Genomic DNA, 454,648 nt, shown 5'->3' on the forward strand with positions numbered 1-454,648 from the left:
CGGTGGGCGCCATCGGCATGAGCGTGTTTGCCATTGACCTGTACTTCGCCTCACGCGGCCTGCCGGCGCCAGTGGTTGAATCGGCGGCGCTGAGCCTGGGCGACTTTCTGGCCCAGGCCGCGCATTGGCGCGTGCTGGCCGATTTGTGCCTGCTGGCCCTGTTTGCCGGCCTGTACAGCGTGCCCATGTACGCGCTGATCCAGCTGCGTGCACAACCCACCCACCGCGCCCGCATCATCGCGGCCAACAACATCCTCAACGCGCTGTTCATGATCGCCAGCTCGCTGCTGGCCGGTGCCTTGCTCGGCGCGGGCTTCAGCATCCCCGAGCTCTTCCTGGCCGTGGGTCTGGCCAATGCGGTGGTGGCGTTTTACATCTTCATGCTGGTGCCCGAGTACCTGCTGCGCTTTGTCGCCTTCGTGGCCTCGCGCCTGGTCTATCGCTTCCGCGTGCGCGGCGACGAGCACATTCCGGCGCGCGGCCCGGCCCTGCTGGTCTGCAACCATGTGTCCTTTGTCGACGCCGTGCTGCTGATGGCGGCCAGCCCGCGGCCGATCCGCTTTCTGATGGACCACCGAATCTTCCGCATCCCGGTGCTGGGCTGGTTGTTCCGTCTGGCCAAGGCCATCCCCGTGGCGCCGCAGAAGGAAGACCCCGTCACCTACGAGCGTGCCTTTGAGTTGGCGCGCGAGGTGCTGGACGAGGGCGAGCTGCTCTGCATCTTCCCCGAGGGTGGCATCACCCGCGACGGCACGCTGCAGCCCTTCAAGGGCGGGCTGATGAAGATCCTGGAAGGGCGCGAGCAGGTGCCGGTGGTGCCGCTGGCGCTGCAGAACCTCTGGGGCTCTTTCTTCTCGCGCGTGGAGCAGGGCCAGGCCATGGTGCGGCCCTTCCGCCGGGGCCTGTTCAGCCGCGTCGGCCTGCTGGCCGGGGCGCCGCTGGCGGCACCGGCAGTCAGCCCGGAGCTCTTGCGGGAGCGGGTGGGCGGCTTGCTGCGCAGCCGATGCGGCTCGATCAAAACGCCCAGCTGAGCGCGGCATAGCCCTGGCGGCGCTGGGGCAGTTGGGCCAGCACGGCGCCGGCCGGGCCGCCGTAGTGGCGCAGGCCGGCGTCCGCGCGCAGGCGGTCGCCCTGCCAGGTCAGGGAGGCGGTCCAGATGCGGCCGCCGTCGGCCGGGTGGTAGAGGCAGTCCAGCGCGGGCGACCAGCCGTCCTCGCTCCATGAAAGCCGCAGGAAGACATTTGAGCGCTGCAGGCTGCTGCCGCTGCCAAAGGCTTGGGCCTGCCAGGCCAGGTTGGCGGCCAGGGCTTGAGGCGGCACCGCCGCGCCGGGCGGCAGGGCGCGCAGCTGCTGTGTGCGGCGCTGCCAGTCGCGCCAGTCCTGCGGGCTCAGGGCATTGCCATCCCACCAGGCTTCGGCCAGGAGGCTGAGGCGGTTTTCACCGGTCCAGCTCAAGCCAAGCAAGGCCTGGGCATGGGAGCCGCGCAGGCCTTCGCGCCAGGGTGATTGGCGCTGCAGCAGGCTGCTGGCGTCGGGCTGGTTCAGCAGCAAAGCGTGATCGCGCCGCGCCAGGCGCAAGGAGGCATGCAGCTCCTGGGAGTCCGTGGCCACCCAGGCCAGCGCCGCACCCAGGCTGGGCCCGCTGTGCTGGCCCCAGCGGGCGAAGCCGTGCAGGTCCAGGCTGCCCAGGCGCTGGTAAACGCGGCCGGCCAGGGCTTGCTCATCGCCGCGCCTGCCTTCTTGCTTGAGCGGATTGACCCAGACCAGCGACCAGGCGGTGTCAGCGTCAAAGTGCTCGGCAGCCAGCAGCGGGCGGCCGCGCACCTGGCTGGATAGCAGGGTGCGGCGCTCTTCCTGGGCCACCATGTCATTGGGGCGGAAGGCATAGCCCACGTCCCAGCTGAGCAGCTTGCGCCCGGCGCTGAGCTGCCAGGCGCCGAGGTCGGCGTTGGCATAGAGCTCGTTGAGGGTGGCGCTGCTGCTGCTTCGCTTCTCTTCGGCTTCGCCGCCCTGTTCCTGGCGCAGGGCCAGCGCGGCGTTCAGGCCGCGCCATTGGCCGCGCAGCTCCGCGTCCAGGCCCTGCGTTGAGCCCTGGGGGCCCGCCAGCGGCCCCTGCAGGTTGGCGCCGCGATGCTCGCTGCGCGCGCGCAGTTGGGCGCTCCAGTCCTGGGCCAGGGCCTGGGTGGGCGCGGTCAGCGCCGCTGCGACGATCTGCAGAGAAAGCAACAGAGGGTGACGTGGAAGCAGGCGCCCGTGCATCGGATTCCTCTTCATTCCAGGCTGGGATTGCGCGCCAGGAACATGGGGTTGAGCCAGGTCTCCGGCACGGTGCGCGGTGTGCGCGAGAGATAGCGGATGCGGGTTTCCTTTTTGTGGCTGAGCTGGTCCTGCAGCACCATCTCGTTGACTTGTTTGTGGCCAGCGTCCATGAGGAAGCGGGCCTGCTTGGCCAGCTTGTCCGATTGCACGTACAAGTCGGCCTTGATCGGCTCGTGGCGGGCCTTGTCCAGCCACAGCTCGATGCGCTGGTAGCTGACGCTGCTGCGCAGGGCCTGCAGGCTCAGGTGCAGGCAGGGGCGCTCGCCGCAGCGCGCCTCGCCGATCAGCTGGCCGCTGTAGTCCTCGGCCCAGGACAGGGTGGCGATGTCGCCGGTCGAGGCATCGCCGAGCAGCTTTTGCATCGGGGTGATGCGCATCGGGCGCTGGCTGCCGGGCATCAGCAGCCAGAAATCATCGCCCAGCATCAGCACCTTCTGGCCTTTCTCGGCCGGGCTTTGCATCAGCACCAGAGACTGGCGCTTGCTCTGCACAAAGACGGTGTAGCGGCGCTCTTTCTCGACGCTGCCATCGGCGGCATGCTGGGTGACCAGGGTCTCGACCTGCAGCTTCTCGGCGCTGTTGGCGCCGCCGCTGCGGAACTGATCGGCGGTCTTGAGCAGGCTGGGCACATCCTGGGCGGCCGATGTGCCGGCCAGCAGCAGGGCAGCCAGGCCAAGAATGGGCGCAAGGGTGGCGTTCTTCATCGCGGGTGTGTTCCTCAGGTGTGGGCCAGGGCCTGGACCACGGGTTGATGCACGGTCTTGCGCGCCACCAGAGCCGAGGCCAGCATCACCAGCAGCAGCATGGCCAGGAGGGTGGCGGCGTAGACGCCAGGGTCGATGGCAATGCTCAGCGGATAGCCGTCCGAGCGCCCCGGCGGCGGCGGCATCTGCACCGGAAAGAGGTAGAGCAGCACGCTAACGCCCAGGGCCAGCAGCGCACCCAGGGCCGCGCCGCCGCCGCCGAGCACCATGCCCTCCAGCGCCAGGCTGCGCAGCAGCTGCCGGGGCAAGGTGCCCAGGGCGCGCAGGGTGCCGATCTCGCGGGTGCGTTCGATGATGGCCATGGCCATGGCATTGGTGACCACGAAGATGACGATCAGGAAGATGATCAGGCCCAGGGCGCCGAAGATGCGGTCGTAGAGATCGCGCACGCTGCGGTAGAAAAAGGCCTGGGTCTCCCAGTTCTGCACCTCCAGCTCAGGGAACTGGGCGGCCACCCGCGCCTGCGCGCCCGGCACGGCCTCCATGCTGCGCAGGAACACGCCGAGGCTGCTGATGCGCGCCTTGTTCAACAGCTTCTGTGCCGTCAGGACATCGGTGTAGACCAGGCGCTTGTCCATGTCCGGGATGCCGGTGGAGAACACGCCGCGCACCCGCACATCGAGGGCGTTGAGGGCGCCGTCGGCGGTGCTGGAGAGCAGGGTCAGGCTGCTGCCGGGCTCGGCCTTGAGGCTGCGCGCCAGGCCTTCGCCCAGCATCACCTCGGCGCTGGCCTGGGGGCTGCTGAGCAAGGCCTCGCCGGCCTTGATCTTCAGGAAGGGGCCTTTGATGGCGAACTCGCTGTCGGGGTCGATGCCCACGGCCATCATCACCGTCGACTTGTCGCCGTTGCTGATCAAGCCGCTGAAGTCCACGCGCGGCAGCACCTGGCGCACTTCGGGGTCGGCCAGCAGCCGGGCGCGCAGCTCATCGGCCTGGTCCAGGCCGTGCTGCAGCGGGGTGTCTTCGTCTTTGTGGAACTGATCGGGCTTGGCCAGGATCAGGTGGCCGCTGCTGCGGGCCGCCATCTGGGCCAGACCCTGGTAGGTTGACAGGGCGAAGCCGCTGGCCAGCAGGATGGCGGCGGTGCCCAGGGCGGCGATGGACACCGTCACCCAGGAGCGGCGGCGGTTGCGCCGCGCGTTCTGCCAGGCAAATTTCAGCCAGGGAAAGTGGTTCATGCGGCGGCTCCGAGAGGCAGGCTGGTTTCGTGGGGGCTGATGCGGCCGTCGAGCAGGGCGATCACCCGGTCGCAGCGGCAGGTCAGGCGGCTGTCGTGGGTGGCGATCAAGAAGGCGGCGCCCTGCCGATGCGCCAGCTCGCGCATCAGGCTGAGCACCTGATCGGCGGTGCCGGAGTCCAGGCTGGCGGTCGGCTCGTCGGCAATCACCAGGCGGGGCCGCTTCACCAGGGCGCGGGCGATGGCCACGCGCTGGCGCTGACCGCCGGACAGGGCATCGGGCCGATGTGCGGCGTGCTCCAGCAGGCCGACCGATTGCAGTGCCTCGCGCACCCGCTGCTGCCGTTCGGCCCAGGGCAGGCCGGCCAGGAACAGGGGATAGTCCACGTTCTCGGCCACGCTCATCACTGGCACCAGATTGAAGTTCTGGAAGATGAAGCCGATGGCATCGCGGCGCAGCAGGGTGGCGCCAGTCTCATCGCGGGCGTCGACCGGCCGGCCTTGCAGCAGAATCTCGCCCCGATCGGCGGCATCGATCAGGCCGCACAGATTGAGGATGGTGGACTTGCCGCTGCCCGAAGGGCCGGTCAGGGCCAGCAACTCGCCCTCGCGCAGCTGCAGGTCCACGCCTTGCAGGGCGGGCACGATGTGCTCGCCCAGGCGGTAGGTCTTGTGCACCGCCCGCATCTCCATGACCACGGGCTGGCTCATGACTGCAGGGCCTTCAGCTTGGCCTGGGCCTTGCTGGCCTGTGGGGCGCCATGCTCCTGCACCAGCTGGTAGAACTTGCGGGCCTCGTCGCGGCGCTCGCCCTGCTCGGCCGCGCTGCCTGCCTGCATCCAGACCGTGGCGCGGAAGGCCAAAGGCGTTTGTGCGAACTGCGGGTGGTTCAGGACCTCCTGCAGCAGCTTGTTGCCGCGCGGGCCGCGGTTGAAGAAACCGGGCAGGGCCAGAAAGGTGCTGGCGGCGGTGAAGCGGGTGTCCAGGGCGATGGAGATCTGGCCGGCCGCGGCGGCGTCGTGCGTGCTGTTGAGCAGGGCCAGGGCCTTGTCCAGATAGGCCAGGCCTTCTTCGGCATGGCTCATCTTCTTCCAGGGCAGCATCGTGGTGGTGGCGCGCAGCGAGGTCGCCGCGCCCAGCTTGGCCATGAGCGAGGGGTTGCCGGGCTCGGCGCGGAGCAGGGCGGTGTAGGCCTCGACCGCCTTCTCGATGGCCGCACTGTCGCCCTGGGTGGCCGCCAGGAACAGCTGCTGGGCCTGCGCGAGTGCCTGTGGCGCTTCGCTGGCGGCCTGGCTCAGGCTCAGCGTGGACGCCAGACTCAGGCTCAGCAGGGCCTGCACGACCAGGCGATGGCGGCGGCGGGCGGGGGCGTGGTGGGGCTTCATCCGGGGGCTCCTCGGTGCGTTGGACTTGATGGACTCAAGCCCGCACCTTAGAAGCTCCCTTCATGCCGCGCATCGGCTTTGCGACTCGCGGTCGCCAGGCGGCGCGAACGGTGGGCCTTGCGGCGTGAAATGCGCCTGCCGCGGAGCCTCAGACCGTCATACCGCCGGACACCTCGATCACGGCGCCGTTGATGTAGCTGGCGTCCTCGCTGGCCAGAAAGGCGTAGACGCTGGCGATCTCTTCGGGCTTGCCCAGGCGCTTGAGCGGCACATGGGCCTGCATCTCGGTGATCACTTTCTCGGGGATGGTGGCCAGGATCGGCGTTTCGATGAAGCCCGGCGCCACCGCATTGACGCGCACGCCCTTGGGCCCCAGCTCGCGCGACCAGGTCTTGGTGAAGCCGATCACGCCGAACTTGGCCGCCGCGTAGTTGGTCTGGCCGAAATTGCCGTAGAGGCCGACCACCGAGCTGGCGTTCAGGATCACACCAGCGCCCTGCGCCACCATGGTGTCGGCCACGGCCTGGGCGCAGTGGAAGACGCCGCGCAGATTGACGTCGATGACGGCATCGAACTGCTCCAGGCTCATCTTCTGCAGCCGCGCATCGCGGGTGATGCCGGCGTTGTTGACCAGCACATCGATGCGGCCGTAACGCGCCAGCACCTCGGCCACCACCGCGTCCACCTGGGCACGGTCGGTGACATTGAGCACCAGGCCCTGGCTCTCGGCGCCGAGCGCGCGGCATTGCGCCGCGGCGGCATCCACCGCCTCGGGCTTGATGTCGCCACAGATGACGATGGCGCCCTCCTGGGCAAAGCGCAGGGCGGTGGCCAGGCCGATGCCTTGGGCGGCGCCGGTGATGAGACAAACCTTGTTTTTCAGCTTCATGGTGAACGAGGGGTCGCGGTGGGCGGAGATGAAAAGGAGATGAAGGGGAGATGAAGAATCGGGATGAAACAGGAAGAAAAATCGGTACGCGGCGCACAGTCTAGAGCCCGGCCGCGCCTCGGCCTGCCGCTAACATCGCGCGATCTTTGGTTTCACAGCGGACGGTGTTTCATGCAAGCCTTCGTGTCTCGTTTCCTGAATCGCACAGCGCTCTCGACCGCGCTGGCCTTGTGCGCGGCCGGCGGCCTGGCGCCCGTGCAGGCGGCTGGCCTGTCGGCCTCCTCGGCGTCCGAGAGCATCGGCACCTCGATCGGCAGTCTGTCCACCTCGGTGCAGCAGTCCAGTGCCAGCTCGACCGGTGACAAGCGCGTGGCCGCTGGCGAGTACCGGCTCATCGAGCTGGCCGCGGCCCCCGGCCGACCCGGCCAGCTGCGCCTGACCCTGCAGGCCAAGGCCGAATCCGCCGGGGCCGCGGCCGAGACGCCGGCCGACACCTTCCACCTTTTCCTGCCTCAGGCTGCCTTGAACGCAGCCCGCCTGCAGCCCGGAGATTCGATCCAGGCCCGTGCCAAGCCCTATGGTCTGGAGTTTGTCGAGGTGCGCAGCCAGCAGGCCTTCTTCCTGGTGCTGGAAGACGAGATCTACCGCGAGCTTCCTTCGCGGCCACTGAGCCTCTGATCACCCATGGCCTACCTGCGCCGCGCGTGGGGCGTGGCTGCGATGGCCTTGGGTTTGAGCGCATCGGGTGGCGCCTGCCATGCCGATGTGCTGCGCTACTGCGCCGGCAACCAGGCCATGAGCGTGGCGCAGCAGGACCGCCTGCTGCGCTTCAGTGCGGTGGTCAAGCAGCAGTTGGAGGCCTCGGGGCATGCCCTGGCCCTGGTGGCTCGCGCCGGGCTGGACTTGCAGCGCTTCGGGCTGCGCTATTCGCACGCCGGCATCAGCCTGCGGGACAGTCCCAACACCCCCTGGTCGGTGCGGCAGCTGTATTTTTCCTGCGAGGAAGGGCGGCCCCGCCTGTTCGATCAAGGCCTGGCCGGTTTTCTGCTCGGTTCGCTGACGCCGGATCTCAGCGTCATCTCCTTGCTCTTGCTGCCTCCCGAGGCGGAGCGGGCCGTGCTGGCCTGGGTCGGCGATGAAGGCCGGGCGCTACAGCTGCTGGCGCCGCACTACAGCGCCAATGCTTACGCTTTCGGACTCGATTACCAGAATTGCAATCAATGGCTGGTGGAATTGCTGGCCACCAGCTGGGGCGGGCTGCAGCCCGCGTTTGACGCCGTACCTGGGCGTTATGAGCCGAGCTTGCGCGCGCAGGCCCAGGCTTGGCTGCAGGCGCAGGACTATCAACCGACGCGCATCGATCTGGGCTGGCGGCCCTTGCTCTGGGCCACGGCCTTGACCCCCTGGTTGCATCGCGACGACCACCCGGCTGAAGACCTGGCAGCGCTGCGCATGCGGGTCAGCATGCCCGAATCCATCGAACAGTTCGTGCGCCAGCGCTGGCCCGAAGCGCGCCGCATCGAACTCTGTCTGCGCGGTCAGGACTTGGTGTTGCGCCAGGGCTGGCAAGCCCTGCCGGCGGATTGCGCGCCCTCGGCGGCAGACCAAGAGTTCAGCCTGGGCGGCTGATGCCTCTTCGCGCCCGAGGCGCGGTCCCTGCGGGAGCAGGGCGGTGAAGCAGGCGGTCCCGGCGGCCGCTTGAATGGCGCGTTTGTGAGCAGCTGTGTCGAGATGTCTCTGCCGGCGCCTTGCGGGACCGCGTGGCGGGCGGTGGCGATGTGGCTGAGCGGCCTTGGTGTTCAGCGGCTTTGGCAAGGCTCCGCCCCTCCCCGGTCGCTAGGCGATCTGGACTGCTTTTGGTATTGCTGTTTACACGAAGTTTCGGTCTAACTAGGTGTTTTCATCTATGTTTTGCGACAAACTGGTATCTAAAGTAAATACCACTGATGGGCCGAAGACTTGTTCTGGTCTTGAAGCGGTTGCCTTGGATGCCAGTGGCTCTGGGGCTTGAATCACACCGGCGCTGCAGCCTTCTGGCGCGTGAGAGATGGGAGTTGTTCATGAACCGAAGTCCTGAAATCGCCACCCAACTGGCATGCGGCAGAGAGCGCCTCACCGGAGCGCGCGAGGTTTCCATGAATCGACCGTTCGGCCTACTGTCAGGCCTTACAGGTCGTCATCCCGGCGTCATCGTCTGGACGGCTCGGGCCGTGTCGGCCCTGCTGCTGGCGGCGGCCGCACCGGCCTGGGCGGTCAACTGCAGCACGCTGCCGGTCTGGGCCGCAAGCACGGCCTACACCGCGGGCAAGCAGGTGCAGGAGGCCGGCAAGGCCTACTCGGCCAACTGGTGGACGCAAGGCCAGGCGCCGGCCAGCAACTCGGGCAGCTGGGGTGTGTGGAAGCCACTCGGCGCCTGTGACGGCGGTGGTGGTGGCACGGGCGGCAACAAGGCGCCGGTGGCCAACTTCAACTCGGTGGTGGATCGCCTGACCGTCAGTTTCGACGGCAGCGGCTCCAGCGATGCCGATGGCACGGTGGCCAGCTGGCGCTGGGACTTTGGCGATGGCACCAGCGGCACGGGCGCCAAGATCAGCCATGCCTACGCCAAGACTGGCACCTACCCGGTCACGCTGACGGTCACCGATGACAAGGGCGCCACCGGCAGCAAGGCCTTGAGTGTGGGCCTGGTTTCCGTGGTCAAGGACCCGGTGACCGGGAAATACATCTTGCGTCAGGCCGATGTGCAGGCCAATGAAGCGCGCCTGACCGGCACCCCGCTGTTCGCCTCGGTCAAGGCCTCGGTGGCGACACGGGACAACGCGGTGGTCACGGCGGTCAAACCCGGTGCGGCCAGCAACCCCGAGAACGTCAAGCGCGTTGAGCGCATCTTGCCGGCCAGCCAGTGGGAGTTCCTCTTCCCCCTGCGCCACCCGAGCTACACCTACACCGGCCTGTTGCAGGCCGTGGCCAAGTTCTCGGGCGTGTGCAGCAGCTACAGCGATGGCCGCGATGCCGATGCCATCTGCCGCAAGACCCTGGCCACCATGTTCGCCCACTTCACCCAGGAGACCGGCGCGCATGACCGCAACAACGCCATCCCGGAGTGGCGCCAGGCCCTGTACTTCGTGCGCGAGTCGGGCTGCAGCGAGAGCAGCTACGGCTGCCCCTACAACAACGAATGCCTGCCCAGCACCTGGCAGGGTCAGGTCTGGCCTTGCGGCAAGGATGCGCAAGGCCGCTACAAGCAGTATTTCGGCCGCGGTGCCAAGCAGCTGTCCTACAGCTTCAACTACGGGCCCTTCTCCGACGCCATGTTCGGTGATGTGAAGGTGCTGCTGAACAACCCCGAGCAGGTGGCCGACACCTGGTTGAACCTGGCCTCGGCGGTGTTCTTCTTCGTCTACCCCGCCTCGCCCAAGCCCAGCATGCTGCATGTGGTGGACGGCAGCTGGAAGCCCAATGCGACCGACACGGCCCAAGGCATCAAGCCCGGCTTCGGTGCCACCACCAATGTGATCAACGGCGGCATCGAATGCGGTCAGATCACCGAGAAGCCGCAGTCGGTCAACCGCATCGCCTACTACCGGCAGCATGCCGCCTCGCTCGGCGTGCCCATCGCGGCCAATGAGGAACTGGGCTGCGCGACCCAGAAACCCTTTGTAGTCGGCGGCGCCGGCGCTCTGGACATCTACTGGGACCAGGACTGGGCCTACTACCCCGATATGCCCGAGGGCAAGGCCTTTGCCTGCAAGCTGGTCGGCTACCAGACCGCCCACTTCGCCCTCAAGGCAGGCGACTACCAGCGCTGCGTCGAGAAGTACTTCGATGTGGTGATCAAGCCATGAGCCCTCACTGAGAACCCCGGCGGGCCGGACGCGTCGCTCCGAGCCCGTTTTCCCCCAAAGCCGTTTGTACAGCCCTCGTTTCAGCGAGGGGTGGGGCGGCTGCATTCCGCGACGCAAACCGCCCAGCCCAGCGCCCTGAGCGCTGCCAAGAACCTAGCCTGAGACAAGCAAGGACTTCCCATGAAACATGCACTTCCCAGCCTGAGCGTGCTGGTGGCCGCCATGGCCGCCAGCCCCGCTTTGGCCTACAACTGCACCGGTGTGAATGAGTGGTCGGCCACGGCCGTCTACACATCGGGCGGCAAGGCCAAACAGAACAACAAGGCCTACCAAGCCAAGTGGTGGACCCAGGGCAACAGCCCGGCCACCAACTCGGGCCAGTGGGATGTCTGGAAGCCTCTGGGCGACTGTGACGGCGTCGTCAATCAGCCGCCGGTAGCAGCGTTCACCTCCAGCATCAACGGCCTGGCCGTCAGCGTCAACGGCAGCGGTTCGACCGATGCCGATGGTCGCGTGGTCAGCTACGCATGGACCTTTGGTGATGGCGGCACGGCCACCGGCGCCACCGCCAGCCGCAGCTATGCCGCAGCTGGCACCTACACCATCACCTTGACGGTGACCGACGACAAGGGCGCCACCAGCAGCAAGAGCAGCCAGGTGACCGTGGGCACGGTGGTCAACCAGCCGCCCGTGGCCGCCTTCACCAGCACGGCCAATGGCCTGATGCTGAGCGTCAACGGCAGCGGCTCCAGCGACCCCGACGGCACGATCGCCAGCTACGCCTGGAATTTCGGCGATGGCGGCACTGCCACCGGTGCCACCGCCAGCCGCACGTATGCGGCCGCCGGCAGCTACAACGTCAGCCTGACCGTCACCGACAACAAGGGCGCCACCAACACCAAGACCCAATCCGTCACCGTGACCGGCGGCTCGGTCAACAAGCCGCCCACCGTGGCCCTGACGGCGCCCAGCGCCGGCGCCACGCCCGGCGCCGGTGACAGCGTGACCCTGAGCGCCAATGCCGCCGACAGCGACGGCACGGTCGCCAAGGTGGCTTTCTATGTCAACGGCGCCTTGGTGTCCGAGGACAGCACGGCGCCCTACAGCGTGGCCTGGACGGCGCGTGCCGGAGTGGCCGACATCGTGGCCCGCGCCACCGATGACAAGGGCGCCAGCACCGACAGCCCGGCCGTGCGCATCACCGTCAGCGGCACCTCCACGGGCGATGAGCGTTGCCGCCCCGAAGGCCTGCTGACCACGCCGGGCACGACGCCGGCCTACTGCAAGGTCTACGACGAGCAGGGCCGCGAAAAGATGGGCGCCGACAAGCCGCGCCGCATCATCGGTTACTTCACCAGCTGGCGCACCGGCAAGAACGGCCAGCCCGCCTACCTGGCCAGCAACATCCCCTGGGCGCAGCTGACCCACATCAACTACGCCTTCGCGCATGTGGACGGCGCCAACAAGCTCTCGGTCGGCAATGTCAACGACCCGAACAACCCGGCCACCGGCATCACCTGGCCCGGTGTGGCGGGCGCCGAGATGGACCCGGCCTTCAGCTACAAGGGCCACTTCAACCTGCTGAGCAAGTACAAGAAGCAGTTCCCGCAGGTCAAGACCCTGGTGTCGGTCGGCGGCTGGGCCGAGACCGGCGGCTACTTCGACGACAGTGGCAAGCGCGTGGCCAGCGGTGGCTTCTACACCATGACCACCAATGCCGACGGCAGCGCCAACACGGCCGGCATCAATGCCTTTGCCGACTCGGCCGTGGCCTTCCTGCGCCAGTACGGCTTTGACGGTGTGGACATCGATTACGAGTACGCCACCAGCATGAAGGATGCCGGCAACCCGGATGACTTCGCCATCTCCAACGCACGCCGTGGAAGCCTGGTGAAGAACTATGTGGTGCTGATGCAGACCTTGCGCGCTCGTCTGGACGCAGCCGGTCAGGCCGACAACCGCCACTACATGCTGACGGTGGCAGCCCCGGCCTCGGGCTATCTGCTGCGCGGCATGGAGAACTACCAGGTCACCCAGTACCTGGACTACGTCAACATCATGAGTTATGACCTCCATGGTGCCTGGAACCAGTTTGTCGGCCCCAATGCCGCGCTCTATGACGATGGCAAGGACAAGGAGCTGGAGGCCTGGAATTACTACACGGCAGCGCAGTACGGCCGCATCGGCTATCTGAACACCGACTGGGCCTACCACTACTTCCGCGGTGCCTTGCCGGCCGGCCGCATCAACATCGGCGTGCCGTACTACACCCGCGGTTGGAAGGACGTGACGGGCGGTACCAATGGTCTTTGGGGCACGGCGGCGCAGACCGACCAGACCAAGTGCCCGCCGGGAACCGGCGGTGGCACGGTGCAGAAGTGCGGTGCAGGCGCCATTGGCATCGATAACCTCTGGCATGACCTGGACGTGTCCAACAAGGAAGTGCCGGCCGGTTCCAACCCCATGTGGCACGCCATGAACCTGGCCGCTGGCAAGCCCGGCAGCTATCTGGCCGCCTACGGTCTGAACCCGGCCACCAACCCGGCCGATCAGCTGACCGGCAGCTACACCCGCTTCTACGACGGCACCCTGGTCGCCCCGTGGCTGTGGAATGCCCAGAAACGGGTCTTCCTGTCCACCGAGGACGAGCAGAGCATCGGTGTGAAGGCGCAGTACGTGGCGGACCGCGGCATCGGTGGTGTGATGTTCTGGGAACTGGCCGGCGACTATGCCTACGACAACGCCAAGGCCGAGTACTTCATGGGCAGCACGCTGACCAAGGCGCTGTACAACAAGTTCAAGACGGCCGCGCCCTACGGCAACCGCCTGAGCGCCACGGCCCTGCCGACCGAGAGCCTGGACATCCGCTTCAGCATCGCTGGCTTCGCCCTGGGTGATGCCAACTACCCGATCAATCCCAAGCTGACCCTGACCAACAACAGCACGCAGACCCTGCCGGGCGGCACCGACTTCAGCTTCGATGTGCCCACCGCCATTCCTGCCACGTTGACGGATCAGAGCGGCTTCGGCCTGAAGATCGTGCAGAGCGGTGCCAACCCGTCCGGTAACAACATCGGCGGCCTGAAGAACGACGTGCACCGCGCTGCCTTCAAGCTGCCGACCTGGCAGACCCTGGCCCCGGGTCAGAGCGTGACCATCGCCCTGAACTACTACCTGCCCATGCCCATGCCGAGCAACTGGGTGGTCAGCTTCGGTGGCAAGTCCTACAGCCTCAAGCAAGAGGCACGGCGTGCGGACCTGAGCGCCGCCGCCCTGGCCAAGGCCGCTGCCGCCAAGGCCGCAGGCAAGTGAACGCTAGCAACCCCTCTCAATGGAGCATGAAGATATGAGACTGCAACAAACAATGATCCCGGCCGCCCTGGCCCTGGCCTTCGGGCTGGCCAGCCCCCTGGCCATGGCTTACAACTGCACCGGCGTCGCCGAGTGGAGCGCCCAGTCGGTCTACACGAGCGGCAAGGTCGTGCAGCAGGCGAGCAAGGCCTTCTCGGCCAAGTGGTGGACGCAGGGCAACAGCCCGGCCACGAACTCGGGCCAGTGGGATGTCTGGAAGCCGCTCGGTGATTGCGACGGCGGCAATAACGACGTGACCCCACCGACCGTGCCCTCGGGCCTGACGGCCAGCGGCCAGACCACCAGCAGCATCGTGCTGACCTGGAGCGCCTCAACCGACGCCGGCAGCGGCGTGGCCGGCTACGACGTCTATCGCGGTGGCAATCTGGTGGCTTCGCCCACGGCCACCAGCCACACCGACACCGGTCTGGCGGCCGGCACGGCCTACAGCTACACCGTGCGGGCCCGCGACAAGGCAGGCAATGCCTCGGCCCAGAGTGCCGCCTTGATGACGAGCACGGCCAGCGGTGTTTGCGCTGCGGCACCGGCGGTGCCGACCGGCCTGGCGTCGCCGAGCCAGACCAGCAACAGCGTCAACTTGAGCTGGTCGCCGGTGGCTGCCGGCCCGAATTGCACGGTGCAGTACCGCGTGCTGCAAGGCAGCAGCCAGGCCGCCCAGGTGGCCAACCCCAACGCCAGCGTGACCGGCCTGGCCGCTGATACGGCCTACAGCTTCAGCGTGGTGGCCTTCAACCAGGCGGGCGCTTCGGCCGCGTCGCCGGCTATCTCGGTGCGCACCGCCAAGCCTGACACCAACACCGGTGCCAAGAACGTGGTGGGCTACTTTGCGCAATGGGGCATCTATGGCCGCAACTTCCTGGTCAAGGACATCGACAAGGGCGGCACCGCTTCGCGCCTGACGCACATCAACTATGCCTTCGGCAATGTGCGCAACAACAAGTGCGAAGTCGGCCTGACCGTGCCGGTGAACGAGAGCACCGGCGTGGGCGGCGACGCGTTTGCCGACTACACCAAGTCCTTCCAGGGCTATCAGAGCGTGGACGGCGTGGGCGACACCTGGGACCAGAAGCTGCGCGGCAACTGGAACCAGCTGAAGAAGCTCAAGGCCAAGTACCCCAAGCTCAAGGTGCTGATCTCGCTGGGCGGCTGGACCTACTCGCGTGGCTTCTCCAGCGCATCACGCCCGGAGAACCGTGTCGCCTTCGTCAAGTCCTGCATCGACGCCTACATCAAGGGTGATCTGCCCGTGACCGAGAACGCGGGCGGCCCAGGCGCGGCCGCTGGCGTCTTCGACGGCATTGACCTGGATTGGGAATACCCCGTGGCCTGCGGTCTGGCCTGCGGCAAGCCCGAAGACAAGGAGAACTTCAACGGTCTGGTGGCGGAGTTCCGCAAGCAGCTCGATGCCGTTCGCCCCGGTCTGCTGCTGACCATGGCGGCCCCGGCCGGTATTGACAAGATCCGCGAGTACCAGCCTGAGGTGGCGCAGAACTCGCTGGACTTCATCAATGTGATGACCTACGACTTCCACGGCGGCTGGGAAACCACGACCAACTTCCACACTCCGCTGTATGGCTCGCCCAAGGACCCGTCCACCGGTGATGCCCGGGTCTACAACACGGCCGATGCCATCCAGGCCTATCTGGACCGCGGCGTGCAGCCCAAGAAGTTGAACCTGGGCATCGGCTTCTACGGCCGCGGCTGGACCAATGTGCCCAATGTCAACAACGGGCTCTACCAGAGCGGCGCGATCCCGGCGCCGGCCACCTACGAGAAGGGTAACGAGGACTACAAGGTGCTCAAGACCTTGAACTACCCGAGCTATGTGGACCCGGTGACCCGTGCTCAGTGGATCTTCAATGGCACCACCTTCTGGAGCTTCGACACGCCGGTGCAGATCAACGAAAAGATGATCTACCTGAAGAACAAGAACCTCGGCGGTGCCTTCTTCTGGGAGTTCAGCGGTGACGATGCCAACGCCACCTTGCTCAAGGCCATCAGCGATGGTCTGAAGTAAGCAAACCCCTGCTCAGGGATCTCAAGGCGACCCAACAATCCGGAGGCGGAGGAAGGGCCGGGGGCAGTGATTCACTCCTCGGTCACTGCCCCCACAAAGCCCTCAGCTGTTTCCGGACTTGAGGTCGGTCTCATCAAGAAGGCCAGCGTTCGCGCTGGCCTTTTCTGTTTGTTCGCGGTGGGCGTGTGGCGGCAGTCGGCACGAAGCAGCCTTTGGTGGTTTTGCTCGTGAGGCCCTGCAGCCCGTGCCGCCACCGGGCTCATGGTTCCGGGGTCGGCCCTGCCGGGCCGACTTCCCTGCGCTGCTCGCGCCTCGGGGCTGGCGCATAACTCACTTCGCTCCCTGCGTTCGCTTCGTTCAGACAGAAGCGCCAAGTCAGAACTTGAAGCGCGCGGGTACGCGCGCGCCCCGAGTCGCTGTGCTGCTCGGCCCTTCACAAATCGCCCGGCAGCGGCACGGGCTGCAGGGCGCTTGCATCGCGGTCGATGTGCCTCATCAACGGTAGAGCACGCCACCTCCGGAGGTGGCTCGGCCCGCCGACGGGCGATTTGTGCGCGGCCGAGGGCGCAGCGGAGCGGCTCAGGCGCGCGTACTCGCGCGCTTCAAGTGCTGACTCGGCGCCACTGTTTGACCACAGTGAGCGCAGCGAACGGAGGGAGTTTGGCGCCGCTGAGCCGCGAAGCGAGCAGCGAGGGAAGTCGGCTCGCAGAGCCGACCCGCGAACCATGAGTCCGGCGGCGGGACGAGACACCGCAGCGAGAAAGATCAATCAAGACAGCGGAAGTCCGCAATGTGCCGCAATCCGCCCTTCAGTCGGCGTGCAGGCCGCACGAGCGCATGCGCGTCGCAGGGTCAGAGGAACTCACCGGTAACGGTGTCCCCTTCGAGATCGGGGTAATCGTCCTTGCTGGTGGCGGCGCGCAGGCTCTCGATGTCCTGATGGGCGCGGCTCAGACGGCCGACGATATTGGCTTCCTCGGCGATGGACAGGAAGTAGGGGTAGAGCGAGCGCACTTCGAGCGACAGTTCGGGGCGGCCGCCCAGATTGGCGATTTGCTCCTGCACATAGGCAAAATCCAAGCACATCAGAACTGCCGGTGCGTTGACGCGTGGGTTTTGGCGCTGGCCGGTCAGGACCTTGAAGCCCAGCATGGCTTGATAGAAACGCACGTGGCGGGGATTGACCTCGATCAGCAGGCTGTCGAAGCCCATCAGCCGGTGGGCGTAGATGTAGGCGACATGAAACAGCGAGGCCAGCACACGCTTGGACTTGGAAACGTTGTCCACCGCCAGCTTGGTGAACTCACAGATGTTGCGACGCTCGGCTCGCAGGGCATCAGTTTCGTGGCCGAAGGTTTCATCGACATTGAGGCCGGCCGGCGAATCAAAGCCAATGGTGATGGTGCCGATGATGACTTCAGCGTCACTGGCCACCAAGGTGATGCGTTGCGGTTCGGCTTCCTCGGGCAGGTCGCTGGCGATGTAGCCGCGCGAGGCATAGCGGCGCTGGATCAGCACGCTGGCGGAACTGCGGCGACCTGACGAATCGGCGTTGCGGATCTTGAACAGCCGCTGATTGATCTCCACCCCATTGCCAGCCACCTCGCTCTGCAGCAACTCAGGCAGCAGCGATTGCAGTTTGTGTGGTGACTCGAACGTCACGCCAATGATGGTGTCGCCTTGCAAAGTACTACTTCCTTGTGCTCTCACGTGCAACCTGGCGACTGAGCGTTTGCGCCAGGCTCATTCCGAAGACTTGCGACCTTGGGGCGAGGATTGTCTCCAAATATCGGTCACCTTACACAAATTCCGTGCAATTTGACTCAGTATCGATCTCTAGTTTGATTCAAGTTGTCAGTGTGATTTAGGCGTCAGAGCTGGAGGAAGCGGACCAAGCCTTCCAGATGGTCTTCAAAATCGCTGAGGCCATGGTCGCTGCCTTCCAAGAGCTGGATCGGCCCCGCGGCATAGCGGGCCTGCATTTCACGCCAGTCCAGCAGCTCATCGCCCTTGGCCACCACGGCGAGGCAACGCTCAGGGTTTAGCAAACGCTCCGGCCGCAGTGTGCGCAATTCATCGACGAACTCAGGCTGGAAGAAAAAGCGTTCCGCCGGATCCTGCCAGCAGCTTTGCTCGCCGATATAGGCCGCCAGATCGCGAGCCGGGTCGACGGCGGGGTTGATCACGACGGCGCGCCAGCCCGGGCGATCCTGGATCAAGGCACTGGTGTAGAAGCCCCCCAAGGAGCTGCCCATGACGGCCGATCGTTCTGCCGGCCAGTCTTGCGTCAAGGTTTGCAGCAGTGCGAATGCCGCACGTGGCGAGGGCGGCAGTTGCGGGCAGGCGAAATGAAGGTCGGGTCGATGGGCTGCCACCCAGGTTTGCATGCGCACCGCCTTGGCCGAGCGTGGCGAGGAGCGAAAGCCATGAAGGTAGAGCAGGTGGCTGCGGCGTGGCGTTTCAGTGCCTGAGCCGGCTGGATCGGAAGCGATGAACATGCGTCTGAGTGTAGGTCGCAGCCCGATCCGTGTTTACCCGCATGCGGTGGCATCGCTCAGCCATTGACGACAGGCAGATGACAGGACACAGTTGCGCGCTTCGCGCCGCTGCGGGTCGGGCCTGAGGCCCCTCGGGGCCGGTTTCCATGCTGGCACAGCCTCTTGTGATCTGCGGCAGCGCGACACTCAATCTCTCTCGTTGCGCCTTCGCGCCAAGGATTTGTTGCATGTCCATTCCGAAACAAGACGTCCAGCCCGCTGCGCTGGTGACGACGACGCACCGCGCCCCCGTGCGCTCGGCCTTGAAGCTGTCGACGCTGGCCGCCGCCGTGGCGGTGCTCAGCGCCTGCGCCACCACCACCCCTCCGAGCGGCAGCGCCGGTGCCCCACCGTCTCCCGCTGCAGCTGTGACGCCGGCCGCAACGCCAGCGCCCGCGGCGGGCAGCACCGCTACAGCGGCCGCACCGGCTGCACCCGGCGCCGCGGCACCGGCCGCAGCGGCTGGCGCCCGTCCGCCGGCTGATCCCAGCGCGCCCAAGCCTTTTGCCGACATCATCAAGGACGCCAAGGTCCAGGACGGTCTGTTCCCGATCTGGCGCAAGGACGAGAAGGCCTGGCTGGAGCTGCCCAAGGACAAGATCGGCAAGCCCTTCCTGTTCACGGTCAATGTGGCCAACGCCGTGGGTGAGCGTGGCCTCTACGCCAGCCAGATGGGCATGGACCAGATGGTCGAATGGCGCCGCATCGGCAACCAGATCCAGCTGGTGGCTTTGAACACCGCATTCCGTGGCGAAGGCGGCGGTAAGGCCGCGGTGGCCCAGGCCTTCTCGCCCAGCCTGCTGGCCTCTGGCACGGTGGCCAGTGCGGAGCACCCGGAGCGCAAATCGGTGCTGATCGACGCCAGCATGTTCCTCGGCGACATCCCGGGCCTGTCCACCCGCCTGGAAGGCGCTTACCGCCTGCCTTTCGCCCCCGACCGCGCCAACTCCTTCATCGAAGCCAGCCGTGCCGATGCGAAGCTGAGCACGCTGACCGCGCGCATGCACTTCTCGACACCGCGCATTCCGGCTCCGCCGCTGACACCGACCCCGGTGCCCATGCCCACGCCGCCGCAGGCCACGCCCGATCCGCGCAGCCTGTTCGTCAGCTTCGTCTACAGCTTCGCGGCCCTGCCCCAGACTGCCATGCGCCCGCGTCTGAGCGATCCGCGCCTGGGTCACTTCATGGAGTCCTTCACCGACCTCGGTGACGACAAGAAGGCCAATGCCCGTGTGCACTACATCAAGCGCTGGCGCCTGGAGAAGAAGGACCCGTCCGCCGCGCTGAGCGAACCGGTGCAGCCCATCACGTACTGGATGGACAAGAACATCCCGGTCAAATACCGACCCGCGGTTGAGGCGGGCATCGTGGAATGGAACAAGGCCTTCGAGAAGATCGGTTTCAAGAACGCCGTCGTTGCCAAGCAGCAGCCCGACGACGCCGATTGGGACAATATGGATGCCGGCCATGCCTCCATCCGCTGGTTCGTCGGTGCCGATGTGGGCTTTGCCATCGGCCCCAGCCATGCCGACCCGCGCAGCGGTGAAATCCTCGATGCCGACATCGGCATGAGCGATGTGTTCTCGCGCGGTTCGCGCCGCATGATCGTGGAAGACGTGGGCATGAGCCCGGCCGCTCAGCCGCTGGCTGCTTTGCCCGGCCATCGCCACGGCGCCCATGAGGCGCTGTGCACCTACGCCCATGACGCAGCCTCCGAGATGAACTTCGCTCTCGATGTGCTGGAAGCGCGCGGCGATATCGCGCCCGACAGCCCCGAGGCCGAGGCCTTTGTGGCCGCGGTCATCAAGGACACCATCATGCATGAGGTGGGTCACACCCTGGGCCTGAAGCACAACTTCAAGGCCTCGACCACCGTCACCCAGAAGCAGCTGGCCGACAAGACCTACACCGATGCCCACGGCATCTCCGGCTCGGTGATGGACTACAACGCCTACAACCTGGCACTCAAGGGCGAGGCCCCGACCACCTTCAACAACACCACCTTGGGTGCCTACGACTACTGGGCCATCGAGTACGCCTACAAGCCCATCAGCGTCGAGAACGAAGCCGCCGAGCTGGCCAAGATCGCCAGCCGCAGCACCGAGCCAGCCCTGGCCTATGCCGATGACGCCGATGCCGGCGGCTTCGGCCCCTACGACGGCATGGACCCGCTGGCCAACCGCTTCGACCTGGGCGATGACCCGCTGGCTTACTACAAGAAGCGTCTGAAGCTGTCCAAGGAACTGTGGACCCGCGTGCAGGACCGCAAGCCCGAAGCCGGTGAGGATCCCTTGCGCCAGCGTCGTGCGCTGATGAGCGGTTTCAACCAGCTCTTCCGCGCCGCCGAGTTGGTGGGCAAGTACGTCGGCGGCATGCACGCCCTGCGTGACCTGCCCGGCAGCACCGGCCGTTCCAGCTTCAAGCCGGTCGAGCCGGCCAAGCAGCGCGAGGCCCTGCAGTTCCTGGCCAGCGGCCTGTTCAGCGCGGACAGCTTCAAGTTCAAGCCCGAGTTCCTGTCCACGCTGACCATCGACTACAACGAGTGGGAACGTGGCGGCCCGCTGAACGTGCCGGCCTCGGTGGCTCGTGTGCAGCTGGTGGCGCTGGATCGCCTGCTGAGCCAGAACACGGCGCTGCGCCTGATGGACATGCCGGCCTATGTGCCGGAAGCCCAGCGCAAGGGCCTGATCACGCTCAACGAGGTCTACGCCACCTTGCAAAGCGCGATCTGGAGCGAGCTCAAGAGTGGCAGCGAGATCGACCGCCTGCGCCGCAATCTGCAGCGCGAGCACCTGAAGCGTCTGCAAGCCATCCTGACCAAGGGCGGCGGCGCCTCGGGCCAGATGGCCGATGCCTACGCTCTGGCCCGACTGCAAGCCAACAACCTGGCCGCCGAGCTGCGCGCCGCCGTGGCGAAGGGCGGACAAACCGTCGAGACCCGTGCCCACCTCGCCGAAAGCCTGGACACGCTGAACAGCGCCCTCAAGGCCTCGATGTCGCGCTCCTGATCTGACATCAGTTCTTGATGAACAAGGCCGGCGCCGAAGGGCGCCGGCCTTTTTTTGTGCGACTGCTTTTGACGGCAATCGGCATGAAGCCGCCTTTGGTTTGCTCGTGAGGCCCTGCAGCCCGCGCCGCCACCGGGCTCATGGTTCCGGGGTCGGCCCTGGCGGGCCGACTTCCCTGCGCTGCTCGCGCCTCTGGGCCGGTGCCCATCTCACTTCATTCGCTTCGCTCATTGCGTTCAGACAAGGGGCACCGAGTCAGCGCTTTAGGCGCGCGAGTACGCGCGCGCCCTGAGGCACTGTGCTGCTCGGCCTTGCACAAATCGCCCGGCAGCGGCCCGGGCTGCAGGGCGCTTGCATCGCGGGCGATGTGCCCCATCAACGGTGGAGTGCGGCACATCCGAAGGTGGCTCGGCCCGCCGACGGGCGATTTGTGCGCGGCCGAGGGCGCAGCGGAGCGGCTCAGGCGCGTGGTCCCACGCGCTTCAAGCGCTGACTCGGCGCCACTGTTTGACCACAGTGAGCGCAGCGAACGGAGGGAGTTTGGCGCCGCTGAGCCGCGCAGTGAGCAGCGAGGGCAGTCGGCTCGCAGAGCCGACCCGCGAACCATGAGCCCGGCGGCGGGACGAGACACCGCAGCGAGAAAGATCAAGACAGCGGAGGTCCGCAATGTGCCAACACCCGCCACAGCAGCCCTGACATCTCCATGACGCACAATCGCGCCCGCAGCGGAGACAGGGGAGGGCCGTCGGTATGAGTTTCAGTTTCGGTGCACATCAGGACAGCGCCTTGATTTGTGGATTCGTGCTGGCGCCGGGCCAAGCGGGGCGAGCGATTGGCTTGGCTGAGGCTTTGCGCTGGCTGGGCGACCAGGACGCGCGCGCCAGCAGTGCCGAATTCATTTGGCTGCACTTCAATCTCACCGATGCCTCGGCCCAGGCCTGGATGCAATCGCATCTGAGTTTGCCGCCCGAGTTCTTCGAGACTTTGCGCCAGGGCTCGCGCTCCACCCGCATTGAAGATGCCGACGATCATCTGATCGCCGTGGTCAACGATGTGGCCTACGAGTTTGCGTTCGACCCGTCCGAGATCGCCACGCTCTGGGTCAATGTCAGCCCGCAGGTGGCGGTCAGTGCACGCAGCCATCCGCTGCGTTCCATCGACCGGCTGCGCGAGGCGGTCAAGATGGGCGCACATTTCGACTCCACCGTCTCCCTGCTCAATCATCTGTTCCGTGACCAGGGCGATGTGCTGGTGCGCATCGTGCGTGATGCCACGGTGCGTGTCGATGCCATCGAGGACAGCCTGCTCGCCGGCCGTCTGCAGGCCAAGCGCAGCGAGCTCGGCCAGCTGCGCCGGGTGCTGGTGCGGCTGCAACGGCTGCTGGCGCCGGAGCCGGGTGCGTTGTTCCGGCTGCTGCGCCTGCCGCCGCCCTGGGTGGTGCCTCAGGATCTGGATGAGCTGCGTCAGGCGACCGAGGAGTTCTCCCTGGTCATTCGCGACATGGCCGCGCTGCAGGAGCGCATCAAATTGCTGCAAGAAGAAATGGCCGCCCAGGTGGGGGAACAGACCAACCGCAGCGTCTTCACCCTGACCGTGGTGACCGTGCTGGCCTTGCCGATCAACATCATGGCCGGCATGTTCGGCATGAATGTGGGCGGCGTGCCGCTGTCCGACCACCCGCATGGCTTTGCCATCCTGGCCGTGCTGGTGCTGCTGTTCACGGCGGTGGCGGGTTGGTGGGCCTTCCGCAAGCGCGACTGAGCTCAGTCCGTGTCGAGGCGCAGTTCTTCGTCGCCCTGCGCATCACGCCGGCCGCTGGGCCTCCAGCCCTGGGCGCGGTAGAAGCCATGCGCGCGCAGTGCTGGATTGACGCCGGCCATCAGCCAAGGCGGTGGGCTGCCCACCGATTGCAAATGAGTCACCGCCGCCTCCAGCAAGGCGCGCCCCACGCCTTGGCCTTCCTGGCCCGACAGCACAGCCAGCACCAGCATTTCACCGCTGGCCGGGTCCACATTGCAAAAGCCGACGGCCTGAGCTTCGTCATCGACGGCCAGCCAGCCGCAGACCGCGCCGTCATCGAAGGCCGCGCCCAGCGTGGCCGGAGTGATGCCCAGTTCGGCCAGTCTCTCGGGTGAGATGGCGTTGTCCCGCGTGTTCGCACGGATGTGGAACATGGCGCCCACATCGGCGCGGCAAGCTGCGCGCAGTCGCAAGCCCACCTCAGCTGCGGGCGGCGCGCTCGGCCAGGGCCGCCAGCAGCTTGTCGTGAATGCCGCCGAAGCCGCCATTGCTCATGCACAGCAGGTGGTCGCCCGGGCGGGCGGCCTTGAGCACCGCAGCGATCAATGCGTCGATATTCGCCGTCACGACGGCTTGCGTGCCCATCGGCGCCAGGGCCTCGGCGGCGTCCCAGCCCAGGCCGTCCTGGTGGCAGAAGCTCAGGTCGGCGGCCTCCAGGGCCCAAGGCAGCTGCGCCTTCATGGTGCCCAGCTTCATGGTGTTGGAGCGCGGCTCGAAAATGGCCAGGATGCGCTCCGCCGGTGCGATGCGGCGGCGCAGGCCGTCCACCGTGGTGCGGATCGCGGTGGGGTGGTGGGCGAAGTCGTCGTAGACCTTGATGCTGCCCCCGGCAACGGTGACTTCGCCGCGCAGCTCCATGCGGCGGCGCACGTTCTTGAATTCGGTCAGGGCGGCGGCACTCTGCTCGGGCGTCACGCCCAGGTGCTCGGCGGCGGCGATGGCGGCCAGGGCGTTGAGCTGGTTGTGCTCGCCGATCAACGACCACTCGACCCGCGCCACCTTGAGGCTGCCGCGCAGCACATCGAAGGCCTGCGGTTCGCCGCGCGCGCGCAGGGCGCCGCTTTCTTCCTTGCGAGCCCCGAATCGCTGCACCTCGCTCCAGCAGCCGCGGCTGAGCACGCGCTGCAGCGCCTCTTCGCGGGCATTGAGCACGATACGGCCGCTGGCCGGCACGGTGCGCACCAGGTGGTGGAACTGCGTCTCGATGGCGGCCAGGTCGGGGAAGATGTCGGCGTGGTCGTACTCAAGGTTGTTCAGCACGGCCGTGCGCGGGCGGTAGTGCACGAACTTGCTGCGCTTGTCGAAGAAAGCCGTGTCGTATTCGTCCGCCTCAATCACGAATGCAGGACCCGAACCGAGCTTGGCGCTGACGCCAAAGTTCTGCGGCACACCGCCGACCAGAAAACCCGGCTGCAGGCCGGCGTGTTCAAGGATCCAGGCCAGCATCGAGGTGGTGCTGGTCTTGCCGTGGGTGCCGGCGACAGCCAGCACATGGCGGCCCTGCAGCACATGCTCGGCCAGCCATTGCGGGCCGCTGGTGTAGGCGGCGCCAGCGTCGAGGATGGCTTCCATCAGCGGGAACTTCTCGCCGCGCGTGACCACATTGCCGATCACGAACACATCGGGCTGCAGCGCCATCTGCTCGGCGCCGAAACCTTGGCTCAGCTCGATGCCCAGGGCCAGCAGCTGATCGCTCATCGGCGGGTAGACATTGGCATCGCAGCCGGTGACGCGGTGGCCGGCCTCGCGCGCCAGGGCGGCCAGGCCGCCCATGAAAGTGCCGCAGATGCCGAGGATGTGGATGTGCATGGTCGTGATCGTCAATCGTCAGAAACGGGGTGCGAGCGTAGCTCGCGTGGCGATGGTTCAGGCCATGAACCACGCTTCGCTCAGGGGCAGGGCGTTTTCGAGCGAGCTCAGCACCAGGCAGCGCGGTGTGATCTCGGGGTCCGGGGATTTGAGATCGGGCACCAGCACCACGCCGGCGCCCGCGGTCAGCGCCCCGCGGGCGCCGAAGCTGGAGTCTTCAAACACCAGGGTCTGCTCAGGCGGGCAGCCCAGGCTGCGCGCGGCCAGCTCGAACAGGTCGGGGTGGGGCTTGCCGCGTGCGACCTGGTCGCCGCCGTGGATGGGGCCGAAAAAGCCCAGCAAACCGGCCAGGCCCAGGCGCCGCAGCACCTCGGCATGGCGGGTGGAGGAGGCCACCGCGCAGGGCACGCGGCGCGCTTGCAGCGCCTGCAGCAGCCCCAGCGCACCAGGGCGCAAGGCAAAGCCCTGGCCCTGGAACTGCGCCTCGACCTCGCGGTCCACCGCCTCGTACATGGCCTCGGCGATGGCGTGCGAGCCCAGCAGATCGCTCAGCACCCGCAGGCTGTCGCGGCGGTTGATGCCGACGGTCTTCAGATAGTCGACTTCGCTGAGCGGTGTACCCGCAGCCGCACTCTGGCGCAGCCAGGCGTCACGGATGGGCCGCTCGGAATCGAGCAGCAGGCCATCCATATCAAAGATGGCCGCGGTGAAGCGGCGGCCGGTGTGCGGCATGACAGGGGGCGCTGAGATCAGCGCAGGGCTTGGCGAGCGGCGTCCAGCGTGGCCTGGATGTCGGCCTCGCTGTGGGCGGCGGAGACAAAGCCGGCTTCGTACAGCGCCGGGGCCAGATAGACGCCGGCGTCCAGCATGGCGTGGAAGAAGCGGTTGAAGCGCTCCTTGTCGGTCGTCATCACGGTCTGGTATTCCTGCGGCAGCTGGTCCATCAGGAAGAAGCCGAACATGCCGCCTTGGCAATCGACGCTGAAGGGCACGCCGTTGTCTTTGGCGACCGCTGCCAAGCCATCGACCAGGCGACGCGTCTTGGCCGACAGGTCTTCGAAGAAACCGGGCTTCTGGATCTCGCGCAGCGTGGCCAGGCCGCAAGCGGTGGCCACCGGGTTGCCGCTCAGGGTGCCGGCCTGGTAGACGCCGCCCAGCGGGGCCAGGTGTTTCATGATGTCGCGGCTGGCGCCGAAGGCGGCCAGGGGCATGCCGCCGCCGATGACCTTGCCAAAGACGCTGATGTCGGGCTTGAAGCCGGGGATCAGGCTGGCGTAATGGCCTTGGGCGCTGTGCAGACCGACGCGGAAGCCGGTCATCACCTCGTCCATCACCAGCAGGGCGCCGTGTTCGGTGCAGAGCTCGCGCAGGCGCTTCATGTACGCCGTCTGGGTGCGCACGAAATTCATATTGCCGGCGATCGGCTCGATGATCACGCAGGCCAGCTCCTTGCCGTGCAGGGCGAAGGCTTCTTCCAGCTGGGCCAGGTGGTTGAACTCCAGCACCAGGGTGTGCTGGGCCACCTCGGCCGGCACGCCGGCGCTGGTCGGGTGGCCGAAGGTGGCAAGACCTGACCCTGCCTTGACCAGCAGCGCGTCGGTGTGGCCGTGGTAGCAGCCTTCGAACTTGATGAACTTGCTGCGGCCGGTGGCACCGCGCGCCAGGCGGATGGCGCTCATGGTCGCCTCGGTGCCCGAGGACACCAGGCGCACCTGCTCCATGCTGGGCACCAGCTTCAGGATCTCTTCGGCCAGCTCGATCTCACGCTCGGTCGGCGCGCCAAAGGAGAAGCCCTCTTGTGCGGCCTTGGTGACCGCTTCCAGCACGGCCGGGTGGCCGTGGCCGAGGATCATCGGGCCCCAGGAGCCGATGTAGTCGATGTAGCGCTGGCCTTCGGCATCGAAGATGTAGGCGCCATCGCCACGGGTGATGAAGCGCGGCGTGCCGCCGACCGCGCGGAATGCGCGCACCGGCGAGTTCACGCCACCGGGGATCACGCGCTGGGCGCGTTCGAACAAAGCTTGGTTCTTGGACATCTTGATGAGGCTCGGCGAACGAAAAGACGGCCCCGATCGGGGCCATGGGCTTCGGTGCCAGCAGGCACGGGTTTCAGTGCATGCGGCGCGGCGGACGGCCCGGTGCGGGCTCGTCCAGGGTCAGGGTGGGGGTGCTGGCATGGCCGGCAGCTTCGGCGGCCATGGCGGCTTCTTCCTCTTCGCTGGGCGGCAGGGCCCAGAAGAAGCGGTCGGGAACGACATTGCCCATGCCGGGGCGGAAACCGCCGTCCAGGGCCTGGTCCAGAAAGGACAGGGCCTCGCCGACGGCCGAGTGGATTTCGGCGCCGACCGAGAGCAGGGCGGCCAGGCCGGCCGAGAGCGTGTCGCCGGCGCCGACGAAGTTGACTTCGAAGCGCTCGAACTTCTCGCCCGTCACCGGGCCGGCCGGCGTGGCCAGCACATTGTCGACAAACTGATTGGGCAGCTGGATGCCGGTGACCAGCACATGGGCCGTGCCATGCTGGCCGGCGGCCACGGCCAGCTCGCGCGGTGAGGCCGGGCGATCGGCGTCCCAGTCGGGCAGCAGGAAGTCGCTCAAGGTCTTGTGGTTGCCGACCAGCACATGGGTCTGCGGCAGCACCAGCTCGCGGAAGGCATCCAGATAGCTGGCCTGCTGCTCTTCGTCGAGCCAGGACACATTGGGCAGGTAGGCGACCAGGGGCACGTCGGGGTAGTCCGACAGCACCTCGGCCACGGCGCTCACGCCCTCGGCGCTGCCCAGAAAGCCGACCTTCCAGGCGCTGATCTGCACATCTTCCAGAATCAGGCGGGCCTGCTCGGCGATGGTGTCGGGGTCCAGGGTGTGGTGCTCGAACACCTCGGCCGTGTCGCGCAGCACGATGGCGCTGACCACCGGCAGGCAGTGCGCGCCCATGGCGGCGATGGTTGCGATGTCGCCGGCCAGGCCACCGGCGCCACTGGCGTCGCTGGCATTGAAGCTCAAGACGCAGGCCGGGGCTTGCGGCTCCTGCTCGTCGGCGGGCGCCGTCGGATCGGCGGCGCTGGGGGTGTCGGTCTTGTGATTCATGGTGTGCGGCGCGGGTTCAGAGGACAGAAATTGCAAGCAAATGCAAATGGCGGGCCGCAGGCGGCGAGGGGCTGGACAAGCTCTTTCTTGGGTCTCAGGTCAGTCTTTGAGGACTTGGTCACGAATTCGTTAGCCTGCTTTCGTGACGGGCGGGACAAGGGGAATCCTGATGTTGCGTCCTTGCCGACGGGAGCGCTCCGGCGGCCCCAGTTGGCGTGGCTACAATCTTCGCATTGTAGATAGCAAACCTATACCCATCGTGAGCGAAGCTAGTACCTGGATGTGCCTGATCTGTGGTTGGATCTACGACGAAACCACAGGGGATCCCGAGCACGGTATTGCACCGGGTACGCTGTGGGCCGATGTCGATATGAACTGGACCTGCCCTGAGTGTGGCGCCCGCAAAGAAGACTTCGAAATGGTTCGCATCTGACGCTGCCTCAAGGCAGCGCATTCCCACCTGTTTGCTCGTGCCCGTGGCGCAGCCGCCCTGCGGGCATCGCTGTGAGGAGATAAGGCTTGAACGTACAAGTACCTGAAGGCTTTCAAGCTGCCGCAGCCGGCGCCGCGAAAGTGCTGGTCATCGACGACAGCAACACCATCCGGCGCAGCGCGGAGATCTTCCTCAAGCAAGGTGGGCACGAAGTCGTGCTGGCCGAGGATGGCTTCGATGCCTTGGCCAAGTTGAGCGACTACCAGCCGGATCTGGTGTTCTGCGACATCCTGATGCCACGCCTCGACGGCTACCAGACCTGCGCCATCATCAAGCGCAATCCGCAGTTCGCGGCGGTGCCCGTCATCATGCTGTCGTCCAAGGATGGTCTCTTCGACAAGGCGCGCGGGCGCATGGTCGGCTCTCAAGACTACCTGACCAAGCCTTTCACCAAAGATCAGTTGTTGCAGGCTGTGCTGTCCCATCGACGCGCGGCCTGAGCTTGTGTGGGTCTGACGGGCGCGGCCTGAAGGACCTGGACGTAGATGTAGTTACCGTTGTTGTTGCCGTTGTCCAAGCTTGTGTGTGCCGACAAGTCCGTCGGTTGAGTTGCCGAGGCGCAAAAGCTGCCGCCGCGGCGACGTGAGGATTCCAAATGCCGATACAAAAAATCCTGCTGGTCGATGATTCCAAGACCGAGTTGCATGTGCTCAGCGAGATGCTGGTCAAGCGCGGTTATCTGGTGCGCACCGCCGAGAACGGCGAAGAGGCGATGAAGCGCCTGGCCGAGGAAGTGCCCGACCTGATCCTGATGGACGTGGTCATGCCCGGCCAGAACGGCTTCCAGCTGACCCGCAGCATCACCCGCGACGAGCGCTTTGCTGCCGTGCCGGTGATCATGTGCACCAGCAAGAACCAGGAGACCGACAAGGTCTGGGGCATGCGCCAGGGCGCGCGTGACTATGTGGTCAAGCCGGTCAAGGCCGAGGAGTTGCTGGCCAAGATCAAGGCCCTGGGCTGAGCCCCGAGGGCGCTGACATGAGTAGCAACAACAAGCAAGCCCTGCGCGATCTGCAGACCCGCCTCGCGCAGCGCATGCAGGCGGCGCGCGATCAAGAGACCCAGGCGGCCAGCTGGCTGGCGGTCGAATGTGCAGGCGTCGGCCTGCTGCTCTCGCTGCGCCAGGCGGCCGAAATCTTCACGCCGGTGCCGATGCGGCCCTTGCCCTATGCCCAGCCCTGGCTGGCGGGCGTGGCCAATCTGCGCGGAGGCCTGTTCACCGTCGTCGATCTGGCGGTGTTCCTGGGCCTGCGTGAATCCGGTGCTCAGCGCAGTGAAGCGCGTCAGGATGTGGCTCAGGTTCGCCTGGTCTCGCTCAATGCCGAGCTCAATCTGAACTGCGCGCTCTTGGTGGATCGCCTGCTGGGCCTGCGCGGCGATGAGCAGCTGAGCCCCGATCCGGCGCAGGCCGAGGAGGGCGGGGCACGCCCGCGTTTCGCCGGACCGCGCCTGCTCGACGCTGAGGGACGCAGCTGGCAGGTGCTCGATCTTGAGGCACTGTCCAAGCACGACCAGTTCCTGCGAGTCGTGGTTTGATCTGATAAGCAAACAGCCCGCCTTGAGCTAGGCTCAAGAGTCAGCGGCACGGCCAACGCCGATCCATGTGGGATCGGCTTCCAAACGTATTCACGAGGGTGAGATGAGCTTCCTGGACAAGATCAAAAACCTGGGCAAGAACGAAACCGAAGGCCAGAACGAGCACGCGGCCGCGGACTCCGTGCCCTCCGGTGCGGTGCTGGTGTCCACGCAGTCGCACACCGGCCCAGGCCAGCTGTCGAACTCCTCCATCATCTCCGAGGCCCTGCCGACCGAGCAGCAAGGCGCCACGCAGTTCGATGAAACTGCGGTCGGCACCAGCACCTTTGCCACCACCAGCGCCGCCCTCGACGGCCCGCTGACCGAACAGCCGCAGCCGGCCAAGAGCGCCGAGAACCGCCGCCAGACCCTGCTGACCGCCCTGGTGGCGGCCGGCCTGCTGGGCACCGCGGTCACCGTCAGCCTGAGCCTGATCGGCGGCAGCCGCAGCTCGGCCCAGGTGCGTGCGGCCGGTCAGGCCTTGATGCACTCGCAGCGCATGGCCAAATCGGTGTCCACCGCCCTGGTGGGCAATCAGGGCGCGTTTGCGGAACTGCGTGAGAGCGGCAGCGTGCTGGTCGGCGTGATCGGCAATTTGCGTACCGGTGACGGCCCGCTGGCCGCAGCCCCCGGCAGCGTGCAGCCGGTGCTGGATATCGTTCAGCCTCTGGTGGAGCGGGCTGAAAAGAACGCCCAGGTGGTGCAGGCGCAGGAAAAGGTGCTGACCGAGGTCGGCCAGGCCCTGCGCGCCATCAACCGCCAATCCAGTGATCTGCTGGAAAGCGCCGAGGCCGTGGCCTCGGAATCGCTGCAACGCAACGGTTCGGCCGCTGAAATCTCGGCCGCCGGTCAGCTGGTGATGCTGACCCAGCGGATCGGCAAGAGCGCCAACGAATTCCTGACGCAGGAAGGCGTGAGCCCCGAGGCCGTGTTCCTGCTGGGCAAGGACTTGAACTCCTTCAAGCTGATCGCCGAGGCCCTGCTGAACGGCAACTCGGAGCTGCGCCTGAGCAGCGCCAAGGACCCGCAGCTGCGCGAACGTCTGGTCGCCTTGCTCAAGCAGTACGAACAGACCCGCACCCAGGCTAAGGCCATTCTGGACAATCTGCAAGGCCTGGTGGCTTCGCGTGAAGCCCAGAAGAGCATCCTGGGCGACAGCGAGGCGCTGCGCAAGGGCCTGGAAGACCTGGCCCTCGAGTTGGAATCTGCCGGCGGCGTGAGCTGGTGGCTGGCCCTGTTGATGATTGCCTCGCTGGGCGCGCTGGTGGCAGGTTCGCTCGGCTTCCTGCGCCTCTACGTGGCGGATCAGAAGCAACGGGCCCTGCTGGCCGAAGCCCAAGAGAGCGAGGCGAAGGCGCAGGAGCGTGAAGCCAAGCGCGTCAACGACGCCAACCAGGCCGCAATTTTGCGTTTGATGAACGAGCTGCAATCGGTCGCTGAAGGTGACCTGACCCAGCAAGCGACCGTGACCGAGGACATCACCGGCGCCATCGCCGACTCGGTGAACTACACCGTGGAAGAGCTGCGCAATCTGGTCGGCCAGGTGCAGGCCACGGCCGCCCGGGTGACGGACACCACCGGCCAGGTTGACCAGACCTCGACCGATCTGCTGGCCGCCTCCAAGGAACAGCTGCACGAGATCCGTTCCACCGGTGAGGCCGTGCTGCAGATGGCCGAGCGCATCAACGAGGTGTCCAACGCCGCCCAGTCCACCGCTGAAGTGGCGCGTCAGTCGCGTCAAGCGGCCGAGTCGGGTCTGCAGGCCATGCAGAACAACATCAGCGGTATGAACGCCATCCGCGACCACATCCAGGAAACCTCCAAGCGCATCAAGCGTCTGGGCGAGTCCTCGCAGGAAATCGGCGAGATCACCGAGCTGATCTCCGACATTACCGAACAAACCAACGTGCTGGCGCTGAATGCGGCCATCCAGGCCGCCTCGGCCGGTGAAGCTGGTCGCGGCTTTTCGGTGGTGGCGGAAGAAGTGCAGCGCCTGGCGGAACGCTCGGGCGACGCCACCCGCCGGATTGCTGCCCTGGTCAAGACCATTCAGACCGACACGCACGACGCCGTGGCCGCCATGGAGCGCTCGACCCTCGGGGTGGTGCAGGGTACGCGTCTGTCCGACGCGGCCGGCAAGGCCCTGGAAGAGATCGACGCCGTGTCACGTCGCCTGGACGAATTGATCGCGCAGATTTCCAGCCAGGCGCTCAGCGAAGCGGCCTCGGCCAATGAAGTGGCTTCCAACATCCAGCACATTTTTGCCGTGACCGAACAGACCAGCGAAGGCACGCGCTCGACCGCACAGATGGTGCACGAGCTGTCCCGTTCGGCCGAGGCTTTGAAGCAATCGGTGGCTCGGTTCAAGGTCGCCTAAGAGGCGGAGCCCGGCATGGATCAGTTCCGCGAGTCCGAGTTCCCTCCCGACCTCAGCCCTTTGGCGTGGGTGCAGGAGGAGTTGCGCCGTTCCCTTGAATCGGTTCACAAGGCGCTGCGGCGCATGCTGCGCGATGGCGACAGCAAGTTCAGCGTGCTGGGCGCCGAGGTTCCCTCCAGCTCCAAGTCGCTGCAGGCGGCCGCCGCCGAGCTGCACCAGGTGGCGGGCGTGCTGTCCCTGGTCGGCCTGCCGGCCGGTGCCACCGTGCTGCGCGCCGCCGAGCAGGCGGTGCTGCGCCTGGCCGATCGCACCGATCTGGTCGATCCTTTCCGGGTCGAGACCATCGAGCGCGCCAATTTCGCCCTGCTCAGCTATATCGCCCGCCTGCTGGCCGGCAACAAGGCCTCGACCCTGAGCCTGTTCCCCGCCTACCGCGAGCTGCAGACCTTCAACGACGCCGAGCGCGTGCACCCGGCCGACCTCTGGCAGTACGAGTGGCGCTGGTGCGAGGTGCCGGCCGAGCCCGGCTGCGCGGCCCTGGCTCCCGAGCAGGGCCGCGCGCCCTTCGAAGCGGCCTTGCTCAAGCACATGCGCACGCCCAGCCCGGCCTTTGCCGGCCGCCTGAGCGATCTGTGCGCCGGTCTCGCTGCGGGCCTGATCGACACCCATGGGCGCACCCTCTGGCAGCTGGCCGCCGCTCAGTTCCAGGCGCAAGCCCTGGGCCTGCTCGACGGCGATGCCTTCGTCAAGCGCCTGGGCTCGCGCCTGCTGTCCCAGCTCAAGCTCGGTCGCCAGGTCGACCCGGCGGTGCAGGAGCGACTGGCGCAAGACCTCTTGTTTTTCTGTGCCCAGGCGCGCGATCCCGCCAGCGAACGCGCCGCGCCCCGCCTCAGCGCGGTGCGCCATGCCTTTGGCTTGAACGCCGATTTCCGCGGCGATTACGAAGACCAGACCTTGGGTCATATCGACCCGGCCTGGGTGGCGCAGGCGCGCCGTCGGGTCGGCGTGGCCAAGGACTCCTGGGGCAGCGCGGCCGAGGGCGACAGCCATCGCCTGGCCGGCCTGGACGAGCAGTTCGCGGCCGTGGCCGAGTCCTTGCAGCGCCTCTTCCCCAGTGGCGAGGTGCTGGGCCAGACCCTGCAGCGCGCGGTGGTTGCCACCCTGCGCTCGGGCCAGCCACCCAGCCCCGCGCTGGCCATGGAAGTGGCCACCAGCATGTTGTATGTCGAAGCGGCGCTGGATGACGCCGCCTTCGACCAGCCCGAACAGGCCGAGCGCGTGCGCGCCCTGGCCCAGCGCATCGACGCGGTCGCCCATGGTGACGCGCCGCAGCCGCTGGATGCCTGGATGGAGGACCTGTACCGCCGCGTCTCGGACCGCCAGACCCTGGGCAGCGTGGTGCATGAGCTGCGCGCCAGCCTGTCGGAAGTCGAGCGCCAGGCCGATGAGTATTTCCGCGACCCCAGCCAGCGCGCCAAGCTGATCCCCGTGCCGGCCCAGCTCTCCGCCATGCGCGGCGTGCTGACCGTGCTGGGCCTCGATCAGGCTGCGCAGGCCTGCGTGCGCATGCGCGATGAAGTCGATGAGCTGGCCAACACCGAGGTTGACACCGAGCGTGGGGGTCCGCGCGAGCTCTTCGAGCGCCTGGCCAACAATCTGGGTGCCCTGGGTTTCTTGATCGACATGCTCAGCGTCCAGCCTCAGCTGGCCAAGCGCATGTTTGTCTTTGACGAGGCCGCGGGTCGTCTGAACCCGGTCATGGGGCGGCGTGCCGATGCCAGCCCGCTGCCACCCATGGCAGTCTCGGCACCGGCGCCTTTCGATGGCCTGATCCAGCTGGATCTGGACAGCAGCCCCAAGGCCGCCCCGCCGACCCATCCTGCGCCGCTGGAAGCTGTCGGCGATCTGGGTCTGCCGGCCTTGCATCTCGATGGTGCCGATACGGTGGCCGCCGATGCGGTGGAGACTCCGGCCGCGGCAGCCGCTGTTGCCGCACCTACACCTGCACCTGCCGCCTTTGCGCAAGACCCGGAGATGCAGGAGATCTTCCTGGAAGAGGCCACCGAGGTCCTGGCCCATGCGCGCCAGGCGCTGGCCGCCTTGCACGACGATGGCAGCGACCGCGAGCAGCTGACCACGCTGCGCCGAGCCTTCCATACCCTCAAGGGCAGTTCGCGCATGGTGGGCTTCGATGCCTACGGCGAGGGTGCCTGGGCCTGCGAGCAGCTGTTCAACGCACGCCTGGCCGATGTCACGCCGCAGGCCGATGCGCCATTGCTGGCCTTCAGCGCCGAGGCTCTGGACTATCTGGGTCAGTGGTGCGAGCAGATCGCTGGCCGCCAGAGCGGCGCCTTCCTGCCCGACCCGCTGCGCCGCAGCGCCGACGCGCTGCGTCTGCAGGGCGAAGCTCTGGCCCTGGATTGGCCGGGCCGCCAGTTGCCGGAGGCCGAAATGCCGCCCGAGCCGGCGATCGAAGTTCCGGCCCAGGAGCTGTTCCTGCCGGTCGAAGATCTGCCGCCGCTCAGCGATGCGGCATTGGATGAACTGAACCCGGACGAGCGGTCTGTGCCGGGTGTCGAGAGCCCGCAAGCGCTGGAGGCGGTCGCGCCGGAACTGGACTTGCCAGAGCTGAACCTGCCCGAAGACGCGTCCTTGCCGGCCGTGAGCGTCAGCGAGGAGCTGCAAGCCTTGGCCGAGCTTGCCGGCTCGCTGGAGCCTGCGCCCGTCGAGCCGCCGCTGCCGGCGGTTTCGGTCGAGCCGCCGCTGCTGACCGAGGAGCCCGGGTTGGATCTGGAACTGGAGCTGGATCTGCCGCTGCTGGCAGAGCCTGCCGAGGCCGCCAAGGCCGAGGCGCCCGAGCTTCCGCTTCTGGAAGAAGCGTCTGATGCGGGCGCCGACACCGAGCTGTCGACCCAGTTGTCCACCCAGCTGATGCCGGAACTGCCCGAGTTGACCGATTGGGTGGCGACTGCGCCGCTGGACATGGGCGTCGCAGACGCCGCGTCAGCCGCGGTCGCGAGCGCAGCCCCTGAGCCCGATGCTGCGCAACCGCCCGTGCTGACCGAGTTGCTCGATCTGGCGCAGGCGGATGAAGCCGAGCCCGCTACCGCCACCGAGTTGATGGACATGGCGCCGCGCGAGGCAGACGCGAGTGCGCCCGCGCAGGACGTTCACGCGCTGCCCGAAGGTGGCAGTTTTGAGACCCTGGCGCTGGATCAGCCCTTTGTGCTGGACCTGCCGCAGGATGCGCCAGTGGCCGAAGCCGCACCGCCGGCGGCCGACTTCGAACTGCCCGAGTTCGAGCTCGATCTGGAGCTCGGCGAGCTGGTGGAAACCGCAGCGGAAATGAACGCCGAGGCCGATGCGCCGGCGCCGGAGACCGCTGCTGAAACCGACCTGGAAGCCGGCGTGGATGCCGACGCGGCAGCCGAGCTGACGCTGAATCTCTACGGTGTCAGCGATGGTGCCCTCGACGAGGCATTGAGCCTGGCCGCGGCGCCCGACGAAACACCGCAGGGTGAGGAGTCCACCGTCGAGCAGGTGCTCGAGGTGGCTGCAGACCCGGTAGACGAGGTTCAGGTTCTTGAGTCACCCGCTGACGCTGCCCACGCCCTGGAGGCCGCGGACGCGGCCGGTGCATCTTCGCCCGACGCCATCGAAGCCGCCGAGTTGCCGCTGGCGCCCGTGATTTCCCTGGTGCCTCACCTCAGCCTGGTCAGCTCGCAAGAGCGTCCGCAGGCCGAGTCGGCCGCTGCGGCGCAGGCCTCGGCCGAAGCAGACGAGGGTGGGCAGGGGCAAGACGTGGGCAGCGATGAGAGCGCCGATGAGGGCGCCGATGAGGGCGTCAAGGTCATTGGCCCGCTGCGCATCAGCATCACGCTGTTCAACATCTTCCTGAACGAGGCCGACGAACTTTCGCGCCGCCTGGCCACCACCCTGGCCGAGTGGGCCATGGAGTTGACTCCGCCGGTGCCACCGCAGTGTGAGTCGCTGGCCCATGCCCTGGCCGGCAACTCCGCCACGGTGGGTTATGAGGACCTGTCGACCCTGGCCCGTGCCCTGGAGCATGCGCTGGGCCGGGCCCAGCGTGCACAGCGCTTCAGCGAGGCCGAAGGCCAGCTCTTCGAGCGTGCGGCCGAGGACATTCGCCAGTTGCTGCATCAGTTCGCGGCCGGTTTCTTGCGCAGCGTGGATTCCTCGCTGGTCGAGCGCCTGCATGCGTACGAGCCCGAGGTGGACAGCAGCCATCTGGGCAGCTTCGATGAGCTGGACGATCTGGGCGAGCCCGAAGGCCCGACCCCGACTGTGGCCGACGACACCCTGGACCTGCATCTGCCGGCCTTCCAGGCGGCCGCGCCTGCACCGGTCGAGCCCACGCCCACGGCCGATCAGGACGAGGTGGAGCCGGGCTTGCCCGACGAGATCGACCCCGTCTTGCTGCCCATCTTCGAAGAAGAAGCCCGCGAGCTGCTGCCGCAGCTGCATGCCGCCTTGCGCGACTGGCTGGCCCGTCCGCAAGACCGCAGTGCAGCCGACGCCTGCATGCGCGCCCTGCACACCTTCAAGGGTGGCGCCCGCCTGACCGGCGCGATGCGCCTGGGCGAGCAGGCCCACGAGCTGGAGTCGGCCGTCGAGGCGGCGCTGGCCATGGACCCGCCGGACAGCGCCACCTTGCAGGCCTTGCAGGATGGTGGCGATGCGCTGGAAGCCGGTCTAGACCGTTTGCTGGCCCGCGAGCAAGTGCCCGATCTCGATCCCTTCACCGCCACCGAGGTGGTGGAGGTGCAAGCGACAGCGGCCGCGCCCGCCGCCGAGGTGGACATCGACTTGCCCGATGCGAGCGAGACGCCCACTCCGGACCTGGAAGTCGAACCTCTTGCGGCGGAGAGCGAAGCCTCGCTTGAACCCCTGCCGGAACCGGTCCCCGAGCCGGTGGCGCCGCGCCGCATCGACTGGTCGCGTTTCAGCGAGCGCCAGGCCAGCCCGGACGACATCACCATCGAGCTGCCGGGCGCGGGCCCGCAGGCCATGGTGCGCGTGCGCGGAAGCCTGCTGGAGCGCATGACGGCCCAGGCCGGCGAGGTCAGCATCCGGCGTGCGCGCCTGGAGTCCGAGCTGGCGCAGATGAAGGGCTCGCTGCTCGATCTGGACGACAACTTGTCTCGCCTGCGCACCCAGTTGCGCGAGCTGGAGCTGCAGGCCGAAGCCCAGATGGGCACGCAGCAGGAACTGCATCAAAAGGCCGGCCGCGATTTCGACCCGCTGGAGTTCGACCGCTACACCCGCTTCCAGGAGCTGACCAAGATGCTGACCGAATCGGTCGGCGACGTGGCCACCGTGCAGCGCGCCTTGCAGCGCAATGTGCAGCTGGGTGAAGACGAGCTGGCGGCGCAATCGCGGCTGACGCGTGAGTTGCAGGACGATTTGCTGCGCACGCGACTGGTCGAGTTCGACAGCCTGGGTGAGCGCATGCACCGCGTGGTGCGCCAGGCCTCGCGCGATGCCGGCCGGCAAGCCCAGCTGGAGATCATCGGCGGCCAGACCGAGCTGGACCGCAGCGTGCTGGAGCGCATGGCGGGGCCGTTTGAGCATCTGCTGCGCAACAGCATCAGCCACGGCATCGAGGCGCCCGAGCAGCGCCAGGCCCTGGGCAAGCCCGCGCAAGGCACGGTGCGCCTCGAGCTGCGCCAGGAGGGCAATGAAATCCTGCTCAGCTTCAGCGATGACGGTGCCGGCCTGGACCTGAAACGCATCCGCGAACGTGGCGAGCAAATGGGCCTGATCCAGGCCGGCGAGTCGCTCACTGATGCGGCGCTGATGCAGTTGATCTTCACCTCCGGTTTCTCCACGGCCACCCAGGTGACCGAGCTGAGTGGCCGCGGTGTGGGCATGGATGTGGTGCGAGCCGAAGTCAGCACCCTGGGTGGTTCGATCACGACCGAATCAACCCCGGGCCAGGGCACGCGCTTTGCGCTGCGCCTGCCGCTGACCACGGCGCTGACCCAGGTCGTGCTGCTGCGCAGTGGCGACCAGGTGGTGGCGGTGCCCGCCAGCTTGATGGATTCTCTGCAACGCGTGCCTCAGGATCAGGTCGAGGCTGCCTACGCCAACGGCACACTGAACCATGGCGGTGAGACCCTGCCGTTCTACTGGCTGGGCGGCCTGCTGGGCCAGCCGGGCCGGGGCCATGGTCAGGGCCGTTACCTGCCGGTGGTGCTGATGCGCAGCGCGCAGCAGCGCCTGGCCCTGCACGTGGATGAAGTGCTGGGCAACCAGGAAGTGGTGGTCAAGAACATCGGCGCACAGCTGAGCCGCGTACCGGGCCTGGCAGGTGTGAGCCTGCTGGCTTCGGGTGATGTGGCGCTGATCTACAACCCGGTGGCCCTGGCGGCCTGGTACGGTGAGCAAGCACAGCAGCGCCTGGTTGAGGCCCGCGAGGCCGCCGAGCTAGCCGAAGCGACCGGCATGGTGCCGCTGCAAGCGGTGGCCGAGCCGGCCGAGGATCTGCCGCCGCTGGTGCTGGTGGTTGACGATTCGCTGACCGTGCGTCGCGTCACCCAGCGCCTGCTGGAGCGCGAAGGCTACCGCGTGCAGCTGGCCAAGGATGGCCTCGATGCGATGGAGGCCTTGGGTGGCGACGAGTTGCCGGCCCTGGTGCTGTCCGACATCGAGATGCCGCGCATGGACGGTTTCGACCTGCTGCGCAACATCCGTGGCGATGCCCGCCTGCGTGCGCTGCCGGTGGTGATGATCACCTCGCGGATCGCGCAGAAGCACCGCGACTATGCCGAGCAGCTGGGCGCCGATCATTACCTGGGCAAGCCCTATGACGAAGCGCACTTGCTGGAGCTGATTGCTCGCTACACTGCGGCGCAAGCGCACAGCAAGACAGAGGCAGCGGCCTTGCTGCCTTGAAGGGGCGGCAGGCGAGGGTGGCCTGGCAGGCAGCCCTCGTCTTCTGCTGCTGCTGCGACCGCAGCTTGCAAGCCGAATTTTGGGCCGGCGTTCACCGGCCCTCCGGCCCCGATTCGGGGCCATTCTTTTTTGACCGTAGCCTTCATGTCTGAAGTCGTTGATCATCTCGCCGAGTTGACCGGGTTCCGCGATCGCGATGTCATGGACGTCACCCTGGTGTCGGCCCTGCGCGATTTGCTGGAACCGAGCTCGGTGGCGATCTACCGCTGCATCGGCGAGGCCGGTCATGAACGCTGGCTGACGCGCGCCCGGCTGTGCGCCGACGACGTCGTGGCCACTGCCGACCCGCTCTGGATGGAGCCCGAACGTCTGCCGCTTGCGCAAGACTTCCCCGAGCGCCTGGAATGCATGCGCAGCCGCACTGTGCTGCAGTGGCAGCTGGCGCCTGCGCTGGAGGCTGTTGAAGCGGAAGGGGCCGCCAACCCGGCCCCCGGGCTGTGGATCAACCTCTTCCCCATCGCCGCCGAGCGTGAGGTGGTGGGCGTGGTGGAGGTCCATTCCTTGAGCCGCCTCAAGAGCAAGTCGCAGCGCATGGTCAGCAGCGTGCTGCGGATTTATCACAATTTCCAGGGCCTGCTGGACTACAGCGAACGCGACACCTTGACGGGCTTGCTCAACCGCAAGACCTTCGAGGAGAGCTTTCTCAAGGCCCTGGGCGAGCTGGCGGCCAACGTCTCCTCGGGCGTGATGTCGCATGACGAAGGCGAGGGCGAGCGGCGTCATGAGCACGGCCAGCCGCAGTACTTCCTCGGCGTGATCGACATCGACCATTTCAAATCGGTCAACGACCGCTTCGGTCACTTGATCGGGGACGAGGTCCTGCTGCTGCTGTCGCGTTTGATGCGCAGCAGCTTCCGCTTTCACGACCTGCTCTACCGCTTCGGTGGCGAAGAGTTCGTGGTGCTGATGCGCTGCGATGTGGGGCTGGACGCAGCCCAGGCCTTCGAGCGCCTGCGTCACAACACCGAGCACTACGCCTTCCCACAGGTGGGGCGGATCACGGTCAGCATCGGCTTCACCCAGGTCCGCGTTGGCGACTCGCCCGCGGCGGCCTTCGAGCGCGCCGACAAGGCCGTCTATCACGCCAAGGACAATGGTCGCAACCAGGTGCACAACCATGCCGATCTGGTCTCTGCCGGCCAGATGCAGGAAGTGGCCCAGCTCAGCGATATGGAGCTGTTCTGAGCTGAAGCGCTGAGTTCGGCCCGGCTCGGCAACCGGGTTCTTTTTTCCAGCCGTCACAGACCGTCACAGAGCACACACCGAGCGTGCACTGACCTGGCGGGCCCCCTTCGACACAATGAATTCATCGCAGCAAGACAGCAAGCCCTGAGGCCTCTGCCCCCGACTTGCCGCGAGTGTTGAAACCCTGTGATGCGGCCCGCCTCGGCGGCCGCGAAGGAAAGGAACCCACCATGACCAAGAACAAGAACTCCAAGATCGCCCTGGCTTCCATCTCGGCTTTGGCCCTCGCACTGGGCGCGGCCAGCGGCGCCGCACGTGCCGCATCGTCCGGTGATTCGGGCTTCTACCTCAGTGGTGACCTGGGTCAGTCCCGCAACAACCTGAGCAGCCCCACCAGCCCGGCAGTCGCCACCGACAAGCGCGGCACCATCTACGGCATCAGCGGTGGCTACCAGTTCAACAAGCACTTCGCCACCGAGCTGAGCGTGCAGCGCCTGGGCACCCATGGCATCGGCAGCACCGAGAGCAAGACCACGGCTTACTCCCTGGACGCCATCGGGCGCTTGCCCGTCAGCGACAAGTTCGCCGTCTACGGCCGCCTGGGTGCCAGCCATCTCGACCGCAAGTTCAGCGGCATCGACGGCCAGAACGCTCATGGCGTCGGCTTCAAGCTCGGCCTGGGTGCCGAGTACGCCTTGGACAAGAACTGGTCCCTGCGCACCGAACTGACCCGCTACAACAAGGCGCCGGTTGCCAGCACCTACGGTGAGCACATGAACACCTGGACCGCAGGCGTGAAGTACCGCTTCTGATCAAGCTTGGCAGGGCCTTCGCCGCGAATCGAGGCCCTGCATGAGGACACGCCCCGTGCGCAAGCTTTGCCGCGGGGCGTGCTTGCTTTGTGGCGCCGCTACGCCGATTTGTGCGGATAGCGCGCCCCTGTGATCGGGGGGTGTTCGCATCCCCTGCATTGCCGTTAAGGTATGGCCTAGGGTTTTCACTGGTATTTCACCGTTGAAGGGCAGGCATTCATGGCATTGAGCGAGGCTTGGGGTCCCATGGCGAGCGGGCGGCTGTTGTTGCGAGCCCCCGTGGCGAGTGATCTGGAGGCTCTGCATCGCATCCAGTCCGACCCGCTGACGCAGCGGACACGGCCTCAGCCCACCTCACGTGAGGCCAGCTTGGAGTTGCTGCAGTCCTGGCAGCTGCACTGGCAGCGCTGGGGTTATGGTTGCTGGGCCATGAGTCTCGGCGGTGATGAGGGCAAGGATCTGCTGGGCTTTGGCGGCCTGATGTGGCAGGCGGTCGATGGCCGGCAAAGCTTGTGCCTGAAGCTCTGGCTTCATCCGCAGTCCTGGGGCTTGGGCTATGCCACCGAGGTCGGTGAACTGGCCTTGCAGCAGGCTTTTCAGGAACTGCACGCACCTTCGGTTTTGGCCCTGGTTCGCCCCACCGATCTGCCCACCCGCCGCACCCTGGAGCGGCTGGGCATGCGCTTGAAAGGCGCTTTGGCCGATGTGCCCAAGCAGGCCCCCAGCCTGTTGTTTGAAACCACGCCGGCGCATCGGGCTCATTTGGCGCAGAGCCGGCGTCAAGCGGCGGCTCTGGCCGAGCAAGCGCTAAGCCCAGAATCCTCGTTCGGCGCGTACAGCGCCTGAAGCTCATGCGGCGGCCGTGTTTGGCCGCCCTGGCGCAACCGGCGGGCTCAAGCCAGCACCGGAAATCGCCTCAGCCCCTGCAGATCGAGCACCCGCAGGCCGCCGTATTCGATGCGGATCAGGCCATGGCCCGCCAAGGTGTGCAGGGCCAGGTTGACGCGCTGGCGGGACAGGCCGACCAAGTAGCCCAGCTCTTGCTGGGTGATGCGCAGCAGGCTGCCCACGCCGGGGTAGAGCTGGGGGTGGAAGAGGGCGGCGAGGTTGCGGGCGACGCGCAGCTCGGGGTCGGTGATGCGGTCGATCTCGCGCGCGGCGATGAACTGGCCCAAGCGTTCGTTCAGCTGGTTGAGCATGAAGCGGTTGAAGGGGATGCTGCCCTCCAGCAGCTCATGAAACGCCTCGATCGGCAGGCCGGCCACCACGCTGCGCCGCAGGGCCTGGATGTTGTAGCGGTAGCTTTCGCGCTTGAGCAGGGTGCCCTCGCCAAACCAGCCGCCCGGCGGCACGCCGGTGAAGGTGATGGCTTGTCCGCTGGAGTCGTCATTGCTCATCTTGAGCAGGCCATCGACCACGCCGAACCAGAAGGTCGCCGGCCGGCCGATGCGGCAGACGCGCTCGCCGACATCGGCCTCGGCCACTTGCAGCTGCTGCACGGCGCGCTCGCGCTGCGCCTCGTCCAAGAGATCCAGCCAGGGGATGGCGGCCAGCTCGGCCGCCGTGGCCGGGCGGGCGCGCTGGCGCAAAGGGATGCTGGGGCTGGATGGTGGATGAGGCCCGCCGCTCTCGGAACGGGGCCCTGACGCTGAATTCATACGGCAGTGTCCACCGCCCAAGATGACGCAGCGCTTACAGGCCACCCCCGGGAAAGTACCGGCGGGGGAGTCCCTTGAATTGTCGTTACAACGACAACACAGCGTCAAAGTGACGACCTACCATGCAGGCAACAGATGTCGGCAGCACCGCTTCTTGCGGGTCTTGCATGCACGACACAGGAGACAACACGTGGATGCGACATTTCCTCGCCTCTTGCTGGCTCATGCCGCCGAGCGCCCCGATGCGCCGGCTCTGCGTGAAAAGGAATACGGGATCTGGCAGACCCTGAGCTGGTCGCAGCTGGCCGTGCTGGTGCGCGAGCTGGCCCATGGGCTGGCGCTCGCCGGCCTGCAGCGGGGCCAGCATCTGATCGTGGTGGGGGAGAACCGGCCGCGCCTGTCGGCAGCCATGCTGGCAGCCCAGTCGCTGGGGGCGATCCCCGTGCCGCTGTACCAGGATGCGGTGGCGGCCGAGTTTGTCTTCCCGATCAACAACGCCGAGGTCGCCTTTGCCGTGGTCGAGGACCAGGAGCAGGTGGACAAGATGCTGGAGCTGCGCGAGCACTGCCCGCAGCTGCGCCACATCTGGTTTGACGACCCGCGCGGCCTGCGCAGCTACCAGGAGATGGGCCTGCGCTCGCTCGACGAGCTCTGCGAGCGCGGTCGCCACGATGCCCTGGCTCGCCCCGGCTTTTTTGCCGCCGAGGTCGCGCAAGGGCTGAGCCACGATGTCGCGGCCATGTTCTTCACCTCGGGCACCACGGGCAACCCCAAGGGTGTGGTCCACACCCATGCCAGCCTGATCGACCGCGCCCAGGCGGGCGCGCGTTTCGACCGCCTCAGCCATGAGGAGGAGGTGCTGGCCTACCTGCCGCCGGCCTGGATCGGCCAGAACATCTTCAGCTATGCCCAGTGGCTGGCCTGCGGCTATGTGGTCAATTGCCCCGAGTCGACCAGCACGGTCAGCATCGATCTGAAGGAGATCGGCCCGAGCTATTACTTCGCGCCGCCGCGGGTGTTCGAGGGCTTGCTGACCAGCGTGATGATTCGCATGGAAGACGCATCAAGGCCCAAGCGCTGGCTGTTCGCCCGCTGCATGGCCCTGGCGCGGCGGGTCGGCCCAGCGCTGATGGATGGCCGCCCGGTCGGCCTGCTGGACCAGCTGAAATACCAGTTAGGCGATCTGCTGATCTACGGCCCCTTGCGCAACAGCCTGGGCCTCTCGCGGGTGCGGGTGGCCTACACCGCGGGCGAGGCCATCGGCCCCGATCTGTTCAGCTTCTACCGCAGCATCGGCATCAACCTCAAGCAGCTCTATGGCTCGACCGAGACTGCCGTCTTTGTCTGCCTGCAGCCCGACCATGAGGCCCGCGCCGACACCGTGGGTGTGCCCATCGAAGGGGTCGAGATCAAGCTGGCCGAGAGCGGCGAGATCCTGGTCAAGTCGCCGGGCCTGCTCAAGGGCTACTACAAGAACGAGGCGGCCACGGCCGAGGTGCTGACGCCCGAGGGCTGGTTCCACACCGGCGACGCCGGCTTCATCGATGCCCATGGCCACCTGAAGATCATCGACCGCGCCAAGGACGTGGGACGGCTGCGCGGCGGGGCCTTTGATGGCGCCATGTTTGCGCCCAAGTATGTGGAGAACAAGCTTAAGTTCTTTGCCCACATCAAGGAGGCGGTGGCCTTTGGCGACGGCCGCGACCGCGTCTGCGCCTTCATCAACATCGACTTCGACGCCGTGGGCAACTGGGCCGAGCGCCGCAACCTGCCCTATGCCGGCTACACCGATCTGGCGCAAAAGCCCGAGGTGTACGAGCTGATCCGCGACTGCGTGCAACAGGTCAATGCCGACCTGGCCCAGGATGCGCTGCTGGCCGGCAGCCAGATCAGCCGCTTCCTGATCCTGCACAAGGAGCTCGATGCCGACGACGGCGAGCTGACCCGCACCCGCAAGGTGCGGCGTGGCGCCATTGCCGAGAAGTACGCGGTGCTGATCGAGGCACTGTATGCCGGCCGCAGTTCGCAGTACATCGAAACCGCCGTCAAGTTCGAGGACGGACGCAGCGGCAAGGTGGCCGCCGATCTGCGCATCAATGATGCCCAGACCTTCGCGGCCGTGAAGAGCGCCGCCTGATGATGATGAGCAGCAGCAGCCCGATGGACCCAAACGACATCAGCATTCCCGGCGACAACACCGCGGTCAAGAAGATCGGTGATGTCATCCTTGAGGTGCGCAATATCTCGTTGAGCTTTGGCGGCGTGAAGGCGCTGACCGACATCAGCTTCGATGTGCGCGAGCATGAGATCCGCTCCATCATCGGCCCCAACGGTGCGGGCAAGAGCTCCATGCTCAACTGCATCAATGGGGTCTATCAGCCGCAGCAGGGGCAGATCAGCTTTCGCGGCAAGACTTTCAAGCACATGAGCTCGCGCCAGGTGGCCGAGATGGGCGTAGCCCGCACCTTCCAGAACCTGGCCCTGTTCAAGGGCATGAGCGTGCTGGACAACATCATGACCGGGCGCAGCCTGCACATGCGCTGCAATCTGCTCCAGCAGGCCCTGCGCTGGGGCGCGGCGGAGCGTGAGGAGATCGCGCAGCGCGAGAAGGTCGAGCGCATCATCGATTTCCTTGAGATCCAGGCCTACCGCAAGACCCCGGTCGGCCGCTTGCCTTACGGCCTGCAAAAGCGCGTGGACCTGGGCCGTGCCCTGGCCATGGAGCCGCAGGTGCTGCTGCTGGACGAGCCCATGGCCGGCATGAATGTAGAGGAGAAGCAGGACATGTGCCGCTTCATCCTCGACGTCAACGCCGAGTTCGGCACCACCATCGTGCTGATCGAGCACGACATGGGCGTGGTCATGGACATCAGCGACCGCGTCGTGGTGCTCGACTACGGCAAAAAGATCGGCGATGGCGCGCCTGCCGAGGTGCGACAGAACGAAGACGTGATCCGCGCCTATTTGGGCACCTCGCATTGAGATGGAGTCGTGATGGGATTCGTCATTGAAACAATCTTCGGCGGCCTGATGACAGGCATGCTGTATTCGCTCATTGCACTGGGATTTGTGCTGATCTACAAGGCCTCGGGCGTGTTCAATTTCGCGCAGGGTGCCATGGTGCTGTTCGCGGCCCTGGCGATGGCGCGCTTTGCCGAGTGGATCCCGCTCTGGACCGGCATCAGCAGCCCGCTGCTGGCCAATCTGCTGGCTTTTGTCGCGGCCTTTGCGGTGATGGTGGTGGTGGCCTGGGGCGTGGAGCGCCTGGCCTTGCGGCATCTGGTCAACCAGGAAGGCATCACCTTGCTGATGGCCACGCTAGGCATCACCTATTTCCTTGAAGGCCTGGGTCAGATGGTCTTCGGCTCGGACATCTACAAGATCGATGTCGGCATGCCCAAGGACCCGATCTTCCTGTTCGAGAAGAGCTTTGAAGGCGGCGTGCTGATCAACAAGGAAGACCTCTACGCCGCCCTGATCGCCGCGGCCATGGTGGCCTTGCTGGCCCTGTTCTTCCAGAAGACGGCCACCGGCCGCGCCCTGCGCGCCGTGGCGGACGACCACCAGGCCGCCCAGTCCATCGGCATCCCCCTGTCCACCATCTGGGTCATCGTCTGGAGCGTGGCCGGCTTTGTGGCCTTGGTGGCCGGCATCATCTGGGGCAGCAAGCTGGGTGTGCAGTTCTCGCTCTCGCTGGTGGCGCTGAAAGCGCTGCCAGTGGTGATCCTGGGCGGGCTGACCTCCGTGCCCGGCGCCATCATCGGCGGCCTGCTGATCGGCGTGGGCGAGAAGGTCTCCGAGGTCTACCTCGGCCCGGCCCTGGGCGGCGGCATCGAAATCTGGTTCGCCTATGTGCTGGCACTGCTCTTCCTGCTCGTTCGGCCACAGGGTTTGTTCGGCGAAAAGATCATTGATCGGGTGTGAGTGAGTGGGTGGGTGAGTAAGTGAACGGGTGAACAGGTGAACAGGTGATGGCGGACGGGGTTCCCCCGTTCACTTGTTCACCGGTTCACTGATTTGCCAGCAACAGAGCGTCCAAACGACATGATTTACCGCGAAAACGGCCAATTCAAAACCAGCTACCGCGCCGACAGCGCCATCCTGGCGATCCGCCAGGACCGCTGGGCCATGGCGGCGCTGCTGGCCCTGGCTTTTGTCGGCCTGCCCCTGCTGGGCAATGAGTACCTGTTCCGGGCCATCCTGATCCCGTTTCTGATCCTGTCGCTGGCGGCACTGGGCCTCAATGTGCTGGTCGGTTACTGCGGCCAGATCTCGCTGGGCACGGGCGCCTTCATGGCGGTGGGCGCGTACGCGGCCTACAACTTCCAGGTCCGCATCGAGGGCATGCCGCTGATCCTCTCGCTGCTGCTGGGCGGGGTGTGCTCCACGGTGGTGGGCGTGCTGTTCGGCATTCCCTCGCTGCGCATCAAGGGCCTGTATCTGGCGGTGGCCACGCTGGCGGCGCAGTTCTTTTGCGACTGGGCCTTTCTGCGCATCAAATGGTTCACCAACAATTCCTCGTCGGGCAATGTCTCGGTGTCGGACCTCAGCGTCTTCGGCCTGGCCATTGAGTCGCCGGTGCAGAAATACCTGTTCTGCCTGAGCTTTGTCTGCGTGTTCGCCCTGCTGACCAAGAACCTGGTGCGCGGCGCCGTCGGCCGTGAATGGATGGCCATGCGCGATATGGATGTGGCGGCGGCCGTCATCGGCATACGCCCGGTCTACGCCAAGCTCAGCGCCTTTGCCGTCAGCAGTTTCATCGTCGGCGTGGCGGGCGCGCTCTGGGGCTTTGTGCATCTGGGTTCCTGGGAGCCGGCGGCCTTTTCCATCGACCGCAGCTTCCAGCTGCTCTTCATGGTCATCCTCGGCGGCCTGGGTTCCATCATGGGCAGCTTCTTTGGCGCCGCCTTCATCATCTTTTTGCCGCTGCTGCTGAACCAGATTCCGCACTGGCTGGGCCTGCCCATGAGCACCGAGACGGCTTCGCATCTGGAGCTGATGGTGTTCGGTGCCCTGATCGTGTTCTTCCTAATCAAGGAGCCCCATGGTCTGGCCCGGCTCTGGTCCACGGCCAAGGAGAAGCTGCGGCTCTGGCCTTTCCCGCACTGACCTTGTTCACACTGTTTTTTCGCGCCTGCTGTTTGTTCAACCCATAACGCACCGCTTGAGTGCGCATCGACTGGAGACACGCATGAAACTGAAGCCATCCCTCGTTCTGGCCCTGGCCGCAGCTGCATCGGGCCTGTTCGGCCCGGCCCAGGCCGCGCCCGAAGCCAAGGAGCAGTTCTTCCCCTTGCTGGTCTACCGCACCGGGCCCTATGCCCCCAACGGCACGCCCTGGGCCAATGGCAAGCAGGACTATCTGAAGATGATCAACGCCCGCGACGGCGGTGTGAACGGCGTCAAGCTGACGTATGAAGAATGCGAAACCGGCTATGCCACCGACAAGGGTGTCGAGTGCTACGAGCGCCTGAAAGGCAAGGGCGCCACACTCTTCGACCCGCAGGCCACCGGCATCACCTTTGCGCTGACCGACAAGGTCATCAAGGACAAGATCCCCCTGATCACCCTGGGCTATGGCCTGGCCGCCTCACAGGACGGCAATGTCTTCAAGTGGAACTTCCCGCTGATGGGCAGCTACTGGACGGCGGCCGACATGCTGATCCAGCATCTGGCCAAGAAAGAGGGCGGCTTCGACAAGCTCAAGGGCAAGAAGATCGCCCTGGTCTATCACGACTCGCCCTTCGGCAAGGAGCCCATCCCCCTGCTGGATGAGCGCCAGAAGATGCATGGCTTTGACCTGCTGAAGATCCCCGTCACGGCGCCAGGTGTCGAGCAGAAGTCCGCGTGGCTGCAGGTGCGCCAGCAACGACCCGACTATGTGCTGCTCTGGGGCTGGGGCGTGATGAATTCCACCGCGCTCAAGGAGGCCCAGGCCACCGGCTACCCGCGCGAGAAGATGTACGGCGTCTGGTGGGCCGGCGCCGAGCCTGACGTCAAGGACGTGGGTGAGGGTGCCAAGGGCTACAACGCGCTGGCGCTGAATACCTCGGGCCAGAGCCCCAAGGTCATCCAGGACATCCTCAAGCATGTGCATGACAAGGGCCAGGGCAGTGGGCCCAAGGATGAGGTCGGTTCGGTGCTCTACACCCGCGGCGTGATCATCCAGGCCTTGGGGATTGAGGCGGTGCGGCGCGCCCAGGAGCGCTTTGGCAAAGGCAAGGTCATGACGGGCGAGCAGGTTCGCTGGGGCCTGGAGAACCTGGCCCTGGATCAGAAAAAGCTCGACGCCCTGGGCCTGGGTGGCGTGCTGCGCCCGCTGTCCACCTCCTGCGCCGACCACATGGGTTCCACCTGGGCCCGCGTGCATACCTGGGATGGCGCCAAGTGGAACTTCAGCTCCGACTGGATGCAGGCGGATGAGCAGATCTTGAAGCCCATGGTCAAGCAGGCCGCCGACAAGTACGCGGCCGAGAAGAAGCTGGAGCGCCGCACGCCGGCGGACTGCCAGTCGTGACGGAGTGAGGTGAACGGGTGAGTCGTTGAGTGAACGGGTGAACAAGTGAACAGGTGAGTCAGAACGCCGTCGCTTCACCCGCCCCCCCTTCACCCGTTCACCCGCTCCCCACTTCATCCGTTCACCCGTTCACCCGTTCACCCGCTCACTCCCACCCACCCACCATGTCCACCCCATTCCTCAACGTCAACGGCATCGAGGTCATCTACAACCACGTGATCCTGGTGCTCAAGGGCGTGTCCTTGCAGGTTCAGGAAGGCCGCATCGTGGCCTTGCTCGGTGGCAATGGCGCGGGCAAGACCACCACGCTGCGGGCGGTGTCCAACCTGCTGGCCGGCGAGCGCGGCGAGGTCAGCAAGGGCAGCATCGAGCTGCGCGGCGAGCGCATCGAAAAGCTCTCCACCGCCGAGATGGTCAACCGCGGCGTGGTGCAGGTGATGGAGGGGCGCCACTGTTTCGCCCACCTGAGCATCGAGGACAACCTGATGACCGGCGCTTACACCCGGCGCGACGGCCGCGCCGCCGTGGCCGAGACGCTGGAGAAGGTCTACAACTACTTCCCCCGCCTCAAGACCCGGCGCAGCTCGCAGGCTGCCTACACCTCGGGCGGCGAGCAGCAGATGTGCGCCATCGGCCGCGCCTTGATGGCCAACCCGCGCATGGTGCTGCTGGACGAGCCCTCCATGGGCCTGGCGCCGCAAATCGTCGAAGAGGTCTTCGAGATCGTCAAAGACCTCAACAGCAAGGAAGGCGTGACCTTTTTGCTGGCCGAGCAGAACACCAATATGGCCCTGCGTTATGCCGACTACGGCTACATCCTGGAGAGCGGCCGCGTGGTCATGGATGGTGAGGCCCAGGCGCTGCGCGAGAACGAGGACGTCAAGGAGTTCTACCTCGGCACCGGTGGCGGTGATCGCAAGAGCTTCAAGGATGTCAAGAGCTACAAGCGTCGCAAGCGCTGGCTGGCCTGATCCGTTATGGCCACGCCCATCTCCCTTTCCGACAGAAAGCCGGCCATGAACGAAGACGCCTTCTTCGCCCTACCGCCCTTCAGGCCCGAGGAGGCCTTGCTCACCCTCAAGCGCAATCTGCGCGACCTGCGTGCGCTGGAGGCCCGCGGCGACAGCTTCTGGCTGCAAGGCCAGCCGGTGCTGGAGTTGAGTGCGCAGGACGGCCAGCTGCTGGCCCGTCTGGTCAAACGCCCGGCGCGCAGCCCCGAGTGGGAGGCGCGGCATTGCAAGAATGCGGCCGAGGTGCGCAGCCTGCTGGACGAGGTCAAGCGCCGCCTGAACCGCTGGACGGACGAAACACCATGAGCGCCGCGGCCCCCTCGGACGCTTTCTTCGACGCGCTGGAAACCCGCGACCCCGCCGATCGCGAAGCCCAGCTCTTTGCCGCTCTGCGTCTGCAGCTCAGCCATGCCAAAGCGCACACCGCCGCCTATGCCGATCTGCTGGCCGGCGTGGAGCCGGCCGAGGTGGGCGACCGCGCAGCCCTGGCCCGCCTGCCCGTGATCCGCAAGTCCGAGCTGGCCGCGCGCCAGCTGGCTTTGCGCGAAGGGCAGGGCACGGCAGTCGGCGTAGCCCATGAGCCCCACGAAGCCTTGGGCGGCTTCTCGGCCATTGGCTGGCGAGGCTGCCTGCGCAGCGCCGGTGCCGGCCGCGTGTTTCAGTCCCCGGGTGGCTTGTACGAGCCTGAGGGCCGCGCGCCCGATTATTGGCGCGTCGCCCGTGCCCTGTTCGCCGCCGGCCTGCGCGCGGGCGACCTGGTGCACAACAGCTTCAGCTACCACCTGACCCCCGCTGGCGCCATGATGGAGGGCGGCGCCCATGCCCTGGGCTGCACGGTCTTCCCCGGCGGCGTCGGCAACACCGAGCTGCAGCTGCAGGCCATGCGCGATCTGCGGCCGCAGGCCTATGTCGGCACGCCCAGTTTCTTGAAGATCCTGCTCGACAAGGCGGCCGAGAGCGGCTTGCGCCTCGATTCCCTGCAGCGCGCTTTGCTCAGCGGCGAGGCCTTCCCGAACAGCCTGCGCGACTGGCTGGCCGAGCGCGGCGTGGCCGGCTACCAGTGCTATGCCACGGCCGACCTGGGCCTGGTCGCTTACGAGACCGCAGCGCGCGAAGGCCTGGTGCTGGCCGAAGGCATCATCGTCGAGATCGTCCGCCCGGGTGGCAGCGAGCCGGTGGCCGAGGGCGAGGTTGGCGAGCTGGTCGTCACCACGCTCAATCCCGACTACCCGCTGATCCGCTTTGGCACCGGCGATCTCTCGGCCATCCTGCCCGGGACCTGCCCGACCGGGCGCAGCAACCAGCGCATCCGCGGCTGGCTGGGCCGGGCCGATCAGTCGGCCAAGGTGCGCGGCATGTTCATCCATGCCTCGCAGCTGGCCGAGCTGCAGCGCCGCTTCCCCCAGGCCGGCCGGGCGCGCCTGGTGGTCGAGGGTGAGATGGCGCAGGACCGCCTGACCCTGAAGCTAGAGCTGCCCGAGGCCGTGCCGCGCGAGGGCCTGAGCGAGCAGCTGGCCGCTGCCCTGCGCGACATCACCAAGCTGCGCGCCGAGGTGGAGCTGCTGCCGCCGGGCAGCTTGCCCAATGATGGGCGTGTGATCGAAGACGCCCGAACAATCGACTGAAGCTCGCGCTCCGGCGGATTACGTAGTTCCCGCTGTCTCCGGCTTGGGCCTGCCGCCTAGGATCACAGTCCTCCCACTCGCCATTCGAGGACTGTTGACATGAAGAAGACTGCATTGCCCCTGCTGACCCTGAGTCTGCTGACCCTGGCCTCGGGCGCCGCCCTCGCCAACTACCCTGAGAAGCCCGTCAACATCGTTGTGCCCTTCTCGGCCGGCGGCCCCACCGACAAGGTGGCGCGCGACCTGGCCGAGGCCCTGCGCAAGCCCCTGGGCGCCACCATCGTGATCGAAAACGTCGGCGGTGCCGGCGGCACGCTGGGCGCCACCAAGGTGGCCAAGGCCGCACCCGATGGCTACACCTTGCTGCTGCACCACATCGGCATGGCCACCTCGCCGGCCCTGTACCGCAATATGCAGTACAAGACGCTCGACGATTTCGAGTACCTGGGCTTGATCAACGAAGTGCCCATGACCCTGATCGCCAAGCCCTCGATGCCGGCGAACAGCTATGCCGAGCTGGCCAAATGGCTGGATGCCAACAAGGGCAAGGTCAACCTCGGCAACGCCGGCCTGGGTTCGGCCTCGCACCTGTGCGGCCTGCTGTACCAGAGTACCATCAAGATCGACATGACCACCGTGCCCTACAAGGGCACCGGCCCGGCCATGACCGACCTGCTGGGCGGCCAGATCGACCTGATGTGCGACCAGACCACCAACACCACCAGCCAGATCGAGGGCGGCAAGGTCAAGGCCTATGCCGTCACCAGCAGCAAGCGCCTGACCGCGCCCGCGCTGGCCAAGCTGCCCACGCTCGATGAAATGGGGCTCAAGGGCTTCAGCGTCAACATTTGGCACGGCGTCTACGCCCCCAAGGGCACGCCCAAGCCGGTGCTGGAAAAGCTGGCCGCGGCCCTGAAGGTGGCCCTGGCCGATGCCGATTTCCACAAGCGCCAGGAAGCCCTGGGTGCGGTCATCGTCACTGACAACCGCGTCAACGGCGCCGAGCACAAGAAGTTTGTCGAATCCGAAATCAACAAATGGGGCCCCATCATCAAGGCGGCCGGCCAGTACGCAGATTGATGATTTGATCGCGAGGAAGCCCGCAGACGCGCCCTGCGTCTGAGCCCCTGAGCCCGGCTTGCCGGGCTCTTTTTCTTTGGGTCCGTCAGCCAGGTGCGCGGGCGTTGCCATCTTTGGCTGGCCTAAAGCTTGGCCGCAAAGAATCGCTGCTGTCTTCAACCACAGCGACCGCCCGGCGCCGCCTCCATCGGCCCCGGTCTTCATGCGATGCGATTCACACCCCCTGCCCAAGCCGTCTCCCATCTCGCCGCCCTGGCTCTGCGTCTGGGCCTGGCTGCCGCCTGCCTGCTGCCTCTGGCCGCCTGCCAGACCCTGCGGCTGGGCGACCAGGAGTTCATCAAGCCCGACCGCGTCAGCGGCTTTCAGGCACGCAGCACCTTGCAGTCGACCGCGCTGTCGCGCGAGAACCCGGCCGTGCGCCTGCTGCCGCAAAGCCTGAGCGTGCCGAGCGCCAGCGCCGACGCTGCGCCGGTGCTGCTGCAAGGCCTGAGCCTGCAGCGCCCCGATGCCCTGGCCACCGTGCTGTACTTCGGTGGCAATCTCTTCCACATCGACGATGGCGGCGACGCCGTGTTGGACGCCCTGGCCGGCTGCCCGGTCAATGTCTGGATGTTCGACTACCGCGGCTATGGCCGCAGCGGCGGTGAGCCCAAGGTCGAGACGCTGACGGCCGACGCGCTGCGCCTGTATGACCATGTGCGCGACCATGTTCGGGCCCAGCAGCCGGCCGGTGCCGGCCCCGTGCTGGTTCACGGTTATTCCCTGGGCAGCTTCATGGCCGGCCAGGTGGCCCAGGCGCGCCCGGTGGACGGCCTGATTCTGTCCGGCGCCGCCCCCAGCCCGCGCGCCACGGCCGAGCATGCCGTGCGGCGCCGTGCCGGCCTGCTGGCGCCCCTGCTCAAGCTGGAAATCAGCGAGGGCCTGGAGCGCATCGACAACCGCCAGGCCCTGGCCGCCTACCGCGGCCCAACCCTGGTGCTGGCCGGGGGGCGGGATGAGACCACGCCGGCCGAGCTGGGCCTCGCGGTCTTCGAGGCTCTGCCCGGTGGCGAGCACAAGCGCTGGGTCGAGCTGCCCGGGGCCAGCCATGCCGGGCTGATCCGACAGGGGCCTGCCCAGCCGGCGTACTGCGAACTGGTGCGGCAGGTGGCCGGCAGCACTGGCGCCCCCACAGGAGCCTCCACCGGCGCCGGGCGCTGAGCCGAGCTCAAGCCCGCGAAGCCATCGGCAGGCGCACTCCAAAGGCGCAGCCTCGCGGCGGTTTCAGCTCCGGCCGCGGGCTGAGCAGGCTCAGCGAGGCGCCGAGGCGCAGGCAGGCTTGCTGGACGATGGCCAGGCCGAGGCCGGCGCCCTCCACCGGGGTCGAGCCCTCCGGGCCACGCTGAAAGCGCTGGAACAGCCGGCCCTGGGCCTCGGGCGGGATGCCGGGGCCATCGTCCTTGACCCACAGCTCCAGCACATCCGGTTGAGCCGGATCGTGCAGCAGCTGCAGTTCCAGCTGGGCGCCGCGGCCGGCGTAGCGCAGCGCGTTGCCGATCAGGTTGCCGACGATGGAGGCCAGCGCCTGCGGCTCCACCCGCCAGGGCAAGTGCTCAGGGGCATCCAGGCTCAGCTCGATGCCCGAGCGCTCGGCCTCGGGCAGAAAGGTGAGCAGCTGTTCGCGCAGCCACTCGGCCAGGTCCAGGTCTTGCGGCACCGGCGCCGAGGCCGCCTCCATGCGGGCCAGGGCCAGCAATTGCTCCACCAGGTGCGAGGCGCGCGCCACGGCGGCGTCGAGCTGCCGACCTGCCTGCTCGCGCGCGCCAGCGTCTTCGGCGCGGCGCAGCACATGGGCCTGGGCGCTGATCCAGGCCATGGGCGTGCGCAGCTCATGCGCGGCGTCGTCGAGGAAGGCGCGTTCACGCTCCAGATGGCCGCGCAAGCGGCCCAGCAGGCTTTGCAAGGCCTGCACCAGGGGCTGCAGCTCGCGGTGGCGCAGGGCTTGCTGCAGAGCCGGGGGCAGGGGGCTCAGGTCCTCCGGCCGACGCTGGCGCAGCTCGCGGCTGAGCCGGTTCAGTGGCGCGAGGCCGCGCGTCACCGCCAGCCATAGCGGCAGCAGGATCAATGGAAAGGCCAGCAGCAGCAGGGGCAGCAAGGCCTGGTGGATGCCGGCAAAGATCTGCCGGTCGCTCATCGGCAGGCTGATGCGGTGCAGCGCCCAACGGGCGTTGCTGCGGCTGCGCAGCAGGCAGTCCTGGCCGGGCATGCTGCAGCGGCCAGGGCTCAGCTGCCAGCTCAGGCCCGGCAGCTCGTGCAGGCGCTCGGCCACGTACACCGGTGGCGCATCGTCCGGCAGCCGGCGGTCGCGCAGGATGAAGCCGGCCCGGGTGCTCTGGCCGGCATCCTGAAGCTCCTGTTGCGAGAGCTCGTCGATGCTGCGCAGGCGCAGGGCGACCTCGGCGGCGCTGTGCTCGGGGCGCAACTGGGCCAGCACCTGGTCCACGGTCTGCTGCAGACGGGCCTCGCGGCCCTGGGCCCAGCGCTGCCAGTAGAGCAGCAGCAGGGCGGCCCAGACCAGCACAAAGGCCAGCAGCAGGGAGGCGATCAGCCGCCGCGTCAGGCTGGGCCCGAGCCAGCGGGCTCGCAGGCTGCCCGGCCCGCTCATTCCGGCCGTTCCAGGCGGTAGCCCACGCCGCGCAGGGTGCGGATGCGCTCGGGCCCGATCTTCTTGCGCAGATTGGACATGTGCACCTCCAGCGCGCTGAACTCCAGCGCTTCGCCCAGCGGCTCCAGGCGCTGGGCCAGGGCGCCCTTGGCCACGGCCCGGCCGGGTTCGCGCGCCAGCTCCAGCAGGATGTTGAACTCGCGCGGTGACAGCTCCAGCGCCTGCCCGCCCACGCGGGCCGTGCGCGCGCCGGGCGAGATTTCCAGATCGCCGATGCGCCAGAGTTCGCTGGCCTGCTGGGCATAGCGCCGCTGCACCGCCCGCATGCGCGAGAGCAGCTCGGGCATGGCAAAGGGTTTGACCAGGTAGTCGTCGGCGCCGCCGTCCAGGCCGCGCAGACGCTCATCCAGACCCGAGCGGGCTGTGATCAAGAGCACCGGCGTCAGCGCGCCGCCGCGGCGCCAGCGGGTGAGCAGGTCGAAGCCGCTGCCGTCCGGCAGGCTCAGGTCGAGCAGCACGCAGGCGTAATCAGCGAGCTCCACGGCCTGGGGGGCGTCGGCCGCGCGGCGCAGCCACTGGCTGCTGAAGCCCTCGGTCTGCAGCACCTGCTGCAAGGCCCGGCCCAGCTCCAGATCATCTTCCACGATCAAGACATGCATGGCGCGGCATTGTCCCCATGCCCCTGCGCGGCCCGCCTCGGGACAAACCGCAGGCGGGGCGAGCCGATCAAGGCGCCCGGCGGGCCGCGTCCAGCAGCTGCAGCACCAGCGGGTGGTGCTGGCCACGGCGCGAGCGGATGGCGTGGATCTCTTCCTTCACCTCCTCGACATGGCCCAGCAGGCGCAGGCCATGCATGCGTTCCAGGTCTTCACCGCCGAGGCGGCTGACCGGGAACACACCCAGGCCGCGCGAGGCGAACACGGCCATCAGGGCGCTGTCCTCGAACTCGCCGACGATGTTGGGCAGCAGCCCCTGTTCGGCAAACCAGTGATCGAGCGTGCCGCGCAGGGCCGAGTGCGCCGTGGGCAGCAGCACCGGCAGGCGGTTCAGGCAGAGCGGGAACTCGCGCAGCTCGGCCGCATGCACCAGGGTCTTCGGCCCATACCAATCGACCGGCGCCTGCACCAGCAGCTCGCTGCTCAGGCGCAGCCCCGGCTTGTGCGGCGCCGGCCGCCCGGCCAGCACCAGGTCCAGCTTGTGCATGGCCAGCTCAGCCAGCAGCGGGTCGACCTCGCCCTCGTGGCAGAGCAGGCGCAGGGACTCGGTGCCCAGCACCGGCGCGAGCAGGGCGTGGGCGGCCAGTTTGGAGATGCCGTCGCTCAGGCCCACGGCCAGTCGGGCCGCCGGGCCTTGCGCCGCCTGGCGCACCTCTTCCGGGATCAGGCTGCCGAGGCGGAAGATTTCTTCGGCGCGCGCAAACGCGGTCTGGCCCGCCTCGGTCAAAGCCACGCCGCGGCCGGCGGGCTTGAGCAGCTGGTGCCCGAGCGATCTCTCCAGCTCGCGCACCTGGGTGCTGATGGTCTGGATGGCCATGTTCAGCCGTTCCGCGGCGCGCGCAAAGCCGCCTTCCTGGGCCACGACCCAGAAGTAGTGCAAGTGCCTGAAATTCAGCATGGAGCCTCCGCGCTCAATCTGTTGACTTCCGAAAAACAGAAGTGAATCGTATGCCAGCGCTGCTTGTTTGGAAGTGTGGCGCGGCGGAGAATGCAGCCATCTGTGTTTCGGACAAGAAGGGGGAAGACGATGGCCTATTACCTGTTGACCTGGTTGATGGTGGGGCTGCTGGCTGCGCTCTGGTCGCTGGCCAGCTGGGCCTTTCACAGCCTGGCGGTGTGGACCGTGACCGCCCTGGGCTCGCAAGCGGAAGGGTTGCCCACCCTGGGTGCCCGCCTGTCCGACCTGCATTTGCCGGCCTGGCTGGCGCCCTGGGTGCCCGAGGGCTTGCTGCAAGGCCTGGCCGAGTTTGTGGATCTGTTCGCGCCCCTGCTCAAGGCGGTGCTGGAGGCCATGCCCGTGCTCGGTGAATGGCTCTCGCCCTTGATCTGGGTGGGCTGGGGTCTGGGCATGTTCTTGCTCCTGCTGCTCGGTGGCGGCTTGAGCCTTTTGCTCAAGCTGATGCAGAGCAAGGCGGCCAGCTTGGCCCCGCCGCGTTCGTTGCCTTCGGCTTGAAGTGCACCGGACTGCATCACATCTGAATTTGGAGGACTGAGACCATGAAACGCATTGCCTTGTTTCTATTGACCAACCTCGGCGTCATGCTGGTGTTGGGCCTGGCGGTCCACCTGCTCGGGCTGAACCGCTTCTTGCATGCCAACGGGCTGGACTTGACCACGCTGCTGGGCTTTGCCCTGGTGATGGGCTTTGGCGGCGCCTTCATCTCGCTCTTGATCAGCAAGCCCATGGCCAAATGGACCACGGGCGTGCAGATCATCAACCAGTCGAACGACACCACCCACATCTGGCTGGTGACCACGGTGGAGCGCTTCGCCGAGAAAGCCGGCATCGCCACGCCCGAGGTCGGCATCTACGAGGGTGCGCCCAATGCCTTCGCCACCGGCGCCTTCAAGAACTCGGCCCTGGTGGCGGTGTCCACCGGCCTGCTGCAGTCCATGACGCGCGAAGAAGTGGAGGCGGTGATCGGCCACGAGGTGGCCCATGTGGCCAACGGCGATATGGTGACCATGGCGCTGATCCAGGGCGTCATGAACACCTTTGTGGTCTTCCTCTCGCGCATCGTGGGTTACTTCGTCGACAAGATCGTCTTGCGCAACCAGAACGACGGCCCCGGCATCGGCTATTACGTCACCACCCTGGTGATGGACCTGCTGCTCGGTGTGGTCGCGGCCCTGATCGTGGCCTGGTTCTCGCGCCAGCGCGAGTTCCGTGCCGATGCCGGCGCCGCCCAGCTGATGGGTCGCAAGCAGCCCATGGTCAATGCCCTGGCGCGCCTGGGCGGCCTGGACCCGGGCGAGATGCCCAAGGCCATGCAGGCCATGGGCATCAGCTCGCGCCCCGGCGGCATGCTGGCGCTGTTCTCCAGCCACCCGCCGATGGAGCAGCGCATCGCCCGCCTGCAGCAATCGGTCTGAGTCATCACCCATCCATCTGGTTTCAAGGATCAAGCACCATGAGCGCACAACATATGCTGGAACAGCTGTTCAAGTCGGGCCTGAGCCTGCTGGACGGCAAGAGTGGCGGCCGAGGGCCGGATTGGGGGCAGATCGGCGGCGGCGCCGCGGCGGGCGGTGCGCTGGGTCTGCTGCTGGGCAGCAAGCGCGGCCGCAGCTTTGGTGGCAAGGCGCTCAAATACGGCAGCCTTGCGGCCCTGGGCGCGGTGGCGTACAAGGCCTACCAGTCCTGGCAGGCTCAGCAGGCCCAACAAGGGCAGCAGCAACAGCCGCCTGCAGCGCAACCGGCAGCCTTGGCCGCCCCATCGCAGAACCCGGCGCCCCAGGAGCAGCATGGCCGGGCCTTGCTGCAGGCCATGATCGGGGCGGCCAAGGCCGACGGCCATCTCGATGCCCGGGAGCGCGGTCTGCTGGAGACCGAGTTGCAGCGCCTGCAGGCCGAACCGGCCCTGCGCCAGTGGATGGAGGCCGAACTCGCGCGCCCGCTGGATCCGGCTCAGGTGGCGCAGGCTGCCAGCAGCCCGGAGCTGGCTGCCGAGATGTACCTGGCCAGTCTGCTGGTGGCCGACGAAACCAGCTTCATGGAACGGGCCTACCTCGACGAATTGGCGCGCCAGCTGCGCCTGCCTTCCGGCTTGAAAGCCGAGCTTGAAGCCCAGGCCCTTGTGAGCTGAGCGGCGGCGTGCTCAGGCGAACAGCTCGGGCCGCAGCGGCAGCTCGCGAATCCGCCGGCCGGTCAGTGCAAACAAGGCGTTGACCACGGCCGGCGCGATCGGCGGCGTGCCCGGCTCACCGACTCCACCCGGCGCCGCGCTGCTGGGCACGATGTGCACCTCGATATGCGGCATCTGTGCCAGGCGCACGGCCTCGTAGTCGGGGAAATTGCTTTGTTCGATGCGGCCGTTTTTCAGCGTGATCTGGCCGAACAAGGCGGCGGACAGGCCGTAGACGATGGAGCCCTGCATCTGGGCTTCGACCGTGTCGGGGTTGACGACCACGCCGCAGTCGAGGGCGCAGACCACTCGATGCACCCGCGGCTGCCCATCCTGCAGCGACACCTCGGCCACCTGGGCACACCAGGAGCCAAAGCTCTCATGCACGGCGATGCCGCGGGCCCGTCCCGCCGGCAAGGGCTGACCCCAGCCGGCCTTGGCCGCGGCCAGCTCCAGCACCGCGCGGTGGCGCGGCTTGTCAACCAGCAGGGCGCGGCGGAACTCGAAGGGGTCTTTTTTTGCGGCGTGGGCCAGTTCGTCGATGAAGCCCTCGGTGAAGAAGGCGTTGTAGGAATGGCCGACGCTGCGCCAGGAGCCAATCGGCACCGGTGTTTTCACCCGCAGCTGGCGCACGCTCAGGTTCGGTATGGCGTAGGGCAGGTCGAAAGCGCCTTCGATCTGGTTCTTGTCGGGCGAGTCCGCCGCCATCGAGGGCAGCAGGCGCTCGGTCGTGGCCAGGCCGATGGACGGTGCGGCCACGCGGTTCAGCCAGGCCTGGGGGTGGCCTTGCGCATCGAGCGCGGCGCTGAAGCTGGCCATGGCGACGGGGCGGTACATATCGTGCTGCATGTCCTCCTCGCGCGACCACACGAGCTTGACCGGCCGGCCTTGGGCCTGCATGGCCAGCAGCACCGTCTCTTCGACCATGTCCAGCTCCAGGCGGCGGCCGAAGCCGCCACCGAGCAGGGGCACATGCAGCGTCACATGGTCGCTGTCGACGCCGGCCACCTGGGCGGCCTTCCAGCGTGCCAGTGATGCCACCTGTGTGCCGCACCATACCGTCAAATGGCCGCCCTTGAACTGGGCCGTGCAGTTGATCGGCTCCATGGCGGCGTGGGCCAGGAACGGGGCTCGATAGAGCGCGTCCAACTGGTGCTCGGCCTGCTGCAAAGCGGCCTCGGCGTCGCCAAGCTGGCGGAAGCCGCTGCCCTTGTCCTTGCTGTCCAATGCCTGCTTGAGCTGACGGTCGATCTGAGCGGAATCGAGTTGGGCGTTGGGGCCTTCGTTCCACTCGATGTCGAGCGCATCGAGCGCCTGCTTGGCGCGCCAGTAGCGATCGGCCAGCACCACCACCGCGCGTTCCTGCAGCACGATCACATCGGCCACGCCACGGCGGGCCTTGGCTGCGGCGCTTTCGAGCTTGTGGACCTTGCCGCCCAGCACCGGGCAGTGGCGGATGGCGGCGTAGAGCAGCCCGTCGGGCCGCATGTCGATGCCGAACTGCGCCTGGCCATTGACCTTGGCCGGAATGTCGGTGCGCGGCATGGGCTTGCCGATCAGGCGGAACTGGCTCGGGGTTTTGAGGGTCAGGTCTTGCCGCGGGCTGATCCGGGCGGCGTCCGGCGCCAGCTCGCCAAAGCCGGCCTGGCGCCCGCTGGCCGGGTGGCGAACCACCCCGGCTTGCACCTGGCAGCTTTCCGGTGTCACGTTCCAGCGCTGTGCTGCGGCATCGAGCAGCATGGCCCGCGCGGTGGCACCGGCCAGGCGCAGGGGCTCCCAGGCATCGCGGATGCTGGAGGAGCCGCCGGTGATCTGCAGGCTCAGCAGGTAGCCGACGCGCTGCATGGAGCGCCGGGCCAGGTTCGCCAGCAGGCTGTCATCGTCAGCGCTGAAGGGCAGGACATTCACCATCACCGCCGTGTTGGCGTAAATCTGCGCCAGCGGTGCTTGTTCGGTGCTGACCTGCTTCCAGTCGGCGTCCAGCTCCTCGGCCACCAGCATGGCCAGGGCCGAGTGCACGCCTTGGCCCATCTCGGCGCGCGGTGAGGCGACGATGACCCGGCCGTCCGGCAGGATCTTGACCCAGCCGTTCAGCGCGACCTGGCCCGGCTCGGTCGGCAGCTGGGCTTTGTCACCCAGGCGAGAGGCGGGCGAGGGCGCCGTGGTCAAGCCCATGCCGAGCAGCACGCCACCGCCCAGCAAGCCACCGGCAATCAGAAAGCCGCGGCGCTTCATGCGGAGGCACTCCCGTTCAGTTGCTGGGCGGCCAGATGGATGCCCGCTCGAATGCGCTGGTAGGTGCCGCAGCGGCAGAGGTTGTTGATGCCGGCGTCGATGTCGGCATCACTGGGCTTGGCATTGCTGCGCAGCAGCGCGGCCGCGGCCATGATCATGCCGCTCTGGCAGTAGCCGCATTGCGGCACCTGCAGCTGCACCCAGGCCGCTTGCAGGGCGGCGGTGATGCGGTCGGGCTCGGCCTCTATGGTGCGGATCTTGGTGCCTTCGAGGGCCGAAATGGGCATCACGCAGGAGCGGGTGGCCACGCCGTCCACGCTCACGGTGCAGGCGCCGCAGCTGGCCACGCCGCAGCCAAATTTCGTGCCGGTCAGGCCCAGCTCGTCACGCAGCACCCAGAGCAGGGGCGTTTCGGGCTCGATGTCCAACCGTAGGTCCTGGCCGTTGACGTTCAAGGAGATGCTCATAGGGGAGACTCCAGGGAGGATCAGCGAATCGTGATCGGGATGGTCACTGGCCCGTCATTGAGCAGGCTGACCTTCATGTCGGCGCCGAACTCGCCGGCTTCCACCCGGGGGTGCAGGCGCCGTGCGGCTTGCAGGCAGTGGTCATACAAGCGCCGCCCCTGCTCGGCGCCGGCCGCGCCGGTGAAGCTGGGGCGGTTGCCGCTGCTGCAATCGGCGGCCAGGGTGAACTGCGAGACGATCAGCAGGCCGCCGGCGATGTCTTGCACGCTGCGGTTCATCTTGCCGGCCTCGTCACTGAAGACGCGCAGCTTGAGCACCTTGGCAATCAGCTTGTCGACCTGCGCCTCGCTGTCGCCCGGCTCGGCGCAGACCAGCATCAGCAGACCCGGTCCGATGGCGCCGGTGATGTGGCCTTCCACTTCCACCTGGGCGTGTTGCACGCGTTGCAGCACGGCGATCATGGCTTCAACTCCATCTGGCTTTCATCTTGTGGGTCATCAAAATGTGCTTCCACATCGCTGGGCAGCAGCTGGATGCTGGCGCGCAAGCCGGGCACGGCGTCCATCAGCGCGCGCTCCAGCGCATTGCGCTCGGCCGCGGCCTGGCCCAGGCTCCAGCTGGCGGGCATGTGCATGTGCAGGTCGATGTAGCGGCGCTGGCCGGCGCTGCGGCTGGCGATGTGGTCAAAGCGGATGTGCTGGGCCTGGGCGAAGCGGTCCAGCACCGCTTGCACGGCCTGCCGCTCTTCGGGGTCCAGGGCCGGGTCCATCAGGCCGTGGCTGGACTTCCAGACCAGGTGCACGCCCTCGCGCAAGATGTTGAGGGCCACGGCGGCGGCCAGCAGCGGGTCCAGCCACTGCCAGCCGGTCAGCATGACACCGAGCAGGCCCAGCATCACGCCTGCCGAGGTCCAGACATCGGTGAACAGGTGTCGTGCATCGGCCTCCAGGGCCATGGAGCGGTGCTCGCGCGCCTTCTTCAGCATGGCCCAGGCCAGGCCGCCGTTCAAGGCCGAGCTGATCACCGCCAGGGCCACGCCCAGGCCCAGGCCCTCGACCGGCTGCGGGTCCAGCAGGCGGTGAACCGAGGCCCAGATGATGCCCAGGCCGGCGGCGATGATGAGCACGCCTTCAAAGCCGCTGGAGAAATATTCGGCCTTGTGGTGGCCAAATGGATGCTCGGCATCCGGCGGCTTGGCCGCCACCGTGACCATGGCCAGGGCGAAGATGGCGCCGGCCAGGTTGACCAGGGATTCCAGCGCATCGGCGGCCAGGCTGACGGAATCGGTCCACCACCAGGCGCCGGTTTTCAGGGCGATGGTCACCAGGGCAACGGCGATGGACAGCTTCAGGTAGGAGGCGACTTGCATGGCCCGCATTGTGGCGGGCTTCCGCTGAAGCGCGGCTGAATGGTGCGGCGCTTCAAACCTACAATCGCGCCAGTTTCAACCCCTGCCTGCCGAGCGCCCGCCGCCATGACGAACGACACGACCGCCACCTCCAGCACCGATGTGGCCCATATTGCCCCGCGCGAGAAGGCCGAGATCCTGTCTCAGGCGCTGCCCTACATCCGCAAGTACCACGGCAAGACCATCGTCATCAAATACGGCGGCAACGCCATGACCGACCCGGAGTTGCAGAAAGACTTCGCCGAGGATGTGGTGCTGCTCAAGCTGGTGGGCTTGAACCCGGTGGTGGTGCACGGCGGCGGCCCGCAGATTGAAGGCCTGCTGAGCAAGCTGGGCAAGAAGGGCCATTTCATCCAGGGCATGCGCGTCACCGACCAGGAGACCATGGATGTGGTCGAGTGGGTGCTGGCCGGTGAGGTGCAGCAGGACGTGGTGGGCCTGATCAATGCCGCCGGTGGCAAGGCCGTGGGCCTGACCGGCCGCGACGGTGGCCTGATCCGCGCCAAGAAGCTGATGATTCAGGACAAGGACGATCCGAGCAAGGAGCACGACATCGGCCAGGTCGGCGACATCGTCTCCATCGACCCCAGCGTGGTCAAGGCCTTGCAGGACGACCAGTTCATCCCCGTGGTCAGCCCCATTGGTTTTGGCGAGCACAACGAGAGCTACAACATCAACGCCGATGTGGTGGCGGCCAAGCTGGCCACCGTGCTGCGTGCTGAAAAGCTCTTGATGCTGACCAATATCCGCGGCGTGCTGGACAAGGAAGGCCAGCTGCTGACCGAGCTGACCCCGCGCCGCATCGACGAGCTGGTGGCCGACGGCACCATCAGCGGCGGCATGATCCCCAAGATCGCCGGCGCCATCGACGCGGCCAAGAGCGGCGTCAACGCGGTCCACATCATCGACGGCCGCGTGCCGCATGCGATGTTGCTCGAGATCCTGTCGGATCAGGCTTACGGAACAATGATTCGGTCTCACTGAGACCGAAGGCTTGTTCCGCGTCTGACCGAAGGGAAGACTTGCAATGATTCGGTCTCACTGAGACCGAAGGCTTGTTCCGCATCTGACCGAAGGGAAGACTTGCCATGATCCGGTCGCACTGTGCTTGAACCACTCAGCTGTGTCGTGAACGAGCGCCGCGCGCCCCAGGTCTGGTTCTTCGACCTCGACAACACCTTGCACAACGCCTCGGCCCATGTGTTCGGGGCGCTCAATGTGGCGATGAACGAGTACATCGTCCGCCACCTGGGGGTGCCAGGCGATCAGGCCGCTGAGCTGCGTTCGCGGTACTGGCACCGTTACGGCGCCACGCTGCTGGGCCTGGTTCGCCACCACGGCGTGTCGGCCGCGCATTTCCTGGCCGAAACGCATGCGCTGCCGGGCATGGAGCCGGGCTTGCACAGCCATGCCCATGACCTGGCCGCCTTGCGCCGCCTGCCCGGGCGCAAGTTCCTGCTGACCAATGCGCCGCTGGACTATGCCTTGCGCGTGCTGCACACCTTGGGCATGGCGCGCGACTTTGAGGCCGTGATCGCGGTGGAGCAGATGCGCATGTTCGGCCAGCTGCGGCCCAAGCCGGATGCGCGCATGTTCCGCCACCTGCTGGCGCGTTTGAAACTGCAGCCCGGCCAATGCATTCTGGTGGAAGATACTTTGGTGCACCAAAAAGCGGCGCGCCGCGTGGGCATGTCCACGGTCTGGATGCAGCGCTGGCTGAAGCGCGCCGCCACCGAGCCGGGCGCACAGCAGCCGCTGCGCCGCCGCCCGGGCTATGTCGACCGTCGGGTGCGCAGCCTGCAAACCCTGCTTCGCTGAAGCGTCGCCCCGGCGCTGCTCCTCGTGCATGCCGCTGGAATCCGGCGTCATGTCTGGCTGGCTTGCCTATCCCAAGGATGTGGGATGTGAGGCGGCCCAGCCCTAGGGGCTTGCCGCATTGGCCGCGGCGGGCGAGGGCGTGCAGAATGGTTCGGCGCAACCCGGATCTTCCATGCCCAATTTCTCTGTCCTGATCGTCGAAGACCAGCTCAGTTTCCGCGATGCCTTCACCCGCTCCCTGGCTTCGGTGTCGGACATCAAGCTGGTGGGCATCGCCACCGACCTGGCCCAGGGCCGCAGCCTGTTCGACCGCCTGCTGCCCGATGTGCTGCTGGTGGACCTGGACCTGCCCGGCGGCAGCGGCATCGAGCTGATCCGCCACGCCGCCCAGACCCGGCCACAGTGCGAGGTCATGGTGATCTCGGTGTTCGGTGACGAGCAGCATGTGCTGTCCAGCATCGAGGCCGGCGCCACCGGCTACCTGCTCAAGGATTCCCTGGCCCTGGACTTGCCGGAGCAGCTGCGCTGCCTGCGCGCCGGCGGCAGCCCGATCAGCCCGGTCATCGCCCGCCGCCTGTTGCTGCGCCTGGCGCCGGCCCTGCCGCAAGGTGCCGCGGCCTCGGCGACGGCCGGATCGGCCCACCACCCGCCGGCCTCGGACGAAGACGCGGTGGCCCTGTCCGAGCAGGAATCCAAGGTCCTGCACCTGGCCGCCAAGGGCTTCACCTTCGACGAAATCGCCAAGTTCATGCAGGTCTCGCCGCACACGGTGATGACCTATGTGAAGCGGGTGTACCGCAAGCTCCATGTGCGATCCAAGGTGGAGGCGATCTACGAAGCACGACGCCTGGGCTGGCTGCGCGACTGAGCGCGGCGCTGACATCAGGAGCGGCCCCGGGCTGTGCCAGAATCGGCCGCGCGCTGGGTGCAAGCAGGCCCGGATCGCTGATTTCTCTGCCGTACCGTCTGCTCTTGCGGCCCTCAGCGGCCGGCCACTTCTTTCAAGCAATCGACCGATGTCAGCCTCCGTGCCCGAATCCACTGCCGTGCCCGTCGATGCGCCATCGGCCGAATCCTCCGATCCCGTGACTGCCGCCCCGCCGGCCCGCAAGCGGCCCCGCCCGGGCGAGCGGCGCGTGCAGATCCTGCAGACCCTGGCCGGCATGCTGGAGCAGCCCGGTGCCGACCGCGTCACCACCGCGGCCCTGGCGGCCAAGCTCGAGGTCAGCGAAGCGGCGCTGTACCGCCATTTCGCCAGCAAGGCGCAGATGTTCGAGGGCCTGATCGAGTTCATCGAGGGCAGCGTCTTTTCGCTGGTCAACCAGATCATCGAGCGCGAAGGTTCGGGCACCGCCCAGGCTCAAAAAATCGTCGCCGTGCTCTTGCAGTTCGGCGAGCGCAACCCCGGCATGACCCGGGTGATGGTGGGCGATGCCCTGGTCTACGAGAACGAGCGCCTGGTCGCGCGCATGAACCAGTTCTTTGATCGCATCGAGAGCTCGCTGCGCCAGGTCTTGCGCGCTGCTGCCGAGGCCAATGGCAGTAGCACGCCGACGGTGGAGGCCAATGCCCAAGCCTCGGTGCTGGTCAGCTTCATCATCGGCCGCCTGCAGCGCTATGCCCGCTCGGGCTTCAAGCGCAGCCCGATCGAGCAGATGGAAGCGGCGCTGCGCATGTTGGCGCGCTGAGTTGAGGTTGGGGCGCGAAGGCGCTGGCAGCCGGGGCGGCCGCGGCGCGCCCTTAAACTGCCCGCATGTCTCTGCTCGATTCGCTCTCTCCGGACAGCCCCTTGAACCGCCTGCTCAGCCGCGCCGAAGCGCTGCTGGGTCGGCTGGAGGCCGTCTTGCCTCAGTCCTTGGCCGCGCCCGACTGGCAGGCCGCTGCGGCCTTCCGCTACCGCCGCCGACGCGGCGCGCCGGTGCTGGAGCCGGTGCGCCATGCCGCCAGCATCCAACTCGATGATTTGCTGGAGGTCGAGCCGCAAAAAGCTCGCCTGCGTCAGAACACCGAACAGTTTGTGCAGGGCCGGCCGGCCAACAATGTGCTGCTGACCGGCGCGCGCGGCACAGGTAAGAGTTCGCTGATCAAGGCCGTACTCAACGAATACGCGCCGCAGGGCTTGCGCCTGATCGAGGTGGACAAGAACGACCTCGTCGACCTGCCGGATCTCGTCGACCTGGTCGCCGAGCGGCCCGAGCGTTTTGTGATCTTCTGCGACGACCTCAGCTTCGACGAAGGCGAGCTGGGCTACAAGGCGCTCAAGTCCATGCTGGATGGCTCCATCGCCGCCGCCAGCGACAACGTGCTGATCTACGCCACCAGCAACCGCCGCCACCTGCTGCCCGAGCAGATGCGCGACAACCTGGGTTACCGCCATACCGATGATGGCGAGGTGCACCCGGGCGAGGCGGTGGAGGAAAAGATCTCTCTGTCCGAGCGTTTCGGCCTGTGGCTGAGCTTCTACCCCTTCAGCCAGGACGAGTACCTGGCGATTGCCGCGCAATGGTTGCGTTACTACGGCCTGGACGAGGCGCAGATTGCCGCGGCGCGCCAGCCGGCCCTGGTCTGGGCGCTGGAGCGCGGTTCGCGCTCGGGCCGGGTGGCGGCCCAGTTTGCGCGCGATCTGGCCGGGCGCGGCGCGCCGGCCCAGGAGGCACCGGCCGTGATTGCGGGCCATGCACCGGAGGGCCTGGATCATGTCTGAGTCCCTGACCGGAATGGCGCCCACCGACCGCGTGCCGGTCGAGGTGGCCGTGGGCGTTTTGGTCGAGCGCGATGCGCAAGGCCGGGAAGGGCGCTTCCTGCTGACTTCGCGCCCTGAGGGCAAGGTCTACGCCGGTTACTGGGAATTCCCGGGCGGCAAGCTGGAGGCCGGCGAGACGGTGGAGCAAGCCCTGCGCCGCGAGTTGCAAGAAGAACTGGGCATCACCATCGGTGCGGCCCAACCTTGGCAAGAGCTGGTGATGGACTACCCCCATGCCCGCGTGCGCCTGCATTTCTGCAAGGTCTTCGACTGGCAGGGCGAGTTCCAGATGCGCGAGCAGCAGACCATGGCCTGGCAGGCGCTGCCGGTCGAGGTGCGGCCGGTGCTGCCGGGCACGATTCCGGTGCTGGACTGGTTTGCCGCCGAGCGTTCGCACATCGGCCCCACGCACCAGGTCTGAGCCGGCCCGCCACTACACTGCTGCGCATGACTGACGACTGGCTGGATCAAATCAAATGGGATGCCGACGGGCTGCTGCCCGTGATCGCGCAGGAGCGCGACAGCGGCGATGTGCTGATGTTCGCCTGGATGAACCGCGAGGCCTTGCGCCGCACGGCCGCCCAGGGCGAGGCGGTGTACTGGAGCCGTTCGCGCCAGAAGTTCTGGCACAAGGGCGAGGAATCCGGCCACACCCAGACCGTGCATGAGATGCGCCTGGACTGTGACAACGATGTGCTGCTGCTCAAGATCACGCAGAACGGGCACACCCCCGGCATCGCCTGCCACACCGGGCGCCACAGCTGTTTCTTCCAACGTTTTGACAAGGGGGCCTGGGTGGCGGCGGACGCCGTGCTCAAGGACCCGGAGCGGATTTACAAATGAACCCGTCCTCGCAAGGCAATGACGTCCTGGCCAAGCTGGCCGCCGTGATCGAGTCGCGCAAGCCCGCCAACGGCGGCGACCCGGCCACCAGCTATGTGGCCAAACTTTTCGACAAGGGCCTGGATGCCATCTTGAAAAAGGTTGGCGAAGAGGCCACCGAAACCGTCATGGCCGCCAAGGATGGCGATGCGCAGAAGGTGGTCTATGAGGTCGCTGATCTTTGGTTCCACTCCATCATTGCGCTCTCGGCCTTTGGACTGAAGCCGGCCGATGTGCTGAACGAGTTGGCGCGTCGTGAAGGTCTGTCGGGCCTGCAGGAGTTTGCGGCTCGGGGCCAGAAATCCAAGGCCGAGGAGGAACCCAATGACTGAGGACACACAGAACGATGCCACGGTGCTGCTCGATCCTCAACGGGAGCAGAGCCTGCGCACCGTCGGCTTGATCAGCTACCTCTTGCATACCGTGGTGGCGGTCGGGGCCGTCTTGCCCGGGGTACAGGCCAGTGTGCTGCTCTTGCTGGTGGCCGTGGCCATCGACCTGATCAAGCGCGATGACGCGGCCGGCAGCTGGCAAGCCAGCCATTTCAGCTGGCGCCTGCGTTCGGTGGCCTGGGCCGGCTTTTTCTATCTGCTGACCTCGCCCTTGTGGTTGTTGCTGGTGGTGCCGGGCTGGATCGCCTGGGCGCTGGTGTCGATCTGGTTCCTGTACCGTGTCGTCCGAGGTTGGCTGGCCATGAACGCGGCTCGCAGCATCGTCTGAGGGGCCCAGGCCTCGCGGGGTTCCAGGTTTTTGTCAGCCCGTTTTTCGTTTTTCGAGTTTGCTTACAACCATGTCACACGATCCCAACTGCCTGTTCTGCAAGATCGTCGCCGGCCAGATTCCCAGCCGCAAGGTCTATGAAGATGAGCACATCCTGGCCTTTCATGACATCCATCCCTGGGCCCCGGTACACATCCTTTTGATCCCCAAGCAGCACCTGTCCTCTCTGGCAGAGGCGACCGATTCGCATGCCGAGGTGCTGGGTCGTATGACAGTGCTGGCGCCAAAATTGATGCGCGAGCTGGGTGTCACAAATGGTTTTCGAACTGTCATCAACACGGGCGCCGATGGCGGCCAAGAGGTCTACCACCTGCACATGCATGTCATGGGCGGGCCGCGCCCCTGGTCCAAGGGCTGAGCCCGGCCAAAGCCGCGCTCGCAGAACTGTCATGTGCGCCAACTAGAATGACAGCTTCCATCTCAGGAGAAAAATAATGGGTTCTTTCAGCATCTGGCACTGGCTCATCGTGCTGCTGATCGTGATTGTGGTCTTCGGCACCAAGAAGCTGAAGAACGTGGGTTCCGATCTGGGTTCGGCCGTCAAGGGCTTCAAGGACGGCATGAAGGATGGCGCCGGCAGCGATGCCACCGCCGCCGCGCCTGCGCAGCAAGTCGCCAACGCCGCCAAGGCGAACGACGCCAACACGGTCGACGTCGAAGCCAAGACCAAGTCTTGAGCCTTGACGCGCCACGCTCTGGTTTGTTTTTCGTCTTGCTCTCCATTTCACGCAGGCCTTTTGAGCGCCTGCGACTCGCATGATTGACTTTGGATTTGACAAGCTCGCCCTGATCGGTGGTGTGGCTCTGATCGTCATCGGCCCCGAGCGCCTGCCGCGCGTGGCGCGGACTATCGGCCATTTGATCGGCAAGGCGCAGCGCTATGTGTCCGACGTCAAGGCGGAGGTCAACCGCTCCATGGAGCTGGAAGAACTCAAGAAGATGCGCACCGAAATGGAGACGGCAGCGCGGGAGGTGCAGGACACGGTGCAGCAGGAGATCAACTCCGCCACCCAAGCCTTTGACCAGACCTGGGCCGATGTCAGTGGCCGCAACATCGGATCCACAGACGCTGAGTCCGGCCTGCCTAGCTACCGACATCCGAAGAAGAACTGGCGGGTCAAGCGCGGCGCGACCCCGCAGTGGTACAAGCAACGCCAAGGCGTGCGCCGCCATGCTCAGTCCGGTGCCGCCCGTGTGGCGCGTTTCCGCCCCAGTCCTGCCCGCCGATTTCCATGACCGATTCCCACAAGCCCGAGGATGAACTCGCGGGCACCGAGCAGCCTTTTGTCTCCCACCTGATCGAGCTGCGCGACCGTCTGGTCAAGGCCAGTTTGGCGGTGCTGGTGGTGTTCGGTCTTCTGGCCTTCTATCCCGGCCCGGCTGCCCTGTATGACTTGCTGGCCGCACCCTTGGTGGCGCAGCTGCCCAAAGGCACGACCCTGATCGCCACCAACGTCATCTCGCCCTTCCTGGTGCCCTTGAAGATCACCTTGCTGGCTGCCTTCCTGGTGGCTTTGCCGATCGTGCTGTACCAGGTCTGGGCCTTTGTGGCGCCGGGCCTGTATTCCCATGAGAAACGTTTGGTCCTGCCTCTGGTGTTCTCCAGCACCTTGCTGTTCATGGTGGGCGTGGCGTTCTGCTATTTCTTCGTGTTCGGCCAGGTGTTCAAGTTCATCCAGAGCTTTGCGCCCAAGAGCATCACCGCGTCGCCTGACATCGAGGCGTACCTGAGTTTCGTGATGTCCATGTTCATTGCCTTCGGCGCCGCCTTCGAGGTGCCCGTGGTGGTGGTGGTGCTGGCTCGCATGGGCCTGGTCTCGGTGGAGAAGCTGCGCGATTTCCGCCAGTACTTCATCGTCCTGGCCTTCGTGATCGCCGCCGTGATCACCCCGCCCGATGTGGTCTCGCAGCTGGCCTTGGCCATTCCCATGTGCATCCTGTACGAGTTGGGCCTGTTCGCCGCCAGCTACTTCATCCGCTACTCCAAGGCGCCGGACAGTCCGGAAGGGACATCTTGATCGGATTGGATTTGCCAAGAAAGCGCTCTCCGGAGCGCTTTTTCTTTGCTGCTGCATGTCTGTGCAGTGGCTGAATTCGGCACTTTGCGGTCGTCCCTTGCGCTGATCGCTCACGCTGCGGTGGCTCGGCCCGCCGCCGGGCTCATGGTTCGCGGGTCGGCTCTTTGAGCCGACTCCCCTCGGTGCTCACTGCGCGGCTCAGCGGCGCCAAACTCCCTTCGCTCGCTGCGCTCACTGTGGTCAAACAGTGGCGCCGAGTCAGTTCTTGAAGCGCGCGGGTACGCGCGCCTGAGCCGCTCCGCTGCGCGCTCGGCCGCGCACAAATCGCCCATCGGCGGGCCGAGCCACCTCCGGATTCGGCGTGTTCCACCGTGGATGAGGCACGTCGACCGCGATGCAAGCGCCCTGCAGCCCGTGCCGCTGCCGGGCGATTTGTGCCGGGCCGAGCAGCACAACGCCTCGGGGCGCGCACGTACTCGTGCGCTTCAAGTTCTGACTTGGCGCTTCTGTCTGAACGCAGCGAACGCAGGGAGCGAAGTGAGTTATGCGCCAGCCCCGAGGCGCGAGAAGCGCAGGGAAGTCGGCCCGTCAGGGCCGACCCCGGAACCATGAGCCCGGTGGCGGCACGGGCTGCAGGGCCTCACGAGCAAAACCAAAGGCTGCTTCGTGCCGTTTGCAGCAGCACAACCTTGATTCGAGGACCTGTTTGGGCGTCTGCCGCCTCTCCATTCGTGCACAGGGGCTATTCAGAATTGTTTAATCAATCGATTGATTAAATTGACTATCATGCCTGCCATGTCCAAATCAAACAAAGCGAATCAGAGCGAGGAAGGACCCGGCCGTCGGGAGAGGCTATTGACCGAAGCCAGCCGGATTTTCGCGATCAAAGGCTTCGACAAGGCCAGCACGCGGGAGATTGCCCTGGCGGCCGGGGCGAACATCGGCTTGATCGCCTATTACTTCGGGGACAAGCTGGGTTTGTATCGCGAGGTGATGATGCGGCCCGTGGCCGATGTGATCGCCCGTATCCCGGAGGCCGATGCCAGTGTTCCCTTGCGCGAGTGGCTGGAAAGCTTTTACGGCGCATTTCTGCAACCCTTGCAACTGGATGAGGAGGCCTTGGCCAGCCTGCTCCGTCTGTGCGGGCGCGAAATGATCGAGCCCAGCGCGGTGTATCAGGAGATCTGTGCCGAATACATCGCGCCGCGCCACACCGAGTTGGTGCAGATGCTGGCGCTGCGATGTGGCGCGCAGGAAATCGACACCGAGCTGCACCAACTGGCCTTCGGCTTGGTTGCCCTGGCCCAGGACTACTGGATGTCGGCGGACCATATGGAGGCCATGGTACCGGGCATGGTGCGCAGCCCCGGCGCTTATGAGCGGGTGCTGGGCCGCCTGGTGGGGTACGGCGAAGCGTTGATCGAACACGAACGGGCGCTGCGTCAAGCGGCTGCCAAGGCATCTGCCGCAAACCTGAATCCGCAGACATCTCGAAAAGTACGCAAAACATGACGATCGTGAAGGTGAGGATGAGAGCACAAGAGATCTCCGTCATGCCCGGCTTGCGCCTGGCCCTGTCGATGACCGCGCTGGCGGTCCTGAGTGCCTGCAGCAGCCTGGCTCCGCCGCCCGAGCTGCCCAAGCAGCTGATGCCTGAGGCCAGCCGCTGGCATGCGCCGCAGGGCCCGGCCCTGGCAGCCGAAGCCGGGGCCATGGTTTGGCAGCGGCTGAACGACAGCGTGCTCTTGCAGCTGCAAGCCCAGGCCGAGAGCGCCAACCCCAGCCTGCAGCAGGTGCTGGCCCGCGTGCAGCAGGCCCGGGCGCTGTCGCAGCAGGCCGGCAGCGCCCAGCTGCCGCAGCTCAACGCCAACGGCCTGGCCCAGCGCGGCCGGCCTGCCCAGCCCAGCGGCAGCCCGACCCAGACCCTGTCCTCCGTGAGCCTGGACAGCAGCTGGGAAATCGATCTCTTCGCTCGCGTGCGCCAGCAGGCCTCGGCCGCGCAGGCACGACTCCAGGCCAGCGAGCTCGATGCACAGGCCGCACGCTTGAGCCTGGCCGCAGAAGTGGCTCAGGCCTACCTGAACCTGCGCAGCTGCGAACGTCTGGCGCAGATCGCTCAGGCCGATGCCGCGGCCACTGCACAGCTGGCGCGGTTTGCCGCCGAGCGCCTGCGAGTCGGTTTTGAATCGGCCGCCAATGAGGCGCTCTTGCAAGCCGCGGCGGCCAATGCGGCCAATCTGGCCCTGGCCCAGCAGGCCGAGTGCGAGCTGGCCGTCAAGGGCCTGGTGGCGTTGACGGCGATGGAGGAGGGGGCCTTGCGTCAGGCTCTGCAGCCCGGTGCCGCGCAGCTGCCGGCCATCGCAGGCCTGGGCCTGGCCGTGGCTTCGGTGCCGGCCGAGGCCCTGGCCCGTCGCCCCGATCTGGCGGCCAGCCAACAGCAGGTGCTGGCCGCCTGGGCCGAGCGGGGCGCTGCTGAAGCCGCGCGTTATCCGCAGCTGCAGCTGAGCGGCAGTATTTCGCTCGCGAACTTGCGCATCGCTGGCGGCAGCGATGAAGGCCGTGGCTGGTCCTTCGGGCCCAGCCTGAGCCTGCCCCTGTTCGACGGCGGCGCGCGCAAGGCACAGGCGCAAGGCGCGCTGGCGCGCTATGACGAGGCCCTGGCCGGACACCGTCAAAGCGTGCTGCAAGCCGTGCGCGAAGTCGAAGAAGGCCTGGTGCGCCTGGACGCCGCGCGTGCTCGCGAAGCATTGGCTGAACGTGCAGCCGCCGGCTACCGCCAAAGCCTGCAGGCGACCGAGCGGCGCTGGCGCGCGGGCCTGGCCAGCGCGGCCGAGCTTGAAGACGCCCGGCGCCTGAGCCTGGGCGCCGATTCCGCTCTGGTGCAGCTGCAACGCGAGGGCCTGAGCGCCTGGGTGGCCCTGTGCCGAGCGACCGGCGCCGGTTGGGATGGCCAGGCCGCTTCGCCGGCCCTGAAGAAGAGCTCCGGGGATGCTGCATGAAGCCTGCGCGCCCGAAGCTCAAGAACGACCACACCTCTTTTTTGCCCGCGAGTCCACTGTCCATGAATCGCTCCATCTCGACCTTTTCTGTTGCCCCCGTGCTGGGCTTGCTGCTGAGCCTGAACCTGTTGCAATCCATGCCGGCCCTGGCCGCAGATGCCACGGCCAGCGCGTCGCCCTCGACCAAATCGCGCCCGGCCCTGACCGTGCAGCTGACCCAGGCCAGCAGCGCTGAATGGGAGCAAACGCTGAGCGCCCACGGCAGCGTCACCGCCTGGCAGGAGGCCATCATCGGCGCCGAGATTGCCGGCCTGCGCCTGGCCGATGTGAAGGTGCAGGTGGGTGACCGGATCAAGCGCGGCCAGCTGCTGGCCCAGCTCTCGGATGCCACCGTGCGTGCCGAGCTGGCTCAGAGCCGCGCCGCCGCGGCCGAAGCTCAGGCCCTGCTGCAAAGCGCCCAGGGCGATGCCGAGCGCGCCCGCGCCCTGCAGGCCGGAGGCAGCGGCGCCTTGAGCGCCCAGCAGCTGGCCCAGTACCTGACCGCCGAGCAGACGGCCAAGGCCCGGCTCGACTCCGCCCAGGCTAGGGTGGCCAGCGACGAGCTGCGCCTGGCCCAGACCCGCATCATCGCGCCCGATGAAGGCATCATCTCGGCCCGCCTGGCCACGGTGGGTGGGGTGGTGCAGCCGGGTCAGGAGCTGTTCCATCTGATCCGCCAGGGCCGCCTGGAATGGCGCGCCGAGCTGCCTGCCGCCGATCTGGCCCGGGTGCGCCCCGGCCTGCCGGTGCAGCTGGCGGCCGCCGATGGCAGCAAGGTGCCGGGCAAGGTGCGGGTGGTGGCGCCCACGGTCGATGCGCAAACCCGCATGGGCCTGGTCTATGTGGACCTGAGCGGCCCCGGCGCGGCGCAGCTGCGTGCCGGCAGCTTTGCGCGTGGCGAGATCCAGCTCGGTCGCGGCCAGGCGCTGAGCCTGCCGCAGTCCGCTGTGCAGCTGCGTGATGGCAACAGCTATGTCTTCCGCGTCGGCAAGGATCAGAAGGTGCAGCAGATCAAGGTCAGTACCGGTCGCCGCAACGGCGATCGGGTCGAGCTGCTCGGCGGCCTGGAGCCGGGTGCGGCCGTGGTGCAGAGCGGGGTCAGCTTCCTCAGCGATGGCGACAGCGTGCGTGTGGTGGCCGCCTCGGCTCCCGCGGCCAAGCCCTAAGCCCGCCTCGCCTCCACAGGATCAGGACTCTCACCATCATGTTGAACGTTTCTTCCGCGTCCATACGCAACCCGATTCCAGCCATTCTGCTGTTCATCATGCTGACCCTGGCCGGTCTGCTGGGCTTCCGCTGGATGAAGATCCAGAACTTTCCCGACATCGACCTGCCCACCGTCACCGTGACGGCCAGCCTGCCCGGTGCCTCGCCGGCGCAGCTGGAATCGCAGGTGGCGCGCAAGCTGGAGAACCAGCTGGCCACGCTGCAGGACGTCAAGCACATCTACACCACGATCCAGGACGGCGTGGTCATGGTCAGCACCGAGTTCCGGCTCGAGAAACCGACCCAGCAGGCGGTGGACGATGTGCGCGACGCAGTCTCGCGCGTGCGCTCCGACCTGCCGGCCGATCTGCGCGACCCGGTGATCTCCAAGATGGAGCTCAGCGGCACGCCCATCCTGGTCTACACCGTGGCGGCCGAGCGCATGGACGACGAGGCCTTGTCCTGGTTTGTCGACAACCAGGTGGCCAAGCGCATGCTGGCCGTGCGTGGCGTGGGTGCGGTCTCGCGTGTGGGCGGCGTCAGCCGTGAGGTGCGCATCGAGCTGGACCCCGCCCGCCTGCTGGCCCTGAACGCCACGGCCAGCGAAGTCTCGCGTCAGCTGCGCCAGATCCAGCAAGAGGCCTCGGGTGGCCGCAGCGACATCGGTGGCATCGAGCAGTCGGTGCGCACCCTGGCCACCGTGCAGACGGCCCAGGAGTTGGCGGCCATGGACATCATGCTCAGCGATGGCCGGCGTGTGCGCCTGGATCAGCTGGCCACGGTGCAGGACACGGTGGCCGAGCGCCGCTCGGGGGCCCAGCTTGACGGTCGGCCGGTGGTGGGCTTCGAGATCACCCGCACCCGCGGGGCTGGTGAAGTTGAGGTGGCGGCCGGTGTGGCCAAGGCGGTGGAAGAGCTGCGCGCCGCCCACCCCGAGATCCAGTTTGCCGAGGCTTTCAATTTTGTGGAGCCGGTGCAGGAGAACTACGACGGCTCCATGGTGCTGCTCTACGAGGGCGCGCTGCTGGCCATCGTCGTGGTCTGGTTCTTCCTGCGCGACTGGCGTGCCACCCTGGTGGCGGCCACGGCCTTGCCCCTGTCGGTGATCCCGGCCTTCGCCGTGATGTACTGGCTGGGCTTCACGGTCAACACGGTGACGCTGCTGTCCCTGTCCTTGGTGGTGGGGATCCTGGTGGATGATGCCATCGTTGAGATCGAGAACATCATGCGCCACCTGGCCATGGGCAAAACGCCTTACCAGGCGGCCATGGAAGCAGCCGATGAGATCGGCCTGGCCGTGATCGCCACCACCTTCACCTTGATCGCGGTCTTCCTGCCCACCGCCTTCATGAGCGGCATTGCCGGCAAGTTCTTCGTGCAGTTCGGCTGGACGGCGGCGATCGCGGTGTTTGCCTCCCTGGTGGTGGCGCGCATGCTCACGCCCATGATGGCGGCCTACATCCTCAAGCCGCTGCAGAAGGCCCATGCCGAGCCGCGCTGGCTGGCCACCTACACCCGCTGGGCGGCCTGGTGTCTGCGCCACCGTCTGATCACGCTGGGCGTGACGGCGGTGTTCACCGGAGCCTCGCTGTTCCTGGTGAGCCTCTTGCCCACCGGCTTCCTGCCGCCCGATGACCTGAGCCAGACCCAGGTCACAGTGACCCTGCCGCCCGGCAGCACCCTGGCCCAGACCACGCGCATGGCCGAGCAGGCACGGCAGATCGTGGCCGCCAACAAGCAGGTCAAGCTGATCTACACCGCCATCGGCGGCGGCAGTGCCGGCAGCGACCCCTTCGCCGGCGGAGGCGTGGCCGAGGTGCGCAAGGCCACGCTGACCCTCAATATGACGCCGCGCAAGCAGCGCCCTGGTGTCAGCAAGCAGGACATCGAGGCCCAGCTGCGCCAGGCGTTGGAGGTGCTGCCCGGTGCCCGCATCAAGGTCGGCTTTGGCGGCTCGGCCGAGAAGTATGTGCTGGTGCTGGCCGGGGAAGACGGCCGGGTGCTGGGCGAGCATGCCCAGTTGGTCGAGCGCGAGCTGCGCAGCATCCCGGGCATCGGCGCGGTCAACTCGACCTCCAGCCTGGTGCGACCCGAGCTGATCGTGCGGCCCGACTTCGCTCGCGCGGCTGACCAGGGCGTGAGCGCCGAGGCGATCGCCGACACCTTGCGGGTCGCCACCGCCGGTGACTACGACCAGGCTCTGGCCAAGCTCAACCTGGCCCAGCGCCAGGTGCCCATCGTCGTCAAGCTGCCGGCCGAGGCCCGCACCGACCTGGCCTTGCTCGCGCGCCTGCCGGTGCCCGGCAAACATGGGCCGGTGCCCCTGGGCAATGTGGCCACGCTGGAGATCGCCAGCGGACCCGCCCAGATCGACCGTTATGACCGCATGCGCAACATCAACTTCGAGATCGAGTTGAATGGCGTGCCCCTGGGCGAGGCCGAGCAGAAGGCCCTGGCCCTGCCCAGTCTCAAGAACCTGCCGCCGGGCGTGATGCAGACTTCGGTCGGCGACGCCGAGGCCATGGGTGAGCTGTTCGCCAGCTTCGGCCTTGCCATGCTGACCGGCGTGCTCTGCATCTATGTGGTGCTGGTGCTGCTGTTCAAGGACTTTGTGCAGCCGGTGACGATCCTGGCCGCGCTCGTGCTGTCCATCCCCGGGGCCTTTCTGGCGCTGTACGTCACGCACACGGCGCTGTCCATGCCGTCCATGATCGGCCTGATCATGTTGATGGGCATTGCCACCAAGAACTCCATCCTGCTGGTGGACTATGTGGTGATCGCCAGGCGCGACCATGGCATGCCGCGTTTCGAGGCCATCCTCGACGCCTGCCACAAGCGCGCCCGCCCCATCATCATGACCACCATCGCCATGGGCGCAGGCATGCTGCCCATCGCCCTGGGCCTGGGCGTGGACCCGAGCTTCCGCGCCCCCATGGCCATCGTTGTGATCGGCGGGCTGATCACCTCCACCTTCCTGAGCCTGCTGGTGATTCCGGTGGTGTTCAGCTATGTGGATGACTTGATCCAGCTGTGCGGGCGCCTGCTGCGGCGCAAGCCGCGCGCCAACGCGGCCGCAGCGACGGACCCGGCTTGAGTTTTTGCTCTCCAACCCCAGCTGAAATCCCATGCCCATTGATCCAGCCCCCGAACCCTTGTTGCCTGATGCATCGCGCCGCCGTCTGAGCCTGGGGCTCGGCCTGGGGGCGGTCCTGGCGCTCGGCGCCCTGGCGGGCTGCAAGCCCGAGGTTGCCGAGTCTGCCGCCGGCCTGGGCGAGGCGAGGGCGGCGGCGCCCCCGGCGAGTGCGCCCGAATTTGCCGAGGTCAGCGTGCCCAGCCGCCTGTTCGAGGCCCACGATCTGGACTGGCAAGACCTGGCCCGACAGCGCCCGGTGCCGGTGCGGCTGTACCTGCCGGCGGAAAGCGCGGGTGCTGCGGAGTCCACGGGCTCGGCCGCCGGCCTGCCCTTGCTGCTCTTCTCGCACGGCTTGGGCGGTTCTCGGCGGGGCTACAGCTATCTGGGTGCCTACCTGGCTTCGCAGGGGGTGGCCAGCCTCCATGTCCAGCATGTGGGCAGCGACCGCGGCCTGTGGACCGGCAACCCCTTCAGCCTGGTCGGCCGCCTCCAGGATGCCGCCAAGGAAAGCGAGGCCTTGAACCGGGTGGCCGATGTGCGCTTTGCCCTGGATCAGCTGCTGGCCAGCGAGTTCGGCGAGCGGATCGACCCGCAGCGCATTGCCGCCGCCGGGCATTCCTACGGCGCCAACACCACCATGCTGCTGGCTGGCGCGCGGGTGCAGCGCCAGGGTCAGGTCTTGCCCTTGCTGGAGCCCCGCATCAAGGCGGCCATCCTGATCTCGGCGCCGCCGTTTTACGGCGAGAGCGATCTGGCGCCCATTCTGCAGGACGTGCGCATCCCCAGCCTGCACATCACCGCCACCCAGGATGTGATCCAGGTGCCGGGCTATTACTCCGCCGCCGAGGATCGCATCAAGGTCTTCGAGGCCATGGGCGGTCCGAGCAAGGCCTTGGCCATGTTCGAAGGCGGCTCGCACAGCATCTTCACCGATCGCAGCGGCACGGGTGGCGTCAGCCTCAACCCCAAGGTCAAGGTGGCCACGCGTGAGTTGTCGCTGGCTTTTCTTGACCACGTCTTCGTCGGGCGCAAGGAGGGGCTGTCCCGCTGGAACGCGCGTTATGGAGCTCTGTTGCAACGCTGGCAGCCGGCGGCGGGCATGGCCTGAGGCGAGGCTGCGGCTGGATGCCGCGCCTTGTGCCGTTTGGCTCAGGCGGGCAGGGGATTGACTCGCAGCCCGCACGCCTGTGCGAGGCTTGGTTGGCATCGGTGTGCGGGGGTGCCGAAGCGCACTGCGCTTCACGGATGTGTCATGGCGGCTGCGCACCATCGCGGCTTTCTTTCTCCTCGACCCGAGAACGCCACGACCATGATGATGACGAACAAGAAGTCCGCCCTGACCCCACGCGGGTGCCAGGTCTTGCTGGCCAGCCTGCCCCTGCTGCTGAGCGCCTGCGGCGGCTCCGGTGATGCGCCCAGTCCGGCGCCAGTGCCTGCCCCAGCACCGGCGCCGGCACCTGCGCCAGCCGAAGCCAAGGCCTTGAAGGTCGCCCTGTTGCCTGACACCCAGGGCGGTGGTTCGAATGTGTCGGTTCACCCCATGCGTGCGCTGCTGGAGCTGTACAAGCAGCAGAAGGTCGATGTGGTTCTGGTGGTCGGCGATCTGGCTGAGAACGGGTCGGCCGCCGAGTATCGCCAATGGCGAGAGGTGGCTGAGGCCTACAAGCCTTTCTTGACCTTTCTGCCCATCATGGGCAACCACGACAACAAGGGCATGGATCAGGATTGGCATGATCTTGTCGCCGATTTCATCCCGGCCGATGCCGAGCACATGTCGGGCGCACGGAACAAGAACTACGCCGTGCTGCGCAACGGCGTGCTGCTGATCAATGTCTCTTACGGCTGGATGCCGTTCGCCTACGATTTTGTCGAGCAGACCATCCTCAAGCACAAGGCCAAGGCACGCCATATCGTGCTGCAAACCCACAACTCGTTTGTCGGCAACAAGTATGGCCTGTTGCGTGAGCGCATTGTCGAAGGCTACAAGTCGGAAGAGGGTGATGTGGCCTTCAAGGCGGTGTACGACAAATACCGCAAGCTGCTGGCCGAGCATGAGGTGGTCTATGTCTCCGGGCACGAGCATCTGTACGCGCGCAGCCTGATCCGTGATCCGGCGCAGCGCAATTTCATGCAGATCGTCTCCGGCAGTGCCTCCTACAAGGGCTACGAGAATCGCTTTGGCGAGCATGAGCTGGTGCAGAACACCTTGATGCTCAAGGCCCGCACCGAGGCCACCGGCACCTTGGATGTGAACGCATCCATCCTGGATTTCAAGGACGATGTGCTGGACTTCAAGGCCTGGTATGCCGAGCACAGCGTGATGAAAAACGAAGACGGCCCCAAGGAACTGGCCCAGCCCAAATGGCAGCTCTTCGATCGCTTCCGGCGCAGTGCGGCACGCTGCGAGAAGGTCGTCTTCCCGGCCAGTTTCCCGGTCGAGATTCAGCGCAACAACGCCTACGACACCAACTATCGCAGCAGCCCCTGCCCATCACCGCAAGGTGTATCGGCCCGCGTGCTCGACGGCGAGAACCTCACTTTCAACCGTCACGACACCCGCAGTCGCACCATGAGCGCCGAGGCCGGCAAGACCGAGGCGGCCAACAACCGCGAGATGCTGTCGCTGATGCAGCGCTATATGTTCGTGGCCCATGAAAGCTGGCGCCCGAACTTGAACAACAGCCAACGCGCGCGCCTGATCAAGGTCGGGACGCCCGACGAAGAGGTTGAGGTGCGCGCCACCACCATCGATCTGAAGAAGCAACTGATCCTGTCCTGGGAAGCCAAAGCCGAAGGCACGGTTTCCGAAGTGCTCAATGTCAGTGGCACCGCTGGCCAGGGCGGCACCTACATTGACCCATATGGTCGCAGCAAGGACATCCGCGCCAGCACCGGCCTGCCCGGTTCTTTGGGCGATGGCAGCGAGCAAGGCAAGCGACCGGTGCAACTGCCGTCCTGGGCCAGTGGCAGCTGGAGTCTGGCGGCCGATGGCCAGGGCGATCCCTTTGTGCTCGAGTTCAGCCTGCCCAAGGATGGCAAGCCGGAGCAGCTGATGCTGGCCCGCCTGGACCCGGTCAGCGGTGCTTGGCGGCCGGTCGCCACGACCGCCTGCCTGAGCCAGCGCGCCTATGTGCCAGCATTCCTGCTCGGCACGCCGCCCGATGTGGCGGCCAGCTGCTCGCTGGCCGAGGGTGTGGCCGGCTATGACGCGGCGAAGAAGGCCTTCTGGCTGCGCAGCCCGCGCGAAGGACGTTTTGCGCTGATCGCGCGCCCTTGATCGAGGGAAAGCCGTCTTGTCTGCCTTCAGCCGGTGCGCCGCGGGTGGCGAGCGGCCTGGCCCTCGTTGCCGCGCTTGTAGTTGCCGGTGATCTTGGCCATAGCCTGCTGGCCTTGCTCGAAGCTGCCGGTGTTCAGGATGTGAAGCAGGGCCATGGCGCGGTTGCCGCGCAGCAGGGCCGCCTGGCGGCCCTCGCGCAGCACTTCCAGGCTGCCGTCCTTGCGCTCGCGGTGGCTGAAACCCAGATCGAATGGGCGGGTCGGGGCCGGGTTGAAGTCCTCGCCGTCCTCTGCCGGTGCGGCGGGCTTGTTCATGGCTTCTTGCCTCGCGCCATGATCTTGCCCTCGAACTTGCGCCAGTACTGGAACTCGTCCTCGTGGACTTCGATGTCCAGCTCGGCCACGCGTTGCTGCATGCGCTCCTGCACATCGGCCACCGCCTGGTTGTAGATCAGCGGGCCGATCTCTTCCAGGAAAAAGCCCAGCAGGCCACCGGCGGCGATATTGCCGATGGGGTCGTCCATGTGGTGCTCGAAGTAGCGCTCGATCGAGCGAATCGCTTGTTCGCGGGCGGCTTTGGGGATTTCGATGCTCATGGTGTGTCGTTGGCCTTGCTCACTCAATGGCTCGCGATTTGACCACCGCATAGCGCGCCAGCGTGGCCGCGCGGGCCTCGTCGTGGCGCACGATGGGCGTGGGGTAGTCGCGGCCCAGCACCACGCGGCAGGCTTCCAGCTCCAGCGGCTTGGCCAGCCAGGGCGCGTGGATCAGCTTGGGCGGCAGCTTGGCCAGTTGGGGCAGGTAGCGCTTGATGAACTTGCCTTCGGGGTCGAACTTCTCGCTCTGCGTGACCGGGTTGAAGATGCGGAAGTAGGGCTGGGCGTCGCAGCCGCTGGACGAGGCCCATTGCCAGCCGCCGTTGTTGGCGGCGAGGTCGAAGTCCAGCAGCTTCTCGGCGAAGTACGCCTCGCCGCGCCGCCAATCAATGCCGAGGTCCTTGATCAGGAAGCAGGCCGTCACCATGCGCAGGCGGTTGTGCATATAGCCGCTCTGGTTCAGCTGCAGCATGGCGGCATCGACCAGGGGGTAGCCGGTCTGGCCCTCGCACCAGGCTTCGAACAGATGATCGGCCGCCGGGCCGCTGTCCCAGGTGATGGCGTCGTACTCGGGTCGGAAGGCCCGCACCATGGCATGCGGGTGGTGGTGCATGACCTGGTGGTAGAAATCGCGCCAGATCAGCTCGGAGAGCCAGACCTCGGCGCCACGGTCGCCGCCCTGGGCGCGCTGCCAGGCCTCGCGCGCCAGGCGCCGGATCGAGATGGTGCCAAAGCGCAGGTGCAGGCTCAGGTAGCTGGGGCCCTTGACGGCGGGGAAGTTGCGCGAGGCCTCGTACTGGTCCATGCGGTCGAGAAACTCCTCGAACAAGGCCTCGGCGCCGGAGGCACCCGCGCCCAGATGCGGGCTCAGATCGGTGGGCTCGAAGCCGATCTCGGCCAGGCTGGGTACGCCGCGGGCCAGGGCCGTGGGGGCCAGGGCCGCCGCGTGCCGCGCTACGGGATAGCTGCGCAGATAAAAGTCGTTGATCTGGCGCAGCCAGGCGTTTTTGTAGGGGGTGAACACGCCGTAGGGCTTGCCTGCGCCGGTCAGCACCTCGCTGCGCTCGAACACCACATGGTCCTTGAACGTGCGCAGCTGGCAGGCAAAGCTGGCCAGGGCTTCGGCCACCTGGGCGTCGCGGGACAGGGCCGCGGGCTCGTCGTCGTGGTTGCAGAACACCGCCTGCACTTCCAGCTCGGCCGCCAGGCGCGGGATCTCCTCGGCTGCCCGGCCATGGCGCACGATCAGGCCGCCGCCGGGGCAGAGCGCGCGCAGGCCGGCGTCCAGCTCGACCAGGCTGCGCAGAATGAAGTCGACCCGGCGGTCGCTGCGGGGCAGGGCGTCGAGGATGTCGCGGTCCAGCACGAAGACGCAGAAGACCTGGTCCGCGGCCCGTAGGGCCCGGTGCAGGGCGGCTTGGTCGTCCAGGCGAAGGTCGCGGCGGAACCAGACCAGGGCGCGTGGCACGCTGCCGGTGGGGGCGGGAGTTTGATCGGGGGCATTTATTGGGCGCGTCATCCCGATAGTGTCGCCCGCGAATAAAATGCCTGCATGCCTCAAGATCGGATCGTCCTCGCCAACCAGTTCCTGATCGCCATGCCGGGCATGGCCGACGAGGCCTTCGCCGGCAGCGTCATCTACCTCTGTGAACACAATGAAAAAGGGGCGCTGGGCCTGGTCATCAACAAGCCCATCTCCCTGACCCTGGGCAGCCTGTTCGAAAAGGTCGAGCTGAGCCCGCCCAGCGAGGCGCTGGCAGCCACCGCCGTCTACTACGGCGGCCCGGTGCAGACCGAGCGCGGTTTCGTGCTGCACGAGCCTCTGGACGCCGAGGGCAAGCATTACAACGCCACCCTGGCGGTGCCTGGTGGCCTGGAAATGACCACCAGCCGCGATGTGCTGGAGGCCTTGTCCAACGGCGCCGGCCCGCGCCGCGTGCTGGTCACCCTGGGTTACAGCGGCTGGGCCGCCGGCCAGCTGGAAGAAGAAATCGGTCGCAATGGCTGGCTGACGGTGGACGCCGAGCCCAACATCATCTTCGACACCCCGGTGGAACAGCGCTATGAGCGTGCGCTCGGTCTGTTGGGCGTGGACCCGCGCATGCTGAGCCAAGAGGCCGGTCACGCATGACCGCGCCGGCCCCAGCGACCCCCATTCCCGCACCGGCCGCCGCCGCCGTGCAGACGGCCCTGGCTTTTGACTATGGCAGCCGCCGCGTCGGCGTGGCCTATGGCAGCCGCTTCACCGGCCAGGCCGAGCCGCAGCGCCACATCGCCGTTGAGGGCGAGGCGCGCATGCAGGCGATCGAGAAGTTGGTGCGTGAGTGGCAGCCCCAGGCCCTGGTCATCGGCGTGCCCTTCCACCCCGACGGTGCCGAACACGAGATCACCGCCCGCGCGCGCAAATTTGGCCGCCAGCTGAAGAGCCGCCTGCGCCTGCCCGTCTTCGAGGTGGACGAGCGCTACACCAGCGTCGAGGCCGAGAGCCAGGGCGCGCGCGATGTCGATTCGGCCGCGGCCGCCCTGATTCTTGAACAGTTTTTCAGAGAGAACACATGAGCACTTTGCTACTGGATGCCGAGGCGATCTATGCCGATCTGCTGCGCGGCGTGCAAAAACTCTGGCAGCCTGAGGCGGCGCTGGTGGGCATCTGGTCGGGCGGCGCCTGGCTGGCCGAGCGGCTGCAGCGCGATCTGGGTCTGGCCGGCCAGGCCGGCGTGATCTCCAGCTCCCTGCATCGCGATGACTTCGGCTCCAAAGGCATGTCGGCCAAGGCCGACCACACCAAGCTGCCTTTCGAGGTGGAAGGCCGCCACATCGTCCTGATCGACGATGTGCTCTACACCGGCCGCACCACGCGCGCCGTGATCAACGAGCTCTTCGATTTCGGCCGCCCGGCCAGCGTCACCCTGGCGGTGCTGGTGGACCGTGGCGGGCGCCAGCTGCCGATCGAGCCGGCCTTCTCGGCCGCGCGCGTGCACCTGCCGGCCGAACAGCGTCTGCGCCTGGCCAAGAGCGAGGACGGCCGTTTCAGTTTTGATGTCAAGGAAGGCTGAACGCCATGCTCTCCAAACGCAACCCCCAGCTGAACAAGCACGGTGAGCTGGTTCACCTCTTGTCCATTGAAGGCCTGCCCCAGGCCATCATTCACCAGATTCTGGACACCGCCGGCACCTTCCTCTCGGTCAACGACCGCGAGGTCAAGAAAGTGCCGCTGCTGCGCGGCAAGTCGGTGTTCAACCTGTTCTTCGAGAACAGCACCCGCACCCGCACCACCTTCGAGATCGCGGCCAAGCGCCTGTCGGCCGATGTGCTGAACCTCGACATCGCCCGCTCCAGCACCGCCAAGGGCGAGACCCTGCTGGACACGGTGGCCAATCTCTCGGCCATGCATGCCGATATGTTCGTGGTGCGCCACAGCGAATCGGGCGCGCCCTACCTGATCGCCCAGCATTGCGCGCCCCATGTGCATGTGGTCAACGCCGGTGACGGCCGCCATGCGCACCCGACCCAGGGCCTGCTCGATATGTACACGATCAGGCACTTCAAGAAGGACTTCCGCAATCTGACCGTGGCCATCGTCGGCGACATCGTGCATTCGCGCGTGGCCCGCTCCGACATCCATGCGCTCAACATCCTGGGCGTGCCCGAGATCCGCGCGGTTGGCCCCAAGACCCTGGTGCCGGGCGACCTCAAGGACATGGGCGTGCGCGTCTGCCACGACATGGCCGAGGGCGTGCGCGATGCCGACGTCATCATCATGCTGCGCCTGCAGAACGAACGCATGAGTGGTGCCATGCTTCCCAGCGCCGGCGAGTTCTTCAAGAACTTCGGCCTGACGCCCGAGAAGCTGGCCCTGGCCAAGCCCGACGCCATCGTCATGCACCCAGGCCCGATCAACCGGGGCGTGGAAATCGCCTCCACCGTGGCCGATGGCGCGCAAAGCGTGATCCTGCCGCAGGTGACCTTCGGCATCGCCGTGCGCATGGCGGTCATGTCCATCCTCGCTGGAAACGAAGCATGAAGATGAGCCCACCCCCGATGCGCTTCGCGCCTCCCCCTCAAGGGGGCGAGCCCAGTGGCCCGGCAAAGCCGGTTCCACGGGCTCTGCTGGGTGAAGTCGGCGAGGTTCATGGCCTGGCATGTGTTGCTGCACAGGAGTTCTGCAAGTGAAGATTCTTATCAAAGGCGGGCGTTTGATCGACCCGGCCAGCGGCCTGGACCGCATCGGCGACCTGGCCATCGCCAACGGCCGCATCGTCGGCCTCGGCGATGTCGGTGAGTTTTCGGCCGAGCGCGTCATCGAGGCCGGCGGCCTGGTGGTGGCGCCGGGCCTGGTGGACCTGGCGGCGCGCCTGCGCGAACCCGGCCATGAGCACGAAGGCATGCTCGAGAGCGAGTTGGCCGCGGCCGCCGCCGGCGGCGTGACCAGCCTGGTCTGCCCGCCCGACACCGACCCGGTGCTGGACGAGCCCGGCCTGGTCGAGATGCTCAAGTTCCGCGCCCGCAAGCTGAGCCGCTGCCGGCTCTTCCCGCTGGGCGCGCTGACGACGCATTTGAGCGGTGAGTCGCTGACCGAGATGGCCGAGCTGACCGAGGCCGGCTGCATCGGCTTCTCGCAGGCCGACCAGCCCATCCGTGACACCCTGGTGCTGGCCCGCGCCCTGTTGTACGCGGCCACCTACGACTACACCGTCTGGCTGCGCCCGCTCGATGCCTATCTGTCCGGCGGCGTGGCCGCCAGCGGCGCGGTGGCCACCCGCCTGGGCCTGTCCGGTGTGCCGGTGACGGCCGAAACCGTGGCCTTGCACACCATCTTCGAGCTGATGCGCTCGACCGGTGCGCGCGTCCACCTCTGCCGCATCTCCAGCGCTGCCGGCGTGGCCTTGGTGCGTGCGGCCAAGCAGGAGGGCCTCAAGGTGACGGCCGATGTGTCCATCAACTCCCTGCACCTCAGCGATGTGGACATCGGCTACTTCAACCCGGCCATGCGCCTGAACCCGCCGCTGCGCCAGGGCCGCGACCGCGACGCCCTGCGCGCCGGCCTGGCCGATGGCACGCTGGATGCGCTGGTGTCCGACCACATGCCGGTCGCACCCGACGAGAAAAACGTGCCCTTTGCCGAAGCCACGCCGGGCGCCACCGGCCTGGAGCTGCTCCTGAGCCTGGCCCTGCGCTGGGGCCAGGACAGCGGCCTGACCCTGGTGCAAAGCCTGGGCGTGGTCACGGCCGCGCCGGTGCGCGTGCTGGGCAGCACCCTGGGCTCGCTGGGCGCCAGTGCGGGCCGCTTGGTCGAGGGCGGCGTCGCCGATGTCTGCGTCTTCGACCCGGCCGCCAGCTGGGCGGTCACGCCCGAGCGCCTGAGCAGCCAGGGCAAGCACACGCCCTTTGCCTACGAGATCAGCGGCTTCGAGCTGCCGGCCCAGGTGCGCTACACGGTGGTGGCCGGCCATATGGCTTTCGAAGCCGCGGCTGCGCGCTGAAATGCGCAATCTGCTCGCCGCCTGGCGCTTGCTGCGCTTTGTCCTGCATGTGCTGCACGGGCTCTTGATGATCAAGCTGCTGTTCCCGAGCCTGAGCTTGGGGCAGCGCCACCACCGCATCCGCTGGTGGTCGGGCAAGATGCTGGCGCTGATGGGCGTGGGCCTGCAGCTCCAGGGTCAGGCCCGGCCGGGCCCCAAGCTGATCGTCGCCAACCATGTGTCTTGGCTGGACATTGCGGCCGTGCATGCGGTGCTTCCCGAGGCGCGCTTCGTCTCCAAGGCCGATGTCAAGCATTGGCCGGTGGTGGGCGCGCTGACCGAGGGCGTGGGCACCTTGTTCATCGAGCGCGCCAGCAAGCGCGACGCGCTGCGCGTGGTGCACCAGATGGCCGATGCGCTCAAGGCAGGCGACACCGTGGCCGTCTTTCCCGAGGGCACGACCGGGGCCGGCCCCGAGCTGCTGCCTTTCCACGGCAATCTGCTGCAGGCGGCCATCGCCACCGAGACAGTGATCCAGCCTCTGGCCCTGCGCTGGCATGAGCCGGGCGAGCGCTTCAGCAGCTCAGCCCGCTTCATCGGCGACACCACCATGATCGCCAGCCTCTGGACCGTGCTCAAGGCGCGCGGCGTGGGCATCGACATCCAGATCCTGCCGGCCCTGGAGAGCGCGCATGCCGACCGCCGCGCCCTGGCTGAGCATGTGCGCGAGCAGATCGCCGAAGCGCTGGCTGCGAATTGACACAAAAGCCTGGCAGGCGGGGCCGGGTGAGGCCGCGCGACTCCGTTAAAGTGGGCGGATGAGCGTCACCCCGCTGCCCAAGAGCTCGCTGTCCATCCGCCGCGTCGGCATCGACACCTGGCGCGAAAACGTGGCCTATCTGCACCGCGACTGCCCGGTGGTGCGTGCAGCGGGCTTCCAGGCCCTGTCCAAGGTCGAGATCCACACCCGCAACGGCCAGGGGCCGCGCAGCATCCTGGCGGTGCTCAATGTGGTGGATGACGAGCGCATCGTCAGCGCCTGCGAGCTGGGCCTGAGCGAAGAGGCTTTTGCCCGCCTGGGCGTGGTCGAGGGCCATGCAGCCACGATTGCCCATGCCGAGCCGCCGGGATCGATTGCCGCCTTGCACCGCAAGATCAATGGCGAGCGCCTGGGCCGCGAGGAACTGGCCGCCATCATCCGTGACGTGGCGCAAGCGCGTTACTCCAAGATCGAGCTGGCCGCCTTTGTGGTGGCCACCAACCAGTACGAGCTGGACCGCGAAGAGGTGCTGCACCTGACCGAGGCCATGATTGCCGTCGGCCGCCGCCTGGACTGGAAGGGCCAGGTCGGCGCTGGCCCCGTGGTGGACAAGCACTGCATCGGTGGCATCCCGGGCAACCGCACTTCCATGCTGGTGGTGCCCATCGTCGCCGCCCACGGCATGCTCTGCCCCAAGACCAGCTCGCGCGCCATCACCTCACCCTCGGGCACGGCCGACACCATGGAGGTGCTGGCGAATGTGGAGCTGGGTTTCGAGCGCATGGTCGAGATCGTGCGCGCCACCCGCGCCTGCCTGGCCTGGGGTGGCACGGCCGATCTCTCGCCGGCCGATGACATCCTGATCTCGGTGGAGCGGCCGCTGTCCATCGACTCGCCCGGCCAGATGGTGGCCTCCATCCTCTCCAAGAAGATCGCGGCCGGCTCCACCCATCTGGTGCTGGACATCCCGGTCGGGCCCAGCGCCAAGGTGCGATCGATGGTCGAGGCGCAGCGGCTCAAGAAGTTGTTTGAGTACGTGGCCGGCCATCTGCGCCTGCAGCTCGACGTGGTGCTCAGCGATGGCCGCCAGCCCATCGGCCGCGGCATCGGCCCGGTGCTGGAGGCCCAGGACGTGATGCAGGTGCTGCAGTGCGACCCCGCCGCGCCACAGGACCTGCGCCAGAAGGCCTTGCGACTGGCCGGCCGCATGATCGAGTTCGACCCCGATGTGCGCGGCGGCGAGGGCTATGCCATCGCCCGCGACATCCTGGAAAGCGGCCGCGCCCTGGCGCAGATGAATGCCATCATCGATGCTCAGGGCCGCCGCCAGGACATGCCGACCGTAGGGGCGCTGAGCTTCGAGGTGCGGGCACCGGCGGAGGGCCATGTCATCGCCATCGACAACCTGCGCATCGCCCGCGTGGCGCGCCTGGCCGGGGCGCCGCAGGTGGCGGGCGCCGGCCTGCTGCTGCTCAAGCGGCTTGGTGACCCGGTGCGGACGGGCGAGCCGCTCTACCGCATCCACGCCCAGTTCGAGGCCGATCTGCAGTTTGCCCGCGACCTGGCCGAAAAAGACTCGGGCTGCCAGATCGGCCGGCTCGACCAGCTGCCGCATGAATTTGCCAGCGGCTCCCTGTTCTCTCTCTGAAAGTGATTCGCCATCCATGAGCGATCTTCTGCATGCCCGGGCCCTGTTGCTGGCCTTCGAGGACGAGCGAGCGTTGGCCGAGGAACTGGCCGCCGCGCTGGCCGTGCCTTTGGCCTTCATCCGCCGCCATCGCTTCCCGGATGGCGAGCTGCGCCTGGTTCTGCCCAAGCCGCTGCCGCCCACGGTCTTCCTGCTGCGCGGCTTGCAGCAGCCCAATGAAAAGCTGGTGGAGCTCTTGATTGCCGCGCCGACCGCGCGCGAACTGGGCGCCGATCGCCTGGTGCTGGTCTCGCCCTACCTGGCCTATATGCGCCAGGACATGGAGTTCACGCCCGGCGAGGCGGTCAGCCAGCGCCATATCGCGCGCCTGCTGGCCCAGCAGTTCAACCACGTGATCACCCTGGACCCGCATCTGCACCGCATCGCCAGCCTCGATGAGGTGATGCCGGCAGGGGCCGGCTTTGCGCTCTCGGTGGCACCGGTGCTGGGTGCCTGGATTGCCGCGCATGTGCCGGGCGCGCTGCTGATCGGGCCCGATGAAGAGTCGGCGCAATGGGTCAGCGAGGCCGCCGCCGCAGGTGGCTTGGACCATGCCATCGGCCGCAAGGTGCGGCATGGCGACCACCAGGTCGAGCTGGCCTTGCCGGAGCTCGAGGTGAGCGGCCGGGCCATCGTGCTGCTGGACGATATGGCCTCGACCGGTCGCACCCTGATCGGCGCGGCCCAGGGCTTGCTGGCCCGGGGGGCGGCCTCGGTCGATGTAGCCGTGACCCATGCCTTGTTCAACGGCGATGCCTTGCCGGCCCTGCAGGCCGCGGGCGTGCGCCATGTCTGGAGCAGCAACAGCGTGCCGCATGGCAGCAATGCCGTTAGCATCGTGCCGCTGCTGGCGGGGGTCTTGCGGCGCTGGTTGTGAAGGACTGAAGCGGCCGGGCTGCCGTCTCGGGCCCGGCCTTCCACAGCGTGCTGAGTGAGGAGTGGCTGAGCGCGATGCAATTGCTGAAGCTGGTGGCGGAACAGATCCAGGTGGGCGCGCCCTTGCCCTTCAATGTGCGCGATGCCGCCGGCGGCCTGCTGCTGGCCTGCGGGCAGAAGGTCTACAGCCAGACCCAGCTGCTGGCCCTGCTGGAGCGCGGCGTGTTTGCCGATGTGCAGGAACTGCAGGCCCTGCAAGCAGGGCAGGCCGTGCCGGCCGAGCCGCCCTCGCTGGCCTCGCGCTGGCAGCAGGCGGTCTGGTCGCTGGATCTGATGCTCAAGAGCCTGGGCGACAGCGAGCATTTCCTGGCCAACTGCGATGAGGTCACCACCGAGCTGATCACCCTGGCGCGCCAGGATGGCGATGTGGCGCTGTACCAGTCGGTGCGGCAGGAAAACCAGCAACTGCGCCTTTACGGCCTGACCCATTCCCTGCATGTGGCCACGCTCTGCCTGATGGTGGCGCAGCGCCTCGGATGGGCGGAATCGCGCCAGCGCTCGGCCGTCAAGGCAGCGCTGACCATGAATGCCAGCATCATCGAGCTGCAGGGGCGCTATGCCATGGCCGGCGGCCGCCTGACCGAGAGCCAGCGCGAGCAGATCCGCCGCCACCCCGAGGAGGCCACCAAGCGCCTGCGCGCCGCCGGCACGGCCGATGAGGAATGGCTGGTCGCCGTGGCCCAGCACCATGAGCAAGCGGGTGGCCGCGGTTATCCGCGCGGCCTGACCGAGGTGGAGGAGCTGGCGCGCCTGCTGCGCCTGGTCGATGTCTTCATGGCCAAGATCAGCGCCCGCACCAGCCGGCCGGCCATGGACATCAAGCTGGCCGCGCGCCAGACCTACGAGGCCGCCCCCGGCGACGCCATGGTGGCGGCGCTGATCAAGGAGTTCGGCATGTACCCGCCGGGTGAATTGCTGCGCCTGGCCAGCGGCGAGCTGGCCGTGGTGGTGCGGCGCGGCGCCAGCCTGCAATGCCCCGTGGTGATGACCCTGGTCGATGCCCAGGGCAAGGCCTGCGCCGTGCCCATGCGCCGCGACACCTCGCGGCCCGAGCATGCGGTGGCGGCCGTGGTGCCCGACAAAAGTCTGCTCGCACGCGTGCCCAGCGAGCGGCTCTACGGGCTCTACGGCCTGCATGGTCTGGATGCCTTGAATCCCCTGCACTGACCCCCTGCTTGCAGGGCGATGCCGGCGGCTGCGCCGCTGGTCGGGCCGCCAGCAGCGGCGTAGACTGGAGCGACAAGTGCGGCCTCGTTGGTGAGGCCGGCACGGGGTGCCATGAAGGCCCGGCTGCCCCGGGACATCAAACAGCGACGGAGTCCGCATCATGCAGTTGCTGAAGCTGGTCGCCAAGCAGCTCACCGTCGGTGAGCCATTGCCTTTCAATGTGCGTGATGAGCTGGGCAGCCTGCTGCTGGCATGCGGCCAGGTCTTGCGCAGCGACGCCCAGCTGGAGATGCTGCTGGGCCGCGGCATGTATGCCGATGTCGAGGAAATCAGGGCCCTGGCGGCCGGCCGCAAGGTGGCGGTGGCCACGCCGACGGTGTTCGCGCGCTGGAACCAACTGCCTTGGGCGCTGGACGTGCTGTTGAAGAATGTCAGCGTCGAGGCGGGCTTTGTGGCGGCCTGCGAGGAGCTGGCTCAGGAGCTGATCCGCCTGGTGCAGCGCGACCCCGATGTGGCCTTGTTCCAGGCCACGCGCCAGGAGTCGCATCAGCTGCGCAACTACGGGCTGACCCATGCCATGTTTGTCGCCACGGGCGTGCTCCTGCTGGCCCAGCGCCTGGGCTGGAGCGAAGCCCGCCAGCTCACGGCTGTGCAGGCTGCCTTGACCATGAACCTCAGCATCGTCGATCTGCAAGGGCGCTTTGCCGTGCACGGCCGCATGACCGAAGAACAGCGCGCCCAGCTGCGTGCCCATCCGGACACGGCCGAGGCGCAGCTGCGTGCCGCCGGGGTTGAGGATGAGGAATGGCTGCAAGCGGTGCGCGAGCACCACGAGCATGCCGATGGACAGGGCTATCCGCGCGGTTTGAGTCAGGTGTCGGAGCTGGCCGAGCTGCTTCGCCTGATGGATGTGTTCATGGCCAAGATCAGCCGGCGCGAGTCGCGCCCGGCCCTGGCGGTCAAAGAGGCCGAGCGGCAGGCTTACGCCTTGATGCCCGGCAGCCCCTTCGTTGCTGCGCTGGTCAAGGAGGTGGGCATCTATCCGCCCGGCGAGCTGGTCAATCTGGCCAGCGGCGAGCGTGCGGTGGTGATCCGCCGGGGCGCCAGCATGTCAACGCCCCTGGTGGCGGCTCTGACCGATCGCAAAGGCTTGCCGATCACCCAGACGCCCAAACGCGACTGCGCTCAGCGCGAATTCTCGATCGCCGCGCTGGAGTCTGACAAGACCTTGGTCAGCCGCGTACCGCTGGAGCGGCTGTACGGCCTGCTCACCTGAGGGGCCCTGCGGCCCCGGGGGTCAGGCCTTGCCCTGGCTGGCCACGGCGGCCGCTGCCTTGGCCGCGGCTTCGGCGTCGCCGAGGTAGTAGCTCTTGATCGGCTTGAGATCGGCATCGAGCTCATAGACCAAGGGGATGCCGTTGGGGATGTTGACGCCAACGATGTCGTTGTCGCCAATGCCGTCCAGGTACTTGACCAGGGCACGGATGCTGTTGCCGTGGGCGGCGATCACCACGCGCTTGCCCAGCTTGATGGCCGGAGCCACGCTGCCTTCCCAGAAGGGCAGGACGCGGGCCACCGTGTCTTTCAGGCACTCGGTCAGCGGAATGTCCTCGGGGTCCATCTTGGCGTAGCGCAGATCGCCGCGCTCGCTGCGCGGGTCGCTGGGTTCCATGGCCGGCGGCGGGGTGTCGTAGCTGCGGCGCCAGACCAGCAGCTGTTCGTCACCGTACTGCTTGGCGATATCGGCCTTGTTCAGACCTTGCAGCGAGCCGTAATGGCGCTCGTTCAGGCGCCAGCTGTGGACGACCGGCAACCAGGTGCGGTCCATTTGATCCAAACAATGCCAAAGCGTCCAAACCGCACGCTTGAGCATCGAGGTGTAAGCCACGTCAAAGTCAAGGCCTGCATCCTTGATCAAGCGCCCGGCCTGTTTGGCCTGCTCCACACCGGTGGGGGTCAGGTCAACATCGGTCCAGCCGGTGAAACGGTTTTCGAGGTTCCAGGTGGATTCGCCATGGCGAATGAGCACGAGTTTGTACATGGACATTGCTTGATAGGGCCGCCCGATTTGGGCTGCTTGGATTCTACGGGCCCGCTATCGCAAGTCATGCTTCACGCTTGCTTGCGATTCGTACTCAAGTCTGTGGCGTCGGGGCCGACAACGTCTGTACAGAGTTGGGCGTTGGGCGCACATTTGTGCGGCACGCCTGTTTTTTGCTGTTCATAAAGGAGACATTCATGAGAATTGGAACTGCTGTGTTCCTGACGCCAGTGGCCCTGGCCTTGCTCACACTGGCCGGTGGCGCCCAAGCCCAGGCGGCCGGCGATTCTGCGTTTTCCTTTTCCGGTTTTGGCACCTTGGGTCTGGTCAAGTCCAGCTCGGACACCGGCAAGTACGCCCTCTACAGCCAGCCGCGCGGCGCCGACACCTCGGTCACCGGCGAAGTCGACAGCAAGTTGGGCTTGCAGGTCACAGCCCGCGCCAACGCCATGTTCTCGGGCACCGTGCAGGTGCTGACCAAGCAGGACGGCAAGGGCAAGTTCACGCCGGGCCTGGAGTGGGCCTTCGTCAAGGCCCAGGTCTCGCCGAATCTGGCCCTGCGCCTGGGCCGCATGGGCGGCCCGTTCTTCGCGGTTTCGGATTTCCGTGATGTGGGCTACGCCAACACCTGGCTGCGTCCGCCGCAGGATGTCTACGGTCAGGTGCCGGTCAGCCATTTCGACGGTGCCGATGTCAGCTACCAAACTTCGCTGGGCTCGGCCACCGTGACGGCGCAACTCTACGGAGGCAAATCCTCGTCCTATGTCACCGGCGTCAAGGTGGAGCTGGACAAGGTCTTGGGCGTCAACGCCAGCGCTGAGCTGGAAGGCGGCGTGACCCTGCGCGTCGGCCATGTCAGCAGCAAGCTGACGGCGCACAGCACGACTCTGGCCACCATCGTGGCCGGTCTGCGCAACCCGCAACTGGCCGCGTTGAGCCCGCGCTTTGCTGCTCTGGGCAACGAGCTGGATGGCACGAACAAGACGGCCACGTTCACCGGCATCGGCGCCAGTTATGACCAAGGCGACTGGTTGGCCAATTTCGAGTACACCCAGCGCCGCACCGACTCTTATGTCTCTGACACCAACGGCTGGTACTTCACCTTGGGCCACCGATTTGGCAAGTTCACGCCTTACCTGACCTTGTCCAAGCTCAAGGTGGCGGACGCCAACGCTGTCAACGATATCCCGGCGCCGACGCCTGGGCTGGCCCAGCTGAAGGGGGGCGTCAGCCTGGTGCTGGCCGGACAAGCCACCGACCAGAAAACCACCGGCTTGGGCCTGCGTTGGGACGCCTACCGCAATATCGCGATCAAGGCGCAGTACGAACGCATCCAGCCCAAGACTCAAGGTCTGTTCCTGGTGCCTGTCAACGGCACCGTGGTCGGCAATGTCAATGTCTACAGCATCGCTGTGGACACCGTGTTTTGAGACGGAGGCCTGACATGAATCGCAAGCATCTGATCTCTCTGAACTCGCGCGCTCTGCGTCTGGCTTTCGGCATGGCATTGGGTTTCTCGGCCCTGGCTGCACAAGCTCAGGTGGCAGTGATCGTCAACAGCAAGAGCCCGACGGCCAGCATGACGGCCGATCAAGTGGCCACCATCTTCCTGGGCAAGTCCAATGTGCTGCCCAGCGGTGCGGCGGCTGCAGCCACCGATCTGCCCGACGGTTCGCCCGTGCGCGACCAGTTCTACAGCAAGGTGACCGGCAAGCAAGGCCCGCAGGTCAAGGCCGCGTGGTCACGCCTGGTCTTTTCAGGCAAGGCCACGCCGCCTAAAGAGCTGGCTTCGGCGGCCGAAGTCAAGAAGTTCGTGGCGGCCAATCCCGATGCCATCGGCTACATCGAGAAATCTGCCGTGGACGGCAGCGTCAAGGTGGTCCTGAGCGTAGACTGATCCAACGCTCAACCTGGATGCGCCGTCGGGCGCGGCGCATCAGCACTGGAGGTTCGAATGAATGTAAAGACCAGAATCTGGCTCTTGCCTGTGTTTGCAGCGTTGATCTTTGCCATTGGCATTGCCGTGGTGTGGGGCTTCTCGGCTCGCACCTCCTCGGCCATCAACGCCGTAGGTCAGGTTCACTACCCCTATGTGGACGCCACCACGCAACTGGCCGCCCAGCTGGAAGCATTGGGCGCCACCATTCAAAGTGCCGTGGCCGAGGGCGAGAAGAAGCGTCTGGATGAAGCGAAGGAGCGCGCCAGCAGCATTCGCAAGCTGCTGGAAGCCATCGCCAAGATCGAAGGCAAGGGGGATACCGCCGCCAAGCTGAAGTCGGGCTTTGATGCTTACTTTGCGGCTTCGGTGGACACGGCCGAGCTGTTCCTTGGTATCAAGCAAGGCGATCAAGCCGGTGCGATTCCCAAGATGCAGGCCGCGCTCAAGACCCTGGATGCCGAGGTCAAGGCGGCTCGTGTCGATGCCAGCGAAGGTTTCGAGAGCGGCCTGCACAAGGCCGAAGGTGGCGTGTCCGCCAGTCTCTTCGCCATCCTGATCAGCGGTTTGGTTGTGGTGGTGGCACTGGGAGTTGGATCCTTCCTGGTGATCGGCAGCGTCTGGCGTCAGCTGGGTGGTGAGCCTGAATACGCTCGCGATGTGATGCGTCAGATGGCCGATGGCGATCTGTCCCAGGACATTCACGTGGCACCTGGCGCAGAAGGCAGCTTGCTGGATGCGGTGCGCGCCATGTCGCAAGGCCTGGCCGCCATCGTCAGTGATGTGCGCATGGGCACCGATTCCATGTCGGTGGCCTCACGCGAAATCGCGGTCGGCAACCATGACTTGTCGGTGCGGACCGAGAAGCAGGCCACTTCGTTGGAGCAGACCTCCGGCAATATGCAGACCCTGACCGACACCGTGCGTCAGAGCGCCGAAGCGGCAGCCCAGGCCAATCAACTGGCTGGTTCGGCCGCGACCGTGGCGCGCAAGGGTGGCGAGGTGGTGGCTCAGGTGGTCTCGACCATGGAAGAGATCAACACCAGCTCCAAGAAGATCAACGACATCATCGGCGTGATCGATGGCATCGCCTTCCAGACCAACATCCTGGCGCTGAATGCTGCCGTCGAGGCGGCGCGTGCGGGCGAGCAGGGCCGCGGTTTTGCCGTGGTGGCCAGCGAAGTGCGCTCCCTGGCGCAGCGCTCGGCCGAAGCCGCCAAGGAGATCAAGTCCTTGATCGGCGCCAGCGTCGATCGTGTCGAGTCGGGCAGCCGCCTGGTGCGCGACGCCGGTGCCACCATGACCGAGATTGTGGCCAGTGTGCAGCGGGTGTCGGACATCATCGGTGAGGTGACTGCGGCCTCCGGCGAACAAAGTCAGGGCATCGGTCTGGTCAACCAGTCGGTGGTGCAGCTCGATCAGATGACGCAGCAGAATGCGGCACTGGTCGAGGAGGCCGCCGCTGCCGCCAGCAGCCTGGAGCAGCAGGCCCAGGCCTTGCAGGCGGCTGTGGCCACTTTCAAGCTGCGCTGACCGCGAATCTCGCGCTCCGAGCGCACAGCCCTGGTGTGCCAGGGCCTTCTTCCAGCCCGCCGCTGCTTCGCACCGGCGGGCTTTCTATAATCCCGCCTCCACTCTTTCACGGACGCCTCACGGCCGCTGCCCTTTGAACTTCTTGCTCGACAACTGGATTTTGGTCTTGGCTGCGTTGACCTCGGGCGGCCTTTTGCTCTGGCCCACGCTGGCGAGCGGCGCGCAGGGCGCTGCGGTCAACACGGCCGAAGCGGTGCGTTTGATGAATCGCGAGAAGGCGGTCTTGATCGACGTGTGCGAGCCGGCCGAATTTGCTGCTGGCCATGTCGCCGGCGCTCGCAACGTGCCTTTGGCTTCGCTGGAGGGGCACAAAGGCCTGCCCAGCAACAAGAGCCTGCCGGTGATCGTGGTCTGCCAGAGCGGCGCCCGCGCGGCCCGCGCGGCGGCCCAACTGCGCAAGCTGGGCTATGAGAAAGCCCAGCCCCTGGCCGGTGGGCTGAATGCCTGGCGCGAAGCCAGCCTGCCGATCGAGAAGAGCGCCTGAGTCGGCTCGGCTTCCTGTCTCGCCTGGTTTTTGAGGAGTCGGCCATGAGCCACGTCAAGATGTACACCACCCAGGTCTGCCCGTTCTGCGTGCGGGCCAAGGCCTTGCTGAAGCAGCGCGGCGTCGAGCAGATCGAAGAAATCCGCATCGACCTGAATCCGGCCGAACGCGATGCCATGATGGCGCTGACCGGCCGCCGCACCGTGCCGCAGATCTTCATCGGTGAGACCCATGTCGGTGGTTGCGATGATTTGATCGCGCTGGACCAGCGCGGAGGCCTGCAGCCCTTGTTGCAAGCAGGCGCCTGATTCCGAAGCGGGTGGCTGGGGGCGCGCTGAACGCCCCTGGCGTCCGCCGGCCCGAATTCAAGAGCGGGCAGACCCCCACAGACTGAAATATTCGCTGCGCCATAATCAGCGCCGCTGCCCGCAGCAAAGAAGCTGGCGGGCCTTTACTTTTTTGGGAACCCCATCATGGCCGAAGAGAACAACACCCCCGTCTTCCAGATTCAGCGCATGTACCTGAAGGATCTGTCGCTGGAGCAACCCAACGCCCCGCAAATCCTGCTGGAACAAACCCAGCCCCAGGTGGACATCAACCTGGCCCTGGCCGCTGAGCCGGTGGTGGATGGCATCTTCGAAGTGTCCGTGACGGCCACCGTCACCACCAAGGTCGGCGACAAGACCCTGTTCCTGATCGAAGCCAAGCAAGCCGGTATCTTCGAGATCCGCAATGTGCCGCAAGAGCAGACCGAAGGCATCCTGGGCATCGTCTGCCCGCAGATGATTTACCCCTACTTGCGCGCTGTGGTGTCTGACGTTTGCACCCGCGCTGGCTTCCCGCCCGTGCTGCTGACCGAAGTCAACTTCCAAGCCATGTTCGAAGCTCAGCAAGCCGCACGCGAAGCAGCGGCCAACGGTGGCGACGCTGCCGCCGCGCCGACCCTGAACTGAGATGGACTGTCTGCTGGAGACCGGCGCAAGCCGGCCTCCGCGCGCCACGCCCCCGCTGTTGTTCGGCCGGGGCGTTTTGCATTTCGGGCTTCGTCGGTTTGCGCGGGCGCATGCAGGGCGGGGCCGGAGTACCTGTTTTGAAGGTTAAGCTGCTGCCATGAAGATCAGCATTCTTGGAGCCGGTGCCTGGGGTACGGCCTTGGCCGTGCAGGCCGCGGCCCGTCACGAGGTGGTGTTGTGGGCCCGCGATGCGTCGGTCGTGGCCGCCATGCGGGCCGAGGGCCGCAACCGCGCCTATTTGCCTGACACGCCGCTGCCCGAAGGCCTGCAGATCGAGGGTGATCTCGCCCGTGCCGTGGCCCATGCCTGCGAGGCGGCCGAGCCCGGATTGATCGTGGTGGCCACGCCCATGGCCGGCCTGCGTGCCATGCTCGCGGCCTTGCCGGACGGGGCGCGTGTGCTCTGGTTGTGCAAGGGTTTCGAGGCCGGCACCGGCCTGCTGGGGCACGAGATCGCCCGCGCGGTACAGCCGCGCCTGCGTGTGGGCATTCTCTCGGGGCCCAGCTTTGCGCAAGAGGTGGCGGCAGGTCAGCCGACCGCCCTGGTCGCGGCCAGCGAGGATGAAGCCCTGGCGCAGGCGGCCGTGGCGGCCTTCCACAGCGAACGCCTTCGTGTCTACACCTCGGCCGACCCGGTTGGCGTCGAGGTCGGCGGTGCGGTCAAGAATGTGATGGCCATCGCCGTCGGCGCGGCCGATGGCCTGCGTCTGCGCGCCGAGCGTGAAGGACAGTTGCTCGATGCGCCGGGCCTCAATGCCCGCGCCGCCCTGATCACCCGCGGCCTCGCCGAGATGCTGCGCCTGGGCCTGGCCCTGGGTGCGCGCAGCGAGACCTTCATGGGCTTGTCGGGCATGGGCGATTTGGTGCTGACCGCCACCGGCGATCTGTCGCGCAACCGCCGGGTCGGCCTCTTGCTGGCCGATGGCCTGCCGCTGGCGCAGATCCTGCGCGAGCTGGGCCATGTCGCCGAAGGGGTGTACAGCGCGCCCACGGTGCTGGCGCGCGCCCGCGCCAAGGGCGTGGACATGCCCATCACCGAAGCCGTGGTGGCCGTGCTGGAAGGGCGTTTGAGCCCTGCTGATGCCGTGGATCTGCTGATGGGGCGGCAGGCCCGTTCCGAGCACTGAACATGGCGCCCGCGCCTCGGAACTGTGGTTCTCGTCGTCTGCTGCTGGCGCTGGCCGCCTCGGGGCTGGTGCCACCGCTGCGCGCGGAGCCGGCCTGGCCAGCCGCACGGCCGATCAAGCTGATCGTGCCTTTTCCGGCCGGCAGCTCACCCGATCTGGTGGCGCGCTGGCTGGCCGAGCCGCTGGCCGCCGCCCTGGGGCAAACCGTGCTGGTCGAAAACCGGCCGGGCGCCGGCGGCAATATCGGCACGGCGCTGGCAGCCCAGGCGGCGCCCGATGGTTATGCCTTGCTGCTGACCATCCAGGGGCCGCTGGTGACGGCGCCCTTGCTCAACCCCAAGCTGCCCTACGACCCGCTGCGTGATCTGCGACCCATCGGCCTGGTGGCCAGCTCGCCCAATGTGCTGGTGCTGGGCAGTGGGGTGAATGCGCGCGATTGCGCTGAGTTTGTCCGTCAGGCCCGCGTGCAAGGTGTGGCCTGGAACTACGGTAGCGTCGGCAATGGCAGTGCCTCGCACCTGGCCATGGAGTCCTTCAAGGCTCGCGCCGGCCTGGCTCTGACCCATGTGCCCTACGCCGGCTTCCCGCAGGTCACCAACGCCCTGCTCAGCGGCGAACTGCATGCGGCCTTCATGGTGCCAGGTCTTGCCATGGCGCAGGTGAGGGCGGGCAAGCTCAAGGCCCTGGCCGTCAGCAGCCTGGGCCGGGTGGCGGCGCTGGCCGATCTGCCCACCTTGGTGGAGCTGGGCTATCCGGGCTTTGAGGCCATTTCCTGGCAGGCCTTGCTGGCGCCGGCACGCACGCCCAGCGTCGTCGTCGAGCGCTTGTCGGCCGAGCTGCTGCGCATCTGCCGCAGCGATGCCTTTCGAGCCAAGCTGCTGGGGCTGTATTTCAGCGCGCAGGGGACCGCACCCGAGGGCTTGTTGAACCTGATGCGTGCGGATCGCCTGCACTGGGCTCAAGTGATCAAGATGGCCCAGGTCAAGGCCGAATGACCGAGTTCAAGCGGCTCAGGCCTGACTGCCTTCGTAGCCGTTCTGGCGCCAGGCTTCGAACACCGCCACGGCCACGCTGTTGCTCAGATTCAAGCTGCGTTGGCCCGGGCGCATGGGCAGGCGCACGCGCTGCGCCTCGGGGAACTGCTCGCGCAGTTCGGGCGCCAGGCCGGCGGTTTCCGAGCCAAAGACCAGGAAGTCACCGGCCTGCCAGCGCATCTGCGCCAGCGGCTGGCTGCCGCGTGTGGTGAAGGCAAACAGGCGATCGGCCGGAGGCTGCACGGTGGCCAGGAAGGCGGCCCAGTTGCGGTGGCGGTGCACGGCGGTGTACTCGTGGTAATCCAGGCCGGCGCGTTGCAGCAGCCGGTCTTCCATGGAAAAGCCCAGCGGCTCGATCAGGTGCAGGCTGCAGCCAGTGTTGGCCGCCAGGCGGATCACATTGCCGGTGTTGGGGGGAATCTCGGGTTGCACCAGAACGATGTGGAACATGGGTCGCGTGAAGAAAATTTGAGGGGAGTGTCGGTCCTTGAGCGCAGCCCTGGATCGCCGGCTCAGCGCCGGATGCTGTCGCTGCCGCCTTCCGGCGTGCGCGCCACCACCCAGGCCTCGACATGGGCCGCGCCGGCCTGGCGCAGCACGCGGGCGATCTCGAACACGGTGGCGCCGCTGGTCATCACATCGTCGAGCACCGCCACATGGCTGCCCCGCAGATCGGCCAGGCGGGCGGGCTCGACAGCGAAGGCCTGCTTCACATTGTGGCCGCGTTCTTGCAGAGGCAGGCGCGCCTGCTGGGTCGTGCTGCGCACGCGCAGCAGCAAATGCGCGTCGCAGGCCAGCTTGCGGCGGCGCGCCAGGGCCCGGGCCAGCTCGTAGCTCTGGTTGTAGCCGCGTTCCTTCAGCCGCTCGGGCGCCAGTGGTACGGGCAGCAGCCAGTCGGGCGGCTCGACCTGCGCGATGCTCAAGGCCTGGTGCAGGCGCTCCAGCAAGGTCTCGCGCAGGTCCAGGGCCTGGTGGAATTTGTAGTGCTGCAGCAGGCCATCCCAGGGAAAGCTGTAGTCGAGGGCGGCAACCGTGCGGTCCAGGGGCGGCGGCTCGCGCAGGCAGCGGCCGCATTTGGCCTCGCGTCGGCCGCTCAGCTCGGGTGGTAGGCGTGCCGCGCAGGTCCAGCAGCGCGGGGCGGGGCGCGCGTAGCGCAGCAGACAGTCGGCGCAGACCCGGGCGGTGGACCACGCACGGCAGACTGCGCATTGCCCGGGGCAGCGCATCAGCACCCGCTCGACCCAAGCGGGTTTGCCGGTCGCCGCATGCTGGGTTTCCATGGGCTCAATATACTGCCCGCCCATGGCCGATCCCTTGACTCCCCCTAGGACGGAAACGTCCGCCGCAGCCCCGTCTGCGCCCGCTGCCCGGCCGCAAGATCTGGATGTGAACGCCCTGCGCCGGCAGGCGCGGCGCTTGGCCAGCCTGGCCAAGACGCCTTGGCTGCATGAGGAGGTGGCCACTCGCATGGCCGAGCGCCTGGCCATCATCAAGCTGCAGCCGACACGCGTGCTGCAGTGGTCGGGCCTGCTGGGCGGCGGCGAGGCGGCCTTGTTGGCGGCCTACCCGCAAGCCGAGCACCGTGTGATCGAGCCCGACGCCGCCCTGGCCGAGCGCAGCCAGGCCTTGCACAAACGCTCCTGGTGGCAGAACGCGCTGGGCCGTGGCGCCACGGTGCAAGTGCAGGGCCCCCAGGCGATGGCGGGCTTGAAATCAACGCCAGAACAGGATCAGGTCGGCCTGGTCTGGGCCAATATGGCCTTGCACGCGGCACCCGATCCACCTGAGACCCTGGCGGCCTGGCATGGTGCTCTGCGGGTTGACGGGTTTCTGATGTTCTCTTGCCTGGGCCCCGACAGCTTTGTCGAATTGCGCCAGCTGTTTGAGCGCCAAGCTTGGGGGCGTGCCGGCCCGGACTGGTGGGACATGCATGACATCGGCGATCTGCTGGTGGGAGCCGGCTTTGCCGATCCCGTGATGGACCAGGAGCGCATTCAACTGACCTGGGCGCAAGCCGACGACCTTCTCAAAGACTTGCGCTTGTTGGGTGGCAATGTGGCGCCCGAGCGATTTGTCGGCTGCCGAGGCAAGACCTGGCACCAGAAGCTTTTGCAGGCCTTGGAAACATTGCGTCGGCCCGATGGCCGGCTGCATCTGAGCCTTGAAATCGTGTACGGGCACGCGTTCAAGCCGGTGCCGAAGATACGGGTAAGCCCTGAGACCAGCCTGACTTTGGAGCAGATGCGCGCGATGGTGCGTCGATCTGGGGGCTGATAGAGGCTTAAAGCGACAGTGGGTCGCGACATGCTGGGCTAAAATTCGCGTTTAGCCAAAATGCATGACCCGTGACTTTAGGGTCAGACCATGCCAGCGTCTTTGACGAGCCTCAAAAGAAGCGCTGAAGCGGTTGCATCAATGGGCCGGCCGGGCAGTGAAACGGGTTCACGCCAGGGCTCTCATGAGACGAATTTGAAACAAGAGTGACGACCATGAAGATGATGAACGCACGAGTGCATCAGGCCGCGCGCCGCGTGGGGCAGCTGGCGCAAGTGGCCGCGGCGGCCGGCGCGATGCTGGTGGCCCAGACGGCCCTGGCAGCCCAGGCGGTCCAAGACCTGCCGGGTGGCCCTGCGGTCAATCAACTCAATCTGCACCCCCCGGTCACCCGCATTGCGGCCGACCAGATGTGGCTGCACAACTTCATGCTGATCATCTGCCTGGCCATTTTTGTGGCGGTGTTCGGCGTGATGTTCTATTCCATCTTCAAACATCGCAAGTCCAAGGGCGCGGTGTCGGCCAACTTCCACGAAAGCGTGAAGGTTGAGATCGCCTGGACCGTGGTGCCTTTCATCATCGTCATCCTGATGGCCCTGCCGGCCACCAAGGTGGTGGTCGCGATGAAGGACACCACCAACGCAGATCTGACCATCAAGGCCACCGGTTACCAGTGGAAATGGGGTTATGACTACCTGAAGGGCGAGGGCGAGGGCATTGGCTTCCTGGCCACTTTGGACACGGCCCATCGCGCCATGTCCGACGCCGGCAAGCCGGCTGGCGATGACTACCTGCTGAAGGTGGACAACCCCCTGGTCGTGCCCGTCAACAAGAAGGTTCGGATCATCACCACCGCCAACGACGTCATTCACGCCTGGATGGTGCCGGCCTTTGGTGTCAAACAAGATGCCATCCCCGGCTTCGTCCGCGACACCTGGTTCAAGGCCGAGAAGATCGGTGATTTCTACGGCCAATGTGCCGAGCTGTGCGGCAAGGAGCACGCCTACATGCCCATCCACGTGAAGGTGGTGTCGGCAGAAGACTACTCCAAGTGGGTGGATGGCAAAAAGAAGGAGCTGGCCGCCAAGGCGGACGATCCGAGCAAGGTCTGGGAGCAAGCCGCCTTGGTGGCTCGCGGTGAAAAGGTCTACAACGCCAACTGCGCGGCCTGCCACAAGGCCGATGGTTCGGGCGCTGGTCCGATCAAAGCCCTGGTGGGTTCGCCGGTGGTGCTGGCGGAAGACAAGCTGGCTCAGATCAAGGTGCTGCTGAATGGCCAGAACAATGGCGCCATGCCGGCCTGGAAGCAATTGAGCGACACCGAGATCGCCGCGGTGATCACCTACACCAAGAACAGCTGGTCCAACAAGACCGGCCAGGTGGTGCAGCCGGCTGAAGTGCTGGCCGCCCGCAAGTGATGGGCTGAACGTCGACAAGCGTTGATAAAGGAAACAAGATGAGTGCAGTGCTTGGCCACCCCGGTCATGACGTTCATGACCATGACCACCACGATCACCACGCCCCCACGGGCTGGCGTCGTTGGGTCTTTGCCACCAACCACAAGGACATCGGTACCCTGTACCTGCTGTTCTCGTTCACCATGCTGATGATCGGCGGCATCTTGGCGCTGTGCATCCGCGCCGAGCTGTTCCAGCCCGGTCTTCAGTTCTTCAATCCGGAACTGTTCAACCAGTTCACCACCATGCACGGCCTCATCATGGTGTTCGGCGCCATCATGCCGGCCTTTGTGGGCTTCGCGAACTGGATGGTGCCGCTGCAAATCGGCGCGTCCGACATGGCTTTTGCCCGCATGAACAACTTCAGCTTCTGGCTGATGATTCCTGCGGCCATCATGTTGGTGGCGTCCTTCTTCATGCCGGGTGGCGCGCCTGCCGCCGGCTGGACGCTGTATGCGCCCCTGACCCTGCAGATGGGCCCCTCCATGGATGCCGGCATCTTCGCGATGCACATCCTGGGTGCCTCGTCCATCATGGGTTCGATCAACATCATCGTCACCATCCTGAACATGCGCGCACCCGGCATGACGCTGATGAAGATGCCGATGTTCTGCTGGACCTGGCTGATCACCGCTTACCTGCTGATCGCCGTCATGCCTGTGCTTGCCGGTGCCATCACCATGACGCTGACCGATCGTCACTTCGGTACCAGCTTCTTCAGCCCCGCTGGCGGCGGTGACCCGGTGATGTACCAGCACATCTTCTGGTTCTTCGGTCACCCCGAGGTCTACATCATGATCTTGCCGGCCTTCGGCATCGTCAGCCAGATCGTGCCGGCCTTCGCCCGCAAGAAGCTGTTTGGCTACGCCTCCATGGTGTACGCAACCGCTTCGATCGCCATCCTGTCCTTCATCGTGTGGGCTCACCACATGTTCGCCACCGGCATGCCGGTGACGGGCCAGCTGTTCTTCATGTACGCCACGATGTTGATTGCCGTGCCCACGGGCGTGAAGATCTTCAACTGGCTGGCCACCATGTGGCGCGGTTCCATGACCTTTGAAGTTCCCATGCTGTGGGCCGTGGGTTTCATCTTCGTGTTCACCATGGGTGGCTTCACGGGTCTGATCTGCGCCATGGCGCCGATCGACATCCAGATCCAGGACACCTACTACGTCGTCGCCCACTTCCACTATGTGCTGGTGGCCGGCTCGCTGTATGCGCTGTTCGCTGGCGTCTACTACTGGGGTCCGAAGTGGACCGGCGTGATGTTCTCCGAGACGCGCGGCAAGATCCATTTCTGGGGCTCGCTGATCAGCTTCAACATCACCTTCTTCCCGATGCACTTCCTGGGTCTGGCCGGTATGCCCCGTCGCTATGCCGACTACCCGCTGCAGTTCGCTGATTTCAATGCCATCGCCTCCGTGGGCGCCTTTGCCTTCGGTCTGATGCAGGTGTACTTCTTCCTGTTCGTGGTCATCCCGATGATGCGCGGCAAGGGTGAGAAGGCTCCGCAAAAGCCCTGGGAAGCGGCAGAAGGCCTGGAGTGGGAAGTGCCGTCGCCGGCTCCCTTCCACACCTTTGAAGAGCCGCCCAAGCTGAACGCCAGCGCCACCAAGGTGATCGGCTGACACCATGAGCGCCACGCCTGAACAACGCAAGAGCAACAAGCGCCTGGCGCTGATCCTGTTCACGGTGGCCCTGGTCTTCGGACTGGGCTTCGTGACCAAGATCGCCTTGCTGGGTTTCTGAAATCGGCCTGCGATGAGCGAATCCAAGCGGCCCTGGACCCTGGCGTCCGCCCTGCGCAGGGACAATCTGCACTTGGTGGGCAAGCTCTTGGTCGTGGTGACCATGATGTTCGGCTTCGGCTATGCGCTGGTGCCGCTCTACAACGCCATCTGCTCGGCACTGGGTATCAACGTGCTGTCGCTCAGCGAGCGTCAGCACGCGGTGCGAGCCGAAGATGTGAAGAATGGCCAGATCGACTACAGCCGCAAGATCACGGTCGAGTTTGACGCCAATGCCCGTGGGCCCTGGGAGTTCAAGCCCGCCATGTCGCATGCGGTGGTGCATCCGGGTGAGCTGACCACGGTGATGTACGAGTTCCGCAATGTGCAGAACCGCGTCATGGCGGCCCAGGCCATCCCCAGCTATGCACCCAAGCAAGCGACGGCGCACTTCAACAAGCTGGAGTGCTTCTGCTTCAACGAGTACACCTTGCAGCCGGGCGAAACCAAGCAGTGGCCGGTCGTCTTCGTGATCGACCCCAAGCTGCCCAAGGACGTCAAGACCATCACCCTTTCCTACACCTTCTTTGAAGTGGCGGGCAAGGGCAAGGCGCAGGCCCAACTCAGCGCTCCGGTGCTGAGCAGCAAGGAGCCGCGCACATGAGCCAGGCTGGCGAAGACCTGAAGCAGGCGGCGGCTCGGCCGCTGTCCTTTGTGCAGACCATGAAGGCCGTGGCCTGGTCGTTTTTCGGCGTGCGTCGTGGCGCCGACTATGAAAAAGATGTGGCTCAGCTGAACCCGGTGCATGTGATCATTGCCGGGCTCATCGGAGCCGTTTTATTTGTGCTGGTTCTGGTGCTGTTGGTCCAATGGGTCATCGGCAGCGGGGTCGCCGGCGCTTGAGGCTGGCAGCGTTTGCAGCGTCATCAGCAGGACTGAATTTAGTTCGAGGAGAAAAGAAATGTCGGCAGCGACTACCACGGGCAAGACCCCTTACTACTTCGTACCAGGGCCCTCGCGCCATCCGGTGATGGCCGCCATCGGCCTGTTCTTCGTGATCCTCGGCGCAGGCCAGTGGATCAATGACCATGACTGGGGCAAGTACTCGCTGGTCTTCGGTCTGCTGTGGTGGGCCGTGGTGCTCAAGCAATGGTTCGGCGATGCCATCCGCGAAAGCGAAGGCGGTCTGTACAGCGACCGCATCGATGTGTCCTTCCGCTGGAGCATGGGCTGGTTCATCTTCTCGGAAGTGATGTTCTTTGCCGCCTTCTTCGGTGCGCTGTACTGGGCTCGCGTCCATGCTGTGCCGACCCTGGGCAGCTTGGAGAACGCGTTGCTGTGGCCTGACTTCAAGGCTTTGTGGCCCAGCGTGGCAGCCGGCATGACGGCCTCGCCCGCCGGTGTCGTTGAGCCCTTCACCACCATGGGTCCCTGGCCGCTGCCGACCATCAACACCGCGCTGCTGCTGACCTCGGGCGTGACCCTGACGGTCGCTCACCATGCGCTGATCGCCGGCAATCGCGGCAAGACCATCGCCTTCATGTGGATGACGGTGCTGCTGGGTGTGATCTTCCTGTGCGTGCAGGGCTACGAGTACATGCACGCCTACCGCGATCTGAACCTCAAGCTCAGCTCGGGAGTCTATGGCTCGACCTTCTTCATGCTGACCGGCTTCCACGGCTTCCACGTGTTCGTCGGCATGCTGATGCTGCTGTTCATCACCCTGCGCCTGCAAAAGGGCCACTTCACCAAGGACCGCCACTTCGGTTTCGAAGGCGCCGCCTGGTACTGGCACTTCGTGGACGTGGTCTGGCTGGGCCTGTACTTCATCGTCTACTGGATGTGAGGTCGGCCCACTTTGGATGGCGGCGGATATCCGCCGTTCAAAGGGGTTGGCAGGCCGCAGTCGGCCATGAAAAAGCGCCGCAATTCGCGGCGCTTTTTTTCTGAGGCGGGGCCATGCAAGCCCGTTCGTGCTGCGCTTCAGCGCTGCATGGGCAAGCCGGTCGGCTCGATCCAGCCCATCAGATAGCTCAGCAAGATGAAGAGGAACAAGGCCACCGACAGGCCGACCCGCAAAGCCAGGGCGCGGGCCATATTCGGGCCGCGGCTCTCTTGCTTACCGTTCTTGAACATGAACAGGCCGGCGGCCGCCAAGGCGCCCAGAATGCCGATGAATGCGAGGATGACGATGAGTTTCATGGTCGCGGATTATGCGCCCGGAGGCGAAAGCGGATGGCTGGCTTGACGCCGCGCGCGCGCGCCTGGGTGATTGGTCTGGCCACGTTGTCGGCCATGGCGTTGACGGCCCGGCTGGGCTTCTGGCAGCTGGACCGTGCGGCGCAGAAAGAAGCGCTGCACCGCGCTGTGCTCGAGCGTGCTCAGCAGCCTCCTTTGCGCTCATCGGATCTGGCGGCTGAGCCTGCGCAGGCCGAGGCGCAGCTGCATCGCCTGGTGCGTCTGCGCGGCCGCTGGTTGAGCGAGCAGACGGTTTACCTGGACAACCGCCCCATGAACGGCCGCGTCGGCTTTTTCGTGGTCACGCCGTTGCAGCTCAGCGATCGCCCGGAGTTCATCCTCGTGCAACGGGGCTGGGGCCCGCGCGATGCGCAGGACCGGGGCCGCCTGCCACGCATCGAGACGCCCGCGGGGGAGGTGGAGTTGCTCGGCCGTTTGACCGCGGCGCCTTCGCGTGCTTATGAGTTCAGCGCGGCAGCTGAAGGGGCGATCCGGCAAAATCTCGATCCTGTCAGCGTGGCCAAGGCGCTGCCCGCGCCCTTGTTGCCACTGACAGTGCTGCAGCTGCCAGAGGAAACGCCTCCAGCGGCCGCGAGCGCCGCGGCAGCGGCTCCCGCCGATGGTTTGTGGCGCGATTGGCCGGCGCAGGATGCCGGCCTGCAGAAACACTACGGCTACGCTTTTCAATGGTTTGCGCTTTGTGCGCTGCTTCTGGGTCTTTATGTCTGGTTCCAAACAATCCGTCCCCGCATCCGCTCCCGCCGCAGCGAGCACAGCGCCTGAAGCCGAGGGCCTGACCTTGACGGTGCACAGCCTGCCAAGCTCCCAAGGCCTGGCCGACGCGCAGCGTCAGCGCGGCGGTCGGCTGCGCATGCTGCTGGTGCTGGCGGCCTGTGCTGCGCCGGTCGTGGCGTCCTACTTCACCTTCTATGTGATCCAGCCGCGCGGTTCGGCCTACAGCGAGTTGATCCACCCGACCGTGGATCTGCCGCCGGCTTTGCACCTGCAAGATTTGCAGGGCAAGCCGGTTGCCGCCGAAAGCCTCAAAGGCCAGTGGTTGCTGACCCTGGTGCAAGAGGGCGACTGCGACGAGGCCTGCGAGCGCCGCTTTTTCATGCAGCGCCAGCTGCGCGAGATGCTGGGCAAGGAGCGCGACAAGGTCGACAAGCTCTGGCTGCTGCCCGAGGACTCGCCTCTGCCCAAACCTGAGCTGATCCATGCGCTGACGGCCGGCGTGCCGGTGACCATCTTGCGTGCGCCGCGTGCCGAGCTGGAAGCCTGGCTCAAGCCCGCCGCCGGTCAGACCCTGAAGGATCACGTCTATCTGGTCGACCCCATGGGCCGCTGGATGATGCGCTCGCCGCCGCAGCCGGACCCGTCCAAGCTCAAGGGCGATCTGACCCGCTTGCTCAAGGCCAATGCGGGCTGGGACAAGGAAGGGCGCTGAGCCGCAGCGGCTTTGGTGCATGTGCAGGGCGAAAAGGGCCATATGTTCGATCTCTCTCCTCTGTGGCAGCTGGCGGGCCTGGGCGCGCTGATCGCCTGCGGCCCCTTGCTGTGGCTGCGTTTGCGCTCGCGCGCGGCCACGCCGGGCCAGCGCTTGCGTGCGCTCACGGTGCTGACGCTGTTTTTGACCTTTGATCTGGTGCTGTTCGGCGCCTTCACCCGGCTCACCGATTCCGGCCTAGGCTGCCCCGATTGGCCGGGCTGTTATGGCAGCGCCAGCCCACTGGGGGCGCGTGACGAAATCCATGCCGCCCAGACCGCCTTGCCCAGCGGCCCGGTGACGCACGGCAAGGCCTGGGTGGAAATGATCCACCGCTATCTGGCCAGCAGCGTTGGCGTGCTGATCCTGGTGCTGTGCGTGATGAGCTGGCGCCATTGGCTGCGCCGAGAGCAGGAGCAGGCAACAGGTCAGGGAGGCAGCGCGGTGGGTGTCGTCTCGCCGGCCTGGGCCAGCCTGACCCTGGTCTGGGTGTGCATGCAGGGGGCCTTCGGGGCGCTGACGGTGACCATGAAGCTGTTCCCGGCCATCGTCACCTTGCACCTGCTGGGCGGCATGGGTTTGCTGATGCTGCTGGCCTGGCAGGCCCAGGGTTACAGCCCCAAGCCCTTGCGCCTGAACCCGGGTCTGCGTGCCGGCGCCTGGGTGTTGATGCTGCTGAGCGTGCTGCAGGTGGCCTTGGGTGGCTGGGTCAGCACCAACTATGCGGTGCTGGCCTGTTCGGAGTTTCCGGCCTGCCAGCCGGGCCAGTGGTGGCCGGCCATGGACTTTGAGCATGGCTTCACCCTGTGGCGCGAGCTCGGGGTGGGTAAGGGTGGCGGCTGGTTGCCCTTTGAAGCCTTGACCGCCATCCACATGACCCACCGCTTGGGTGCCTTGCTGGTGTTCAGCGTCTTGTTGCTGTTTGCCTGGCGTCTGGCCGCTTCTGGTGAAGCAGGCCCCTGGCCGCGGCGTTTGCTGCTGGTGGCGGGTTGGCAGTTGCTCAGCGGCATGTCCAATGTGGTGCTGGATTGGCCCATGCTGGCGGCCCTGGCCCACACCGGCGGTGCCGCGATGCTGTTGACCTTGTTGGCGGCACTGCTGGCCCAGATCGAGCAAGGCCAGCGCTCGACGCGTGTGCAGGCCCTGCCAATCCGGCCCGTGGCTGCTTAGCGGCGCTGCTTTTTGTGGCTCTGCGCGCTGGAGCCACGCTGAAATTTGTTTGCGCAGATCGCTGCTCAGCCCCCGAATCCCGATACCCTGATTCCTTATGTCTTCTACGCCCTCCGTCACCGCTGCCGTGCCCACCGCCTCGCGCTGGCAGCAGTTCTACCAACTGACCAAGCCACGGGTGGTGCAGCTGATCGTGTTTTGCGCCGTCATCGGCATGGCCCTGGCCGTGCCCGGCATGCCCAGTGGCGCGCAGTGGATCAGCATTGGGGCTGCCACTGTGGGCATCTGGCTGGTGGCGGGCGCGGCTGCGGCCTTCAACTGCCTGATCGAGCAGCAGATCGATGCCAAGATGAAGCGCACCGCCTGGCGCGCCACGGCCAAGGGCCAGCTGAGCCGCGCGCAGACCTTGACCTTCTCGGCTCTCCTGTGCGGCATCGGCTCGGCGATTCTGTGGGTCTGGGTCAATCCGCTGACCATGTGGCTGACCTTCGCCACCTTTGTCGGCTATGCCGTCATCTACACCGTCATCCTCAAGCCCATGACGCCGCAGAACATCGTCATCGGCGGCGCCTCGGGCGCCATGCCGCCGGTGCTGGGCTGGGCTGCGCTGCGGGGCGAGGTGGGGCCGGAGGCGCTGATCCTCTGCCTGATCATCTTTCTGTGGACGCCGCCGCATTTCTGGGCCCTGGCCTTGTACCGGGTTGAGGACTACCGCAAGTCCGGCCTGCCCATGCTGCCGGTCACCCATGGCGGTGAGTACACGCGCTTGCAGATCTTTCTCTACACCTGGATCTTGCTGGCCGCGACCTTGCTGCCTTTCCTGACCGGCATGAGCGGTTGGATCTATCTGGCCAGTGCTCTGGCCCTGGGTCTGGGCTTTTGTGGTTACGCCTGGAAGCTGTGGCGTGGCTACTCGGACGAGCTGGCCCGTGCCACCTTCCGCTTCTCGATCTGGCATCTGTCGCTGCTGTTTGCGGCCTTGCTGCTCGACCACTATTTGCTGCCCTCGGGCGCTTGAGCCATGAAACGCACGACGAACTCCACCTCTTCTTCGCCCTTGCCCTCGCCCACGGGCTTGAGCCGCCGTAGCCTGGCCGCCACCGGCCTGGCCTTTGCGCTGCTGGGCAGCCTGGCCGCTTGTGACCAGCTGGGCCTAGGCGGCTCCAGCAAGCTGGCCTTCAAGGGCGTGGACCTGACCGGCGCCGAGTACGCGCGCAACCTCAACCTGCCCGATCAGGACGGCCGCAGCCGCAGCCTGGCCGACTTCAAGGGCAAGGTGGTGGTGGTGTTCTTTGGCTACACCCAATGCCCGGATGTCTGCCCCACCACCATGGCCGAGTTGGCCGAAGTCAAGCGCTCGCTGGGCGCCGATGGCGAGCGCGTGCAGGGCGTGTTCGTCTCCGTCGACCCCGAGCGCGACAGCCCCGCCTTGCTCAAGGCCTATATGGCCAGCTTCGATCCCAGTTTTGTGGCCCTGCGGGGCAGCGAAGAGCAGACCAAGGTGGCGGCCAAGGAGTTCAAGGTGTATTACGCCAAGGTGCCTGGCAAGACCCCGGAAAGCTACACACTGGACCACACCGCAGCCAGCTTCATCTTCGACCCCGAAGGCCGGGTGCGCGTGTTCTCGCGCTATGGCTCGGGCGCGCAAGCGCTGGCCGACGACATCAAGCTGCTTCTGGCGGAGAAGCGCTGAAACTCGAAGCCAGCTGGCGATTCGTCACGCCAAAAAGAAAACGGCCCCCGGAGGGGCCGTTTTTCATGGCGGGCGCGTGTCGGATCAGGCCGGAGTGAGTGCCTTGCGCATCTTCTTCATCGCCGCCACTTCGATCTGGCGGATACGCTCGGCCGACACGCCGTACTCGGCCGCCAGCTCATGCAGGGTCATGCCGCCGGACGAATCGTCGTTGACCTTGAGCCAGCGTTCTTCGACGATGCGGCGGCTGCGTTCGTCCAGTGCTTCCAGCGCGCGGCTGATACCGTCGCCGGCCAGCTCGTCGCGCGCTTGGGCTTCCAGCACGCGGGTCGGTTCCTGGCTGTCGTCGGCCAGGTAGGCGATGGGAGCGAAACTCTCGCCGTCCTCGTCGCTTTGCGGCTCGAGCGCCACATCGCCGCCGGACATGCGGGTTTCCATCTCCAGCACTTCTTCCGGCTTGACGTTCAGCTCGCGCGCCACATGGGCCAGCTGCGCTTCGCTGAGGCTGTTGCGATGGGTTTGGTCGTCGGCCTGGTCTTCCTTCATGCTGTGCTTCATCGAGCGCAGATTGAAGAACAGCTTGCGCTGGGCCTTGGTCGTGGCGACCTTGACCATGCGCCAGTTGCGCAGCACATATTCGTGGATCTCGGCCTTGATCCAATGCATGGCATAGCTGACCAGGCGTACGCCCTGGTCTGGGTCGTAGCGCTTGACGGCCTTCATCAGGCCGACATTGCCTTCCTGGATCAGGTCGCCCTGGGGCAGGCCATAGCCCATGTACTGGCGCGAGATCGACACCACCAGGCGCAGGTGAGAGAGCACCAAGCGGCCGGCGGCCTCAAGATCACCGCTGTCACGCAGACGGCGGGCGGCCGAGCTTTCCTCTTCCGGGGTCAGCAGGGGCAGGCGGTTGACGGCGGAGATGTATGCATCCAGGTTGCCGAGCGAGGGCACCAGCGACCAGGGGTCACGGACCGTCAGAGCAGTGGGTGTAGACAAAGTCATCGCTTTCTTTCGCAAGCCGAACCTCAGCGGTTCCATGAGGTCAATATTAGCACTCTCGTTTAGTGAGTGCCAAATCGCTGGGGTTATTCCAGAAAGTGGATGAATATGCGCTTTTTGGTGAGTGCGCTCGCTAACTTATAGCGGCGCATCGCCGGCTTGCGTCAGTCCAGCAGGCCGAAATCTGGGCTAACGACCATGGTGTCGATGTCCAGCAGGATCAGCATGCGCTCGCCGATCTTGCCCAGACCGGTGATGAAGCGGGCGTCCAGCGCCGCCGCCACTTCGGGTCGCGGCTTGATCTCATCGGCGCTGAGTTCCAGTACGTCGGAGACCGAGTCCACCACCACACCGACGATGCGCTGCGCCACATTGAGCACGATCACCACGGTGAAGGCGTTGTACTCGCCGCTTTGGCCCAGGCGCATGCGCAGGTCGACGATGGGCACGATGACGCCGCGCAGATTGACCACACCCTTGATGAAATCGGGCGAATGGGCGACGCGGGTGGGCGGCTCGTAGGAGCGGATTTCCTGCACTCGCAGGATGTCGATGCCGTATTCCTCGCCACCGATGCGGAAGGTCAGGAATTGCTGGGTGTCATGCCGGGCCTGGCCGGTGGCGGGCTGCAGGGCTTGGGCACCAGAGGAGGGAACCAGTTCGTTAGAGCTCATGGATCGGTGGGCTTGTCTGCGGTGAAGTCGGGGGAGGGCCGGTCATTCGTGAGAACGTCGCACACTCATTTTGCAACCATTGTGCGCCGCGCCATCGCTCGATCTGCTGCCCCCGGGCCGGGTAATTTCCCCCATGCAGTTGGCGCCTGCCGGCAGGTCAGGCCAGCGCCCAGAAAAAAGCCCCGCGCGGGCGGGGCTTTCTCGTCGCAGAGGGCTTGCGCTTGGCTCAGACGTTGAAGAGGAAGTTGAGCACGTCGCCATCCTTGACCACGTATTCCTTGCCTTCGGCGCGCATCTTGCCGGCATCCTTGGCACCTTGCTCACCTTTGTAGGTGATGAAGTCTTCATAGGCGATGGTCTGGGCGCGGATATAGCCGCGCTCAAAATCGGTGTGGATCACGCCGGCGGCTTGCGGGCCGGTGTCGCCCTTGTGGATGGTCCAGGCGCGCACTTCCTTCACACCGGCGGTGAAGTAGGTCTGCAGGCCCAGCAGGCTGAAGCCCGCGCGGATCAGGCGGTTCAGGCCCGGCTCTTCCTGGCCCATCTCGGCCAGGAACATGGCGCGGTCTTCATCGCTCATTTCCGACAGTTCGGCTTCGGTCTTGGCGCAGATGGCGACCACCGGGCCGTTCTGGGCGGCGGCGTACTCCTTCAGGCGGTCCAGGAAGGGGTTGTTCTCGAAGCCGTCTTCGGCCACGTTGCCCACAAACATGGCCGGCTTGGCCGTGATCAGGCAAAGGGGCTTGAGGATGGCCTGCTCTTCCTTGCTGAAATCGATGGTGCGCACCGGCTTGGCCTGGTCCAGCGAAGCCTGGCAGCGCTCCAGCACCTTGACCAGGGCGATGGCGTCCTTGTCACCGGCGCGGGCCACCTTGTTGTAGCGGTGCAGGCTCTTCTCGACCGTGCCCAGGTCGGCCAGGCAGAGCTCGGTCTGGATCACCTCGATGTCGGCGATCGGGTCGACTTTGCCGTTCACGTGGATCACGTTCGGGTCTTCGAAGCAGCGCACCACATTGACGATGGCGTCGGTTTCGCGGATGTGTGAGAGGAACTGGTTGCCCAGGCCTTCACCCTTGGAGGCACCGGCCACCAGGCCGGCGATGTCCACGAACTCGACGATGGCCGGCAGGATGCGCTCGGGCTTGACGATCTCGGCCAGGGCCTGCAGGCGCGGGTCCGGCAGTTCCACCACACCGACATTGGGTTCGATGGTGCAGAAGGGATAGTTCTCGGCGGCGATGCCGGCCTTGGTCAAGGCATTGAACAGGGTGGACTTGCCGACATTGGGCAGGCCGACGATGCCGCATTTGAGGCTCATGGAGGGCTTTCTGGGGAGCTGGGTTGGAGGCCGCGGTTGCGGCCGCTGAACAAGGCGGTCTGGGAGCCGGGCTGAGCCGATGGGGCGGCCGCCGGCTCGAAGCTGGGCGCGATTTTAGGCCAATGCGGAGCCGCGCTGCGCCGGCGCCGCTCCGGCCGGCCGAGTCGGGCGTGCAAAAGCAGCTTCCCCACTCGCCGCAGGCCTGGCCGGGCCTGCCTACAATGCCGCGATGCAAACATATGACGTCCTGGTGCGTGGCAGCGGCTGCGTCGGTCGCAGCTTGGCCTTGGCCCTCGGGGCCCAGGGCCTGCGCGTGGCCCTGCTCGGCAGCGCCGAAGCCACGCCCGCCCAGCGGGAGGACGTTCGCAGTTACGCGCTCAACGCTGCGGCCGTGCGACTGCTTCGCGAGCTCAAAGTTTGGGATTCCTTGCCGCCCAGCGCCCTCAGCCCGGTCTACGACATGAAGATCCACGGCGATGCGCCGGGCTCACTGCTCGAGTTCTCGGCCTGGAGTCAGGGTGTGTCGGAACTGGCCTTCATTGTGGACGCCGGTGCGCTGGAACAACAACTGGCCGTGGCTTTGCGCTTTGCGCCCCATGTGCAGCTGGTGGACTCCCCGGTGCCCGCCGCGCTGACGGCACTCTGTGAAGGCCGTGCCTCGGCTGCACGGGCCGAGCTGGGCGTGAAATTCGAACTCAACAGCTATGGGCAGCGCGGCATTGCGGCCCGCCTGCGCTGCGATCGGCCGCACCAGGGCGTGGCCCGGCAATGGTTCCGCTCGCCCGATGTGCTGGCCTTGCTGCCCATCGCGGCGCCGGAGGCGGGCGCTTCCTATGGTTTGGTCTGGTCGGTGCCGGAGGCTCGGGCCGAGGAGCTTCTGGCGCTGGATGAGGCCAGTTTTGAAGCGGCGCTGAATGACATCTGTGGCGCCGAGGTCGGTGCGCTGAGCCTGGCCAGCGCACGCGGTACGTGGCCGCTGGCCTTGGCTCGTGCCGAGCCGGTTCAGGGGCCCGGCTGGGTCTTGTTGGGCGACGCGGCGCATCTGGTGCATCCGCTGGCCGGCCAGGGTTTGAACCTGGGTCTGGCGGACGTGGCGGCCTTGGCCCGCGTGTTGGCCGGGCGCGAAAGCTGGCGCCCTTTGGGCGACGAGCGTCTTTTGCGCCGCTATGCTCGCGAGCGCCAACTGGACACCTGGGCCATGGGCGAGCTGACCGACGGGCTGCTGCGATTGTTTGCCAGTGATCTGGAGCCGGTGCGCCGTTTGCGCAACCAGGGCCTGAGCACCTTGAATACCCTTTCCCCCTTGAAGCGCTGGCTCACAGCGCGGGCGCTTGGCGCCTGAGACCTCCCCAACTTCTTCTCCATGAGTCTGACAACAATGCTGAACTTGAAGACCCTGGCGGTGGCGAGTCTCGCCGCCAGCCTGCCCTTGGTGGCCGCAGCCAACGAAGCGGTGATCCGCAAGAGCCTGGGCGAGAAGTTGCCCGGCATGCCCAAGATCGAGGAGGTGCGGCAAAGCGCGCTGCCGGGTTTGTGGGAAGTGCGCATCGGCAACGAGATCCGCTACACCGACCCGACCGGCAGCTATCTGGTCGAGGGCGAGCTGATCGATCTGCGCACCCGCAAGAACCTCACCGAAGAGCGCCTGAACAAGATCAACCAGGTCGACTTTGCGGCACTGCCCTTGAAGGACGCCGTGGTCTGGAAGAACGGCAACGGCAAGCGCCGCATCGCCGTGTTTGCCGACCCGAATTGTGGCTACTGCAAGCGCTTCGAACGCGCCCTGCAAGACGTCAAGGACATCACCGTCTACACCTTCCTGGTGCCCATCCTCGGTGGTGACTCCGCGGAAAAGGCACGCTCGATCTGGTGCGCCAAGGACGCTACGGTCAGTTGGCAAGGCTGGATGTTGGACGGCAAGGCGCCGGTCAAACCGCTCGCTGCCTGCGACGATGGCGCCATCGAACGCAATACGGCCATGATGCGCCGCTTCCACGTCAATGGCACGCCGGCCATCTTCTTTGAAGACGGCAGCCGCGTGCCGGGCGCCCTGGGGGCCGAGCAGTTGGAGAAGCGACTCCAGGCCGTGTCCGCCACCAAGTCCTGAGCCAGCCAACTGGCAGCGGCTGCAGCGGCTGAGTGATTCAGCAGGGCTTCAGCCGCTTTTTCTTGCCGCTGGCCGGGGCCCTCGCTGAATGGCCCCTGAATTCTTGTTGACCCGGAGCATCCCTGCATGTCTGCCGCCCCTAGTGCCGAGCCCCCCAAGCCGATGAACACGCTCTCTCCTCTGCCATTGCACCCGGTGGCATTGAAGCTGGGACATCTGGGCCTCCTTCCCTTTGTGGCCGGGGCCGTGCTGATCTGGCTGATCGGTGACCGCAACCTCGAGGCCCATGCCTTCGTGACCCTGGCCACTTCGGCCTATGCGGCCTTGGTGATCTCATTTCTCGGCGGCATCTACTGGGGATTTGCTTTTCGCATGCCCGAGGCCACGGCCCAGCCCTTTGTCTGGGGCATCATGCCCTCGCTGGGCGCCTGGGTGGCGGTGGTGATGCCAGCCTATGCCGGCCTGGTCTTGCAAGGCGGCATGTTGATCATTTGCTATCTGGTGGATCGTCGGCTTTACCCCGCGTTTGGCGCTGCAGCATGGCTGACCTTGCGTTTCCGTCTGAGCGCAGGCGCTGCCCTGTGCTGCTTCCTGGCGGCGGCAGGGAGCTGAGACCGTGGCCGATATTCGTTATCGCATCGAGCTCGATCGGGCGCGCGAACACCAGTTCCTGGTCACCCTGACCTTGGCCGCACCGGCGGCCGAGCAGACCGTCAGTCTGCCGGCCTGGATTCCGGGCAGCTATCTGCTGCGTGAGTTCGCTCGCCACCTGAGCGGCCTCACGGCCAGCCAGGGCAGCCGCGAGCTGGAGCTGGAGCAAGTGGACAAGGCCAGCTGGCGCGTCGCGTGCAGCGGCCGCAGCGCCTTGGTGCTGCGCTACCGTGTTTATGCATTTGATCCTTCGGTGCGCGCCGCCTTTCTGGACGCCGAGCGCGGCTTCTTCAACGGCAGCAGCCTGTGCCTGCGTATCCATGGACGCGAAGACCAGCCTCATGTGCTGGAACTGGCCGGCTTGCCCGAGGGCTGGCAGGTGGCCACAGCGATGCCGCAGAACGCCGATGGCAGCTATGTCGCGGCCGACTATGACGAGTTGATCGATCATCCCTTTGAGCTGGGGTGCTTCTGGCAGGCGCGGTTCAGTGCCTGCGGCGTGGAGCATCAGCTGGTGGTCAGCGGCGCCTTGCCGTCCTTTGATGGCGAGCGCCTGCTGGCTGACACCCAGCGCATCTGCGAGGCGCAGATCCAGTTCTGGCATGGCCCGATGGGCAAGCGGCGCAGCCCCTTGCCCTTTGAGCGTTATGTCTTCTTCCTGAATACCGTGGACGAGGGCTATGGCGGTCTGGAGCACCGCGCCAGCACGGCCTTGCTGTCACCGCGCCGGGATCTGCCGCGTCATGGTCAGACCGAAAGCAGCGAGGGCTATGTCCGCCTGCTCGGCTTGATCAGCCACGAGTACTTTCACACCTGGAACGTCAAGCGCCTGCGTCCGTCCAATTACCTGCGCCTGGATTACGCCCAGGAGAACTACACCGAGCTGCTGTGGTTCTTCGAGGGCTTCACTTCCTACTACGACGAGTTGATGCTGGTGCGCACCGGCCTGATCGACGAGTCGCGCTACCTCAAGCTGCTTTCCGCCACCCTCAGCGGTGTGCTCGCGACGCCGGGGCGCAAGGTGCAGAGCGTGGCCATGGCCAGCTTCGATGCCTGGGTCAAGTACTACCGCCAGGATGAGAACTCGCCCAACAGCACCATCAGCTATTACGGCAAGGGCGCTTTGCTGGCCCTGGCCTTGGATTTGACCCTGCGTCTGCGGCATGCCGATGGAGAGCCCGCCACCAGTCTCGATGAGCTGATGCGGGGGCTGTGGCAGCGTCATGCGGCGGGAGAGGGAGCCACGGGCGGAATCCGCGAGGCCGACATCCTGAATCTGTTGGCTGAGCTGGGTGGGCCGGCTGTCGCTCAGCAGTTGGCGCAGTGGGTGCATGGCACCGAGGATCTGCCCTTGCTGCCCTTGTTTGAGCGCCTGGGCGTGCAACTGCGCGCAGACAAGCAAACCCTGGCGCAGCGCCTGGGCCTGCGTCTCAATGACGCCAACGGCCCGATCAGTGTCAAGCAGGTGCTGGCGGGCTCGGCCGCTGCCACCTCGGGCCTATGTGCCGGCGATGAAATCATCGGCTGCCAGGGCTGGCGCCTGCGCCGCCTTGATGACGCCTTGCTGACCCTGGCGCCGGGACAGCAGGAGCTGCAACTGCTGGTGTCGCGCGACCAGCGCCTGCTTGAATTGCGGCTCGATGTGCCGAGCAGCAGCGCGGGGGCCACCGTCAGCTCCAGCACCACGCCTGTGCAGCTGTGCCTGGCCGACAAGGCGCCCGCGCGTGCACTGAGCCTGCGCCGGGCATGGCTGACGGGCTGATTCAGCTGACCCGCGGGGGGCAGCCATTGGCAGCGCGCCGCTCCTGGTGGCTACCGGCCGCCTTGACGCTGCCGGTGCTGGTCCTGCACGGCTGTCTGGGTGAGGCCGTCCTCGATATGCACCAGCGCTGGACCGATCTGGCGGAGATGCCGCCCAGGCTCAGCGTCAGCTATGTGCGCGAGTTGAAGCAGAGTCGACCGCCTGCCGCGCCGGCCGCAGCACCGGCACCCTTGCGGCCGGTGAGCAAGAAGCCGCTCGGGGCGGCGCCCGCCCATGCGCAGGCGGCTTCGGCACCCGTGCCGGAGCTGGCACAACCGGAGCTCGACAAGGCCTTGCTGCCCGAACCTGCTGCCAGCAGGCCCGAGCTTGAACCGGTCCCGCCCTTGCCTGAGCTGGCGGCCAGTGCCGAAGCTGCTGCTGCTGCGAGCCAAGCCGCACTTTCAGCGGTAAGCCAGGCCTCAGCCGAGGGCCCAAGCTTTCAACCCGGCCCCGAATGGCCGCCCTCGACCCGTTTGCGTTACGACTTGACCGGCAATTACCGCGGTGCCGTCACCGGCGAGGCACAGGTGGAATGGATCCGCGAGGGCAGTCGCTACCAGGTGCATCTGGACGTTTCGGTGGGTCCCAGCTTTGCGCCCTTGATCTCGCGCCGTATGAGCAGCGATGGCCGTCTGACGCCCGATGGCATCGCCCCGCAACGGTATGACGAGGACACGCGGGTGCTGTTCAGCAGCCGGCGTCGCGTCAGCGTGCTCTTTCAGGGGGATCAGCTGACGCTGGGCAATGGTCGGGTCGAGCCGTCCGCGCCCGGCATGCAGGATGCCGCCAGCCAGTTCGTGCAGCTGACCTGGCTGTTTCTGACCGGCCGCCAGAGCTTGCGCGAAGGCCTTGTGCTGGAACTGCCGCTGGCCCTGCCGCGCCGCCAGTACCGTTGGCGCTACGAGGTGCTGGGGCGCGAAACCCTGGCCACGCCCATGGGCGAGCTCGACACCTGGCATCTCAAGCCCTCGGTGGTGGCCGGCGGTGGCGACCTGACCGCCGAAGTCTGGCTGGCGCCCACCTTGCAATACCTGCCCGTGCGCCTGCGCATCCGCCAGGACGAACAGACCTACATCGATCTCATGCTCAAGGCGCCGCCGGCCCAGGCGGCCGAGGGCTCGCCTGCCCCAGCGCCTATAGTGAAGCCCAAGATCGAGACCCCGAACCCCAACCTTCCCTGAGCCAAGGAGTGAGACTCATATGAGCAGTTACGAATGCATCATCACCGCCGTGCACGGCGACGGCCCGCGCAAGACCGCCCTGATCACCCTGAACCGCCCCAAGGCCTTGAACGCGCTGAGCGATCCGCTGTTCGACGAGCTGGGCGAGGCCCTGCTGGCTTTTGATGCCGACGACAGCATCGGCTGCATCGTGCTGACCGGCTCCGAGCGTGCCTTCGCCGCCGGTGCCGACATCCCGACCCTGGCCCAGCACGACTTCCAGAGCGCCGTGCGCACCGACATGATCACGCGCAACTGGGAGCACATCCTGCGCGTGAAGAAGCCGGTAATCGCAGCCGTGGCCGGCTTCGCCCTGGGTGGCGGCTGCGAGCTGGCCATGATGTGCGACTTCATCATCGCGGCCGACACCGCCAAGTTCGGCCAGCCGGAAGTGAAGCTCGGCGTGACGCCGGGTGCCGGCGGTACCCAGCGCCTGCCGCGCGCCGTGGGCAAGGCCAAGGCCATGGACCTGCTGCTGACCGCCCGCATGATGGACGCGACCGAGGCCGAGCGCAGCGGCCTGGTCTCACGCGTGGTGCCGGCGGACAAGCTGCTGGAAGAAACCCTGGCGGCCGCCGAGGCCATCAACGGCTTCAGCGCCCCGGCCCTGCAGCTGATCAAGGAGCTGGTCAACCGCAGCTTCGAGAGCGGCTTGAAAGAAGGCGTCACCTCGGAGCGACGTGTTTTCCATGCGGTGTTTGGCACCGACGACCAGCGCGAGGGCATGGATGCGTTCTTGAACAAGCGGCCGCCAGTCTTCAAGCACGGCAAGCGCTGAACACCGGCGCTGAAATAAAAAAGGGGAGGCCATGGCCTCCCCTTCTTTTGATGCCCGTCGCTTGAGCGATCAGGCCTCGCGGCGCAGCGCCGGGAACAAGATGATGTCGCGGATGCTGGGCGAATCGGTGATCAACATCATCAGGCGGTCGATGCCGATGCCGCAGCCGCCGGTCGGGGGCATGCCGTATTCCAGGGCGCGGATGAAGTCGGCGTCAAAGAACATGGCTTCTTCGTCGCCAGCGTCCTTGTTGGCCACCTGGGCGTGGAAGCGTGCGGCCTGGTCTTCGGCGTCATTCAGCTCGGAGAAGCCATTGGCGTACTCGCGGCCGGTGATGAAGAGCTCGAAGCGCTCGGTGATCTTGGGGTTGCTGTCCGAGGCGCGGGCCAGCGGTGACACCTCGACGGGGTAATCGATGATGAAGGTCGGCTGCCAGAGTTTCTCTTCCACCACGGCCTCGAACATGCCGAATTGCAGCTCGGGCAGGGTCCAGTGCTTGGGGGCTTCTTCGCCCAGATCCTTGAGCTTGGCGCGCAGCAGCTCGGCGTCGTCGGCCTCGGCCTCGCTCAGGCCGGCATGCACGACCAGGGATTGGCGCACCGAGAGGCGAGCAAAGGGCTCGTCCAGATGCACGTCCTTGCCGGCGTAGCTGACGCGGGCATTGCCGGTGGCGGCGCGCGCGGCGTGGCGCAACACTTCCTCGGTGAAGTCCATCAGATCATGGTGCGTCCAGTAGGCCGCATAGAACTCCATCATCGTGAACTCGGGGTTGTGACGGACCGAGATGCCTTCGTTGCGGAAGTTGCGGTTGATCTCGAAAACGCGCTCGAAGCCGCCCACGATCAGGCGCTTGAGGTAGAGCTCGGGCGCGATGCGCAGGTACATCTCCTGGTCCAGCGCGTTGTGGTGGGTGATGAAGGGCTTGGCGTTCGCGCCACCCGGGATCGGGTGCAGCATCGGCGTTTCCACTTCCAGGAAGCTGTGCTCGACCATGAAGCTGCGGATCGAGGACACGGCCTTGGAGCGGGCAATGAAGCGCGCGCGTGCATGCTCGTCGGTGATCAGGTCGACGTAGCGCTGGCGGTACTTCTGCTCCTGGTCGGCCATGCCGTGGAATTTGTCCGGCAAGGGGCGCAAGCTCTTGGTCAGCAGGCGCAAGGTGGTGACGCGCACCGACAGCTCGCCGGTCTTGGTCTTGAAGAGCTGGCCTTCGGCGCCGACGATGTCGCCCAGGTCCATGTGCTTGAAGGCGTCGTAGCTTTCCTCGCCGACCCCGTCCTTGGTGACGAAGAGCTGGATGCGGCCGGTCGCGTCCTGCAGGGTGCCGAAGGAGGCCTTGCCCATCACGCGCTTGAGCATCAGGCGGCCCGCCACCGAGACGGCCACGGCCTGCGGCTCCAGCGTTTCATTGTCCAGATCGCCGTAACGCTGGTTCAGCGGCAGGGCGCGGTGCTGGGGTTTGAAATCGTTGGGGAAGGGAACGGCGGTCTTGGCGCGCAGCGCGGCCAGTTTCTCGCGGCGTTCGGTGATCAGCTGGTTCTCGTCCTGGGCTGCAGGGGCGTGGTGCGGAGCGGGAGGGGTGTGCTGGGTCATCATCAACTCGTTGAATTTGCTCCGATTTTAGGCGCAGTGGCGTGATCGTCCGAGCCCGGCTCTTAGAATCCGTCCTCCGCCGCCCTGAGTTCAGGGCGTTTTTGCGCTGTATTTCTGTCCCCGCGATGAGCCTGCCCACTCCCATCCTTGATCGGCCGATCCGCTTCGCCCTGGTGGGTTGTGGGCGCATCTCCAAGAACCACATCGAGGCCATCCAGGCACATCAAGGCCGTGCTGAGCTGGTGGCGGTCTGTGACCACAAGCCTGAGCACCTGGCGGCTGCCCAGGCTTTGACGGGGGCGCCGGGCTTTGTGTCGCTGGATGCCTTGCTGGCCTCGGATTGCGCGCCCGATGTGGTGGTGTTGGCCACGCCCAGTGGCCTGCATCCCCAGCAAGCCATGCAGGTTGCCGCCGCCGGAATCCATGTGCTCAGCGAGAAGCCCATGGCCACCAAATTCGACGAGGGCATGGCCATGGTGCGGGCCTGTCGTGATGCCGGCGTCAAGCTCTTTGTGGTCAAGCAGAACCGCCTCAACGCCACCGTGCAGCGGGTCAAGCAGGCCATCGAGCAAGGTCGCTTTGGCCGCATCTACCTGTCCACAGTCAATGTGTTTTGGACGCGGCCGCAGAGCTATTACGACGCGGCGCCCTGGCGCGGCCGCTGGGACCTGGACGGTGGCGCCTTCATGAACCAGGCCAGCCATTACGTTGATTTGCTCGATTGGCTGGTCGGCCCGGTGGACAGCGTCCATGCCTACACCGCCACCCTGGCCCGCGACATCGAGGCCGAGGACACCGGCGTGATGAGCGTGCGCCTGCGCCATGGCGGCCTGGGTTCCATCAATGTGACCATGCTGACCTTCCCGCAGAACCTGGAGGGTTCGATCACCATCCTCGGTGAAAAGGGCACGGTCAAGATTGGTGGCACGGCGGTCAACAAGATCGAGCATTGGCAGTTTGCCGAGCCGCATCCCGACGACGAAGCGGTGCAAAAAGCCAGCTATGAAACCGGCAGCGTCTACGGCTTTGGCCATCCGCTGTACTACGACAACGTGATCAAGACGCTGCGCGGTGAGGCCAGCGCGCAGGTGGACGGTTATGAGGGCCTGCGTTCGCTGGAGATCCTGATCGCCGCCTATCGCAGCGCGCGGGACGGCCAGCGTGTCGGTCTGCCCCTGGTGTTTTGAGTCAGGTCATCTCATGAGTTTTTGGAAGCATGACAGCGCCATCGTCGACGACGGTGCGCAGCTGGGCGAGGGCAGCAAGGTCTGGCATTTCGCCCATGTGAGCGCGGGTGCCCGCATCGGTGCGCGTTGCTCGCTGGGGCAGGGCGTGTACGTGGGCAATGATGTGCGCATCGGCGACAACGTCCGCATCCAGAACAACGTCTCGGTCTACGACGCGGTGACCCTGGAGGACGATGTCTTCTGTGGCCCCAGCATGGTCTTCACCAATGTCTACAACCCGCGCGCCGCAGTGGCGCGCAAGGCCGAGTACCGCCGCACGCTGATCAAGCGCGGCGCCACCCTGGGCGCCAACTGCACAATCGTCTGTGGCAGCACGGTCGGCGCCCATGCCTTCATCGGCGCGGGGGCGGTGGTGCAGAAGGATGTGGCCGACTTCGCCTTGATGGTGGGTGTGCCGGCCCGGCGTATTGGCTGGATGAGCCGCTTCGGCGAGCGCCTGGAATTCGACGCCCAGGGGCGGGCGCAGTGCCCGCATACGGGCGATACCTACGAACTGCAAGCTGATGGCGCACGCTGTGTGCTCGTGACAGAAGGAAGCCTCGCGTGAGCACGACGAATGCCCTGCCTTTCATCGATCTCAAGGCGCAGTACGCCGCGTTGAAGACCCGCATCGACGCCCGCATCCAGCAGGTGCTGGACCATGGCCAGTACATCATGGGCCCCGAGGTCAAGGAGCTGGAAACGCAGCTGGCTGCCTACGTCGGCGTCAAGCACTGCATCACCGTCTCCAGCGGCACCGAGGCCTTGTTGATCGCGCTGATGGCGCTGGATCTGAAGCCCGGCGACGAGGTCATCACCACCCCGTTCACCTTTGCGGCGACGGCCGAAGTCATCGTCCTGCTGGGTGCGGTGCCGGTGTTTGTGGACATTGAGCCCGACACCTGCAATATCGATGCACGCTTGGTCGAGGCCGCCATCACGCCGCGCACCCGGGCCATCATGCCTGTCAGCCTGTACGGTCAGGTCTGCGATCTGGATGAGATCAATGCGATTGCGGCGCGTCATGGCGGCATCCCCGTGATCGAAGACGCAGCGCAGAGCTTCGGCGCCAGCTACAAGGGCAAGAGGAGCTGTGGCTTGTCGACCTTCGGCGCCACCAGCTTCTTCCCCAGCAAACCCCTGGGTTGCTACGGTGATGGCGGCGCCCTGTTCACCAACGACGATGCACTGGCGCAGGCCGCGCGCGAGATTCGCGTGCACGGCCAGAGTCAGCGCTACACCCACACCCGTGTGGGCGTGGGCGGCCGCATGGACACCTTGCAGTGCGCCATCGTCCTGGCCAAGCTCGAACGTTTCGATTGGGAGATTGCGCAGCGGCTCAAGGTCGGCGCGCGCTACCAGGCTTTGCTGGCCGATTTGCCAGCGTCGCTGGGGCTTCAGCGCCTGGTGGTGCGCGAGGATCGCGACTGTGTCTGGGCCCAGTTCACCCTGCACCTCGATGCCCGTGAAGCGGTGCAGAAAGCACTGCAGGCCGCCGGGGTGCCGACCGCGGTGCATTACCCCAAGCCCATGCACCAGCAGCCTGCCTACGCTGTCTACGGACGCGGCCAGAGCTTCCCGGAGGCCGAAAAGGCTGCGCGCCGGGTGATGAGCCTGCCCATGAGTGCCGACCTGAGCGAAGCCCAGCAGGATCAGGTGCTGGCCGCGCTGCGCCAGGCGCTGATCGAGCTCGCGGCGCTCAGTCCCGCCTGAGCGCAATGCGCTCGGGCCTGCTCCGCTCCACCCTGACCCTGCTGGCCGGGGGCGTGCTCGCCCAGGCTCTGCCTTTGTTGCTGGGGCCTTGGCTGACGCGGATCTACAGCCCGGAGGAGTTTGGCCAGTTCGCCAGCCTGTGGGCGCTGGCAGCCAATTTGTCGGTGGTGGCCTGCGCCCGCTATGAGTTCGCCCTGCCGCTGGAGACCGAGGAGGCGGACGCCGCGGTGCTGATGGCCTTGTGTGCCCGGCTCTTGCTGGCCATGACTGGTGTGGCGGCGCTGGTGGGCTTGATCATGGCTTGGCTCGCAGAGCCGGCGCAGGGCCCGGCCTTGCTTTTGCCGTTGGCGGTGCTGGCGGGCGGGCTGAGCCAGTGGCTCACGCTCTGGGCCAGCCGGGAGGGGCGCTTCAGTGCCACGGCCCTGGCCCGCGTGCTGCAGTATGGCGGCGCGGCGCTGTTGCAGCTGGGTCTGGGGCTGCTGGCCTTCGGGGTTTGGGGCTTGCTGCTCGGGCCCATCGTCGCGGGTATCGCTGCGGCCCTGGTCTTGGCCCGGCCGGCGCCGGCCGGTGGCTGGCAGATGCTGTGGCGCCAGCCCTGGGCGGAGCTGCGGACCATGGCGCGACGCCATCGCGAGTTCCCTCTGCTCAACACGCCCCATGCCTTTGCCGGGGCCCTGCAGGACAGTCTGGCGCTGTTTTTGTTGGTGTGGTGGCTCGGTGATGCCTCTGCCGGCTTTTGGGCCTTGGCCTTGCGCTATCTGAAGGCGCCGGCGGGATTGGTGGGCAGTGCCTTGTCGCAGCCGCTGTACACCCGCTTGGTGGCCTTGCAGACCGTCGAACAGGCGCGCCAGCTGGTGCAGCGCCTGCTGCTGCTGCTGCTGGCCCTCGGCTTGAGTTTGGCGGCCTTGCTGATGGTCTGGGGGCCAGATCTGTTCGTCTGGCTGTTCGGCGAGCGCTGGCGCGAGGCCGGCCAATTGGCCCGCGCGCTGGCGCCCTACATTGCCTTGCATTTCGTCGCCTCGCCGCTGTCGGTGGCCACGCTGGCCTGGGGGCAGCAGGCCTGGGCGCTGCGCCTGGCGCTGTGGGGGCAGATGGCCTTTGCCCTGGGCTTGGGGCTGGGCCTGTTCTGGGGCGGCTTGATCGGCGCGGCCTGGGGGGTGTCTGCGATGATGTCGGCCTATTTCACGTACTTTTTCCTGGCCTTGCCCGCCCGCGCTGCCGTGGTTCCGGCGCGTGCGAGCTTGAGTTGAGCCCTTCGCCCGTTTTGTTCCGCCGTCCTGCTTGTTTGCTTGATCGAGAGATGAACCGACCTTCCCCGTCCCCTGACACCTTGCCTGCCGCGCCCCTGTGGCGGCGCGCCTGGCAGCCGCTCAAGCTGCTGGCTTCGCGCCTGTGGGGCACGCGCATGGTCTGGGGCTTTGTGCGCGGTGACGGGGTCTTTCTGCCCAACACCCGCATCAGCAATACCAGCGAGGTGTTCGACCGGCCAGCGCTGGACGTGGGCGACCATGTGTTCATCGGCCACTTCAGCGTGCTCGATGCCAGTGGCGGGCTGCACATCGGCGAGGGCTGCCAGATCGGCTTTTTCACCGGCTTGTTCAGCCACTCCAGCCATGCGGCCATCCGCCTCTATGGCCGGGCCTATGTCAGCACGCCCGAGAAGCAGGCCTATTTCAGGGCGCCGGTCTCGCTCGGACCTTATTGCTTTGTCGGCGCCCATGCCACGCTGCTGCCCGGCACCCGGTTGGGCAAGGGTTGCATCGTGTCGGCCTACTCGCTGGTCAGCGGCGAGTTCCCGGATTTCGCCATCATCGCGGGCAACCCGGCCCAGCAGGTCGGTGACACGCGGCGCATGGACGCGCGCCTGCTGGCCCAGCACCCGGAACTGCAGCCGCATTACCTGGCCTGGGCCGGCGCCTTGCCGAATGCCGTCGACGAGGTGCAGGCGTGAGTGAGTTGAAGGCCTTGCGCCTGGTCTTGATCGGTGATGGCGAGAGCCCGCACCTGCTGAAATGGGCGCGGGCGCTGGCGCCGCAGGTGGAGCTGTGGGCGGCCTCTTCGCGTGGGTTTGTGCCCGAGTTTGAGGCCTTGCTCCCAGCAGCGCGGCGCTATGCGATGAACACCGACCCGGTGCATGCCGGCGGCAATGTGGCCCTGCTCAAGCAGCTGCCGGCGCTGGCGGAATGGCTGACCCGTGTCGATGCCGATTGGCTGCATGCGCATTACCTGACCTCGCACGGCACCCTGGCCTGGATGGCCCGGCGCGGCTGGCGCCTGCGCGCCCGCATCGCGGGCTCGGCCTGGGGCAGTGACATCCTCGTCACGCCCGAGCAGAGCTGGCCTTACCGTTGGCTCACCCGCAAGGTCTTGAAGGCCTGCAGCGTGTGCACCTCGGACTCGCAGCACATGACGGCCCGCATGCACGAGCTGGGCGCTGGCGAGGTGATGACCTTTCCCTTCGGCCTGGAAGCCATGCCCAAGCCACCGGCCCGCAAGCAGCCCTGGCTGTTTTTTGCCAACCGGGGGCTGGAGCCCATTTACCGGCCCGAACGCGTGATCGACACCTTCGCGGCCATTGCCCGGCAGCAGCCGGAGGCCCAGCTGGTGGTCGCCAACGACGGCTCGCTGCGTGCGGCCTTGGAGGCTCAAGCACGGGCCCTGGGCGCCGATCTGGCCGAGCGCATCCAGTTCGTTGGTCGCCTGGACGCCAAGCGCCAGGCCGAGCAGTACGCCCGCGCCCGCTGGTATCTGAGCCTGCCCCAGAGTGACTCGGTGGCGGTGTCGGTGCTGGAGGCCATGGCCCATGGCTGCGTGCCAGTGCTCTCGGATCTGCCCGCCAACCACGAACTGCTGGCGGAGCCGGGCCGCGGCCTGATCCTGGACCCAGAGAACGAGGCCGCACGCGAAGCCTTGCCGGGCCGTTTGCTGGCGCTGGACACCGCCACGGCGGCAGCCGCCAACCGCGACTGGGTGGCCCGCCATGGCTTGTTTGCACCGGCGGTGCAGCGCTTCCTGACCCGATTGAAAGAACTGTCTGCCCCGTGAAGATCCTGCTCATCAACCATTACGCCGGCTCGCCTCAGCACGGCATGGAGTTCCGCCCCTTCTACCTGGCGCGGGAATGGGTGCGACTGGGTCACCAGGTGTTGATCCTGGGCTCAGTGAAATCGCATGTGCGCGCCACCGAGCCTCAGCCGGGCGTGCAGATCATCGACGGCGTGCATTACTGCTGGTATGACACGCCCGAGTACGAGGGCAATGGGCTGGGGCGCTTGCGCAATATCGGGTCCTTCTGCCGCCAGGTCTGGGGCGATGGCAAGAACCTGGCCGAGGGTTTCCAGCCCGATGCGGTGATCGCGTCCAGCACCTACCCCATGGACATTTGGGTGGCGCGCAAGATTGCGCGTCTGGCCCGTGCGCAGCTGGTCTACGAGGTGCACGACCTATGGCCCCTGTCGCCGATCGAGCTCTCGGGCATGTCCCCGCACCACCCTTTTGCCATGCTTTGCCAGAAGGCCGAGAACGATGCCTACCGCGATGCCGATGTGGTGGTCTCCATGCTGCCCAAGGTGCATGAGCACATGGCCGCCCATGGCCTGGACCTGCGCAAGCTGCACATCGTGCCCAATGGCATTGCGCTGGATGAGTGGTCCGACACCGCGCCGCCCGCGCCGCTGCAGGGCGAGCTGGCCGCGCATCTGGATGCCTTGGCGGCGCAGGGCCAGCTGGTGCTGGGCTATGCGGGCTCGCACGGCCTGCCCAATGCGCTCGATGTGCTGCTCGACGCCGCCCGCCTGCTGCTGCAGGCGCCCGAGGGCAGTCCGGCTCGACGTGTGGCCATCGTCATGGTCGGTGGTGGGCATGAGAAGGCGCGCCTGCAGGCGCGCGTGGCGGCCGAGGGCCTGAGCCAGGTGCGCTGTTTCGATGCCATCCCCAAGGCCCAGATTCCCGCCTTGCTGGCTCGCTTTGACATCGCCTACATCGGCTGGCAGCGCACGCCGATCTACCGCTTCGGCATCGCGCCCAACAAGCTGATGGACTACATGATGGCGCGCCGGCCGGTGCTGCATTCGGTGGAGGCCGGCAACGACCCGGTGCGCGAAGCGGGCGCCGGCCTGACCGTACCGCCGGAGGACGCGCAGGCTGTGGCCGATGGCGTGCTGCGCCTGGCGGCCCTGAGCGCGGCGGAGCGCGCCGCCATGGGCGAGCGTGGCCGCGCCTTCGTGCTGGCCGAGCACAGCTATCCGGTGCTGGCGCGACGCTTTTTGTCTGCTCTGATGCCGAGGGCGGAGAGCGAGGGGCCACGGCCATGATCCAGCAGCGCCAGACCGAGCTCGACGCCATCGCCCAGCGCTACCAGCGCCGCGCAGCGGCCGGCCTGGGCGATCGCTACAGCTTGCTGCGGCCCGAGGTCTGGCAGATGCTGCAGGAGCGCCAGCGCGCTTTGCTGCGCGAGCTGGCGGTGCGGCCCGGTGCCGTGGCGGACTGGCGGCTGACCGAGGTTGGCTGCGGCGCCGGTGGCAATTTGCTGGAGTTTTTGCGCCTGGGCCTGCGGCCCGAGCATCTGCAGGGCGTCGAGTTGCTGCCCGAGCGGCACGCCGCCGCGCGCGAGTTTCTGCCCGCGGCGCTGCAGCTGCACCTGGGCGATGCCTCGGCGGCGGCCATCGAGGCACTGAGCCAGGACTTGATCCTGCAGTCCACAGTGTTCTCCTCGATTCTGAGCGACAGCGTGCAGCAGGCCGTGGCCCAGGCCATGTGGCGCTGGCTCAAGCCGGGCGGTGCCGTGCTCTGGTACGACTTCATCGTCGACAATCCACGCAATGCCGATGTGCGCGGCGTGCCGCTGGCGCGTGTGCGGGCCCTGTTCCCTGAGGCGGAGTCCATCCGCTGGCAACGCCTGACCCTGGCGCCGCCGCTGGCGCGCTGGGTGTGCCGCCTGCATCCGCAGGCCTACAGCTGGTTCAACAGCATCCCCTGGCTGCGCAGCCATGTGCTGGCTGTGATCGAGAAGAAAACGTCGTCTGTCTGAAATGTCCGCCATGAGTGAGTCGCCCTTACCTTTCCTACCCTTTGCCTTGCCCGAAATTGGCGAGGACGAGATCCATGAGGTGGTGGACACCTTGCGCTCCGGCTGGGTGACCACCGGCCCCAAGGCCAAGCGCTTCGAGCAGGACTTCGCTGCCTTCCTTGGCGAGCCCGAGATCGAGTGCATCGCCGTCAACTCCGCCACCGCCGGCCTGCATCTGGCGCTGGAGGCCATGGGTATCGGCCCCGGCGACGAAGTCATCACCACCACCCACACCTTCACCGCCACCGCCGAGGTGGTGCGTTATCTCGGTGCGGACGTGGTGCTGGTGGACATCGACCCCGCAACCCTCAACATCGATCCGCGCCTGGTTGAGGCCGCCATCACGCCCCGCACCCGCTGCATCATCCCGGTTCATTACGCCGGCCTGGCGGTGGACATGATTGCCATCCTGGACATCGCCCGCAAGCACGGTCTGCGCGTGCTGGAAGACGCCGCCCATGCCCTGCCCACCACGCTGGAGAAGGAGCTGATCGGCACCATGGGCAGCGACGCCACGGTGTTCAGCTTCTACGCCAACAAGACCATGACCACGGGCGAGGGAGGCATGCTGGTGACGCGCAATGCCGAGCTGGCCAAGCGGGCCAAGGTCATGCGCCTGCATGGCATGAATCGCGATGCCTTTGACCGCTTCACCGCCAAGGTGCCCAGCTGGTACTACGAGATCGTGGCCCCGGGCTTCAAGTACAACCTGACCGATATCGCGGCGGCGCTGGGCATTCACCAGCTCAAGCGCATCCAGGCCTTCCAGGCGCGGCGCGAGCAGATCGCGGCGGCCTACAACGAGGCCTTTGCGGACCTGCCTTTGATCTTGCCGCCCCAGGCCGTCGAGGGCGATGTGCACAGCTGGCATCTCTATGTGCTGCGCCTCAGCGATGCGGCCAAGATCGAACGTGATGCCTTCATCGAGGCCATGTTCGCCGCCGGCATTGGCTGCAGCGTGCACTACATCCCCTTGCATCTGCAGCCCTACTGGCGCGAGCGCTATGGTCTAACGCCCGAGCAGTTCCCGCATTCGCAAAAGGCCTACGAGCGCAGCTTCAGCATTCCGCTCTACACGGCCATGAGCGATGCCGATGTGCAGCGCGTGATTGCGGCCGTCCGCCGCATCGCCCTCGCTTGAACGCCTCGCTGGACCGGATGCTTCACCACCATGGCCAAGCGCTTGTTTGATGTGTTCTGCGCGGGCCTGGGGCTGCTGCTCCTGTCGCCGCTGTGGATGCTGGTGGCGATCTGGATCAAGCTCGATTCGCCCGGCCCTGTCCTGTTTCGGCAGGAGCGGGTGGGGCGCTTCGGCCAGCCTTTTTTCATTCACAAGTTCCGCAGCATGCGGGTGGATGCGCCGGCCCTGGGCCCGCAGATCACGGTGGGGGATGACCCGCGTATCACCCGCAGCGGCCACTTTCTGCGCGCCAGCAAGATCGACGAGTTGCCGCAACTCTGGGATGTATTGCGCGGCGCCATGAGCCTGGTCGGGCCCCGGCCCGAGGTGCCACGCTATGTGGCGCTGTACACGCCGGACCAGCGCGAGCTGGTGCTGTCGGTGCGGCCGGGTATCACCGATCCGGCCTCATTGCAGTTCCGCCATGAGAGCGAGATCCTGGCGCGCGCGGCCGACCCGGAGCGCGAGTATGTCGAGGTCATCCTGCCCGCCAAGCTGCGCATCGCGGGCGAATATGTGCGCCACGCCAGCGTCTGGGGTGATCTGCGCCTGATCCTGGCCACCCTCGGCGCTTTGCGCCACTGAAGCCGATCTGCGGCCTTTGCCGAATTGCCCTGCCCACCACAACAAAAAGAAACAGAACCCCTGCCATGAACTGGTTGTCACTCGATGCTTTTTTGACCCGCATCCGGCCGCAGCGTGAGGCCCTGGCTTTGCTGCTGGACCTGGCCGTGGTGGCTCTGGCCTGGCAGGCCACCTACCTGTTCCGTTTGGGTTTTGAGCGCTGGTTCAGTGCGCGCCCGGGCTATGACCACTGGGTGCTGCTCGGCTTTGTGCTGCTCTATGCCCTGGTGCTCAAGGGCCTCAAGGTGCCCAAGGGCATGTGGCGTTTTTCGGGCTTTGGTGAGGTTCAGCGCCTGGCCCTGGCCTGCCTGATCGCCGGCCTGATCGGCGCCACCCTGGTCTTGATGGCCCAGCTCAGCAAGGTGCCGCGCGCCGTGCTGGCGCTGCATCCACTCTTTGCGCTGATGGGCCTGGCCATGCTGCGCATGGGCTACCGCATGCTGTATGAGCACATGCGCAGCCGCATCAGCGGCAGCGCGCAGGAGCAGCGTCGTGCCCTGGTGATGGGCGCGGGCGATGCCGGGCGCCTGTTGGTGGCCGGCATCCAGCACAGCCAGGGTTGGGTGGTGGTGGGTTATCTGGACGATGCGCCCGAGAAGCGGGGCGCGCGCGTCGGCGGCGTCCCAGTGCTGGGCGGTCTTGAACAGGTCAAGCAATTCTCTGAACTGCACGGCATCACCCACCTGATCGTGGCCATGCCCGCGGCGAGCACGGCCCAACGCCGCCGCGCCCTGGACCTGGCGGCTCAGGCCGGCCTGCCGGTGCTGACCGTGCCCAGCAGCCAGGAACTGCTGGCCGGTCGCAACGTCGATCAGGTGCGCGACATCGAGCCCGAGGATCTGCTGGGGCGAGAGCCCGTGGAATTGGACGAAGGCGGCATCAGCGAATGCCTGAACGGCAAGGTGGTCCTGATCACAGGCGCGGGCGGCTCCATCGGCTCCGAGCTGTGCCGGCAAGTGGCCCGTTATGGCCCCTCGAGGATCGTCCTGTACGAACTCTCAGAGTTCGCGCTCTACACCATCGAGCAGGAGCTCGGGGAGAAGTTCCCCCACATCCCCCTCGCGCGTCTCGTCGGCGACGTGAAGGATCTGGAACATCTGCGCTACGTCTTCGGCAAATACAAGCCCCAGATCGTGTTCCATGCTGCGGCTTACAAGCATGTGCCGCTGATGGAAGAAGAAAACGCGTGGGCCTGCTTGCGCAACAACACCCTTGGTACCTACAACGCCTGCCAGGCAGCGGCTGAGCATGGCGTCGAGCGCTTTGTGCTCATCAGCACTGACAAGGCCGTGAATCCGACCAACGTCATGGGCGCTACCAAGCGCGCAGCCGAGTTGGTGATCAGCCATATGGCTGGCGAATGCGAAAACAAGGGCCAGCCCACCAAGTTCATGGCCGTGCGCTTTGGCAATGTCCTGGGTTCCAGCGGCAGCGTGATCCCCAAGTTCAAAGAGCAGATCGCCAAGGGCGGGCCGGTCACGGTGACGCACCCGGACATCACGCGTTACTTCATGACGATTCCGGAGGCGGCGAGGTTGGTGGTGCAGGCGGGGGCGATCGGGGAATCGGGGCAGGTGATGGTGCTGGATATGGGGGAGCCGGTGAAGATCGCTGACTTGGCGCGGACGATGATTCGGATGAGCGGCAAGGATCAGCGGGCGATCCGGATCGAGTTTTCGGGTCTGCGCCCTGGGGAAAAACTGTACGAGGAGCTGCTAGCCGGCGCCGACATCACGCTGCCGACTTCGTTCGAGTTCCTGCGCGTGGCTCGGCTGCACGATCAGGACAATGCTGCCGAGGTGCTGACGTGGCTGGCCGAGTTTTCCGGCCGGACCCGTCGCGACGATGCCGGCATCCGTGCCGGCCTGCGGCACCTACTGCCCGCGGAGTACCGGGCCGGACCGCGGGCCTGATGGAGCGAGCCGGGGCGGTCGCCCCGTCAGTGGTCCGCCGGGCTCAGACCAGCGCGCCGCAGAAGTCGAGCGCGCCTGCTTCCGTCAGGGCCCGCTTGGTCGAGCCCTCTAGAAACTGGCGATGCTTAACCAGCACCGCGAGGACGTCTGCAGAGCGTAGTGCGTCGTCGAGCGGGGCCAGTACCAGCGTGTCGTGCAACTCGATATTGGGCTCCACCGCGACCACGTCGTAGCCCGCGGACGCGAGCGTCTGCGCGACATGCATGGCCGGTGACTCGCGCAGGTCGTCGATGTCCGGCTTGAATGCCAGTCCCAGGCAGGCGACGCGAGGCTTGCGGCCGAGACGTGCCGAGGCGTCCGCAGCGGCGATCTTGATGCGTTCGATGACCCAGTCCGTCTTGCCGTTGTTGACTTCGCGTGCCGAGCGGATCAGTCTGGCCCTCTCCGGATTACGCGACACGATGAACCACGGGTCCACCGCGATGCAATGGCCGCCCACGCCGGCGCCCGGTTGGAGGATGTTGACGCGCGGATGCCGGTTGGCCAAGCGGATCAGGCTCCACACGTCTATGCGTTCCTTCTCGCAGATCATCGACAGTTCATTTGCGAAAGCGATGTTGACATCGCGGAAGCTGTTCTCAGTTAGCTTGCACATCTCGGCCGTCCGGGCGTCCGTCTCCAGCACCTCGCCGTGGACGAAAGTTCGGTAGAAGGCGGCTACCGCCTCCGTCGCTGCCGGAGTCAGGCCGCCGACGACCCGGTCGTTCTCCACCAGCTCTGTCATGATCTTGCCAGGCAGCACGCGCTCCGGGCAGTACGCCATGTGGATGCTGGCGACGTCAACGCCCGCCTGCGCCAGCACCTCGGCCATCGCATCAGTCGTGCCGACTGGGGAGGTCGACTCCAGGATGACCAAGTCGTCCGCCTTGACGAAGGGCGCGATGCTGCGGGTGGCCGCCAGCACGTAGTCGATGTTGGGACGCGGGATCGCCTCGTCCTCATGGAACGGGGTCGGCACGCAGATCATGTAGATGTCGCCCGCCTGCGGCGTCGTGAACGCGGTCAGGCGCTGCGCCGCGACCGCTGAACGGACGAAGGCGTCCAGGTCGGGCTCGACGATGTGGATCCGCCCCTGGTTGATCGTGTCCACGGCATGGGCGTTCAGATCCACGCCCACGACGTGGTAGCCGTTGCTGGCCAGCAGCGCGGCGGTGGGCAGGCCGATGTAGCCCAGGCCGACCACGCAGACGGTCTTCGTGTTCATTGCTCAGATCCCTTTCAACAAATCGACGATACGGCCGCAGGCGTGGCCGTCGCCATACGGATTGTGCGCGCGTGCCATCGACTGATAGGCCGCCTCGCTGTCCAGCAGTTCACGCACGTTATCGACGATGCGGCGCCGATGGGCGCCGACCAGGCGTACCGTGCCGGCCGCCACCGCTTCCGGCCGCTCCGTCACGTCGCGCATCACCAGCACGGGCTTGCCCAGGCTGGGCGCCTCTTCCTGGATGCCGCCGCTGTCGGTCAGCACCAAGTACGAGTGCTTGAGCAGATAGACGAAGGGCTCGTAGTCGATTGGGGCGACCAGGTGCACGTTCGCCAGGCCTGAGAGGATGTCGTTGACCGGCTGCTGGACGTTGGGGTTCAGGTGGACCGGATAGACGAAGCGCACGTCCGGATAGGCTTTGGCCAGCTCGCGCAGCGCCTCGCAGATCTGCAAGAAGCCGTCGCCGAAGTTCTCGCGGCGATGGCCGGTGATCAGCACGAAGCGGCTGGTGCGCCAGTCGAAGGGCAGTCGCCCGTCCAGTAGCGCGGCCACCTGCGCCCGGCGGTCGGCGTCGCCGTCGATGCGTGCCAGCACCCACATCAGCGCGTCGATCACGGTGTTGCCGGTGACGGTGATGCGCTCGTGGGGCACGCGCTCATCCAGCAGATTCTGCCGGCTGACCGCCGTCGGCGCGAAATGCCAGCGGGTCACCTTGCCGGCGACCTGGCGGTTGAATTCCTCGGGGAAGGGCGCGGCAAGGTCGTGCGTGCGCAGGCCCGCCTCGACGTGGCCCACCGGCACGCCGGCGTAGAAGCCGGCCATGGCCGTGGCTAGCGTCGTCGTGGTGTCGCCGTGGACCAGCAGCACGTCGGGACGCTCGCGGCGGATCACGTCGCGCATGCCTAGCAGCACGGCGGCGGTGACGTCGAAGAGGTCCTGTCCCGGCTTCATCAGGTTCAGATCTGTGTCGGGCGTGATGTCGAAGGTCTGCAGTACCTGATCCAGCATTTGCCGATGCTGCGCGGTGACACAGGCTATCGTCTCAAAATCTTCGGTCTGGCGACTTAGCGCGTGATAGAGCGGTGCCATCTTGATGGCTTCAGGTCGGGTACCGAAAACCAACAGTACTCTCTTTTTGGGATTCATCGACGTTGCAGTTTCTTGAGGATTTCCAGCATCTTGTGGGCTAGATCTGTACGGTTGTACTTTCGGCCCGCCACCGGGCCGTTGAGTCGGTAACGAGCCATGCGTTCCGGCTCCGTGCGCAGGCGCACAAGGGCCGTCTCAAGTTGCGCTGCATTGCTCGATTCGAATACCTCGCCCACATCCTCTCGGCGTACGATCTCGGCGGATTCACCGGGCACGCCGTGGAGTACGGGAATGGCCATGCCCATGCACTCGAACAACTTGGAGGGGATGACCGAGTCGAACAGGTCGGTCTTACGCAGGTGGATGATCGATACGTCCAGCAGCGACCAGTAGCGCGCGACCTCCGACTTCGGGACGGAGTCGATGAAAAGCACGTTGGACAAGCCCATGCGCTCGCTCAGGGCGACCAGGGCCGCCTTCTCGGCACCGTGGCCGAGGAAGATCAGCCTCACGTCCTGTGTGTCTGGCCGGCGTTGCAGTGAGGCGGCTGCCTCTAGCAGTGTCTCCAGACCGTGTGCCATGCCGTGGGTGCCGATGTAGCCGGCCACGAAGCAGCCTTCCAAGTCCAGCTCGCGGACCAGGGCCGGATCCTTGGGCATCGGGCGGAAGTTGCCGAGATCGACGCCGTTGGTGACCACTTCGATCTTGGCGCTGTCGATGCCACGGCGCGCCAGCGTATCCTTGAAGGCGTGGGTCACCGCGACGATGCGGTCAGCCTTGCGGTAAAGGAAGAGCTCGATGCGCTCGAGCAGCCGAATCGCAGCCGAATCCTGCATGGCGCCCACCGCCTTGATCGACTCGGGCCAGAGGTCTCGCAGCTCGAAGACCCAGGGCCGGCGCTTGAGCATCCCCGTTGCCCAGGCGGCGCAGGCGGTAAAGAACTGCGGCGAGGTGCCGACTACCACGTCCACGCGCCGCACGAAGAGCGCCGCGACAGTCGCGGTGGCCATGAAGCTCAGGTAGTCCAGGATGCGCTTGACGAAGCCTTCGTTGGCTGTGATGTAGGACCAGACACGGATCACCCGGATGCCTTCCACCGTCTCGCTCTGCCAGAGGCGGTTGTGATAGCCCTCGAAGACCGCTCCCTTAGGGAAGTTGGGGGCGCACGTGATGACGGTGACCTGGGCGCCCTCGCGCACCCACTCGCGGCAGTGCTCGAAGGTGCGGCTTGCTGGCGCATTGACCTCCGGCGGGAAGTTGTCGGTCAGGAAAAGGATGTGCACATCAGGTCCAGTCGAAATCCACCCGGGCCTGCGCGTCGCGCAGGTCCACAACGGCGCAGGCAGTGTCTACAACCCGGCCGAACGCGGCGGCGTACGACGAGGTTTCCAGGCGCAGCGCGCCTTGTGTCGCGTGCAGACGCAACTGCCGGCCGCCAGGCAGCGTGAGCCTCAGGGCATCTTCGCCGTCGGCTTCGACGCGCACCTCGGGATGGAAGTGGTAGCGGGCCTGCGCGTGGTCGAAACGGCCCGTCACGCGGTCCGACACGGTCAGGCCGGCGGCGCGCCAACGCCATTCACGGTGGTGTTCCGGCCGGCCGGGCAGGCGGCGGTAGCCGTCATGGGCGCAGGCGACGAAGATCTCGTCGGGGCCGGTGCTCACGCGCAGGCCGACCGGCCGTGCGCGACGCGCGACGCGGAAACCGCCCCAGACCTCGGACGAATCCTGACCGTCGACGATCACCGTGCTGTGCGCAGCGGTGCCACGCTCGCGTAGCCGCTCCGGACCGAGGCCGTAGCGCGAGGTGCCGCCGTTGACGACGACCCGCTCACCGAATACCGACAGCTCGAACGACAAGGTGTCCGCGTGTGCATGCCCGGGCAGGTAGTCGGGGCCGACCGGGGCGACGTCGAGCAGCGCCACGGCGTCCGGCGAATCGGTGCGCAGGTAGCCGCTGTCGGGCAGCACCGTCAGCAGCGGAGCGGCCGGACGCGGCCAGGCCAGGGCTGGCGCGTCGACGCCGACGCGGACGGCATAGTCCAGCAGCATCTGCGGCGGCGGTGCGACGCCGACGGCGGCGTCGTTGAACAGCGAGATCTCGCCGTCGGGATGGCAGGCGGCACGCAGCCAGGCGGTCATGCGGCCGGCCGTGCGCCGCCAGTCGTCCACGACGTCCGCGCGCACGCGCCCGGGGAAGGCGTCCGCGGCGTTGATCAGGTCCAGCACGTCCTCCAGGAAGATCGCGTGGTACATCGGACTGCGTTCGAAGTTGCCGCCGTCGGGCAGGACCTGTTCGTGCAGTTCGTCGGCCACGATGGCCAGGCCCCTGGCCAGCCAGCGGTCGGACTCAGGGCCGTCGAAAAAGAGGCCAGCGATAACCAGCGCCTTGGCATTCACGAACAGGTGATTGCCCAGCAGGTGCCATTCCAGCCGTTGCGCCAGCCAGCGCGCCTGCGCGGCGAGACTGTCGCGCTGCGCACCGCTTAACGGCCGATTGCCTAGGTGTCGCTTTATCCAGTTGACGATACGCAGGGAGCAGGGGTAGGGCTCCCAGCCGGTGCCGCCGACGGGATGGCGACGCATCCAGTCGTCCATTAGCGCGCCGTGCCAGGCGTCGCGCGCAGGTGCATCGGCCGCGTTGAGGTCGTCGAAGTAGTGCAGGTTATAAAGCCAGAGCTTAGATCGCGTCGTCTCTTCCCAGTCCTCGCGGGTGAGCGTGCCGGCCTCATTGAGGAAGCTGAAGGCACGGGGGCCACTCATCGTCGCCGCGCGACGCGCGGGCGGCTGCCAGATCCCCGAGGCCGGTCGCAGCGCCGGCGCGGGCGAGCGGTCCAGGCGCGGACGGCGCAGCCGGAACCACAGCCGGCCGTAGAACTGCACGGGTTTGAGATGCTTCAGCGTGTGCCAGTAACGGCCCACTTGCGCCAATCGGTTCAAGGGCGCACTCCCGCGGCGATCTCGATGCTGACGCGGCTCACCTCGAGGATCTGTTCCAGCGGAATGGGCGACGCGCTGCCCTGGGCGATTGCGTCGACGAAGGCTTGCGCACAGGCCTTCTGGCCCTTGTCCTGGCGCCATAGCGACAGCTTGGTGAAGCCCGGCCAGCCGAAACCGGTCAGCTTGCGGAAGTTGTCGAGCTGCAGCACGCGGCCGGCGGCGAAGACTTCCAGACGCTCCTTCGGGAAGGCCTTGCTGCCGTTGGCGAAGTAATGGACGGTGCCGATCGAGCCATCCGCGAAGCGCAGTTGGATCGTGACCGTGTCGCCCGTACGGCTGGCCATGTCCATGCGCTCCCAGCCGGTGATCGGCGCGTCCGCGAGGAAGCGCAGCAGATCGATGAAGTGGCAGGCCTCACCGATGATGCGGCCACCGCCGACCGCGGGGTCCTGCGTCCAGTGCTCGGCCGGGATCGCCCCGGCGTTCACCGTCATGACTAAGGACTTGGGCGTGGTCACGCCCCGCAGCAGCTGCTTCATACGCACGACGTGGGGCGCGAAGCGGCGGTTGAAGCCCACCATCAGCAGTCGGCCGGCGGCACGCGCCGCGGCGTCGATGCCGGCGAGCTCGTCCAGCGTCAGGCATAGGGGCTTCTCGACGAAGACGTGCTTGCCGGCGGCCATCGCCTGCAGCGTGAGCGCGGCGTGGCTGTCGTGCCGGGTCGTGATGACGACGGCGGCGGCCTGCGAGTCGCCGATCGCCGCGGCGGTGTCGGTGGTCGTCTGCGCGAAGCCGAACTTGCGCGCAGCGTGCAGGCTGCTGACGCCGGCCGCGGAGGCGACCGCATGCAGCCGCGCGCCCGACGCCTTGAATGCCGGGATCAGCACGGCCGTGGCGTAGTTGCCCGAGCCGACGAAGCTGACACCGGGGGCGCCGGTCGCGGGCGTGGCGCCGGCGGTCGTCGCGGCGGCGGGCGGCAGCACCACGGTTCGCGCCAGCGCGCTGTCCGCGTCCTGCACGGGATAGTTCAGCACGATGCCCAGCGCCTGCTCGGCGCCGCCTACCACGTCGTAGGCCGCGGTGGCCATGTCGACGTCGAAACGGTGGGTGACCAGGCGCGAAACGTCGAGCTGGCGCGAGGACAGCATGTCCAGCACGGCCTCGAAGTTGCGCTGCTCGGTCCAGCGCACGAAGCCGAACGGATAGTCCTGGCCCTTCTCCTCGTAGTTGGGGTCGTACCGGCCGGGGCCATAGGAGCACGAGACCTGGAAGCTGAGCTCCTTCTCGAAGAAGTCGGCGCGCGACAGCTCCAGTCCTGTCACGCCGACGAGCACGATGCGACCGCGCTTGCGGCACATCAGCGCGGCCTGGTGCACAGGTTCATTGCTCTTGGTTGAGGCGGTGATCAGTACCGCGTCGACGCCGCGGCCGCGCGAATAGGCCTTCGCCGCCTCAACCGGATCCTGGCCCTGCGCGAGGTTGACCACCTCGGCGCCGAACTCCCGCGCCAGCGCTAGCTTGGCGGGGTCGAAGTCCAGGCCGAGCACGCGGCAGCCGTGCGCGCGCAGCAGCTGCACGGTGATCAGGCCGATCAGACCCAGGCCGGTGACCACGACGGTCTCGCCCAGCGTTGGCTGCACCAGCCGGATGCCCTGCAGCGCTATCGCGCTGATGACTGTGAAGGCGGCTTCCTCGTCGGAGACGCCTTCGGGCACTTTGGCGCAGAGGTTGACCGGGACGGCGACAACTTCCGCGTGCTTGCCGTTTGAGGCGACCCGGTCACCCACTTCGAAGTCGGTGACGCCGGCGCCGACCTCGACGACCTCGCCGATATTGCAGTAGCCCATCGGCAGCGGCTGATCGAGCTTGTTGCGCACGGCTTCGAGCGTCGGGGCTAGGCCGTCGGTTTTGATCTTGTCCAGCACCATGCGGACCTTGTCTGGCTGCTGGCGGGCCTTCTCGATCCAGCCGGCCTTGCCGAAGTCGACCAGCATGCGCTCGGTGCCGACGGAGACGAGGCTGCGCTTCGTGCGGATCAGGAGATGTCCGCGTTTAACCGCGGGGCAAGGAACGTCGGCGACCTCGGTGGTACCGGTTTTCAGATTCTGTAAAAGTTGCTTCACGTAGCTTCTATTTGTTGGTTGATGCGGGTGCGGGCCTCGCTGAATGAGAAGGTCGCCAGGCGTTCTCTGGCGCGGACCATGTCGGTGATGCGCAGCATCAGCAGGGAGGAGAGGACGACCTCTTCCCACGCGCGCGTCGCTTCCTGTTGGAAGGGCTGGAGGATCGCCAGCCGATGGCCGACGTCCTTCGGCCAGAACCGCTTGTGCAGCAGGCGCGAACCGCGCCAGACCGTCAAGTGGCGGAAATCGTCGATCTTGGCGATCGTCTCTCCATGCTGCAGGTTGATCGTTTCATTGATCCCTTCGAACGGCTCGCATCGCGAGGTGAGGATGACCGTGAAAAGGTCGCCCCGGTCCGAAGTGATCGTGACGCTGGCGTTGTCGTCCGGTTCGTCGTTGCGCGACCAGCTCAGCGCGATGTCGAGCCGGTCCGGCAGGCCGCGCCACGACAGCACGTGCACCATCAGATCCAGCCAATGACCGACATTGCCGCAGATGCGGGTGCCTTCCTCCGGACGCCGGTACCAATGGTCTTCGGCCAGCTGGTGGCCGCTGACGAAGCAGCTGAGCGTGATGCCGCCGTCGGGGACGATAGGCATTTCCGCCCGCAGCCGCCGCACGGCCCCAGAAAAAGGGCGATTGTAGCCAGCGAAGATCCGGCTGTCTGGGCCGCGGCAGGCGCGCAGCAGGCGCACCAACTGGTCCCCGGTGACAGCGATCGGCTTTTCGACGTAGACCGTCAGCCCCGCCTCCAGTGCCTGCACGGCGTAGTCAGTGTGGGATGCGTGGTTGGAGGCGATGTAGATCGTGCGCAGCCGAGGGTCGGCGAGCATTTCTGCCACGCTGGCCGGGGTTGAGCGCACGCGTTGTGAGCGCGCCAGCGATTGTTGCGCACGCGGATCAATGTCGTAGCAGGCGCGGATGCGCGGCCCGAAGGCGTTCTGGATGAAGTAGCCGATCGTGGCGAACGCGAACTGCCCGCAGCCGATCAGGCCGATGTCGGGCGCGGGGCGGCGCAGGGCGAGCGTGGGCAGGCCGATGCGCAGGCGTCCGGCCGCCTTAAACAGGCTGCGGCCCAGGCCGTAGATCGTGAGGAAGCGGACGAACTTACGCAGTCCCGAAATCATGCGGTGATCTCCGACCGGATGCGGCGCGCGGCACGCGTGCGGCACAGGGCGGTGGCGATCATTCGCAGCATGTCCAGGCGCACGGCGAAGCGGCGGCGCCAGCCCAGCCCGTGCTTGGGCGTGACGTTGTGGCGATGCTGGCGATAGCGCACCAGCGGCTTGTCGAGCTGATAGAGCCCGTCTCCCGCGGCGGCGGCGATGGTGAACCAGTGATCATGGGCATAGACCGACGGAGGGAAGGGCAGCAGGACGTCGAGCAGCGGGCGGCGCAGCGCGACGGCGCAGCCGAAGACGCGGCAGCGGACGCACTGCGCGGCGAGGAAGGCTGCGCCGCGGAACTCGCCCTCGGGCACCGGGTTCCAGCGCGGATCCAGAGTGCTGCCGGTCTCGTCGATCGTCGCCAGGGCGTGATGGACCATCTGCACGCGCGGATGGGCGGCGAAGGCGGCCATCACCTCGTGGACCTTGCCTGGCGCCCAAACGTCGTCCTGGTCGGAGAGGAAGAGGATGTCGCCGGTGGCGGCTTTCAGCGCGCGTTCGAAGTTGCGGACATGGCCGAGGTTGGGGCCCTCCGGCAGCACCCGCACGCGCGGGTCGCCGAGTTGGCGCACGAGGTCGACGGTGGCGTCCTTGGAGCGGTCGTCGCTGACGATGACCTCATCGTCAGGCCCGAGCTGGACCAGGATGCTCCGGAGTTGCTCCTCGATGTAGGACTGTCCGTTGTAGGTGGCGATGCAGACGCTGGTTCTGGAAGTGCGAACGGTCATTTTGAAAGGCCGTGCCCGGTCTCGATGAAGGTCACAATGTAGAGCATCCCGGCGTAGGCAAAGTAGCCGGCGCTCGCCAGCGCACCGGCGTTCATCCCGCGATTCCGTTGCAGCGCGAAGTACATGAAGATGAAGTAGCCGAACAGCACGATGCGGTCGGTGCCGACGAAGTAGGTCGCCGCCAGGATCGGCAGGAAGGTCAGGAAGGAGCGCCACCGCTGCCCGGAGTAGTACATCGTCCCCAGCATGAAGGCGACCGGCTTGACCATCACGAAGAGCGAGAAGGACTCTTCGATGGAGTACTGGTCGAACTTGTTGGTGAGGTAAGCCAGGAGCAGGGGGTTCGAGTCTTGCAAATTGAGGAAAACCGCCCCGGCGATGCCCGCGCCGGCCAGCGGCAGTACATACCGTCCCCCCGGTTTCGCCGTCGTCCACGTCAGGATGGAAAAGAGCAGCAGCGAGGACTGGAAGTGCGAGCCCACCGCGAGGGCGAACAGCACATAGCGGCCGCGCGATTCGAGCAGCATTCCCCAGATCAGGAACGTCATCGACAGCTTCAGGCGTTCGGCCGAATAGAACAGGACGACCAGATAGAAGTTCACCGCCAGCAGCGTGATGATCAAGGGCGCCACGCGTCGCGAGAAGAGCCACAGCCCCAGACCGTAAGCCAGCGCTGCATTCACCAGCGAGAAGAGCAATTCCTTCGGGAGGTAGGGGGATGCCAGCGTGATCAGGCCGAGATAGACCGGCTCCATCGCGCTGGTGTGCCAGAAGTAGGCCTGGGAGCGGTCTTCCCACGAATGAAGCAGGGGAATTTCCCGGTACAGCGCCGAGTAGAAGAGCTGGTCGCCCGAGTAGTGGAGCGGTTGAAGGATCCAGCTGGCCACGAACAGGGTGAGTGCAAACAGCACCGCGCCCGCGTGACTGGTCAGGTATGCGCCCGTCGTGGAATGAGTCGGTGCAGCGAACATGGCGGTGCGCATGGCTCAGGCCCCCATTGACTCGCGCAGCGCACGGCGGCGCAACGCATACAGCACACGATCGTTGCCGGGCACCGGCAACCGTTCCTCGACGGTCCAGTATGGCGCCAGCGCGGTTTCGAACGCGGCCGCGTCCAGGTGCTCGTATAGCGGCAGGTTCGGCCCGGCAATCTCCTTGAACTTGCGATCCTGCGGCGGCACCCATTCGATCAGCAGCTCTTCAGGCGCGAGCTCGGCGAGGAACGCCATCACGTTCGCCAATGGCGCCCGCACCGTCACCAGCAGGTGATGCAGCAGACCCACGCACAGCACCGTGCCGAAACGTCCCCGCGCCCGCTGCAGCGTCGGCGCGACCTCCGCGTTGCGCCAGCCCAGCGCCGGTCCAGGATTGGCCAGGTCTAGCAGCCACGTGCTCACGGGCAGTCCGGCGCGCCCGGCATGCAGCGCATGCAGCGACTGCTCGTCGATGTCCGCCGCCACGACCGGCCGCCCGGCCCGCGCGGCGTGCAGCGCGTATTCGCCGGTGTTGCACCCCAGATCCAGCAACCGCCCCTGGCCCGCCACCAGGCGGCGGGTCAGGAATTCGTGCTTGAGCGCCAGACCGGGCTCGGTGTAGTGGTCCCGCTGCGCGGTGTAGCCGGACCAGGTGGTCGACCGCTCGCGCCGCGCCGGCTCCAGCGACCGCACGATTCCACGCAACCGCGCCAGCAGCGCGCGCTGCGCCTGCACGGCCCGTTCAACGCCGCTCGCCGCGGCGGGTCCGGACGACGGCGCGGCCGGCTTGGCGCCGCGCAGCATCGCGGGCAGGCCGACGAACTCCATCGCCGCCAGCGACGAGAAACTGCGGCGGCGCCCCAGCAGCCGCCGGGCCATCTCCGGCGTCATGCCATCGCGGTGACGCACGAACACGTCCGCCGGCGTCAGATGCAGGTGCCGTGCGAGCAGCAGTGGGATGATGAAATGCCGCCCGAACTGTCCGTAGGCCAGCCACAGCGATTGGCCGTCGTGCGGCACGAAGGAGGTCAGGTCCACGAAGACCGCGCGCCCCTCCGCATGCAGGACGTTCCACGCCGAAGCATCCTTGAGCAGATAGCCTGCGGCGAGCGCCTCCCCGGCGAGGTCCAGCGTGAGCAGCGCCGCGTCGTGCAGCTGCTGCGAGGTGATCTCATGCGCGTGCAGCGCGAACTCGAGCGTGTCGTGCCGCAGCCAGCGCCAGCCGTCGCCCCAGGATTCCGCGCCCGCCGGACGCTCGCAGCGGTGCGTGGCAGGCATGTCACCGCGCGCCATGCGCGCCTGCAGCCACGGCTGGTCCAGCAGCGCCTCGACCGCGTCGGCATGTCCGAGGTGCACCGCCCGGTGGATAAGGCCGCCGACGGCGACGACCTGGGCCATGGGATCCCGGAACGACAGGGGCGAGACGTCAATCGGCATGAGGGATCCAGGTCGGCACGTAAGGCTGCTTGAGGTACCACTGGCGGATGGCGTCGTGCGAGGGCAGGTCGCCCTGCAGGAAGGCCAGCGCCAGCTGCGCCAAGTGTTGCGAAGAGACCGGATTGTCGACTACCAGCGGCTGGCCGTCGTTCCTCAGCCTCAGCAGCAACAGTGCGGGATGCGGCGTGTGCCGGCCGCGCGCCCGCCACCAGTGGTCCGAGCTCACGATCAGCAGTTGCTCCTGCGCCGGCGCGGCCTGTTGGAAGGCTTGCGCGATGTCGCCGACGACCTTGTCGGTGAGTTCCAGGTTCAGCCGGTAGGCGTCCGAGGCGCCGCGCGCGGTGACGCCGGCGCGCCGCTCGGCGTAGCGAGACGGCAGATGCGGCAGGTTCAGATGGAGCACCGTGAGCGCCTTCGTGGCGTCGGCCGCCATCGCGGGCCAGGCGCTGGCCTGCTGGCCGGTGATGCGCGTCATCGGGTCGAGGATGCCGCTGAAGCGCTTGGGCACCAGGTTGGCCAGGCCGTCGTACCAGCGCGTGCCCATGTTGGTCCCGAAGCTCTCGCAGGCCCCGATCGCCAGCGCGCGGCAGTACGGGTGATAGAAGCCGAGCAGGCTGCCCGTGGCAGCGCCTTGCGGCAGCTTGCCGAACACGCTGTGGGCGGTATCGAACGGAATGGCGCGTTCGTCCCGGGTCCGCAGCGTCGCGAGGGCGGGGCCGTCGTAGACCATGCGCGAGACCGACTCCCCGAGCAGCAACGCCGGCAGGGACATGTCCGTCGAACCCGCTGGCGAAGCCGCCTGCGTCATCCACACGCCGGTGCCGCGCAAGCGCGTCATCACCGGCATCGCGGCATGGACGTCCATGGCGTCGCCGAACGCGACCTGCGGATCGAATTCATCCAGCACCAGCCACAGTACGCGCCGAGGCGCAGTGCTTCCCGCGGAGTTCGCCGCCGACGATGACGACGCCGCCAGGGGCGCTAGACCAGTCGCGCCGAGCGGCATCTGCACGAGGCGCCACGCGCCCAGAGGCACCGCGACCAGGCCGCAGACTGCCAGGAATCGCAGCAGCGCCGCGGAGCGCTCAGGCCGGCGCGACCACAGCAGCAGCACCGCGACGGCCACCACAGGTGCGGCCAGCAGCCATTGCTGTGGCCCCCGCATTGGCAGCCAGTCGAAGGTCAGGGCCTCGTCGGTGACGCCGAAGCCGGCCACCTTCAGATAACAGCGAATGAAGACGGCCAGCATCAGGGCGGCGAAGACCGCCAGCCCGGCGGACTTCCAGGCCGGGGCGGCACCCTCGCGCGGGCGCAGCACCGCCAGCACGCCCAGGCTCACTGCCAGACTGACCAGCCACAGCACCGCCGTGGCGATCAGCAGGTCGGCCCGGGCATAGGTCGCCGACAGGTACACCCCGCTCCCATCGACGGTCTCGATGAAGAAGTTGAAGTAGTACGTGCCGGTGGCGAGGCTGGCCAGCCCCGCCGCCGTTTTCCACCGTGAACTGGGCATGACTCAGTCGCGATCCTTGCGCCGCAGTCGATCCAGCAGCGCTTTCAGCGCCTTGATCGGATGCCGTACGTAGGCCAGTCCGGCCACGATCAGCGCGAACAGCGCCTGCACGACATACGCGCCGGTGCCCGGATCGATGTAGGCGAATGCCATCGAGGGCATCGCGCAGAACAGGACGACTAGCAATCGGTTCATGGGGCGGTCTCTTCGGCTCGTCGCGCGCCGTCTTGCGGGGCTTCGAGGTCGAAGACCTCGAACATCCTGTGATAACCGAACATCGACGCCGCGCGGCGCGCGATGTCCAGGCGCTGCGCGTCGCTCGTCTGGCGCAGCGCCGGCGGCCGCGGCGTTTCGCCGGCAACGATGGTACCAGCGTCGGGGAAGTGGCGACGCACGGTCTCGGCGGCGGCACCTACCCATTCACCCACCAAAACCTGCAGTCCAGCGCCCAAATACTCGACGAACTTCACGCCAAGGCGCGATTCCCAGTCATCGGCCTTTTTCATGATGATCACACCGTGGTCGCAGGCTGCGATCAGTTGGCGCGCGCGCTGCGGATCGTCGATCTGCGCAATGAAGGCTTCCGGCCGGTTCAAGCGAGGATCGGCTCGCAGTTCGTCGGCGCTCGGCGTGATGACGCAGATCCTAAGGCCCTGCTCCAGGCAGTCGGCAAAGAAATCAGCGTACATGCGGATGTTGTTCCACTTGTGGTCCAGCGATCCGTAGTAGCAGACGACTGTGTCCTGTGCCTTGAAACCCATCTGACCGCGGCCGTCCTCGCGCATGTCCGCGGCGAGCAGGCGTTCGTTGGGCTGGCTGAAGCACGGGATGACCTGCACGCGGGCCGTCGGCGCGACCTTGCGGTAGTAGCGCGCCTGCGCGTCGGACACGGCCAGCACTTTCGCCGCCCGGCTGAGTAGCAACGATTCGATGGCTAGCCAGCGCCGATGTGCCGCGCTGCCAGGACGCAGCCTGCCGGCGCTGACGTTCTCCTGGACGAACTGGCTGCGGGTGTCGAAGACGAGTTCCAGAGGCTTTATCCGCTGGAGTAGAGCCACAGCCAGCGCTGAGAAGTAACTGCGTGCGACCACGCGGCTGCCGCGGGGCACGACCCAAGCCAGTGCTGCCGCGTAATACGCAGCAACCAATTTGTCCAGTAGGCCGCCCAGCTTGAACTGGTAGAGCCGCGCAGGTATGCCGCATCGCAGCGTGGTTAGCCGCCGTACGCCAGTGGCGGGCCTGGCTAGTGGATGCAGCAGGTTCACAACCTGGACTTGATCGGCCAGACCGGCGCCCTGCAGGGGCTGCAGAAGTTGGGCTCGCAACAAACCGCTGCCCACGCTCTCGTTTGCGACGAAGTAGACCAGTGGCTTCATACAGCTTTGGGCTTTCCAAAGATCCCCTTGTAGACCTTTGCCAGCGTCTGCCACAGGCCGAGTTCCGTGCCGTATTCAGCGTGGCTCTTCTCAGGCCGAGCGATGTACTCATCGAGCTGCTGGTCCGTCCAGTTCATCTTTTTGAGGAAGTACTGGCGGTCACTGTCCAGTTCAGCCTGCGACGGGTACGGAATTTCTGCAAGCAGGCTCAGCGCGTCGTCGCGCGACATTTGTCCGGTGGCTACCAGCGTGGCGAGGTGCAGCTTTCGCTTATCAATGCCGAATTTGCGCGGAAGGATGAAGCCTTGATAGAAGCGCGTGAAGATCGATTCGTAGTGCTTGTACGGATAGCGGCGGTAGCCGCACTCTCGCTCCAGCACCTGCAAGGCCTCTTCTTTTCGGTAGTCCAGCAGGTCCAGGAACGATACCCACTTGGCCTTGCGAAAGTACTCCTGCCAGACGTAGTCCAGCACGCCGATCGCGGGGAAGGTCTTGAGCCTGCCGACACCGCGGCGAGCACCGATGCTGCGAATGTTCTTTGCGTCGAACTTGAACCAGTTCCAGCCTGTGGGCATACGCATACCTTCGGTGGACTTATTCGTGCCCGCCAGGATCCACTTGATGCCGTACTTGGCGGACAAGCGGTAGTTCACAGCGAACATTGCGTTGTCGTAGAGCAGTTCGACGTCGACGACATCTGCTTCGAAGAAGGCCTGCATCAGCTCGCGGTATTCGTGCCAGTCGATGACATGCGTGAACAGATGGACGTCCAGCGTCCTCACCAGGCCTTCGATGTTGCTCTGAGCCAGCTCGGAGTTCCAGCCGTTGTCCATGTGCACGGCCAACGGGCGCAGGCCCAATTTCTTGGCCTGGTACAGGACCCAGGCACTGTCCACGCCGCCCGACAGGCCGATGATGCAGTCATAGGGCTTTCCCTCGCCGTCACGCTTGACCTGCGCAACGAAGCGCTCCAGGTCCGCTTGGCGGCGCGAGGGGTCCGGGTGAACGGTTCGACCCATCATTTCGAGGAAATCCTCGCAGTAATTGCAGATGCCGTCGGCGTTGAAGCGAAGATCGGGCACTTGCGCGTCCATCACGCAGCGCTTGCAGATTTGGGTCATGGGGTCAGGTTTCAGCGGAAGAGATCGCAGAGTGCGCGATAGGGGGGGTACGAGATCAACACAGCCCGGTGCGGGCCGTAGAAGACGAACATGCTGCCGGCAGACACAGCGGAGGCGTGACCCTCGCGCACCGCGGCACGGAAGTGGTCGAGCGTGCCTGCACCTCCTGATGCGATGACCGGGACGTTGACAGATTTGCTCACCTTGGCTAGCAAATCGATGTCATAGCCGTCCATCGAGCCCTCGTCATCGATGGAGGTCAGCAAAATTTCGCCCACACCGAGGCTTTCAGCATGGCGAGCGGCCTGGACTGGATCCTGGCCAGTGGCCAGCGACCCCGCCAGCGTCATCACCGCGCGGCGGCCAAAGAGCTTGCGCCGAACATCGATCGATGCAGTGATAGCCTGGCTGCCGAAGGTGGCCACGGCTTCGCGCACGAAAGCCGGATCGCGATGCAGGGCGGTGTTGAGGATGACCTTCTCCACGCCCAGGCGCAGCAAGCGGTGAATCTGCTCCATTGAGGTGATGCCGCCGCCGTAGGCCAACGGCATGAAGCACTCGCTGGCAATCTCCTTGATGAGGTTGAAGTCGGGTTCACGCTTGTCCAGGCTAGCTCGGATGTCCAGCAGGACCAGTTCGTCAACTTCCTTCTCGTTGAAGATGCGGATCGCGTTGATCGGATCGCCTACGTATACACCGTTCTTGAACTTCCTCGTCTTGACGAGACCACCGTTGCTCAGCAACAGGCTGGGAATGACGCGATGGTTCAACATGTCAGTAGCGCTCCAGGAAAGCCTTGAGCAAGGCCATGCCGAACCGGTGGCTCTTTTCAGGATGGAACTGGAAACCCAGAATGTTGCCCCTTTCGAAGGCCGCGTCGAAGGCGACGGAACCGTACTGCGCCTGCAGCAGCGCATCGGCGCGGTTGCGGCAGGCGACGTGATACGAGTGAACGAAGTAAAAGCGCGACTCGCCTTCGAGGAAGTCCAGGGCGGGGCTGGGTTTGGCGGGGGAGACGACGCTCCAGCCCATGTGCGGAACTTTCAATGTCTCGCCTGCGGCAGGCACAAAGCGGACGGTTCTGGCGGGCACCCAGCCCAGGCCGGGCAACTGGCCTTCCTCGCTGCCCTCGGTCATAAGCTGCATGCCCAGGCAGATGCCGGCCACCGGTACTTTACGGCCCAGCACTGCGGCGTCCAGCGCGGGGCGCAGGCCCGAGGCGTTGAGCTGGCCCATGCCGGCGTCAAAAGCGCCGACGCCGGGAAGGATCAGCTTGCTGGCACGCTCAATGGTGGCGATGTCGGACGCGATGGCGGATTCCGCGCCCAGCTTTTTGAGCATGTTCTGGACCGAGCCCAGATTGCCGACGCCGTAGTCGATGAGGGTGATCATGGGGAAGTGCTCCGAGATGGCCGCCATGCCAACGCGCTCAGCCACGGCATCGGACGCGATTGGTGAGCGAGCCGCCAGGTGCCGAGGAAGACGAAGGCCTGGGAAAGCATGAAACCCTGTGCCGCGCCGACGACGCCATTGCGCTGGATCAGGAAGTAGGACGCCGCGACGTTGAGCGCGCCGCCGCAGAATGTCACGATCGCCAGCCTGGTTGTCCGACCGGCAAAGAAGACGTAGTTGGTGACCATGTAGTACATGCCGCCGAAGGCATAACCGAAGGCCATGTAGCCCACCACCTCAGCAGCCCGCGCGAACTGGGCACCCACCAGGATCGGGATGACCACCGGCGCTGCCACGCTGGTGATCACTGCGACTATCGTGACGAATGCGAAATAGCCGTAGCTGAAGCGCACGATCTTGATGTCCCGGCGGGGGTCCTGGTGTTGCAGACGCTCGATGAGCCAAGGGGCATAGGCCCGGTTGAACGAGTCGGTGAACAACCCCAGCACCATGCCAATCTGGAGCGCAACCATGTAGACGCCGGTGCTTCCGACGCCCAGGAGATTGCTCAGCAGGAAGCGGTCGAGGATGCTGGTGAGAAGGCCCCCCAGCGCGTGCGGCACAAGCGGCAGGCCGAAACGCATGGCGTTGGAGACATACTCGCGGCTTACCGGCCCGCGGATCCACCCGCCGCGCATCAGCACGCCGCCGGCCAGCACGGCGGCGGCCAGGCTGGCCAACGCAATACCGGTCAGGCGGCCTTGCCAGGCGAGCCCTGCTCCGATCACCAGCGCGATCGAAGCGGCAGCGTCCAGGAGGGCCTGGAACAGCCGCAGGCCCGCGAATCGCCACGGCTGCTTGGCAGACTGCCAGATGGCCAGGGCGATCTGGACGACGAACTGGGCGCCTGCGACAACGACAGCCAGTTCGAGCCAGCCGGGCTCGAGGAGCGTGAACCGGGTTAGCAACGGCGCGGAGACGGCAGTGGCGGTGAGGATGGCGATCGTGCTGACGCCCAGTATCGCCATGCAACTGCCGACATAGCGCGGGAAGTCGATCGATGCACGGTCGAAGTAGCGCATGGCGACGGCGCCGTTTACGCTCAAGCCGGTCAGCGCGCCGAAGAGTGCGACCACGACGGAGAACATCGCCACCGTGCCATAGTCCTCCGGCGTAAGGAGGCGGGTCAGCACCGGAAGCATGAGGAAGGGGATCGAGGCACAGGCTAGGCTCGACAACGTATAGATCGCCGTCCCCCCGAGCAGGCCCCGCGCGCCGCGGTTGGATGCGGTCATGCGGCCGTCTCCTGCCGTTGTGTTCCCAGCCAGGCGTCGACGGCGGAGTCGATGCCGCATTCGTTGGGACGCGACGCCGTACGTTTCTGCTGGGCGGCCAGCCTCAGCGCGGCGTTGGCAATGGCCTCGTCCGTAGTGGCATGAAGCGCCATCCCGCTGTCCAGCAGGTTTGCATGGAGTTCGGTGCCGTAGTCTGCGGTGACGACGGACCGGACACCGAAGACCGCCGCCTCCTGCATCACGGTGGACGAATGTGAGAGCGTTACGTCACTGCCGCGGACCAGCGCGTATAAGGGATGCGTTGTGGCGAACTCGACAGTCCCGCCGTCCAGCCCAGCGGAGGTCAGCCGAGCCGCGAAATCGCGCCAGAGATGCGCTTCCACCGGATGGAGCCGCCACCACCAGGCCATGCGATCGCCGGTCAGCCGGGCCGCTCGGATGATCTTGTCGGTCTCCTCGCTGGCCAGGCCCCAGGCCAGGCTGACCAGGGCCTGGGGTCGCCCATCCACGCGCATCGTACGGGCCCTAGCGACGTCGCGGGCCACCATTGGATCGCTGTCGTCGAACCAGCGGTCGCGCCAGAAGTTGCCGGTGATGCGCGGGGCGTGGTTTGACGTCCCGGCGCGCCAGGCGTCGATTGCCCTGCGTTCTTCCTCGGACCAGACCCAGAATTCCGTCGGCAGCGTCGAATACCCCTCCGTTGGGACATTTATCCAGCTGCCATATGCACCGTGATGGTCTCCCTGCAGGCCGTGCTGCAGATCCGCGCACGGGATGCCGCAGCGGCGCGCCGCCAGCACGAAGGCAAAGCCCTGCAGCGAGTAATAGGTGTTGACGAAGGCATGACCTGCGCCGACCCGGACCATGATCCGCGCGAAGGCGTTCGCCAGATCGTTCAATCGCCGAGCTTGCCCGTTCAGCCAGGCACGCGTGGGCACGTGTGCACCGAAGGCTGCGGCGGCCTCCTGGAAGGACTCGAAGGCTGGCAGATCCAGAGCCGGCGAGGATCGGCCGGGCATGGCCAGGCTGCGGTCAATCTGAGGCTGGACAAGCACCGAAGGGTGTGTCCGCGGTAGATAGATGTTGCTCCCCGGCGTCAGCTTCAACATGCGGATGCCCCGACGCCCGAGCGACTCCACGACCGGATCCATGATCCGGTCATACCAGCGGCCGTCGACCGGCGTGAACGATACGCCGTCGCTGAGGCATACCGCGCCCGCCGGCGCGGACATCGAGGCGTTCATGTCCCGGTCCCGCCAGGCCGCCGCCCGGGGCGCCCACATGCCGCGGGCCAACTGCCGCAACTGACGCGCCCGGCGTGTCAGCGTCCCCGTCGGTGCGGTCTCAGCGGCTAGCATCGACAGCGTGACGTTCATGTACAGACGCAGACGGTAGACCGGCCAGAGATCGATGTCTCCGGCGCGCCAGCGGGCGACGGGAAACCGATGCTCGAGCTGATTGATCAGCGCCAGCACATCCGACGAAGACTTCATCGGGTCTGCCTTTCCAGGCAGCAGGCCGCGAATGTGCGCATCACGCCAGCAGATCCCATGTCAGCGGGGTGCCGGCAGTTGCATCGGTGTTGATGCGTTTGCCGAGTACCATGTCGAAATACTTCGGCGGCAGACCGTAACCAGGCCGGACGATGCGCAGGTTTTCGCGTGAGAGGCGGTCGCCTGCCTTCATGTCGGTGCCGATGTAGAGGGTGCGCCGGAATGCGCGCGATTTCTCCTCCGCCTGGGTGCCGCCGTAAACGACTTGCCCGAGGCTCTGCCAAGCGCGCTCCGACTCGACGCGCAGTTGCTTGAATTCTTCCGGCTCCAGCGAGAACGTCGAATCGACACCACCGTCAGCGCGTCGCAGCGTGAAGTGCTTTTCGATCAGGACGGCCCCCATGGCCACTGCGGCGATCGCGGCACCGCAACCCATGGTGTGGTCGGATAGTCCGACCTCGCAGCCGAAGGCCTGCGACATATGAGGGATGGTGCGCACGTTGGTGTTGGCCGGGGTTGCCGGATAAGTGCTGGTGCATTTGAGCAGCACTAGTTCTCGACAACCGGCTTCACGCGCTGTCCGGATGGCCTCGTCGATTTCCGCCAGCGTGGCCATGCCGGTGGAGATGATCATCGGCTTCCCCGTGCTCGCGACTTTCCGGATCAGCGGAAGATCGGTATTCTCAAAAGAGGCGATCTTGTAGGCCGGCACGTTGAGCGACTCGAGGAAGTCGACGGCGCTGTCGTCGAACGGCGAACTGAAGCAGTGCAGGCCGTGCGAGGCAGCACGGGCCATGATCGGGTCATGCCATTCCCACGGCGTATGAGCCTCTGCATAGAGATCGAACAGCTGGCGACCTGCCCACAGACTCTTGTCGTCCTCGATGACGAAGCCCTTGGCCTTCACATCGAGCGTCATCGTCGCCGCGGTGTACGTCTGCAGCTTGACCGCATCCGCGCCCGCGGCGGCGGCTGCGTCGACGATCGCCAGCGCACGATCGAGCGATTGATTGTGATTGCCCGACATCTCCGCGATGAGGTAGGGACGGGCGCCGGCACCGACCTCGCGGGTTCCGATCTTGATCATTGGGATAATTCCTTGAGTTAAGCCGCCGGCTTGCGCCAGCGGTCGCCGATGTGGCGATATCCGGCGGAGGCGAACAGCCGCCGGGAGCCGAGGTTGCCGTCGAGCACCGTGGCAATGAACTCAGTCGGCGCGCCGCGGCGCGCCGCCATGTGTTGCTCACCGCGAGCCAGGAGCCGGGTGCCGAGGCGAAGTCCGTGCAAGGCGGGGTCCAGATACAGGGAGACTTCCAATTCGCCGCCCGTAAGGCGGTCGAATCGGATACTGCCGACCGGCACCGCACCGATCATTGCGACCAGCAGGCTGCGAGAGGGATCCTGGAGCGCGCGCGTATACCAGGCGAGATGTTCCTCCATGCCGATCTCGCGTGTATCGGCGGACATCTCCCGCGTGCTCGGATGGTTGCGCCACGCGTGCAGCAGCTGGCCGTCGGATGGGGTTGCGGGTCGTACCCGCAGGGTGTCGGCAAGCAGATACAGGGCCACACGACGCGCCCCCAGGCCATCCACGGTGTCCAGCGAACGTCGGCTAAGCGTGGCCCGGAGTTTCGCGTCGGTCATCAATTCCCTGAGCGCATCGCCCACGGCGACGGTGTCGCGATCCTTGGTCGGTGCGACGGTTCGAACGACCCCCCGGCGTACGAGGGCCGGAATCACCGCGTCCTGGTTGGGCGCGCAGCGCAGCAGCAGCGTGGGTGCTCCCACGCAGCAACGCTCCCAGGTCGCGCCCCCGCCCGCGCCGATCTGGAGATCGTGCCGGGCGAAGAATCGGGTGAGATCCGCAGCGTCCACGAGCAGCGACGTGCGCGGATCGGCCTCGCACAGGTCCCGAAGCACGAGTAGGCGCTCATTGCCGCTTGTCGTCGCAATCTCGATCGGACCTTCGAATCCGGCATGCTCGCGGCAGGCGCGAAGCGCCACTTCCGACATCGCGGCGGCGTCGGTGCCCCCCATGAAGATACCGATACTCCGGACGGAGCCGCTGGCTTGCCACCGGGGCGCGTCGGCATAGGCACTCGACAGCATCGCAAAACGCGGGCCGCCAAGAATCGGCGTCGATGCTGCCAATACCGAAACATACTTGGAGGGGTGGTCTGCCTCATTCTGGTCGATGAGCACGGACGCATCCAGGGGGCGGTCGGCCAGATCGTCGATCGCGGCGATGCGGGCCCCGGCTTCAGCGACACGCCGATGCCACTGCTCGTCGATGCCATAGTGGTCGACGATCACCCAGTCTGTGCGATCACGGGCAACATGGTTCGCCGTGGTTTCCGCGTCGACCATCCCGCCCGCCTCGTCCGAATCCGGCAGCGCGGTGCAGGCGATGCCGGCCTGGGCGGCCATCGAGCGGGTATCGACATCGCGCAGCCGGGTCAGCAATGTGACCTCGGCGCCGCAATCGGTCAAGGCCTGCCCCAGCGACAGGCAGCGCTTGACGTGACCGACGCCGATGTCTCTGGAGGCGTCCGCCCGGATCAGAATACGCAAGGGTTGCGCCACGTTTAGATCGCGATGAAGTTCTGTCGCACCGGCAAGCCCGCTTCGTGGAGCGCGTGCTTCGCCCCCGCGGGCGTCTGCTCGGTAAAATGGAAGATGCTTGCCGCCGCCACGGCGGAGGCGCCGGCGCGGATAACGGCATCGACCATATGGCCATAGTTCCCGGCCCCGCCTGAGGCGATCACGGGAATGGCGACCGACGATGCGATGCGTTCGATAAGGGCCAGGTCGTATCCTCGCATGGTGCCGTCTCTGTCGATCGAGGTCAGCAGGATCTCTCCGGCGCCGCGATCGGCCAGCTCCCTGGCCCATTCAACGGGGTCTCGTCCGGTGTCTCGCGTACCCGCGTGACTGAAGCACGACTGCCGTCCATCCGGCATATCCTTGACGTCGATGCTCGCGACAACGCACTGCGCGCCGAATCGATCGGCCGCGAGGTCGACGAGTCCAGGCGTTGCATAGGCGGCAGAATTCAGCGCGATCTTGTCCGCGCCCGCATGCAGCAGTCGGGTAATCTGCTCAAGATCCCCGATGCCTCCGCCCACGGTCAGTGGCACGGTGCAGGCCTGCGAGAAGTCGCCCACCGAGTCGTGGTCCGGCGAAGCGCCCAGTGCCGAGGCGGTGATGTCCACCAGGATCAGTTCGTCGACGTCGCGGGAGTTGTAGACCTTGATGGCAGGCAGTACGGACCCGGTCCGGCGCCAACTGTTGAAGCCGACGCCTTTGACCAGTCCGAAATCCTTCCACAGGAGGGTCGGGATGACTCGTACCTTCAGCATGGGCGGAAATCGAGGAAGTTGCGGAGCAGTTGACGACCGACGCGAGAGCTCTTCTCCGGATGGAACTGCGTACCGAAAACACTGCCGCGGCGCACCGCGGCGACCAGCGGCACGTCGTAATCTGTCCGGGCGATGACGTCGGCTTCGTCCTCAGGATCGAAGGCGAAGCTGTGGACGAAGTAGAAGTCCGAGGCTTGGGGGATGTGTGCGAATAGCGGATCGTCTCTTCGCGAGGCAGTGTCGTTCCAGCCCACGTGAGGGATCCGCAACGCACAGCCGAGGTCGTCCAGCCGGCGTACCCGGCCAGGCACCAGATCTAGGCCGTCATGCATGCCGCCCTCCTCACCGGTGGTCGCGAGCATCTGCATGCCCAGGCAGATCCCGAGCAGCGGCCGACGGTGCTCATGCACCAGATCGTGCAGTGCCTCGACCCAGCCCCCGGTTCTCAAGCGCTGCATGCCTTGCAAGAAGGCACCCACACCCGGCAGCACGACGCGCGAGGCGTCGTACAGGGCGGCCGGATGTTCGGCAATGAAGGCTTCGGCGCCCAGATCCTCGAGCGCACGCCGGACGGAAGCCAGGTTGCCCATCCCGTAGTTGACGATGCCGACTTTCATTCGTTGTCGTAGTTCAACTTCTCCAGATTGCCGTGACGATCGCGGAGCAGGGCGCCGCTACCGTCGCGCTTGAAGATGCGTTTGTTGGTGAACTGGTCGCAGACGCGGTCGAATTCGGCCACGGTCATTTCCAGTGGATCGAGGATGTCCGCTAGCGGCTTGCCCAGATAGCTCCATGGATACTTGCCGTCATGACGGCGCACTATCTCCAGGGCGTCCTGCCGCGAGATGCGGCCGCGGCGCACATGAAGGCAGGCGATATCCGTTGCCCTGGAGAAGCCGAACTTCAGGAACTTGAAGTAATCGTGGATGCCATGCTGGTGGTTGTCCAGGTTCTCGTAGTTGACCATCGAGCCCTCGACGGAGCGGTCGAACGAATGGAAGCCGTTCGCTTGCGCGATCAACGCATTTGACAATCCGTCCCACGGCAGGTAGTGCCCCAGGAACAGTCCCGTCACGCCGACACGTTGGAGTTCTTCGTCGCTCGGGTATTGGTAGGGCAACAACTGGCGCGATTCGATCCCGTAGGTGGCGGACAGGTCCGCGACGCGCAAGCCCAGCAGACCGCCGAACTCCTCGAGCCAGCGTCGAGTCAGGACGTTGTCCTCGGCCGCTGCCGCAGGGCCACCGTATTCGTTCTGGGAGTTCTCGCCCCAGACGATCAGTGGCACGTTGAACTGCACCGCCGCGCGGACGGGAATCGTGAAGATGCCTACGTGTTCCGGCCAGGCAATGTCGCCGACCTCGGTCAGCCCGATCCGGTTCAGCTTGGCCCGGACCAGCGGATTCGGCGAGAACTCGAAGTGGTCGACCCCCAGGCGTTTCAGGTTTTCAATGTTCCTCCGGCCGATTTCCGACAGGTCGCAGGTGCTCGAGGTGACGCAGAGTGGATTCAATCCGAGTTGGAGCATCCGGATCACCTGGTAGGTGCTGTCCTTGCCGCCGCTGACCGGAACGATGCAGTCCCAGTTGGAACCGTTGCGACGATAGCGTTGGAGGAGGTTCATCAGTTCGACGCGGCGAGCATCCCAATCCACCTCGCGCCGCTGCTCGTATGCGCGGCAAGCGTTGCATACGCCGTCTTCATCGATGTGAAGATCCGGCTTAGTATGGGGCATCACGCAACGGCTGCAGTACTTCAACATGGGTTGATCCTTCAGGCTTGTTTCAATCAAAGAGGGCACGCGCGACAGCGGCGTGTGATCAGTTCTACGGCGTCAGCCGGGACGCACGGCTCATGAGTTCCGCCTGCGCCCAGTCTTCCGGGGTATCAATATCCTGGACCCGATGACGCGGGATCAGGAGCGGCTTTGAGCACGGGCCGAAAATTGGACGTCCTTGGCGAAAGGCCTCCGCCGTGCCCCAATAGAACTGGCCGGCGTCATGGAAGGCATCCTCCAGGTCCTGGGAGCGCCGTTGGATGCTGTCCGTGAACAAGGCTTTCACACCTGCGCCATCGCGCACCAGAGCCCGTTGCACGGGGAACGCGAAGGAGGTGGCAGTGAACACATAGTCCAATGCCGGATCTGCTTCCAACAGGCGACCTGCCTGGATCAAATCGCCCGGCTGCATGAGGGGCGCCGTGGCATAGGCACAGCAGACGGCCTGGACCGGAACCTCGGCATGGGAAGTCAGCCATTCCAACGCATGAGCGATCACCGGCAGGGTGGGCGTGTGATCGTCCGCCAACTGGGCTGGACGGCGGAAAGGGGTATCCGCCCCCCACTGTCGCGCGATCTCGGCAACCTCATCATCGTCCGTGGACACAAGAATGCGATCGAAGCAGCCGCTTGTCGACAGCGCATCGAGCGTCCACGCAATCATGGGCTTGCCGCAGAAAAGGCGGACATTCTTGCGAGGGATCCGCTTGCTTCCTCCGCGTGCCGGGACGATGGCGATCTTCATGTCAGCAGGCTTCGAAGCGCGTTCACGACGAGGTCCTGCTCCGGCTCGCCCAATGCGGCGTAGAGTGGCAGGCTGATCGCACGCCGATAGTAGGCTTCGGCAACTGGGAAATCGCCAGGCTTGAAGCCGAACTGTCGGTAGTAGGGCTGAAGATGCACCGGGATGTAGTGGACGTTCACGCCGATACCCGCTTCACGCAGTCCGTCGAATAGGCTCCTGCGGTTGATGGAAGCGCCTGTTCCGACCTGGATAGGGTAGAGATGGAGCGCGGAGCGGCGACCCGCCGGGCGAGCGGGTCGCACGATTGGCAGATCGGCCAGCGCGCCGTCGTAGCGATCGGCTAGCGCATGACGCCGCTCGATCCAGGGTTGCAACTGCGTCATCTGGGAGAGCCCCAGCGCCGCCTGCAACTCAGTCAGGCGATAGTTGTAGCCAAGCTCGATCTGCTCGTAATACCAAGGCCCTTCGGACTCCCGAATCATTAATGCCGGATCTCGGGTCATCCCGTGAGAACGCAGGCTGGCCATCCGCGCTGCAAGGGCCGGATCCCGGCACGTGGCGATGCCACCCTCGGCGGTCGTCACGATCTTGACGGGATGGAAACTGAAGATCGTGATATCGCTGTAGCGGCAGTCGCCGACGAGGCTGTCCCCATAGGTTGCGCCGATGGCATGAGAGGCGTCCTCGATGACGGCGAAGCCATAGCGGTCCGCGAGTGCGGCGATCGCAGCCATGTCGCACGGTTGTCCGGCGAAATGCACCGGAATGACAACCTTGGGCAGCGTGCCTGTCTTTTCGGCGGCCTCAAGCTTGCGCGCCAGTTGGTCTGCGCACAGGTTGTAGGTGACCGGATCGATATCGACGAAGTCGATGTCAGCACCGCAGTAGCGAGCGCAGTTGGCACTGGCCAGGAAGGTGTTGGGACTGGTCCATACCCGATCCTCCGGGCCGACCGATAGCGCCATGCAGGCCACATGGAGCGCTGACGTTGCGCTGTTCATGGCCAGAGCGTGTGCTGCGCCGCACGCGGCGGCCACGGCTTTCTCGAACGCCGGCACCTGTGGCCCCTGCGTCAGGAAGTCCGACCGCAGGACGTCGACGACAGCGTCGATGTCCTGCTGCGAAATCGTCTGTCGGCCGTAGGGAATCATGCTTGCAGCCCCGCGATCAGATCACGCAGTTGATCCACCGTCAGGAATTCGGTGTTGGTGCCGGAGTCGTAGGCGAACCCGACAGGTACGGCGGAAACGTCGGGCCGTGCCAGGTATTCGCGACGGATGTCGTCGTCCGCTGACGGCAGGATCGCGTAGTACGCACCGAGATCCACCGTATTGAGGCTGTCACTCGAGGTGATCATCTCTTCGTGGATCTTCTCGCCGGGGCGGATGCCCACGACAGGGTGCTCGCACTCGGGACCGATGGCCTGTGCGACATCGGTGATCCGGTAGCTCGGGATCTTCGGCACCAGAATTTCACCACCGAGGGCGTTCTTGATGGCCCAAAGGACCATCTTCACGCCGTCATCCAACGAAATGTTGAAACGGGTCATCGCCGGGTCGGTGATCGGCAGTACGCCCGTGCTGCGACGCTGCTGGAAGAAGGGGATCACCGAACCCCGGCTGCCCATGACGTTGCCATAGCGGACGACACTGAAACGGATGTCGCGCTTGCCCTTGATCTTGTTGGCGGCCACGAATAGCTTGTCGGAACATAGCTTGGTCGCGCCGTAGAGGTTGATCGGTGCTGCCGCCTTGTCCGTGGACAGTGCGACAACCTGCTGGACATCCGCATCCAGGCAGGCCTCAATCAGGTTCTGCGCGCCCAGCACATTGGTCTTGATGCACTCGAAGGGGTTGTATTCGGCAGCGGGGACTTGCTTGAGGGCTGCGGCATGGATGACGATGTCGATGCCCTCGAGTGCGCGGCGTAGGCGGTTCTCGTCCCGGATGTCGCCGATGAAGTAGCGGAGTCCGTCGTACTGACGCTCAGAGAAGGTCTGCGACATTTCGAACTGCTTGAGTTCGTCGCGCGAATAGATCACTAGACGCTTGATGTCGGGATGACGTTCCAGGACTGTCTTGACGAACGCGCGACCGAAGGAGCCGGTGCCGCCGGTGATGAGGATCGATTTGTTGCTGAACATGGGGGAGTCGTGGTGGCGTTGAAGGAGCGCGATCAGGCGAAGGATCGAATGCCGTCCGCGACGGCCAGCATCTGCACGGGAGTCATTTCCGGGAAAATGGGGAGGGACAGGATGCGCGACTGGTCGCGATGTGCATTGGGGAAATCCGCTTCGACATGCCCCAAACTACGGTAAGCCGGCAGGAATGGGAGCGCCACCGGATAGTTCACGACCGTCTGGATGCCGAGGCCCTTCAGATGCGCGGCGAGGGCGTCCCGACGCTCATGGCGGATCACGTAGAGATGCCAGACAGGCTCACGTGATTCGGCCACCGTCGGCAAGGTTACGCCGTCGATGCCGCTAAGCAAGGTCTGATAAGACGCTGCAATTTCCTGACGACGACGCGTCCATTGAGGCAGGTGCGGCAGCTTGACCGAAAGGATCGCGGCCTGCAGGCCGTCCAGGCGGCTGTTGATGCCCTCGATCTGATGGTCGCCCTTGGTCAGACCACCATGGCGGGCGAACATCGCCATGCGCTTGGCCAGCTCGGGGTCGTTGGTGGTTACAGCGCCGGCGTCGCCCATCGCACCCAGGTTCTTGCCGGGGTAGAAGGAGAACGAAGCGGCATTGCCGAAGGTGCCTACCAGGCGACCCTTGTAGCGCGCCAGGTGCGACTGCGCGCAGTCCTCCAGGACCCACAGGCCATGCGTCTTGGCCAGTGCCATGATCGGGTCCATGTCCGCAGGCTGGCCGTAGAGGTGGACCGGGATGATGCCCACGGTGCGCGGGGTCACCAGCGCGCCCAGCTTGGCCGTGTCGATGGTGTGAGTGACTGGGTCGGTGTCGCAGAACACGACCTTGCCACCGGCCTGGGTGATCGTCTCGGTGGTCGAGATCCAGCTGTGGGCAGGCGCGATCACCTCGTCGCCAGGCTTGACGCCTAGCGCATGCATGGCGATGTAGAGTGAGTCCGTGCCGTTGGCGCAGGACACGCAGTGCTTGACGTTCATCATGTCGGCGAACGCAGCTTCGAACTTGTCTACATAAGGGCCCCGGATGAAGGCGGACGTACGAATGACTTCGGAGATGGCTGTGTCGATCTCGGTCTTGATGGTCAAGTACTGTGCGTGCAGATCGGCGAAGGGGACTTGGACATGTTCGGCCATGGTGGGCTCAATCCTTGTTGGGCATAGGGCGCAGTAGTCGCGCTGGATTCCCGACATAGAAGCCGGGTTCGGTGATGTCGCGTGTGACCACGGCGCCCGCTCCGACAACAACATCGTCGCAGATGGTCACAGGCATGATCGTGGCGTTAGAGCCGAGAGAAACGCGGTTGCCGATGTGTGTCGACTTCCATAGTTCTTGCCGACCGCGGGCAGGCCCACCTACGGCGAAGACATCATTGATGAACATGACTCCGTGGCCGACAAAGCAGTCGTCGCCGATCGAAACCAACTCGCAGATGAAGCTGTGAGACTGGATACGCGTACGCGCGCCAATCGTTACGCCTTTCTGGATCTCAGAGAATGGTCCAACGAAACAACCCGCTCCAAGCGTGCATTCGTAGACATTGGCCGGCTCGACAATTTTGACGCCTTCGCCGCATTGCACGTCTCGGATCGACGCCTTCAGTAGTGTCGGTGCGTGAGTCACTTCAACCACGCCCCAGACGGCTGTGCTTAGTCTGGAGAGGCAGCTTCACTTCAAGGCCGCTTGCCATCGATTCGTAAAGCGCTGCGACCAGTTCAAGGCTAGCACGCCCTTCATGGCCATCAACCAGAGCTTTTTCTCGGCCATCTAGCACCGCTACCACATGTTCGTAATAGGCTTGGTGACCAAATCCGTACACATTGGGCGGGTTGACGGAGAACTTGTCCATCACTTGTGCATCTTCGTCTCGGGGTTCGACGAAATTCCAATGGCGAATCTTGTTCACTGCGAAACCACCAATCTCCACGGTGCCGCCCGAGCCAAGCACTGACAGGGAACCTTCAAGATCCTTGGGGCGCGTAGCGTTGGTAGCCTCAACAACGCCAACGGCTCCGCTTCGAAACTTGATCGTGGCGACGCACGTGTCTTCGGCTTCAATGTCTACCAATGCGCGCACGCCGCGGGCATGGATGCTCTCGACCGGGCCCATGAACCAGCCCAACATGTCGACATGGTGGCTGGCCTGGTTTGCGATCACACCGCCATCCTGCGCAAAGGTGCCCCGCCAGGCGTCTTGTGCGTAGTAGCTTTGGTCGCGGCACCAGCGCACACGTACGGTGCCCAATACCAACTGACCAAAGCGGCCAGCTTCCAGTGCCTCACGCGCTTTAGCGACCGGCACATTGAAACGATTTTGTTTGACGACGAGCAGGCGAACATTGTTGCGATCTGCCGCGGCGATCATTTCGTCCGCATCTTCTAGGCGGAGGGCCATCGGCTTCTCGACCACGATGTGTTTGCCAGCGTTGGCGACCTTGATCGCGTGCTCGGCATGCATGCCGCTTGGCGTCAGTACAGACACGGCGTCAATACCCGGTGCCGCCAGCATTTCTTCAATACTGGTATAGCCGGGAACGCCGAAGCGTTCGGCAAACGCCTTGGCTCGACTTGGGTCAATATCGCAGACGGCAGCCAGTCGAGCTCCAGAAATCTGTCCGGTGCCGAGCAACTCGGCGTGACGCTTTGCAATGCGGCCGCAGCCGATGATGGCGAAATTGATCATGGTCTTCCAATGCAGAGATAGGTGAGTCCAGCGGCACGGGCTTGTCGCGGATCGAGGATGTTTCGACCGTCAATCACGGTCTTCAGTCGCAGCGCGCTGGCGAGTCGTTCAAGGCGCGGGCTTCTAAACTCTTTCCATTCGGTGACGATCAGCAGAGCATCTGCGTCTTCCACAGCTGCATCGGCTGATTCTGCAAAGCGCAGACGTTCCGAAGGCGGCAGTTCCTTCGCCGCAGTTTCAGCGGCAACCGGGTCGTAGGCCACTACGCTTGCACCGCGAGCCAATAGTTCAGGAATAACGACTAAGCTTGTTGCGGCACGCATATCGTCGGTTTCTGGCTTGAACGCCAGACCCCAGACCGCCACGGTCAATCCTGACAGATCACCACATTGGGCGACCAGCTTTTCGACGAGAACTTGCTTCTGATATTCGTTCGCCTTTTCCACGGCATCCAGAATCCGCATTGGTTGTCCATGCTTTTGCCCTGTATGAAGCAATGCCTGGACATCCTTAGGAAAACAGGAGCCACCGTACCCGCAGCCAGCGTATAGGAAGTGTGTGCCTATGCGGGGATCTGAACCGATGCCACGACGGACATGATCGATGTCTGCATTAACTTGATCGGCCAGCAGAGCCAGTTCGTTCATGAAACTGATGCGTGTAGCGAGCATCGCATTAGCCGCGTACTTCGTTAGCTCTGCAGAGCGTGCATCCATCGCGATCACCTTTGGGTGATTGCGCTCAAAGGGTGCGTAGAGCGCGCGAAGTTGTTCCAAGCCCCAAGTCTCTTCGCCGCCGATCACAATGCGATCAGGGCGCATAAAGTCGTCTATAGCAGCGCCTTCCTTAAGGAACTCGGGGTTTGATAAGACGCAAAAGCGAAGATCGGTTCCGCGTGCAGTGAGCTCTTGTCGTACCGCATCACGAACTAGATCGACAGTGCCAACTGGAACAGTGCTTTTGTTGACCACCACTTGGTCGCCACGCATGTGCCGGCCTATTCCACGCGCTGCAGAGAGCACATGCTGTAGATCCGCCGATCCATCCTCGCCGGGAGGTGTGCCCACTGCGATGAAGAGTAGATCGCCGTGTGTCACGGCAGATTTCACGTCGGTGGTGAAGCTTAACCGACCAGCCCGAGCGTTGCGTTCGATCAGTTCCTTAAGGCCCGGTTCATAAATTGGGACATCGCCAGCCACGAGCATTGCTATTTTGCGTTCGTCGATGTCTAGGCAGACGATGTCATTACCAACGTCCGCTAAACATGCGCCAGTTACGAGTCCGACATATCCAGAGCCGATGATTGTGGCTTTCACTTGTTGTTGCCCTCCATTGATGTGTCGGTCGAACTGCCAAGCTCTTGCTTGAGTTCAATGATCATTTTCTGCAAGCGCTCAAACTCAATTTCTTTGCGTTGGATGTATGACCGAGTCAAACGCAACTTCTCTGCAAAGCCGCTCGGTGTCAGAACATAGGCATACGCGAGCTTGCTATCACTGCGCTTGAAGTTGCCTACCTTGACAAAGCCTTTCTCAAGTAGGGCCTGAATGATGAAGTTCGTGCGCCCTACACTGATGCCTAGCTTTATGGCGACTTGGCGTTGCGAAGTCGTAGGGCTAGCGGCCAAGATTCGCAGCGCCGCTAGATGCGCAGCATCTTTCGATGTGGCGGCCAGGTCCTGGCCGGGACTGTCAACTTGTTCAGGCATTGAACGAAGTATACGACAAAGTCGGGGGGGCTTTCTTGGGCTCTGCTGCTGCCTTTGGGGTCGCCGGTCGGTGGCGAGAGTGGGGTCATGTTGATTGACCGGGCACTTTCACGAAGTGTGTGCGCCACCAACTGAGAGCTACAGTCCAGATAAGCATTGCAACTAAGGCGGCTAAAGATGTGGAAACTGCCATTGCTGCGCGCTTGGGTTTACTTTTGTATTCAGGCACTGTTGCGGCATCAACTACCTGAATCAAAGGTCCATCTCTGGTTTCATCCAGTCTGGCCAATTCAAGTTGCTTAGAGAACATTTCAAACAGTGTTTCTTGGTACTTGTAGTCTCTGTATGCGGCAACGTAGCCTGCATCAGTTTTTGCGCCGTCTGACTTGCTTTCGAGCTTCTCGGCTTGGCTGCGCATTGCGGCAATCAATGCTAAAAGTTGCTGCACCTCTGGTGAGCCGTCGGTTAAATTTCGCCGCATTGCTTGAAGGCGAACTTCTGCTGAGGTAATTTCGGCACGAATGCGAGCGTACGCTTCGGCTGCTGAACGAGGTTCTGTTTTTAGTGCCCCTGAATCAAAGCCGCTGTGCTGAAGTCTCTTCTCTGCTGCTTGCAAGGCGGCCCGAGATTGCTTCAGTTGGGCCTCAAAGAAAGCGCGGCGCTCTTGGGCCTCACTGAGCACTAGTTGAGTGCTTAAACGGCGCAATTCCAGAACGTAATTGTTGGCGATGTCTGCCGCCAACTTGGGGTCAGTTGCGTCGACTTCGACTGTGATCAGTCCATCTTTTTTGCCAAGTGAAATCCGGGAGTTCTTCGCCAATGCTTGGCGAGCGCCGAATCGGAAGCGCGAGTCGTACACCCTCATCAAATCAAACTTGTCCACAAGTTTGTCCGTGATGTTGTTGCTTTGCATCAATGTGACGTACTGGTCTGCTGGCGATTTGCTGCCTACACCTCCGGCGAGTCCTGATAGCGCGCCTAAGGACGCTACCAACGAGCTAGCTGAATTCTGTTGCTGCAACGGTGGGATAAAGGTTGTCGAGGCTGTGAATGTCGGAGGCACCAAGTAGCTGATGCCAAGGCCTATCGCGCCAGCTGCAACTGTTGCTAGGGCTATTTGACCTTTTCGACTTATCCAAATCGACAGTACATCAATGAGATTGAGTGTCCTCGCCTCCTGTATCGAAGTTGCCTTGCATACAGGTGCTGGAAATGTGGATGGGGCGATCATGAGAATCCGATGGTCAATTCTTAATCGTCTTAAGGGCTGCAGCGCCCAGGCCAAACTGATAAAGGATCTGCGTCCAATCCTTGGCTTCTTGGATGAAGGTGGTCTTGTTCATTTCTTCCGGCACGAAGACGGTGTCTCCCGGGAGGGCGGTTACGCCATCAAGCGCGCCGCCGGCGAGCAGCCAGCCGGACTTTTGGGGAGCGCTTACCACGCTGCCATTGGCGCGCAAGACGAAGATGCTGGCGGTGTCTGCTCCTCGGGTGGGGCCTCCAGCGAGCTTCAAGAAGTCATTGACCGAACTGCCGTCGCCGTACAGATAGCTGCCGCCGTTGAACACGCTGCCAAAGACGCCGATGGTTTTGGGTGTAGCGGGGATGAGAAGGCGGTCGCCGTCTTCCACGGCCAGTTCTGGCAGTGTTTTGGCAGAGGGGTTCATCTGCAAAACAATCCGGCCCGTGGGCTTGATGGCGCGCAGCCGTTGAATGAGCTGATTGGTGCCTTGTGCCTTGGCAGTTTGTGCTGAGGCTTCATCGGCATTGGCGGTGCGCTGAGAGGAGTTGCTGCGAGCGAACTCAGTCTCCATATCGCGCAGTGCGCGCTCATAGTTTTCTTGCTGAGATAGGCGGGTGCTTTCGCGGCTGAATTCGGTGCCAAAAACATAGGCGTCCGGCGTCAAGCCGCCGGCCGCACGAATGGCGTCTGCGAGGCTGCTATTGGCGGGGAGGATGAATTCGCCGGGGCGTTGGACTTCGCCTTCGATCTTGACTCGCTTGCTTTGCTTGTGCTGCGGTAGTGAAGCATCAACGGCGCTGAAGGCGCGCAATAGGTCACCGTCGCGAGGCTTTAGCTTGGCTTGTTGCGGCAGGCTCAGCTCGGTAATGCGCGTGTCGTTGCGGGTATCCAAGTGTTCCACAGTGAAGCGGCTGCGGTCGGCCACCGCGGTGAATCCGCCGGCCATGGCCAGCACGTCTTCCAATGTGTCTTGCGGCTTCAGTTCAAAAACTGCGGGTTTGTTGACGCTGCCGATGAGGGCCACTTGCGGCCCGACGGCACCGATGTGGATAACGTCATCGGCTTGCAGGGCTCGGTCCGCAGACTTGTCTCCCTTGATCAGCAAGTCGTAAAAATCAAAGCTGCTGATCGTTTTGCCGCTTCGGCGCAGTTCGATCTGGCGGAAGCTGCCTGCAGCCGTGGGGCCGCCAGCTTGCATCAGTGCGTTGACCAAGGTCGACAGGCTGCTCACTGTGTATGCGCCGGGGCGTTTGGTGAAGCCGGTGACGTAGATGCGAATGCTGCGCAGCTTGCCCAGCGAGATGCTGAGTTTGTAGTTTTTGAAGACTTGGCTAACCCTTTGGTCGATGGCTGCCGCAAGGTCGGCGTAACGCAAGCCTGCAACCATAACCGGTCCGACTCGCGGGAGGGTGATGCGGCCGCTCCGGTCTACGTTGAGTCGCAGGTCGGCCTCAACCGATCCCCACAAAGTCACCAAGACTTCATCTCCCACACTGATTACATAGTCTTGCGGGATTTGGGGGCTGGCTTCTTGGAGTCCATTCGAGGGATGTCCAAGCTCCATCAATTCGCTGCCAAATCTGCGTATCAAAGGCTCGACACCGACATTGCGCTGCACATAACGCTCAAACTCACTGGGAACGTAGCTTTCGGCCGGCTTGGCGAAGAGCCGGAAGTCAGGCGAGCCTGTTGGTTTGTCCTGGTCCGTGTTGATGGGGACATTGCTTGCTTGTCCCTGCAGGCGGATTGGAGCCCCCTCTGCGGTTTGCGATTGAGCTTGCGTTTGAGCGTGAGCTTGAGTCGTCAAAGCTCCAAACAGGGCACTTTGGGCGACCGCTGCGACGATCACACCAAGCTTGAAGCCGCTGCTGCAGCAAGAGTTCAGTGTGGGGGTGGGGAGTCTGTCGCTGCGGTCAGTCTTTGTATTGTGTTTGTCTTGCGACTCAAAAAATGTCATGGCCTGCTCGCATAAGGTGCATTCATTGACCGTCCAGGGGCATCCCAGTGCCGGCGCTGCGAGATTCTAGCTGTCCACTCGGCTGACTATTTACTGAGCAGGAATCGTGGCTCGTTACACTCTTAGCCATGCTCTATTTGCTCTGCTCCTTTTTGGTGGCGACACTGGTCACCCTCTGGATCGTCCATTCCTCCAGCCTGCACGCACACCTTTCTTCAGACGGTGATCTGGACGGCCCTCAGAAGTTCCATGTGAAAGTCGTGCCCCGCATCGGCGGTGTCGGCATGTTCTTGGGGCTGTTGGTGACCGCTGCCCTCGTGTGGTTTCGCGGCTCGGATCATGCGCACTTGGGCTTGATGCTCCTCCTGTGCGGCTTGCCGGCTTTCGCGGCGGGGCTGATCGAGGACTTCACCAAGAAGGTGTCGCCGGGCAAGCGTCTGTTGGCGACGGCCATTTCGGCCACGATCGCGTTTTATTTGATCAACGCCCAGATCACACGGACCGACATTCCGGGGCTGGATTGGTTGGTCGGTTTTTCCGTCGGTGCTTTGGTGGCCACCGTGTTGACGGTGTCGGGCGTGGCCAACGCGGTCAACATCATTGATGGCTTCAACGGCTTGTCGTCCATGTGCGTGAGCCTGATGTTGCTGACCTTCGCCTACGTGGCGCTGCAGGTCGGTGATGTAGAACTGACCCTGTGGTCGTTGGCGGGCGTCGGGGCGGTGCTGGGCTTTTTTGTCTGGAACTTTCCGGCCGGGTTGATCTTTCTTGGTGATGGCGGGGCCTATTTTCTGGGCTTCTTTGTGGCGGAAATTGGGGTGCTGCTGATCGCCCGTCACCCCGAGGTGTCGCCGCTGTTTGCGCTGATGGTCTGCATTTACCCGGTGTTCGAGACTCTGTTCTCGATCTACCGCCGTCGTTTCATCCGGGCCACGCCGCCGGGGCTGCCCGATGGCATTCACTTGCACTCGTTGATTTACCGTCGCCTGATGCGCTGGACGGTGGGCGCGCGTGATGCCCGTGCGATGACGCGCCGCAACTCCATGACGGCGCCCTATCTCTGGATGCTGTGCCTGTCTTCCCTGGTGCCGGCGGTGTTCTTTTGGGATTCGACCGCCATGCTCGCGCTGTGCATGTTGTTGTTCGGCTTGGTCTACGTGGGCTTGTACTGGCGCATCGTTCGTTTTCGCACACCGTCTTGGATGGTGTTTCGGGGCGATGTGATGGGGCGTGCGCCGCGTGACTCCAAATCGGCGTCCGGCCCGAAATCGCAGTAAAAGCCCTGCATCAGGGATAATGGTGGGATGACCGAACCCCAAATCATCGAATCCGCCACCCCTGATCCCACGCCGGCTCGCTTCGACACCCTCCCGCTCGATGCCAAGCTTTTGCGTGCCGTGGCCGACTCTGGCTACGCGTTGATGACGCCGATCCAGGCCAAGGCGATTCCGATCGTTCTGGAGGGTCGCGATGTGATGGGTGCCGCGCAGACTGGCACCGGCAAGACGGCTGCTTTCTCCATCCCTCTGCTGCAGCGCATGCTGAAGCACGAAAACGCCAGCGCTTCGCCGGCCCGCCATCCGGTGCGCGCCCTTGTGCTGGCGCCCACTCGTGAGCTGGCCGATCAGGTGGCCAACAACATTAAGGCCTACGCCAAGCACACCAATCTGCGTGTGACCTGCGTGTTTGGCGGCATCGACATGAAGCCGCAGACCTTGGTGCTCAAGGGCGGCGTGGAAGTCTTGATCGCCACGCCCGGGCGATTGCTGGATCACATCGAAGCCAAGAACTGTGTGCTCAATCAAGTCGAGTATGTGGTGCTGGACGAGGCCGACCGCATGCTGGACATCGGCTTCCTGCCTGATCTGCAGCGCATCCTGAGCTTCCTGCCCAAGACCCGCCAGACCTTGCTGTTCTCGGCCACCTTCTCGCCCGAGATCAAGCGTCTGTCGCAAAGCTATCTGCAAGACCCGGTCTTGGTCGAAGTGGCGCGCCCCAACGCCACGGCCAAGAACGTGGAGCAGCTGTTTTATAGCGTCACCGATGACGACAAGCGCGCCGTGGTGCGCCAGATCCTGCGTCAGCGTGAAATCAAGCAGGCGATCGTGTTCGTCAATTCCAAGCTGGGTGCTGCCCGCCTGGCACGCTCCTTCGAGCGCGATGGCTTGCGCACGGCGGCCTTGCATGGCGACAAGTCGCAGGACGAGCGCCTGAAGTCGCTCGAGGCCTTCAAGCGAGGTGAAGTCGACCTGCTGGTCGCCACCGACGTGGCTGCGCGTGGCCTGGATATTGCCGATCTGCCCGCGGTCTTCAATTTCGACGTGCCCTTCAATGCCGAAGATTACGTTCACCGCATTGGCCGTACCGGCCGCGCGGGTGCGTCCGGCGTGGCGGTGACCCTGGTGACGCGTGCCGATGCGCGACTGGTGGCGGACATTGAAAAACTGGTCAAGCGCACGCTGGATTTGCAGGCTTTTGAGTTGCAGGATGAGCGTGGCTCGCGCCCCGCTCGATACGAGGGTGCCGAGCGCTCGGAGCGTCCGGCCCGCCCGCGTCGTGAGGAGTCTTTCTCTGATGCAGCTCCCGCCGCAGCGGCGCCCCGTCCGGCCTACCGCCCACCGGCAGCGCCGCGCGACGCCTTCTTCGACAAGCCCTACGAAGCCAGTCAGCGCGACGAGCCGCCGGCCTGGGACAAAGGTGCTGCTGCAGCGCCGCGCAGCGTCTCCAGCAATATCAAGCCCAAGAAGAAGGTGGCGGCCTTGTTCGGTGCCAAGGCGCCGGCGGCTTCGCTGGAGTCTTGAGGGCACGCGCGCCTTGCGCGGCGCGGCCGGCTGGCAAAGCGGGCTGGGTTTCAAGTGAAAAGACGGCGCCCATGAGGCGCCGTTTTCTTGGGCGTACTAGCGGTAGCCCTGGCTGCCCGGCTCAGGCCAGGATGGCGAATACCGCAGGCACCTTGTCCGGCAAGCCCTCGCCGGAGCTGCGCCAATCGGCCACGCTGGCGCTGCGGGTCCAGCCTTGGGCCAGGCTCAGGCCGCAGCTGATGGACAGGCGGGTCTGTGGCCGCAGATGGCTCAACAGAGCGTGGAGCAGGGCGGAGTTGCGGTACGGTGTTTCGATCATCAGCTGGGTTTGCTGTTGCCGGCCGGACAGGGCTTCCAGCTCCTTGATGCGCGCGGCGCGCGCTGGTGCTTCCACGGGCAGGTAGCCGACAAACGCAAAACTCTGGCCATTCAGGCCGCTGGCCGACAGGGCCATCAGCAGGGAGCTCGGGCCGCTCAGCGGCAGCACCTCGATGTCGGCATCGTGCGCGGCGGCCACCAGCAGGGCGCCGGGGTCGGCCACGGCCGGAAGGCCGGCTTCTGAAATCAGGCCCATGTCATGCCCGGCCAGCGCGGGCGCCAACAGGGCGTGCCAGGCCTGGTTTTGATTGACCAGATCGCCGCCCCGGCCTTTGGGCGGGCGTGGCAGCTCCTTGATTTCCAGGCTCTGCAGGGGCTGCGCCAGCGGGCAGACCTCGTCCACGCGTTTCAAAAACGCACGGGTGGTCTTGGCGCTTTCGGCGGCCCAGTGGCCGAGGCGTGCGGCGGTGGCAATCACCTGCTGCGGCAAGACTTCGTTGAGCGGCACCGCTGCGCCCTCGACGCCAAAATCCAGGGTGTTGGGGATCAGGTAAAGGCGGCCCTTCTTGTTGCTGTGGGCGCTCATTGGCTGACTCCGCCTGCCAGGCTAATGGCGAGGGCTTGCAGGGGATCCAGGCCCGCGGCGCGGAGCAGGGCGCTGGTACGGATCAGTGGCAGGCCGATCAGCGCGGTGGGGTCGTCCGATTCGATGGCGGACAGCAGGCTGATACCCAGCCCCTCCGACTTGGCGCTGCCGGCGCAGTCGTAGGGCTGCTCGGCGCGCAGATAGGTCTCAATCTCGGTGTCGCTGAGTTCGCGAAAGCGCACGCGCACCGGGGCCAGGTCTTGCTGGGCAAAACTGCTCGCTTCGCAGACCACGGCCACGCCGGTTTGAAAAATGATGCTGTGGCCGCTCATTCGGCGCAGTTGCTCGACCGCGCGCTCGTGGCTGCCCGGCTTGCCGATGGGGCGGCCGTTCAGGTCGGCAACCTGGTCGGAGCCGATCACGATGGCCTCGGGGTGAAGTCGGGCCACGGCGTGTGCCTTGGCGAGAGACAGGCGCGCAGCCAGTGCCGCGGGTGCTTCGCCGGGAAGCGGGGTTTCATCCACTTCGGGTGACTGCACGGCAAAGGGCAGGCGCAGCCGCTCCAGCAGTTCGCGCCGGTAGCGCGAGGTGGAGGCGAGGATCAAGGGGCGGGGTGCCGGGGTGGCGGAAGGTGTGTGCATGGCTGGATTTTCGCATTGGCGCCTGGGCTTCGCGTTTCAGCTGCCTGGCTTGCAAGGCCGGCCTCGTACACTTGCGGCCATGAAAGCGCATGAATTTGACTCACGAAAATTGGACGTTCCGGCCTTTGCCCGGGATGCGGGCAGTCTGCAGGGCGAGTGGCCGGCCGCGCAGCTGAGTCGCCTGGCCGATGTGGCGGCGCCCGAGACGCCGGTGGCGGCCTGGCCCGCGGTGCAGTGGTCCTTGCAAGGTGAGCGCCGGGAGCTCAGTGGCGGTGCTGTTGAAACCTGGTTGCACCTGGAGGCCTCGGCCGAAGTGAGCATGACTTGCCAGCGCTGCCTGCAGCCGGTGCAGGAGTCGATGAGCCTGGAGCGCTCCTATCGCTTTGTGCGCGATGAGCAAGAGGCGGCCGAGCAGGACATCGAGAGCGAGGAGGAGCTGCTGGTGCTGACGCGCAATCTCGACGTGCAGGAGTTGGTGGAGGATGAATTGCTCTTGTCGCTCCCCTTGGTGCCGCGTCACGAACAATGCCCGAAGCCCCTGGAAGTGCCGGCAGGCGTGGCGGAGTTGAGCGAAGAAGAAGCGGCCTCGTCCGAGCGCCCCAATCCCTTTGCGGCCCTGGCTGCATTGAAGAAAAAATGACGAAGCGGGCCGGCGGCCGTGCGCCTTCGCCGGCGGCGATTGTGGGCTCGGATTTGAGTCTTGGCGTCAACGGTGCTACAATCGCGGGCTTTCCCCGGTCCGAGAATCAAAGTAGCGTGCCGTGAGTGCTGGCCAGCTTGGCTGCAGTGCTTGCAAACCGCTGGCGCATGGTGCGCTTGATGCTCGCGACGCTTGTGTACACAGCAATCGCGGCGCCCGGGGTGTGCAGGTCGCTGGTCTGCTTGCAGAGTTGGAGCGAATCGCTTCAGCAAATCCAGACCGCCGCGCCTCAATCACCGGAGCCTTAGGAGAATTTCATGGCCGTTCAGCAAAACAAGAAGTCGCCTTCCAAGCGTGGCATGCACCGTTCGCACAATGCCCTGGTCACCCCGGGTACTGCCATCGAGCCGACCACCGGCGAAGTGCATCTGCGTCACCACATCAGCCCCACCGGCTTCTACCGCGGCCGCAAGGTCCTGAAGACCAAGGCTGACGCCTGATCGATTTCGACTGACGCGCCTGCCCCAGGCGGCGCGTTGATCTCACGATCTGCTGTGATCACGAATTCCCGGCCTGTGCCTTGTTGCAGTGCCGGGTTTTTGTGTTTTCTGCGGGCTCTGTTGCGCGGTGTTTCCACCGTTGGCAAGAGACCGCATGGCCTGACATATTGGCTTGATCCACTCGGGTGTGCGTGCGCGAAGGCGCTGCACGGCCTGAGTTTTCGTGTCCGGCCGTTTTTCTGTGGCCGGCTTTCACCTGGGTTGCTGTGATGTCTTCTGTCGATTCCCGTCTGCCCGCCCAGCCCGCGGTGTCCGTGGCCGAGCCTTTGGCCCGGGTGCGCCTGGCTGTCGATTGCATGGGCGGCGACCATGGGCCGTCCATCACCTTGCCGGCCTGTGAGGCCTTCCTCGCCAAGCACCCGCAAGCCGAACTGCTGCTGGTGGGCCTGCCCGATGCGCTGGCTGCGGCCGCCCAATGGCCACGCTGCCGCATCGTGCCCGCCAGTGAAGTGGTGACCATGGACGACCCGGTCGAGGTGGCACTGCGCCGCAAGAAGGATTCGTCCATGCGGGTGGCCATCAGCCAGCTCAAGTCGGCCGACGGCGGCTTGCCCCTGGCCGATGCCTGTGTGTCGGCCGGCAACACCGGCGCCCTGATGGCGGTCTCGCGCTATCTGCTCAAGACCCTGGATGGCATCGATCGGCCGGCCATTGCCTCGGTCATGCCCAACCAGCTCGGTGGCTACACCACCATGCTGGACCTGGGCGCCAATGTCGATTGCTCGGCCGAGCACCTGCTGCAATTCGCGCTGATGGGCAGTGCCCTGGTCGCGGCTGTGGATGGCAAGCCCGAGCCGCGTGTCGGCCTGCTCAATATTGGTGAAGAGGTCATCAAGGGCAGCGAAACCATCAAGCGTGCGGGTGAATTGCTGCGCGCGGCGGCGGCTGCTGGTCAGCTGAATTTCCACGGCAATGTGGAAGGCAATGACATCTTCAAGGGCACGGTCGACCTGGTCGTGTGCGATGGTTTTGTCGGTAACGTCGCGCTGAAGACGGCCGAAGGTCTGGCCACCATGATCATCACCATCATCCGCGAGGAGTTCGGTCGCAGCTGGATCAGCAAGGCGGCCGCCGCTCTGGCGATGCCGGTGCTCAAGCGCTTCAAAGGCCGTGTGGACCACCGTCGCTTCAACGGTGCAGCCCTGCTGGGCCTGCGTGGCCTGGTGTTCAAGAGCCATGGCTCGGCCGATGCCTTCGCTTTCGAGAACGCTTTGAACCGGGCGTATGATGCCGCCCGCAACCGGTTGCTCGACCGGGTACACGATCGCATCATTGCCACGCTGCAAGCCACGCCCGGCACCACGACCGGCGCCGAGGGGCTCGCGGTGGGCGACTCAGGAGACAAGGCGACCCCGGTCGCCCAAGCTGCATGACCACCATCCCCAGCGCCACGAACACCCCCGCATCTGCTCCAACGCCTTCGACGGCCATGCCTTCTGCGCGCCACGCCCGCATCATCGGCACCGGCAGCTACCTGCCGCCCCTGCGTCTGAGCAACGCCGAGCTGGCCGCCCAGCTGGCCGCCGATGGCATCGAGACCTCGGATGAGTGGATCGTCGAGCGCACCGGCATCCATGCCCGCCATTTCGCCGCCGAAGGCGTGACGGCCAGCGACCTGGCCTTGCCCGCTGCGCAAGCCGCCATCGCCGCGGCCGGCATTGCGGCCGATGAGATCGATCTCATCATCGTCGCCACCTCGACGCCGGACATGGTCTTCCCCTCGACCGCCTGCCTGCTTCAGCACAAGCTGGGCATCGCCGGCGGTGCGGCATTCGATGTGCAGGCGGTCTGCTCCGGCTTTGTCTACGCGCTGACGGTGGCGGATTCGATGATCCGAACCGGCGCGGCCAACAAGGCCCTGGTTGTGGGCGCCGAGGTGTTCTCGCGCATCCTCGATTTCAAGGATCGCACCACCTGTGTGCTGTTTGGCGATGGCGCCGGTGCTGTGGTGCTGGGCGCCAGCGACACGCCGGGCATCCTGGCCACCGAGCTGCATGCCGATGGCAAGCATTCGGGCATTCTTTGCGTGCCCGGCCATGTCTCGGGCGGCAAGGTCAGCGGCGACCCACTGCTGAAGATGGATGGCCAGGCCGTGTTCAAGCTGGCCGTCGGCGTGCTGGAAAAAGTGGCCCGCTCGGTGCTGGAGAAAGCCGGCCGCAGCGAGGACGACATCGATTGGCTGATTCCTCATCAGGCCAATATCCGCATCATGCAGGGCACGGCCAAGAAGCTGAAGCTGCCGCTGGACAAGGTGGTGGTCACCGTGGATCAGCACGGCAACACCTCGGCTGCGTCGATCCCGCTTGCCCTCGATGTGGCGGTGCGTGACGGCCGCGTCAAGGCCGGCGACACCGTGATGCTGGAAGGCGTTGGAGGCGGCTTCACCTGGGGTGCCGTGCTGCTGGATTTCTGATTCCGCAGGCCGCGCTTCACGGCTTTTGCCTCCGCTGCAATTCCGAGTTACTTCATCTCCAATTCTTCGACACACGATCATGAGCGCAAAGTTCGCATTCGTCTTTCCGGGCCAAGGCTCGCAAACCGTGGGCATGCTGGACGCCTGGGGCGATCACCCTGAGGTGGCTCGCACCCTGGCCGAGGCATCCGAGGCCCTGGGCGAAGACATCGGCGCCCTGATCAAGGCCGGCCCGAAAGAGCAGCTGGACCTGACCACCAACACCCAGCCCGTGATGCTGACGGCCGGCATTGCCTGCTACCGCGCCTGGGTGGCTGAAACCGGCTTGCTGCCGGCGGCTGCGGCCGGCCACTCGCTGGGCGAGTACACCGCCCTGGTGGCGGCCGGTGCGCTGACGCTGGCCGAGGCGCTGCCACTGGTGCGATTCCGTGCCCAAGCCATGCAAGAAGCCGTGCCGGTGGGCGTGGGCGCCATGGCGGCCATCCTGGGTCTGGACAGCGCGGCCGTGATCGAGGGTTGTGCCGCCGCGGCCGCTGCCACCGGTGAGGCCGTGGAGGCTGCCAATTTCAATGACCCCAAGCAGACCGTGATTGCCGGCACCAAGGCCGGGGTCGACAAGGCCTGTGAGTTGCTCAAGGCCGCGGGCGCCAAGCGCGCGCTGCTGCTGCCGGTGTCGGCGCCCTTCCACTCGAGCCTGATGAAGCCGGCGGCGCTGGCGCTGCAAGGGCGTCTGGCCGCGACCGAGTTTGCGGCGCTGCAGTTTCCGGTGATCAACAACATCGATGTGGCCGCAGTCGGCGATGCCGCCGGCCTGCGCGATGCGCTGTACCGCCAGGCTTTCGGCCCGGTGCGCTGGGTCGAAGTGGTGCAGGCGCTGAAGGCGCAGGGCATCCAGCATGTGCTGGAGTGCGGCCCGGGCAAGGTCCTGGCCGGCCTGGCCAAGCGTGTCGATGCCGAACTGATCAGCGCCACCGTGCTGGACCCGGCCAGCCTGGCCGAGGCACGCGCACTGCTGGGCTGAGCATCGCCCCGTCTGCACCTTCCAACGAAACCGCAAGAAGATCATGACTGACACGACGACAAGCAGCACCCCCCAAGTGGCCCTGGTCACCGGCGCCAGCCGCGGCATCGGCCGCTCCATCGCCCTGACCCTGGCCGAGCAGGGCTACAAGGTCATCGGCACCGCCACCAGCGAATCCGGTGCGGCCGCCATCGGCGAGGCCCTGGCTGCGCTGGGTGGCTCGGGCGTGGTGCTCAATGTCAATGATGCGGCCGCGGTTGAAGCGGCCGTGGACGGCATCGTCAAAGCCCATGGCGGCCTGCACGTGCTGGTCAACAACGCCGGCATCACCCGCGACACCCTGGCCATGCGCATGAAGGACGACGATTGGGATGTCGTGCTGGACACCAATCTGAAGGCCGTGTTCCGCATGAGCCGCGCCGTCATGCGCACCATGATGAAACAGCGTTATGGCCGCATCATCAGTATCACTTCGGTGGTCGGGGCTTCGGGCAACCCGGGCCAGGCCAACTACGCGGCGGCCAAGGCCGGTGTTGCCGGCATGACGCGCTCGCTGGCGCGCGAGCTGGGCAGCCGCGGCATCACCGTCAACTGCGTGGCGCCTGGTTTCATCGCCACCGACATGACCGAAGTGCTGCCCGAGGCGCAGAAGGCCGCGCTGCTGGCGCAGATCCCGGTGGGCCGCCTGGGCGAGCCGCGGGAAATTGCGGAGGCTGTTGCCTTCCTCGCGTCACCGAAGGCAGCCTACATTACCGGCAGTGAACTGCATGTCAACGGCGGCATGTTCATGAACTGACAGATTTGAGATGGCGGCAGTTCCGCCGCCATCCACCGGATTTGCCCGGCCGGTGAAGGTTCTCTGATGTGCCGCAATGCCTTGTTTTAGGCGCGACTCCCTAGAGGCCTTAGAATCCCGGGCTGTTCCTAGCAAACCCCTCCTGGAGGAGTCATGAGCGATATCGAAGCACGTGTCAAGAAAATCATCGCCGAGCAACTCGGCGTGCCTGAGTCCGATGTGACCAACGAAAAGGCCTTCGTGGCCGACCTGGGCGCCGACTCGCTCGACACCGTGGAATTGGTGATGGCACTCGAAGACGAGTTCGGCATCGAAATCCCCGATGAAGAAGCCGAGAAGATCACCAGCGTTCAGCTGGCGATCGACTACGCCGTCAAGCACCAAAAGGCCTGAGTCTTCAGCGCTTGAGCCTTTGTTCAACTGATTTCCGTACCGCATGAGCCGTCGTCGCGTCGTAGTTACCGGACTTGGTCTGATCAGCCCCGTGGGAAACACGGTCGCTGAAGGCTGGGCCAACATCCTGGCCGGTCAGTCCGGTATTGACCGCATCACCCGCTTTGATCCGTCGGCCTTTGCCTGTCAGTTCGCCGGTGAGGTGAAGGGCTTCGATGTGGCGGACTACATGTCCACCAAAGAAGCGCGGACCATGGACACCTTCATCCATTACGGATTGGCGGCGTCCATTCAAGCGGTGCGCGATGCCGGTCTGCCGACCGGCGATCAGTTGAGTGAAGAGCAGGCTGAGCGCATCGGCGTGCTGGTGGGGTCGGGCATCGGCGGCTTGCCGCTGATCGAAGAAACCCACAGCGAGTACGTTGCGCGCGGCCCGCGTCGCATTTCCCCCTTCTTTGTGCCGGCCTCGATCATCAACATGATCTCGGGCCATGTCTCGATCAAGTTCGGCTTCCAAGGCCCGAACCTGGCCATCGTGACCGCTTGCACCACCGGCTTGCATGCCATCGGTCAAGCTGCGCGGCTCATTGAATACGGCGATGCCGACGTGATGATCGCCGGCGGCGCGGAATCCACCGTGTCGCCCTTGGGCATCGGAGGCTTTGCCTCGGCGCGGGCACTGTCCACGCGCAACGACGATCCCAAGACTGCTTCCCGACCCTGGGACAAGGACCGCGACGGTTTTGTGCTGGGTGAGGGCGGCGGTGTGCTGGTGCTGGAAGAGTACGAGCATGCCAAGAAGCGTGGCGCCAAGATCTATGCCGAGCTGTCCGGCTTTGGCATGGGTGCTGACGCGTACCACATGACCGCGCCCAATGTGGACGGTCCCAAACGGTCGATGCGCGCGGCCTTGCGCAATGCAGGCCTGAACGCCGACCAAGTGCAATACATGAACGCCCACGGCACCTCCACGCCGCTGGGTGATGTGAACGAGACGAACGCCATCAAGCTGGCCTTCGGCGACCATGCCAAGAATCTGGTGGTCAGCTCGACCAAGTCCATGACCGGGCATTTGCTCGGCGGGGCCGGTGGTATCGAGTCGGTGTTCACGGTGCTGGCGGTTCACCACCAGGTGGCGCCGCCAACCATCAACATCTTCAACCAGGATCCCGAGTGCGACCTGGACTACTGCGCCAACGAAGCGCGGCAGATGAAGATCGAATACGCCGCCAAGAACAATTTCGGTTTCGGCGGCACCAACGGCACGCTGATCTTCAAGCGGGTCTGATCGCCGGCGGCGCCAGCTGCCTTGTTGTTTCAAAGCCGAACCTGAGCCTGCTGCGATGAACGCCACCTCGCGTCACGCAGCGCCGCTCCGGGTTGAGGTGCTTCCACAGCCAGCCTTGCAGCTGGCTGTGTCGTTTCTGGCCCTGCTGGCTGCGGCTTCGCTGTCGGCGGCTGGGGTTGCGCATCAGTTGGTGTCCGCGTGGCATTCGGTTTGGGTCTTGCCTCTGTGCGCCGCCCTGGGCTGGCGTGTGGCGCGTGTGCGGCCGCGCTTGTTGCTGTGGGATGGCCAGAGCTGGCGCTTGCACGAGCGCGAGGCATCGGGAGCGCCGCGCGACCCGGGTGTGGAGCTTCGGCTGGCCGCAGTCTTTGATTTCGACGACTGGCTGCTTCTGCGGGCGCAGCGTGTGGACGCTGCAGCGCCTCTGCTGCAGCGACTGCGCTGGCATTGGGTGCCGCTCTATCTCCCACTGAGCCGGCGCCGGCAGCCGGGAGTGTGGGGCACATTGCGGGCGACCCTGTTTGCCGCTCGCGCCAGCCAGGATGGGCAGAGCACACGCGGGGCGCGGGATCAGCCCCCTGGAGGCGCAGGTCCTGCGACCTGAGGCGTGGCGGCCGCTGATTCCGGGGTGACTTTCGCAAGCCGGCTTGGGCCGCTGCCATCATCAAACGCAGCCGGTCGAGGCTGGCGCGCCATGCCGTGCTTGCTGGCAGTGGCGGCTTGTCCGCCCGCTTGTCCGATCGCAGCACACGCTGCATTTGTTTACCTGTTCTTTGCATTCGTCCACCCTTGAAATCAAGTCGCCTGGTCCCAAAATCGCCAGCTGCTGTCTCAGGTTCAACGCCCTGGCCGCGTTGGTGGGTTTTTCTCTGGTGAACACTTCGAGTCCAACCATGTCCTTTCTGTCTCTTGCCCGTCCGTCCTTGTCGCGCTGGTCGCGAGCCTTGCTCTCTGCCGGCGCTCTGTCCCTGAGCCTCAGCCTGCTGCCCGATGTCGGCCATGCCCAGGCGCGCGAGCTGCCGGACTTCACCGAGCTGGTCGAGAAGGTCGGCCCGGCGGTGGTGAACATCCGCACCTCGGAGCGCCTCAAGGCCAATGCCCAGGGCATGCCCGAGATGGACGAGCAGATGCTGGAGTTCCTGCGCCGCTTCGGCATGCCCGCGCCCAACCAGCGCCGTGGTGCCCCACGCGGCGGCGGCGACAACGAAGATGCACCGCAGCGCCGCGGCGTCGGCTCGGGCTTTGTGCTCAGCGCTGATGGCTATGTGATGACCAATGCCCATGTGGTGCAGGATGCCGACGAGGTCTACGTCACCCTGACTGACAAGCGCGAGTTCAAGGCCAAGCTGGTCGGCGCCGACCGCCGCACCGATGTGGCCGTGCTCAAGATCGAGGCGAGCGGCCTGCCGGCAGTGAAGATCGGCGATGTCGGCCGCCTCAAGGTCGGTGAATGGGTCATGGCCATCGGTTCGCCCTTTGGCTTCGACAACAGCGTCACCGCCGGCATCGTCAGCGCCAAGGCGCGCGACACGGGCGACTTCTTGCCCTTTATCCAGACCGATGTGGCCATCAACCCGGGTAATTCGGGTGGCCCGCTGCTGAACATGCGCGGCGAGGTGGTAGGCATCAACTCGCAGATCTACAGCCAGTCCGGCGGCTTCATGGGCATCTCCTTCTCGATCCCCATCGATGAGGCGATCCGCGTGTCCGAGCAGCTGCGCAGCCACGGCAAGGTGGTGCGCGGCTTCATCGGCGTGACGCTGGAAGATGTGAGCAAGGATGTGGCCGAGGCCATCGGCCTGGGCAAGCCGCATGGCGCCGTGATCCGCAGCGTGGTGGCCGGCGGCGCGGCCGACAAGGCCGGCATCGAAGGCGGCGATGTGATCACCAAGTTCGACGGCAAGACGATCGAGAAGGTCAGCGATCTGCGTCGCGTGGTGGCCGGTCTCAAGCCGAACAGCAAGGCCGTGGTCCAGGTGTTCCGCCGCGGTACCTACAAGGACCTCAACATCACCATCGCCGAGATGCCCAATGAAGAAGCACGTACTTCGGCGGGCGTCGACGGTGACGGCAAGCCCTCTGCCGGCCCGGCCAGCGCCTTGGGCTTGCAGCTCGGTGAGTTGAGCGAGGCGCAAAAGCGCGAGCTCAAGCTCAAGTCGGGTGTTCGCGTGGAGGCGGCCATCGGCGTGGCCGCACGTGCAGGCCTGCGCGAGGGCGATGTCATCCTGTCGGTGGACAACACCGATGTCAGCAGCGTCAAGCAGGTGCAGGCCGTGCTGGCCAAGCTGGACAAGGCCAAGGTCATCAATTTGCTGGTGCGCCGCGGTGACCTGACCAGCTTTGTGCTGCTGCGCCCGGCTCGGTAATCTGGCCGTTTAATCCACGCTGGCGACAGTGCCAAGACCCGGTATGCCAGAGCGGGCTGCCGGGTCTTTTCATATGGCGGAAGCTGCTCACCTGCCGGGCCACGCGGCAGGGCAGGGTGGCGGATTTCGATTCCTGTCGCTGTCGGCTAGAATCCGGAGTTCGCTTGGCCTCTTTGCGGCCGGCGAAAGACGTAAACACGAGTCAAGCGTGACGAAAATGCCGGGCCGACGGAGGCGCAGGCGGGCGGGCTGCAAGGTTTTCAAAAACCATGCCAGCGCGCCTTGATAAGCCTGTGAATAAGTTGTGGACAAAATCCATGTTGGCGGGCCGCAACGACGGGCAATCCCGGCGGGGCGCGGTTTCCAGACAGGACCTTTTGGCTACAATGGAAGCCCAACAAGCAGTTGCCATACCTTTTGTTGGAAGGCGCGTCACCGTTTCGACGTGCCTTTTTTTTACCCGCCGTTCGGCCTTTGTGTGGCCATCACATCGCGCCGCGATTGAGAGCTTGCGCTGCCCGGGCTCCCGCCCTTTGTGACTCCAGCCCAGCTCAGTCTGTAAAAGCATGAACCACATCCGCAATTTCTCCATCATCGCCCACATCGACCACGGCAAGAGCACGCTGGCGGACCGCATCATTCAACGCTGTGGCGGTCTCTCGGACCGCGAGATGGAAGCGCAGGTGCTGGACTCGATGGACATCGAGCGCGAGCGCGGCATCACCATCAAGGCCCAGACCGCAGCCCTGCAGTACACGGCCAAGGACGGCAAGACCTACAACCTCAACCTGATCGACACGCCCGGGCATGTGGACTTCTCGTACGAAGTGAGCCGTTCGCTGTCGGCCTGCGAGGGCGCGCTGCTGGTGGTGGACGCCAGCCAGGGCGTGGAAGCACAGACCGTCGCCAACTGCTACACCGCGCTGGACCTCGGCGTGGAAGTGGTGCCGGTGCTGAACAAGATGGACTTGCCCAGCGCCGACCCGGACAACGCCAAGGCCGAGATCGAAGACGTGATCGGCATCGACGCCACCGACGCGATTCCCTGCAGCGCCAAGACCGGCATGGGCATCGATGAAATCATCGAGGCCGTGATCGCCCGCATCCCGCCGCCCAAGGGCGTGGTCGAGGCGCCGCTGCGCGCCATGATCATCGACAGCTGGTTCGACAACTACGTCGGCGTGGTGATGCTGGTCCGCGTGGTGGACGGCACGCTGCGCAAGGGCGAGCGCATCCGCATGATGGCCACCAATGCCATCTACCCGGCCGAGCATCTGGGCGTCTTCTCGCCCAAGTCCGAAAAGCGCGATCAGCTCAATGCCGGTGAGGTGGGCTTTGTGATTGCCGGCATCAAGGAGCTGCAGGCTGCCAAGGTCGGCGACACCATCACGCTGGAAAAGAAGCTGCCCAACAACCTCGGCCCGGCCGAAGAGGCCTTGCCCGGCTTCAAGGAAATCCAGCCCCAGGTGTTTGCCGGTCTGTATCCGACCGAATCGAGCGAGTACGACCAACTGCGCGATGCGCTCGAGAAGCTCAAGCTCAACGACTCTTCGCTGCGCTACGAACCCGAAGTCTCGCAGGCGCTGGGCTTCGGCTTCCGCTGCGGCTTCCTGGGCCTGCTGCATATGGAGATCGTGCAGGAGCGTCTGGAGCGCGAGTTCGACCAGGACCTGATCACCACCGCGCCCAGCGTGGTCTACGAGGTGGTGCTGGGGGATGGCACGGTGATCGAGGTGGAGAACCCCTCGAAGATGCCCGAGGTCGGCAAGATCGCCGAGATCCGCGAGCCCATCGTCACCGTGCACCTTTACATGCCGCAGGACTATGTCGGCCCGGTCATGACCCTGGCCAACCAGAAGCGCGGCACGCAGATCAATATGGCCTACCACGGCCGCCAGGTCATGCTGACCTATGAAATGCCGCTGGCCGAAATCGTGCTGGACTTCTTCGACAAGCTGAAGTCGGTCTCGCGCGGCTACGCCTCCATGGACTACGAGTTCAAGGAGTACCGCGCCTCCGATGTGGTCAAGGTCGACATCCTGATCAACGGCGACCGCGTCGATGCTCTGTCCATCATCGTCCACCGCGCGCAGAGCCAGTTCCGCGGCCGCGCCGTGGCGGCCAAGATGCGCGAGCAGATCCCGCGTCAGATGTACGACGTGGCGATCCAGGCTGCCATTGGCGCCAACATCATCGCCCGCGAGAACATCAAGGCGATGCGCAAGAACGTGCTGGCAAAATGCTACGGCGGCGACATCACCCGCAAGCGCAAGCTGCTCGAAAAGCAAAAGGCCGGCAAGAAACGCATGAAGCAGATCGGCTCCGTCGAGGTGCCTCAAGAAGCATTCCTGGCCATCCTGCAAGTGGACGACTGACCGCCGTCGCCCGGCCTTCTTTCTTCTCCCTTCCTCCCAACCAAGCGATCGATTGATGAGTGCTCTGACCGGAATTCTCTACGCGGCCCTGGTCGCTTACCTGGGCGGCTGGTACACCGGCTACTGGAGCGGCAACTTCTCCCTTCTGCTTTTCATCCTGACCGTGGTCACGCTGGCCTACTGGCTGGCCGAGCGCTTTCATTTCCAGCCGGCCCGAGCTCGTGCCGCCCAGGCCCTGCTCGATGCCGATGCCCAGCGCCGCCAGACCCTGGCCGCCCAGGGCATCAGCCGTGTCGATGGGGATGTCGAGGCGGCACGTCAGCAGATCCTGCAGCAGCCCTGGTGGATGGATTGGACTGCCGGCTTGTTCCCGGTCATCCTGGCCGTGTTCTTTCTGCGCTCTTTCTTGTTCGAGCCGTTCAAGATCCCCTCGGGTTCGATGGTGCCGACCCTGCTGGTCGGTGACTTGATCCTGGTGAACAAGTTCCACTACGGCGTGCGCCTGCCGGTGATCAACAAGAAGATCATCTCCAACAACGAGGTCAAGCGCGGCGACGTGATGGTGTTCCGCTGGCCGGTGGACACCAGCGTGGACTTCATCAAGCGCGTAGCGGCCATCCCCGGCGACGAGGTGGCCTACCTGAACCAGAAGCTCTACATCAACGGCAAGCCGACCGAAGTCCAACCTCAGGGCGATTTCTACGACGAGAGCTCGATGACCTACCGTCCGCGCTTCCTGGAGAAGCTGGGCGAGAAAGAGCATCAGATGCTGGTCAACCCACAGGCGCAGCCCATCTTCCAGCCCAACCGTCCGGATGGCCCGTTCCCCTACCAGGACCAGTGCAAATACACCATCGAAGGCGTGCGCTGCACGGTGCCGGCGGGTTACTACTACATGATCGGCGACAACCGCGACAACTCCGGGGACTCGCGCTTCTGGGGCTTTGTGCCCGATGAAAACATCGTCGGCCGGGCCTTCTTTGTTTGGATGAATTTCGGTAACCTCAAGCGCATTGGCCCCTTCCATTGAGGCGGCCTGAACGGCGGGGCTGCGGTCTCGCCCGGCAAAGATCCGGTTTGAAACTTCAGGGAGAGGACGTTTCGATGCTTCGTCGTCAGTCAAATCCAGGCCAGCGTTGCCATTCGGGTGCCCAAGCGCGATCACAGCGCGGCATCAGCCTTCTGGGTCTGCTGTTCTGGGGTGTTCTGCTCGCCTTCGGTGGCGTGGTGATCGCCCGCGTCATCCCGACCGTGCTGGAGTTCTACACCATTCAACGTGTGGTCGATCGCATTGCTGCGGCCAACCCGGCCACCGTGCCGGCCGTGCGCGCCGAGTTCGAGCGCGCTCAGCAGGTTGAATACTCCATGGTCAGCATTTCCAGCCAGGATCTGGTGATCAGCAAGGACAACGAGAAGCTGCAGATCAGCTTCGCCTACGACAAGCAGGTCGATCTGGCCGGCCCTGTCTATCTCTTGATCAAGTACCAGGGCAAGTCCCGTTGATGGCGTTTTCGCCGCTTCGGTCGCTGGCGCCCGCATTTTCAACGTCTGTGTCCGCATGAGTAGCAGTGCTGCGCCTCTTCTCGCCTTGCAACAACGCCTGGGTCATCGCTTCAGCAAGCCGGAGCTGTTGAGCCGCGCCCTGACGCACCGCAGCTTCAGCAGCGATCACAACGAGCGCCTGGAGTTCCTCGGCGACGCGGTGCTGAGCCTGGCCGTCTCCAGCCTGCTGTACGAGCGCTATGCCGGCTCCGACGAGGGCGACCTGACCCGCATCCGCGCCCACCTGGTGCGCGAAGACAGCCTGCACCGCCTGGCGCTCGATCTGGGTCTGCCCCAGGTGCTGCGCCTCTCGGATGGCGAGGCCAAGGGCGGTGGCGCGCAGCGCCCCTCCATCCTGGCCGACGCCCTCGAAGCCATCATCGGCGCCACCTTCATCGACGCCGGCTACCCGGCCGCGCTCGAGGTGGTGCGCAAGATGCTGGGCGATCTGCTGGCCGGTGCGGCCACCGACCGCTGGGCCAAAGATGCCAAGACCGCGCTCCAGGAGATGCTGCAAGCCCGCCGCCTTGCCGTACCCACCTACCGCATCACCGACACCCGCGGCCAGGCCCATGCCCAGACCTTTGAGGTTGAGTGCGTCGTGCCTGCGCTGAAGCTGGCCACGCGCGGCGAAGGCCGGTCCCGCCGCATTGCCGAACAAGAAGCCGCCCGTCGCCTGCTCGACGAACTGATTGCCCTCGACAAGCCAAGTTCTGGCTTGCGCGACAAGGAGCGGCCCCGCGCCGACACCCCATGACCCACACCCCCACCACGCCGGACGACGCCACTTCGCCTGAAGCTTCGTCGGCCTCTCCTGCACCCGTCGTCACCTATGCCTTGCCGCCCATTCCCGCGGCCGGCTCGGGCGCGACCTCGCTGTCGCCCGAGGCCGCAGCCGCCGCGCAAGCCAGCGGCGGCAAGATGGCCGACGGCACGCCCCAGCGCTGTGGCCTGATCGCCATCGTCGGCCGGCCCAATGTCGGCAAGTCGACCCTGCTCAACGCCCTGGTCGGCCAGAAGGTCAGCATCACCTCGGACAAGGCGCAGACCACACGCCATCGCATCACCGGCATGCGCACCGTGGACGAGGCGCAGTTCGTGTTCGTGGACACGCCCGGCTTCCAGATGAAGTACAACGCGGCGCTCAACCGCAACCTGAATCGCACCGTGCACGGCGTGCTCGGCGATGTGGATCTGGTGCTTTATGTGCTGGAAGCGGGCCGCTTCGGCCTGGACGATGCCAAGGTGCTGTCCCTGCTGCCGCAGGACAAGCCGGTGGTGATGATCGCCAACAAGCTGGACGCCGTGCAGCGCCGCGCCGATCTGGCCCCCTGGCTCAAGAGCATGCAGGAGCGCCGCAACTTCAGCGAATTCGTGCCCCTTTCGGCCAAGAAGGACGCCGATGTCCAGCGCCTCTTCAAGATCCTCAAGCCCTACCTGCCCGAGCAGGGCTGGTTCTACGACGGCGACGCGCTGACCGACCGCAGCGAGAAATTCCTGGCCAGCGAAATCATCCGCGAGAAGCTGTTCCGCCTGACCGGTGACGAGCTGCCCTACACCTCGACCGTGATCATCGACAAATGGGAAGACGAGGGCGAGCTGCGCCGCATCTCGGCCTCCATCGTGGTCGAGCGCGATGCTCACAAGGGCATGATCATCGGCCAGGGCGGCGAGCGCCTCAAGCGCATCGGCTCCGAGGCGCGCCAGGAGCTGGAGCATCTGATGGATGGCCGTGTCTTCCTGGAACTCTGGGTCAAGGTGCGTTCGGGCTGGGCCGACAGCGAAGAACATTTGCGGACCTACGGCTACGAGTGAAGCCGCTGGCGTGCTTCTCGTTTGACCGGCTTGACCGGCCCGTTCGCTGATGGCCCGCGGCGCGCGCGCACCTGCGGTTCAGCAGGCTTTTGTGCTCCACCAGTACGACTGGAGCGAGTCCAGCCTCATCCTCGACCTCTTCACCCGTGAGCAGGGCCGCCTGGCCGTGGTGGCCAAGGGCGCCAAGCGGCCGTATTCGCAGCTGCGCGCGGTGCTGCTGCCCTTTCAGCGCATCCAGGTCACCTTGTCCAAACCGGCCAAATCCACGGATGGCAACCCGGCCGAGGTCGTCACCCTGCGCGCGGCCGAATGGGCCGGCGGCAGCACCTTGCCGGCCGGCGCCGCGCTGTTTTCGGGCTATTACCTGAACGAGCTGCTGCTCAAGCTGCTGGCCCGGCAGGATGCCCATCCGCTGCTCTTCGATGCCTATGCCCAGACCTTGCCGCAGCTGCATGCCAACGAGGATGCGCAGTCGCAGGCGGCGCTGCGCGCGTTTGAGCTGCGCCTGCTGGTGGAGACCGGCCTGCTGCCCGACCTCAGCGTCGTGACCTTGACCCAGGCCCCGCTGCAGCTGGCACGCAGCTATGGCCTGTCCGCCGAGGCGGGCATCCAGCCCTTGTCCATCGAAGCGGGTGGCCTGGATGGCAGCACCTGGATCCATCTGCAAGCCGCGCTGCTGCACGGCAGCATGGCCGCACTGCAGCAGGCCTGCGCCCCGGTTTTGCCGCAGCTCAAGTCGGCGCTGCGCGGCCTGCTTCACTATCATCTGGGCGGCAAGCCGCTGCGCACCCGCCAGGTGATGCTGGATGTGCAGAAGCTGCTCGACTGAAGCTTGGGCGCAGCCCCGGCCGCCCTGACTGATATTTGCTGGAACTGGAAACGATGAACCCTTTGCTCGCTCCCGAGGCCTCGGCCGTCCATTCGCACGGCCAGCGCTGCGCCTTGTCGGTCAATGTCAACAAGGTGGCCTTGCTGCGCAACACACGACACCTGGGCATTCCCAGCGTGCTGCGCGCGGCCGAGGCCTGCTTGCTGGCCGGGGCCCAGGGCATCACCGTGCACCCGCGCCCCGACGAGCGCCACATCCGCCCGGCCGATGTACGCGAGCTGGCGGCGCTGATGAAGCAGTGGCCGCATGCCGAGTACAACATCGAGGGCAACCCGACCCAGAACCTGATGGACTATGTGCGTGAGCTGCGTCCGCACCAGGTGACTTTTGTGCCTGACAGCGAGGACCAGTTCACCTCCGACCACGGCTGGAACCTGCCGGCCGATCGCGAGCGCCTGGCGCCGCTGATCGCGGAATGCCAAAGCCTGGGCGTGCGCGTCAGCCTCTTCATGGACCCGCTGCCCGAGGCCATGGTCCATGTGGCCGCGCTGGGCGCCGAGCGCATCGAGCTCTACACCGAGACCTTCGCCAGCGCCTTCAGCACTGCCCGCGAGGCCGAGGTGCTGGCCGGCTTCACCCGCACGGCCGAGGCCGCCCTGGCCCAGGGCCTGGGCATCAACGCCGGCCACGACCTCAACCGCGACAACCTGAGCCTGTTCCTGCGCGCCGTGCCCGGTGTGCAGGAGGTGTCCATCGGCCACGCCCTGATCGCCGATGCCCTGGAGCTGGGCTACACCGAGACCGTGCGCGAGTACCTGCGCAGCATCCAGCGCGCTTACGCAGCATGAGCATCGACATGAGCAGCAAGAAGCCGGCATTCCTCGACCTGCGCCCGGCCGAGCCCGACGATGCGCTGCGCATCGCCGCCTTGGCGCGCTGGGTCTGGCTGGACCGTTATGCCGCCGAGGGCGGCGTCAACAGCACGGTGGCCGAGTACCTGAAGCGTGATTTCGACGAACAGCTGCTGCGCCAGTCCATCGATCTGAACCGTCACTGGGTGATCGAGCGGGGCGACACCTTGCTGGCCTGGGCACATCTGGACGACAGCGCCGTCTGCCCGGTGGCTGTGTCCGGCCAAGCGGTCGAGCTCAAGCGCCTCTACGTGGCGCCGCACAGCCAGAACCAGGGCCTGGGCTTGAAGCTGTTGCACCAGGCGCGCCAGACCTGGCCCGAGCGTTCGCTTTGGCTCAGAGCCTGGATCGGCAACGAAGGCGCTTTGCGTTTCTACCGCCGCGAAGGTGCCAGCCTCTGGGGCGAGGCCTGGTTCGAACTGGGCGGCCAGCAGCATCGCAATGAGTTGCTGGGCTGGGCACCGCTGGAGCCCGAGGCATGATTTACGGCATCGGCACCGATGTCTGCGACATCCGCCGCATGCGCGAGACCCTGGCGCGGCGCGGCGAGCGCTTCGCGGAAAAAGTGCTGGGTCCGCAAGAGCTGGAGGTCTTTCGCGCCCGCCGTGCGCGCGCCGAGAGCCGGGGCCTGAGTTTTCTCGCCACCCGCTTTTCGGCCAAGGAGGCCTTCTCGAAAGCCATCGGCCTGGGCATGCGCATGCCCATGAACTGGCGCGACTGCGAGATCCTCAACGCGCCCAGTGGCAAGCCCGAGATCCGCCTGCATGGCGAGCTAGCCCGCTGGTTTGAAGCCCAGGGCCTGCGCGCCCTGGTCAGCGTCAGCGACGAAACCGATTACGCGACCAGCTTTGTGGTGGTCGAGACCCTGGCCTGAAGCCAGGCCGCAGAAAGACGGACAAAGACGATGGAAGTAGACCTGCAACACGCCCCCGTGGTGCTCGATGTCGCCGGCCTGAGCCTGAGCGAGGCCGAGCGTGTGCGCCTGCGCCACCCCCTGGTCGGCGGCCTGATCTTGTTCGCCCGCAATTTCGAGAGCCGCGCCCAGCTGCTGGCGCTGACGGCCGACATCAAATCCATCCGACCGGATGTGTTGATCTGTGTGGACCATGAGGGCGGCCGCGTGCAGCGTTTCCAGACCGATGGCTTCACCCACCTGCCGGCCATGCGTCGGCTCGGCGAGTTATGGATGGAGGATGCGCTGCAGGCCACCGCGGCGGCCACGGCTGCCGGGTTCGTGCTGGCCGCCGAGCTGCGCGCCTGTGGCGTGGACTTCAGCTTTGCCCCGGTGCTGGACCTGGATTACGGTGAGAGCTCTGTCATCGGCACCCGCAGCTTCCACCGCGACCCACGCGTGGTGGCCTTGCTGGCCAAGAGCCTGCAGCATGGCTTGTTGCTGGCCGGCATGGCCAGCTGCGCCAAGCATTTCCCGGGTCATGGCTACGTCAAGGCCGACTCTCACACCGAGGTGCCCGTGGACCGGCGCAGCCTCAAGGCCATCCTGGCCGAGGATGCGAAGCCGTTTGAATGGCTGGTCATGAGCACCGGCGCGGTGATGCCGGCCCATGTGATCTACCCCAAGGTCGATGCCCGCCCGGCCGGGTTCAGTGCCCGCTGGTTGCAGGAGGTGCTGCGCGAGCGCCTGGGCTTTGGCGGTGCCATCTTCAGCGATGACCTGGGCATGGCCGGCGCCCGCGTGCTGGAAGGGCGTGCGATTGGCTACGTGGACGCGGCGCTGGCGGCCCTGCAGGCCGGTTGCGATCTGGTGCTCTTGTGCAATCAGTCGAATGTCGACGGTGGCCGGGCCTTGGATGAATTCCTGGACGGCTTGCAAGCCGCGCAGGCCCGCGGCGAATGGCAGCCCAGCGCCGAGAGCGAGGCCCGCCGCGCTGGCCTGCTGCCGCAATCGGCGCCACTGACCTGGGACGAGCTCATGCATGAGCCGGCCTACCACCAGGCCTTGCAGACCCTGCCTTGAAGCCGGAGGCTGTGCGGTCATGAACAAGGATGCCGGCGTCGCTCCTGCGATGGCTGATGCAGCCAACGCTGCCAGTGCGGCTAAGGCGGCCGACCCCCGGCCCGAGCCGCCCGTGGCACCCGACCTGGACGCCTGCTGCGGCAATGGCTGCGACCCCTGCATCTTCGACCTGCACGATCTGGCCATGGACCAGTATCGCCAGGCCCTGAGGGCCTGGGAGGCGCGGCAGCGAGCGCAGTAGCGGGGACGCGCTTCCGGCCCCCGCCACTGAAACACTCAGCGCTTGAGGTTCTTGCCGCTCGCTTCCATCTCCATGTCCACCTTCATGTTCATCACCGGCTTGCCCGGCGCTTGCATGCGCATGTTCATGGCCAGGTTCATGGCCTGATTCAGGACCAGGCGGTCGGCCACGCGCCAGCTCATGCGGCCTTGGCCCTGGCCCGAGGCGGTCATCAGCGGCGCGGCCGGCGCGGAGGCGGTGGCATCCGGGGCGCTGGCGGCCGAGCTTGCAGCGGCGGCAGCTGCCACAGCGGCTTCGGCCTTGTCATCGTTCATGGCCATGGTGATGTTCACGCCGACGTCGAAATCAGCGACGCCGTTTTCCAGCTTGACCAGGGTGTAGCGGCCCAGCATCTTCAGGTCCATGCCCGGGCCTTTGGGAATTGGCAAGGCCATGTCCAGCGGCATTTCGGCCGATTCGCCGACCTTGAGGCGGCGGCCTTCCAGGGCGCTCATGCTGCTTAGCAATTGCTTGAGTAGCCCTTCGGACAGGCCGCTGCTCGCGGCATCCATGCCGGCCATCTTCATGGACTGGAAGCTGCCGGTCTTCTGGTTCAGCTTGGCGTCGATCTTGATGTCGACCGTGGCCTTGGGCGGGCCGACGCGCTCGCCAGCGGAATTGCTCATCTCCAGGGGCAGGCTCTTGCCGCGCAGCTGAAGCTGGAAGTTGCCCTGCTTGTCAGCGGCCGTGGTCGTGACTTGCTGATCGAACTCGCTGCGCATGCTCATGGGCATCTTGGCGGCCTGCATGGCCTGCTCCATCTTGGCGCGCTCTTCCTCGCTCATGCCCTCGAAGGGCTCCATGCGCATGTCCATCTTCATGCGCATGACCGAATGGATCTGATGGCGTTGCTGGGGTAGGGGGAAGAAGCGCAGTTCCACTTCGTTCGTGGCGGCGCTGGCGCTTGCCGCGGCAGCGGCCTTGGGCTTGGCCGAGGCGGCTTGAGCGGTCGGCAGCAGGCCGGCGCTGAGGATCAGCAGGGCGCTGAAGCCGTGGGTCAATAGGCTGCGCTTGGGGTGTTGAGACGTCAACATGATGGACAAGACTCCCTCGGGTGAGTGTGATGGGGTGCTTAGGGGAAAGGCCTGGGTGGCGCGTGCGCTGAAACCCGGTCGAAAAAATGCCGCCTGGCTGGCGGTGCAGCGAGGCGGCATTGTCGGCGGGGCGGTCTAGGCTGCCCAGCCCTCTAAAGGGCGAGAGCTTCGGGCACGCCTCTTACCTCTTTCTATTTACTGCTCAAAAGGCAGCTTGAACTGCGAGAGGTCCTTGCGGGTCTCGACCAGCACCAGCGGGCCTTCGTCCAGGGCGACCATGGGCGGGCGCACGCGCGGCACATGGACCGGCTTGGGCTCGGCCGCAATGGCTTCCTGGGCGGCGCGGATCTTGTCCGCGTCGGAGTTCACCCATTGCAGACCGCTGGAGGCGGCGATGGCGTGCAACTCGTCCATCGGCAGAGCGAAGACCGGGGCCGGCGCTGCCACGGGCGCGGCAGGCGCAGCAGGAGCCGGAGCGGGGGCAGGTGCAGCGGCCGGCGTCGCGGCTGCTGCAGCGTCGCTCGCTTCCGGTGCCAGGCTCAGTTGCACCGGTGCGGCCGCAGGGGCTGCAGTGGCCTGGGCTTCTGCGCTGTCGCCCTGGGCGGCTGCGTGCTCGCTGCTCTGGCCTTCGGCCTGGTCGTCACGGCGCTCGCGGCGGCCACGATCGCGGCCACCACGGCGGCGGCGGCCTTCCTGGCCTTCACCCGCTTCGGGGCGATCGCCAGACTCGTGGCTGCCAGCTTCAGCGGCGGCGCCGTTGGCGCTTTCGCTGCCGGCTCCGCTCTCGGCCTCGCTGGCTGCCGCTGCCTTGGGCTCAGCGCCCTCGGCCGTGTCGGCGCCTTCAACCGCTTCACCGGCTTCGACGTTGCGACCCTCTTCGCGGTCACGGCCACCACGGCGGCGGCGGCGGCCACGGCCTTGACGCTCTTCACCGTTGGCGCCAGCGGCAGCCTCGGCGCCGTTTTCACCAGCGTTCAGCGCGCCTTCGGGCACGGTGTCGACGAAGTCGGCGGGGGTGTCGTTCAGGCTGGCGGGCAGGGCGGCAGCGGCTTGCTGCTGCTCGGCATTGCGCTCGACGCGCTCACCACGTTCGGCACGCTCACCGCGCTCGCTGCGTTCGCCACGTTCCGGGCGATCGCCGCGCGGGCGGCGGCCATCCGGACGCTCTGCACGTTCCGGGCGTTGGCCTTCGGCGCCTTCCGGGCGCTCGGCGCGCTCAGGGCGGCGGGCGCGTTCCGGACGCTCGGTGCGCTCGGGGCGGCCCTCTGCACGCGTTTCACCGCGAGCTTCCGAGCGGGGTTCGTTGCGGCCTGCGCCTTCGCGCTTGCCGTTGCGATCGCCACGCTCGCCGCCACGCTCACTACCGCGCTCGGCGCGGCCACCACGGCCACCGCGGGCGCCGTCACGGCCACCTTCGCGGCCGCCTTCACGCTTGCGCTCACCGCCTGCTGCTGCAGCAGTGCTGCCTGCGGCCGGCTTGGCGGCAGCAGGGGCCGCGGCCGGGGCTTCTGCCGGGCCACCGAACAGGCTCTTGATCCAGCCGAAGAAGCCACCGCCAGCGGCCGGGGCTGCGGCCACCGGTGCTGCGGCCGGCGATGCGGCGCGTGCTGCCGGCTCGGCCTTGGGGGCCGGTGCCGTGGGCATGGGCGCGGGTTGCTCGGGCAGGATGCCCTTGATCACCGGCTCTTGCTTGCTGCGGCCCTTGTCGCTGTCGCCGCGACGGGTGATGCCCACCTCGTCCTGCGGCTCTTCGATCATGGTGTAGCTGGCTTGCAGGTTTTCCAGACGCGGGTCGTCGTGGCGCAGGCGTTCCAGCTTGTAGTTGGGCGTTTCGAGGTGCTTGTTGGGCACCAGCAGCACGGTGACGCGCTGCTTCAGTTCGATCTTGGTGATCTCGGTGCGCTTCTCGTTCAGCAGAAAGGAGGTCACTTCCACCGGCACTTGCACATGCACGGCGGCGGTGTTGTCCTTCATCGCCTCTTCCTGGACCATGCGCAGGATCTGCAGCGCCGAAGACTCGGTGTCGCGGATGTGGCCGGTGCCGTTGCAGCGCGGGCAGGTGATGTGGTTGCCTTCGCTGAGGGCCGGGCGCAGGCGCTGGCGGCTCATTTCCAGCAGGCCGAACTTGCTGATGGAGGCGAACTGCACGCGGGCGCGGTCATTGCGCAGGGCATCGCGCAGGCGCTGCTCGACTTCGCGGCGGTTCTTCGACTCTTCCATGTCGATGAAGTCGACCACGATCAGGCCGCCCAGGTCGCGCAGACGCATCTGGCGCGCGATTTCATCGGCGGCTTCGAGGTTGGTGCGGGTGGCGGTTTCTTCGATGTCGCCGCCGCGGGTCGAGCGGGCCGAGTTGACGTCCACCGACACCAGCGCTTCGGTGTGGTCGATCACGATGGCGCCGCCCGAGGGCAGGTTGACCGTGCGGCTGTGGGCGGTTTCGATCTGGTGTTCGATCTGGAAACGGCTGAACAGCGGCGCGTCGTCGCGGTAGCGCTTCACGCGATGGCCCTGGTCGGGCATCACGTGGTTCATGAACTGGTGGGCCTGTTCGAACAGGTCGTCGGTGTCGATCAGGATTTCACCGACATCGGCGGTGAAGTAGTCGCGGATCGCGCGGATCACCAGGCTGGATTCCTGGTAGATCAGGTAGGCGCCCTTGCCACCCTTGGCCGCATCGTCGATGGCGGTCCAGAGCTTGAGCATGTAGTTCAGGTCCCACTGCAGCTCGGCGGCGGAACGGCCGATGCCGGCGGTGCGGGCGATCAGGCTCATGCCCTTGGGGTATTCGAGCTGGTCGAGGTTTTCCTTCAGCTCTTCGCGGTCTTCGCCCTCGATGCGGCGGCTCACGCCACCGCCGCGCGGGTTGTTGGGCATCAGCACCAGGTAGCGGCCGGCCAGCGAGACGAAGGTGGTCAGGGCTGCGCCCTTGTTGCCGCGCTCTTCCTTTTCGACCTGGACCAGCAGTTCCTGGCCTTCCTTGATGCAGTCCTGGATGCGTGCGGTGCGCACGTCCACGCCTTCGCGGAAGTACTGGCGGGCGATTTCCTTGAAGGGCAGGAAACCGTGGCGGTCTTCGCCGTAATCGACGAAACAGGCTTCGAGCGAGGGCTCGACGCGGGTCACGACCGCTTTGTAGATATTGCCCTTGCGCTGTTCGCGGCCTTCGATTTCGGTCTCGAAGTCGAGCAGCTTCTGGCCATCAACGATTGCGAGGCGCCGTTCTTCCGGCTGCGTCGCATTGATCAGCATGCGTTTCATTGACATCACTCCTCGCGCGCGGCCGTCGGGTTTCTGGCCCGAGCGGTTCGCGCGCTCACACATCGCGTCACCGCGGCGGCGTCAATCCGGAAGGACCGAAGCCGGGCGGCGACTCATCGATGCACGGGCGATGCGGAGGAACCGAGGAAGGAATCGCCCTGGACTGACCCTGATCGCCACCGGTGTGGGTGGACGCTCAGTGGGCCAGCGTTGGCGCGTGCGGCGCAACAGGCGGCGCGGAGGCCCGCTCCCATGAACGCGCAGCGCGGGCGCCAAAGGCCCGGGGATGCTGCGCGGCCCGGCCACGGCGGCGCGCCAGCCTCGCCGGCGCGGGGCCGGGGCTGCATGCAAAGCGGTGGGGGGTGGGGGGAGTGAGGGAAATCATCCGCGAGGACTGTTGGACGCGAGCAGCAGGCGGTCTGACTCTTGATCGACCGGCCTGCCGCCGTGGAATACCTTGTCTGCATGCCCCATGCGCCCCGCGATTCAAAGGTCGGCGGCGCCCATACGGCGTGGTTCGTTCTACATCGCTCTGCCACACACACTCAGCCGCCGCCGTGTCACTTGGGGACAGGGCCCGCCGCTGGGCATTTGTGTTGCATCACCAGTTGTTGATGGGGTTCAAGACCACGTGCTTGACGGGCATCAAGCCCCATCGCCACCTCGCCGCCGTGGCCCTGACCTGAGTCTGGCCTTGATTCCTGCCCGATCCTGCGCGGGCCTGAGCCCGGGTAAAATCAGAAAAATCAAATACTTACGGCAGTAACGTGGTGAGCAACATTATAAGGGCTAAAGCCAGAGCACCGGCCGCCACAGAAACCCGGAAGTCCGGCCCCAAATCGGGCGCTGCCAGCGCTGCCAAAACACCCGGCCGGGCCACCGACAAAACCGCCCGCCCGGGCAACAAGGCGCCGGCCCGAGCCGGCGGCCGCCGAGCCGGCCCCTTGCTGGGCGAGCGGGTGCCGGTGAAGCCCGGAGCGCGCCCATTGGGTACGTCGGAGGCTTCGGCGCGAAAGCCGGTGGCCGAGGCAACAGCCCCGCTGCCGCCCTCGGCCGCCCAGGTCCGCCGCGTGGTGATCGACGACGGTTCGGCCGGCCAGCGACTGGACAACTTCCTGCTGCGCGAGCTCAAGGGCGTGCCCAAAACCCATGTCTACCGCGTCATCCGGGCTGGTGAGGTGCGGGTGAACAAGGGCCGGGCGCAGGCCGACACACGGCTGGAGCTCGGCGATGAGGTGCGCATCCCGCCGGTGCGCCTGCCCGAGCGGGCAGCGGAAGCCGCGGGGGAGTACGTGCCGCCGCGCGAGTTCCCGGTGGTTTTTGAGGACGATCACCTGCTGGCCATCAACAAGCCGGCCGGCGTGGCCGTGCACGGCGGCTCGGGCGTCAGCTTCGGCGTGATCGAACAGCTGCGCCAGGCCCGGCCGCAGGCCAAGTTTCTGGAGCTGGTGCACCGTCTGGACCGGGAAACCTCGGGCCTTTTGCTGATCGCCAAGAAACGCAGCGCCCTGGTCGCGCTGCAGGACCAGTTTCGCGAGCGCGAAACCGGCAAGACCTATGCCGCCCTGGTGGCCGGGGTCTGGCCGGCCAATCTGAAGGTGATCGACGTGCCCTTGCTCAAGTTCGTGGGCAGCGATGGCGAGCGCTGGGTGAGGGCGGTGACAAGTTCCCACGACCCGCAGGCCGAGCAGGCCAAGCGTTCGATCAGCCTGGTCAAGGTGGCCCAGGCCCTGAATGGCTACAGCCTGCTGGACGTCACCATCAAGACCGGGCGCACGCACCAGATCCGCGTGCACCTGGCCCATGGCGGCCACGCCATCGTCGGCGACCCCAAGTACGGCGATTTCGAAGCCAACCGGGCCCTGGCCCGCGGCGAGCACCGCTTCGAGCGCATGTTTCTGCACGCCCAGCGTCTGCGCTTCAACCATCCGGCCCGCGAGGGCGAGGAGATCGAGCTGCTGGCGCCGCTGCCCGAGGAATGCCTGCGCTTGATTGCGGCCCTGAAGCCGAGCAAGGACGCAAAATGAGCCGGCCTCAGCGTTTCGATTTGATCGCGTTTGATTGGGACGGCACCCTGTTCGACTCCACGGCCCTGATCACCCGCAGCATCCAGAACGCGGCGGTGGACCTGGGTCTGCCGCGGCCCAGCGACACACAGGCCAGCTATGTGATCGGCATGGGCTTGCAGGCGGCCATGGCGCATGCGGTGCCCGATCTGCCTGAGGCGCGCTTTGCCGAAATGGGCGAGCGCTTTCGCCACCATTACCTGGCGGCCCAGCATGAGGTGATTCTGTTTCCCGGGGTGCCGGAGATGCTGGCCGACTTGCAGGCCCGCCACCACTGGCTGGCGGTCGCCACCGGCAAGAGCCGCCGCGGCCTGGACGAGGCCATGCGCGCGGTCGGCCTGGACCAGCTCTTCGATGGCAGCCGCACTGCCGATGAAACCCGCAGCAAGCCCCATCCGCAGATGCTGCTGGAGCTGATGCGCGAGTTCGGTGCGGAGCCCGAGCGCACCTTGATGATTGGCGACACCACCCATGACCTGCAGCTGGCGCTGAACGCCGGCTGTGCCAGCGTCGGGGTCAGCTACGGTGCCCACGATCACCGCAGTTTTGCCGAGTTCCAGCCCCTGCATGTGGCCCACAGCGTGGCTGACTTGCAGCAATGGCTGCTGCAGCATGCCTGAGGGCCGGTGGTCCGCCGACCTGTCCTGATTTCAGCCTTGATGGATTTGAACAAGAAGCCCTCGATGAGCCTCCCGCCCAGCCTCACCCCACCGCCGTCTTCGGAATCGCCACAAGCCGAGGGCCTGCCTTTGTGCAACTCCGAGGCGCTGCAGGAGCGTGGCCGTGCCCACACCTTTGATGTGCAGCAGTACCGCGAGCCGGCGCGGGCCTTTGCCCTGCGCTTCGATGGCCAGGTGGTGGCCTATCTGAACCGCTGCGCCCATGTGCCGACCGAGATGGATTGGCAGGAGGGCGAGTTCCTTGATGGCGACAAGCAGTACATCATGTGCTCCATTCACGGCGCGGTGTACGACCCGCTGACCGGCCGCTGCGTCACCGGCATGTGCGGTCGCATGGGCCTGACCAAGATCGAGGTGCAGGAGCGCGAGGGCGTGGTCTATTGGTATCCTTCCCGAGACACCCGCCCCGCAGCGCCGGCACCCAAAGCCGAGTAGGCTGGCGGCCAAACCAGGCGACCCCGGATCGATTTGGCCCTTTTCGCGGCCTTTTTCGGCCTTCTTCGGGGCTCGCCCCGAACGAACACTCTGAACAGAACGAGCCGTACCCCAAGATGAGCAACCATGACGAACTGCCGCGGCCGATTGCGGACCCGGTGATTGAAGGCGCTCCGCTGGCGAGCGAGCCGGCCGCGCGGCCTGGCCCTGCGACAGCAGCGGCCGCCGCTGCGGCCAGCCCGGCGTCCGGCGCCGCAGCGTATGAGCCTTTGCTGGCCGAATTCGCCCGCGAGTACCTGCGCGACCGCCGCAGCGAGCGCCGCTGGCGGCTGGTCTTCCGCATGTTCTGGTTGCTGGTGCTGGCCTTCGGTGCTTGGCTGTTTCTGTACCCGCCGCATCTGCACCGGCCCAGCAACAACACGCCGCACACCGCCTTGGTTGAGGTGCGCGGCGAGATCGCGGCCGACACCGAGGCCAGCGCCGAGCTGATCCTGTCGGCTCTGAAAGATGCCTTTGAGGACCCCGGCTCGCAGGCCGTGGTGCTGCGCATCAACTCGCCCGGCGGCAGCCCGGTGCAAGCCGGCATCGTCTACGACGAGATCCAGCGCCTCAAGGCCCTGCATGGCAAGAAGGTGTTTGCCGTGGTCGAGGAAATGTGCGCCTCGGGCGCCTACTACATCGCCGCGGCTGCAGACGAGATCTATGTGGACAAGGCCTCGGTTGTGGGTTCGATCGGTGTGCTGATGGACGGCTTTGGCTTCACCGGCCTGATGGGCAAGCTGGGCGTCGAGCGCCGTCTGCTCACCGCCGGCGAGAACAAGGGCATGCTGGACCCCTACAGCCCGGTCTCGCCCAAGCAGCAGGCGTTCGCCCAGGCCATGCTGAACCAGATCCACCAGCAGTTCATTGCCGTGGTGCGCGAGGGGCGCGGCAAGCGCCTCAAGGAAACGCCGGAGATGTTCTCCGGCCTGTTCTGGAATGGCGAACAGGCCGTCAAGATGGGCTTGGCCGATGAGTTCGGCAACCTGGACTATGTCGCCCGCGAGGTGGTCAAGGCCGAGGAAGTGATCGACTACACGCCGCGCGAGAACGTGGCCGAACGCCTTGCCAAGCGCTTCGGCGCCGCCCTTGGCGAAGGTGCGGTCAAGGCCGCGCGAGGCGGTTTGAGCATGCGCTGAATCACGGCAAACATTGGATATCCAAGGAGGGGGCGAGTCCGGGGGGATTCGCCCCTTTTTGCTGCGCAGCATCCATCCTTGGGGATGGCGGCTGTAGGTACGAAGCAGCCCTTGGATCGGTTGTTGATCGGGCCGACTGGGCGCTCTGCTCCGCTCATGTCCCCCGACCCCAGCCCGCGGCTGGGGTCTCCTCCTTGACTTCACTTCGCAGAGCACCCAGCCGTCCCGATCCAGCAAGGCCTTGCTCCTTCGGCGAAAACGCCGAGCGGTCGCACTGACAAGGGGTGTCGGGTGAGTGCTGAAGCGAAGTAAAGGAGGAGGGCCGCGCGAAGCGCGGGCCGGGGGACATGAGCGGAAGCACTTGCCCGATGCACCGTGGCACCAGCCTAACCTTCAACGGCAGCTCTGTGCCAGAACCAGCCCCTGCCACATCCGCTGCTGGATGTTTGCAGGTAGTCCGTTTGGCTCATGAACGTTCATCGGCATGGTGAGAACTTTCACGGGGAATGAGGAATATGGCTCACGTCTTGTTGTTGTAGACCGGAGAGTCCCCCCATGCACACGAATCTGAATTTCACCGTCCTGGCCGCTGTGGCCGCTTTGTCTGGCTTGGCCGCCGCGCCGGCACAAGCCTGGAATACTTTGGATGGCAAGGCTCCGCTGGTGATCGCCCATCGCGGCGCCTCGGGCTACCTGCCCGAGCACACCTTGGAAGGCTATGCCAAGGCCATCCAACTGGGCGCGAACTACATCGAGCCCGACTTGGTGATGACGCGCGACGGCGTGCTGGTGGCCCGCCACGAGCCGGTGATCGGCGATTCGACCAATGTGCGCTCGCTGGCCCATTTTGCCGATCGCATGACGACCAAGACCATCGATGGCGTCAAGTACGAGAACCAGTTCTTCGTCGAAGACTTCACTCTGGCCGAACTGAAGACCTTGGGCGCCAAGCAGACCCGCGCCGGCCGCCCGACCGAGTTCGATGGCCAGTTCAAGGTCCCGACCCTGGACGAAGTGATTGCGCTGGCCAAGGCCAAGAGCATCGAGACCGGCCGCACCATCGGCATCTATCCCGAGCTCAAGCACTCGACCTATATGCAGGGCGTCTCGCAAAGCCTGGGTTTCGGCAAGACTTACTTTGAAGACAAGCTGGTCTCGACCCTGCACGCTGCCTACGGCAACACGGGCGCCGCACCGGTCTTCATCCAGAGCTTTGAAGTCAGCAATCTGCAGTACCTGAACACCAAGACGGACATCAAGTTGGTGCAGCTGGTTGATGCCGATGACGTCAATGCCGACGGCTCGATGTCTCTGGTGGCACCTTACGACCGCCCCTTCGATGTGGCCGTGCGCAATGGCAAGCTGACCTTTGCCGATCTGGTCAGCAACGTCGGCCTGTCCTTCGTCGCGACCTATGCCGACGGCGTCGGCCCCTGGAAGCCCTATCTGCTCAAGACCGTGGCTGACGGCGTGGACCGCACCGGTGATGGCATCGTCAACGGCCAGGACCGCCGCATCGACGGCAGCACCGGCGTGATCGAAGCGGCCCATGCTAACGGCCTGTTCGTCCACACCTGGACCTTCCGCAACGACGCCTCCATGCTGGGCTTCAACGACCCGCAAAAGGAAATGGAAGCCTATCTGAAGATGGGCGTGGACGGCATCTTCACCGACTTCACCGACACCGGTGTCGCCGCCGTGGCGGCCGTGCCCGAGCCGCAAACCTATGCCCTGCTGCTCAGCGGCTTGGGCGTGATCGGCTGGCTGGGTCGCCGCCGCAACAGGGCCTGAGCGCTGCGGCCCTGTGGGCCGTTCACGGGCACGAAGTCGACGCAAAGCCGCAGGGCATGCCCCTGCGGCTTTTCTTTTTCCCTGGCGCGATTTGTTGCCCGCGCACCCTGGGTGAAACCCGTGGCTGTTTGGGCAATCTGAACCTAGGGGTTTCGTCCTGTTCGCATGTCGCCCAAGATGGCCGCCGGCTCCGCGCCGGCCGCTTCGGGCTGAGATCGCTGGCCGTTCATCCGAGACCCTCCGCGTTCATCTTTGTCAGGAGATCCGACCATGGCCAGCAAGAAAACTGCCGCCTCCAAGCCGCTGCTCATACCCAAGGCAGCGTCCCTGCACATCGGCCTGAATGCCGTCAGCCCGGCGGCTTACGGGGGCTGGAGCGGGCCGCTGGCGGCCTGCGAGTTCGATGCCCAGGACATGGCGGCCATAGCCAAAGCCCAGGGCATCGCCAAACCCGCGGTGCTGCTCACGCAAAAGGCGACGCGCGCGGCCGTGCTGGCACAGATGCGTGCGGCGGCCAAGAGCTTGAAGGCGGGTGATTTCTTCCTGCTCAGCTACTCCGGCCATGGCGGCCAGGTGGCCGACAGCAATGGCGACGAGCCGGACAAGAAGGACGAGACCTGGTGCCTGTTTGACGGCCAACTGATCGATGACGAGCTCTATTTCGAGCTCAGCCGCTTTGCCGCCGGTGTGCGCATCCTGGTGCTGTCCGACAGCTGCCACAGCGGCAGCGTCACACGCGCCTTCCCACCGCCGCCACCGCCGCCGGATCAGCGCCCCAAGCTCATGCCCGAAGAAGTGGCCAACCGCGTCTACCGCGAGCACCAGGCCTTCTACGACAAGCTGCAGGACGATGTGATGAAGGCGGCGGCCAGGGCGGCTTCGGCCGCACCTGTGGACCCCGATGCGGCCCTGGCTTTGGTGGGGGCCGCGGCGCAGGCCAGCAAGCTGGTGGGGCGCTTCCGGCCGGCCGTGCTCTTGATCTCGGGCTGTCAAGACAACCAGACCTCGATGGACGGTCCGCACAACGGCGCTTTCACCGGCCAATTGCTCAAGGTCTGGAACAACGGCGCCTTCAGCGGCAATTACTCGGCCTTCCATGCCCGCATCCGCGCCGGTCTGCCGCCCAGCCAGTCGCCCAATCTCTTCGTCCTGGGGCCGGCTGCGGCCTTTCTTGCGCAAAAGCCTTTCACTGTCTGAGCCTTGCTGGAGCCCGCCATGCCCGCTGCTGCCGCCCCCATCCCTCTGCGCCTCAGTGCCCGCGCCAGCGGCCAGGCTCAGCTGCCTCAGCTGCTGATGCCAGCCACCCGCGCGGCGGGCACGCCGCAAGAGCAGGGCGATGTGTTTTTTCCGGCCGGCTACCTCCAGCCCCTGGCCAGCTTCGAGACCAGCCCGGCCGCGCGCAGCAGCGTGGCCGGTGCCTCCCAGCATGAGGCTGCGCTGGCACCGGATGCCCTGATGCTGATCGAGCTGGCCGATGGCAGCAGCCTGATCACCAGTGCCGCACGCCTGCAGCAAAGCCTGCGCCTGAGCCACCCCGAGTTGCTCGACCCTGCGACAGGTGCCATCCTGCTGGAGCAGCTGCGCCAGCAAGGCGCCGCCCCCAGCCGCGGCCTGGGCGAGGCCGTCGGCGGCCTGATCAGCAGGGTCTTCACCTTCGCGGCCGGCGACAAGCCTGATGGCATCATCAAGCTGGCTCTGAGCAAGCTGGCAGACAAGGCCGAGCTCGGCGTCACCTGGGCCGGCACCCGGGCGCTGATGTGGGCCATCGAGTGCCAGCTGGACCAGGAGCCCGGGCTGTACCGCTGGGTCTCGGCCACCGGCAAAGCGCAAGACCTGGCCCCGCACGGCCTGGACCTGCTCACGCCGGTGGACCCGGCCACGGCCCAGCCCATGCTGGTGTTTGTGCATGGCACCGGTTCCAGCTCGCTGGGCAGCTTTGGCGAGCTGCGCAACGGCGACCGCGATCTCTGGGGCGCGCTGGAGGCGCGCTTCCGCGGTGGCATCTTTGCCTTCGAGCACCGCACCCTGTCCGAAAGCCCGATCGAGAATGCGATCGCCCTGGCGCGCTCCCTGCCCATCGGCGCCCATGTCAACCTGGTCTCGCACTCCCGCGGCGGCCTGGTGGCCGATCTGCTCTGCCTGGACAAATTTGACGATCTGATCGAGCGTTATGCCTATGCCTTCGAAGGCACGGGCGTGGCCGATGAAGCGGAGAACCAGCGCATCCGCGCTGAGCTGGATGCAGGACATGCCGAGCAGCGCGAGCAGCTGCGCACCCTGGCCCGGGTGCTGCGTGAGCGCCGCCTGGTGGTGCAGCGCTATGTGCGTGCCGCCTCGCCGGCCAGCGGCACCAAGCTGGCCAGCGGCAATTTCGATGTCTTTCTCTCCGGCCTGCTGAGCCTGATCGGCCGCGTGCCGGTGTTCTTCGGCAGCCCGTTGTACTCGGCCTTCAAGCGCGTGGTGATCGAGATCGCCAAGAACCGCACCGATGCCCACCTGGTGCCCGGCATCGAGGCCATGCTGCCCGATTCGCCGCTGGCCCGTCTGCTGCGCGAAGCGCCGGTGCGGCCCGGCACGCAGATGGCGGTGATTGCCGGTGATATCGAGGGCGGCGGCCTCTTGCGCCGGGTGGGCGTGATGTTGACCGACTACCTGCTCTTCGACATGGACGACAACGACCTGGTCGTCAACACCAGCGCCATGCTGGCCGGCATCGCCCCCAAGCTCTCGGCCCGGGTGCTGTTCGATCGCGGCGCCGATGTTTCGCACTTCCGCTATTTCGTCAATGCCGACACACGCAGCGCCTTGCGCGACTGGCTGACCCACAGCGAGCCGGCCCGCCTGCCCAACTTTCACGACCTGCCGGCTCAGGCCGACTTTGCCGCGGCCATGGCCGCCGCCCTGGCGGCCAGCAGCAGCCGCGCGGTGGGCGCGGACACGCGGCCCATCGTCGTGGTGTTGCCCGGCGTGATGGGCTCGCATCTGCGCGCCGGCCCCAAAGACCGGGTCTGGTTCGATCCCCTGGACATTGCTGCGGGTGGTCTGGAAAAGCTGGTCTGGCAGGAGGGTGGGGCCGGGGTGGAAGCCGAAGAGCTGTTCGCCATGTTCTACGGCAAGCTGTGCGAGCACCTGAGCAAGAGCCACCGGGTCGAGCCTTTCCCCTACGACTGGCGCCAGCCGCTTGACGTGCTGGCCGAGCGCCTGGGGCAGTTCCTCGATCGCCTGCTCAAGGAAAGCGACCAACCCATTCGCCTGCTGGCCCACAGCATGGGTGGCCTGGTGGTGCGTGCCTGCATCCACAAGCGCCGCGCGGTGATGGACAGCCTGATGGCGCGCGAGGGCGCCCGTCTGCTGATGCTGGGCACGCCGCACCAGGGCGCGCACTCCATGGTCGAGAACCTGATCGGCAAAGGCGACACCTTGCGCACCCTGGTGCGCCTGGACATGACCCACGATATGCAGGAGGTGCTGGACATCATTGCCGGCTTTCGCGGCGCTCTGCAGCTGCTGCCCAAGCCTGGCTTTGTTGACACCTTCCAGGGCCTGCCCGAGGGGGGCGTCAGCCTGGCCTACCAACAGGCCGAGACTTGGGCCGAGCTCAAAGGCCTGGTGCGCGATTTCTGGTTCGGCAACGGCCGCGCCGGCACCCCGCCCCAGCCCGTGCTGGATGCCGCCAGCTGGTTGTGGCAGCAGGATGGCCCGGGGCTGCCCAGCCTGCCTCTGGCCTACGCGAGCAAGAGCGTCTACATCTTTGGCCAGGCGCCCAACACGCCATGCGGCATTCGCATCGAAGGCAAGGACAACTCTCGCCGGCTCAAGATGGTGGGCACCACCCGTGGCGATGGCACGGTCAGCTGGGACTCCGGCCGCATCGGCGGCATCGGCCGCTTCTTCTACATGCCGGCCGCGCATGGTGACCTGCTGGCCACGCCGGCCCATTTCCCGGCGCTGGTGGAGCTGCTGACCTCGGGGCAGACCGCCCGCCTGGCCGTCAACCCGCCGGCCCAGCGTGCCATCGAGCAGGCCATGCCCACGCATTACGACGCCGGCCCGCCGAGCGCCGAGGACCCCGATGCCTTGCTGCGCGGCCTGCTCGGCGCCTCGGCCCGCGACCGCGTACCGGCCCGCACCAAGCGACGGCTGGAGGTCCAGGTGCGTGCCATGGATCTGCGTTTCGTGACCGATCCCATCATGGTGGGCCACTACCTGCGCGACCCGATTGCCGGTGCCGAGAGCCTGATTGACCGCGAGCTGCTCAGCGGTGAGCTCAGCGAGCGCCACAGCCTGGGCCTGTATGCCGGCAGCCGCGGTTCTGCCGTGGTGGTGCTGCGCGTGCCCGGTGATGCCGAGCGCCGCCGCGGCAACCTCAGTGGTGCCGTGGTGACCGGCCTGGGTTCTTACGATGTGCCACTCAACCCGGCCGACCTGACCGAGGCGGTGCGCACCGGCGCGCTGCGTTACCTGCTGCAGGTCATCGATGTGCTGGGCAAGGGCGAGCGAGAGCTGACCCTGGCCAGCCTGCTGCTGGGCTACAACTCTTCGGCCAATCTGACCGTGGCGGCTTCGGTTGAGGCTCTGGTGCGCGGCGTGATGGAGGCCAATGCGCGCTTCTTCGCTACCACCGGTCTCAACATCCGCATCGGCCGCTTGGATTTGATCGAGCTCTACCTCGACACCGCCATCAGCGCCACCTATGCCTTGCGCCAGCTCAGCGCCACGCTGAGTGACCAGGCCGAGCGCCAGGGCACTTCCTTGCTCTGCCGCGGTGAGCTGCAGCAGGGCGAGGGCCTGCGCTCGCGCCTCTTCGATGCCGGCAGTGCCAGCTACTGGCCGCGCCTGATCGTCGCCGATGCCGACCGCAGCGCCGATGCCCCTGCTCCGGCCGGCAACAGTGCCGCAGCGCTCGCCCAGCGCCTGCGCTACACCTATGTCGGCCAGCGCGCCCGGGCCGAATCGGTGGCGCTGCAGCGGCAGCCGGGTTTGATCGAGCAGCTGGTCAGCCAGCAGATCGGCAATCCGATTTGGAACGAAGACTTCGGCCGCCTGCTCTTCCAGCTGCTGGTGCCGCATGACTTCAAGGACGCCGCTCGGCAATTGGACCGGGTGGTGCTGGTGGTCGATGCCTACACTGCCAACCTGCCCTGGGAGCTGCTGCTCGGTGACGACCCCGAGCGCCCGGCCGAGGAAAAGCTGCCTCTGGCCCTGCGCACGGCTGTGGTGCGCCAGCTGGCCTCGCCACGGTTCCGCAATGTCGTGCGTCAGGGCAGCGGCCGGCGCGCGCTGGTGATCGCCAACCCCAGCAGCGAGGGCTTTGCCAAGGGCTTCCCGCTGATCGGCGGCCAGGCCAGCGCTGCACCGCCGGATCTGCCTGGCGCCGAAGCCGAGGGCCAGCAGATCACGGCTTTGCTGAGCCGCATCGGCTACGAGGTCGAGTCCCAGGTCGGCAACTGGCTTCGGGCCAGCGATGTGTTGGCCAAGCTGTACAGCCAGCCCTGGCGCTTGCTGCACATCTCGGCCCACGGGGTGTTCAACCTCACGCATGCCGATGGTCAGGCGCGCAGCGGCGTGCTGCTCTCGGACGGTCTCTTGATCACTGCCGCCGAGATCGAGGCCATGGAGACCGTGCCCGAGCTGGTGTTCCTGAACTGCTGCCACCTCGGCCAGGTGGACCCGGCCGGCAAAGGCCAGGGCAGCAACAAGCTGGCCGCCAGCGTGGCCCGCGAGCTGATCGAGATCGGCGTGCGCTGTGTCATCGTCGCTGGCTGGGCTGTTAACGATGAATCGGCGCGGCGCTTCGGCCAGGTCTTCTACGAGCAGCTGCTGCTGCGCCGCCAGAGCTTTGGCGATGCCGTCTTCCGGGCCCGCCGTGCGGTCTGGGACAGCCACCCCGAGGACATCACCTGGGGCGCCTTCCAGGCCTATGGCGACCCGGGCTGGATGGCTGAACCACAGGGGCAGGGCGGGGACGAGGCCCGCCGTGCAGATGTGGGCGAGGGTGGAGGCCCGCCCCTGTTCGTCTCGCCCGAGGAATGGCTGGACGAGCTGGCACGGCTGCGGGCGGATCTCTCGCGCCGCCGCGATCACCTGAGTGCGCGTGAGCTTGAGGCCTTGGGCCAGCGTGTGCAGGACACCCTGGACCGGCGCTGCCCGGCCGGTTGGCTGGAGCTGCCGCAGCTGCAGTCGGCGCTGGGCCGCACCTGGATGGAGCTGGGCCAGCTGGAGCAGGCGCGCGAGGCCTTGCTGCGCGCGGTGCAGGCGGTGGATCGCAGCGGCGCCGTGCCGATTTCGGATCTGGAAAAGCTGGTCGATGTGGAGACGCGCCTCGGCGAGGCGCAGGCGGTCGACGCGCTGAGCCGCTCGACCCAGGCGGGCAAGGCGGGCAAGCCTGGCTCTCACGCAGCCGAGCCTCTGGACACCGGCCTGATCGAGCTGGCCCTGCGCCGCCTCGACGGCCTCGATGTCTTGCTGGCCGGGCCGGCCGCTGCAGCGCAGGACGCGCTTCCGGCCTCCAACCACTCCGAGCGCACGGCCTTGCGCGGCAGCGCCTGGCAGCGCCTGGCCAGCTTGCAGGCGCGGCGCTTGCTCAGCGGCCAACTGGACATGGCGGCGGCCGATGAGGCCGCGCGCTTGATGGACCAGGCCTTGCAGAACAGCGTGGCGGCCTACAAGGCCGGCGAGGGGCAGCCGGGTAGCGATAGCTTCAGCGCCTGCCATGCGCTCTACCGCCTGGCTCTGGATGCCCTGACCGATTGGCAGAGCCCGGCCCAGCGCGACGCGGCCATCGCCCTGGCCCAGCAATGCCGGCGCGATGCGGCGCAGAAGTTCGCCATCGAGCCCAGCCCCTGGGACTTGCTGATCCAGCCCGAAGCCTTGTTGGTCGAGCGCCTGCTTGACGGCAGCCTGGGGCGTGCCGGCGAAGAAGGGCGGCGCGCGCAGGAAGATCTCGCCAGTGCCTATCTGCAAGCGCTGGACGGCGTCAGCGCCCGACCGGCGCAGCTGGAAGCCATGGTCAACCGGCTGGAGCGGCTCTCGCGCTTCCACGATGCCCTGGCCCTGGTGCGCTACCGTGACGAGGCGCTGGAGCGCACCGCGGCCGGCCTGGCCGACCTGGCCGCGCGCCTGCTACCCGGGCGGGCGCTGCGCGCGGATCGGCCCCGCACGGGCGCCGAGGCACTGCAGGCCGGGGCTGCAGTCAAGCCGGCCGCCAAGTCAGGCTCCAAGCCAGCGGCGAAGGCCAAAGCCAAGCGCCGTTGAGCATGGCGTTCCGGGCCTGTCAGAGCGTCGACTGAAAGAAAACCCGAACAGGCGGGTGGGGCGGAACTGTATACACTTTGCCCACTCGTCGCAGCGGAGCGCTGCCGGCGTGCCGCGCGGCCCGGCTGCCCCGCGGCGGCGGGCAGAGGAGTCGGGCCAGGCTTTGCGCTGGCCCCACGCGACAGGGATTGCAGCTCACAGCGCCCGCCTGTGGTGAGCCGCCTCTGACTCGGAACCGCTTCAACCATGGATGTTTTCTCGCCCGCCTATCTGCTGGACTGGGCTGCCTTGCTGCTGCGCTGGCTGCATGTCATCGTCGGCATTGCCTGGATCGGCGCCTCCTTCTACTTCGTCTGGCTGGACAACCATTTGCAAAAGCCCAGCGCGCCCGAGCTGCGCGCGCGGGGCGTGGATGGCGAGCTCTGGGCCGTGCACGGCGGCGGCTTCTACAACCCGCAGAAGTACATGGTGGCGCCGCCTGATCTGCCGCAGCAGCTGCACTGGTTCTACTGGGAAAGCTACTGGAGCTGGATCAGCGGCTTTGCGCTCTTTGTGCTGCTGTACCTGGCCAACGCCAACACCTATCTGATCGATCCCCGCGTGCATGCCTGGAGTGCGCCGGCCGCTGTGGCCGCGGCCCTGGGCTTTCTGGCCTCGGGCTGGTTGGTCTACGACCAGATCTGCCGCCGCTTCGGCCGCAAGGCCGATGGCAGCATCGGCAACGACGGCCGGGTGCTGGGCCTGATTGCGGTCTTTGTCGTGGGCGCCAGCTGGGCGGCCAGCCAGCTGTTTGCCGGCCGTGCGGCCTTTCTGATCATCGGCGCCATGCTGGCCACGATGATGAGCGCCAATGTGCTGTTCTGGATCATCCCGGGCCAGAAGCAGGTGATTGCTGACATGCGCGCCGGCCGGCCGGTCAGCCCGGTGTTCGGCCAGCGCGGCAAGCAGCGCAGCGTGCACAACACCTATTTCACCCTGCCGGTGCTGATTGCCATGCTGTCCAACCACTACGGCATGCTCTACAGCCATGCCCAGAACTGGCTGGTGCTGGTGCTGCTGATGGCGGTGGGCGTGCTGGTGCGGGTGTTCTTCGTCCAGCGCCACAAAGGCGTGCAGGACTGGCGCTTTGTGGCGGCCGCGCTGGCCCTGCTGGCGGGCTTGATCGTCTGGATGGCGCCGCGGTCGGCGCCGGCCCCAGATGCATTGGCAGCAGCGGCATCAGCTCCTGCAGCCCCGGGCATGGCCGAGGTGCAAGCCATCGTCACGCAGCGCTGTGTGATGTGCCATAACGCACAATTGGCGCAGAAGGGGGTGCAGCTGCACAGCCCCGAGCTGATCCGTCACAACGCCCAGGCGCTCTACCAGCAGGCCGTGGTGCAAAAACTCATGCCCATGAACAACGCCACCCAGATCACCGACGCGGAGCGCGCCCTGCTGGGCCGCTGGTTCGAGGCCGGAGCCCAGCCTTGACCCTGCCCGACCCCAAGGCCTTGCTGCGCCAGCTCTACCAGGCGGCCGTGGACCGCGCCTTGCCGGCGCGCACCCTGGCGGCCGAGCTGCCGCCCGCGCCACCGCGTGGCCGCACCTTGGTGCTCGGGGCCGGCAAGGCGGCCGGCGCCATGGCGCAGGCGCTGGAGGCCGCCTTGCAAGCGCAATGGCCGGCCGACGCGCCCGTCTCGGGCCTGGTGATCACGGCCTATGGCCACACCCCGCCGGGCTACCGGCCGCGGCGCCTCGAGCTGGTCGAAGCCGCCCACCCGGTGCCCGACGCCGCAGGCCAGGCCGCGGCGCAGCGCATGCTGGCCCTGTGCCAGGGCCTGAGCGTCGACGATCTGGTGATCTGCCTGATCTCGGGCGGGGGCTCCTCCCTGCTGAGCCTGCCGGCCGCGGGCCTGAGTCTGGCCGACAAGCAGGCGCTGAACCGGGCCCTGCTGCACAGCGGCGCTTCGATCGGCGAGATGAACTGCGTGCGCAAGCACCTCTCGGCCATCAAGGGCGGGCGCCTGGCGGCGGCTTGCGCGCCCGCGCAGGTCCTGACCCTCTTGATCAGCGATGTGCCTGGCGATGAACCCGGCGTGATCGCCTCCGGCCCCACGGTGGCCGATGCCAGCAGCTGCCGCGATGCCCTGGCCATTTGCGCCCGCTACCGCCTGAGCCTGCCGGCTGCGGCGCGCGCCGGGCTAGAGTTGGGCGCCTTCGAGACGGTCAAGCCGGGCGAGGCCTTCTGGGCCCAGCAGCGGCTGCGCATGCTGGCCACGCCGCAGATGAGCCTGGAAGCGGCGGCCGAGGCCGCGCGCGCGCTGGGCCTGGCCGCTCACATCCTCAGCGACGAGGTCGAGGGCGAGGCGCGCGAGGTGGGCCGTGTGCATGCGGCGCTGGCCCGCGCGGTGGCGCGGCGCGGCCAGCCTTTTCCCAAGCCCTGTGTGCTGATCTCGGGTGGCGAGACCACGGTCACCGTGAAGCCCCCGCCACCGGGGCAAGCGCTCGGGCAGGGCGGCCGGGCCACCGAGTTCTTGCTGGCCTGCGCCATCGCCCTCGATGGCGAGGGCGGCGTCTACGGCCTCTCGGCCGATACCGATGGCATCGACGGTGTCGGTGACAACGCCGGCGCCTTCCTCACGCCCAGCAGCCTGGCCCGCGCCCGCGCCCTGGGCCTGAACCCCCGCGCCGAGCTGGACGCCCACAACGCCCGCGGCTTCTTCGCGCCCCTGGGCGATCTCTTGGTCACCGGGCCCAGCTTCACCAATGTCAACGACTTTCGCGCCTTGCTGATTCTCTGAGCGGTTCGCTGAGTGATCGTCCGTGACGGCAGCGCCTGGCGCCGGCCTAGCTCCGCATGCTTTGACCTTGCTCAAAGACAAAGCCGCGCTTCTGGCCGACAGTGGCAACCATCGTTCTCATGCCACTCATGTCATTGCCCATCTTGGACAAGGTCCTCACTCCCGCCACGCCGACCCCTGCTGCTGCGCCCTCGCTGGTGCCGGCCTCGGTGTGGACCACGCTGTTCGGCCCGCCACGCCTGGCGGCCGATGAGCTGCGGGGTCTGCAGGAACTGGCCCGGGTGCGCAGCCTGTGCAGCGGCGCCTGTGCCTTCAAGCGTGGCGATCCGGCTGACACCCTGGTGGCCGTGCTCGAAGGCGCGGTCGGCCTGGGCACCCATGCCAGCGGCAGTGCCACGGCGCCGGCCATGCCGGGGCAGGGCGGCCAGTTCCAGCTCGAGCGCGCCATCCATGGCCCGCAGTGGCTGGACAACAGCAGCGCCTGGCTGGAAAAAGGCCGCACCCAGGACGCCCAGGCCTTGATGCCGGCGCGGCTGCTGGAGCTGCCGGTCAGCGGCGTGCGGGTGCTGCTGAACCGCCACCCGGTGATGAGCGAGCGATTGCTGCAATGCCTGGCCCAGTCGGTGCAGAACCTGACCGGTGCGGCCCATGATTTGATGGCCAAGGACGCGCAAAAGCGCCTGGCGACCTGGCTGCTGCAACGCAGCCCGGCCAGCGGTGAAGAGGTGGCCCTGCGCGAGCGCAAGCGCGAGCTGGCTGCCCAACTGGCCATCACGCCCGAGACCCTCTCGCGCCTGCTGCGCCAGCTGATGAGCGCCGGCCTGATCGAGGTGCGCGGCTACTCCATCAAGCTGCTCAATCTGGCGGCGCTGCAGAGCCTGGCCCAGGGCTGAAGCCGGCGCCAGCCGGCGGCAAGCGCCGCGCAAACGTGCATTGTTGGCTCCAGCATGAATACACCGCCTTCGCGGCGCATTTGCAGGCTTTGAAGCGGCCAAGCCCTCACTTAGACTGCAAGCGAACACGGGCCCGTCGACCCGTTCAGCCAGGAGAGCAATGTGACCGCAGCAGCCATGGCAGCCGCCGAAAAATTCTTCGAGAAGAACAATGCCCTGCCCACCATGCCCGAGGTGGCCAGCCGCTTGATTCGCAGCTTTGACGACGAGAACATCAGCCTCGGTGCCGTTGCCGATCTGATCGGCAAGGACGCCGCCCTGGCGGCCAAGGTCCTGCGCCTGGCCAACTCGGCGCGCTACAGCCCCTCGCACCAGATCTCCAGCCTCAACGACGCGGCCGCCGCGCTGGGCATGGAGACCTTGCGCAATCTCTCGCTGGCCGCCTGCCTCTCCAGCGCCTTCCCGGTCATCCCGGGCCTGGACCGCACCCTGTTCTGGCGCCACAGCATTGCCACAGCGGCCTATTCGCGCATCCTCAGCCGCATGCTGCAGCTCGATGCCGACACCGCTTATCTGTCCGGCCTGATGCTGCGCACCGGCCAGCTCTTGATGGCGCTGCGCGACCCCGAGCTGGTGGCCGATGTCGAGGCCCATGCGGCCGAACCGGGCAGCCGCTTCTCGCTGGAGATGCACCGCTTTGGCTGCACCCATGCTGACGTCACCGCCTGCCTGGCCGCGCACTGGCATTTCCCGGCGCCCATGGTCGAGGCCTTCAAGGACGCCGACACGCCGATGGAGATCCGCCCCTTCTCGCTGATGGCGGCCGTGCTGCATCTGGCCGAGGTGCTGGCCGACGCGGCCGAGCACCATGACAACCCCAGCCAGTCCCTGCTGGTGGCGGTGCCCGAACTGGTCGAGCACCTGCACCTGGACCTGGCCTTCCTGGAGGCCAAGATCACGGCCGCGGGCGATGTGACCAGCGATGTCGAGCAACTGCTCAGCTAGCAAGACCTGACCCGCCCCGCGCCCTCCAAGCCGGCCGCCTTCACGTGAAGGCGGTTTTTTTTCGCTTTCGGTCGGGCGGTGCGAGGCGCCGGCTGCCTGTTGTTTTCACCCCTGGATGAGGGTTTGAGTGCGCTCCCGAGGCCGGCGGGTGGCCGGGGATGCGAAAATATGTGGTTTGTCGTCATCACGGTGACACAAATCAGCACTAGCCCTTGTTGACAAGGGCAAAATCCGGCCGCTGACCCCCAAGGCGGGCGAGAGGCGCCCGCTTTTGGCGGGATGCTCTGGCGCCCACGGCCCCCATTCAAGTCCCCCAGGAGTATTCGATGTTCAGTAGCCTGATGCCACAGCGCAGGGAGTTCTATGAGCTTCTTGCGGCGCACTCAGACCGCGTGGTTGCCGGTGCCAACGCCATGTTGCGCCTGGTCAACAGCCTCGGTGAGCGCAACCAAGATGTGGCAGCGCTGGCCCAGGAGGTCGATCAGAACGAGAAGAGCGCCGACAAGATCAAGGCGGCCTTGATCCAGTTGCTGCACAAGTCCTTCACCACGCCGATCAACCGCGACCAGATCCACACCCTGACGATCGAGATCGATCAGGTCATCAACGCCCTGCGCCGTGTGGCCCAGGCGGTGGAGATGTACAACATCACCGACTCCACGGTCGAAGGCCGCGAAATGGCCTCGCTGGGCGCCGACGCTTGCCTGCGTCTGAACCAGGCCGTCAGCCTGTTGGGCGACAAGAAGCGCACCGCCGAGATCATCGACCTGTGCAAGCAGATCGAGGTGATCGAGTCCAAGGGCGACCGCATCGAGCGCAGCGCGGTGACCCGCCTGTTCGAGGCCGGCGGCAGCCCCTGGATCGCCATGAAGATGCGGGAGTTCTACGGCCTGCAAGAAGACGTGCTGGACTGCTGCGAAGACGCCGCCAAGACGATTGAAGAAATCCTGATCGAGAACTCCTGAGGACATGTCATGGAAGGACTAACGATCAGCATCTGGGTGCTGGGCCTGCTTATTTTTGTGGCCCTGGCATTCGACTTCATGAATGGTTTCCATGATGGCGCGAACTCGATTTCGACCATCGTGGCCACCGGCGCCCTGACGCCCAAGCAGGCCGTGGCCTTTGCGGCCTTCTTCAACTTTGCGGCCATCTGGGTGTTCCAGCTCAAGGTGGCGGCCACCATCGGCAAGGGCACGGTGGACCCGAGTTTTGTCGATTACTACGTGATCTTTGGCGCCCTGATGGGGGCGCTGATCTGGAACATCATCACCTGGTACTACGGCATCCCCTCGTCCTCGTCCCACGCCCTGGTCGGCGGCCTGATTGGCGCCACCATGATCAAGGCCGGTTCGGGCGCGCCCATCGTCTGGAGCGGCTTTGGCAAGATCCTGGCCTTCATCATCATTTCACCGTTCGTGGGCTTCATGCTCGGGGGCTTGCTGATGGTGGCGGTGGCCTGGGCGTTTCGAAACCGATCGCCCCACCAGGCCTCCAAGTGGTTCAAGAACGCCCAGTTGGTGGCTGCCGCGGCCTACAGCCTGGGCCACGGTGGCAATGATGCGCAGAAGACCATCGGCATCATCTGGCTGCTCTTGATCTCGGCCGGCGCGGCTACCACCGATGTGCACACTTTGCCCAACTGGGTGATCTATGCCTGCTACATCGCCATTGCCTGGGGCACGTATCTGGGCGGCTGGCGCATCGTCAAGACCATGGGCACCAAGATCACCAAGCTGAACTCGGTCAGCGGCTCCTGCGCCTCCATGGGCGGCGCCATCAGCCTGGGTCTGGCGACCCTGGGCGGCATTCCGGTCTCCACCACCCACACCATCACCGGCGCCATCGTCGGCGTGGGCGCAGCCCAGGATGTGAAGGCCGTGCGCTGGGGGGTGACCTTCAATCTGGTGGTGGCCTGGGTGCTGACGATTCCAGCCTCGGGCTTGATCGCTGCGCTGTTCTGGTACATCGGCCGCGGCATCCTGTGATGCCTGGCCGCATGCCGACTCCGACTGAGAATCTGAAATGAGCAGCCACCTGACTCCCAAACGCAACGCCTTTTTTGAACTGCTGGCTTCGCACACCACCCGCATGGTGGCGGGCGGCAACGCAACCCTGCGCCTGATCACGGGCCTGGGCCAGCCCGGTGCTCAGACGCTGGAATTGATCGAGGAAGTGCATGAGTACGAGACCAGCGCGGACAAGATTCTTGAGGATCTGATCCGTCTGCTCTACGAGAGCTTCACCACCCCGATCAACCGCGATCAGCTGCACACGCTGGCCTTGGATCTCGACCGGGTGCTGGACGAGTTGCAGCATGTCTGCAACGCCGTCGGCGCCTACCGGATCAACGAAACCACCCAGGAAGCCCGCACCATGGCCGCCCTGGTGGCCGATGCCTGCCTGCGCCTGGATCGCGCCGTGCTGGCCTTGCCCGACAAGACCCGCGGCCAGGAAACCCTGGATCTGTGCAAGGAGATCGACCGCATCGAGCATGAGGTCGATACCTTGCGCAAGCGCGCCATCAAGGCCATGTTCGAGCAAGAGGGCGATGACGCCGCCGCCTGGCGGGCCATCAAGCTGCGCGAGCTCTACTCGCTGCTCGAAACCGTGATGGAAGCCTGCAAACGCGCCGCCGGCACGATCGAAGAGATCCTGATCGAAAACGCCTGAAGCCGTGCTTGGGGAGGGCGGCGCCGCGGCGGGTTGCAGCGCCATCCCCCTAAGCTGAAATCCCAGCAGGGTGCGCTGACGCACTCGCCAGTTCTGCCAATTCCGTCACAATGCCGTCGCCCCCAAGAAGGGGCGATTTTCATTTGTGGAGGGAGAGGGGCGTGAATTCGGCCGACCATGTGCACCTGCTGCGCCTGAATGAACAGGCCAGCCGCGATGAACCTGAGCGTTATCGCCGCCGCGTGCTGCGCTTTGCCCTGCTGGGCTACGGCGTCGTGCTGCTCTGCGCCGTGCTCGGTCTGGCCGGTGTCCTGGGCCTGGCCTGGCATCTTCAGAATGGTGGCCGGCCCGGGGGCTGGATGGTGTGGGTGGGCCTGGCCTGCCTGGGGCTGCTGTTTGCGGCCTTGCAAGGCCTGCGTGTGCCCTTCGATGCGCCCGAGGGCCAGGTCTTGACCGCGGCGGATGCGCCCGAGCTCTTCGGTGTGCTGGAGAAGATCCGCGCCAAAGTCGGCGGTCCGGCCTTGCACCGGGTCTGGATCACCGGTGATTTCAATGCCGCCATCGTCCAGCAGCCCTTGTTCCTGGGCCTGCACCATCGCAACCATCTGCTGCTGGGCTGGCCCATGCTGTCGGCCCTGGAGCCGCGCCGCCTGTTCGCCGTCATTGCCCACGAGTATGGTCACCTGCGCGGCGATCACGGCAAGCTGTCGGCCTGGATCTACCGCACGCGCCTGGCCTGGATTCGGCTGAGCCGCCGCTACCGCGAAGGCGGCTCGCCGGTCAGCTGGGTGCTGGGTGGCTTTGCCGGCTGGTACTTTCCGCGTTTCGATGCGCTCAGCTTTGCGCTGGCGCGTGAGGACGAGTACGAGGCCGATCGGGTCTCGGCCCGGCTCTTCGGTTCCGAGGTGGCCAGCCAGGCCCTGCTGGAGATCGCCATCAAGGCCCAGTGGTACGAGCAGGAGTTCTGGCGCCGCCACTGGCGCCTGGCCCGGGTCGAGGCGCAGCCCAGTCCCTTCAGCAACCTGCCCACGAGCTTGCAGCGCGCCAGCGAGCCCGGCTGGCAGCAAGAGGCCCTGCGCCGTGAGCTGCGCCGCCTGGCCAGTTTTGACGACACCCATCCGGTGCTCAAGGACCGCCTGGCGGCCCTGGCGCCCGACCCCGATCGCCCGCCGCTGCCGCGCCCGCCCCAGCCTTCGGCCGGCCATGCCCTGGGGCTGCTGGGCGTGGCGCGCGAGCGCATCGGCCAGGCGCTGGACGGCGCCTGGTGGGAACAGCACCGCGCTGACTGGCGCGCTCATGGCGAACGCCTGCGCCAGCAGCATGCCCAGGCCCTGGAGTTGCAGCAGCGCGCCCGCGCCGGCACCCAACCCCTGGTGGCCGAGGAATGGCTGGCCTGGGCGGACGCGATGGAGGCACTGAGCGACCAAGACCCGACCCCGCTGCTGGAGCGTGCGCTGAGCCTGGCGCCACGCCACCCCCAGGCCCTGCGTCGTCTGGCCCTGCGCCATGCACCGCAGGCCGATTTGCGTGTGGGCGACTGGCTGGAGCAGCTCTTCCAGCATCACGAAGACCAGGCCTGGTTCGCGGCGCGCCTGGCCCAGGATTGGATGGATGCCGCCCAGGCGCGCGACCAGGTGCTGCCGCCCGAACAGCGGCGCCTCTGGCGCCAGCGCCTCAGCGAGAGCGAGGCCATGGAGCACAGCGCCTGGGAGCGTTTCGCCGAGCTGCCGCCCTGGGAGCAGACCCTGGCGCCCCGCCTCAGTGCCGACCAACTGCGTGAGCTGCGCGGCGTGCTGCTGCGCGAGCCCGAGCTGCAGGCCGCCTGGTTGGGTGAGCAAGAGCTGGACGTCAAACCCGCGCGTTGCCACTTCACGTTCTGGGTACAGGCCAAGCCGGGCTGGAGCGAGGACTCGGCCGACGCCCTGGCCGAGCGGCTCTTCCATGCCTTGCGCGACACCGAGCTGCCGGGCCGCCTGCGCGTGATGGTGCTGGGCCGCCATGTCGAGCCGGCACGGCGCAAGGTGCAGGGCGATCTGCTGAGTCTGGTGCAGCGGGGCTGAAGCCTGAGCAGGCACGAGGCCAGGCCGGTGCCGCACTCTCGAAGACCGGCCTGGTGTGCATATTGATGGCCGCTGTGCTCTGGTGCCTGGGCCTTTGAGCACGCGCAGACCTGCGCCCATCAGCTTGTTGGGCCAGGCTCAAGGCGCTCCGCTCGCTGCAGCGCTTGGCTTGGGCACAAGCATCAGGGCCGCGACCGCCAGCGCGCCGAGACCGGCCGACAGCCACAGACTGCCAGCTCCGAAACGGTCCAGGCAAAGGCCGAACAGCCAGGGCGCCAGCGCCTGCGCCACCCGTGCCGGTGCCATCAGCACACCCATGCGCTGCCCGTAGGCTTGCGGCCCGAAGAGCGCCAAGGGCAAGGTGCCTTTGACAATGGTCAGGATGCCGTTGCCGGCGCCGTGCAGCAGGCCAAAGCACAGCGCGGCCGGCGCACCGATCACGGCCAGCGCCATGGCGCCGATTGGATGCATGGCCGCCGCCACGCGTGCCACCCACAATGGGTGGGCGCGGCGCAGCAAGCCGTACTCCAGCAGGCGCGCGCCGACCTGGGCCGGCCCGATCAGCGCGCCCACGGCCACAGCGGCCGCCAAGCTGCTGCCATGGGCTTGCAGCAGCCGGGGCAGGTGGGCGGCCATGGCCGTGCCCGCAAAGCCCATGATGGCAAACACCAAGGCCAGCAAGGCCGTGGTCCGCCTGCCATTGGCTTGGTGCGTGTCACTGGCCCGTGTCGCCGAGCCGGTTGCGCTGTCTTGCTGCCGCGTCGGCGGTGTCGCTTCGGCATCTGCGCTCGCGTGCTGATGCAGGCCCGGCAGGCGCCAGTTCAAGGGCAATGCGATCAGCAGATGCAAGCCAGCCCAGGCCAGACAGGCGCCGCGCCAGCCCCAATGCTGCTCCAGCAGCGTCGTCAAGGGCCAGCCCACCGTGCTGGCAAAGCCGGCGATCAAGGTGATGCCGGTGATGGCTTGGCGTGCGTCCCGACCGTGCAAGCGAACCACGGTGGCAAAGGCCGCCTCATACAGCCCCGAGCCCATGGCCAGGCCCATCAGCAGCCAGGCGGCGAACAGCCCAAGCTGGCCCTGAGCCTGGCTCATGGCGCACAGGCCCAGCGCAAAGACCAGGTTGGAGGCCATCAGCACGGGCCGGCCACCGTGTCGGTCGATGGCTCGGCCGGCGGCGGGGCCCAGCAGAGCGGAGACGAGCAAGGCCAGCGAGAAGGCGGCGAACACGGTCGCGCTGGCCACGCCCAAATCAGCCGCCATGGGCGTGGCCAGCATGGCCGGCAGGTAGTAAGACGATGCCCAGGCCACGGTTTGGGCCAGCCCGAGCGTGCTCACGGTCTGCCAGGGCGCGCCGCGTGCAGGATCAGCCACAGCAGCTGGTCTGTTTGGGGCTGCAGGAGCGCGCGGGCGCTGAAGCCGGGGCTTGGGCCACGGGTCTCGGGCCACAGCAGGACCCTCCAGCCGCTGCTGCTACTGCTTCTGCTGCAGCCGGCGCTGGCGAGCCCGGCGCCTCAAAGGACTCGCTGCCGCAGACCCCGGTTTCGGGCAGATCCAGTTCCACCCGATCGGCGGCCGCCAGGTCGCCCGCCAGCGCAGCCACCACCGAGCGTGCTTGCTCGAAGCCGGTGGCCATCAGAAAGGTGGGCGCCCGGCCACAGCTCTTCACCCCGACGGTGTAGAGGCCTGGCTCGGGATGGGCCAGTTCGCGGTGACCATGTGGGCGCACCGTACCGCAGCTGTGCAGATTCGGGTCGATCAGGGGGCCCAGGGCCTCGGTGGATTCCAGCCAGGGGTCGAGCTTGACGCTCAGCTCGCTGCTGAGGCTCAGATCCGGGCGCTGCCCGGTGGCGCAGATGATCTGGTCGATGCCGTCGAACTGCAGTGGCTCGCCGTTCGCGCCCTGGCCGAGCACGCTGAGCTGATGCCCCACCCGGCGCAGCTCGTTGATGCGCAGGCCAGCGATGAACTCCATGGCGCCGCTGGACTGCAGGGAACGCAAGGCTTGGCCCAGCTGGCCGCGCGCCGGCAAGGCGTCTGCATCGCCGCCGCCAAACACCCGTTTCAGGACCGGCGAGCGCACCGCCCAGGCCAGGCGTGTTCCCGGCTCCTGCTGCGCCAACTCGGCCAGGGCGAGCAGGGCATTGGCCGCCGAATGGCCAGCCCCGACCACCAGGGTTTTGCGGCCGGCATAACGCGCTCGTTCCCGACCCAAGATATCGGGAATGCCGTAGAAGACCTGCGCCGCTGCCTCGGCTTCGCCCAAGGCGGGCAAGCCACTGGCGCCCAGTGGATTCGGCTGGCCCCAGGTGCCCGTGGCATCGATGACCGCCCGCGCGCGCAGCTCAATCACACGACCCTTCTGTTCGGCGCGGATGATGAAGGGCGCCTGGGCGCGGCCGGCACTCTTGACCTTGTCAAAGCCGGCGCGACTGATGGCCCGCACGCGGGTGTTGAGCATCAGGCCTGGTGCCACAGCCGGCAGTTCAGCAAACGGCTGCAGCACCTGCTCTACCACCTCGGCCGCCAGCGGCAGGGCCTCGGCATCCGGAGGCTGCCAGCCTGTGGCTGCCAACTGGCGGGCCATGTCGGCATCGAGGTTGTAGCGCCAGGAAGAGAACAGGCGCACATGTCCGTAGTCCAGCAGATGGGCGCCTACTTGTGGCGCTGCTTCGAGTGCCACAAAAGGCAGGCCACGCGCGATCAGCTTGGCGACCGCGGCCAGGCCGACCGGGCCGGCGCCGAGCACGGCAATCGGCAAGTCCTCGGCCGCTGTCGCTTCGGCGGCCAGCAGGCTGAGGGACATGAAGTGGGCCTCGGCAGGGCAAGCGCCTTGCAGCAGCGCCGAGGCCTTGAGTGCGTCCGGCGCCTCTTGGACGGCTGCAGCCTGGAAGCCCAGGGCACTGAAGTACTCGCGCGCCGTCAGTGTCAGCACAAAGAGGCGGCTGAGATTGCGGCGGCGCGCCTCGTCGATCAGCAGGCTCAGCATGGCGCGGCCCAGCCCCTGCTTTTGCTGGCCGGGCGCTACCGCCACAGAGCGCAGCAGCGCGTGCTCGCCATAGACCTCGGCGCCCGCACAGCCCAGCAGTTCGCCTTGGGACAGGGCCAGCACGAATGTTGACAAATGGTCCTGTGCGCCATCGATGGGCAGTTGATGGCTGCGCAAGAGCGCGGCCACGGCGGGCCAATCGGCCGGCGTGGCCTGGCGAAGGGAAATGGTCTTGGTGTTCAGCGACATGATGGATTCGTTCTCGGTTCCTTGTGGGCCATGGGTGGCGGCAGGCAGCAATTGGCTGCGGTATCCGCTTGCAGGGCCTTCAAGAGCAAGAGCAGTGAGCTCTCGACTGCGGCGCGTTCGCGCTCGTTCAGGGCACTCAGCAGCTCAGCGGCGTGGGTGTCCAGGGTTTGATTCAGTTCAGTGCAGGTGCGTTCGCCTTCGGCGGTGAGCGTGACGAGCCAGCTCCTTGCGTCGTTCGGGTTCGGCTCCTTGCTCACCAAGCCACGCGCGACCATGCCCTCCACCGCACGCGACACCCAGCTCTTCTCCAGACTGAGGCGGGTGCCGAGTTCCGAGAGAGGCTGCGGCCCCGAACGGGCCAGTTCGGTCAGCAGGTAGCACTGCGTGCTGGTGGTGCGGCAGCAATCGGCCACCACACGTTGAGCGCGGGTGTAGAGGCGTGCGACTTCGCGCAGCAGGCTGCCGGGCGTGGCGTTGGTGAGGTTCATGGCGTGGCTGTCCTGGTGGTGTATAGCAACTATGTTTGCGCATGATAGTTCCGAGAATAATGTTTCGTATAGCAACTAAAAACCAGCTGAAGCGAACCCGCCCGATGCAGCTTGTGGCAACGATAGCTTTCGCTCTTTAAGTTGTCAATAGCAACTATATACGCCAGCCCGAGTGGGCGGCTTGCAGCTGCCCTGGCGAACCTGCCATTCGGCGCTTGCAGACATTGCCGCGCTTCGCGGGCTTGCCCAAAGCCGCCTTTGCTTGGTCCAATGATCCGTATCCGTCGTCAATGTTCAGTTGTGGGCGGCATGCGAGCCGGCACGGCGCAAGGTGCAGGGTGATCTGTTGAGACGGGTGAACGGGAGTTGAAACGTGAGCGAGCAGGGCGAGCGTCCGGGACGAGCGTCGGATCAAGGCCCCGATGAGGAGCCTGGCCGGGGTGCAGCGCCGAGCTCGCTCCAGCTGAAAGCGGCGTCTACCTTCTTTGGCGTCAGCGCCATCCTCCACGTCCTGGCTTGGCTGAGTTACAGCTCCGGCTGGAGCATGGCCTACACGATCTTTGTGCTGGGCATGGCGATCACCTGCTTCAACATCGCCGTCGAACCCGATGCGCTGTTTCGCCCCTTCACAGTGGCAGCGCTGAAAGCAAGCACGGCACGCCGTTCGCCCGTGCGCGCGGCGCTCGACAAAATTGCCTCAGCCAGCATGTTGCTGGCGCTGCTGCTGTGGCTGACGGGCAATTGATGGCGCTCGGTGTGCGGCGGCCTGGGCCGTTAGCACAGTCCCAGTGCTGGGACAAGATGGCAGCTTGAACAGGCGACGCCAGCGGCCTCGCTTCCTAGACTGAGTTGGCATGTCCCGCGCTTGCTTGCAAGCGAGGCTGAACCCCTCCGGTTCAGTCCGCTGGCCTTGGCCGTTTGGGGCAGCGCCCGGGCGCCCGGCCCGCCTTTAACTCATTCAGAGAGAAAGCGCATTCCCATGAAACCCAGCTCTCAGTTCTTCAAGCCTTCCCTGCTGCTCGTGCTGCGAGCCATGGCTGCAGCAAGCCTGTTCACCCTCTCGCAGGCACAAGCTGCAAGCGAGTCTGCGGGCCCGGCAAGCTCGCCCAACTCCTTGCTCTACAGCCATGCCGAAATGTTCAGCTTCGACACCGAAAGCTACTTGCTGGCCCGGGCGCCCGCCTTGGCTCAGTATGCGGAAGTGATTTCCCATTGGGCGGGCTACAGCAGCATCAGTCCCCGTGTCTTGCTGGCGCTGATTGAGCAGCAGAGCGGCCTCTTGAGCAAGCCCGGTCAGCGCGCCGCCATTCATCGCCCCATGGGTGCGCTGTCCACGCGCAGCGGTTTCAATGAGCAGGTGCGCGATGTAGCCGATCAGCTGGCACGCAAGCTCTACGAGCCTGCGCCTCATGAGGCGGCTGGTGAGTTCGGCGGTGATGCAGCGCGGGCTGCGCCCCTGCGCGCGCTGCTGGCAAACACCAGCGCCAGTGAGGCCGAGTTCGCCGCTACCTACCAGCGCCTGTTCGGCCTCAGCTTCGACACCGAGGCCGCCCGCGCGCTGCATGATCCCGCTGCTCGCTCCGGCAAAGAAGCCGGTGTCGCCGCGCCTGACACCAGCCTGGCCGGGCCGCCGGCCGGCTTCCTGCAGTTCCCGTTCCCAATTGGTGACTCTTGGCATGTGGGCGGCGCCCACACCAACACCGGCAGTGGCAACTACCCCATGTCCTCGCTGGACATGAGCAAGGGCGGCGGCTGGGGCAGCAACCAGACGGGAGTGCGGGTGTCGGCCTCGGCGGCCGGCACCTTCAAGCGCCACTCCAGCTGCTTCGCCGAGATCGTGCACAGCGGCGGCTGGTCCACCACCTACTATCACATGGACAAGCTGCAGTACAACACCGGCGCAAATGTGGCCAAGAACGCCTTCATCGGCAACCCGGCCAACAACAAGGCGCAAGCACTGTGCAATGGCGGCGCTTCCACTGGACCGCACCAGCACTGGAGCCTCAAGTCCAACGGCGCCTGGCAGCACCTCAACACCGTCAACCTGGCCGGCTGGACCATCACCGCCACGGGCAGCAGTTATGACACCAACTGCAACCGCTTCTACCTGACCAAGAACGGGGTCAAGAAGTGCTCGGGCTATTTCAGCCAGTGAGCCTGGAAAGCCTGGCGCGCGGGCCCGCCTGAAGGCCCGAGCCGCGGCCGGCAGACAGGGCGGCCTCTCTGTGCGCTTTTCAGGGCGAGGCCGCCCATTCGGCTGGGCTCAGAACCCGACGCTGGTAGCGCCAGGAGGAGGCGATGCCGATGTCGTAGCCGTGGGCCAAGGTGATCTGGATCTGGTCCAGCGTCGCCGCATCCGGGTGGGCGTCCAGCGCCAGGCGGGCCAATGCTTGCAGGCGCTGGGCCTGGTCAATGTCGGCGTCGCGCGAGATGGCGTGGATGCTCAGATGCCGGATGGTCCTGCTGCTTCCCCCGTCCTTGCTGGACTGGGTGTAGGTCACGCCTTGATTCACGGCCGAGGACTGCACCCAGGGCTCGGCGTTGACGGCGCGCAGGATCTGCGCCAGGGGCGCGAAGGGCGTCTGGCTGTCCTTCTGCAGCCATTGCTGCGAGATCAGCGGCCCCAGCGTACCCAGCAGCAGAAGCAGGGCGCAGACCGCGCGGTGCAGCGTGGGCAGTGGCGCCGCCAGGTCTGCGGGCAGGGGGCCTTGCCAGGCCGCGTTGACCACGAAGGACCCGCTCAGCACATCGTGCAGGGCTTGGCGGGAGCGCCGGTTGAACAGAAAGAGGTAGAGCAGGCAGGCGCCCAGGCCGAAGATGGCCAGGCCCAGCACGGCCGCCCAGGCGCTGAACAGCAGCGCGTCCGGCAGCTGCGCATTGCTCAGGAACCAGACCGTACCCACGGGCAGGTAGCGCAGCACGGCACGGCCGAGTGGCAACTCAGCGCCCTGCGCATCCACCACCTTGATCTGCAGCAGGCGTTTGCCCAAGCTCTGGCCCCAGCCCAGCCGGCTGTTGAAGAAGCCGAAGTAGGCAAGCGCAATCCCGAACCCGAGCAGCCGGCCCCAAGGCCCGAGCCCGACCAGGGCATCGGACGCCAGCGCACCCAGGGCCATGCCGATGAGGCCCAGCGCCAGGCCGTCTAGCATGAAGGCGGCGACGCGGCGCCAGAAGTTGGCGATGGGGCTTGTACTTGAGGCGGTCGATGGCGAAGGCTGAGCCTGTGTTGGCGTCGCCTGGCTCTGGGCCGTAGGTTCTGCTGTGCTGCTCATGGTGTGGTGCTGGCTGTGGGTTTGGCGCGCAAGCTGAAGCCGGCCGGTGCTTGCGCGGGAGCTGGGTTGTCGCAGTGGTACATGTCCAGGTAGAGCTGGCGTTGGACCTGGCCGCAGTTGGCCTGGTACAGGTCCACGATGTGGAAGTCTGGCTTGCCCGCTTTGAGTGGCAGGCCCCGCAGCATGGCATCCAAGAGCTCGCGCTCTTGTTCCTCGCTCAAAGGTTCCCGGGGCTCGGTTCTCGAGCCAACGCTGCCGACACGGCTGATCTCGGGGCGGGAGCCGTCAGCGCAAAGCAAGCGGGCCAGGTAGGCGCGCTGACCCGCGGCGCGGCACACCTCGATGGCGTTTGCCTTGCTGTCACCCAGGGAACCGGGATCGTTCCCGGGCAGGTTGGCCGTTTGCGCGATTGCGCTTGCAGCCGAGCACAAACACAGCGCCAGCAGCCATGCTGGGCGTCCTGGAACCTTCATCTTCATCAATGTCCTCCCTCGGTGTGCATCGGTGTGCGTCAGTGCAGGTCGAGCCCTTGTTCTTTCCGCATGGCCATGTGGCTGCGGCCAGGGTCTGCTTGCGCCTGGGTGCTTGGCCGCATCTTTTGATCGGAGTGCCCGGCCCATGCTGGATGATCTGTAAGTTTTGGCGCGACGCAGTGTAGCCAGCCGCCCGCCCGGGCGGATCGGGCCCATCCCGGGGCGCCTACGATTGCCCATCGCATCCAAAGCGGCGGGGCTGGGCTTGCGGCCCGCCCGCGCCAGCAGGTCAGCAATCACCAGCCCGCGGATCAAGGCGCTGAAGATGGGGCACAGGCTTTCGAGCTCCGTGCGGGAATGGGTTCAAGGTGCCTGGCGCCTTTGCTTGGCCCGGTCAGCAACGCAGCTCTCTGAACCTTCGGCGCAACTGCAGCAGGTGTTCTTGCGCAGCAGGCAGGCTTGCTTTGTTGGCGCTGGCCTCGGCCGCTTCCGCCGCGGGGATTGCGCGGTCCAGCCTTGCGCAGCTTTGACGCGCCTCGGGCGACAGCTGTTTCAAGCGGCGCCCCTGGATGTCCAGATGCTTGGCGTCCAAGCCCGTGATCGGCTTGATCGCTTCGGCCAAGGCCTCGCGCTGGCGTTCGCGCTGGACATCGGCCCCGAGCGGCGGCGAAGCAGAAAGAGGAGACTTGCCCGAAACGCTGCTGCTCAGGCCCCGCGTGGGCTCCAAATCCACCTTCTTGGCACCCAGACAAGGGCTGTCGGAGTAGCTGACTCGACCGTCCACCTCGCATTTGAAGGCGGTGCGGGAAGGGGCGGGAAGCTGGGTTTGTGCTTGCGCTTGTGCTTGCGCAGCTGCGCCGAAACCGCAACCGAGGAGGAAGGCGAACATCGACACCAACAAGAAGCTGCCAGGCGACCGGGCTGATGGCTGGAATCCTCGCGTCGTGACGCTGGTGGGCCGAGGCGGGGCGGCGTTGGCAAGCATGGCTGGGGCTGTGGAGGGCTGTTGGGTCAGAGATTGAGCCTTGGCAGCGCTTCCTGAACCTCGCGGCCCCCTTGAAGGCAAGCAACACCCTTGTCGATGCTCAAGGTTTGACACGGACATGGTGCACTAGCCGAGCAGTTGATGCAGCGCTGCGGCCAAGAAGCCGAGGCAAAGGACAGCAAAGACGATGAACATGGCATTTGTATTGCCAGTTATTTTTCTCTCGTCGTAGTCCTGCCGTTTTCGTTGCTCTTCAAGCGACAGATTTTCCGTGGTTTGCCCGCGTAACTTCAGCAACTGAGCAGAGGGGAGTTTTGAACCGCCCCGGAGGCGCCACGCGTCAGCGGCGAGCCATGCGAAGACAGCGGACAGGGCCAGCAAGAAAATTGTGAACATCCTGCGCTGCCTACCAAAGCGTCAGCAGCCGATCGGGCGCGGCGTTCAGCACCAAACCGCGAGAAGACGCAGGCGTTTCGGCCGTGTTTACAAACGCATGCTGCCACCGCATTGCTTGTGAGTCTTCGTACATTTCACTCCAACTGAAGAATTCTGCTCACCTGCACTTCACTGGGTACAAACAAACACCACCCTGTCGAATGGGCGAACATTGCGTGGCCGAAAGCAGGCGCTATGTTGCCACCACTACAAGGCCTTAGGTCAGTGTGTCCGGGGCTGATGGCTTCTTGCCGTGCACGCTGGATGTCGCCGAACCGGGTGTCGCAGGCTGCCAGGGGAATCGCTGTCGTCATGCGTTGAGTCTTGTCGTTACCAAGTTTGCATGTTCGTACGCATCAGCAGACTCTGGATCTTCAAATTCAAGGCCTGACCCTCGCGCCTCTTCTGACCCTCGCGCCTCTTCTTCGGTTGTTGCGTTACTGCCCTTTGGCCCATGCGGCCCCGCCTCGCTATTCGACAGCGAGGCGTTTGCCATCCAAAACGGGCAGCTTTGATCCTGATGGGTGACTGGTGCGCTGCGGCGCAACCATGCATTGAGAACCAAGTGCGCGGTGGGTTCGACGAGCGGGGAACTCAGTCTTGAGTGAGTAGGAGAACGGTGCGCTCTTGCGGTGCAGGGGCGTTGTTTGCTACTTGACGAGGGCGGCTAATGGGTGACCCTTGCGGCCCTCCCGCGCCCGTGGACCTTCGTGCCCGTTCATGCGTTGAGTCTGGTTGTTATCTATGAAGCACGCATGTTTGCATTCCTCTTCAAATTCAAGGCCTGACCCTCGCGCCCCTCTTGACCCTCGCGCCCCTCTCTCTCACTCTCGCTTGTGACCCTCGCGCTCTATGCTCGCGCTCTCACTTAAGCGAGCTGAATTGGGGGGGCAGATCATCGCGGGTCTCCACCATTCGACCTTAGGGGCCTCTAGTCGCGTGCGCTCAAAAGTCAAGTTATGTTTGCCCTTCGCGTGCTAGACTGTTGCCGCGGCTTGCAGTTCTGTCATCAAGTAGTTTGCATGTCGCAACAAGTCACTGGAAGCTTGTTCGCCTCCGGGTGTATTCCGTGCCATTAAATTAGGGAGAACGTCTTGAAGATTAAGCTGCTTGTTCTAGCCTTAACCCTTGGTTGGGGTTTTGACGTCAATGCCGCGTTTGTTCCGGTCATTAAGAGCGGGCGAAGCATCGTCACTGTTTCATATGGCGCCGGATCACACACATACTCCGAATCAATCTATGGAAATGGATCTTTGGCGTCTTTGGCTGATCAAATGAAAGGAATTCCCTACAGACTCAGGACAACGTTCGATGAGCTCCTCCGTCCGACGATTGAGGATAAGGGCGCCTCATTCCTCGGAAGTAGTCTTACAGGTTGGCCTGTGCTGAAGATTACTCCAATGCCAGAAGGAGTCTTATTGGCGAACCTCAGCGGCATTAGCTATCACCTTAGGGCGAACTATTCGGGCACGAGGTATGGAATCGTTACATTCAGCTGCACCAACTCAACGAGCATAGACAATATCTCCGTCACTGGACAGTATGGTTCAGCCGCCAACGGTGAACCACTGAAAAATGTCGGATTAACTTCTAATCCGAGTACGTCGACTGATTGTGATTCGAATCTAAGCTGGATTATGCCTGTACTGTGGCCGTTGCTGGCGAATGTAGTGAACAACGCAATTGATCAGCGGCTTTTGGCAGGCATCAATTCAGGAGTTGAAGCTCTAAAGAAGGACTTGGTTTTTGGTGCAAGCGAAAACTATTTGCTTGGTATAGGACGATTGATTTCACCATCAACTGTTGTTCAGCTACCGAATGGGCAGTCTTTTCCGATCGGTCAGTATGTACAAAACAACATTTCATATCTGCTCTCAAACAGCAGTATCGTTATCGAAACGGGGCCGGGTCCAGATATGACGCCCGTTCAAAGCGGAAATGAACCGGAGCCAATACTACATGGGATGGTCGCCAAGATAAGGTTCTCTTCACCGGCAGTTAGCTTCACAGTCGACTTCAGCCAACAGTACGACGTGCGGTGGAAGTGGGACGGGAAGTGCCTGCACAGCAACCAGCGATGCCAAGATCCACGCTGAGCGCTGGTTGACGCCCTGGGTGCGAGAGCTAGGCCTTGAACACAATACTGTTCAGATACGCATCTTCGGCACCGGCGTATGAGAACGATGCAGGGCCGCCCCGCGATGGCGAATTGGATACGGGCTGATCTTGCGCTTGAAGCCTCGTGGATTGAGCCTGCCTCGGCTGCTAGCGCAGCGGCCGCGAGCGATTTCGTGGAGCACCGCCAGCCGCCAAGCCGGCAAACGCTCAGCAACCACGTGAGGGTCACAACCACGTGAGGGTCAGGCCTTGAATTTGAAGTCTTAGGCCCTCTTGTGGTGGGCGGTTGAGCAGCCTCAAGAACGATTGGACTCACCGCGTGTGGGCATAGACATTGGCCAGTGCACAGCTCCGTTGAAGCCGCAGCCCTGGCTTGCTGATGTTCAGCCTTTACGGCTCATCACCCCACCCACCGCCCTCAACACCCCCTCCGCCGTTGCCGGCGCCCTCAACTCCGGATCACACCCCGCCGGCCCGGCCGCAGCGATTGTATCCTTGATCGCCAACAACACCGAGAACGGCAGCAGAAGGGGCGGCTCGCCCACGGCCTTGGAGCGGTGGATGCTGTCGGCCGCGTTGGCTTGGCTGTAAAGCGCCACGCGGAAGTCGGGCGGGCTGTCGTTGGCGGTGGGGATTTTGTAGGTGCTGGGGGCGTGGGTGCTGAGGGCGCCGGTCTTGGGGTGCCAGACCAGCTCTTCCATGGTCAGCCAGCCCAGGCCTTGAACGAAAGCGCCTTCGACCTGGCCGATGTCCAGGGCGGGGTTGAGCGAGCGGCCGGCGTCGTGCAGCACATCGGCGCGGGTGACGCGGCTCTCTCCCGTGAGGGTGTCCACCAGCACCTCGGCCACGGCCGCGCCGTAGGCGAAGTAGTAAAACGGTTTGCCCTGCAGGCGAGCGCGGTCCCAGTGCAGGCCGGGGGTGGCATAGAAACCATCGCTCCAGAGCTGGATGCGCTGCAGATAGGCCTTGGCTACCAGTTCAGTGAAGGGCATCCGGCTGTCGCCTGCTCCCTGCACATGGTCGTCGGCAAAGCGCAGCTCTGCCTCCGTGCAGCCCAGCAGCTGGGCGGCCAGGGGCTGCAGGCGCAGGCGGATCTGGCGGGCGGCGTCTTGCGCGGCCTTGCCGTTGAGGTCGCTGCCGGTGGAGGCGGCGGTGGCCGAGGTGTTGGCCACTTTCTGGGTGTCGGTGGCGCTGCAGCGCACGCGTGCCAGGCTCAGGCCCAGCTCTTCGGACACCACTTGCGCCACCTTGGTGTTCAGGCCCTGGCCCATCTCGGTGCCGCCGTGGTTCACCAGCACCGAGCCGTCGGTGTAGACATGCACCAGGGCCCCCGCCTGGTTCAGGTGCACGACATTGAAGCTGATGCCGAATTTCAGCGGTGTCAGGGCCAGGCCTTTTTTCAGCACCGGGCTGGCGGCGTTGAAGGCTTGGATCTCGGCGCGGCGGGCGTGGTAGCCGCTGCTCTCGACCAGCTGATCTGTCAGGGGCTGCAACTGGTTGTCTTCCACAGTCTGGCCGTAGGGCGTGATGTTGCGCTCGCCGGCGTCGCGGTAGAAATTGCGCTGCCGCACGAGCAGCGGGTCCAGGCCCAGGCGGCGGGCGATGGAATCCAGAATCATCTCCACGGCCAGCGCGCCCTGGGGCCCGCCAAAGCCGCGGAAGGCGGTGTTGCTCTGCGTGTTCGTGCGGGCGCAGAAGCCATGCAGGGCCACATGGGGCAGCCAGTAGGCGTTGTCGAAATGGCAGAGCGCCCGGGTCATCACCGGGGCCGAGAGGTCGGCCGAGTGGCCGCAGTTGGAGATCAGCTCCACCTCGGCGCCGAGGATGTGTCCCTCTTCATCAAAGCCCACATCCCAGCGGTAGTCGAAACCGTGGCGGCGGCCGGTGATCATGAAATCGTCGTCGCGGTCCAGGCGCAGCTTGACCGGCCGGCGCAAGCGGCTTGCGGCCAAGCCGGCCACGCAGGCGAACAGGGCCGATTGCGACTCCTTGCCGCCGAAGCCGCCGCCCATGCGCCGGCATTGCACCTGCACCTGGTGGCTGGCCCAACCCAGGGCGTGGCTGAGCAGCTGCTGCATCTCGCTGGGGTGCTGGGTCGAGCAGTGGACGAGCAGGCCGCGGTTTTCTTGGGGCAGGGCGTAGCTGATCTGGCCTTCCAGATAGAACTGCTCCTGCCCGCCCACCGACCATGTGCCTTGCAGGCGCTGCGGCGCTTGCGCCAGGGCGGTGGCCGCGTCGCCGCGGTTCAGGTGCATGGGCGGCACCACATACTGGCCGGCGGCATGGGCTTCCAGCGCGGTCAGCACGGCGGGCAGGGGCTCGATCTTGAGTGCTTGGCCCGCCAGGGCGGCGGCGCGGCGGGCCAGCTCGCGGCTGCTGGCGATGATGGCAAACACCGGCTGGCCGACATAACGCACCTCGCCCGCGGCGAGAATGGGATCGTCATGCAGCAGGGGGCCGCAGTTGTTCTCGCCGGGGATGTCCTCGGCCGTCAGCACCAGCTGCACGCCGGGTTGGGCGCGCAGCAGGGCCAGGTCGATGGAAACGATGCGGCCATGGGCGATGGGCGAGAGGCCCAGGGCGGCGTGCAGCGTGCCCTCGGCCTCGGGGATGTCGTCGGTGTAGACCGCTTCGCCGCTGACATGCAGGGCGGCCGACTCGTGTGTATGGCTGCGGCCCACGGTGTGCGGGTGGAGCGGGGTGGGTGCAGAAGAGGTGTTCATGGCTGTTGTGCTCATCGCGCCTGCTCCACATCGCTGAAGCGCACGGCCTGCCAGACGCTGAGGCTGGCGGCGGGCAGGGGGGCATCGGGCCGGGTCTCCAGCCAGAAGCGGCGTAAGAGGTTTTGCGCCACCTGCAGGCGGTAGTCGGCGCTGGCGCGCATATCGCTCAAGGGCTGGAAGTCCAGCGCCAGGGCGGCCTGGGCTGCTTGCAGGGCGGCTTCGTCGCTCCAGCTCTGGCCCAGCAAGGCCTGCTCGGCTGGGGCGCTGCGCCGCACGATGGCGGCCATGCCGCCGAAGGCCAGGCGCGCCTCTTGCACGCGGCCTGCCTCGTCCAGGCGCAGGCTCAGGGCGGCGCAGACGGCCGAGATGTCGCTGTCGTAGCGCTTGGCGATCTTGTAGGCGCGGATGCGCTGGGCTGGGCCGGGCAATGGCAGGGGGAGGTGCATGCCCTCGACGAACTCACCGGGCTGCATCGCGTTTTGCATATAGCCCAAGTAGAAGTCTTCCAGGGCCAGGCGGCGCTGCTGGCTGCCGCGGCGCAGCACGATATGCGCGCCCAGGGCGATCAGGGCCGGGGCGCCGTCGCCGATGGGCGAGCCGTTGGCGATATTGCCGCCCAGGGTGCCGGCCTGGCGCACCGGCGGCGAGGCAAAGCGCAGCCAGAGCTCGCGCAGCGGCGGCACGGCGGCGCTCAGGGCGCTCCAGGCGGCCTCGAGGCTGGCGCCGGCGCCGATCCACAGGCCGGGCTGTCCGTCGAAGGGCTCGGGCCGGATGGCTTTGAGCTCGGCCACGGCGCCGAGATAAATCACATCGCCGAGGTCACGGAAGCGTTTGTTGACCCAGAGGCCGATGTCGGTGGAGCCGGCCAGCAGGCGCGCCTGCGGTTTGGCCTCGCGCAGCGCGGCCAGCTCGGCCAGGCTGCGCGGGGCGTGGAACTGGTCGACGCGGCCCGGGATGGCCGGCTGGGCGGCGGCGTAGTGCAGGGGCGGGTCTTGCTGCAGGCTGTGCAGGGCGGCGCGGGCAGGTGCCAGGTCCAGGGTTTGCTGGGGCAGCTCGAACATGCGCTGGCCGGCGTCCAGCAGGGGGCGGTAGCCGGTGCAGCGGCAGAGGTTGCCGGCCAGGGCGTCGGCCAGCTCCTGGCGGTCGGGCCGGCTGCCGCTCTGGCAGTGGCGCTCGTAGGAAGCCTGCAAGCTCATGGCAAAACCTGGCGTGCAGAAACCGCACTGCGAGGCGTGGCAGTCCACCAGGGCTTGCTGCACCGGGTTCAGTGCCTCGGCGCTGCCCAGGTCTTCCACCGTCCACAAGGCCTGGCCGTCCAGCGTGGGCAGGAACTGGGTGCAGGCGTTGACATTGCGCAGCTGCAGCTGGCCCGACGCATCGAGCTCACCGAGCAGCACGGTGCAGGCGCCGCAGTCGCCCTCGGCGCAGCCTTCCTTGCTGCCGCTGCAATGGGGCTGGGCATGTTCGCGCAGATAGCCCAGCACGGTGGTGGTCGGCGCCAGGCCGTCCACGGCCTGGATCTGGCCGCGGTGGAAAAAGCGGATGGGGCGGGTGTGGTGGGGCATGGCGGGGGAGGTGGCTGGGGGTGAACAGGTGAACAGGTGAATGGGTGAATGGGTGAATGGGTGAATCGTGAGTCGGAGGTGGACTGTCGTCGAAGCTGGTGTCTTGCTCACCCGTTCACTTGTTCACTCGTTCACTCCTTCCATCGCCACATCAACCGAACGTGTGAACAGGTGAATGGGGTGAACTGGTGAACACGTGAATGGGTGAGTCGGAGGAGATCTGTCGTCGAAGCTGGTGTCTTGTTCACCCGTTCACCTGTTCACTCGTTCACTCCTCCCATCGCCACATCAACCAAGAACGGTATCTCCTCACCCCCTCTTCCCTATACGATCTCTCACATGACCACTATATGCAGCCAGGCATGAACTTGCGCGCCGATTTCGACAAGATCGAGCTTCAACTCGTGCGAGTCTTGCATACCGTGATCAGCGAGCAAAGCGTCTCGAAGGCAGCCCTGCGCCTGCACAGCACGCAGCCGGCCGTCAGCGCCCAGCTGCGGCGCCTGCGTGCGCTCACCGGCGATGCGCTGCTGGTGCGCAGCGGCGCCGGCATGCGGCCCACGGCCACGGCGCTGGAGCTGTTGGAGCCGGCCCAGCGCCTGCTGCAGGACGCGGCCCGGCTGTTCGGCGCGCCCCAGCGCAGCAGCCGCGGCGCCGGCTTTGACCCGGCCAGCGCCGAGCTGAACCTGCGCATCGCTGCCAGCGATTACCTCGACCCGCTCTTCTTGCCCGAGCTGGTGTCGCGCCTGCAGCGCCTCTCGCCGGGCCTGCGCCTGGACTTGCAGCCGCTCTCGGCCGAGTTCGATTACCGCCGCGGCCTGGCCAGCGGCCAGATCGATCTGGTCATCGGCAACTGGCTGCGCCCGCCGGAAGAGCTGCACCTGGGCCGCTTGTTCAGCGACGAGGTGGTCTGCCTGGTGGCGCGCGATCACCCTTTGCTCAAGCTGCGGCCCAAGGACTGGACCGTGCAGCGCTATCTGGACAGCCAGCATCTGGCGCCCATGCCGCTGTCGGCCGGCCAGCCAGGCGTGATCGACCAGCATCTGGCCGAGCAGGGCCTGAGCCGCCAGATCGCCGTGCGCAGCGCTCACTTTGGCCAGCTGCCGCTGATGGTGGCGCGCAGCTCACTGGTGCTGACCACCGGCCGCCAGTTCTGCAGCCGCTACCTGGCCAGCCTGCCGGTGGCGGTGCTGCGCTGCCCGGTGGCGTTTCCGAGGCTGAGCTATTACCAGCTCTGGCATGCGCTCTCAAACCAGGCCGCGGCCCAGCGCTGGCTGCGCGAGCAGGTGCGGGAGGTGGCGCGTGAACTCGCTCGCAGCGCGGTCGCCAAGAAGGCCGCCGAAGCCACTTGATTCGGCGATGCGCCCGAACCCCAATTTTTGAACCCTCCCATGCCCGATTTGAACCCTTCGACCCCCTCCGCCGGCCCCGGCCGCAAGCTCGCCCTACGCGGCGATCTGCTGGACTTCACTGCCCAGCCCGACTGGGGCCAGCTGGACAGCCCGGCCGTGCGCTTCCAGCCCGACCACTGGCTGCTGATCGACGAGGCCGGCCGCATCGCCGGCACCCAGGCGAGCGAGCCCGACGCCAGCTGGCAGCAGGTGGACCACCGCGGCCGCCTGATCCTGCCGGGCTTCATCGACACCCATGTGCACTGCCCGCAGCTGGATGTGATCGCCTCCTACGGCGCCGAGCTGCTGGACTGGCTCAGCCGCTACACCTTCCCGGCCGAGCGCCGCTATGCCGACCCGGCCGTGGCGGCGGCCGGCGCAGCGCGTTTTCTGGATGCGCTGCTGGCCCACGGCAGCACCTCGGCCGTGGTCTTCCCCACCGTGCACAAGGGCTCGGCCGAGGCCTTGTTCGCCGCGGCCGAGGCGCGCGGCATGCGCCTGATCACCGGCAAGGTGCTGATGGACCGCCATGCGCCGCCCGAGCTGCTGGACGATGTGGCCGGCGCCGAGCGCGATTGCATCGACCTGATCCAGCGCTGGCATGGCAAGGGGCGCTTGGCTTACGCGGTGACCCCGCGTTTCGCCCCCACCAGCAGCCCGGCCCAGCTGGCCATGGCCGGCGCCCTGTGCCGCGCCGATGCTTCGCTGTACATGCAAACCCATGTGGCCGAAAACCGCGAGGAGGTGCGCTGGGTGGCCGAGCTCTTCCCCGAGGCGCGCAGTTACCTCGATGTCTACGAGCGTGTCGGTCTGCTGCATGAGCGCGCCATCCTGGCCCACGGCATCTGGCTGGACGAGACCGACCGGCGGCTGCTGGCCGCGCGCGGCGGGCAGGTGGCGCACAGCCCGTCCAGCAATCTCTTCCTGGGCAGCGGCCTGTTCGACTGGCCGGCGGCGCGGGCCAGCGGCCTGGGGGTCAGCATGGCCAGCGATGTGGGCGGCGGCACGAGCTTGTCCATGCAGCGCAATCTGCTGGATGCCTACAAGATCCAGGCTTTGTCGGGCCAGCGCCTGAGCGCCTGGGTGGCTTTGCACGCCGCCACCCGCGGCGCGGCGGAAGCCCTGGGTTTGCAGCAGGAAGTGGGCCACTTTGGCCTCGGTACACTGGCGGACGTTTGCGTCTGGGATTGGGCCCGTGGCCCGGTGGCCCAGGCACGCGACGAGCGGGTGGCGCCCGGCCATGAGCCTCAAGCTTTGCATGAACGCGTGTTCGCCTGGATGAGTTTGTCCGACGAGCGCAATCTGCACAGCTGCTATGTGGCCGGCCAGTGCCGCCACCAGCGGGATTCATAGACTTCTTTGTTTTTGATTGATTGACTTGCGCCAGCCGGATTGACGACCCCATGACTTTGCGACTCGCACTCACCGGCATCAGCAAGCAATACCCGGCCGTCAAGGCCAATGACGACATCAGCCTGTCGGTGCAGCCCGGCCAGATCCATGCGGTGCTGGGCGAGAACGGCGCCGGCAAGTCCACGCTGATGAAGATCATCTACGGCGCCGTCCAGCCCGACGCCGGCCAGATGCTCTGGAACGGCCAACCCGTGCGCCTGAAAAGCCCGGCCCAGGCCCGGGCCCTGGGCATCAGCATGGTCTACCAGCACTTCTCACTGTTCGACACGCTGACGGCGGCCGAGAACGTCTGGCTGGGCCTGGACAAGGCCTTCAGCTTGGCCGAGGTGATCGCCCGCATGCAGCAGCTCTCGGCCAGCTACGGCCTGGAGGTGGATCCGTCGCGGCCGGTGCATTCGCTCTCGGTGGGCGAGCGGCAGCGGGTGGAGATCCTGCGCGCCTTGCTCACAGAACCTCAACTTCTCATCCTCGACGAGCCGACCTCGGTGCTGACCCCGCGCGCCGTCGAGCAGCTCTTTGCCACCCTGCGCCAGCTGGCCGCCCAGGGCTGCGCCATCCTCTACATCAGCCACAAGCTCGACGAGATCCGCGCCCTGTGCAGCCATTGCACGGTGCTGCGCGCCGGCCGGGTGACCGGCGAGGTGGACCCGCGCACGCAGAGCAGCGCCGAGCTCTCGCGCCTGATGATTGGCGCCGAGCCGCCGGCCCTGCCCAGCCGGGCGGCCAAGGCCGGCGCGCTGGCGCTGGAGGTGCAGCGCCTGAGCCTGGCCAAGGCCCAGCCCTTTGGCAGCACCCTGGTCGATGTGGGCCTGCGCCTGCATGCCGGTGAGATCCTCGGTGTGGCGGGCGTCTCGGGCAATGGCCAGCAAGAGCTGCTGGCGGCGCTGAGCGGCGAAGACCCGCGCGCGCCGCGCGGCAGCGTCTCACTCTTCGGAAGTGATATCGCCCGCGCCAGCCCGCGCCGCCGCCGCCGCATGGGCCTGCATTTCGTGCCCGAGGAGCGTCTGGGCCGCGGCGCCGTGCCCGAGCTTTCGCTGGCGCAGAACACCTTGCTGACCCGCACCGAGGCCGTCACCCGCTTTGGCTGGCTGCGCCAGGCCCAGGTGCAGCGCCTGGCCCAGCATTTGATCGCCCGCTACCAGGTGCGCGCCGGTGGCGTCGGGGCGGCGGCTCGCAGCCTCTCGGGCGGCAATTTGCAGAAATTCATCGTCGGCCGCGAGATCGATGCGGCGCCCAAGGTGCTGCTGATCGCGCAGCCGACCTGGGGTGTCGATGTGGGGGCGGCGGCGCAGATCCGCGCCGAGCTGCTGCGCCTGCGCGATGCCGGTTGTGCGATTTTGGTGATCAGCGAGGAGCTGGACGAATTGTTTGAACTCTCTGACCGCCTGGCCGTCATGGCCCAGGGACGGCTGTCGCCGGCCGTGCCGGTGGCCGAGACCAGCCGGGCGCAAATCGGCGAATGGATGAGCGGGCTCTGGGGCCGCGAGGGCTCGCGAGAGGCAGGAGGCGCCCATGCTGCGGCTTGAGACCCGCCCCCAGCCCTCCAAGCTGATGTCCCTGGCCTCGCCGCTGCTGGCCCTGGGCCTGACGGTGCTGCTCGGCGTGGGCCTCTTTCTGCTGTTGGGCAAGGACCCGCTGCGCGGCCTGCAGATGTTCTTCTGGGAGCCGATTCGCTCGGCTTATGCCTGGAGCGAGCTGGGCCTGAAGGCCACGCCCCTGGTGCTGATCGCCCTGGGCCTGGCCGTGTGCTTCCGTTCCAATGTTTGGAACATTGGCGCCGAGGGGCAGTTCATCATCGGCGCCCTGGCTGGCGGCTGGGTGGCCATGCAGGCCGGGCCGGACAGCAGCCGGTGGATCGTGCTGGCCATCCTGGCCGCGGGCGTAGCCGGCGGCATGGCCTGGGCCGGCATCACGGCGCTGCTGCGCGCGCGCTTTCATGCCAATGAGATTCTGGTCAGCCTGATGCTGGTCTATGTGGCCGATCTGCTGCTCGGTTATCTGGTCTACGGGCCCTGGAAAGACCCGGGCGGCTACAACTTCCCGCAAAGCATCAGCTTTCTGGCCGTGACCAAGATCCCGCGCCTGATGGAGGGCTCGCGCCTGAACATCGGTGTGCTGATCGCGGCCGGCTCGGTCTTGGCCTTCTGGCTGCTGCTGTTCCGCACCTACGCCGGCTTTGCCCTGCAAGTGGGCGGCATGGCGCCGGCGGCGGCGCGCTACGCCGGCTTTTCGTCCAGCCGCGCGCTCTGGACGGCCTTGCTGCTTTCGGGCGCCATGGCCGGCCTGGCCGGCGCGCTGGAGGTGGCCGGGCCGCTGGGCCAGCTGACGCCGTATGTTCCGGCGGGCTACGGATTCGCCGCCATCATCGTGGCCTTTGTCGGCCGCCTGCATCCGGCGGGCATTGTGTTCTCGGGCCTCTTGATGAGCATGTTCTATATCGGCGGAGAGCTGGCGCAGTCGCGCCTGGGCCTGCCCAAATCCATCACCGGGGTGTTCCAGGGCCTGCTGCTGTTTTCGCTGCTGGCCTGCGACACCTTGATCCACCACCGCATCCGCCTGCGCCGCCCGGCCTCGGGTGCGGCTCGCGTCTGAGGCTGCCATGGACGCCATTGCGCTTCTGATCGCCGCCTCGCTGAACGCCGGCACCTTGCTGGCCCTGGCGGCCCTGGGCCTGCTCATCAACGAGCGGGCCGGCATCGTCAACCTTGGGGCCGAAGGCCTGATGCTGGTGGCGGCCATCGCCGGCTATGCCACCGCCGTGCACAGCGGCAGCGATGTGCTGGCCTTTGCCGCCGGCATGGGCGCGGGCGGCCTGCTGGCGGCCTTGTTCGGGCTGCTGGTGATCTGGCTCAACACCAACCAGTACGCGGCCGGCCTGGCGCTGAGCTTATTCGGCAGCGGCTTCTCGGCCTTTGTCGGCTTGCGCTACACGCAGGAAAAGCTGGGCCCGCGGCCGAGTTTCGAGATCCCGGTCCTGGCCGACATCCCCTTCATCGGCCCGGCCTTGTTCAAGCAGCATCCGCTGGTCTATGCGGCCATGGCCTTGACGTTGTTCCTGGCCTGGTTCCTGTATCGCTCGCGCGCCGGCCTGGTGCTGCGCGCGGTGGGCGAGTCGCCCGAGTCCGCGCATGCGCTCGGTTACCCCGTGCGGGGCATCCGCCTGGCGGCGGTCGTGGCCGGTGGGGCACTGTGTGGGCTGGCGGGCGCTTTTCTCTCGGTGGTCTACACACCGCTGTGGGTGGAGGGCATGACGGCCGGCAAGGGCTGGATCGCCCTGGCTCTGACGACTTTTGCCACCTGGCGCCCGGCGCGCGTGCTGGCCGGCGCCTATCTCTTCGGCTTTGTCACCATGCTGCAGTTCCATCTGCAAGGGCAGGGCGTGCAGATCGCCAGCCAGTTCCTGAGCATGCTGCCCTACCTCAGCACGATCGCCGTGCTGGTGCTGATCTCCAGCAAGCCCGGTTTCATTCGTGCCAATATGCCGGCTGCCTTGGGCAAGCCGTTTTTCCCAGGTTCCTGATCCCCCGGTTCCTGACCCCCTCTCTCTTTCGAAGCTTCATCACAAGGAGTGCGCACCATGTCCTCGCCGTCTGATCTCCCCAAACGCCATGCCCTGAAACTGGCGGCCTGCTCGGGCCTGCTGCTCAGCGCCGCCCTGGTCGGTTGCGGCAAGAAGGAGGACGCTGCCGCGCCGTCCGCCGCGTCGGTACCTGCTTCGGCCAGCGCCGCCAAGGCCGAGCCGCTGAAGATCGCGTTTGCCTACGTCGGCCCGGTCGGCGATGGCGGCTGGACCTTTGCCCATGACAACGCCCGCAAGGCGGTGGAGAAAGAGTTTGGCGACCGTGTGCAGACCAGCTTTGTCGAGAAAGTGCCCGAGGCGGCCGATGCCGAGCGCGTCTTCCGCGACATGGTGGGCCAGGGCAATCAGTTGATCTTCGGCACCACCTTTGGCTATGGCGAGCCCATGCTCAAGGTCGCGGCCGATGCCCCGAACGTCAAGTTCGAGCATGCCACCGGCTACAAGCAGGCCGCCAACCAGCGCACCTACGACTCGCGCACCTACGAGGGCGCCTACATGGCCGGTGTGATCGCCGGCAAGATGAGCAAGAGCGGCGTGATCGGCGTGGTGGGCTCCATCCCCATCCCCGAGGTGATCCGCAATATCAACAGCTTCACCCTGGGCGCACAGACCGGCAATCCGAAGATCCAGGTCAAGGTGGTCTGGGTCAACAAGTGGTTCGACCCACCGCAAGAGACCGAAGCCGCGCAGACCCTGATCAACGGCGGCGCCGACGTGCTGATGCAGAACACCGACTCCAGCGCCGTGTTGCAGACGGCCGAGAAGAACGGCAAGCTGGCTTTCGGCTGGGATTCCGACATGACCGCCTACGGCCCCAAGGCCCATCTGGGCTCGGCCATCATCAACTGGGCGCCGTACTACATCGCCGCTGTGCGTGAGGCCTTGGACGGCACGTGGGCCGCCGGCCCGGGCAAGCATGCCTGGTGGGGCGTCAAGGAAGGCGCGATCGACTTGGTCTCCATCTCGGACAAGGTGCCCGCCGAAACCCGCGCCGAGATCGACAAGATCAAGGCCGGCCTCAAGGATGGCAGCTTCACCATCTGGAAGGGCCCCTTGGTTGGCCAGGACGGCAAGGAAGTGCTGAAGGCCGGTGAGGTGGCCGACGACAAATTCCTGTCCGGCATCAATTTCTACCTCAAGGGCGTGGAAGGCAAGGTGCCGAGCGGCAAGTGAGCCTCGCTTGGCAGGCCGGGGCTGCGTGCCGCCGGCCAAACGCAAAAAGGGCGTGAACGAGGTTCACGCCCTTTTTGTTTGCTTTTTTTGCAGTGCGCGGCTCAGTCGTCCTCCCGGACAGCGGCTTCCTCGCTGGGCGAGCGGCCCAGCAGGTTCATGGACATGGCGCGGGCCACGGCCTGGGCGCGGTTGGCGGCATTGAGCTTGCGCAGAATCTTCTGCACATGGTTCTTCACCGTCAGCGCGCTGATGCCCAGCTTGACGCCGATCTGCAGATTGCTCATGCCTTCACGCAGCCAGCCCAGGATTTCGCGCTCGCGGTCGGTGATGCCGCAGGCGCCGGTCTGGCGGGCCTGGGCGGCGGCGGTGCGCGGCGCTTCGTGGATCTCGCGCTCCACGGTTTGCACGCGCTGCCAGGTACCGTGCAGATAGGGCGTCAGCAGCTCAAGCAGCATGGACTGCAGGGGCAAGCCTTCCACCAGGGCGTGGCTGCCAGACGGGGCCAGCACAAAGAAGCTCTCCACCTCGGCCGGACGCTGCGGGCGCGAGATGCCGTGCACCCAGAGGCTGCTGTAGCCGCCGGCCAGCAGGGCCAGGCGCAGCGGCTCCAGCTCGGGCTCCAGCAGCTCGACCACGTCGACATGCAGGGGCTTGCAGCGATGCTCGATCCAGCGCTGCTGCAGATGCAGCAACAGTGGGCCTCGGTTGTCGCTCAGGGCCAGCTGCAGCTCAGGCACGACCGCCACATTGTTGAAAAGCTCAAAGTGCAGCTCGCGGCGCTGGCGCTGGTAGGCGCCGCAGCTGAGCAGCTGGTGCGGCAGCAGGATTTGCAGATTGCTCTGCGTCCAGACGAAGAACTGGTAGCGGCGGCGCACCTCGAGCGCGGTCTCGGCCGCGCGCACGATGGCTTCGACATGCTTACCGTTCAGATAACCGCCATGTTCATCGCTGCGTGCGGGCGCTTCCAGCGCAGCCGGTGCCGCTGCGGGAAAGCCGCCCAGCGCAGGGGCGAGTGCGGCAGCATGTTCGGGGGACAGAGCGGGTGGGCAGTCGGGAAAGGTGTGCATGTCGTCCATGGGTGTGCCGGTAGCGGCTGCCGGCGCAGCTTAAGTGGGCGATGTGACGACTTGTTGACCCGAACGACCGAGCAGAGGGCGGGCGAAACAGGGGGCAGTGGGATGCAGTGATGCCGTGGAGATATGGGGTGCAGAAACTTTGCTTTTCGTCAAATCACTGTCACAGATTGCGTGCACAATGCAGGGCATCCAAGGCGAGAAACCGGCTGCAGATTGGGCAGAGTTCTGGAACCCGTCACCAGCGCGTTGGAAACCGTCGCTCCGCATGGAGTGTCCGGAAGTCAGAAGGGCCACAACCTCAGGGTGCGTGGCCCTTTGCTTTTGGATGGTCGGAATGTGTGGCGCGCATGTCGCAGATCCAACGGCCTCGAATGCCGTCTGGCGATCGGCACTTGACGCTGCGCGCCCGGGGCCGCCACACTGCGCGGCAGCGGTGCTCGCTTGCATTCTTGCTCGCTGCTTCGCTCTTCATCCTCCACCCCTCACTGCAAAGGAGTCCACCATGGCTGCAATTGATCTTGTTGTCGCGCTGCGGTCGTCGGCTGCACTCCTGCGCTGCGCTCAGTCACGCCGCTGAGGTGATGCCGGGTTCAACAGCCCGGCTGCCCTGAGTTGACGTTCTGAGTCCATACGCCCGGCCTTGTTCGGCCGGGCTGCCAGCGTCCCGGTACGCCGCCGACGCCGCGCCTCAACCCCCACCCACACAAGTCACCTGTCGTCCACAGGCCTGTGTCGTCACGCCCATGCTTGGGGCGTGGGCGCGGGCCGCGGCACTGTGCTTGCGTTCGGGCCGGTGTGTCGCTGCGAGCAGGGCTTGCAGGCGAACCGGTCACGGCACGCAGGCGCATGCGCCACTCGCAAGAGAACGCATACCCATCATGGAACTCTCCGAAGACTTCTTCGCTTCCCAATTCTTCAACGCTCAATTTTTTGACTCTCAATTGCCCGCGCTGCAAGCCCTGGGTTTTTCACTGCAACACCACCTGCCGGCCTTGCAAGCCATGGACCTGCCCGGGGGCGAGACCCCGGCCCAGCCCTGGCGCTTGATCGAGCTGCAAAGGGACGGCCATGCGCGGCTGCAATCGCCGGCCGGCCTGCGTGCGGCGCGGGCGCTGCCGGGCTTGATCCAGGCCCTGCATGCCCAGGGCGAGCAGCTGGCCGTTGGCGACTGGTTGCTGGCGCGCGAGAACGCCCAGGGCGAGCTCTGGGCCGAGGCGCGGCTGCCGCCTTTCAACAGCCTGAGCCGGCGCGACCCCGAGGGCTTTCGCCAGGCCCTGGTCAACAACGTGGACCTGGCCTTGCTGGTGATGGGCCTGGATCATGATTTCAAGCTCGCTCGACTGGACCGTTACCTGGTGCTGACGCATGCGGCCGAGCTGCCGGCCCTGCTGGTGCTCAGCAAGGCCGATCTGTGCCCGGATCTGGAGCGCAGGCTGGCCGAGGTGCGCGCGCATCTGGGGCGACAGCTGGGCAGCAGCGTGCTGGAGGTGCTGGCGCTCGATGGCCGGCCCGAATCTTGTCGCGCCGCCTTGCACCCGTGGCTGGGCCGCGGCCAGACCCTGGTGCTGCTGGGCTCCAGCGGCGCGGGCAAGTCGACGCTGAGCAATGCGCTGTGTGCCGAGGACGGGCGGCAGCAGCTCACCGGTGTAGTGCGTCTGGACGACAGCCGCGGCCGCCACACCACCACCACACGCAGTCTGCGCGCCAGTGTGGCGGGGGCCTGCATCATCGACACGCCGGGCCTGCGCAGCTTGCAGCTCGATGCCGATGTGGCGGCGGTTCGCGCGGCTTTTGACGATGTCAGCGAGCTCGCCCAGCACTGCCGCTTTCGCAACTGCAGCCACAGCGGCGAGCCGGGCTGTGCGGTGGTGGACCAGCTCAGCGCGGCACGGGTGAAGAGCTTTCACAAGCTGCAGCGCGAGGCCGAGCGCGATCAGCAAGGCCCGCTGGACCGTCGCCATCAGCTCTCGCAGTGGAAGGCCATGGTGCAGAGCAGCCGCATGGCCACCAAGCTCAAGCGTGGTTGAAGCTCGACCGGGGCCGCGTGGGACACTGCGGCCCCGGTTCCTCGTTCAGTTCATTCATTCATTCATTCATTCATTGACCGATCCTTGCTTGAGAGCGCAACCCATGAGCAGCCCTGAAACCACGCCTGAACGCAGCCCCGCCGATCTGGCCCAAGCCCAGCTGGAGGCCTACAACGCCAAGGATCTGGAGGCCTTCTGCGCCTGTTACAGCGAGGACGTGCAGGTCTGGCGCATGCCGGCCGCAGCGCCGCGCACGGTGGGCCTGACGGCGTTTCGCGAGAGCTATCGCACGGGGCCGTTTGCCCAGCCGCAGGTGCAGGCCGAGGTGCGCGAGCGCTTGCTCATGGGGCAGACCGTGGTCGACCATGAATGGGTGCACGGCCGCGGCCCCGAGCCGCAGCAGGTGATGGTGGTCTACCGCTGCCGGGCGGGGCGCATTGCCGAGGTCTATTTCTTCCCGAATGAGACCTTCTGAAAGGAGAGGCGGGGAGGAAAGGGGGGGAGGGGGCTTGTGCGGCATTCGCCCTGGGGCGGTAAAGAAGTTAAAAGGCCGACCGTCGCGAAGTGTGGCCCGGTCGGGCTGTGCCATGCTTCGCGCCGATTCGAAACTTGCGCGCTGAGCGCACAGCGCCACCCGGTCTCACCATGAAAACTGTTCCCCGTCTGGCTTGCCTTCTTGCGACTCCATCCGCCTTCTCGCTGAGTGTCACGCTGATGGCCATGACCCAGATGGCCCTGGCCCAGAGTGTGGAAGCGCCGGCCAGTGCAGCGAGCGCGCCGGCCAAGCCTCGCGCTCCTGCGGCGCCGGCGGCCAATAGCAAGGAGCAGCTGCAGCGCGTCGAGGTCAACGGTGGGCCCAGCGACGAGGCCGTGCGGCGCGCTTCGACGGCCTCCAAGATCATCATCACCCGCGAGGAGATCGACCGTTTCGGCGACAGCAGCGTGGGCGAAACCCTCAAGCGCCTGCCCGGCGTCACCACCGGCGGCCGCCCCGGCCGCGGTGGCGAGGTGCGCATGCGCGGCATGGGCGGCGGCTACACGCAGATCCTGGTCAATGGCGAGCGCATGCCGCCGGGCTTCTCGCTCGACCAGCTGCCGCCCGAGCAGGTGGAGCGCATCGAGGTGATGCGCGCGCCCACGGCCGAGTTCGGCGCCCGCGCCGTGGCCGGCACCATCAATGTGGTGCTGCGCGAGGCGCTGCAAAAGCGCCTGAACGACTGGCGCGCGGGCCTGAGCCTGGAGCGCGGCCATTTCAGCCCCAGCCTGAGCTGGAGCCGCAACGACAAGCTCGATGATCAGGGCGGCGCCTACAACCTCAGCATCAATGTGCAGCAGAGCGAGAACCGCGACAACAATCTGTCCAGCTCGCTGAGCCGTGATCTCAAGACCGGGCTGCAAAGCCTGCAGCGCACCGAGACCCAGAGCGAGGACCAGCGCCGCCATCTGCACCTGACTTCGCGCCTGCAGTGGCGCCTGGACGGCGGCGACACCCTGGCCATCCAGCCCTTTTTGATGGCCATGCGCAGCAAGAGCCAGAACCAGGCCCAGCTGCAGCGCGAGGGTCAGGTCGATTCGGCGCTCAACACCTTCGATCGCAGCCAAACCAGCGCGCGCAACAACTTCGAGATGCTGCGCTTCAACACCCAGTGGAGCCACCGCATCGACGAGGAAACCCGCCTGGAGCTGCGTGCCGGTGCCGGCGCCGGGCGCGGCGATTCGAGCAGCCTGCGCGAGGAGTTCAAGACCGGCACGCCCGCCGCCAGTCGCATCCAGCAGGACACGACCGACAGCCGCGACCGCAGCTGGAGCTTGAACGGCAAGTTCTCTCGCCAGCTGGAAAACGAACACAGCCTGGTGGCCGGCCTGGAAGGCGAGGGCACCCGCCGCCGGCAGGAGCGCAACTGCCTGCAAGACGGCGAGGCCTGCCCTGGCCTGCTGGACTTTGGCGACGACCTTTCGGCCTCGACCCAGCGCGTGGCCTTGTACGCCCAGGACGAGTGGAGCGTGGGCAAGCAATGGTCTTTCTACGCCGGCCTGCGCGGCGAGACGATTGCCACGCGCAGCTCGGCGGCCAACTATGCGGTCAGCCACCGGGCCAGCGTCTGGACACCGCTGCTGCACGGCGTCTGGAAGTTCAACGAAAAGAGCCGCGACCAGATCCGCGCCAGCCTGACGCGCAGCTACCGCAGCCCCAATCTGCAGGACCTGATCGCCCGGCCCAGCATCAATTCCTTCTACCCCTGCCCGAGCGGCAAGTCCTGCGGCGCCAACGAGGTAGAGCACCCCGACCGTGCCGGCAACCCCCTGCTGCGCCCCGAGCTGGCCACCGGCATCGACATCGCCTACGAGAACTACCTGAGCAAGGGCGGCATCCTCAGCGCCAGCTTCTTCGCCCGCCGCATCACCGACCTGATGCGCAATGTCACCACCTTGGAGACCGTGTCCTGGGCCTCGGTGCCGCGCTGGGTGACCCGGCCGACCAATATCGGCCGGGCCCTCACCATGGGCGTGGAACTGGAAGCCAAGTTCCGGCTCGATGAGTTCATCGAAGACGCCTGGCCGGTCAATCTGCGCAGCAATCTGAGCTTGTTCAGCTCGCGCGTGGACGGCATTCCCGGCCCCAACAACCGCCTGGACCCGCAGCCGCGCGCCACCGCCAATCTGGGCGCCGACTACAAGCTGCGCAGCCTGCCGCTGAGCCTGGGCGCCGGTCTGAACTGGACGCCCGCCAACACCGTGCAGCAGAACCTGCTGACCGAAGCGCGCAGCAGCCGCAAGATGGTGCTGGACGCGTTTGCGCTCTGGAACTTCGACCGCGACACCCAGCTGCGCCTGTCGGCCAGCAATCTGGCACCGCTGGACTACACCACCGGCAGCACCACCACCACCGACACCCGCCAGGTCGTCAGTGAGGGCGGCGGGCGGAGTTACACGGTCTGGCAGCTGCGCCTGGAAATGAAAATCTGATCGGTCAAGACTTCGGGTTGAAGCCCCGCCCGCGTTCTCGGCTAGCATGGTCCCGCTTCTTCAGCGGGAGGGTGCTGTCCTTGAGTGAACGCATGAGCCATCTGGTGGTTTGGGTCGGCCTGGGCGTGGCGCGACTGACGCGGTTGACGCGCTTCCCGGTTTGGGTGCTTGGGGTCTTCTGGGGCCTGGCCGCCGCTGTTTCCAGCGCCCATGCCGCGCCGGTTTCGCCTCAGCCGGCCGCCACGGCGGCCAGTGCCATGATCCAGCTCAGCGAGGAGGAGCGGGTCTGGATCGACCAGCACCGCCATCGCTCCCTGAGCGTGGGCTTCGATCCCTTCGCCGGGATGGACAGCTTCGAGTTCCGCGGCCAGCGCATGGGCCTGCTGCCGGCGCTGCTCAAGGATATGCAGAGCCAGCTGGGCCTGCGCCTGGTGCCGGCCGATGTGAAGGGCTGGGACGATGCCTACAGCCGCTTCTTGCGCGGCGAGATCGATGTGCTCTACGGCGCCAACCCCACGCCCGAGCGCGAGAAGATCATGCGCTTCACCCAGGCGGCGCAGCGCTATCCCTACGTCGTGTTCGCGCGCAAGGAATCGAGCGTGCAGACCCTGGGTGATCTGGACGGCAAGACAGTGGGTTTCCTCTCGGCCGACTTTGTGATCGAGCAACTGCCCAAGGAGTTTCCCAATATCAAGTTCCAGGTTGCCAGCTTTGACGACCAGGCCGCTGGCCTGCGTGCGCTCAGCGAAGGCCGGGTTGATGGCTTCGTCACCTCGGGTGGCGGCGTCGAATACGAGTTTCTGCACCAGTTCCCGGGCCTGACCCTGGTGGCCGAGCTCAAGTCCATCACCTCGGACATGACCTTCGCCGTGGCCAAGGAGCGGGTGCTGCTGAGCCAGATCATCGATCGCTACATCGCCCAGCGCCCGGCGCAGATTCGCGCCCTGGCCCAGGAGGCCGCGCGCAGCTACAACCGCAAGGTGCTGCGCCTGAGTCCGGCCGAGCTGAAATGGCTGGATGAGCACGGCGAGGCCGTGGTCGGCGTGGCCGAGGACTACCTGCCCTTCGACCATTTCGACAAGGGCCAGTACAAAGGCATTGCCGGTGCCACCTTGCAGCGCATCGGCGACATCATCGGCATTCGTTTCAAGGTGGTGGGTGCGCCGTTTGCGCAGCTGATGGATCAGGCGCGCAGTGGCCGCGTCGATGTGCTGAACATGGCCAAGACCGACGACCGCCTGGCCGATTTCATCTTTCCGCGCGCCATCAGCAATGAGCGCGACATCATCGTCGGCCTCAAGAGCAGCCCGCCGGTGCAGGATGTCTATGGCCTGGACGGCCTGCGCGTGGCCGTGATCGAGGGTTTCTGGCACGAGGAATACCTGCGCAAGAACCTCAAGAACCCGCAGATCGTGACCACGGCCAGCATCATCGAATCGCTGCAGCTGGTGCGCGACGGCAAGGTGGCCTATCTGATCGAGAACCCGACCGTGGCCGAGTTCTACATCAACGGCCTGGGCTATGGCGATGTGGTCAAGCGTGGCATCACCTCCAAGGATTCCTTCATCTACTTCGGCGTCAGCCGCCGCCAACCCGAGCTGGCCGGCATCATGGACAAGGTCATCCCCCTGATCCAGTTCGAGGAGATGAAGTACCTGGGCATCCAGTCTGTGCCCTCGCTGCGCAACGAGGCCAACAGCCGCCTGCTGATGCTGCTGGCTCTGCTGGGTGCGGCGCTGCTCTTGATCCTGGTGCTGACCGTGCGCACGGTGCGCAAGCTGATCGAGCAACGCGCCAAGACCCAGTTCCTGCACGAGCGCGAGCACCTGCTCTACACCGACAGCCTGACGGGTTTTCACAACCGCAACTACTTCAGCCACCGGCCCGACCATGGCGAGCCGGCTCAGGCGGCAGACTTCCCGCAGGCCGTGGTGGTGGCGGACATGAACAACCTCAAGCATGTCAACGATGCCCACGGCCATGCGGCCGGCGATGCGCTGATTCAGCTCTTTGCCGAAACCGTGCGCGCCCAGTGGCCCGAGGCCGATGCCTACCGCATCGGCGGCGACGAGTTCTTGTTCCTGCTGCCGCGCCGCCGTGAGTCGGCCCTGCTGGCCGAGCTGGAGGCGCTGAAAACGCGCTGCCAGAACAACCGCCGCGAGCTGGCGCCGGGTTTCTGGGTCAGCCCCAGCGCGGCCCTGGGCCATGCCATGCGCGAGTCGCCCGAGCAGTCGCTCCATGCCTGCATCGCCCAGGCGGATGCGCGCATGTACGAGGTCAAGGCCGGCATGAAGAAACGCCGCAGCGACCATCTGCCGCCGGGCAGCCTGGCTGAGGGTGTGTGATCCCTTGTGTGATCAGGCGTCGCGGTGACCGAGCAGGCGCGCCGGCAGAAAGAGCAGGGCGCGCAACAGGGCAAAGACGGCCTCGACGCTGATGCCGATCAGGCGGAAGGGCAGGCTGATCAGCCAGACCAGGGGCCAGAGCAGCAAGGCCATCAAGGCCAGGGGCCAGCAGATCACGAGCAGGATCAACCAGAGCAGCAGTTTCATGCGGTCGGCCTCAGTGGGGACTGGGGCTGACTGTAGCCAGCACCGGGCCGCTCCGGCTGCAGCCAGGCGATGGGCCGCAGGCCGCGTGGCATCGGCTGCATCCCGGCGCGACCGTCCGCAGGCAGAATGCGCGGCGACGCGAGCCAGCGAGCAGAGGGTGTGCACCCTCTTCGGCACGCGCAGGAGCCTTGTGCATGGATCACGAACTGTCTTCTCCGCCCGTCCTCTTGGACACCTTGCCTGAGCTGGGCCGCTACTGGCGGTTCAAGTACGCGCTCATGCTGGCCATCCCGGGTGGCGCCTTGTTGCTGCTGCATCTGCTGCTGAGCTTGCGCCGCAACGCAGTCGACCGCCCGGTGCTGCTCGGCATCGGGCTTGCCGTGCTGGCGCTGGGTGCCTTGCTGGGCTGGTGGTATGGCGCACGCCGCCACGCCCTGTACCGGGCCGAGTTGCGCGAGCAGGAGGGCGTGGTGCTTTACGACGGGGTCTGGTGGCGCAGCGAGATCTGGGTGCCGATGGCGCGCTTACAACATCTCGATGTCAGCCAGGGGCCGCTGGACCGGCGCTGGGCCATGGCTTCGTTGAGCCTGCACACGGCCGGCACGCATGACCACCACACCCGGATTGACGGCCTGCCCCAGGCCCTGGCCCACCGCCTGCGCGAGCGCCTGCTGCCGCGCCATCGGGGTGAGCATGAGTGAGGCCGGCCACAGCGCGCCGGGCGAGCCTGGGGCGGCCGTGCAGCGCCGCCTGCATCCCCTGTCCTGGCTGTTTGCCGTCGGCGGGGTCGCGCGCCAGCTGTTGCTGCCCATCCTGGCCTATCTGCTGCTGGGGCAGCGCGATTCGGCGTGGTCGGTCTGGCTGATCGGTCCCTTGGGCCTGTATGCCTTGTGGGCGGTCTTGCACACCCGCAGCTTCAGCTACCAGGTCTTGGGCAGCGAGCTGCTGGTGCGCGAAGGCTTGCTGGATCGGACCCAGCGCCACATCCCGTTTGCGCGCATCCACAACATCAGCCAGCAGAGCCAGTTTTTTCACCGATTGCTGGGCGTGACCGTGCTGCGCCTGGATTCAGCCGCGGGCGGCAAGCCCGAGGCGGTGATGGCCGTGCTGAGCCTGGCCGAGGCGGCCCGCCTGGAGGCCGTTCTGCGTGGCCAGCGTGCCGAGGTCAGTGACGAAGCCGCGCCAGCGATGCCGATCCAGGCCAGCCAGTCCGCATCGGTCGACGCGGACTCGCCCCGCGTCTTGCTGACCCTGCCTTTGCGCGAGATCGTGTTGCTGGGCCTGAGTTCCAACGGCGGCATGTTGCTGGTGGGCGCCTTTTTTGGCGCGGTCATGCCCAATGATCAGGCGCGCCGTCTGCTCGGCCAGTGGCTGGGGGCGCCTGCGCGCGCGTTGGGGCGGCTGTTCATCGACGATATGAAAGACCACCGCTGGCTGCATCTCCTGATGCTGGGCCTCAGCGCCGTGCTGATGGTGCTGCTGATGACGCGCCTGCTCTCGGTGGTCTTGGCGGTGCTGAGGTATCACGGCTTCCGCCTCGAGCTGCAGGGCGAGCGCCTGCTGGCCTCGCATGGCCTCAGCACCCGGGTGCGCGCGGGAGCGCGTCTGCCTCGGTTGCAGCGCTGGGAGCTCAGTGCCAGCTGGCTGCAGCGCCGGCTGGGCCGATGCCGTTTGGCGGTGTCGGTGGCGGGCGATACCGCCCATCAAGAGAGTGAAGGGCTGGGGCCAGTCGGCCAGTTCAGCGAGATGGCGCCTCTGGCGACACCGGCGCAAGCCCAGGCGCTCTTGCATCTGTGCCTGCCAGGCCTGAGCTGGTCTGCGCTGTCGTGGCAGCGCCTGGGGCGGCCCAGCTTGCGCCGTCTGCTCTACGGGCAATGGCGACTGGGTCTGCCGCTTGGCCTGGTGCTGCTGCTGGCCGCCGGCCTGTGGCGGGACTGGGCGCTGCCCTGGTGGGGGATTGCCGCGATCGCCGCCATGCTCCTGACGGCCGGGTGGCTGTACGCACGCGCCTGGGTTGCGTTTTCGGCCTATGCGCTGACCGACGATGTTCTGGTCTTTCGCAGTGGTGTGTTCACGCAGCGCTGGGTGATCGTGGCCGCTTCGCGTGTGCAGACCTTGCGCTTTTCCAGCAATGCGCTGGATCGCCGCCTGGGGCTGGTGCACTTGCAGCTCGACACCCAGGGCGGCTCCAAACTGCAGCGGGCGCTGGACATCCCCTGCCTGGAGCGTGCCCAGGCAGATGCTCTGCATCAGCGGCTCTGGCGCCGTGTCTGAGCGCTGCAGACCCTCAGAATGCCTGTGACTCCAGGCTGCGGATGATGGAGGGCCACGAGGGGCGTCGTGCGGCGTCCTCGGCCAGGCAGGCATCACGCAAGGTCAGCAGGGCCCGCAGAGATTGAGGGCTCGCGTCCTCGCAGCGCGCCAGCAATTCCTCCAGCAGGCAGCCGAAGGCGCGCACCTCGATGCGTGCCACTGCCTCCCGCTGCGCCGCGCTGGCCTCTGCCGGCAAAAAGGAGGCCGCCCCAAAGTCCCCGAGATAGGCCTGGCCCTGGCCGTTGTGCAGGATGTTGTGGGCGTAGAAGTCGCCATGGCTGAGGCCGCGTGCCTGCAGCTGGGCCAGGGCCGAGGCCATACCGCGGGCGATGCGCAGCAGGGCGCTCAGGCTGAAGCGTGTGTCCTCGGCGTAGACATCGCGGCTGCAGCTGGCCAGGCTGGGCGGGCCGGCCAGGCTCTGAAAGGCCGGGCTGATCAGATCGAGCACCAGGCCTTGGGCATCGTTCGGGTGCGCGCTGAGCTTGGCGCGCAGCGGGATCAGATGCGGGTGGGCACCGGCCTGCAGGGCCGCGGCCATCTCGCTGGCGGGCAGGCCATCGCTGGTGACTTCGCCCTTGAACACCTTGACGGCGACCAGCTCGCCCGCATCGATCTGCAGCGCGCGGTGGATCACGCCGGACGCACCTTCGCCGAGCTGCGCCTCCAGCCGCAGCCGCGGCCAGGGCAGGGTGGGCAGGGGCGTGTGCTCCAACGCCGCTTGCTCCAACTCGCGGTTGAACGGATTGCCGCCGAAGGCCAGCCAGCTCAGGCGTGGCAGCTGCAAAAGCAATTCGGGCAAGGCCTGCAATTCATTGGCCGAGACGCGGATCAGCTCCAGCGACCGGCAGTGCTGCAGCTCGGTCGGTAGCTCACGCAGCCGGTTGCCCGCCAGGGCCAGCTTCTGCAGCCGCGCGCAGCGACCAATCTCGGCCGGCAGCGTCTCGATGCGGTTGTCGGTCAGGATCAACCAGCGCAGACGCGCGGGCAGGGCGGCGCCGCTGACACGTTCGATGCAGTTGCTCTTGAAGCCCACCATTTCCAGCTGCGGGCAGCGGCCCAGCACCTCGGGCAGCTCGGTGAAGCGGTTGCCGGAGGCAAACACGATGCGCAGCCGAGGCAGCTCGGCGAGCCAGTCGGGCAGCTGGCTCAGTGCGTTGCTGGAAACATCGAGCACCTCCAGGCTGGCGGCCAAACGCTGAATCTCAGCGGGTAGCTCCTGCAGTCCGCAGCCACGCAGGTCGAGGTGGCTGCAGCCTTGCAGACCGCCCTGGCGGAGGGCGTCCAGTGTTTGCGGCGATGCGGGTTTCGAGCTCATGTGGGGTGGATCCGAGGGCGGAGATCGTGGCGTGGCCGGTTGGCAGGGCAAGAAAAAACCCCCAGCATCTTGCGATGGTGGGGGTTTTGAATTTGGCTCCCCGTCTCACGCTTGCTGCGAACCGCCACTTTGGCGATATCGCGGGTGGATTTTGGCGTGGTGGCTGGCCGGGGCCAGCTCCGCGCGGCCTAGGATTCTCGCGGGTTTCTGGGGCGTTCCGGGCTTGCTGCGAACATTTTTGACGGGGTAGGGCCGCCCGGCAGTGGCTGCAAATGTCCGGATGGCGGATCTCCAATCTCCTGCAGTTTGGCACCAGGGCTGGGCCTGGTCCTTTGCAGGAGAGCGAGATGGGCAAGGTTTGGGTGGAGAACAAGGCTTCGGGGCCTCGGGTGATTGGCGGCGTGCTGTTGCAGCCGGGCGAGGGTGCGTTTGTCGAAGATGGTGGGGCTCAGGAGGTGTCAACGCCCTCGGTTCCGCTCTTGGTGAATCCAGTCACTGGCAAGTTCTCGGACTCTCGCTTGCAGTCCTTGGTGTCAGGGGCTGGGCAAGTCCGTACATTAAAAAAGGTGCGGGCCCTCGAACAATCGATCCTCACGCAGCTTGATAGTGGGGAGTTTGTCCTAGTGGCACGGTTGCCGGAACAGGTAGGCATGTATGGGGCGCAAGTTGCGCTGGCAACAGGACCTCTATCCGCTCTCCTGCCCACGGGCCAGGTTGCCACGTTGACTTCGAGTCTCAAGACTTCGACCGGCGCCACTATCACGAATGGCCTCATCACAGGCGCATGGGCGCTGCCGGACGGAAACCTACTGTTCAGCGTCACCAGCAATGCTGGCGCTACCAGCGGCAAGGGCTACCTCTACTACGCGAAGCGGGCAGCGGGTTCCATCACTGCCAACACCCTCACTGTAGGTAACAACGCGGCGGCATTTGACAACGGCAATGCTGTCTTGGACATCGGCTCCAAGGGTGGCACCCATCCCACCAACATCCGCATCTTGCACAGCCGAAGCGTCTGCATCGCAAAGATCGGAGGCAACTGGGTCCTCTTTATCAATGAGTACAACGTTGCGTACGGTCGGGTTCCCGGCTCAACAAACGACCAGGTCCGCGTGCTTAGATCCAATGACCTGGGCTTGACCTGGTCCGTATTCTTGGAGTTCAACACCAACGGGGTTTCTTCCCAGGTGCGCCACGGCCATGGGGTAGTCCAAGATCCGGCCACCGGGTATGTCTATTTCCTCTTCGGCGACGATCCGACTAGCGGGATCATTCGGTGGGATGGGGCAGCCGCTACGCCACCGGCTAACACTCCGCTGCCCGATTTCAACAAGTATGCGGGTTGGCATGCGCTCGCTCGACTCGACGGCTTCACGGACTACTACCGAACTGGAGACATCGTGTTCGGCGGTGACGTTGGGGCGTATCTGACAGATCGGGCTAATTCTGAGACGTTTTGGAATGCCACAGCAGTGAGCCGTTATGGCGCGATGGCATCGACTCGCGGCGCAAAAGCAGACTTGTCGGCGGTGCGCGATCCTCTGATTGGACTGGCGATCCCCGGAGGCGGCGCGATCTGGCTGTCGATGTGGGACACATCACTGAACGGCGCGACTCGCGGATTTGATGTCTGGTCTTCGCCCGACTTGCGCAGCTGGACCAAGATCGGCTACATCCCCGATGTCGGCCCTGGTGGCACTGTCGGCGTGCTGTTCAATGTCTTCTGGGCCGACAACGAAATTGTTGTTTCGTTGGTATCCGGCTCGGCCGCGCTTATTGAAAGCTCGAATGATGTGGGCGGCAGTCTCGTTTTCACCGCAGACGAGTATTTCGACGGCACGCCCAAAGCGTTGGCCTGACCTCAGTAGAACAATCAGCGTGGACGAGAACGCCGACTTGTTACCTATCCTTGGCCGCGATGCACGAACACCATAAACCTGTCGCCAGTTGTTTCAATAACCGGGAGGTCGGGCACCGTGTGAATCAACTCCTGCCTGAGTGCCTCGCAAATTTCGCAGCACGTCGGAAGGGCTGGAAGCTTGTCTGCGTCTTCATAGTTGTATCGCCATTTGACAAATGCTTTGGAACCCAGGGTGAGGTTCTTGTCGAAATCGAAGTCCAGGGTCACTCCGGCGGGCATCCGCATCATCAACGCGATGATCTTCGTCGTCACCTCGGGTCTCATCATTTCGGCGTTGTAGCGCGCCCGAACCTGAGCTTTTGTGCTGTCGGGCAGTCGCTTGAAAAGTTTGTCGTGCTCATGCATACCGCCGTGGGCCTTCTTGTGAGCTGCAAGCAAAGCTTTCAGGTAGAGCTCGATCGCAAGCGCTACGAGAGTAATTCGTTGGCCGAACTGTTCAGCGTCGCCTGCCATCTTTTCAGAGGCAGCTCGGTTTCGCTCAGCCGTTCGAAATATCTCCCTAACGGTCTCTTCCGTGGCCTTTTCCATGTTCACTCTCGGTGGTTTGCGTTGCAGCATGCCATATCTTCCTAGCCCCATCTCCTGCCGGAGAGTCTCGCAATGCTGACCAGCCTTCTCGCCTTCTTCGGTGGCTCGGTGTTCCGGATGTTGTGGGGTGAGCTCGCAGCGATCTGGACGCGGCGGCAGGAGCATCGCTACGAGATCGAGCGGATCGAGCTGCAGGAGCGGCTGGAGGCGGCGCAGCATGCGCGCCAGCTGGAGGCGCACGCGCAGCAGGCCTCGCTGAAGGTGAAGGTGATCCAGGTGGCGGCCGAGGCTCAGGTGAGCGGCCTGGAGGCCTCGGCCTGGCAGGAGGCGGTGAAGCTGACGGGATTCAAGTCGGGGCTTTCCTGGGTCGATGCCTGGAATGCGCTGATCCGCCCGGCGCTGGCCACCTGGGCCGTGGTGATGATCACCGGCCATTACTGCACCTGGTGGGCCCTGGATGCCCGCGGCTGGGAGCTGTGCGGCGCCGTGCTGGGCATCTACGTGGCCGATCGCGCGCTGTTCAAGCGCGGGAAGTGAGCCGCCGGTGAGCCGATTCGACAGCGGCCTGGTCGCGCGAGCGCTGGCGGCCTTGGCCAGGCCTGCAGCCAAACCTGAGCCCGTCGAGCTGCCGGATCCGGTGGCGCTGGCCGCGGCCCTTTGCCGGCGCTTTGAGGGCCTGCGCCTGGCGCCCTACCTCTGCCCGGCCGGCGTGCCCACTATCGGCTACGGGTCGACCCGCTACGAGAACGGCCAGGCCGTGCGCCTGAGCGACCCGCCGATCACGCGAGAGCGTGCCGAGGCGCTTCTGCAGTGGCAGCTGCGGGCGGTGGTGCTGCCGGCGGTGCTGCGTTTGTGCCCAGGGGTGCAGGGCGCGGGCCGCCTGGCTGCGCTGATGGACTTTGTGTTCAACCTGGGCGCGGGCCGGCTGGCGGCGTCGACGCTGCGGCGCCGGGTCAACGCCGGCGAGTGGGACCTGGTGCCCGCCGAGCTGCGCAAGTGGGTCTACAGCCAGGGCCGAAAACTCGGCGGCCTGGTGGCGCGCCGTGAGGCTGCGATCGCGTTGATGGAAGGCGTGTAGCGGCCCCTGCGGCAGCCCTGCAAATGTCAGCCATGGCGCCAGAAGATGGCGCCACCATGAAGCACATCCTCACACCCTTCGCCGGGCCTTCGACGCGCAGTCTCCCTCGGGCGGCTGCGCGTCATTTTTTTCTGTCTGAGGGCAGCGGCGCACCTGGACTGGTGCGTTATCTGTCTGGAAGGATCGAGCTGGCCGAGGGGGCGAAGAGCAGCTGGGTGACGGTGACCCGAGCGGGCACCTTCACCGATCCGCGCTATGGCACCTTCACCATCACGCCGGCCATGCTGGCCCAGATGGTGCGGAACTTCGACGCGCGGGTGCTGGGTCAGGATGTGTTCTTCGATGTGGACCACAAGCCGACCAACGGAGCTGCAGCCAAGGTGCTGAAGCTCGCGGTGGAAAACGGCAAGCTGCGTGCGCTGGTGGAGTGGACCCCCTTCGGGATGGAGGCGGTCAAAGAGCGTGGATTCGCTTATCTCTCGGCCGAGTACCACGAAGCCTGGACTGACAACGAACAAGGGGCGGCGCATGGATGTGTGCTGCTCGGCGCGGGCTTGACCACCCGCCCCGTCATCAAGCGCCTGGATCCGATCCAGCTGAGCCTCTCTGGCTCTGACGATGAATCGGACGCCGGGATCAAGCTGGCCATCTCTCAAAACCTCATCAACTCCCTGGAGTTCGACGCCATGAACCCGATCGAAAAGCTGAATCAAAAGCTCCTGTCTCAAGGCCTGACCCCTGAGCAGATCGCCCCCCTCCTGGCTGCTGCGCGGAAGCAGCTGGCTGAAGCCGGCCAAGACGAGACCAAGTGCCTCGCCGTGGTCTCCACCTTTGAATCGGCCGGCGAAGCGCTGGCCAACCAGATCCGCACGCTGAGCGCCTCGGGCCACCAGCCGGGCCCGATCTCGCTGACCATCGCCCCCCCGGTGGATGTGGCCGGCGAGGTGCATCGCCTCCTGGCCCAGCAGGCCGCCACGGCCGCCGCCGATGCCGCCACGCTGGCCGGCAAGGTCAAGCTGCTGAGCGACACCATCCAGGCTGACGCCTCGCTGGACGAAGCCACCCGCAGCGAGCTGATCCAGCAGGCGCAACCCCTGGTGACCAAGGAACTGAGCGACGCCCAGGTGACCACCATGGCCACGGTGCTGCTGTCGCAAGCCCAGAAGACCAGCGCCGCGGTGCAGCTGGCCACCCTGGGCTATCGCCCGCCGTCTGGCAGCGTCCACATCACCGTGGACAGCAGCAACCAGATCAAGAGCCTGCAGGACCAGATCGACACCCGCCTGGGCATCAAGCGCCTGAGCGATGCCAAGCGCTACGAGCGCACCGGCGGCAAGCTGCTCGCCGAGAACAAGGACTTTGCCGAGAAAGCGCTGGCTCAGTTCGACAACGAGTGGGGCCACCGTCTGGCGAACGAGCACAAGCTGCTGTCCGGTGGCGTGGGCTCGATCTCTGACACCTCGGTGCCGGCGGTGATCGAGCGCACGGTGCTGCGTGAGCAGCTCTACTCTCTGGTGGGCCTGAACTATGTGGATGTGGGCACGGCGGCCTTTGCGGGCTCGGTGCTGATCCCCTTCTCCTACCGCGACCCAACGGCTGCGGGCGTGGCAGGCCTGAGGACCTATGAAGGGCAGGGCATCAAGCGCGCTGGCTTGATCCAGACCTCGGAAGAGGCCCGGCCGCTGCCGCAGAAGCTGGCCTTCCAGGCCACCAATGAAATGCGCTACCTGCTGCAGGCTGCGCCCATCGATTTCGAGCCGATCGCGGAGAACATCCAGAACATTACCCGCATCACGGCCGAGGACACCGACCGGGTGATCCAGAACGAGATCGTCATGAGCGCCGACGAGGCCCTGGTGGCGCCGCTCAACGATGTGCTGACCGCGCAGGTGAATGGCGTCAACAAGATCTTCGTCACCACGCAGTTCCCGGTGGTGCGCCCCCGCAAGTACTTCGATCTGAAGGGCGTGCAGCAAGGCGCGACGCTCAACCCCCTGACGGTGACGCTGAACGCGGTCCAGCGGCAGGAGTACACCGGCGGCACGCTGGCGGCCGGCCTCTACTACGTCATGGACTACAACCTGGGCGAGCTCCGCTTCGTGAACGAGCTGGGTGTGCTGCAGACCCCGACCAATGGCTGGGTGCTGAGCGTGGTGGGCAGCTACTCGCTGAACGCGGCCAAGTTCAACATCGATGTGGGCGCCGCACCGGACACCGTGGGCGCTGCCTATGACCGGGGCCTGAACCTGATCGGCGGCCGCAAGGTGGCGATCGAGACCGACCGTTACTACACCGCCAGCATGCTGCTGCTGAGCGGCGCGGTGGACAACGCGCTGAGCAACGCCACCACCTTCCAGGCCAACAGCTCGCGCCCGGGCTATGGCCTGAACCCGGACGGCAGCGTGGGCATCATCAAGGGCATCCCGGCTTTCAACACGAAGGCGCCGGGCTTGTTCATCGGTGACACCCGGATCATCGTGGGCGAGAGCCGAAACACCCGCTTCCGCATGCTGCGTGCCTTCTCGATGCAGCCGCTGGAGCAGGCCCGCGATGCCAGCGGTAACTTCATCGGTGCCACCGAGGGCTATGGCGAGCAGTACATCGCCTGCCACACGCCTTCGATGCGGAAGAACGCGAACACCTCGCTGGTGCTGTACAGCGCCGCTGGCCGGATCGCTCGCGCCGCCTAAGCCACACCCCCCCTGGAGCCTGAGAGCCCCCGCCCGAACGCTGGTTCGGGCGGGTCTGGGGTCAGCAGGGACTGGAGAACTTCATGCCGAAACGCTACGTCCAGAACGACACGCCCGAGTTCAAGATCATCTGCGGCGTTCTGATCCCGCCCTTTGACGGCCGCGAGGTCGAGGTGTCCGATCAGGACGATCCCGAGCCGGCCGCAGCGCTGGGCACGGACAGCCCTGGCGATAGCCTGGTTGAAGGCCAGGAGGGCCAGGGCGAGGGTGAAGACCCCGCCGCTGCCCGCGCCCTGGCCAACCTGCGCGAGCTGCTGGCCGCCTCGGTCAAGGTGATCTCGGCCGGCCTGGCCGAGCACAGCGATGAGACCCTGGCCGGGCTGCTGCAGCTCGAGCAAGCCAGCGAGACCCCGCGCAAGAGCCTGCTGGCGGCCATCACCGAGCTGCAGCTGCAGCGCGCCCAGGCCAAGACCGGCGCGCCCGAGTAAGCCGGCGCGCGGCAAAGAAAGAGGAGCAAGCGCACCATGTCCGGATCGATGAGCGAAGCCGATCTGCTGGCGGACCTGCAGCGTTCGCTGCATGACGCAGCCAGCGTGTTTTCGGCGCCGCTCGATGCCGACTGGAAGCGCTTCCTGGCCGCCGCCTTGGCTGCCATGAGCAGCAAGCGCCCCCGCACCCAGCTGGGCGCGGTGACGCTGGTGGCGGACCAGGACCTCTACCCCCTGCCGGCCCCGGTGCTGGCGGACTTTCTCAGCTACAAGACCCACCTCTGGGGCGGCCGGCCGGGCAAGCCCTGGATGCCGGGCTACGCCGGCGCGCTGCCGCGTGTCAGCGTGCATGACAACAGCCTGGTGTTCGACCCGGCCCCCAGCGCCGCGCACCTGTTGGCGCATGGCTCGGCCTTCCGCTTCTGGTACTTCTGTCAGCACCGGGTCGGCGCCACGGCCGAGGAGTGCACGATCAACCCGGTGGACCGCAGCCTGCTGATCCTGCGCGCCCAGGTGGAGGCCATGCGCGAGCTGGCCATGCGCAGTGCGAACAAGCCGGTGACGGTGCGCGATGGCTTCAGCGGCACGCCGCGCAATGCCACGCCGGCGGCGCTGAGCGCGCAGCTGCTGGACGAGTGGAAGGCGGCGCCATGAGGCACAACGCCCGAGAGCAAGCGGCCCGCCTGCGGCGCGCCGGCCGTAGCGTGCAGCAGGCCCTGGCCCGTGCGCTGCCCGACCTGGCCAACCAGGTCGCGTCGACGCTGCGCATCAAGGCGCCCAAGGACCTGACCGTGATGGCCAACAGCGTGCTGGTGGCCCGCCGCAGCGCGTTTGAGTACTTCGTGCACCCGAACACCGACTACGCCAAGTGGGTGGACAAGGGCCGCAAGCCGGGCAAGGGTCTGCCGCGCTTTGCTGAAGGCCTGCCGGCCGTGGAGTGGCTGCGCCGCCGCCTGGTCAATCTGGCCCAGGCGGCCAATCCGAAGTTCCGCAAGCCTCGCAAGGGCAGCAAGCGGGCTGCTGAGTTCGATGAGCAGCTGCAGGCTCGCTATCTGGCCTGGTCGCGGCATGTGAAGTTCAAGGGCATCAAGGCGCACCCATTCGTCAAGCCGACCGCTGACGCTCACCGGGCGGCCGTGCAGAGCGGCCTGGTGCTGGCGGTGCGTGAAGGCCTGGCCCGAGCTCGCGGAGGCCAGGCATGAGCGCCGGGCCGAACCGGCGCGGCCTGGCCCTGGCGGCCGCCCAGGCCAGCTTTGCGGCCATGTACCCGGCGCGCCGGGTGGAGCGCGGCATGCAGGAGCCAGCCGAGGTGGGTGATGCGGTGCTGCGGCAGGGCCTGTTCACCTTCATCGCCACCGGCCGCAATGCCTTCAGCGGCGAGGTGGGCGCAGAGCACCGCGACAGCACGCTGAGCTTTGCCCTGGTGGCCTATGGCCAGGTGGCAGATCTGAGCGCCGCCGGCCTGAGCCTGCGCGTCGAGCAGCTCGAGGAGCAGCTGGAGCAAGAGGTGATCGAGTGGTGCCAGGCGGCCAAGCCGGCGCCGCTCGATGCCGTGTACATCAAAAACGCCACCTACAGCCAGGGCCTGGACGCGCCCGTGGCGTGGGTGGTCCTGGAGCTGGAGGCGCTCTATGTCTGACCCTCAAACCACCCCCAGCCGGGGCTGGACCACGCTGCAGAACGCGGTGGACGAAACCAGCCTCTGGCTGGTGTTTGCACTCATGGGCGGCGCGGGGGCCTCGATGCTGGCCCTGGGCCTGCTGCTGCGCAGCAACCAGGCGCTGACCTGGCGCGTGGTGCTGGGCTCGGTGCTGCACAGCCTGGCGTGGGGCTTCGCGGTGTTCCTGACCTGCTACACGAAGCTGGCCGGCGATCTGCCTCTGCTGCTGGGCCTGAGCATCTTCAGCGGCCTGGGCACCGCCAGCTTCATCGACCTGGTGCTGCTGCTGGTGAAGCAGCGGCTGGGCATCAGCGTGACGATCAATCCACCCGCACCCCCTCAACCGAAGGAGCCTTGACATGGCTGCACCCAAGAAAAACAGCCCCGCCCCAGCTGCTGCTGAAGCACCCGCCGAAGCCCCGGCCCCCGCGGCTGCGCCCCAGCCCCTGCCGCCCCATGGCGGCTGCTGGATCCGTCAACCCGATGGCAGCCTGGTGCTCGACGAAGAGCCCGCCGGCGACGCCCCGCAATCCGAGGAGTGATCCCCCATGAAAGCCAAGCTGCAGATGCTGCTGGCCAAGCCCGAAGCGACCTATGGCGAGGACTCCACGCCCACGGCCGCGGCGAACTGGCTGGCGGTGATGAACATCGACGTGAACCCCGTCGAAATGGAGACCGTTGACCAGGCCACGGTGAGCAACACCTTCGGCCAGGACGAGAAGATCGTGGGGGCTGTCTGGAGCACGATCAGCTTCGAGTTCCCGCTGCGCGGTGGCGGCACGCCCCTGGGCCAGGCCGGCTCGGTACCGAACTTCGACCCCATCCTGCGCTGCTGCGGCATGGCGCGGGTGCTGACCCCGGGAACCAGCATCGTCTATTCCCACATCGACACGCTGGACGAGAGCGCCACCTTCTACTATTACCTGGACCAGGTGATGCAGAAGATCGTGGGCGTGCGCGGTAGCTGGGAGCTGAAGTTTGACGCCAAGAAGCAGGTGGTGTTCGCCTTCAAGGGCATCGGCCTCCGCACACCCATGATCGACGCCGGCCTGCCGGTCCCCACCCAGCCCCCGATGCCGCGGCCGATGGCCTGCAACAAGGCCAACACCACGGTGACTTTCGGTGCTCTGACCGCGCTGCTCAGCAGCTTCTCGGTGAACCAGAACAACGATGTGCAGTACCGCAACCTCACCGGCCGTGAGGATGTGAGCATCATCGACCGCAACACCAGCGGCAGCGTCACCATTGAGCTGCCGACCGTGGCCCAGAAGAACTTTCTGGGCACCGGCGGTGTGATGAGTGATGCGCTGACCGACTCGCTCACCATCACCCACGGCAACGTGGCCGGCAACATCTGCACCATCGCCATTCCCAAGGCTCAGATGTTCAAGCCCAAGCTGGGCAATGACCAGGGCCAGGCCATGCTGAGCGGTGAGCTGCATGTGGTGCGCAACGCGCTGACCTTGACCTTCACCTGAGCGTCGAACCATGAGCCAACAAGCAGACAAGAACAGCCCCAGCCCTGAGCTGGAGTTCATCCTGGGCGCCGCGCCGGTGCGCTTCAACTGGACCGTGCGGGTGCCGGTGCCCAAGGATGACGACTACGTGGTGGTGAAGCTGCCGCTGCAGTTCGAAGCGGTGGACCAGACGGAGCTGAACCGCTTCCGAGGCATCGGCCTGGCCGATGGCGAGCAGGTGCCCAGCGATGTGGAGATTGCCCGCCAGGTGGTCAAGGGCTGGCCGGTGCTGCGCAATGCCGAGGGCTCGCTGGTGCCCTTCAGCGAGGCGAAGCTGGAGCAGCTGCTGCGGCATCCGGTGATGGCCACGGCGATCGCCGCCACCTACCTGGCCGCCATGAATGGGGTGGCCGCCCGAAAAAACGCTTAGCGGCCGCGCGCCGCTGGGCCCTGGCTCAGCGGCCCGGCCGGCATGAGGTGGTGGAGGATCAGCGCGTCGATGACCTGGTGCGCCAGGGGATGGATCCCGCCGAGGCGCAGGCCTGGCTGGACTCGCAGGAGATGGAGCCCGAGCCGGAGGAGCTGGGCGCCGGTGATGCCGATGACGAGTCAGACCCCTGCGGGCCCTTCGTGGTCTGGCCGGAGAACTGGCAGGCCGTCGAGCTCTTCATGCGCCTGCAGACCAAGTGGCAATGGCGGCCCGATGGGCGCCGTGACGGCATCTGCTACCTGCAGGCCGAGGCCGTGATGCGGCTGCTGAAGATGAAGAAGCAGCGCCGCCTGTTCGTGCAGCTGCAGGAGATGGAGCGCGCCGCGCTGGAGGCCTTGGATGAGCAATAGCAGCAACACGGAAGAACTGGGCATCCGGCTGAACGCGGACGGCGTGGCCGAGTTCGTGCTCAATGTGAACCAGGGCGGCAAGGCCGTCGATGACTTCGGGCGCAAGGCGGATGGGGCGAACAAGCCCCTGGGCAACACCACCCAGCTGCTGAACAACAGCGGCAAGACCGCACGCGAAACGGCCCAGGCCTGGCGCTTGTTGCCGGCGCAGATCACCGATGTGGTGACCAGCCTGGCCAGCGGCCAGCCGGCATGGCTGGTGGCCATCCAGCAGGGTGGGCAGATCAAAGACAGCTTCGGCGGCATCGGGCCGATGTTCCGTGAGCTCGCGGCGGCGGTGGGCCCGGTGCGATTGGGGCTGATGGGCCTGGCCGGCGCCGGCGCGGTGGTGCTGCTGGCGCATCAGCAGGGGGCTCGGGAGGCGCAGGCCTACAACCGCGCCCTGATCATGACGGGCAATGCGGCGGGCACCACGGCCGAGCAAATGGGCTTGATGGCCCAGCGCATCTCAGCCGCTGTAGGCACGCAAGGCAAAGCTGCCGAAGCACTGGCCCTGATGGCGGCGACCGGCGAAGTGGCCGGCAACAACCTGGCAAAGTTCTCCGAGCTTGCGATTCGCATGGAGCGCACCCTCGATGCGCCGCTGGAGGACACAGCGCAGCGGTTCGCCGAACTGGGCCGAGCACCGCTGGAAGCCACCTTGCGGTTGAATCGTGGGGTCAATTACCTGACCGTCTCGGTCTACGACCAGATCCAGGCTCTTGTGGCGCAGGGCATGGTTCTAGAAGCCGGTGCCGTCGCGCAACGTGCCTATGCCGATGCGATGGCTGAGCGTGAGGCCAAGGTCCGAGAGGGTTTGACTGGACTGGCCTATGCCTGGGAGCATGTCTTCGATACCTCCAAGAAGGCCTGGGACATGATGGTCGGTGCCGTCGGAGGGAGAGGTGTTGCGGCGGAGGATCGCATCAAGGAAATCAACGCGCAGCTGAATCAGTTCGAGAAGGACCGGCAACGAGCGGGGGAGAACCGAGCCAAGGGGCTGTGGGCCGACGCCCAAGCCCGCGACGAACAAAAGCTGCGAGATGAACGGGAGAAGCTCAATCGAGACTTGGTGCGCAGCTCGGAGCGCAGCGCGCAAGACGAGAGCAAGGTCGCCGAGGTCCAACGGCAGTTGAGGGACCGGGAAGCCGCTTCCATTGAAGCGAACAATGCCATTGTGCTCGCCCAAGCCCAGGCCGCCAGTTCAGTTCGGGCCCAGATCGCCCAGCAGGATCTGGCTGGCGCCGAGCAGCGTGCGGCGCGCATGGGTGCGGTGGCACAGCTGGAGCTCTCGCTGGTTCAATCCTTGGCCATGGGCAAGCAGGCCGCCCTGGAGCGCCAGCGTGACACGCTGCAGGATCTGCGCAACCAGGATCTGGTCAGCCTCAACGACTTCTATGACCGAAAGGTCGCGCTCGAGCGCCAGGGACTGCAGGACCAGATTCAGGTGGTGGAAGCCCAGATCGCTGCCGAGCAGAAGGGCACCAAGGCTTCACTGGCTTCTATGAGCGCGCAGGCTACCGCGCTGGCCAAGCAGCGGGATGCGCAGATCGGCTACATCGATGCCCAGATCCGGGCTGAGTCGCTCCGTAAGCCCAGCGACGGCAATGCCGCCAAGCAGCAGGAGGCCCGCTTGCTGGAGCTCCAGGCCCAGCGCGCCCAGCTGATGTCGGAGGGCGAGGTTCGCCAGATCGAGCTGACCACACAGCGCAGCCAGCTGGAGTTCGACTCGGCGCGGCGGGTCATGGAGCTGTGGGCCCGGCGGAATGCCATGACCGAGGAATCGGCAGGCCTCGAAGTCAAAGCCGATCGTGAGCGTGCGGCCGCGTCCAAGCAAGCCAACGACCAGATCATTGCGGACTTCTTGCAAAAGCGGCAGGCCTTGGCTCAGTTCAGCGAGCAGCTGCGGGTGAGCAATGCGGCCGGGGCCGTGGATCTCATCGCCGACCCCTACCGGCGCGCCAAGGAACGGGCGATGCTGGAGATTCAGGAGCTGAATCGCTACTACGACGAGCAGCTCGCGGGGATCCAGAAGAAGCGTACGCAGGCCGAAACGCTTGACCCAGCCTCGGTATCCGGTCTGGACAAGGACATGGCCGTTCTGGAACAGCGCAAGGCGGACCAGGTGCTGCTGATCAATCGCCGCCTCGCCGAGGACCTGAAACCCGAGTGGCAGCGCATGCTGGAGGGTTGGCAGGACACCACCAGGCTGATGCGGGAGAGCTACAACGACTTCCAGAGCGGCTGGCTTCGCGCGGGCGAGGACGCCTGGGTGCAGTACGTCAAAACGGGCAAGCTCAACATCGCCAGCCTGGCGGACTTTGCTGTGGGTGAGGCGGCAAAGTTTGCGTTCCGTTCGGTGTTGGCCAAGCCGATGGAGCAGGCGGGTAGCTTCCTGGCCAATCTGATCGGGCTATCGGGGCCAACTGGTGGGGCGGCTGGAGGCGCAACGCAGACGGCGGCGATTGGCGCGGAGACCGCTGCACGGGCCACCTTGACCACCAACATGGGTCTTGCAGTGCTGCCACTCAACGCTATGGCCTCGGCCGCGGCGAATGCGAGCATTTCTATCGCGGCTCTTGCAGCGGCTGGCTCCGGTTCCAGCGGTGGCGGCCTGATTGCTAGCCTCTTCAGCATGGCGGGAGGTGGCCCTTCTGGCGGCTTTGGAGGTGTGAATGGCTCCGCAGGCACTGCCGTCATCCCTGGGAACTTTGCACACACCGGCGCCATCATGGGTGCCAGCGAGGGTTGGACCCGTGCGATGCCGGTGAGCACTTGGGCCGGCGCACGGCGCTACCACTCGGGCGGCCTGGCGCACGATGAGGTGCCGGCCATCCTGCAGCGTGGTGAGGGCGTCTACACCAAGGGCCAGATGAAGAATATGGCACCGCTGGATGTGGTGGCCCAGGCTGTGGGCGGGCGCGGTGGCCCCTCGGTGACGCAGCACATCTCGATCCACATCGATGCGCGAACCGACCAGGCCCAGGTGGCCCAGGTGGCGCGCCAGGCCATGGTGGCGGCCAAGGCCGAGCTGATGGAAGAGATGGCGCGCGGCCAGGCCTGATGACGCCTGCGCCGTGAGGCGCTGGGCCCCAGCTGGCCCCTGCAACTGGCGGCCCGGCTTGCCCACACTGGGGCATGCCTCAAATCCTCGATTGGCCCCCTGCGCTCCGCCCTGCCGAGGTGGACTGGGGCCTGCTTGTGCCCCAGGAAGTTCAGCGCGGCATCGACGGCTCGCCCCAGGTGGATATCGTGGGCGCGCCGCGCTGGCGCGTGATGATCAGCACCGGGCCGCTGCGGCGCGACGAGGTGCCCGAGTGGGAGGCCTGGATCGATCGCCTGCGCGGCGGTGTGAACCGTGCGCGGATCTGGGACTGGCGGCGCGAGGCCCCGCTGGGCCCCGCGGGCGGCGCGCCGATCGTGACGTTCGGCGGCACCGGCAACTCCCTGGTGACCCAGGGCTGGACGCTGAGCACGCAGAAGATCCTCAAGGCTGGTTCCTGGATCGGCTTGAACGGCGAGCTCAAGCGCCTGAGCCAGAGCATCAACAGCGACGGCGGCGGCGTGGCCACCATCACGTTTGAGCCCCCGCTGCGCAGCGCCGTGCCGGCGAATGCGCCGCTGTTGCTGGTCAAGCCCACCGCCTTGTTCATCATGGACGGCGACCCGCCATCGATGAAGCAGCTGGGCGCACGTTTCCCGGGGTTCAGCCTGGCGTTTGAGGAGGTGTTCGCGTGAGCGCCCACAGCGATCAGATGGATGCGGCCACAGCCGGCGTGGTCTACCTGGTCGAGATGCAGTTCACCACCGGTACCGTGCGGCTGTGCACCTGGACGCATGCGCTCGATCGCATGGGCGTGAGCTGGCAGGGCGCGGGCCGCCTGCTTTCGGTCAGCCCGCTGCAGGACATGGAGGGCGGCGGCCAGTACCCCGCCATGGACATTGGCCTGGCCGTGCAGGACGCCTCGCTGCTGGCCCTGGCGCGGGGCAATGTGGCCACCTACCGGTCGCAGCCCGTGAAGATCTACCTGAGCGCCTTCAACGATGCGCTGCAGCCCGTGGGCGAGCCTGAGCTGGCCTGGGCGGGCCAGATGGAGCAGGTGCGCATGCGCACCGGTGACGGCACGAAGAAGAACCCGGCCATGGCCGTGATGCGCTGCGAGCTGCACGGCCGCGACAAGCGCGCCCCGCAGACCCTGCGCCTGAACGATGCCCAGCACCAGGCGCGCTGGCCTGGTGACACCTTTCTGAGCCGCGTGGAGGAGCTGGCGGGCCGGCCCATCCCGTGGCTGAGCGTGAAGTTCCAGCACCGCGACTGATGGGCCCCGCCATGACTTCACGCTTGCCGAACTGGCCCCACCGCCTCAATGACCTGGTGCAGCAGCAGCTGAACCAGCCTTTCCGCTGGGGGCGTGTGGATTGCGCGCTGTGGGTGGCCGATGTGTGCCTGGCCCTCACCGGGGCCGATCTGCTGATCGAGCTGCGCAAGCCCAAGCGGCGCACGGCCTGGGCCGCGCTGCGGGCGCTGCGCCAGCTGGGCGGCGCGGCCCAGGTGATGTGGCGGGCCGGCCTGCCGCCGGTGGCGCCGGCGCTGGCCAGCCGCGGCGACCTGGTGCTGATCGGCCAGGGGCGCTGGCCGGTGCTGGGCGTGTGCCTGGGCGATGAGGCCATGGCCCCGGGCGCCGAAGGGCTGGAGTGCGTGCCCATGGCGCGGGTGCTGGAGGCCTGGAAGGTATGAAGACGGCGCTGAAGACCTGGCAGCAGCTGGCCCTGCGCTTCGCCCTGGGATGCGTGTTGCTGGCCGTGGGCCTGAGCGTGGGCATGGACGGCCCCAGCGGTGCGCTGGTGCTGGCCATGCCGATCTTGATCCCGCTGGCCATCACCGCGGCGGTGACGTATGGCGCCTACTACGTGGCCGCGGCCCTGGTGATCGGACAGTACCTCTACGGCCAGGACCAGGCCCGCAAGGCCAAGAACCGGGCGAAGGACGCCTACAACGCGGCCCTGCAGGACCGCATGACCACCATTCAGGGCGGCAGTGCCCCCTGGCAGATCATCTACGGCGAGACCTGGGTGAGCCCGGTGATGGTGGCGGCCGTGCTGACCAGCGGCGACAAGGACCAGTACAAGCATGTTGTGTACGTTTGGGCCGCGCATGAGTGCGAGGCCATCCTGGACTTCACGCTGGCCGGCAAGAGCGTGTCGGTGGGTGCGTCGGGGCATGTGAACGCCGGCAAGTGGGCCGGCGAAGGCACCGACTCTGACTCTGAGCTGGTGACGCTGTCGGCCACCGGCACTGTGGATCTGGACCGCTACCCAGTGCGGCTGATCTGCCTGGCCGAAGACAAGGCGAACCCCGAGATCCTGTACCGCAACGATGTGGTGCTGACCCACCTGGCCGGTGGTGAGGGCGGCCGCATCACGGTCAAGCCCGAGTTTGTGGCGACCTGGGCCAACCGCAGGGTGTGGGTCAACTACGAGGTGCCCCAGGTGGCCACGCCCACCATGCGTGTGCGCCACCACCTCGGCACGGCCGACCAGGCGGCCGATGCCGGCCTGCTGAGCGACTGCCCCGCGGACTGGAAGGCCACCGACCGCGGCCGCGGCCTGTGCTACTCGGTGGTGCGCTACGACTTGAACGATGAAGAGTTTCAGGGCGGCCCGCTGGAGGCGCGCGCCAAGATTCGCGGCCGCAAGGTCTATGACCCTCGCACCGCCACCACCGCCTGGACGGCCAACGCGGCGCTGTGCGTGGACGACTTCATCCAGGCCGAGTGGGGCAAGGGGGCCGCGGCCGCCCAGGTCGACACGGCCGCGGTGAACGCCGCTGCGAACGTGTGCGCTGAACAGATCGATTACGTGGTGAAGTTCCCGGACAACCACACCGAGACCAAGCAGGCGCCGCGCTTCACGATCAACGGGGTGGTGCGATCGGATGCCGACCCCGACCAGACCCTGGAGCTGATGTGCCAGGCCATGGCCGGCAATGCGGTGCGCACCGGGGGCATGTGGTCGCTGCAGGCGGGGGTGTACACGCCGCCGGTGATGGATCTGAGCGATGCCGACTGCCTGGGTTCTGTCGAGTCGGTGCCTGGCTTGCCGGGGCATGAGGTGATCAACAGCCTGCGCGGCCAGTTCTATGACCCGCTCAAGTACGGCGAGCTGACCGACTACCCGCCCTATCAGAACACCGCGCTGGTGGCCGAGGACGGCGGCCGCTCGCTGTGGGACTCGCGCAGCTTTCCTTTCAGCGACGAGATCTGGCGCTGCTGGCAGCTGGCGCGGATCACGGTGGAGCAGACCCGCGGCGAAGTGCTGGTGTTCCCGGCCAAGCGGCGCGCGCTGCGCCTCAAGCCGGGCCAGCGTGTGCGTGTCTCGCTGAGCAAGCTGGGCATGGTGCAGCAGGTGTTCCGCGTGGTGAAGCGCGAGTGGACCGTGGGCAAGCCTGTGATGCTGACGCTGCAGCAGGATGACCCGAGCGTCTGGGACATGGGCGATGCCGCCGCCAGCCTGGCGCCCACCAGCACGCGCCTGGTCGACCCCTGGGTGGTGGCGCCTGTGGCCGGCCTGGTGGCCAGCAGCGGCTCGGCCACGCTGCTCAAGCAGGGCGACGGCACCGTGGTGGCGCGGGTGAAGCTCGCCTACACGGCCAGCGCGGACGCCCTGGTGCTGAGCACGGGCGCGCTGCAGATCGAGTACCGGCGCCAATCGGAGACCACCTGGCAGCGGGCGCCGGATGCGGCAGGGTCGAGCACTCAGGCCTTTGTGCTGGGGCTGGAGGAGCAGCAGCTGTATGTGCTGCGCGCTCGCTGGGTGAACGGTATGGGGGCGCGCAGCGATTGGGCGTCCACCACGGTGCTGCATGTGGGCAAGACGGCCGCGCCGGACCCGGTGCAGGCCCTGGCCGTGGGCCTGGTGCCCGGCGCGCTGCGCATCACCTGGACCCCGTGCCCCGATGCGGACTATGCCGAGACCGTGCTGCGCGTGGGCGCCAGCTGGGCCGCGTCGACGCTGCTGGCCAATGTGGGCCCGGCCAGCACCTACGACTGGCTTTGGCCAGCCCAGGGCAGCTACAAGATCTGGGCGGTGCACCTGGACAGCAGCGGGAACCAGAGCACGCCGGTGTGGGTGCCGGCGCTGGTGGACCGGACCATTTACATGGGCCTGCCGCGCGGCGGTGCTTTGAATGCGGATCCGGAGTGCTCGCTGCCTTCAGAGTGGGTCGGCGGGGCGTTTGTCACCGGGGTGGCTGGTGTGCCGGGGGGCACGGCGGTGGGCTCGGTGGCTGCGGGCGTGGAGGCCAACGTCCAAAGCGTGCGGATCGTGCCGGTCAGCCCCTTGCGGCGCTATCGCGTGTCGGCCAAGGCCTTTGCCAATGTGGCGGCAGGCGCGATGTATCTGGGGGTGTACTGGCACAACGCCGCAGGCGAGGGCGTGATGCATGTCCCGGTGTCCGGCGGCTGGGGTGGTGGCACTTGGTCCTACTTCGGATTGATCGGGAGCACGCCCAGCACCTCGGTGACGGACTACAGCGCCGAGTTCGGCGCTGGCACTGGCTTTCCTGTTCCCGCTGGCATGGCTGGCGTCAAGCTCATCGCCATTTGCAACTATGCACCCAACCTCAACGGGGGTGGCAGCGCTCGCCACTATCTGAGCGACTTCAAAATCGAAGATGTGACGGATGTGGCGACCGTCTCGCAGACGGCAACTGCTGCAGCGAGCAATGCGTCGGCGGCGCTGGTGCGGCTGCAGGCCATCGACAGCGACGGCGTGCTGGCGCGCGGCGAGAAGCCCGAGGTGATCGCCAAGTGGCTGGACATTTACAACGAAGGCCCCGGCATCGATGCGCAGGCTGCGCAGCTGGGCATCACCACCGAACGCACCGCGTGGGCGAACGCCAAGGAAGCGCTGCGTGTCTACCTGGTCGGCCTCACGCCGGCCTACAGCGACACGACGCAAGACACCTTGATCGTTCCGGCGGTGGATCGCGTCAAGTGGGCGGACTACTACAGCGCCCGCCAGACGCTGCTCAACAAGATCGCGGCTGTCTTCGGCTCGGCCGGTGGGGTGAACATGATCTGGGGGCCCACCTCAGGCAGTGCAGGACCGGGCCTCTATGGCTTCACTCTGGCCTACATCAAGACACCCGACAGCAACCGCTTTGGCTTGTTGCCTGGCGAGCAGCTGACCATCAGCGGCGATGTTTGGCAAGACGGCGCCTCGGCAGCTGCTGGGCAGTATGCGCAGCTGTACCTCTACTGCATGGATGTGGGCGGCATCTGGACTGGCTACACCGTCACGGTCAACGGCTCTGGCCAGGCCCAGGCTGGCAGCCGTGGAAGCGCCACGCTGACACTGCCGGCAGAGGCGCAGATGCGCTACATCGTGGTGGGCTTGTATCACCAGGGCGGCACCAGCAACACGGTGGGCACGGTTGTTTGTGATCGGGTCCAAGTCGAGCGCGGGCCGGTGGCCACGCAGTACAGCCCCGGTGCGGAGCCCGGCGCGACTGTTGGCGCCACCTGGGGCGTGAATATCGCTTCTCAGCCATTCACCTACGTACAGGAAGGCACGCCCGCAGGCGCGAACAACGAATCGACATGGTTGATTCCGAGCTCCGGCCGGTCCTTCAAACTGCTTAGCGGGGTCTGGCGTCCTTTTGTCGGCCCTGGCTCCGTAGCTACGAGCGAGCTCAGCGCCAACGCAGCGACCGAGTTCATCAACTTCTTCGATGCTGCAGGCATCGCCTACTCCAACGCGACCTAAGCCATGGGACTACCGTCCGGTACTTTCTCCAGTGCCTTCGCCGGGCAACTGGAGGTGACCTTCACAGGCGAGTTCTACAGCCAGTCTGGAGGCGACTGGGGGTCTGGCGGTGGCCGCTACTTGGTGCTCAAGTGTCGTGTTGTGCAGGGTGGTACCGAGCTTGCTGTTAGCTACATCAAGACCGGCGCGCCGAGCTCCACGGTGACGCTCGCTTACCCGGGAGGGAACACAGCCTGGACCGTATCTGTGGCCTATGAGTCCCATTCGTTCGGGGGGCCTGCCATCGTTGGAGTGCAGAACGTGCGCGCTGCCTGCTTCCTGGTGAAGCGCTGAGCCTCGGAGTCGCTACGCCATGGCCAACACTTATTCAGCCTATATCCCTGCTACCGGTGAGATCACTGGGAAGCGAATCACCACCGCCTCGCAGGAACTGCTTTCTATCAACTCCGCGCCCGGCGAGGCCTGGCTGCAGGGCGAGGTGGATCACCTGGGCCATCGCGTCGAGATGAGGCCTGATGACTTTGGGAATGCCGTGGTCCCGGTGGTGGTGCAGTACCAGCCGCCGGCGCCGGCCGACAGCGATTGGGTCGCTTGGTCTTGGAGCGAGCCGCTTCGGCGCTGGGTGCCGGTGCCCACACTGGCGGCGCTGAAGCTGCAGGCCAGCGAGCCGCTGCTGGCGGCGCTGGCCAGCCTGGACGCGCGGGTGATTCGGCCCAGCTCAGAGATCGCGGTGGCGCAGGCGCTGGGGCAGGCGGTACCGGAGGCGGCCACGCTGCGCCTTTCGGGGCTGCTGGCTGAGAAAGAGGCGCTGCGTCATTTGCTGCGCCAGATCCAGGCCGCTACAACGAAGGAAGAGCTCGACGCTCTGCCGCGCTACGAAGGACCTCACGATGAATCTGCACTCTGAAACGCTTCGCCGTCTGTTCTTTCAGACCTTCCTCTCGATCTTTGTCGTTCTTGTCTCGACAGGCTGCGGAGGCGGAGGCGACGAGAACGTCGAGGAAGTGAATTTGTGTGGTGCTTCGACGGTCTCGGCTCATCAGGTTAGCGACAAGGTTTCCATTCCGAAGACTCCGGACCGTTGCGCTTCGATTTAGACCGTTCGGCACTCAAACGAAAGCCCGCTGATGCGGGCTTTTTTACATTTCTCTGTGGAAGAGATACCACATTCACCACGGCTCCAAAGGCCTAAGCGACTTAGGGATAACGCACTGGCTGGTGTGACAGCGGCGCCGGGAGGCGAATCAACGCTGTAGGAGGGTGATGAGGGCGAGTTGCTTCTCAGTCGGCATCTTGGCGAAGAGGCTGATGAGGAGGCGCTGCGAGTCGGTGAGGGTGGAGGCTGTGCTGTAGGCCGGCAGGTGTTCCTTCATCTGGAAGGCCGGTAGTTCTTCGAGCTCGCCTGCAGGGCGGAAGCTCTGCTCCAGACGTAACTCCGCTTCTTGACTGAGCGAGCGTCTGTTGATCATCGCCTCCCGCGTCAGCCGGTCCTTGAGCTCAGGGCTGAGCCGCAGGGTCGTTGGCGGGATGTCGCTGACCTTGATTTTCGAATGCGTGTTCACCGCACGAATTCTAGGCGTGCCTATTGCGTGATTCTGATTCATGATGCATCATGATGCATACTGATTCACACCCGGTAATACCGAGCGCCATGAAGAAAACCGACCCGAAGAAAGAAACCAAGCCCCTGGTGGCGAAGGTGCCGCTGGCACTGCTGCGCCAGCTGGATGAGGCTGCGCGCATCAGCGATCGCACCCGCAGCGCCGAGCTGCGCGTGCGCCTGGAGGCGAGCTTCGGCAACGCCAAGGGCGTGACGCGCGGCGTTCAAGTTAGGGGGGCTCGCTGATGCGTGGCTCGATTGCATGGCCTGCAGTGTCGGCCGCCCGTGTGACGCTGGCAAATGAAGCGGTGCGGAGGGCTCAACCATGAGCAAGAACTACGCACTGCGCCGCAGCCGCGGGGTGAATGTGTACGAGGCCTTCCGCCGCCTGGTGATGGGGCGCGGTACCGACAAGCTCGAGGAGCTGGCGCAGTTCATGGGCATGAAGGTGGGCACGCTCTACAACAAGGCGGACGCCGGCGACGACACGCACAACCAGCCCACGCTGCGCGATGTGATCCAGGTGACGCACTTCTGCCAGGACCTGAGCGTGATCGATGCGCTCAATGAGTTGTTCGGCCGGGCCTGCTTCGATTGCGCCCGCTACGAGAACACCTCAGACGAGGCGCTGGTGGAGCTGCTCACCCAGTTCGGCGCCGAGAGCGGCGAGTTCCATGTGGCCCTGGGGCAGGGCATGAAGAACAAGCGCTTCACCCGCGAGACGCTGAACCTGATCCGGGGCGAAGCCTTCGATGTGGTCAGTGCGCTGATGACGCTGGTGGCGCGGCTTGAGGACTACGTGGATGAAGACGATGCCGCCGCGCGCTGATGCCTTGCCGCCGCCGGCACCGCGCGCCGGCCTGACGGTGCGCCATGGCCTGGCCGAGGGCCAGGGCCTGGGCGGCGCCGGTGTGGTGGCGCAGATGCTGTTTCTGTTCGGCCCTGCGCTGAAGCGGGCCCTGGATGCGAGGAGGCCTGCAACCCATGTCCCCGACACGCAAACCCCTGCAAAGACAGCGGCCCGGCGCCCCGCGCGGGCAGAGCGCCCTGCATCTGGAGCCAGCGCCCGAGCATGTGTGGGAGGAGGCCGAGCGGCTGCGCCTGAGCAGCAGCTACTGGCGCCAGCGCACCCGGTCGCTCGAGGAGCTGCTGGCCGACCCGCAGCGGGCACGAACGTTTTTGAACTGCGCACGCGGCGCCCTTATTGCCCGCCAGCAGCGCAGGACCTAGCAGATCCGAGACCTCGCCCATGAAGGCGTGGCTGGGTGCAGCCCTGTTTGCCGCGGTGTTCTTCGGCCTGCAGGTGCTTTCTTCAATGACCTCTAACGGCGAAGGTGAGGTGTTTCATGGGAACGATTCGATACATGACGGAGGCGGAGCAGCAGCAGCTGCTGCGCAAGGTGAAGGCCTACCGCTGCCCCCTGGCGCAGCGGGACTATCACTGGATCCGCCTGCTGATTGCCTTGGGTGCGCGGGTGACGGAGTTCAGCCTGATCACCCGCGACCAGGCCGAGCAGGCGCTGGCGACGGGCTGGCTGATCGTGAAGGCTGAACAGCGCAAGGGTGGCAAGAAAGGCCACGAGTACCTGGTGGACCAGACCGTGCGCGAGTGCCTGGCGGCGCTGCTGTTCATGGCCCGCGCTGAAGATCCGCCGGCCGATGGCTCGCCGGCGCCGCTGATTGCCGGGCGCGATGGCTGCCGCCTCTCGGTGCGCAGCTACCAGGCCCGCCTGAAGCTGTGGGTGAAGGACGCCGGGCTGGACCCGCGCATTTCGGTGCACTGGCTGCGCCACACGCGGGGCATGAACATCATCCGCCGCAGCGACGGCAAGAACCCGCTGAAGACGGTGCAGATGGCCCTGGGCCACAGCAGCCTGTCCAGCACCGGCATCTACACCCAGATGGCCCGCGAGGAGTATGTGCGCGAGCTGCAGCGCGTGGACGGCCGCCGCATGCCCAAGCGCCTGGCCAAGGCCATGGCCGAGCAGGGGAGGGCCGCCGCATGAACCCGCCTTTTGTGCCCCAGGTGGAGGTGCCGGTGTGGAGCTACACGGCGCCGTACACGGCCGACAGCCACCCCGATCAGAAGTACTACGGCGGGGATGGTTGCACCAGCTTCAACCTCACGCGAGCAGCCTACGCCTTTGAGCTGGAGGAGCTGCATCTCTCGGCTGAGGCCGAGATCCTCCGCTTCCAGGGTGCAAGGGAGGTTTTGATGAAGGTGGGGCTGGACGCCTTCACTTGCCGCGTGCGCCTCGACCTCGACAGCCTGACCGTCTTGATCAACGCCCTGAGCGATGCGCGCTACGACGTTCTGCAGGAGCTCGAGCGGCAGCGCTTGTCCGACTCCCTGCGCGAGATCCGCGAGGAGCTGGACGAGCGAGGCGAGGACGGCCCGGGCTGCTACTACGGCCACCCCTGGGTGTTCTATGTGGCGCCCGGCCAGGCCGCAGCCAAGTGCAAGGAGCTCGACGCTCAGGGCCTGCCTGAGTACATCGTGCTCGAGGACGCCGATCTGGCGAGCGCCCCCGCCACCACCGCCACCACCGAGGAGGCGCCCGCACCATGACCTTCAAAGTGACCCATGTGGACGAGGCCTGCCGCCGGCGGCGGGTGATGGTGCAGGCCACGGGCCGGCCGCTGGCCGAGCTGATGGTGATGCTGGCCCTGGGCCCGGCGCGCTACCTGGCAGTGATCAACCTGAGCGGGAGGGCTGCCTGATGTACGCGACCCCTTCGATGCCCACCCCCTACGTGCCGACCTTCACCGGCCTGCGCCTGAACTGCTTTGACCCGCAGACGGAGCAGATCCACCTGATCGACATTGCCAGGGGCCTGAGCCGCACGCCGCGTTTTGCGGGCCAGTGCAAAGCCGACTACAGCGTGGGCCAGCATGCGCTGCTGGTTGAGCAGATTGCCTTCCGCAGCCTGCCGGCGCCGCGGCCCGAGTTCCTGATGGGCGCGCTGCTGCGCTGCGCCCACCAGGCGTACATGGGCGGCATGGTCGGCCCGGTGAAAGCCGCGGTCGACCAGCTGGCCCCGGGCGCCCTGGGCCAGGTGATCGCCAAGCTGAGCTGCGCGATCGAGCGGCGCTTTCGGCTGCACCTGGACATGGCCGAGGTGGTGCTGATCAATGTGGCGGAGCGCGAGGCGCTGCGCTGCGAGCGCGATGACCTGGGCGTGGATCCAGACGGCTGCTGGCCCGAGCTGCACCGAACGCTGCGGCCGATGGGCATCAAGCGCATCGAGCCGCTGCCGGCGGACGAAGTGTTCCAGCGCTTCGTCAACCGGGCCATGGCCATCATGGGTGATGCGCTGTGACCGCCCCGGTGCGCCGCAGCTGCCGGGCCGAGCTCTTGCATCGGCTGGGCCTGGCCTCGGGCTGGCTGAGCCGGGCCGATCTGGGCGCCGATCTGCCGTTCAGCGAGACGGCGATCGACAACGAGCTGGCCGACCTGGTGATCGCGCAGCTGGTGCTCTTCAACGCCCGCGGCCGCGAGTACCGGCTGGCCGGTGAACCGGTGGCGCGCCGCGCCCTGCGCGAGCTGCTGCACAAGCCCGAGCTGGGCGTGATGGCGGTGGGCGCGCAGAGCCGCACGGACGCCAGCGTGTACCGCGTGGGCGTGGCCCGCCGGGGCCATGACGCCGCCGGCGAGCCCATGACCTGGATGTTCGAGATCGAGCTGCCTTACCCCGGCCTGGACGGCATGGTGGCGATGCAGAACCTGATGCGAGGTATCGTATGAATCAGCCATCGATGGGTTCCAACAGGGCCGGAATGGCCAGCGCCCCCTGCGCCGCCGAGGGCTGCCAGCACCTGGTGCGGCCCGGTTTTTTGATGTGCCTGGTGCACTGGCGCATGGTGCCGCGCCCGGCCCAGCGCGATGTGTGGCACTGGTTCCGCCTGATCGGCCGCCGCCCTGACGCCCGCCACGCCTACCAGGCCGCCGTGCGCGCCGCGGTGGATGCGGTCTACAGCAAGCAGCTGGGCCAGCAGCAGCGCTGCGAGGCCAGCACGCCGCCCTTGTTCTGAGGCCTCTGGGCCCCTTCCTCTTCTTACCCCCTCACACCCCCAGCACTACCTCCTCTGCGGCCCGATGGCGGCAGCAGTGGCCTTCATGACATGACAACAACAACAGATCAGCCGCCATCACTCATTGAACAGGTCGAGCGCAATGTGGACTGCGAGGACCTGGCCATTCGCCTGGGCCTGGAGCGCCCCGGCGACAAGGGCCGATTCCGCAACCCCAAGGCGAACAGTCGGGCGCCTTCGATCCGCTGCTTCAAGGCCCAGGGCGGTTACTTCAGCAGCTGGGAGTGCGAGGCCTCGCTGGGCCCGGATGGCCACTATGTGACGGGCGGCCCGCTCGAGCTGGTCAAGCTGGCGCGGGGTGTGGAGGATGTGGAAGCGCTGGCGGTGATCTGCGAGCTCTATGGCCTGCTGGATGACGCGGGCCAGGGCGAGCCGGACCCCGAGCCGACGCGGCTGGACTTTGTGGCCAAGCGATCGCGCGACACCATGCTCAACGGTGAGAAGCGGCTGATCCTGCAGGGCTGGCTGGCGGATCGGGGGATCCCGGAGCTGGTGAGCATGAAGGCCATCGAGACCGGCACGCTGGGCCTGAACGATTACACGAACCCGGCCAAGGCCGAGGGCGAGATGCACCACGGCGGCGAGGCCCTGGCCGCGCTGGTGTGCAGCTTTGATGACGGGCGCACGCTGGCGGTGGATCTGCACTACCTGGCGCCGGAGAAGAACGGCGGCATCAAGGGCACCAGCCATGGCGAGCGCGGTGGCTCGCTGTGGTGCAGCGACTGGCGGAAGTTTGACCTGGCCAAGCGCGTGATCGTGGTGGAGACGGCGCTGGATGCGCTGAGTGTGGAGGCCTGCAAGCTGCCCTACACCTGCGCTGTGGCGCTGCGCGCGACCTGGGCAGCCCGGTCGGTGGACTGGCGGCTGATGCGCGGCAAACAGGTGGTGATCGCCATCTGCCCCGGTGAGCCGCTGGAGGCCGGCGAGGCCAAGGGCTACTGCCCCGGCATGCGCGCCAGCTGGCAGGTGCATGAGGCGCTGATGAACCTGGACATTCCCGCCCTGATGGTGGACCAGGAGGACTGGCTGGACGCCGACCAGGTGCAAGTGGCCAGCGTGAATGACTACCTCAAGGCGCACGGCGCCGACAAGCTGGCCGGCGCGCTGAAGAAGCTGGAGCCGTGGCTGATCCCGGGCATGCCGGGCAAAGAGCGGTCGGGCAAGCCGCGGCTGTGGCTGCCGTTCCATGACCAACAGACCTATTGGCGCTATCGCTGCCGCGAGGACTTCACCAGCTGGGTGTCCAAGTTTGAGAATGACGAGGAGACCGAGCGCGAAAAGATCCTGGGACAGGAGAACGTGTGCGGCTTCCGCGTGGCCGGCCTGAGCCGCGTCACGATCGCCAGCCCCACCAGCACAATGACCGGCGATGTGGACACCAGCCCGCGCACGATCTTTGCGCTCAGCGTTCAGGTTCCGCGCTACGGCGCCAAGCTGCTGCGCCGCGTGGTGAGCGATGAGCAGCTGCACAACATCGAGGTGTGGAAGAAGCTGGGGCCGGTGTACAGCTCGCCCAACTTCAGCCGGCTGCTGAACATCATGGAGCGGGCCGCCGACATTGGCGCCCGTGATGCGGTGAACTTTGTGGGCCTGGCCTGGCGCAATGGCCAGCCGGTGGTGAACCAGGGCCCGGACTGCTATTTCTCAGACCCGGCGCAGCAGTGCCCGTATGCCGACCTGGTGTTCCCCAGCGGCCCGGCCGACACGGCGCGCAAGGTGATCAATGCCTACCAGGCCACCTTCACCGGCAATGGGGCGCTGCAGATGCTGGTGTGGGCCCTGGGGGCGCACCTGAAGGCCTTCCTGGGCTTCTGGCCGCATTTCGTGATGCAGGCGGACAAGGGCGTGGGCAAGGACACGCTGGTGAAGCGGCTGGAGCGCTCGATCGGCATGACGGTGTTCAGCCGGCAGACGATGCAGACCGAGTTCCGGATCATGACCTCGGTGAGCTACACCAGCCACCCGGTGGGCTGGGGCGAGCTGAGCGCCAACAAGCAGGACCTGATCAACAAGGCGGTGGCCAACCTGCAGGAGTGCTACCAGTACAGCCACACGCGCCGCGGCGCCGACCTGAAGGACTTCCTGCTGTGCGCGCCGGTGCTGCTGGCCGGTGAGGATGTGCCGGTGGACACGCTGGCCGGCAAGGTGGTGCGCAACCAGCTGACCAAGGCGATGCGCGGCGCGCTGATGCCGGAGGATCTGCCTGTGTTCCCGCTGCGCCAGTGGCTGGACTACCTCTGCACCATCCCCAAGGCCCGGGTGCAGGAGCTGCACCAGCGCTGCATGGCGGAGCTGACCCGCAGCAGCACGGCCGCGGCCGATGACGCCGGCGCGGCCCGGATGATCACGAATTACGGCGCCGTGCGCGCGGGCTGGACGCTGCTGTGCGATTTCGCCGGCATCGATGTGTCGCAGGGCGACTTTCTGGGCGACCTGACGCGCCAGATGAACAGCCACATTGGCGACACCGAGGGCGAACGCCACCCATGGGTGTGGATCGTGAAGACGCTGCTGAGCGAGATCGCACGCGGCAGCTTCCGCTACCCCTTCCTGTTCTGCAAGGCCGGTGATGACGTCGAGATCCTGGCGGTGCGCACCAGCCATGTGATGGACCACATCGCCCGCGAGCCCAGCCTGAAAGAGTTCTGGGACCAGCTGCCGGTCAAGAGCGATCGCGTGTTCAAGCGCGCGCTGGCCACGGCCAATGTGATCGAGGTGGCCGACCTGGAGAAGAGCTGGGCCGGCAAGCGGGTGAGCCACATGGTGGGCCTGAACCTGGCCGCGCTCGAGCAGTACGGCCTCTATGCCACCAAGCCGGTGTTCACGAACACCGCCGAAGACCGAGGAGACGGCGATGCCTGAGCCCCGCACCCCTGACGGGCTTGCCCGTTCCCCCCATCCCGCTCCGGCCAGCAGCCCGCTGGCCGAGCTGGTGAGCCAGCTGGACGCAGCTGAGCTCGCACTGCGCCGCGCGGCAGATCTCTGCCCCGGTGACCCCGCCATGGCGGCCGGCCTGATCGCCCGCGCCGACTGGTGCCATGCCCAACTCAACACCGCCCGAACGCGCCTGAACCACCGACTGGTGCGGCGCGAGGGCGACAACCCCAGGAGATCGAATCCATGAATGCCCCGGCGATTTTGAAAACCAGCCCGCCCCCGGCCAGCGCGCCGAAGGCGGGCGATGAAACGCAGGAAGACCACCGCTTGAACACCAGCCGCCTGAGCTGGATGGCGGCTCAGGACTCCCTGAAGATCCTGAGCTACGAAATGGTGTTGGGCGGCGGCCCGATCGTGGAGATCTTGGACGGCGAGGACACCGTGATCGGCCGCGGTGCCAGCCTCTACTCGGCGCTGGACGAAGCGATGGGGCGGTTTGGATCATGAGCCGCGCACGTATCCATGCCCCGGTGCTGCGCACCGGCTTCAAGACGGGCACGAACCCGGACCGCATGCACCAGGCCATCGTCGCCGCCGGCGCCGCTGGGCTCGGCCTGGACGAGATGGCGCTGCTGGGCCTGGACCTGTGCCGCCAGCAACTCAACACCGTGGCCAACCGGGTGACCTATGCCGGCCTGGCGCACAAGGCGGGCAAGGGAAAGAACAGCAGCCAGTTCCTGCGCTGGTTTGCCCGGCTGGAAGATGCCCAGGCCTGGCTGCTGGCCCCGAACACGCCCAGCGTGCGGCCGGACGTGCCGCGCCAGGCGCAGCGCGGCCGCAATGATGTGGCGATGAGCGAGGTCCTGAGCAAGCGCCGAGCCCAGGAACAACGCGAGGCCGAGCTGCGCGCCAGCAACCGCAGCGCCGGCGACCCCATCATCACCGAGGCCACCAAGCATGTGGTGCTGCCGGCGCCGCCGGCGCACCGCTGGGTGGTGAGCGGCCCGGTGGTGGGTGGCTTCAAGTCGGCGGGCATTGGCGGCTACAGCGAGCCGGCGAGCGGCTGGGCCGCGGCGGCCCTGGGAGCACGGGCATGAGCGCGGTCCCGAACACCAAGGGCGCCACCAGTCCTTTCGCACAACTTCTGGGGACCCAGACACGCCGACTGCCCAAGGCGCCCGAGGTTACCGTGCGCATCAGCGGGCTGGTGATCAGTGATGCGAGGCAAATCAACCGCCTCGGGTTGGACCCAGAGGATGCGGCGAAGCTCAAGAAGGAGCTGGCTCGGGCCAAGGCCCGCGCACGCTATCAGCGTGATCGCCAGGACCCTGTGGCTATGGCCAAGCGACAGGCCTGGTACGAGAAGAACAAGGAAAAGGTGAAGGCCTACAAGAAAGACTACGACAAGAAGCATCGCAAGGCCATGAACGAGTACAAGCTGGCCCACGCGAAACGGGCCTACCAAGCCGACCCGGAAAAGTACAAGGCTCAAACGAGAGCGTACTACCAGGCCAATCGCAGCGCGATCCTGGCACGGGCCAAGGCCAAGCGAGATCGGCTTAAGGCTGCGAAGGCGCAGGAAGGAAAGACATGAGGGCGCTTTCCATTCGCCAGCCCTGGGCCTGGCTGATCGTGCAGGGCCACAAGCCGGTGGAGAACCGGGATTGGGCCATCAAGTACCGCGGCCCGGTGCTGATCCACGCTGGCCTGACGCTGAGCCGCAAGCACTACGAGGACCTCGAGCTGGACATGGCGGTGCGCATGCGCATCGGCCTGCCAGCCTACGAGGACCTGCAGCGCGGCGGCGTGGTGGGCGTGGCCGAGATCGTGGACTGTGTGGACCAGAGCGACTCGCCCTGGTTCACCGGCCCGTTCGGCTTCGTGCTGGCCCGGGCGCGGCCGCTGCCTTTTTTCCCCTGCAAGGGGCAGCTGGGCTTTTTTGATGTGCCGGCCGAGGCGGTCGGTTTGAGCAACGAACTGGTGGAGGCGATGGCGCCATGAGTGAGACCACCGCGATCGAGTGGTGCGACAGCACCTTCAACCCCTGGATTGGCTGCACCCAGGTCAGCCCGGCCTGCGATGACTGCTATGCAGCCCGCAGCGCGCCGGCGCGGACACTGGGGGTGGCCTGGGGCCCGCGCCAGGCGCGCATGCGCACCAGCGAGGCGAACTGGGCCCAGCCGCGGCGCTGGAATGCCCGGGCGGACCAGTTCATTGCCGAGCATGGCCGGCGGCAGCGGGTGTTCTGCGCCAGCCTGGCTGATGTGTTTGACAACGAGGTGCCGGTGCAGTGGCGCATCAGCCTGATGAGCCTGATCCTGGAGACGCCGAACCTGGACTGGCTGCTGCTGACCAAGCGGATCGGCAACGCGGCGGAGATGTTGGAGACAGCGACGCGGGGCTACACGGCCCAGCGAGAGGGCTGGCGGGACAACGTGCCGCCGAATGTGTGGATCGGGGCGACGATCTGCAACCAAGACGAGGCCGACCGGGACATCCCCAAGCTGCTGGCCACCCCGGCAGCTGTGCGGTTCCTGAGCGTTGAGCCGATGCTCGGACCCATTGAGTTGCCACGCTTCTGCGCCTGCGGCTGCCAGCTACCCTGGGGTCACGCTGTCCGCGAAGCGATGAAGGGTCCTTCGGCGCTGAACCGTGATCAGGCCGAGGCGTATGTACCTTCGACACTAGGCGTCGACTGGGTGATTTGCGGCGGCGAGAGCGGCCACAAGGCCCGGCCTATGCACCCGGCCTGGGCCCGGGGCCTGCGCGACCAGTGCGCGGCGGCTGGTGTGCCCTTTCTGTTCAAGCAGTGGGGCGAGTGGTTGCCGGCGAGGGAGGCGCGCAGCATCACCGGGCCGGTGCTGGTGTTGGAAGGCTCCGCGCCCTTCACCGATCGCCCACGGTGGCATGCGTTTGAGGATGGCCAGCAGTCTGCCTACATCGGCAAGAAGGCGGCCGGGCGCCGGCTGGATGGCGTGGAGCACCTGAGCATTCCAGCGAGCGGCGGGGTGCTGCGATGAAGGGCCGTGCATCCCCTTGGGCGGCCCTGATGCCGCCCGCCGCCGCCGGCGCGGCCGCGCAGGACTCCCGCGAGCGCTGTGACTGCCTCAACGACTGCGGGGACGATGTGCGGGTGAAGGCTGGCACGGTGCGGCCCTGCGATCGCATGGCGGCGCTGATGGGCCGGCCCACGGTGAGCGATGTGGCCCTCTCGGCCACGGACCCGCGCCTGGTGCACCTGACCCTTTCAGGGCCGATCTGCGAGGTGGACCTGGAGGCGCTGCGGGCGCATCTGCGGTACTTTGGGCCGCCGGTGCTGTGAGCGGCGCCGGAACTCAAGACCGGCTGCGGTTCGAGGCGGCCATGCAGGCGGTGGCCGTGGGCGCCACGCTGGCCAGGCGCCGGATCGTGTGGACTGTGATCAAGCAGAAGCACTGGGACACCAGCGTGGACTTGACGCTGCGGAGCGGGCGCAGGACGTTGGTGGTGAGCGTCGGGGTCTGCCACACAGGGCCGGTGCTCTGGGAGACCGGGCTGCTGCCGGTCAGCCGAGCGCCTGTACAGCGGGGGCTCCTGTAGGGATCTGGCCCAGAATGCCCCGGTGCGATTCACCGAACTGCGCCGGCGCCTGCTGGCCGATCACCTGGCGATTTACCTGCCCTGGCAGCCGGCCCCGGCGCATGGGTGGTATGTGATCGTGTGGCCTTCGGAGTACCACCCCGAAGGCTGGGCGATCCGGGTGACGCACCCGCACCGGGTGATCAGCCAGACGGTGGCGAGCAGCTTTGAGCGGGTGGGTTTCTGGGTGCAGTGGTCGCCCTACGACGCTCGCATGGAGGCCTGGCCCACGGATGGGCGCAGCGCGCCCGGGGATTCAGGCTGAGGGGGCGGGTGGGGTGGCCAGGGCGCGGCGCACGGCCTGCTCGATCAGCTCCTGCAGCTCAGCCTGGCTGGAGCTGGCGGGCTGGAATGAGGCCTCGAGGCGGTGCACCAGTTCGGCGTTGAGGCTTCGGCCTGCAGCATCGGCAGCGGCTTGGAGCTTTTCGTACAGGGCGGCGGGCAGCCTGTATTGGCTCCGGTGCAGGTCGGTCATGACACTACTCTGACACTACTTTGCACCGTCTGTATAGTGACATGGTGTCACTACGAGAGCGAAGGGGCTGCTGTGAAAGACGCGGTGGGATTGATGGCCAGGCTGCCTCGGGAGCTGCATGGCGAGCTGCGGGAGCTGTCACAGGCGGAGGATCGCAGCTTGAACAGCATGCTGGTGTTGCTGGTGCGTTTGGGGCTGGAGGCGTGGAAGGCGAGGGATGCAAGGCCCGGGCTTCCCCCTCACAATTGAGCCGATCCCCCAGTATTTCGCAGCATCTTTTGCCCTGGCTCATCTGGTGAGCCATGGGATCGGGCAATCTTCGGAAGGCCGCCAGCCCGCGCATGGCTGAGGGGTCAAATCAACACTCAAACCCAACCAGACGACAACACGCGAGAGCGGACGGACAACATGCGCACAGAACAAGCGCCGGCGAAGGAAACGCACGGCAGCAGTGGCACCACCCCCGAAACCCCCACCCACACCGAGCCGATCCGGCTGCACCCGCCGCCCGGTGGTGCAGCGGCAGCCTGGCGCGAGGCGCAGGACGGGCTTCTGGAGGAGCTGCAGGCAGGGCTGGAAGGCCCGGAGCAGATGCTGGAGGGCCTGCTGGACCTGCTGGCCCCTCATGAGGCCAAGGACAGGCCGATCAGCGCGGGAGCGCTGCGGCGGGTGCTGATGCAGCTGCATGACCAGGTGCAGCAGGCGCGGCAGATGGCCGAGGCGCTGCGCAACACGCCGCAGTTTTAGCCGGCCCAGGGGCCCTGGGCCCCAGCTTGCCCCTGCAACTGGCAGGCGCTGCTGCCCACACTGCGGGGATGCGCAGAGGCAATGGATCGACGGATTGGTCAGCGGAGCTGGACCGGGTGAACTTCAGGTGTTCGGTGTGCCGCCATCCCTGGAGCGCGGAGCCCGACCTGGTGGAGCCTGACCCAGACCCGGAAGCGGCCCACCACCCTTGGCGGTACTTCGGCACCTGCCCGGCGTGTGATGCGTCGGCGCAGCCGCAGGCGGCGTGGGAGCGTGGCCTGCTGAAGGCGCACCAGATGAGCACGGGGCCCAAGACCCCGGCCGGCCAGGCCGCCAGCGCGGCCAACCTGGCGGGCCACCCGACGCCCGAGGAGGCGTTGCGGACCAGGTTCAACGCCATGAAGCATGGGCTGAACGCGAGGGTTGCGACCTACTTCCCGGCCAAGCCCGGGGGCTATGCCTTCTGCGAGCGCTGCGATGTGGACCGGTATTGGTGCGCCGATCAGCCGGCCTGCGTGAAGCAGACGGAGCTGTTCATGCTGCACAGCGCGGCGTTTGAGCAGCGCAACCCGCGGGCGCTGGCCAAGATCCACGGCGACCTGCACGCGGCCCTGGTGGCCAGCCTGCAGATGTGCCTGCAGGCGGTGCTGGGCGACGGTGTGGTGATCAAGACGCCGCGGCTGGAGACGGTGCCCGACGCTGAGGGCGTGATGCGCAGCCAGGTTGTGAGCTATGTGGATGGCAATGGTGAGGTGCGCCAGATCTACGACTACCAGAGCAACCCGGCATTCAAGCCGATCGCTGACCTGGTGACGCGCCTGGGCCTGAACCTGAGCGACCTGGGGATGACGATCAAGGCGCAGGAGGACGAGGAGGCGCAGCTGCGCGGCCGCCTGGGCAGCGAGGCCAAGCCGATGGAGGCGCTGGAGAGCTTCAGCGCGCGGATGGCTGCCGCCCTGGAGGCGATGCCGGCGCTGGTGAGCAAGGCCCGCCAGGTGGCGGAGCAGGACCCGGTGTTGCTGGAGCATGAGGCGCAGACGGGGCAGAAGGCGGCCAACACGGGCGGCGGTGGCAAGCCATGAGGACCTCGGCCTCGGAGCGGGTGAAGCACGCCAGCGTGGCGGAGACGGAGATCATGCGCTTTGCCCGGGTGGACCCGGCGACGGGGCTGCGGCCGCATGCGCTGTGGCACAAGCATGTGCACAACGTGGAGCTCGACCCGATCCAGATCCTGAAGATGGTGGAGATGGACCAGCACCCGAACACGGCGGATTTCAGCTGCCGGCGCACGGGCAAGACGGCGGTGAAGGAGATGTACAACCTGGAGCGCCTGGCCACCGAGGCGTACCAGGAGTGCGGCATCGTGGCGCCGCGGCTGCAGCAGAGCCAGAACAACCTGGACTACATGGTGGAGGCGATCCGGCGCAGCCCGATGCTGAGCGCGTTTGTGGCCTACAAGCAGGGCCGGCCGCAGCTGAAGGACACGGGCTTTGAGTTCGCCAACCACAGCAAGGGCAGCGCCTACGGGATCATGAGCCAGATCGACGGGGACGCGATCACGATGGCCTCGGTCGAGGAAGTGGACGATATGCCCCAGGAGCGGCTGATGAGCCGCTTTCTGCCCATGCTGGGCGCGGCACGGCGGCTGGGGGTGGACCAGGGCGTGGCGCGGTTCAAGCCGGAGATCCGGATCTGCGGGGTGTTCAAGGGCGCAGGCGTGCTACAGAGCCTGCTGAACACGGGCGAGTACCACGTGCTGACCACGGTGGATGTGCACCTGGGCCAGGCGTTGGGCGCGATCGACCCGGGCTGGGCCGAGAGCATGCGGGTGCAGCTGCCGGCGGATGAGTACATCCGGCAGTTCCTGTGCAAGAACATCCAGGCGCGCAACTGGATCTGGGAGGAGCACATCCGGCGGGCGCTGGCAGTGGGCCTCGAGGCGGGCATTGGGCGGGCGGGGCCGCTGCCTGGCCAGACGTACAAGAAGCGGGGCTTGGTGTCGTTTGGCTATGACCACACAGGCCATGGCGAGAACCCGGCCGCATCGAAGAGCAGCCTGGTGGTGACGGAGACGGTGGGCAACTGGGTGACGGTGCCCTATGTGAAGCTGTGGGCGCCGGGCGTGAGTGACCAGACGCTGCGGCGCGACCTGGTGGCGGCTTGGGAGTACTTCCGGCCGGATTACGCGATTGGCGATGCCTACGGGGTGGGCATGTTGACGGCCGTGAATGACGACTTGTTCAACCAGGGCCTGACCCACATCAACCGCGAGACGGTGGCGGATGGCGACAGCTCGGCCCGGGCCTGGAACCAGTGGGCGTTTGCGCCGATGCGGTTTGAGGGCATGACCAAGCATGTGATGGCCAGCGCGGTGCGCGAGCTGTTCCACCACGGGCGCATGGCGCTGCCCTACGTGGACACGGGCTGGACGGGCGAGGACCCGGACTGGCTGGCCCTGGTGCGGCAGCTGGGGAACATGAAGGCGGTGCCGACGAAGGCGAGCTACAGCAGCTTTCAGATGGCAGACCAGAAGATCGGTGATGACTTGTTCGATGCGCTGTGCGCCGCGGTGTACGCGCTGATGACCCGCGGGCTGGAGGACGCGCCGGCGGTGGTGCAGAGCCGGCGCGTGGGGCGCTCAGACTTGCTGGGGCCGAGCGGGCTGCCGCTGGCCCTGCTCAGATGACAAAGGAGGTGGCCATGGGCTACTGGAAACAACTGGCCAGCGCGGCCAAGACTTCGGCCGCTGACCTGATGCGATCGGCACTGGCGCCGCTGTACGAGCGGCCGGCCAATGAGCGGGGCTCACGCACGCCGGCGGATGTGGCGCTGGCGCGCTTCTACCGGCAGTTCGCCACGTCCACCGAGGTGCGCGAGAAGATCGTGCTGCTGCGGCAGATGGAGGTGCGCGACGGCCGGGTGAAGATGATCCACGGCCGCGTGTGCCGGGACATGACGCGGGGCGGCCTGGTGGCGCAGTTCCAGGAGACGGCGAGCAGCCAGACGCTGCGGCGGGAGTGGCAGGCCTTTGCCACCCGGCTGGACCTGACGCGCAGCCAGAAGATCCGCAGCGATGCGCGCGGCCTGGTGACGGAGGGCAACCTGCCGCTGCAGCTGGTGCTTGATGACAGCGCGCGGGTGGCGGCGGCGGTGCGCATGCCGGCGGAGACCATGGTGCCGATCGTGGACGAGAGCGGGCGATTTAAGGACGCGACCAAGGCCTGGGAGCAGCGCGATGTGCTGACCGGCAAGGTGTTGCACACCTTTGCGGCGTACCAGCTGCAGATGGCGCGCTTCGACCCGCTGAACTACGACGATATGGGCGAGATGGGCCGGCCGATGCTGGACGCGGTGGCGGACACCTGGCGCAAGCTGGTGATGACGGAGGAGGACCTGGTGATCCGGCGCCGGCAGCGGGCGCCGCTGCGGCTGAGCCATGTGCTGGAGGGAGCGAACCCCGAGGACCTGGATAGCTACCGCAAGACGGTGGAGGGGGAGAAGGGTGAGATCACCACCGACTTCTACAGCAACCGCAAGGGGGCGGTGACGGCCGTGCAGGGCGATGCGAACCTGGACCACATTGCCGATGTGGTGCACCTGCTGGACAGCTTCTTTGCCGGCACGCCGCTGCCCAAGGGGCTGATGGGTTACACGGACGGGCTGAGCCGGGACATTCTGGATGACCTGAAGCGGGACTACTTTGACGAGATCGACGCGCTGCAGGATGTGCTGGCCTGGGAGTACGAATCGATTTTCCGGATCCACATGCTGCTGAAGGGCGTGGTGATCGGGCAGGACGAGTTCTGTGTGCGCATGGCCGAGCGGCGCACGGAGACGCCGAACCAGGTGGCGGATCTGGGCCTGAAGCTGCAGGCGCTGGGCCTGCCGCCGCCGCTGGTGTGGGAGGAGCTGGGCCGCGACCCGGCGCGGGTGGTGCAGGCGCTGGATGAGTGGGCGCAGCGGGGCAGCCCGTACCCGGTGCCGGGCGTGAGTGGCGCGGCCGCTGGCGGGGTGCCGGGGGCTGGCCAGGGCGGCGCACCCGGTGCGCCGGCGCGCGTGAGCATCACGCCGGGCAACGGGCGCAAGGGGGAGAGCGCCACGGCGATCTCGCAGCCGGGCAGCAATCGCGGCCGCGGCCGGGGCGGGTGATGGCCTTCACGACTTTGGCCGAGGGCGAGTACTCCGGCGCGGTGGGCGCCGCGATCCGGCGCGCCAGCCAGGCGGCGCGCAATGGGATGGAGCAGCTGGACGGCCAGGTGATGGCCGAGCTGGAGCGGATCTACAGCGAGGCGGCGGACCAGGTGCGCGGCGCGATCCTGCAGGCGGCTGCCGGCGGGCAGCAGGTGCGGCTGGAGCAGCTGCGCGGGCTGCTGGCGCGCATTGACCAGGTGCTGCAGGCGCTGGGCACCTCGAGCGCAGGCCTGATCGAGCAGGCGCTGCAGGACGCGGCGGAGCTGGGCGTGCGGCCGCTTACGGGCGAGGGCCTGGCGGCCACCGGGCGCGCGGTGGCGCCGGTGGTGAGCCGGCAGGAGGCGGCGCAGCAGGTGGACGCGGCGGTGCGCTTTGTGGCGGAGTTTCGCGCGGCCGATGGGCTGAACCTGAGCGACCGGATCTGGAAGGTGAACCGGGGCGCGCGGGAGGCGGTGCAGCGCACGATCGAGGCGGCGGTGGTGCAGGGCTGGGGGGCGCACAAGGCGGCGCGGGAGTTCTTGCTGCGCGGTTTGCCGGTGCCGGAGGCCACGCAGGCCGCGCAGCGGGCCTCAGACGTGGCAAATGTGCTGCGGGGTGCCGACACCCTGCAGGACAGCGCTGGCGGGGCGCTGGCGGCCGCGCAGCGGGTGGCGCGCACGGAGATCAACCGGGCGCATGGCGAGGCGTACATGGCCACGGCGGCGAAGGCGCCCGGGGTGGTGGGTTTTCGCTTCCTGCTGAGCCCCCGGCACCCCCGGCCGGACATTTGCGACCTGTACGCGAAGCAGAACCTGCACGGCCTGGGCCCGGGCGTGTACCCGGACCGCAAGAGCTGCCCCTGGCCGGCGCACCCGAACACGCTGAGCTTTGTGGTGGCGGTGTTTGGGCCCGAGGTGGCCGAGGCGGACCGGGCGGGCCGCGAGACGACGATGCAGGCGCTGGAGCGGCTGGGCCCGGAGATCCGCGCCGGCGTGCTGGGGCCGACGAAGGCGGGCTACTTTGACCAGGGGCTGATGAGCCGGGGCATGGTGCGCAGCCGGGTGGGCGATGTGCGCAGGAGGCTGGAGCGGGGGCGTTAGGGGGCTGTGGGCCTGGGGTAGACTGCGCGCCTCCCTGCGCTGCGAGTGGGCTGACACCCCAACCCTCCCTCCTGAAACCTCGCAGCGTTTCTGACCTGGCCGTGTGGCCGGGTCTTTTTTTTGCCCGGCCTGGCCAGGCTGCAAGGCGGGCCCAGCGGCGCCGGATTCGAACCGGATCATGGTTGCCTTTTCAGACCCCCAACCCTTCCCATTGGAAACAACCGCAGGGCCCGCTGGGAGTGTAGGTTAGGCCTGGCGCGGCTTCATGGCCGTGCGTGCGGCCTGCCCGGCTGCTTCGAGCGCGGCCATTTCTTCAGCAGAGAAGCCTTTGTCGAGCAAGGCCGGGGGGATGGGCGGGCGAACGACCGCGCGGCCTGTGGCACCACAGCTTTGACACTCGACGGCAACGCCGACGATGAGGCCAGCCTGCGCATCAAACCACTGGTGGACCAGGCCGCTGCAGTGAGGGCAATGAGTGTTCGCTGTCATGGTTTCTCCCTTTGGATCGGCGCGAGTTTTCGCTGAAAGGCGCAGTAGAGTAGCGCACCAACAATACAGGGAGCGAGTCATGAAAAAGTGGCCTATCGCGGCTTGCGCAGCAGCCGCTGTTGCCTTGGCGGGCTATGCCGTCGCGGTGTGGTGGCCTGTGCAGCAAATGAAGGCTGATGTCCGTCAGCACCTGAACGACCCAGAGTCTGCCCAGTTCAATCAGGTCTTCAAGGGGAACAAGGAGGGCGCGTTCTGTGGCGAGGTCAACGCGCGCAACCGCATGGGCGGCTATGTGGGTTTTACCCGCTTCATCCATTTCCCCGACCATGACATCAAGTTCGACCCGACCGACCGCGGCTACATGAGTGAAGACGAGCGGCAAAGCGCTGCTAACTTCAGTGTCATGTGGCATGGCTACTGTGGCGCCGGATACTGATCTTGCGCACTGCGCCTTTCGTGATGTAGAGTGAAGGCACTGCAGTGATGCAGGCGGGTTTGACAGCCCGTTTTGACCCAGCGGCACAGAAGCCGCATGTAGCATGCGGCTTTGCCGTTTCTGGACCACGTTCGTCCCTACACGATCAATGGTGGCCCAGACGGGGAGCCGCAAGGCTCGCCGGCTTCAGCCTCCGCTGGGTCACCGGTCTGTCAACCCGTCTTGGGCTGCCACCCTTTTGACAGGGGGTGGCGGTTTCACAACCGACCCACAGGAGGCCCTTCATGGCTTTTCCCCTCTCTCCCTCCGTTCCCTCCGATTCGGGCTCTCAGCTCGATCCACGCGCGAAGTTCGTGCTGCTGACCCGCAGCCAGGCTGAGCTGGCCCTGGGCTCGGGCTGGCTGCATGCGGCCGGGCATGAGTTCATCGTGACCCAGCACACGCGGGCGCTGTTGCAGGCGCTGCTGGCTGAGCCAGGCCCTGGCGGCGAGGTGCTGCTGAGCCTGCACGAGGCGTACACCGCGCTGGGCTGCGGCGAGCTGCGCCGCAGCGAAGGCGTGGCCCCCGTGGCGCTGCAGTGGGCCTGGGCGCTGCCGCTGGTGCAGCTGGTGCAGGCCGGCGAGCGGCAGGCCCGCGCCGGCTTGGTCTAACCCCACCGCGACGCGTGAGGCGCAGCGGCCCCGTGGGCCCGTTGCGCGACCGGGCGCCCCGGCGCCCTTTGCATGGATGGAGGCTTTTGCCATGACGACGACGAAACCCCTTGCTCGGGCCAGCGCGGTGACGCTGGTCTTTCAAAACACCGAGTTCGATATCGTTGACCTACAGGGTCAGCCGTGGCTAAGGCTCCCCCAGATTGGGGGAGCCTTGGGTTATCAGAAGTTCGACAAGCTGCGCGAGCTGTACGAACGCAACACTGCCGAGTTCACGCCCGATATGACGCAAATGCTGGAGCTGCCGAGCGCCGGCGGGCCGCAGGCCACGCGGATCTTCAGCCTGCGGGGTGCGCACCTGCTGGGCATGCTGGCCCGCACGGAGCGGGCGGCGGCGTTCCGCCGCTGGGTGCTGGATGTGCTGGAGGGCCGCGAGGCGCCGCAGCAGGCGGGGCCGATGAGCTACGCGCAGCGCCTGGCTTACCTGAAGGAGCGCAGCACGCTGGTGGCGCGGCTGCGCAAGGCGCGCAACCGGGCGGAGGCGCAGGAGCTGCACCAGAACTTGTGCCAGGTGTCGCGCCTGGTGGGCATCGAGGCGCAGGCGCTGGAGCAGCTGGCGCCGGAGGCGCTGAAGCCGCCACCGAAGAAGCTGGTAGCGCCGGGCCGTGGCCATGAGCCGTGGGGTGACGAATGAGCGCGCCGCTGATGGCGGCGCTGGAGCGCATGCAGGCTGATCTGGCCCGACGCCGTGAGGCAGTGGAGGTGCAGGCGGCGGTGGTCGACGGCTTGTTGGCTCAGGTGCAGCAGGGGGTGTGCCCTGCGCCGTGTGCGCTGATGCTGCTTTATGTGGGCACGGGAAGCGCCAAGCGCGCGGCGGAACAGGCCGCCTCGATGGGCTTGCTGGCGCCCGGGGAGAAGGGGCCGCGGCGGCTTGCGCCGGAGGATGTGTATGCGCTGATCCAGGCCCCTGGTGAAGGGGTGCCGTCTGAGCTGTGGACCATGGCCCGGGAGGTGTATCGCCGGCAGGGCGGTTCGACGCGGTTGCAACGCACCAGTGCTTGGAGGTTGTCATGAGTGATGCTTTGGTTTCTGTTGAGGTGGCGGCCGACATGCAGACGGCGCTGGCGGATGTGACCTGCGGCCGCGACGGCGTGGCTATGCTGGTGCAGCTGCTGCAGGGTGCGCAGGCGAACACGCTGGAGCACCTGGCGGCGGATGGGCTGGTGGCGCTGCTGGATGGCGTGCGCACGCGGCTGGATCTGGCCTGTGATGGCTTGCGGGGCACGGCGCTGCAGCTGGGCGTTGAGGTGCCGGCGTGAGCGCGCGTACGGTGACGGAGGGGGTGGCGATGCCCCTGGCGGCGGTGCAGCGGCTGTACCGCGTGAAGGCGGATGAGGCGCGGCGTGCGCAGGCGCAGATGGATGCGCTGCTGGACCTGAAGGCGCGGCTGCAGGCGGGGGAGGACACGGAGCTGATGGCGGACCAGGTGCTGGCCCTGTTCACCGACCTGGGCAGCGCAGAGGCGGTGGCGGCGTACTGCAATGCCCGGGGCTGGCAGGCGAGCACGGACGAGGGGGTGCTGCCGTTCACGGCGGCGGACGTGTTGAAGATCGTGGAGTGGGATGAGCTGCCGGGTGATGTGGTGCTGCGGCAGCTGGCGCAGGCGCGCCTGGCCAGCGCAGGGACTGGGGAGCCCCTGGTGCCTGGTTGACTGCATGCCTGGCCAGCGGCGCCGCTGCAGGCTGACATTCCCCGTCCCCAAGCCCTCAGCCCGGCCCTTGTGCCGGGCTTTTTTCTGCCTGGCCAGCGCTGCACCAGGTGCACAGCCGCGGCCGCGCAGGTCTCGCGCTGCCTCCCCGCACCCCTCAATGTGGTTAGGGGGCGACAGCCAGCCCCTGCGGGGAGGAAAAGGGGCGACCGGGTCGGCCGGACGTTCAATTTCTCAGAATCCAGGCGGGCAGAGCTGCGTTAATCCGTGGACCCGTGGGCTGAATAGTTTTTGCCTATCCCGCCCTCTATGAAACTCCGCGCCGCTGCCATTTTTTGTGTCCACGGGTTGCCTTTCTTTTTCCACGGGTTGCCTTTCTTTTTCCACAGGTCTTGTTTTTGCCTTGCTTCTCGCTCTATTTATCTATCTCTTTGATTTGATTAAAGAAATAGAGAGAAAGAGAGGCGGGAGCGGTTATCGAGACTCCACGGGTTTGAGAATCTAGTAAGTTTTGTAACCACGGATTGATATAGGGATCCACGGGTTTTTCGTGGTTTGGGAAATGGGCTGCAAGCCGCATGGATACTGGGTTTCTATGGTTCTAAAATGGGGTATCCGCAATTCCACGGGTGGAATGCGCTACCCCCTCCCCAGAAAGCACCAGGCCATGGCCGAGCAATTGACCGATGCGCAGCTGATTGAGGCTTACGCGGAATATCTACAGATCAATTTGGGGAGGCGGCCGCGGACTCTGGAGGCCTACCGGATGGCCCTGGCCCGCCTGGTCGAATGCCTGGACGGCGCGCCGATGCTGGAGGCGGACACGGTGACGCTGGAGACCTTCAGCGGGATCTGGCTGCACAAGCGGGGTGTGGTGGCGCGCAGCCGAAAGCCGTATGTCTCCGCGATCAAGGGCTTTTATGCCTGGGCGCAGGGGCGAGGCCTGGTTCGCACAGATCCAGCTGCAGCGCTGCGGCACCCGAAGCTGGCCAAGCCGCTGCCCGAGGCGCTGACGTTGGATAACGCGGAGCGACTCATGTGGGCGCCGGACATGGGCACCTTCCTGGGCCTGCGTGATGCGGCCATGCTGGGGCTGCTGATCGGCTGCGGGCTGCGGGTGTCGGGCCTGGTGGCGCTCAACGTGGAGCACCTGCGGAATCAGGAGATTGGCGGCAAGGTGCGCATGCTGGTGCGCGTGACGGAGAAGGGGGAGCGCGAGCGGCTGCTGCCGATCCCGCGCGAGGCCGAGATGCTGCTGCGGGTCTACCTCGATCATGAGGAGCTCAAGGGCTTCGACCGGGCCGTGAGCGTGCGCGGTTCGACCGAGCATGTGCTGTTCGTCAACGGCCGCAACACTCGGGTGCCGGCCGATGAATACCGGGGCGAGGCGGTGCGCCTGAGCCGCCAGGCCGTGTGGCGAATGATCCAGCGCCATGGTGAAGCCGCCGGTGTGCCGGAGAAGCAGCGGCACCCTCATGCCCTGCGGCATCTGTTCGGCGTCGAGCTGGCCGAGGATGAGGTGGACCTGATCACGCGGCAGGGTCTGCTCGGCCACGCTGACCCGAAGTCGACCGCGATCTATGACGCCATGACGATCCGCCGCAAGGCCAAGAGCCTGGACGGCAGCGGCCCATTGGGCAAGGTGCGCAGCCCTGTCTCTGAGCTGCTCAAGCGCGTCTGAGATTGAAGCGAGATCGAAGCATGCGACCCCCAGTAGGAGCACACAAAGCCCGGTGCGTACATATCCCGCCTCGGAGAAAAGCCAATGGATATCGATGGCGCGAGACGATCTCGCGTGCGCTCCAAACCTCGGCCAAGAACGGGCTAACTCTGGTTGAGTCACACAAACCCCATGGCCTCCCGCACTGCGTGGTTTGCCAGAAGGCGCAGTGGGTGGCTTGCATGCCCTCTATGGCGGGGGTTGTGCTGTGAGCAATGAAAGGCGCAGTGCGGCCCCGGTCGGCGTGTCCCTGGACCTGTGGCCTGAGCTGCCAGGGGGGCCAGCGGTGCCCCCTGGGCCTGCCCGGGCGCCCCGGGTGGGGGGTCGGCGGGCGAAGCCGGCCCCCCTGGGAGGGGGAGGTGGGTACCTGGATGAATGCACCCCCTCAGAACTTTCGAAAATTTCGCCGGCCGCGCATGCTGACCTGCGCATGGCCGAACTGGCCGCGATCGGGCTGTCGGCGGTCTGGCTGGAGACTGCCGAGCGGCTGGGCTATGACCGCTTCATGCTGCTTTGGCGCCATCTGTCGGCCGATCGCGCGGTGCTGACCGATGACGGCCAGGTGCTGCTGCAGCTGCGCGACTTCAGCTGGTACGAGCGCCTGCAGCGCGATCTGTACATCCGCCGCCTGGCAAGCGTCGGTATGACGCCCACCGAGATCCTGCAGCAGCTGCGCGAGCAGCTGGGCGACATGGCCACCACCTACAAGGCAGTGAAGAAGGTGGCCAGCTCGAGGTGGGCCGACAACCGCCTGGCCAGCTACGGCGAGGTGGGCATCAGCCGCTACCTGCAGGAGCGCATGCGGGTGACGGCTGCGGCCAAAGCTGCCGGCGACCTGTTCCATGCCGATCTGGAGCGTGCACTGCAGGCCGAGGCCGCCAAGGCGGCACCAGGTGCCCCGCGCGCGGGTACAGGCGACCCTAGGCTGGCCGAGCTGCTGGACATTGGCCTGTCGGCCTCCTGGGTGGCTGTGGCGCGTCTGGTGGGCTATGAGGATTTTGTGGGCCTGTGGCGCTTCTGGTCGGCCCAGCCGGGCCTGCGCCGCGGCAAGGGCGGGCAGATCGAGCTGCGCCTGCGCGGCGTGCGCGCCTTCGACCGTTATCAACGAAACCGGTACATCGAAACCCTGGTCGCTTCGGGACTGAAACCGAGCGAGATCTACACGATGGTCAAGCAACAACTTGGTGAGACATTGAGCCTCCGTCATCTGAACCGCCTGGTGCACGCCAGTAGAGTGCCCGCATGAAGCGCGCCGTGATCTATGCCCGTGTGAGCACGGACCGGCAGGCTGACGAGGGCCTGTCCATCGACAGCCAGATCCAGTCCTGCAGGGCCAAGGCCGAGCAGCTCGGTGCCGTGGTCCTGCATGTCTTCAGAGACGAGGGTATTTCTGGCACCACTGACGCGCGGCCGGGCTTTCGCGCGGCGATCAACCGCTGCTCGCTGGGGGATGTAGATCTGCTGATCTGCTGGAGCAGCTCACGCTTCGCCCGAGATCAGCACGATGCGATCAGCTACAAGCGCGAGCTGGCCAGCTACAGCACCAAGCTGATCTATGCCCAGGGCCAGATCGATCTGGACACGCACGAAGGCTGGATGCTGGACAGCTTCCAGCAGGTGGTCGATGAGAGCTACAGCCGCCAGGTCAGCGCCGACACACGCCGCAGCATGATGAAGGCGGCACGGGAGGGGTATTTCATGGGTGGACGGGTTCCCTACGGCTACCAGGCGGTGGTCGCAGAGGATGGCAAGCGCCGGCGCCTGGTTCCGAAAGAACCCGAGGCTTCGGTGGTGCGCTCGATCTTCGACAGTGCGCGCCGCGGCGTCGGTGCCAAATTGATCGCCCTGGACCTGAACAGCCAGGGCATGAAGATGCGAGGCCGTGCCTGGTCAAAGGGCACGGTCCTCTACATGCTCAACAGCGAGGTTTATATGGGCGAGGTGATCTACAACCGCTTCGAGCGCAAGACCAGGAAGCCCCGGCCCCAGTCTGAGTGGATCCGCGTGAACGCGCATGAAGCGCTGGTGTCGCAGGAAGACTTCCAAGCGGTGCAGCAGGGCATGAGCCAGCGCGCGCCCACACCCGAGAGCGGCGCGCCATCCAGCACGCACCTGTTCACAGGCCTATTGCGCTGCGGCCGCTGCAACAGCTCGTTGCAAGTGCAGACCGGCACCGGCCGTGGCGGCTCGATGTACAGCTACTACGCCTGCCGTGGCCACCTGCAGGGCAAGCGCTGCGAGTTCAAAAACATTCGTGCGGACAAGCTGGACACCTGGCTGCTCGATCAGCTGCTCGACAAGCTGCTGAATGCCGACACGATCCAGGCCGTGCTCGACCAGCTGGACGATGCGGCCACCAGGTGGGTGAAGGATCGGGCCGCCAGGCGCACAGCGCTGGTCCTCGAGCTCCGCACGGCCGAGGGCCGCCGATCCAAGCTCTATGACGTGATCGAGACCGGTGGCACCGATTCGCTCGGCCTGGCCGAGCTCGGCCCGCGCATCAAACAGCTGAACGAGCAGATCGGAAAGGTCGAAGCCGCCTTGATCTCTCTCGAGAACGAAGCGGATCCGATGGTGGGGACGATTGAGGTGTCAGCAGAAGAGGCCGCAGAAGTGTTCCGGGCCACGCTGACGGGGTGCGATGACCCCAAGATGCTGCGCGCGTTTGTCGCAACGATTGCCGACATGATCGTCGTGCATGAGACCGAGCTTGTGGTGACCTACAAGCCCGAGTGCCTCATCCAGATGGATGGGAACTCGGTTCGCAGCAAGCATAGTTGGCTCCTCGACCTGGGCTCGAACCAGGGACCTACGGATTAACAGTCCGGCGCTCTACCGACTGAGCTATCGAGGAATTGTCTTTTCGGTACTTCTAATTTTTGATGTTGCAGCAGGCAATCCGAACCGCTGCAACGCTGAATTTCTGGCTCCTCGACCTGGGCTCGAACCAGGGACCTACGGATTAACAGTCCGGCGCTCTACCGACTGAGCTATCGAGGAACAGAGCCTCGCATTATAGGATGAATTTTGAGAGGTTTACAAGTGGATTTCCAAACTTGTTCGGAAAGTTCTCGGCGCCAGGGGGTAGAGGTAGACATGGTCGAACTGGAAGGGCGACTCTTTCCAGGCGCGCTTGTTGGCGATGTTGTCCACGCCGACGCGCCAGATCAGCAGCTGGCGGCCCCAGCTCTGCTCGAAGCGCGCGCCGGCATTGAGACGGGTCCAGCCCGGGATGCTGAGGCTGTTGTCGCGCAGCACGGCGCGCGGGCCCTCAAACACCAGGCCAGCGTTCAGCTGCAGGCCAGCCAGCGCGGGCACATCCTGGCGCACGTGCAGGCGCAGACTGTTCTCGGCCACGTTGACGGGCTTGAGGCCGTTGATGTCGGCCACGCTGCTGTCGGCACGGCGGGCCTTGAGCTTCATGGCGCTGGCCAGCAGGCCACCACCGGCCCATTTCAAATCGGCCTGGGCTTCCAGGCCCTGGTGGCGGGCGATGCCATCGGCGCGGCGCACGCAGCTGCCGGGCGTGCTGTCGCTGCACTCGCCGATGTCCTCCCAGACCGGGCGGTTGATCTGGAAGGCATTGATCGACCAGTCCACCGCCTTGCTGCCGGCCTTGAGGCCGATCTCGCTCTGGCGGCTCTTCAGCGCCGGCAGGGCGCGGCCGGCCGCGTCGCCGTAGCGCTTGCGGTTGGGCGTCACTTCGCTCTCCACGCCTTCGCCCCAGCTGGCGTAGGCCATCAGCTGCGGGTTGATGGCATAGCTCAGGCCCAGCCAGGGCGTGCTCAGGCTCTGGCTGTAGTCGGTCGGGCGTGAGCCATTGGTGCGCACGCTGCTGCGGTTCAGCTGGGTGTGGCGCAGGCCGGCCCAGGCTTGCAGCTCGGTGCTCAGTTGCACCGTGTCGCGCAGCGAGAACTCGCGGCTGCGCTCGTCGCGCAAGGTGTTCTGGTCGGTCAGGCTGGGGTCGGCGGGGTTGACCGCGCTGCCGTCGATGCGGCCTGGGCCTACGCCGTTGTAGGCCTGGGCCTGGGCGCGGCTTTTGTAATGGCTGATCAGGAAGCCGGTGCTCAGCTGGTGGCGCAGCGGGCCGGTGTCGAAGCGGCCGCTCAGGGAGAGGTCCAAGGCTTCGCTGTTGCGGCGCTCGTTCTCGCTGCGGAAGTCGAACATATCGTAGGTGCCGTCGCTGCAGTAGCGGTCGTAGTTGCCTTCCTTGTCGCAGCCGTAGGCGTAGGCCAGGCGGTCGTCGGTTTTGAGGCGCTGCACGGCCAGATGGGCTTGGGCGCTCCAGTCGGCGCTCAGGCGCTGCTGCAGGCGCAGCGAGGCGTGCTGGTTGTCAAACTCGACGGGCAGGGTCCAGCTCTGGTTGTTCAGATTGGTGCGCGGATCGAAGGCTTTGGCATCGGGCAGCTTGTTGCCCAAGAGGCTCATGCCCGGCTGGCTGGGCTGGCTGTGGCGGTTCAGTTCGAACTCGGCCTCGAGCAGGGTGCCCGGCTGCACGCGCCACTCGCCGGCCACGGCCAGCAGCTGGCGCGTGCCCGTGGCATCGCGCAGCTGCGGATGCAGATCGGCCGCGGCGGCATTGACGCGCAGGCCGAACTCGCCGCTGCCGCCGAAGCGCTGGCTCCAGTCGATGGCCGCTTCAAAGGTACCGCGCTCGCTGAAGCCGCCGCTGAGGATGGTCTGTGCTTGCGCGGTCGGGCGCTTGACCACCAGGTTCACCAGGCCGCCGGGCGAGCTGGTGCCGGCCTGGATGCCGCTGCTGCCCTTGAGCACCTCGATGCTGCTCTTGTTGCCCAGGTCCAGCATGGTCTCGCCGTTGATGGGCAGGCCGTCGCGGCGGTAGTTGAAGCGGTTGTCCAGGTCGTAGCCGCGGATCTTCAGGTAGGAGATGTAGCCGGCGGCGTTGTAGGCAGCACCGACGCTGGCGTCCAGGGCGGTCAGGCCCGAGAGGGCCGAGATGCCGGCGTCCAGCAGGCGTTCCTGGCTGATCAGGCTGACCTGCAGCGGCAGCTTGGCCACCGGGGTCTCGCCGAAGCCGCCCACCTGGGCCGGCATCTCGGCCGTGCGGCCGCTGACCGAGACGGCGGGCAGGCTCTGCGCCTGGGCCAGGCTGCTGCCGAGCAGCAGGGCCAGGGCGGATGAAACAAGGCTCGGGCGCAGGGCCAGGGCAGGGCGGGGCGAAAGGAATGTGGGCATCGGGAACTGCAGTGAAGTCAAGAACAACAACAGACGCTGCAGGGCGGCAAGCCAGGGCGCCGCGGCAGGCCGCAGCGTGGGTGCTGCGAGCCGACGGGCTGTGCCTCAGATGCTTCCCTGCGCGAGGATTAACTCGTGCCGATCCGGAGATCGGCATGCCGGCCGGAGCCAGCGATCAGGTTCAAAGGGACTTTCTCAGCCGGCTTCCCCTTCAGAAAGCCAGCACCCCCAGCGAAGCGCGCATTCTAGCGTCGCGCCCTATTTGCGGTCTTTCCCGGGCTTGCTCTGGCTGCGGGCCGCGCGGACACTCGGGCCATGACGCTCCGTCCGGCACCCAGCGCCCCGCCCAGTCTGCCATCCAGCCCTGTGCCTGAATCTGGCGCGCCGGCCGTTTCGCATCCTGCCGATGCGCAGGCGGACCCGGCCTGGCTGCAAGCCCTCGATGAGCTGATCCTGGAGGAGCGCCAGGACGAGGCGCTGGACAGCCTGCACCAGTGGCTGGCCCGGCCCGAGCTGACGCCCGATCTGGTGCTGCGCCTGCAAGCCCGCGAGCTGCGCCTGCAGCTGCTCAACGGCTGCAGCCCGGCCGCGGCCGAGCAGGCCTATGCCTTGCTGGAGAGTGCGCAAAGCCTGGGCTCGGCCCGGGTCAGCGCCGATGCGCTGTGCAGCATGGCCCTGGTGCAAAGCGCCACCCGCTTGACTGCCGCCGCCATGCAGGCGGTGGGCCAGGCCGATGCCTTGTACGAGAGCATCGGCGATACGCGCTCGCGCCAGCTGGCCCGTCTGCTGCTGGCCCGGGTGCTGATGGCGGCCGAGATGTTTGTCGAGCTGATCCGCCAGTTCGAGCCCCTGCTCGAGGGCCCGGATGCCTGTGACGACCGGCCCGTTCAGGACGGCGAGATGCCGCCGCGCCTGCGCTGCGCCTTGCTGCTCTCGGTCGGCGCGGCGTATGCGAACGCCAACACCGAGCTGAGCGGCTCGGCCGAAGGCATCGATTCACGCCAGGCCATCCCGATCTACCGCCGCGCCCTGGCCCTGGCCGAGCTGATTGGCAGCCCGCCGACGCGGGTGCGCTGCCGCTTCAGCCTGGCCAATCTGATGATCTGGACCGGCCAGTTGGACGAGGCCGCCCAGCTGCTGCGCGAGGTGGAACAGCTGGCGGCGCAGCAGCCGCTGTCCCTGCTCAACCGCGCCCATCTGCGCCAGAACCAGGCCTTGCTGGCCTGGAAATCGGGCCGGGCCCGCGAGGCCCTGCTCATGTTCCGCGAGGTGCGGGCCATGTGCGAGCAGGGCGGCTTGCTCTTCCTGCTCGGGCGCGCCCTGCTGCGCCTGGCCGAATGTGCCGAGGACTGCGGCGATTTGGCCCAGGCCCTGGAGGCGCGCCAGGCCCAGGTGCAACTGCTCGGCGCCAATCTGCGCGCTCAGCAGCAGAACTTCGGCCAGGGCATGTTGAGCCTGGTTCAGCATGCCCGCGTGGCGGCGCAAAACGAACTGCTGCAACGCCAGGGCAACAGCCTGGAGCAGGCCCTGGCCCAGCGCAATGGCGAGCTCAACGAGACCTTGAGCCGCCTGCGCGCCGAGATGTCGGTGCGGCGCGCGGCCGAGGCAGCCCTGACCGAAGCCCATGCCCAGCTGGAGCTCAAGGTGGCGCAGCGCACCCGCGAGCTGGAGCTGGCCATGCGCCGGCTGATGGAGCATGAAAAGCAGGCCGCGCTGAGCTATCTGGTGGCCGGCGTGGCCCATGAGCTGAACACACCGCTGGGCAATGCCTTGCTGGCCACCAGCTCGGCCCAGGCCGGGCTGCAGGAATTCGGCCAGGCCTTCGAGGCCAACCGCCTGCGCCGGCAGGACGTGCAGGGTCTGCGCCAGAACCTGCAGGCCAATCTCGACATCGTCAGCCACGGCCTGGAGCGTGCCACCGTGCTGCTGCGCAACTTCAAGGCCCTGGCCTTGCAGGACAGCAGCGAAGAGGCCGAGTGGATGGATGCCGCCCAGGTCGCCCACAACACCTTGCAGGCCTTCACCGGCGCCTTGCGCGAGGCCGGCGTGACGGTCGATTTGAGCGGGCTGCAGCCGCTGCGCCTGCGCGGCCATGCGGCGGCGCTGAGTCAGGTGCTGGCCCAGCTGATCGAGAACGCGCTGCTGCATGCCTTCCAGGGCTGGAGCGGCGAGCGCCGCCTGAGCCTGCACGGCCGGGCCCTGCCCGAGGGCCTGGAGCTGCGCGTGGCCGACAGCGGCCATGGCATCGCCCGCGAGCACCAGGCCCATGTCTTCGACCCCTTTTTCAGCACCCGCATGGGCCAGGGCGGATCGGGCCTGGGCCTCTACCTCGCGCAGCGCCTGGTGGTGCAGCGCCTGGGCGGCGAACTGGCGCTGAACAGCGCGCCGGGCCGCGGGGCGGAGTTCATCATCCGCCTGCCCAGCTGAGCCCCGTCAGGGCATGAAAAAGCCGCCTCGAGGGCGGCTTTTGTTTTGGTGATCGGCGAGCCCGGATCAGTCGAAGACCGGCGACTCAACGCCCAGAACTTTGTGGAGTTTCGGGCTGGTGGTCGTGTACTGCAGATGCACGCGCTTGTCGGGGTTGATGTAGGGCATGGCGCCGAAGGCGGCCAGGGCGCATTCATGGAAGCCCGAGAGGATCAGCTTCTTCTTGCCGGGATAGGTGTTCACATCACCGACGGCGAAGATGCCCGGCACGCTGGTCTGGAACTTCTCGGTATCGACGACGATCTGCTTGCGCTCCAGGGCCAGGCCCCACTCGGCGATCGGGCCCAGCTTGGGGCTCAGGCCGAAGAACACCAGCACCTGGTCGCAGGGCACGACGCGGGTCACGCCGTCGCCGCCGGTGACCTTGATATTGGTCAGCTTGCCATCGGCTTCGACGATGTCGGTCACCTGGCCGACTTCGAACTGCATCTCGTAGGCCTCGCACAGCTCGCGCATCTTGGCCACGCTGGCCGGGGCGGCGCGGAAGCCGTCGCGGCGGTGCAGCAGGATCACGCTCTCGGCCTTGTGGGCGCCACCGTCGTCGTTGCCGGCGCAGAAGTTCAGGGCCCAGTCCAGGGCCGAGTCACCGCCACCGACGATCACCAGGTTCTTGCCGGCGAACTGCTCGGGGTTGCGCACGCGGTAGTGCAGCTGGGTGCCTTCGTACTTGTCGATGCCCTCGACCTTCAGCGTGCGCGGCTGGAAGGAGCCCACGCCACCGGCGATGAAGATGGTCTTGGTCAGGAAGCTGGTGCCCTTGCTGGTGGCGACGAAGAAGCGGCCATCGTCCTGCTTGAGCACGGTGGTCACTTCCTGGCCCAGATGGAAGGTCGCGCCGAAGGGCTCGATCTGCTTCATCAGGTTGTCGGTCAGCTCCTTGCCGGTGCAGATGGGCACGGCCGGGATGTCGTAGATCGGCTTGTCCGGGTAGAGCTCGATGCACTGGCCACCGGGGTAGGCCAGGGAGTCGATGATGTGGGCCTTGACCTCGAGCAGGCCCAGCTCGAAGACCTGGAACAGGCCCACCGGGCCGGCGCCGACGATGACGGCATCGGTCTCAATGGTGTCCGGGCCCGGGGCCAGGAGTTCGTCGGCGGGCGCGGTCGTCGTCTCTACGTTCACTTGGGATTCCATTTCTTGGCCGGGCCCAGTACAGGCCCCGCTTCAGCAGTTATTACGAAGTTGTTCAGCGGATCAGCTCGGACAGCTTGTCCGTGCGGTCCTTCCAGTCATCGGCGTCGGGCAGGGCGCCCTTGCGCTTGGTGATGCTGGGCCACTTCTTGGCGAGGTCGGCATTGAGCTTGATCATGTGCTGCAGATTGCCCGGCACATCTTCTTCCGGCACGATGGCGTTGACCGGGCACTCGGGGATGCAGACGGCGCAGTCGATGCATTCATCCGGGTCGATGGCCAGGAAGTTCTGGCCTTCGCGGAAGCAGTCAACGGGGCACACGTCGACGCAGTCGGTGTACTTGCAGCGGATGCAGGATTCAAGGACGACGTGGGTCATGGTGGATCAGCTCGTGTAGTTGGGGCCAGAGTCGCTGCCGGGCTGCACCCGTTTCGGGCGTGGCGCCAAGCGGCGGCAAAAGGCGGATTTTAATCAATGAGGCTGCGAGTCAGGCCTTGATGGGGCGCAAGACCCGGCGTGTTGCTGGAATTTGTGGGCGAAGCGTGGCCTGAAACCCCCACGCCGCGCCGTGCAGTCGTCAGCGGCCGGGCGCCCGCGCCGACGGTGACCACGGTCGGGCGGCCGCGGTGCAGCAGCGAGGCCGCGGCCAGCTCGGCCACCGTGTGGTCGCTGCTCAGGGCATCGGCGCAGCTGGCGCGCGAGACCGCCAGCACCGGCGTGTCGGCCGGCCAGCCGGCCTCCAGCAGCTTGCGGCCCAGGGCGGCCAGCTGGCGGCCGGCCATGTAGAAGACCTCGGTGTCGGCGCTGCGGGCGGCCTGCAGCTCGCCATCCTGGGTCATGGCCGTGGTCAGGCTGACACTGCGGCCGCTGCCGCGGCGGGTCAGCGGGCGCTGCACCTGGGCGGCGGCGGCAATGGCGGCGGTCACGCCGGGCACGACCTCGCTGGCAATGCCGGCTTCATGGAGGGCGATCAGCTCTTCTTCGAGGCGGCCAAAGATGCTGGCATCGCCGCCCTTGAGGCGCACGATGCGGCGGCCGGTCCGTGCCTGCTTGACCAGGGCGGCGTTGATGGCCGTCTGTTTGGTCGAGTCGCAAAAGCCGCGTTTGCCCACATCGATCCATTCCGCGTGCGGCGCCAGATCGCGCAGGGCCGGGTCGGTCAGGGCGTCGAACAGCACCACCTCGGCGGCGGCCAGGGCGCGCGCGCCGCGCACGGTGATGAGGTCAGCGGCGCCGGGGCCGGCGCTGACGAAGAGGACGGTTTGTGGGTTCATGGGGCGACTCGTTTCAGGTCGGAGCGGTGAGTTCAGCGCACCAACAAGGCGCCGCTGGTGCGGTTGCTGCTGGGGTCGACGACGATCAGGCTGCCGCCGACGCGGTTGCTGGCATAGGGCTCCACCGGCAGGGCGGCCTGCACCTCGATCTGCACATGGCCGATCTCGTTGACATTCAGCTGCTCGGCGTCCAAGGGCTGCAGGCTGTGGATGTCCAGGCGGTGCTCGATGGCGCTGATGCGGCCCTGCACCCAGCGGTTGCCGTGGCGCAGCCAGTACTTACGGCCGGGCACGGCCGGCTCGGTGTCCAACCAGGCCAGAGTGGCTTTGAAGCTTTGTGTCGGCTGGGCCGAACCCGGGGTGACGATCCAGTCGCCGCGCGAGACATCAAGCTGGCGGTCCAGCACCACGCCGGCCGATTCGCCCGCCACGCTGTGGCTCACGGTTTCGCCGGCACGGCGCACCTCGGCCACGATGGCTTTTTCACCGCTGGGCAGGATCTGGATCTCGTCGCCGGCCTGGATCTGGCCATGGGCGATGCGGCCCCAGAGGGTGCGCGGCTGGTGGCCGGTGCCTTCGCCGGCTTCACCGGGGTCTCGCGCCACGTACTGCACCGGGATCAAGACCTGACCCTCGACCTTTTCCTGCACGCCCGGCAGGCTTTCCAGCACCTGCAGCAGCGAGGGGCCTTGGTACCAGGTGGCCCATTCACCGGCCAGGGGTTGGGTGACGTTGTCGCCGCGCAGGGCCGAGACCGGCACGATGGCGGTGACGGCAATACCGGCCTGCTCGGCAAAGGCGCGCAAGGCCTTCTCCACAGCGGCAAAGGCCGGGCCGGGCTGCTCCAACGCATCGAGCTTGTTGACGGCGAAGACGATGCCAGGCACGCGCAGCAGATGGGCCAGCAGGCTGTGGCGGCGGGTCTGAGGCAGCAGCTCGACGGCCTCGACCGAGGTGTCCAGCTTGGTGATGTCCACCAGCACCACGGCGGCATCGCTGCCGGCGGCGGCCGTCACCATATTGCGGGTGTACTGCTCATGGCCGGGCGCGTCGGCAATGATGAACTTGCGCGTCTTGGTGGCGAAGTAGCGGTAGGCCACATCGATGGTGATGCCTTGCTCGCGCTCGGCCTCCAGGCCATCGGTCAGCAGGGACAGGTCGATGGGCGCACCGGCTGCGCGCTTTTCCAAGGTGTCCAGCTGGTCGGCCAGGATGGCGCGGGAATCGAACAGCAGGCGGCCGATCAGGGTGCTCTTGCCATCGTCGACGCTGCCGGCGGTCAGGAAGCGCAGCGCGCGGTGGTGGGTGTCGACCTCAGAGTCGTGAATCAGGTGTTCAGCAACGGCGTTCATGATCAGAAATACCCTTCCTTCTTGCGGCGCTCCATCGAGGCCTCGGACGTGCGGTCGTCCATGCGGGTGGCGCCGCGCTCGCTGACGGTCACGGTCAGCGTCTCGGCCACGATGTCGGCGGCCGTGGCGGCCGTGCTTTCCACCGGGCAGGTGCAGGTCATGTCGCCCACGGTGCGGAAGCGCACGGTGGCGGTTTCCACCGTTTCGCCGGCCTCGGGCGGCGTCACGTCCGTCAGCGGTACCAGCAAGCCCTTGCGGCGAATCACCGGGCGCTCATGCTTGAAATACAAGCTGGGCAGGGGGATGTTTTCGCGGGCGATATAGAGCCAGACATCCAGCTCCGTCCAGTTGCTGATCGGGAAGGCGCGGAAATGCTCGCCCGGGCGGATGCGGGTGTTGAACAGATTCCAGAGCTCAGGGCGCTGTTCCTTGGGCTGCCACTGGCCGAAGCTGTCGCGGTGGCTGAAGATGCGTTCCTTGGCGCGGGCCTTTTCTTCGTCACGGCGGGCGCCGCCGATCAGTACGTCGAAACGGTGCTCTTCGATCGCTTCCAGCAGGGTCACGGTCTGGTGGCCGTTGCGCGATTCCAGCGGATGAGCCAGGCGCACGGTGCCCTTTTTGATCGACTCGTCCATGTGCGCCACGATCAGGCGCTCGCCCATCTCGGCCACGCGCTTCTCGCGAAATTCGATCACTTCGGGGAAGTTGTGGCCGGTGTCCACATGGACCAGGGGGAAGGGCAGACGGCCCTTGAACACATTGCCGGCCACGCGGGTCTTGAAGGCTTTTTCGGCCAGGCGCAGCACCACGCAGGAATCCTTGCCGCTGGAGAACAGCAGGCCCGGGCGCTCGAAAGCAGCGGCCACTTCGCGCAGGATGAAGATGGCTTCTTCTTCCAGATGGTCCAGATGGCGCTGGTCCACCGTGGCGGCCAGCGCTTGCAGATTGAGGGGGGCGTTCATGCCGTGGCTCCTGACTTCAATTCTTCGTTCGAGCGGGCTTGGTGCAAGCCGCACTCCTTGGCGTTCTCGTCGTGGCTCCGGCCGGACGCTGTCGCATCCTTAACTTCGGCGTCGCCGAAGTTAGCCTCCGCCGAAACGTCGCTGCCAACTTCCGCGCCTTGCGCGGTAGCGGCTGTCGCCGGGGAATGCGTCTTGTGCAAGCCGCATTCCTTGGCATCGTCGTTTTCCCACCACCAGCGGCCGGCACGGAAGTCCTCGCCCACCGCAATGGCGCGGGTGCAGGGCGCGCAGCCAATGCTGGGCATGAACTGGTCGTGCAAGGCGTTGTATGGGACTTGGTGGGTGGCGATGTAATGCCAGACATCGGCCCAGCTCCAGTCGGCCAGCACATTGAGCTTGACCCGGCCTTGGCCGTCCAGCTCTTCGGCGGGCACCTCGGCGCGGTTCTGGCTTTGCTCGCGGCGCAGGCCGGTGATCCAGGCCGTGCGGCCGGCCAGCATGCGGCCCAGGGGCTCCAGCTTGCGCACGCCGCAGCAGGCTTTGCGCAAGGCCAGGCTTTCGTACATGGCGCGCTCGCCATGTGTTTTGACGAAATGCACCACCTGCTCGGCCACCGGGCGGAAGACCTGCACCGAGAGGCCGTAGCGCGCCTCGATCTGCGGCAGCAGGGCCAGGGTCTCGGCATGCAGGGCGTCGGTGTCCAGGGTGGCGATGTCGATGGCCAGGCCGTGGCGTGCGATCAGGTCGGTGATGACCATGTCTTCGGCGCCCAGGCTGCTGCTCTGGATCAGGCCGGCGCCGAAGCGCTCGGCAGCCGCGCGCAACTGGGCGACGCTGGCGGCCACGCGCGCTTCAAAGCCGGGCGTGGCGCGGGCATACAGGCCCACGGCCGAGGCGCTGGCCGCGGCGCCGGGCAGGCTGCTCAGTGAAGAGACGCCTCCGTGGCTCATGCCGCGCCTCGTGCAAACAGTGGCTGGCTGTGGTCCACATCGCCCTGGTAGTGGGCCGGGAAGAAGCCCAGGGCGCGCTCGGCGGCTGCCTGGCTTTCGCCGGCGCGCAACTGCACGGTATTGAAACCGCAGCGGGCCAACAAGGGCAGCATGTCGACGATCACCTCGCCGGTGGCGCGGATCTCACCGGCAAAACGGTAGCGGGCGCGCAGCAGGCGGGCCTGGCTGTAGGCACGGCCGTCCACCCATTTCGGGAACTTCAGGGCCACCAGGGCCAGGCGGGGCAGGTCGGCGGCCAGGTCTTCGATGGCGTAGTCATTGGGCACTTCCACGCCGGTGGGCAGGCCCGCGGGCCAGTGGTCGCGCACGGCATGCCATTGCTCCAGGCTCAGCAGCAGGTGGGGCGCCGGGTCCGGGTGCGGCATGGGGCCGTCTTCGCCGAGCACGTGGTGCCATTGGGGATGGGTGCTGTCGATGAATTTCATGGTCGTCGTCGGCTGGGCGGTGGTCATTGGGCTTCGGCAGCGGCATTCGCGCCGGTCAGCGTCCGAACGGCGTTAGCCGGCGCCTTGAAAGGCTCGAGTCCGATGCGGCGCACGGTGTCGATGAAGCGCTCGCTGTGGCCAGCGCGCTGGCTGCGGTAGGTCTGGACGATGGACTCGATCACATCGGGCACCTCGTCGGCCGCGAAGGAGGGGCCGATCACCTTGCCGGGCACCGAAGCACCCGAAAGGGTCGAGCCGTCCGAGCCGCCCAGCGAGATCTGGTACCACTCCTTGCCGTCCTTGTCGACGCCGAGGATGCCGATGTGGCCGCTGTGGTGGTGGCCGCAGCTGTTGATGCAGCCGCTGATGTGCAGGTCGATGTCGCCGATGTCGTACTGCTCGTCCAGGTCCTCGAAGCGCTCGGTGATGGCCGCGGCCACCGGGATCGAGCGTGCATTGGCCAGGGCGCAGAAGTCGCCGCCGGGGCAGGCAATCATGTCGGTCAGCAGGCCGATGTTCGGCGTGGCGAAGCCCAGCGTGCGGCTGGCTTCAAACAGAGCCGGCAGGTCGGCCTCGCGCACCCAGGTCAGCACCAGGTTCTGGTCGTGGCTGACGCGCAGCTCGCCCAGGCCGAAACGATCGGCCAGCTCGGCGGCGCCGTCCATCTGGGCATCGGTGGCGTCGCCGGGGGCGATGCCGGCGCGCTTGAGCGACAAGGTCACGGCGCGATAGCCCGGCACGCGGTGGCCGTGGACGTTGCGTTCCAACCAGCGCTTGTAGGGGCCCGCTTCCACGCCCGCGAAGATGTCGCTGCGCTCGCCCGGCTGCACGCCGGCCGGCGTGGTGAAGCTGGCGGCCACGCGGTCCAGTTCCGCCTGCGGGATCAGGTGTTCGCGGCCGCCTTCGTCCAGCTCCAGGATCTGCTTGAACTCGGCGTTCACGTCGTCGAAGAAGGCCTGGCCTTCGGCCTTGACCAGGATCTTGATGCGGGCCTTGTAGGCGTTGTCGCGGCGGCCGTAGCGGTTGTAGACGCGCACGATGGCCTCGATGTAGACGAGGATCTGCTGCCAGGGCAGGAACTCATTGATCACCTGGCCGATGATGGGTGTGCGGCCCATGCCACCGCCGACCAGCACCTGGAAGCCGATCTCGCCAGCCTCGTTCTTCTTCAGCTGCAGGCCGATGTCGTGCCAGGCGATGGCGGCGCGGTCTTCGGCCGCGCCCGAGATGGCGATCTTGAACTTGCGCGGCAGGAAGGCGAACTCGGGGTGTAGGGTGCTCCACTGGCGCAGCACTTCGGCGTAGGGGCGCGGGTCGACGATCTCGTCGGGGGCAATGCCGGCGAAGCAGTCGCTGGTGATGTTGCGGATGCAGTTGCCGCTGGTCTGGATGCCGTGCATGTCGACCGCAGCCAGGCGGTCCATCACATCGGCGGCCTGGGGCAGGGGGATCCAGTTGTACTGCAGGTTCTGGCGCGTGGTGAAGTGGCCATAGCCGCGGTCAAAATCGCGGGCGATGCCGGCCAGGGCGCGCAGCTGGGCGCTGGACAAGACACCGTAAGGCACGGCCACGCGCAGCATGGGCGCATGGCGCTGCACATACCAGCCGTTCTGCAGACGCAGGGGTCGGAACTCCTCGTCGCTCAGGGTGCCGGCCAGATTGCGTTCGAGCTGGTCGCGGAACTGCGCGGCGCGTGCGTGGACGAACTGGCGGTCGAAGTCGGTGTACTGGTACATGGCGGGCTTGTCGGAAGAGTTCGGTGGATCTGAGGATCTGAGAAGGGGTTTCGGCCGGGCGGGGCTTTAGTGAATGACTTTCCAGCCGGCCAGCAGCAAGGAGCCGCACAGCAGGCCGCGCACCACGCCATCGGGCAGGCGTCGCGTCAGCTGGGCACCCAGCCAGATGCCGGGCATGGAGCCGATCAGCAAGGGCAGCAGCAAGGTCCAGTTGACATGGCCCAGCGTGGCATGGCCGATGCCGGCCACCAGGGTCAGGGGCACGGCGTGGGCGATGTCGCTGCCGACGATGTAGCGCGCCTCCAGGCGCGGGTAGATCAGCAGAATCAAGGTGGCGCCGATCGCGCCGGCGCCGATCGAAGACAGCGAGACCAGCACGCCCAACAGCACGCCGGCCGCGACCGTCAGCGCCGGCTTGCGCGACTCGGGGATGTGGCGTTCCAGGCGCAGGCCCACGGCCTGCCACGATTTTTTGAAGGCCACGACCAAGGCGGTCAGGAACAGCGCGATGCCCAGGGAAAAGGTCAGGGTGCTGGCCCAGCCTTTGGTGATGTCGGTGGCGTGCATCAGGGCCACGGTGGCAATCGATGCGGGAATACTGCCGGCCAGCAGCAGGGCGGTCAGGCCCCATTTCACGTGGCCGTGGCGCGAGTGCGCCACCGAGCCGGACATCTTGGTCAGGGCGGCGAACCACAGGTCGGTGCCGATGGCCACGGCCGGGCTGAGCCGGAACACCGACAGCAGCAGCGGCGTCATCAGCGAACCGCCGCCCACGCCGGTCACCCCGACGATGGCGCCGACGCCAAATCCACTTGCAATTGCCATCCAGTCCACATGTGTCCCCAGTTGCTGAGGCGCAGGTCTGCGTCTCAGGGGGCGGACTTTATGCAGTCTTCATATATATACAAACCATTTATTTGTAGATTGCTTATCCGAATTTGCATATATGAAATTCGAGGCGCAGCCCCACCCGGTCATTCGGTGCGGCGCCAGCGGCATTCACACGGGGCTGACAGAATGCGCAGCGTCGGGCCGCGAACCTGTGGCTCCCATGTTTTCCCCAACCGTCAAGTTAGAAAGTGCCGCCATGACCGCATCCACTCCCGTTCTGCACCAAGCCAGCGTTCCCGTGTTCAAGCAAATGCTGGGCGGCCTGGCCGATGTGCTGAGCAAGGCCGAGGCCCATGCCACGGCGCGCAATATCGATCCGCAGGTGTTCCTGCAGTCGCGCCTGTTCCCGGACATGTTTGCCCTGCTGCGCCAGGTGCAGATCGCCTGTGATTTCGCCAAGGGCGTGAGCGCCCGCCTGGCCGGCGCCGAGGTGCCCAGCGTGGCGGACGAGGAAAAGAGTTTTGCCGAGCTGCAGGCGCGCATCCAGGCCACTCTGGCTTTCATCGATGGCCTGCCGGCCGAGGCCTTTGCCGAGGCCGCCAGCCGCGAGGTGGTGCTGCGTCCGGGCACGCCGAAAGAGCGCCGCTTCGCCGGCCAGGCCTATCTGCTGAGCTACGGCCTGCCGCAGTTCTTCTTCCACGTGACCACGGCCTACGCCATCCTGCGTCACAACGGCGTGGAGCTGGGCAAGAAGGACTATATGGGCGCCTTCTGAGGCAGCGTCTGAGGCGTTTTTGAGGTGCAGTTGGCTGCGCCGACCCCGGGCCTGAGCCCGCTTCATGTCACACTGCGGCACGGTTTTTCGAGTTCGCTGGAAACACCCCATCGTCCATCTGTGCCGCAGGCACGCCAACTGAGGAGCGACTCATGGCCAAAGGTCAGCAAAAGAGCAACAAGGAAGCGAAGAAGCCGAAGAAGGACAGCGCGCCGCCCAAGCCGATTTCATCCGGCGCGGTGATGCCCACGGTCACCACCGTGGTGCCCGATCGCAGCAAGAAGGCCAAGTAAGAAGTAACCGCGGGCCCCGAGCGTGGCGAAACATTCGCCGCTTCGGGCCCCACCCACCGCAAGACCCGGCCACGTGCGCTCAACGCGCCCGTGGCTTTTTCATGCGCAGCTGCGGCTCACAGGCTGGGCGGGGCAGCGGCTCCGCGTGCATCCCGCCAGGCCAGGAAGGACTCGAAGTCCATGGGGCGGCCCAGCAGGAAGCCTTGCACCTGGTCACAACCGACGCGGCGCACCGCGTCCAGCTCGCCCTCGCGCTCGATGCCTTCGGCCGTCACCGTCAGACCCAGGCTGTGGCCCAGGCGGGCGATGGTTTCCAGCAGCTCGTAGCGCCGCGGTGAGAGGTCCACCTCGCGCACAAAGGAGCGGTCGATCTTGAGCTCATCCACCGGCAGGCGCTGCAGATAGGCCAGCGAAGAGTGGCCGGTGCCGAAGTCGTCGATCGACAGGCGCACGCCCAGGGTGCGCAGACCATGCAGCAGGGCCACCGGGTCGTCGCTGCTGTCCATCAGGCCGGTTTCGGTCAGCTCCAGGGTCAGGTGTTGCGGGTCGACGTCGTGCTGCTGCAGGCGCTCGCGCAGAAAGTCCAGCAGCTCGCCGTTCTGCAGATCCTGGGTGGAGATGTTGACGGCAATGTGCAGGCCGGCCATGCGTGGCTCGGCCAGCATGCGCAAGGCCTCGCCCAGCATCCAGCGCGTCAGCTGGCTGACCCGGCCGGTGCGCTCGGCAAAGGGGATGAACTCGCCCGGCGGCACCCAGCCGCGGGTCGGGTGCTTCCAGCGCACCAGGGCTTCGGCGCCTTCCAGCTCGCCGCTGCCCAGTCGCAGCTTGGGCTGCAGATAGGCATGCAGCTGCTCGCCTTGCAGGGCCGCTTGCAGATCCGACGCCAGGGTCAGGTCTTGCTGACGGGCCTGCTCGGTGCCGCTGCTGTAGAAACGCAGCGCCGCCTTGGAGCGCTTGGATTCGAACAAGGCCTGCTCGGCCTGGCGCAGCAGAGACTCGGCCTCATGGCCATGCTCGGGGCAGAGCGCGGCGCCGCAGGAGATGGACAGGTCCAGGCGTTGGCCTTGCCAGTCCAGCGGCTGCTCGATGGCGCGGCGCAGGCTCTCGGCCTGCTGCTGGGCGTCGGCGGCGTCGCGTACCTGCAGCAGGGCGGCAAAGGTGCCGCCGGCCAGGCGGGCCAGCGGGGCTTGCGCCCCCAGGGCTTCGGCCAGATGGCTGCTGGCGCGGCGGATCACGGCATCGCCGGCATCGAAGCCGAGCAAGGCGTTGATGGTTTTGAGGCGGTCCAGGTCCAGGCAGAGCAGGCAGGAGGCCAGGCCGCCCTGGTTGCGCCGCTGTTGCAGCTGCTCATTGGCCTCGACCAGAAAGCGCGCGCGCTGGGCCAGGCCGGTCATGGCATCGGTGTTGGCCAGTCGGCGCAGACGCAGCTCGCGCTCGCCCACGGCGGCGGCCAGGGTGTTCAGCGCCTGGCCGACGCGAGTCACCTCGTCCTGGCCCTGCAGCTCGGCGCGCGCGCTGTAGTCACCAGCGGCCAGGCGCTGGGCTGCCTGTTCGGCGTGACCCAGGGGCACGGTGATGGAGCGGCGCACCACGCCGTCCAGCGCCCCGCTGAGCGTCACCACCAGCACGCCGAGGATCAGCATCCATTGGCGGTCCTTGCGGATTTCGTCTTGCAGCTCGTGGGCATGGTCGGCCGTGTCTTCTTGCTGGATTTCCAGCAGGCGGTCGGCGGCGCGGGCCAGCTGATCCAGGGCTTGCTCGGTGTCCCGCGCCATCATCTCGCGCGCGGCGCGCATGTCCTCTGCCTCGATCAGGTCGACATTGCGGCCATAGGTGCTCCGGTACTGAGCCAGGGCTTCGCTCAAATCGGCATAGGCTTTCTGGCTGGGGGCGCCGTGCAGCTGTTGGCCGAGCAGGCCCAGGTCCTGGTCGATCTGGCGGTTGGCGGCGTCGGCCTCTCGGTAAGCGGCAATGCGCTGCTCGCGCGGCGCGCTGATCAGCACGAGCAGCTTGCGCGAGGTCTTGTGGGCTTGCGCGCTGATGTCCTCGGACAGGTGCAGCAGGTTCAGGCGCTGGCTGGCCAGCTCGTTCAAGGCCACCGAGAGCTGGTTCATGCGTTCCAGCTGGCTCAGCCCGGCTAGGGTCAGCAGCAATAGCACCAGCACGGAGCGCAGGGCCAGGCGGGTGCCGATGCGCAGGCGCGCCAGGGCTTGCAGGGGCGAAAAAAACATGGATGCAGGAAATCGAAGGGCTGGGGGATGGGACATCAAAGCCTGGCGCGCCGCAGGCCCGGGAGAACACTCCTGAGGGCCGCTGGATTCACACGCCGCCTCAACACTTCATGGCTTCATGGGCTATCGGTCGCAAGCTCCAGAACTTTCGCTCTTCTTTCACTCCCGGGGCTGCCATTCGCACAGCCCGGTGCTGAAGCACCGTGTCTCCCTGGCACAAGCCCTGACAAGGATTCTGTTAACTTGGTTCTAGACTGGTATTAAATTGGGTGTCGTTTGGTATTTTGTGACTCGGGGGAGGGCAAGATGGATCGACGGCGTTTTCTGGCTCGCGGGGCGGCCTGGCCCGCGGCGGCGGTACTGGCTGGTGGGCTGGCCGGCTGTGGCGGCGGTGGGGGTGGATCCACCAGCAGCATCGTGGAGCCGCCACCCGCGCCACCCCCCGTGCCGGGCCCCAGCCCGGATGCCGATTGGGATGCTCTGGCCGCGCAAGTGCAAGCCCAGGGGGCCGGGCAAGTCTTGCGCCCCGGTCATGCCAGTTACGACACCCGGCGCCTGGTCGCCAACGCCCGCTATGACGCACTGCGTCCGCTGGGTCTGCTGCGCTGCGCCAGTGCGGCCGATGTGGCGGCCGGTTTGGCCTTCGCCCGCCGCAAGGCCATGCCTCTGGCCCTGCGTGGCGGTGGCCACAGCTATCTGGGCGCCTCGACCGGGCCGGGCCTGGTGCTCGATGTCGGGCCGATGAACGGGGTCAGGCTGGAGGGCGAGGTGGCCGTGGTCGGCGCTGGCGCCACCCTGGCCGATGTGTACGAAGGCTTGATCAGCCAGGGCCGCTGCATCCCCTCGGGCAGCTGCTTGAGCGTGGGCATTGCCGGCATCACCCTCGGCGGTGGCTTCGGGGTGCTGGACCGGGCCTATGGCCTCAGCTGCGACGCTCTGATTGGCGCCACCGTGGTCAATGCCGAGGGGCAAACCCTGGTCTGCGATGCCGGCCGCAACAGCGATCTGTTCTGGGCCTTGCGCGGCGGCGGCGGCGGGCGCTTTGGTGTGCTGACCGAGCTGCGCTTTCAAACCCATGCCGTGGGGCCATTGCTGCAGTTCAGCGCGAGCTTCGGTCCGGATGATGTGGAGGCGGTGCTCGCGGCCTGGCAGCGCTGGTCCGAGCAGGGCTTGCCCGCTTCGGCCTGGTCGCAGCTGGCCCTGTCTCCGGGGGGAGGGCGGCTCTGGGGGCTGGCCCTGGGGGCGCACAGCGATCCCGCACAGTTCTCGCCGATCTGGCAGGCGCTGCTGGCGCGCATCAACCGGCCCGGCCTGGTGCCGGCCGCGCTGCAATCGCGCAGCTACCGGGATGTCTTGCTCGGCGACTGCGCCGGCCTGAGCCTGGCGCAATGCCATCTGCCGGCGCAGAACCCGGAGGGGCGCCTCGGTCGGGTGGCCATGGCGGCCAGCTCGGACTTTTACGACCAGGCCCTGCCGCCCGAGGGTCAGCGGGCCTTGGCCGACGCCTTGCGTGTGCGGCGCGGCCAGGGCTCGGGCGGGGTGATTCTGAATCTGATGGGCGGAGCCATCGGCCAGGTGCCGCTGCAGGCTACGGCGTTTCCGCACCGCGCAGCCTTGTTCAGCGCCCAGTACGGGGTGGAGCTGCCGCCAGTCGCCAGCGCCGCGGCGGTGGAGGAGGGGGCCAGCTGGACCCATGGCTTGCGCGAGCTGATGCGGCCCTGGAGCAGTGGCCGCGCTTATCTCAATTACCCGGATGCTGGCATTGCCGACCCGCTGCCGGCCTACCACGGCAGCCACCTGGCCCGGCTTCAGCAGATCAAGCAGGCGCAGGACCCCAGCGGCCTGTTCAAAACTGCGCAAGGCATTTGATACCCGGGCTTGGTGCAGGGCGTCGCCGCGGGAGTGTTGGCAGGGGCGGGGCAAAGTTACACTGGGCGCCCTCTGTGGCGATCCAGAGGCCGGGCTGAAGCGCATTTGTCTGCGCTCAAGATTGCTTGCCTGCACCGGCCGGGCCGCCCCACCTCTGCTTTGAATTGCATCACCTGCAAACGTCACCATGGCCGGCCTCAGCCCCAAGACTCCCATCCCCACCGAAATCACCGTGCACCAGCAGTCCCGGGTGCTGGAGGTGGCGTTTTCGGACGGCGCGCGCTTTCGCATCCCGTTTGAGCTGATGCGGGTCTACAGCCCCTCGGCCGAGGTGCAAGGCCATGGCCCGGGCCAGGAGGTGCTGCAGACCGGCAAGCGCTCGGTGCAGATCACTGGCCTGGAGCCGGTCGGCCACTACGCCGTGCGGCCGCAGTTTTCCGATGGCCATGACAGCGGCCTGTTCACCTGGGACTATCTCTACCAGCTCGGCGAGCAGCAAACCCAGCTCTGGGCCGATTACGAAGCCCGCCTGGCCGCGGCCGGCCTGAGCCGCGATGCCGACATGGCCGCCCCGGCGCCGGCCGGCGGCCATGGCTGCGCCAGCCACACCCATCACTGAACTGAAGCCTCGCCCCAAACCGGCCCACAGCGCTTCAGCCCACCCTTTTCCCGCGAGACCGACCCATCATGAGCAGCACCCATTTCGGCTACCAGACCGTTGACGAGCGCGAAAAAGCCAGCCGTGTGCGCGGCGTGTTCGACTCGGTGGCATCCAAGTACGACGTCATGAACGATTTGATGTCCATGGGCATGCACCGCGCCTGGAAGGCCTACACCGTGGCCGTGGCCAACCTCAAGGCCGGCGATCGGGTGCTGGACATTGCCGGTGGCACCGGTGATCTGTCGCGTGCCTTTGCCAAGAAGGTGGGCGAAACCGGCATGGTGGTGCACACCGACATCAACGAGGCCATGCTGCGCCAGGGCCGCAACCGCCTGCTCGATGAAGGCCTGATCCTGCCGACCAATCTGTGTGACGCGGAAAAGCTGCCTTACAAGGCTGGCAGTTTCGATCTGGTCAGCGTGGCGTTCGGCCTGCGCAATATGACCCACAAGGATGTGGCCCTGGCCGAGATGTGTCGGGTGCTGCGCCCAGGCGGCCGCCTGCTGGTGCTGGAGTTTTCCAAGGTGGCCGCGCCGCTGCAGAAGCCCTACGACTGGTACTCCTTCAAGATCCTGCCCAAGCTGGGCCAGATGATCGCCGGCGATGCCGAGAGCTACCGCTACCTGGCCGAGTCCATCCGCATGCACCCGGGTCAGCAGGAGCTCAAGGCCATGATGAAGACGGCTGGCTTCGGCCACGTCGATGTGCACAACCTGAGCGCCGGGGTGGTGGCGCTGCACGCCGGTATCAAGTGCTGATCTGATGCGGCTCTGAAAACCCGCAGGTATTGCCTTGTTGTGCGATCAGCGCCCCGCGGCGCGGATTGTCATAAACCGAAATGAAACAGTGCGGCCGGCTGGATGACAGTCGCGCGAGGGTATTCCCTTGGCCGCCGATTCAATCTTGTGCATGGCCCCGAAATACCGCGGGTAAACCGTGAGGGGCGCCCCCTTGATTGCCGGTTTCCCGGGGGGTGAATTGTCATTTTCCAAAGTTACACTCGCTCGTCCCAGCGTGGGCGAGGTAGCTTGCTGCGCTGCAGCATCAGTTTTGGGGCCCCGGCTCGGGGCACCGCGCTAGAAGAGAGAAAGACAAGCCATGTACCTGACGAATCAAGAGAACGCTTCCGCTTTCAAGGGCCTGCGAGTGGCCGCGGTGGCCGCCGCTGTGGTGGCCGTGATGCTGAGCGGTTGCGGTGACGACAAGAAGTCGGACAAGGCTTCGCAAACGGCTGCCAAGGTGAACAAGGAAGAGATCACCGTTCACCAGATCAACTTCGTGCTGCAACGCCAACAAGGCCTCAAGCCCGAGCAGGCCGAAGCGGCCAGCAAGCAGGTGCTGGAGCGTCTGATCGAGCAAGAATTGGCCGTGCAAAAGGCCCAGGAACTGAAGCTGGACCGTGACCCGCGCGTGGTGCAACAGATCGAAGCTGCCAAGCGCGAAATCATCGCCCGCTCCTACGTCGAGCGCATCGGTGAATCGGTGGCAAAACCGACCAGCGAAGAAGTCAGCAAGTATTACAACGAGAAACCCGCGCTGTTCAAAGACCGCCGTATTTACAGCCTGCAGGAATTGGCGATTGAAGCCAAACCCGAGCAATTTGGTCAGCTGCGCCAGAAACTCGAAAGCGCCAAGAATATTGGCGAGTTTGCCGAGTTTCTGAAATCCAATGATTTCCGCTTCACCGCCAACCAGGCGGTGCGTGCTGCCGAACAGCTGCCGCTCAACGGCCTGGAGTCGATCGCCCGCATGAAGGACGGCGACTCGGCCGTCACCCAGACCGCCAACGGCATCACCGTGCTCTTCCTGGTGGGCTCGCGCAGCCAGCCGGTGGATGAGACCCGCGCCCGCCCGGCCATCGAAGCCTTCCTGGTCAACCAGCGCAAGGCTGAATTGGTGCAGAAAGATCTGAAGGGCCTGCGCGAAGCCGCCAAGATCGACTATGTCGGCAAGTTCGCCGAAGGTGCACCGGGTGCCAAGGGCGCCGCGTCGGCTCCTGCTGCAGCCGCCACCCCGGCGCCGACCGCAGCCCCAGTGGCGGCTGACCCCGCGGCACCGGCTGCCAGCGGCCTGAACGCCGCAGATATTTCCAAGGGCATGGGTCTCAAGTGAGCTTCAACATGACGTCGTCTTTCCTGACCTTTGTCCCTTCGCGCCCGGCCCGCGTGGCCGCGGCGGCCTTGGCGGTGTGGGGCGCCCTGTCGGTGGCCACGACCGCACAGGCGCACACCCCGGCGGCGGCTGCGGCTGCGGCCGTGGCGGGCGCCAATGCACCGAGCGCACCGCTCGAATATCGCCTGGGTTCCGGCGATGTGCTGCGCATCACCGTGTACCAGAATCAAGACCTGACCCTGGAAACCCGGGTGTCGGAAAGCGGCGTCATTTCTTTCCCCTTGCTGGGCAATATCCGTATTGGTGGCCTCAGCGCCACGCAGGCCGAGAAGCTGATCAGCGACGGTTTGCGCGACGGCAATTTCGTCAAGAACCCGCAGGTCACCGTCGTCGTGCTGCAGGTCAAGGGCAACCAGGCCAGCGTGCTGGGCCAGGTCAATCGCCCGGGCCGCTACCCGATCGAAACCGCAGACATGCGCCTGACCGACCTGCTGGCCAATGCCGGCGGCATCGCCGTCACCGGCGCCGAAGTGCTGGTACTCAGCGGCACCCGCAACGGCCAGCCCTACCGCCTGGAAATCGACCTGCCCGGCATCTTCACGCCCGGCGGCCGTGAGCAGGATGTGCTGATACAGAACGGCGACGTCATCTGGGTCGAGCGCGCCCCCATGGTCTATATCTACGGCGAAGTGCAACGACCCGGCCCCATGCGCCTGGAACGCGGCATGACCCTGATGCAATCGCTCGCCACCGGCGGCGGCATCACCCAACGCGGCACCGAAAAAGGCATCCGCGTCCACCGCAAAGGCCCCGACGGCAAGGTCGAAGTTCTCCAGCTCCCGATGGATGAGGGTTTGAAGGATGGGGATGTTGTGTATGTCAAGGAAAGTCTGTTCTAAGGTTTCGAGATGACGTTCTCACAATTTGTCGCAGTTCTGCGTGCCCGCTGGCGCTTGATTTCAGGCGTCTTTGCTGCGGCCATGGTTATCGCGGTGGCATTGAGCTTGCTTCTGCCCAAGCAGTACACGGCCGTTGCCAGTGTGGTGGTGGATAGTAAGCCCGATCCTTTCTCGGCCATGGGCTACCCCTCGCTGGTGACGCCGGCCTTCATGGCGACCCAAGTGGACATCATCCAGAGCGAGCGCGTGGCCATGAAGGTGGTGCGCATGCTCAATCTGACCGATGTGCCGGTGATCCGCGAGCAGTGGAAAGAAGCGACGGAAGGCCAAGGCAGCATTGAAGCTTGGCTGGCCGGCAATCTGCAGAAGCAGATGGATGTCAAGCCGTCCAAGGAGTCGAGCGTGATCTCGGTGGCCTACAAGGCCGGTGATCCAAAGTTTGCTGCGGCCATGGCCAATGCCTTCGTGAAGAGCTATTTGGCCACGGTGATTGAGCTGAAGGTCGACCCTGCCAAGCAGTACAGCAGTTTCTTCGACACCCGTGCCAAGGAAGCGCGTGAGACGGTCGAGGCCGCCCAGGCAAAGCTGAGTGCCTTCCAGAATGAGAAGGGCATCGTCAATTCCGACGAGCGACTGGATGTGGAGACGGCGCGTCTGAACGAACTGTCCTCGCAATTGGTGGCGATTCAGGCCCTGGCCTCCGAGTCGGTGAGTCGCAACGAGCAGGCGACCGGCGCTTCTGCCGACCGGATGGCTGAAGTGCTGGGAAATGCCAACGTGAGCTCCTTGAAGGCCGACTTGTCGCGCCAGGAGGCTCGCATGAAGGAACTGTCCACCCGACTGGGTGAGCGGCATCCGCAAGTGGCCGAGCTGAAGGCCAGCATCGACGAACTGCGCGTCAAGATTGCGGAAGAAGTGCGGCGTGTGACCGGCGGCGTCGGCGTCACCAGCACCATCAACCGACAGCGTGAAAGCAAGCTGCGCGCCGAGCTTGAAGCCCAGCGCCAGAAGGTGCTGCACCTCAAGCAGGTGCGTGACGAAGTGGCCGTCTTGCAGCGCGATGTGGAGCATGCCCAGCGCGCCTTTGACCTCGTGCAACAGCGCCTGAATCAAAGCAGCCTGGAAAGCCAGTCCACGCAAAGCAATATCAACGAGCTGACCATGGCCATGCCGCCGCTCCAGCCCTCATCTCCCAACCTCTTGTTGAACATGATTCTGGGTGTCATTGGTGGCGTTCTGCTGGGCGTGCTGGTCGCATTCATCCGCGAGCTTTCGGATCGCCGTACTCGCTGCGTGGACGACCTGCAGGAAGTGCTTGGCATCGCCGTGATCGGCGTTCTGCCAGGTGCCGGGAGCCGCAAATCAGGCCGTTTGGCCGTGGCTGCCGCACAGCATCGGCTGGTGGGCTCGGGCTCTGCGCGCCTGGCCGCGAAGTAATCAGGACGCTTGGATATCAAATGAGCAAAGAGACCAATGCCGCAGGCTCCGAGGGAACTGCGGTCCATGACCGTTCCATCGGCGCCATCATTGCCGAAACTCGCAATCTCTCGGCCGATCAAGTGGCGCGCGTGCTCGCGCATCAGCAGCAAAACGGACTGCGTTTCGGCGAGGCCGCCATCGCGCTCGGCTTTGCCAATGTCGATGACGTCATGTTCGCCCTGGCGCAGCAGTTCCATTACCCGGCCGTGCTGGGCAATGATCCTGCCCATCCGGAACTGGTGGCGTTGAACCAGCCCTACTCAGCGCAGGCCGAGTTCATCCGCGCTCTGCGCAGCCAGGTCATCATGCGAGTCTTCCGCGAAGGCCAGCAGCCGCGCCAGGCATTGGCGGTGGTCAGTGCCAATCAGGGTGACGGCAAGAGCTTCGTGGCAGCCAATTTGTCGGTGTCCTTGGCCCAGCTCGGGGGGCGCACGCTCCTGATCGATGCCGATATGCGGGGTCCGCGGCAGCATGAAATTTTTGGAGTCAGCAATGACACCGGCCTGTCTGGCATTTTGTCGGGCCGGTCGAACGGCCAACTCATCCAAACGGTGCCGTCTGTGCCCGGCCTGTTCCTGCTGCCGGTGGGCGCCATGCCCCCGAATCCGCTGGAGCTGATCGAACGTCCTGCCTTTGGACTGTTGATGCGCGAACTGGTGACCAAGTTTGACCATGTGATCGTCGACACGCCGGCTGCCGAGATCGGCGCAGACGCGCTCGTGGTGGCCAACCGTTGCGGAGCTGCTGTGCCGCTGGCGCGCAAGAACGCTTCGCGCCTCGGCGGATTCCGTGACTTGGTGCGTTCGATGCAGGAAGCCCAGGTCAATCTGCTCGGCGCCATTTTCAACGACCACAGCTGAGCCGGCGCCCGCGATGAGTTCCTTGCAGTCCAAGGTCGAGCTGGCCGGTACGCACGGTGCCACGCCTCCCCTGCCTCCGGTCGGCCGCAGTGACGGCCTGACCTTGGTGGTTCTGGGCCTGGCCTATCTGGTGCTGTTCCTGCCCAGCTACGTCGATCTGTCCAGCACCGTCTGGGCTTCCGACGAGCAGGGCCACGGCCCGATCATCCTAGCGGTCAGCATTTGGTTGCTCTACCAGCAGCGTCTCGAGTTGTGGGCGCTTGAGCCGCGGCCCGCCGGTTTGAGCGGCGGCCTGCTGTTGATTTTTGGCACGGCCTGCTATGCCTTTGGGCGCTCACAGTCCATCTTGTTGTTTGAGGTCTCAGCACAGATCTTCATTCTTGCTGCTTTGACGCTCATCCTCCTGGGCTGGAAGGGTTTGAAGACGATCTGGTTCCCTTTGTTCTTCCTGCTCTTCATGGTTCCGCTGCCCGAGGTCTTGGTGACTGCGCTGACAACGCCCTTGAAGTCAGCCGTTTCGGCGATTGCCTCTAGCATCCTCTACACCTTAGGCTATCCGGTCGGTCGTGCCGGAGTGGTCTTGACGGTCGGACCATACCAGCTGCTGGTGGCTGATGCCTGTGCCGGCTTGAACTCCATGTTCACGCTCGAAGCCCTGGGCATGCTTTACATGAAGCTGATGAACTACACCTCGGTGGGGCGCAACGTGACTCTTGCGGTCCTGCTGGTGCCCATTTCGTTTGTGGCGAACGTGGTGCGGGTGATGATTCTGGTTTTGGTGACCTACCACTTGGGTGACGAGGCAGGCCAGGGTTTCATCCACGGCTTTGCCGGCATGGTGCTGTTCATGGTGGCGCTGGCACTGATGCTGGTGCTGGATAAAGTGCTGAATCTGGCCTGGCCTCGGGAGCGCCAATCCAAATGAGCAAGCTCAATCGAAGGGCGGCGTTCGTTGCCGCCGCAGTGATGTTGGGCGGCGGAGCGGCTGCACACTGGATGAAGCCGACGGTCCATCTGGCCGACCGCTTGGGCAAACCCGATCTCGAGACCTTGTTTCCCACATCCTTTGGCAATTGGGAAGTCGACAGCAATACCCCGGTGATCCTGCCCGCGCCCGATGTCCAGGCAAGGCTGGACAGGATCTACAACCAGGTGCTGAGCCGAACTTATGTGGACCGTAGTACGGGTCGGCGCGTCATGTTGTCGGTTGCGTACGGGGGTGACCAGTCCGATGGAACGCGTTTGCACCGCCCCGAGGTCTGCTATCCAGCCCAGGGTTTTCAGATCACGGCCAACCGGCCGGGCGTTCTTCAGCTGAGTGCGCGCTCGCTGCAGGTGCGCCAGCTGGAGTCCCATCTCTCGGGGCGTTTCGAGCCCATCACCTATTGGGTGGTGGTCGGCGATGAGATCGTCACCTCGGCTTCGCAGCAGAAGCTGGCCCAGCTTCGCTACGGCGTGCGCGGCCTGATCCCGGACGGCATGCTGGTGCGTGTCTCCACGATCGATCGTGACCCGGAGCAGGCCTTCCGCGTGCAAAAGCAGTACATCGACGATCTGGCGAGGTCCGTCAGCCCGGACGCTGCCGCACGGGTGTTCGGCAAGCCCAAAGCTTGAGCGTGATGCGCACCTGTAGGCGTGCAGACCCTGACGCGCGCCCCTCGGGTGCGGGCGTTCCCGCGCGAGCCTGGAGTGCACGGACATGACCGAGCTCGCCCGCCAAAGCGTCACCGCAGCCAAATGGGGTTTGTTCAGCAGTGTCGCCAAGTTCGTGATGCAGCTGCTGGTCAATATCGCTATTGCCCGCCTGCTGGGCCCCGATGCATATGGCCTCTTTGCCCTGGCCACTATCGGCCTGCTGGTGGCGACCTTTCTTTCCGAAGTGGGCTTAGGCTGGAGCCTGATGCAGCGTGAGACGCTGGACGACGAGGTCATCCGCTTCGTCTTCACCTGGCAGTGCCTGAGCGGCCTGGTCGGCCTGCTCTTCATGCTGCTGGCGGCCGAGGCCATGGCCGAGTTTCTGCGCGACCCCCGCCTGGCCGAGGTGATGCGCTGGCTGGGCCTGTGCTGCCTGCTCAATGGCGTGGCCGCCACCGCCACCAATCTGCTGCGGCGCGAGATGCGCTTCCGCGAGCTGGCCCAGGTGCAGCTGCTCAGCTACCTGCTCGCCTACGTCCTGGTCGGCCTGCCCATGGCATTTCTCGGGCATGGCGTCTGGTCCATGGTGTCCGCCTGGGTGCTGCAGTCCGTGTTCGGCCTGTTCCTGTCCTATCGGGCGCGCCCGCACCCGCTGCGCCTCAGGTTCCGGACCGGGCAGGCCCGCGAGTTCTTCGACCTTGGCGCCACCGTGCTGCTGACCAATCTCTGCAACTGGGCGCTGACCAATGCCGACCGGCTGATCCTCGGACGCATCGCCGGCACGCAGGCAGCCGGGCTCTATGCGGTCGGCTACAACCTCGCCACGGTTCCGAACTCCCTGATGATCTCGGCCTTGCAACCTGCCTTCCTGGCCTCGGGAGCGCGGCTGCAGGATGATCTGCCCAGGCTGGCCAAGGGCTACCGCGAGGTCCAGAGCTTCATCTGGATCGTGCTGGCCCCCTTGTTCGCCATCCTCGCCGTTGCCGGCACGGAAGTGATCGCTGTGCTCTATGGGCCGGCCTGGCAGAGCAGCGGCCTGGTCTTTGTCTTCCTGGCGGCTGCGATGCCCGCCTATCTTGCCTGGGCCCTGAGCACGCCGGTGCTCTGGAACACCGGGCGCAAGCGTCTCGAGATGCTGCTGCAGCTGCCGCTGCTGGTGCTGGCCCTGCCGGCTTTCTACGCCGCGGCCTCACGCGGCAGCGCAGCGGTGGCGGCGGTGGCCGGCTTGCTGTTCCTGGCCCGCTACCTGGTCACCCTGCTACCCGCCTGGCGCGCCCTGGACCTGAGCGCGACGGCCTGGGCGGGCATGTTCTTGCACGGCCTGCTTGCCTGCGCCGTGGTGGCCGCACCGGGTCTGCTGCTGGCTGCTCCCTTGCAGACCTTGCCGGCCTGGCTGGCAGGCATGCTGAAGGCCTCGGCTTGTTTGATCGTCTGGCTGCTGATCGTTCTGGTCTGGCCAAAAATGCTGGGGCAAGCCGCCCTGAGTTTGTTGCAGCGCTTCATGCCCAAGGGCTCGGCTTTGGGCCGGGCCTGGGCGAAGCGTTGCGTCTGAGTTGCAAGGTAGACAAAAGCATGGAACTGGTTGTCTTTTACGGCGTCTATCTGCTCGGGGCACTGCTGCTGGCGGTCAGCTCGGTCATGATCACCGGATTCACTTTGCATATGGGGACCAAGAAGCCGGACGGCTTTCTGATTTTCTTCTTTGCGCCGCTGATGCTGGTGATCATGATGGACCCGCTGTTTGCCGGCCGGAACCTGGACTTTGTCCAGGCCACGGTCGCCGGCGGGGAGAGCAGTTCCAGCGCGGTCAAGTGGACGCAGCGCGCCGTCAGTATTTTTCTGCTGGCTGCCTCGGTGGAGCGCCTCGCTAACTTTGCGCTGAAGCCGCGGCAAGCCGACCGCCCCATTCTGCTGATGGTTGCCTTCGCGGCCTGCTGGGTGTCGACGGTGGCCTTGCCGGCCGCGCTCGGTGTCCGCCCGACGATCGAGCATGACTATCTTTACTGGCTGATCATTGGCCTCGGCGGCCTCACGACCACGGAGTCGGGCGCCCGCACCGCGATACGGGTGGCGCGCGATGCGCTGTTTCTCTTTGTGCTCGCCGGGCTTGCTGCGCTGGCAGTCAAGCGCAGCCTGGTTTTGCAGCCCTATATCGGCGGTCTGTTCGGCGGTTTTTCCTGGCGCTATTCCGGCCTGGCCGTCGGGCCGAACCAGATGGGCCCGATCACCCTGCTGCTGATGATTTGTCTCGCCTGTTTTCCCTATCAGCGCCGCTGGATCTCGGTCCTGGCCTGGGTCTGCTCGGTCGTGACCCTGGTGCTCACCCAGTCGAAGACCAGCTGGATGGCGGGCATTGCATGCTTTGCTGTCATCTGGATCGTGCGGCAACGCGGCAGGGTTGGAGGCTTCATCGTCAATCCCCGCAACCGCCTGCTTTCTCAGCTGGCGCTGGCCTTGTTTGGCCTGCTGGTGATTGCCTGCATGTTCTTGCTCGGCTCCGGCATTCTGGAGAGCCGGATTGACCGGTTTTTGGCTACGCGTGTCGGCTCCGATATGGCCAATCTGACGGGCCGTAGTGATATCTGGAGGATTGCGATTGATACCTTCCTGGAGAACCCCTGGTTCGGTTACGGGCCGAATATATGGGATCCCTATTTCCGCTATGTCATTGGTTTGAATGTTTTCCATGCACACAACCAGTTACTTAATGTGCTGGCGGCCTCGGGAATAATCGGCGCTCTTGGATTTCTCTGGTTCATCTGGGCGCTGGCTGCTCGTCTTCTGTCACGGTTCGACGCCTTCGGTGGCTTCACCGCGGCGCTCGCAACGATGATCCTGCTTCGCTGTATCAGCGAGGTTCCCTTCACCTTCCACAGCTTTGCCAGCGAGGCGCTCACGCCGATGTTGCTTTTGGTGGCATTGGCCGGGGCGCCGCGCTCGCCGAAGTCTCGTGGCCAGCGTCCCGCGGTGACGGGCGAGCCCATTCCAGATGCCAAATAGTCAGCCGAAGTGGTCGGTCATCATTCCCTTGTTCAACAAGGAGGCCTTTGTGTCCGCCACGTTGCAGTCCGTGCTGCTGCAGGCAGGGGACAACTGCGAAATCGTCGTCGTTGATGATGGTTCCAGCGATGGCGGCGCGCAGCGGATCGAGTCCCTGCGGGATCCGCGCGTGCGCCTGATCCGTCAGGCCAATGCTGGTGTCGCGGCGGCTCGCAACCGAGGCATCCGCGAGGCGGCCGGTCAATGGCTGGTCTTCCTGGATGCGGACGATCTCTTGCATCCGCAGGCGCTGGAATGCTATGCGCAGCTGGAGGCTGAGTATCCGGGCTCGAAGATGCTCGCTGGCATTACCGTGCGCGTGCCCGACGATCAGGTCGCCACGTATCAGTTCAGCCGCCGAGAGGGCGCGCTGAAGTCGCGCCGCATCGACAACTTGGCTGCCGAGTTCCTGCGCGTGGGCATGCCTTTTTCGAGCAGTTCGGTGGCGGTGCGTCGCGATTTTTTGCAGGCCCAGGCGGTCTGCTTCCCAGTTGGTGAATCGATGGGTGAGGATCTTGACCTTTGGTTCCGGCTGGTCGAACAGCAGCCCGTGGCCTATGCGGAACAGATCCTGGCCCTGTATCGCACGGCCCTGGCCAGCAGCTTGATGGGCAGTTTCCGTGGGCTGGATCTCCTGCCGGTGTGGCACCGCCTGCGCGCGCGCGCGCTTGCCGGATCGATGAGTCAGGTGCAGGCCAAGGACAGCCTGCGCGTGGTTGCCGAGATGGAAGTCACGCTAGCTCGCCGCCTGATGCGGGCAGCGCAGTTCGGCCCGGCCTGGGCCAGGTTGCGTGACGGACGGGTGGCCATGAGAGGCCGTCGCTGGTGGCTGACCTTCGCGGTCTGGTTGACTGGGTCGGCGGCGCTGGCCCAACGCCTGCGCTGATTCTGGAGTCAGGGATGGCCGTGCGCCTGTTTTTCATGATGTATGACACTCTGCCGGCGTTCCGGCCGGATGTGGTCGTCTTGTTCGGCAAGGACTTGCCTCTTCTTGGCGTTTGCAGCGACCTGCTTGGGCAGGCTTCGATGGCGCGCTCGCGCGAGCAGGGTTTGGCTTGGCCGGCAGGCCGGCTGTGGATTCAAGGTGCCGAGCGAAAGGGCTTGATCGGCGAGCTGATTCGGCCGTTGCAAGATCTATATGGCATGCGACGCTTGAGTTCCGAGCATGGCGTGATCCAGGTTCGGGACAAGATTCGAACCGGTCTGCTGGCCTTGGCGGTGGCTCGCCTGACCGGGCGCAAGTTCTCGTACTGGATGTCATTTCCCTTCGCCGAAGGGTATCGCTTGCGAGCCGAGCAAGTTGGCCGCAGCAAGGGCAGGGTGGTGCAGTTGGCGAATTGGGCTCGCGCCACACTGGCGGGGCCGGCCTATTACCGCTTCCTGGCCCAGCGTTGCGATCATCTGTTCGTTCAAAGCGAGGCCATGCTGGAGTTCATGGTCGGCAAAGGGGTTCGACGCGAATCGATGACGGCCGTGCCCATGGGCGTCGACCTGGCCTTGTTTGATGTCCAGGTGCCGATGACGGCGCGGCCGGCGCGGCTTGCGGGCCGCAAGGTGCTGGCCTATCTGGGCGCGCTCGGGCGCTCGCGCAGCTCCGACTTCCTGCTGCGTGTGTTCGAGCGCGTGCGGCAAGTGGAGCCGGAGGCCTTGTTGCTGCTGATCGGTGAGGGTGCGAGCGAGGACGAGGCCCGCTGGGTCCGCGAGCAGATCGAGGCCAGCGGGCTCGCCGAGCATGTGTGGCTGACTGGCTGGATGGCGCAGCCGGAGGCGATTGCCTTGCTGCGCCATGCCGATCTGGCCTGGTCGGCCATCCCGCGCGGCGCCTTGTTCGATGTTTCCTCGCCGACCAAGGCGGTCGAGTACCTGGCCTTGGGTCTGCCCTGCGTGGGCAATGACATCCCGGACCAGAAGCTGGTCCTTGAGCGTAGCGGCGGGGGCTTGTGTGTGCCCATGGAGCTGGAGGCATTTGCCGATGCCAGCCTGCGTGTGCTGCGCGACCCGGACCTGGCCCAGGCCCTGAGGCGCAAGGGCCCGCCCTGGGTGGCCGCGCATCGAAGTTACCGGGTGCTGGCCGAGGGCGTGGCTGCCGTGTATCACCGCTTGGTGGCGAGCCAGCCGGGCTCGGCGGCATCGCCTTGATGTCGGCGCGCAGAGGACAAGGTTGGGCAAGATGAATTTTCAAAGTTTTCAGTTCTTCCTGCGGCACAAGGTGCGCCGCAACGCGCTCGCTCAGTCGCGCGCCCATGGCTTGCTGAAGCGCGAGCGGCTGTCGGCGGAGCAGTTGCGCGAGCGCCAGGCGCAGTTGCTGCGCGCGACGGTTCTGGCGGCCCGCGAATCGCTGCCGCATTACCGCGAGCTGCCTACGCCGCCCGAGGGCACGGCGATCTTTGCCTGGCTGACCGAGCATTGCGGTGTGGTGGGCAAGGCCCAGTTGGTGGAGCAGCGCCAGGCCTTCTACCCCAACCATGGCAGGCGGCGGCCCTGGTGGCCCCTGGGCAAGACCAGCGGAACCAGCGGATCGCCGCTGGAGGTGTTCCGCAGCCTGAACTCGGTCATCTGGGAGGAGGCGTTCAACCTCCAGTTCTGGGCCTGGGCCGGCTATCAGGCGGGTGATCATCAGGCGGTGCTGCGTGGCGACCAGGCCGCGCCGGCGCAGCGGACTGAGCCGCCGTTTTGGCTCTGGGATCGCTTTGGCAAGCAGTTGTTCCTGTCCACACGGCATCTGTCGGCAGCGACGGCGCCGGCCATGGCCGAGGCGGTGCGCGCTTCTGGGGCGCAGTTGCTCCGTGCCTACCCGTCTTCGAGCTACGAGTTCGCGCGCCTGTGCGAGTTGCAGGGGCTGAGCCTGCCCCTGCGAGCCGTGGTGACGGGCTCCGAGCCGCTGTACCCGGTGCAGCGCGAGCAGTTGGAGCGTAGCTTCGGCTGCAAGGTATTCGACTTCTACGGCATGGCGGAACGTATCGCCTATGCAGCCCAGTGCGAGCATGGGCATTACCACCTGAATCCCGAGTACGCTTTTGTCGAGATTCTCGATGAGCAGGGCCGGGCGACCGCAGACTTCGGCCATGTCGTGGGCACGAGCTTCCACAACAGCGTCATGCCGCTGATCCGCTACCGCATCTCGGACCGTGCGCGCTGGCTGCCCGGCAGCTGCCCTTGCGGCCGCAGCTATCCGCGCATCGAGCTTTCCTCCGGCAAGGTGGAGGATCAGTTGTTCGACCGCGATGGCAATGCCGTCAGTGCCAGCGTCATCACCTTTGCCTTCAAGGGTCTGGACAACATCCGCAAGTCCCAGGTCGCGCAGGTGGGGCCGGGCGAATGGGAGATCCGCGTGGTGGCCGATGCCGGCTATACCGAGGCGAACAGCCAGGCGCTGCTGGACAACATCGGCAAGTACGTCAGCGACAAGCTGCACGTCCGGGTTCGGCTGGTCGAGGACATCGCCTTGATGCCCAGCGGCAAGTTCAAGTGGGTGGCGCAGGAGTACTTGCGGCCGGGCGCTGTACCCCAGGTTTGATGTCCGCGCCAACAAGATGACGATGAACAAGACGATCTATCTTTGCGGGCCGCTGGCACCTGAAGGCCAGCCCCCGAACGGCGGCTATGCCGCCGCCAATGCGCGGACCCTGGCCGCCCTGCGCTCGCAGCAGCGCAGCGTGCAGGCCATGCCCTACCCGGCTCCCGTGGGGGGCGGCCTGGCCAAGCTGCTGGGCTATGTCTCGGGCTTCCGGCGCCTGCTCAGGCAGCTGGAGCTCCAGGCGCCCGGCGTGCTGCACATCACCGGGCTCTACAAGCAGTTCGTTCTGCCCGAGCTCTTGCTGCTGCGCAAGGCCCGGCGGCTCGGCTATCTGACGGTCTATGACATCCGAGCCGGATCGATGCTGCTGTACTACCAGCGGCTCGGTGCCGTCTATCAAGCGCTGTTCCGTCGGGTGCTCAGGGAAGCGGACCGGGTCATGGTCGAGGGCCGGGAGTACGAGTCCTTTGTGCGGCGGCTCACCGGCCAGTCGCCTTTCTACTTTCCCAACCATGTCGAACTGGCTTCTCTGGCCGACCGGACCAGCCCGCCCTCCGGCGAGTCGCCCGTGCTGATTTACGTGGGGCGGGTGAATCTGGACAAGGGCATCGCCACACTGCTGGAGGCCGCACGCTTGCTCGGCAAGCGCAGCTCGCCTGTGCGGGTATGGATCGTCGGACCGGTTGAGGCGGCTCTGCAGCAAGCGCTGGTGCGGGACTACCCGGATGTCGATGCGCAATGGTTGGGCAGCCGGTCCTCGCAGGAGGTGCTGGATCTGCTGGCGCAGGCGCACTTCTTCATCTTCCCGACGCGGCATCGCGGCGAGGGTCACTCCAATGCGCTGACCGAGGCCATGAGCATGGGCTGCGTGCCTCTGGCCTCGAGAAACGGCTTCAATGCCTCGGTGATCGATGACGCTGGCATCATCCTTCCGCTGGAAGCGGATGGCGCCGCCTATGCAGGCGCCGTTTCGGACATCTGGTCGCAGGGCCGCTGGCTTGCGCTGTCTCTGAAAGCCCGGGCCCGAGCCCAAGCACACTACGGCAGCCCGGCGGTGATCGGACGGCTGCAGGACGAGTATCGAATGCTGGAACAAAGGGGCTGATGTGGATTTGATGTTTGGCGGCGATATGGCGTGGCCAGGTCCTGGTGTCCTCGATACCGGCGAGATGGAGCGTTTGACGGCCGGGCATGCTCTGGTCGTGAATTTCGAAGGTGCGCTGATTCATGCGGCGCCGGAAGCCTGTCAGGTGGAGGACGTGTACAAGTACAACCTCTACTCGCACAGCAGCTCCATGGATACCCTCAAGGCGCTGAACACGGTTGCCTGCGGACTGGCCAACAACCACATCTGCGACTACAAGAGCGGGCTGGACCACACGCTGGCTGCGCTGAACGTGGCCGGCATCCAGGCCTTCGGGACCCGGCGCCAACCCTGGTGTCAGATCACGGTGGACGGGCGGCCGTACCTCTTGTGGGCAGCTTGTTCGCCCCTGCCCGAACCGACCGCTATGCCGGGCACGGCGGACGCCGCACAGCTGTTCGAGCCGGAGGCGTCCTTGCAGCAGCTGAGTGCGCTGCGTCGCGAGTTCCCGGCTGCCACGCTCGTGGCCTTCATGCACTGGGGCTATGAGCTGGCGCGTCATCCGCAGCCGGCCGATCGTGAATGGGCGCGGCGGGCGATTGATGTCGGTGTGAGTCTGGTGATCGGGCATCACCCGCATCTGGTCCAGGGCCTGGAGCGCCATGGCGATGGCGTCATCGCCTACTCCCTGGGCAACTTCGCCTTGCCGCAGGTGAATTATCGCGGCCGCGAGCTGCGCTACAAGTCAGAGAGCGTGTGCGAGCAGTTGGTTCTGCGCCACTCGGCGGCCGGCCTGCGTTCGGTCTGGGTCCGCTACGACAAGGCCCGGGCGCGTCTGCTTGTCGAGCGCGAGCACGATGCCTTGACCGACCCCGAGCTGGCCGCGCGCACCCCGTTTGCCGGCTTGTCCGATCAGGACTACCGGGCCTGGTTTGCCGAGGAAACCCGGGCTGAGCGCCGTAGCGGCCGCAAGTCGGGGCCCACGATGTGGAGCTACCGCGGCGTCGCCGGCATCGAGGGCCGCATCAAATGCGGCCTGATGGGCTGGCGCAAGCGGGTTCGCCGCCTGGCCATTCGGGCCGGCCTGCACAAGCCCTATAACTGGTGATCTGCGGCCCTCAAGGGGGCAGCTGAACCAGGCGCTTGTCGAAGCTGATGGTCTGCGAGCCCGCCACCACCTGGATTCGGGTGCCGTTCTGTTGCACCTGCAGGGGCTGGATACGGCAGCTGTCGCGCAAGACCGTCAGGTGGGCCAGTTCGGTGCTGGGCGACAGCATGGTGAAGCGCCCATGGGCTTGGGCCTGCATGCTCACCTCCGGGGCAATTTCCCAGGCCATGGTCTGGGCAAAGCTGGTGGCCGGGCCATAGCGGTCCAGGCACACGGAGGCCGAGCCATTGCTGGCTTGTACGGTCGCCGCATCGGCCTTGAAACTGTTTGGTGAGTGGTAGTTCAGCTCCCAGCGGCGTGGCGTGCTGCTGGTGGCCCAGTCGTAGATCAGGGTGATGCCCGTGCTGCGATCCATCACCACGCTGCGCACGGCATTGCTGAGCAGGGGCGCCCATTGGCCGGTGCTGGTGTTGATGGCGCGATAGGCTGCCGTGGCATCGCCGCTGACCAGGGTCAGATTGCCGCGCACCTCAGTCTGCAGCAGCTTGCCGCCGGTATCCATGCTTTGCGCGGGCACGCTCGGCTTGCTGGCATTGAGCACGCTCTCGCTCTGGCCGAAGCCGCCATCAAAGGTCAGTGCGTTCTTGTAACGGGTCGCACGGGTGACGTTTTTGTGGTGTGGGGAGTTGAAGTAGGGGTAGTAGCCGGCATTGATCAGCAGCGGCTGGCCCTGAGAGACATACACGACTGAGTTTTGGTCTGCGTGCGAGTGGCTGAAGGCGCCGAAGCGGCTGGAGCGGAAGAACAGGCTGGTGCGCGCCGACTGCGCCGCATTCACATGCAGGGCCGCGAGGCCCGCATCCTGCGAGAACCAGTGGTGCTGGCTTGGGGCTTGTGGCGCCGGCAGCGGGCTGCTGTTGCTGCCCAGCAGCAGCAGCTGCAAGACCAGCGGCTGGTTGGGTTTGTTCACATTGTTGGGGTTCACCTGCCAATACCAGGCGTCCACCGGGTCACGCGTCATCTGCGCATGCATGCGGTAGTAGTTCGAGGCGTAGTAGGCGTAAAGCTCCTCGGTCTCGGTCTCGTCGCCGAAGGCGCTGGGCTGTTTGCGGTTCGGGGCCGTGAAGGCCATCAGCTGTTGGCCAGCCCGGCGCAGATGATCCAGTTGATACAGGTCGACGCCGGTGACGGTGCGCACCGTCGCGACAAAGGGCACGGCGCTGACAAAAGCGTACCAGCCATAGGCGATGCCATTGCCGAAACCCCCATCCCTGTCGCCCCAGACCCCGAGGGTGAAGCGGCTCAACTCCCAGTACTTGGCCAGCATGGTCTGGGCCTCAGGGAAGCCGGGCAGCCCGGCCGCCAGCAGCAGGGACTGGTTGATCCAGCGCACATTGCCGATGCCATGAGAGTCGTAGGGTTCGCGGTCCAGATTGCTCAGCGCGGCCGCGGCTTGGAGGATGCGGTCGCGCAGTACGGCGGTGATGTTGCTGCGTTCGGTCGCGCTTAGCTCGGACCAGAAGAGGTCAAGGCCGGTGGCCAGGGCGAGATGGATCTCCCGATTGGCCTGGTCGTTGCTCGTTTCGCTGCTGGCGCCTCTGGGCGCCCAGGCCGCCAGTGCCAGCAGACGCTGCTTGGCCAGTGCGAGCATGGCGAGGTTCTTGTCCAGGCGGCCGATGATGGCAAGCGTCTCGATGTACTCGCGTTCATTGCGGGCAGTGTGCCTGATAGCTCGGTCGTTCAATATCTTGGCAAGGTCTGAGGCAGTCAGCGGCATCGGCGGAGCGGCCGGCACGGGCTGCGTCATCGCGAAGCGAGCCGTGGTGCGCAGCGCATTCAGCACCGGCAAGTAGTCCGGGCCCTGGGCCGCCGTCGCGATCGCCGCGTAGCTGCTGCCTGCGGGTAGCAGGCGTGGGCGGGTCTTGCTGAGCACCGAGTACGCCAGGCTGGCGCCGTTCGGTATGGCCAAGGGGTTCACCGGCACGGCGGCCGCAAGCGATGACTTGGCGCGTACCTGTAAGGGCGCCTCAATGGTGAAGCGCCGCCACTGCGTGCTGATCAAGGAGCCGCGGGTGCTGTTGTAGGCGACGGACCATTCATAGTCGCCGGCCGGCAGCGCCTGCTGCAGCAGCAGCCTGGGTTCAGTGAGGTCGTTGCGCGAGTGGATGACGGCGCCTCCCTTGATGCGCAGGGTGAAGCTCCAGGGTGTAGTGGCCACCCGGTCACGCACCTCGGCCCAGGAAAACAGGGATGCGGATGCGGCGCTCGTGCAGTCTTCCGGGAGGATGCGGCGTTGGTGGGCCGGCATCAGCTCCAGCCAGTCGGCGGGCAGAGGGGCGCAGCTGCCGCCACTGGTCTGCTGCACGCCGGCGGCGGGTGGCTCGCCATTCAGTAGATCCGGTCCAGGAGGCGGGGTCCGCGGCTGCTGGCAGGCCGCGAGCAGCGCCAGGGGCATGACGGCAAAGAGACGGGTCAGGGTGGGGGTGGGTGTGGCCATCATGCGAACTACCTTGCATAAAAGTGTGGCGGGCACACAGTGCCCATCCCAGTACGCCGCGGCTGCCGCAGCGTGTGCTTGTCGACGAATTGTGCAGCGCCCGTGGCGCTTTGGATGCGAGACAAGGCGTCAGTAGAGGCAGGATATGCCGCTTATTTCCGCGAGTCGCGTCTTGTGCGCCGACACGGCGACAGTTCTGGCCGTCGCCGCCCTCATGTTTCATGATGTTTCGATTTGAATTCGAAGGTATCGCGCTTGCCCCGGTCGCTGGAGTCCTGGGGCGGCAGGGTACTTTCGGGCCGAAGCGTCATGGCATTCGCGGTCTGCTCGGTTTTACCTTGCCTGTCTGCTTGTCTCAGCCTGGGACGGAGGCGCGAATACCGCTGATTCCAAGGGGACTGGCTGCCCGTATTCATCAGGGATTCACGGCCGCCGTGGTCATAATGCACGCCTTGCCGGAAAGGCAGAAGAGTTGTCGCAGCCGATCTCCATTGGCCGCACGTCATGGGGTGGTCGGTGAGCTTGAAATCTGAACGTCTGGTCTGGCTGGTGCGGCGCCTTAGCCGCATGTATTGGCAGGAAGTGCCGTTCCGAGCGCAGACCGTGCTGCGCAGCCTGGCGCAGGGTCAGGGTCTGTTCACGGCCAAGCGTGTGCCCGCCCGGGCCGCCGATGCCAGCTTCGGTCAGGCCTGGCTGCGTGTCCCGGAGCCCGGCGCCCGGCAAGAGGCGCTGATCCTGGCTGCAGAGCGCCTGCTGGCCGGCGAGTACAGCGTGTTCGGCCAGCCGGTGGCATTTGAGCAAGGCCTGCCGGACTGGAACCGGGACCCGGTCACCGGCACGCTGATCCCCTCGACCTTCGGTCTGGGCATCGACTTCCGCCATGTCGGCGCCGGCATCGACATCAAGCACTTATGGGAGCTGAACCGCCATGTCTGGTGGGTGACGCTGGCCCAGGCCTGGGCGCTCACGGCCGACCCGCGCTATCTGCAGAGGATTGCGCAGCTGCTGCGCAGCTGGCTGCGCAGTTGCCCCTACGCCATGGGCCCGAACTGGTCATCGCCGGTGGAGCACGGCATCCGGCTGATCAACTGGAGCTTGGTCTGGCATCTGATCGGGGCAGAGAAGTCACCGATCTTCCAGGGCCCGGAGGGTCAGGGCTTGCTGCGTGACTGGCTGGATAGCATCTACCAGCACATGCGCTTTGCCAGCGACAACTACTCCTTCTACTCGTCGGCCGACAACCACCTGATTGGCGAGGCCGCGGGTGTCTATGTGGCGGCGCAGACCTGGGATCTGTGGCCGCAGGGGCGGCGCCTGTGCGCCCGTGCCAAACGCCTGCTGGAAGAGGAAACGCTGAAGCAGTTCGCGCCCGACGGCGTCAACCGGGAGCAGGCGCTCTGCTATCACAAGTTCACCCTGCAGTTCCTGCTGGCCAGTGCGCTGGCGGGGCGGGCCAGAGGCGACACCTTCAGCGCCGCCTTCTGGCAGCGGGTCGAATCGGCCGTCATCTTCCTGGCCGCCGTCACCGACTGCGCCGGCAACACCCCGGCTTACGGTGACTCCGACGACGGCGAGGTCTGGACCCTGGGCGCTGGCGTTGAGTTCGACAGTTATCACGCCATGGTAGCCATGGGCAGCCTGCTGTTCGAGCGCGCCGAGCTGCTGGCCAAGACGGAGCGGCTGCCTGAGGCGGGGCGCATGGAGCAGCCCTGGCTGGCTCTGCATCGCGGTGTTCGCCGCGCCGCCGCGCCGGTGCCTGCCGCTCAGGCCTTGCCTGACTACTTCCCGGACGGCGGCTATGCGCTGCTGGGCCATCGCCTGCATGCCGACGACGAGCTGCGCTTGCTCTTCGACTGCGGGCCGCTGGGCTACAACCGGATTTCGGGTCATGGCCATGCCGATGTGCTGGCCTTGCAGCTGTCGCGCGCCGGCGATCCCCTGCTGGTGGACGCAGGGACTTACTGCTACAACGCTGCGCCCAGGCTGCGGCATTTCTTCCGTGGCACCCATGCGCACAACACCCTGGTGGTGGAGGATCTGGATCAGTCGATCTACGGTGCCAGCTTTCTGTGGTTGCGCGACATCGTCTGCACGGTCACGCGCCGCGAGCGGAGCGGCCGGGCGGCGTTGATGCAAGCCCATCACGACGGCTATCTGCGCCTACCCGACCCCGTGCGGCATCACCGCAGGGTGCAGCTGGGCGAAGGCGATGCCTTCCAGGTGGATGACTGGTTGGAGTGCAGGCAGGCGCATCAGGTCACGCTGCACTGGCATGCCGCGGCGGGCGCCCGGCTCAGCGAGCGATCGCCCGGCGAGTATTTGCTGAGCACCGCGGCGCACCGCGTGTTGATCCGTCTGAAAGGGCCGATCACCAAGGTCGCAATCGTCGAAGGCCAGGAGGCACCGCCGCAGGGCTGGGTGTCGCCGGGCTTCTACCGCCGGCATGCGGCGCCGGTGCTGGTCGTCAGCGCCAGCTTGCAGCCGAATGAGACGCTCAGCAGCAGTTTCGAGATCTTCGCCGAGGCCGCTGTGGCCGAGGCTGGCAGGACATCATGAAAATCTGGTTCGATCTATCCAACTCGCCGCACATCAACCTGTTCGCGCAGATGATCCGCGAGCTTGAGTCCGAAGGGCATCAAGTCGTCATCACCTGCCGGCCCCTGGCCAACACGGTCGATCTGCTCGACCTGCACGGCTTCAAGTACGAGGTGGTCGGCGAGCACTACGGCGGCAACTTCTACAAGAAGCTGTTCGGCTACCCGATTCGGGTGCTGCAGCTGCGGCGTTACTTGGCGCCGATGAAGATCGATGTGGCGGTGTCGCAGAGCTCGTTTCATTCGCCGGTGGTGGCCCGTTTGCTGGGCGTGCGTTCGATCTACATGAACGACAACGAGCATGCGATGGGCAATGTGCCCTCGTTTCTGTGCGCCAGCAAAATCATGGTTCCGGAGTTTCTGTCGCTGGAGAATCTGCGGCGCCAGTGGGCCAACCCAAAGAAGGTGCAAGCCTATCCGGGGGTCAAGGAGGGCATCTATCTGTGGAGCCTGCCTGACAAGCTCGCCGCGCGTGGCACGCCCGCGCGCAGCGGCGGCCGGCCGCGTGTCTATCTGCGGCCCGAGCCCTGGACGGCGCAGTACTACAAGGGCAGCCGGGACTTTCTCGACGAGCTGCTGCTGGGCATCAAGGATCAGGTTCAGGTGACGCTGCTGCCGCGCGGCAAGGCCCAGGGCGAGCACTACCGTGACGCCAAGTTCGCCGGCATCCGCATCGTCGACACCGCCATGGACATTGCCGACATCGCACCGGACTGCGATCTCTTTGTCGGCGCGGGCGGGACCATGACACGGGAAATGGCGGTGCTGGGCATCCCGACCATCTCGGTCTACCAGGACGAGTTGCTCGATGTCGACCGCTATCTGCTGGCTGAGGGCGCTTTTGTTCATGAGCCCCAGCTGAGCGCCGCTGGCCTGCTGGCGCATCTGGCACAGGCCCAGCGCAAGCAGGCGAACCGCACCGTGCTGGACAAGGGGCGGCAGGCCTATCAGCAAATCAAGCGGGCGATACTCGGCCATTGAGTACCGCACCTTCGGATTGATCGTTTTTTTTGGAGTTCAGGGATGATAAGAGTTGGAATGATCGGCTTGGGCAAGATGGGCCTCTCGCATCTGGCCATCGTGCGTGCCCACCAGCAGGTGCAGCTGGTCGCAGCCTGTGACAGCACCGCCTATCTGACCGATGTGCTGGCCAAGCACACGGGTTTGAAGTGTTATGCCGACTACGACCGCATGCTGGCCGAGGAACAGCTGGACGCCATTTTGGTGGCCACGCCGTCTAAGCTGCATGCCGCCATGGTGCAGAAGGCGCTGGACAAGGGCCTGCACGTTTTCTGCGAGAAGCCTTTTGTGCTCGATGTGAAGGACGGCGAGCGCTTGGTCGAGCTGGCGGACCGCAAGGGTCTGGTCACCCAGGTCGGCTACCACTACCGTTTTGTCGGCGCCTTCCAGGAGGCGGCTCGCATCGTCAAGTCGGGCGCGCTGGGCACGGTTCACCATGTGCGCGCCGAGGCCTATGGTCCGGTGGTGCTGAAGGCCAAGGGCGGTACATGGCGCTCGGCCAAGAGCGAAGGCGGCGGCGCCTTGTATGACTACGCATGCCACGCCATCGATCTGGTCAATTTCGTGGCCGGCACACCGGCCTCGGTCAGCGGCGTGGTGCGCCACGGCGTGTTCTCGCGTGACGTCGAGGATGAGGTGTATTGCTCGCTGAACTACGCCTCCGGCGCCAGCGGCCAGCTGTGCGTGAACTGGAGCGACGAGAGCTTCCGCAAGATGAGCACCAAGATCTCGGTCTGGGGCACCAATGGCCGCATCACCGCGGACCGTCAGGAATGCCAGATCTATCTGCGCGAACCGGTGGCAGCCCTGCCAGAGCTGAAGGCAGGCTGGACCGTCCGTTACACGACCGACCTGACCGAGGAGGTCTGGTACTACCTGCGTGGCGAGGAGTACTCGGCCCAGATCGACTACTTCATCAAGAGCTGTGAGATGAAGCGCCTGAATGGCCAGAACAGCTTCCGCTCGGCCCTGGACGCCGACCGCGTGGTGGCCATGATCCTGGCCGACGGATCGGCCGCGACGCCTGGCGCCGGCGCACCGCTGGTCTCCGCGGCAGCTGCACCCAAGGGCTTGCTGGCCCGCATCTTCGGCTGAGCCTCACATGCAAGGAAATCAACAAGCTATGGATCGCGTCCTGTTCGGTGACAACCAGTTCTTTGGTGTCAACCATATGTCCGAAGAAAAAGCCCGCGCGCAGCAGATGCGCTTCCAAGATCTGCAGGCCATCATCGATGTGCTCGATGCCGCCTACCAGGAGGGTATCCGCACCTTCATGTGCACCACGCACGACCGCGTCGAGGCGATCTGCGACCACTTCCGGGCCCATCCCGACAAGTACCCGGATTACCAGTTCTATCCCTGCATGCCTTACGCCCACAAGTACGCCAATGCGGTGACCGAGCACGGCATGATCGACGCGCTGCGCAAGTTTCTGCCCGATGACGGTGCCGTGGGCGCGATGCTCAAGGGCGGCATGGCGCTGGCGAACAAGGACATCGAGGCCATCCTGCAGCTGCTGATCGATGCCGAGATGAAGATGTTCCACGGCCTCAAGACGCCGGTGATATTCATGCAAAACGTGATCACCGACCTGCTGCTTGGCATTGGCATGAAGGAAGCCTTCCGCATCTTCCATGACCATGTGCGCAGCAAGTACGGCGCCGAGCCCGGTTTCATCACGATGAACACGCCGGCCCTGCTCGATGTGCTGGACGAGCTTGGCATCGAGAACCCCATCATCTGCTCCAATATCAACAAGATCGGCTTCCGCATGTGCGGTGGCGTCGAGCTGTATGAGAAGACGCTGGCGGAGCGCAAATTCCGTCCGGTGGCGATGTCGGTGCTGGCCTCCGGAGCGATCTCGCCCCGCGAAGCCATCAGCTATGTCTGCGGCCTGCCGAAGATGGAATCGGTGGTGTTCGGTGCTTCCAGCCGCGGCAATATCCGCCAGACCAAGAGCTTGATCGACGAGCTCTGGAAGACCGAAGCGGCCTGAATCGGGGCGGGGAGGCTGGTCAATCGGCCACCCGCCGGCATTCAGCTGCGCTGCATGCAGGCTACCGAGGGCGGCGACTGCCTTCGCTCGCCCGCCCTCGGGGCATGCTCAGGCGCCGAGTAGGCCGGCCAGGATGCCCACAATCCGTTCGGCTGACTTACCATCCCACAGCGCCGGCCGCCGGCCGCGTTTGCCGCCCGTCTTCAGTGTTTCGAGTGCCAAGGGGATGATCACGTTCGGGTCCGTGCCTGCCAGCACGTTGCTGCCTTCGTCCACCGTGACGGGACGCTCCGTGTTCTCGCGCATGGTGATGCAGGGCACGCCGAGGGCGGTGGTCTCTTCCTGCAGTCCGCCGCTGTCGGTGAGCACCAGGGCGGCATCCTTCCAGAGGTGGAGGAAGGACATGTAGGCCTGCGGGCCCATCAGGGTGACGTTGGCGCCCAGTTGCACGCCGAACTTCTCGATATTGGCGCGGGTGCGGGGATGGACTGGAAAGACCAGCGGGATTTCGGCCGAGACGGTGCGCAGGACCGTGGCGATGCGCTCCAGGGCTTCAGCACTGTCCACATTGCTCGGGCGATGCAAGGTGACGACCCCATAGCGGCTGTGCTGGCGCTTGTACGCGTCGCTTTCCAGGACCGAGGTGTCCTGGGTCTTGAGCTTCTCGGCTTGGAACAACACGTTGTCCACCATCACATGGCCGACATCGAAGACCGTGCTCATGTCCTTGCCTTCGCGCTGCAAGTGCTGGGTGCCGCTGGGCTCGGTGACGAAGTACCAGTCGCTGATGGCATCGGTCACCAGCCGGTTGATCTCTTCCGGCATGCTCATGTCGCCACTGCGCAGGCCTGCTTCCACATGGGCCACAGGCACACCGGCTTTCTTGGCCACGATGGAGCAGGCCAGGGTGGAATTGACGTCGCCGACGACCAGGCAGGCGGCCGGCTTTTCTGCATTCACCAATTGCTCGTAAGCCAGCATGATCTTGCCGGTCTGGTCGGCATGGCTGCCGCCGCCGCAGCCCAGGCGCACATCAGGCGCCGGAATGCCCAGCTCTTCGAAGAACACATCATTCATGTCCCGGTCGTAGTGCTGGCCGGTGTGGATGATCTTCCAGCTCAGGCGGCCACTGGCCTGCAGGGCCCGCACGATGGGGGCGATCTTCATGAAATTGGGACGGGCGCCCGCGATCAGGTGGATGCAGGGCAGGGCGGTGGAGGTCATGTGGCGGCGTCTCGTTGGAGGTCAGCCCGCTTCAGGTTCAAGGGATTGGAATGAACGCGGGCAAGTGCGGCAGATTCTAGGGGCGGCAAGTTGCCGTCAAGCGACAGCCCGGCTCGGCACGCCGCAACTCCCTAACTTGAGTGGTTGCTGGTGATTTTGCCGGGCGCGCAGCCCTCACGAGGCATCAAGCACAGCACTTGTCGGCGAGAATGTGCGCTGACCGCCGACGGCGCCATATGGGCTCATGTTGGCGCAAGCGCCCAGGCCGAGACTCGCGGCCCCGCACATGAATCAGGAGATTTTGTGAAAGTACTCGTCACCGGCGCCGCCGGCTTCATCGGCATGCATGTCAGCCAGATCCTCCTGGCGCGAGGCGACCAGGTGGTCGGCCTGGACAATCTGAACGATTACTACGACCCGACGCTGAAGCACAACCGCCTCGCTCGGTTGACCGGCAAGCCCGGTTTCGAGTTCGTGAAGATGGATGTGGCGGACCGCCCCGGCATCGAGAAGCTCTTCAAGGATCACAAGTTCGACCGGGTGGTCCACCTGGCCGCCCAGGCCGGTGTGCGCTACTCAATCGAGAACCCGCATGCCTACATCGACAGCAATATCGTCGGCTTCACCAACATCCTGGAAGGCTGCCGCCACAACGGTGTGCAGCATCTGGCCTATGCCTCCAGTTCCAGCGTGTACGGCGGCAACACCTTGATGCCTTTCTCCGAGCACCACAGTGTCGACCATCCGGTCAGCCTGTATGCCGCCACCAAGAAGGCCAATGAGCTGATGGCCCACACCTACAGCCATCTGTTCCGCCTGCCCACCACCGGCCTGCGATTCTTCACGGTGTATGGCCCCTGGGGTCGCCCGGACATGGCCCTGTTCCTGTTCACCAAGGCCATCATCGAAGGCAAGCCGATCAATGTCTTCAATCACGGCAAGATGATCCGTGACTTCACCTACATCGATGACATCGCCGAGGGTGTAGTGCGCGTGCTGGACCGCCCGGCTACGCCGGAGCCAGGTTACGACTCCGACAAGAGCGACCCGGCCCACTCCAACGCGCCCTACCGCGTGTTCAACATCGGCAATCATGCGCCGATCCAGTTGATGGCCTTCATCGAGGCGATTGAGAAGGCGGTGGGTCGCGAAGCGATCAAGAATTTCATGCCGCTGCAAGACGGTGATGTGCCCGCCACGCATGCGGATGTCGAAGAGTTGGCCGCCTGGACCAACTTCCGCCCGGCCATGCCGGTGCCGGACGGTGTGGCCAAGTTCGTGGCCTGGTACCGCGACTACTTCAAGGTCTGAGGCCCGTCCAGGCCGCAGCCCGAGTGGCTGCGTCAAAAGCCAAGCCCGCCCGCGTTCGCGCCGGCGGGCTTTCTTTTACTTCTTGGCTTTGATCCTCGTCCGAATGGCTCATCAGGCCTTCATATTTCGCGGTTAAAACTGCAGCCAGGCGCTACGCTAGCGCGTCGCCAAGCCACTTCGCGAAACATCAGGAAAGACAAGGCCGCCGAATGAAAGTCACCGCCATTGGCACGGGTTATGTGGGTCTGGTTACGGGCGCCTGCCTGGCCGAGATGGGCAACCATGTCGTTTGTCTGGATGTGAATCCGGAAAAAATTCGCATCCTCAACGAGGGCCAGATCCCCATCCACGAGCCGGGCTTGCTGGACATCGTGCGCCGAAATGTGGCGGCGGGCCGGCTGCAGTTCACCACCGACATCGATCGAGCGGTCAACCACGGCACCATCATGTTCATTGGCGTCGGCACGCCGCCCGATGAAGATGGTTCGGCCGATCTGCAATATGTGCTGGCGGCAGCGCGCTCCATCGGCCAGCGCATGACCGACTACAAGGTCATTGTCGACAAGAGCACGGTGCCCGTGGGCACGGCCGATCGCGTGCGTGCCGCGGTGGCGGAAGAGTTGGCCAAGCGCGGCTCCAACCTGAATTTCTCGGTGGTCTCCAACCCGGAGTTTCTGAAGGAAGGCGCGGCGGTCGAAGACTTCATGAAGCCGGACCGCATCATCGTCGGCTCGGATGATGAACAGGCTACGCTTTTCATGCGGGCGCTGTACTCGCCCTTCACGCGCAACCATGACCGCATGATCGTGATGGATCTGCGCAGTGCCGAGTTCACCAAATACGCCGCCAATGCCATGCTGGCCACCCGCATCAGCTTTATAAACGAGATGGCACTGCTGGCCGAGAAAGTCGGCGCGGACATCGAACTGGTACGCCGCGGCATCGGCTCCGACCCGCGCATCGGCTACAGCTTTCTTTACGCCGGCGCGGGCTACGGCGGGTCTTGCTTCCCCAAAGATGTCAAAGCGCTGATCCGCGCAGCGGAAGGTGAGGGCATCCCGCTGCGGGTGCTGACCGCCGTGGAGCAGGCCAACGAGCGCCAGAAGCTCCTCTTGGTGGACAAGGTCGTGTCACGCTTTGGCTCCGACTTGACAGGCCGCCATTTCGCTCTGTGGGGCCTGGCCTTCAAGCCCAATACCGACGATATGCGCGAGGCGCCAGCCCTGGTCATCGTTCAGGAGTTGCTGCGGCGCGGCGCCACCTTGGCGGCCTACGATCCCGTGGCCATGCCGGAGGCTCAACGCCTGCTGGGTGATCACGCCGGATTGCAGCTCTGCGCCAGTGCGGAGGCTGCGCTCGAGGGGGCCGATGCCCTGCTCTTGATCACCGAGTGGAAAGAGTTCCGAACGCCGGATTTCGATGGCATCCAACGCGCGCTGAAGCAGCCCGTGGTGTTCGATGGGCGCAACCAGTGGGAGCCGGCCTTGATGAAGACCCTGGGCTTCGAGCACTTTGCCATCGGCCGCGGGCAGGCGCTCTGACTGAATAGGCCGCAACCCAAAGAAACAAGCCCTGGATCCACATTGTGATCACAGGGCTTGTTGAGAGGAACAGCAAGATGAGATTTTGCGCTCAGGCCTTGGCCTGACCTTCAGGCATGGGCGCGATGTCAGTCGAACAACCGAGTTGCTTCGGCCAGCAAGGGCGCTTTCAAGTCCTTCTCTGCCAGCAGTGGGGTCGTTCCAACATCGGGCCAGATGATGCCAATGGCCGGGTCATCCCAACGCACGGCGCCCTCGGCCTGCGGTGCGTAGGTGTCGGTGGTCTTGTAGAGGAAGTCGGCGCTGTCGCTGAGCACCAGGAAGCCGTGGGCGAAACCAGGAGGCACCCACAGTTGCCTGTGGTTGTCCGCGCTCAGTTCCACCCCCACCCACCGTCCGAAACTCGGGCTGGACCGGCGGATGTCCACGGCCACATCAAACACGGCACCCGCCACGCAGCGCACCAGCTTGCCTTGGGCGTGGGGCGGCAACTGAAAATGCAGGCCGCGCAGCACGCCTCGGGCGGAGCGGGAATGATTGTCCTGAACGAAGTGGAAATCAGCTCCCACGGCTTGGTTGAAGACTTTTTCGCTCCAGCTTTCGGTGAAGAAACCTCGTGCGTCACCGAAGACGCGCGGTTCCAGAATCAGGACTTCGGGCAGGGCGGTCGGGGTGATCTTCATCAGAATGCTTGCTCAGCGAGCAATTTTTTAAGGTACTGGCCATAGCCATTCTTGGCCAAGGGCTGGGCCAAGGCAGACAACTGCTCGGGGCTGATCCAGCCTGCCCGGAAGGCGATTTCTTCGGGGCAAGCCACTTTCAGGCCCTGTCGCTTTTCGAGCGTGGCGATGAATTGACCTGCTTCGAGCAGGCTGTCATGGGTGCCCGTGTCCAGCCAGGCGTAGCCGCGCCCCATGATTTCGACCTGCAACTGCTGTTGGCGCAAGTACTGCGCGTTGACGTCGGTGATCTCCAACTCGCCCCGTGCGCTGGGCTTGATCCCGGCTGCAATGTCGCACACCTGTTCGTCGTAGAAGTAGAGCCCCGTCACTGCGTAATTGCTCTTGGGTTGAAGCGGTTTCTCTTCGATGGAGAGGGCCTTTTGTGTGCCATCGAATTCCACGACGCCATAACGTTCCGGGTCGGTGACATGGTAGGCAAAGACAGTCGCACCCGTCTCGGTGTTGCTGGCATGTCCGAGCAGGCCTTGGAAGTCATGGCCGTAGAAGATGTTGTCGCCCAGTACCAGCGCACTTGGCGCCCCGTCGATGAAGTCGCGGCCGAGGATGAAAGCTTGGGCCAGGCCGTCCGGGCTGGGTTGCACGCAGTAGCTGATGTTCAGGCCCCAGCGCTGCCCATCACCGAGCAGGGCCTCGAACCGAGGGATGTCCTGTGGGGTGCTGATCAGCAGGATGTCGCGGATACCGGCCAGCATCAGTGTGCACAAGGGGTAGTACACCATGGGCTTGTCGTACACCGGCAGCAGCTGTTTGCTCATGGCCAGGGTGGCAGGGTGCAGGCGTGTGCCCGAGCCACCAGCGAGGATGATGCCCTTGCGATTTTTCTTTGAACTCATGTGGAAGCTCCAGGCGTGCGGCCCACCCTTGGGGTGTAGGCGGCGCGATTGTGGGGTTAGAGGATCTCGGCCAGCATGCGGTCGACGCCGACGGTCCAGTCCGGCAATCGAAGGTCAAAGTTTTTCTGGAGTTTGGCTGTCGACAGGCGTGAATTCAAGGGCCGACGTGCTGGCGTGGGGTAGTCACGGGTCGAGATGGGCAGCACTTGATCGGCCGCCACCTGCAGCGTGCGGCCTTGCCGTCGGGCGGTCTCAATGACATGGCAGGCGTAGGCATGCCAGCTGGTTGCGCCTGCCGCCACCGCGTGGTATGTGCCGCTCAAGCTCGGGTTCGTCAGTGTGGCTCTGGCCATATGAGCCGTGAGGTCGGCCAACAGGTCGGCTCCCGTGGGGGCGCCCCTCTGGTCGGCAATGACCTTGAGCTGCTCGCGCTCGCTTGCCAAGCGCAACATGGTCTTGGCGAAATTGCCGCCGCGGGCCGCATAGACCCAGCTGGTGCGCAGGATCAGGTGCTGGCAACCGCTGGCGCGGATGGCGTCTTCGCCGGCCAATTTGCTGGCGCCATAGACGCTCAGCGGTGCCGTGTCAGCCGTTTCGTCGCGGGGCTGATCACCTGTGCCATCGAAGACGTAATCCGTGCTGTAGTGCACCAGCATTGCACCCAGGCGGGCGGCTTCGGCGGCCAACAGCCCCGGTGCGGTGGCGTTGATTTGGTGGGCCAACGCGGGCTCGCTCTCGGCCTTGTCCACCGCGGTGTAGGCGGCGGCATTGACGATCAGTTGTGGCACGAAGCGCTGCACCGTGGCCTGCAAGGACTCGCTGTCGGCCAGATTGCCGCCTTCGTGTCGATCCAGGGCGATCAGCTCACCGAGCGGGCTGAGCGCGCGCTGCAACTCCCAACCGACTTGGCCATTCTTGCCGAGCAAGAGGATGCGCATGGCCTCAGGCTCCGTACTGCTGGGAGACCCAGTCACGGTAGGCGCCGCTCTGCACCCGTGCCACCCAGTCCGGGTGGTCGAGGTACCACTGCACCGTTTTGCGGATGCCGCTGGCAAAGGTTTCGGCCGGGCGCCAGCCGAGCTCGCGCTCGACCTTGCGGGCGTCGATGGCATAGCGGCGGTCGTGGCCGGGACGGTCTTTGACGTAGGTGATCAGGCGGCTGTAGGGGCCGGCGGGGTCAGGGCGCAACTCATCCAGCAGGGCGCAGACGGTCTTGACGATGTCGATGTTCGCCATCTCATTCCAGCCACCGATGTTGTAGGTTTCGCCCACGCGGCCACCGTCCAGCACGGCACGGATGGCGGAGGCATGGTCGGTGACATACAGCCAATCGCGGATCTGCTGACCATCGCCATACACCGGCAAGGGCTTGCCGGCCAGCGCATTGACGATCATCAGTGGGATCAGCTTCTCAGGGAAGTGATAGGGGCCGTAGTTGTTGCTGCAGTTGGTGGTCAGCACCGGCAGACCGTAGGTGTGGTGCCAGGCCCGCACCAAGTGGTCGCTCGCCGCCTTGCTGGCCGAGTAGGGGCTGTTCGGCTCGTAGGTCTTGGTCTCTGCGAATGCCGGGTCTTGCGGGCCCAGGCTGCCGTAGACCTCGTCGGTGGAGACATGATGAAACCGAAACGCCGCCTTGGCCTCCTCGTTCAGGCCCGACCAATACTGGCGGCTGGCCTCCAGCAAGGTGTAGGTGCCCTCGATATTGGTGCGCATGAAGGCACCTGGGCCGGTGATCGACCGGTCGACATGGCTTTCGGCCGCGAAATGCACGAGCGCTCGGGGTTGGTGTTCGGCCAGCAGGCGGTCCACCAAGGCGCGGTCACAGATATCGCCTTGAACGAAGACGTGTCGTGCGTCACCTTGCAGGGATGCCAGGTTTTCGAGATTGCCGGCGTAGCTCAGCACATCGAGGTTGACGACTTTTTCGTCCGACTGTGCCAGCCAGTCGAGCACGAAGTTGCTGCCGATGAAGCCGGCGCCGCCGGTGACGAGGATGGTCATTTCTTGTTTGCCTTGTTCAATCTGAATTGACAGTCAAAGACGCCAAACGCGCAAGCCTGCCGCGGTGAGGGCTGCTGCGTCAAACGCTGCCTTAACGTCAATGAAAGCTCCGGCCGGTACCACTTTGCCAACCAAATCGAGCACGGTCAGCTGCTTGTAGCTCCTGTGTGCCACGGCCGCGACAATGGCATCGGCACGTGGCAACTCGGCCCAAGTGACCGGTCGTACGCCGTACTCATGCACTGCCTCTTCGACATCCGCATCCGGGTCGGTCACGATCACCTCGACGCCGTAGCTTTGCAGCTCACGAATGATGTCGATGACCTTGGAATTGCGCAGGTCGGCACAGTCTTCCTTGAATGTCAGGCCCAGCACATTGACCTTGGCACCCTTGATGGGGGAGCCGGCCGCGATCATCTGCTTGATGGTCTGCTCGGCAATGAATTTGCCCATGCTGTCGTTGATGCGGCGTCCGGCCAGAATGACTTGTGGGTGGTAGCCCAGCATGTCGGCTTTGTGCGTCAGGTAGTAGGGATCGACTCCGATGCAGTGGCCACCGACCAAGCCCGGCTTGAACTTCAGGAAGTTCCACTTCGTGCCGGCGGCCTCCAGAACTTCGCTGGTGTCGATGCCGATCTTGTCGAAGATGATGGCCAGTTCGTTCATCAGCGCAATGTTCAGGTCGCGCTGGGTGTTCTCGATCACCTTGGCGGCCTCGGCCACCTTGATGCTGGCGGCACGGTGCACGCCCGGCTTGATGATGCGCTCGTAGACTTGCGCGACCGTGTCCAAGGTCTGCGGGGTGTCGCCGGAGACGATCTTCAGGATCTTGGTCAGCGTGTGCTCCTTGTCGCCCGGGTTGATGCGCTCGGGGCTGTAACCGACAAAGAAGTCCTGCTTCCACTTCAGGCCCGACTCGCGCTCCAGCACGGGAATGCAGACCTCTTCGGTCGCACCGGGATAGACGGTGCTTTCGTATACAACGATGGCGCCCTTCTTCATGTGGCGGCCCACGCTGGTGCTGGAGCCGATCAGGGGCCTGAAGTCAGGGATATGAGCCTCGTCCACCGGCGTGGGCACGGCGACGATGATGACGTCGGCTTCGGCGAGGCAGGCGGGATCGTGGCTGTACTCGGCATGCACGGCCAAGGCCATTTCGGCGTCTTCGAGTTCGCGCGAGGGGTCGGTGCCGGCCTGGCATTTGGCGACCTTGTCCTTGGCGATATCAAAGCCGATGGTGCGGCTGTGCTTGCCAAACGCCACAACCAGGGGCAGGCCGACATAACCCAGACCGACGACGGCAATGATGCTCATGATGGAAACTCAGAAAAAATGTGAGCGGGCTCTCGCTCGCGGCAGGTTCGGCTCAGTTGCGGCCGTAGGTGTCTTCAAAGCGGACGATGTCATCCTCGCCCAAATAGGCGCCGGACTGTACCTCAATGATTTCCAATGGCACCCGGCCTGGATTGGCCAGGCGGTGGGTCTGGCCGAGTGGGATGTAGGTGCTTTGGTTTTCGCTCAGCAGCAGGACCTTGTCGCCATTGGTGATTTCGGCCGTCCCAGACACCACGATCCAGTGCTCGGCGCGATGGTGGTGCATCTGCAGGCTCAACGAGGCGCCGGGTTTCACCATGATGCGCTTGACCTGGAAACGTGCGCCGGAGTCGATGCTGTCGTACCAGCCCCAGGGGCGATGGACTTTGCGGTGCAGGGTCTGCTCGCCGCGTTTCTCCGCATCCAGCCGGGCAACGATCTTCTTGACTTCTTGGCTGCGCGCGCGGTCACTGACCAGCACGGCGTCGGGGGTCTCGACCACCACGATGTCCTGCAGGCCGACCACGCTGACCAGGCGGCTGGTGGCATGCACCAAGGTGTTGCGGCTGTCGCTGATGATGGCATCGCCCTGCCAGGCATTGCCATCGGCATCCTTGTCCGCCACCTGCCAGACAGCCTCCCAGGCGCCCAGATCATTCCAGCCGGCATCAAGGGCCAGCATGCGCAAGGGGATGTCGCTGCCCGGGCAGCGCTCCATCACGGCGTAGTCCACCGATTCGCTGGGCACGGCGGCAAACTCAGCCTTGCCTGGGCGCACGAATTTCGCATCGGTCTGGCGTACGTCCCAAGCGGCTTGCGTCGCCTCAGCGATGTCGAGGCGGAAGCGACGCAAGGCTTGCAGCCAGACGCTCGCGCGCAGCACAAACATGCCACTGTTCCAGAAATAGCCACCTTCGGCCAGGTAGCGCGTGGCTGTGGCGGCATCGGGCTTCTCCACAAACTGAGCCACGGCCAGTCCCTGCTCATCGCGTGCAGCACGGATGTAGCCATAGCCTGTTTCAGCGCGATCGGGGGTGATGCCCAGGATCACGATGGCGCCCTCGGCCGCGCAGCGCACCGCTTCTTGCAGCGCTCCAGTGAAGGCTTGGGCCTGAGTCACGGTCTGGTCGGCAGGTGTGACCACCAGCACCGGGTCCTGCCCGTTCTGCAGCGCCGCCAAGGCCGCCAGGGTCAGGGCCGGCGCTGTGTTGCGTCCGGAGGGTTCGAGCAGCACTGCTGAAGGCTCCAGGCCGGTTTCGCGCAATTGATCCAGCACGAGAAAGCGGTGCTCTTCATTGCCGACAATCATCGGCCCCAAGACATCCAGGTCTTCGGCGCCCAATCGGCCCAGGCGTGTGGCGGCCTGCTGAAACAAGCTGCTGTTGCCCGACAGCACCAGGAACTGCTTGGGATATCCGGCGCGTGACAGGGGCCACAGCCGGGTGCCACTGCCGCCGGCCATGATGACCGGCTGAACTTGAATTCGGTTCATGAGTCTTTTCTTCAAGTCTGGATCTCAAGAGGGTTCGAATCCTTGCGGATTCATGCGCTGCCACCGCCAGCTGTCCTCGCACATGCGGGCCAGCGTGTGCCGGGCTTGCCAGCCCAGGCGCTGCTGGGCCAGGGTCGGGTCGGCATAACAGGCCGCCACATCGCCAGGGCGTCGCGCCACGATGTCATAGGGTACCGCTTGGCCGCTGGCCGCTTCATACGCTTTGACCAGGTCCAGCACGCTGTAGCCCTGACCGGTGCCCAGGTTGACCGTGATCGACTCTGGGCCCGACAGCAAGAAGCGCAGCGCCGCCACATGGCCCTCGGCCAGGTCCAGCACATGGATGTAGTCGCGCACGCCGGTGCCATCTGGCGTGTCGTAGTCATTGCCGAAGACCTGCAGGCGCGGTCGGCGGCCCACGGCCACTTGAGCGACATAGGGCATGAGGTTGTTGGGCGTGCCACGGGGATCTTCACCGATCAGACCGCTTTCATGTGCGCCCACCGGGTTGAAATAGCGCAGGCAAGCGGTTTGCCAGCTCGGATCCGCCGCACCGAGATCGCGCAAAATGGTTTCACCCATCAGCTTGGTGGCGCCGTAGGGGTTGACGGCTGACAGGGCCGCATCCTCGCGCAGCGGCAGCCGCTCCGGCACACCGTAAACCGTGGCGCTGCTGCTGAAGACGATGCGTTTGCAGCCGTGGGCTTGCATCTGCTCGCAGGTGTTGACCAAGCCGCCCAGATTGTTGCGGTAGTAGGCGAGGGGTTGCTGGGTGGATTCGCCCACTGCCTTGAAGGCCGCGAAATGGACGACCGCTTGAGGTTGATGCTTTGCAAACACCTGTGCCAAGGCGCTTGGGTCGCAGACATCGGCCTGTTCGAACACCGGTGTTTGACCACCGAGCTGCGCCAGGCGCTTCAGCACTTCGGGCGAGCTGTTGCTGAAATTGTCGACGCCCACGACCTGATAACCAGCGGCCTGCAAGGCCAGCCAGGTGTGAGAGGCGATATAGCCTGTGGCGCCGGTCAGAAGAATGGTTTCAGCCATGGAGAGAGTTGCGAAGTGTTTGCAATGGGGATGCCAGTCGGCTCATCAGTTCAGAACCATTTGACCGTAGCAGCCGAAGCTGTTGGCGTCGTAGACATACTGGACGATGGTGCTACTGCGCGAATTCTTGGTGTACTGGCAGCCGAGCTGAATGCTGCGCGAATACAGCCAGCGCGCACCGAGGCTGTAGGCCGTGTCGCGGTCCTGGCTTTTGGCCTGCTGACCCAGAAAGTCATCGACGCGTTCCGCGCGCGAGCTGCTGGCGCTGGCGTTGAGAACGATCTTGGCCGTGAGCTCATAGCTGACCGCCAGCTGGGCCGAGGTCGTGACGCGGTTTTGGTCGGCATTCAAGGTGTTGCCGCCGACCCGGAAGAAGGAAGTTTCCAGGCCTGTGTCCCGGCTGAGGGTGGTGGCAATGTTCCAGCGTACCGTCGGCAACCAGGTCCAGGTCAGTTGGCCGGTCGTGCCATTGAAATCATTGCCCGCCCCCAGCTTCACGCGCGATCGGCCGTGGCTGATTCGTCCATCGATGGAGCTGGCGCCGCTGAGCACGGCCCGTCCGGTCAGATCGATGTCTTTCCGTGTGAACTCGGAGGCTTGGTACTCGGCATTGAGCAGGTTGATCAATGTGAAGCGCGGGAAACGATCCCGGGTGTGGCGTCCCGCCACGCCGAGGCGCAAATTCGGGCTGGGGCTGTAGGTCAGACCCAGAGAGTAACGGGTCTGGTCGACTTCCAAGCGGCTGTACTCGATGGCGCTGAAGCGTCGGCTGCGTTGGCCAGCAGAGGCTTCTGCCGAGAATTTGGTCACCAGGCCCACGCGCAGCACCGCATCCACGGCTGTGTTCTTCTCAATGTTTTTCTTGAAGATGGGCGCGATGCCACTGCCAATGTTGTAGGTCGCCAGGGATTGGCTGTTGTTGACCTTGACGCTGCCCGAAAGGCGCTCTGCCGTGGACCAGTCCAGCCCGCCTTTGAGGGTGTAGCCGCGGTTGTTCAACTCGCTGTTGTTCTGGTAGCGATTGGCCTGCAAAGAGGCATCCAGATTCAGGCGTTGGCGGCCAAAGGTCTGGTCGATGCCTGCCAGCAGCGAGGCGCTGACCACGCGGTCACTGTTGGCATTGTTGTTTTGGCGGTAGATGTTGGAGACGTGGCTGAGGTTGAGCGCCGTACCCACGTAGTAGGGGTTGGCGTCGGCCAGGGCCGGGCTCGCCAGGCAGCATCCCAGCAGGCTCAGGAGCCCCAGCGCAGCGGGCGGCAGGGGGCGGTTCAGCGAAACAGACATGGGCTTCCTTGGGGAACCAGGGGCGGCATTCGTCGGCGCCGGGCTTGGCAGGCAGGTGCCGCTTGCGCGCAGGCCGCCCGCAATCAGGGATTCAGTAGGCATGGCGGTCAAACAGCATCAGCCGTGCGGTGCGCACGATGATCTGCAGATCCAGGGCCAGGGACCAATTCCGCAGGTACTCCAGATCGTATTCGACCCGTGCTTTCATCTTGTCGATCGTGTCGGTTTCACCACGCAGGCCGTTGACCTGGGCCCAGCCGGTGATGCCGGGCTTGACCTTGTGGCGAACCATATAGGCCTTGATCAGCTTGCGGTATTCCTCGTTGTGGGCCACGGCGTGCGGGCGCGGGCCAACGATGCTCATCTGGCCTTGCAACACATTGATGAACTGCGGCAATTCGTCCAGAGAGGTTCGGCGGATGAAGGCGCCGAACTTGGTGATGCGTGGATCGTCCTTGGTGGCCTGCTTGACCACCGGGCCGTTGTCCATGGTGCGCATGGAGCGGAATTTGTAGACGATGATCTCTTCGCCATCCAGGCCGTTGCGGCGCTGCTTGAAGATGATGGGCCCGGGTGAGCTGAGCTTCACGCCAATCGCCACGGCCAGCAAGATCGGTGAAATCAGCACCAGAATCACGCAAGCCAGCACGATGTCGCTGAGGCGTTTGATCAACTCGTTGGTGCCGGTAAAGGGTGTTTCGCAAATGCCCACCACGGGCACGCCGTTCATGTCCTGCAGTCGGCCCTGGATGATGCTGATGCCGAACACATCGGGCACGAAAAACAGGCTGGCGGTCGTGCCTTGAATCTGCTCCAGCAGGTGCACGATGCGTGGCTGCGAGCCCAGGGGCAGGGTGATGTAGACCTCGCGAACACTGTGCTTGCGCACATAGTCACTCAGTTCGCTGAGCATGCCCAGCAGCTTGGCGTGTGCATCCGGGTGCAACCGCTCATCCTGCCGGTCGTCGAAATAGCCGAGAAAGTCGATGCCCTTGTCCGGTCCGTCGCGCAGGGCGCGTGCCACTTTGGCGCCCAGCGGCCCCGCGCCCACGATCACGGCACCGCGCCGTGTCGCGCGGACACGGCGGCGGCGCAGCAGGGCGCCGCACTTGATGGCCACGATTTGCAACACCGGCGTCAGCGCGATCCACCACATCAGCACCTTGTCCTCGAAATAGCCCATGCTGTTGGTCGCATAACCACACAAGCCAAGGATGAAGAGCAGAGCCAGCCAGGAGCCGATGACATCGATGGCTGCGCTGATGGTGGTATCGGCGAAACGATTGCGCCCTGGAAAGGTCAGCGCAAACACGAGCAAGCACAACGTCAGGTCCGAGCGCACGATGGGCTCGCCGAAATAGTGATTCACCGCCAGGTAGCACAAGACCACCAGGCCGGGCTCCATGAAGGCAGCGATGAACGATTCGATGGACTGAGGTGCGCTGTAAAACGTTCTTTTGTAACTTCTATCCTCGAACATCGTTCCTGAACTCCTTGGTGCCGGGCGGCGTTGCTTTTCTTGATACGAGCCGTGAATCGACCCTGCAGACTCTCGACATGCCCGAGCGCCCCTCCATCTGAGGAAAATATGAACAGGGATTCTCTCTCAGTTCTCCAGGGGTAATTCCCCCCGCTTCCCCCTAGGTCCGCTGTGCCACGCGGCGACTCCCTACAATCCGCGCCATGCTAGAAGAATGGACCGCCATGTTTGCACCGGCCGCACAGGATCGCATGGTCTTGTTGCTCAATCATGTCATCAGCCGCGAGGCCCTGGCCACGGGGCGCTTGCAGCCTTTTGCCGGCCGCGCGCTGGTGTTGCATCTGCAGAACTGGCCGGCTTTGCTGCCCAAGGCGCCCGATTTGGCGCTGGGTGTGACGCCTGCGGGCTTGTTTGAACGCCTTGAGCAGGCGCCCGATGGTGCCTTGCGCATCGAGATCGATGCCGGCAACCCGGCCTTGCTGGCTCTGGGTTCGCTGACCGGCCAGAAGCCCCAGGTCCATGTGCAGGGCGACGCGGCTTTCGCCGGCGCCATGAATTGGCTGATCGAGAACCTGCGCTGGGATGTGGAAGACGACCTGGCCGCGGTGATCGGCCCGGTGGCCGCCCATCAGCTGGCCCGTTGCGGCCGCGCAGTGTCTTCGGCGCTGGCCGGTCTGGCAGCGGGTGTGCGAGGTATGGCCGCGGGTCGCGCCGGCGCATGAGGTACTTCGCCCGGCTGTTCGTCATCGTCTGGACGATTCTTCGCTTCGGCCTCGATGATCTGGCCCTGTCGGGCTTGCGCCGCCGTCGTTTCCAGCTGCTGCGCCGCACGGTGTCGCTGGGGCGTAGCTGGGACCAGCCACGCGGCGTGCGCCTGCGCTTGGCCCTGGAGCACCTGGGGCCCATCTTCGTCAAGTTTGGCCAGGTGCTGTCCACCCGACGCGATCTGCTGCCTCCCGACCTGGTGGAAGAGTTGTCCAAGCTGCAGGACCGCGTGCCACCATTCCCGGCCGCCGAGTCGCGCGCCCTGGTCGAAAAGGCCTTTGGCAAGCCGGTCGAGGAGCTGTTTGGCAGCTTTGATGCCGAGCCGGTGGCCAGCGCCTCGATCGCTCAGGTCCACTTCGCCACGCTGAAAGACGGGCGCGAGGTGGCGGTCAAGGTGCTGCGTCCCGGCATGCTGGACACCATCGACGACGACATCGCCTTGCTGCGCACCCTGGCCGGTTGGGTCGAGCGCTTCTCGGCCGATGGCCGGCGCCTGAAGCCGCGCGAGGTGGTGGCCGAGTTCGACACCTATCTGCACGACGAGCTGGACCTGGTGCGCGAAGCCGCCAACGCCGCCCAGCTGCGCCGCAATATGGCCGGCCTGGACCTGATCATGGTGCCCGAGATGCACTGGGACATGTGCAGCACCGAGGTGATCGTGATGGAGCGCATGAAGGGCGTGCCGATCTCGCAACTCGATCGTCTCAAGCAGGCCGGCATCGACATCCCGAAGCTGGCGCGCGACGGTGTCACCATCTTCTTCACCCAGGTGTTCCGCGATGGCTTTTTCCATGCCGACATGCACCCGGGCAATATCCAGGTCAGCCTCGATCCCGCCACCTTCGGCCGTTATGTGGCCCTGGACTTTGGCATCATCGGCACCCTGACCGAGGTCGATAAAGAGTACTTGGCGCAGAACTTCATCGCCTTCTTCCAGCGCGACTACAAGCGCGTGGCCGAGTTGCACATCGCCTCGGGCTGGGTGCCGCCGGAGACTCGGGTGGATGAGCTTGAAGGTGCGGTGCGCGCGGTCTGCGAGCCTCATTTCGACCGGCCGCTCAAGGACATCTCCTTGGGTCAGGTCTTGATGCGCCTGTTCCAGACCTCGCGCCGCTTCAATGTCGAGATCCAGCCCCAGCTGGTGCTGCTGCAAAAGACCTTGCTCAATGTCGAGGGCCTGGGTCGTCAGCTGGACCCCGAGCTCGATCTCTGGGCCACCGCCAAGCCCTTTCTCGAGCGCTGGATGAACGAGCAGGTCGGCTGGCGCGCCCTGATCAACCAGGTCAAGAAAGAGGCGCCTCGCTATGCCCAGCTCTTCCCCGAGCTGCCGCGCCTGCTGCATGATGCGCTCAAGCGCCAGGCCACGGGCCCGGATTCGCGCGCGCTCGAGGCCTTGCTGCGCGAGCAGCGCCGCACCAACCGCCTCCTGCAGGCTTTGCTTTACGGTGCGGTGGGCTTCACCCTGGGCCTGCTGGCCACACAGATCCTGCTGCGCTGGCACTGGCTTTGATCCCCTCGCTTCTGCTGTGTCGCCCTAGGGACAGACCGGTGGGGCGAGGCGCGCGATTCGGGTAGGCTGGGGCGCATGCGCTTGCGCCTGGGCTCTCACCGTTTTTTTGCCGCATGGCTCCTGTTCGCCAGGGCCGGCCGAGGGCTCGGCCGGTTTCGTGGCTGGTGCCTGGTCTGGGCTTGGGCCTGCTGCGCGGTGGCGCAGGCGGGCAGCGGCCTGCAGAACCTGCGTTTCGAGCAGCTGGCGGCCGAGCGGGCGGGGCTGCAGGCCATCCTGTACAGCGCCCAGCAGGATGCGCGCGGCCTGATGTGGTTGGGCACCAGCGCCGGCCTGTATCGTTTTGACGGCCGGGCCGCCCAGCCCTTTGGCTCCGAGCCGGCTGATGCCCACTCCTTGAGCCACCCGGCCGTGCGCAGTCTTTTGTTGTTGCCTGGCGAGCGCTTACTGATCGGTACCGAGCGAGGCCTGGACGAGATGGACCTGCGCAGCGAAACCCTGCGCCGGCATGGCCTGCCGGGCGAGCGGCATATGCGCGAGCGCTATGTGCTGGGCCTGCAGTCGGCGAAGGACGGGCGCGTCTGGGTCTTGACCGGCTTGGACCTGCTGCATTTCGATCCACAGCGGCGCGCGTTCGAAACGGTGGGTTTGCCGCCGTTGGAGCCTCTGGTGCCTGGCCGCAAGGCCGGCATGGCCGCCATGGTCAGCGACGGTGCCCAGGGCGTGTGGGTGGTCGCTGGGCGTCACCTGATGCATCTTGATGCCCAGGGCCGCCTGCAGCAGCGCTGGCCCTTGGGCAGCTTTGGAGCCAGCGAGCCCGGCGTGCGCAGCCTCGTGATCGACGCCCAGCAGCGTGCCTGGCTGGGCACCAATGCCGGCGTGCAGATGATCGACACACGCAGCGGCGAAGTGCTGGACTTGCCCGCGCGCTGGGGCTTGCCGCCCAGTCTGGTTCACACCTTGTACCGCGATCAGGACGATGGCATCTGGGTGGGCACCGGCAATGCCGGGCTCTGGCATTGGCGACCCGGCAGCGTGCAGTTCGAGTCCCATATGCACCACCCGGCCTTGCCCGACAGCGTGTTTAGCAATGCCATCTCGGCCCTGTTTCAGGACCGCAGCGGCGTGCTGTGGGTGGGCACCTGGGGTTGGGGTATTTCCTTGGCGGATTTGCGCAGCGGCGGCTTTCGCGCCTACCGCTCGGTGGTCGGCGATGCCAGCAGCCTGTCCAGCGACAGCGTCATGGCGGTGGTGGCCGATGGCGCCGACCATGCCTGGGTGGCCAGCTACGGCGGCGGCCTGAACCGGCTGCAGCTCTCCAGCGGCGAGGCCGAGCGTATCCGGCCGGAGCAACTGCCCATGCGTTACCTCAAGGCCTTGCTGCTGCAGCCTGAGCGTGGGCTTTGGGTGGGCGGTGACGACGGCCTGTTTCTGCTTGATTTGAAAAGCCGCCAGGCCCGACGCATCGACTTGGGCGAGCGCCTGGGGGGCGGCATGTCCATCGCGGCGCTGGCCCACGATGCCCAGGGACAGCTGTGGGCGGCCAGCGCTGCCGGCGCCTACCGTTTTGGCAACGATGGCCGCCTGACCCGCTTCCGCCGCGACGGCGGCCGGCCCGGCAGCCTCAGCAACGAGGTCATCGACTGCCTGTTGTCCGATCGTGACGGCCGTTTGTGGCTGGGCAGCAAGGGCGGGCTGCAGCTCTGGGATGCGGCGCAGCAGCGTTTCAGCCAACCGGTGCGAGCCAGCCTGGACATGCCTCAGCCTTCGGAGCTGGCCATCTACGCCCTGCGTCAGGACCGGCAGGGGCGCATCTGGGCCGGAACCCAGCTGGGTCTGTACGAACTGCTGCAGAGCGAGGCGGGCGTCTGGCAGCTCAAGTCCTGGCGCCGCCTGGCGGGCATGCCCAAGGGCTGGGCCCATAGCCTGGAGCTGGCCGAAGATGACGCGCTCTGGTTCGCCAGCCCCGATGGCCTCAGCCGCCTCGACCCGGAGCGACGCAGTCTGCGCCACTACCCCTCGCGCAGCGGTCATTTCCGTGGCAACTTTGCCCAGGGTGGCAGCAGCCAGGGAGTCGCCGGCCAGCTGCTGTATGGTGGGGAAGGCCTGCTGCGCTTCAAACCCAGCGAGCTGCGCGACAACCCAGTGGCGCCGCCGGTGGTGCTGGCCGATGTGCGCATCTTCAATCGTTCCCTGCTGGACCCGAGCCAGGCTGTGCAACGTGCCGACGAGGCCGCCAGCAGCCTCGCTGCGCTGGGGGTCAGCGGCCCCTTGGCTCAGGCCGAGCAGCTGCGCTTGAGCCACCGAGAGGCCATGGTCAGCTTTGATCTGCGTGCCCAGCATTTCTTCAATGCCGGCCGTCTGCGCTATGCCTGGAAGCTCGAAGGCTTTGATCAGGACTGGATCCAGGGCCCCGATGGCGAGGGGCTGGCCACCTACACCAACCTTGATGCCGGTCGCTACCGCCTGCTGGCGCGGGCCGCCAATCCTGATGGGGTGTGGGGGGAGCCGCGGCAGTTGCTGGCCATTGAGGTGCAGCCGCCCTGGTGGCGCAGCCTGAGCGTGCGCCTGCTCTTGCTGGCGCTGCTGGTGCTGAGTCTGGCTGCGGCCTGGCAACTGCGCCTGCGCCGGCTGCGCCGGGTGCAGCTGGAGCTGGAGCGTCAGGTCGAGCTGCGCACGGCCCAGGTGCGGGCCCAGCGGCAGCAGATTGCCACGGTCAGCGACATCGGCCGCGAACTCACCGCCTCGCTGGATCTGGCCGCGGTGCAGCAGGCCCTGTACCGTCAAGTCGAATCGCTGATGCCGGCCCTGATCTTTGGCGTCGGCTTGTTGCGCAGGGAAGAGGCCGTGGTGGCCTTCGACTTTGTGATCGATCGCGGCCGGCCGCTGCAGCCCTACCGCCGCAGTCTGGACCACCCCGAGCAGCCGGCCGTGCGCTGCATCGTGCAAGGCGAACCGCAGTGGGAGCGCGAGATCCTGCGTGACAACCGTCTGATTGATGCCGACGGGCTGGGCGGCCAGTACGACCCCGCGCTCGGGCCTGGACAGGTGCTGTGCCTGGCCAGCGGCGAGGAGCCCACCCGCGCCCGCTCCGGCCTTTACGTGCCGCTGCGCATCAAGGGTCAGGTCAAGGGCTTGATCTGTGTGCTCAGCGACCAGGTCGATGCCTACCGCCAGACCGATCTGGATCTGCTCCAGGCCTTGGCTGCCTACGCCGCCGTGGCGCTGGACAATGCCGACGCCTACGCCCAGCTGCGTCGCACCCAGGCTCAGCTCTTCGAGCAGGAGAAGCTCGCCTCGCTGGGCTCGCTGGTGGCCGGCGTGGCCCACGAGCTGAACACGCCGCTGGGCAACAGCCTGCTGGCGGCCAGCACGCTGCAGGACGGCACGCGCGAGTTCAAGGCCTTGCTGGCCGCCGGGCAACTCCGCCGCTCCGAGCTGCAAGCCTTCTGCGACACGGCCGAGGCCAGCGCCGGCCTGCTGGTGCGCGGCCTGGCCAGCGCCGCCAGCCTGGTGTCCAGTTTCAAGCAGCTGGCGGTGGACCAGACCTCGGAGCGACGCCGCCAATTCGAGCTGCAGCAGCTGTGTGAAGAGGTGCAGCTCAGCCTGATCAACCGCCTGCGCAAGGACGGCCACCAGCTGCAGATCCAGGTCGAGCCGGGCCTGAGCCTGGACAGTTATCCCGGCCCCCTGGGCCAGGTGCTCAGCAATCTGGTGCTGAACGCCATCATCCACGGCTTCGAAGGCCGGCAGAACGGCCTGATGCAAATCGAGGCGGCGGCGGTCGATGCCGAGCGGGTGCGCCTGCGCTTCCGTGACAACGGCCGGGGCATTGCCCCCGAGCACCTCTCGCGCGTTTTCGATCCCTTCTTCACCACCAAGCTCGGCAATGGCGGCAGCGGTCTGGGCCTGCATCTGTGCTACACCATCGTGCGCTCCATGCTGGGCGGCGAGATCACGGTCAGCAGCGTGCCGGGGCAGGGTGCCCAGTTCGAACTGCTGCTGCCGCGCATCGCCCCGGCAAATCGAACCCTGGATGCCGGCGGCGGCCTGGCCCAGGCGCCAGGCCTAGGCTCAACTCTCTAAGTCCGCGCCATCCCCCAGGAACAGAGGGTCTGGGGTGAAACCCGCGCTGTCGCGGGGGACTTCATTGCAGAGATAATCCGCCGCGTTTTGTCCACCCCACCATCGCTTCACGGCCTGACACCATGCTCCTGACTCTGGTCTTTGCCTATCTCCTGGTCACCATCGCCATTGGCTTGTGGGCAGCCAAGCGGGTCAAGAACACCGCGGACTTTGCCATCGCTGGGCGCCACCTGCCGCTGGCCATGGTCATCACCACGACCTTTGCCACCTGGTTCGGCGCCGAGACGGTGCTGGGCATTCCGGCCAAGTTTGTCGAGGGCGGGCTCGGCGGCGTGGTGGAAGACCCCTTTGGCGCCGGCTTCTGCCTCATCCTGGTGGGCCTCTTCTTTGCCGGCAAGCTCTACAAGATGACCTTGCTGACCATCAGCGACTACTACCGCGAGCGCTACGGCCGCGTGGTCGAGGTGGTGTGCTCCTTCATCATCATCCTGTCCTATCTGGGCTGGGTGGCGGCGCAGGTCACGGCTCTGGGGCTGGTGTTCAACCTGCTGTCGGGCGGCGCGATCAGCGTAGCCATGGGCATGGCCCTGGGCACAGCATCCATCCTGGCTTACACCTTGTTCGGCGGCATGTGGTCGGTGGCGGTGACCGATTTCATCCAGATGATCATCCTGGTGCTGGGCCTGAGCCTGATTGCCTGGTTCGCGGCCGATATGGCCGGCGGCGCCGGCAAGGTGGTCGATTTGGCCGTCAGCAAGGACCTGTTCCGCTTTCTGCCGCCGCCCAGCCTGCACGACTGGCTGTTCTTCATCGGCAGCGCCATCACCATGATGTTGGGCTCGATCCCTCAGCAGGACGTGTTCCAGCGCGTGATGTCGGCCAAGGACGAGAAATCCGCCGTGCGCGGCTCCATCATCGGTGGTGCCAGCTATATCGTGTTTGCCTTCGTGCCCATGTTCATCGTGGTCAGCGCCCTGATCATCATGCCGGAGCAGGCCGAGCAGCTGATCAAGGAAGACTCGCAGAAAGTCATCCCGACCCTGGTCATGGACAAGATGCCTTTTGTGATGCAGGTGGTGTTCTTCGGTGCGCTGCTCTCGGCCCTCAAGTCCACCGCTTCGGCCACCCTGCTGGCGCCTTCGGTGACCTTTGTCGAGAACATCTGGCGCCAGTTCTTTCCGCGTGTTTCGGACAAGCAGGAACTGCGCACCATGCGCATCGCCACCCTGGTTTTCAGTGTCTGCGTCTGCACCTACGCCATCATGCTGCAGGGCACGCCCATCTTCGAGCTGGTGACGGCCGCCTACAAGGTCACCCTGGTGGGCGCGTTCGTGCCCCTGGTGTTTGGCCTGTACTGGAAGCGGGCGACCACCCAGGGTGCGATTTTTGCCATCGTCCTGGGGGTGCTGAGCTGGTTGTTGTTCGAGGCGACACCCGCCGGTGAGCAGATGCCGGCCCAGCTGGCCGGTGTGCTGGCCGCGGTGCTTGGCATGTTGATCGGTTCGCTGGGTCCGCAGGCGATCAAGAATGTGCACGCCTCGCACCACAAGCTGGCGGGTCTGGAGCCAGGCCAGCCGGCCTGAGCGGCCCTGCGGCTGGCCCGAAGCCGGCCCCCTATAATTTACGGTTTTGAATCAACGGTTTAGACCATGCCGATCTACGCTTACCGCTGCGCCGAATGCGGTCACGCCAAAGACGTGCTGCAAAAGCTGTCCGATGCACCGCTGAGCACCTGCCCGCATTGCGGCGCAGAAGCTTTCCAGAAACAAGTCACCGCCGCCGGCTTCCAGCTCAAGGGCTCGGGCTGGTATGCCACCGATTTCAAGGGTGGCGGTAGCGCCGCCGCCGCCACGGGTGGCGCCGTCGCGTCCACGCCCGAGGCCAGCTCTGCCGCTTCTACCAGCTCTGGCGCAGACAGCGGCGGCAGCAGTGCCGCTGCCGCGCCGGCTGCCTGCGGCGGCTCCTGTGCCTGCCATTGAGCCTCTCGTTTGAACCCGCTTCCCGACATCACCCTCCAGCCCACGCCCACCGAGCCCCCGAATAGGACCCCTGTGAAAAAGTACATCGTCACCGGCCTCCTGGTCTGGCTGCCTCTGGCCATCACCATCTGGGTGCTGTTGTGGGTGCTGGGCATCATCAACGGGGTGTTCGCCTCCATGCTGACCGCCCTGCAGGCGGTGGCACCGGCCTCGCTGCACGAGAGCATCGACGGCCTGCGCCACATCCCGGGTCTGGGCCTGGTGATCTTGGTCGGCGGCATGTTGCTGACGGGCGTGTTCGTGGCCAATATCTTCGGCCAGTGGTGGCTGCGCCAGTGGGACCGCCTGCTGTCCAACATCCCCATCGTCAAGAGCATCTACAGCTCGGTCAAGCAGGTGTCCGACACGCTGTTCTCCAGCAGCGGCAACGCCTTCCGCGAAGCCGTGCTGGTGCAGTATCCGCACCAGGGCAGCTGGACCATTGCCTTCGTCACCGGCAAGCCGGGCGGCGAGGTGGCCGAGGCCCTGGGGGACGAGCATGTCAGCCTCTACGTGCCGACCACGCCCAACCCGACCTCGGGCTTTTTCCTGATGATGCCGCGCAGCCAGGTGCGGCCGCTCAAGATGAGCGTGGATGCCGCGCTCAAGCACATCATCTCCATGGGTGTGGTGGCGCCGGAAGGCGAGAGCGCCGGGGACGAAGGCCCGGCTCGAAATCAGCCGGGTTGAGCGCCTTGGCATGCGCTCAACCCTGAGGGCTTTGGACGCAGCCCCTCAGCGCCTCCCCCCGCATCAAAGACCTGTACCGAACCCTGTGGGCCGTGCCGGCACCGACCGCCGGTGCCGCCGCCCGAATCGACGAAATTTTGGAGTGAACCCGCAATGAGAACCTGTTACGCCGGCCAAGTCAGCGAGAAGCTGCAAGACCAGACCGTCACCCTGATGGGCTGGGCCCACCGTCGCCGCGACCACGGCGGCGTCATCTTCATCGACCTGCGCGACCGCGAAGGCCTGGTGCAAGTCGTCTGCGACCCCGATCGCGCCGACATGTTCAAGGTGGCCGAAGAGGTGCGCAACGAGTTCTGCCTCAAGGTCGTGGGCAAGGTGCGCCTGCGCCCCGCCGGCACCGAGAACAACAACCTGACCAGCGGCAAGATCGAAGTGCTCTGCCATGAGCTGGAAGTGCTGAACCCCTCCGTGACGCCCCCGTTCCAGATGGACGACGAGAACCTGTCCGAAACCACGCGCCTGACCCACCGCGTGCTGGACCTGCGTCGCCCTTACATGCAGAACAACCTGATGCTGCGCTACCGCGTGGCCATGGAAGCGCGCAAGTTCCTGGACGAGCATGGCTTCATCGACATCGAAACGCCGATGCTGACCAAGAGCACGCCCGAAGGCGCGCGCGACTACCTGGTGCCCAGCCGCGTGCACGACGGCCAGTTCTTCGCGCTGCCGCAATCGCCCCAGCTGTTCAAGCAGCTGCTGATGGTGGCTGGCTACGACCGCTACTACCAGATCACCAAGTGCTTCCGCGACGAAGACCTGCGTGCCGATCGCCAGCCCGAATTCACCCAGATCGATATTGAAACGAGCTTCCTGAGCGAACAGGAAATCCGTGACATGTTCGAAGGCATGATCCGCCACGTCTTCATGAAGGCGCTGAATGTGGACCTGGGCACCTACCCGGTGATGAAGTACGCCGATGCCATGCATCTCTACGGTTCGGACAAGCCCGATCTGCGCGTCAAGCTGCAGTTCACGGAACTGACCGATGTGATGGGCGATGTGGACTTCAAGGTCTTCTCGACCCCCGCCACCACCAAGGGCGGCCGCGTCGTCGCCCTGCGCGTGCCCGGCGGTGCCTCGATCAGCCGCGGCGAGATCGACGCTTACACCGAGTTCGTCAAGATCTACGGCGCCAAGGGCCTGGCCTGGATCAAGGTCAATGAAGTGGCCAAGGGCCGCGAAGGCCTGCAGTCGCCCATCGTCAAGAACCTGCATGACAAGGCCGTGGCCGACATCCTCTCGCGCACCGGCGCGCAGGATGGCGACCTGATCTTCTTCGGCGCCGACAAGGCCAAGATCGTCAACGACGCCATCGGTGCTCTGCGCCTGAAGGTGGGCCACAGCGAATTCGGCAAGGCCAACGGCCTGTTCGAAGACCGCTGGGCTCCGCTGTGGGTGGTGGACTTCCCGATGTTCGAGCACGACGAAGAGAACGACCGCTGGGCGGCCGTGCACCATCCCTTCACCGCGCCCAAGGACGGCCATGAAGACCTGATGGTCACCGACCCCGGTGCCTGCATCGCCAAGGCCTACGACATGGTGCTGAACGGCTGGGAACTGGGTGGTGGCTCCATCCGTATCCACCGCGCGGAAGTGCAGAGCAAGGTCTTCGACGCGCTCAAGATCAGCAAGGAAGATGCGCAGGTCAAGTTCGGCTTCCTGCTGGAAGCGCTGCAGTACGGCGCCCCGCCGCACGGCGGCCTGGCCTTCGGTCTGGACCGCATCGTCACCATGATGACCAAGGCCGAGTCCATCCGCGACGTGATCGCCTTCCCCAAGACCCAGCGTGCCCAGTGTCTGCTGACCGGCGCACCAAGCAGTGTGGACGAGAAGCAGCTGCGCGAGCTGCACATCCGCCTGCGCAATGCCGCAGCGGCTTCGGGTGCAGCCGGCGCTTGATGCGCAGCACACCGGCATCACAATAGGGCAGCTTCGGCTGCCCTTTTTCTTGGTCTGTTACCAAACGTAGGGAGTGTCAGCAGATGTTGTCTTTGAAGAACACCAGTACACCGCACGCGACCCGCTCGGGCGCACTCATCGCCCTGGCCCTGATGCTGGCGGCCTGCGGCAAGCAAGGCGCGACCCTGGGCGAGGGCAGCTCGGAGATCACCGGCTCGGCCGGCGCCGCCGGTGCCCACCAAGCACACCGTGAGCTGATGAAGTGCGATGCCCCCGTGGCCACGCTGGCCCTGGTGGAAAACAGCAATGGCTACACCGTGTCCAGCAGCTACAACCTGCCCAGCTCGCCCGTGCCCCTGATCCGCCTGCTGGCCCAGCAAAGCGGCTGCTTCCGCGTGGTGGACCGCGCGGCCGGCCTTAAGGCCACCATCAAGGAGCAGGAGCTCAAGGACGCCGGCATCCTGCGCCAGCAGGGCAGCACGGTGCACAAGGGCAAGGGCTATGAGGCCCAGTACAGCCTGACCCCCAGCCTGAGCTTCAGCGAGCAGAACGCCGGCCGCGAGGTCGGCGGCCTGATGGCGCAGATCCCGGTGCTGAACAAATTCGTCGCCGCGGCCGAGCAGGTCAAGCTCAAGGAGGCCCAGGTGGCCCTGCTGCTGACCGACAACGAAACCACCGAGCAGATCGCTGCCGCCACCGGCTCGGTGCGCGTCACCGACCTCGGCATGGGCGGCCTGGTGGTGGGCAAGCTGGGTGGTGCCGGCGGCGCCGGTTGGGCCAACAGCAACGAAGGCAAGGTGATTGCTGCAGCCTTCCTCGACGCGCACAACAAGCTGGTCGTGCAGGTGCGCGAGCTGGCCGCCAAGGACCTGCCGCCGCCGGTGGCGACCAAGTCCGGCAACAAGGGCTGAGCGAGGCCCCGGTGCGCTTTCAGCCCGCATCCACCTGCATAGCGGGCCGTGCCTGCACCTGGCTCAGCCAGCTTTGCACATGGGGGTGCTCGCTGACCGGTGCGCCGAGGTGCAGGCTGTAGCCGATCACCGAGCCGACCAGCAAGTCGGCCAGCGAGTAGCTCGCACCCAGCATCCAGGGGCGCAGCGCCAGACGCTGGTCGAGCAGGGCCAGCAACCCATCCAGTTCGGTGCGGGCGGCCTCGGCGTGCACCGGGCTGATCAAGGCCGGGTCGCCGAAGCTGGCGCGGTGCAGGCGATTCAAGACCGAGCCGTAGCTCACATAGGCCCATGTGCACCAAGACAGGGCCTGCAGGCGTTCGGCGCTGCCGGCGGCCGGCCACAAGCCGCGTTCGACCCCGTAGGTCTCACCCAGCCAGAGTTGGATGGCCAGGGCCTCGAACATGGGCGCGCCATCGACAGTCAGTGTGGGCACCTTGCCGTTCGGGTTCAGCGCCAGATAGTCCGGGTGCCGCTGTGCGCCGTTGCGGATGTCGATCAGAACCCGCTCGTGCGGCAGGCCGAGCTCGGCCAGGGCACAGGCGACGGGGGTGGCGCTGCTCATCGGGCAGCCGTACAGAACGATGGACATGGTCAGTCTTCCTTGTTGTGAGGCGTCGACACCCTGTCGACGACGGACTCGACTGTAGAAACCATTGCGGACAGATTCGGCCCTCAATCACCGTTACAGTGGCCCGATGTTGAGTGCCTCATCGCGGCTGCTGCGTCTGCTGTCCCTGCTCCAGGCCCGCCGCCACTGGGCCGGGCCTGAGCTGGCCGAGCGCCTGGCCGTGCACCCGCGCACCCTGCGGCGAGACATCGATCGCTTGCGTGAGCTGGGCTATCCGGTCGCGGCCAGCAGCGGGGTGGCCGGCGGCTATGCCCTGCGCCCGGGGCAGACTTTGCCGCCGCTGCAGCTCGACGACGAGGAGGCCCTGGCCGTGGCGATCGCCTTGCGGACAGCCGCTGCCGGTCGGGTGGGCGGCATCGAAGAGCCCGCCTTGCAGGCCCTGGTCAAGCTCGAGCAGCTGATGCCGGCCCGGCTGCGCCGGCGCGCCGACGCGCTGCGCTCGGCCGTTCAAGCCCTGGAGGGCGTGGGCCCCAGTGTCGATGCCAGCCTGCTGGCCGATCTGGCCGGTGCTTGCCGCGATCAGCTGGGCCTCGATTTCGATTACGTGGATGCCAAGGGCGGGTCCAGCAGGCGCTCGGTCGAGCCACAGGGCGTGGTCCACACCGGCAGTCGCTGGTATCTGGTGGCGTGGGACCGCGCACGCAGCGATTGGCGCACTTTTCGCCTCGATCGCATCGCCGGCCCGGCCCAGGTCGGTGGGCATTTCAAGCCGCGCCTGGGCCCCGAGGGTGGGGATCTGCGCGCCTACGTCACCCGCTCCCTGCTGCTGTCGCCGCAGGCCGAGCAGGCCAGGGTGGTGCTGCACGCGCCCCTGGCCCAGATGGCCGCCCGCATCCCGGCCACCGCCGCGCGGCTGGAGGCGATGGCCGGCGATGCGCAGCGCTGCCTGCTGCAGTGCGGCGCCCATGCACTCGATGCCTTGGTGTACTGGCTGCTGGTGCTGGAGGTCGAGTTCGAGGTGCTGGAGCCGCCCGCCTTGCGCGAGCGCATGGCCCAGGCCATGCAGCGTGCGGCGCGCAGCCTGGCTCGGTCTGAGGCCAAGACGGTGTGAGCCTGCAAGAGGACTTCTTGCTCCGCTATGCTTGCCGGCATGAGCGCCATCGCGATGCAAACCCGCCCCTACAAAATCCCTGAATCCGTGTTGGTGGTGATCCACACCCCCGAGCTCCAGGTCCTGATGCTGGAGCGGGCCGACCGCCCCGGCTTCTGGCAATGCGTGACCGGCTCCAAGGACGCGCTGGACGAGCCAATCGCCGAGACCGCACGCCGCGAGGTGCAGGAAGAAACCGGCATCGAGGCCAGCCAGGGCCTGCTGCGCGACTGGGGCCTGGCCAATGAGTACGAGATCTACCCCGTCTGGCGCCACCGTTATGCCCCCGGCGTCACCCGCAACACCGAGCATGTCTTCGGCCTGACCGTGCCGGCCGGCACGCCCGTGCGCCTGGCCCCGCGCGAGCATCTGCAGTACCGCTGGCTGCCCTGGCAGGAGGCGGCCGATCTGTGCTTCTCGCCGTCCAACGCCGAGGCGGTGCTGCAGTTGCCGAACTTCGTGGTCGCGCTGACATGAAAGGCAATGCCTTCAGCCAGTCGGTGCAGCACGAAATCCCGGCGGCGTCCTCGGCGTCGGCGGCGCGCCTGCGCGTGGCCACCTACAACATCCACAAAGGCGTGCGCGGCATGGGGCCGCAAAAGCGCCTGGAGATCCACAACCTGGGCCTGGGCATCGAGGCGCTCGATGCCGACCTGGTGTTTCTGCAAGAGGTGCGGCACTTTCACCACCGTGACGCCAAGCAGTTCGATCACACCTGGTTCGGCTGGCCCGATCAGGGCCAGGCCGAGTTTCTCGCACCCGATGGCTACCAGGTGGCCTACCGCACCAATGCGGTGACCAAGCATGGCGAGCATGGCAATGCCTTGCTCTCGCGCTTCCCCATCGGCGACATCGGCCACCATGATGTGTCGGACCACCGCTTCGAGCAGCGGGGCCTGCTCCATGTGCCGGTGCGCTGGCAGGGCCGTGAGGTGCACACCGTGGTGGCGCATCTGGGCCTGATGCACAGCGGCCGCGTGCGCCAGGTGCAGCGCCTGGCCGAGTTCATCCAGCACCATGTGCCGGCCAATGCGGTGCTGCTGGTGGCGGGCGATTTCAACGACTGGGGCGAGCGCCTGGATGCACCCATGCGTGCCCACGGCCTGCAGCGCGCGGTGGCACCGCAGGGGCGATCGCGCTACGCCACCTTTCCATCGCGCCTGCCGTTTTTCTCGCTCGATCGCATCTACACCCGCGGCCTGCGCTGCGTGAGCATGCAGGTGCCCAAAGGCCCGGTCTGGGCGCGCATGTCCGATCACCTGCCTCTGCTGGCCGAGCTGGAGCTGGAGGGCGCGTGAGCGGCCGTCCTGCTGCCGACGAGGCCGGAGGCCTCGAGCAAGAATCCCTGCTGTCCTGGCACGCCCAGCCCAGCCCCGAGTTCAGCGGCGGCAATCAGCTGCAGCTGCTGCGCGGGGGCGACGAACTGTTCCCCTTGCAGACGGCGGCCATCGCCGGTGCCTTGCGCGAGGTCTGGCTGGCCACCTACATCTTTCATGACGACGAGGCCGGCCAGGCCCTGGTGGCGGCGCTGCGTGCTGCGGCCGCGCGGCGGGTGCGGGTAAGGGTGGTCGTGGATGGCTTTGGCAGCAAGGCTTCGCTGGCCTGGCTGCAGGCCCAGCTGGAGGGCAGCGGCGTGGCCCTGGCCGTGTTCCGCCCCATCGATCGCTGGTACAGCTGGCTGCAGCCGGGGCAGCTGCGCCGTCTGCATCAGAAGCTCTGCGTGGTCGATGGCGAGCAGGGCTTTGTCGGCGGCATCAACATCATCGGCGACCGCATGGACCTGAATCACGGCGCCACCGAGCAGCCGCGCCTGGACTTTGCCGTGGCCCTGCATGGCCCCGCCGTGCTGCCCATGGAGCAGGCCGCGCGCGCCGTCTGGACCCGGGCCTGGCTGGGCCGCGATTTTGGCGAGGAGCTGCGCGCCCTGGTGCGCAGCCCCGAGCCGCTGTCCCGCTTGCGGCGCCTGGTTCAGGGCCTGCGCATGCCGCGCCCGCACTGGCTGCGCCGCCGCCAGCGTGAAGGTGAACCCGCGCCCCAGCCCGAGCTGGAGCCGGTCTGCGCGGCCTTTGTGCTGCGCGACAACCTGCGCCAACGCCGCACCATCGAGCGGGCCTACATCGACGCCATCCGTGCCGCGCGCGAGCGGGTGGACCTGATCACGCCCTACTTCTACCCCGGCCATGCCTTCCGCCGCGCCCTGCGCGACGCCGCCCGGCGTGGCGTGCGGGTGCGTTTGCTGCTGCAGGGCAAGGTTGACTATCTGTTGGCCGGCATGGCCGCGCAGGCGCTGTACACCGAGCTTCTAGGCCACGGCGTCGAGATCTTCGAGTACACGCCGGCCTTCTTGCATGCCAAGGTCTGCGTGGTCGATGAGAGCTGGGCCACGGTGGGCAGCTCCAACATCGACCCGCTGTCCCTGCTGCTCAACCTGGAGGCCAATGTCATCGTCCGTGACGCTGATTTTTCGCGGGCTCTGGCAGCCGAGTTCGAGCAGGCCTTGCAGGTCTCGCGTCAGGTGGACCAGCGCCATTTGCAGGGCCAGGGCTTGCGTGCCATGTTCAGCCGGGCGCTGGTGGCCTGGGCGGCCTATGTCTACCTGCGGGTGGCTGGGGCAGCCGGGCGCTATTGATGGCGTGACGGCGTCGCCGCTGGCCTGTTTCAGCGCTTGGCGCCGCTGTCCAGCAAGACCTGCGGGTTGAAGTCGTAGCGGCGCAGGCGCGGGTTGTGCACCTTGCTGAAGCGGCGGAAATCCAGCTCGCGCAGGTCGGGGCGGGCCAGGAAGCGCTGCGCTGCAGCGCGGTCGAAGCGCATGAACAGGGGCCGCTCCAGGCTCAGGCCTTCGTCGATGAAGTCGCGGCCTTGGTGCAGGTCGTGCAGCATCACCAGGGCGAAGGCGCCGGTCAGGAAGTGGCCGCCGACCAAGGCCGAGAGGCGGCCGTCGATCAGGGCCTGCATGGCCTCGTTCGAGGTGTTGATGGCCGCGAACAGCAGATCGCGGCCGGGCATGAGGCCCCGGCTTTCAGCGGCTTCCATGGCCCCGAAGGCCATCAGATCGCTGCCGGCCCAGACCAGCTGCGGCGCCGCGCCGCGCTGCAGCAGGCCCAGCATGCGCTCGCGCGCCTGATCCCGGCGCCAGTCGGCAAAGGTCTGCGCATCCAAATCGACCTGCGGATGCTCGGCCAGAGCCTGGCGCAGGCCCTGGTTGCGCTGGATGGAGCTGGGTGTGGAGCGATCCCCGGCGATGGACACCAGGTGCAGGCGCCCATCGGCGCCGTGCAAGCGTCGCGCCAGGCCTTGTTCGAGTAAGGCTCGGCCGCTCAAGTAGCCCGCGTCCTGGGCGCGCGGCTCCAGGCTGCCCACCAGCAAGGGCAGGCCGCGGCGCGGGCTGAAGCGCTGCTGCTCCTGCGGCAGCAGGCCCGAGAAGGCCGCAAAACTCTTGATGCCCGCCGCCGCCAGGTTCTGGGCGCAGGCCACCAGCACGCCTTTGTCATTGCTGAGCACGACATAGTCCGGGCGCTGCCCGGCAGGCCGCTGCGCCAGTTCGCGGCTCAGGGCGACGGTGCGTTCAGGGTCGCGCTCGGCGTACAGCACCTCGAGCCTGAGCCCCAGGCTGCTCGCCGCGGCCTCCATGGCCTGGCTGGCGCTGCGCCAGAAGGCCTCGTCGGCATGGCCCGGGTTGATGAAGGCGATGCTTTGCGCCTGCAGCGGCGCGGCCAGCAGGAGCAGCCCGAGTGCAGCGAGAGCAGGCGGAGCCGAGCGCAGGGCGCGGAGGACGGCGTGGCGCAAGCAACGCAAGAGGCGAGACATGTCGGGGCCGTTGTGCGCCTGGTGGCGCGAGCGAAACAAGTCGCCATTGTCGGCTTGTTTTCAGCCCCGTCCGGCGCCGTCGGAACCGGGGGCCCCGGCCCGGCCCGGCCCGGCGCTCACTCCAGCCGCAGACCCTCGGCATCGAACCAATGCAGGCGGCGTGCGTCGAAGCCGAAATGCAGGGCTTCGCCCGTCTGCAAGGTGGGTTGGCCGGGCAACACGGCGCACAAGGCTTGATCGCCGCAACGCAGCCAAACCAGGTGCTGGCCGCCCAGAGGCTCGATCAGCTCGACCCGGCCCTCGAAAGGCTGGCCCGCGCCCAGCATCACGTCCTCGGGCCGAACGCCCAGGGTCAGCGCGCCGGCGGGCGCCGAGGCCGGGCCGGCCAGTTGCAGCACACCGGACTGGAACTGGCCATTGGCGTTCAGCTGCCCGGCGATGCGGTTGATGGTGGGCGAGCCGACGAAGCTGGCCACGCGCAAGGTGCGCGGCCGCTCATAGACCTCGGCCGGGGTGCCGATCTGCTGGATCGCGCCCTCGTGCATCACGACGATGCGGGTGGCCAGGGTCATGGCCTCCACCTGGTCGTGGGTCACGTAAATCATGGTGTTGCCCAGGCGCGCATGCAGCTGCTTGAGCTCGCGGCGCAGCTCGGTGCGCAGCTTGGCGTCGAGGTTGGAGAGCGGCTCGTCCAGCAGCAGCACACCGGCCTCGCGCACCACGGCGCGGCCGATGGCCACGCGCTGGCGCTGGCCGCCGGAGAGCTGGGCCGGGCGGCGCTGCAGCAAGGCATCCAGCTGCAGCATGGCGGCGGCGCGCTTCACCCGGGCTTCGATCTCGGCCTTGGGCAGGCCGGCCATTTTGAGCGGGAAGGCCAGGTTGGCATGCACGCTCATATGCGGGTAGAGCGCATAACTCTGAAACACCATGCCCACGCCGCGGGCGCTGGGCTCGGCCTGGCTCATGTCCTGCTCGCCGATCAGGATGCGGCCGCCGCTGATGGGGTTGAGGCCGGCAATGCTGTGCAGCAGGGTCGATTTGCCGCAGCCCGAAGGGCCCAGCAGAACCAGGAACTCGCCGGACTGGACGTCCAGGTCGAGGTGGCGGATGACCTCGTGGCCGCCGAAGCGGATGTTGAGGCCTTGGATGCAAACGCGGCTCAAAACGAGACCCTTTCGATGCGAAGGTGAGGGCGCGCTGCGGCGGCGCCGGGAATGAGGCGGGCGATGCGATGTGAGCTCGGGCGCGCGGGGGCTGGGGGCAAGGGCTGCAGGCGGTACAGCGCGGCTGGGGCGTAGTCGCGATGCACGCGCTCCAGCAGCTCCAGGATGCGCGCCTCGTCCACCTCTGGCTCGGGGCCACTTGACGCCTGCTGGGCCAGGCGCTGCGGCAGCACGGCCAGGAAGTCACAGGGGCTGGCCATGCTGCGCAGGTCGCCGGGCAGCACCGTGGGCGCGTCCACGCCCAGGGCTTGCAGCACATCGCCGGGGTAGCCGCGGCCGAACAGCGGGTCCAGCCACCAGCGGTTGCGCAGTCCGTCCTGGCGCAGGGCGGCGGCGAGGTCGGCCGGGAGATGGCTGGCCGGGCGTATGGCTTGCAGGCCCAGCACGATGCCGACCCGGGCTCCTGGTGCTGCGCTGCGCAGGGCGCGCAGCGCCTCACCATGGCTGACCAGCCGGTGGTGAGCGATTTGCAGCTCGGTGTGCAATGCGCGCGCCAGGGCCTGCGGATGCGCGCTCGTCCAAGCCGGGTTCTCGTGGGTGATCCAGTGCCCCACCCGGTCACCAAGCTGCTCACCCATCAGCCGGGCAAAGTCAGCAAAAGCACCGATGGTCGAGCGCTTCATCCAGCCGCCCTGCGCCTGCAGCGCCGGGGGCAGCTCGCCCTGGTGCAGCGTCACCCAGGGCTGCTGGCCCTGAGCCAGCAAGGCGTCCACCTGGCGCGAGACTTGGCCCAGGGCGTCGGCATCGGGCCGGGCACCCATGCCCTTGGGGAAGATGCGGGCCCAGTCGATGGCGAGATGGCAAGCCGGCGCCTCCGGCGCTGAGCCTGGGCCGGCCGCGCCCAAGGCTGTGGCGCCACTCCGGTGGTCGGGCCAGAGCGATGCGTTCTGGGCGAGATGCCGGCTGACCTGCATGGCTCAGTCCTCTTTGTAGATGCGCACCCAGTCGACCCGCATCTCGGCCGGGAAGGGCGTGCTGGCATCGGGGTTGCCGGGCCAATCGCCGCCGACGGCGAGATTGAGGATGACGAAGAAGGCACGCTCGAACACCCAGGGCACACCCGCGGGCAGGCCGGCCGGTGTGAGGCGATGGAACTCGACCCCGTCGACCAGCCAGATCAGCTCTTGCGGACGCTTGATCAGGGTGAAGACATGAAAGTCCTCGGACAGCGGCTTGGCGCTGATGAAGCGCTTGCCAATGCCCAGGGCACCCGAATAACCCGGGCCATGGACGGTGCCGTAGGCATGGAGCGGCTCCTTGCCGATGTTTTCCAGCACATCGATTTCTCCGGCCGCAGGCCAGGGCAGCTTGTCCTCACCCAAGGTCCAGAAGGCCGGCCAGATGCCGGGGCCACCGGGAATCTTGATGCGTGCTTCCAGCTTGCCGTAGCTGAAGCTGACCTTGCCGTCGCTGCGCAGGCGGCCCGAGCTGTACTCGCAAGGCTTGTCGTTCCAGCAAGGGCCGGCGTTGGCTTGCTTCTCGGCTCGCAGCAGCAGGTTGCCCTGGCCGTCGAGTGCCGCATTGCGGGCCGCCTGGGTGTAGTACTGCAGTTCGTGATTGCCCCAGCCATTGGCTTCCTTGTTGCCGAGGTCGTAGTTCCAGTGCTTGGCATCGGGCAGGGTGCCGGCTGCGCCTTCGAACTCATCAGCCCAGACCAGGGTCCAGCGATTGGAGGGTGCGGGAGTGGGGGCGGGGGACGGCGCTGGTGAGGGCGCCGGTGCTGGAGCCGGGGAGGGCGAGGCCGTCGCGCCGCCGCCGCCGCAGGCGACCATCAGCGAGGCCAGGGCGGCCATCAGCGGCCGGGTGGGGTGCAGGACAGGGTGCTTCATCGCGGCCGCCGCTCAGCCCTGGGCGCGCCACTGGCGCAGCAGGTCTTGGTACCAGAGCGCGCTGGCCTTGAGCGTGCGCGCCTGCGTTTCGTAGTCGACATGGACGATGCCGAAGCGCTTGGAGTAGCCAAAGCCCCATTCGAAGTTGTCCATCAGGCTCCACACCATATAACCGTCCACCCGCACGCCACGGCGGCGGGCCTCGGCGGTGGCGGCGATGTGGGTGCGCAGGTAGTCGAGCCGGTCCAGGTCGTGCACATGGCCGTCGACCAAGGTCTGGTCGGGGAAGGCTCCGCCGTTTTCGGTGATGTAGAGCGGCGGCATGTCGGGGTAGTCGGCGTGCATGCGGCAGAGGATGTCGGTCAGGCCCTCGGGGTAGACCTCCCAGTCCATGTCCGAGGCGGGCAGGCCGTGCTCGCGGGCGCTCCAGGGCTTGCCGTCGGCATTGACCACGTAGCGGGTGTAGTAGTTGATGCCCAGGTGGTCCATGGGCGCGCGCATGGCGGCCATGTCGCCGGCCTCGATCTTGGGGGCAGCGGCGCCCAGGTCGGCCAGGGCTTCGGCCGGGTACTCGCCCTTGAACAGCGGGTCGCTGTACCAGCGCCGGCTTTTTGCATCGGCCAGGCGGGCGGCGGCGATGTCGGCCGGGTGGGCCGTGGCGGGCACGCTGGGGCCCATGTTCAGCACGATGCCGAGGTTCTTGCAGCCGCCTTCGGTGCGCATGGCTTGCATGGCCAGGCCGTGGCTGAGCAGCAGGTGGTGCGAAACCTGGGCCGCCAGCGCGCGGTCGCGCAGGCCCGGCGCGTGCACGCCGGTGTCATGGCCCAGGGTGGCGGTGCACCAGGGTTCGTTGTGGGTGGACAGGGCGTAGAGCCGGTCGCCCAGATGCTTTTGCACATGCCGGGCGTAGTCGACGAAGCGGTGCACCGTGTCGCGTGCGGCCCAGCCGCCTTGCTGGTCTTGCAGGGCTTGCGGCAGGTCCCAGTGGTAGAGCGTGGCGACCGGCTTGATGCCGCGCGCCAGCAGGCCGTCGACCAGGCGCTCGTAAAAGCCCAGGCCGGCGGCGTTCCACTCACCCCGGCCCGTGGGCTGGATGCGTGGCCAGGCCAGCGAGAAGCGGTAGCAGTTGACGCCCAGCGAGGCGATCAGGTCCAGGTCCTGCTCCAGGCGATCGAAATGCTCGCAGGCGATGTCGCCATTGCTGCCGTCGGAGATGGCGCCGGGCTGGCGGCAGAAGCGGTCCCAGATGGATTCGCCGCGGCCGTCGACCTGGGTCGCGCCCTCGATCTGAAAGCTGCTGGTGGCCACGCCGAACAGGAAGTCGGCCGGGAAGCTGGCGGGAACGTCAGCCGAGGAGGTGGGGATGTGAGTTGCAGCGGACATTATTTGACGGCGCCAGCGGTCAGACCGGCGATCAGTTGGCGGGATGAAATGACGAAGAGGACGATCAGGGGCAGGGTCGCAATGGCCGAACCGGCCATGATGGCGCCCCACTCGGTGTTGACGGTGGCCTGCAGGCTGCGCAGGGCCAGGGGCAGGGTGTAGCTCTCGGCCTGACGCAGCACCACCAGCGGGGCCATGAAGTTGTTCCAGGAGGCGATGAAGGTGATCAGGCCCAGGGTGCCCAGGGCCGGGCGCAGCAGGGGCAGGGCGATGCGCCAGTAGATGCCGAACTCGCTGCAGCCATCCATGCGCGCGGCCTTGAGCAGCTCCATGGGCACCGAGGCGGCCGCGAACTGCCGCACCAGGTAGATGCCGAAGGCGCCGGCCGCGCCGGGGATGTAGAGCGCGCGGTGGGTGTCCAGCCAGCCCAAGGCGTCCATGACCATGAAGTTGGGGATCATGGTCATGAAGGGGGGCACCAGCAGGGTGCCCATGACGAGCAGGAACAGCGGCTGCTTGAAGCGGAACTCCAGCATGGCAAAGGCATAGCCGGCCATGGAGCAGAACAGCAGGGTGAGCACCGTGGACATCAGCGCCACGTAGAGGCTCCAGCCCAGATTGCGCCAGAAGGGCAGGCGGGTGGTCAGGGTCTGCAGATTGCGGCCCAGTTCGCCGTCGAACCACAGCGGCGGCGGCACATTGAAGATGGCTGCGTTCGATTGGGTGGCGAACACGAACATGAAGTAGAAGGGCGCCAGCATCAGTAGGGCACCGCCACCGACCAGCAGATAGGCTGCCCCACGTGAGAGGGTTTTTGTCGACAGGCGGCTCATGGCTTGCGATCCTTGAAAGCGCGGTTGGTCAGCCAGGTCATGGTGGCCAGCAGGGCGAACAGCAGCCAGGAGATGGCGTTGGCGGCGCCGAAGTCGCTGAAGTCAAAGGCCAGGCGGTAGACGTAGATGGCCACCGTCATGGCGGCCTGGTCGGGGCCGCCGCGGCCGTTGGTCAGAATGAACGGTTCTTCGAAAAGCTGCATGCCACCGATGATGCTCAGGGTTATTCCAAACAGCATCATGGGCTTGAGCGCCGGCAGGGTGATGTAGCGGAAGCAGGACCAGGAGCCCGCGCCGTCCAGCTTGGCGGCTTGATACAGCTCGCGCGGGATGGTCTGCAAGGCGGCCAGGTAGAGCACCAGGTTGAAGCCGACATAGCGCCAGAACACCACCATGGCCACGGCCGGCTTGAGGGTCTGCGGCTGCCACAACCAGTTGATCGCCTCCATGCCAAAGGCCCACTTGAGCAGGGCGTTGATCAGGCCGTAGTCGGTGGACAGCAGGGAGGTGAACATCATGGCGATGGCCACCGTCGAGGTGATGTAAGGCAGGAAGTAGGCGGCCGCCACGCTGTGGCCGTGGCGCCCGAAAGCGCGGTTGATGAAGACCGCCAGCGGCAGGGCCACCAGATGCTGGGGCAGGCCCGAGAACACGGCCAGCCAGAGCGTGTTGCCCAGGGCTTTCCAGAACCAGGCATCACCCAGCACGAAGATGAAGTTCTCCAGGCCGGTGAAGCGCATGGCCTCCAGCCCGGCTGTGGGTTCCCAGCTCTGGAAGGCCATCCACAGCGAGAACAGCAGGGGGAACAAGCCGAAGATCGAGAACAGCGCCAGAAAGGGGCTGAGCAGCAGATAGGGCACCCAGGCGCGGGGCAGGCGAAATGACGGACGCGTCTTTTTCATCATCATCACCGCGTGGCCCTGTGAACCAGCAAGGCCTGGGCATCGGCCAGGGCCTTGGGAATGGACTTGCCGTAGATCAGCACGTTGTCGAGCTCGCCATTGACCACCTCCTCGGCGAACTTGTTCTGCCGGTGCAGGGGCCGTGCGGGGATGCGGCGGGCCGCGTCGCGCCACAACTGGCGGGCGCGTTGGCCGCCGAGGAAATCGACCGGTTCGTCAAAGAAGGGGTCGTCCTGGGCGCTGAGCAGGGCGGGGAAGGCGTCCTGGTTCTTGAAGGCGCTGAGCTGCAGCTCGCGGCTGAGAGTCAGGTGCTGGATCAGCGACCAGGCCAGGGCTTTGCGGCTGGGGTCGGAGCGGCGCGGGATGGCGTAGTAGCTGCCGCCCCAGCCGCCGAAGCTGCCGCCGGGCAGCTGGGCCGCGCGCCACAGGCCATGGGTGTTGGGCGCCACCGATTTGGCCATCTGGCTGGCCATCCAGGCGCCCGAGAGCTCGGTCGCCAGCTTGCCGCGGCGCAGGTGTTCGCTCCAGTCATTGCGCCAGGTGTCGACGATGGCGTCCAGACCCAGGCGCCGCACTTTTTGCGCCAGCTCGAAGGCACGCTGGAACAGCGGGCTGCTGATGCTGGGCCGGCCTTGGGCGTCGAAGTAAATGCTCTGGCCGGCCGGGGTGCTGGAGAACAGCACGATGTCCTTCAGGTAGCGTGCATGCGCCAGCAGGTAGGCGCCGGTGCGGGCCTTGATCTGCACGCCGGCCTGCACGTAGGCCTCCCAGCTTTCGCTCAGGTCCTTCAGGCCCAGGCCGGCGCGCTCCAGCACATCGGCGCGGTAGAACATCGAGCCCGGGCCGATGTCGGCGGGAATCGCCACCACCGCGCCCTCGCGGTTGCGCGCTTGCTCAAAGGCGAAGGGCACGAAGCGTTCGCGCAGGCCTTCGGCCAGATAGGGCGGAACAGACAAATCCTGCAGGCCGGCGCCCAGCGAGAAGCGGCCCATGTACATGGTTTCCAGCGCGATCACATCGGGCAGATGGCTGGCGCTGGCCGAAGACAGGGCCGTGGTCATGGCCGTGTGGTGGTCGTCGTACTGGCGGCTGATCACCTCGACCTGCACACCGCCATGGGCCTGGCTCCAGGCGGGCAGGGCTTGCTTGATGACCTGGTCCAGCAGCGGAAAGGCCGCCACCACCAAGCGTGGCGGTTCGCTCTGAGCCGGCGCGCTGTGGGCCAGAGGCGCGAGCGCCGCTGCAGCCAGCAACTGGCGCCGACGCGTGTCGGGGGACTTGTCTCGTGTCATTGTTTTTTGTTTGTTGACGCTTTGAAAGCGCTTTCACAATTCTGTGCCGGCAGGCCCGGCGCACCAAGCCGCGTAAACCCTAGTGGGACAAGCGCGGGGGGCGCGGCGTAGCCGTCCCTGGGGCCGCCTACACTGTCCAGCCCCCGTGGAAAGGACCGTCTGTGCAAGCCAAACCCGCAGCCAAGAAAGCGCCGTCAAGCCGAGCGGAGGGCGTGGTCACGCTCGAGCAGGTGGCGGCCCGGGCCGGGGTCTCGCCCAGCACGGTCTCGCGCATCCTCAATGGCACGGCCACGGTCAGCGAGCTCAAGCGGGCAGCGGTGGACGAGGCCATCCGCACCCTCGGTTTCCGCCCCAACCCGGTGGCGCGCGGCCTGGCCGGCGGGCGCACCATGAGCATCGGCGTGGTCACCCAGCGCATCAGCAGCCCGTTTTACGGCGAGGCGCTCAGCGGCATCGAGGTGGAGCTGGAGTCGGCCGGCTATGTGCCGCTGTTCGTCAGCGGCAACTGGAACGAGGCCGATGAGCGCAAGGCCATCGAGACCTTGCTGTCGCGTCGAGTGGACGGCGTCATTGTGTTGGCCGGTCGCCTGGACAACCGCGAGCTGGAGGCCTTGTCCGACAGCGTGCCCATGGTGGTGGTGGGGCGGCAGGTGGCGGGCGAGCGCCTGTTCAGCTTCAGTTTTGACAACCGCGCCGGCGCGCGCCTGGCCACCGAGCATCTGATCTCGCTGGGCCACCGCCGCATTGCGCTCTTGCTCGGCGATCTGATCCATGACGATGCCATCGATCGCCAGAACGGCTACTTCGATGCGCTGGCGGCGGCCGGCATTCCGGTCGAGCAGGAGCTGATCGTGCAGAGCGATTACACCGAGGCCGGCGGCATGCTGTCGGTCAGCCGCCTGATGGAGCGCGATGTGGCCTTCAGTGCCATCTTCAGCTCCAACGACCAGATGGCTTACGGTGCCATCCTGGGCCTGGCGCGGCGCAATCTGCGGGTGCCGGACGATGTCTCCATCGTCGGCTTTGATGACCTGATCATGTCGCGCTACACCATGCCGCCGCTCAGCACGGTGCGCCATTCCGTCTATGAAACCGGCGCCCAGGCGGCCGGTGCCATGCTCAGCCTCTTGCGCGGCGAGCGCCCGACGGTGCAGCTGGCGGCGCCGGAGCTGGTGCTGCGCGAATCGGTGCGCCGGGCCATCCGCTGATCCCGCAGCACCCTTGCGGCGGCTCGGGCGCGTGACTTTGCACTGAAACCGATTGCAGGCCGGTCAAGCTAGGGATTGGCGTTGCGAGGAGCGAGCAACCTAGGGTGTTGCCTAATTTGAAAGCGCTTGCAAATGCGCGATTCTTGACGGTAATGAAAGCGCTTTCAAGCGTTTCATTGGGCAGACCTTCAAAAAAAACCCCGGAGACAAGTTCATGAGAAATCCTCGACCCGTCACTCGTTTGTCCCGTTCGGCAAGCGCGGTGGGCTTGTTGGTGGCCAGCCTCGGCGCCCAAGCCCAGCAGGCCACGCCGCCCGCCGATACCAACAAGGCTCAGCTCGATGCCGTCGTCGTGACGGGTATTCGCCAGAGTCTGGAGACCTCCCTCAACCTGAAGCGCAATGCGCGCGGTTTGGTCGACGGCATCGTGGCCGAAGACATCGGCAAGTTCCCGGACGCCAACCTGGCCGAATCCATGCAGCGGATCTCGGGCGTGTCCATCGACCGCAGCAACGGCGAGGGCTCCAAGGTCACCGTGCGCGGCGTCGGCCCCGATTTCAATCTGGTGCTGCTCAACGGCCGCCAGATGCCGGCCTCCAGCCTCGGCAGCACGTTCGCCTCGAACTCGCGCTCCTTCGACTTTGCCAACCTGGCCTCCGAGGGCGTGTCGGCCCTGGAGGTCTACAAGACCAGCCGCGCCGAGAGCCCCACCGGCGGCATCGGCGCCACCATCAACATCAAGACCGCCCGCCCGCTGGACAACAAGCAGCGCCTGGCCAGTGTCGGTGTGAAGCTGGTCAGCGACGATTCCAACAAGCGCCTGCCGGACATCCTGAACGGCAGCCAGGTCACGCCTGAACTCTCCGGCATCTACAGCGATGTGATGGCCGACGGCCGTTTCGGCATCGCCCTGATCGGCAGCTATCAAAAGCGCAGCGGTGGCTACAACCAGGCCGCCGTGGACGCCGGTTGGCGCACCATCAAGGGCGACGATGCCAAGGCAGGCGGGGCCATCCCGCAGCCGGGTCAGCCCGGCGCGGACCAGATCACCAACCGACCCAAGCCGAGCGACCTGTATGTCGTGCCGCAAGAACTGCGTTACAGCCTGAATGGCTTTGAGCGCACCCGCACCAACGGCCAGCTGGTGATGCAGTTTCGCCCCATCCAGGCCTTGACGGCCACCGTCGACCACACCTTCTCGGAAATGACGGTGCACTCCAAGCGCAGCGAGCTGTCGGCCTGGTTCAGCTTCGGCCCCTCGGCCTCCAACTGGACCAATGGCCCGGTGGCCACGCCGCTGCAGTACACCGAGTTCTACAAGGACAGCCCGGCCGACATCGCCATGGCCGGCAGCATCTTCGGCACCAAGAACAAGAACGAGTCCACCGGCGTGAACCTGGCCTGGAAGGCCTCGAACGCGCTCTCGCTGGAGTTCGATGCCCACCACTCCACCGCCACCTCGGGCGCCGACAGCCCCTACGGCAGCAACTCGACCCTGGGTGTCTCCATGAACCGCCGTGCCGCGGCCACGGCGGACTTCTCGCAGAAGTTCCCCATCCTCAGCATTGACCTCAGCCCCCTGAGCGCCGACCCGGCGGTCAATGCCGGACGCACCCCGCAAGTGACGGGCTCGTCCTTCCGCAACAGCTATATGCGCAACCAGATCGACCAGGCGCAGTTCAAGGGCAAGTACGTGCTGTCGGAAAGCTCGGGCCTTGATTTCGGCGTGGGCATGACCGAGGTGAAGAACCGCACCGCCTTCGCCAACGTCCAGCAAAACGACTGGGGTGGCCACAACAAGCCCAGCGACTACCCGGCCGCGCTGTGGCAGCCGGCCAAGCTGCAGGACTACTTCGGTCGCTCCATGGGCAGCAATGGCAACAAACTGTTCAACGACTTCTACCTCTGGGACTTCGCCGCCGTGCGCGCCGCGGCCATCAAGGCCGATGGCAGCGACAAGTGGTTTGTGCCTTCGTCGGACTTCACCGACGACCGCCGCACGCAGGAGAAATCCAGCAGCGCCTTCATCCAGTACGGCAAGGACTGGGAGTGGGGCGTGCCCATGAATGCCACCATCGGCCTGCGTTATGAGCGCACCAAGGTCAGCTCGCAAGCCCTGGTGCCCACGGTCACCGGCATCAAGTGGGTGTCGGCCAATGAGTACGAGCTGGTCAAGGGCGCATCGGACTTCACCTCGCTGTCGGGCGACTACAAGTACGTGCTGCCCAGCATCGATTGGGAAGCCGATCTGAGCGACAAGATCAAGGTGCGCGCCAGCTACGGCGAGACCATCGGCCGGCCCGACTGGGGTGCGATCCAGGGCGGCCGCACCCTGACGGACTTCCGCTTCGACGGCGGTGCCGGCAACCAGGGCAACCCAGCCCTGAAGCCGCTGCTGTCCAAGAACTTCGACTTCTCTGCCGAGTACTACTACGCCAAGTCCAGCTATGTCTCGGTGGCTCTGTTCCGCAAGAACATCAGCAACTTCATCGGCTCCGGCACGCTGAAGTTCTCGCCCACCGGCCTGACCACGCCCTTCGGCGGTGCGCTGTACAACGAGGCCGTGTCCAAGAGCTGCGCCACCAAGGATGCGATGTGCGTCCGCAACTACATCCTCAACACCTACAACGGCACACGCGGTGTGGTGCGTACCGGTTTCGACGGCAGCGGCAATGCGCTGGGGACGATTGCGGGCCAGACGGGTGATCCGGTGGCGGTCTTCACCATCGGCCAGCCGACCAACCAGCGCAAGGACAGCATCAAGGGCCTGGAGCTGAACGTGCAGCACAGCTTTGGCAAGACTGGTTTTGGCCTGGCGGCCAATTACACCTGGGTGCGTTCGGGCCTGAAGTACGACAACCTCAACCTGGGTGACCAGAATGCGCTGATCGGCCTGAGCAATTCGTCCAATCTGGTGGGCTTCTACGAAGACGACAAGTACAGCGCCCGTGTGGCCTACAACTGGCGTGGTGAGTTCCTGAACAGCACCAGTGCCGACGTTTTTGGCAGCGCCGGCCCGTCCTACACCGATGCCTACGGTCAATGGGACCTCAGCCTGGGTTACAAGTTCAGCAAGAATCTCACCTTGAACTTCGAGGCTCTGAACCTGAACGACGGCATCCAGCGCACCCATGGCCGCAGCAAGGACGAGACTCAGTACTTCACCCAGACCGGACGCCGCTACATGCTGGCCGCCCGCTACGCCTTCTGACCGACGGAGTGCTCCTCATGCGCCCAGTTCTGCTCGACAACGTCAACCATGCCGATCTGCGTCTGCAAACGCGGCTCGATGCCAGCTGGGGTGACGCCGCCAACGCCGTGCCCACGGTGCCGGCGGAGTTCCGGCAGATCCAGGCGCATTTCCCCATCGTGTTCCGGGAAAGCGGCGCCAATGCCGCGGCTCGTTTCCAGCCCGTGGCTTTGCTGGGCTTGTTCGAGCCGCACAACCGCTTTCTCGGCCCGCAGGGCTGGCGCGCCGGGCACCTGCCCTGGGCGCTGGAGCGCCAGCCTTTTCTGGTCGGGCGCGATGGGGAGGAATGGGTGGTTCATGTGGACCTGGACAGTCCGCGCCTGAGCCATGAGGCCGGGGAGCCCCTGTTCCTGCCGCAGGGCGGGCAGTCGGGCGTGCTCGAGCGCCGGCTGTCCGTGCTGCAGGCCTTGCATCAGGGCATGCTGGAACTGCCCGACTTCATCGACGCCTTGCTGCGCCACCGTCTGCTGGAGCCGATGAATCTGGATGTCGAGCAGCCCGACGGACAGCTGCGCCGCATGTCCGGCTATTTCGTGATCGATGAAGACCGTTTGGCCGGCCTGTCCGGTGCGGCCGTGGCCGAGTTGCATGAGGCCGGCCACTGGCTGCCCATCGCCATGGCCCTGGCTTCCTTGTCCCATCTGCCAGCCTTGATCCTGGCCGAGCAGGCGCAGGGCGTGCGACTCCATGCTTGAAATCCAGGTGCCTGCCCCCGGGCAGGTACCTTCCCATGTGCTGAGTCTGGACGAGCCCTGCGTGATGCGTGGGCTGGTCTCGCATTGGCCCGTGGTTCAGGCCGCAGGGCAGGGCGCTGATGCGGCGGCTGCGTGCTTGCAAAGCCACTGGCGTGGCGCCACCGTCGGTGTGTTCCAGATGGCGCCCGAGACCGGTGGGCGCATCGCCTACACCGAGGACTTCAGCGGCTTCAATTTCAGCCGGCAGATCCTGCCTTTCGATCAGGTTCTGGCTCAGTTGCTGGCCGGGCAAGACCTGGCCCCCAGCCTCCGCCCCTATCTCTACATGGGTTCGACCACGGTCGAGACCTGCCTGCCGGGCTTTGCCGCCGAGCACATGCTGGCCATGGACACGCCGGAGGCGCCGCTGGCCAGCCTCTGGATGGGCAACCGCATCACCGTGCCCGCGCACCAGGACTGGCCGTCCAATATCGCCTGCTGCGTCGCAGGCCGCCGGCGCTTCACTCTGTTCCCGCCCGATGCGGTCGGGGATCTCTACGTCGGCCCGCTGGATCTCACGCCCGCCGGCCAGCCCATCAGCCTGGCCAACCCGTCCGCGCCCGATCTGCAGCGCTTTCCGCGCTTTGCCAAGGCCCTGGCGCGTGCCCAGGTGGTCGAGCTGGAGCCGGGCGATGCGATCTACATTCCCAGCCTGTGGTGGCACCAGGTCGAAGGGCTGGATGACCTCAATGTGCTGATCAACTACTGGTGGCGGCGCAGCCCGGACTGGTCCGATTCGCCCAACACCGCGCTCTGGCTGGCCCTGGCCACGGTGCGCGATCTGCCGCCGGCCGAGCGTGCGGCCTGGCGCGCTTTGTTCGACCATTACGTCTTTGAGGCCGATGCGCAGACGGCGGCCCACATTCCGGCGCCGGCACGCGGCCTGCTGGCGCCTTTCACCGAGCCGGGTATGCGCCGCATGCGCGCCTGGCTGCTCAAGAAACTCAATCGCTAGGTCCCCACCATGAGTGTCCAAACCTTGTATTCCGACGGCGCCCGTCCGGTGCGCCGCGTCGTCATCGCCGGCGGCGGCACCGCCGGCTGGATGGTGGCCGCCCTGATGGGCAAGCTGATGGGCAAGCTGCTCGACATCCGCCTGGTCGAGTCCGAGGAGATCGGCACCGTCGGCGTCGGCGAAGCCACCATCCCGGCCCTGCACACTTACCACGAGCTGCTGGGCCTGAACGAGGCGGAGTTCATGGCCGCCACGCAGGCGACCTTCAAGCTCGGCATCAAGTTCGAAGGCTGGAAGGCGCCGGGTGAGGACTACATCCACTCCTTCGGCCTGACCGGCAAAGACCACTGGAGCGCCGGCTTCCAGCATTTCTGGCTCAAGGGCCGCGAGCGCGGTCTGGCGGCGCCCTACGGCGACTACTGCCTGGAGCTGCGCGCCGCCGAAGAGCAGCGCTTTGCCCACCTGCCGAACAACGGCATGAACTACGCCTACCACCTGGATGCCACGCGTTACGCCCGCTTCCTGCGCGGCCTGGCCGAGGCTCATGGCGTGCGCCGCATCGAGGGCAAGATCGCCGCCGTGCTGCGCGAGCAGCCAGGTGAGGGCGATCTGACGGCCTTGCAGATGGAAGACGGCAGCCGCATCGAGGGCGATCTCTTTGTCGACTGCACCGGCTTCCGTGCCTTGCTGCTGGGCCAGACCCTGGGCGTCGGCTATGAGGACTGGAGCCATTGGCTGCCCTGCGACCGCGCTGTGGCCGTGCAGACGGCCTCGGTGCGCGAGGCGCCGCCCTACACCCGCTCGATCGCCCACCCCTTCGGCTGGCAATGGCGCATCCCCCTGCAGCACCGCGTGGGCAACGGCCTGGTCTACAGCAGCCGCGAGCTCTCGGACGCCGACGCGCCCGACATGCTGCGCCGCCATGTCGAGGGCGAGCTGATCACCGAGCCGCGCCTCTTGCGCTTCCAGCCGGGCCAGCGCCACGAGGTCTGGCACCGCAACTGCGTGGCCATGGGCCTGGCCAGCGGTTTCATCGAGCCGCTGGAATCCACCAGCATCCATCTGGTGCAGCGCGCCGCCATCCGACTGATGCGCTTGTTCCCGGCCGGTGGCATCCGCGAGGTGGATGTGCGCGAGTTCAACCAGCAGACCACGCAGGACCTGCAGCACATCCGCGACTTCATCATCCTGCACTACCACGTGACCGAGCGCGACGACTCGGCCCTGTGGCGCCATGTGCGCACCATGGCCGTGCCCGAGACCCTGCGCCACCGCATCGAGCTGTTCCGTGAGACGGCGCGCGTGTTCCGCCCGCTGGACGAGTTGTTTGCCGAAAACTCCTGGATCCAGGTCATGATGGGCCAGGGCATCAGCCCGCAGCATCACCACCCGGTGGCTGACTTGATGGGTGACGCCGAGCTCTCGCAATTCCTCAACAACATCCGCAGCCAGGTCAGCCGCCAGCTGGCTGGCCTGCCGCCCCACCAAGCCTATGTCGAGCGCCTGTGTGCGCCGTATCGCGCGGCCGCCTGAGCGCCGCGCTGTTTCCTTTTGCTGACTGACCACCTGCCATGTTGACTCCCGTTCCGAGCCCGGACACCTTCCCCCGCCTGCTGGCCGATATCGGCGGCACCAATGCCCGCTTTGCCTGGGTCGATGCGCCGGGCGCCCCGCTGCGCGCCTGCGCGATCTATCGCGGTGCCGAGCATGCCTCGCTGGCCGCAGCCGTCGAGGCCTATTTGCAGCAGCAGGGCCTGCCGCGGCCCCAGGCCCTGGCCATCGGCATCGCCTATCCGATCAGCGGCGATGAGGTGCGCATGACCAACGGCGCCTGGTCGTTTTCCATCAGCGGCCTGCAGCGCGAGCTGGGTCTCAAGCGCCTGACGGTGATCAACGACTTCGCCGCCCTGGCCTTGGGCATCCCGGATCTGCAAGCGGCGCAGCTGCATGCGCTGGGCCCCGGTGAGGCTGTGGCCGGCGCGCCGCTGGCCGTGATCGGCGCCGGCACCGGCCTCGGCGTGGCCGGCCTGATGCCGCTGCCCGGCGGCGGCTGGTGGCCGGTGTCGGGCGAGGGCGGCCATGCCACCCTGGCCGGCCTCGATGATTTCGAAGATGCCGTGATCGCCCGCCTGCGTGCTCGCTTCGGCCATGTCTCGGCTGAGCGTGCGCTCTCGGGCCCGGGCCTGGTCAATCTCTACCAAGCCTGCACCGAGCTGAACGGCCAGCCGGTCCTCAGCCTGGAGCCCGCCGAGGTGCTCGGCCGTTCCGAGGCCGGCGACGCCACCGCCGCCCAGGCCATTGCCCTGTTCTGCGGCTTCCTGGGCAGCATGGCCGGCAACGTCACCCTGACCCTGGGCGCCCGCGGCGGCGTCTACATCGGCGGCGGCATCGCCCCGCGCTTGCTGAAAGAGCTGCGCAGCTCCACCTTCCGCAGCCGCTTTGAGGGCAAGGGCCGCCTGTCCGGCTTCCTCACGCCGATCCCCTGCCACGTGATCGACGCGGCGGTGTCGCCCGCGCTGGAGGGGGCGTCGCGGGCGCTGGACTTGGGTTTGTAATTCTCGTCTCAGGCGGCTCCGGCGGCTCAGCCTCCCGCCCATGAAAAAAGCCGGCACCAGGCCGGCTTTGCGCATCTCAAGACACGATCAGGGCAGCACGACGATGCTGCCTTCGCGCTCGACCAGCGCAGCCAGTTCGCCGGTGAAGACCAGGGCCGTCGCGGCTTCGATGCTGGGGGCCAGGTAATGGTCGGTGGGCATGGCCGGGCTGGTCTTGCGCACCAGGGCGTGCACCTCTTCCAGCGCGGCCGAGCTCTTCAGCGGGCGCAGGAACTCGATGCCCTGAGCGGCGGCCAGCAGTTCGATGCCGATGATGTGGGCGGTGTTGTCCAGCATCTGCCCCAAGCGGCGCGCGCCGAAAGTGGCCATGGAGACATGGTCTTCCTGGTTGGCGCTGGTGGGCAGGCTGTCCACGCTGGCCGGGTGGGCCAGGCTCTTGTTCTCGCTGGCCAGGGCGGCGGCGGTGACGTGGGCGATCATGAAGCCCGAATTCAGGCCGGCGTTCTCGGTCAGGAAGGGCGGCAGGCGCGAGACGCTGGCGTCGATCAGCATGGCGATGCGGCGCTCGGCGATGGCGCCGACCTCGGCAATTGCGCAGGCCAGCGCGTCAGCGGCCAGGGCCACCGGCTCGGCGTGGAAGTTGCCGCCGCTGACCATATAGCTGCTGCCGTCTTCACCCGCAAACACCAGCGGGTTGTCGGTCACGGCATTGGCTTCGCGGATCAACACATCGCGGACATAACGCGCCTGGTCCAGGCACGCGCCCATGACCTGCGGCTGGCAGCGCAGGCAATACGGGTCTTGCACGCGCTCGTCGCCTTCCTTGTGCGACTCGCGGATGGCGCTGCCGGCCAGGATCTGGCGGTAGGCGCGGGCGGCTTCGATCTGGCCGGGCTGGCCGCGCACCTCGTGGATGCGCGGGTCAAACGGGCCGTCGCTGCCGCGGGCGGCGTCCAGGCTCAGCGCGCCCGAGACGAGGGCCGAGGCATAGACCTGCTCAAAGCGGATCAGGCCTTCCAGCGCCAGGGCGGTGCTGGTCTGCGTGCCGTTGATCAGCGCCAGGCCTTCCTTGGCTTGCAGCACCAGGGGGGCGATGCCGTGCTTTTGCAGCTCGGGCAGGGCGGGGACGCGCTTGCCATCGACCAGCATTTCGCCTTCGCCCAGCAGGGCCAGGGTCATGTGCGAGAGTGGGGCCAGATCGCCCGAGGCGCCGACCGAGCCTTGTGCCGGTACGTACGGGATGAGGCCGGCATTGAAGACGTCGAGCAGGCTTTGCACCACCTCGGGGCGCACGCCCGAGTGGCCGCGGGCGAGCGAGGCGGCCTTGGTGGCCAGCATCAGGCGCACGACTTCGGGCTGCAGCGGCGCGCCGACACCGACGCAGTGCGAGCGGATCAGGTTGAACTGCAGCGTGGCCAGCTCTTCCTTGCTGATGCGCTTGGAGGCCAGCTTGCCAAAGCCGGTGTTGACGCCGTAGACGGGGGCGTCGCCGGCGGCTGCGGCCTGCACCACGGCCGCGCTGCGGCGGATGATGGCGTCGGCGCTGGCGTGCAGGCTCAGGGTGATGCCGCCGCTGCGGATCTGGCGCAGCTGGGCCAGGGATAGCTGTCCAGGGGTGATTTCGATGTTCATGTGTTCGGGTTTGAGCTAGACGTTGGGACGCAGAGGTCGCGAAGATTCGCAGAGCTCGCAGAGACGAAAACGGCAAAGACTCTGCGGCCCTTGCGTTTCTCTGCGAACTCTGCGTTCGGGTATCAGTTTTGGTCCAGCATGGGCATGTTCAGGCCACGCTCACGCGCCGTGGTCTTGGCGATGTCGTAGCCGGCATCGGCATGGCGCATCACGCCGGTGCCGGGGTCGTTGTAGAGCACACGCGAGAGGCGCTGGGCGGCGGCATCCGTGCCGTCGGCCACGATGACCACGCCGCTGTGCTGGGAGAAGCCCATGCCCACGCCGCCGCCGTGGTGCAGGCTGACCCAGGTGGCGCCGCCGGCGGTGTTCAGAAGCGCGTTCAGCAGCGGCCAGTCGGAGACGGCGTCCGAGCCGTCCTGCATGCTTTCGGTTTCGCGGTTGGGGCTGGCGACCGAGCCGCTGTCCAGATGGTCGCGGCCGATGACGATGGGGGCCTTGAGTTCGCCGTTCTTCACCATCTCATTGAAGGCCAGGCCGGCGATGTGACGCTCGCCCAGGCCCAGCCAGCAGATGCGCGCCGGCAGGCCCTGGAAGGCGATGCGCTCCTTGGCCATGTCCAGCCAGCGATGCACATGGGCGTGGTGGGGGAAGAGTTCCTTGATCTTGGCGTCGGTCTTGTAGATGTCTTCCGGGTCGCCGGACAGCGCCACCCAGCGGAAGGGGCCGCGGCCTTCGCAGAACTGCGGGCGCACGTAGGCGGGCACGAAGCCGGGGAAGTCGAAGGCGTTCTTGACACCTTGCTCGAGCGCCACCTGGCGGATGTTGTTGCCATAGTCCACGGTCGGGATGCCCATGGCCTGGAAGTCCAGCATGGCTTGCACATGGACGGCGCAGCCGCGCGCCGCAGCGGCCTTGAGGTCGGCATGCTGGGCGGGGTCGGCGGCGGCGGCCTTCCACTGCTCCACGGTCCAGCCGGCCGGCAAATAGCCGTTGATCAGGTCGTGGGCGCTGGTCTGGTCGGTCACCAGATCGGGCTTGATGGCGGTGCCAGCCTTGGCGCGACGCACCAGCTCCGGCAGGATCTCGGCGGCATTGCCCAGCAGGGCGATGGAGATGGCCTTGCCTTCGGCCGTGTATTTGGCGATGCGGGCCAGGGCGTCGTCGAGGTCGGTTGCTTGCTCGTCGACATAGCGGGTCTTCAAGCGGAAATCGATGCGCGATTGCTGGCATTCGATGTTCAGCGAGCAGGCGCCGGCAAACGTGGCGGCCAGGGGCTGGGCGCCGCCCATGCCGCCCAGGCCGGCGGTTAGCACCCAACGGCCAGTCAGCGAGCCACCATAGTGTTGGCGGCCGGCTTCGGCAAAGGTTTCATACGTGCCTTGCACGATGCCCTGGGTGCCGATGTAGATCCAGCTGCCGGCCGTCATTTGGCCGTACATCATCAGGCCCTTGCGGTCGAGCTCGTTGAAGTGTTCCCAGTTGGCCCAGTGCGGCACCAGATTGGAGTTGGCGATCAGCACGCGCGGTGCGTCCGCATGGGTCTTGAACACGCCGACCGGCTTGCCCGACTGCACCAGCAGGGTTTCGTCGGCTTCCAACTTCTTGAGCGATGCCAGGATGGCTTCGAAGCAGTCCCAGTTGCGGGCGGCCTTGCCGATGCCGCCGTAGACGACCAGAGCGTCCGGGTTCTCGGCAACCACCGGGTCCAGATTGTTCTGGATCATGCGGAAAGCGGCCTCGGTCAGCCAGCTCTTGCAGCTGAGCTGGGTGCCGGTGGGCGCGCGCACGACGCGCGGCTGAGCAGAGGTCTTGGGCGTGGTCGACGGTGAGGACATGACGGGCTCCTATGGGGCTGCGGAATGTGGCGAACTCTAGTTGTCTATACAAGTAAAGTCAACTACGATCCGGACATGGTCAGAAAATCGCCCGCCAGCCCGGAACCGCAGTACCTCAAGGTGCAGAACCATCTGCGCGAACGCATCGCTTCGGGCCACTGGGTGGCCGGTGATCTGCTGCCCTCCGAGGCCGAACTGGTGCAGACCTTTGGCGTCAGCCGCATGACGGTGAACCGTGCCCTGCGCGAGCTGCACCAGGAGGGATTGATCGAGCGGGTGCAGGGCGTGGGCACCTTTGTGGCCCAGCTGCACCGCATCTCCTCGACCCTGACCGTGCGCGATGTGCACGACGAAATCGCGGAGCGCGGCCACCGCCACGAGGCCGTGCTGCACCGCCTGGAGACGCTGTGCGCCACGGCCGAGCAGGCGGCCGAGTTCGAGCTGCCGGCCGGCGCTGAGCTCTTCCACAGTGTCATCGTGCACCTGGAAAACGGCGTGGCCATTCAGTGCGAAGACCGCCTGGTCAACCCGCTCTGCGCGCCGGACTACCTGGCCCAGGACTTCAGCCAGAGCACGCCCACCCACTACTTGTTACAAGTTGCCCCCCTCAGCGAGGCCCGCTACACCATCGAATCGACGCTGCCGAGCGAATCCGAGGCTAAGCTTCTGGGCATTTCGCGGCGCGACCCCTGTCTGGTGGTCAAGCGCAGCACCCTGAGCCGTGGGCGCATCGTCACCACCGTCCGTTTGATCCACCCCGGCTCGCGTTACCTGTTGCAGGGGAGTTTTCAGGCATGAGCACAATGATCGGCCGCCCGGAATTGGGCGTGCACCCGCTTGGCGGGTCGGAGCGCAGCGACGGGGTGCACCCATGAGTTGGAGTGTGATCAGCGCGGAAGATTTGGCGCCGCAGCCATGGAAGAACGGCGGCGGGCAGACCCGCGAGCTGTTGGCCTGGCCACATCCCAGCGACTGGATCGTGCGCCTGAGCGTGGCCGATATCGAGCGCGACGGGCCGTTCTCGGCCTTCGAAGGCATCCAGCGCTGGTTCGCCGTGCTGCGCGGCGATGGCGTACGCTTGTATGAGTACGAGCTGCGCGTCGGCGACGAGTTGCTGAGTTTCGATGGCGCCCTGGCGCCTGAGTGCAGCCTGATCGGCGGCGCCACCCGCGACTTCAATCTGATGCACCGGCGCAGCCGCGGCCGCCTGCTGGTGCAGCCGGCCGATCACCCCTTTCTGCCCGAGGCGGGCAACAGTCGCTGGTTCGGCTTGTTCACCGCCGGCGGAGGCCTGCTCAGCCATGGCGCGCGTGCCATGCCGCTGCGCCCCTTGAGCCTGGCCTGGTGCGAAAGCCCGGCGCGGCAGAGCTGCATTTTTGATGGCGAAGGTGCCGCCTGGTGGATGGCCTGGAGCGAGGCCGAGGACACCGGGGGCTGATGAGGCAATAGGCAAAGCAACACGCAGGAGCTCAATGACCATGAAGACGCAGCTGTGGACCGGTGGCCGTTTGGCCACGCTGGCGGGTGACGCCGCCTGGGGTTGGGTGGAGCAGGGCGCTGTGCTGACCCAGGGTGAGCACATCCTCTGGGTCGGCGCCGCCGCCGACCTGACGCCCGAGCTGCGCGCCACCGTGGCCCAGACCCACGATCTCGGCGGCGCCGTGGTGACCCCAGGCTTGATCGACTGCCACACCCATCTGGTCTACGGCGGCCAGCGTGCGAGCGAGTTCGAGCTGCGCCTGCAGGGTGCCAGTTATGAAGAGATCGCCAAGGCCGGTGGCGGCATCCGCTCCAGCGTCGCAGCCACGCGCCAGGCCACCGAGCACCAGCTCTACGCCCAGGCCGCCCACCGGCTGCTGAACCTGTTGAAAGAAGGCGTCACCACGGTCGAGGTGAAATCGGGCTATGGCCTGAGTCAGGCCTCGGAAGCCAAGATGCTGCGCGTGGCGCGGCGCCTGGCCGGCCTCGGCGTCGAGGTGCGCACCACCTACCTGGGTGCCCATGCCGTACCGCCGGAGTTCGACGGCCGGCCGGACGAGTACGTGCAAGCCGTCTGCGACTGGCTGCCCCTGCTGCAGCGCGAGGGCCTGGTCGATGCCGTCGATGCCTTCTGCGAGGGCATCGGTTTCTCGCCGGCCCAGACGCGCAAGATCTTCGAGGCCGCGCGCGCCGCTGGCCTGCCGGTCAAGCTGCATGCCGAGCAGCTCAGCGACCAGGGCGGCAGCCAGCTGGCGGCCGAGTTCAAGGCCTTGTCCTGCGACCACCTGGAGTACCTGAGTGCTGGGGGTGTGGCCGCCATGGCGGCCGCTGGCACCGTGGCCGTGCTGCTGCCGGGCGCCTACTACTTCCTGCGCGAGACGAAACTGCCGCCGGTGCAGGCGCTGCGCGAGGCCGGCGTGCCCATCGCCATCTCCACCGATCACAACCCCGGCACCTCGCCCACCCTGTCCCTGCTGCTGATGCTGAACATGGCCTGCACCCTGTTCCGCCTGACGCCGGAAGAGGCGCTGCGCGGTGTGACCGTCAACGCGGCCCGCGCCCTGGGCCTGGCCGACCGCGGCCAGCTGGCCCCGGGCCAGCGTGCGGACTTCTGCCTCTGGGATGTCGAGCATCCCAATGAGCTGGCCTATTACTTCGGCCGCAACCCGCTGCGCCAGGTGGTGCGTGGCGCCAAGTTGCGCGGCTGAGCGAACCTGAAACTGTTGTCTGCCCCATCATGAGTCCTGTTTTCCAGCTGCGGCAGGGCCGCACGCCCTTGCTGATCAGCATGCCCCATGTGGGCCATCAGATCCCTGCGGACCAGCAGGCCCGCTACCAGCCCCGCGCGCTGGACAGCGAGGACACCGACTGGCATCTGGAGCGCCTCTACGGCGGCATCGCCGAGGAGCTGGGCGCCAGCCTGATCGTGCCGAGCTACTCGCGCTATCTGATCGACCTGAATCGCCCGCCCGAAGACACGCCCATGTACCCGGGCGCCTCCAACACCGAGCTCTGCCCGACCCGCTTCTTCACCGGCGAGCCGCTCTACCTGGCCGGCCAAGAGCCCGATGAGGCCGAGAAGCTGCGCCGCCGCCAGCTCTACTGGTTGCCCTATCACCGTGCCCTCAACGCCGAGCTGCAGCGGCTCAAGAACCTGTTTGGTTACGCCTTGCTCTTCGACGCCCACAGCATCCGCTCCGAGCTGCCCTGGCTGTTCGAGGGCCGCCTGCCCGATCTGAACCTGGGCACGGTCGAGGGTCGCTCCTGCGCGCCCGAGATCACCGCCGCTCTGGGCCAGGTGCAGGCCAGCCAGAGCGCATACACCCAGGTGGTCAACGGCCGCTTCAAGGGCGGCTACATCACCCGCCACTATGGCCAGCCGGCCGAGCAGATCCACGCCGTGCAGCTGGAGATGTGCCAGCGCTGCTATATGAGCGAACAGCCGCCCTACGCCTACGACCCCGATCTGGCCGCCCAGGTGCAGCCCTTGATCCGCCAGCTGCTGAGCGCATTGCTGCAGTGGCAGCCCCAGAACCCACAGGCCTGAGCATGAACGCGATCAACAAGAAGTTCTGGGCGGCGCAAGCCTGGGTCGAAGGGCGCTGGCAGCACGATGTGCTGCTGGAGGTGGGGGCCGATGGCCATTGGCTGCACGTGCAGACAGGCCAGGCCTGCCCCGAGGGTGCCGCGCGCCTGGAGGGCCCGGTCATCCCCAGCCTGGTCGACACCCACAGCCATGCCTTCCAGCGCGCTTTTGCCGGCCTGGCCGAGAGGCGCGAGGCGGGCGATGACGATTTCTGGTCCTGGCGCGACCGCATGTACGGCCTGGCCTTGCGCGTCACGCCCGAGCAACTGCGCGACATCGGCGCCCAGCTCTACCTGGAGTTGCTGCTGGGCGGCTACACCCAGGTCTGCGAGTTCCACTATCTGCAGCATCAGGAAGACGGCAGCGCCTACCCCGACGAGCTGGCCATGAGCTGGGCTCTGGCCGACGCCGCCGCCGAAGTGGGTCTGGGCCTGACCCTGTTGCCGGTGCTGTACGCCCATGCCGGCTTTGCCGAGCCGGCCCTGCGCCGCGACCAGCGCCGCTTCGCCAGCGATGCCGCCTGGGTCTGGCGCGCCAGCGAGCGCATCCGCGCCGCCGGCCGGCCGCTGCTGAATGCCGGTGTGGCCCTGCATTCCCTGCGCGCTGCCCATGCTGGCGACATCCAGGAACTGCAGGCCCTGGTCGGCGAGACCGACATCCCGATTCACATCCACATCTCCGAGCAGCAGCAGGAGGTGCGCGACTGTCTGGCTGCCACCGGCCAGCGGCCCATGCAGCTGCTTTGCAATGACTTCCAGCCCGATAGTCGCTGGCACCTGGTCCATGCCACCCACAGCACGCCCGAGGAAATCGCCCAGGTGGCGGCCACGGGCGCTTCGGTGGTGATCTGCCCCGGCACCGAGGGCAATCTCGGCGACGGCCTGTGCGATCTCTCCGGCTGGCTGGAGGCGGGCGTGCCCATCAGCATCGGCTCGGACAGCCACGTCACCCGCAACTGGGTGGAAGAGCTGCGCTGGTTGGAGTACGGCCAGCGCCTGGGTTTGCAGCAGCGCAATGTGGCGGCGGCCCCGGGCCGCGAGGCCAGCACGGCGGCGCGTTTGTTTGAAGCCGTGCGTGCCGGCAGCGCGGCGCCGGCCGGTTTTCAGCGTTGGGGCCTGGAGGCCGGCGCCCGAGCCGACTTCCTGGTGCTGGACCCACTGGCCAGCGGCGTCGCCGGTCTGCCCGATTCGGCCGTGCTGGACGGCCTGGTGTTTGCGTCCCAGGGTCAGGTCTTGCTGGAGGTCTATGTGGCCGGCCAGCGGCGCCTGCACCAGGGCCAGCATGAGGCACGCGCCGAGATTGGCGCCCGCTTCCTGAAGACCATGGCGGCCCTGGCCTGAGCGCCCGCGCCGGGGGGGTCGGGCGCCCGGCAGGCCATGCCGGATGTTGCGAATTGGTAGATTTCCCGCGCGCTTTTCTTGAGTGTGCGATTGGCGTTTCGAATATGCTCTGCGGGCAAAGGGTTTTTCACCTTTGGGAGCTGACGATGCTGAATCTCCAGGATTTCACGGTGCGCGCTCGTTTGTATGCCTTGGCGGCCGTGTCCATGTGCATGCTCTTGCTGGTTGGTGGGGCCGGCCTCTACAGCCTCAATGAGGCCAAGCAATCCTTCAAGCACTTTGTCGATAACGACAACCAGTCTTTGGTCCACGTCTCCAAAATGCGCGCCGAGGCGGGCAATTTGCGGCGCTACGAGAAGGACCTGGTGATCAATCTCGACGACGCTGCCGCCGTCGACAAATACCGTGCTGATTGGCGCCGAGCCTACGATGCCTTCTTCGCAGCGCAGAAACAATTGGCTGCCCTGAGCATCTCGCCTTCCGAGCGTGCGGTGATTCAGTCCATCGAAGAGGGGCTGAGGCAGTACCAGGCCGAGATGGACCCCTTCATGAACAAGCTGGGTCAAAAGGAGTTCCCGGATTCGGCCGCGGCCAACAAGGCCCTGGGCGCCGCCAAGAAGGCGATTCGTCCGGTTGAAGACAAGATGGCCGAATTGGTCAAGCTGATCGATCAGGATGCCGAAGAGGGTGTGGCCGAAATCGCCCGCCATGAGCAGCGCACGCGCATGACCCTGATCACCATCCTGGTCATCAGCCTGACCCTGATCGGCTTCTACACCTTCTTCAATCTGCGCTCCATCCTCGAGCCCCTGAGCGAAGTCAAGCAGTCGGCCGAGCGCATCGCCGGCCAGGATCTGAGCGAACGCATTCAGGTCAGCGGCCGTTCCGAGACTTCGGACCTGATGCGCGGCGTGCAAGCCATGCAAGAGTCCTTGCGCGAGGTCGTGGCCAAGGTGCGCAGCGCCACCGACAACATTGCCAATGCTTCGGCCGAGGTAGCGCTGGGCGGCAATGACCTCAGTCAGCGTACCGAGCAGGCGGCCTCGAACCTGGAGGAAACCGCTTCGGCCATGGAGCAACTCACCGCCAGTGTCAAGCACAACGCCGAGTCGGCCCGCCAGGCCAACCAGATGGCGGCCGAAGCCGCCGGCGTGGCCCAGCGTGGCGGTGAGGTGGTGGGCGAGGTGGTCAGCACCATGAGCCGCATCAGCGCTTCGTCCAGCAAGATCAGCGACATCATCTCCACCATCGACGGCATCGCCTTCCAGACCAATATCCTGGCCTTGAATGCTGCCGTGGAAGCCGCCCGCGCCGGCGAGCAGGGGCGCGGCTTTGCGGTGGTGGCCAGCGAGGTGCGCTCCCTGGCGCAACGCAGCGCCGAGGCCGCCAAGGAGATCAAGGGTTTGATCACCGCCAGCAGCGAAAGCGTGGAGGCCGGGGCCGCCCTGGTCGAGCGCGCCGGCGGCACCATGCAGGATGTCATCGCCTCGATCGGGCGGGTCGGCAGCATCGTCGCCGAAATCAGCCATGCCACCGCCGAGCAAAGCACTGGCATTGGTCAGATCGGCCAGGCCATCAGCCAGCTTGACACCATGACCCAGCAGAACGCGGCGCTGGTCGAGGAGTCGGCTGCCGCAGCGCAGAGCTTGCAGACCCAGGCCGACGAGCTCGCGCGCGCGGTGGCGGTGTTCCGCCTCTGAGCCTCGGCCGCAAGCGCCGCACAGGCCCTGCCGTCCCGACGGACAGGGCCTTTTCTTTGGAGCCTCAGCGGCCCGTGTCTGCGCCGCCGCGCACGAACTCACGCAGCTCCTGCGCCATGCGCTCCAGCGAAGGCGGGTGGATGTACATCATGTGCCCGGCCTCGAAATAGCTGACCTGGATCTTGCCGTGCAGGCTGCCGTGCAGGCCCAGGTGGCTGAGCGTGTAGTCGCCCGCTGCGTGCGGCGTGGCCAGGTCGTAGTAGCCGCTGGCCACGTAGATGCGCATGTCCGGGTTGGCGTGCATGGCACGGCGCAGGCTGTCGCCGACATTGACGTACTTGCCCTCGAAGCCTTTCCAGGCCCAGGTGTTCCAGAGCGGCGCGATCACCAGATAGGGCTCGTCGCGCTCGTATTTGAGCTGCTCGCGCAGCACCCGGTTGATGCCCACGGCATAGGCGCCGACCAGATTGTTCATGCCGGCATCGTCCTCGGGGTGCTCGCCGGCATCGTCGCGGTCCAGGCCCAGGAAGCGGCTGTCCAGCCGGCCCACGGTCTGGCCGCGCTCGCGCAGCAGCTCCTTGAAGAAGCGGAACTCGGTCGGCCGCAGATCGCAACGCAGCAGATAGGCCACGCTCAGGCCGCTGTAGGTCGAGAGGGTCTCGGCCACCTTCTGGCGCCGTTCGGGGCTCAGGCGTGAGCCCTGCATCAAGGCCAGCCAGTACTCGCCGTTGGCGAACTCCTCGGCCTCGCTGACGACTTGCTTCAGCGGCTTCTTCAGCTGCGCCGGTTTCAAGGCCTTGTGGTACCAGGCGGTGGCGGCGTAAGTGGGCAGGAAGAGCGGGAAGGGCAGTTCATTGCCGTGATCGAAACCCAGGGTCTGGAAATCCACGGCCATGGACACCAGCATCAGGCCGTTGAGGTGGATGTTGTGCTTGTCCTGCAGATGGCGCGACAGGCCGGCGGCGCGGGTCGTGCCGTAGCTCTCGCCGATCAGGTACTTGGGGCTGGCCCAGCGAGCGTTGCGCGTCAGGTAGAGGCGGATGAACTCGCCCACGGCGTCGAGATCGCGCTGGTACTCGTGGTACTCAGCCAGCTTCTCGCCCTCCGCCACGCGCGAGTGGCCGGTGCCTACCGGGTCGATGAAGACCAGGTCGGAATCGCTCAGCAAGCTGAACTCGTTGTCGGTGAGGGCGTAGGGCGGGGCGCCGCACTGGCCCATCTCATCGGTGGGCACACGCTGGGGCCCGAGCAGCCCCAGATGCAGCCAGACGCTGGACGAACCCGGGCCACCGTTGAAACTGAAGGTCAGGGGGCGCTCTGAGGCCGAGGGGGCCTTCTTGCCCTCGCGCTTCAGCGTGTAGGCGATGAAGAAAACGCTGGCGCGTGTCTTGTGCCCCTTGAACTGGCCTTTCTGGGCGCCTTCGGCTTCGCTGTGCACCTCTTGCAGCAAGAGCGTGCCGCAGGTGGCGGTGTATTCCAGCGTGCGCTTGCCCAGCACCAGCTTGTGCTCGGTGACCACCAGGTGTTCGACCGGCGGCTTGTGGTGGCTGTCGCTGGCAGGGGATGAAGCGGGATGTTCGGCCGAGGACATGGCTTTCCTTTGTGGGGTGGGCGTGGCGGGGCGATTAGAGTGTGGCCCATGCACTCTAGCGCGCCCTTGGCCTCGTCCGACTCCCCCTTGCTGGGGCTTGATTTCAGCAGCGCACCGACGCGCCGCAAACCCATCACCGTGGCCCAGGGCCGCCGCCAGGGTCAGGTCTTGCGCCTGGATGGTCTGCTGGCTTTTGAGACCCTGGCTCAGCTGTCCGAGTTCCTGAGCCGGCCCGAACCCTGGCTGGGTGGCTTTGACTTTCCCTTCGGCCTGCCGCGCGAGCTGGTGCAGGCTCTGGGCTGGCCGCAGGAATGGCGGGCCTTGATGGCGCATTACAGCGGCCTGAGCCGCGCCGAAATCCGCGCCACCTTTGCTGCATTCTGTGACGCCCGTCCGGCTGGCCAGAAATTCGCCCACCGAGCCTGCGACCTGCCGGCCGGCTCTTCGCCCAGCATGAAGTGGGTGAACCCTCCGGTGGCCTACATGCTCCACGCGGGTGTGCCTGTGCTGCTGCAGGCCGGCGTGCACCTGCCGGGTCTGTGTGAGGGCGACCGCCAACGCGTGGCACTGGAGGCCTACCCGGGCTTGCTGGCGCGTGAGTTTCTCGGCCGACGCAGCTACAAAAGCGACGAGCGCGCCAAGCAGACACCGGAGCGCCTGATCGCCCGCAAAGACTTGATCGATGCCCTGGAGCAGGGCCGCAGCCGCCTGGGTCTGCGCCTCAAGCTCAGCCACAGCCAGCGCGAGGCCTTGATCGACGATGCCAGCGGCGACCGGCTGGACGCTGTCCTGTGCCTGATGCAGGCCGGCTGGGCGCAGACCCAGCCCGGATACGGCTTGCCGGCGCCAATGGACCCGCTGGAAGGTTGGATCCTCAGCGCCTGAAACAAATTCGAACAGCTGCGCCGAGCCGCGCTGACAACCCGGCCCAGAGCGCCCGCGTTGCCAAGGCCAGGGACGCCAAAAAATCCACCATCGAGAGGGACGTTTGTGAAACGACAGCGCTTTGTACGAATGATGGGCGCCGCCTTGTGTCTGGGCGCCTTGCCTGCGGCTCGGGCACGCGACCGTGATTCCTGGGATGAGGGCGATTACCTGATCCTCCATGCCCGATACGGCACGGCGCAGAATCATGTCGACGTCAGCGCGCAGCTGCGTCGCCTCGCTCGCCGGGATGGTCATTTCCAGGTCAACAACGAGGTGCTGGGTGTGGACCCCGATCCCGGCGAACGCAAGACCTTGCGCATCATGACCCGCGATCGGGACGGGCAGCGGCGCCTGTTCGAGTATGCCGAGTACAGCCTGGTCGATGGCAGCCACTTCATCGGCTGGCGTCAGGGCGACTGGGGGCACGCCGAGGGTGGCAGCTGGGATTACATCGAGCACCGCGATCCGGGTTCACACGGCGGTGGACGTGGTCACGATGATGGGCGTTATGAGATCGTGCGCGCGCTCTATGGCACCGAACGCCATCAGATCGATGTGACGCAGGAGCTGCGCCGCGTAGCACGGCGCGACCGGCGCGTGCGGGTGGTCAACGACTTGTTCGGCGGCGCCGATCCGGCGCCCGGGCGACGCAAGACCTTGTGGCTGGACACGCGCACGCCCAGCGGCCGCCAGCGCCGCTTCGAGTATGAGGAAGGCAGCTGGATCGACGGCGAGATGTTCCTGGGCTGGGGCTCGGGTGGCCCTTGGCGCGAGGACGACAGCGGCCCGCCGCGGCCGGGATATCGGCCCCTGCGCATCATCAGCGCGCGCTACGGCGAGGGTGGCCGCAGCGCCGACGTCAGCGATCTGCTGCGCGCCCGGATTCAGCGCAACAGCCTGCGCCTGCGGGTGGACAACGGCTCCATGGGCGGTGATCCCTCACCGGGCCGGCGCAAGCAGCTGACGCTGACCTACGCCTTCGAGGGCGAGGACATCCGCCAGCTGCGTGTGGATGAAGGCGAGTGGCTGAGCCTGCCCTGAAGACGGGGCTCAAGCGAAACGCAGAATCTCTGCCAATGGTTTGCGCGGCTTCTGCGGCCAGTTGCCTTCGGCGGAGTAGCCGACCGGCAGCAGCATCACCGGCAGGACCTCAGGCGCCAAGCCAAAAGCCAGGCTCAGTCCTTCGGCATCGAAGCCGCTCATGGGGCAGGACGCCAGCCCCATCCCCTCGGCGGCCAGCATCAAGGTCATGGCCGCCAGGGAGGCGGAGCGAATCGCCTCGTCGCGTTGCGCCTGCGCTTGCTGCTCCAGCGCGGCGGTGGCCATCTGCTGCCAGCTCTGGCTGACGGTGGCTGGCAACTGCCCGGCAGCGACCATGGGCTCCAGAGTCTGCGCCAGCTGGCGGTGGGCGTTCAGGGTGCCACAGATGATGAAGGTGACAGCGGCGTCTTCGACCTTGTGCTGGCCATAGGCCAGCTTCGCGAGCCGGGCCTTGGCCTCGGCGGTCTGCACGGCGATGAACTGCCAGTTTTGCAAATGAAAGGCCGAGGGCGCCCGCCCGGCCAAGCTGGCCAGCAACTCGATCTGGGCTGGGCTCAAGCTGCGATGTCGATCGAAGTGGTTGCTGGAGGCGCGTTGTTCAATCAAGGTCTGGATGTTCATGGCATGGGGGGCTTTAGGCCGGGAGTGAGAAAGAAGACAAGGCAGGAGCTTGCGTTGCACATCGCCGTCAAGCCTTGGTGTTTGGTGCTGCGCTGTTCAGGCTGGCGCGCTGCACCAACGCGATGCTGATCAGCACGCCCAGAAAACCGAGCGCGCCGATCGGGCTGAGGCCTTGATCCAGCCAGAGCCAGCCCAGCAGCACGGCGCACAGTGGGCTCAGCAAGCCCAGGGACGCCACCGAGACGGGCGGCAGCACCTGCAGGCCGTGGAACCACAGGGCGTAGCTCAGCAAGGTGCCGATCAAGCTGAGGTAGAGGTAGGCGCCGGCTTCGCTCGCGCTGATCTGCGTCAGCGCCGGGTCCAGCCAGAGCGCCAAGGGCAGCAACATCAAGCCACCGAGCAGCAGCTGCCAGCCCGTCAGAGGCAGCACCGGCAAATTGATGCGCCAGCGCCGTGACAGAAACGTGCCTGCCGCCATGCAGGCGGCGCCAGCCAGGGCTGCGCTCACACCCACGGCATCCCAGGCCGCCCCGGGTGCCAGCAGCAAGGCGGCCATGCTCAGCACTCCGCCCGTGCCGGCTGCCAGGGCCAGGCGGCGCGGCCTCCGGCCATCCATCGCCCAGGCCATGGCCATCACCAAGAGTGGCTGGATGGCGCCCACCACCGCCGCCACGCCGCCGGGCAGGCGGTAGGCGGCCACGAAGAGCAAGGCCTGGAAGGCGCCGATATTGAGCGCTGAAAGCAGGGCCAGCGGACCCCAGTCTTGGCGTCTCGGCCACTGGCGAAAGCACAGCAGCAGCAAGAGCCCCGCTGGCAGGCAGCGCAGGGCGGCGGCGGTGAAGGGGCGGCCGGCTGGCAGCCATTCACTGGTCACCAGATAGGTCGTGCCCCAAATGAGAGGGGCGATAGCGGTCAGCAAGAGCTGCGTGCCGAGCGGAGTTTTTGTCGTGTTTGGCTTCATGGATTTATCTTGAGTTCAAGATAAATATCGCAGGAGATAATCTCGAAGTCAAGATAATTTGGAGATCAGGCCATGGCACGAGAGACAAGCGCTGGCGCGGAGGACGCAGTCGATCGCATCCTGAAGCAGTGGCAGGTGGAGCGGCCGGATCTGGCACTGGAAGCCATGGCCACGATTGGCCGCTTGAAGCGTTGCGCACAACTGCTGCAGCGCCGGCTGGAGGCTAGGTTCGAGCAGTTCGGCTTGAGTGCCTGGGAGTTCGATGTCCTGGCCACTTTGCGGCGCTCCGGCGAGCCCTATTGCCTCTCGCCCTCGGCTCTGCTCAATTCCCTGATGGTGAGCTCGGGCACCATGACCCATCGAATGCAGCGCCTGGAATCCGCCGGCTGGGTAGAGCGGGTACCTAACCCTGAAGATGCACGCAGCCTGCTGCTGCGCCTGTCACCTCAGGGATTGGCCCTGATCGATCAGGCGGTGGAGGCTCATGTCGCCAACGAAGAGGCGATTCTGGCGCCGCTCAAGAGCAGCGAGTGGCGCGCCCTGGATGCTGGCTTGGTGGCCTTGCTGGCGACACTGGAGCCTGCGGCCTCCTGATTGGCCTGTAGGGCACCTGAGGCGCCGATTCGGCGGTGCTCGCATCCCGCGGCGCCGCCGAGTCCCGGTCGATCAGCCTTGCTTACTTGCGCATGAGGGTGGATTTGCCGAAGAGAGATTCGATCAAGTCCACCGCCACCTTGGCCGTCTTGTTCTGCAGGTCCAGGGCTGGGTTCAGCTCCATCACGTCCAGCGAGGCCAGGAAGCCGGTGTCGGCGATCATTTCCATGCAGAGCTGGGCTTCGCGGTAGGTCGGGCCGCCGGGCACGGTGGTGCCCACGCCGGGGGCGATGTCGGGGTCGAGGAAGTCGACGTCGAAGCTGACGTGCAGATGGGTGTTGGCGTCCAGCGTGGCCAGGGCCAGTTCCATGGTGTGGCGCATGCCCATCTCGTCGATGTAGCGCATGTCGAAGACTTCCAACTCCTGCTCGTTGACGAAGCGCTTTTCGCCGGCGTCAACGCTGCGGATGCCGATCTGGCGCACCCACTTGGGGCTGATGGCCGGCACCTTGCCGCCGATCTCGATCAGCTGCTGCGGGCCAAAGCCGCACAGGCAGGCGACCGGCATGCCGTGGATGTTGCCGCTGGGCGTGAGGGCGCTGGTGTTGAAGTCGGCGTGGGCGTCCAGCCAGAGTACGCGCAGCTTCTTACCCACATCGCGGCAGTGCCGGGCCACGGCGCTGATCGAGCCCAGACCCAGGCAGTGGTCACCGCCGAGCAGGATGGGCATGCGGCCGGTCTTGAGCTCGGCATAGACCGCATCGTGCACGGTCTGGTTCCAGGCCGTCACCTCGTTCAGATGGCGGTAACCATCGACCGGCGGCAGCCAGGGGTTGGACGGGCCGCTGAGGTTGCCACGGTCCAGCACATCGACGCCGTGGCTCTGCAGCGCCGCGGCCAGGTCGGCCACGCGCAGGGCTTCCGGGCCCATGCTGGCACCGCGTGCACCCGCACCGATGTCGGTGGGCGCGCCGATCAGGGAGACGGATCGAAGTGTGGTCATGTCAGTGGTCCTGTGTTGTTATGTGTGGGGTGGGTCGGGGAGGGCGGTCTCAGTCGGCCGCGTCGCAGTCGAGCGCCCCGGGGTTCATGTCGTATTCCGATTCGAGCAGGGCCCAGGCTTCCTCGGCGCTCTCGACGAAATGGAAGAGCTTCTCGTCGCCGGGGCTGATCATGCCGGTCTCGACCAGACAGTCGAAATTGATCAAACGGGTCCAGAACTCGCGGCCGAACATCAGGATGGGCCGGCGCCGGCTCTTGCCCGTCTGAATCAGCGTCATGGTCTCGAACAGCTCGTCCAGCGTGCCAAAGCCGCCGGGGAAGCAGACCAGGGCCACCGAGCGCATCAGGAAATGCATCTTGCGCAGGGCGAAGTAGTGGAAGCGGAAGCACAGCTCCGGCGTGATGTAGGGGTTGGGGTGCTGCTCGTGCGGCAGCACGATGTTCAGGCCGACGCTCTTGCCTCCCACCTCGTAGGCGCCGCGGTTGCCCGCTTCCATGATGCCCGGGCCGCCGCCGGTGACCACATAGATCGGGTTGTGGCGCTGGGTGGAGACGGTGGTGACCAGGCTCGCAAAGCGCCGCGCTTCCTCGTAGTAATGGCTCATGGTGAGCTGCATCTCGGCGCGTTTGAGCGCCTCGGTGTCGCCGCTCTGGCGGGCTTGTTCGACCTTCTGCTCGGCCGCTTCGCGCGGCAGGATGCGGGCGCTGCCGAACATCACGATGGTGGACTTGATGCCCAGCTCCTGCTGGATCAGCTCGGGCTTGAGCAGCTCCAGCTGCATGCGCACCGGGCGCAAATCGTCGCGCAGCAGGAACTCGTTGTCGTCAAAGGCCAGTCGGTAGGCGCTGCCGGGCTGGTCGTAGTTGGGCTGCGGCACGCCGCGCCGCGCTTCCTGGACTTCTTCCTTGGCGCTGGGGAAATTGCGGGCGATCAGGGGTTTGCGCTTGTGGCTCATATCGGGGTCGTGGCTGCGGCGTGTGGGAGGCCGCTGCGGCAAGTCAGAGACGGTGTGTCACCGCCGGGCGGCAGCTTACGGGAAGCTGCGAAGAATTTTCTTTCGTAAATTTCTTGGAAATCGATGTTTCGTGTGTGTTTCGGTCAGGCGCTGCGTTGGCAAACGCTGCAGCCGGGGTCTTTCTGCACGAGTATTTCGCTCCATTCCATGCGTTTGCCGTCCAGCATCAGCAGGCGGCCGGACAAGGGCTCACCGGCACCCAGCAGCACTTTCAGGGCCTCGGCGGCCTGCATGCTGCCGATGATGCCCACCAGCGGCGCCAGCACGCCCATGAGGGCGCAGTGGGCCTCTTCAAAGCGGCTGTCGGGCGGGAACAGGCAGGCGTAGCAGGGCGCGTGGCCGCTGCGGCTGTCGTAGACGCTGATCTGGCCATGCCAGCCGGTGGCGGCGCCCGACACCAGGGGCACGCCGTGGCGCACGCAGGCGCGGTTGACCGCCTGGCGGGTGGCGAAGTTGTCGCAGCAGTCCAGCACCACATCGGCGCTGCCCACCCACTCATCGAGCAAGCCGGCATCGGCGCGCATCTGCAGCGTGCGCAGCTGGGGATCCGGGTTGATGGCGGCCATGGCTTCGGCGGCCGATTCGACCTTGGGGCGGCCGATGCGCGCTTGCGTGTGGGCGATCTGGCGCTGCAGATTGGTCAGCTCGACCGTGTCGTCATCGACCAAGCTGATGTGGCCGACGCCAGCGGAGGCCAGATAGAGCGCGGCCGGTGAACCGAGGCCGCCGGCGCCGATGATCAGAGCCCGGGATTGCAGCAGGCGCTGCTGGCCTTCGATGCCGATCTCGTCCAGCAGGATGTGGCGCGAGTAGCGCAGCAACTGTTCGTCGTTCATGGCGCGAGCATAGCGCGCGGCGCCCATGAAAAAGGCCCGCTGGAGGGCGGGCCTGATCGGGGGAGCTGGGCTTACTCGGCCGTCTTGGCTTCGGCCTTGCGTTCCACCGCAGTCTTGGACACCAGCACCGGCTGGCCCTTGAGCTGGTTCAGGGCTTGCGCCAGCTGGAAGTCCTCGGCGCTGCCGAACTCGGGCAGGGGCTTGGGCGGCTCGTTCTTCTTGGCGTACTCGGCTTCCAGCTTCTGGCGCGCTTCCTCGCGGGCCTTCTCGCGGGCTTCGTCCTTGACCTCGTCCTTGCCGCCCAGGTGCTTTTCCAGATCGGCTTCGCGGGTGCGCAGGGCGGCGAAGACATTGCCTTCGGCGGTTTCGTCCAGCTGGATGTCGGGCACGATGCCCGTGGCCTGGATGGAGCGGCCGCTCGGCGTGTAGTAGCGCGCGGTGGTGATCTTGAGGGCCGTGTCCGGGCTCAGTTGGCGCACGGTCTGCACCGAGCCCTTGCCAAAGGTCTGGGCACCCATGATCAGCGCGCGCTTGTGGTCTTGCAGGGCGCCGGCGACGATCTCGCTGGCCGAGGCCGAGCCTTCGTTGACCAGCACCACCAGCGGCACCTTCTTCAGTGCGGCCGGCAGGCGCTTGAGCGGGTCGTTGCCGCCGCGGCGCAGGTAGTAATCGGGGCTGGCCTTGAAGGTGGCCTTGGAGTCGGCGATCTGGCCGTTGGTGCTGACCACTTCGACATCCTTGCTCAGGAAGGCCGAAGAAATCGCCACCGAGGCCTCCAGCAGGCCGCCCGGGTCGTTGCGCAGATCCAGCACCAGACCCTTGAGATTGGGCTCTTGCTTGTAGATCTCTTCCAGCTTCTTGGCGAAGTCTTCGACCGTGCGGTCCTGGAACTGGCTCACTCGCAGCCAAGCGTAGCCGGGCTCCACCACTTTGCCGCGTACGCTCTGGGCGCGGATTTCTTCGCGCACGATGGTGACGGGGAAGCTGCGGTTCTCGCTCTTGCGGTAGATGGTCAGCTGCACCTTGGTGTTGAGCTCACCGCGCATGCGCTTGACGGCCTGGTCCAGGCCCAGGCCGCGCACCAGGGTGTCATCGATCTTGCTGATCAGGTCGCCGCTCTTGAGGCCGGCGCGGAAGGCGGGCGAACCTTCGATCGGCGAGACGATCTTGACCAGACCGTCCTCCATCCCGATCTCGATGCCGACACCGACGAATTTGCCGGTCGTGCCTTCGCGGAATTCCTTGAAGTTCTTCTTGTCGAAGAACTGCGAATGAGGGTCCAGCCCGGACACCATGCCGGCGATGGCGTCGTTGATCAGCTTTTTCTCATCGACCGGTTCGACGTAATCGGACTTGACCATGCCGAACACGGCGGCGAGCTGTTGCAGCTCTTCCAGCGGCAGCGGCGAGAGACTGCTGCGGGCATTGGCCTGCAATTGCATCGTGGTCAACGCGCCTGCAACGGCGCCCAGAGCGAGCCAGCCGGCAACTTTCAATTTGGCACTCATGATGCGAGCCTGTCCTGTCGGTGAAATTCAGCAAGATCGTGGAATCTGAAGCGTAACAGTCGCGCCAAAACCACGCCTTCAGTATATGCCCGTGGGGCTTTCGCTTGCAGGGCAGACAGCCGGTTTTGGGGGCTCAAATCGCCCCAAACCGGTGAACAAAGCGACGAAACGCAGGGCTTTTTGTCGGCTTTACCGCGGCTTTACGTTTCGGGTGACTTTCGGCACCGGGGGCGTGCGAACCTCAGGCCGGCGTGTTTTCGCTCGCTGTGGCGCTTGCGGCCGGGAAGGTCACCACATGGTCGACCAGAGGGCGGATGCCGATCCACTCGCCGACCTGGTGGTCGTGGTGTGAGGGCACATGGGCCTTGATGCGGTCGCCGGTGGCCAGGCGCAAGGTGTAGAGGAAATCTGCACCGCGGAACACCTTGCGTTCGATTTGCGCTTTCACCGGCGCCGCATCGTCGTGAACGATGTCGTCGGCTCGAAGCAACACTTCGCAGCGGCCGCCCTCGAAGGCGCTGGCCAGGGCACAAGCGTCGGCGTCCACCAGGGCGCCCAGGGGTGTCATCACTTCGGGGCCCGATTCGCCCTGGACGATGCGGCCGGGCGTGAAGACGCTGTGGCCGATGAAATCCGCCACAAAGCGCGTGGCCGGGCGGTGGTAGACGGTGTAGGGCGCGTCCCACTGCTCCAGCCGGCCCTTGTTCATCACGCCCACCACATCGCCGATGGCAAAAGCCTCGGATTGGTCGTGGGTGACAAACAAGGCGGTGGTGCCGCTGGCGTGGAGGATGGCGCGCAGCTCTTGCGAGAGGTGCTCGCGCAGATCGACGTCGAGGCTGGAGAAGGGCTCGTCCAGCAGCAGCAGGCGCGGCGCCGGGGCCAGGGCGCGGGCCAGGGCCACGCGCTGCTGCTGGCCACCGGACAGCTGGTGCGGTGCGCGCTTGGCGGCATGGGCCAGGCCGACCAGATCCAGCATCTCGCCGATGCGGCGCTCGCGCTCGCTGCGGCTCAGGTGGCGCAGGCCGAAGGCGATGTTGTCGGCCACCGACAGGTGCGGAAAGAGGGCGTAGTCCTGGAACACCATGCCGATGCGCCGGGCCTCGGGGGCCAGATGCAGGCCGCGGGCGGCATCGGCCAGGGGCTCGTGTTCGATCAGGATGCGGCCGCTGTTCAGTCGCTCCAGGCCGGCGATGCAGCGCAGCAGCGAGGTCTTGCCGCAGCCCGAGGGGCCAATCAGCACGCCGATCTGGCCGCGTGCCAGACCCAGGCTGACGCCATCCACCGCACCCGGTCGAGGGGTGCCAGCAAGGGTGGGGCTGGAGATGCTGGAGGCTTGACCCGTTTGCGGGCCGTGCGTGTGGCTGTGGGCAGCGCCGGGGTAACGCAGGCCGATCTGGTCAAGGGCAAGAAACATGGCCTTTATGATAGCCGCCCACACCGCGTGTTTCGAATGCGGATCGTTCGCATTTGCTTGATTCAGATCAAGCCAGGGCGCGTCGCCGGGCAGCGACGGCGCCGGGGCGTCGCCGGTGTCGTATCGTCCTTGTTGCCTTGTTGCCTTGTTGCCTTGTTGCCTTGTTGCGGTCCTGCCTGCCGCTTGTTCCGCTGTTCGTTCCTGACCACCGCCCGCATGCTGCGTCTGATCACTGTTGTTTGCCTCTTGCTGGCTGTGCCGGTGTTCGGTGTGCTCGGCTCCTGGTTCGGTCTCGACGCGCAAAGCCTGGCGCTGCTGCGTCACCAGCTGGAGACGGTGCTGCCGGCCTATGCCGCCTCGTCTCTTGTGCTGTCGGTCTCGGTGGCTTTGGGAGTGGCGGTGCTCGGCGGGGCCACCGCGGCCGCCGTCAGCTTGTTTGATTTTCCGGGCCGGCGCTGGTTTGAATGGGCCTTGCTCCTGCCCATGGCCATGCCGGCCTATGTGGCCGCGTATGCCTACACCGACGCGTTGCAGTACAGCGGTGCGTTGCAAACCTGGCTGCGTGAGCTCACCGGCAGCAGCAAACCCATGTGGTCCGATGTGCGCAGCCTGCCGGGCGCGGTGCTGCTGTTCGTGCTCTGCCTCTATCCCTATGTCTACCTGCTCACCCGCACGGCGCTCAGCGAGCGCGGCGTGACACTGATGGAGACCGCACGCATCCTCGGCGCCGGCACCCTGCGCCGGGTGCGCGAGGTGGCCTTGCCCCTGGCTCGCCCGGCCCTGGCTGCCGGCGTGGCACTGGCGCTGATGGAGACCCTGGCCGATTACGGCGTGGGCTCTTACTTTGGTTTGAACACCTTGACCACCGGTATCTACAAGGCCTGGCTGGTGATGAACGACCGCATGGCCGCGGCGCAGCTGGCCTCGGTGCTGCTGCTGGCCGTGGCCGGCCTGCTTTGGCTGGAGCGGCGCGCGCAGGCCCGCTTGCGCTTTTCCAGCAGCCGCGCCGGCGCCCAGCATGCGGCCGAGGCGCGGCCGCTGCGTCTGCATGGCGCAGCTGCGGCCTTGGCCGTGGGCCTGTGCACGCTGCCCATCCTTTTGGGCTTTGTGCTGCCGGTGCTGGCCTTGCTCAAGCTGATGTGGCTGGAGGCGCGCTACGGCGAGTTCGGCCTGCCTCTGGCCCGCTTCGCGCAGTGGGCCTGGACCAGCCTTCAGCTGGCCGGCCTGTCCGCCGCCCTGGCCGTGGCCATGGCCCTGGTGCTGGCCTATGCCGGCCGCATGAGCGCCGGTGCTGCAGCCCAGCGCGGGCCAGGGGCCGGGCTGCTGAAGCTGTCCACGCGCGTGGTGTCGCTCGGTTATGCCGTGCCTGGCGCGGTGATCGCGGTGGGCATTCTGCTGCCCCTGGGCTGGCTGCAAACCCATGCGCCGCAGCTGGGCCTGACGGGTGTGGTGACCGGCACGATTGCCGGCTTGATCTATGCCTATCTGGTGCGCTTCTCGGGCGTGGCCTTGCAATCGGTCGAGGCCGGCTATGCCCGCATCTCACCCAATGTGGACGAAACCGCCCGTCTGCTGGGCGCCAGCCGCCGGCGTGTGTTCTGGGAGTTGCATGCGCCGCTGCTGGCGCGCTCCAGCCTGGCCGCGGCCTTGCTGGTGTTTGTGGATGTGATGAAAGAGCTGCCCGCCACCTTGGTGCTGCGCCCCTTCAACAGCGACACCCTGGCAGTGGTTGCTTACCAGATGGCGCGCGACGAGCGCCTGGGCGAGGCTGCGCTGCCCTCGCTGGCCATCGTGCTGGTGGGGCTGGTGCCGGTGCTGATGCTCTCGCGGGCGATGCGCCAGCGATGAGCGTTCATCTACCTCTGGCCGCGCAAACAAGGGGTCAGTTCCGGGCCTGATCGCCCGATCCCCAAGGCCGGCCCGGCGTTACCGTGGCCACACATTGCCTCGTTTGCAAAGGTGTGCCCATGAGCTCAAGCCCCGTGCTGCCGGTCAAGACCTACCAGGACATCGTCCCGGACTACAGGACCTATGTGCAGTTCCAGACCGAGAAATGGGCCTCGCACGAGATCACCGTGCCCAAATGGGAACAGGGGCAGCAGCGCTATCTGAACGCGGTGTTTGCCGAGGTGCCGCGCGATCTGCGCATTGCCGACATCGCCTGCGGCGACGGTGTCGGCCTGCGCTATTTCAAGCAGATGGGCTTCAGCGATGTGATCGGTGTGGAGTTCAACGAATCCAAGCTCGAGCGCGCCCGTGAGAGCGGCTACCCGGTGATTGCCGGCGATATGCACGAGCTGGTCAATTTCGAAGACGCGAGCGTGGACATCGTCTACTCCTCCCACACGCTCGAGCACGCCTACCAGCCGGCCAAGGTGCTGGCCGAGTTCCGCCGCATCCTGCAGCCCAATGGCGCGCTCTTCATTGTCTTGCCCTATCCCGACCCGGGCCATTGGAACGACGAGGCCCACGGTGCCAAGTACGAGCTGGGCACCCATCTGGACGACGAGGGCGCCAGCGTGATCCGCTACTTCGAGAACGCCGGCTTCAAGCTCTTGAGCGGCATGTTCGACAACTTCCGCGAACCCGAGATCTGGTTGATCTTCGCGCGCAGCAGCGACAACTGACGAGCTCTGGGCTGCGTGGTCCCGCCGACAGGAATCGAACCTGTATTTGCCGCTTAGGAGGCGGCCGTTCTATCCATTGAACTACGGCGAGACGCGCCCGGTGGCCCGGGCGGCGCGAATTCTCGCATGAAAGATCGGCAGGCCACGCGGCTCCGGCATTGATGCTGCCGACTTCCGCCGCAATCCTGCGTTAGGCGTCGGCGGGTCTCACTCCCACTTCCACTGCCAGATCAGGTCGAGCGCGTTTTCATCGCCGGCCTGGCCGCGCAGGGTGAAGCGCTGGGCGATGCGGTAGATCAGCTGCCAGCTGCCTTGCGTGGCGTTGAGGCCGCGCTCAAACGCCACATACCAGCGCTTGGACAGCTGCTTGCCCACACGCACCACGGTGCCGCGCACCTCGCCATTGCCTTCGCTGACCGACAGCTCATCCAGGCCGATGGACTTGATGACCTTGCCGGTGCGGCTCTCGCCACCGCCATTGAGCAGGGCCATGGCGGCTTTTTGCAGCAGGGCGGTATCGCTGCGCTCGAGGTTGTCAGGCGCACGACCCAGCAGCAGCCAGGAGAGCTTGGCCGTGTCGGCCATATCGGGGTCGGAAAAGAGCTTGATGCGCGGCGACTGGGCGCTGCCGCCGATGGTCACGCCCACGCGCACCTCTTCTTCGCCCGGGCGGATGGCCAGGATGTCCAGGCGCGGGTTGTCCATCACGCCGCTGAAGGTGACCTGGCCTTTTTCGATCGTGAGCTTTTGGCCGTAGGCATCGACGCTGCCGTTGACGGTGCGGATGCTGCCGTGCAGCTGCGGCCGGCCCTGGGCCTGGGTCATCTGCAGCTCGCCGGCCAGCAAGGTGTCCACGCCATGGCCGCGCACGCGCAGCTTCTGCCCCAGGTCGATGTCCAGCTTGAGCTTGATCTGCCGCCGCGCCGCGGCGGATTCCGCAGGTGCGGCCGGCACCTGCGCCACGCGCCGCACCTCGACATCGTCATCCAGCTCGGGCGCATTGCCGCGCGAGAAATCAAACAGCCCGTCTTCGACATCGAGCTTGCCCTGCAGATCCAGGGCCTGGGCGTCCATGTGCAGGCGCAGCTGGCCGTTCACCGCCAGGCGACGGTCGACCCGGCGCAGCAGGGCGAACTTGCTGGCCTGGGCCTGGATGTCGGCCTGCGGCTTGGCGCCCAGCTGCAGCTTCCCTTGGGCATTGAGCTCGCCTTCACCGGCGCGCAGGCGCAGCTGCTGCAGCTCGGCATGGCTGCCCTTGAGCTGCAGGGCAAAGCTGCCGTCTTGTACATCGATGCCCAGCAGCGGGTTGCGCAGGCCCAGCTTGCTGCCCTGGATCTGGCCCACCACCTGCGGGTCGTTGAGCTTGCCGGCAAAGCTGGCGCTGGCGGCCAGACCGCCGGCCACGCGCCAGCCCGAGGGCACCCAGGCGCCCCAGGTGCTGAGGTTGTCCACCCGCGCTTCCAGCACGCCTTCCAGATGCGACTGCGCCGAAGGCCAGGGGCTGGCCTCAGCGCCCTCGTTGCGCGCCGTCACCGCGCCGGCCAGCACGCCGATATTGCTGCCGGCAAAAGCCTGGGTCAGGTGCCAGCGACCGGGCGCGCCGATCACGCCCAGGCGCAGCTCGCTCAGGCCCAGGGCCTGGGTGCCGCCATCGTCGGTGACCTTGAGGTCGCCGCTGCGCCGCTGCAGGGACAGCTCCACGCCCAGCTGGGGCAGGGTGTGGATGCGGGCGCTGCCGTCCACCACCAGATCGCCGCCCCAGCCGAAATCGGGCTGCCAGCGTGCCATCAGGGGCGCGACGGCCAGGGGTTCCAGCGCCAGGTCGAGCTGCAGCTGATCGGGCCCCTCGGCGGCCTTCCAGGCCAGCTGCTGCCAGCGCAGGCCGGCGCCCAGCAACTCCAGCCGACCGGGCTCCACCTGTGCGGCGCTGAGCTGGCCTTGCGGGCCGCTGTCCACGCGCAGGGCCAGGTCTTGCGCTTGCAGCCAGGGGGCCGGGGCTTTGTCGGCCGGTTTGGCCGTTTTGCTGCCTGCTGTGGCGGCCGGCACGCGTGCGTCGAGCTTGAGGCCGCTGGCGCGCCACTGGCCGCCCTGGGCCCAGAGCTGGGCCAGGTCGCTCGCCGAAGGGCTGGCGGTTCCGGCCGTGCCCAGGCTGCCCTTGAGGCCGATTTGAAACTGGCTGCGCGAGGGCTGGTCGGCCGGCTGGTGCGCTGGGCGCAGGGCGGCGGGCAGCAGGGCTGTGCCCAGGCCGCTGAGCTGCAGCTGGTGCTGGATCCAGCTGCCGCTGAGCTGCAGCTGAACTTGGGGCAGCTGGGCCTCGGGGCTCTTGAGCTGCTCCAGATCGAGTTGCAGGGCCAGCGGTGCATTCAGGGCACTGGCGAGCTTGGCGTTCAGCCGGGCCTTGTCCAGGCTCAGCTGGTCGAGCTTGAGCGCCTGACCTTGCAGCTCGGTCTGGCTTTGCCAGCTCCAGCGGGGGGTGCTGCTGGTGGCGTTCTTGCCACCGCTCCTGTCCGCTTCGGCTCGGCCCTGCCAGGCCAGCTGTCCGCTCAAACTGCCGGCCAGCTGGTGGGCGGGCTCGCCCTTGGCCAGGGCTGGGGCCAGGGCTTGCCAGAGCGGCTGCAGGGCTTGCAGCTGGGGCGCTTGCAGTTGCAGCTGGCCTTCCAGGCTGTGGTCGGCCAGCAGCTGGGCGCGGCCTTGCAGCTGGTTGCCGCCGGCCTGCAGATCGGCGCGCAGGGTGGGCACTTGCTGATCGTTGGCGCGCTCGTAGCTGAGGTCGGCGGCCAGCTCCATGCCGGCCTGGCTGCCGGGCAGCAGGCGCAGCCGGGCCTGGCCGCGCGGGGCCTGGGCGAGCAGGCCGGCCTTGCTCTGCTGGGCCGGGGCCTGCAGGTCAGCGCTGAGGTCCAGGTCCAGGCGGGCGCTGGGGCCCGGCGCTTGGGGCCAGAGGCGGCGCAGCTCCGGCACCATGCCGCGGGCATTGGCCTGCAGCTGCCAGCCGCCGGCCAGGCTGCCGGGGCGGCTGAAGGCCAGCTTGGCGCTGCCCTTGAGCTGGGCTTCGCCGGCCTGCATCAGCAGCTCTTGCAGGTCCAGGCCTTGCATGGACGCGACGGCGCTGGCTTGCAGGCGCACAGGGCTGTGGGCATTGAGCGGGGCGTTTTGCGGGCTGGTCGCCGCGGGTGCGGCCAGCTGGGCGCGCGCCGCAGCCGGCGTCACCGGGCCTGGCGGCAGCCAGCGGCCTTGCAGATCGGTCTTGATGCGCAGCTGCAGCGGCGGCGAGCTGGCGGCCGATTTCTTGTCGTGTTGGCCTGATGCGTCGTTGCTTGCTTCGATCAGCCCCTGCGAGGTGCTGAGCTCCACCGTGCCCGCGGCCAGCAAGCCGGCGGCGCGCGCATCCAGGCCTTCGCTGCGCAGGTTCTCCAAGCTCAGCGTGAGCTGGCTGCCGCCGGCGCTGCTGCTCTTGCCGCTGCCGCGCAGGCGACCGGCGGGCAGGGCGCTGCTGCCCAGCAGCACATCGAAGGCGCGCAGCTGGATCTGGCTGGGGTCCAGGGCCAAGGCTTCGGCGTCCAGGCTCAGCTGGCGCACCGGCAGGCGCTGTTCGTTCCAGAGGCCGGCCGCGTGGTTGGCGAGTTGGGCCTTGATCAGCAGGGCGGGCTGCTTCGAATTTTTCTTGCCAGCCGTGCTGCTGTCGGCCAGCAGGCTCACTTGGCCGCTCAGCGCAGTTTTGGGCAGGCCCGACAACAGGGCCGAGAGGTCCAACTGCTGCGCGTCCAGCTGCAGCTGGGGCAGGGGCCAGGCGGCGAAGGGGCGCAGCTGGGCCTGGGCTTGCAGCTGCTGGTTCTGGGCGCTCAGCGCGGCCTGGAGCTGCAGCTGGGCCAAGGGGCCGTGCAGCTCCAGCTGCGCGCCCCAGGCTGGCAGATCGGCCTGGGCGGCTGACTTCAGGCCCAGGCTGGCCTGCAGGGGCAGGCCGCTGCCGGCGCCCAGCGTGGCGCTGCCGCTGAGCTGCAACTGATCCCAGGCCAGCTGCTGGATCTGCAGCCGGTGCTCGGCGCTGGGGCTGTGGTCGGACACCGTGCTCAGGTCCACCCGGGCCTGCAGCCCTCGTACCGGCAAGGGGCTCAGCGTGGGCAGGGACAGGCGTTCGACCTGCAGCTGCGCGATGTGCACGCCCAGCGGGATGGGCAGCTCCTCGGGCACGGGGCTGGGCTCGGCGCTGGGCGCCAGATGCACCGTCACTTGGCGGGCACTCAGGCGCTCGACCATCAGGTCGCCCCAGAGCAGGGGCGAGCGGTTCCAGGCCAGGCTGAGGCCGGTCCAGCGCAGATCGTCGATCTCGATGCGATCCTGGCCGCCGGGGATGGTCAGGCTCAGGCGCTGGGCCGAGAAGTCGCCGATCAGGCTGCCCTGCGGCGCCTCGACCTGCAGGCCGGGCACTTGCTGCAGCAGCCAGCGGCTGCCTGCCTCGCTGCCCAAGCCCCACCAAAGGCCCAGGCCGACGCTGCCGGCCAGCACCGGCAGGGTCATCAGGCCCAGCAGCAGGCCGCGGCCGCGGCGCGCTGGGGCGGGCTTGGGCGCAGGGCTGCTGTCGCCCGCGGGGGCGGCAGGGGTGCCCGGTGTGGAGTCGGGTTCGCTCATGGGGCCGGGTCGGGGTTCGCGGCGTTGGCGCTTGTCATCATCATCATCACCATCAAAGCGCGATGCCAACGCTGAAATGCAGGCGCCATTTTTGGGTCTCCTGGCCGCGGGCCAGGTCCAGGCGCAAGGTGCCCAGGGGGCTGCGGTAGCGCATGCCGAAGCCGTAGCCGATGCTGGGCTTCAGGTCACGCCAGTGCTGGGCCGCCTGGCCGGCGTCCACGAACACGGCGCCGAGCAGGGCAGGCATGCTGGCGGTCAGACCATGGGCCAGCTCGACGCTGCCGTTCCACAGGATGCGGCCGCCGGTGGCATTGCCATCGGCATCGCGCGGACCCAGGTCGTCGAGGCCGTAGCCGCGCACGGTGTCATCGCCGCCGGTGCGAAAGCGCAGCTTCTCGGGCAGGCCGACCTCCTGCGAAGCAAAGATCTGGCCCCACTCGCTGCGGGCGCTGCCGAACCAGCCGCCGGGCAGGGGCTGGTAGGCCTGCAGGCGCACATGGCTGCGCAGGAATCCGCCGTTACGGGCTTCGGAGCTGTCGGCCCGACCGACGCCCAGCAACAGGCTGGCGCTGTAGCCCCGGGTGGGGGTGAGCGGGCTGTCGAGCCGGCGGTGGATCCACTGCACATTGGCCGAGGCAGCGCCGGCGCTGATGGTGCCTTGCGGGTCGGTCTCGCGGGCGCGCAGCAGCTCCAGGTAGTAGGTGCGGTCCTGCCGCTCGGTCTCGCGGGTGCGGCCGACGCGGGCGCGCAAATTGACCGTGGTCTTGTTGTCCACCACCAGGCGCTCCAGGAACAGGGCACCCACATTGCGCTGCATATCAGGCTGCGGGTGTGAGCTCAGCTCCAGGTCATAGGAGCTGTTGTTCTGGCTGAGCTTGAGCTTGCTGCGCGCACGCAGGTCCAGGCCGAAGGGGCGGCGGTGGATGTAATCGGCACCCAGGCGCGGGCCGCTGCCGGTGTCGTAGCCGATGCTGGCGGTCAGCTGCTGGCGCGGAGCCTCGCGCAGCTTGATGTGCACGGGCGCGGCCTCGGGCGGATCGCTGAGCGGCTGGATGTCGACATTGACGCTGTCGAACAAGGTGGTGCGGACCAGGCGCTCCTGGAAATCCAGCAGCAGCTGCTCGGTGTAGGGCTGGCCGACGCTGAAGCCGGCCAGGCGCTCGACGCTGCTGCGCGGCTGGTACTTGAGTCCTTCGATCTGCAGCTCGCCGAGGCGGAACAGCGGGCCGCTGTCCAGCTTCAAGTCCAGCTCGGCGCTCTGGGTCTCGGCATCGATGCGGGCACTGTGGGTGTCCAGTGTGGCGAGCGGGAAGCCACGCGCGCGGGCCGTGGCCAGCAGCTCGTTCTTGGCCTGCGACCAGCGCGGCTGCGAGAAGCCCTGGCCCAGGCCCAGCGACCATTGGCCCTGCAGGCGCTCGCGCAGGGCGGCCAGATCGGCGCCCGCCACCGGGGGCTGGTCCGGGGCCAGGGCACCGGCGAACTCGATCTGCAGCGCCTTGACCCGGGTCTGCGGGCCGGGCTCGACCTTCACCGTCACCACCACCGGGCTGCCCTCGTTGCGGCTGACCTGCACCTGGGCGTTGAAGAAGCCTTCGGTCTCCAGCAAGGCCTGGGCCTGCTGGGGCGCGGCCTGGATCAGGCGACCCAGCTCCTGGCGACTCAGGCGCTGGTCTTCGGGGGCGCTGCGGAAGCGGGCCAGGTCCAGGTGTTCCTGCAGCAGATCGCGCAGATCGCCGGGCGCCTCGACCACCAAGTCGTACTCGGCCACCAGGCGCACCGGCGCGGCATCGGCGGCGGCGCCGGGCGCGGCACTGGCCGGCGGTGGCTCGTTCTTCCAGAGGCTGCTGATCGAGGCGCAGCCGGACAGGCCCGCCGCCGCGAACAGCAGGGCGCCGCGCAGCAGCCGGGGCAGGGTGTGGCTCATTGGCTGAGCAAACGCATCGCGCCTTCCAGGCCTTGCAGGGACAGGGGGAACATGCGTTGCTGCATCAGGTTCTGGATCAGGGATACGCTCTGGCGGTACTGCCAGACGCCTTGCGGCTCCGGGTTGATCCAGGCGTATTTGGGGAAGGCGTGGGTCAGGCGTTGCAACCATTCGGCGCCGGGTTCTTCATTGTTGTATTCGACACTGCCGCCGGGCTGCAGGATCTCGTAAGGGCTCATCGTGGCATCGCCGACAAAGATCAGCTTGTAGTCACGGTTGTATTTGCGGATCAGGTCCCAGGTGGGCGTCTTCTCGGCGAAGCGGCGGCGGTTGTTCTTCCAGACAAAGTCGTAGACGCAGTTGTGGAAGTAGAAGAACTCCAGGTGCTTGAATTCCGTCTTGGCGGCCGAGAACAGCTCTTCGACGCGGTGCACATGCTCGTCCATGGTGCCGCCTACATCCATCAGCAGCAGCACTTTCACCTTGTTGTGGCGCTCGGGCACCATGCGGATGTCCAGCATGCCGGCGTTGGCGGCGGTCTTGCTGATGGTGTCGCTCAGGTCCAGCTCCAGGTCCGAGCCCTCGCGGGCAAAGCGGCGCAGCCGGCGCAGGGCGACCTTGATATTGCGCGTGCCCAGCTCGAGCTGGTCGTCGTAGTCCTTGTAGGCGCGCTGCTCCCAGACCTTGACGGCGCTCTTGTTCTTGCTGGCGCCACCGATGCGTATGCCTTGCGGGTTGTAGCCGCTGTTCCCGAACGGGCTGGTGCCGCCGGTGCCGATCCATTTGTTGCCGCCCTCGTGACGCTCTTTCTGCTCCTCGAAGCGCTTTTTGAGCGTCTCCATCAGCTCGTTCCAGCCCATCTTCTCGATGGCGGCTTTCTGCTCGTCGCTCAGTTCCAGCTGCAGATGCTGGCGCAGCCATTCCAGCGGCAGCTCCTGGCTGAAATCGCTGAGCAGCTCCACGCCCTTGAAATAGGCGGCAAAGGCGCGATCGAATTTGTCGAACTGCGTCTCGTCCTTGATCAGGGTGGTGCGGGCGAGGAAGTAGAAGTCGTCGATGGAGGCGGCGCCCTCGCTGCCGATCACGCCTTTCTCCAGGCCCTCGAGCAGGCTGAGGAATTCCCGCACCGACACCGGCAGCTTGGCCGCCCGCAGGGTGTAGAAGAATTTGATCAGCATGGGAGGAGGGGCAAGAAGGGGGGGGTGCGCCAGGCGCGGGTGGGGCTTTGATTATCGGTGTCTGGCTCAACGCTTCGTGGCGGCTTTGGTGGACGAGGTCGCTTTCTTGGCAGCGGCCCCGCCATCGTGGCGGGCCAGCCAGGCAAAGAACTCAACGTACCACTGACGGCTGTTGCGGGGCTTGAGGATCCAGTGGTTCTCGTCAGGGAACCAGAGCAGGCGGCTGTCTACACCGCGGGCCTTGAGGGTGTTGTAGTAGGCCAGGCCCTGGGCATCGGGCACGCGGTAGTCCAGGGCACCGTGGATCACCAGGGTGGGCGTGTTCATGTGTTGGGCAAAGCTGTGCGGGCTTTGCGAGGCGATCTTGGCCGGGTCGTCCCAGTACCAGCTGCCCAGTTCCTTGGCGTGCCAGGTGTAAGCGTCGTCGGCAAACATGGCCTGCCAGTCGAAGCAGCCCGCGTGGCAGATGTAGGCCTGGTAGCGGCCAGCCGGCACATGGCCGTTCATCCAGGCGACCATGTATCCGCCGTAGCTGCCACCGGTGGCGAACACGCGTTTCGCATCGGCCCAGGGCTGGGCCAGCAGCCAGTCGGTGCCAGCCTCGATGTCCTGCAGCTCCAGCTCGCCCCAGCGGTGGGTGATGGAGTCCAGGAAGGCATGGCCGAAGCTGGACGAGCCGTGGTAGTTCACGCAGGCCACCACATAGCCTTGGGCGGCAAACACCTGGTGGTTCCAGCGCCAGTGCCAGCTGTCGCCAAAGGCGGTGTGCGGGCCGCCGTGGATGACATGCATCACCGGGTAGGCCTTCTTTTTCTTCGGGTTGAAGCCGGGCGGGTAGATGAGCCACATCTGGACCTCGTCGCCCTGGCCGCCCTTGAGCATCACTTCCTGATGCTGGCCGAATTCGTGACGCTTCAAATGCTCGGTGTTGAAGCGCTCGATGCGTGCGTGGCTGCCGTCTTCTTCCAGCAGGCGAGAAATGCGCGGCGGGAACTGCACGCTGTCGTGGTTGACCAGCACCACACCGGCCGCTTGCGCGAAGCTGCCCACATGGCCGCCCTCGAACAGAATCTCGGCCTCGCAGCGGTCCAGGTCGAAGCGCCAGAGGTGGCGGCGGCCGGCTTGTTCGGCGGCCAGCAAGAGGGCGCTGTCGTCGGCCTCCCACACCAGCGGCGCACCCACCTCATGGTCCCAGGCTTCCGACATCACGGCCCAGTGGCCAGCCGTGTCCAGCACGGCCAGCTGGCCCGGCATGGTGTGCTTCAAGCCCTGGTGGCTGGCGACGAAGGCCAGATGCTGGCCGGCATGGCTGTGGCGCGGCGCGCGGAAATCCCAACCCTCCACCTGCAGCAGCACGCGGTGCTGGGCGCTCTTGACCTCCACCTCGCCGAGGGCGAAGCAGTGGTCCAGCCGCTTCTCGGCGGCCGGGTCGAAGGCGTAGACGATGCGGCAGCCATCGGGCGAGATGTCGAAGCTGTGCTCGTCGGGGTCGGCCAGGCTCAGGGCCAGGTCCGTGCCCTCGAAGAGATCGCGCACCTTGCCGCTGTCCACATCGACGACCAGCAGATGCGGCACCCGGCCCATGGGCACATGGTGATCCCAGTAGCGGTAGACGGCGTCTGCCGTGACGTAGCCGCTTTCCTTGCGGTCCTTGAAGTCCTTGAGCGCCTGCGCTTGGGCGGCCTGGCCTTTCAGCTCGGGCCAGACCCAGGAGATGAAGGCGATGCGGCGGCCATCCGGAAGCCATTTGAAAGCCTGCACGCCAGTGGCGACGCCGACGCCGGGCAGGCCGACGCGACGGGCCTCGCCGCCGTCGGGGGCGATCACATAGAGCTGCGGCTCGCTGTCCTTGGCGCCTTCCTGCTCGCGCCGGGCGATGAAGGCAATGCGGTCGCCGCGAGGGCTCCATTGCGGGGCGCTGTCCTTGCTGTCGGGGCTGCCGGCCTGGGTCAGCTGGCGCGGCTCGCCACCCAGGGTGGACAGCAGGTAGAGGTAGGACTCGGTCTTGTTGCTCGCCATGTCGCAGCGGCTGACGCTGGCCACGGCCTGGGCGCCATCGGGCGAGAGGCTGGGCGCGCCGATGCGCGCCAGGTCCCAGAGGGCGTCCACATCAAAAGTTGTGTGCTTTGCTGCGCGTGGGGATGCCGCCATGGTCGGTTCTCGAAAGAGGGAGGAGGGAAAGAGGGGGTGCTACTTGCGGTTCAGGCCGTCGAGCTGGGCAAGCAGCGCGCGGGCCGCCCAGCGCCCGACACCACAGCCGCCCAGGATGAAGCCCAGGCCCAGCAGCTGGGGCAGCTGCCACTCGGTGCTGCCGATGAAGTCAAAGCCAAGCGCGCGGCCCAGCTCCCAGCCGGCCAGGGCGCCCAGCACAAAGCCGCAGGCATCGGCCAGGCCTTGCTTCAGGCCTTGTTGCAGGTTCTTGTCCATGGCTGCCTCAGCGATGCTGGCGCTGCATGAAGACCAGCTTCTCGAACAGGGTCAGGTCTTGCTCGTTCTTCAGCAGGGCGCCCACCAGAGGGGGGATCAGGTGCTCGGCACCCGGCTGGCTCAGGGTCTCGGGCGGCATGTCTTCGGCCACCAGCAGCTTGAGCCAGTCGAGCAGCTCCGAGGTGCTGGGCTTTTTCTTCAGGCCCGGCAGATTGCGCACCTCGAAGAAGGTCTTGAGGGCGGCGGCCAGCAGCTCTTTCTTGAGGCCGGGGAAATGGACATCGACGATGGCCTGCATGGTCACCGGGTCGGGGAACTTGATGTAGTGGAAGAAGCAGCGGCGCAGAAAGGCGTCGGGCAGCTCTTTCTCGTTGTTCGAGGTGATGAAGACCAGGGGGCGGTGTTTGGCCTTGATCAGCTGGCGTGTTTCGTAGCAGTAGAACTCCATGCGGTCGAGTTCGCGCAGCAGGTCGTTCGGGAACTCGATGTCGGCCTTGTCGATCTCATCGATCAGCAGGGCCACCGGTTGATCGGCCTCGAAAGCCTGCCAGAGCACGCCCTTGACGATGTAGTTCTCGATCTTGCTGACCTTGTCCACGCCTTCGATGCCGGAGAGCTGGCTGTCGCGCAGGCGGCTGACCGCGTCGTACTCGTACAGGCCTTGCTGGGCTTTGGTGGTGGACTTGATGTGCCACTGCAACAGTGGCAGGCCGAGGCTGCGCGCCACTTCCTCGGCCAGCATGGTCTTGCCGGTGCCGGGCTCGCCCTTGAGCAGCAGGGGCCGTTGCAGGGTGGCGGTCGCGTTGACGGCCAACTTCAAGTCATCGGTGGCGATGTAGTGCTCGGAACCTGCAAATTTCATGGTTTGGATCAAAGTCCGGAAGGTGACGATTCAGTATAAGTGGCCCCCTATAATGCCCGTCGGTACAAGATCTAGACACCCCGGGACCATGAAAAAACTGCTGCAGATCTCGCTCGCTCTGGCCACTTTGTTCGGCGCCAGCGCTTCCGTTCTCGCCAAGGACGCCGCTCCTGCGGTGGCCGGCCAGGACAAGATCGCCATGTGCATTGGCTGCCATGGCATCCCGGGCTACCAAGCCAGCTTTCCTGAAGTGCACAAAGTGCCCATGATCGCCGGCCAGAACGCCAAGTACATCGCCGCGGCCCTGACGGCGTACGCCAAGGGCGAGCGCAAGCACCCGACCATGCGCGGCATTGCTCAAACCCTGAGTGAGCAAGACATCGCCGACATCTCGGCCCTGTACGAAAAGCAAGCCCCCGCCCAGGCCCTGCCGGAAACCCCGCCAGCCCCCTCGGCCCAGGTGGCTGAGCTGCTGACCAAGGGTGCCTGCGTTTCCTGCCACGGCGCCAACTTCAGCAAGCCCATCGACGGCGCTTATCCCAAGATCGCTGGCCAGCACGCTGACTACCTGAACGTGGCCCTGAAGTCCTACCAGACCGAAGGCAACGCCGTGGTTGGCCGCAGCAACGCCATCATGGCCGGCCAGGTCAAGCAGTTCAGCGCTGCCGAACTCAAGGCCATCGCCAAGTACCTGGCCTCGCTGCCTGGCGATCTGCGCACCGTGCCGCAAAGCAAGTTCCGCTGAACCAGGCCTGCGTGCAGCGTCAAAAAGCCGCCAATTTGGCGGCTTTTTTGTGCCTGATCGCCGGGTCGCGCGGAGCTGCTGTGGCCCATACTCGGCGGCACGTTCTTCGTGCTCCTCCCAGCGATTCGTTTTCAGCCAGGCTCATGCTCAAGAAGATTCCCATCCATCAGGTTCAGCTGGGCATGTACCTCCAGTCCATGGAGGGTTCGTGGTTGTCGCACCCCTTCTGGAAGACCAAGTTCGTGCTGCGCGACCCGGCCGATCTGGAGGCGCTGCTGACCAGTGGTGTGCCCATGGTGTGGATCGATGTCAGCAAGGGCAGCGATGTGCAGGACCAGGCCGTGCCCGACACCTTGGTCCAGGATCTGGTCGATGCGCCCAGCCCCGCCCCCGCATCGACGCCGCCGGCCGAGGTGGCGCCAGCCTCCACCATGGCCCCCGGCCCGGCGCGGGTCGAGCGGGTCAGCATGGGCTCCGAGATGGGCCGAGCTGCCCAGGTGGTCAACCGCTCGCGCCAGGCCGTCACGGCCTTGTTTGGTGAGGCTCGCATGGGCAAGGCCATCGATCCCGAGATGTGCCTGCCGCTGGTGGAAGAAGTCGCTGACTCGGTGTCGCGCAACCCCTCGGCCTTGATCAGCCTGGCCCGGCTCAAGACCAAGGACGATTACACCTATATGCACTCGGTGGCCGTGTGTGCCCTGATGGTGTCCTTGAGCCGCCAGCTTGGTCTGGATGACACGCAAACACGCGAGGCCGGTCTGGCCGGTCTGCTGCATGACATCGGCAAGATGATGATGCCGCTCGATGTGCTGAACAAGCCGGGCCAACTGACCGAGGCCGAGTTCGACATCATGCGCTCCCACCCCATGCGCGGCTACATGATGCTGAAAGAGGGCGGGGCCGTGCCCGAGGCCGCGCTCGATGTCTGCCTGCACCACCACGAGAAGATGGACGGCACCGGCTATCCGCAAAAGCTCAAGGGTGAGCAGATCAGCCTGCTCGCGCGCATGGGCGCGGTCTGCGATGTCTACGATGCCATCACCTCCACCCGGCCCTACAAGGCCGCCTGGGACCCGGCCGGCTCCATCCAGCGCATGGCGCAATGGACCGGTCAGTTCGACCCGGTGGTGTTCAAAGCCTTTGTGAAAAGCGTGGGCATCTACCCGGTGGGCAGCCTGGTCAAGCTGGAATCGGGCCGCCTGGCGGTTGTGATCGACCTGAATCCGCAGAACCTGGCTGCACCCATGGTGCGGGTGTTCTACTCGACCAAGTCCAAGCTGCCGATTCCGGTGCAGATGCTGGATCTGGCCAACCCGGCCAACTCGGACCGGGTGGTGGGGCGCGAGTCGCCGCAGGACTGGGGCTTCACCCATCTCGACGACATCTGGCGCAAGACCTGACCCTTCGTCATTTTTTGCATAGTCCTTGCCGCCTGCGCAGCCAGCCGGCTGAGAGCCAAGGTTTACCCCATGCGGAAGCTCATGCCGCGCTCCCTACACTCGCGAAGTTCCTGGCTTGAGAGGTGCTCGCAATGAATACCGCGTTCCGTTTGGTGCCGCTGTTGGCCGCTGTGGCCATCTCCTTGATGCTGCCGACACCGGCGGCGCAGGCGCAGACCCTGAAATGGGCCAGTCAAGGTGATCCCCAGACCATGGACCCGCACTCGCAGAACGAGAGCATGACCAATATGGTCAATGGTCAGGTCTACGAGCGCCTGACCCGCCGCGACCACAAGCTCAACATCGTGCCCGGCCTGGCCACCGAGTGGACCCAGGTCAACCCCTTGCTGTGGCGCGTGAAGTTGCGCCAGGGGGTCAAGTTCCATGGCGGCCAGCCCTTCACCTCCGACGATGTGGTGTATTCCATCCAGCGCGCCAAGGAGTCGACCTCGCAGCTGTCCATCTACGCCAATGCCGTGGGCACGCCCCGCAAGGTGGACGAGCAGACGGTGGAGTTCGTGCTGACCGCCTTCAACCCGATCTTTCTGCAGCATCTGGACACGCTCTGGATCATGAGCAAGTCTTGGTCTGAGGCCAACCGCGCCACCCGGCCGCTGGACTTCAAGAACAAGGAAGAGGGCTTCACCAGCATGAATGCCAACGGCACCGGCCCCTACATGCTGGTCACCCGCCAACCCGGCATCAAGACGGTGTACAAGCGCAACCCGAACTGGTGGGGCAAGTTCGAGGGCAATGTGCAGGAAATTGTCCTGACACCGATCGCCAATGACGCCACCCGCCTGGCGGCTCTGGTCTCGGGCGAACTGGACTTTGTGCTCGACCCGGCACCGCGCGACGTCGCGCGCCTGCGCAACACCCAGGGTGTGAAGATCATTGACGGCCCCGAGAATCGCCTCATCTTCATCGGCATGGATCAGGGCCGGGACAAGCTGCTCTACGGCCAGGTGCCCGGTGACAAGAATCCGTTCAAGGATCTGCGTGTGCGCCGCGCGCTTTACCAGGCCATCGATGTGGAAACTCTGCGCAGCAAACTGATGAATGGTTTGAGCGTGCCCACCGGCGGACTGACGCCGGCCTCGGTCGCAGCCTTCGACGAACCCAAGATCGAGGCCCGTTTCCCTTTTGATATTGCTGGCGCCCGCAAGCTGATGGCCGAAGCCGGCTACGCCGACGGCTTTGAGGTGACGCTCGACTGCCCCAACAACCGCTACATCAACGACGAAGAGATCTGCCAGGCCCTGGCCGCGATGTGGGCCCAGCTCAAGATCAAGGTGCGGGTCTCGGCCATGCCGCGGGTGCTGTTCTTCCCCAAGTTGGAGAAGCTCGACACCAGCCTGTATCTCTATGGCTGGGGCGGCGCCATCACCGATGCCGAGTCCATTTTCGCGCCGGTGTTTCGCAACCGCGGCGAGCGCGGCATCGGTGCCTACAACTACGGCAACTGGCGCAATGACAAGTTCGACAGCCTGGCCGCCCAAAGCAGCGTCGAGATCGATCCCAAGAAGCGGGAGCAGCTGATCAAGTCGGCGCTGATGGAGCTGAAAGAGCAGTTCCAGGTTTTGCCCCTGCACCGCCAGATGATTCCCTGGGCGGCGCGTAGCAATGTGAGCGTGGAGCACCGGCCGGACAACTGGTTCGAGGTGGCCTGGGTGAACATCGGCCCGAAATGAGGCGCTCTCGCTGCGGCGGGCGGCAATAACGCGCCAAAAGCGCGTGCTTCTTCGGCGCTGGCGCCGGGAACTTGATGCCTAAGATGAGGGGAATAGCAGCCCGAGCGAGCCTCATCTCATGTCTTCCACGCCGCACCGTTCTCCTCCCGTCTTGCCGGGCCTCAAGGCCGGCTTGGTCCTGCTGTCCAGCCTGGCATTGGGTCTGGTGCTCAGCGCCTGCGGCGGCGGAGGCGGCAGCAGTGATTCCAGCAACGGCGGCACGGACAGCGCCGCTGGCAGCACCACCTTCAGCGTGACGCCCACCCTCAGCGGCGTGGCGGCGGTTGGCGCGCCCCTGGCCAATGCCCAGATCAAGGTCATTGATGCCGCCGGCACAGCCCTGGGCAGCACCAGCACGCAGCCCAGCGATGGCAGCTACAGCCTCAACCTCAGCAGCAAGACCCTCAAGGGCCCGCTGCTGGTGCAGGTGATCGGCGTGGACTCTCAGGGCATGCCCCAGGTCCTGCACTCCATCGTGCCGATTCTGGACGCGGCGAAATCGGCCATGGTGGCCAATGTCACGCCTTTGAGTCAGGCCATCGTGGCCTTGTCCGTGGGGACCGATCCGCAAGCCTTGTTTGCCACGGCCGCTGCCAGCGCGGCGCAGATTGCCCCTGCCGCATCGGCCGCCAGCGGGGCCGGCGAGTTTCTCAAGGCCTTGATCAAGACCCAGCTCAGCGACCTCAAGATCACCAACACGGCCAGCCTCGACCTGCTGGGCGATGCCGGCTTCACGGCCAACAAGAGCCCCCAAGACCTTTTGCTCGAAGCCTTGCGCGTGCAAGTGGCACGCAGCAACAAGGGCGTGGATCAGCTGCTCATCAGCAACAAGATGCTGGCCACGGCGGTGCCGGAGGTGGTGGTGGGGCTGGCCACGGCGCAGACCGAACTGCTCAAGACCGGAGGCGTGCCGGCCAATGCCATCAGCTCCACCCTCAAGCTGGCCTCCAGTGCCAAGGCGACGACGGACAATTTCGCCAGCTTGGACGATCTCAGCGCAGGTTTGAATGCACTGATCGCCCAGGGCAAGACGGCTGCTGACTTCACCGCCTCGACCTGGCTCGGTACCTATGAAAGCCACAACTCCGGCACCAAGGCCGAGTTGGCCGCTCGCCTCGCAGGTTTGGCCGCGGCCAAGCGTCAGCTGGGCCGCATGATGGTGACCGGCTGTGGCGACGATGTGCTGACCGGCGGCCTGTGCAAACGCGTGCTGGTGGCGGCCGCCGTCAGCGATTCGACGGGCACGGTGCAGGAGTACTTCACCAATGCGGCCACCTTCACCAAAGCCCCAGCTCCGGCCACCACGGGCGGCACCTGGAGCCTGATCGGCAATGCGCGCAAGGTCGATGCCAAGATCTATCCGGTCAGCGTGCAGGCCCTGGCGGCGGATGCGGCGCTCGCTCCGGCGAGTGCGGCCAGCGCTGCCAATCCCTGGGTCGGCATCCAGTTGGAAGTGCAATCCCGCACGGCCGCCGCAACACCGGTGCAATTGCTGAGCACGGCCAATGTGCAGATGCCCAGCGGCTACAGCATCGGCCTGTCCTACTGCAACCGGCCCTTCATGTGCATCTCGAGCACGCCGGGTTCGGCGACCGTGGCGCCCACCGGGGACATCGCCGACAGCGCCTTGCAACAATCGGCCTTGGGCTGGTTGGGCGGCGCCGAAAGCCAGCGTGGCGCCAAGTACGTGGCCAGCTACACCATCGCCGGCACGGCCGAGACGCGAGCCATGTTTCTGCCCGCCGATGTGCCCGCCGACAGCGGCCGCAGTCGCTTCCCGACCCTGGACGGCATCAGCAGCAGCCAGCCGCTCAAGGCCTCAGCCCTGCGCCAGGACCTGGTGCTCAACTACGCCACTTGGGCCATCGCCAACCCCGATATGCGTTTGATCAGCGTGCGCATCCGCCTGACCGGCGGCATCATCCCCTTGTTCACCGACGCCACGCCGCCGCTGCCACCCAAGACCACGCTCACCCTGGCCGGCCTGAGCCTGCCCACGCCGCTGACCATGACAGCTGAAATCTGGCTGGGCGCACAGGACATGCTGGGGCGGCGTTACTACAGCAAGTACACCTTGCAGCCCGAATGAAGCTCTTGGGCTCGACACCATGAAAAAAGGCCTGCTTCTTCAAGCAGGCCTTTTTAATTGGCGGAAGCTGTGAGATTCGAACTCACGGAGGGGATAAACCCTCGCCGGTTTTCAAGACCGGTGCCTTAAACCGCTCGGCCAAGCTTCCAGGATTTTTGTGCGGGTGTCGCGGCGGACTCGCATTCTAGCTGCAATGTCGGGCTCAGCCCGGCTTCTGAGCCTGCTCGCATTGCACTTGGATCAGTTCCAGGCAGCGGCCATGTTCGACACGGGCGGCGCTGAGTTGGCCGCCCCAGATGCAGCCGGTGTCCAGGGCCAGCAGATCAGGGCGTTGCAGCAGGCCCAGGGTGGACCAGTGGCCAAAGGCGATGGGCTGGCCAGCGCTGCGGCGGCCCGGGGCGTCGAACCAGGGCAGCCAGCCGGGCGGGGCGCTGGCGCTGTCGCCCTTGGTCTTGAGGTCCATGCGGCCCTCGGCGTCGCAAAAGCGCAGTCGGGTCAGGGCGTTGATGATGAGGCGCAGGCGTTCGGGGCCGCGCAGGTCCTCACTCCAGCGGTCGGGCTCGTTGCCGTACATCTGCGGCAGGAACTCGGCCAGGTCCGGGCCGCGCAGCAGGGCTTCCACCTCGGCGGCCAGGCTCAGGGTTTGGGCCACGCTCCAGTCGGGCAGCACGCCGGCATGCACCATCAGCCAACCCTGGGCCTGCACCGCCAGGCGCTGCTGGCGCAGCCAGTCGAGCAGGGCAGGGCGGTCGGGGGCGTCGAGGATGTCGTTCAGAGTGTCGCCCTTGGAGACCTTGCGCGCACCATGCGCCACGGCCAGCAGGTGCAGGTCATGGTTGCCCAGCAAGCAGGTGGCCGCAGCCCCCAGGCCGCTGAGGCGGCGCAGGGTTCTCAGCGAGGCCGGGCCGCGGTTGACCAGGTCGCCGAGAAAGTAGAGTTGGTCGCGCGAGGGCGAGAAATCGATCTTCTTCAGCAGGCGCTCGAGCGCGTCGCAACAGCCCTGCAGGTCTCCAATGAGGTATTTCATTGCGGGATTGTGCTGCCTTCGCTGTCAAACGCTTCTGCTACGCTTGCGGCCTCTTGCAATCGCCCGCGCTCGAATCAGGGTAGACCCTTGGTTGCAGCGCCTTCAATGGATACCGCGCTCGTTCTCTTTCTGATTCTGCTCAACGGCTTGTTTGCGATGTCGGAGATGGCTTTGACGGCCAGCCGCAAGGCGCGTTTGCAAGTGATGGTCGAAAGCGGCGAGGGTGGCGCGCAAGCGGCCATGGACTTGCATGACAACCCGACCAAGTTCCTGTCCACCGTTCAGATCGGTATCACCTCGATCGGTGTGCTCAACGGTATCGTCGGTGAAGCGGCTTTTTCTGGCCCCTTGTCGGCCTGGTTGATTGCCACATTCGAGTTGCCCCAGCGTGCGGCAGAGTTGTCAGCCACCGGCCTGGTGGTGGTGATCCTGACCGTGCTGACCATTGTGTTCGGCGAACTGGTGCCCAAGCGTATCGGTCAGATCTACCCTGAGACGGTGGCTCGCCTGGTCGCGCCGCCCATGAACCTGCTGTCGCTGACGGTGCAGCCGCTGGTGCGTTTGCTGACCTTTTTCACCGAAACCACCTTGGGGCTGATCGGCCTGCGTGGCCGCGCCCAGCGCGGCGTGACCGAAGAGGAAATTGCCGCCAGCCTGGAAGAGGGTCTGGACGCCGGCGTGATCGAGGAGCATGAGCACCAGATGGTGCGCAATGTCTTCCGCCTGGATGAGCGCGAGATCGGCTCGATGATGATTCCGCGCGCCGAAATCGCCTGGCTTGACGCCGACGATTCGCCCGAGCAGGTGCTGGCCGTGCTGCGCGCTCATGGCTACAGCCGCTACCCGGTCTGCCGTGGCGACCTCAGCGAGGTGCTGGGTGTGGTGTCGGCCCAGGCGCTGCTGCAGCGTGCCCTCAGCGGCGAGGAGCTGGCCTTGGTGCAGGATCTGGAGCAGCCGGTGTTTGTGCCGGAGACGCTCTCGGGCATGGAGTTGCTGGAGCACTTCCGGGCCTCGGACGCGCCCCTGGTGTTTGTGGTGGATGAATACGGCGAGGTGCAGGGCGTGATCTCTGTGCGCGACGTGCTGGAAGCGATCGCGGGCGAGTTCAATGCGCCCGGTGATGGTGATGCCTGGGCGGTGCAACGCGAGGACGGGAGCTGGCTGCTTGATGGCCTGATCCCCGTGCCCGAGCTGAAAGACCGCCTGGAGCTCAAGGAACTGCCCGAAGAAGACCGTGGGCGCTACAACACCCTGGCCGGCATGATCATGCTGTTGCTGGGGCGCTTGCCGCGCACGGCCGATGTGGTGGAGTGGAACGCCTGGAGATTCGAGGTCGTGGACCTCGATGGCAAGCGTGTGGACAAAGTGCTGGTCAGTCGACTGGCAGTAGATGGAGAAGAGTAAATGAGTACACCCCCGCTGTATGGGAATCTGGTGCCCCTGGACCGCGAGGCCCACAAGAAGCTGCGTCTGAAGACGGACCTGTCGACCGTGGAGCGCGTGGTCGGCCAGAACTCGCTGTTCCTGGCAGCGGTCGAGTTCGCCGAAGCCTGCAAGGAATACCCGATCGTGTTCGTGCGCGTCGGCGAAACTCCCACCGACGGCTCCAAGCAAGCCGTGGCGCCGCTGGCCGTGCTGGGCCTGAAGCCGGCCACCAATCTGTTCATCAAGGACGGCAAGTGGACCGGCAACTACGTGCCGGCCTTCCTGCGCCGCTACCCCTTCGCCATGGCCCGTCTGGACCAGAACGAAGAGCAGATCGCCCTGTGCTTTGACAGCGAATGGCCCGGTTTCTCCGAGACTGAAGGCAACTCCCTGTTTGCCGAAGACGGCCAGCCGACCGAGTTCCTGCTGAACGCCAAGAACTTCCTGGAAAGCTTCGAGCAAGAGTCCGAGCGCACCCGCGCCATCTGCGCCCACTTGGTGGAGCTGGACCTGTTGCGCGACATGCGCTTCGAAGCCACCCTGGGCAATGGCGAAAAGCTGGATGTTGAAGGCTTCATGGCCGTGGACGAGCAAAAGCTTGCCGAGCTGGCCGATGACAAGGTCGTGCAACTGCACCGCAACGGCCTGCTGGCCCTGCTGGAGATGCACCGCGTATCCATGGGCAATATGAGCCGCCTGGCGGTTCAGCACACCAGCGCCGCCGCCTGAGACTTGCAAGGTCTTCGACCGGCCTGACGGCCAGCCTGCACTGACTGGCCGCCGCTGCAGCTCCTGACAAACCCGCTGCGGGTTTGCAGGAGCTGTTTTCTTTTGGGGCCCTGGCTACGATGCGGCCACACAAAAATCCTTCCGGGCTTGTAGTCGATGTCGGTCTTGGTGTTTGAAGGCTTTTTGTCCACCCCTGAGATGCTGGCTCTGTTGGAGCCGGCCAGCGTGGTGCAGCGATTGATGGATTTCGAGGCGGCCCTCGCGCGCGCGCAGGGGCGCTGCGGCGTCATTCCCTTGCCGGCGGCGCAGGCGATAGCCAGCCTCTGCCGGGTCGAGTTGTATGACGTGCCGGCCCTGATCCAGGCCAGCGTGCCAGCGGGCAGCCTGGCCCTGCCTGTGGTGCAGAAGCTGGCGGAAACCGTGGGCTTGTTCGACCCCGTGGCCGCCGGCTATGTGCACTGGGGCAGCACCAGCCAGGACATGGTGGATAGCGCCATGGCCCTGCTGCTGCGCCGCAGCCTGGGGCTGATCGAAGACGATCTGCTGCAGCTGCTCGGCCATTTGCTGGATCTGGCCGAGGCGCACCCGGCCGTGCCGGTGCTGGCGCGCACCTTGATGCAGCCGGCCCAGGTCAGCAGCCTGCGCCATCGCTTGCTCAACTGGATACAACCCCTGCTGCGCAGCGCCCAGGCCTTGCGTGAGACGGCCGATGCTGCCTTGCAGCTGCAGTACGGCGGCGCGGTAGGCACCCTGGGCATGTTGGGCGATCAGGCCGAGGCGGTGAGTGCCGCGCTCGCGGCCGAGCTCAAGCTGCCACAGGCGGCCATGCCCTGGCACACCCAGCGGGACCGCATGGTGCGCCTGGGCGCGGAGCTGGGCATTCTGTGCGGGGCCCTGGGCAAGCTGGCGCGCGATCTGGCCTGGCTGTGCCAGCCGGAGATTGCCGAGATGGCCGAGCGTCAGCCCGAACCCGGCAGCCCGGCCACAGCCAATGCCAGCGAGCCTGGCCGCGGCTTCAAGCGCTGCGCCAGCAGCGTCATGCCGCACAAGAACAACCCCGTGGCCTTGCTGCGTGCCCTGGCCGCAGCCGAGCGCGCGCCTCAGCGCGTGGCCGGCCTGCTGGCCAGCATGCCGCAGGAGCTGGAGCGCGGTCTGGGCGGCTGGCATGCGGAGCTGGCCGAGATGAGCGGCCTGCTTCTGCATGCGCATGGCGCCACCCGAGCCTTGGCTCAGGGCGCGCAGGGATTGCGCGTCTTTCCGGGCCGCATGCGGGAGCAGATCGAGGCGCAGCAGGAGCTGGTGTTCGCCGAAGCGTTGACGCTGTGCTTGATTCCTGTGATGGGTCGCGAGCCCGCACACCGCTTGGTGGAGCAGCTGTGCCACCAGGTGGCGCCCGGTGGCGACGGGCTGTTGGCCCTGGCGCAATCTCGATGCCAGGAGGATGTGCGCTTGCGCGGCCGTATCGACGCCGGCACGCTGGCGGCGCATTTCAACATTGATGCCGCCGCGGCCCAGGCCGATCGACGCCTGGATGCGGTGCTGGTGGCGGCGCGTCAGCACTGGGCGGCCTTGTCTGACCACCCTCATTGGTGAAACCGCGCGCGGCGCCAGCTGCGCACGGACCTGGCAGCTCGGACTCAAGCGGCCGCCTCGCCAGCGCTGGGGCGGCCTGGCGGGCCGCATGAGCTGGATGCTGGGCCGGTGTCAGAAAGTAAGTGCATGAGATTGGTGTAAGTCCCGTGCTTGGCTGTGAATTTTTCGCATTCGAGCTCATTAGACTGGCGCCTCGCTGGTTCCCGGCCTCGATGTCCGAGTGCTGGATCCAGATGGTTGACGACCTGAGAGCAGTACAGATGACGGCCATCGAGACATGCACGGACTTGAGCCCGGCCTGGGCGGGCGCATTGCGCCTGGACACCGTGCGCCATGACAGCTCGCGCCTGAGTGCTTGCAGCCTGGTGGCCCGGCGTTATGCCGAGCGCGGCTATTTGTGCCAGGACCTGAGTACCCACAGCGAAGGTGGCGCCACCATCTGCTCGGCCTTTCAGGGCGTCAATACCGTGGGCACCATCGCGGTGCGCCTGGACAGCGCCGAGGTGGGTCTGGCGGCCGATCGCGTATTCCCTGAGGAATTGGCCGCCTTGCGGGCGAGTGGCGCCAATCTGTGCGAGTTCGGACGTCTGGCACTGGATCATCAAGTCAGCGACAACAAGCAGCTGCTGGCGCATCTGTTTCACCTGGCTTATCTGCATGCCCATCGCCTGGCGGCCTGCGATCTGCTGGTGATCGAGGTCAACCCGCGCCATGTGCCGTTCTACAAACGCATGCTGGGCTTTGAGGCGCGCTCGGAGGCGCGCCTGAACCCGCGCGTGCAGGCGCCGGCCGTGCTGATGAGTCTGGATCTGCTTCATGCCCGCGAGCAGATCGCGCGTCTGGGCGGCCAGCCCGAGCGGGTGGTCGAGACGCGCTCGCTGTATCCCTGCTTCTACGGCGAGGCCGAGGAAGCGGCCCTGCTGCGCAAGCTGCGTAACTGAGATTTCGAGCGGCGCTCAGCGCAGCAGCGCCTCGATCTCATCAGCCGGCACCAGCCGTTGGAACGCTGGCCGCGCGAACAGATAGCCCTGCATCAGGCGCGCGCCTTGCTGCCAGAGCCAGTCGCGCTCGGCGAGTGTTTCCACGCCTTCGGCAATCACCTGCACGCCCATTTCTCGGCACAGGTCCAGCACGGCTTTGATGATGTGCTGGCGCGGGCGGTGGCTGTCGACGTCGCGCAGCAAGCCCATGTCCAGCTTGATCAGGTCGGGCTGGAAGTCGGCCAGCAAGGCCAGGCCGGCGTAGCCGGCGCCGAAGTCGTCGATCGCGTTGAGGAAGCCAATGCGGCGGTACTCGCTCATCACTTCTGCATACCAACGGCCGTCGCCGACCCGCTCGCCCTCGGTGGTTTCAAAAATGATGCGCTCCAGCGGCAGGCCCTGGCTGCGCGCCGCGGCCAGGGTGGTGCGGATGCAGGCCTCGGGCCGGTAGACGGCATTGGGTAGGAAATTGATCGACAGCCGCGTCTCGGGCAGCTCGCCCAGGCCCAGGCGCACGGCGTCCTTGATGGCCTTGACGCGGCAGGCCTGGTCGAAGCGATAACGGTTGTGATCGGTGACCTGGGCCAGCACGCAGCCGGCCGATTCACCATTCGGCCCGCGCACCAGGGCTTCGTAGGCATAGATGCTGCCAACGCGCAGGTCGACGATGGGCTGAAAGGCGTAACTGAACTCAAAACCCAGCTGCCGTCCCTCGCCCTGGCAGCCATCGCAGGCGGCCTCATCCAAATCACCGAAATGGGTGGCCGATATGGGGAAGGAAGTGCTTTCGCTCATAAAGCCTCGTGGGGGAGCGGATCGCCGCGGCGACCCATCGTCAATCGGCTTGCCACTCGCTGAAACCGCCCGAGCCGTGGTTCAGGGCGCACCAGCCATGGTAGCGAGAACCGGGGGATGTTCGGGTGCTCCTTGTCGTATGCGTCAGGTGCTGACTGAGCCGCTTGCTCGTGACCCCAGCTGGCGAGAGATGTCTTCGGCCGCGCGCCTCAGGCTGCGCGCGGGCAGGCCATCTGCCGCGAGACTGAAGCTGCGGCTGGGGCCAATGGCGGTGAGGCTCAGGACCATGCGGCCTTGGTCGTCGAACACCGGTGCGGCGAGGGCGCTGACGCCTGCCACCACTGCGTCTTGCGCGCGGGCCAGGCCGGCTTCGCGGATCAGCGCCAATTCCGCCTGCATCTCGGCCAGGCCCGGGCTGGGCGTGGCCTCAGGCTCCAGATCCAGCGCGGCCTGCACCTGCGCCTCCGGCAGATGGGCGGCAAAGAGCAGGCCCGAGGCCGTGCCGCGCAAACTCATCACCGTGCCATGGCGCATGCTGATGTGCACGGGGCTGGGCGCCTCGGCCACCCGCACGATGGTGGGCCCGCGGTTGCCCCAGACGGCGATGGCCACGGTCAGGTTCAGCGCCTGGGCCAGTTCCTCAATCCGAGGCGTGGCCAGGCGCACCGGGTCATACTGCTGCAAGCTGATCAGCCCCAGTTGCAGGGCCAGCGGCCCGAGGCCGTAGCGGCCACTGAGTGCCTCCTGCTCCACCAGGCCCAGCTTGATGAAGCTGACCAGGTAGGGGTGAGCTTTGGCCGGCGCCATCCCGGCCTCGCGCGCCAGATCTTTCAAAGCCAGCGGCCGGCCGTGGTGGGCGAGGGCGGTCAGCAACTGCCCGCCAACCTCGATGCTCTGGATGCCGCGCGGGCCGCGCTCGGGGGCGGTTTCGAGCGTGTCGCTGCTGTCGTTGTCGTTGGGTGCGTTTTTTCGGTGCGAGGCCATGGCGGCAGATTAGAACCGAAGCGCGGGAGAGCTCGGAAGCGACGCTTCCTGTTGAGCAAGTGGCGCGTATCGGCGCATTGCGGACTTCCACTGTCTTGATTGATCGTTCTCGCTGCGGTGTCTCGTCCCGCCGCCGGGCTCATGGTTCGCGGGTCGTCTCTACGAGCCGACTCCCCTCGCTGCTCACTGCGCGGCTCAGCGGCGCCAAACTCCCTCCGTTCGCTGCGCTCACTGTGGTCAAACAGTGGCGCCGAGTCAGCGCTTGAAGCGCGTGGGACCACGCGCCTGAGCCGCTCCGCTGCGCCCTCGGCCCCTCACAAATCGCCCGTCGGCGGGCCGAGCCACCTCCGGAGGTGGCGTGTTCCACCGTTGGTGAGGCAGATCGATCGCCATGCAAGCGCCCTGCAGCCCGTGCCGCTGCCGGGCGATTTGTGAGGGGCCGAGCAGCACAGCGCCTCGGGGCGCGCGCGTACCCGCGCGCTTCAAGTTCTGACTTGGCGCTTCTGTCTGAACGAAGCGAACGCAGGGAGCGAAGTGAGTTATGCGCCAGCCCCGAGGCGCGAGCAGCGCAGGGAAGTCGGCCCGGCAGGGCCGACCCCGGAACCATGAGCCCGGTGGCGGCGCGGGATGCAGGGCCTCACGAGCAAAACCCCACGGCTGCTCTGTGGCGAATCTTGCCCATCATGAATTTGATTTGCGGTTGCTGAATTTGTTAAATATAGACAAATTCATTTGACTTTGGTTAAATCGAGGCCTGCCGCTTTGTGCTGTTCCGGCGCCTGCGATGGCCCCTCAACGAGAGCTTTGTCATGAGCCACCCGAATCCGACGAGCCCCAAGACTTTCGCTTCGCAAGCCGATCTGGAGGTTAAGAAGGTCAGCTTTGACCAGCTGTCGCCGCATGCCTACGCCTACACGGCCGAGGGCGACCCGAACACCGGCATCGTCATCGGCGATGACGCGGTCATGGTGATCGACACCCAGGCCACGCCGGTGATGGCGCAGGATGTGATCCGTCGCATCCGTGAAGTGACGGACAAGCCCATCAAGTACGTGCTGCTCAGCCACTACCACGCGGTGCGGGTGCTGGGCGCCAGCGCCTACCGGGCCGAGGGCTGCGAGCAGGTCATTGCCAGCCAGGACACCTACGATCTCATCGTCGAGCGCGGCGAGCAGGACAAGGCCAGCGAGATCGGTCGCTTCCCGCGCCTCTTCAATGCCGTGGAGTCGGTGCCACCGGGCCTGACCTGGCCGACCCTGACCTTCACCGGCAAGATGACGCTCTGGCTGGGCAAGCTGGAAGTGCAGATCCTGCAGCTGGGCCGCGGCCACACCAAGGGCGATACGGTGGTCTGGCTGCCGCAGGACCGGGTGCTGTTCTCGGGCGATCTGGTCGAGTTCGATGCCACGCCCTATGCCGGCGACGCTTACTTCCAGGATTGGCCCGCCACCCTCGACCGCCTGGCCGCGCTCAACCCGGCCAAGCTGGTGCCGGGCCGCGGCGCCGCGCTGCAAACGCCCGAGCAGGTGCAGGCCGGCCTGAACGGCACACGCGCCTTTGTCAGCGAGCTGTACGAGAGCGTCAAGGCCGGCGCCGCCGCAGGCCTGGACCTCAACGCGGTCTACCGCGAGACCTATGCCCGCTTGGCTGAGCGTTATGGCCACTGGGTGATCTTTGCGCATTGCATGCCCTTCGATGTGACCCGGGCGTTTGATGAGGCCAGCGGCCACGCCGACCCGCGCATCTGGACGGCCGAACGCGATGTGGCCATGTGGAAGGCGCTGGAAGGCGTCTGAGGCTCAAGCCCATGCGCGATCCCTACGTCTACCCGCAGTACGAGGCGCGCATCAGCGCCGACGAACTGCATTGGCGCGCCACCGGCGAGGCGGTACGCCGCCCGGTGGTGATCGTCGGCGCCGGGCCGGTGGGGCTGAGCTTGGCGCTCGATTGCGCGGCGCGCGGGCTGGCCGTCGTGCTGCTGGACGACAACAACAGCGTCAGCATCGGCTCACGCGCGGTCTGCTATGCCAAACGCACGCTGGAGATCTGGTCGCGCCTGGGCCTGGCCCAGGATCTGGTGGCTCAGGGCGTGAGTTGGCGTTTGGGCCGTGTCTTCCATGGCGAGGGCCTGGCCTACGAGTTCGACCTGTTGCCCCAGGCCGGCCATGAGCAGCCGGCCATGATCAATCTGCAGCAGTACCACCTGGAAGAGCGACTGGTGGCTGCCTGCATGGCCGAGCCGCTGATTGATCTGCGCTGGAAGCACAAGCTGCTGGCGCTGGCTAAAGAGGCTGGGGACGCCAGCGAGGAGGGCGGCCCGCTGCGCCTGCGCATCGAATCGCCTGCAGGGGAGTTTGAGCTGCTCGCCGACTGGCTGTTGGCCTGCGACGGCGCCAGCAGCGATGTCCGCCGCATGGTGGGCGCGGAGTTCAGCGGCAAGGCCTTTCAGGACCGCTTCCTGATCGCCGATGTGCACATCCCCGAGGCCCAGGGCTTCCCGACCGAGCGGCGCTTCTGGTTCGACCCACCGTTCCACCCCGGCCAATCGGTGCTGCTGCACCGCCAGAGCCGCAATATCTGGCGCATCGATTTCCAACTTGGCTGGCAGGCCGACCCCGAGCAGGCACGCCAGCCCGAGAACGTGCAACGCCTGGTGCGTGCCATGCTGGGCCCCGAGGTTCCCTTTGAGCTGGAATGGGTCTCGGTTTACCAGTTCGCCTGCCGCCGCATCGACCGCTTCTGCCATGGCCGCGTGCTGTTCGCCGGCGATGCCGCGCACCAGGTCTCGCCCTTCGGCGCACGCGGCGCCAACAGCGGCGTGCAGGATGCCGACAACCTGGCCTGGAAGCTGGCCGCCGTGCTGCAAGGCCGTGCGCCTGAAGCCCTGCTGGACAGCTACCACCTCGAGCGGGCCGCCGCCGCCGACGACAACCTGCGCCAGTCCACCCGCTCGACCGATTTCATCACCCCCAAGACCGCCACCTCGCTGCAGCTGCGCAATGCCGTGCTGGAGCTGGCCCGGCGCGAGCCCTTGGCCCGCCCTCTGGTCAACAGTGGCCGGCTGTCCATGCCCACGGCTTATCGCGATTCGCCGCTGAACACGGCCGATGCGCCGGGTGCGTTCGAGGCCGGTCCGGCACCGGGTGAGCCCGTGCCCGATGCGCCGGTGCACTGCGCCGGCCAGGCCAGCTGGCTGCTGCGCGAGTTGCACCGTGTGGGGGCGGGCTTTGTGCTCCTGAGCTTCGGCGCGGTGGCCGCGACAGGGGTGCCGGCTGAGTGTCATGCGCTCGTGGTGGGCGAGGACCTGATCGACGCTGAGGGCCTGCTGGCCGCCCGACTGGACGCCCGACCCGGCACCGTCTACCTGATCCGCCCCGACCAAGTGGTGGCGGCACGCTGGCGCAACTTCGACGCGGCGGCTGTGGCGCAGGCCCTGGACCGCGCCCTGGCGCGCAGCCCCGCGCCTGCACCGATTGCGTCACCCGCTGCGTCGACCGCGACTTTGAAACGCCAACCCCATCTGCAAGACCCCGACGGTTTTTACGAACACCTGATCGCCGCCCAGAGTGATCTGGACGAGGGCCAGGCCCAGCGCTTTCTGGCCAAGCTGAGCCTGATCCTGGCCAACCAGATCGGCGACAGCGCGCTGCTGCGCCAGGCGATCGACCTGGCTCGCGAACCCGAATCTCCGACTTTGACTTCCATCGATTCCGCACCATGAGTGAAGCCCTGAACTACCAAGCCGGTTTCGGCAACCAGCACGTCACCGAGGCCGTGGCCGGCAGCGTGCCGGTGGGCCGCAACAGCCCGCAGCAGGTGGCCCATGGCCTCTATGCCGAGCTGCTTTCGGGCGCGGCCTTCACCGCGCCGCGTGCCGAGAACCTGCGCACCTGGATGTACCGCCGCCAGCCCTCCGTAGTGGTGGGCAGTTATCAGCCCCTGAGTCATGACTTCCTCAAGACCGGCGCGGCTGAGGGCCAGGCTGCTCCGCCGGACCCGCTGCGTTGGGCGCCGACCGCCATCCCCGAGGCTCGCACCGATTTCGTCGCCGGCCTGCGCACCCTGGTCGTCAACGGCGACCCCGATGCGCAACTGGGCATGGCTGCTCATCTCTACTTGGCCAATGCCTCGATGGAGCGCAGCGCTTTCGTCAACGCCGACGGCGAGCTGCTGATCGTGCCGCAGCAGGGCGCCCTGCGCATCACCACCGAGCTCGGCCGCCTGGACGTGAAGCCGGGCGAGATTGCGCTGATTCCACGCGGTCTGGCTTTCAAGGTGGCAGTGGACGGCCCCTCGCGCGGCTATATCTGCGAGAACTACGGCGCGCCCTTCCGCCTGCCGGAGCTGGGTCCGATCGGCTCCAACGGCCTGGCCAATCCGCGCGACTTCCTGGCCCCGGTGGCGCATTTCGAAGCCGAGGCCGGCGCCTACGAGATCATCAAGAAGTTCGGCGGCAAGCTCTGGCGCGCCGAGCAGGGGCACACGCCCTTCAATGTGGTGGCCTGGCATGGCAATCTGACGCCCTACAAGTACGACACCGCGCATTTCATGACCATCGGCTCGATCAGCTTCGACCACCCGGACCCGAGCATCTTCACCGTGCTGACCTCGCCCAGCGACACCGCCGGCTGGGCCAATGTGGACTTTGTGATCTTCCCGCCGCGCTGGATGGTGGCCGAGGACACTTTCCGCCCGCCCTGGTACCACCGCAATGTCATGAGCGAGTTCATGGGCCTGGTGCTGGGCCAATACGACGCCAAGCCCGAGGGCTTCAAGCCCGGCGGCTCCAGCCTGCACAATGCCTACGTGCCGCATGGCCCGGACACCGAAGCCTTTGCCAAGGCCAGCAGCGTGGACCTGGCGCCGCACAAGCTGGACCACACCCTGGCCTTCATGTTCGAGACCCGCTGGCGCCTGCTGCCCACCGAGTTCGCCCTGAACGGTGGCGCGCTGGAAACCAGTTATGCCCAGTGCTGGAGCGGCTTGCAAGACCGTTTCAGCGCCTGAACCGACTGCAGCAATATTGACCGATAGTTTGAGAACCCCATGAGCTTGATCGACCACACCCACAGCCCCAGCGCCCAGTCCTGGGTGGACAGCGCCAACGCGGCCGACACCGATTTCCCGATCCAGAACCTGCCCTACGGCCTGTTCCGCCGCGCCGGCAGCAATGAGAGCGCCCGCGTCGGCGTGGCCATCGGTGACCAGATCCTCGATCTGCGCCTGGCCGCCGCCGCCGGCAAGTGGAGCAGCAGCGTGCAGGTGCTGCTGCAGCCCCTGGCCGATGGCAATCTGAATGCCTTCATGGGCCAGCCCTCGGCCGCGCGCCTGGAGCTGCGCCATGCCTTGTTCGATGCGCTGCTGGCCGGCTCCAAGCAAGAGGCCGCCCTGCGCGCCTGCCTGCTGGCCCAGGCCGAGGCGCAGATGGCCGTGCCTTGCCGCATCGGCGACTACACCGACTTCTACACCGGCATCCACCACGCCACCACGGTGGGCAAGCTGTTCCGCCCGGACAACCCGCTGCTGCCCAATTACAAATGGGTGCCCATCGGCTACCACGGCCGCAGCTCGTCCATCGGTGTGAGCGGCGGCACGGTGCGCCGCCCGCTGGGCCAGCTGAAAAGCCCCGATGCTGAAGTGCCGGTGTTGGCCGCCTGCAAGCGCCTGGACTATGAGCTGGAGCTGGGCGTCTTTGTGGCCAGCGGCAATGAGTTGGGCACCCCCATCCCGATGGAGCAGGCCGACGAGCACCTGTTCGGCGTGACCCTGCTCAACGACTGGTCGGCCCGCGATGTGCAGGCCTGGGAATACCAGCCGCTCGGCCCCTTCCTGGCCAAGAGCTTCGCCACCACCATCTCGCCTTGGATCGTGACCATGGAGGCGCTGGAGCCTTTCCGCGTGCCCTTCTCACATCCGGCCGAAGACCCGCAACCGCTGGCTTACATCGATTCACCGCGCAATCGCAGCGAAGGCGGCTATGCGATCGAACTCGAGGTTTGGATCCAGACCGAGAAGATGCGCGCCGCCGGCGAGCCCGCCACGCGCCTGATGCGCTCCAACTTCAAGCACGCCTACTGGACCCTGGCTCAGATGCTGACCCACCACGCCAGCAATGGCTGCAATCTGCAGCCGGGCGACTTGATGGGCACGGGCACCCAGTCCGGCCCCGATGCTGCGGAAGGCGGCTCGCTGCTGGAGCTGTCCCTGGGCGGCAAGCAAGCCCTGACCCTGCCCAATGGCGAGACGCGCACCTTCTTGCAAGATGGCGACACCATCAGCCTGCGCGGCTATGCCGAAACCAGCAACCTGGCAGGCGGCGCCCGCCGCATCGGCTTCGGCGACTGCAGCGCCACCATCGTGTCCGCGCCGCAGCTCTGATCGATACGGCCTGAACTCAGATGGCGCCGCAAGGCGCCATTTCTTTGCGGGTGCTGCGAGAGCCCGAAACCTGTGTTTGGTGGTCTGGAGTCGGCACATTGCGAACCTTCGTTGTGCTCGTCGTTCTCGCTGCGGTGACTCGGCCCGCCGCCGGGCTCATGGTTCGCGGGTCGACTCTTCGAGCCGACTGCCCTCGATGCTCACTCCACGGCTCAGCGGCGCCAAACTCCCTCCGTTCGCTGCGCTCACTGTGGTCAAACAGTGGCGCCGAGTCAGAGCTTGATGCGCGTGGTTACACGCGCCTGAGCCGCTCCGCTGTGCCCTCGGCCGCGCACAAATCGCCCGTCGGCGGGCCAAGCCACCTCCGAAGTAGGCGTTCTCCACCGACGAGGGGCACGTCGACCGCGATGCAAGCGCCCTGCAGCCCGTGCCGCTGCCGGGCGATTTGTGAAGGGCCGAGCAGCACAGCGCCTCGGGGCGCGCGCGTACCCGCGCGCTTCAAGTTCTGACTTGGCGCTTCTGTTTGAACGAAGCGAACGCAGTGAGCGGAGTGAGTTATGCGCCAGCCCCGAGGTGCGAGCAGCGCAGGGAAGTCGGCCCGTCAGGGCCGACCCCGGAACCATGAGCCCGGCAGCGGCACGGGCTGCAGGGCCTCACGAGAAAAATCAGCGCCTGCTCTGTGCCGGTCGCAGCCCTTGAAACCTAGGGTATCCCCGCGCCTATGTCTTGCATCAGCCCTTGCTTTGTAAGACCGGTGCAATGAAGTCCTGCAAAACGCAACGTGCTGATCTGGTGCTGCGTCGGGCCGCTAAATTGCCGAGGTCGAAGCATGGGCCTGCCCGGCTTGCTGCGCTTTCATCGCAGCGGACTGATTCAACTTCATCAAGCAAGACGCAAAAGAAACTCTCGGAGACCTGTTCCATGAACCAGCCCTTGTCGTTCCAGAAGAAACTGCTGCCCCAACTGATCAGCGCTGTGATTGGCACGCTGGCCTTGCAAGCTGCCCATGCGGCAGATGAGCCGGCCAAGACCAATGAGCTGGAGAAGGTGGAGATCCGCGGTATCCGCGCCACGCTGAACAAGAACCTCGTGGAGAAGCGCGAGAACTCCAGCATCGTCGATTCGATTTCGGCCGAGGATGTGGGCAAGTTCCCTGACAAGAACGTGGCCGATTCGCTGCAGCGCGTGCCGGGCATCTCGGTGGACCGCAGCTGGGGCGAGGGCAAGGCCATCTTCGTGCGCGGCACGGACAAGAACCTCAACATGACCCAGCTCAACGGCCAGGCCGTGTCGAGCTCGGAGTGGTGGCTGAATGAAGCCCAGACCCGTAGCTTCAACTACGACGTGTTGCCGTCTGAAATCGTCGGCAGCCTCGATGTCTACAAGAGCCCCTCGGCCGATCTGGATGAAGGCAGCATCGGCGGTCTGGTCATCGTCAAGACCCGCAAGCCCTTGGCCTTCAAGGATGCGCTGACCCTGCAAGCCTCGGCCGAGGCCATCTACAGCCAGCTGCCGGGCAAGACCGATCCGCAGGCCTCCGGTTTGTTGAACTGGAAGAGCGCCGACAAGACCTTCGGTGTGATGCTGGCTCTGAGCAAGCAAACCCGAACCATGCGCCGCGATGGCCTGGAGATGTTCGATGACGGCAAGTACGAGGTCCAGCCGGTCGACAAGAACAATGTGCCCACCGGCGCGGCCTCGACCAAGGCCTATGCCGCATGGGGTGGCGGCTCGGCCATCTTCCGCCAGGATCGCGATCGAACCACCGGCAACCTGGCCCTGCAGTTCCAGCCCAACCAGCAGACCGACATTGTCCTGAATTACATGAATTCGGACATGAAGATGGACAACAGCAACCAGAACTACCTCTGGCAGGCCAGCGGTCAGGCGGTGGATGGTGTCATCAAGGTTCAGAACCCCAGCTTCATCACCACCTCGGACGGCACCAAGGCCCTGGTCGGCGGCTCGATCGGCCCCACCAATGTGTCCTTTGAGCCCATCTACCGCGAGTCCTATGTGAAGGCCAAGGTGCTCGATCTGGACGGTACCTTCCGCACGGATCGCTGGACCTTCCACGGCCAGGCAGGTACCACCTCGTCCGAAGGCGGTAGCCGCCATGACCGGCATTTCTGGATGGAAGGCAATGCCACGGCCACCATCGACATGGGCCTGGACAAGTACGGCGTCAAGTACGACATGGACCCGCTGAGCTACAAGGGCCTGGTGCTCAAGCCCGGCGGCGGCACCAGCGATCGCGTTCGCCGCATGGAGAGCAAGGAGAACTATCTGCAGGGTGATGTGACCCTGGATGTGGACAATGGGTTCATCACCACCGTCAAGTTCGGTGGCAAGCACCGCGACAGCACGCAGCAGAATTTCCGCAGCCAGGGCACGGCCAACGGCGCCGCCGCCAGTTGGCAAAACCTGACCCTGGGCGATCTCTCCACCGGCCCATCGCCCCAGCTGAGCCAGGCCGCTGCTTCGCCCGGTGCGCTGACCCAGTATCTGTGGTTTGATGATGCGCTGGTGGCCAGCAAGGCCATTCCCATGTTCGACAAGAACATGACGTACGCCGATGTGCTGAACGAGCATTACAAGATCAAGGAAAAGATCTCGGCCGCCTATGTCAAGGCAGACTTCTCCAGCGGCAAGTGGCGCGGTGATTTTGGCGTCCGCTTCGTCAAGACCCAGCAGACCTCGAACGGTTTTGCCCAGGCGGCCGACAAGACCTTCAAGCCGATCAGCCAGGACAACAACTACACCGACACCTTGCCCAGCCTGAACGTCGCGTACTCGCTGCAGAAGGACCTGATCCTGCGTGGCGCCATCTCCAAAGCCATGGCACGCCAGACTTTCGACGTGCTCAACCCGGGCCTGACCCGCGACGGCACCGTGCTGACCAAGGCCAAGGCCGGCAACCCGCTGCTCAAGCCCATCCATTCCAACCAGGCCGAGCTGGGCGCCGAGTGGTACTTCGAAGAAGGCTCGCTGCTCTCGGGCACGGTCTTCATCAAGAAGCTGGACACCTTCAACTACACCGACACCAAGCAGGAAACCATCAACGGCGAGGTGCTCAATGTCTCGCGCCCCTTGAATGCCGACAACGGTGCCGACATCAAGGGCTTCGAGCTGCAGTGGCAACAGGCCTTCGGCCGCAGCGGCTTCGGCGCCACGGCCAACTACACCTTCACCGATGCGAAGGCGGGTGCTGTGGCCGGCCAGCCGCGCCTGCAGGTCGTGGGCAATTCGCGTGACCAGTACAACGCCAGCGTGTACTACGAGCGCGATGGCATCAGCGCCCGTGTGTCCTACAACTACCGTTCCAAGTCTTACGGTGGTACGAAGATGGGCGGTCAGGAAGTCAACAGCGCTTACGGCCAGTGGGATGCCTCGGCCAGCTGGGACATCACGCCCAAGGTCTCGCTGTTTGCCTCGGCGGTCAACCTGGGCAACGAGCTGGTGCGCAGCAATACCAGTGATGGCCTGCCCTTGGGCGTGTAC

402 protein-coding genes, 4 tRNA genes and 1 pseudogene (2 of these 407 cut by a window edge) are annotated in these 454,648 nt (G+C 66.2%); 269 read left to right on the forward strand and 138 right to left on the reverse strand.

Translation table 11 applies throughout. The annotated features are described in order from the left end of the window. Positions 1-1,031, forward strand: the 3' portion of a protein-coding gene (locus tag OOB33_RS09405) for an MFS transporter (protein ID WP_271008472.1). It extends 898 nt beyond the left edge of the window; the window shows 1,031 of its 1,929 coding nt (coding positions 899-1,929); its start codon lies off the left edge, out of view; it ends in the stop codon at positions 1,029-1,031. Here the strand turns inward: OOB33_RS09405 and OOB33_RS09410 are convergent. The 6 genes from OOB33_RS09410 to fabG (OOB33_RS09435) form a co-directional block, all read right to left on the reverse strand. After that, positions 1,015-2,226, reverse strand: a complete 1,212-nt coding sequence (locus OOB33_RS09410; RefSeq protein WP_271008473.1) for a hypothetical protein — start codon at positions 2,224-2,226, stop codon at positions 1,015-1,017. The two genes, OOB33_RS09405 and OOB33_RS09410, sit on opposite strands and share 17 nt — an antisense overlap. Before the next feature lie 44 nt (positions 2,227-2,270). After that, on the reverse strand, positions 2,271-3,023 hold the full coding sequence (locus OOB33_RS09415) for an outer membrane lipoprotein-sorting protein (RefSeq protein ID WP_102767814.1): 753 nt from the start codon (positions 3,021-3,023) through the stop codon (positions 2,271-2,273). 14 nt (positions 3,024-3,037) lie between these two features. Beyond that, entirely contained in the window at positions 3,038-4,261 is a 1,224-nt protein-coding gene (locus OOB33_RS09420; RefSeq protein WP_171828900.1) for an ABC transporter permease, read from the reverse strand. Further along, on the reverse strand, positions 4,258-4,971 hold the full coding sequence (locus OOB33_RS09425; protein WP_102767812.1) for an ABC transporter ATP-binding protein: 714 nt from the start codon (positions 4,969-4,971) through the stop codon (positions 4,258-4,260). Before OOB33_RS09425 ends, OOB33_RS09420 begins: the two co-directional genes overlap by 4 nt. Further along, on the reverse strand, positions 4,968-5,645 hold the full coding sequence (locus tag OOB33_RS09430) for a hypothetical protein (protein WP_271008474.1): 678 nt from the start codon (positions 5,643-5,645) through the stop codon (positions 4,968-4,970). The genes OOB33_RS09425 and OOB33_RS09430 overlap by 4 nt, the downstream gene beginning before the upstream one ends. 148 nt (positions 5,646-5,793) lie before the next feature. Then, positions 5,794-6,534, reverse strand: coding sequence for a 3-oxoacyl-[acyl-carrier-protein] reductase (fabG, locus tag OOB33_RS09435; protein WP_271008475.1), 741 nt, complete (start codon positions 6,532-6,534; stop codon positions 5,794-5,796). Positions 6,535-6,705: 171 nt separating this feature from the next. Between fabG (OOB33_RS09435) and OOB33_RS09440 the strand changes: the two genes are divergently transcribed. From OOB33_RS09440 to OOB33_RS09460, 5 genes are all read left to right on the forward strand, one after another. Beyond that, positions 6,706-7,212 carry a hypothetical protein gene (locus tag OOB33_RS09440; protein WP_171828896.1) on the forward strand — a complete coding sequence of 169 codons (507 nt, stop codon included), beginning with the start codon at positions 6,706-6,708 and terminating at the stop codon, positions 7,210-7,212. A gap of 6 nt (positions 7,213-7,218) precedes the next feature. Further along, positions 7,219-8,163, forward strand: a complete 945-nt coding sequence (locus tag OOB33_RS09445) for a DUF2145 domain-containing protein (protein ID WP_271008476.1) — start codon at positions 7,219-7,221, stop codon at positions 8,161-8,163. Between the two features lie 506 nt (positions 8,164-8,669). Beyond that, on the forward strand, positions 8,670-10,379 hold the full coding sequence (locus tag OOB33_RS09450; RefSeq protein WP_271008477.1) for a glycoside hydrolase family 19 protein: 1,710 nt from the start codon (positions 8,670-8,672) through the stop codon (positions 10,377-10,379). A gap of 180 nt (positions 10,380-10,559) precedes the next feature. Beyond that, positions 10,560-13,691 (forward strand): chitinase C-terminal domain-containing protein, encoded by a 3,132-nt coding sequence (locus OOB33_RS09455; protein WP_271008478.1) that lies wholly within the window; start codon positions 10,560-10,562, stop codon positions 13,689-13,691. A gap of 34 nt (positions 13,692-13,725) precedes the next feature. Beyond that, complete coding sequence (locus OOB33_RS09460) at positions 13,726-15,768, forward strand: glycosyl hydrolase family 18 protein (RefSeq protein ID WP_271008479.1); 2,043 nt, start codon at positions 13,726-13,728, stop codon at positions 15,766-15,768. Between the two features lie 852 nt (positions 15,769-16,620). Here the strand turns inward: OOB33_RS09460 and OOB33_RS09465 are convergent. Together OOB33_RS09465 and OOB33_RS09470 are read right to left on the reverse strand one after the other, a co-directional pair. Next, positions 16,621-17,454: an N-acyl amino acid synthase FeeM domain-containing protein gene (locus tag OOB33_RS09465; RefSeq protein ID WP_102767804.1), complete on the reverse strand. Its 834-nt coding sequence runs from the start codon at positions 17,452-17,454 to the stop codon at positions 16,621-16,623. Positions 17,455-17,639: 185 nt separating this feature from the next. Next, positions 17,640-18,266 carry a YqiA/YcfP family alpha/beta fold hydrolase gene (locus OOB33_RS09470; protein ID WP_271008480.1) on the reverse strand — a complete coding sequence of 209 codons (627 nt, stop codon included), beginning with the start codon at positions 18,264-18,266 and terminating at the stop codon, positions 17,640-17,642. Between the two features lie 227 nt (positions 18,267-18,493). Here OOB33_RS09470 and OOB33_RS09475 point away from each other — a divergent pair, with 227 nt between their 5' ends. After that, a complete protein-coding gene (locus tag OOB33_RS09475) occupies positions 18,494-21,313 on the forward strand; it encodes a zinc-dependent metalloprotease (protein ID WP_271008481.1) in 2,820 nt (939 codons plus the stop codon). Between the two features lie 750 nt (positions 21,314-22,063). Next, the gene (locus OOB33_RS09480; RefSeq protein WP_102767801.1) at positions 22,064-23,074 is read left to right on the forward strand and encodes a transporter; all 1,011 of its coding nucleotides are present in this window, start codon (positions 22,064-22,066) and stop codon (positions 23,072-23,074) included. 2 nt (positions 23,075-23,076) lie between these two features. Here OOB33_RS09480 and OOB33_RS09485 read toward each other — a convergent pair whose 3' ends face one another. The 5 genes from OOB33_RS09485 to thiD all read right to left on the reverse strand — a co-directional run bounded on the left by OOB33_RS09485 (position 23,077) and on the right by thiD (position 28,006). Continuing rightward, positions 23,077-23,526, reverse strand: a complete 450-nt coding sequence (locus tag OOB33_RS09485) for a GNAT family N-acetyltransferase (RefSeq protein WP_271008482.1) — start codon at positions 23,524-23,526, stop codon at positions 23,077-23,079. Positions 23,527-23,533: 7 nt separating this feature from the next. Continuing rightward, positions 23,534-24,922, reverse strand: a complete 1,389-nt coding sequence (gene mpl / locus OOB33_RS09490) for a UDP-N-acetylmuramate:L-alanyl-gamma-D-glutamyl-meso-diaminopimelate ligase (RefSeq protein ID WP_102767799.1) — start codon at positions 24,920-24,922, stop codon at positions 23,534-23,536. 57 nt (positions 24,923-24,979) lie between these two features. Beyond that, positions 24,980-25,654 (reverse strand): HAD family hydrolase, encoded by a 675-nt coding sequence (locus OOB33_RS09495; RefSeq protein ID WP_102767798.1) that lies wholly within the window; start codon positions 25,652-25,654, stop codon positions 24,980-24,982. A gap of 17 nt (positions 25,655-25,671) precedes the next feature. Next, complete coding sequence (hemL, locus tag OOB33_RS09500) at positions 25,672-26,958, reverse strand: glutamate-1-semialdehyde 2,1-aminomutase (protein WP_102767797.1); 1,287 nt, start codon at positions 26,956-26,958, stop codon at positions 25,672-25,674. Positions 26,959-27,031: 73 nt separating this feature from the next. Then, entirely contained in the window at positions 27,032-28,006 is a 975-nt protein-coding gene (gene thiD, locus OOB33_RS09505; RefSeq protein WP_102767796.1) for a bifunctional hydroxymethylpyrimidine kinase/phosphomethylpyrimidine kinase, read from the reverse strand. Between the two features lie 280 nt (positions 28,007-28,286). Here thiD and OOB33_RS09510 point away from each other — a divergent pair, with 280 nt between their 5' ends. From OOB33_RS09510 to OOB33_RS09550, 9 genes are all read left to right on the forward strand, one after another. Then, a complete protein-coding gene (locus OOB33_RS09510; RefSeq protein ID WP_102767795.1) occupies positions 28,287-28,439 on the forward strand; it encodes a rubredoxin in 153 nt (50 codons plus the stop codon). Between the two features lie 86 nt (positions 28,440-28,525). After that, positions 28,526-28,939 (forward strand): response regulator, encoded by a 414-nt coding sequence (locus tag OOB33_RS09515; protein ID WP_102767794.1) that lies wholly within the window; start codon positions 28,526-28,528, stop codon positions 28,937-28,939. 155 nt (positions 28,940-29,094) lie between these two features. Continuing rightward, positions 29,095-29,460, forward strand: a complete 366-nt coding sequence (locus OOB33_RS09520) for a response regulator (RefSeq protein ID WP_102767793.1) — start codon at positions 29,095-29,097, stop codon at positions 29,458-29,460. Between the two features lie 17 nt (positions 29,461-29,477). Continuing rightward, entirely contained in the window at positions 29,478-30,035 is a 558-nt protein-coding gene (locus tag OOB33_RS09525; RefSeq protein WP_102767792.1) for a chemotaxis protein CheW, read from the forward strand. Between the two features lie 103 nt (positions 30,036-30,138). Further along, on the forward strand, positions 30,139-32,451 hold the full coding sequence (locus tag OOB33_RS09530) for a methyl-accepting chemotaxis protein (RefSeq protein ID WP_271008483.1): 2,313 nt from the start codon (positions 30,139-30,141) through the stop codon (positions 32,449-32,451). Between the two features lie 15 nt (positions 32,452-32,466). Further along, positions 32,467-39,366, forward strand: coding sequence for a hybrid sensor histidine kinase/response regulator (locus OOB33_RS09535; RefSeq protein WP_102767790.1), 6,900 nt, complete (start codon positions 32,467-32,469; stop codon positions 39,364-39,366). Positions 39,367-39,510: 144 nt separating this feature from the next. Then, a complete protein-coding gene (locus OOB33_RS09540) occupies positions 39,511-40,611 on the forward strand; it encodes a GGDEF domain-containing protein (protein ID WP_271008484.1) in 1,101 nt (366 codons plus the stop codon). A 230-nt stretch (positions 40,612-40,841) separates the two neighbouring features. Beyond that, positions 40,842-41,423, forward strand: coding sequence for a porin family protein (locus OOB33_RS09545; RefSeq protein ID WP_133155160.1), 582 nt, complete (start codon positions 40,842-40,844; stop codon positions 41,421-41,423). A 246-nt stretch (positions 41,424-41,669) separates the two neighbouring features. After that, on the forward strand, positions 41,670-42,269 hold the full coding sequence (locus OOB33_RS09550; protein WP_271010034.1) for a GNAT family N-acetyltransferase: 600 nt from the start codon (positions 41,670-41,672) through the stop codon (positions 42,267-42,269). Positions 42,270-42,316: 47 nt separating this feature from the next. Here the strand turns inward: OOB33_RS09550 and OOB33_RS09555 are convergent, their stop codons facing one another. Further along, positions 42,317-43,081: a Crp/Fnr family transcriptional regulator gene (locus OOB33_RS09555; protein ID WP_171829236.1), complete on the reverse strand. Its 765-nt coding sequence runs from the start codon at positions 43,079-43,081 to the stop codon at positions 42,317-42,319. A gap of 190 nt (positions 43,082-43,271) precedes the next feature. On the opposite strand from OOB33_RS09555, the gene OOB33_RS09560 reads away from it, so the two are divergent. From OOB33_RS09560 to OOB33_RS09605, 10 genes are all read left to right on the forward strand, one after another. Further along, on the forward strand, positions 43,272-45,218 hold the full coding sequence (locus OOB33_RS09560; RefSeq protein WP_271008485.1) for an AMP-dependent synthetase/ligase: 1,947 nt from the start codon (positions 43,272-43,274) through the stop codon (positions 45,216-45,218). 23 nt (positions 45,219-45,241) lie between these two features. Beyond that, positions 45,242-46,063, forward strand: a complete 822-nt coding sequence (locus OOB33_RS09565) for an ABC transporter ATP-binding protein (protein WP_102769586.1) — start codon at positions 45,242-45,244, stop codon at positions 46,061-46,063. Between the two features lie 12 nt (positions 46,064-46,075). Then, positions 46,076-47,005 carry a branched-chain amino acid ABC transporter permease gene (locus OOB33_RS09570; protein WP_102767784.1) on the forward strand — a complete coding sequence of 310 codons (930 nt, stop codon included), beginning with the start codon at positions 46,076-46,078 and terminating at the stop codon, positions 47,003-47,005. Between the two features lie 120 nt (positions 47,006-47,125). Continuing rightward, positions 47,126-48,190, forward strand: a complete 1,065-nt coding sequence (locus OOB33_RS09575; protein WP_102767783.1) for a branched-chain amino acid ABC transporter permease — start codon at positions 47,126-47,128, stop codon at positions 48,188-48,190. 82 nt (positions 48,191-48,272) lie between these two features. After that, entirely contained in the window at positions 48,273-49,598 is a 1,326-nt protein-coding gene (locus tag OOB33_RS09580; RefSeq protein ID WP_102767782.1) for an ABC transporter substrate-binding protein, read from the forward strand. A gap of 164 nt (positions 49,599-49,762) precedes the next feature. Beyond that, complete coding sequence (locus tag OOB33_RS09585) at positions 49,763-50,569, forward strand: ABC transporter ATP-binding protein (protein ID WP_171829233.1); 807 nt, start codon at positions 49,763-49,765, stop codon at positions 50,567-50,569. 45 nt (positions 50,570-50,614) lie between these two features. After that, positions 50,615-50,914, forward strand: a complete 300-nt coding sequence (locus tag OOB33_RS09590; protein ID WP_171829232.1) for a hypothetical protein — start codon at positions 50,615-50,617, stop codon at positions 50,912-50,914. Next, on the forward strand, positions 50,911-52,233 hold the full coding sequence (locus OOB33_RS09595) for a phenylacetate--CoA ligase family protein (protein WP_271008486.1): 1,323 nt from the start codon (positions 50,911-50,913) through the stop codon (positions 52,231-52,233). The genes OOB33_RS09590 and OOB33_RS09595 overlap by 4 nt, the downstream gene beginning before the upstream one ends. A 99-nt stretch (positions 52,234-52,332) precedes the next feature. Then, positions 52,333-53,313 (forward strand): tripartite tricarboxylate transporter substrate-binding protein, encoded by a 981-nt coding sequence (locus OOB33_RS09600; protein WP_102767778.1) that lies wholly within the window; start codon positions 52,333-52,335, stop codon positions 53,311-53,313. Positions 53,314-53,520: 207 nt separating this feature from the next. Then, positions 53,521-54,513 (forward strand): alpha/beta hydrolase, encoded by a 993-nt coding sequence (locus tag OOB33_RS09605; RefSeq protein ID WP_271008487.1) that lies wholly within the window; start codon positions 53,521-53,523, stop codon positions 54,511-54,513. Positions 54,514-54,520: 7 nt separating this feature from the next. Here the strand turns inward: OOB33_RS09605 and OOB33_RS09610 are convergent, their stop codons facing one another. The 3 genes from OOB33_RS09610 to OOB33_RS09620 form a co-directional block, all read right to left on the reverse strand. Next, the gene (locus tag OOB33_RS09610) at positions 54,521-55,957 is read right to left on the reverse strand and encodes a sensor histidine kinase (RefSeq protein ID WP_271008488.1); all 1,437 of its coding nucleotides are present in this window, start codon (positions 55,955-55,957) and stop codon (positions 54,521-54,523) included. Further along, positions 55,954-56,616: a response regulator gene (locus tag OOB33_RS09615; RefSeq protein ID WP_271008489.1), complete on the reverse strand. Its 663-nt coding sequence runs from the start codon at positions 56,614-56,616 to the stop codon at positions 55,954-55,956. The genes OOB33_RS09610 and OOB33_RS09615 overlap by 4 nt, the downstream gene beginning before the upstream one ends. Before the next feature lie 67 nt (positions 56,617-56,683). Then, the gene (locus OOB33_RS09620) at positions 56,684-57,571 is read right to left on the reverse strand and encodes a LysR family transcriptional regulator (protein WP_271008490.1); all 888 of its coding nucleotides are present in this window, start codon (positions 57,569-57,571) and stop codon (positions 56,684-56,686) included. 129 nt (positions 57,572-57,700) lie between these two features. Here OOB33_RS09620 and OOB33_RS09625 point away from each other — a divergent pair, with 129 nt between their 5' ends. From OOB33_RS09625 to OOB33_RS09635, 3 genes are read left to right on the forward strand one after another with little or no spacing between them, the layout of a single operon-like run. Continuing rightward, positions 57,701-58,126: a hypothetical protein gene (locus OOB33_RS09625; protein WP_271008491.1), complete on the forward strand. Its 426-nt coding sequence runs from the start codon at positions 57,701-57,703 to the stop codon at positions 58,124-58,126. 44 nt (positions 58,127-58,170) lie between these two features. Then, positions 58,171-59,046 carry a protease HtpX gene (htpX, locus tag OOB33_RS09630; protein WP_271008492.1) on the forward strand — a complete coding sequence of 292 codons (876 nt, stop codon included), beginning with the start codon at positions 58,171-58,173 and terminating at the stop codon, positions 59,044-59,046. A 38-nt stretch (positions 59,047-59,084) separates the two neighbouring features. After that, on the forward strand, positions 59,085-59,759 hold the full coding sequence (locus tag OOB33_RS09635; protein WP_271008493.1) for a tellurite resistance TerB family protein: 675 nt from the start codon (positions 59,085-59,087) through the stop codon (positions 59,757-59,759). A gap of 12 nt (positions 59,760-59,771) precedes the next feature. Here OOB33_RS09635 and OOB33_RS09640 read toward each other — a convergent pair whose 3' ends face one another. The 4 genes from OOB33_RS09640 to OOB33_RS09655 are packed head-to-tail and all read right to left on the reverse strand — an operon-like array spanning position 59,772 to position 63,869. Beyond that, a complete protein-coding gene (locus OOB33_RS09640; RefSeq protein ID WP_271008494.1) occupies positions 59,772-62,033 on the reverse strand; it encodes a xanthine dehydrogenase family protein molybdopterin-binding subunit in 2,262 nt (753 codons plus the stop codon). Continuing rightward, positions 62,030-62,500, reverse strand: coding sequence for a (2Fe-2S)-binding protein (locus OOB33_RS09645; RefSeq protein ID WP_271008495.1), 471 nt, complete (start codon positions 62,498-62,500; stop codon positions 62,030-62,032). Before OOB33_RS09645 ends, OOB33_RS09640 begins: the two co-directional genes overlap by 4 nt. Positions 62,501-62,520: 20 nt before the next feature. Beyond that, entirely contained in the window at positions 62,521-62,961 is a 441-nt protein-coding gene (dtd, locus tag OOB33_RS09650) for a D-aminoacyl-tRNA deacylase (protein WP_271008496.1), read from the reverse strand. Further along, entirely contained in the window at positions 62,958-63,869 is a 912-nt protein-coding gene (locus tag OOB33_RS09655; RefSeq protein WP_271008497.1) for a cation diffusion facilitator family transporter, read from the reverse strand. The genes dtd and OOB33_RS09655 overlap by 4 nt, the downstream gene beginning before the upstream one ends. A 105-nt stretch (positions 63,870-63,974) precedes the next feature. Between OOB33_RS09655 and argB the strand changes: the two genes are divergently transcribed. From argB to OOB33_RS09750, 19 genes are all read left to right on the forward strand, one after another. Continuing rightward, entirely contained in the window at positions 63,975-64,892 is a 918-nt protein-coding gene (gene argB / locus OOB33_RS09660; RefSeq protein WP_171829219.1) for an acetylglutamate kinase, read from the forward strand. A 144-nt stretch (positions 64,893-65,036) separates the two neighbouring features. After that, positions 65,037-65,726 (forward strand): pyrimidine 5'-nucleotidase, encoded by a 690-nt coding sequence (locus tag OOB33_RS09665; RefSeq protein ID WP_271008498.1) that lies wholly within the window; start codon positions 65,037-65,039, stop codon positions 65,724-65,726. Positions 65,727-65,898: 172 nt separating this feature from the next. Beyond that, positions 65,899-66,594: a response regulator gene (locus tag OOB33_RS09670; protein WP_102769585.1), complete on the forward strand. Its 696-nt coding sequence runs from the start codon at positions 65,899-65,901 to the stop codon at positions 66,592-66,594. A 148-nt stretch (positions 66,595-66,742) separates the two neighbouring features. Continuing rightward, entirely contained in the window at positions 66,743-67,414 is a 672-nt protein-coding gene (gene slmA, locus OOB33_RS09675; protein ID WP_102767764.1) for a nucleoid occlusion factor SlmA, read from the forward strand. Positions 67,415-67,479: 65 nt separating this feature from the next. Continuing rightward, a complete protein-coding gene (locus OOB33_RS09680) occupies positions 67,480-68,430 on the forward strand; it encodes an ATP-binding protein (protein WP_271008499.1) in 951 nt (316 codons plus the stop codon). Next, positions 68,423-68,890 carry an NUDIX domain-containing protein gene (locus tag OOB33_RS09685; RefSeq protein WP_271008500.1) on the forward strand — a complete coding sequence of 156 codons (468 nt, stop codon included), beginning with the start codon at positions 68,423-68,425 and terminating at the stop codon, positions 68,888-68,890. Before OOB33_RS09680 ends, OOB33_RS09685 begins: the two co-directional genes overlap by 8 nt. Before the next feature lie 26 nt (positions 68,891-68,916). Beyond that, entirely contained in the window at positions 68,917-69,312 is a 396-nt protein-coding gene (gene hisI, locus OOB33_RS09690; RefSeq protein ID WP_102767761.1) for a phosphoribosyl-AMP cyclohydrolase, read from the forward strand. Beyond that, positions 69,309-69,683, forward strand: coding sequence for a phosphoribosyl-ATP diphosphatase (locus OOB33_RS09695; RefSeq protein ID WP_271008501.1), 375 nt, complete (start codon positions 69,309-69,311; stop codon positions 69,681-69,683). The genes hisI and OOB33_RS09695 overlap by 4 nt, the downstream gene beginning before the upstream one ends. Beyond that, entirely contained in the window at positions 69,676-70,071 is a 396-nt protein-coding gene (locus tag OOB33_RS09700; RefSeq protein ID WP_102767759.1) for a DUF4870 family protein, read from the forward strand. Before OOB33_RS09695 ends, OOB33_RS09700 begins: the two co-directional genes overlap by 8 nt. Positions 70,072-70,141: 70 nt before the next feature. Further along, positions 70,142-70,489: a histidine triad nucleotide-binding protein gene (locus tag OOB33_RS09705; protein ID WP_271008502.1), complete on the forward strand. Its 348-nt coding sequence runs from the start codon at positions 70,142-70,144 to the stop codon at positions 70,487-70,489. A 76-nt stretch (positions 70,490-70,565) separates the two neighbouring features. Next, entirely contained in the window at positions 70,566-70,808 is a 243-nt protein-coding gene (tatA, locus tag OOB33_RS09710; protein ID WP_102767757.1) for a Sec-independent protein translocase subunit TatA, read from the forward strand. 79 nt (positions 70,809-70,887) lie between these two features. Beyond that, positions 70,888-71,367, forward strand: coding sequence for a Sec-independent protein translocase protein TatB (gene tatB / locus OOB33_RS09715; protein ID WP_271008503.1), 480 nt, complete (start codon positions 70,888-70,890; stop codon positions 71,365-71,367). Next, positions 71,364-72,149, forward strand: coding sequence for a twin-arginine translocase subunit TatC (tatC, locus tag OOB33_RS09720; protein WP_171829211.1), 786 nt, complete (start codon positions 71,364-71,366; stop codon positions 72,147-72,149). The genes tatB and tatC overlap by 4 nt, the downstream gene beginning before the upstream one ends. Before the next feature lie 795 nt (positions 72,150-72,944). Further along, on the forward strand, positions 72,945-73,661 hold the full coding sequence (locus OOB33_RS09725) for a CerR family C-terminal domain-containing protein (protein WP_271008504.1): 717 nt from the start codon (positions 72,945-72,947) through the stop codon (positions 73,659-73,661). Between the two features lie 17 nt (positions 73,662-73,678). Beyond that, on the forward strand, positions 73,679-75,148 hold the full coding sequence (locus tag OOB33_RS09730) for an efflux transporter outer membrane subunit (protein WP_271008505.1): 1,470 nt from the start codon (positions 73,679-73,681) through the stop codon (positions 75,146-75,148). A 62-nt stretch (positions 75,149-75,210) separates the two neighbouring features. Beyond that, positions 75,211-76,353 carry an efflux RND transporter periplasmic adaptor subunit gene (locus OOB33_RS09735; RefSeq protein WP_271008506.1) on the forward strand — a complete coding sequence of 381 codons (1,143 nt, stop codon included), beginning with the start codon at positions 75,211-75,213 and terminating at the stop codon, positions 76,351-76,353. Between the two features lie 38 nt (positions 76,354-76,391). After that, positions 76,392-79,487: an efflux RND transporter permease subunit gene (locus OOB33_RS09740; protein WP_271008507.1), complete on the forward strand. Its 3,096-nt coding sequence runs from the start codon at positions 76,392-76,394 to the stop codon at positions 79,485-79,487. Positions 79,488-79,518: 31 nt separating this feature from the next. Beyond that, a complete protein-coding gene (locus OOB33_RS09745) occupies positions 79,519-80,634 on the forward strand; it encodes an alpha/beta hydrolase family protein (RefSeq protein ID WP_271008508.1) in 1,116 nt (371 codons plus the stop codon). A 201-nt stretch (positions 80,635-80,835) separates the two neighbouring features. Further along, positions 80,836-82,803, forward strand: coding sequence for a metallophosphoesterase family protein (locus OOB33_RS09750; RefSeq protein WP_271008509.1), 1,968 nt, complete (start codon positions 80,836-80,838; stop codon positions 82,801-82,803). 26 nt (positions 82,804-82,829) lie between these two features. On the opposite strand, the gene OOB33_RS09755 is transcribed toward OOB33_RS09750, so the two are convergent. Genes OOB33_RS09755 through OOB33_RS09765 form a run of 3 tightly spaced genes read right to left on the reverse strand, consistent with a single transcriptional unit; the run spans position 82,830 to position 84,917 of the window. After that, positions 82,830-83,117: a hypothetical protein gene (locus OOB33_RS09755; RefSeq protein WP_102767750.1), complete on the reverse strand. Its 288-nt coding sequence runs from the start codon at positions 83,115-83,117 to the stop codon at positions 82,830-82,832. Next, positions 83,114-83,398 (reverse strand): DUF2164 domain-containing protein, encoded by a 285-nt coding sequence (locus OOB33_RS09760; protein ID WP_271008510.1) that lies wholly within the window; start codon positions 83,396-83,398, stop codon positions 83,114-83,116. Before OOB33_RS09760 ends, OOB33_RS09755 begins: the two co-directional genes overlap by 4 nt. 19 nt (positions 83,399-83,417) lie before the next feature. Further along, positions 83,418-84,917, reverse strand: a complete 1,500-nt coding sequence (locus OOB33_RS09765) for a cryptochrome/photolyase family protein (protein WP_271008511.1) — start codon at positions 84,915-84,917, stop codon at positions 83,418-83,420. A gap of 33 nt (positions 84,918-84,950) precedes the next feature. Here OOB33_RS09765 and OOB33_RS09770 point away from each other — a divergent pair, with 33 nt between their 5' ends. The 10 genes from OOB33_RS09770 (at position 84,951) to OOB33_RS09815 (ending at position 94,686) form a co-directional block, all read left to right on the forward strand. After that, a complete protein-coding gene (locus OOB33_RS09770; protein WP_271008512.1) occupies positions 84,951-85,529 on the forward strand; it encodes a YqgE/AlgH family protein in 579 nt (192 codons plus the stop codon). Then, entirely contained in the window at positions 85,526-85,957 is a 432-nt protein-coding gene (gene ruvX / locus OOB33_RS09775) for a Holliday junction resolvase RuvX (RefSeq protein ID WP_102767746.1), read from the forward strand. Before OOB33_RS09770 ends, ruvX begins: the two co-directional genes overlap by 4 nt. Further along, complete coding sequence (gene pyrR / locus OOB33_RS09780; protein ID WP_102767745.1) at positions 85,954-86,454, forward strand: bifunctional pyr operon transcriptional regulator/uracil phosphoribosyltransferase PyrR; 501 nt, start codon at positions 85,954-85,956, stop codon at positions 86,452-86,454. Before ruvX ends, pyrR begins: the two co-directional genes overlap by 4 nt. Positions 86,455-86,459: 5 nt before the next feature. Beyond that, positions 86,460-87,422, forward strand: coding sequence for an aspartate carbamoyltransferase catalytic subunit (locus OOB33_RS09785; RefSeq protein ID WP_102767744.1), 963 nt, complete (start codon positions 86,460-86,462; stop codon positions 87,420-87,422). Between the two features lie 145 nt (positions 87,423-87,567). Then, a complete protein-coding gene (locus OOB33_RS09790; protein WP_102767743.1) occupies positions 87,568-88,881 on the forward strand; it encodes a dihydroorotase in 1,314 nt (437 codons plus the stop codon). A 1-nt stretch (position 88,882) separates the two neighbouring features. Then, positions 88,883-89,620 carry a lysophospholipid acyltransferase family protein gene (locus OOB33_RS09795; protein WP_271008513.1) on the forward strand — a complete coding sequence of 246 codons (738 nt, stop codon included), beginning with the start codon at positions 88,883-88,885 and terminating at the stop codon, positions 89,618-89,620. Positions 89,621-89,678: 58 nt separating this feature from the next. Continuing rightward, on the forward strand, positions 89,679-91,268 hold the full coding sequence (locus tag OOB33_RS09800; RefSeq protein WP_271008514.1) for a thymidine phosphorylase family protein: 1,590 nt from the start codon (positions 89,679-89,681) through the stop codon (positions 91,266-91,268). 16 nt (positions 91,269-91,284) lie between these two features. Beyond that, positions 91,285-92,184 carry a ribose-phosphate diphosphokinase gene (locus OOB33_RS09805; RefSeq protein ID WP_271008515.1) on the forward strand — a complete coding sequence of 300 codons (900 nt, stop codon included), beginning with the start codon at positions 91,285-91,287 and terminating at the stop codon, positions 92,182-92,184. Positions 92,185-92,258: 74 nt separating this feature from the next. Then, entirely contained in the window at positions 92,259-93,410 is a 1,152-nt protein-coding gene (locus OOB33_RS09810) for an HD-GYP domain-containing protein (protein WP_171825582.1), read from the forward strand. 160 nt (positions 93,411-93,570) lie between these two features. Beyond that, a complete protein-coding gene (locus OOB33_RS09815) occupies positions 93,571-94,686 on the forward strand; it encodes an HD-GYP domain-containing protein (RefSeq protein WP_102767738.1) in 1,116 nt (371 codons plus the stop codon). A gap of 21 nt (positions 94,687-94,707) precedes the next feature. Here the strand turns inward: OOB33_RS09815 and gpmA are convergent, their stop codons facing one another. After that, positions 94,708-95,451 (reverse strand): 2,3-diphosphoglycerate-dependent phosphoglycerate mutase, encoded by a 744-nt coding sequence (gene gpmA / locus OOB33_RS09820; RefSeq protein WP_102769582.1) that lies wholly within the window; start codon positions 95,449-95,451, stop codon positions 94,708-94,710. 197 nt (positions 95,452-95,648) lie between these two features. On the opposite strand from gpmA, the gene OOB33_RS09825 reads away from it, so the two are divergent. From OOB33_RS09825 to OOB33_RS09860, 8 genes are all read left to right on the forward strand, one after another. Beyond that, positions 95,649-96,881: a hypothetical protein gene (locus OOB33_RS09825; protein WP_133155159.1), complete on the forward strand. Its 1,233-nt coding sequence runs from the start codon at positions 95,649-95,651 to the stop codon at positions 96,879-96,881. 14 nt (positions 96,882-96,895) lie between these two features. Beyond that, positions 96,896-97,348 (forward strand): hypothetical protein, encoded by a 453-nt coding sequence (locus tag OOB33_RS09830; protein WP_223696471.1) that lies wholly within the window; start codon positions 96,896-96,898, stop codon positions 97,346-97,348. Between the two features lie 57 nt (positions 97,349-97,405). Further along, positions 97,406-98,920, forward strand: a complete 1,515-nt coding sequence (locus tag OOB33_RS09835; RefSeq protein ID WP_102767736.1) for a methyl-accepting chemotaxis protein — start codon at positions 97,406-97,408, stop codon at positions 98,918-98,920. Between the two features lie 133 nt (positions 98,921-99,053). Beyond that, positions 99,054-99,464, forward strand: coding sequence for a rhodanese-like domain-containing protein (locus tag OOB33_RS09840; RefSeq protein ID WP_102767735.1), 411 nt, complete (start codon positions 99,054-99,056; stop codon positions 99,462-99,464). Between the two features lie 44 nt (positions 99,465-99,508). Beyond that, a complete protein-coding gene (grxC, locus tag OOB33_RS09845; RefSeq protein WP_102767734.1) occupies positions 99,509-99,772 on the forward strand; it encodes a glutaredoxin 3 in 264 nt (87 codons plus the stop codon). A 165-nt stretch (positions 99,773-99,937) separates the two neighbouring features. Continuing rightward, positions 99,938-100,417 carry a protein-export chaperone SecB gene (gene secB / locus OOB33_RS09850; RefSeq protein WP_102767733.1) on the forward strand — a complete coding sequence of 160 codons (480 nt, stop codon included), beginning with the start codon at positions 99,938-99,940 and terminating at the stop codon, positions 100,415-100,417. A 157-nt stretch (positions 100,418-100,574) separates the two neighbouring features. After that, a complete protein-coding gene (locus tag OOB33_RS09855) occupies positions 100,575-101,603 on the forward strand; it encodes an NAD(P)H-dependent glycerol-3-phosphate dehydrogenase (RefSeq protein WP_271008516.1) in 1,029 nt (342 codons plus the stop codon). A gap of 2 nt (positions 101,604-101,605) precedes the next feature. Beyond that, positions 101,606-102,598, forward strand: a complete 993-nt coding sequence (locus OOB33_RS09860) for a Bug family tripartite tricarboxylate transporter substrate binding protein (RefSeq protein ID WP_271008517.1) — start codon at positions 101,606-101,608, stop codon at positions 102,596-102,598. Positions 102,599-102,613: 15 nt separating this feature from the next. On the opposite strand, the gene trmL is transcribed toward OOB33_RS09860, so the two are convergent. Continuing rightward, on the reverse strand, positions 102,614-103,087 hold the full coding sequence (gene trmL / locus OOB33_RS09865) for a tRNA (uridine(34)/cytosine(34)/5-carboxymethylaminomethyluridine(34)-2'-O)-methyltransferase TrmL (protein WP_271008518.1): 474 nt from the start codon (positions 103,085-103,087) through the stop codon (positions 102,614-102,616). 62 nt (positions 103,088-103,149) lie between these two features. After that, positions 103,150-103,917, reverse strand: coding sequence for a ComF family protein (locus OOB33_RS09870; protein ID WP_271008519.1), 768 nt, complete (start codon positions 103,915-103,917; stop codon positions 103,150-103,152). A 106-nt stretch (positions 103,918-104,023) separates the two neighbouring features. Here OOB33_RS09870 and OOB33_RS09875 point away from each other — a divergent pair, with 106 nt between their 5' ends. The 7 genes from OOB33_RS09875 to OOB33_RS09905 all read left to right on the forward strand — a co-directional run bounded on the left by OOB33_RS09875 (position 104,024) and on the right by OOB33_RS09905 (position 109,941). Continuing rightward, positions 104,024-104,911 (forward strand): biotin synthase, encoded by an 888-nt coding sequence (locus OOB33_RS09875; RefSeq protein WP_271008520.1) that lies wholly within the window; start codon positions 104,024-104,026, stop codon positions 104,909-104,911. Positions 104,912-105,207: 296 nt separating this feature from the next. Further along, on the forward strand, positions 105,208-106,329 hold the full coding sequence (coxB, locus tag OOB33_RS09880; RefSeq protein WP_102769579.1) for a cytochrome c oxidase subunit II: 1,122 nt from the start codon (positions 105,208-105,210) through the stop codon (positions 106,327-106,329). Between the two features lie 38 nt (positions 106,330-106,367). Then, complete coding sequence (gene ctaD / locus OOB33_RS09885) at positions 106,368-107,996, forward strand: cytochrome c oxidase subunit I (RefSeq protein ID WP_102767728.1); 1,629 nt, start codon at positions 106,368-106,370, stop codon at positions 107,994-107,996. Positions 107,997-108,000: 4 nt separating this feature from the next. Next, a complete protein-coding gene (locus OOB33_RS09890; protein WP_223696474.1) occupies positions 108,001-108,117 on the forward strand; it encodes a cytochrome oxidase small assembly protein in 117 nt (38 codons plus the stop codon). Between the two features lie 12 nt (positions 108,118-108,129). Then, positions 108,130-108,759 (forward strand): cytochrome c oxidase assembly protein, encoded by a 630-nt coding sequence (locus OOB33_RS09895; protein ID WP_102767727.1) that lies wholly within the window; start codon positions 108,130-108,132, stop codon positions 108,757-108,759. Further along, positions 108,756-108,998, forward strand: a complete 243-nt coding sequence (locus tag OOB33_RS09900) for a DUF2970 domain-containing protein (RefSeq protein WP_102767726.1) — start codon at positions 108,756-108,758, stop codon at positions 108,996-108,998. Before OOB33_RS09895 ends, OOB33_RS09900 begins: the two co-directional genes overlap by 4 nt. A gap of 58 nt (positions 108,999-109,056) precedes the next feature. Next, entirely contained in the window at positions 109,057-109,941 is an 885-nt protein-coding gene (locus OOB33_RS09905; protein WP_102767725.1) for a cytochrome c oxidase subunit 3, read from the forward strand. Between the two features lie 137 nt (positions 109,942-110,078). Here OOB33_RS09905 and OOB33_RS09910 read toward each other — a convergent pair whose 3' ends face one another. Next, positions 110,079-110,297 (reverse strand): DUF2909 domain-containing protein, encoded by a 219-nt coding sequence (locus OOB33_RS09910; RefSeq protein ID WP_102767724.1) that lies wholly within the window; start codon positions 110,295-110,297, stop codon positions 110,079-110,081. A gap of 33 nt (positions 110,298-110,330) precedes the next feature. Here OOB33_RS09910 and OOB33_RS09915 point away from each other — a divergent pair, with 33 nt between their 5' ends. From OOB33_RS09915 to OOB33_RS09935, 5 genes are all read left to right on the forward strand, one after another. Further along, a complete protein-coding gene (locus OOB33_RS09915) occupies positions 110,331-111,116 on the forward strand; it encodes an SURF1 family protein (protein WP_271008521.1) in 786 nt (261 codons plus the stop codon). 22 nt (positions 111,117-111,138) lie between these two features. After that, entirely contained in the window at positions 111,139-111,780 is a 642-nt protein-coding gene (locus OOB33_RS09920) for an SCO family protein (protein ID WP_333780343.1), read from the forward strand. A 42-nt stretch (positions 111,781-111,822) separates the two neighbouring features. Then, positions 111,823-112,989, forward strand: a complete 1,167-nt coding sequence (locus OOB33_RS09925; protein ID WP_271008522.1) for a COX15/CtaA family protein — start codon at positions 111,823-111,825, stop codon at positions 112,987-112,989. A gap of 97 nt (positions 112,990-113,086) precedes the next feature. Further along, positions 113,087-114,007 carry a heme o synthase gene (cyoE, locus tag OOB33_RS09930; protein ID WP_271008523.1) on the forward strand — a complete coding sequence of 307 codons (921 nt, stop codon included), beginning with the start codon at positions 113,087-113,089 and terminating at the stop codon, positions 114,005-114,007. A 3-nt stretch (positions 114,008-114,010) separates the two neighbouring features. Continuing rightward, positions 114,011-114,682, forward strand: coding sequence for an SCO family protein (locus OOB33_RS09935; RefSeq protein ID WP_271008524.1), 672 nt, complete (start codon positions 114,011-114,013; stop codon positions 114,680-114,682). Positions 114,683-114,766: 84 nt separating this feature from the next. On the opposite strand, the gene rpoH is transcribed toward OOB33_RS09935, so the two are convergent. The 3 genes from rpoH to ychF all read right to left on the reverse strand — a co-directional run bounded on the left by rpoH (position 114,767) and on the right by ychF (position 117,676). Continuing rightward, positions 114,767-115,687 carry an RNA polymerase sigma factor RpoH gene (gene rpoH / locus OOB33_RS09940; protein ID WP_271008525.1) on the reverse strand — a complete coding sequence of 307 codons (921 nt, stop codon included), beginning with the start codon at positions 115,685-115,687 and terminating at the stop codon, positions 114,767-114,769. A 161-nt stretch (positions 115,688-115,848) separates the two neighbouring features. Next, positions 115,849-116,358: a chemotaxis protein CheW gene (locus OOB33_RS09945; protein WP_271008526.1), complete on the reverse strand. Its 510-nt coding sequence runs from the start codon at positions 116,356-116,358 to the stop codon at positions 115,849-115,851. Between the two features lie 226 nt (positions 116,359-116,584). Beyond that, complete coding sequence (ychF, locus tag OOB33_RS09950) at positions 116,585-117,676, reverse strand: redox-regulated ATPase YchF (RefSeq protein ID WP_271008527.1); 1,092 nt, start codon at positions 117,674-117,676, stop codon at positions 116,585-116,587. 229 nt (positions 117,677-117,905) lie between these two features. On the opposite strand from ychF, the gene OOB33_RS09955 reads away from it, so the two are divergent. The 6 genes from OOB33_RS09955 to OOB33_RS09980 all read left to right on the forward strand — a co-directional run bounded on the left by OOB33_RS09955 (position 117,906) and on the right by OOB33_RS09980 (position 124,233). After that, positions 117,906-119,018: an FAD-dependent monooxygenase gene (locus tag OOB33_RS09955; protein WP_102767716.1), complete on the forward strand. Its 1,113-nt coding sequence runs from the start codon at positions 117,906-117,908 to the stop codon at positions 119,016-119,018. A 21-nt stretch (positions 119,019-119,039) separates the two neighbouring features. Next, positions 119,040-119,783: a DsbC family protein gene (locus OOB33_RS09960; RefSeq protein ID WP_223696476.1), complete on the forward strand. Its 744-nt coding sequence runs from the start codon at positions 119,040-119,042 to the stop codon at positions 119,781-119,783. Positions 119,784-119,909: 126 nt separating this feature from the next. Then, complete coding sequence (locus OOB33_RS09965) at positions 119,910-120,395, forward strand: DUF3429 domain-containing protein (protein ID WP_102767714.1); 486 nt, start codon at positions 119,910-119,912, stop codon at positions 120,393-120,395. A gap of 4 nt (positions 120,396-120,399) precedes the next feature. Continuing rightward, complete coding sequence (locus tag OOB33_RS09970; protein WP_271008528.1) at positions 120,400-122,196, forward strand: M61 family metallopeptidase; 1,797 nt, start codon at positions 120,400-120,402, stop codon at positions 122,194-122,196. Next, positions 122,181-123,416 (forward strand): DUF3108 domain-containing protein, encoded by a 1,236-nt coding sequence (locus tag OOB33_RS09975; RefSeq protein ID WP_271008529.1) that lies wholly within the window; start codon positions 122,181-122,183, stop codon positions 123,414-123,416. Before OOB33_RS09970 ends, OOB33_RS09975 begins: the two co-directional genes overlap by 16 nt. 19 nt (positions 123,417-123,435) lie before the next feature. Next, positions 123,436-124,233 (forward strand): enoyl-CoA hydratase, encoded by a 798-nt coding sequence (locus tag OOB33_RS09980; protein ID WP_102767712.1) that lies wholly within the window; start codon positions 123,436-123,438, stop codon positions 124,231-124,233. Between the two features lie 69 nt (positions 124,234-124,302). Here the strand turns inward: OOB33_RS09980 and lysS are convergent, their stop codons facing one another. Further along, positions 124,303-125,829 (reverse strand): lysine--tRNA ligase, encoded by a 1,527-nt coding sequence (gene lysS / locus OOB33_RS09985; protein ID WP_102767711.1) that lies wholly within the window; start codon positions 125,827-125,829, stop codon positions 124,303-124,305. A 122-nt stretch (positions 125,830-125,951) separates the two neighbouring features. Between lysS and OOB33_RS09990 the strand changes: the two genes are divergently transcribed. The 11 genes from OOB33_RS09990 to OOB33_RS10040 all read left to right on the forward strand — a co-directional run bounded on the left by OOB33_RS09990 (position 125,952) and on the right by OOB33_RS10040 (position 137,550). Then, on the forward strand, positions 125,952-127,013 hold the full coding sequence (locus OOB33_RS09990; protein WP_271008530.1) for a Gfo/Idh/MocA family protein: 1,062 nt from the start codon (positions 125,952-125,954) through the stop codon (positions 127,011-127,013). A 13-nt stretch (positions 127,014-127,026) separates the two neighbouring features. Continuing rightward, positions 127,027-127,620: an acyltransferase gene (locus OOB33_RS09995; protein ID WP_271008531.1), complete on the forward strand. Its 594-nt coding sequence runs from the start codon at positions 127,027-127,029 to the stop codon at positions 127,618-127,620. A 14-nt stretch (positions 127,621-127,634) separates the two neighbouring features. Then, complete coding sequence (locus OOB33_RS10000) at positions 127,635-128,765, forward strand: DegT/DnrJ/EryC1/StrS family aminotransferase (protein ID WP_271010035.1); 1,131 nt, start codon at positions 127,635-127,637, stop codon at positions 128,763-128,765. 5 nt (positions 128,766-128,770) lie between these two features. Beyond that, positions 128,771-130,015 carry a lipopolysaccharide biosynthesis protein gene (locus OOB33_RS10005; RefSeq protein ID WP_271008532.1) on the forward strand — a complete coding sequence of 415 codons (1,245 nt, stop codon included), beginning with the start codon at positions 128,771-128,773 and terminating at the stop codon, positions 130,013-130,015. Positions 130,016-130,065: 50 nt separating this feature from the next. Further along, complete coding sequence (locus OOB33_RS10010) at positions 130,066-130,716, forward strand: acyltransferase (protein WP_271008533.1); 651 nt, start codon at positions 130,066-130,068, stop codon at positions 130,714-130,716. Continuing rightward, the gene (locus OOB33_RS10015; protein WP_271008534.1) at positions 130,713-131,810 is read left to right on the forward strand and encodes a glycosyltransferase; all 1,098 of its coding nucleotides are present in this window, start codon (positions 130,713-130,715) and stop codon (positions 131,808-131,810) included. Before OOB33_RS10010 ends, OOB33_RS10015 begins: the two co-directional genes overlap by 4 nt. Beyond that, the gene (locus tag OOB33_RS10020) at positions 131,807-133,078 is read left to right on the forward strand and encodes a glycosyltransferase family 4 protein (RefSeq protein WP_271008535.1); all 1,272 of its coding nucleotides are present in this window, start codon (positions 131,807-131,809) and stop codon (positions 133,076-133,078) included. Before OOB33_RS10015 ends, OOB33_RS10020 begins: the two co-directional genes overlap by 4 nt. Then, the gene (locus tag OOB33_RS10025) at positions 133,075-133,794 is read left to right on the forward strand and encodes a class I SAM-dependent methyltransferase (protein WP_271008536.1); all 720 of its coding nucleotides are present in this window, start codon (positions 133,075-133,077) and stop codon (positions 133,792-133,794) included. The genes OOB33_RS10020 and OOB33_RS10025 overlap by 4 nt, the downstream gene beginning before the upstream one ends. 10 nt (positions 133,795-133,804) lie before the next feature. After that, complete coding sequence (locus OOB33_RS10030) at positions 133,805-134,974, forward strand: DegT/DnrJ/EryC1/StrS family aminotransferase (protein WP_271008537.1); 1,170 nt, start codon at positions 133,805-133,807, stop codon at positions 134,972-134,974. A 30-nt stretch (positions 134,975-135,004) separates the two neighbouring features. Then, positions 135,005-135,598: a sugar transferase gene (locus OOB33_RS10035; protein ID WP_271008538.1), complete on the forward strand. Its 594-nt coding sequence runs from the start codon at positions 135,005-135,007 to the stop codon at positions 135,596-135,598. 65 nt (positions 135,599-135,663) lie between these two features. After that, positions 135,664-137,550, forward strand: coding sequence for a polysaccharide biosynthesis protein (locus tag OOB33_RS10040; RefSeq protein ID WP_271008539.1), 1,887 nt, complete (start codon positions 135,664-135,666; stop codon positions 137,548-137,550). Between the two features lie 43 nt (positions 137,551-137,593). On the opposite strand, the gene wecC is transcribed toward OOB33_RS10040, so the two are convergent. From wecC to OOB33_RS10200, 32 genes are all read right to left on the reverse strand, one after another. Next, positions 137,594-138,814 (reverse strand): UDP-N-acetyl-D-mannosamine dehydrogenase, encoded by a 1,221-nt coding sequence (wecC, locus tag OOB33_RS10045; protein WP_271008540.1) that lies wholly within the window; start codon positions 138,812-138,814, stop codon positions 137,594-137,596. Positions 138,815-138,817: 3 nt separating this feature from the next. After that, on the reverse strand, positions 138,818-139,963 hold the full coding sequence (gene wecB / locus OOB33_RS10050) for a non-hydrolyzing UDP-N-acetylglucosamine 2-epimerase (RefSeq protein ID WP_271008541.1): 1,146 nt from the start codon (positions 139,961-139,963) through the stop codon (positions 138,818-138,820). After that, a complete protein-coding gene (locus tag OOB33_RS10055) occupies positions 139,960-141,189 on the reverse strand; it encodes a glycosyltransferase family 4 protein (protein WP_271008542.1) in 1,230 nt (409 codons plus the stop codon). The genes wecB (OOB33_RS10050) and OOB33_RS10055 overlap by 4 nt, the downstream gene beginning before the upstream one ends. Before the next feature lies 1 nt (position 141,190). Beyond that, positions 141,191-142,843 carry a heparinase II/III family protein gene (locus OOB33_RS10060; protein WP_271008543.1) on the reverse strand — a complete coding sequence of 551 codons (1,653 nt, stop codon included), beginning with the start codon at positions 142,841-142,843 and terminating at the stop codon, positions 141,191-141,193. Continuing rightward, a complete protein-coding gene (locus OOB33_RS10065; protein ID WP_271008544.1) occupies positions 142,840-144,966 on the reverse strand; it encodes a bi-domain-containing oxidoreductase in 2,127 nt (708 codons plus the stop codon). Before OOB33_RS10065 ends, OOB33_RS10060 begins: the two co-directional genes overlap by 4 nt. Beyond that, a complete protein-coding gene (locus tag OOB33_RS10070) occupies positions 144,963-146,093 on the reverse strand; it encodes a Gfo/Idh/MocA family protein (protein WP_271008545.1) in 1,131 nt (376 codons plus the stop codon). The genes OOB33_RS10065 and OOB33_RS10070 overlap by 4 nt, the downstream gene beginning before the upstream one ends. Continuing rightward, entirely contained in the window at positions 146,090-146,860 is a 771-nt protein-coding gene (locus OOB33_RS10075) for a glycosyltransferase family 2 protein (protein WP_271008546.1), read from the reverse strand. Before OOB33_RS10075 ends, OOB33_RS10070 begins: the two co-directional genes overlap by 4 nt. After that, positions 146,857-147,831: a hypothetical protein gene (locus tag OOB33_RS10080; RefSeq protein ID WP_271008547.1), complete on the reverse strand. Its 975-nt coding sequence runs from the start codon at positions 147,829-147,831 to the stop codon at positions 146,857-146,859. Before OOB33_RS10080 ends, OOB33_RS10075 begins: the two co-directional genes overlap by 4 nt. Positions 147,832-147,846: 15 nt before the next feature. Further along, the gene (locus OOB33_RS10085; RefSeq protein ID WP_271008548.1) at positions 147,847-149,271 is read right to left on the reverse strand and encodes a class I SAM-dependent methyltransferase; all 1,425 of its coding nucleotides are present in this window, start codon (positions 149,269-149,271) and stop codon (positions 147,847-147,849) included. Continuing rightward, complete coding sequence (locus tag OOB33_RS10090) at positions 149,261-150,784, reverse strand: hypothetical protein (protein WP_271008549.1); 1,524 nt, start codon at positions 150,782-150,784, stop codon at positions 149,261-149,263. Before OOB33_RS10090 ends, OOB33_RS10085 begins: the two co-directional genes overlap by 11 nt. Positions 150,785-150,787: 3 nt before the next feature. After that, positions 150,788-150,979 carry a hypothetical protein gene (locus OOB33_RS10095; protein WP_271008550.1) on the reverse strand — a complete coding sequence of 64 codons (192 nt, stop codon included), beginning with the start codon at positions 150,977-150,979 and terminating at the stop codon, positions 150,788-150,790. Beyond that, positions 150,976-152,160 (reverse strand): glycosyltransferase, encoded by a 1,185-nt coding sequence (locus tag OOB33_RS10100; RefSeq protein WP_271008551.1) that lies wholly within the window; start codon positions 152,158-152,160, stop codon positions 150,976-150,978. Before OOB33_RS10100 ends, OOB33_RS10095 begins: the two co-directional genes overlap by 4 nt. Beyond that, on the reverse strand, positions 152,157-153,281 hold the full coding sequence (locus OOB33_RS10105; protein ID WP_271008552.1) for an N-acetyl sugar amidotransferase: 1,125 nt from the start codon (positions 153,279-153,281) through the stop codon (positions 152,157-152,159). Before OOB33_RS10105 ends, OOB33_RS10100 begins: the two co-directional genes overlap by 4 nt. Positions 153,282-153,292: 11 nt before the next feature. Beyond that, positions 153,293-154,054, reverse strand: coding sequence for an AglZ/HisF2 family acetamidino modification protein (locus OOB33_RS10110; protein ID WP_271008553.1), 762 nt, complete (start codon positions 154,052-154,054; stop codon positions 153,293-153,295). 1 nt (position 154,055) lies between these two features. Then, positions 154,056-154,673, reverse strand: coding sequence for an imidazole glycerol phosphate synthase subunit HisH (gene hisH / locus OOB33_RS10115; protein ID WP_271008554.1), 618 nt, complete (start codon positions 154,671-154,673; stop codon positions 154,056-154,058). Beyond that, on the reverse strand, positions 154,670-155,968 hold the full coding sequence (locus tag OOB33_RS10120; RefSeq protein WP_271008555.1) for a lipopolysaccharide biosynthesis protein: 1,299 nt from the start codon (positions 155,966-155,968) through the stop codon (positions 154,670-154,672). The genes hisH (OOB33_RS10115) and OOB33_RS10120 overlap by 4 nt, the downstream gene beginning before the upstream one ends. After that, positions 155,965-157,461 (reverse strand): hypothetical protein, encoded by a 1,497-nt coding sequence (locus OOB33_RS10125; RefSeq protein WP_271008556.1) that lies wholly within the window; start codon positions 157,459-157,461, stop codon positions 155,965-155,967. Before OOB33_RS10125 ends, OOB33_RS10120 begins: the two co-directional genes overlap by 4 nt. A gap of 40 nt (positions 157,462-157,501) precedes the next feature. After that, positions 157,502-158,548 (reverse strand): pseudaminic acid synthase, encoded by a 1,047-nt coding sequence (gene pseI, locus OOB33_RS10130; RefSeq protein WP_271008557.1) that lies wholly within the window; start codon positions 158,546-158,548, stop codon positions 157,502-157,504. A gap of 17 nt (positions 158,549-158,565) precedes the next feature. Next, positions 158,566-160,032 (reverse strand): UDP-2,4-diacetamido-2,4,6-trideoxy-beta-L-altropyranose hydrolase, encoded by a 1,467-nt coding sequence (gene pseG, locus OOB33_RS10135; RefSeq protein ID WP_271008558.1) that lies wholly within the window; start codon positions 160,030-160,032, stop codon positions 158,566-158,568. 14 nt (positions 160,033-160,046) lie between these two features. Beyond that, complete coding sequence (hisF, locus tag OOB33_RS10140) at positions 160,047-160,820, reverse strand: imidazole glycerol phosphate synthase subunit HisF (protein ID WP_271008559.1); 774 nt, start codon at positions 160,818-160,820, stop codon at positions 160,047-160,049. After that, positions 160,814-161,437 (reverse strand): imidazole glycerol phosphate synthase subunit HisH, encoded by a 624-nt coding sequence (gene hisH / locus OOB33_RS10145; RefSeq protein WP_271008560.1) that lies wholly within the window; start codon positions 161,435-161,437, stop codon positions 160,814-160,816. Before hisH (OOB33_RS10145) ends, hisF begins: the two co-directional genes overlap by 7 nt. Continuing rightward, complete coding sequence (locus OOB33_RS10150; RefSeq protein WP_271008561.1) at positions 161,434-162,582, reverse strand: N-acetyl sugar amidotransferase; 1,149 nt, start codon at positions 162,580-162,582, stop codon at positions 161,434-161,436. The genes hisH (OOB33_RS10145) and OOB33_RS10150 overlap by 4 nt, the downstream gene beginning before the upstream one ends. Before the next feature lie 64 nt (positions 162,583-162,646). Next, a complete protein-coding gene (gene pseF, locus OOB33_RS10155; RefSeq protein WP_271008562.1) occupies positions 162,647-163,342 on the reverse strand; it encodes a pseudaminic acid cytidylyltransferase in 696 nt (231 codons plus the stop codon). Next, positions 163,339-164,493, reverse strand: coding sequence for a UDP-4-amino-4,6-dideoxy-N-acetyl-beta-L-altrosamine transaminase (pseC, locus tag OOB33_RS10160; protein ID WP_271008563.1), 1,155 nt, complete (start codon positions 164,491-164,493; stop codon positions 163,339-163,341). Before pseC ends, pseF begins: the two co-directional genes overlap by 4 nt. Next, a complete protein-coding gene (gene pseB / locus OOB33_RS10165) occupies positions 164,490-165,485 on the reverse strand; it encodes a UDP-N-acetylglucosamine 4,6-dehydratase (inverting) (RefSeq protein ID WP_271008564.1) in 996 nt (331 codons plus the stop codon). Before pseB ends, pseC begins: the two co-directional genes overlap by 4 nt. A gap of 32 nt (positions 165,486-165,517) precedes the next feature. Continuing rightward, a complete protein-coding gene (locus tag OOB33_RS10170) occupies positions 165,518-166,630 on the reverse strand; it encodes a DegT/DnrJ/EryC1/StrS family aminotransferase (protein ID WP_271008565.1) in 1,113 nt (370 codons plus the stop codon). 7 nt (positions 166,631-166,637) lie between these two features. Further along, a complete protein-coding gene (locus OOB33_RS10175) occupies positions 166,638-167,126 on the reverse strand; it encodes an acyltransferase (RefSeq protein ID WP_271008566.1) in 489 nt (162 codons plus the stop codon). Further along, the gene (locus OOB33_RS10180; RefSeq protein ID WP_271008567.1) at positions 167,119-168,177 is read right to left on the reverse strand and encodes a Gfo/Idh/MocA family protein; all 1,059 of its coding nucleotides are present in this window, start codon (positions 168,175-168,177) and stop codon (positions 167,119-167,121) included. Before OOB33_RS10180 ends, OOB33_RS10175 begins: the two co-directional genes overlap by 8 nt. Then, positions 168,174-169,493 carry a UDP-glucose dehydrogenase family protein gene (locus OOB33_RS10185; RefSeq protein ID WP_271008568.1) on the reverse strand — a complete coding sequence of 440 codons (1,320 nt, stop codon included), beginning with the start codon at positions 169,491-169,493 and terminating at the stop codon, positions 168,174-168,176. Before OOB33_RS10185 ends, OOB33_RS10180 begins: the two co-directional genes overlap by 4 nt. Next, the gene (locus OOB33_RS10190) at positions 169,490-169,885 is read right to left on the reverse strand and encodes a MarR family EPS-associated transcriptional regulator (protein ID WP_271008569.1); all 396 of its coding nucleotides are present in this window, start codon (positions 169,883-169,885) and stop codon (positions 169,490-169,492) included. The genes OOB33_RS10185 and OOB33_RS10190 overlap by 4 nt, the downstream gene beginning before the upstream one ends. Positions 169,886-169,970: 85 nt before the next feature. Continuing rightward, on the reverse strand, positions 169,971-171,116 hold the full coding sequence (locus OOB33_RS10195; RefSeq protein WP_271008570.1) for a GumC family protein: 1,146 nt from the start codon (positions 171,114-171,116) through the stop codon (positions 169,971-169,973). A 13-nt stretch (positions 171,117-171,129) separates the two neighbouring features. Continuing rightward, complete coding sequence (locus OOB33_RS10200; protein WP_271008571.1) at positions 171,130-173,085, reverse strand: SLBB domain-containing protein; 1,956 nt, start codon at positions 173,083-173,085, stop codon at positions 171,130-171,132. 128 nt (positions 173,086-173,213) lie between these two features. Between OOB33_RS10200 and OOB33_RS10205 the strand changes: the two genes are divergently transcribed. Both OOB33_RS10205 and OOB33_RS10210 read left to right on the forward strand, forming a co-directional pair. Beyond that, positions 173,214-174,362, forward strand: coding sequence for an MraY family glycosyltransferase (locus OOB33_RS10205; RefSeq protein WP_271008572.1), 1,149 nt, complete (start codon positions 173,214-173,216; stop codon positions 174,360-174,362). Positions 174,363-174,389: 27 nt separating this feature from the next. Continuing rightward, complete coding sequence (locus OOB33_RS10210) at positions 174,390-175,886, forward strand: DEAD/DEAH box helicase (protein ID WP_271008573.1); 1,497 nt, start codon at positions 174,390-174,392, stop codon at positions 175,884-175,886. Between the two features lie 121 nt (positions 175,887-176,007). Here the strand turns inward: OOB33_RS10210 and OOB33_RS10215 are convergent, their stop codons facing one another. Beyond that, positions 176,008-176,790 carry an SAM-dependent methyltransferase gene (locus OOB33_RS10215; protein ID WP_271008574.1) on the reverse strand — a complete coding sequence of 261 codons (783 nt, stop codon included), beginning with the start codon at positions 176,788-176,790 and terminating at the stop codon, positions 176,008-176,010. Next, a complete protein-coding gene (locus tag OOB33_RS10220; RefSeq protein ID WP_271008575.1) occupies positions 176,787-177,431 on the reverse strand; it encodes a Maf family nucleotide pyrophosphatase in 645 nt (214 codons plus the stop codon). The genes OOB33_RS10215 and OOB33_RS10220 overlap by 4 nt, the downstream gene beginning before the upstream one ends. Before the next feature lie 109 nt (positions 177,432-177,540). On the opposite strand from OOB33_RS10220, the gene OOB33_RS10225 reads away from it, so the two are divergent. The 21 genes from OOB33_RS10225 (at position 177,541) to OOB33_RS10325 (ending at position 196,593) form a co-directional block, all read left to right on the forward strand. After that, positions 177,541-178,071, forward strand: a complete 531-nt coding sequence (locus tag OOB33_RS10225) for a YceD family protein (protein ID WP_271008576.1) — start codon at positions 177,541-177,543, stop codon at positions 178,069-178,071. 317 nt (positions 178,072-178,388) lie between these two features. After that, the gene (rpmF, locus tag OOB33_RS10230; protein ID WP_009552540.1) at positions 178,389-178,571 is read left to right on the forward strand and encodes a 50S ribosomal protein L32; all 183 of its coding nucleotides are present in this window, start codon (positions 178,389-178,391) and stop codon (positions 178,569-178,571) included. A 335-nt stretch (positions 178,572-178,906) separates the two neighbouring features. After that, a complete protein-coding gene (plsX, locus tag OOB33_RS10235) occupies positions 178,907-180,004 on the forward strand; it encodes a phosphate acyltransferase PlsX (protein ID WP_442953041.1) in 1,098 nt (365 codons plus the stop codon). A gap of 56 nt (positions 180,005-180,060) precedes the next feature. Continuing rightward, positions 180,061-181,044 (forward strand): beta-ketoacyl-ACP synthase III, encoded by a 984-nt coding sequence (locus tag OOB33_RS10240; protein ID WP_271008578.1) that lies wholly within the window; start codon positions 180,061-180,063, stop codon positions 181,042-181,044. Between the two features lie 79 nt (positions 181,045-181,123). Beyond that, positions 181,124-182,065: an ACP S-malonyltransferase gene (fabD, locus tag OOB33_RS10245; protein ID WP_102767679.1), complete on the forward strand. Its 942-nt coding sequence runs from the start codon at positions 181,124-181,126 to the stop codon at positions 182,063-182,065. 43 nt (positions 182,066-182,108) lie between these two features. Continuing rightward, positions 182,109-182,861, forward strand: a complete 753-nt coding sequence (gene fabG / locus OOB33_RS10250; protein WP_271008579.1) for a 3-oxoacyl-ACP reductase FabG — start codon at positions 182,109-182,111, stop codon at positions 182,859-182,861. A 153-nt stretch (positions 182,862-183,014) separates the two neighbouring features. Then, a complete protein-coding gene (gene acpP, locus OOB33_RS10255; protein ID WP_102767677.1) occupies positions 183,015-183,254 on the forward strand; it encodes an acyl carrier protein in 240 nt (79 codons plus the stop codon). Positions 183,255-183,297: 43 nt separating this feature from the next. Further along, positions 183,298-184,542, forward strand: a complete 1,245-nt coding sequence (gene fabF / locus OOB33_RS10260; protein ID WP_102767676.1) for a beta-ketoacyl-ACP synthase II — start codon at positions 183,298-183,300, stop codon at positions 184,540-184,542. A gap of 55 nt (positions 184,543-184,597) precedes the next feature. Then, entirely contained in the window at positions 184,598-185,143 is a 546-nt protein-coding gene (locus OOB33_RS10265; protein WP_102767675.1) for a hypothetical protein, read from the forward strand. 289 nt (positions 185,144-185,432) lie between these two features. After that, the gene (locus OOB33_RS10270; RefSeq protein ID WP_102767674.1) at positions 185,433-186,905 is read left to right on the forward strand and encodes a DegQ family serine endoprotease; all 1,473 of its coding nucleotides are present in this window, start codon (positions 185,433-185,435) and stop codon (positions 186,903-186,905) included. Positions 186,906-187,471: 566 nt separating this feature from the next. Further along, positions 187,472-189,280: a translation elongation factor 4 gene (lepA, locus tag OOB33_RS10275; protein ID WP_102767673.1), complete on the forward strand. Its 1,809-nt coding sequence runs from the start codon at positions 187,472-187,474 to the stop codon at positions 189,278-189,280. Between the two features lie 55 nt (positions 189,281-189,335). Then, entirely contained in the window at positions 189,336-190,310 is a 975-nt protein-coding gene (gene lepB, locus OOB33_RS10280) for a signal peptidase I (RefSeq protein WP_102767672.1), read from the forward strand. Between the two features lie 74 nt (positions 190,311-190,384). Continuing rightward, positions 190,385-190,783 carry a DUF4845 domain-containing protein gene (locus OOB33_RS10285; RefSeq protein ID WP_102767671.1) on the forward strand — a complete coding sequence of 133 codons (399 nt, stop codon included), beginning with the start codon at positions 190,385-190,387 and terminating at the stop codon, positions 190,781-190,783. 55 nt (positions 190,784-190,838) lie between these two features. Further along, positions 190,839-191,579, forward strand: coding sequence for a ribonuclease III (rnc, locus tag OOB33_RS10290; protein ID WP_102767670.1), 741 nt, complete (start codon positions 190,839-190,841; stop codon positions 191,577-191,579). Continuing rightward, positions 191,576-192,637 (forward strand): GTPase Era, encoded by a 1,062-nt coding sequence (era, locus tag OOB33_RS10295; RefSeq protein ID WP_102767669.1) that lies wholly within the window; start codon positions 191,576-191,578, stop codon positions 192,635-192,637. Before rnc ends, era begins: the two co-directional genes overlap by 4 nt. Before the next feature lie 49 nt (positions 192,638-192,686). Further along, entirely contained in the window at positions 192,687-193,466 is a 780-nt protein-coding gene (gene recO, locus OOB33_RS10300; RefSeq protein WP_271008580.1) for a DNA repair protein RecO, read from the forward strand. Positions 193,467-193,519: 53 nt separating this feature from the next. Continuing rightward, a complete protein-coding gene (locus tag OOB33_RS10305; protein ID WP_271008581.1) occupies positions 193,520-194,314 on the forward strand; it encodes a pyridoxine 5'-phosphate synthase in 795 nt (264 codons plus the stop codon). An 8-nt stretch (positions 194,315-194,322) separates the two neighbouring features. Then, positions 194,323-194,859, forward strand: a complete 537-nt coding sequence (locus OOB33_RS10310; protein WP_271008582.1) for a GNAT family N-acetyltransferase — start codon at positions 194,323-194,325, stop codon at positions 194,857-194,859. Further along, positions 194,856-195,251 carry a holo-ACP synthase gene (gene acpS / locus OOB33_RS10315; protein WP_102767665.1) on the forward strand — a complete coding sequence of 132 codons (396 nt, stop codon included), beginning with the start codon at positions 194,856-194,858 and terminating at the stop codon, positions 195,249-195,251. The genes OOB33_RS10310 and acpS overlap by 4 nt, the downstream gene beginning before the upstream one ends. A 30-nt stretch (positions 195,252-195,281) precedes the next feature. Then, complete coding sequence (gene nagZ, locus OOB33_RS10320) at positions 195,282-196,352, forward strand: beta-N-acetylhexosaminidase (RefSeq protein ID WP_271008583.1); 1,071 nt, start codon at positions 195,282-195,284, stop codon at positions 196,350-196,352. A 19-nt stretch (positions 196,353-196,371) separates the two neighbouring features. Continuing rightward, complete coding sequence (locus OOB33_RS10325; protein ID WP_442952998.1) at positions 196,372-196,593, forward strand: oxidoreductase-like domain-containing protein; 222 nt, start codon at positions 196,372-196,374, stop codon at positions 196,591-196,593. Positions 196,594-196,628: 35 nt separating this feature from the next. On the opposite strand, the gene OOB33_RS10330 is transcribed toward OOB33_RS10325, so the two are convergent. After that, positions 196,629-197,666, reverse strand: a complete 1,038-nt coding sequence (locus OOB33_RS10330; protein WP_271008584.1) for a hypothetical protein — start codon at positions 197,664-197,666, stop codon at positions 196,629-196,631. A 195-nt stretch (positions 197,667-197,861) separates the two neighbouring features. Next, the gene (locus OOB33_RS10335) at positions 197,862-200,927 is read right to left on the reverse strand and encodes an Rne/Rng family ribonuclease (protein WP_271008585.1); all 3,066 of its coding nucleotides are present in this window, start codon (positions 200,925-200,927) and stop codon (positions 197,862-197,864) included. Positions 200,928-201,946: 1,019 nt separating this feature from the next. Here OOB33_RS10335 and OOB33_RS10340 point away from each other — a divergent pair. The 15 genes from OOB33_RS10340 to OOB33_RS10410 all read left to right on the forward strand — a co-directional run bounded on the left by OOB33_RS10340 (position 201,947) and on the right by OOB33_RS10410 (position 223,742). Then, positions 201,947-202,954, forward strand: a complete 1,008-nt coding sequence (locus OOB33_RS10340) for an RluA family pseudouridine synthase (RefSeq protein WP_271008586.1) — start codon at positions 201,947-201,949, stop codon at positions 202,952-202,954. After that, entirely contained in the window at positions 202,951-203,613 is a 663-nt protein-coding gene (locus OOB33_RS10345) for an HAD family hydrolase (protein ID WP_271008587.1), read from the forward strand. The genes OOB33_RS10340 and OOB33_RS10345 overlap by 4 nt, the downstream gene beginning before the upstream one ends. Positions 203,614-203,676: 63 nt before the next feature. Beyond that, positions 203,677-204,108: a Rieske (2Fe-2S) protein gene (locus OOB33_RS10350; RefSeq protein ID WP_271008588.1), complete on the forward strand. Its 432-nt coding sequence runs from the start codon at positions 203,677-203,679 to the stop codon at positions 204,106-204,108. Positions 204,109-204,224: 116 nt separating this feature from the next. Further along, positions 204,225-205,286 carry a S49 family peptidase gene (locus OOB33_RS10355; protein ID WP_271008589.1) on the forward strand — a complete coding sequence of 354 codons (1,062 nt, stop codon included), beginning with the start codon at positions 204,225-204,227 and terminating at the stop codon, positions 205,284-205,286. A 555-nt stretch (positions 205,287-205,841) separates the two neighbouring features. Then, the gene (locus OOB33_RS10360; RefSeq protein ID WP_271008590.1) at positions 205,842-207,077 is read left to right on the forward strand and encodes a glycerophosphodiester phosphodiesterase; all 1,236 of its coding nucleotides are present in this window, start codon (positions 205,842-205,844) and stop codon (positions 207,075-207,077) included. A 270-nt stretch (positions 207,078-207,347) separates the two neighbouring features. Continuing rightward, entirely contained in the window at positions 207,348-208,274 is a 927-nt protein-coding gene (locus OOB33_RS10365; RefSeq protein ID WP_271008591.1) for a caspase family protein, read from the forward strand. An 18-nt stretch (positions 208,275-208,292) separates the two neighbouring features. Beyond that, positions 208,293-214,331, forward strand: a complete 6,039-nt coding sequence (locus OOB33_RS10370) for a CHAT domain-containing protein (protein ID WP_271008592.1) — start codon at positions 208,293-208,295, stop codon at positions 214,329-214,331. A 246-nt stretch (positions 214,332-214,577) separates the two neighbouring features. Beyond that, the gene (locus OOB33_RS10375) at positions 214,578-215,801 is read left to right on the forward strand and encodes a urate hydroxylase PuuD (protein ID WP_271008593.1); all 1,224 of its coding nucleotides are present in this window, start codon (positions 214,578-214,580) and stop codon (positions 215,799-215,801) included. Next, positions 215,798-217,111, forward strand: a complete 1,314-nt coding sequence (locus tag OOB33_RS10380; protein WP_271008594.1) for a glycerate kinase type-2 family protein — start codon at positions 215,798-215,800, stop codon at positions 217,109-217,111. The genes OOB33_RS10375 and OOB33_RS10380 overlap by 4 nt, the downstream gene beginning before the upstream one ends. A gap of 128 nt (positions 217,112-217,239) precedes the next feature. Further along, entirely contained in the window at positions 217,240-218,004 is a 765-nt protein-coding gene (locus OOB33_RS10385) for a Crp/Fnr family transcriptional regulator (RefSeq protein WP_171825677.1), read from the forward strand. A gap of 162 nt (positions 218,005-218,166) precedes the next feature. After that, a complete protein-coding gene (locus OOB33_RS10390) occupies positions 218,167-219,009 on the forward strand; it encodes an HDOD domain-containing protein (protein WP_133155150.1) in 843 nt (280 codons plus the stop codon). Positions 219,010-219,335: 326 nt separating this feature from the next. Next, positions 219,336-219,974: a DUF47 domain-containing protein gene (locus OOB33_RS10395; protein ID WP_171825678.1), complete on the forward strand. Its 639-nt coding sequence runs from the start codon at positions 219,336-219,338 to the stop codon at positions 219,972-219,974. A gap of 9 nt (positions 219,975-219,983) precedes the next feature. Then, the gene (locus OOB33_RS10400; protein WP_102767624.1) at positions 219,984-220,997 is read left to right on the forward strand and encodes an inorganic phosphate transporter; all 1,014 of its coding nucleotides are present in this window, start codon (positions 219,984-219,986) and stop codon (positions 220,995-220,997) included. Between the two features lie 37 nt (positions 220,998-221,034). Beyond that, positions 221,035-221,682 carry a DUF47 domain-containing protein gene (locus OOB33_RS10405; protein ID WP_171825679.1) on the forward strand — a complete coding sequence of 216 codons (648 nt, stop codon included), beginning with the start codon at positions 221,035-221,037 and terminating at the stop codon, positions 221,680-221,682. Between the two features lie 161 nt (positions 221,683-221,843). Then, positions 221,844-223,742, forward strand: coding sequence for a M48 family metallopeptidase (locus tag OOB33_RS10410; RefSeq protein ID WP_271008595.1), 1,899 nt, complete (start codon positions 221,844-221,846; stop codon positions 223,740-223,742). Between the two features lie 138 nt (positions 223,743-223,880). Here the strand turns inward: OOB33_RS10410 and OOB33_RS10415 are convergent, their stop codons facing one another. From OOB33_RS10415 to OOB33_RS10425, 3 genes are read right to left on the reverse strand one after another with little or no spacing between them, the layout of a single operon-like run. After that, positions 223,881-225,113, reverse strand: a complete 1,233-nt coding sequence (locus tag OOB33_RS10415) for an MFS transporter (RefSeq protein WP_271008596.1) — start codon at positions 225,111-225,113, stop codon at positions 223,881-223,883. Further along, entirely contained in the window at positions 225,106-226,977 is a 1,872-nt protein-coding gene (gene arsN2 / locus OOB33_RS10420; protein ID WP_271008597.1) for an arsenic resistance N-acetyltransferase ArsN2, read from the reverse strand. Before arsN2 ends, OOB33_RS10415 begins: the two co-directional genes overlap by 8 nt. Continuing rightward, a complete protein-coding gene (locus tag OOB33_RS10425; RefSeq protein WP_102767620.1) occupies positions 226,968-227,465 on the reverse strand; it encodes a MarR family winged helix-turn-helix transcriptional regulator in 498 nt (165 codons plus the stop codon). The genes arsN2 and OOB33_RS10425 overlap by 10 nt, the downstream gene beginning before the upstream one ends. A 373-nt stretch (positions 227,466-227,838) precedes the next feature. On the opposite strand from OOB33_RS10425, the gene OOB33_RS10430 reads away from it, so the two are divergent. Continuing rightward, the gene (locus OOB33_RS10430; RefSeq protein WP_133155149.1) at positions 227,839-228,210 is read left to right on the forward strand and encodes a hypothetical protein; all 372 of its coding nucleotides are present in this window, start codon (positions 227,839-227,841) and stop codon (positions 228,208-228,210) included. Positions 228,211-228,444: 234 nt separating this feature from the next. Further along, the gene (locus tag OOB33_RS10435) at positions 228,445-229,620 is read left to right on the forward strand and encodes a M23 family metallopeptidase (protein ID WP_271008598.1); all 1,176 of its coding nucleotides are present in this window, start codon (positions 228,445-228,447) and stop codon (positions 229,618-229,620) included. A 79-nt stretch (positions 229,621-229,699) separates the two neighbouring features. Here the strand turns inward: OOB33_RS10435 and OOB33_RS10440 are convergent, their stop codons facing one another. The 4 genes from OOB33_RS10440 to OOB33_RS10455 form a co-directional block, all read right to left on the reverse strand. Next, complete coding sequence (locus OOB33_RS10440; RefSeq protein ID WP_271008599.1) at positions 229,700-230,737, reverse strand: RDD family protein; 1,038 nt, start codon at positions 230,735-230,737, stop codon at positions 229,700-229,702. Then, entirely contained in the window at positions 230,734-231,216 is a 483-nt protein-coding gene (locus tag OOB33_RS10445) for a hypothetical protein (RefSeq protein ID WP_271008600.1), read from the reverse strand. Before OOB33_RS10445 ends, OOB33_RS10440 begins: the two co-directional genes overlap by 4 nt. 388 nt (positions 231,217-231,604) lie before the next feature. Then, complete coding sequence (locus OOB33_RS10450; protein ID WP_271008601.1) at positions 231,605-232,099, reverse strand: hypothetical protein; 495 nt, start codon at positions 232,097-232,099, stop codon at positions 231,605-231,607. Between the two features lie 222 nt (positions 232,100-232,321). After that, on the reverse strand, positions 232,322-232,591 hold the full coding sequence (locus OOB33_RS10455) for a hypothetical protein (protein ID WP_271008602.1): 270 nt from the start codon (positions 232,589-232,591) through the stop codon (positions 232,322-232,324). A 1,133-nt stretch (positions 232,592-233,724) separates the two neighbouring features. Here OOB33_RS10455 and OOB33_RS10460 point away from each other — a divergent pair. Further along, on the forward strand, positions 233,725-234,726 hold the full coding sequence (locus OOB33_RS10460) for a hypothetical protein (protein WP_271008603.1): 1,002 nt from the start codon (positions 233,725-233,727) through the stop codon (positions 234,724-234,726). A gap of 405 nt (positions 234,727-235,131) precedes the next feature. Here the strand turns inward: OOB33_RS10460 and xdhB are convergent, their stop codons facing one another. Both xdhB and xdhA read right to left on the reverse strand, forming a co-directional pair. Further along, entirely contained in the window at positions 235,132-237,471 is a 2,340-nt protein-coding gene (gene xdhB, locus OOB33_RS10465; RefSeq protein WP_271008604.1) for a xanthine dehydrogenase molybdopterin binding subunit, read from the reverse strand. An 11-nt stretch (positions 237,472-237,482) separates the two neighbouring features. Further along, positions 237,483-239,036 (reverse strand): xanthine dehydrogenase small subunit, encoded by a 1,554-nt coding sequence (xdhA, locus tag OOB33_RS10470; protein WP_271008605.1) that lies wholly within the window; start codon positions 239,034-239,036, stop codon positions 237,483-237,485. A 362-nt stretch (positions 239,037-239,398) separates the two neighbouring features. Between xdhA and OOB33_RS10475 the strand changes: the two genes are divergently transcribed. The 6 genes from OOB33_RS10475 to OOB33_RS10500 are packed head-to-tail and all read left to right on the forward strand — an operon-like array spanning position 239,399 to position 246,593. After that, the gene (locus OOB33_RS10475; protein WP_271008606.1) at positions 239,399-240,388 is read left to right on the forward strand and encodes a LysR family transcriptional regulator; all 990 of its coding nucleotides are present in this window, start codon (positions 239,399-239,401) and stop codon (positions 240,386-240,388) included. Positions 240,389-240,427: 39 nt separating this feature from the next. Next, positions 240,428-241,780 carry a guanine deaminase gene (guaD, locus tag OOB33_RS10480; protein ID WP_271008607.1) on the forward strand — a complete coding sequence of 451 codons (1,353 nt, stop codon included), beginning with the start codon at positions 240,428-240,430 and terminating at the stop codon, positions 241,778-241,780. A gap of 50 nt (positions 241,781-241,830) precedes the next feature. Continuing rightward, positions 241,831-243,366, forward strand: coding sequence for an ABC transporter ATP-binding protein (locus OOB33_RS10485; protein WP_271008608.1), 1,536 nt, complete (start codon positions 241,831-241,833; stop codon positions 243,364-243,366). Further along, complete coding sequence (locus OOB33_RS10490) at positions 243,353-244,432, forward strand: ABC transporter permease (protein ID WP_271008609.1); 1,080 nt, start codon at positions 243,353-243,355, stop codon at positions 244,430-244,432. The genes OOB33_RS10485 and OOB33_RS10490 overlap by 14 nt, the downstream gene beginning before the upstream one ends. A 7-nt stretch (positions 244,433-244,439) precedes the next feature. Further along, complete coding sequence (locus OOB33_RS10495) at positions 244,440-245,360, forward strand: ABC transporter permease (protein ID WP_271008610.1); 921 nt, start codon at positions 244,440-244,442, stop codon at positions 245,358-245,360. A gap of 57 nt (positions 245,361-245,417) precedes the next feature. Then, positions 245,418-246,593, forward strand: coding sequence for a BMP family ABC transporter substrate-binding protein (locus OOB33_RS10500; RefSeq protein WP_271008611.1), 1,176 nt, complete (start codon positions 245,418-245,420; stop codon positions 246,591-246,593). 101 nt (positions 246,594-246,694) lie between these two features. Here OOB33_RS10500 and OOB33_RS10505 read toward each other — a convergent pair whose 3' ends face one another. After that, positions 246,695-247,669 (reverse strand): helix-turn-helix transcriptional regulator, encoded by a 975-nt coding sequence (locus OOB33_RS10505; RefSeq protein WP_102767606.1) that lies wholly within the window; start codon positions 247,667-247,669, stop codon positions 246,695-246,697. A gap of 878 nt (positions 247,670-248,547) precedes the next feature. Here OOB33_RS10505 and rsgA point away from each other — a divergent pair. The 4 genes from rsgA to OOB33_RS10525 all read left to right on the forward strand — a co-directional run bounded on the left by rsgA (position 248,548) and on the right by OOB33_RS10525 (position 255,008). Further along, a complete protein-coding gene (gene rsgA / locus OOB33_RS10510) occupies positions 248,548-249,696 on the forward strand; it encodes a ribosome small subunit-dependent GTPase A (RefSeq protein WP_271008612.1) in 1,149 nt (382 codons plus the stop codon). A gap of 103 nt (positions 249,697-249,799) precedes the next feature. Then, positions 249,800-250,171 (forward strand): nuclear transport factor 2 family protein, encoded by a 372-nt coding sequence (locus OOB33_RS10515; RefSeq protein ID WP_271008613.1) that lies wholly within the window; start codon positions 249,800-249,802, stop codon positions 250,169-250,171. Between the two features lie 170 nt (positions 250,172-250,341). Then, on the forward strand, positions 250,342-252,663 hold the full coding sequence (locus OOB33_RS10520; RefSeq protein ID WP_271008614.1) for a TonB-dependent receptor plug domain-containing protein: 2,322 nt from the start codon (positions 250,342-250,344) through the stop codon (positions 252,661-252,663). A gap of 92 nt (positions 252,664-252,755) precedes the next feature. Further along, the gene (locus tag OOB33_RS10525; RefSeq protein WP_271008615.1) at positions 252,756-255,008 is read left to right on the forward strand and encodes a diguanylate cyclase; all 2,253 of its coding nucleotides are present in this window, start codon (positions 252,756-252,758) and stop codon (positions 255,006-255,008) included. A 12-nt stretch (positions 255,009-255,020) separates the two neighbouring features. Here the strand turns inward: OOB33_RS10525 and OOB33_RS10530 are convergent, their stop codons facing one another. Further along, positions 255,021-255,215 carry a hypothetical protein gene (locus OOB33_RS10530; protein ID WP_102767601.1) on the reverse strand — a complete coding sequence of 65 codons (195 nt, stop codon included), beginning with the start codon at positions 255,213-255,215 and terminating at the stop codon, positions 255,021-255,023. A gap of 194 nt (positions 255,216-255,409) precedes the next feature. On the opposite strand from OOB33_RS10530, the gene OOB33_RS10535 reads away from it, so the two are divergent. Beyond that, positions 255,410-255,916 (forward strand): PH domain-containing protein, encoded by a 507-nt coding sequence (locus tag OOB33_RS10535; RefSeq protein WP_271008616.1) that lies wholly within the window; start codon positions 255,410-255,412, stop codon positions 255,914-255,916. Beyond that, positions 255,909-257,489, forward strand: coding sequence for a PH domain-containing protein (locus tag OOB33_RS10540; RefSeq protein ID WP_271008617.1), 1,581 nt, complete (start codon positions 255,909-255,911; stop codon positions 257,487-257,489). Before OOB33_RS10535 ends, OOB33_RS10540 begins: the two co-directional genes overlap by 8 nt. Before the next feature lie 13 nt (positions 257,490-257,502). Here the strand turns inward: OOB33_RS10540 and OOB33_RS10545 are convergent, their stop codons facing one another. Further along, positions 257,503-258,843: a leucine-rich repeat-containing protein kinase family protein gene (locus tag OOB33_RS10545; RefSeq protein WP_271008618.1), complete on the reverse strand. Its 1,341-nt coding sequence runs from the start codon at positions 258,841-258,843 to the stop codon at positions 257,503-257,505. A gap of 347 nt (positions 258,844-259,190) precedes the next feature. Here OOB33_RS10545 and OOB33_RS10550 point away from each other — a divergent pair, with 347 nt between their 5' ends. After that, positions 259,191-260,702, forward strand: coding sequence for a hypothetical protein (locus OOB33_RS10550; protein WP_271008619.1), 1,512 nt, complete (start codon positions 259,191-259,193; stop codon positions 260,700-260,702). 44 nt (positions 260,703-260,746) lie between these two features. Here the strand turns inward: OOB33_RS10550 and OOB33_RS10555 are convergent, their stop codons facing one another. Then, complete coding sequence (locus OOB33_RS10555; RefSeq protein WP_271008620.1) at positions 260,747-261,322, reverse strand: hypothetical protein; 576 nt, start codon at positions 261,320-261,322, stop codon at positions 260,747-260,749. 42 nt (positions 261,323-261,364) lie between these two features. On the opposite strand from OOB33_RS10555, the gene OOB33_RS10560 reads away from it, so the two are divergent. From OOB33_RS10560 to OOB33_RS10655, 20 genes are all read left to right on the forward strand, one after another. Beyond that, positions 261,365-261,829 (forward strand): hypothetical protein, encoded by a 465-nt coding sequence (locus tag OOB33_RS10560; RefSeq protein WP_271008621.1) that lies wholly within the window; start codon positions 261,365-261,367, stop codon positions 261,827-261,829. Positions 261,830-261,836: 7 nt separating this feature from the next. Continuing rightward, positions 261,837-262,370, forward strand: coding sequence for a lysozyme (locus OOB33_RS10565; protein WP_271008622.1), 534 nt, complete (start codon positions 261,837-261,839; stop codon positions 262,368-262,370). Positions 262,371-262,426: 56 nt separating this feature from the next. After that, positions 262,427-265,060, forward strand: a complete 2,634-nt coding sequence (locus tag OOB33_RS10570) for a phage protease (RefSeq protein WP_271008623.1) — start codon at positions 262,427-262,429, stop codon at positions 265,058-265,060. Between the two features lie 83 nt (positions 265,061-265,143). Beyond that, positions 265,144-265,548, forward strand: a complete 405-nt coding sequence (locus OOB33_RS10575; RefSeq protein ID WP_271008624.1) for a hypothetical protein — start codon at positions 265,144-265,146, stop codon at positions 265,546-265,548. Between the two features lie 36 nt (positions 265,549-265,584). Further along, positions 265,585-266,202, forward strand: coding sequence for a hypothetical protein (locus OOB33_RS10580; RefSeq protein ID WP_271008625.1), 618 nt, complete (start codon positions 265,585-265,587; stop codon positions 266,200-266,202). Continuing rightward, positions 266,199-266,750 carry a hypothetical protein gene (locus OOB33_RS10585; RefSeq protein WP_271008626.1) on the forward strand — a complete coding sequence of 184 codons (552 nt, stop codon included), beginning with the start codon at positions 266,199-266,201 and terminating at the stop codon, positions 266,748-266,750. Before OOB33_RS10580 ends, OOB33_RS10585 begins: the two co-directional genes overlap by 4 nt. After that, a complete protein-coding gene (locus OOB33_RS10590) occupies positions 266,747-267,187 on the forward strand; it encodes a hypothetical protein (RefSeq protein ID WP_271008627.1) in 441 nt (146 codons plus the stop codon). The genes OOB33_RS10585 and OOB33_RS10590 overlap by 4 nt, the downstream gene beginning before the upstream one ends. Then, a complete protein-coding gene (locus tag OOB33_RS10595) occupies positions 267,180-267,566 on the forward strand; it encodes a hypothetical protein (RefSeq protein WP_271008628.1) in 387 nt (128 codons plus the stop codon). Before OOB33_RS10590 ends, OOB33_RS10595 begins: the two co-directional genes overlap by 8 nt. Position 267,567: 1 nt before the next feature. Then, the gene (locus OOB33_RS10600) at positions 267,568-267,750 is read left to right on the forward strand and encodes a hypothetical protein (protein ID WP_271008629.1); all 183 of its coding nucleotides are present in this window, start codon (positions 267,568-267,570) and stop codon (positions 267,748-267,750) included. Positions 267,751-267,756: 6 nt separating this feature from the next. Continuing rightward, positions 267,757-268,686 carry a phage tail tube protein gene (locus OOB33_RS10605; RefSeq protein ID WP_271008630.1) on the forward strand — a complete coding sequence of 310 codons (930 nt, stop codon included), beginning with the start codon at positions 267,757-267,759 and terminating at the stop codon, positions 268,684-268,686. A 10-nt stretch (positions 268,687-268,696) separates the two neighbouring features. Next, positions 268,697-269,095 (forward strand): hypothetical protein, encoded by a 399-nt coding sequence (locus OOB33_RS10610; protein ID WP_271008631.1) that lies wholly within the window; start codon positions 268,697-268,699, stop codon positions 269,093-269,095. Between the two features lie 50 nt (positions 269,096-269,145). Beyond that, complete coding sequence (locus OOB33_RS10615; RefSeq protein WP_271008632.1) at positions 269,146-269,505, forward strand: DUF1799 domain-containing protein; 360 nt, start codon at positions 269,146-269,148, stop codon at positions 269,503-269,505. Next, positions 269,495-272,608: a phage tail length tape measure family protein gene (locus OOB33_RS10620; protein ID WP_271008633.1), complete on the forward strand. Its 3,114-nt coding sequence runs from the start codon at positions 269,495-269,497 to the stop codon at positions 272,606-272,608. The genes OOB33_RS10615 and OOB33_RS10620 overlap by 11 nt, the downstream gene beginning before the upstream one ends. Before the next feature lie 74 nt (positions 272,609-272,682). Next, on the forward strand, positions 272,683-273,282 hold the full coding sequence (locus OOB33_RS10625; RefSeq protein WP_271008634.1) for a hypothetical protein: 600 nt from the start codon (positions 272,683-272,685) through the stop codon (positions 273,280-273,282). After that, positions 273,279-273,863, forward strand: a complete 585-nt coding sequence (locus OOB33_RS10630) for a hypothetical protein (RefSeq protein ID WP_271008635.1) — start codon at positions 273,279-273,281, stop codon at positions 273,861-273,863. The genes OOB33_RS10625 and OOB33_RS10630 overlap by 4 nt, the downstream gene beginning before the upstream one ends. 11 nt (positions 273,864-273,874) lie before the next feature. After that, on the forward strand, positions 273,875-274,282 hold the full coding sequence (locus OOB33_RS10635) for a DUF6950 family protein (protein ID WP_271008636.1): 408 nt from the start codon (positions 273,875-273,877) through the stop codon (positions 274,280-274,282). After that, positions 274,279-278,310 (forward strand): hypothetical protein, encoded by a 4,032-nt coding sequence (locus tag OOB33_RS10640; RefSeq protein ID WP_271008637.1) that lies wholly within the window; start codon positions 274,279-274,281, stop codon positions 278,308-278,310. Before OOB33_RS10635 ends, OOB33_RS10640 begins: the two co-directional genes overlap by 4 nt. Positions 278,311-278,313: 3 nt before the next feature. After that, positions 278,314-278,643, forward strand: a complete 330-nt coding sequence (locus OOB33_RS10645; protein WP_271008638.1) for a hypothetical protein — start codon at positions 278,314-278,316, stop codon at positions 278,641-278,643. Positions 278,644-278,662: 19 nt separating this feature from the next. After that, on the forward strand, positions 278,663-279,217 hold the full coding sequence (locus OOB33_RS10650; RefSeq protein ID WP_271008639.1) for a hypothetical protein: 555 nt from the start codon (positions 278,663-278,665) through the stop codon (positions 279,215-279,217). After that, positions 279,201-279,407: a hypothetical protein gene (locus OOB33_RS10655; protein ID WP_271008640.1), complete on the forward strand. Its 207-nt coding sequence runs from the start codon at positions 279,201-279,203 to the stop codon at positions 279,405-279,407. Before OOB33_RS10650 ends, OOB33_RS10655 begins: the two co-directional genes overlap by 17 nt. A 147-nt stretch (positions 279,408-279,554) precedes the next feature. On the opposite strand, the gene OOB33_RS10660 is transcribed toward OOB33_RS10655, so the two are convergent. Continuing rightward, positions 279,555-279,914, reverse strand: coding sequence for a TraY domain-containing protein (locus tag OOB33_RS10660; protein ID WP_271008641.1), 360 nt, complete (start codon positions 279,912-279,914; stop codon positions 279,555-279,557). A gap of 47 nt (positions 279,915-279,961) precedes the next feature. On the opposite strand from OOB33_RS10660, the gene OOB33_RS10665 reads away from it, so the two are divergent. The 18 genes from OOB33_RS10665 to OOB33_RS10750 all read left to right on the forward strand — a co-directional run bounded on the left by OOB33_RS10665 (position 279,962) and on the right by OOB33_RS10750 (position 290,762). Continuing rightward, positions 279,962-280,156, forward strand: a complete 195-nt coding sequence (locus tag OOB33_RS10665) for a hypothetical protein (protein ID WP_271008642.1) — start codon at positions 279,962-279,964, stop codon at positions 280,154-280,156. Positions 280,157-280,235: 79 nt separating this feature from the next. Beyond that, positions 280,236-280,739: a phage regulatory CII family protein gene (locus tag OOB33_RS10670; protein WP_271008643.1), complete on the forward strand. Its 504-nt coding sequence runs from the start codon at positions 280,236-280,238 to the stop codon at positions 280,737-280,739. Between the two features lie 155 nt (positions 280,740-280,894). Continuing rightward, positions 280,895-281,140: a hypothetical protein gene (locus tag OOB33_RS10675; RefSeq protein ID WP_271008644.1), complete on the forward strand. Its 246-nt coding sequence runs from the start codon at positions 280,895-280,897 to the stop codon at positions 281,138-281,140. A gap of 116 nt (positions 281,141-281,256) precedes the next feature. Continuing rightward, entirely contained in the window at positions 281,257-281,916 is a 660-nt protein-coding gene (locus tag OOB33_RS10680; RefSeq protein ID WP_271008645.1) for a tyrosine-type recombinase/integrase, read from the forward strand. Continuing rightward, complete coding sequence (locus tag OOB33_RS10685; RefSeq protein ID WP_271008646.1) at positions 281,913-282,479, forward strand: hypothetical protein; 567 nt, start codon at positions 281,913-281,915, stop codon at positions 282,477-282,479. The genes OOB33_RS10680 and OOB33_RS10685 overlap by 4 nt, the downstream gene beginning before the upstream one ends. Next, on the forward strand, positions 282,476-282,631 hold the full coding sequence (locus OOB33_RS10690; RefSeq protein WP_271008647.1) for a hypothetical protein: 156 nt from the start codon (positions 282,476-282,478) through the stop codon (positions 282,629-282,631). Before OOB33_RS10685 ends, OOB33_RS10690 begins: the two co-directional genes overlap by 4 nt. Continuing rightward, complete coding sequence (locus tag OOB33_RS10695) at positions 282,631-283,230, forward strand: hypothetical protein (RefSeq protein WP_271008648.1); 600 nt, start codon at positions 282,631-282,633, stop codon at positions 283,228-283,230. The genes OOB33_RS10690 and OOB33_RS10695 overlap by 1 nt, the downstream gene beginning before the upstream one ends. Then, the gene (locus OOB33_RS10700) at positions 283,227-283,655 is read left to right on the forward strand and encodes a hypothetical protein (RefSeq protein WP_271008649.1); all 429 of its coding nucleotides are present in this window, start codon (positions 283,227-283,229) and stop codon (positions 283,653-283,655) included. The genes OOB33_RS10695 and OOB33_RS10700 overlap by 4 nt, the downstream gene beginning before the upstream one ends. Positions 283,656-283,687: 32 nt before the next feature. Then, the gene (locus OOB33_RS10705; RefSeq protein WP_271008650.1) at positions 283,688-283,942 is read left to right on the forward strand and encodes a hypothetical protein; all 255 of its coding nucleotides are present in this window, start codon (positions 283,688-283,690) and stop codon (positions 283,940-283,942) included. A gap of 90 nt (positions 283,943-284,032) precedes the next feature. Further along, positions 284,033-286,864 (forward strand): toprim domain-containing protein, encoded by a 2,832-nt coding sequence (locus OOB33_RS10710; protein ID WP_271008651.1) that lies wholly within the window; start codon positions 284,033-284,035, stop codon positions 286,862-286,864. Next, the gene (locus tag OOB33_RS10715) at positions 286,857-287,126 is read left to right on the forward strand and encodes a hypothetical protein (RefSeq protein ID WP_271008652.1); all 270 of its coding nucleotides are present in this window, start codon (positions 286,857-286,859) and stop codon (positions 287,124-287,126) included. Before OOB33_RS10710 ends, OOB33_RS10715 begins: the two co-directional genes overlap by 8 nt. Further along, positions 287,123-287,386, forward strand: a complete 264-nt coding sequence (locus tag OOB33_RS10720) for a hypothetical protein (protein ID WP_271008653.1) — start codon at positions 287,123-287,125, stop codon at positions 287,384-287,386. The genes OOB33_RS10715 and OOB33_RS10720 overlap by 4 nt, the downstream gene beginning before the upstream one ends. Further along, positions 287,383-287,976, forward strand: a complete 594-nt coding sequence (locus tag OOB33_RS10725) for a hypothetical protein (protein ID WP_271008654.1) — start codon at positions 287,383-287,385, stop codon at positions 287,974-287,976. The genes OOB33_RS10720 and OOB33_RS10725 overlap by 4 nt, the downstream gene beginning before the upstream one ends. Then, the gene (locus OOB33_RS10730; RefSeq protein WP_271008655.1) at positions 287,973-288,473 is read left to right on the forward strand and encodes a hypothetical protein; all 501 of its coding nucleotides are present in this window, start codon (positions 287,973-287,975) and stop codon (positions 288,471-288,473) included. The genes OOB33_RS10725 and OOB33_RS10730 overlap by 4 nt, the downstream gene beginning before the upstream one ends. Then, positions 288,470-288,880, forward strand: coding sequence for an ASCH domain-containing protein (locus OOB33_RS10735; protein WP_271008656.1), 411 nt, complete (start codon positions 288,470-288,472; stop codon positions 288,878-288,880). Before OOB33_RS10730 ends, OOB33_RS10735 begins: the two co-directional genes overlap by 4 nt. Continuing rightward, positions 288,877-289,899, forward strand: a complete 1,023-nt coding sequence (locus OOB33_RS10740) for a phage Gp37/Gp68 family protein (RefSeq protein ID WP_271008657.1) — start codon at positions 288,877-288,879, stop codon at positions 289,897-289,899. Before OOB33_RS10735 ends, OOB33_RS10740 begins: the two co-directional genes overlap by 4 nt. After that, on the forward strand, positions 289,896-290,201 hold the full coding sequence (locus OOB33_RS10745; protein ID WP_271008658.1) for a hypothetical protein: 306 nt from the start codon (positions 289,896-289,898) through the stop codon (positions 290,199-290,201). Before OOB33_RS10740 ends, OOB33_RS10745 begins: the two co-directional genes overlap by 4 nt. A 279-nt stretch (positions 290,202-290,480) precedes the next feature. Further along, on the forward strand, positions 290,481-290,762 hold the full coding sequence (locus OOB33_RS10750; RefSeq protein WP_271008659.1) for a hypothetical protein: 282 nt from the start codon (positions 290,481-290,483) through the stop codon (positions 290,760-290,762). Here OOB33_RS10750 and OOB33_RS10755 read toward each other — a convergent pair. Further along, positions 290,754-290,972 carry an Arc family DNA-binding protein gene (locus OOB33_RS10755; protein WP_271008660.1) on the reverse strand — a complete coding sequence of 73 codons (219 nt, stop codon included), beginning with the start codon at positions 290,970-290,972 and terminating at the stop codon, positions 290,754-290,756. The two genes, OOB33_RS10750 and OOB33_RS10755, sit on opposite strands and share 9 nt — an antisense overlap. Positions 290,973-291,380: 408 nt before the next feature. Here OOB33_RS10755 and OOB33_RS10760 point away from each other — a divergent pair, with 408 nt between their 5' ends. The 5 genes from OOB33_RS10760 to OOB33_RS10780 all read left to right on the forward strand — a co-directional run bounded on the left by OOB33_RS10760 (position 291,381) and on the right by OOB33_RS10780 (position 296,989). Further along, the gene (locus OOB33_RS10760; protein WP_271008661.1) at positions 291,381-291,719 is read left to right on the forward strand and encodes a hypothetical protein; all 339 of its coding nucleotides are present in this window, start codon (positions 291,381-291,383) and stop codon (positions 291,717-291,719) included. 296 nt (positions 291,720-292,015) lie between these two features. After that, positions 292,016-292,801, forward strand: a complete 786-nt coding sequence (locus tag OOB33_RS10765; RefSeq protein ID WP_271008662.1) for a hypothetical protein — start codon at positions 292,016-292,018, stop codon at positions 292,799-292,801. Next, a complete protein-coding gene (locus OOB33_RS10770; RefSeq protein WP_271008663.1) occupies positions 292,798-294,405 on the forward strand; it encodes a hypothetical protein in 1,608 nt (535 codons plus the stop codon). Before OOB33_RS10765 ends, OOB33_RS10770 begins: the two co-directional genes overlap by 4 nt. Before the next feature lie 14 nt (positions 294,406-294,419). Further along, the gene (locus OOB33_RS10775) at positions 294,420-295,868 is read left to right on the forward strand and encodes a hypothetical protein (protein WP_271008664.1); all 1,449 of its coding nucleotides are present in this window, start codon (positions 294,420-294,422) and stop codon (positions 295,866-295,868) included. Continuing rightward, on the forward strand, positions 295,868-296,989 hold the full coding sequence (locus OOB33_RS10780; RefSeq protein WP_271008665.1) for a hypothetical protein: 1,122 nt from the start codon (positions 295,868-295,870) through the stop codon (positions 296,987-296,989). Before OOB33_RS10775 ends, OOB33_RS10780 begins: the two co-directional genes overlap by 1 nt. A 246-nt stretch (positions 296,990-297,235) precedes the next feature. Here OOB33_RS10780 and OOB33_RS10785 read toward each other — a convergent pair whose 3' ends face one another. Then, positions 297,236-297,478: a hypothetical protein gene (locus tag OOB33_RS10785; RefSeq protein WP_271008666.1), complete on the reverse strand. Its 243-nt coding sequence runs from the start codon at positions 297,476-297,478 to the stop codon at positions 297,236-297,238. A gap of 79 nt (positions 297,479-297,557) precedes the next feature. Between OOB33_RS10785 and OOB33_RS10790 the strand changes: the two genes are divergently transcribed. The 9 genes from OOB33_RS10790 to OOB33_RS24535 all read left to right on the forward strand — a co-directional run bounded on the left by OOB33_RS10790 (position 297,558) and on the right by OOB33_RS24535 (position 304,812). Next, positions 297,558-297,914, forward strand: a complete 357-nt coding sequence (locus OOB33_RS10790; RefSeq protein WP_271008667.1) for a hypothetical protein — start codon at positions 297,558-297,560, stop codon at positions 297,912-297,914. 284 nt (positions 297,915-298,198) lie between these two features. Continuing rightward, positions 298,199-298,564 carry a hypothetical protein gene (locus OOB33_RS10795; RefSeq protein WP_271008668.1) on the forward strand — a complete coding sequence of 122 codons (366 nt, stop codon included), beginning with the start codon at positions 298,199-298,201 and terminating at the stop codon, positions 298,562-298,564. A 91-nt stretch (positions 298,565-298,655) separates the two neighbouring features. Next, positions 298,656-299,258, forward strand: a complete 603-nt coding sequence (locus tag OOB33_RS10800) for a BRO-N domain-containing protein (protein ID WP_271008669.1) — start codon at positions 298,656-298,658, stop codon at positions 299,256-299,258. Beyond that, entirely contained in the window at positions 299,255-299,638 is a 384-nt protein-coding gene (locus OOB33_RS10805; RefSeq protein WP_271008670.1) for a hypothetical protein, read from the forward strand. The genes OOB33_RS10800 and OOB33_RS10805 overlap by 4 nt, the downstream gene beginning before the upstream one ends. After that, positions 299,635-299,883 carry a hypothetical protein gene (locus OOB33_RS10810; RefSeq protein ID WP_271008671.1) on the forward strand — a complete coding sequence of 83 codons (249 nt, stop codon included), beginning with the start codon at positions 299,635-299,637 and terminating at the stop codon, positions 299,881-299,883. The genes OOB33_RS10805 and OOB33_RS10810 overlap by 4 nt, the downstream gene beginning before the upstream one ends. Beyond that, complete coding sequence (locus OOB33_RS10815; RefSeq protein WP_271008672.1) at positions 299,880-300,275, forward strand: hypothetical protein; 396 nt, start codon at positions 299,880-299,882, stop codon at positions 300,273-300,275. Before OOB33_RS10810 ends, OOB33_RS10815 begins: the two co-directional genes overlap by 4 nt. A 664-nt stretch (positions 300,276-300,939) precedes the next feature. Beyond that, positions 300,940-301,953 (forward strand): tyrosine-type recombinase/integrase, encoded by a 1,014-nt coding sequence (locus OOB33_RS10820; protein WP_271008673.1) that lies wholly within the window; start codon positions 300,940-300,942, stop codon positions 301,951-301,953. A 469-nt stretch (positions 301,954-302,422) separates the two neighbouring features. Next, positions 302,423-303,238 (forward strand): hypothetical protein, encoded by an 816-nt coding sequence (locus OOB33_RS10825; protein WP_271008674.1) that lies wholly within the window; start codon positions 302,423-302,425, stop codon positions 303,236-303,238. Next, complete coding sequence (locus tag OOB33_RS24535) at positions 303,235-304,812, forward strand: recombinase family protein (protein WP_442953042.1); 1,578 nt, start codon at positions 303,235-303,237, stop codon at positions 304,810-304,812. Before OOB33_RS10825 ends, OOB33_RS24535 begins: the two co-directional genes overlap by 4 nt. Here OOB33_RS24535 and OOB33_RS10830 read toward each other — a convergent pair. From OOB33_RS10830 to OOB33_RS10840, 3 genes are all read right to left on the reverse strand, one after another. Further along, positions 304,771-304,846, reverse strand: a tRNA-Asn gene (locus OOB33_RS10830). The two genes, OOB33_RS24535 and OOB33_RS10830, sit on opposite strands and share 42 nt — an antisense overlap. 70 nt (positions 304,847-304,916) lie before the next feature. Beyond that, a tRNA-Asn gene (locus OOB33_RS10835) sits at positions 304,917-304,992 on the reverse strand. 36 nt (positions 304,993-305,028) lie between these two features. Beyond that, entirely contained in the window at positions 305,029-307,188 is a 2,160-nt protein-coding gene (locus OOB33_RS10840) for a TonB-dependent siderophore receptor (protein ID WP_271008675.1), read from the reverse strand. 315 nt (positions 307,189-307,503) lie between these two features. Between OOB33_RS10840 and OOB33_RS10845 the strand changes: the two genes are divergently transcribed. Further along, the gene (locus OOB33_RS10845) at positions 307,504-309,615 is read left to right on the forward strand and encodes a sensor histidine kinase (RefSeq protein ID WP_271008676.1); all 2,112 of its coding nucleotides are present in this window, start codon (positions 307,504-307,506) and stop codon (positions 309,613-309,615) included. A gap of 66 nt (positions 309,616-309,681) precedes the next feature. Here the strand turns inward: OOB33_RS10845 and OOB33_RS10850 are convergent, their stop codons facing one another. From OOB33_RS10850 to OOB33_RS10890, 9 genes and pseudogenes are all read right to left on the reverse strand, one after another. Further along, positions 309,682-310,809 (reverse strand): NAD(P)/FAD-dependent oxidoreductase, encoded by a 1,128-nt coding sequence (locus tag OOB33_RS10850; RefSeq protein ID WP_171825706.1) that lies wholly within the window; start codon positions 310,807-310,809, stop codon positions 309,682-309,684. 52 nt (positions 310,810-310,861) lie between these two features. Further along, complete coding sequence (fdxA, locus tag OOB33_RS10855) at positions 310,862-311,185, reverse strand: ferredoxin FdxA (protein WP_271008677.1); 324 nt, start codon at positions 311,183-311,185, stop codon at positions 310,862-310,864. A gap of 89 nt (positions 311,186-311,274) precedes the next feature. Then, the gene (gene cobA / locus OOB33_RS10860; RefSeq protein ID WP_271008678.1) at positions 311,275-312,081 is read right to left on the reverse strand and encodes a uroporphyrinogen-III C-methyltransferase; all 807 of its coding nucleotides are present in this window, start codon (positions 312,079-312,081) and stop codon (positions 311,275-311,277) included. A gap of 32 nt (positions 312,082-312,113) precedes the next feature. After that, positions 312,114-313,433 carry a sulfate adenylyltransferase subunit 1 gene (locus tag OOB33_RS10865; RefSeq protein ID WP_271008679.1) on the reverse strand — a complete coding sequence of 440 codons (1,320 nt, stop codon included), beginning with the start codon at positions 313,431-313,433 and terminating at the stop codon, positions 312,114-312,116. A 2-nt stretch (positions 313,434-313,435) separates the two neighbouring features. Further along, the gene (gene cysD / locus OOB33_RS10870; protein ID WP_263563979.1) at positions 313,436-314,395 is read right to left on the reverse strand and encodes a sulfate adenylyltransferase subunit CysD; all 960 of its coding nucleotides are present in this window, start codon (positions 314,393-314,395) and stop codon (positions 313,436-313,438) included. Positions 314,396-314,589: 194 nt separating this feature from the next. Then, positions 314,590-315,345 (reverse strand): annotated as a pseudogene (locus tag OOB33_RS10875) (phosphoadenylyl-sulfate reductase); the annotation flags it as partial. Beyond that, a complete protein-coding gene (locus tag OOB33_RS10880) occupies positions 315,342-315,830 on the reverse strand; it encodes a DUF934 domain-containing protein (protein ID WP_271008680.1) in 489 nt (162 codons plus the stop codon). The gene OOB33_RS10880 and the pseudogene OOB33_RS10875, both read right to left, overlap by 4 nt. A gap of 23 nt (positions 315,831-315,853) precedes the next feature. Then, positions 315,854-317,566: a nitrite/sulfite reductase gene (locus tag OOB33_RS10885; protein WP_271008681.1), complete on the reverse strand. Its 1,713-nt coding sequence runs from the start codon at positions 317,564-317,566 to the stop codon at positions 315,854-315,856. A gap of 66 nt (positions 317,567-317,632) precedes the next feature. Further along, on the reverse strand, positions 317,633-318,391 hold the full coding sequence (locus tag OOB33_RS10890) for a sulfite exporter TauE/SafE family protein (RefSeq protein ID WP_271008682.1): 759 nt from the start codon (positions 318,389-318,391) through the stop codon (positions 317,633-317,635). A 262-nt stretch (positions 318,392-318,653) separates the two neighbouring features. Between OOB33_RS10890 and OOB33_RS10895 the strand changes: the two genes are divergently transcribed. Further along, positions 318,654-319,172: a DUF1993 domain-containing protein gene (locus OOB33_RS10895; protein WP_271008683.1), complete on the forward strand. Its 519-nt coding sequence runs from the start codon at positions 318,654-318,656 to the stop codon at positions 319,170-319,172. 152 nt (positions 319,173-319,324) lie between these two features. After that, the gene (locus OOB33_RS10900; protein WP_165794543.1) at positions 319,325-319,465 is read left to right on the forward strand and encodes a hypothetical protein; all 141 of its coding nucleotides are present in this window, start codon (positions 319,325-319,327) and stop codon (positions 319,463-319,465) included. A gap of 116 nt (positions 319,466-319,581) precedes the next feature. On the opposite strand, the gene OOB33_RS10905 is transcribed toward OOB33_RS10900, so the two are convergent. Then, the gene (locus tag OOB33_RS10905; protein ID WP_271008684.1) at positions 319,582-321,696 is read right to left on the reverse strand and encodes a putative bifunctional diguanylate cyclase/phosphodiesterase; all 2,115 of its coding nucleotides are present in this window, start codon (positions 321,694-321,696) and stop codon (positions 319,582-319,584) included. 444 nt (positions 321,697-322,140) lie between these two features. Here OOB33_RS10905 and OOB33_RS10910 point away from each other — a divergent pair, with 444 nt between their 5' ends. The 16 genes from OOB33_RS10910 (at position 322,141) to OOB33_RS10985 (ending at position 339,959) form a co-directional block, all read left to right on the forward strand. Continuing rightward, a complete protein-coding gene (locus OOB33_RS10910; RefSeq protein ID WP_271008685.1) occupies positions 322,141-323,565 on the forward strand; it encodes an FAD-binding oxidoreductase in 1,425 nt (474 codons plus the stop codon). 187 nt (positions 323,566-323,752) lie between these two features. Further along, positions 323,753-324,184: a DUF971 domain-containing protein gene (locus OOB33_RS10915; RefSeq protein ID WP_271008686.1), complete on the forward strand. Its 432-nt coding sequence runs from the start codon at positions 323,753-323,755 to the stop codon at positions 324,182-324,184. Between the two features lie 68 nt (positions 324,185-324,252). Then, positions 324,253-324,984 carry a bifunctional demethylmenaquinone methyltransferase/2-methoxy-6-polyprenyl-1,4-benzoquinol methylase UbiE gene (gene ubiE / locus OOB33_RS10920; protein ID WP_271008687.1) on the forward strand — a complete coding sequence of 244 codons (732 nt, stop codon included), beginning with the start codon at positions 324,253-324,255 and terminating at the stop codon, positions 324,982-324,984. Positions 324,985-325,324: 340 nt separating this feature from the next. Then, positions 325,325-326,338: an EpsD family peptidyl-prolyl cis-trans isomerase gene (locus OOB33_RS10925; protein WP_271008688.1), complete on the forward strand. Its 1,014-nt coding sequence runs from the start codon at positions 325,325-325,327 to the stop codon at positions 326,336-326,338. Positions 326,339-326,346: 8 nt separating this feature from the next. Beyond that, positions 326,347-327,237 carry a polysaccharide export protein EpsE gene (epsE, locus tag OOB33_RS10930; RefSeq protein ID WP_271008689.1) on the forward strand — a complete coding sequence of 297 codons (891 nt, stop codon included), beginning with the start codon at positions 326,347-326,349 and terminating at the stop codon, positions 327,235-327,237. 9 nt (positions 327,238-327,246) lie between these two features. Beyond that, positions 327,247-328,674 (forward strand): chain length determinant protein EpsF, encoded by a 1,428-nt coding sequence (gene epsF / locus OOB33_RS10935; RefSeq protein ID WP_271008690.1) that lies wholly within the window; start codon positions 327,247-327,249, stop codon positions 328,672-328,674. Positions 328,675-328,694: 20 nt separating this feature from the next. Next, the gene (locus tag OOB33_RS10940) at positions 328,695-329,576 is read left to right on the forward strand and encodes a polysaccharide biosynthesis tyrosine autokinase (RefSeq protein WP_271008691.1); all 882 of its coding nucleotides are present in this window, start codon (positions 328,695-328,697) and stop codon (positions 329,574-329,576) included. Positions 329,577-329,598: 22 nt separating this feature from the next. After that, the gene (xrtB, locus tag OOB33_RS10945; RefSeq protein ID WP_271008692.1) at positions 329,599-330,501 is read left to right on the forward strand and encodes an exosortase B; all 903 of its coding nucleotides are present in this window, start codon (positions 329,599-329,601) and stop codon (positions 330,499-330,501) included. Then, a complete protein-coding gene (gene epsI / locus OOB33_RS10950) occupies positions 330,498-331,190 on the forward strand; it encodes an exosortase-associated protein EpsI, B-type (protein ID WP_271008693.1) in 693 nt (230 codons plus the stop codon). The genes xrtB and epsI overlap by 4 nt, the downstream gene beginning before the upstream one ends. Before the next feature lie 85 nt (positions 331,191-331,275). Further along, positions 331,276-332,763, forward strand: coding sequence for a lipopolysaccharide biosynthesis protein (locus tag OOB33_RS10955; protein ID WP_271008694.1), 1,488 nt, complete (start codon positions 331,276-331,278; stop codon positions 332,761-332,763). A 686-nt stretch (positions 332,764-333,449) separates the two neighbouring features. After that, complete coding sequence (locus OOB33_RS10960; protein WP_271010037.1) at positions 333,450-334,211, forward strand: O-antigen ligase family protein; 762 nt, start codon at positions 333,450-333,452, stop codon at positions 334,209-334,211. Next, a complete protein-coding gene (locus OOB33_RS10965) occupies positions 334,201-335,136 on the forward strand; it encodes a glycosyltransferase family 2 protein (RefSeq protein WP_271008695.1) in 936 nt (311 codons plus the stop codon). The genes OOB33_RS10960 and OOB33_RS10965 overlap by 11 nt, the downstream gene beginning before the upstream one ends. 35 nt (positions 335,137-335,171) lie before the next feature. Beyond that, positions 335,172-336,389 (forward strand): glycosyltransferase, encoded by a 1,218-nt coding sequence (locus OOB33_RS10970; RefSeq protein ID WP_271008696.1) that lies wholly within the window; start codon positions 335,172-335,174, stop codon positions 336,387-336,389. A 31-nt stretch (positions 336,390-336,420) separates the two neighbouring features. Further along, positions 336,421-337,767: a phenylacetate--CoA ligase family protein gene (locus OOB33_RS10975; protein ID WP_271008697.1), complete on the forward strand. Its 1,347-nt coding sequence runs from the start codon at positions 336,421-336,423 to the stop codon at positions 337,765-337,767. Positions 337,768-337,789: 22 nt separating this feature from the next. Then, on the forward strand, positions 337,790-338,872 hold the full coding sequence (locus OOB33_RS10980; RefSeq protein WP_271008698.1) for a glycosyltransferase family 4 protein: 1,083 nt from the start codon (positions 337,790-337,792) through the stop codon (positions 338,870-338,872). Positions 338,873-338,936: 64 nt separating this feature from the next. Beyond that, complete coding sequence (locus OOB33_RS10985) at positions 338,937-339,959, forward strand: CapA family protein (protein ID WP_271008699.1); 1,023 nt, start codon at positions 338,937-338,939, stop codon at positions 339,957-339,959. Between the two features lie 10 nt (positions 339,960-339,969). Here the strand turns inward: OOB33_RS10985 and OOB33_RS10990 are convergent, their stop codons facing one another. Continuing rightward, complete coding sequence (locus OOB33_RS10990; RefSeq protein ID WP_271008700.1) at positions 339,970-342,459, reverse strand: heparinase II/III domain-containing protein; 2,490 nt, start codon at positions 342,457-342,459, stop codon at positions 339,970-339,972. A gap of 513 nt (positions 342,460-342,972) precedes the next feature. Here OOB33_RS10990 and OOB33_RS10995 point away from each other — a divergent pair. From OOB33_RS10995 to OOB33_RS11010, 4 genes are read left to right on the forward strand one after another with little or no spacing between them, the layout of a single operon-like run. Further along, positions 342,973-345,012, forward strand: coding sequence for a heparinase II/III family protein (locus OOB33_RS10995; RefSeq protein WP_271008701.1), 2,040 nt, complete (start codon positions 342,973-342,975; stop codon positions 345,010-345,012). Continuing rightward, positions 345,009-346,031, forward strand: coding sequence for a DUF354 domain-containing protein (locus OOB33_RS11000; RefSeq protein ID WP_271008702.1), 1,023 nt, complete (start codon positions 345,009-345,011; stop codon positions 346,029-346,031). The genes OOB33_RS10995 and OOB33_RS11000 overlap by 4 nt, the downstream gene beginning before the upstream one ends. Before the next feature lie 57 nt (positions 346,032-346,088). Further along, entirely contained in the window at positions 346,089-347,165 is a 1,077-nt protein-coding gene (locus OOB33_RS11005; RefSeq protein ID WP_271008703.1) for a Gfo/Idh/MocA family protein, read from the forward strand. A 28-nt stretch (positions 347,166-347,193) separates the two neighbouring features. Beyond that, entirely contained in the window at positions 347,194-348,066 is an 873-nt protein-coding gene (locus OOB33_RS11010; RefSeq protein ID WP_271008704.1) for a hypothetical protein, read from the forward strand. A gap of 108 nt (positions 348,067-348,174) precedes the next feature. Here the strand turns inward: OOB33_RS11010 and wecB (OOB33_RS11015) are convergent, their stop codons facing one another. Further along, complete coding sequence (gene wecB, locus OOB33_RS11015) at positions 348,175-349,290, reverse strand: non-hydrolyzing UDP-N-acetylglucosamine 2-epimerase (RefSeq protein ID WP_271008705.1); 1,116 nt, start codon at positions 349,288-349,290, stop codon at positions 348,175-348,177. A 303-nt stretch (positions 349,291-349,593) separates the two neighbouring features. Between wecB (OOB33_RS11015) and OOB33_RS11020 the strand changes: the two genes are divergently transcribed. Then, the gene (locus OOB33_RS11020) at positions 349,594-350,601 is read left to right on the forward strand and encodes an NAD-dependent epimerase (protein WP_102767566.1); all 1,008 of its coding nucleotides are present in this window, start codon (positions 349,594-349,596) and stop codon (positions 350,599-350,601) included. Between the two features lie 209 nt (positions 350,602-350,810). Beyond that, positions 350,811-352,142, forward strand: coding sequence for a UDP-glucose dehydrogenase family protein (locus OOB33_RS11025; RefSeq protein ID WP_271008706.1), 1,332 nt, complete (start codon positions 350,811-350,813; stop codon positions 352,140-352,142). A gap of 128 nt (positions 352,143-352,270) precedes the next feature. Here OOB33_RS11025 and rfbC read toward each other — a convergent pair whose 3' ends face one another. From rfbC to OOB33_RS11070, 9 genes are all read right to left on the reverse strand, one after another. Further along, entirely contained in the window at positions 352,271-352,825 is a 555-nt protein-coding gene (gene rfbC, locus OOB33_RS11030) for a dTDP-4-dehydrorhamnose 3,5-epimerase (RefSeq protein WP_271008707.1), read from the reverse strand. Further along, positions 352,825-353,718 (reverse strand): glucose-1-phosphate thymidylyltransferase RfbA, encoded by an 894-nt coding sequence (rfbA, locus tag OOB33_RS11035; protein ID WP_271008708.1) that lies wholly within the window; start codon positions 353,716-353,718, stop codon positions 352,825-352,827. Before rfbA ends, rfbC begins: the two co-directional genes overlap by 1 nt. A 56-nt stretch (positions 353,719-353,774) precedes the next feature. Then, entirely contained in the window at positions 353,775-354,656 is an 882-nt protein-coding gene (rfbD, locus tag OOB33_RS11040; protein ID WP_271008709.1) for a dTDP-4-dehydrorhamnose reductase, read from the reverse strand. A gap of 4 nt (positions 354,657-354,660) precedes the next feature. Continuing rightward, positions 354,661-355,719, reverse strand: a complete 1,059-nt coding sequence (rfbB, locus tag OOB33_RS11045) for a dTDP-glucose 4,6-dehydratase (protein ID WP_271008710.1) — start codon at positions 355,717-355,719, stop codon at positions 354,661-354,663. Positions 355,720-355,752: 33 nt separating this feature from the next. After that, complete coding sequence (locus tag OOB33_RS11050) at positions 355,753-357,033, reverse strand: nucleotide sugar dehydrogenase (RefSeq protein WP_271008711.1); 1,281 nt, start codon at positions 357,031-357,033, stop codon at positions 355,753-355,755. Between the two features lie 52 nt (positions 357,034-357,085). Then, positions 357,086-358,525 carry a mannose-1-phosphate guanylyltransferase/mannose-6-phosphate isomerase gene (locus OOB33_RS11055; protein ID WP_243392752.1) on the reverse strand — a complete coding sequence of 480 codons (1,440 nt, stop codon included), beginning with the start codon at positions 358,523-358,525 and terminating at the stop codon, positions 357,086-357,088. Positions 358,526-358,549: 24 nt separating this feature from the next. Then, positions 358,550-359,572, reverse strand: a complete 1,023-nt coding sequence (gene galE / locus OOB33_RS11060) for a UDP-glucose 4-epimerase GalE (protein ID WP_271008712.1) — start codon at positions 359,570-359,572, stop codon at positions 358,550-358,552. Positions 359,573-359,617: 45 nt separating this feature from the next. Beyond that, entirely contained in the window at positions 359,618-360,856 is a 1,239-nt protein-coding gene (locus tag OOB33_RS11065; RefSeq protein WP_271008713.1) for an outer membrane beta-barrel protein, read from the reverse strand. A 91-nt stretch (positions 360,857-360,947) separates the two neighbouring features. Continuing rightward, positions 360,948-362,336, reverse strand: a complete 1,389-nt coding sequence (locus OOB33_RS11070; protein WP_271008714.1) for an undecaprenyl-phosphate glucose phosphotransferase — start codon at positions 362,334-362,336, stop codon at positions 360,948-360,950. 203 nt (positions 362,337-362,539) lie between these two features. On the opposite strand from OOB33_RS11070, the gene OOB33_RS11075 reads away from it, so the two are divergent. The 8 genes from OOB33_RS11075 to OOB33_RS11110 all read left to right on the forward strand — a co-directional run bounded on the left by OOB33_RS11075 (position 362,540) and on the right by OOB33_RS11110 (position 374,272). Further along, a complete protein-coding gene (locus tag OOB33_RS11075; RefSeq protein WP_102767557.1) occupies positions 362,540-363,058 on the forward strand; it encodes a hypothetical protein in 519 nt (172 codons plus the stop codon). Continuing rightward, complete coding sequence (gene ubiB, locus OOB33_RS11080) at positions 363,055-364,611, forward strand: ubiquinone biosynthesis regulatory protein kinase UbiB (RefSeq protein ID WP_271008715.1); 1,557 nt, start codon at positions 363,055-363,057, stop codon at positions 364,609-364,611. Before OOB33_RS11075 ends, ubiB begins: the two co-directional genes overlap by 4 nt. Before the next feature lie 75 nt (positions 364,612-364,686). Further along, a complete protein-coding gene (locus OOB33_RS11085; protein ID WP_271008716.1) occupies positions 364,687-368,694 on the forward strand; it encodes a sensor histidine kinase in 4,008 nt (1,335 codons plus the stop codon). Positions 368,695-368,816: 122 nt separating this feature from the next. Then, positions 368,817-370,277 (forward strand): sodium:solute symporter family protein, encoded by a 1,461-nt coding sequence (locus OOB33_RS11090; protein ID WP_102767554.1) that lies wholly within the window; start codon positions 368,817-368,819, stop codon positions 370,275-370,277. A gap of 66 nt (positions 370,278-370,343) precedes the next feature. Further along, a complete protein-coding gene (locus tag OOB33_RS11095) occupies positions 370,344-370,673 on the forward strand; it encodes an FmdB family zinc ribbon protein (protein WP_271008717.1) in 330 nt (109 codons plus the stop codon). A 72-nt stretch (positions 370,674-370,745) separates the two neighbouring features. Beyond that, complete coding sequence (locus OOB33_RS11100) at positions 370,746-371,402, forward strand: DUF502 domain-containing protein (protein WP_102767552.1); 657 nt, start codon at positions 370,746-370,748, stop codon at positions 371,400-371,402. Positions 371,403-371,555: 153 nt separating this feature from the next. After that, the gene (gene aspS, locus OOB33_RS11105; RefSeq protein ID WP_271008718.1) at positions 371,556-373,361 is read left to right on the forward strand and encodes an aspartate--tRNA ligase; all 1,806 of its coding nucleotides are present in this window, start codon (positions 371,556-371,558) and stop codon (positions 373,359-373,361) included. Between the two features lie 83 nt (positions 373,362-373,444). After that, positions 373,445-374,272 carry a CsgG/HfaB family protein gene (locus OOB33_RS11110; RefSeq protein ID WP_271008719.1) on the forward strand — a complete coding sequence of 276 codons (828 nt, stop codon included), beginning with the start codon at positions 373,445-373,447 and terminating at the stop codon, positions 374,270-374,272. Between the two features lie 19 nt (positions 374,273-374,291). On the opposite strand, the gene OOB33_RS11115 is transcribed toward OOB33_RS11110, so the two are convergent. Beyond that, on the reverse strand, positions 374,292-374,903 hold the full coding sequence (locus OOB33_RS11115) for a glutathione S-transferase family protein (RefSeq protein WP_271008720.1): 612 nt from the start codon (positions 374,901-374,903) through the stop codon (positions 374,292-374,294). Between the two features lie 106 nt (positions 374,904-375,009). Here OOB33_RS11115 and OOB33_RS11120 point away from each other — a divergent pair, with 106 nt between their 5' ends. The 4 genes from OOB33_RS11120 (at position 375,010) to clsB (ending at position 378,661) form a co-directional block, all read left to right on the forward strand. After that, entirely contained in the window at positions 375,010-375,993 is a 984-nt protein-coding gene (locus OOB33_RS11120; protein WP_271008721.1) for a helix-turn-helix transcriptional regulator, read from the forward strand. Positions 375,994-376,032: 39 nt separating this feature from the next. Then, positions 376,033-376,509, forward strand: a complete 477-nt coding sequence (gene nudB / locus OOB33_RS11125; protein ID WP_271008722.1) for a dihydroneopterin triphosphate diphosphatase — start codon at positions 376,033-376,035, stop codon at positions 376,507-376,509. A gap of 110 nt (positions 376,510-376,619) precedes the next feature. After that, positions 376,620-377,330, forward strand: a complete 711-nt coding sequence (locus OOB33_RS11130) for an endonuclease/exonuclease/phosphatase family protein (RefSeq protein ID WP_223696587.1) — start codon at positions 376,620-376,622, stop codon at positions 377,328-377,330. Continuing rightward, positions 377,327-378,661 carry a cardiolipin synthase ClsB gene (gene clsB, locus OOB33_RS11135; RefSeq protein ID WP_271008723.1) on the forward strand — a complete coding sequence of 445 codons (1,335 nt, stop codon included), beginning with the start codon at positions 377,327-377,329 and terminating at the stop codon, positions 378,659-378,661. Before OOB33_RS11130 ends, clsB begins: the two co-directional genes overlap by 4 nt. Before the next feature lie 29 nt (positions 378,662-378,690). Here the strand turns inward: clsB and OOB33_RS11140 are convergent, their stop codons facing one another. The 8 genes from OOB33_RS11140 to OOB33_RS11175 all read right to left on the reverse strand — a co-directional run bounded on the left by OOB33_RS11140 (position 378,691) and on the right by OOB33_RS11175 (position 387,301). After that, positions 378,691-379,839 carry an ABC transporter substrate-binding protein gene (locus tag OOB33_RS11140; RefSeq protein ID WP_271008724.1) on the reverse strand — a complete coding sequence of 383 codons (1,149 nt, stop codon included), beginning with the start codon at positions 379,837-379,839 and terminating at the stop codon, positions 378,691-378,693. 116 nt (positions 379,840-379,955) lie between these two features. Beyond that, complete coding sequence (locus OOB33_RS11145) at positions 379,956-381,002, reverse strand: ABC transporter ATP-binding protein (RefSeq protein WP_271008725.1); 1,047 nt, start codon at positions 381,000-381,002, stop codon at positions 379,956-379,958. Continuing rightward, the gene (locus OOB33_RS11150; protein ID WP_102767545.1) at positions 380,999-381,976 is read right to left on the reverse strand and encodes a family 1 glycosylhydrolase; all 978 of its coding nucleotides are present in this window, start codon (positions 381,974-381,976) and stop codon (positions 380,999-381,001) included. Before OOB33_RS11150 ends, OOB33_RS11145 begins: the two co-directional genes overlap by 4 nt. A gap of 3 nt (positions 381,977-381,979) precedes the next feature. After that, complete coding sequence (locus OOB33_RS11155) at positions 381,980-382,891, reverse strand: glycoside hydrolase family 16 protein (protein ID WP_165794536.1); 912 nt, start codon at positions 382,889-382,891, stop codon at positions 381,980-381,982. Between the two features lie 12 nt (positions 382,892-382,903). Next, positions 382,904-384,274, reverse strand: a complete 1,371-nt coding sequence (locus OOB33_RS11160; RefSeq protein ID WP_271008726.1) for a GH1 family beta-glucosidase — start codon at positions 384,272-384,274, stop codon at positions 382,904-382,906. Further along, the gene (locus tag OOB33_RS11165; RefSeq protein ID WP_102767542.1) at positions 384,274-385,107 is read right to left on the reverse strand and encodes a carbohydrate ABC transporter permease; all 834 of its coding nucleotides are present in this window, start codon (positions 385,105-385,107) and stop codon (positions 384,274-384,276) included. Before OOB33_RS11165 ends, OOB33_RS11160 begins: the two co-directional genes overlap by 1 nt. After that, entirely contained in the window at positions 385,104-386,015 is a 912-nt protein-coding gene (locus OOB33_RS11170; RefSeq protein WP_243392751.1) for a carbohydrate ABC transporter permease, read from the reverse strand. The genes OOB33_RS11165 and OOB33_RS11170 overlap by 4 nt, the downstream gene beginning before the upstream one ends. Further along, on the reverse strand, positions 386,015-387,301 hold the full coding sequence (locus tag OOB33_RS11175) for an extracellular solute-binding protein (protein ID WP_102767541.1): 1,287 nt from the start codon (positions 387,299-387,301) through the stop codon (positions 386,015-386,017). Before OOB33_RS11175 ends, OOB33_RS11170 begins: the two co-directional genes overlap by 1 nt. A 161-nt stretch (positions 387,302-387,462) precedes the next feature. Here OOB33_RS11175 and OOB33_RS11180 point away from each other — a divergent pair, with 161 nt between their 5' ends. The 6 genes from OOB33_RS11180 (at position 387,463) to glk (ending at position 396,003) form a co-directional block, all read left to right on the forward strand. Further along, a complete protein-coding gene (locus OOB33_RS11180; protein WP_243392750.1) occupies positions 387,463-388,509 on the forward strand; it encodes a LacI family DNA-binding transcriptional regulator in 1,047 nt (348 codons plus the stop codon). A 214-nt stretch (positions 388,510-388,723) separates the two neighbouring features. After that, positions 388,724-391,720 carry a TonB-dependent receptor gene (locus tag OOB33_RS11185; RefSeq protein ID WP_271008727.1) on the forward strand — a complete coding sequence of 999 codons (2,997 nt, stop codon included), beginning with the start codon at positions 388,724-388,726 and terminating at the stop codon, positions 391,718-391,720. Between the two features lie 17 nt (positions 391,721-391,737). After that, the gene (locus OOB33_RS11190) at positions 391,738-392,454 is read left to right on the forward strand and encodes a SapC family protein (RefSeq protein WP_271008728.1); all 717 of its coding nucleotides are present in this window, start codon (positions 391,738-391,740) and stop codon (positions 392,452-392,454) included. Beyond that, complete coding sequence (locus tag OOB33_RS11195) at positions 392,447-393,448, forward strand: cupin-like domain-containing protein (protein ID WP_271008729.1); 1,002 nt, start codon at positions 392,447-392,449, stop codon at positions 393,446-393,448. The genes OOB33_RS11190 and OOB33_RS11195 overlap by 8 nt, the downstream gene beginning before the upstream one ends. Positions 393,449-393,457: 9 nt before the next feature. After that, entirely contained in the window at positions 393,458-394,981 is a 1,524-nt protein-coding gene (locus tag OOB33_RS11200) for a tryptophan halogenase family protein (RefSeq protein ID WP_102767536.1), read from the forward strand. Between the two features lie 38 nt (positions 394,982-395,019). Continuing rightward, the gene (gene glk / locus OOB33_RS11205) at positions 395,020-396,003 is read left to right on the forward strand and encodes a glucokinase (RefSeq protein WP_102767535.1); all 984 of its coding nucleotides are present in this window, start codon (positions 395,020-395,022) and stop codon (positions 396,001-396,003) included. 87 nt (positions 396,004-396,090) lie between these two features. Here the strand turns inward: glk and hutH are convergent, their stop codons facing one another. Then, positions 396,091-397,635: a histidine ammonia-lyase gene (gene hutH / locus OOB33_RS11210; RefSeq protein ID WP_271008730.1), complete on the reverse strand. Its 1,545-nt coding sequence runs from the start codon at positions 397,633-397,635 to the stop codon at positions 396,091-396,093. 122 nt (positions 397,636-397,757) lie between these two features. Then, the gene (gene hutU / locus OOB33_RS11215) at positions 397,758-399,470 is read right to left on the reverse strand and encodes a urocanate hydratase (protein ID WP_271008731.1); all 1,713 of its coding nucleotides are present in this window, start codon (positions 399,468-399,470) and stop codon (positions 397,758-397,760) included. Between the two features lie 75 nt (positions 399,471-399,545). On the opposite strand from hutU, the gene hutC reads away from it, so the two are divergent. The 6 genes from hutC to OOB33_RS11245 all read left to right on the forward strand — a co-directional run bounded on the left by hutC (position 399,546) and on the right by OOB33_RS11245 (position 406,075). Next, positions 399,546-400,268, forward strand: coding sequence for a histidine utilization repressor (gene hutC / locus OOB33_RS11220; RefSeq protein WP_271008732.1), 723 nt, complete (start codon positions 399,546-399,548; stop codon positions 400,266-400,268). Between the two features lie 73 nt (positions 400,269-400,341). After that, positions 400,342-400,908, forward strand: coding sequence for a HutD/Ves family protein (locus tag OOB33_RS11225; RefSeq protein ID WP_171825767.1), 567 nt, complete (start codon positions 400,342-400,344; stop codon positions 400,906-400,908). Positions 400,909-400,948: 40 nt separating this feature from the next. Continuing rightward, positions 400,949-402,157 carry an imidazolonepropionase gene (gene hutI, locus OOB33_RS11230; protein ID WP_271008733.1) on the forward strand — a complete coding sequence of 403 codons (1,209 nt, stop codon included), beginning with the start codon at positions 400,949-400,951 and terminating at the stop codon, positions 402,155-402,157. Between the two features lie 29 nt (positions 402,158-402,186). Continuing rightward, positions 402,187-402,996, forward strand: a complete 810-nt coding sequence (gene hutG / locus OOB33_RS11235; RefSeq protein WP_271008734.1) for an N-formylglutamate deformylase — start codon at positions 402,187-402,189, stop codon at positions 402,994-402,996. Between the two features lie 2 nt (positions 402,997-402,998). Next, positions 402,999-404,375 (forward strand): formimidoylglutamate deiminase, encoded by a 1,377-nt coding sequence (gene hutF / locus OOB33_RS11240; RefSeq protein ID WP_271008735.1) that lies wholly within the window; start codon positions 402,999-403,001, stop codon positions 404,373-404,375. 146 nt (positions 404,376-404,521) lie between these two features. After that, positions 404,522-406,075: a methyl-accepting chemotaxis protein gene (locus tag OOB33_RS11245; protein ID WP_271008736.1), complete on the forward strand. Its 1,554-nt coding sequence runs from the start codon at positions 404,522-404,524 to the stop codon at positions 406,073-406,075. Between the two features lie 64 nt (positions 406,076-406,139). On the opposite strand, the gene OOB33_RS11250 is transcribed toward OOB33_RS11245, so the two are convergent. Then, positions 406,140-407,666 carry a S10 family peptidase gene (locus OOB33_RS11250; RefSeq protein WP_271008737.1) on the reverse strand — a complete coding sequence of 509 codons (1,527 nt, stop codon included), beginning with the start codon at positions 407,664-407,666 and terminating at the stop codon, positions 406,140-406,142. 48 nt (positions 407,667-407,714) lie between these two features. Between OOB33_RS11250 and OOB33_RS11255 the strand changes: the two genes are divergently transcribed. Continuing rightward, positions 407,715-408,551: a DUF429 domain-containing protein gene (locus OOB33_RS11255; protein WP_271008738.1), complete on the forward strand. Its 837-nt coding sequence runs from the start codon at positions 407,715-407,717 to the stop codon at positions 408,549-408,551. Positions 408,552-408,656: 105 nt separating this feature from the next. Beyond that, on the forward strand, positions 408,657-409,634 hold the full coding sequence (locus OOB33_RS11260) for a hypothetical protein (RefSeq protein WP_133155140.1): 978 nt from the start codon (positions 408,657-408,659) through the stop codon (positions 409,632-409,634). A gap of 9 nt (positions 409,635-409,643) precedes the next feature. Here OOB33_RS11260 and OOB33_RS11265 read toward each other — a convergent pair whose 3' ends face one another. Further along, on the reverse strand, positions 409,644-410,255 hold the full coding sequence (locus OOB33_RS11265; RefSeq protein WP_271008739.1) for a nitroreductase family protein: 612 nt from the start codon (positions 410,253-410,255) through the stop codon (positions 409,644-409,646). A gap of 67 nt (positions 410,256-410,322) precedes the next feature. Then, positions 410,323-411,216, reverse strand: coding sequence for an EamA family transporter (locus OOB33_RS11270; protein WP_271008740.1), 894 nt, complete (start codon positions 411,214-411,216; stop codon positions 410,323-410,325). 72 nt (positions 411,217-411,288) lie between these two features. Between OOB33_RS11270 and OOB33_RS11275 the strand changes: the two genes are divergently transcribed. Then, positions 411,289-411,810: a MarR family winged helix-turn-helix transcriptional regulator gene (locus tag OOB33_RS11275; RefSeq protein ID WP_271008741.1), complete on the forward strand. Its 522-nt coding sequence runs from the start codon at positions 411,289-411,291 to the stop codon at positions 411,808-411,810. An 82-nt stretch (positions 411,811-411,892) separates the two neighbouring features. Here the strand turns inward: OOB33_RS11275 and rocF are convergent, their stop codons facing one another. The 5 genes from rocF to OOB33_RS11300 form a co-directional block, all read right to left on the reverse strand. Next, positions 411,893-412,813, reverse strand: a complete 921-nt coding sequence (gene rocF / locus OOB33_RS11280; RefSeq protein WP_102767521.1) for an arginase — start codon at positions 412,811-412,813, stop codon at positions 411,893-411,895. Positions 412,814-412,862: 49 nt separating this feature from the next. Further along, positions 412,863-413,768 (reverse strand): TIGR00730 family Rossman fold protein, encoded by a 906-nt coding sequence (locus OOB33_RS11285; protein ID WP_271008742.1) that lies wholly within the window; start codon positions 413,766-413,768, stop codon positions 412,863-412,865. Positions 413,769-413,911: 143 nt separating this feature from the next. Continuing rightward, entirely contained in the window at positions 413,912-414,664 is a 753-nt protein-coding gene (locus OOB33_RS11290) for a HesA/MoeB/ThiF family protein (RefSeq protein ID WP_102767519.1), read from the reverse strand. 71 nt (positions 414,665-414,735) lie between these two features. Continuing rightward, a complete protein-coding gene (locus OOB33_RS11295; protein WP_171825780.1) occupies positions 414,736-416,172 on the reverse strand; it encodes a S41 family peptidase in 1,437 nt (478 codons plus the stop codon). A 241-nt stretch (positions 416,173-416,413) separates the two neighbouring features. After that, positions 416,414-417,589 (reverse strand): ABC transporter ATP-binding protein, encoded by a 1,176-nt coding sequence (locus OOB33_RS11300; RefSeq protein ID WP_171825781.1) that lies wholly within the window; start codon positions 417,587-417,589, stop codon positions 416,414-416,416. Positions 417,590-417,805: 216 nt separating this feature from the next. Between OOB33_RS11300 and OOB33_RS11305 the strand changes: the two genes are divergently transcribed. Then, positions 417,806-419,437 (forward strand): ABC transporter permease, encoded by a 1,632-nt coding sequence (locus OOB33_RS11305; protein WP_102769555.1) that lies wholly within the window; start codon positions 417,806-417,808, stop codon positions 419,435-419,437. A 119-nt stretch (positions 419,438-419,556) separates the two neighbouring features. Beyond that, the gene (locus OOB33_RS11310) at positions 419,557-420,216 is read left to right on the forward strand and encodes a class I SAM-dependent methyltransferase (protein ID WP_102767516.1); all 660 of its coding nucleotides are present in this window, start codon (positions 419,557-419,559) and stop codon (positions 420,214-420,216) included. 16 nt (positions 420,217-420,232) lie between these two features. Here OOB33_RS11310 and OOB33_RS11315 read toward each other — a convergent pair. The 7 genes from OOB33_RS11315 to OOB33_RS11345 all read right to left on the reverse strand — a co-directional run bounded on the left by OOB33_RS11315 (position 420,233) and on the right by OOB33_RS11345 (position 431,233). Beyond that, a tRNA-Arg gene (locus OOB33_RS11315) sits at positions 420,233-420,307 on the reverse strand. A gap of 116 nt (positions 420,308-420,423) precedes the next feature. Continuing rightward, complete coding sequence (locus tag OOB33_RS11320; RefSeq protein WP_271008743.1) at positions 420,424-424,842, reverse strand: translocation/assembly module TamB domain-containing protein; 4,419 nt, start codon at positions 424,840-424,842, stop codon at positions 420,424-420,426. 52 nt (positions 424,843-424,894) lie between these two features. Next, positions 424,895-426,766: an autotransporter assembly complex protein TamA gene (locus OOB33_RS11325; RefSeq protein WP_271008744.1), complete on the reverse strand. Its 1,872-nt coding sequence runs from the start codon at positions 426,764-426,766 to the stop codon at positions 424,895-424,897. Next, entirely contained in the window at positions 426,763-427,944 is a 1,182-nt protein-coding gene (locus OOB33_RS11330; RefSeq protein ID WP_271008745.1) for a vWA domain-containing protein, read from the reverse strand. Before OOB33_RS11330 ends, OOB33_RS11325 begins: the two co-directional genes overlap by 4 nt. A gap of 66 nt (positions 427,945-428,010) precedes the next feature. Beyond that, positions 428,011-430,053 carry a S9 family peptidase gene (locus OOB33_RS11335; RefSeq protein ID WP_271008746.1) on the reverse strand — a complete coding sequence of 681 codons (2,043 nt, stop codon included), beginning with the start codon at positions 430,051-430,053 and terminating at the stop codon, positions 428,011-428,013. An 81-nt stretch (positions 430,054-430,134) separates the two neighbouring features. Then, the gene (locus OOB33_RS11340; protein ID WP_271008747.1) at positions 430,135-430,371 is read right to left on the reverse strand and encodes a hypothetical protein; all 237 of its coding nucleotides are present in this window, start codon (positions 430,369-430,371) and stop codon (positions 430,135-430,137) included. Positions 430,372-430,378: 7 nt separating this feature from the next. Continuing rightward, on the reverse strand, positions 430,379-431,233 hold the full coding sequence (locus OOB33_RS11345; RefSeq protein ID WP_271008748.1) for an AAA family ATPase: 855 nt from the start codon (positions 431,231-431,233) through the stop codon (positions 430,379-430,381). Between the two features lie 88 nt (positions 431,234-431,321). Between OOB33_RS11345 and OOB33_RS11350 the strand changes: the two genes are divergently transcribed. The 4 genes from OOB33_RS11350 (at position 431,322) to OOB33_RS11365 (ending at position 437,236) form a co-directional block, all read left to right on the forward strand. Further along, positions 431,322-431,978 carry a c-type cytochrome gene (locus OOB33_RS11350; RefSeq protein ID WP_102767509.1) on the forward strand — a complete coding sequence of 219 codons (657 nt, stop codon included), beginning with the start codon at positions 431,322-431,324 and terminating at the stop codon, positions 431,976-431,978. Positions 431,979-432,121: 143 nt separating this feature from the next. Then, positions 432,122-433,378, forward strand: a complete 1,257-nt coding sequence (locus OOB33_RS11355; RefSeq protein ID WP_271008749.1) for an HD-GYP domain-containing protein — start codon at positions 432,122-432,124, stop codon at positions 433,376-433,378. A 131-nt stretch (positions 433,379-433,509) separates the two neighbouring features. Then, positions 433,510-435,108 (forward strand): ABC transporter substrate-binding protein, encoded by a 1,599-nt coding sequence (locus OOB33_RS11360; RefSeq protein ID WP_271008750.1) that lies wholly within the window; start codon positions 433,510-433,512, stop codon positions 435,106-435,108. 118 nt (positions 435,109-435,226) lie between these two features. Beyond that, the gene (locus tag OOB33_RS11365; protein WP_271008751.1) at positions 435,227-437,236 is read left to right on the forward strand and encodes a hypothetical protein; all 2,010 of its coding nucleotides are present in this window, start codon (positions 435,227-435,229) and stop codon (positions 437,234-437,236) included. A 58-nt stretch (positions 437,237-437,294) separates the two neighbouring features. Here the strand turns inward: OOB33_RS11365 and OOB33_RS11370 are convergent. Then, positions 437,295-437,384, reverse strand: a tRNA-Ser gene (locus OOB33_RS11370). Positions 437,385-437,438: 54 nt separating this feature from the next. Next, positions 437,439-438,263: a symmetrical bis(5'-nucleosyl)-tetraphosphatase gene (locus OOB33_RS11375; protein ID WP_271008752.1), complete on the reverse strand. Its 825-nt coding sequence runs from the start codon at positions 438,261-438,263 to the stop codon at positions 437,439-437,441. A gap of 105 nt (positions 438,264-438,368) precedes the next feature. Here OOB33_RS11375 and OOB33_RS11380 point away from each other — a divergent pair, with 105 nt between their 5' ends. The 4 genes from OOB33_RS11380 to OOB33_RS11395 all read left to right on the forward strand — a co-directional run bounded on the left by OOB33_RS11380 (position 438,369) and on the right by OOB33_RS11395 (position 442,951). Then, the gene (locus tag OOB33_RS11380) at positions 438,369-439,667 is read left to right on the forward strand and encodes a hemolysin family protein (protein WP_102767461.1); all 1,299 of its coding nucleotides are present in this window, start codon (positions 438,369-438,371) and stop codon (positions 439,665-439,667) included. Next, a complete protein-coding gene (locus tag OOB33_RS11385) occupies positions 439,668-440,417 on the forward strand; it encodes a SapC family protein (RefSeq protein WP_271008753.1) in 750 nt (249 codons plus the stop codon). A gap of 156 nt (positions 440,418-440,573) precedes the next feature. Beyond that, a complete protein-coding gene (locus OOB33_RS11390) occupies positions 440,574-442,010 on the forward strand; it encodes a lyase family protein (RefSeq protein WP_271008754.1) in 1,437 nt (478 codons plus the stop codon). Positions 442,011-442,270: 260 nt separating this feature from the next. Further along, entirely contained in the window at positions 442,271-442,951 is a 681-nt protein-coding gene (locus OOB33_RS11395) for an N-acyl amino acid synthase FeeM domain-containing protein (RefSeq protein WP_271008755.1), read from the forward strand. Positions 442,952-442,966: 15 nt separating this feature from the next. Here the strand turns inward: OOB33_RS11395 and OOB33_RS11400 are convergent, their stop codons facing one another. Beyond that, positions 442,967-443,785: an EAL domain-containing protein gene (locus OOB33_RS11400; RefSeq protein ID WP_102767457.1), complete on the reverse strand. Its 819-nt coding sequence runs from the start codon at positions 443,783-443,785 to the stop codon at positions 442,967-442,969. Positions 443,786-443,929: 144 nt separating this feature from the next. Next, positions 443,930-444,769, reverse strand: a complete 840-nt coding sequence (locus OOB33_RS11405) for an IclR family transcriptional regulator (protein ID WP_271008756.1) — start codon at positions 444,767-444,769, stop codon at positions 443,930-443,932. Positions 444,770-445,578: 809 nt separating this feature from the next. On the opposite strand from OOB33_RS11405, the gene OOB33_RS11410 reads away from it, so the two are divergent. The 5 genes from OOB33_RS11410 to OOB33_RS11435 form a co-directional block, all read left to right on the forward strand. Further along, entirely contained in the window at positions 445,579-446,565 is a 987-nt protein-coding gene (locus OOB33_RS11410; protein ID WP_271008757.1) for an MBL fold metallo-hydrolase, read from the forward strand. An 11-nt stretch (positions 446,566-446,576) separates the two neighbouring features. After that, a complete protein-coding gene (locus OOB33_RS11415; protein WP_333780325.1) occupies positions 446,577-448,490 on the forward strand; it encodes an FAD-dependent monooxygenase in 1,914 nt (637 codons plus the stop codon). Continuing rightward, positions 448,487-449,776 carry a homogentisate 1,2-dioxygenase gene (hmgA, locus tag OOB33_RS11425; RefSeq protein WP_271008758.1) on the forward strand — a complete coding sequence of 430 codons (1,290 nt, stop codon included), beginning with the start codon at positions 448,487-448,489 and terminating at the stop codon, positions 449,774-449,776. The genes OOB33_RS11415 and hmgA overlap by 4 nt, the downstream gene beginning before the upstream one ends. Before the next feature lie 39 nt (positions 449,777-449,815). Next, positions 449,816-451,147, forward strand: coding sequence for a fumarylacetoacetase (gene fahA, locus OOB33_RS11430; RefSeq protein ID WP_271008759.1), 1,332 nt, complete (start codon positions 449,816-449,818; stop codon positions 451,145-451,147). A gap of 921 nt (positions 451,148-452,068) precedes the next feature. After that, a protein-coding gene (locus OOB33_RS11435) for a TonB-dependent receptor (protein ID WP_102767342.1) crosses the window boundary here: on the forward strand, positions 452,069-454,648 show its 5' portion. Its footprint extends 45 nt past the window's final position; 2,580 of the gene's 2,625 nt are visible here — the first part of the coding sequence; the start codon lies at positions 452,069-452,071; its stop codon lies off the right edge, out of view.

This window comes from Paucibacter sp. B51 (assembly GCF_027863535.1).
Lineage (GTDB): Bacteria > Pseudomonadota > Gammaproteobacteria > Burkholderiales > Burkholderiaceae_C > Paucibacter_A > Paucibacter_A aquatilis.

What these genes read in the sequence shown, in the direction of transcription:
- OOB33_RS09415 (WP_102767814.1), bottom strand. Translation starts at nt 3,023, where the DNA reads ATGAAGAACGCCACCCTTGCGCCCATTCTTGGCCTGGCTGCCCTGCTG.
- OOB33_RS09420 (WP_171828900.1), bottom strand. Translation starts at nt 4,261, where the DNA reads ATGAACCACTTTCCCTGGCTGAAATTTGCCTGGCAGAACGCGCGGCGC.
- OOB33_RS09425 (WP_102767812.1), bottom strand. Translation starts at nt 4,971, where the DNA reads ATGAGCCAGCCCGTGGTCATGGAGATGCGGGCGGTGCACAAGACCTAC.
- OOB33_RS09430 (WP_271008474.1), bottom strand. Translation starts at nt 5,645, where the DNA reads ATGAAGCCCCACCACGCCCCCGCCCGCCGCCGCCATCGCCTGGTCGTG.
- fabG (WP_271008475.1), bottom strand. Translation starts at nt 6,534, where the DNA reads ATGAAGCTGAAAAACAAGGTTTGTCTCATCACCGGCGCCGCCCAAGGC.
- OOB33_RS09440 (WP_171828896.1), top strand. Translation starts at nt 6,706, where the DNA reads ATGCAAGCCTTCGTGTCTCGTTTCCTGAATCGCACAGCGCTCTCGACC.
- OOB33_RS09445 (WP_271008476.1), top strand. Translation starts at nt 7,219, where the DNA reads ATGGCCTACCTGCGCCGCGCGTGGGGCGTGGCTGCGATGGCCTTGGGT.
- OOB33_RS09450 (WP_271008477.1), top strand. Translation starts at nt 8,670, where the DNA reads ATGAATCGACCGTTCGGCCTACTGTCAGGCCTTACAGGTCGTCATCCC.
- OOB33_RS09455 (WP_271008478.1), top strand. Translation starts at nt 10,560, where the DNA reads ATGAAACATGCACTTCCCAGCCTGAGCGTGCTGGTGGCCGCCATGGCC.
- OOB33_RS09460 (WP_271008479.1), top strand. Translation starts at nt 13,726, where the DNA reads ATGAGACTGCAACAAACAATGATCCCGGCCGCCCTGGCCCTGGCCTTC.
- OOB33_RS09470 (WP_271008480.1), bottom strand. Translation starts at nt 18,266, where the DNA reads ATGTTCATCGCTTCCGATCCAGCCGGCTCAGGCACTGAAACGCCACGC.
- OOB33_RS09475 (WP_271008481.1), top strand. Translation starts at nt 18,494, where the DNA reads ATGTCCATTCCGAAACAAGACGTCCAGCCCGCTGCGCTGGTGACGACG.
- OOB33_RS09480 (WP_102767801.1), top strand. Translation starts at nt 22,064, where the DNA reads ATGAGTTTCAGTTTCGGTGCACATCAGGACAGCGCCTTGATTTGTGGA.
- mpl (WP_102767799.1), bottom strand. Translation starts at nt 24,922, where the DNA reads ATGCACATCCACATCCTCGGCATCTGCGGCACTTTCATGGGCGGCCTG.
- OOB33_RS09495 (WP_102767798.1), bottom strand. Translation starts at nt 25,654, where the DNA reads ATGCCGCACACCGGCCGCCGCTTCACCGCGGCCATCTTTGATATGGAT.
- hemL (WP_102767797.1), bottom strand. Translation starts at nt 26,958, where the DNA reads ATGTCCAAGAACCAAGCTTTGTTCGAACGCGCCCAGCGCGTGATCCCC.
- thiD (WP_102767796.1), bottom strand. Translation starts at nt 28,006, where the DNA reads ATGAATCACAAGACCGACACCCCCAGCGCCGCCGATCCGACGGCGCCC.
- OOB33_RS09510 (WP_102767795.1), top strand. Translation starts at nt 28,287, where the DNA reads ATGTGCCTGATCTGTGGTTGGATCTACGACGAAACCACAGGGGATCCC.
- OOB33_RS09520 (WP_102767793.1), top strand. Translation starts at nt 29,095, where the DNA reads ATGCCGATACAAAAAATCCTGCTGGTCGATGATTCCAAGACCGAGTTG.
- OOB33_RS09525 (WP_102767792.1), top strand. Translation starts at nt 29,478, where the DNA reads ATGAGTAGCAACAACAAGCAAGCCCTGCGCGATCTGCAGACCCGCCTC.
- OOB33_RS09530 (WP_271008483.1), top strand. Translation starts at nt 30,139, where the DNA reads ATGAGCTTCCTGGACAAGATCAAAAACCTGGGCAAGAACGAAACCGAA.
- OOB33_RS09535 (WP_102767790.1), top strand. Translation starts at nt 32,467, where the DNA reads ATGGATCAGTTCCGCGAGTCCGAGTTCCCTCCCGACCTCAGCCCTTTG.
- OOB33_RS09540 (WP_271008484.1), top strand. Translation starts at nt 39,511, where the DNA reads ATGTCTGAAGTCGTTGATCATCTCGCCGAGTTGACCGGGTTCCGCGAT.
- OOB33_RS09545 (WP_133155160.1), top strand. Translation starts at nt 40,842, where the DNA reads ATGACCAAGAACAAGAACTCCAAGATCGCCCTGGCTTCCATCTCGGCT.
- OOB33_RS09550 (WP_271010034.1), top strand. Translation starts at nt 41,670, where the DNA reads ATGGCGAGCGGGCGGCTGTTGTTGCGAGCCCCCGTGGCGAGTGATCTG.
- OOB33_RS09555 (WP_171829236.1), bottom strand. Translation starts at nt 43,081, where the DNA reads ATGAATTCAGCGTCAGGGCCCCGTTCCGAGAGCGGCGGGCCTCATCCA.
- OOB33_RS09565 (WP_102769586.1), top strand. Translation starts at nt 45,242, where the DNA reads ATGGACCCAAACGACATCAGCATTCCCGGCGACAACACCGCGGTCAAG.
- OOB33_RS09570 (WP_102767784.1), top strand. Translation starts at nt 46,076, where the DNA reads ATGGGATTCGTCATTGAAACAATCTTCGGCGGCCTGATGACAGGCATG.
- OOB33_RS09575 (WP_102767783.1), top strand. Translation starts at nt 47,126, where the DNA reads ATGATTTACCGCGAAAACGGCCAATTCAAAACCAGCTACCGCGCCGAC.
- OOB33_RS09580 (WP_102767782.1), top strand. Translation starts at nt 48,273, where the DNA reads ATGAAACTGAAGCCATCCCTCGTTCTGGCCCTGGCCGCAGCTGCATCG.
- OOB33_RS09585 (WP_171829233.1), top strand. Translation starts at nt 49,763, where the DNA reads ATGTCCACCCCATTCCTCAACGTCAACGGCATCGAGGTCATCTACAAC.
- OOB33_RS09590 (WP_171829232.1), top strand. Translation starts at nt 50,615, where the DNA reads ATGAACGAAGACGCCTTCTTCGCCCTACCGCCCTTCAGGCCCGAGGAG.
- OOB33_RS09595 (WP_271008486.1), top strand. Translation starts at nt 50,911, where the DNA reads ATGAGCGCCGCGGCCCCCTCGGACGCTTTCTTCGACGCGCTGGAAACC.
- OOB33_RS09600 (WP_102767778.1), top strand. Translation starts at nt 52,333, where the DNA reads ATGAAGAAGACTGCATTGCCCCTGCTGACCCTGAGTCTGCTGACCCTG.
- OOB33_RS09605 (WP_271008487.1), top strand. Translation starts at nt 53,521, where the DNA reads ATGCGATTCACACCCCCTGCCCAAGCCGTCTCCCATCTCGCCGCCCTG.
- OOB33_RS09610 (WP_271008488.1), bottom strand. Translation starts at nt 55,957, where the DNA reads ATGAGCGGGCCGGGCAGCCTGCGAGCCCGCTGGCTCGGGCCCAGCCTG.
- OOB33_RS09615 (WP_271008489.1), bottom strand. Translation starts at nt 56,616, where the DNA reads ATGCATGTCTTGATCGTGGAAGATGATCTGGAGCTGGGCCGGGCCTTG.
- OOB33_RS09620 (WP_271008490.1), bottom strand. Translation starts at nt 57,571, where the DNA reads ATGCTGAATTTCAGGCACTTGCACTACTTCTGGGTCGTGGCCCAGGAA.
- OOB33_RS09625 (WP_271008491.1), top strand. Translation starts at nt 57,701, where the DNA reads ATGGCCTATTACCTGTTGACCTGGTTGATGGTGGGGCTGCTGGCTGCG.
- htpX (WP_271008492.1), top strand. Translation starts at nt 58,171, where the DNA reads ATGAAACGCATTGCCTTGTTTCTATTGACCAACCTCGGCGTCATGCTG.
- OOB33_RS09635 (WP_271008493.1), top strand. Translation starts at nt 59,085, where the DNA reads ATGAGCGCACAACATATGCTGGAACAGCTGTTCAAGTCGGGCCTGAGC.
- OOB33_RS09640 (WP_271008494.1), bottom strand. Translation starts at nt 62,033, where the DNA reads ATGAAGCGCCGCGGCTTTCTGATTGCCGGTGGCTTGCTGGGCGGTGGC.
- OOB33_RS09645 (WP_271008495.1), bottom strand. Translation starts at nt 62,500, where the DNA reads ATGAGCATCTCCTTGAACGTCAACGGCCAGGACCTACGGTTGGACATC.
- dtd (WP_271008496.1), bottom strand. Translation starts at nt 62,961, where the DNA reads ATGATCGCCGTGCTGCAACGCGTGCAACACGCCCAGGTGGAAGTGGAA.
- OOB33_RS09655 (WP_271008497.1), bottom strand. Translation starts at nt 63,869, where the DNA reads ATGCAAGTCGCCTCCTACCTGAAGCTGTCCATCGCCGTTGCCCTGGTG.
- argB (WP_171829219.1), top strand. Translation starts at nt 63,975, where the DNA reads ATGACGAACGACACGACCGCCACCTCCAGCACCGATGTGGCCCATATT.
- OOB33_RS09670 (WP_102769585.1), top strand. Translation starts at nt 65,899, where the DNA reads ATGCCCAATTTCTCTGTCCTGATCGTCGAAGACCAGCTCAGTTTCCGC.
- slmA (WP_102767764.1), top strand. Translation starts at nt 66,743, where the DNA reads ATGTCAGCCTCCGTGCCCGAATCCACTGCCGTGCCCGTCGATGCGCCA.
- OOB33_RS09680 (WP_271008499.1), top strand. Translation starts at nt 67,480, where the DNA reads ATGTCTCTGCTCGATTCGCTCTCTCCGGACAGCCCCTTGAACCGCCTG.
- OOB33_RS09685 (WP_271008500.1), top strand. Translation starts at nt 68,423, where the DNA reads ATGTCTGAGTCCCTGACCGGAATGGCGCCCACCGACCGCGTGCCGGTC.
- hisI (WP_102767761.1), top strand. Translation starts at nt 68,917, where the DNA reads ATGACTGACGACTGGCTGGATCAAATCAAATGGGATGCCGACGGGCTG.
- OOB33_RS09695 (WP_271008501.1), top strand. Translation starts at nt 69,309, where the DNA reads ATGAACCCGTCCTCGCAAGGCAATGACGTCCTGGCCAAGCTGGCCGCC.
- OOB33_RS09700 (WP_102767759.1), top strand. Translation starts at nt 69,676, where the DNA reads ATGACTGAGGACACACAGAACGATGCCACGGTGCTGCTCGATCCTCAA.
- OOB33_RS09705 (WP_271008502.1), top strand. Translation starts at nt 70,142, where the DNA reads ATGTCACACGATCCCAACTGCCTGTTCTGCAAGATCGTCGCCGGCCAG.
- tatA (WP_102767757.1), top strand. Translation starts at nt 70,566, where the DNA reads ATGGGTTCTTTCAGCATCTGGCACTGGCTCATCGTGCTGCTGATCGTG.
- tatB (WP_271008503.1), top strand. Translation starts at nt 70,888, where the DNA reads ATGATTGACTTTGGATTTGACAAGCTCGCCCTGATCGGTGGTGTGGCT.
- tatC (WP_171829211.1), top strand. Translation starts at nt 71,364, where the DNA reads ATGACCGATTCCCACAAGCCCGAGGATGAACTCGCGGGCACCGAGCAG.
- OOB33_RS09725 (WP_271008504.1), top strand. Translation starts at nt 72,945, where the DNA reads ATGTCCAAATCAAACAAAGCGAATCAGAGCGAGGAAGGACCCGGCCGT.
- OOB33_RS09730 (WP_271008505.1), top strand. Translation starts at nt 73,679, where the DNA reads ATGAGAGCACAAGAGATCTCCGTCATGCCCGGCTTGCGCCTGGCCCTG.
- OOB33_RS09735 (WP_271008506.1), top strand. Translation starts at nt 75,211, where the DNA reads ATGAATCGCTCCATCTCGACCTTTTCTGTTGCCCCCGTGCTGGGCTTG.
- OOB33_RS09740 (WP_271008507.1), top strand. Translation starts at nt 76,392, where the DNA reads ATGTTGAACGTTTCTTCCGCGTCCATACGCAACCCGATTCCAGCCATT.
- OOB33_RS09745 (WP_271008508.1), top strand. Translation starts at nt 79,519, where the DNA reads ATGCCCATTGATCCAGCCCCCGAACCCTTGTTGCCTGATGCATCGCGC.
- OOB33_RS09750 (WP_271008509.1), top strand. Translation starts at nt 80,836, where the DNA reads ATGATGATGACGAACAAGAAGTCCGCCCTGACCCCACGCGGGTGCCAG.
- OOB33_RS09755 (WP_102767750.1), bottom strand. Translation starts at nt 83,117, where the DNA reads ATGAACAAGCCCGCCGCACCGGCAGAGGACGGCGAGGACTTCAACCCG.
- OOB33_RS09760 (WP_271008510.1), bottom strand. Translation starts at nt 83,398, where the DNA reads ATGAGCATCGAAATCCCCAAAGCCGCCCGCGAACAAGCGATTCGCTCG.
- OOB33_RS09765 (WP_271008511.1), bottom strand. Translation starts at nt 84,917, where the DNA reads ATGACGCGCCCAATAAATGCCCCCGATCAAACTCCCGCCCCCACCGGC.
- OOB33_RS09770 (WP_271008512.1), top strand. Translation starts at nt 84,951, where the DNA reads ATGCCTCAAGATCGGATCGTCCTCGCCAACCAGTTCCTGATCGCCATG.
- ruvX (WP_102767746.1), top strand. Translation starts at nt 85,526, where the DNA reads ATGACCGCGCCGGCCCCAGCGACCCCCATTCCCGCACCGGCCGCCGCC.
- pyrR (WP_102767745.1), top strand. Translation starts at nt 85,954, where the DNA reads ATGAGCACTTTGCTACTGGATGCCGAGGCGATCTATGCCGATCTGCTG.
- OOB33_RS09785 (WP_102767744.1), top strand. Translation starts at nt 86,460, where the DNA reads ATGCTCTCCAAACGCAACCCCCAGCTGAACAAGCACGGTGAGCTGGTT.
- OOB33_RS09795 (WP_271008513.1), top strand. Translation starts at nt 88,883, where the DNA reads ATGCGCAATCTGCTCGCCGCCTGGCGCTTGCTGCGCTTTGTCCTGCAT.
- OOB33_RS09800 (WP_271008514.1), top strand. Translation starts at nt 89,679, where the DNA reads ATGAGCGTCACCCCGCTGCCCAAGAGCTCGCTGTCCATCCGCCGCGTC.
- OOB33_RS09805 (WP_271008515.1), top strand. Translation starts at nt 91,285, where the DNA reads ATGAGCGATCTTCTGCATGCCCGGGCCCTGTTGCTGGCCTTCGAGGAC.
- OOB33_RS09810 (WP_171825582.1), top strand. Translation starts at nt 92,259, where the DNA reads ATGCAATTGCTGAAGCTGGTGGCGGAACAGATCCAGGTGGGCGCGCCC.
- OOB33_RS09815 (WP_102767738.1), top strand. Translation starts at nt 93,571, where the DNA reads ATGCAGTTGCTGAAGCTGGTCGCCAAGCAGCTCACCGTCGGTGAGCCA.
- gpmA (WP_102769582.1), bottom strand. Translation starts at nt 95,451, where the DNA reads ATGTACAAACTCGTGCTCATTCGCCATGGCGAATCCACCTGGAACCTC.
- OOB33_RS09825 (WP_133155159.1), top strand. Translation starts at nt 95,649, where the DNA reads ATGAGAATTGGAACTGCTGTGTTCCTGACGCCAGTGGCCCTGGCCTTG.
- OOB33_RS09830 (WP_223696471.1), top strand. Translation starts at nt 96,896, where the DNA reads ATGAATCGCAAGCATCTGATCTCTCTGAACTCGCGCGCTCTGCGTCTG.
- OOB33_RS09835 (WP_102767736.1), top strand. Translation starts at nt 97,406, where the DNA reads ATGAATGTAAAGACCAGAATCTGGCTCTTGCCTGTGTTTGCAGCGTTG.
- grxC (WP_102767734.1), top strand. Translation starts at nt 99,509, where the DNA reads ATGAGCCACGTCAAGATGTACACCACCCAGGTCTGCCCGTTCTGCGTG.
- secB (WP_102767733.1), top strand. Translation starts at nt 99,938, where the DNA reads ATGGCCGAAGAGAACAACACCCCCGTCTTCCAGATTCAGCGCATGTAC.
- OOB33_RS09855 (WP_271008516.1), top strand. Translation starts at nt 100,575, where the DNA reads ATGAAGATCAGCATTCTTGGAGCCGGTGCCTGGGGTACGGCCTTGGCC.
- OOB33_RS09860 (WP_271008517.1), top strand. Translation starts at nt 101,606, where the DNA reads ATGGCGCCCGCGCCTCGGAACTGTGGTTCTCGTCGTCTGCTGCTGGCG.
- trmL (WP_271008518.1), bottom strand. Translation starts at nt 103,087, where the DNA reads ATGTTCCACATCGTTCTGGTGCAACCCGAGATTCCCCCCAACACCGGC.
- OOB33_RS09870 (WP_271008519.1), bottom strand. Translation starts at nt 103,917, where the DNA reads ATGGAAACCCAGCATGCGGCGACCGGCAAACCCGCTTGGGTCGAGCGG.
- coxB (WP_102769579.1), top strand. Translation starts at nt 105,208, where the DNA reads ATGCTGGTGGCCCAGACGGCCCTGGCAGCCCAGGCGGTCCAAGACCTG.
- ctaD (WP_102767728.1), top strand. Translation starts at nt 106,368, where the DNA reads ATGAGTGCAGTGCTTGGCCACCCCGGTCATGACGTTCATGACCATGAC.
- OOB33_RS09890 (WP_223696474.1), top strand. Translation starts at nt 108,001, where the DNA reads ATGAGCGCCACGCCTGAACAACGCAAGAGCAACAAGCGCCTGGCGCTG.
- OOB33_RS09895 (WP_102767727.1), top strand. Translation starts at nt 108,130, where the DNA reads ATGAGCGAATCCAAGCGGCCCTGGACCCTGGCGTCCGCCCTGCGCAGG.
- OOB33_RS09900 (WP_102767726.1), top strand. Translation starts at nt 108,756, where the DNA reads ATGAGCCAGGCTGGCGAAGACCTGAAGCAGGCGGCGGCTCGGCCGCTG.
- OOB33_RS09905 (WP_102767725.1), top strand. Translation starts at nt 109,057, where the DNA reads ATGTCGGCAGCGACTACCACGGGCAAGACCCCTTACTACTTCGTACCA.
- OOB33_RS09910 (WP_102767724.1), bottom strand. Translation starts at nt 110,297, where the DNA reads ATGAAACTCATCGTCATCCTCGCATTCATCGGCATTCTGGGCGCCTTG.
- OOB33_RS09915 (WP_271008521.1), top strand. Translation starts at nt 110,331, where the DNA reads ATGGCTGGCTTGACGCCGCGCGCGCGCGCCTGGGTGATTGGTCTGGCC.
- OOB33_RS09925 (WP_271008522.1), top strand. Translation starts at nt 111,823, where the DNA reads ATGTTCGATCTCTCTCCTCTGTGGCAGCTGGCGGGCCTGGGCGCGCTG.
- cyoE (WP_271008523.1), top strand. Translation starts at nt 113,087, where the DNA reads ATGTCTTCTACGCCCTCCGTCACCGCTGCCGTGCCCACCGCCTCGCGC.
- OOB33_RS09935 (WP_271008524.1), top strand. Translation starts at nt 114,011, where the DNA reads ATGAAACGCACGACGAACTCCACCTCTTCTTCGCCCTTGCCCTCGCCC.
- rpoH (WP_271008525.1), bottom strand. Translation starts at nt 115,687, where the DNA reads ATGACTTTGTCTACACCCACTGCTCTGACGGTCCGTGACCCCTGGTCG.
- OOB33_RS09945 (WP_271008526.1), bottom strand. Translation starts at nt 116,358, where the DNA reads ATGAGCTCTAACGAACTGGTTCCCTCCTCTGGTGCCCAAGCCCTGCAG.
- ychF (WP_271008527.1), bottom strand. Translation starts at nt 117,676, where the DNA reads ATGAGCCTCAAATGCGGCATCGTCGGCCTGCCCAATGTCGGCAAGTCC.
- OOB33_RS09955 (WP_102767716.1), top strand. Translation starts at nt 117,906, where the DNA reads ATGCAAACATATGACGTCCTGGTGCGTGGCAGCGGCTGCGTCGGTCGC.
- OOB33_RS09960 (WP_223696476.1), top strand. Translation starts at nt 119,040, where the DNA reads ATGAGTCTGACAACAATGCTGAACTTGAAGACCCTGGCGGTGGCGAGT.
- OOB33_RS09965 (WP_102767714.1), top strand. Translation starts at nt 119,910, where the DNA reads ATGTCTGCCGCCCCTAGTGCCGAGCCCCCCAAGCCGATGAACACGCTC.
- OOB33_RS09975 (WP_271008529.1), top strand. Translation starts at nt 122,181, where the DNA reads ATGGCTGACGGGCTGATTCAGCTGACCCGCGGGGGGCAGCCATTGGCA.
- OOB33_RS09980 (WP_102767712.1), top strand. Translation starts at nt 123,436, where the DNA reads ATGAGCAGTTACGAATGCATCATCACCGCCGTGCACGGCGACGGCCCG.
- lysS (WP_102767711.1), bottom strand. Translation starts at nt 125,829, where the DNA reads ATGATGACCCAGCACACCCCTCCCGCTCCGCACCACGCCCCTGCAGCC.
- OOB33_RS09990 (WP_271008530.1), top strand. Translation starts at nt 125,952, where the DNA reads ATGAGCCTGCCCACTCCCATCCTTGATCGGCCGATCCGCTTCGCCCTG.
- OOB33_RS09995 (WP_271008531.1), top strand. Translation starts at nt 127,027, where the DNA reads ATGAGTTTTTGGAAGCATGACAGCGCCATCGTCGACGACGGTGCGCAG.
- OOB33_RS10005 (WP_271008532.1), top strand. Translation starts at nt 128,771, where the DNA reads ATGCGCTCGGGCCTGCTCCGCTCCACCCTGACCCTGCTGGCCGGGGGC.
- OOB33_RS10010 (WP_271008533.1), top strand. Translation starts at nt 130,066, where the DNA reads ATGAACCGACCTTCCCCGTCCCCTGACACCTTGCCTGCCGCGCCCCTG.
- OOB33_RS10025 (WP_271008536.1), top strand. Translation starts at nt 133,075, where the DNA reads ATGATCCAGCAGCGCCAGACCGAGCTCGACGCCATCGCCCAGCGCTAC.
- OOB33_RS10030 (WP_271008537.1), top strand. Translation starts at nt 133,805, where the DNA reads ATGAGTGAGTCGCCCTTACCTTTCCTACCCTTTGCCTTGCCCGAAATT.
- OOB33_RS10035 (WP_271008538.1), top strand. Translation starts at nt 135,005, where the DNA reads ATGGCCAAGCGCTTGTTTGATGTGTTCTGCGCGGGCCTGGGGCTGCTG.
- OOB33_RS10040 (WP_271008539.1), top strand. Translation starts at nt 135,664, where the DNA reads ATGAACTGGTTGTCACTCGATGCTTTTTTGACCCGCATCCGGCCGCAG.
- wecC (WP_271008540.1), bottom strand. Translation starts at nt 138,814, where the DNA reads ATGAACACGAAGACCGTCTGCGTGGTCGGCCTGGGCTACATCGGCCTG.
- wecB (WP_271008541.1), bottom strand. Translation starts at nt 139,963, where the DNA reads ATGAATCCCAAAAAGAGAGTACTGTTGGTTTTCGGTACCCGACCTGAA.
- OOB33_RS10070 (WP_271008545.1), bottom strand. Translation starts at nt 146,093, where the DNA reads ATGATTTCGGGACTGCGTAAGTTCGTCCGCTTCCTCACGATCTACGGC.
- OOB33_RS10075 (WP_271008546.1), bottom strand. Translation starts at nt 146,860, where the DNA reads ATGACCGTTCGCACTTCCAGAACCAGCGTCTGCATCGCCACCTACAAC.
- OOB33_RS10080 (WP_271008547.1), bottom strand. Translation starts at nt 147,831, where the DNA reads ATGTTCGCTGCACCGACTCATTCCACGACGGGCGCATACCTGACCAGT.
- OOB33_RS10085 (WP_271008548.1), bottom strand. Translation starts at nt 149,271, where the DNA reads ATGCCGATTGACGTCTCGCCCCTGTCGTTCCGGGATCCCATGGCCCAG.
- OOB33_RS10090 (WP_271008549.1), bottom strand. Translation starts at nt 150,784, where the DNA reads ATGCCCAGTTCACGGTGGAAAACGGCGGCGGGGCTGGCCAGCCTCGCC.
- OOB33_RS10095 (WP_271008550.1), bottom strand. Translation starts at nt 150,979, where the DNA reads ATGAACCGATTGCTAGTCGTCCTGTTCTGCGCGATGCCCTCGATGGCA.
- OOB33_RS10100 (WP_271008551.1), bottom strand. Translation starts at nt 152,160, where the DNA reads ATGAAGCCACTGGTCTACTTCGTCGCAAACGAGAGCGTGGGCAGCGGT.
- OOB33_RS10105 (WP_271008552.1), bottom strand. Translation starts at nt 153,281, where the DNA reads ATGACCCAAATCTGCAAGCGCTGCGTGATGGACGCGCAAGTGCCCGAT.
- OOB33_RS10110 (WP_271008553.1), bottom strand. Translation starts at nt 154,054, where the DNA reads ATGTTGAACCATCGCGTCATTCCCAGCCTGTTGCTGAGCAACGGTGGT.
- hisH (WP_271008554.1), bottom strand. Translation starts at nt 154,673, where the DNA reads ATGATCACCCTCATCGACTACGGCGTCGGCAATCTGGGCTCGGTCCAG.
- OOB33_RS10120 (WP_271008555.1), bottom strand. Translation starts at nt 155,968, where the DNA reads ATGACCGCATCCAACCGCGGCGCGCGGGGCCTGCTCGGGGGGACGGCG.
- OOB33_RS10125 (WP_271008556.1), bottom strand. Translation starts at nt 157,461, where the DNA reads ATGAAGTCTTCGTCGGATGTGCTGGCGCTGATCAATCAGCTCGAGCAT.
- pseI (WP_271008557.1), bottom strand. Translation starts at nt 158,548, where the DNA reads ATGATCAAGATCGGAACCCGCGAGGTCGGTGCCGGCGCCCGTCCCTAC.
- hisF (WP_271008559.1), bottom strand. Translation starts at nt 160,820, where the DNA reads ATGCTGAAGGTACGAGTCATCCCGACCCTCCTGTGGAAGGATTTCGGA.
- hisH (WP_271008560.1), bottom strand. Translation starts at nt 161,437, where the DNA reads ATGAAAGTCGGCATCGTCAACTACGGGATGGGCAACCTGGCTTCCGTC.
- OOB33_RS10150 (WP_271008561.1), bottom strand. Translation starts at nt 162,582, where the DNA reads ATGTTGAAGTACTGCAGCCGTTGCGTGATGCCCCATACTAAGCCGGAT.
- pseF (WP_271008562.1), bottom strand. Translation starts at nt 163,342, where the DNA reads ATGAAGATCGCCATCGTCCCGGCACGCGGAGGAAGCAAGCGGATCCCT.
- pseC (WP_271008563.1), bottom strand. Translation starts at nt 164,493, where the DNA reads ATGATTCCCTACGGCCGACAGACGATTTCGCAGCAGGACATCGACGCT.
- pseB (WP_271008564.1), bottom strand. Translation starts at nt 165,485, where the DNA reads ATGTTCAGCAACAAATCGATCCTCATCACCGGCGGCACCGGCTCCTTC.
- OOB33_RS10170 (WP_271008565.1), bottom strand. Translation starts at nt 166,630, where the DNA reads ATGGCCGAACATGTCCAAGTCCCCTTCGCCGATCTGCACGCACAGTAC.
- OOB33_RS10180 (WP_271008567.1), bottom strand. Translation starts at nt 168,177, where the DNA reads ATGATCAATTTCGCCATCATCGGCTGCGGCCGCATTGCAAAGCGTCAC.
- OOB33_RS10190 (WP_271008569.1), bottom strand. Translation starts at nt 169,885, where the DNA reads ATGCCTGAACAAGTTGACAGTCCCGGCCAGGACCTGGCCGCCACATCG.
- OOB33_RS10195 (WP_271008570.1), bottom strand. Translation starts at nt 171,116, where the DNA reads ATGATCGCCCCATCCACATTTCCAGCACCTGTATGCAAGGCAACTTCG.
- OOB33_RS10200 (WP_271008571.1), bottom strand. Translation starts at nt 173,085, where the DNA reads ATGACATTTTTTGAGTCGCAAGACAAACACAATACAAAGACTGACCGC.
- OOB33_RS10205 (WP_271008572.1), top strand. Translation starts at nt 173,214, where the DNA reads ATGCTCTATTTGCTCTGCTCCTTTTTGGTGGCGACACTGGTCACCCTC.
- OOB33_RS10210 (WP_271008573.1), top strand. Translation starts at nt 174,390, where the DNA reads ATGACCGAACCCCAAATCATCGAATCCGCCACCCCTGATCCCACGCCG.
- OOB33_RS10215 (WP_271008574.1), bottom strand. Translation starts at nt 176,790, where the DNA reads ATGAGCGCCCACAGCAACAAGAAGGGCCGCCTTTACCTGATCCCCAAC.
- OOB33_RS10220 (WP_271008575.1), bottom strand. Translation starts at nt 177,431, where the DNA reads ATGCACACACCTTCCGCCACCCCGGCACCCCGCCCCTTGATCCTCGCC.
- rpmF (WP_009552540.1), top strand. Translation starts at nt 178,389, where the DNA reads ATGGCCGTTCAGCAAAACAAGAAGTCGCCTTCCAAGCGTGGCATGCAC.
- OOB33_RS10240 (WP_271008578.1), top strand. Translation starts at nt 180,061, where the DNA reads ATGCCTTCTGCGCGCCACGCCCGCATCATCGGCACCGGCAGCTACCTG.
- fabD (WP_102767679.1), top strand. Translation starts at nt 181,124, where the DNA reads ATGAGCGCAAAGTTCGCATTCGTCTTTCCGGGCCAAGGCTCGCAAACC.
- fabG (WP_271008579.1), top strand. Translation starts at nt 182,109, where the DNA reads ATGACTGACACGACGACAAGCAGCACCCCCCAAGTGGCCCTGGTCACC.
- acpP (WP_102767677.1), top strand. Translation starts at nt 183,015, where the DNA reads ATGAGCGATATCGAAGCACGTGTCAAGAAAATCATCGCCGAGCAACTC.
- fabF (WP_102767676.1), top strand. Translation starts at nt 183,298, where the DNA reads ATGAGCCGTCGTCGCGTCGTAGTTACCGGACTTGGTCTGATCAGCCCC.
- OOB33_RS10265 (WP_102767675.1), top strand. Translation starts at nt 184,598, where the DNA reads ATGAACGCCACCTCGCGTCACGCAGCGCCGCTCCGGGTTGAGGTGCTT.
- OOB33_RS10270 (WP_102767674.1), top strand. Translation starts at nt 185,433, where the DNA reads ATGTCCTTTCTGTCTCTTGCCCGTCCGTCCTTGTCGCGCTGGTCGCGA.
- lepA (WP_102767673.1), top strand. Translation starts at nt 187,472, where the DNA reads ATGAACCACATCCGCAATTTCTCCATCATCGCCCACATCGACCACGGC.
- lepB (WP_102767672.1), top strand. Translation starts at nt 189,336, where the DNA reads ATGAGTGCTCTGACCGGAATTCTCTACGCGGCCCTGGTCGCTTACCTG.
- OOB33_RS10285 (WP_102767671.1), top strand. Translation starts at nt 190,385, where the DNA reads ATGCTTCGTCGTCAGTCAAATCCAGGCCAGCGTTGCCATTCGGGTGCC.
- rnc (WP_102767670.1), top strand. Translation starts at nt 190,839, where the DNA reads ATGAGTAGCAGTGCTGCGCCTCTTCTCGCCTTGCAACAACGCCTGGGT.
- era (WP_102767669.1), top strand. Translation starts at nt 191,576, where the DNA reads ATGACCCACACCCCCACCACGCCGGACGACGCCACTTCGCCTGAAGCT.
- recO (WP_271008580.1), top strand. Translation starts at nt 192,687, where the DNA reads ATGGCCCGCGGCGCGCGCGCACCTGCGGTTCAGCAGGCTTTTGTGCTC.
- OOB33_RS10305 (WP_271008581.1), top strand. Translation starts at nt 193,520, where the DNA reads ATGAACCCTTTGCTCGCTCCCGAGGCCTCGGCCGTCCATTCGCACGGC.
- OOB33_RS10310 (WP_271008582.1), top strand. Translation starts at nt 194,323, where the DNA reads ATGAGCAGCAAGAAGCCGGCATTCCTCGACCTGCGCCCGGCCGAGCCC.
- acpS (WP_102767665.1), top strand. Translation starts at nt 194,856, where the DNA reads ATGATTTACGGCATCGGCACCGATGTCTGCGACATCCGCCGCATGCGC.
- nagZ (WP_271008583.1), top strand. Translation starts at nt 195,282, where the DNA reads ATGGAAGTAGACCTGCAACACGCCCCCGTGGTGCTCGATGTCGCCGGC.
- OOB33_RS10325 (WP_442952998.1), top strand. Translation starts at nt 196,372, where the DNA reads ATGAACAAGGATGCCGGCGTCGCTCCTGCGATGGCTGATGCAGCCAAC.
- OOB33_RS10330 (WP_271008584.1), bottom strand. Translation starts at nt 197,666, where the DNA reads ATGTTGACGTCTCAACACCCCAAGCGCAGCCTATTGACCCACGGCTTC.
- OOB33_RS10335 (WP_271008585.1), bottom strand. Translation starts at nt 200,927, where the DNA reads ATGAAACGCATGCTGATCAATGCGACGCAGCCGGAAGAACGGCGCCTC.
- OOB33_RS10345 (WP_271008587.1), top strand. Translation starts at nt 202,951, where the DNA reads ATGAGCCGGCCTCAGCGTTTCGATTTGATCGCGTTTGATTGGGACGGC.
- OOB33_RS10350 (WP_271008588.1), top strand. Translation starts at nt 203,677, where the DNA reads ATGAGCCTCCCGCCCAGCCTCACCCCACCGCCGTCTTCGGAATCGCCA.
- OOB33_RS10355 (WP_271008589.1), top strand. Translation starts at nt 204,225, where the DNA reads ATGAGCAACCATGACGAACTGCCGCGGCCGATTGCGGACCCGGTGATT.
- OOB33_RS10360 (WP_271008590.1), top strand. Translation starts at nt 205,842, where the DNA reads ATGCACACGAATCTGAATTTCACCGTCCTGGCCGCTGTGGCCGCTTTG.
- OOB33_RS10365 (WP_271008591.1), top strand. Translation starts at nt 207,348, where the DNA reads ATGGCCAGCAAGAAAACTGCCGCCTCCAAGCCGCTGCTCATACCCAAG.
- OOB33_RS10370 (WP_271008592.1), top strand. Translation starts at nt 208,293, where the DNA reads ATGCCCGCTGCTGCCGCCCCCATCCCTCTGCGCCTCAGTGCCCGCGCC.
- OOB33_RS10375 (WP_271008593.1), top strand. Translation starts at nt 214,578, where the DNA reads ATGGATGTTTTCTCGCCCGCCTATCTGCTGGACTGGGCTGCCTTGCTG.
- OOB33_RS10385 (WP_171825677.1), top strand. Translation starts at nt 217,240, where the DNA reads ATGTCATTGCCCATCTTGGACAAGGTCCTCACTCCCGCCACGCCGACC.
- OOB33_RS10395 (WP_171825678.1), top strand. Translation starts at nt 219,336, where the DNA reads ATGTTCAGTAGCCTGATGCCACAGCGCAGGGAGTTCTATGAGCTTCTT.
- OOB33_RS10400 (WP_102767624.1), top strand. Translation starts at nt 219,984, where the DNA reads ATGGAAGGACTAACGATCAGCATCTGGGTGCTGGGCCTGCTTATTTTT.
- OOB33_RS10405 (WP_171825679.1), top strand. Translation starts at nt 221,035, where the DNA reads ATGAGCAGCCACCTGACTCCCAAACGCAACGCCTTTTTTGAACTGCTG.
- arsN2 (WP_271008597.1), bottom strand. Translation starts at nt 226,977, where the DNA reads ATGTCGCTGAACACCAAGACCATTTCCCTTCGCCAGGCCACGCCGGCC.
- OOB33_RS10425 (WP_102767620.1), bottom strand. Translation starts at nt 227,465, where the DNA reads ATGAACCTCACCAACGCCACGCCCGGCAGCCTGCTGCGCGAAGTCGCA.
- OOB33_RS10435 (WP_271008598.1), top strand. Translation starts at nt 228,445, where the DNA reads ATGAAACCCAGCTCTCAGTTCTTCAAGCCTTCCCTGCTGCTCGTGCTG.
- OOB33_RS10440 (WP_271008599.1), bottom strand. Translation starts at nt 230,737, where the DNA reads ATGAGCAGCACAGCAGAACCTACGGCCCAGAGCCAGGCGACGCCAACA.
- OOB33_RS10445 (WP_271008600.1), bottom strand. Translation starts at nt 231,216, where the DNA reads ATGAAGATGAAGGTTCCAGGACGCCCAGCATGGCTGCTGGCGCTGTGT.
- OOB33_RS10450 (WP_271008601.1), bottom strand. Translation starts at nt 232,099, where the DNA reads ATGTTCGCCTTCCTCCTCGGTTGCGGTTTCGGCGCAGCTGCGCAAGCA.
- OOB33_RS10455 (WP_271008602.1), bottom strand. Translation starts at nt 232,591, where the DNA reads ATGTTCACAATTTTCTTGCTGGCCCTGTCCGCTGTCTTCGCATGGCTC.
- xdhB (WP_271008604.1), bottom strand. Translation starts at nt 237,471, where the DNA reads ATGAACACCTCTTCTGCACCCACCCCGCTCCACCCGCACACCGTGGGC.
- xdhA (WP_271008605.1), bottom strand. Translation starts at nt 239,036, where the DNA reads ATGCCCCACCACACCCGCCCCATCCGCTTTTTCCACCGCGGCCAGATC.
- OOB33_RS10475 (WP_271008606.1), top strand. Translation starts at nt 239,399, where the DNA reads ATGAACTTGCGCGCCGATTTCGACAAGATCGAGCTTCAACTCGTGCGA.
- guaD (WP_271008607.1), top strand. Translation starts at nt 240,428, where the DNA reads ATGCCCGATTTGAACCCTTCGACCCCCTCCGCCGGCCCCGGCCGCAAG.
- OOB33_RS10485 (WP_271008608.1), top strand. Translation starts at nt 241,831, where the DNA reads ATGACTTTGCGACTCGCACTCACCGGCATCAGCAAGCAATACCCGGCC.
- OOB33_RS10490 (WP_271008609.1), top strand. Translation starts at nt 243,353, where the DNA reads ATGCTGCGGCTTGAGACCCGCCCCCAGCCCTCCAAGCTGATGTCCCTG.
- OOB33_RS10495 (WP_271008610.1), top strand. Translation starts at nt 244,440, where the DNA reads ATGGACGCCATTGCGCTTCTGATCGCCGCCTCGCTGAACGCCGGCACC.
- OOB33_RS10500 (WP_271008611.1), top strand. Translation starts at nt 245,418, where the DNA reads ATGTCCTCGCCGTCTGATCTCCCCAAACGCCATGCCCTGAAACTGGCG.
- OOB33_RS10505 (WP_102767606.1), bottom strand. Translation starts at nt 247,669, where the DNA reads ATGGACGACATGCACACCTTTCCCGACTGCCCACCCGCTCTGTCCCCC.
- rsgA (WP_271008612.1), top strand. Translation starts at nt 248,548, where the DNA reads ATGGAACTCTCCGAAGACTTCTTCGCTTCCCAATTCTTCAACGCTCAA.
- OOB33_RS10515 (WP_271008613.1), top strand. Translation starts at nt 249,800, where the DNA reads ATGAGCAGCCCTGAAACCACGCCTGAACGCAGCCCCGCCGATCTGGCC.
- OOB33_RS10520 (WP_271008614.1), top strand. Translation starts at nt 250,342, where the DNA reads ATGAAAACTGTTCCCCGTCTGGCTTGCCTTCTTGCGACTCCATCCGCC.
- OOB33_RS10525 (WP_271008615.1), top strand. Translation starts at nt 252,756, where the DNA reads ATGAGCCATCTGGTGGTTTGGGTCGGCCTGGGCGTGGCGCGACTGACG.
- OOB33_RS10530 (WP_102767601.1), bottom strand. Translation starts at nt 255,215, where the DNA reads ATGAAACTGCTGCTCTGGTTGATCCTGCTCGTGATCTGCTGGCCCCTG.
- OOB33_RS10535 (WP_271008616.1), top strand. Translation starts at nt 255,410, where the DNA reads ATGGATCACGAACTGTCTTCTCCGCCCGTCCTCTTGGACACCTTGCCT.
- OOB33_RS10540 (WP_271008617.1), top strand. Translation starts at nt 255,909, where the DNA reads ATGAGTGAGGCCGGCCACAGCGCGCCGGGCGAGCCTGGGGCGGCCGTG.
- OOB33_RS10545 (WP_271008618.1), bottom strand. Translation starts at nt 258,843, where the DNA reads ATGAGCTCGAAACCCGCATCGCCGCAAACACTGGACGCCCTCCGCCAG.
- OOB33_RS10550 (WP_271008619.1), top strand. Translation starts at nt 259,191, where the DNA reads ATGGGCAAGGTTTGGGTGGAGAACAAGGCTTCGGGGCCTCGGGTGATT.
- OOB33_RS10555 (WP_271008620.1), bottom strand. Translation starts at nt 261,322, where the DNA reads ATGCTGCAACGCAAACCACCGAGAGTGAACATGGAAAAGGCCACGGAA.
- OOB33_RS10560 (WP_271008621.1), top strand. Translation starts at nt 261,365, where the DNA reads ATGCTGACCAGCCTTCTCGCCTTCTTCGGTGGCTCGGTGTTCCGGATG.
- OOB33_RS10570 (WP_271008623.1), top strand. Translation starts at nt 262,427, where the DNA reads ATGAAGCACATCCTCACACCCTTCGCCGGGCCTTCGACGCGCAGTCTC.
- OOB33_RS10575 (WP_271008624.1), top strand. Translation starts at nt 265,144, where the DNA reads ATGCCGAAACGCTACGTCCAGAACGACACGCCCGAGTTCAAGATCATC.
- OOB33_RS10580 (WP_271008625.1), top strand. Translation starts at nt 265,585, where the DNA reads ATGTCCGGATCGATGAGCGAAGCCGATCTGCTGGCGGACCTGCAGCGT.
- OOB33_RS10585 (WP_271008626.1), top strand. Translation starts at nt 266,199, where the DNA reads ATGAGGCACAACGCCCGAGAGCAAGCGGCCCGCCTGCGGCGCGCCGGC.
- OOB33_RS10590 (WP_271008627.1), top strand. Translation starts at nt 266,747, where the DNA reads ATGAGCGCCGGGCCGAACCGGCGCGGCCTGGCCCTGGCGGCCGCCCAG.
- OOB33_RS10595 (WP_271008628.1), top strand. Translation starts at nt 267,180, where the DNA reads ATGTCTGACCCTCAAACCACCCCCAGCCGGGGCTGGACCACGCTGCAG.
- OOB33_RS10600 (WP_271008629.1), top strand. Translation starts at nt 267,568, where the DNA reads ATGGCTGCACCCAAGAAAAACAGCCCCGCCCCAGCTGCTGCTGAAGCA.
- OOB33_RS10605 (WP_271008630.1), top strand. Translation starts at nt 267,757, where the DNA reads ATGAAAGCCAAGCTGCAGATGCTGCTGGCCAAGCCCGAAGCGACCTAT.
- OOB33_RS10610 (WP_271008631.1), top strand. Translation starts at nt 268,697, where the DNA reads ATGAGCCAACAAGCAGACAAGAACAGCCCCAGCCCTGAGCTGGAGTTC.
- OOB33_RS10620 (WP_271008633.1), top strand. Translation starts at nt 269,495, where the DNA reads ATGAGCAATAGCAGCAACACGGAAGAACTGGGCATCCGGCTGAACGCG.
- OOB33_RS10625 (WP_271008634.1), top strand. Translation starts at nt 272,683, where the DNA reads ATGCCTCAAATCCTCGATTGGCCCCCTGCGCTCCGCCCTGCCGAGGTG.
- OOB33_RS10635 (WP_271008636.1), top strand. Translation starts at nt 273,875, where the DNA reads ATGACTTCACGCTTGCCGAACTGGCCCCACCGCCTCAATGACCTGGTG.
- OOB33_RS10640 (WP_271008637.1), top strand. Translation starts at nt 274,279, where the DNA reads ATGAAGACGGCGCTGAAGACCTGGCAGCAGCTGGCCCTGCGCTTCGCC.
- OOB33_RS10645 (WP_271008638.1), top strand. Translation starts at nt 278,314, where the DNA reads ATGGGACTACCGTCCGGTACTTTCTCCAGTGCCTTCGCCGGGCAACTG.
- OOB33_RS10650 (WP_271008639.1), top strand. Translation starts at nt 278,663, where the DNA reads ATGGCCAACACTTATTCAGCCTATATCCCTGCTACCGGTGAGATCACT.
- OOB33_RS10655 (WP_271008640.1), top strand. Translation starts at nt 279,201, where the DNA reads ATGAATCTGCACTCTGAAACGCTTCGCCGTCTGTTCTTTCAGACCTTC.
- OOB33_RS10660 (WP_271008641.1), bottom strand. Translation starts at nt 279,914, where the DNA reads ATGAATCAGAATCACGCAATAGGCACGCCTAGAATTCGTGCGGTGAAC.
- OOB33_RS10665 (WP_271008642.1), top strand. Translation starts at nt 279,962, where the DNA reads ATGAAGAAAACCGACCCGAAGAAAGAAACCAAGCCCCTGGTGGCGAAG.
- OOB33_RS10670 (WP_271008643.1), top strand. Translation starts at nt 280,236, where the DNA reads ATGAGCAAGAACTACGCACTGCGCCGCAGCCGCGGGGTGAATGTGTAC.
- OOB33_RS10675 (WP_271008644.1), top strand. Translation starts at nt 280,895, where the DNA reads ATGTCCCCGACACGCAAACCCCTGCAAAGACAGCGGCCCGGCGCCCCG.
- OOB33_RS10680 (WP_271008645.1), top strand. Translation starts at nt 281,257, where the DNA reads ATGGGAACGATTCGATACATGACGGAGGCGGAGCAGCAGCAGCTGCTG.
- OOB33_RS10685 (WP_271008646.1), top strand. Translation starts at nt 281,913, where the DNA reads ATGAACCCGCCTTTTGTGCCCCAGGTGGAGGTGCCGGTGTGGAGCTAC.
- OOB33_RS10690 (WP_271008647.1), top strand. Translation starts at nt 282,476, where the DNA reads ATGACCTTCAAAGTGACCCATGTGGACGAGGCCTGCCGCCGGCGGCGG.
- OOB33_RS10695 (WP_271008648.1), top strand. Translation starts at nt 282,631, where the DNA reads ATGTACGCGACCCCTTCGATGCCCACCCCCTACGTGCCGACCTTCACC.
- OOB33_RS10705 (WP_271008650.1), top strand. Translation starts at nt 283,688, where the DNA reads ATGGCCAGCGCCCCCTGCGCCGCCGAGGGCTGCCAGCACCTGGTGCGG.
- OOB33_RS10710 (WP_271008651.1), top strand. Translation starts at nt 284,033, where the DNA reads ATGACAACAACAACAGATCAGCCGCCATCACTCATTGAACAGGTCGAG.
- OOB33_RS10715 (WP_271008652.1), top strand. Translation starts at nt 286,857, where the DNA reads ATGCCTGAGCCCCGCACCCCTGACGGGCTTGCCCGTTCCCCCCATCCC.
- OOB33_RS10720 (WP_271008653.1), top strand. Translation starts at nt 287,123, where the DNA reads ATGAATGCCCCGGCGATTTTGAAAACCAGCCCGCCCCCGGCCAGCGCG.
- OOB33_RS10725 (WP_271008654.1), top strand. Translation starts at nt 287,383, where the DNA reads ATGAGCCGCGCACGTATCCATGCCCCGGTGCTGCGCACCGGCTTCAAG.
- OOB33_RS10730 (WP_271008655.1), top strand. Translation starts at nt 287,973, where the DNA reads ATGAGCGCGGTCCCGAACACCAAGGGCGCCACCAGTCCTTTCGCACAA.
- OOB33_RS10735 (WP_271008656.1), top strand. Translation starts at nt 288,470, where the DNA reads ATGAGGGCGCTTTCCATTCGCCAGCCCTGGGCCTGGCTGATCGTGCAG.
- OOB33_RS10740 (WP_271008657.1), top strand. Translation starts at nt 288,877, where the DNA reads ATGAGTGAGACCACCGCGATCGAGTGGTGCGACAGCACCTTCAACCCC.
- OOB33_RS10745 (WP_271008658.1), top strand. Translation starts at nt 289,896, where the DNA reads ATGAAGGGCCGTGCATCCCCTTGGGCGGCCCTGATGCCGCCCGCCGCC.
- OOB33_RS10755 (WP_271008660.1), bottom strand. Translation starts at nt 290,972, where the DNA reads ATGACCGACCTGCACCGGAGCCAATACAGGCTGCCCGCCGCCCTGTAC.
- OOB33_RS10760 (WP_271008661.1), top strand. Translation starts at nt 291,381, where the DNA reads ATGCGCACAGAACAAGCGCCGGCGAAGGAAACGCACGGCAGCAGTGGC.
- OOB33_RS10765 (WP_271008662.1), top strand. Translation starts at nt 292,016, where the DNA reads ATGAGCACGGGGCCCAAGACCCCGGCCGGCCAGGCCGCCAGCGCGGCC.
- OOB33_RS10770 (WP_271008663.1), top strand. Translation starts at nt 292,798, where the DNA reads ATGAGGACCTCGGCCTCGGAGCGGGTGAAGCACGCCAGCGTGGCGGAG.
- OOB33_RS10775 (WP_271008664.1), top strand. Translation starts at nt 294,420, where the DNA reads ATGGGCTACTGGAAACAACTGGCCAGCGCGGCCAAGACTTCGGCCGCT.
- OOB33_RS10780 (WP_271008665.1), top strand. Translation starts at nt 295,868, where the DNA reads ATGGCCTTCACGACTTTGGCCGAGGGCGAGTACTCCGGCGCGGTGGGC.
- OOB33_RS10785 (WP_271008666.1), bottom strand. Translation starts at nt 297,478, where the DNA reads ATGACAGCGAACACTCATTGCCCTCACTGCAGCGGCCTGGTCCACCAG.
- OOB33_RS10790 (WP_271008667.1), top strand. Translation starts at nt 297,558, where the DNA reads ATGAAAAAGTGGCCTATCGCGGCTTGCGCAGCAGCCGCTGTTGCCTTG.
- OOB33_RS10795 (WP_271008668.1), top strand. Translation starts at nt 298,199, where the DNA reads ATGGCTTTTCCCCTCTCTCCCTCCGTTCCCTCCGATTCGGGCTCTCAG.
- OOB33_RS10800 (WP_271008669.1), top strand. Translation starts at nt 298,656, where the DNA reads ATGACGACGACGAAACCCCTTGCTCGGGCCAGCGCGGTGACGCTGGTC.
- OOB33_RS10805 (WP_271008670.1), top strand. Translation starts at nt 299,255, where the DNA reads ATGAGCGCGCCGCTGATGGCGGCGCTGGAGCGCATGCAGGCTGATCTG.
- OOB33_RS10810 (WP_271008671.1), top strand. Translation starts at nt 299,635, where the DNA reads ATGAGTGATGCTTTGGTTTCTGTTGAGGTGGCGGCCGACATGCAGACG.
- OOB33_RS10820 (WP_271008673.1), top strand. Translation starts at nt 300,940, where the DNA reads ATGGCCGAGCAATTGACCGATGCGCAGCTGATTGAGGCTTACGCGGAA.
- OOB33_RS10825 (WP_271008674.1), top strand. Translation starts at nt 302,423, where the DNA reads ATGGCCGAACTGGCCGCGATCGGGCTGTCGGCGGTCTGGCTGGAGACT.
- OOB33_RS24535 (WP_442953042.1), top strand. Translation starts at nt 303,235, where the DNA reads ATGAAGCGCGCCGTGATCTATGCCCGTGTGAGCACGGACCGGCAGGCT.
- OOB33_RS10840 (WP_271008675.1), bottom strand. Translation starts at nt 307,188, where the DNA reads ATGCCCACATTCCTTTCGCCCCGCCCTGCCCTGGCCCTGCGCCCGAGC.
- OOB33_RS10845 (WP_271008676.1), top strand. Translation starts at nt 307,504, where the DNA reads ATGACGCTCCGTCCGGCACCCAGCGCCCCGCCCAGTCTGCCATCCAGC.
- OOB33_RS10850 (WP_171825706.1), bottom strand. Translation starts at nt 310,809, where the DNA reads ATGGAATCCCAAGTGAACGTAGAGACGACGACCGCGCCCGCCGACGAA.
- fdxA (WP_271008677.1), bottom strand. Translation starts at nt 311,185, where the DNA reads ATGACCCACGTCGTCCTTGAATCCTGCATCCGCTGCAAGTACACCGAC.
- cobA (WP_271008678.1), bottom strand. Translation starts at nt 312,081, where the DNA reads ATGAACCCACAAACCGTCCTCTTCGTCAGCGCCGGCCCCGGCGCCGCT.
- OOB33_RS10865 (WP_271008679.1), bottom strand. Translation starts at nt 313,433, where the DNA reads ATGAACGCCGTTGCTGAACACCTGATTCACGACTCTGAGGTCGACACC.
- cysD (WP_263563979.1), bottom strand. Translation starts at nt 314,395, where the DNA reads ATGAACGCCCCCCTCAATCTGCAAGCGCTGGCCGCCACGGTGGACCAG.
- OOB33_RS10880 (WP_271008680.1), bottom strand. Translation starts at nt 315,830, where the DNA reads ATGAAATTCATCGACAGCACCCATCCCCAATGGCACCACGTGCTCGGC.
- OOB33_RS10885 (WP_271008681.1), bottom strand. Translation starts at nt 317,566, where the DNA reads ATGTACCAGTACACCGACTTCGACCGCCAGTTCGTCCACGCACGCGCC.
- OOB33_RS10890 (WP_271008682.1), bottom strand. Translation starts at nt 318,391, where the DNA reads ATGGCAATTGCAAGTGGATTTGGCGTCGGCGCCATCGTCGGGGTGACC.
- OOB33_RS10895 (WP_271008683.1), top strand. Translation starts at nt 318,654, where the DNA reads ATGACCGCATCCACTCCCGTTCTGCACCAAGCCAGCGTTCCCGTGTTC.
- OOB33_RS10900 (WP_165794543.1), top strand. Translation starts at nt 319,325, where the DNA reads ATGGCCAAAGGTCAGCAAAAGAGCAACAAGGAAGCGAAGAAGCCGAAG.
- OOB33_RS10905 (WP_271008684.1), bottom strand. Translation starts at nt 321,696, where the DNA reads ATGTTTTTTTCGCCCCTGCAAGCCCTGGCGCGCCTGCGCATCGGCACC.
- OOB33_RS10915 (WP_271008686.1), top strand. Translation starts at nt 323,753, where the DNA reads ATGGCCGGCCTCAGCCCCAAGACTCCCATCCCCACCGAAATCACCGTG.
- ubiE (WP_271008687.1), top strand. Translation starts at nt 324,253, where the DNA reads ATGAGCAGCACCCATTTCGGCTACCAGACCGTTGACGAGCGCGAAAAA.
- OOB33_RS10925 (WP_271008688.1), top strand. Translation starts at nt 325,325, where the DNA reads ATGTACCTGACGAATCAAGAGAACGCTTCCGCTTTCAAGGGCCTGCGA.
- epsE (WP_271008689.1), top strand. Translation starts at nt 326,347, where the DNA reads ATGACGTCGTCTTTCCTGACCTTTGTCCCTTCGCGCCCGGCCCGCGTG.
- epsF (WP_271008690.1), top strand. Translation starts at nt 327,247, where the DNA reads ATGACGTTCTCACAATTTGTCGCAGTTCTGCGTGCCCGCTGGCGCTTG.
- OOB33_RS10940 (WP_271008691.1), top strand. Translation starts at nt 328,695, where the DNA reads ATGAGCAAAGAGACCAATGCCGCAGGCTCCGAGGGAACTGCGGTCCAT.
- epsI (WP_271008693.1), top strand. Translation starts at nt 330,498, where the DNA reads ATGAGCAAGCTCAATCGAAGGGCGGCGTTCGTTGCCGCCGCAGTGATG.
- OOB33_RS10955 (WP_271008694.1), top strand. Translation starts at nt 331,276, where the DNA reads ATGACCGAGCTCGCCCGCCAAAGCGTCACCGCAGCCAAATGGGGTTTG.
- OOB33_RS10960 (WP_271010037.1), top strand. Translation starts at nt 333,450, where the DNA reads ATGATTTGTCTCGCCTGTTTTCCCTATCAGCGCCGCTGGATCTCGGTC.
- OOB33_RS10965 (WP_271008695.1), top strand. Translation starts at nt 334,201, where the DNA reads ATGCCAAATAGTCAGCCGAAGTGGTCGGTCATCATTCCCTTGTTCAAC.
- OOB33_RS10970 (WP_271008696.1), top strand. Translation starts at nt 335,172, where the DNA reads ATGATGTATGACACTCTGCCGGCGTTCCGGCCGGATGTGGTCGTCTTG.
- OOB33_RS10975 (WP_271008697.1), top strand. Translation starts at nt 336,421, where the DNA reads ATGAATTTTCAAAGTTTTCAGTTCTTCCTGCGGCACAAGGTGCGCCGC.
- OOB33_RS10980 (WP_271008698.1), top strand. Translation starts at nt 337,790, where the DNA reads ATGAACAAGACGATCTATCTTTGCGGGCCGCTGGCACCTGAAGGCCAG.
- OOB33_RS10985 (WP_271008699.1), top strand. Translation starts at nt 338,937, where the DNA reads ATGGAGCGTTTGACGGCCGGGCATGCTCTGGTCGTGAATTTCGAAGGT.
- OOB33_RS10990 (WP_271008700.1), bottom strand. Translation starts at nt 342,459, where the DNA reads ATGATGGCCACACCCACCCCCACCCTGACCCGTCTCTTTGCCGTCATG.
- OOB33_RS11000 (WP_271008702.1), top strand. Translation starts at nt 345,009, where the DNA reads ATGAAAATCTGGTTCGATCTATCCAACTCGCCGCACATCAACCTGTTC.
- OOB33_RS11005 (WP_271008703.1), top strand. Translation starts at nt 346,089, where the DNA reads ATGATCGGCTTGGGCAAGATGGGCCTCTCGCATCTGGCCATCGTGCGT.
- OOB33_RS11010 (WP_271008704.1), top strand. Translation starts at nt 347,194, where the DNA reads ATGGATCGCGTCCTGTTCGGTGACAACCAGTTCTTTGGTGTCAACCAT.
- wecB (WP_271008705.1), bottom strand. Translation starts at nt 349,290, where the DNA reads ATGACCTCCACCGCCCTGCCCTGCATCCACCTGATCGCGGGCGCCCGT.
- OOB33_RS11025 (WP_271008706.1), top strand. Translation starts at nt 350,811, where the DNA reads ATGAAAGTCACCGCCATTGGCACGGGTTATGTGGGTCTGGTTACGGGC.
- rfbC (WP_271008707.1), bottom strand. Translation starts at nt 352,825, where the DNA reads ATGAAGATCACCCCGACCGCCCTGCCCGAAGTCCTGATTCTGGAACCG.
- rfbA (WP_271008708.1), bottom strand. Translation starts at nt 353,718, where the DNA reads ATGAGTTCAAAGAAAAATCGCAAGGGCATCATCCTCGCTGGTGGCTCG.
- rfbD (WP_271008709.1), bottom strand. Translation starts at nt 354,656, where the DNA reads ATGCGCATCCTCTTGCTCGGCAAGAATGGCCAAGTCGGTTGGGAGTTG.
- rfbB (WP_271008710.1), bottom strand. Translation starts at nt 355,719, where the DNA reads ATGACCATCCTCGTCACCGGCGGCGCCGGCTTCATCGGCAGCAACTTC.
- OOB33_RS11050 (WP_271008711.1), bottom strand. Translation starts at nt 357,033, where the DNA reads ATGAGCATCATTGCCGTCGTCGGTCTGGGTTATGTCGGCCTGCCCCTG.
- OOB33_RS11055 (WP_243392752.1), bottom strand. Translation starts at nt 358,525, where the DNA reads ATGAACCGAATTCAAGTTCAGCCGGTCATCATGGCCGGCGGCAGTGGC.
- galE (WP_271008712.1), bottom strand. Translation starts at nt 359,572, where the DNA reads ATGGCTGAAACCATTCTTCTGACCGGCGCCACAGGCTATATCGCCTCT.
- OOB33_RS11065 (WP_271008713.1), bottom strand. Translation starts at nt 360,856, where the DNA reads ATGTCTGTTTCGCTGAACCGCCCCCTGCCGCCCGCTGCGCTGGGGCTC.
- OOB33_RS11070 (WP_271008714.1), bottom strand. Translation starts at nt 362,336, where the DNA reads ATGTTCGAGGATAGAAGTTACAAAAGAACGTTTTACAGCGCACCTCAG.
- OOB33_RS11075 (WP_102767557.1), top strand. Translation starts at nt 362,540, where the DNA reads ATGCTAGAAGAATGGACCGCCATGTTTGCACCGGCCGCACAGGATCGC.
- ubiB (WP_271008715.1), top strand. Translation starts at nt 363,055, where the DNA reads ATGAGGTACTTCGCCCGGCTGTTCGTCATCGTCTGGACGATTCTTCGC.
- OOB33_RS11085 (WP_271008716.1), top strand. Translation starts at nt 364,687, where the DNA reads ATGCGCTTGCGCCTGGGCTCTCACCGTTTTTTTGCCGCATGGCTCCTG.
- OOB33_RS11090 (WP_102767554.1), top strand. Translation starts at nt 368,817, where the DNA reads ATGCTCCTGACTCTGGTCTTTGCCTATCTCCTGGTCACCATCGCCATT.
- OOB33_RS11095 (WP_271008717.1), top strand. Translation starts at nt 370,344, where the DNA reads ATGCCGATCTACGCTTACCGCTGCGCCGAATGCGGTCACGCCAAAGAC.
- aspS (WP_271008718.1), top strand. Translation starts at nt 371,556, where the DNA reads ATGAGAACCTGTTACGCCGGCCAAGTCAGCGAGAAGCTGCAAGACCAG.
- OOB33_RS11110 (WP_271008719.1), top strand. Translation starts at nt 373,445, where the DNA reads ATGTTGTCTTTGAAGAACACCAGTACACCGCACGCGACCCGCTCGGGC.
- OOB33_RS11115 (WP_271008720.1), bottom strand. Translation starts at nt 374,903, where the DNA reads ATGTCCATCGTTCTGTACGGCTGCCCGATGAGCAGCGCCACCCCCGTC.
- OOB33_RS11120 (WP_271008721.1), top strand. Translation starts at nt 375,010, where the DNA reads ATGTTGAGTGCCTCATCGCGGCTGCTGCGTCTGCTGTCCCTGCTCCAG.
- nudB (WP_271008722.1), top strand. Translation starts at nt 376,033, where the DNA reads ATGAGCGCCATCGCGATGCAAACCCGCCCCTACAAAATCCCTGAATCC.
- OOB33_RS11130 (WP_223696587.1), top strand. Translation starts at nt 376,620, where the DNA reads ATGGGGCCGCAAAAGCGCCTGGAGATCCACAACCTGGGCCTGGGCATC.
- OOB33_RS11140 (WP_271008724.1), bottom strand. Translation starts at nt 379,839, where the DNA reads ATGTCTCGCCTCTTGCGTTGCTTGCGCCACGCCGTCCTCCGCGCCCTG.
- OOB33_RS11150 (WP_102767545.1), bottom strand. Translation starts at nt 381,976, where the DNA reads ATGCAGGTCAGCCGGCATCTCGCCCAGAACGCATCGCTCTGGCCCGAC.
- OOB33_RS11155 (WP_165794536.1), bottom strand. Translation starts at nt 382,891, where the DNA reads ATGAAGCACCCTGTCCTGCACCCCACCCGGCCGCTGATGGCCGCCCTG.
- OOB33_RS11160 (WP_271008726.1), bottom strand. Translation starts at nt 384,274, where the DNA reads ATGTCCGCTGCAACTCACATCCCCACCTCCTCGGCTGACGTTCCCGCC.
- OOB33_RS11165 (WP_102767542.1), bottom strand. Translation starts at nt 385,107, where the DNA reads ATGAGCCGCCTGTCGACAAAAACCCTCTCACGTGGGGCAGCCTATCTG.
- OOB33_RS11170 (WP_243392751.1), bottom strand. Translation starts at nt 386,015, where the DNA reads ATGATGATGAAAAAGACGCGTCCGTCATTTCGCCTGCCCCGCGCCTGG.
- OOB33_RS11175 (WP_102767541.1), bottom strand. Translation starts at nt 387,301, where the DNA reads ATGACACGAGACAAGTCCCCCGACACGCGTCGGCGCCAGTTGCTGGCT.
- OOB33_RS11185 (WP_271008727.1), top strand. Translation starts at nt 388,724, where the DNA reads ATGAGAAATCCTCGACCCGTCACTCGTTTGTCCCGTTCGGCAAGCGCG.
- OOB33_RS11190 (WP_271008728.1), top strand. Translation starts at nt 391,738, where the DNA reads ATGCGCCCAGTTCTGCTCGACAACGTCAACCATGCCGATCTGCGTCTG.
- OOB33_RS11195 (WP_271008729.1), top strand. Translation starts at nt 392,447, where the DNA reads ATGCTTGAAATCCAGGTGCCTGCCCCCGGGCAGGTACCTTCCCATGTG.
- OOB33_RS11200 (WP_102767536.1), top strand. Translation starts at nt 393,458, where the DNA reads ATGAGTGTCCAAACCTTGTATTCCGACGGCGCCCGTCCGGTGCGCCGC.
- glk (WP_102767535.1), top strand. Translation starts at nt 395,020, where the DNA reads ATGTTGACTCCCGTTCCGAGCCCGGACACCTTCCCCCGCCTGCTGGCC.
- hutH (WP_271008730.1), bottom strand. Translation starts at nt 397,635, where the DNA reads ATGAACATCGAAATCACCCCTGGACAGCTATCCCTGGCCCAGCTGCGC.
- hutU (WP_271008731.1), bottom strand. Translation starts at nt 399,470, where the DNA reads ATGTCCTCACCGTCGACCACGCCCAAGACCTCTGCTCAGCCGCGCGTC.
- hutC (WP_271008732.1), top strand. Translation starts at nt 399,546, where the DNA reads ATGGTCAGAAAATCGCCCGCCAGCCCGGAACCGCAGTACCTCAAGGTG.
- OOB33_RS11225 (WP_171825767.1), top strand. Translation starts at nt 400,342, where the DNA reads ATGAGTTGGAGTGTGATCAGCGCGGAAGATTTGGCGCCGCAGCCATGG.
- hutI (WP_271008733.1), top strand. Translation starts at nt 400,949, where the DNA reads ATGAAGACGCAGCTGTGGACCGGTGGCCGTTTGGCCACGCTGGCGGGT.
- hutG (WP_271008734.1), top strand. Translation starts at nt 402,187, where the DNA reads ATGAGTCCTGTTTTCCAGCTGCGGCAGGGCCGCACGCCCTTGCTGATC.
- hutF (WP_271008735.1), top strand. Translation starts at nt 402,999, where the DNA reads ATGAACGCGATCAACAAGAAGTTCTGGGCGGCGCAAGCCTGGGTCGAA.
- OOB33_RS11245 (WP_271008736.1), top strand. Translation starts at nt 404,522, where the DNA reads ATGCTGAATCTCCAGGATTTCACGGTGCGCGCTCGTTTGTATGCCTTG.
- OOB33_RS11250 (WP_271008737.1), bottom strand. Translation starts at nt 407,666, where the DNA reads ATGTCCTCGGCCGAACATCCCGCTTCATCCCCTGCCAGCGACAGCCAC.
- OOB33_RS11255 (WP_271008738.1), top strand. Translation starts at nt 407,715, where the DNA reads ATGCACTCTAGCGCGCCCTTGGCCTCGTCCGACTCCCCCTTGCTGGGG.
- OOB33_RS11265 (WP_271008739.1), bottom strand. Translation starts at nt 410,255, where the DNA reads ATGAACATCCAGACCTTGATTGAACAACGCGCCTCCAGCAACCACTTC.
- OOB33_RS11270 (WP_271008740.1), bottom strand. Translation starts at nt 411,216, where the DNA reads ATGAAGCCAAACACGACAAAAACTCCGCTCGGCACGCAGCTCTTGCTG.
- OOB33_RS11275 (WP_271008741.1), top strand. Translation starts at nt 411,289, where the DNA reads ATGGCACGAGAGACAAGCGCTGGCGCGGAGGACGCAGTCGATCGCATC.
- rocF (WP_102767521.1), bottom strand. Translation starts at nt 412,813, where the DNA reads ATGACCACACTTCGATCCGTCTCCCTGATCGGCGCGCCCACCGACATC.
- OOB33_RS11285 (WP_271008742.1), bottom strand. Translation starts at nt 413,768, where the DNA reads ATGAGCCACAAGCGCAAACCCCTGATCGCCCGCAATTTCCCCAGCGCC.
- OOB33_RS11290 (WP_102767519.1), bottom strand. Translation starts at nt 414,664, where the DNA reads ATGAACGACGAACAGTTGCTGCGCTACTCGCGCCACATCCTGCTGGAC.
- OOB33_RS11295 (WP_171825780.1), bottom strand. Translation starts at nt 416,172, where the DNA reads ATGAGTGCCAAATTGAAAGTTGCCGGCTGGCTCGCTCTGGGCGCCGTT.
- OOB33_RS11300 (WP_171825781.1), bottom strand. Translation starts at nt 417,589, where the DNA reads ATGTTTCTTGCCCTTGACCAGATCGGCCTGCGTTACCCCGGCGCTGCC.
- OOB33_RS11305 (WP_102769555.1), top strand. Translation starts at nt 417,806, where the DNA reads ATGCTGCGTCTGATCACTGTTGTTTGCCTCTTGCTGGCTGTGCCGGTG.
- OOB33_RS11310 (WP_102767516.1), top strand. Translation starts at nt 419,557, where the DNA reads ATGAGCTCAAGCCCCGTGCTGCCGGTCAAGACCTACCAGGACATCGTC.
- OOB33_RS11320 (WP_271008743.1), bottom strand. Translation starts at nt 424,842, where the DNA reads ATGAGCGAACCCGACTCCACACCGGGCACCCCTGCCGCCCCCGCGGGC.
- OOB33_RS11325 (WP_271008744.1), bottom strand. Translation starts at nt 426,766, where the DNA reads ATGAGCCACACCCTGCCCCGGCTGCTGCGCGGCGCCCTGCTGTTCGCG.
- OOB33_RS11330 (WP_271008745.1), bottom strand. Translation starts at nt 427,944, where the DNA reads ATGCTGATCAAATTCTTCTACACCCTGCGGGCGGCCAAGCTGCCGGTG.
- OOB33_RS11340 (WP_271008747.1), bottom strand. Translation starts at nt 430,371, where the DNA reads ATGGACAAGAACCTGCAACAAGGCCTGAAGCAAGGCCTGGCCGATGCC.
- OOB33_RS11345 (WP_271008748.1), bottom strand. Translation starts at nt 431,233, where the DNA reads ATGAAATTTGCAGGTTCCGAGCACTACATCGCCACCGATGACTTGAAG.
- OOB33_RS11350 (WP_102767509.1), top strand. Translation starts at nt 431,322, where the DNA reads ATGAAAAAACTGCTGCAGATCTCGCTCGCTCTGGCCACTTTGTTCGGC.
- OOB33_RS11355 (WP_271008749.1), top strand. Translation starts at nt 432,122, where the DNA reads ATGCTCAAGAAGATTCCCATCCATCAGGTTCAGCTGGGCATGTACCTC.
- OOB33_RS11360 (WP_271008750.1), top strand. Translation starts at nt 433,510, where the DNA reads ATGAATACCGCGTTCCGTTTGGTGCCGCTGTTGGCCGCTGTGGCCATC.
- OOB33_RS11365 (WP_271008751.1), top strand. Translation starts at nt 435,227, where the DNA reads ATGTCTTCCACGCCGCACCGTTCTCCTCCCGTCTTGCCGGGCCTCAAG.
- OOB33_RS11375 (WP_271008752.1), bottom strand. Translation starts at nt 438,263, where the DNA reads ATGAAATACCTCATTGGAGACCTGCAGGGCTGTTGCGACGCGCTCGAG.
- OOB33_RS11380 (WP_102767461.1), top strand. Translation starts at nt 438,369, where the DNA reads ATGGATACCGCGCTCGTTCTCTTTCTGATTCTGCTCAACGGCTTGTTT.
- OOB33_RS11385 (WP_271008753.1), top strand. Translation starts at nt 439,668, where the DNA reads ATGAGTACACCCCCGCTGTATGGGAATCTGGTGCCCCTGGACCGCGAG.
- OOB33_RS11390 (WP_271008754.1), top strand. Translation starts at nt 440,574, where the DNA reads ATGTCGGTCTTGGTGTTTGAAGGCTTTTTGTCCACCCCTGAGATGCTG.
- OOB33_RS11395 (WP_271008755.1), top strand. Translation starts at nt 442,271, where the DNA reads ATGACGGCCATCGAGACATGCACGGACTTGAGCCCGGCCTGGGCGGGC.
- OOB33_RS11400 (WP_102767457.1), bottom strand. Translation starts at nt 443,785, where the DNA reads ATGAGCGAAAGCACTTCCTTCCCCATATCGGCCACCCATTTCGGTGAT.
- OOB33_RS11405 (WP_271008756.1), bottom strand. Translation starts at nt 444,769, where the DNA reads ATGGCCTCGCACCGAAAAAACGCACCCAACGACAACGACAGCAGCGAC.
- OOB33_RS11410 (WP_271008757.1), top strand. Translation starts at nt 445,579, where the DNA reads ATGAGCCACCCGAATCCGACGAGCCCCAAGACTTTCGCTTCGCAAGCC.
- OOB33_RS11415 (WP_333780325.1), top strand. Translation starts at nt 446,577, where the DNA reads ATGCGCGATCCCTACGTCTACCCGCAGTACGAGGCGCGCATCAGCGCC.
- hmgA (WP_271008758.1), top strand. Translation starts at nt 448,487, where the DNA reads ATGAGTGAAGCCCTGAACTACCAAGCCGGTTTCGGCAACCAGCACGTC.
- fahA (WP_271008759.1), top strand. Translation starts at nt 449,816, where the DNA reads ATGAGCTTGATCGACCACACCCACAGCCCCAGCGCCCAGTCCTGGGTG.